Raw genomic sequence first — 461,373 nt, 5'->3', positions numbered from 1 at the left:
TAAAAAATGTCGTATTTGGAGGAGAGGGACTGTTTAATACAGTGATTACGGGACCTGGACGCGTTTGGCTTCAGACGATGCCGATCAGTAATGTGGCGGGAGCATTGAGACCATATTTTCCGACGAGCAATTAGAATATTTTGAAAAAAGAGACAAATTTTACAAAAATTTGTCTCTTTTTTAAGAAATCGTTCATGATATATTTGTTGTTTTTTTATTTACAATTTAGTATAATAAACTACAATACTTTAAAGACGGAAAGGGGAATGGCTATGGCAAATTCAATAGACGAGTTATTGTTTGACATTACACCAGAGATTTTGCAGCTTGCAAAATTGTGTGAAGAAAGCAATGCAATTGAAAAAGAGTTATATACAGAATATCAGGTAAAAAGAGGCCTGCGTGATGTCAACGGAAAGGGTGTTCTCGCCGGGCTGACTAACATTTCTGATGTCTGTGCATCTCAGATTGTAGACGGTGAGGAAGTACCGTGTGAGGGAAATTTGTATTACCGGGGTTACAATATCAAGGATCTGGTGAATGGATTTTTGGCAGAGGGACATTACGGATTTGAAGAGACGACATATCTGCTGTTGTTCGGGGAACTTCCGACAGAAGGGCAGCTGAAGAGATTTACAGAAGCATTGTCAGAGAGAAGAACACTTCCACCGAATTTTGTGCGTGATATTATTATGAAAGCACCAAGCAGAGATATGATGAATAGTTTGTCACGCTCTATACTGAATCTGTATTCTTACGATGAAAAAGCGGATGACACATCGATTCCGAATGTTCTGCGCCAGTGTCTGAATTTGATCAGCCAGTTCCCGATGTTAATGGTATATGGCTATCATGCTTACAATTATCGCAGAGGTGAAGATTTATATATCTATGCACCATTAAAAGAACTGTCTATGGCGGAAAATATTTTAATGATGCTTCGTGAAGATCGGAAATATACACCATTAGAGGCAAAGATTCTGGATATGGCATTAGTATTACATATGGATCACGGCGGTGGAAATAACTCGACCTTTACGACACACGTTGTAACTTCATCCGGAACAGATACCTATTCGACTATGGCGGCAGCGATGGCATCTTTGAAAGGGCCAAAGCATGGTGGCGCCAATATTAAGGTGACACAGATGTTTGAAGATATGAAAGAACATTTGTCAGACTGGGAAGACAGGGATGCAGTTCGTAAATATTTGGAAGATCTGCTTGATAAAAAAGCATTTGATAAAAAAGGGCTGATCTATGGAATGGGACATGCAGTATATTCTGTTTCTGACCCAAGAGCAGATATCTTTAAAAAATTTGTAAAGCAGCTTGCAACGGAGAAAGGCTGCGAAAAAGAATATGCTTTGTATGAGATGGTAGAGCATATGGCGCCAGAAGTGATTGGGGAAAAACGTAGAATTTACAAAGGTGTTAACGCAAATGTCGATTTTTACAGTGGTTTGGTATATGGAATGCTTGGGCTTCCAAAAGCGCTTTATACACCGATTTTTGCGGCAGCACGTATCGTAGGTTGGAGTGCACACCGGTTAGAAGAGCTGAAGAATGTGGATAAGATCATCCGTCCGGCTTATAAACCATTGTGTCCGCACAGAGATTATATAAGAATTCATGATAGATAGCAGATGATGTAAATGAACAAAAGAGTAGTGAAAAACGAATTTTATTATCCATCCAAAGACGGCGCCACGCAGATTCATGCAATTGAGTGGATACCGGATGGGAAAGTGGCGGCGGTATTGCAGATGTGCCATGGCATGGTGGAGCATATTGACCGCTACGATGAATTTGCACGATTTCTAGCAGAAAAAGGATATTATGTTGTGGGCCATGACCATCTAGGTCATGGCAAATCTGTCACGTCAAAAGATAAGCTTGGATTTTTTCATGAATCCAAAGGAAATACCTACGTGATAGGAGATATTCACCATTTGAGAAAGATAACGAAGAAAAAATATAAAGATGTACCATATTTTATGCTGGGACATAGTATGGGATCTTTTCTGCTTCGACAGTATCTTGGATTATATGGGGATGGCATTTCGGGAGCCATTGTGATGGGAACTGGAAGCAAGTCCAATCTGCTTCTTACAGCCGGCAAAGTGCTATGTCGTATTATTGCTTTTGGAAAAGGCTGGGAATACCGCAGTAAATTGGTGAACAATATGGCGTTTGGCGGTTTCAATAAGAAGTTCTCACAAGAGACAAATGGTTCGGACTGGCTGTCAAGGAATCCCGTTAATTCTCAAAAGTATGCAAAAGATCCGTTATGCAGCTTTGTGTTTACCGTAAACGCTTATTATCAGATGTTCTGTGGAATACTGGCAGTAAACCATCAGGAAAAAAATGGAAAGATACCAAAGACACTTCCTATATTTTTGGTTGCTGGAAAAGACGACCCTGTTGGTAACTTTGGAAAGAGTGTGGAAAACATTTATAAAAATTACAAATCATGTGGAATAGAAGATGTTTCTATGAAGTTATATGAAAATGACCGCCATGAGATTTTAAATGAAGTGGATCGTAGTCTGGTTTTTGACGATTTGCTGACTTGGATGGAAAAACGAAAAAGATAGACAAAAAAAGAAAGCTGTGACAGCTTTCTTTTTTGGTTATTTAAAGGAATGAGAGTAAAGTGTACATCTTCGAGTTACCCCGAAGATGAATTACTTTATGAGGGGGGAGATAGTTGTTCTATCAACTATCTGACTTTAGTATAAAAGAAAAATGTGTCCAAAATATGATTAGATTCTAAAAGAAAAGGAAATTTTATTAAGTTAATCTTAAGAAGATTTATGTTGTATATAAAAAGGGGATAAACAGAGGAAAAGCCGGTCTTATGACCGGCAATTATGAAAAAGAAAATGATATAAAAAGATTAATATCTTTTATGGTTATTAGTATACTGGCTTTTTGTGTAAAAAGTGTGATAGAAAAGTAAGAAAAATGTGAACAGTTTTTGAAGAATCAATGAAAACGTTCCGTTATTTCTTATTTTTTGATTGGCAAAGTAGTTTTTTGTAAGTGCCATCGATCAATATGGCACCAAGCGGGGCAGTGATTAAAATTCCTAAAACTGCAACGGAAAGGACAATCTGTCCGCAAGGGAGTCCCATAGCAAGCGGAACAGAGCCAATAGCAGCCTGAACGGTAGCCTTTGGAAGATAAGAAAGGATACAGAAGAACCGTTCTTTTTTTGTGAGCCTCGTCCGGATAAGGCATATCGCAACTCCGACAGAACGAAATAGAAGTGCAACCAGTATCATGAGAATGGCAGCACCTCCTGCGTTCAGCGTATAGCGGATATCTACAGCAGCTCCGACTAAAACAAACAGAATGACTTCTGCGGCGAGCCACAATTTCCCAAATTTATCAGAAAGTCTTTTGGAAACAAAAGTGGTGCTTTTAATTTTTAACAGGCATGCCATGCTTACAACAGCTAAAAGACCGGATATAGATACAATGTCTTTCATCCACGTTTCAATTGCCATTAACAAAAAAGAAATTCCTAATACAATAATCACTTTCATACTGTTTCGGACACAATGCTTGTGTGCATGTGCTGTCTCGAAAAATAAACTGAGCAGATACCCAGTAATGCCACCGAGTACGATGCCGAACAAGATGGAAACCGGAATGTTGACAAAATCCATCAGATGTGCATTTCCACCTTGGGTTATATTGGAAAATGTGGAAAACAGCACGATGACAAAAATATCATCGCAGGAGGCACCGGCAAGGATAAGCTGCGGAATACTTTTATCTGTACCGTAATTCTGGTCCATCAGGCGGACCATTCGTGGTACGACAATAGCAGGAGATACTGCAGCGAGAACGGCTCCCATGACAGCTGCCTCAATCGGTTTAATCCCCAAAATATGAGGGGCAAAAAGGAAAAAAGCGAGTATTTCAAAACTTGCAGGTACAAATGACATCAAAACAGCGGGACGCCCGACTTTTTTTAAGTCAGACAGATCTAATGACAATCCGGCCTTTAACAGAATGATGATCAGAGCCATTTGCCGTAACTCGGATGAAATGGACAAAATAGAAGGATCAAGCAAGTCAAGAACATATGGACCTAGAATGATTCCGGTGATGAGCATTCCAATAATACGGGGTAGCTTTAATTGCTGACAAATAGCTGCGGCAGCAAGACCTACGAGAAAAATAAATGCAAGTGATGTTAACATAAATAAGAATCCTCCTCAATTTCAACAAATGTTTTGTAAAAGTCATAGAGCTTTCCATTTTCTTTGGCACGCAATAAAAATCGGCTGATTATAAAACCGGTGCGGTATGTCTTTTGAATCTGCGACAGCAGTTGAGACAAATTATTAGGAAATCCTTCCGTGACTTCTTCTTTCATCAAACAAGCGATGTAACGGTGTCTGCTCTTCTCCCAAAGTACCTGAGTATCGGGAAACAAAGAGCGCTGTTCAGACGGAATCGTCAATCCCCGAAGCTCTGACTGAATATGTTCTGAATGCTGTACACGAGAATACAGATACGGATTCTCAATATATTGTCGGAGTTTTTCGATTTCACCTAAATCAAAAGAGACAATACAGTCGGTATCGATGTCGACTTCTGTGAATGGATGGGATTTCAGCTCATTTAAAGTATTTATAGCATTTAGATGATTGCGAAGTTTTTGCATTCGGTGCTGAAGTTCTTGCTGTTGCTGAACTAATTCATCAATTTTTTCATGTAATAAAAAGGAATGCTCTTCAGGGGTGGACTGTTCCATCGTTTGTATCTGTTTGAGCGGGAGTCCCAGACTTTTGTAAAAAATAATATCGGAGAGATTCATAAAGTCTTCTATCGTATACTCGCGGTAGTTATTTTCGTGATTCTTTTTTGGTGTCAAAATCCCTGTGCTTTCCCAGTGACGTAAGGTGGAAGCAGGCAGATTGAAAAATTCTGAAATCTCTCCAATGTGAAATTGTTTTTTCATGATGATTGCTCCTGATAATTTTTCTTTCATTATAAGATATTTTGTGTTGACCTTCAAGTTACTTTAAGGTTTAAAATAGCACTGAGGAGGGGGAACATATGGAAAAATTATTGATTTTTGATTCAGCGAAGGAAGTGCGGTTTGGAAAATTATTAAAGTTTATTATCCCAACGTATTTGACGGCATTGTTTAATACGGTATATACCATTGTGGATGGAATTTTTGTGTCGTCCTATGTGGGGACAAATGCATTAGCGGCTATCAATATTGTGTATCCGATTGTAAATATATTGACGGGAATTGCACTGGCGTTTGCAACAGGTGGGAGTGCACTTGCAGCGCTTCATATCGGTGGGGAAAGAAAAGAAGAAGCAAACAGAACATTTTCTGTCAGCATGCTGCTGTCACTGTTGGTTGGATGCGGTGTATCTGCCTTAATCTGGATAAAACTTCCTGCGCTATTGGAATTACTGGGCGCGACACAATTAACGATGAGTGATTGCAAAACATATGCTTTTTGGTGGCTTGTCGGTACTCCTGTTGTCATTGGAAAAGAGCTGCTTACTTATTTTATTCGCGTGGACGGCTCACCCACTTACAGCTTTTTGACGGCGCTTGCAGGAGGTCTACTAAATATTGTATTGGACTATGTTTTTGTGGGATGTATGGACATGGGGATTTTGGGAGCTGCACTTGCTACGATTTTAGGACTGCTACTTTCTTTTTCTATGGGACTTTACTATTTTGTGAAGAAGAAACATACCTTGGAATTTACATTTCGAGGACTGTCTTTCAAGATAGGATTTAACTGTATGATAAACGGAACGTCCGAGTTTGTGAATCAATTGGCAATCGCGATCACAACAATTGTTTTTAATAGAACGGCGATGGCGTTTGCCGGAGAAGATGGGATAGCTGCTGTCTCCATTATTATGTATCTGCAATTTTTGTTTATTGGGATTTATTCCGGTTTTTCTATGGGGATGGCACCTCCGCTTGGATATGCATATGGAGATAAAAAACTTGATGTATGCCGTGCTCTTGAGAGGTATGCATATCGTTTTTTCAGTATTGCCCCGATTGTAATTTATGCATTGACTTTTTTTCTGGCACCAATGTGTGTATCTTTTTTTGCCGATAAACATAGCAGTGTATATACACTGGCGGTTTCCGGAATGCGGATATATGGTTTGGGATTTTTGTTTTCCGGAATTAACATTTTCTCAGCAGTACGTATGATGGCTTATGGGAAAGGATATTTTGCAGGAGGAATTACATTCCTTCGCTCGTTCGCGTTGTTGTTGCTGTTTTTGATAGTGCTGCCACAATTTTGGGGAATGAATGGAATCTGGCTTGCAGTTCCAGGAGCGGAAATTTTAACGATGTTTGTTGCAGTTCTGGCGTTAGTTTTTATCCCGCGAGGGAGAAAAAGTATGTTATGCTGAAAACATAGTTTGAGGTGATAAATCCAAATTCTGGGGAAGCCCGTGGGAAGCCCGTAAACAGCGAAACCCCGTTAACCGAAAGGTTAACGGGGTTCGTTGTTTTATAGTTATCTAAAGGAATGAGAGTAAAGTGTACATCTTCAAATCTGAAGATGATTACTTTATGAGGGGGGAGATAGTTGTTCTATCAACTATCTGACTCTAAGTATAAAAGAAAAATGTGTCCAAAATATGATTAGATTCTAAAAGAAAAAATAATTTTATTAAAGAGATATAAAAATAGAAACAGATTAATGGAAATGACGATGATTATGCAGATAACATCATGAAAGATGTGTTTAATTTCTACCTGAGTATAAAGATTTGATTGTGCGTGTTGCGGGATATAGTGATCATTTCCGTAACCTGAGCAAAGCGCTTCAAGATGAGATTATTGAGAGAACAGAGCAGTCATTTAATTAAAAAGCAAGGAGAATAAGATTATGAAATTAGGATTTATAGGCGCCAGAAATATGGCGAAAGCAATGATTGGCGGTATTTTAAAAAATAATATTTTTAAGCCGGAGGAAGTGATTGCATCTGACTTGTATGAGCCGGGGCTCAGACAGGCAAAAGAAAGTCTTGGAATTCATGTTACTACAGACAATAAAGAGGTTGCAAGAACAGCAGAAGTGCTCGTTCTGTCTGTGAAACCACAGTTTTATGATGCAGTAATTAAAGAAATCAAAGAGCTGATTACAGAAACTCAGATTATTGTTACTATTGCACCGGGTAAGACATTGGAATATCTGGCGGGTGCATTTGCAAAACCGGTAAAACTTGTACGTACGATGCCAAATACCACTGCTCTGGTAGGAGAAGGAATCACAGGTGTTTGCCACAATGATTTAGTTACAAAAGAAGAGCTTGATTATATATGTAATATTTTGAGTGGATTTGGAATGGCTCAGGTATTAAGTGAAAACTTAATGGATGTGGTTGTATCTGTCAGTGGAAGTTCGCCGGCATATGTGTTTATGCTGATTGAGGCAATGGCAGATGGAGCAGTTGCGGATGGAATGCCGGGGCAGCAGGCTTATCAGTTTGCGGCACAGGCAGTGTAATAGAAGCAATGAAAGCTTGTGTAAAAAAGGCAAAAGGGCTATAAGATATAGGATCCGCACATCGGAATGATGTGCGGGTTTTTAAATTAAACGAATATTAAGAAATTTCCTATCTGCCTCTTAAAAATTGTTTGATAATCTTGTATACTACAAGGGAGGTGATGATTATGTTTAAAATATTAGTATGTGATGATGACAAAGAAATTGTGGAGGCAATTGAAATATATTTGACACAGGAAGGTTATGAGGTATTAAAAGCCTATGATGGAGAGGAAGCGATTCAGACATTGAAAAAAGAGCACGTCGATCTCCTGATTATGGATGTGATGATGCCAAGGCTGGACGGAATCAGAGCAACCCTTAAGATTCGTGAAGAGAACAGTCTGCCAATTATTATTTTATCTGCAAAATCAGAGGATGCAGATAAGATTTTGGGACTGAATATCGGAGCGGATGATTATGTTACAAAACCATTTAATCCGTTAGAGCTTGTTGCGAGAGCAAAATCGCAGCTTAGAAGATACACACAGCTTGGAAGCACAGTGCAGGATGAGAAGAAAGAAGTGTACGAAGTCGGCGGACTTTCGATTAACGATGAACTTAAAGAAGTGACGGTAGATGGTGAATCGGTAAGACTGACACCGATTGAGTACAATATTTTGTTGCTATTAGTAAAAAATCAAGGGAAAGTCTTTTCTATCGACCAGATTTACGAAAATATCTGGAATGAAGAGGCGATAGGAGCGGACAACACAGTTGCAGTTCATATTCGCCATATTCGTGAGAAAATTGAAATTAACCCGAAAGAACCAAGATATCTGAAAGTTGTGTGGGGGGTAGGATATAAGATAGAAAAGCTTTAGAAGGGAGTATTTATGAAACATTGGTACAAATCAGCACCGATGAAAGGAATTCTTCTGATTCTGGAGCATATTTTTGCAGTACTGGCAGTGCTTTGTGTTGTATTTATTTTGATTTATCCGGGACAGGAGTATGGGAAGAATCTCAATGATCTTTCAAAGGGTGAGTATAAGGAAACAAGAGGGTTTGAAGAGAATCTGCAGTCGGCATCGCACACTATTTTGAATCAGATTGATCTTCAGAAGAATTTTGAGACAGACGGAAAATATGATGCGAATAAGCTTGTGGATATTATGGCATACATGGATTCCCAAAAGATTACAGGGGAAGATGAATCCGGAATCGCATATCGCTTAGGAGATTTGTCGGACTGGATTGACAATTGGGGAACGGAGGAAAGCTCAGGAGACAGTATTATCGTATGCAAAAAAGCGGATGGTACATACGCATACTATACGGAAGAAGAGTTTGCGCAGCTGTTCAAAGAAGGGCTGAAGTTCTCAGACGATACTTCTGATGTTGATCAGATGGAAGAGTTGGAAGATGGATATGTAGAAGAGAATTATTATGATGAAGATGTGATGCAGGTATTGGATGCGGATGGAAAGGTAGTCTATACGGATTGCTGGAATATGACTGCTATTCCGGAGCGCTATATGACGGCAGATGGAAAGTCATTGCTGCAGATTGTAAATGAGAATCCAAAGTGGAATGGAAAGCTCAGTGAGATTTATCGAGCATTGAGTAACACGCTTTCTAATCTGGAAAGTGAACTGAGCGCATATGAGCAGTTCCAGGAATATTGGACAGAAGGAAACACAAACCTTACCTATATATTTGCAGATTTTAACAGTGGAAAATTATACACGAACCGACAGGTATATACGGACATTAATAACATGCAGGAATATGTAAAAAATCTCACCGAGAGTGGAAAGTATGTAGTTGTGACACCAAAACTTGCGGATTTCAAGACAAATCTGGATACGGAAGCAGACAATTGGTCTTCGAGAACAATGGCCGGTACAGACAACTATATGTATGTGGTTTCGGTTGATACGAAATATCCGATTCAGGACAGCTTTTATTTGCAAAATAAGCTGTTTGATAAATATGCGCCAATGATTAACACAATGCTTGCTGTCGCACTTGTTTCGATTGCGGGGTTCTTTATTGGATTTGTATGGCTCACCATCATTGCAGGGCGCACTCGAAAAGATGAAGGTGTGCACCTTATGTGGTTTGACCGGGTTAAGACGGAGCTTGCGCTTGCGTTGATTGCTGGTGTGTGGGTGTTGGCACTCTCTTTTGTCTATGCGCTTATTGACACGTGGGGTGTGAAATACTGGAGCAATGGATATCGAACCTATGCGGCGACGATTTTGGAACGAGGATTTTTAGATGATGATTGGATCTTGCTAGGTTTTGCGATGCTTTTATGCTGTGCGGCATTTTTTATCGGCTATCTGAGTATTGTTCGAAGAATTAAGGCGAAAATGCTGTGGAAGAACAGTGTTCTGCGCTGGCTGATTCGTGGTCTGAAGAAGTTTTTTGCATATAGAAGCTGCACATTTAAAGTGACAGTAGGTGCACTGGCATTTATTGTGGTACACTGGATTGCGATCGGTACAATGGGAACCGGCGGCTGGATGTTTGTCATGTTCCTCGTTGAGGGAGTGACGCTGTATTATCTGATCCGAAAAGCGATTGCAAGACAGAGACTCAAAGATGGAATTCGTCACATTGCAGATGGAAATGTAGAGTATCAGATTCCGACGAAGGGCTTGAAAGATGATGAACTTGATATGGCATTGCACATCAACCATATCGGGGAAGGCTTGAGCAAAGCGGTAGAGAAAAGTATGAAAGATGAGCGTTTGAAGACGGATCTGATCACAAACGTATCTCATGACATTAAGACACCGCTTACATCAATCATTAATTATGTTGATTTGTTGAAACGTGAAAATATTCAAGATCCGAAGATTCAAGGATATTTGGATATTCTGGAGGCGAAGGCCCAGAGGCTGAAACATCTGACGGAGGATGTGGTAGAAGCGTCGAAGATTAGCAGTGGAAATATTACGATGGAATATATGAATATCAATTTTGTGGAAATGATTAATCAGACAACCGGTGAGTTTGCGGAGAAATTTGAAAAGCGAAATCTTCAGATTGTGCTGAATGTTCCGGAGAAGCCGGTTATGGTCCGCACCGATGGAAGACGGATGTGGCGTGTAATTGAGAATATTTATAACAATGCGGCAAAATACGCGCTGGAAGGTACGAGAGTTTATGCGGATTTGATTGAAAAAGAGCATACAGTGGAGTTTTCGTTGAAGAATATCTCTGAGCAGCCATTAAATATCTCGGCAGATGAGCTGACCGAGCGGTTTATCCGGGGAGATGTATCAAGAAGTACGGAAGGCAGTGGTCTTGGTCTTTCGATTGCAAAGAATCTGACAGAATTACAGGGCGGAAAATTTGAACTGTATCTGGATGGAGATTTATTCAAGGTTACGATCGTATTTCCGAAGGCGGTTGTCGGACAAAGTGTGACAAAATCTTAAAAGAGGTTACGGTTTAGTAACAAAATGAAAGGCAGGGGATGAAAAAATTCCTTGTCTTTCTTGCGTTTCGGGTGCAGAACTTGTAGAATAATGGGTGATAGTTGAAAAAAGTAAAAGAGGTCAGTTTTATGGAAAAAATAAAAGAACTGTTACAACAGAGTTTGAATATAGATTTTATTGCAGCAACGCTTAGCAATCCGCGAGAGAAAGACGGGCTAAAAAAAGTGAAGGTAAGACCGATTTTGAAAAAGGGAGTGTTGCTGTTTCAGTGTGAGGAACACCAAAACAATCAGGTGTTTCATGAAAATTGTGATGCAGCTCAGGCGGTGTCTGTACTGTGCGGATATATGGAAAAGTTTCGCCAGATGCAGATGGAGACAAAAACAGTAAAATACACAGTGCTTGTGAGTAAAAAAGGGAAGGTGACGATTCAGAAAAAGCAGCAGACTGGCTGTGTAAAAGAAGTGGATCTTTCTCATAATAGAAGTAAGCGGTATATTTTAGAGGAAGGAACAACAGTTCCGTTTCTGCAGGATTTGGGAGTCATGACGGCAGAAGGAAAGATTGTCAGGACAAAATTCGACAAGTTTCGTCAGATTAACCGGTTTCTGGAATTTATAGAAGATATCCTGCCACAGCTTGACAGGGACAAGGAAGTGACAATTCTTGATTTCGGATGTGGAAAATCTTATCTGACATTTGCAATGTATTATTATCTGCATGAATTAAAACAGATAGATGTTCGTATTATAGGATTAGACCTGAAAAAAGAGGTGATACGTCATTGTAATGAACTGAGTGAAAAATATGGATATAAAAAGCTGAAGTTTTTGGAGGGAAATATTGCGGACTATACGGGCGTGAATGAAGTGGACATGGTCGTGACGCTGCATGCCTGTGACACTGCAACAGATTTTGCGCTTGCAAAAGCGGTCGGATGGAATGCAAAGGTAATCTTATCCGTTCCGTGTTGTCAGCATGAATTGAACAGGCAGATCAAAAATGAGACTCTTGCACCGATCCTGAAATATGGTCTGATCAAGGAGCGATTGGCAGCACTTGTGACCGATGCGATGCGGGCGGAATATTTGGAAGGACAAGGCTATGATGCACAGATTTTAGAGTTTATCGATATGGAGCATACGCCAAAAAATATCCTGATTCGTGCGGTGAAGAGTGGGAATCAAAAAAAGAATGGGGAGAAATTGGAGGCCTGCGAGCAGTTTTTGAATATCGCGCCTACATTGAAAAAGCTATTAGAAGAAAAAGAGGTATAGTAAATGAAAGACAGAGTCATTAAAATAGGGGTTTTGACGGCTGTTTTTATCGTTGCTGTGATCGTGTTCAGTTTTATCACGAATCAGGGCAATTCTGACATGACAGTCGAGATGAATGCGGCGACATTCCCGACGATTTCCTTTGTGACGGACGGAGATGAAATCAATCATCTTGTGGGATATAAGGATGAGATGAATATTCCGGCAATGCGCGATACGATCACACCAGTGAATGCAGATAACACAGTAGAGATTCGTATGAATTTGTATGAGATGGATCCGGAGTCGCTTACGTATGAGGTATATACATTAAACGGAGAGGACCGGCTTTTACAAAAGACGGAGAAGACACTTAAAGAAACAATGACCTTGGGTGTCGGAAATGTTCTGACCGAGGGGACAGAAGGTGTTTTGAAGATTACATTGAACATAGATAAAGACAATAAAATTCGCTATTATACAAGAATTGTGAAGTCAGATGAATACTATGTGAAGGAATGTATTGATTTTGCGAACACACTTCACACGAATATGTTGAATAAGTCAGACACAGACAGTATTACAGCTGTGATTGAACCAAATGAAGAGGGAGATAATACCACACTTCAACATGTGACGATCCATTCAGATCTGGATCATGTCACATGGGGAAAACTTTCACCTGAGATTTCCTGCGATATCCAGTGGGATATTAAAGAAACAAATTCTACTTACACGGCGATTCAGTTGAAATATCAAGTTAAGTGTAAAGGAGACGACAATGATCAGGAGACATATAATGTAAGAGAATTCTTCCGTGTGCGCTATCTGAAAGGAAAGCTTTATCTTTTGGATTATGACAGGACGATGAATCAGATATTGGAGTCTTCTAACCAGATTTTATCGGGAAAAGGAATCAACCTTGGAATTGTTCCGAAAAATGTTCAATATGAGACAAATGAGGACGGAAGTATTGTGTCATTTATTCAGGAGAGAGAACTGTGGTGCTTTGATAAGAATGAAGATTCGTTGGCGCTTGTATTTAGTTTTGCAGATACGGAGAAAGAAGATGTGCGGAATCTGTATGACCAGCATGCGATCAAAATTATTTCCATGGATAAGGATGGAAATACGACATTTGCAGTCTATGGCTATATGAACCGTGGGGAACATGAAGGAGAAGTAGGTGCGGCGATTTACTACTTTAATCTGTCTCAAAATGTTGTGGAAGAGAAAGCGTTTATTCCAAGTAATAAATCTTTTGCAATTGCAGAAGAGGAGCTTGGGAAACTGGTATATTACAACAATGAACAGAACATGTTGTATGTGTTAGTGGACGGAACTATTTATAAAGTAAATTTGAAGACCGGTGAAAAAGAAGCGGTTGTAGAATCGTTAGCAGAAGGTCAGTACGTTGCGGGAGACGACGGACATCTGATTGCTTACCAGGATAATGGAGGACTCAATGATTCTACGGAAGTGACTATTTTGAATTTCATGACCGGAGAGACACAGAAGGTGACAGCGGCAGAAGGTGAAAATATACGACCTCTTGGATTTATCTCAGAAGACTTTGTGTATGGAACCTTAAGAGCGTCAGATGCAGGGAAAACAGTGTCCGGTTCTGAGATACTTCCAATGTACAAGCTGGAAATCAAGGACTCTGATGACAAGATTGTAAAGACATATGAATTTGAAAATGTTTATATTTCAGATGTATTTGTGGAAAACAATATGATCACATTGAACCGTGTGACAAAAAGCGGAGATACTTATACTTCAATAGACAGAGATTATATTACAAATAATGAGGAGAAGGCAGAGAGCAATATTTCTTTACAGGAATACTCGACCAGTTTGAAAGAGCTGCAATACCGACTTGTATATGCAGATGGTATTGATGATAAGAAACCAAAGATTTTAAAACCGAAGCAGGTATTGTATGAGAATCCTACAACGGTTGCATTTGACAGTGAGAGTGAAAAAGGAAAATTCTATGTATACGGTCTTGGACAGATGCTTGGCTTATATGACAAAGCCGGGTATGCAGTTCAAAAGGCCGATGAGGTATCAGGCGTAGTGGTATCTTCAGATCAGGCGTACGTCTGGGAGAGAGGAAACCGCGATCTTCGGTATGAGGTGGAGATGGAAGGATTTACGGTTCAGGAAGGTGAGTCGACCTTTGCGGCATGTATTCGCCAAATTTTGGCGCTGGAGGGCAAGAACGTCAATGTGGCAGAGGAGATGAACGCGGGTAAATCGGCAATTGATATTCTAAGTGAATATTCCGGCGGAGAGGGAATGGATCTGACTGGATGCACAACAGAGGAGATGCTTTATATTATCGGAAGAGGAACTCCGGTCATTGCAATGACAGACAGTTCCAATGCAGTACTTTTGATCGGATATGACACATCAACAGTCACTTATATTGATCCGGCAGATGGAGGAGTCCACACAAGTACAGCAGAAGAAATTGATTCTATGGTAGCTGGAAGTGGTCATACGTTTATCGGATATGTGAAATAAGAAAAAAATTGGGGTATCGCTTAGGCGACATCCCAATTTTTTTTGTACATGTATGTGTCGGATAACACATTTTTGTACCGATAAATGCTGAGTACAATTCCCAGAAGAATGTAAGTTACAACCATAGTAACGCCCCCATAGGAGAAAAATGGTAAAAAAGTGTAGGTAGGAAATACAAGTCCAAGTGTAACTAGCACATTCCAAAAAGCGGAGACAAAAAATACCATTCCACATCCGTATCCCATCATCATTCCAAGCTGATTTTTCTGTGAGGAAGAAATCTGGAATATTTTTCTGATCAATAAGAAAATAAGAAGAACGGCAACAAGAGCCGCTAATATTCCGTAATAAGCGGAAAGTGTGGATAGAATATAATCACTGTTTTGCCCTTCTTGCAGCAGTGATTTCTTATTGCTTGCGCCGATAAAAGCGCTGTTTGTTACGATACTGCGGAGTGTTTGCAGTGTATGGTTTTCCACCGTAGGATCAAACAATGCGTGAATACGTGCGGTCTGATATGGCGCAGGCTTTCCGGTCTGCATCAGAATCGCAACACTGGCAATCGGGAATGAAATAGAGATTCCCCAAAATGCCGTCAAAAATTTCTTTTTATGGAATGTAAACCATCCTTTCCATACAGCAATGGTCAATAGGCTTGCCAGCATGAAAAATAGTGAAATGGTTACCCCGAGATTCGGCAGTTCCAGCGTTAAAAAAAGCGGAAGAGCCATCCAAATGAAAATTTTTGGAACAACACGCCAGCCCTTTCCTCGATACTGATATAGGATTGCGCCGAAAAGCGGCACGTACAGAAAGAACAACGGTGACATTATAAGCACTTTGGATAAAATGCGCATATAAAGAGTTCCGTTGAGGCGCATCTCCACTATAAATATTTGGAAAGCGAAAAACAATAGGAAGATCGTGGCAATCCACTTGGAATATTTTCCGATCAGGCTGTAATCGATCCTATAGACTACAATCATCGCACTAAAACTGATTATTGCATTAAATATATGATGGCGGAAAAAATATGCGTTATTGTCTGGAATATATCTCGTGACGAGATACTGTATCAAAATGCTGAAAAGTGTCAGTATACCGATTGCCACAATTATGCGCCAAGCCATCTGCGGGCGATGGAGCTGATCCATCTCCACACCTGTCTGAACAGGATCCCCCATATCATTTAGCGCCGCTTTTAAAGCATCGTCTTTGCTCATGTCCTCTGCTATATTGTCTGCCACCTGTTCTTCGATGTGCCCCCTGATTTCATGATAAATGGAAGCATGTGCTTTTTTACAGCGGATTTGTTCTAATAAAGTTTTCAAATATTCCTCCATATAGATTACACCTCCAATAACATGACGTCGGCTACAGCACCGACATATTCGTTCCATTCTTCTTGTTTCTGAACCAATAATGCATGCCCCTCTTTGGTTATGTGATAATACTTTCGTACTTTTCCAAGTACCTCTTTCTCGTAAGAAGCCACAATATTCTTTCCTTCCAGATTGTGAAGCAAAGGATATAAGGAACCGGCTTTCAGTTCGAAAACATTCTGTGAACGCTCACGTAATGTGGAAATCATCTCGTACCCATACATATCCTTTTCCGACAAAAGCTTGAGAAGGAGCATCGTAACACTCCCTGAAACTAATGTTTTATCAATTGACATTGAAATACCTCCTTTTTATGTGTAGGATAACTATATATAGTTTAACTATATAATATATCGGTAGACTATATATGTCAAGTGAAAAACATATAAAAAAATAGGAAAGAGAATATCATCACTCTTTCCTATTTTTTACTATGAGACTTGTTTTTTAAAAAGTATATATTGATATTTGTGTAAGGCAGTATATACAATCATTCCCAGTACACCGCATGAAATAATCTCGCCGATGCCGACTGTGAGCATCATAAATGGGATTGGGAGTAGTACACCGTAAGCATAGCGAAGTACAAAAGGAACAACGACAATATTTGCCAAAATCGGAGGAAGTGGTGCAAGGAATTTTGATCTTTTACGTAACAAATAAGTAAATAACGCACCGATTAACGTTGCAAGGCTTCCGAAAATAATATCCGGAAGAAGCGCACCACCGAGGATGTTACCAATCAGACATCCGATGAATAGTCCCGGAATAGCTGCCGGAGTAAATACCGGTAAGATAGTCAATGCTTCAGCGATACGAACCTGCACCTCCCCAAAGCTGAATGGTGCAAATACGATTGTCAACACCACATAGATTGCAGCGATCATGGCTGCCTGTGCCATAAATAATACACTTTTGTTTTTCATATTCTGTTTTCTCCTTTAGTTTTGTTTTACGAGTGGAAGGTCGCGAACACTCTTTATATTTTTGGCTTAAAATCAAGGTTGCTGAGGGATTGTTAATACTTCTTGGTACTGAAACGGTACTATTTTATTATAAAGTATTCAAGAGGTCCGCAATCTCTCGTTGTTTATTTGGGTATAAATGCCCATAAGTTCCGAGCGTAATCTTTATATCATCATGCCCGAGTCTTTCAGCGATAGCGAGCGGAGAAACACCCTTTTCAATCAACAAGGCAACGTGAGAATGTCTTATGTCATGTATGCGTATTCGCGGAACTCTGGCAATCTCTGAATATTTTTTCATTGGATAATATAGCGATTGCTTGGAAATTTCAAACAACCTAGTTTCGCCGTTACAATCATATATCATTGACATGTAATTTTCAAGTTCTTTCACAAGAAAATTAGATAAGGTTATATCCCTTATTCCTTTGCGCGTTTTTGGTGGGGTTATAACGTCCTGACGCTCCATTCTCTGCAATGATTTGGTAATATGCATGATTTGTTCATCTAAGTCAATATCTCCGGCTGTGAGGGCGAATAACTCGCCTATACGAATACCGCAGTAGTAAAGCACTTGAAAAGCCATTCGTGTAGTAGGCTGCTCAATGTATGGTATGAACGCATTATACTGTTCATGCGTCCAAAAGTGCAGTGATTTGTTGCTTGCTTTTCCAATCTTCTCTATGCCGTCAAATGGATTGGAGCGTAGTCCACAGCGTTTTGCCCCATATTTATATATTGTGCGGAACATGGTATCAATTTTATTGATGTATACCTCTGAAAGTTCCGTGTTTAACAGTTCATTTTGCCACAGGATAATCATCTTCTCATTAATCTCTGAGAGCGGTATATCCTTAAATGTGGGCAAAATATGCTTAAGGGCAATATTATAGCTTCTAATCGTTGTCTTTCGTCTTCTAGGCGTATTTTCCTCTATGAAGTCATTAGAGACACTCCCGAAAGTAGTGTCTGAATCATACTGCAGGGAGCTGAGGAAACTGTATTCCCATTCCTTAGCATCTTTCTGACGTGCAAATCCTCTCTTTTTCTTCTGTTTCTTATTCCCCATGTAATCGGTATAGTAACATTTTACGAACCATGTGCCGGTCTTTTCGTCTTTGTAAGTTGGCATGTGTCTATCTCCTTTCATTTCAAGCCGGGCAGCGTGTGAAATGGTTGAAGATAATTGACATATTTTATAATTTTGACTATAATATACTTACTAAGACAGTCGAGAAGATAGCTCAAACCTATCCGCCTCGGCGAAAAATTAAAAAGTAACTATCAGAGATAGCCGCCTAATTCTTTACCAGAGAGCAGGGCGGCTATTTTCTGTCTTCGTCATTTCTGACTAATGTAATAATAGCGCATATCATAATTACAAACGTAAATAAATCCGAATATGTAACCATGTTATCATCCCCTTCCTAAGACTCGAAGCGGATGATATGGCCGCCCTCTCGGCTGCCTTAATAAGTATATTATTGTCAATGTACCGAACACAATTTTGCGTTGGGTGACTGTGTTTAGGTGTCGTGTTACGCTACACCCTTTGAAGTATCGGAAATTCAGATGACGGTTCAACCGGCGGCTCAATTTAGATCTGTCATATAAACAGTGGAGTGTCCAATTTTGGACACACCGGTTTTTACAAGCGTACTTTTAGGTACGGTGGTTATGGGTGTTAAATTATTTACTGCCGTAGATTTTCCTACACTTGCAAAGGGGGCACCAAATACTGACACCTTTTATTCTTCTGAATTATTGGTGTTTTCAATGTCTGTTGGTTCGTGTGCTGCGTACACAGTGCCATTATCTTTAGTATAATCTTTTTGGTATTTGGGACTTTCTGAAAGTAGTTTAGTGTAGTCAATAGCCTTATCTTGCCCTTCATAATTCAATTTCCGAAAATATTTTAATAGTTCAATATCTCCCATTTCTCTATTGTAACCACGTTCTGCTATATCTTTTTGGAATTTTTCAACATACATATCTATTTCATCTATAAAGGTTTTACTTTTAGTTTTCGCTGTTTCTATTAAGCTATCTGTTGATATTTCCAAGATGTCAGAAACTTTTTTTATTACGTCGGCGCTTGGCTCTCTGTTATTATTTTCATAATTTGAGTATGTAGAATATGGAATATCCAAAAGTTTAGACATTTCTTTTTGCGAAATTCCTTTAGCTTTCCTAAGTTCTTTGATAGTGCTACCAATTTGTATAAAATCATTTATTCCCATGTTGTACCTCCTACTTATTCTAAAGTATAACACATTTATATTCAAAAGTGAATATTTATTATGAAAAAGCATTAACATATTCTAAAATGAATATTATACTATGCATATATTCAAAAATGAATATAGAAAGAGGTGATAAAAAGATGAAGATTAACAGACAAAAATACGAACTTGCGAGAGCGAGAGCGTGCAAAGGACAAAAGGACCTTGAAGCTGATGGAATCCCAAAAGGCACATTGTGCCGGATTATTGGCGGCGGAGATGCAAGACCAGAAACAGTCGGCAAGATTGCTCGGTCGCTTGGCGTTGATGTAACTGAAATTATTGAAACAGAATAAAATACGCCGGGCAGCGTGTGAAGTGATTGAAAGGAGTGAAATCATGACAGTGAATCAGATCAGAGACTACACAGCCTTAGTTAGACGAAAATCGGAATTGATTCTGCAAAGTGGCAGCAGTTGGAAAGCTGAATATTCAGCTGAGATGCAGAACATTGACGAGCAGATCAGGAAGATGCGAAAGGAGTTGATTAAATGAGTAAGCAGGTATACACAGCAAAAGATATTTCAGAGATTCTCGGAGTGTCTGAGAGCAAAAGCTATCAGTATATCCGGCAAATGAACAGTGAACTTGAGGAAAAAGGATTTCTTATAGCGCGTGGCCGTGTTCCGGTGGCGTATTTTCAAGAAAGGTTTTTCGGTACAAAAACGGTAGGTGAGTAGATGGCAAGCAGAAGAGAACTACTTGACAGCATATCTTGCGATATGAGACTTGATAAGTCATTCTTTATGAAAATCTATGGCTATGAATTGACTTGGCCGGGATTTGCCGAAGATGCTCTTACACGGCTTGAATTTTTAGGCTGTAGCAGGGCTAGAGAATACTACAACCGCTTCGTTAATGAGTATGAAAAAGAGCATGATCAACAGATGAAGAATGTGGCGAAGTGGTACAAGAAACAATGTGAAAATGAAAGCAAAAGCAGAAAGGCGGCGAGTGAGTGCAGGGAGAAAGAGAAACAGCAAGAAGCGGAGAAGCAGAAGAGACGAGGGCTGCCCCGGGAATATGTAGCAAACCAGATATTGAAATGGTAGGAAGAGTATTTAGTATGCTGGATATGCAGAAGGATAAAAACATACCGATTCAATCAAGAAAGAATTGCGTTACAGTTCTTGGATGTGATCCAGTCTTGTCGGGGAAAATTAAATTCAATACATTATCAAACAGGAAGAACGTAGAAGGTGCGTTACCGTGGAATAAATCAGAGAAATTGAGGGAATGGACCAATATAGATAATGAATACTTGATTTACTATATGGAAACGTATTACCTTTTAAATTCGGACAAGAAAATACTAGCAGCGTTGGAAATGGCAGCGGATGTAAATAAATTCAATCCGTTTATAGATATGCTTAACAGCACGGTATGGGATGGAGTTCCAAGAATAGAAAATCTTTTAACAGATTATCTTGGCGTAGCTAAAAGTGAGTATTCGGCGCATTGTATGAAACTGGTTATGCTTGCAGTTATAAGCCGGGCATTTAGTCCGGGGACAAAATTTGATTATGTTCTAGTTCTTTCTGGGCGCCAAGGCATAGGAAAATCTACATTTTTCTTGAAAGTGTGTTGTAATGAAGACTGGTATTTAGAGAATTTGAAAACGATAGACAAAAATAAGGATGCAGCGGAATTGATACAGGGCAAGTTGATTGTAGAATTTAATGAACTGCTTGCAGTCAAGAGTGCGATAGAGGGCGTCAAGTCTTTCGTTACAGCTAAATCAGATGAATACCGCGGAGCGTATGCCAGAGAAAGTGAAAAGCGATACCGTACCTGTGTATTTGTTGGTACTACAAACGATGCCCAATTTTTAGTTGATAAGACAGGGAACAGAAGATTCTTACCATTGGAATGTGGAGTTGAGCCGATAGCAAAAAGTTTATTTGTTGATGATGAGCTTTTGCTATATGAGTTCAGGCAGGCATGGGCGGAAGCCTATAAAATATATCTGAGTGGAAAATTTTCATTAGTTCTTCCGAAGAAGTTACAGGAATATGTAGAAGAACTGCAGGAAGACTTTAAGGAAGATGATCCGCTAATCGGGATGATACAGAGATGGCTCGATTCAAGACAGGACGATTATACTTGCAATATGCAAATCGCATCAGATGTCTTAAATGTGGAAAATCCGGATAGGAGAACAATAAACAGGATAATGGATATTATGAACAACTCTATTTCCGGATGGGAGCGAAAAGGCACACATTGGAAGAAGTTTTATGATTATGCAAATATAGCAGTTCATGCTACTGCATTAGAAACATTTGGAAGACGTGGAGTTTATAAGGGGGATGTTGGAATTGGGCCAACAATTTTGGGGTTAGGTGAAGCGTCATCTCATGCAGCACAATAGTTAAATATAATAATGTTGACATATTTAGAATGTATAAAAGGAATGTATGCAACTATCGAAGGAATGGTGATTACTAAATGCACTGATGAGATCAAAAGAATATATAAGGAGATTGAAGAAAACCTTGATAAAAAGATTTAAATATTAAATCAGACGCTTAACAATTTTATTGATTATTTGAATTATGTGATGAATATAAGACTTCAATGTAGCAGCAGGTAAGTGAAAGCAAATTAAGAATATGCTATAATTTCGGCATGGGAAACCAGAGCCGGGCGGCTTACCCTCTTTTACGGAGGGATTCACCCTCCAGTCGAAAGAAAGGAGGGCGATGCTGATGTATGTTACATATTCTGATCTGATTCAGTTATTAATGTTCATTGTTGCCCTTGTAGGTCTTTGTTACGAGATTTTCAAGGATAAACGAAAATAGCCGCCATTACTCGCAATAATGACGGCAGTTTAAAATAACAGCTTTTATTTTACCGGGTAAGCCGCTTGCGGTTTCCCTTTTTGTATCTTCAATATAGCACATCTTAATAGATTCTGCAAGTGGCAGCAGTTAAAAAAAGAATCTACCTAAAAAGAAGCATAGTTGACAGAGAATTTATAGCCTTTATAAAGCCAATTCAAGGGATGCTTTATAAAGTGTATCCTCTTATAGCTATCAGTATAAGATAGAATGACTGTCATATACTTCCGGCCCTGTTTTATGAGGAAAATATTTAAAGAAAAGCCCGTAAAATCAATACTTTTGGGTTTGACATTATAGGAAGGGTGGGTAGAAAAAATTACACTTTTTGAAAAAATCGAGAACGATTATTGATAGTAATTTTCGATTGTTAGAAATTTAATTGACGCATAATTTAAGAGAAAGCTATAATAATCGCAAAGACAAACTTATAGAAATATGAGGATACAAAGGTAGAGGTCGAAGACCAATATGTATAGGCAGTTCGACTGTGATGAAATATAAGGTTTCGGTATGATTTTTGCACAATATCGAAGGAGTAATATGTTAGAAATTAAAGAAAAATATGTTCAATCCGAAAAATACAGAGATAGACATATATGTGGGAATTAGTCCCAATATAATGTAAATATTTCGGTATAGAGTGGTTTGCTCATGCAAACTGATTTATATATAATAAGGTGACTCTAGTTGTATGCGCAAATCAATCAGAGTCTCAAAAGCACAAGCACTTATGAAAAGTTCCTAAGGTTAAGATTATCACTTTTCAGACAAGTGCAAAGAAAAATATTTGGAAAGCAGAAAATTAGAAAATGAAAACAATTAGTAAAATTAGTTGTGCGTTGCTAGGTGCTATGCTTTTGTCTAGTATATTTAGTGGTTTGGTTGTTGGCATTACAGAAGCTGTAAAATTACCTTTAAGTACACAATCAATTCAGATGATAGGTGGATGCATGTCCAGTGTTTGGTATGTATATTTCTTTCAACTTTTTACTAAGAGTATGAAGAAAAGAAATATAAATGAAGTATCCTTGGGACGAAAAAATTCGATTTGTGATGGGGGTAGGTATTTACTAATATTATTAGGAATGACAACATTATTATCTAACGTTACAGATAAGATAGTTAATTGTCTTAAAATATATTTGATAAACGGGGAAATGAATGAAGGTGTTGTCGAATCTTATGTGGAGAATGTGCCAATAGTTTTACTTTTTGTTTGTGCGGTAATTGTTTCACCTATTTTTGAAGAACTTTTGTTTAGAAAAATATTGTTAGAAAAGCTACTACCATATGGAAAAGTTATAGCGATTGCGATTAGTAGTCTGTTTTTTGGATTATATCATGCAAATTTGGAGCAGTTGTTATACACGATGTTTTTGGGGGTATTGTGTGCAAATATCGTGATTATTACAGGAAAAATAAAGTATGCAATTTATTTGCATATGGCATTTAATTTATTTGGTGTAATAATATCAGATTTTATACCGATTGGGGCAATTACAACAGTACTACAAATCGTATTTGTAATGAGTGCTGTGTTAATATTTGTTTTTAAAGGGAAAACAATGTTTATTTTAAAGGATGAAGATTGTGTTGAGAGCTTTTGCGCAAAAAAAGAATTTCTAAGCATTGGTTTTACATTATATATAGCGTTTTTTGTTATTGGTAGCATAGGGGCAATGGGTGAATAAGTTATATTAAAATAAATTATAAAGATTGTGAAAGGATAAGTTTGAAACAAAGAGGTAGTGGTTAGAGAAAAATAAAATTGCATAGCAAACAAACCATCCTTAGGGTGGTTTCAAAAAAGTAAATATAGACACGACACTTAATTCATGGCAGGTGGTGCTAGAATATAAATAGTACAAGTCAAAATGAGAATTCCTTATAAGAAAAATCATGGTACAATGTAGGTACCGCACTGAAGGAGGATCTCATTATGGCAAAGCACTATGACAAACAATTTAAGCTGGATGCAGTCCAGTACTATCACGATCATAGAAACTTAGGACTGCAGGGTTGTGCTACAAACTTAGGAATCAGTCAGCAGACATTATCACGTTGGCAGAAAGAACTGCGTGAAACAGGTGATATTGAAAGCCGTGGTTCCGGCAACTATGCTTCTGATGAAGCCAAAGAAATCGCACGATTAAAACGAGAATTACGAGATGCACAGGATGCCCTTGAAGTATTAAAAAAAGCAATCAACATTCTGGGAAAATGACGGAAGCCATTTATCTCGAAGTTATGGAGATGGCAGAAACTGCCCATAAGGCGAAACGCCAGGTTTCTGTCTCCGGAATGTTGAAACATCTTGGCGTTTCTCGTTCTGGTTATCATGCATGGCTAAAACGTGTTCCTTCTAATACAGAAAAAAGACGTGAAGCCGTAAAAACTAAAATTCAGGATATTTACGATGAATCAAAACAGAATTATGGTGCCCCTAAAATCACCAAGGAATTATGTAAATCAGGAGAAATCATCTCCGAACGTACTGTTGGTAAATATTACAGATTGTGGTGCAGCATGCATAGCAACGATATGCAAACAAAATGGATACAAAATTAGCATTACTAGAATTCGTGAAGTAGCAGGCACAGATAAACAGGGCACAAATGTGTATGGTGTAATTAAGGCAGCAGAACATTTTGGATTTAGCGCAAAGGGGTAAAGGAGTAAAATGAGTTTTTAGATGAGGAATGTGGTACATTGATAATCGAATAGTACTAAAGTGATATAGGTGTATTATATTCTATAATCACGACATGGGAAACCAAAGTCGGGCGGCTTACCCTCTTTTACGGAGGGGCGAACCCTCCAGACGAAAGAAAGGAGGGCGATGCTGATGTATGTTACATATTCTGATCTGATTCAGTTATTAATATTCATTGTTGCCCTTGTAGGTCTTTGTTACGAGATTTTCAAGGATAAACGAAAATAGCCGCCATTACTGCAATAATGACGGCTTAGTGTAAATTAAGCATTTAATTATTGGGTAGCCGCTTGTGGTTTCCCTTTTTGTATTTTCAATATAGCACATTTCAAGAGCTTCTTCAAGTGTCACCTAGCTTTTTTCTTTTACTAATGCTATAATCGTTACTGTTCACTTCATAAAAGAAAGGACAACAGTACATGAAAGTTTTGATATTGTCTTGTAACACAGGAGAAGGGCATAATTCTGCCGGGAAAGCCATAAAGGAATATATAGAAAGTCATGGGGATCAGGCAGAGTTTATTGATCTGATGATGCTGAGTGGCAAAAAGACATCGAATGCTGTAGGAGGCTTATATGTTAATGTGGTAAAGCATTGTCCGCACCTTTTTGGGCTGGTATATCGGCTTGGGAGGCTGATTTCTTCGGCGAAGCGGAAATCACCGGTTTATTTTGCGTGTGCAAGATTGGGTAAAAAATTGAAACAATATTTGGAAAATAAAGACTTTGATATAATTGTGACACCGCATTTGTATCCGGCGGAGACATTGACGTGGATGAAGCGAAAAGGAATTTTGAGGCAGAAGACCGTTGCGATTGCGACCGATTACACAAGTATTCCATTCTGGGAGGAGACCGAGTGTGATTATTATGTGATTCCGCATGAAGACTTGATAAATGAATTTGTATCAAGGGGTATTCCGAGAGAAAAACTGCTCCCTTGGGGGATTCCGGTCAGAGAAAAGTTTGGCAGGAGATTGGGCGGGAAAAAAGCCAGAGAAATCTGTCAGCTGCCTCAAGACGGCTTGATTTATCTTGTAATGAGTGGAAGTATGGGATTTGGAAAGATCCAGATTTTTGTGCTGGAGCTTGCGAGAAGACTGAAAGAAAATGAAGAGATTGTTGTAATCTGTGGGAATAATAAGAAACTGGAAGAGACTTTAAAAAGAGAACTTAGAAGGGATAGAAGGGTACGCATCCTTGGTTTCACAGAGCAGGTGGCAGAGTACATGGAAGCGTGTGACGTCATTTTTACGAAACCGGGGGGATTAAGCAGTACGGAAGCAGCGGTGAGCAGAATTCCGATCATCCACACAAATCCAATTCCGGGATGTGAGAATCGGAATCTGGAATTCTTCGAGGAACGGCATATGTCAATTGGGCGAAAGAGTTTCTTTGGACAACTGAGGGCTGGACAGAAGATTTTGGAGAAAGAAAGATTGCGCCGTGACATGATTCGTGCTCAGGAGATTAACAGTAAGCCGATGGCGACAGAGAAGATTTATCATCATCTGAAGAAGCTATCTGGTGAGGAATAGGAAGTGAAGAAAAGATGACAACACAATATTTGTTTTATATTCTTTTTGGATATTTGTCTGGGAGTGTATTATATGGATATTTACTTCCCAAATATATAAAGAAGATCGATGTCACAAAAGAAAGTCCGGATCAGAATCCGGGGGTGGCAAATGCATTTCTCTGCGCTGGAGCACCGATAGGATTCTGTGCATTGATGCTGGAACTTCTGAAGGGATATCTGCCGGTGCATGCGGCAATGCATGTGTTAAATCCGCGACACCTTATTTTTGGTTTGGTGTTGGCTGCACCGGTTCTCGGGCATGCGTTTCCGTTTTGGAATCCGAAGATGGGAGGAAAGTCAATTGCAGTATCATTTGGAGTATTGCTCGGGTTAGTCCCTTATTGGAGACCGGTTTTGATTTTGGCGGTATGTTATTTGATGTTTTCTATTGTGATTGTCATTCGGCCTCACTTTTTCCGGTCTGTTGTCACATTCGCAATTTTCTGGGGAATGGTGATAATCAAGAGGGGACCGCTTGGAATCACAGCTGGAACAGGGATTTTGTCCTTTGTAGTGATTTGGAAGCATCTTGTAAAGTATCAAAATGAGCGTTTGGAAATTACATTTCCAGGCAGACAGGAGAAAGTATGAATATAGAGAATATAATATTTGATGTTGATGGGACGCTGTGGGACTCTACAGGTGAGGTCGCGAAGGCGTGGAATCTTGCGGTGAAAGAGCTTGGTATTGAATGTGAGGAGATTACCTCGGATACGCTTAAACGAGAGTTTGGAAAGCCGATGAATGTGATTGCCGATCATTTATTTCCGAGTGCAAGTGCAGCGGAAAAAGAACGGGCATTGGAACTGTGCTGCATGTATGAACATGAGGTGTTGGAGCGATGCGAGGAGAACTTGTTGTATCCGGGTGTGAAAGAGACGATTCAGGAGTTAGCAAAGACACATAAAGTCTGTGTGGTCAGCAATTGCCAATCAGGGTATATTGAGCTGTTTTTGAAAAAGAATCAACTGGAACAGTATGTGTTGGATACGGAGTGCTATGGTGACACAAAGAAGAGTAAGGGTGAGAATATCCGTCTCGTAATAGAAAGGAATCATCTTCAAAACTGCGTCTATGTGGGAGATACGGAGGGGGACTGTGAGGCGGCAAAAGCAGCAGGAATTCCATTTATATTTGCAGCATATGGATTTGGAAATGTAGAGACATTTGACAAAGAAATCAGAGATGTGAGAGAATTGTTAGAAATACTATAGGAAAATGGCGCAAAATAGGTTATACTATAAGGAATAGTGAAAATAAAGGAGTTTTGGTTATGGAATTAGTAACAGTCAAAGAGCTTTATAAGCATCGGGAACAATATTTAGACAAAGAAATTACAGTGGGCGGCTGGATTCGCAGTATCAGAGATTCAAAGACATTTGGATTTATTGTTGTAAATGACGGAACATTTTTTGAGACACTGCAGGTTGTTTACCATGATACAATGGAGAATTTTGCAGATATATCTAAGTTAAATGTAGGTGCGGCAATTATTGTAAAAGGAACACTTGTAGCAACACCGCAGGCAAAACAGCCGTTTGAGATTCAGGCAACAGAAGTTGTGGTAGAAGGAGCGTCAGCACCGGATTATCCGCTTCAGAAAAAGCGTCACAGCTTTGAATATTTAAGAACAATCTCACATTTGCGTCCGAGAACAAACACGTTTCAGGCAGTATTTAGAGTACGTTCTTTGATCGCATATGCAATTCATCAGTTCTTTCAGGAAAGAGGGTTTGTGTATGTACACACACCAATCATTACAGGAAGCGACTGTGAAGGTGCCGGAGAGATGTTCCGTGTGACAACATTGGATATGGAGAATATTCCGAAAAACGAAGATGGAACTGTAGATTACAGTCAGGATTTCTTTAATAAAGAGACAAGCCTTACAGTGAGCGGACAGTTGAATGGTGAGACATATGCGCAGGCATTCCGCAATATCTATACATTTGGTCCGACATTCCGTGCAGAGAATTCGAACACTACACGTCATGCGGCAGAATTTTGGATGGTAGAACCGGAGATTGCATTTGCAGATTTAGACGATAATATGATGCTTGCAGAGGCGATGTTAAAATACATCATCAACTATGTATTAGAGAACGCACCGGAAGAGATGAATTTCTTCAACTCATTTGTAGATAAGGGCCTTTTGGATCGTCTGCACAATGTGGCAAGCTCTGATTTTGCACGTGTGACCTATACAGAGGCAATTGAAATATTAGAAAAGAACAATGACAAATTTGATTATAAAGTATCGTGGGGAGCAGATTTACAGACAGAACATGAGCGTTACCTTACAGAAGAGGTTTACAAACGTCCTGTGTTTGTAACAGATTATCCGAAAGATATCAAGGCATTTTACATGAAGATGAACGATGACAATAAGACAGTGGCTGCTGTTGACTGTCTTGTTCCTGGAATCGGTGAGATCATCGGCGGAAGTCAGAGAGAAGATAACTACGAAAAACTCTTGGCGCGTATGAATGAGATGGGCTTGAAACCGGAAGAGTACCAGTTCTATCTGGATCTTAGAAAATATGGTTCTACAAGACATGCCGGATTCGGACTTGGATTTGAACGCTGTGTAATGTACTTAACAGGAATGTCGAACATCAGAGACGTTTTACCATTCCCAAGAACAGTGAATAACTGCGAATTATAAGAGGATTGAGATTGGGGACGGGGGAAAGTATTCTCCCGTCCTTTTTTATAATCAGAAAGGGAGAAAAGCATGAATATATTAGTAGTAGATGATGAAAAAGAGATTGCGGATGTCATTGCATTGTATCTGCAAAATGATGAATATCAGGTACATAAGTTCTATACAGGAGAAGAGGCATTAAACTGCATTGAGACCACGAAGATTGATTTGGCGCTGCTGGATGTGATGCTGCCGGATATTGACGGGTTTGAGATTTTAAAAAGAATACGTGAAAAATATACATTTCCGGTGATTATGCTGACTGCGAAAGTGGATTACATGGACAAGATTACCGGATTGACTCTAGGAGCGGATGATTATATTCCAAAACCATTCAACCCGCTGGAACTTGTTGCCAGAGTGAAAGCGCAGCTTCGGCGTTATACACAGTACAACGATGGAGGAAAGATAGAAGGCGATGTAATTGATTTTGCAGGAGTGCTGCTGAACAGAACATCTCACGAGTGCATTTTTAATGAGCGTTCGCTGACATTGACACCGATTGAGTTCGATATTTTATGGCTTCTCTGTGAGAATCGTGGCAAAGTGATTAGCTCAGAGGAGCTGTTTCGAAAGGTTTGGAAAGAAGAATATTATAAAAACAGCAACAATACGGTGATGGTGCACATCAGGCATTTGCGGGAAAAAATGAGTGGACCGACAGGAAAGTCGGATTTCATCAAGACCGTCTGGGGAGTGGGATATAAAGTTGAAGAATAAATATCGAAAATTAAAATTAAGTATTTTATTGCAGACCGTGTTTGTGACAGCGCTGACTATTTTAGTCGGAGGATTTATACTGGAATATTTTCTGGAAGACTCTTCGAACGATCTCGTAAAACTGCTGACATCTGTTCATGTGCAGGAGGAAAGTGCGAGACACTGGTATTGGAGGGTAATAGGAAACAATAAGGACTTCTTTCTTGTGATTGGATTTTTGTGTCTGTTTTCTTTATTTTTTTATGCGGCATTATCAAAAATGGTAAAATATCTGAATCAGGTGGAGACCGGGATCGATAACATCGTTTTGGATTCGGCAGATTCTATTCATATGATCACGGAATTGAAGCCGATTGAGACAAGGCTTAATGAGATCAAGCAGATTTTGAAAAAGCAAGAGCAGGAAGTGATTGAGGGAGAGAAAAAGAAAAATGACCTGATTGTATTTCTGGCACATGATTTAAAAACACCGCTCACTTCAATTGTAGCGTATCTGACGATGCTTGACAGTTATCAGGACATGCCGGAGGAAGAACGACAGCGGTATACACATATTGCATTGGAGAAATCCATCAGACTTGGGGAGCTGATCAGTGAGTTTTTCGAGATTACAAAATTTAATCTGCAAGATATCGTGTTAGAGCCGGTGGAGCTGAATCTTTCAATGATGCTCGAACAGCTTGCCGATGAATTATACGGAGTGCTGAGGGAGAAAAATTTGACTTGTGAGGTTGAGGCGGCTGAGGATATGGTAGTTTATGGAGATGCAGATAAGCTGGCAAGAGTATTTGACAATATCTTGCGAAATGCGGTGTCTTATTGCTATCCGAATACAAAGATTCGGATTCAGGCAGAGATGACAGAAGAAGGGAATCGTATTGTATTTTCCAATAGAGGGAAACAGATACCAAAGGAACAGTTGGGGACAATCTTTGAAAAGTTTTATCGTTTGGATGAGGCGAGACATAGTACGACCGGAGGTGCAGGACTTGGACTTGCCATTGCAAAAGAGATTGTAGAGTTACATGGAGGTACTATTTGGGCAGAAAGCGATGACAAGGAGACACGTTTTATTGTGACACTTCCGAATAAAGAAGAAGGGGAGAAAGAGGATGAAATTCATTCATATAGCGGACGTCCATCTAGGGGCAGAACCAGAAGGTTTAAAATCAGGCAGTAAAAGCAGAGGGCAGGAGATATGGGATAGTCTGGAACAGATTATTCATATATGCGAGTGGGAAGAAATCGATCTATTGCTGATTGCAGGAGATTTGTTTCATCGGCAGCCATTGAAAAAAGAGCTGAAAGAGCTGAATTATTTATTTTCAAAATTGACGAAGACGAAAGTTGTATTTATAGCAGGAAACCATGATTTTCTAAAACCGGATTCTTATTATCTCACTTTTCGGTGGGATGAGAATGTGTATCCTTTATTGAACGGGCATATGGGCAGTGTGGAGTTTAAAGATTTAAAGACAAGAGTTTACGGACTGAGTTATTATCGGAAAGAGATTACAGAGGGGCTTTATGATCGGGCAAAAGCACCCGGAAAGCAGAAATATGAGATTTTACTTGCACATGGCGGAGACGAGAAGCACATTCCGTTCAAAAAAGAAGTGTTGAGTAATCTCGGATACAGCTATATTGCTTTGGGGCATATTCATAAACCGCAGACATTGGTGGAAAATCAGATTTTGTATGCGGGGGCGCTAGAGCCAATCGACAAAAATGACACTGGAAAGCATGGATACATCCGTGGAGAGGTGACGGAAAAAGGCGTGAAAGCAGAATTTGTTCCGAGTGCAAAAAGAGAGTACATGCATCTGCCAGTTGAAGTAGGGAAAAATATGACAAATGGTTTTGCAAGAGAAAAGATTCGGGAAATGATTCAGATAAATGGGATTGAGAATATTTACAAATTTATTTTAACAGGCTTTCGAGATGCAGATATCACGTTTGAACCTGAGACTCTGAAAGGTTATGGGAATGTTATTGAGATTGTAGATGAGACAAAACCATCGTATGATTTTGACAGATTATTGGAGGAGAACAAAGGAAATCTCTTGGGAAGATATATTGAGAGTCTGAGAGAATGTGAGGATGGCAGTGTAGCACACATGGCATTGTACGAAGGAGTACAGGCGCTGCTGGATACGAAGAGGAGTTGACTATGGAGATAAGGGAACTTTATTTGAGAAATTTTGGAAAGTTCTCAGGAAAAAAGATTGTGCTGAAAGATGGAATCAATCTTTTTTATGGGGAGAATGAGTCTGGGAAGACAACGATTCACACGTTTATAAAAAGTATGCTGTTCGGGCTGGAGCGCGGAAGAGGAAGGGCATCGGTAAACGATACGTTCAGCATCTATGAACCGTGGGAGAATCCGAATTATTATTCCGGGACACTTCGTTTTGAAAGCGGAGGAAAGAATTTTTTACTGGAGCGAAATTTTGATAAATATTCCAAAAGTGCAAGGCTGATCTGCGAGGATGACGGCGAAGAATTTTCGCTGGAGCACGGGGATTTAGAGATGATATTGAATGGACTGGACGGCTCGAACTATGAAAATACAGTAGCGATTGGTCAGATGAAGGTGGAGCCGAATCAAAGCCTTGCAGTGGAAATTCAAAACTATGCGACAAATTATTATTCGACTGGGAACAGCGATATTGATCTGGATGGGGCATTGAACCGACTGAACAAAAAAAAGAAAGAAGTCGAGGGTGAGATTCGTAAGTCCTTACAGGAAAAACAGCAGAGACGATATGCGATAGAGCAGGAGACGACGTATCTTTGGCGTGATATCCACAAACTGGAACAGGAGATTGAGGAAGCGGACAGCAAAATCAGCAAAGAGGAAGCGCGTGTGAGGGAAGAGTGCAGAAAATACGAAGAGGAAGGCAGATGGAGAGTATCTCCGATCAAAGTTGCAGCGATGGCAGCGATTCTTGTGGCAGTGTTCATTATTTTTCACAGACCGTGGAATTATCTTGTGATGATTGTTCTTTTGCTCGCTGAGGGCATGTATGTGTGGAACCGAATCAAAGAAGGTAAAAAGAAGCCGAAAAGTGAGATGGAGGAAGAGCAGAAAAAGGTATTGGATAAGCTGTTGTGGCAGAAAGAACATTTGCAGGGAGAGTTAAAAGAAAAGCAGATTCAGTACGGAAATGTACAGGAGCAGCTGAGCGAACTTGACGAGGCAGGCGATGACTACAAAAAACAGGATATGAAAAAACGGGCGCTGGAGCTTGCCTCAGAGTGTCTGACGGAGTTATCAAAAGATGTACACAAGGAGCTTAGCGTGAAATTAAATGAAAAGGCATCTGCGATTCTCTCTGAGATCACAGGTGGGAAATATACGATGCTTTTAATTGATGAAAAGCTGAAAATGAGCCTTTATACCGGAGAACGGAAAATCGGAATTGAGCAGGTGAGCCGCGGAACGATCGAACAGATTTACTTTGCACTTCGCATGGCGGCAAGTGAACTATTGCACGAAGAAGAGTATCCGGTTATATTGGATGATACATTCGTGTTTTATGATGACCAAAGGCTTGAAAATACGATGAAATGGCTTGCAGAGCATAAAAAACAGGTGTTGATTTTCACCTGTCAGAAAAGAGAACAACAAATATTAGAAAAGTTAGGAATAGGAGAGAAAAATTATGTCAATGAAAATTAACCATCAATTATGCAGCCCGGAAACACTGAAAAAAGAGTACCCAATGGCGGACTCACTGAAAGCATTAAAAGAAAAAAGGGATGAGGAGATCAAAGCGATTTTTGCAGGAGAATCTGATAAATTCATCGTATTGATCGGTCCTTGTTCGGCGGACAATGAAGATGCAGTGTGTGAGTATGTAGGTCGCCTTGCGAGAGTGAATGAGCAGGTGAAAGATAAATTGATGATCATTCCGCGTGTTTACACAAATAAACCGCGTACAACAGGGGAGGGGTATAAAGGAATGCTCCATCAGCCGATCCCGGATGAAGCGCCGGATCTTTATGGAGGGATCATCGCAATCCGCAAGATGCATCTCCGTGTTATTCAGGACTATGGTTTTACATGTGCCGATGAGATGCTCTATCCGGAAAACAGAAGCTACCTGGACGATATTCTCTCTTATGAAGCAATTGGCGCCCGCTCCGTGGAAGACCAGCAGCACAGACTGACAGCGAGTGGAATGGATATTCCGGTCGGTATGAAAAACCCGACGAGCGGTGACTTTACGGTGATGCTGAACTCGATTGTGGCAGCACAGGCAGGGCACAATTTCATTTACAGAGGATATGATGTGACAACAGACGGAAATCCATATGCACATGCGATCCTGCGCGGCGGTGTGGACAAGTACGGAACATGCATTCCGAACTATCACTATGAAGACTTGATTCGACTTCTCGAGATGTATGAGAAGTGGGATTTGAAAAATCCGGCGGCCATCGTGGACGCAAATCACTCAAACTCCAACAAAAAATATAAAGAACAGCTGCGTATTGTCAGCGAAGTACTTCACAGCAGAAATTATAATACAGACATCAAGAATCTTGTCAAAGGTGTGATGGTAGAAAGTTATCTTCTGGAAGGAAATCAGAAAATTGATGAGCAGAGGATTTTTGGAAAATCTATTACGGATCCGTGTATTGGTTGGGAAGATACAGAGAGATTACTGTATAAGATTGCAGAAATGTGCTAGAATGGATTAAGGTAGCCTATAAGCAACTTCTGCTAGAGCGGATAGAATTTGTAGCAGAGCGAGCCCAGACAGCGCATCTTAATCTAAAAAATCACTGGATTAGGAAGATACCTGAACACTATTTTATTCCACTGGTGCAAGGAGACGGTGATTATTATGGTGAAATTGAAATGAGCAATGAAATAAGTGCAGTTTTGTTATCAGATAGAGTTGCTCCGTTTTGGAATCCCTGTTTTGAGGAAGTAGGAGAACACCAATTATGGGGACTTTATATTGAAAAAAGATATGCTGATATTTTAGACATATCGTCACTGGAGAATATGCGTTACCGCCCCTCGCAAATTTGTCTTTGCAGCATTGTAGATCTGGGAGCTGTTGGTCGATTTGATAGTGATTATTCTCAGAAAGCCTTACAATACATGAAAGAAATCGGCTACGAACAAAGCAGCACGATTGAAGCGTTGCTGCTTGGACGTGGAGTTGAGGGAGAGAAAGATATTCGAATGATGGAATTGCATATTCCTGTGAGAGAGAAAACATTGTAATGGTTTCAGGCTTTATTTGACATGATTTTTTTAGAAAAGTAAAAGTCGATCATTAAAATAAAAAAAATTGTAAAAACAGCCCAATTTCTGTAATGTAATCGGGTTGTTTTTTTGTTTGTTATCTGTGTTGACTTTCAAATTATTACAGGGCATATACTCAGGGAGAAGAGAATTTTGAGACTAAATGGAGAATGAAAAGAATTGGAGGTAAAGCACATGCTTAACACACTATTTTCTACTATGAAAATTGGAAACTGTACCATTCCGAACCGTTTGGTGGTGCCGGCGATGGTAACAAATTTCTGTACTGAGGATGGGATGGTGACGGACCGTTTTATCAAGTATATTGAAGAGAAGGCTAAAGGAGGTTGGGGGCTGATTATTACAGAAGATTATGCAATCAACGAACATGGCAAGGGATATCGTTTTATTCCGGGGTTATTTAATGACGCCTGATAGGATATCTTAAGGATGCTAATGTAAAAATACAGACGAAAGCAAAAGTAGAGAGTATTGACGAGGAAGGCGTAACCTATACGGATGCAAATGGAAATAAAATATCGGTTCCGGAAGTTACTGTTGTATCTGCATTTGGTTATCGGTCTTATAATCCTCTGGAAGATGCGGCAAAGAAAATTTGTGATAATGTTCAGGTTATCAGCGGAGCTGCAAAGGTTGGCAATGCACTTGTTGCTATTGCGGAAGGCTATACAGCTGCACTGAATTTGTAGAGAAAATCTTGTTGAAAAAGTCAACAGAGGATTTGAATTTTCAGGATAAATTTTATTACTGAGAGTAAGAAAACATGGTATTGCTGAGGAAGATGAAAAGTAAAATCAGTAATTTGCCCAACAAAATGCTGTATAGACTGTGCTAATAGCAACTACGATGTGGAGAGAGATGTGTGATGGAAGGGGGGGGGACTTCGTGTATGAGACAAAAGAAAAATAATATTTTGATTGTTTTGTTGTGCGGGTTCATAGTCTTGATAATTGTTTGGTGGAATAAGCAGATGAACCGCTATGAAAGACCAAAGGGTTTGACTTCATATGAAACGGTAGAACAATTTATCAAGGCAATGAATGCAGGAAATGATATAAATGGATTTTTAGAACAGGAAGTAAATGATAAGGGAAGTAGTGATGTTCAATTTGTTGACGTTACGATTGAACGTGTAAAAGAAGATGATGAAATGGCGGAATATCATGTGGTTATGACAGAAGTGCATAAAAAAACACATCAAGAAACATTAACGGATTGGAGAGTTATCTTGAAAAAAGATTTATTAAGCGGAGAGTGGATGATAACGAGTTATGGTGAAGGATAGGTGATACCGCTTCCGAGAGAATGGATGTAAAATTTAGGATTTTACTTATTGTGCTGATATTGGTGGAGCTGGGGCTTTCTATTATGAGAGTATGATTTTTGAAAAACACAAGAGGGTGTCGCGGACACCCTCTCAATATATCCTATTCTATTAGATCTTTTCGCCATTGCGGTATTTTTTCACTACATTCTGAATTCTTTCGTTCGGACTTAAGATACTGCTGATGGAACCGTCGTGGTTCAATGTATCGATAATCAGTGCGATGTATTTGCTCAAATCGCAGTTGATGTAGTAAGGTTTGCTCAATAATTCCGGTGTCTGATAAATCAAGTTTGTTGTCAGAATACCGTGGATAATACCCTGTTCATATGCTTCATCGAATTTCTTCATACCGTTTGTGAACAGACCAAATGTAGCTGCTGCAAAGATTCGGTTCGCTTTTCTTGCTTTCAACTGTTTTGCAACATCAAGAATACTATCTCCGGAAGAAATCATATCGTCGATGATGATCACATCTTTTCCTTCCACAGAAGAACCTAAAAATTCGTGAGCGACAATTGGGTTGCGTCCATCTACAATTCTTGTGTAATCGCGGCGTTTGTAGAACATACCCATATCAAGTCCAAGCACGTTGGCAAGATAGATAGCACGTCCTGTAGCACCTTCATCCGGGCTGATTGCCATCATGTGTTCGCTGTCAATTTTTAAATCAGGAACATTCTGAAGAAGCCCTTTAATAAATTGGTATGTCGGGCGAACTGTCTCGAATCCGCTGAGTGGAATCGCATTCTGCACACGTGGGTCGTGAGCATCAAAAGTGATGATGTTGTCAACGCCCATACGAACTAACTCCTGAAGTGCAAGCGCACAGTCAAGAGATTCTCTCGAGCTTCTTTTGTGCTGTCTGCTCTCGTAAAGGAAAGGCATAATTACGTTAATTCTACGAGCTTTTCCACCGATAGCAGCGATGACTCTTTTCAGATTCTGGAAATGGTCATCTGGTGACATGTGGTTTGTGTGTCCCGACAATGAGTATGTTAAACTATAGTTACATACATCTACCATCAAGTAAATATCTTTTCCTCTTACCGATTCATTGATAATACCTTTTGCTTCTCCGGAACCAAAACGAGGAACCTTAGCATCGATGATGTAAGTCTCTTTTTGGTAATCGTGGAAAACGACATCATCTTTTGTTTTGGCAACAGCCTCTTTTCTCCATTTTACAAGATAATCGTTTACTTTGCCTCCCAATTCCTGACAACCGTCAATTGGAATCATACCGAGTGATCCTACTGGTATATTTTCTAAAGTGCGTTCTGTGCGGTGTAACATTAATTTGCCTCCCTGTTCATTAGTTTCTTTTTGATGCGAATGTCATCGCCGGTTAATTTTAACATGGTGTAATTACTGGTAATTCGGGAAAATGTTCTCTCTGAATAAATCTCTACAAGTGATTCCAAGGAAAGATTCGTAGAGATGATTGTTGATTTTCTGCGCAGCAATCGCTCGTTCAGACAGAGGAACAATTGTGAAACGGTAAACGCATTGGAAAGTTCCGTTCCCAAATCGTCAATAATTAACAGATCACAGTTGAAAATATGTTCATACATGATCTCAGCTGTGTTATCTTTTTCGAATTTACTCTTGGCAATGGTGTCAAAGAGCTCAAATGCAGTAAAGTAAATTACCGAATAAGCATGATCAATTAATTCTTTTGCGATACAGTTGGATAAAAAAGTTTTTCCGACGCCGGTATCACCATAAAGAAATAAATTGCGAAAATTGTCCGCGAATGTATCTGCAAATTCGCGGCAAGTAAGATAGGCATTCTTCATATTTGTGAGAGAAGAGCGCCCGGTTTTTGGGTCAATATGATTATCTGAGTAGTAAGAAAGAGAAAATGTATCAAAATTTTCTTTTTCCAAAATATGCTGTAAATTGGATTGTGTATAAAGCAGATCGATGACTGCTTTGTGGAAACAGTGACATTTTCGATTGCCGATGTATCCGGTATCTTTGCAGTCTTCGCATTCGTAGACCGGCTCCAAATAATCTGCCGGGAAACCGGCAGATAAAAGCAGCGTTTTTTTCTGCTCAGATAACTTCCGAATCTCTTCTTTTAAAGCGGGAAGTGCACTCTCATCTCCGTCTAGAAGCTTCCGCGCGTGATTCACACTTAAAAGAGAGATAGAATCGTTGATTTCTTTTAACTCCGGTAGTCGATTATACACTGTTTTATAGCGTTTGTCTAATACATTTCGATTATGCAGCTGTTTTTGCTCATAGGCACGAATAATGGTATCGTATTGAGAATTATTTAAAGCCACGATGAATCTCCTTTAATTATGGTGTGTTTAACAGTTGCTGTTCCAACGAGCTAATGTCGTAAGAACGTCCTTCAAAATTGTTAAAACGGTTCGGGGCAGGCGCGGCAGCTCTTGTTGCAGCGGCGCGTCGTTTCATCTCTTTTTCCTGCTGATAGACAAGATCGATCTTGGTGATATCAGATAAATGATGTACCCCTTTTGCAATCCAGTTCTTTAAAATGGAGTCGGTATATTTGAAATCAGGCTGATGTGTGTTCGCAATCGTACGGTTACAAGCTTCTATAATAATATCTAAAGTGAGACCGTATTCTTCCGCCCATTTTTTTATGTAGCTTAATTCTACTGCAGCCGGACTTCTTCCTTTTATTCCGAATGCATTCAGAACGGCAAAACAATTCTTGTTGTAAGCAGCAGAACTTGCTTTTGCCTCTGTTACGCTTTTGATGTTCTCATCAGACCATGCAAGCGCGACAGACTCGATATAATGCATACTTTTGTGCCCGTTTTCCACACAATATTCAATCAGATACTCAATCAAATCTGTTGAAAAATGTAATGTATCAAAGAAATAGTTAATTTTCTGAATCTCCTTGCTGGACAATGGTTTGCCCATGTACTGCTCAGCGACAAAGTAAAGCTGTCTGAGCTGTTCCTGATTCTCATCAGCAACACTTCTGAGAGGTGGCTCTGCTTTTGGTGCGGCGACCGGCTTTGCTGTCTCCTCTTTTCTGATAGCTGGCGCAGCATCGGAAGGTCCAGAAGTCTTTCCGATAGCAAGTCCACAGATTGTTCCGGCATCATCGTAATCGATGACAAGAAGTCCCATCTTGGACCAGTAGTTAAATGCGCGGATAATGTCTTTTTCTGTGCATTCCAGACAGTCTGCAAGTTTTGAAATAGTCAGTGAGCTGTCCGGTGTATTCAGGTGGCGCAGTAAAAGCAGGTATACTTTTACATATTCGCCATTTGCCTTTGTCATATAATAATCTATAAAGTCGTTTTCCACAATTGTACTGTTACCTTGAAAACGATTTCGAAGTGTCAGTGTTCTCATTCCTCTTTCGCCGTATCCTTTCCGTTCTCTTCTCTTTCAGTAATGGCTATTATAGCACCATATAAGCATAGGAAAAAGCACTTTTCCGTGGATATCTCGGTTTTTTTGTGGATAAAAAAATTGTGGAAACTGTGGATAACTCTTATTTTAGAAGCGCTTCTCCAATGTTTACAACGTCTCCGGCACCCATAGTTATCAACAAATCACCGTGGATACATTTTTCAGAGACAAAATTTTCAATCTCTTCAAAGCTTGGAAAATAGTATGCGTCTGTGCCAAGTTCTTTGATTTTTTCAGTAAGTGCAGCGGAAGACATTCCTAAAGTGTCTGTCTCGCGGGCGGCATAGATGTCGGCTAGGACAACATGGTCGGCGAGAGAAAGTGCCTCTGCAAACTCGTCAAAAAATGCTTTTGTTCTTGTGTAAGTGTGCGGTTGGAAAATACACCAGATATCTTTATGAGGATAATTCTGCGCAGATGTTAGTGTCGCGCGGATCTCCGTTGGATGATGCGCATAATCATCGATGATCGTAACACCATCTCGCTCCCCTTTATATTGGAAACGGCGGTCCGTTCCGGTGAACGACAGAATCCCTTTTTTAATGATATCAAGTGGAATCTCAAGCTGCTCACAGACAGCAATGACGGCAAGTGCATTGGATACATTGTGGTTACCGGCAACGGCAAGTGTGATGCGATCCACATATTCACCATGTCTTAACAGATCAAAGGAAGCATTTCCAATCTCATCGAATCGAATTTCAGAAGCAGAATAGTCTGCCGGCTGTCTTTCAGAATATGTGATGATCTTGCAGTCTAGTCCGTCAGTGATTGAATTGATTCCCTCAATATTTTGGTTGATGACCAAAGCGCCATCTGCAGGGAGCAGCGCGGCAAATTGATGGAAGGAGTTGCGGATATCATCAATATCTTTGAAGAAATCCATATGGTCTTCTTCTACGTTCAGGATAATTCCAATCTTTGGAAAGAAATGCAAAAAGCTATTAGTGTATTCGCAGGCTTCTGTGACAAATACATCAGAGCTTCCCACACGGATATTGCCGCCGATTGCCTTTAAAATACCGCCGACAGAGATTGTCGGGTCTTTTTCACCTGCCAGCAATACGTGAGAGAGCATAGAGGTTGTCGTTGTCTTTCCGTGAGTACCGGAAACAGCAATCGGAGTCTTGTAATTGGTCATCAGCTGACCAAGCAACTCAGCACGTGATAACATTGGAAGATTTTGTCTTTTTGCCTCTGCAAATTCTTCATTATCCTCGTGAATTGCCGCTGTATAGACAACAACATCGATTCCATCTATGATGTTAGATGCTTTTTGCGGATAAAAAACAGAAGCACCCATAGAGGCTAAATGTTCTGTGAGCGCAGAAGCTTTCGAGTCAGAACCTGAAATTGTAAAATTTTCTTTTAGAAGAATCTCAGCAAGCCCGCTCATACTGATGCCTCCAATCCCGATAAAATGAACGTGAAGAGGCTTGTTAAAATTTATTTTATACATATATTACCATCCCATTCTTATGTTTTTGTCATATAATAAGTCTATCCTCTATATTATATACATATATGCCAAAAAAGCCAAGGTCTTTATTTTGTTGGTTTTAGATAAAAACATGTAAAAAGATGTTGTTTTTTTGTAAAATATGTTCACTATGTGAAAAAATTGTGTTATAATAAACACATTAATACTGAGAAGGGGTGATGACATGAAGAAAAAAGAAATGATAGCAATGTTATTAGCAGGAGGACAAGGCAGCAGACTCGGTGTCTTAACTGCGAAAGTTGCAAAGCCGGCAGTAGCATTTGGAGGAAAATACAGAATTATTGATTTTCCGCTTAGTAACTGCATCAATTCAGGAATTGATACGGTCGGGGTGTTGACACAATATCAGCCACTGCGCCTGAATGCACATATCGGAATTGGGATTCCGTGGGATTTGGATCGCAATATCGGAGGAGTAACGGTACTTCCGCCATACGAAAAGAGCGCAAACAGTGAGTGGTATACAGGAACTGCCAATGCGATTTATCAGAATCTGGAATATATGGAAAGTTACAATCCGGACTATGTGCTGATTTTATCCGGAGACCATATTTATAAGATGGATTATGAGGTTATGCTGGATTTTCACAAAGAGAACAATGCAGATGTTACTATTGCTGCGATGCCGGTTCCGATTGAAGAAGCGAGCAGATTTGGTATCGTAATTACGGACGATAACAACCAGGTTACAGAATTTGAGGAAAAACCGGCACATCCAAGAAGCAATCTTGCGTCTATGGGGATTTATATTTTCAGCTGGCCGGTGCTAAAAGAAGCGTTGCTAAAAAAGAAGGACGAGCCTGGCTGTGACTTTGGAAAACACGTGATTCCATATTGTCATGAAAATGGACAACGACTCTTTGCATATGAATACAACGGATATTGGAAAGATGTTGGAACACTGGGGTCTTATTGGGAGGCCAATATGGAATTGATTGACATTATTCCTGATTTTAATTTGTATGAAGAATTTTGGAAGATTTACACGAATACAGGAAGTATTCCTCCGCAGTACATATCAGAGAATTCTGTGATTGACAAGAGTATTATTTGTAACGGTGCGGAGATTTATGGAGAGGTTCATAATTCTGTCATCGGCTCCAATGTGGTGATTGGACAAGGTGCGGTTGTCCGAGATTCCATTATTATGCAAGATGTAGTCATCGGAGAGAACTGCGTGATTGATAAGTCGATCATTGCAGAACACGTGAATGTTGGAGATAATGTCACTTTGGGCATCGGAAGTGATATTCCGAATAAATTAAAACCAAATATTTATTCGTTTGGTCTTGTTACAATTGGGGAAAATTCAGTGATCCCTGCAAATGTGCAGATAGGAAAGAATACTGCAATCAGCGGCGTGACAGCAAAAGAAGATTATGTCGATGGAGTACTTGAAAGTGGAGAAACGTTGATAAAGGTAGGTGAACAGGCATGAGAGCAGTGGGGATTATTTTAGCAGGCGGTAACAGCAATAAGATGCGTGAATTGACGAAAAAACGTGCGGCGGCAGCCATGCCGGTGGCGGGAAGTTACAGAGCGATTGATTTTGTACTCAGTAATATGTCGAACTCGCATATTCAGAAAGTAGCGGTGTTGACACAGTACAATGCAAGATCTTTGAATGAACACCTGAATTCTTCAAAATGGTGGGATTTCGGGAGAAAGCAGGGTGGATTGTATGTATTTCCGCCTACGATTACAGCGGATAATGGCAATTGGTACAGAGGAACCGCAGATGCAATTTATCAAAATCTTGATTTCTTGAAAAAATGCCATGAACCATATGTGATCATCACCTCCGGTGATGCGATCTATAAGATGGATTATAATAAGGTGTTAGAATATCATATTGCCAAGAAGGCGGATATTACAGTGGTTTGCAAAGATCTGAATGATGGCGAGGATGCGAGAAGGTTTGGAACTTTGAAGCTGAATGAGAATATGCGCGTGGAAGAGTTTGAAGAGAAACCGATGATGGCAAAGTCAAGAACTGTCTCAACCGGTATTTATATCATCCGGAGACGCCAGCTGATTGATCTGATCGAACAGTGTGCGGAAGACGACAGATATGATTTTGTATCGGATATTTTGATCCGTTATAAGAATTTAAAGAAAATTTATGCATATAAGATTAAAGACTATTGGAGTAATATCTCCACGGTTGATGCATATTATCAGACGAATATGGACTTTTTGAAAGCAGATGTAAGAAAACATTTCTTCAAAACATATCCGGCGATTTATTCAAAAGTTGGTGATTTGCCTCCGGCAAAATACAATCCGGGTGCAGTTGTAAAGAACAGTTTGGTTGCCAGCGGAAGTATAATCAATGGAACAGTGGAAAATTCAGTTCTGTTTAAGAAAGTATATGTGGGTAATAACTGTGTGATAAAAAATTCAATTATTTTGAATGATGTATATCTTGGAGATAATACCTACATTGAGAATTGTATTGTAGAGAGCCGTGATACAATCAGAGCCAATACGCGTCATATTGGAGAAAACGGGGTAAAAGTTGTAGTAGAAAAAAATGAGAGATATGCATTGTAGTCTGAATTCAGAAAAAGAAAGACAATGCAAGATGGGAAAGGGGCTAGACATATGCAGATTACAGATGTACGTGTGAGAAGAGTAGCAAAAGAAGGAAAATTAAAGGCAGTAGTTTCCATTACGATGGATGAAGAATTCGTAGTGCATGATATTAAGGTGATTGAAGGAGAAAAAGGGCTCTTTATCGCAATGCCGAGCAAAAAAGCTTTGGATGGAGAATATAGAGATATTGCGCATCCGATCAATTCTGATACAAGAGAGCGAATTCAAAGTACCATATTGGAAAAATATGAGGAAGCATTAAAAGAAGAACCTGTGGAAGCATTCGTGTAGATTTACGACGAAAACAGGATATTTTCTAAAATATGGAGACGAGGGTTTATACAGAACCCTCGTCTTTAGTCGTGAAAAGGAGAATGAATGAATTTAAAGATACTATTTGAAGATACACATGTGATTGTCTGCTATAAACCGGCAGGGGTGCCGACGCAGACAAGCAAAATTGGATCTCAGGATATGGTGAGTATTCTGAAAAATTATTTGTACAAAAACCAAAAAGAAAAGAAAGAACCCTATGTGGCGGTGATTCATCGGCTGGATCAACCGGTAGAGGGTATACTTGTATTTGGAAAGACACCATTTGCAGCCAAAGAACTAAGCGCGCAGATGCAGGGGGCAGGATTTGGAAAGTATTACCAAGCGGTTGTGTGTGGAAAGTTTGAAGAAAAAAGTGGGAAACTGGAACACTATATGGTGAAAGATGGACGAGTGAATCTTTCGAAAGTGTGTGATCCGTCAATAAAGGATGCAAAAAGAGCAGTGCTTTTTTATGAGGTCGAGGAAGAAGGTCTGGAAGATGGAGAAGAAAGAAGTCTTGTAAATATCAAATTGGAAACGGGGCGGCATCACCAGATACGGGTGCAGATGGCAGCAGCAGGATGCCCGATTTGGGGAGATGCAAAATATAATGAAAAGCAGTCAAATGGAAGGCGTAAGATTGCTCTTTGCGCAAGTCATTTGGAATTTTTGCATCCGAAAACGAAGGAAAAGATGATATTTGAAATCGAACCGGAAGGAGAAGGCTTTCGAAAAATATTTTTCTGAAAAATCAGTATTTTACGGGGTTGACAAACAACAAGATTTCTCATAGAATTAGTGGTAATTACTGAGAATATTGGCTGTGAAGAGGAATAGTATATACAGGACGAGCCACAGAGAGAGAATTGATTGGTGAAAGATTCTTGCAAGAAGTGTATGGAACCTACCTTGGAGCCACTGTGTGAAAATGCAGCGTGACATCAGCGTTAATGATGACTAAAGAGAATTGTAGAGGAATCTATGATTAATTAGGGTGGTACCGCCGAGTCTTTCGGTCCCTTTTGGAGGGATGAAAGGACTCGGCTCTTTTTATTTCCTCAAAAAATAAGATGGGGCAAGGGGCCCTGCGAATAAAAAGGAGAGAAAAACATGGCAAACGAAAAAAAACTTGTAAAAGCGATTACAGCGAGAGATGAAGATTTCGCACAATGGTACACAGATGTTGTACGTGAAGCAGAACTTTGTGACTATTCATCAGTAAAAGGATGTTTGAACTACTTACCAAATGGTTATGCCATCTGGGAGAACATTCAGAGAGATCTGGATGCAAGATTTAAAGAGACGGGTGTAGAGAACGTATCTTTACCAATGCTGATTCCGGAAAGTCTGCTTGAAAAAGAAGGAGATCATATCGAAGGATTTGCACCAGAAGTAGCATGGGTAACACATGGAGGAATGGAAAGACTTCAGGAAAGACTTTGCATCAGACCTACATCAGAGACATTGTTCTGTGACTTGTGGAGCAAGATGGTTCGTTCACATAGAGATTTACCAAAAGTATGGAATCAATGGAACTCAGTGCTTCGTTGGGAAAAGACAACAAGACCTTTCTTGCGTTCAAGAGAATTCTTGTGGCAGGAAGGACATACAATTCATGCGACATACGAAGAGGCTGAACAGAGAACACTTACTATGTTGAAGGTATATCAGGACTTTATCCGTGATTCGCTTGCGATTCCGTTTGTATCAGGAAGAAAAGCAGAGAATGAAAAATTTGCGGGAGCTCAGGATACTTACACAGTAGAAGCGCTTATGCATGACGGAAAAGCGTTGCAGTCAGCAACGAGCCATTTCTTTGGAAACGGTTTCCCAGATGCGTTTAACATCAAATATATAGATAAAAATAACCAGCCTCACAGTGTATATGAGACATCATGGGGACTTTCTACAAGAATTATCGGTGCAATCATTATGGTTCACGGAGATGACGACGGACTTGTATTGCCACCAAGAATTGCGCCGGTTCAGACAAGAGTAATTCCAATTGCTCAGCATAAAGAAGGCGTTCTTGAAAAAGCAGATGAATTGTTGGCAGCATTGAAAGCAGCGGGATACAGAGCGAAAATCGACGATTCAGAGAAGAGTCCAGGATGGAAATTCAGCGAGCAGGAGATTCTTGGTATTCCAACACGTATTGAGATTGGACCAAAAGATATCGAGAAGAATCAGGTTGTTGTTGTACGTCGTGATACACGTGAAAAGATTGTTGTTTCTATCGATGAGATTACAACAAAACTTGGTGAGATTTTAGAGACAATTCAGAAAGATATGTATGAGAAAGCAAAAGCATTCTTGAATTCACATATTGATACAGCAGTTACAATGGATGAGATGGTTGAAAAATTCAAAGCAAACCGTGGATTTGTAAAAGCTTGCTGGTGTGGAGATGAAGAATGTGAAGGCGAGATCAAATACGCTACAGGCGGAGCTTCCACACGTTGTCTGATCGAAGATGAAGAGATGATTTCAGACACATGTATTTTCTGTGGAAAACCTGCGAAACACATGGCATACTGGGGAAAATCATACTAAAAATAATTTGGGCAGAGATTTTATTAAAAATCTCTGCCCTTTTTGTTATCTATTTAGTTAATACTTCGATACCTGTCTCGGTGACAAGCACCATGTATTCAATCTGTGCGGACAATCCATCATCTTCGGTGTAGACCGTCCAGCTGTTGTCTTCGTCTACAAAGAAATCGGGACTTCCTTCGTTGATCATCGGTTCGATGGTGAACATCATTCCCGGAACAAGAACCATCTCGGTTCCTTTTTCAGTGACATAGCTCACAAAAGGTTCTTCGTGAAATTCAAGACCGATTCCGTGACCGCCGATGTCTTCAACCACAGAGTAACCGTTTGCCTGAGCGTGTGAGTTGATTGCATCGGCAATATCCCCGAGATGCCCCCAAGGTTTTGCTGCTGCAAGACCAAGTTCTACACATTCTTCGGTTACTTTTAGAATCTTTTTCGCCCGGTCGGACAATTCGCCGATGGCAAACATTCGGGATGCATCTGAATAATATCCATTGAGAATGGTAGAGACGTCCACGTTGATGATGTCACCTTCCTCTAAAATAATATTTTCGTCTGGAATTCCGTGGCAAACTTCGTTGTTGATGGAAGTGCATACACTTTTTGGAAAACCGTCATATCCAAGTGGCGCAGGAATACCGCCGTGTTCTGTTGTGTAGTCATAGACCAGTTTGTCTATCTCGGCGGTGCTCATCCCTGCGTGAATATGTTTTGCAACGTGATCAAGAACTGCTGTGTTGAGCGCTGCACTTTTTTTGATCTCTTCAATCTGTGCAGGTGTCTTGAGCATACTTCTGTCAGGGACAATGTGTCCTTCGGAAGCTAAAAGTAATATTTTGTCATCAATTTGCATGTGGCATTTTTTATATTTTTTCCCGCTGCCACACCAGCAGAGTTCATTTCGTTCCATAATAAAAATCTCCTTTGAATTGCATCATACTATATAGTATAACGCATTTTTCTGTTGTTAGCACCTATAAAATGGGGTATACTGTTACTGAAATAAATGACTATGTAATGTGAAAGGATGTGTATATATGTTGAGAATTGGAATACTGACAAGCGGCGGAGACTGCCAGGCGTTAAATGCAGCGATGCGCGGCGTGGTAAAAGGGATCACATCGAAGAGAAATGATGTGGAAATCTATGGATTCAAAGACGGGTATAAAGGTCTGATCTATGCCAACTTTGAGATGTTGACAGCAAAAGATTTTTCAGGGATACTCACGGTTGGAGGGACGATTCTCGGAACATCCAGACAGCCGTTCAAATTGATGCGGGTGCCGGACGCCAATGGACTTGACAAGGTGAAGGCGATGAAGCATACATATCATAAATTGAATCTGAACTGCCTTGTGGTGCTTGGTGGAAACGGGACACATAAGACAGCGAATCTGCTTCGAGAGGAAGGTTTGAATGTGATTACACTTCCAAAGACAATTGACAATGATTTATGGGGAACAGATATGACATTTGGTTTCCAAAGTGCAGTGGATATTGCGACGAATACAATCGACTGTATCCATACAACCGCGACATCTCACAGCCGTGTATTTATCGTGGAAGTGATGGGACACAAAGTTGGATGGGTGACATTGCATGCGGGAATTGCAGGAGGCGCTGATATTATCTTGCTTCCGGAGATTCCGTATGATCTGAATGTGATTTCGGAGGCGATTGAAAAACGCACAAAAGCAGGAAAACACTTTACGATTATTGCAGTTGCGGAAGGAGCGATGTCAAAAGAAGAAGCTGCGATGCCGAAGAAAGCTTATAAAGCAAAATTAAAAGAACGCAAATATCCTTCTATTGCATATGAATTGGCAGAAGAGATTCAGAAAAAGACAGATCAGGAAGTACGTATTACGGTGCCGGGGCACACACAAAGAGGAGGTTCTCCTTGCCCGTACGATAGAGTGCTTGCGACAAGGCTCGGAGCTGCTGCGGCAGAATTGATCTTGAAAGAAGAATATGGTTACATGGTCGGGATGAAAAAAGGAGAGACTGTAAAAGTGCCGCTGTCTGAAGTGGCAGGAAAGTTAAAGATGGTGGATCCGGATTCTAAGATCATCAAAGAGGCAAAGCTGACAGGAATCAGTTTTGGAGATAAATAGACGAAGAGAAAGAAAGGAAGTTGGAGATGTCGTATACTGCTTTGTATAGAAAATTTCGCCCGGGAGAATTTGAGGATGTAAAAGGGCAGGATCATATCAGCAAGACATTGCAGAATCAGATAAAAGCAGACCGAATCGGACATGCGTATCTCTTTTGTGGAACGAGGGGAACCGGTAAGACATCGGTTGCGAAGATATTTGCAAAGGCGGTAAACTGTGAACATCCGGTAAATGGAAGTCCCTGCGGTGTGTGCGACAGCTGTAAAGCAATCAGTTCGGGGACTTCTATGAATGTGATCGAGATAGATGCTGCTTCGAACAATGGTGTTGACAATATCCGTGAGATTCGGGAAGAGGTGGCGTATCGTCCTACGGAAGGAAAATATAAAGTGTATATCATCGACGAGGTGCATATGCTTTCTATTGGGGCGTTTAATGCACTTTTAAAGACGCTGGAAGAGCCGCCGGAATATGTTATTTTTATTTTGGCGACAACAGAGGCTCACAAGATACCGATTACAATTCTATCCAGATGTCAGAGATATGATTTTAAAAGAATTACAATTGATACGATTGCGGCGCGTCTGGCAGATCTTATGCAGAAGGAGAATATAGAAGTTGAGGAGAAAGCAATTCGATATGTTGCAAAGGCGGCGGATGGCTCGATGAGAGATGCGTTAAGCATTTTGGACCAGTGTATCGCGTTCTATCTTGGGCAGAAGCTGACATATGATAATGTGTTGGAGGTGCTCGGGGCGGTTGACACGGAAGTGTTCAGCAGGCTGCTTCGTGAACTTCTGGAAAGAAATGTTGCGAAAGTGATGAAAAGTCTGGATGAACTTGTTATGCAAGGGCGTGAGCTTTCGCAGCTTGCAGCTGATTTCACATGGTATTTAAGGAACTTGCTTCTTGCGAAAAGTTCTGATAATATGGAGGATGTGTTAGATGTATCGACAGAGAATCTGGCGCAGCTGAAAGAAGAAGCACAGATGATAGAAAATGATACACTGATACGCTATATCAGGATTTTTTCAGAATTGTCCAATCAATTAAAATATGCAACACAGAAGCGGGTTATGATGGAAGTGGCATTTATCAAGCTGTGCAGACCGGAGATGGAAGTGGAGCAGGATACACTGTTAGAACGTATTCGTGCTTTGGAAGAGCAGATACAGAAAGGGATTGCGGTAAGACCTCAGGCAGCTGCCTATGCGGAACAAACTGTGGAAGAGGCGCCTGGACCAAAGGTGGAACTTACAAAAGCGCTTCATGAAGATGTCAAGGCGGTTGCAAAAGATTTTCGTCCGATTGTAAATCAGCTATCGGGCATGCTACGCAATTGTCTGAAGATGGCAAGGCTGAGTGTAGGCAATCAGGATCAGCTTCTCATTGTGCTTCCGGATGAAGTGAGCGCAGGTGTAGTTGGGACGCCGGAACATAGAGAAGAGATAGAACATCTTATTGAACAAAGAATCGGCAAGACTGTCGCGATCGAAGTTCGGTGTGTGGAAGAAGGACGACGATTTGAGGACAGTTTTGTAGATATAGAAAAAGTGGTACACATGGATATCACGGTAGAAGATTAGGAGGATTATAATTATGGCAAAACGTGGAGGATTTCCAGGTGGAGGAATGCCGGGAAATATGGCAAATTTAATGAAACAGGCTCAGAAGATGCAAAGACAGATGGAAGAGCAGGCAAAAGAGCTTGAGAGTAAAGAATTTACTGCAACAGCAGGAGGCGGTGCAGTGGAAGTGACGGTATCCGGAACGAGAGAAGTGACAAAAGTGAAACTTCAGGAAGAAGTTGTGGATCCGGATGATATCGAGATGCTTGAAGACTTGATTGTGGCAGCTACCAATGAAGCGCTTCGTAAAGTTGAAGCGGAGTCAGCTTCTGCGATGTCAAAACTGACAGGCGGATTAGGCGGCGGAATTCCGGGGATGCCATTTTAAGGAGTGCAAAAGAAATGGATTATTATAGCAGCCAGATAAGTAAATTAATCGAAGAATTATCAAGACTTCCTGGTATTGGTGCAAAGTCAGCTCAGAGGCTGGCTTTTCATATTATCAACATGCCGAAAGAGCAAGTGCAAAGTCTTGCGGGCTCGATGACAGAGGCAAGGGAAAATGTACGCTATTGTAAACAATGCCACACGCTTACCGATCAGGAATTGTGCCCGATCTGCAGCAACAGTAATCGTGATGCAAAGACAATCATGGTGGTGGAGACGACGAGGGATTTGGCGGCTTACGAAAAGACAGGAAAATATCAAGGAGTCTATCATGTGCTTCACGGTGCGATCTCGCCAATGCTTGGGATTGGACCTGGAGACATCAAATTGAAAGAGCTGATGGAACGTCTTCAAGGAGATGTGGATGAGGTGATTATTGCGACAAATTCCAGCCTGGAAGGGGAGACGACGGCGATGTATATCAGCAAATTGATCAAGCCTACCGGTATCAAAGTGAGTAGAATTGCAAGTGGAGTTCCAGTTGGCGGCGATTTGGAATATATAGATGAAGTGACGCTTTTGCGAGCATTAGAGGGAAGAACAGAGATTTGATGAAAAAAAAGAAAGTGACATCGACAGATATTGCGCGGAAAGCAGGGGTATCTCAGTCGACCGTGTCTATGGTTTTAAATAAAAAATATAATGTTTCTTTTTCGAAAGAGACAATTGAGAGAGTGGAAAAAGCAGCGAAAGAGCTTGGATACGTGGCGCCGAAACGCAAGGTCAGAAAAGCGGGGAAAAAGGAAAAGCATTTGGCGGTATTTTGCCCGAACCTTACCAATCCATATTATGTGATGCTTCTGCAAGGGGTTGAGATGCGTGCGCGAGACGAGGAATATACTTTGTTTGTATGTAATACTCAGCGGGATCTTGGTATGGAAGAACGATATTTAAAGATGATGCCGAGCCTGAATCCGATGGGAATTATCTATATGTGTAATCCGAGTGAATGCTTTATGGATATGGTGGAGCGTCTTGCCGAGCGGATTCCGGTCGTGATCATCAATAATCAGAATGAGAAACTGAGTCTGGATGCGGTGGAATTGGATAATTCAAAGCTTGGACGTCTGATGGCGCGTCATCTTCTGGATTTGGGACACAAAAAAGTCGCTTATATTACCCCGCCTCTTACGACGAGACAAAAACAGCGGTCGAAGAGGACGGAAGGTTTTTTGAAAGAGTTTGAAAAGGAAGGTCTGAAATCACAAGTAATTGTGAAAGAGGCTGGTGAGCAGATGGACATCGGAGTGGCAAATGTGGATTCAGAATATCGCGTGGGATATGAGCTGACTAAGGAGCTTATGGAAGAAGAGGCGGATCTGACGGCAATTGTCGGTCTCAACGATATGATTGCGCTTGGAATACTGGATGCTTTGTATGAGCTGAAATACCGGGTGCCACATGATGTTTCGGTGATGGGATGTGACAATATTCTGTTTGGAAAGATGCACAAGGTGGCTTTGACGACAATTGAGCACTTTGTGATTTTTAAGGGAAGAGATGCCTGTGATATTATTATGAAAAAAATTAAGTTTAAACATGCAGACTTTGCTGATATGGAACCGGTAAGCACGTACCATGTAGAGTATGAACCTAAATTAATCACACGCGGAACAACCTCTTATGCCAAGATAACCGACAGGACAAAACAAAAGTGAAATTAATAGAAAAGAGAAAATTATTAATAATAAAAATATGAAAAATATTTGTAAAGAAGCCTGAAAATGGCTTCTTATTTTTATGGCAAAGGAAAATATTTCACATCATAGAAATAATAATTTTAAAATATTAATAAAAATAATTACTAATAAAAATGCGTCCGGTTGACGGGCGAATAAGGGGTGATATAATGAGCTCATAAAGAATTATTCAGGATATTTAGCAGTCGAAGGAGGAAACGAATATGAGATTTTTTATTGACACAGCAAATGTAGAGGATATTAAAAAGGCAAATGATATGGGTGTTATCTGTGGAGTTACAACCAATCCGTCACTGATTGCAAAAGAAGGACGTGTTTTTGAAGAGGTTATTGCAGAGATTGCATCAATTGTAGATGGACCAATCAGCGGAGAAGTGAAAGCTACAACTGTTGACGCAGAAGGAATGATTGCAGAAGGAAGAGCCATTGCAAAAATTCATCCGAACATGGTTGTGAAAATCCCTATGACAGTGGAGGGACTCAAAGCTTGTAAAGTATTGTCCTCAGAAGGAATTAAGACAAATGTGACTTTGATTTTCACGGCAAATCAGGCATTGCTGGCTGCGAGAGCCGGAGCAACATATGTTTCTCCGTTTTTAGGAAGATTGGATGATATCTCTGTCAGAGGTGTGGATCTGATTTCCGAGATTGCAGAGATTTTTGCAGTTGCAGGGCTGGACACAGAGATCATTGCAGCAAGCGTAAGAAACCCAATCCATGTGACTGACTGTGCTTTGGCCGGAGCAGATATTGCAACTGTTCCATATGCTGTGATTGAGCAGATGACAAAACATCCTTTAACAGATCAGGGAATTGCAAAGTTCCAGGCGGATTACAAAGCTGTTTTTGGTGAATAATGAAAATGTACTTGCATATTTGAAATGGTACAAATATAATCAAGAGTGTATTGAACGTAAAATGAAAAAGTAGGAGGCAGCTCATGAACAAATTAGAATTAATGAAAATAGCTAATGAGGTTCGAAAAGGTGCAGTGACGGCTGTTTACAATGCAAAATCCGGACATCCGGGTGGATCACTGTCAGCGGCAGATATTTACGCATATTTATTTTTTGAGGAAATGAATATCGATCCGAAAGAACCGAAAAAAGCAGATAGAGACCGTTTCGTATTATCAAAAGGGCATACAGCGCCTGGATATTATGCTGCATTGGCTCACAGAGGATTTTTCCCGGTGGAAGATCTGACTACACTTCGTAAGGTAGGATCTTATTTACAGGGTCACCCTGATATGAAACATATCCCAGGGGTAGATATGTCAAGTGGTTCCCTTGGACAGGGGATTTCAGCAGCTGTAGGTATGGCACTTTCGGCGAAACTTTCGAATGAAGATTACAGAGTTTACACACTGTTAGGTGACGGCGAGATTCAGGAAGGACAGGTATGGGAGGCAGCAATGCTTGCAAGTCACAGAAAACTGGATAATCTTGTTGTGATCGTAGACAATAACGGACTTCAGATTGATGGTGCAATTGATGAAGTATGCTCGCCATATCCAATTGACAAGAAGTTTGAAGCTTTCAATTTCCATGTGATCAATGTGGATGGACATGACTTTGATGCTTTGGATGCAGCTTTTAAAGAAGCAAGAGAGACAAAAGGTCAGCCGACAGCGATCATTGCAAAGACGATCAAAGGAAAGAACGTGTCGTTTATGGAGAATCAGGCATCATGGCATGGCTCTGCACCGAATGCAGAACAATATGCAGTTGCAATGGCAGATTTAGAGAAAGTAGGTGAAGCACTATGTCAGATGTAAAGAAAATTGCTACTCGTGACAGTTATGGAAATGCCCTTGTAGAATTAGGAAAAGAACATGAAAATCTTGTTGTTTTGGATGCTGACTTAGCAGCTGCCACAAAGACTGGCGTATTTAAGAAAGTATTTCCGGAACGTCACATTGACTGCGGAATTGCAGAATGTAATATGATGGGTGTTGCAGCAGGTCTTGCTACAACAGGAAAGGTTCCGTTTGCAAGTTCGTTTGCAATGTTTGCGGCAGGACGTGCATTTGAGCAGATTCGTAACTCTATCGGATATCCGAAGCTGAATGTAAAAATCGGTGCGACACATGCGGGAATCTCAGTAGGAGAAGACGGTGCGACACATCAGTGTAACGAGGACATTGCGCTGATGAGAACAATTCCGGGGATGGTTGTCATAAACCCATCGGATGATGTGGAAGCAAGAGCGGCAGTAAAAGCTGCTTATAAGCATGAAGGACCTGTTTATCTTCGTTTTGGAAGACTTGCAGTTCCGGTAATCAACGATCGTGAAGATTATAAATTTGAACTTGGAAAAGGTGTTGTTCTTCGTGAAGGAAAGGACATCACTTTGATCGCCACAGGTCTTCCGGTAGCTGAGACACTGGAAGCGGCGGAAAAATTAGCGGCAGATGGTATCGATGCAAAAGTAATTAACATCCATACAATCAAACCTTTGGACGAAGAATTGATTGTGGAAGCTGCAAAAGAGACTGGAAAAGTAGTTACAATTGAAGAACATTCCGTGATTGGCGGACTTGGAAGTGCGGTTTGTGATGTGTTATCGGAAAAAGCACCTACAAAAGTTCTGAAGATTGGTATCAATGATACTTATGGAGAATCAGGACCGGCAGTTGAGTTGGTTAAAAAATACGGTTTAGATGCGGAAAGCATTTATAAAAAAATAAAAGAGTTTTAATAAAAACATAAGAGGCGAGAGTGTTGACACTTTCGCCTCTTATGTTTTATGATGTTTGAGAAATCAAAATGTTATGAGGGATGCAAAATGTTTAGAAAAATTCAAGATAAACTATACAGTCTGCGGGATGAATGGAAATATGATTTTTATGATTGTATTCGAGATATTGCCGAACATCCTGTCGTGCTTCGCATGAAATTATATCCACATCATGGCACGACGAATTGCTATCAGCATTGTGTCCATGTGGCATATTACAATTATCAGTGGTGCCGTTTTTTTCATTTAGATGCAAGATCGGCGGCGAGAGGGGCGATGCTTCATGACTTGTTTTTGTACGACTGGCACACACATGCGAAAAAAACGGGAGATCATTTTCATGGACTCACACATCCGAAGACAGCGTTAAAGAATGCGAGCAAATTTTTTGAACTGAATGAGATTGAAAAAGATATTATCTATAATCATATGTGGCCGGTTACTTTTTTTAGAATACCAAAAACAAAGGAAGGGTTTATTACGACTCTTACCGACAAATATTGCGGGGCATGCGAGACAAGTAAAAGAAGATGATGACGAAAGGATAGGAGAAAAGCGTTTTCCCTATCCTTTCTTTGGAATTTATGTCGAACAGTTTCTGGAAGGGGCGACAGTATCTGATAAATTCAGCACTTTTCATATGCTATGATGAGGAAAAATATGCAGATGAGGTGAAAGAAAATGAAAAAACAACTTCCAAAAAATGTTCGACAAATAGGAAATGTAAGTGACAGTTCAAAAATCTATGTAGAAGATTATGTAGACACATTTTTTAATCAACTGTGTGATAAGACCGACCAGATGCCAATCGGAGCGTTTTTGGTCGGAGAAAAAGTACAAGAAGAGGATCAGGATTTGATTTACATATACGGTGCAATTCGGATGAGCGAAGTGACCATGAAAGGACAGGATATCCACGTTCAGGATACGGTTTGGAAAAATGCATGTGAAGTCTGTAAACAATATTTTGAAAATGCAGAGATTTTAGGGTGGTTTTTGACTGTTCCGGGACAACCGCTGGAGGCAAATCATAACATAAAGAAAATTCACGAAAAATTTTTCTCCAGAGAGAAAAGCATTTTTGTCTTAAAAAATACAGTTGACCGAGAGGAGCAGTTTTATATACATAAATATCAGGACTTGATGGAGTGCGGCGGACACTATATTTATTATGAGAAAAATTTGGAAATGCAGAATTATATGATTGCGAGTCGTAAAAATAATGGAGTAACACCCAGTGAAACTATTGAGGATCGAGTTACAAAGAATTTTCGTGATGTCATAAAAGAAAAGATGGAAAAAAACGAAGAAAGACACGGCGCGAGATTCATATATGCGGCAAGTACTTTTCTTGTTCTTGTGGTGTTTGTGATAGGGGTTACGATGATCAATAATTATGATAAAATGCAGGGAGTTCAACAATCGCTGGATACTATCTCCAAATCTGTTTCTAATAAAGAAGGGGATAAGGTGATGGAGACAGGCGGTGAGGTTATCGAAGAAGAAAAAGAACAAGAAGGAGACAAAATCTTAGAGGAACCTGAGAATCCGGAGGCACAAATTCTGGAAGATGACATTTATGTAGTTGAAAAGGGAGATACCCTTGCAACAATCAGTCGAAAAGTATATGGAGATATATCCCATGTGGAGGCGATCTGTAAGATGAATGGTTTGGAGAATGGAAATCTCATCTTTATCGGACAAAAGTTGTTGTTACCATAGTAAAATGTGCTATACTATTGATGTAGCATGAACCAAAGAAGAAATAAAGGGGAGCATATGAAGAAGAAATTTGGTTTTCATATTGTAAAAGAAAAAAAAGACCCGACGGAGGAGATTGCAGATGATATTATAGATGAACTGCAGGATAGCCAGAATCCGATGCGGGAGATGGAGTTAAAAATAAAGGCGCATAGATATCGATTTTTTCGACGGGTTGTGATCGTTGCGGTATCTGTTGTTGTGGTGACTGCGGGAGTGGGGCTGTTTTTGAAATACCAGACATATGAGAATGTCGCTGTGACCGCTACATATGAGAATGAAGAGGCGGATAACAGTAATTACAGAGAGTATGCCGGAGGGGGTTTGAAATACAGTCGAGATGGCATTGTTTATTTAGATAAAAAAGGTCAGGAAATATGGAATCAGCCGTGTCAGATGAAGAATCCGATTGTGGAAGTGTGCAAAGGAACGGCAGCTGTTGGGGATCAAAGTGGGACAAGTATTTTGGTGTTTCAAAAAGATGGACTAAAAGGAGAGATTAAAACAACGAGTCCAATCCAAAAGCTGGTTGTTTCGGAACAGGGAATCGTAGGGGTGGTGCTCAAAGGAGAATCTACACAGCAGATTATTTGTTATGATGCAAAAGGGAATATTCTTGTGGAGCAGAACACTTCACTTGCAAATACTGGATATCCGTTGGATATTGCCATTTCCAATAATGGAGAAGCACTTCTTGTTTCATACTTATCTACAAAAGGCAGCGAAGCGATGACGAAAGTAGTTTGTTATAATTTTGGTGAGGCTGGAGAAGAGAAGAAAGATCACGAAGTTTTTGAAAAAGAATATGAGAACGAAGTGGTCCCGACGGTTGCGTTTTTGGATGAGAAAACTTCTGTGCTGATAGGGAATGATATGCTGGTGTTCTATAGTGGTTTGGAAGATCTTCAGCAGGTCAAAAAGATAAAGATTAAAAAAGAGATAAAAAGTGTGTCATATGATAAGAGCGGAGTGGCGCTTGTTCTGAAAAATTCTGGAAAAAGCGGATATGAACTGCGCATTTATAATACAAAGGGGAAACAGATACTGTCAAAAGATTTTGAGGGTGAGTACGGAAATATAAAAATGACCGGTAACCAGGTGGTTTTGTATGATGGAAATAAATGCATGATATTTGATCGATCTGGAGTTTGTAAATTTGAAGGAAAGATGGAGACAAATATTATAGAGATTTTCCGAATGACAGGTCTGAATAAATACATGGTGATAAGTGCAGAAGGACTTCAGGAAGTTCATCTGGTGAAATAGGAGAGTATATGAATGGATTATTAATTTTAGTCGGTATTATACTTTTGGTATGTGTGATTGCCGGTTTGGTTCGAGGGTTTATAAAAATAGTGGCTTCATTAGCTGCAACAATCATTATTATCGTCTTGGTGGTTTTTCTTACGCCATATGTGAGTAAAGGAATTTTAAAAGTGACACCTTTAGAGAGGATGGTACAGGAAAAATGTGTGGAATTATTAACTCCGGATTTGGAAGATATGGATTTGTCGGGGATTGAAATCAATGGACAAAAGTTAGATGGAATTGATCTGGAAGCGGCTGGGATTACGGAAGAAGATATAAAAAATCTGATAGGAAAGATTGATCTGACGAGAGAACAGCAGATTTCGGCGATTGAAAATGCAAATATTCCACAATTATTTCGTGATTTACTCTTAGAAAATAATAATGCAGAGATTTATAAAAATCTGGGAGTCAGTACGTTTGGTGAGTATGTTGGGGCGTATATGGCGAAAGTGATTGCGGATTTTGTGGGATTTCTGCTGACACTTCTAATAGTTACAATAGTTGTCCGCACAATTGTCTATATGCTTGGATTGATCAGCGATCTTCCGGTTATAGGCGGACTCAACAGAATTGCGGGCGGAGTGCTTGGAATGGCAACAGGGGTGATTATTATCTGGGTGATTTTAATTGTTGTGACATTATTGTATACGACTTCAATAGGAAAGATTTGTTTTGAAAATATTGCAGATAGTCAGATACTTACATTTTTGTATGATCACAATCCGCTTTTGGAAGCTATTACTAGATTTAGGTAGGAGCGAAGTTTTAGAGAAAATTTTAGAGAAATAATGAGGAAAAAGGTACCGTAAAATAACGATGGAAAGTTATTTTGCGGTATTTTTAAAAAAATTAAAAAATGTATTGACAGTTACGTAAAGCCATGATAAAATAACGTTCGTTGTCAAGGAGAGACAAAAACAACTTAAAAAGAATTTGAAAAAAATTAAAAAAGTTGTTGACAAGCGAAAAGAGATGTGGTAATCTAATATAGCTGTCGCAAGACAACAAAGAACATTGATAATTAAACAACAGATGACAAGATAACCCTGAAAAATTCTTAAAAGAGAAAAATTCAGAACAGACATGAAAATGTCAACCTAAAACAGTAAAGGGAAAGATAGCTAGCAGTTATCTGAACCGGAACAAACACTTTTAACGAGAGTTTGATCCTGGCTCAGGATGAACGCTGGCGGCGTGCTTAACACATGCAAGTCGAACGAAGCGCTTAAACGGATTTCTTCGGATTGAAGTTTTTGCGACTGAGTGGCGGACGGGTGAGTAACGCGTGGGTAACCTGCCTCGTACAGGGGGATAACAGTTAGAAATGACTGCTAATACCGCATAAGCGCACAGTGCTGCATGGCACAGTGTGAAAAACTCCGGTGGTATGAGATGGACCCGCGTCTGATTAGCTAGTTGGTGGGGTAACGGCCTACCAAGGCGACGATCAGTAGCCGGCCTGAGAGGGTGAACGGCCACATTGGGACTGAGACACGGCCCAAACTCCTACGGGAGGCAGCAGTGGGGAATATTGCACAATGGGGGAAACCCTGATGCAGCGACGCCGCGTGAGCGAAGAAGTATTTCGGTATGTAAAGCTCTATCAGCAGGGAAGAAAATGACGGTACCTGACTAAGAAGCACCGGCTAAATACGTGCCAGCAGCCGCGGTAATACGTATGGTGCAAGCGTTATCCGGATTTACTGGGTGTAAAGGGAGCGTAGACGGTTGTGTAAGTCTGATGTGAAAGCCCGGGGCTCAACCCCGGGACTGCATTGGAAACTATGTAACTAGAGTGTCGGAGAGGTAAGCGGAATTCCTAGTGTAGCGGTGAAATGCGTAGATATTAGGAGGAACACCAGTGGCGAAGGCGGCTTACTGGACGATTACTGACGTTGAGGCTCGAAAGCGTGGGGAGCAAACAGGATTAGATACCCTGGTAGTCCACGCCGTAAACGATGACTACTAGGTGTCGGGGAGCAAAGCTCTTCGGTGCCGCAGCAAACGCAATAAGTAGTCCACCTGGGGAGTACGTTCGCAAGAATGAAACTCAAAGGAATTGACGGGGACCCGCACAAGCGGTGGAGCATGTGGTTTAATTCGAAGCAACGCGAAGAACCTTACCTGGTCTTGACATCCCGGTGACCGGCAAGTAATGTTGCCTTTCCTTCGGGGCACCGGTGACAGGTGGTGCATGGTTGTCGTCAGCTCGTGTCGTGAGATGTTGGGTTAAGTCCCGCAACGAGCGCAACCCCTATCTTCAGTAGCCAGCATTTAAGGTGGGCACTCTGGAGAGACTGCCAGGGATAACCTGGAGGAAGGTGGGGATGACGTCAAATCATCATGCCCCTTATGACCAGGGCTACACACGTGCTACAATGGCGTAAACAAAGGGAAGCGAACCTGTGAGGGGAAGCAAATCTCAAAAATAACGTCTCAGTTCGGATTGTAGTCTGCAACTCGACTACATGAAGCTGGAATCGCTAGTAATCGCGAATCAGCATGTCGCGGTGAATACGTTCCCGGGTCTTGTACACACCGCCCGTCACACCATGGGAGTCAGTAACGCCCGAAGTCAGTGACCCAACCGTAAGGAGGGAGCTGCCGAAGGTGGGACCGATAACTGGGGTGAAGTCGTAACAAGGTAGCCGTATCGGAAGGTGCGGCTGGATCACCTCCTTTCTAGGGAAGAAGTAAGGGATTGAAAGAAATCTGTTGTTTAGTTATGAGTGCTCAAAGAGTACAAAACTTTTCGGTGGCGATACGCCCAGGGGAAACACCCGTACCCATCCCGAACACGATGGTTAAGACCTGGGAGGCCGATGGTACTGCACTGGAGACGGTGTGGGAGAGTAGGTGGCTGCCGAATCTATAAGAAAATAAGCGAAAGCTTTTTTATATAGATACAGACATGAACACAAAGATAAATGAAAAATAGTAGTATTGATTAGTGGAAAATAGCGTCATGTCAACCCGACCAGCAGGGCAGTGCTGTTTAACATAACTGGATTTACCAGTGATCAGAGATGAAAAGAGATTTTGATTTCTGATGACTGATAAAACAGTCAAAAAGAATGTACCTTGAAAATCGCATACAAGAAACGAAATGATAAGAAAAATATCAAGACATCCGAGGTAATTGTTAAAACTAATAATTAACTCATTCGAACACAACGAATTAAAAAAATGACCTATTACCAACGCACATCACGCTAGGTGTGTGTAGCAGACATCCATTCCCGTGGATGGAAGCAGTTGGTTATGCTAGAAAGAGCGTATGGTGGATGCCTTGGCACTAAGAGCCGATGAAAGACGTGATAAGCTGCGAAAAGCTTCGGGGAGGAGCAAATATCCTACGATCCGGAGATATCTGAATGGGGAAACCCGGCGGAGCAACCCTCCGTCATCTTAACGCGAATCCATAACGTTAAGAAGGGAACCCGGTGAACTGAAACATCTAAGTAGCCGGAGGAAGAGAAAGAAACATCGATTCTGTGAGTAGCGGCGAGCGAAAGCGGAAGAGCCCAAACCGACCTGCGTGCAGGTCGGGGTTCGGACTGCAAAATTGACGAGCGAGTCTAATGGAAAGGTTTTGGGAAAGCCTGCCAGAGAGGGTGAAAGCCCCGTACATGAAAGACGAGTGAGCATGGCAGTATCCAGAGTACCACGAGACACGAGAAACCTTGTGGGAATGAGCGGGGACCACCCCGTAAGGCTAAATACTCCTTAGTGACCGATAGCGCATAGTACTGTGAAGGAAAGGTGAAAAGGACCCCGGGAGGGGAGTGAAAGAGAACCTGAAACCATATGTTTACAAGCTGTGGAAGAGCTTTACATGCTCAACCGCGTACTTTTTGTAGAACGGTCCGGCGAGTTGCGCTGGCTGGCGAGGTTAAGGACTGAAGGTCCGGAGCCGAAGGGAAACCAAGTCTGAATAGGGCGAATATAGTCAGTCGGAGCAGACCCGAAACCGGGTGATCTACCCATGTCCAGGTTGAAGTTGCCGTAAAAGGCAATGGAGGACCGAACGCACATCCGTTGAAAAGGGTGGCGATGAGGTGTGGGTAGGGGAGAAATTCCAATCGAACCCGGAGATAGCTGGTTCTCCTCGAAATAGCTTTAGGGCTAGCCTCATACGAGTCTTGCGGAGGTAGAGCACTGAATTTCCTAGGGGGCGTCAAAGCTTACCGAAGAATATCAAACTCCGAATGCCGCGTAGATGATGTATGGGAGTCAGACTATACGAGATAAGTTGGATAGTCGAAAGGGAAAGAGCCCAGACCACCGGCTAAGGTCCCAAAATGTGTGTTAAGTGGAAAAGGATGTGGGATTTCGAAGACAACCAGGATGTTGGCTTAGAAGCAGCCATACATTAAAAGAGTGCGTAATAGCTCACTGGTCGAGAGGTCCTGCGCCGAAAATGTCCGGGGCTGAAACACACTACCGAAGCCGTGGAATCATCGCAAGATGATTGGTAGAGGAGCATTCTTAAAGAGAAGAAGCTGTACCGGAAGGAGCAGTGGATTTTTAAGAAGAGAGAATGCCGGAATGAGTAGCGAGAGGAAGGTGAGAATCCTTCCGGCCGAATATCTAAGGTTTCCAGAGTAAAGCTGATCTGCTCTGGGTAAGTCGGGGCCTAAGGCGAGGTCGAAAGACGTAGTCGATGGATAACAGGTTGAAATTCCTGTACTATGATATGACAGAACTGTGGGGACACGTGTGGAAAGCGGAAGCCGGGAATGGAAAGACCGGTGCAAGCAAGGTAGGAGACTGGTTGGCAAATCCGCCAGTCAATCTGAAGATGTGATGCGTACTGAAATATAAGTAAGGAAGTCCGTGAGCCATGCGTCAAGAAAAGCCGCTATTGTTCATATCGTACCCGTACCGTAAACCGACACAGGTGGATGAGGAGAGAATCCTAAGGCCGACGGGAGAAGCATTGTTAAGGAACTCGGCAAAATGACTCCGTAACTTCGGGAGAAGGAGTGCCAGTGAGAGCTGGCCGCAGAGAATTGGCCCAAGCAACTGTTTAGCAAAAACACAGGTCTATGCAAAACCGAAAGGTGAAGTATATGGGCTGACGCCTGCCCGGTGCTGGAAGGTTAAGGGGAGAGGTTAGCGGTAACGCGAAGCTTTGAACTTAAGCCCCAGTAAACGGCGGCCGTAACTATAACGGTCCTAAGGTAGCGAAATTCCTTGTCGGGTAAGTTCCGACCCGCACGAAAGGCGTAATGATTTGGGCACTGTCTCGACAATGCACCCGGTGAAATTGAAATACCAGTGAAGATGCTGGTTACCTGCGCCAGGACGGAAAGACCCCATGGAGCTTTACTCCAGCTTGATACTGGGATTCGATATTGCATGTACAGGATAGGTGGGAGACTAGGAAGCGGTGACGCCAGTTGCCGCAGAGTCGCTGTTGGGATACCACCCTTGCAGTATTGGATTTCTAACCAGCAGCCGTGAACCGGCTGGGGGACAATGTCAGGTGGGGAGTTTGACTGGGGCGGTCGCCTCCGAAAGGGTATCGGAGGCGCTCAAAGGTTCCCTCAGAATGGTTGGAAACCATTCGAAGAGTGCAAAGGCAGAAGGGAGCTTGACTGCGACACCGACGGGTGGAGCAGGTACGAAAGTAGGACTTAGTGATCCGGTGGTATAAAGTGGGATTGCCATCGCTCAACGGATAAAAGCTACCCTGGGGATAACAGGCTTATCACTCCCAAGAGTTCACATCGACGGAGTGGTTTGGCACCTCGATGTCGGCTCATCGCATCCTGGGGCTGGAGTAGGTCCCAAGGGTTGGGCTGTTCGCCCATTAAAGCGGTACGCGAGCTGGGTTCAGAACGTCGTGAGACAGTTCGGTCCCTATCCGGCGTGGGCGTAGGATATTTGAGAGGAGCTGACCTTAGTACGAGAGGACCGGGTTGGACTGGCCGCTGGTGAATCTGTTGTTCTACCAAGAGCATGGCAGAGTAGCCAAGCCGGGAAGGGATAAACGCTGAAGGCATCTAAGCGTGAAGCCCCCCTCAAGATGAGATATCCCATAACGTCAAGTTAGTAAGACCCCTTGAAGACGACAAGGTAGATAGGACAGAGGTGGAAGTGCAGTAATGTATGTAGCTGACTGTTACTAATCGGTCGAGGGCATAACCAAAAGGTGATAGGAACAAGAAGGATGAAGAGAGACTTATCGAGTGGATTGTATGTGATTTTGAAGGCACATGAAAGTACCTGAAAATAATCCTCCTTAGCTCAGTCGGTAGAGCACTCGGCTGTTAACCGAGTTGTCGTTGGTTCGAGTCCAACAGGGGGAGTTTTTGGCTCCTTGGTCAAGCGGTTAAGACATCGCCCTTTCACGGCGGTAACACGGGTTCGATTCCCGTAGGAGTCACTTAAGCCACAGGATATGTTCTTGTGGTTACAATTAGATATGGCGCCATAGCCAAGTGGTAAGGCAAAGGTCTGCAACACCTCTATCACCAGTTCAAATCTGGTTGGCGCCTTTAAAATATATCGAAAGTTTAAAGCTTTCGATATTTTTTATTGTGAGAATTTTGTTCTATGTAATGAAAAATGCTTGCATAATAAAGGAGAGCCCTAGGATAATCCCGGGACTCTCTTTCTTAGATTTAATCCAAGTATACTTGCCAAGATGGCTTTTAAAATAGCAGTAGGAATAAATGGAAGCACACAAGCTGTGAGTGCAACCCAAACGGTGCTGTGCATGATGATACAGAACATAACAACACCAAAAAGATAATTAATGCATGTTCCGAGAATCAGACAAAAAGTAAAACAGCCTTTAAAACGATTTTTGTACTCAACGCCAAGTCCGATAATGAACGCCATAATTGGAAATGAGATGATAAAACCACCGGTTGGGCCAACCAAAAGTTGATATCCACCGCTAAAGTTCGCGAATACGGGAACACCAACTGCTCCAAGCAGCACATAGATGAGAGAAGCTACAGCTCCTTTTTTAGAGCCGAGTATAATTCCGGCTAGTGTGATGGCAAAGGTTTGCATGGTCATTGGAACACCAAGAGGCATTGGAATGGATATTTGCGCCATAATAACGATGACGGCAGTAACTACACCAATCATACATAGATCCAGTGTTTTAAAGTTGGTTTTTTGCATATAAGTTTCCTCCATAAGATTATTGTAAATAAATACATTTTTAATTAAGTATACGTTATACAAGGTTAATTGTCAACTATATATAAATAATGGTTAACAATTAAAAGGTTGAAGAATTGTAGAGAAAGAGGTAAGATAAGTAGGTAAAATGAAAGAAAGAGGACGAAAGATGAGACAAAAGTTGAGAATTCGCTGGAAAGCATTAAAGATGGAAATAAAAGAACATAAAAGTTCTTTTGTGGTGTATATGGTACTTCGAGCATTGGTAATCCTGGTGATGATTCTACAGATTTTAAACAGGAATTACGAAGATGTGTTTTACTGTGTATTGACTTTATTGCTGTTGATTGTTCCGAGCTTTCTCCAAGTAGAGTTAAAGATTGAACTTCCGACGACATTGGAGATTATTATTTTACTGTTTATATTTTCGGCAGAAATTTTGGGGGAGATCGGTGCATATTATACGCGCGTTCCCAATTGGGATACAATGCTTCATACTTTGAATGGATTTTTAGCAGCCGCAATTGGTTTTTCGTTAGTAGATATTCTTAATCGGGATGAGAGAGCAAAGTTCAATTTGTCACCGCTTTACATGGCAGTGGTAGCATTTTGTTTTTCAATGACAATTGGTGTGATGTGGGAATTTTTTGAGTGCGGTATGGATTTATTTTTCGGGATGGACACACAGAAGGATACGATTGTAAACAGTATCAATACAGTGATGCTTGATCCAACGGGCGGTAATCAAGTGATTCATATTGGAGATATTAACAGCGTGATAGTAAATGGAAAAGAGCTTGGACTTGGTGGTTATTTGGATATTGGGCTTTTGGATACAATGAAAGATCTATTTGTGAATTTTATTGGAGCGGTTGTATTTTCAATTATTGGATTTTTTTATGTGAAAAAGCGTGGAAAGGGAAGAATTGCAAACAAATTTATTCCGAAACCAAAGCAGGAAGAAGCAGATTTTTTGAAAATCGTAGAAGAATCAGAGGAAAGATAGTTAATATTGACTATTGTCTGTTAATTTAAAGTATGTTATACTTTATTCCAACAAAGGTGTTTAGAAGATTTCTAGACACTTTTTTTATTGTATAGATGTAACAGAAACTCCGTGCAAAGAGGCACACCTGCTTTGTCGGAGAGAATGTCTCCTTCAAAGAAGATGCCAGGAGCATGGAAAGGATTTTGAAGGAGGAGTGGTTATGAATACAGGAGACACAGCATTTGTTATGATTTCGACAGCATTGGTTTTCTTTATGACACCAGGTTTAGCATTTTTTTATGGCGGGTTAGTCAGACGTAAAAATGTAGGGAACACGATGATGGCATGTGTGGCTATTATGGGGATTTCGGTTGTCATGTGGGTTTTATTTGGGTATTCACTCGCATTTGGTGGAAATCATGCAGGTATAATCGGCGATTTTAGATGGTTTGCTTTTTCAGATATTGGTATGGAAACGGGCCCATATTCTGAAAAAATTCCGCATTTGGTGTTTGCGGCATTTCAGATGATGTTTGCGATGATTACGCCGGCATTGATTACGGGTGCACTTGTAGGGAGAATGAAATTTAAGGCGTTGTTTTTCTTTGTAATATTTTGGTCGGTTATTGTTTACTATCCGCTGGCACATATGGTGTGGGGTGAGGGCGGTTTGCTGGCTGAAATCGGTTCAGTAGATTTTGCCGGCGGAGACGTGGTCCATATAAGTTCCGGAATCAGTGCACTGGTTCTTGCTGTTTTAATTGGAAAACGAAGAGGATATGAACATACGACTTACCGGATTCACAATATTCCGTTTGTTGTCCTTGGGGCATCGATTTTATGGTTTGGATGGTTTGGATTCAATGCAGGAAGTGCACTCGGAGCAAATGGGCTGGCTGCACATGCATTTATGACATCTGCGGTATCTGCAGCGACCGCATTACTGTCCTGGATGTTGATTGATGTTCTGAAAGAAGGAAAACCAACACTGGTTGGAGCTTCTACCGGTCTTGTGGTTGGGCTTGTTGCAATTACACCGGGAGCCGGGTTTGTACCGATTTGGTCTTCATTTATTATTGGAGCACTCGTTAGTCCAATCTGTTATTTTGGAGTTGGCTTTATTAAAGAGCGGGTAAAAATAGATGATGCGCTTGATGCCTTTGGGTGTCATGGAATAGGAGGAATTTGGGGCGGACTTGCAACCGGAATTTTTGCAAAAAGTTCTATTAACAGCGTGGCCAAGTGGGATGGCTTAGTATTCGGTGATTTTCGTCTGTTCCGTGCACAGATAATAGGAATTTTGATTACAATTGTGATTGCAGTTTTGGGTACATTAATCTGTGCGGCAATTGTAAAAATTTTTACACCGCTTCGAGTAAGCGAAAAAGAGGAAAAAGTAGGATTAGATATTTCCCAGCATGGTGAAAATGCATATCCGTCTTTCAATGGATTGGATTAAGGAAGGAGAGCAGATTATGTTGATTAAAATAGAAGCAATCGTTCGGGAAGAAAAGCTTGAGGATGTAAAAGAAGCATTGAACGCTATTCAGGTAAACGGAATTACTGTGTCGCAGGTTATGGGCTGCGGTTCTCAGCGAGGATATAAAAGCGTTGTGCGTGGAATGGAGGTAGATGTTATGATGCTTCCCAAAATCAAATTTGAGATTGTAGTATCTTCTGAGGAATGGGAGAAAAAGACTATTGAGGCAATTCAGAAAGCGGCGTATACGGGAGAAGTGGGGGATGGAAAAATATTCAGCTATGAAATTCGAAGTGCGCTGAAGATCAGAACGAGAGAGACTGGATTTGACGCACTTCAGTCAGAAAATTAGTTTTGTAATTTGTTTTGCAGGTGGACAGTTTCATTGTAACAATTGACTTTAGAAGCAGAAGGTTTATTTTTGACTTTCCATAAATTCTTTTGTAAAAGCAATAAATTGTTCAGTGCGGCTGTTTAGATATTTGCCCTTTTGCCATACGAGACCGATTTCCTGTGAGATTGTAGGAGCGATTGGTATTCCCTTGACGTCGTTCATATTTTTGAAGAGCGAAGAGTAGAGAATAGCTCCTCCTAGATTCTCACGGACAAATGCCTGAATTGTATAGAGTTGGCTGGCATTTAAAATTACATGAGGCTTTACTTTGATTGTATCAAAAAGTGAAAGCAACGTATGGTTTTGAACGGAATCGGTATTGTACATGATTAGAGGCTCATCTTTTAACATTTCAATTGATATACTTTTTTCTTTCGCGAGAGGATGACTCTTGGAGATACAGAACATTAGCTTGTCAGAAAGAAGCTGACAAGAATTTAATTTATTAGTCTCATAAAAATTCAGATTGACGAGCGCCAGATCCAATACATCATCTAAAACCAGATTGGCGGCACGTACAGAGCCGTATTCAAAAAGCTCAACGGGGATATTTGGATATTTTTTATAAAAAGCAGTCAGCATATCAGGGAAAAAGACTGTACTCAAAAGAGGAGGAATGCCGATTCGGATGGGGGTAATCTGCTTTCCAAGGTCATAAAGCTCTGAGGTCGTCTCATGAATATTGTTAAGAAGTACACTTGCTTTTTGGTAAAATTCTTCCCCTTCTTTTGTCAAAACCATATGATTTTTTGTACGGCTAAACAAACTGATAGAAAATTCCTTTTCCAGTTCTCGAATTGCGTTTGAGATTGCAGGCTGTGTGACATAAAGCTTTTGTGCAGCTTGTGTAATACTGTGATAACGACAAACGGCAGAAAAGTATTCTAATTGAATGATTTTCATTGGTAGTGACCCCATTTCTTCTTAATTTTCTAAAATATTAAAAATTTTATTATAGTAATTATGTCTAAAATTCTTCTGGTTTTAATCCGTGATTATTTTGATTATATCATAATTTTTGTGAGAAATGCTCAAATATACAACATATCATAATTTTTTTAATGGAGGTATCATTTTAAGTAAATGTACAAGCATCTATACGACCTCTATAATAAAGCTATAGCAAACAGCGCTGTGATGTGAATAAAAAAAGGATTGGAGGAAAACAAAGGAGTCCGTCAACAATAACTCTTTTGTTTCTCTTGTTTGCGGTGATTATGTTTGTTATTGAAAAAATACCGCTTGGGGTAACATCAATGATCGTCTGTATCGGACTGACCATTACAGATGTACTGGATGTGCAGACCGCATTTGCAGGATTTACTGACAGTAATGTGATACTGTTCGTAGCGATGTTCATTGTAGGAGGAGCATTATTTGAAACAGGAATGGCAAATAAAATTGGGGGAATTGTAACCAGATTTGCAAAAACAGAACGTATGCTGATTGTAGCAATTATGGTAATTGTAGGTTTGATGAGTGGAGTACTTTCAAATACAGGTACTGCAGCGGTATTAATTCCGGTAGTTATAGGAATTGCAGCAAAATCAGGATACAAAAGATCAAAATTACTGATGCCGATTCTGATTGCAGGAATTTTATTTTATGCAACCATAGGATATAAATTACTTCCGGAATGTGATCCGAAAGAAGAGGAGGCGTTCGATACAAAAAGAGATTTTGATCAGGTACCTAAATGGAAGCAGTGGATGTCATTGATCATTCTGATACTGACTTTACTGGCTATGATCTTTGAAGAAAAGATAGGAATCAGTCTTTGTGTTTCAGGTGGAATCGGTGCTTTGCTTTTGATATTGACCGGTGTGATTTCAGAAAAAGATGCATTGAAATCTATTGACTTGAAAACAATTTTCTTGTTTGGAGGAACTTTATCTCTGGCAGCGGCACTTGAAAAGACCGGAGCGGGAGAGATGATCGCAGAAAAAGTAATTGGAGCACTTGGAAGCGATCCGTCTCCATATATTCTGACGCTGGTCGTATTTCTTCTGTGTTGTGTGATGACAAATTTTATGTCAAACACAGCGACGACAGCATTGATGGTTCCGATCTGTCTGTCGATTGCACAGAGAATCGAAGCAGATCCGAGAGCAGTATTGATGGCATGTGTAATCGGAGGTTCCTGTGCTTATGCAACTCCGATCGGAATGCCGGCAAATACTATGGTTGTGGGAGTCGGAGGTTACCGCTTTATGGATTTTGTAAAAGCAGGATTTCCATTGATTATCATAGCAACGGTTGTGAGTATGATTATCCTCACGATTGCATTTCCATTCTTTCCATAAAAGGATGATTATAATTGTGAAAATAAACAGCATCTGATATAGATGCAAAAAATCAGAGGAGGCAGAAACATGAGTAAGAAAGAACAAGTAGAGCAGCTTACGGATTATATGGCAAATTTTGTGTCATATATCGCAAAAGTGCTGCCGGATGATATTATTGCAAAGCTGGATGAACTGGCAGAAAAAGAGGACAGTCCGCTTTCAAAAGTCATTTACGAGACAATGAAGAAAAATCAGGTACTGGCAAAAGAATTGAACAGACCAAGCTGTCAGGATACGGGTGTATTGCAGTTTTGGGTAAAATGTGGAACAAATTTCCCGCTGATCGGGGAATTAGAGACACTTTTAAAAGAAGCTGTTATAAAATCGACAGTGGAAGCACCTCTTCGTCATAACAGCGTGGAAACATTTGACGAGTACAATACAGGCAAAAATGTTGGCAAAGGAACACCGACAGTATTCTGGGATATTATACCAAACAGTGATCGGTGCGAGATTTATACGTACATGGCAGGCGGAGGATGCACACTTCCGGGGAAAGCCATGGTGCTGATGCCGGGAGAGGGCTACGAAGGAGTTACGAAATTTGTAATGGATGTCATGACTTCTTATGGTCTGAATGCATGTCCTCCGCTTTTGGTCGGTGTCGGTGTGGCAACATCTGTTGAGACAGCAGCACTGCTTTCTAAAAAGGCATTGATGAGACCGCTGGGAAGTCATAATGAGAATGAGCGTGCGGCAGAGATGGAAAAGTTGCTTGAAGACGGAATCAATGCAATTGGACTCGGACCTCAGGGAATGGGCGGCAAGTATTCCGTAATGGGTGTACATATTGAAAACACAGCAAGACATCCATCTACAATCGGTGTCGCCGTGAATGTTGGCTGCTGGTCTCACAGACGTGGGCACATTATTTTTGACAAAGATCTCAATTACACGATCACAACACATTCGGGGGTGACTTTATAATGTTGGAAATCAAAGATGGAAAGAAAATTTTAACAACGCCGATATCTGCTGAGGATCTGGCAGATATCCATATCGGAGATATTATTTATCTGAACGGAAGTATGACAACCTGTCGTGATGTGGCACACAGACGGCTTGTTGAGGGAGGAAGAGAACTTCCTGTAAATGTAAAGGACGCTGCAATCTTTCATGCAGGACCGATTATCCGTCCTCTTGCGGATGACAAGTTCGAAATGGTGTCTGTTGGTCCGACAACCAGCATGCGTATGGAGAAATTCGAAAAAGAATTTGTGAAACAGACCAGTGTGAAAGTGATTATCGGAAAAGGAGGCATGGGTACAAACACGGAGTATGCATGTAAAAACTATAAGGCGATCCATTGTGTGTTCCCTGCCGGAAATGCAGTGGTAGCTGCTTCAGAGGTGGAAAAAATTATAGATGCACAATGGAGAGATCTGGGAATGCCGGAAACGTTATGGCACTGCCGTGTAAAAGAATTTGGTCCTCTGATTGTATCCATTGATACAGATGGACGAAATTTGTTTGAAGAAAATAAAGTTGTTTTCAATGAAAGAAAAGAGAAAGCAATTAAAGAAATTTGTAAGCATGTAAGCTTTATCAAGTAACATCAAAATAAAACCAAAATACTGCCAGAAATGACCATGTAGAGAGAAAGATTCGAATCTCTTTATATGGTCATTTTGAGGGTATTTGGTGCTGTATAGTACTAATTTTGTAATCTAATGAACAGAAATTTACTTTCTGATAAATAAAAAATATTGACTGAGAATAAATATTTTGTTATAATTTTTTTGTTATTAGAATACAATATATTAGAAAGAAAATATATGGCGCCATAGCCAAGTGGTAAGGCAAAGGTCTGCAACACCTCTATCACCAGTTCAAATCTGGTTGGCGCCTGTCAAAAAGTCTAGGAATTTCATATTTCTGAGGCTTTTTTTCTTTGGTATTAGTAATAAACTTTATCAAACAAATAGGTAAATAGAAAAAGTGCTTGACGGCAGTATTTAGAAGTGTTATTATCATCAACGGAACAAATTAAATAATGCGAACTTTCTCTTATTCAGAGTGGTGGAGGTAAAAGGATCTATGAAGCCACGGCAACCCCGGGAACGGAAGGTGCCAACCTGAGCGAGTAATCGAACAATAAGAGGATTGGTTTATGAGAATATAAAACAGTCCGATTTTGTCGGGCTGTTTTTAGTTAATTAGGGAAGAAGCAGGACAATCCTTAAAGAGAAAGAAAGAAATAAAGAAAGGAAAGAACGAATGGAAAGATTATTATTTACATCAGAATCAGTAACAGAAGGACATCCGGATAAGATTTGTGACCAGATTTCAGATGCGGTCTTAGACGCACTGTTAGAGCAGGATCCGATGAGCCGTGTAGCTTGTGAGACAGCAATTACAACAGGTCTTGTGTTGGTTATGGGAGAGATCACAACAAATGCATATGTGGATATTCAAAAATTAGTAAGAGAGACAATCGATGAGATTGGATACAACAGAGCAAAATACGGATTTGATGCGCATACATGTGGTGTGGTAACTGCAATTGACGAGCAGTCAGCTGATATTGCACTTGGTGTAGACAAGGCTTTGGAAGCAAAAGAAAATAAGATGTCAGATGAAGAAATTGAGGCAATCGGTGCCGGAGATCAAGGAATGATGTTTGGATATGCATCCAATGAGACAGAAGAATTTATGCCATATCCGATCGCATTGGCACACAAGCTTGCACTGAGACTTACAAAAGTGCGTAAAGATGGAACACTTCCTTATCTTCGCCCGGATGGAAAGACACAGGTAACAGTGGAATATGATGAAAATGGTGTTCCTGCCAGACTGGATGCAGTTGTGTTATCGACACAGCATGATCCGGAAGTGACACAGGAGCAGATTCATGCAGACGTGAAAAAATATATTTTTGACGAGATTTTACCTGCGGAAATGGTAGATGAGAATACAAAATTCTTTATCAATCCAACAGGACGTTTTGTAATCGGTGGACCAAATGGAGACAGCGGTGTCACAGGTCGTAAGATTATTGTTGACACATACGGCGGAATGGCTCGTCACGGTGGCGGAGCATTCTCTGGAAAAGACTGCACAAAAGTTGACCGTTCTGCGGCATATGCGGCACGTTATGTAGCAAAGAATATCGTTGCAGCAGGTTTGGCAGACAAGTGTGAAATTCAGCTGTCATACGCAATCGGTGTGGCTCAGCCGACATCAATTATGATTGATACATTTGGAACAGGAAAACTTTCAGAGGAAAAATTAGTAGATATCGTAAGAGAGAACTTTGATTTAAGACCGGCTGGCATTATCAAGATGTTAGACCTTCGTCGCCCGATTTACAAGCAGACAGCAGCTTACGGACATTTTGGACGTCATGATCTGGATTTACCTTGGGAAAAATTAGATAAAGTAGAAACCTTGAAAGCTTACTTGTAGAAAGATTTCAAAAAATAAGAAAAAGTCAGATGCAAATACTTAAAATGAGTGTGCATCTGATTTTTTTGTATAAATTTACAAAAAATTTATAAATATTTAGTGGTTCTTTGGTGTATTACATTTTGTCGCATGGTATAATACTACTAATTGTAGAAAAGGATGTGTGTTTATTGAAGTTAAAAACAAGATTGGTGATAGCATTTTTAATCATTATAGTATTGCCGATGGGATTGTCTCTTGCTGTCATTACTGGTTTCAGTCAGTATCAGATATCGATGATCGAGAAGAATTATAATATTACAGGAACGACATATAAGAGTTTTTCAAATCCGGTCAATATGTTAAATAAAGTCACGTCAGCGACATTTCACAAGTTAGTAAAAACGGCAAAGACAACGCCGGAGACATTGACAGATATCACATATTTGGAAAAAATCAACGAAGAACTGACGAAGAAAAACTCGTATTTGGTTGTAAGGCGAGATGACAAAGTGGTATATATAGGAGCAGAGGCAGAGACAGAGCTTTTACAAGAGCTTCCGGCGTATGGAGACTATGATTCATCTTCGGAGAGCGGCGTCTATCTTGGAGGTGACCTTCAGGTACTTGTAAAGCAGATTGATTTTGAGTATCAAGATGGGGCACAGGGAAGTGCTTTTATTGTGACGGATGTGAGTGATTCTGTGCCTGAAGTGAAACAGCTTATAACTGACATGGTGATTGCGGTTGTATTTATCTTGATGTTCACAGCATTGTTTTTGATTCTTTGGATTTATCGTGGAATTGTGATACCGCTTGGAAGAATGAAGATTGCCACGCAAAATATCAAGGATGGAAATTTAGATTTTGAGCTGGAGATTGAGGTAGATGACGAGATTGGACAACTTTGCCGTGATTTTGAAGAGATGAGAAAACGTCTGAAAGATACGGCGGAAGAAAAAGTAGAGTATGACAGGAAAAGTAAGGAACTTATCAGCAACATTTCCCATGATTTGAAGACTCCTATCACAGCGATTAAAGGTTATGTAGAAGGAATCATGGACGGTGTGGCAGATACGCCGGAGAAGATGGATCGCTATATTAAGACGATTTATAACAAGGCAAATGAGATGGATCTTTTGATCAATGAGCTGACGTTGTACTCGAAGATTGACTCTAACCGTATACCTTACAATTTCAGCACAGTTCTTGTAAATGATTATTTTGATGATTGTGCAGAAGATCTTGCCATGGAACTGGAGGCAAGGGGCATTGAGTTTGGCTATTTTAATTATGTGGAAAGTGATGTAAAGATCATTGCGGATGTGGAGCAGTTAAAGCGTGTCATTAATAATATTGTGTCCAATTCAGAAAAATATATGGATAAAGAACATGGAAAGATCAATCTTCGCGTGAAAGATGTGGGAGATTTCGTTCAGATTGAACTGGAAGATAACGGAAAAGGAATTGGGGCAAAAGAGCTGCCGCATATTTTTGACCGGTTTTATCGGACAGATGCATCTAGAAATTCCTCTAAGGGAGGAAGTGGAATCGGTCTTTCGATTGTGAAAAAAATTGTGGAAGAGCATGGCGGAAAAATCTGGGCTACGAGCAAGGAAGGCACCGGAACCGTAATGTACTTTGTTATTAGAAAATATCAGGAGGTACCAGTAAATGAGTAAAATATTGATTGTAGAAGATGAGGAGGCAATTGCTGACTTAGAAAAAGATTATTTAGAGTTGAGTGGTTTTGAAGTTGAGGTTGCAAATGATGGAGAGACAGGTTTAAAGAAAGCATTGGAAAATGATTATGATCTGTTTATTTTGGATTTGATGCTTCCGGGAGTAGATGGATTTGAGATCTGCAGACAGGTTCGAGATGAAAAAAATACGCCGATTATTATGGTTTCGGCAAAAAAGGATGACATTGACAAAATCCGAGGACTTGGTCTTGGAGCAGACGATTATATCACAAAGCCGTTTAGCCCTAGTGAGTTAGTTGCCCGTGTGAAGGCGCATATGGCACGTTATGACCGTTTGATTGGAAGCGCAGCAGAAGAAAACAAGGTGATCGAGATTCGTGGACTGAAGATTGATACGACAGCGAGACGTGTGTGGGTGAATGGTGAGGAGAAGCCTTTTACGACAAAAGAATTTGATCTGCTTACATTTTTGGCTTCACACCCAAATCATGTATATACAAAAGATGAATTATTCAGCGAGATATGGGATATGGAATCGATTGGAGACATTGCAACAGTTACAGTTCACATTAAAAAGATCCGTGAGAAGATAGAATTTGATACGTCGAAACCACAGTATATCGAGACTATATGGGGCGTTGGATACCGATTTAAAGTATAATTAAGAAGGGAACGCTATGGAATATTCATCGCTTAAAAAAATCAGGTTCAGCACGATACAGTTATTGGCAATGGGATTTATCGCGACCATTTTCCTTGGTGGGATTTTATTAACATTGCCGATTTCTAATACACAGCCGATTGGTTTTATAGATGCGCTTTTTACGGCAACAAGCGCAGTCTGTGTAACCGGACTTGTAACAGTTGTGCCGGCGGTACAGTTTACGGTATTTGGAAAAGTCATTCTTTTGATTTTGATTCAAATCGGTGGACTGGGTGTAATCGCGTGTGTGACTGGTTTTTTTATTATCTTAAAAAGAAAAATCACAGTGCGGGAGCGGGTGATTATTCAGGAGAGCTATAATCTGAATACACTGTCCGGAATTGTGGCGTTTGTACTAAAGATTATCAAAGGTACTTTTTTAGTAGAAGGAATCGGCGCGCTTCTTTTTGCAGTTGTGTTTGTACCTGAATTTGGAGCGCTGAAGGGGATTGCATATGCAATATTTCATTCTGTCTCGGCGTTTTGTAATGCAGGAATTGATATTTTAGGAGATGGAAGCTTTACGCAGTATGTTCGTAATCCGGTTATCAATCTGACGACAATGATGTTGATTATAGCCGGAGGAATCGGTTTTACAGTATGGAATGACCTGATTGGAAATTTTAAGAAAGTAAAAGCGAAAAAACTTGTGTGGAGTAAATTTTTTACCAGATTATCTCTTCATTCGAAGCTGGCGATTACGATGACGGTTTTGCTGATTATAACAGGAACCGTGTTTGTGTTTGCATTGGAATATGACAATGCAAAGACGATAGGGAATCTATCATTCGGAGAAAAGATCATGGCATCGGCATTCCATTCGGTATCCACGAGGACAGCGGGATTTGCAACGGTAAGTCAGGATGGATTGACGGCAGGAAGTAAGTTCTTGTCGTGTATTTTAATGTTCATTGGAGGATCTCCTGCAGGAACGGCCGGCGGTATCAAGACTACGACTGCGGCAATGCTCATTTTGACATGTATGACGGTTGTCTATGGGAGACGTGATACAGAGTGTTTTGGCAGAAGAATTCCGGTGGAGAATTTTAGGACGGGCTTTGCAGTGGTAATGCTTGCACTTCTGTTTCTGACGGCGGGTGTGACAATGCTTACGATATTTGAACCGGGGAAGGATTTCTTGGATCTGTTATATGAGGCAGTATCAGCAATTGGTACAGTGGGGCTTTCGGCAAATCTTACACCAAGTCTTGGATTTGGGAGTAAACTTGTGGTGATGAGTTTAATGTATGTGGGACGTATCGGTCCGATTACAATTGCATTGGTATTTGGGGGAAAGAAAAACCCGAAAGAGTTCACAAGAGAATTACCGGAAAAGAGAATCATGGTTGGATAGGAGCAGAATATGAGAAAACAATATGCAGTATTTGGTTTGGGAAATTTTGGGAAGCATCTTGCGCTCGGATTGGAAAATCTGGGATGTGAAGTGGTTGTGGTGGACAATTCCATGGAAAAAATTCAGGAAATCGCAGACAAGGTATCATATGCAATGTGCGCCAATATTGAGGATCCGGAAGTGATAAAATCACTGGGAGCAAGAAATTTGGATGGCGCAGTGATTGCAATCTCTGAAAATTTTGGAACAAGTATTATGGCTACGATCATGGCGAAGGAGATTGGAATACCATATGTACTTGCAAAAGCACAGAGCAGTCTTCATGCGACCGTATTAAAAAAAGTAGGGGCAGATGCTGTCGTCCATCCGGAAAAGGAGATGGGACGCCGTATTGCAAGAACGATGGTGTCAGGTAATTTTGCTGACTGGATAGAGCTGTCGCCGGATTACAGTCTGGTGGAAACAGAAATTCCGGATGAATGGATCGGGAAAAGGCTTGTTGATCTTCAAATTCGTGAAAAATACGGAATTAATGTAGTAGGAACTATTGAAAATGGTGTTGTAGATGTTACAATTAATCCACAGCGGCCGTTTAATAAGAATCTAATCGTGATATTGATCGGTTCGAATGAAGCATTACAAAAGTTGAAAAAGGAATAGGGAATATGATTACAAGTACAAGCAATCCGCAAGTAAAAAATTTATTGCAGTTACAAAAGAAAAGTAAGGTGAGAAATGAGGAACAGGTATTTATTGTAGAAGGACTTCGGATGTTCATGGAAGTACCGCAAGACCAAGTAAAAAAAGTATATGTTTCTGAATCGCTTTATAATAAGAAGAAAGAAGAATTACATTTGGAGAGATTCCCAGTGGAAGTGTTAGCGGACAAGGTATTTCAACATGTGTCTGACACAAAGACGCCGCAGGGGATATTATGTGTTGTAAAGCAGCGAAAATACGAGATAGAGGATCTGATTTCCAAGGAAAATCCGCACTTTATCGTGCTGGATAACCTACAGGATCCAGGGAATTTAGGGACGATTGTCAGGACAGCGGAAGGAGCCGGAGTGACGGCCGTTTTTATGAGCAGTGACTGTGTGGATATTTATAATCCGAAGACAATTCGCTCTACGATGGGATCGATTTATCGTGTGCCGTTTGTGTATGTGGATGATCTGTTGGCGCTTTTGGATAAATTTCAAAAGAAAAAGGTCACAACTTATGCGGCGCATCTTAAGGGAAAAAATACTTATGACAAGGAGAATTATCAGTCAGGGACAGCAGTTCTCATTGGAAATGAGGGAAATGGACTGAGAGATGAAGTGGCAGAAAAAGCGGATGTCTGGGTTCAGATTCCGATGCAGGGAAAAGTAGAATCGCTCAATGCGGCAATTGCCGCATCAATATTGATGTTTGAGGTTTATCGCCAAAGGCGATAAACCTTTTTTTCTTTTTAGGGGTTGACAGGTTGGCAAATAGATGTTAGGATATCACTTGTGTTTGAAAGATGTAACAAATACGTAACATTTGTAATAAAAATGAATTAAATACGTATACTATTGTAATAGTCAGTAAGGTTATTGCAACAAACCAGGAGGTAATTTATGAGACGAGAGAAAAAGAGAGTGATTATAAGCTTCGCGCTGACAGCTTGTATGGTGTTTACCACAGAGTTCGGCAGTTTGGCAGCTGATACACAATCTGATGCTCAGCCAATCGAAACAATAAATCACGAAACGACAATTTCACCATTAGCGGAGACATGGAATGAAATTCCAGAGACAGCAGCAGTTGCGGAGGCTACACAGGTGTGGCATGGAAAAGCGCTGGCAAATGTAGAGTCAGAAGCGGATGTGCTTGCGGAGGCAGTTGATGGCGGTGAAGTAGTCGGAAAGATGTATACAAATACAATCTTGACTGTGGAAGAAAGAGGAGATGTATGGTCAAAGGTTTCTTCAGGTTCGGTTGTAGGATATGTAAAAAATGAAATGCTTGCATTTGGGTCAGACGCAGTAGCAAGAGCAGCAGCGATTGATATGACAAATCCGCAGGATGCAAAGACGTTGGAAGAGATTGCTGCCGAGGAAGCAGCAAAGAAAGCGGCAGAGGAAGAAGCTGCCAGAAAGGCTGCAGAAGAAGCTGCAAGACAGTCAGGAAGCAGTGTAAGATATGATGAGGCAATGTCAGCGTCCGCAGACGACCAGACATTATTGGCAGCAATTATTTACTGTGAGGCAGGGAACCAGCCACACGATGGAAAAGTAGGGGTTGGGGCGGTTATTTTGAACCGTGTAAGAAGCGGGTCTTTCCCGAACTCAATCAGAGAGGTTATTTATCAGGCAGGACAGTTTGGTCCGGCAATCACAGGAAAGCTTGACAGAGTATTGGCAAGTGGCAATATCCCGGCAGAATGTTATCAGGCAGCAGCTGATGCACTTGCAGGATATAACCCAATTGGAGATGCATTATATTTCGGAAATGGAAATTATGGTCAGTTGATTGGAGATCACTATTTCCACTAGAGGGAGTATTTTTAAATAGAAAGACAGTGACCGAAGGGCTTTTATCACCTTTCGGTCACTGTCTTATTTATTCTAAATTGTCGAGATACCGATAGTTACTTCCTCCAGGACATCGAGCAGTACGCGCACGGTGTCAAGTGAGGTGAGCATGGTAATATTGTTTTCGGAGGCACATCGACGAATTGCAACACCATCTTCATAGTGGATACCGGAAAGGATGGCACGTGTACAGATGACGTAGCTGACATATCCGGCGCGAATAGAATCAAGTACTTCTTCGCTGCCCTCAGATGGCTTGCGCAGGATACGGGTTCGAATACCCTGCTCTTTCAAAAAGAGTGCGGTGCCAACAGTTGCTTCGATATTAAATCCCATATCGTAGAAACGCCTTACCAGTGGCAGTGCCTCCTCTTTATCTTCGTCGGCGAGTGTCACAACGACAGTACCGTAGTTTTGTACTTTGATTCCGGAAGCAATCATTGCCTTATACATTGCGCGGTGCAGTTTATTGTCGTATCCAATTGCCTCTCCGGTTGATTTCATCTCCGGTGACAGATAGGCATCCATACCGTGTAATTTTGAGAAAGAGAACGCAGGTGCTTTTACATAAAAACGTTCTTTCTCTTTTGGGTAGAGAGTATGAATACCTTGTTCCGGAAGACTTTTGCCAAGTATTGCAAGGGTCGCGATATCTGCAAGGCTGTATCCGGTTGCTTTCGATAAAAATGGTACCGTTCTGGAGGATCTTGGGTTCACTTCTATAATATAGACGTTTTCGAATTCATCGACAATAAACTGGATATTGAACAGTCCGATGATTCCGATGCCAAGTCCCAGTTTTTGTGTGTAGTCAAGAATCGTTTCTTTTACTTTCTCAGAAATACTGTGCGTTGGATAAATGCTGATAGAGTCTCCGGAATGGACTCCGGTACGTTCCACCAGCTCCATAATACCCGGTACAAACACATTTTTTCCATCGCAGACAGCATCTACTTCCACTTCTTTTCCGCGGATGTATTTATCTACAAGTACTGGTTTTTCCTCGTTGATCTCTACTGCAGTTTTTAAATAATTCCGAAGAGCCTCTTCTTTTGCGACAATCTGCATCGCTCTTCCTCCGAGTACAAAGCTTGGGCGCACAAGTACCGGATAACCAATCTCGTTTGCGGCTCTTACGCCGTCTTCGATACTTGTGACTGCCTGTCCCTTTGGCTGTGGAATATGTAAAGAGGCGAGGAGCTTTTCAAAGGAATCACGGTTTTCAGCACGCTCAATTGCATCGCAGTCAGTTCCGATAATATTTACCCCTCTTGCCCGGAGCGGCTCTGCAAGGTTGATCGCCGTCTGTCCGCCGAGGGTGGCGATCACGCCGTCTGGCTGTTCAAGCTCAATGATATTCATGACATCTTCCACGCAGAGTGGTTCAAAATAAAGCTTATCTGAGCAGGTGTAGTCAGTGGAGACGGTTTCAGGGTTATTGTTAATAATAATTGCCTCATAGCCGGCAGACTGAATCGTCTGAACAGCATGTACTGTGGAATAATCAAATTCTACACCTTGTCCGATACGAACCGGACCGGAGCCAAGTACGATGATCTTGTGCTTGTCTGATACAATGGACTCGTTTTCCTCTTCGTAGGTAGAGTAAAAATAAGGAATATAACTGTCAAATTCAGAGGCACAGCTGTCAATCATTTTATAGACAGGAAGGATGCCGTGCTGCTTTCTGATATGAAAGATATCCTTCTCGTCCATTTGCCAAAGCAGACCAATCTCTTTATCAGAAAATCCGGTTTGTTTTGCCATTTTCAAAAACTTGCTGTCGCCAGGATGTTCCTGAAGAAGCTGCTCCATCTGAACGATATGAGAAAGCTTTTGAAGAAAGAACGCATCAATGGCAGAAACAGAGTGAATGCGGTCAGTATCACAGCCAAGGCGAAGCAGTTGGGCGATGGCATAGATACGGTCATCAGTGCCAATCTGAATATAATCGAGCAATTGCGTTTCCGTCATATCATCGAATTTTGCGTCATACAGGTGAAAAAGTCCGATCTCAAGCGAACGAACAGCTTTCAGAAGGCTTTCTTCTACAGTTCTTCCGATGCTCATGACTTCGCCGGTTGCTTTCATCTGGGTAGAGAGTGAGTTGTCTGCATCGGCAAATTTGTCAAATGGAAAACGTGGCATTTTTGTCACGACATAGTCTAAAGCAGGCTCAAAAGAAGCCGGTGTGTTTGCAAGCGGTATCTCATCTAATGTCATGCCAATACCGATTTTAGCCGAAACGCGGGCAATTGGGTATCCACTCGCTTTTGAGGCAAGCGCAGAGGAACGGGATACACGTGGATTTACTTCAATCAAATAGTATTGGAAAGAATGTGGATCCAGTGCAAATTGTACGTTGCATCCGCCCTCGATGCCAAGCGCCCGAATAATTTTTAAGGCGCTGTAGCGCAGCATTTGGTATTCTTTGTTCGTAAGTGTCTGCGAAGGGCAGACTACAATAGAGTCACCGGTATGGATACCAACCGGGTCTAGATTTTCCATGTTACAGATTGTGATGGCAGTGTCATTGCTGTCGCGCATCACTTCATATTCAATCTCTTTATACCCTTTGATACTTTTTTCGATAAGAACTTGATGAACCGGCGATAGAGATAAGGCATTTTTCATCAGTGCCACGAGTTCCTCCTCGTTATCTGCAAAACCGCCGCCGGTACCGCCAAGTGTGAAGGCAGGGCGAAGAACAAGGGGGTATCCGATTTTTTCTGCTACCTTCAATCCCTCCTCGATAGAACTTGCAATGTCGGATGGAAGTACGGGCTCTCCGAGTTCTTCACAGAGCTCTTTGAAGAGCTCCCTGTCTTCGGCACGTTCGATACTGCTGATCTTTGTTCCAAGAAGTTCTGTGCGACATTCCGCCAGAATTCCCTTTTTTTCAAGCTGCATGGCAAGGTTGAGTCCGGTCTGCCCTCCAATACCAGGCAAGATGGCGTCTGGGCGTTCGTAGCGAACGATTTTTGCCACATATTCCAGTGTGAGAGGTTCCATGTAAACCTTATCGGCGATGGAAGTATCTGTCATAATTGTGGCAGGATTGGAATTGCAGAGAACAACCTCGTATCCTTCTTCTTTGAGAGCGAGGCATGCCTGTGTTCCTGCGTAGTCAAACTCCGCCGCCTGACCGATGACAATCGGACCGGAACCAATGACAAGTATTTTTTTAAGATCTGTTCTTTTCGGCATGTTGGCATCCCTCCTTGATAAGTGTGATAAATTGATCAAACAAATAGGTGCTGTCCTGTGGACCAGGAGCACTTTCCGGATGATATTGAACGCTGAATACACGATCTCTTTCGCATACTACACCTTCTACTGTCTGGTCGAGCAGATTGATGTGTGTCACAGAAAGCGGTGTCTCTAAGAGACTGTCTGCATCAACCGCATAGGAGTGATTCTGCGATGTAATCTCAATTTTATTCGTTTTTAAATTTTTTACCGGATGATTCCCGCCGCGATGTCCAAACTTTAATTTATAAGTTTTGGCACCATAGGCAAGTGAAATAATCTGATGTCCGAGGCAGATTCCGAAAATCGGATATTTACCGATTAATTTTTTTATAGCTGTAATCGTCTGTGGTACGTCGGTTGGATCCCCGGGTCCATTAGAGATAAAGATGCCGTCAGGAGAGAGCGTTTCAATCACTTCTGCAGGCGTGTTCCACGGAACGCATGTCACTTTGCAGCCACGTGCATTGAGAGAACGAATGATATTCATTTTGATACCACAGTCGATTGCAACAATATGGAACTTTTCGGTATCTGCTGGATAGACCAGCGTTTGCTGACAGCTTACGCGAGCGACTGAATCATGTGCAAGCGCTGTAGCGGCTAAGATGTTCAGCCCTTTCTCAACAGGTGTTTTTACGTCTGTCAACAGAACCTTTTGCGAGCCGTGATCGCGTATAGAGCGGGTCAGTCTGCGGGTGTCGATACCGTAAATACCGGGGATCTTATAGGTGCTCATAACTTTCCCAAGTGTTGATTCACTTCGAAAGTTAGAGGGAACGTCGTTATATTCTCTTACAATGAGAGCACCGATGGTCGGTGTGATGGTCTCATAATCATCTTCTGCCATTCCGTAATTTCCTATCAGTGGATAAGTCATTACGACAGCCTGTCCGGTGTAGGACGGATCAGACAGGATTTCCTGATAGCCGACCATTGAGGTGTTGAAGACAATTTCACACACGCTGTCGGCAGTGTCGCCAAAGGCATATCCATAATATTCCTGTCCGTCCTCTAAAATTAGTTTTCTGTTATATTTCATGATCATTTTGAGGACTCCTTTATATCTGATAAACGTTTTTCAAAACGGTCTTTTCGTGTGTCATCTGGGATGGCGGTAGGATAACAGCCGTCAAAGCAGGCGCTGCAAAAGCTGCAGTGAGACGTAAGCTCTCTAAGTTTTTCTAATGGAAAATATCCAAGAGAGTCTGCACCGATAATCTCAGCAATCTCGGAAACCGTATGTTTGCAGGCAATCAGATGATCTTCTGAATCAATATCTGTGCCATAATAACAAGGATGTAAAAACATCGGAGAAGAAATACGGATGTGTACTTCCTTTGCACCTGCATTGCGCAACAGTTGGACAACACGCCCGATTGTGTTTCCGCGGACAATGGAATCGTCAATTAGCACGACACGCTTCCCGCGGATACTTTCCTCCACGGCAGAGAGTTTGATTTTTACACTGTCAAGCCTTGCTCCCTGTCCGGGAGAGATGAAAGTTCTGCCGATGTATTTGTTTTTAATCAGACCGATACCGTATGGAATTTTAGATTCCTGACTAAATCCAAGGGCGGCATCCAGTCCGGAATCAGGCGCACCAATGACGATGTCTGCGTCGATTGGGTGTGTCTGTGCCAAAATTTTTCCGGCAAGTACACGGGAAGCATGAACGGAAATACCGTCAATGACCGAATCCGGGCGTGCAAAATAAATGTATTCAAAAATACAGAGCCGTTTTTCTTTTTGATTACAATGTTCTTTGCGGGAAACTACACCATGTTTGGAAAAGACTAAGATTTCACCCGGTTCCACATCCCGAATGACTTCTCCGCCCACTGCTTTGATCGCGCAGGATTCAGAAGCGACGATATATGTGCCGTCAGGAGTCTGCCCATAGCAGAGCGGTCGAAAACCATAAGGATCTCTTGCACAGATTAATTTTTGTGGTGACATCAGTACGAGAGAGTAGGCTCCGTCCAACGTATTCATCGCGCGGCTGAGTGCATCTTCGATGGAAGGTGCATTCAGCCGTTCGCGGGTGACGATGTAGGCGATTGTTTCCGTATCGCTCGTAGTGTGGAAAATGGCACCGGATAATTCCAGTTCATTTCTGAGTTTGGCGGCATTTGACAGATTACCGTTGTGCGCAAGCGCCATCCGTCCTTTCTGGTGGTTGACTTCAATCGGCTGACAGTTATTTCGGTTTGTTCCGCCGGTTGTGCCATAGCGGACATGACCGACCGCCATGGTGCCGGATGGGAGCGATGACAGGATATCATTTGAAAAAACATCGCCGACCAGCCCCAGGTCTTTGTGGGAGACAAATACGCCGTCATCGTTCACAACGATTCCACAGCTTTCTTGTCCCCTGTGTTGCAGGGCGTATAGCCCGTAATAAGAAATATTAGCGACGTCTACAGGTTTTGGTGAGATGACGCCGAATACCCCGCATTCTTCGTGTATACTCATAAATTACCTCCGCTTTGATGTGAGAGAGCTGCCTGAATAAATCCTTTGAAGAGAGGATGTGGTCTGTTCGGGCGGCTTTTGAATTCCGGGTGATATTGAACACCGACATGGAATGGTCGGTCAGTAATTTCAACGGTCTCAACAAGTCTTCCATCAGGCGAAGTACCGCTGACTGTCAGACCGGAAAGAGTGATCTGTTCTCGATAGTCATTGTTAAATTCATAGCGGTGTCTATGACGTTCGCTGATTGTGTCAACACCGTAGCAGCGATGCATAGTTGTTCCTGCCTGGATGTTACATGGATAAGCGCCAAGCCTTAATGTGCCGCCTTTGTCGATGTTGTCATTTTGTCCGGGCATGAAGTTGATCACTTTATGCTTACACTGCTCGTCAAATTCACCGGAATTTGCATCTTTGATTCCGACAACATTTCTTGCATATTCGATTACGGCGATCTGCATTCCGAGGCAGATTCCAAAGTATGGAATCTGGTGTTCTCTCGCGTATTTTGCAGCCAAGATCATGCCCTCAATTCCACGGTTACCAAAGCCCCCCGGAATGAGAATACCGTCCAGAGCAGAGAGAGTTTCTTCTATATTAAAATCTGCCAGATCTTCTGAGTCAATCCAGCGAATCTTTATGGCTGTATTATGAAAATATCCGGCATGTCGAAGCGCTTCTGCTACAGAAAGGTAGGCATCGTGCAGTCCCACATATTTTCCGACAAGACCGATTGTGACATTGCCGGTATGATTTTTGATATGTTCTACCATTTCTGTCCATTCGCTGAGATTAGGCTCTTGTGTCTCGATACCAAGTTCACGGCAGACAACAGATGAGAAATTTGCTTTTTCCAGCATAAGTGGAGCTTCGTAGAGATTCGGAAGTGTAATGTTTTCGATGACACAGTCCGGCTTTACGTTGCAGAATAAAGATATTTTCTGGAAAATGGATTCTTCTAAAGGTTCGTCACAGCGTAGGACGACAATGTTTGGATTGATTCCCATTCCCCGCAGTTCTTTTACGGAATGCTGAGTTGGTTTTGACTTATGTTCATCTGAGCCACGGAGGAAAGGTACGAGTGTGACATGAATGAACAAACTGTTCTTACTGCCAACTTCCAAAGAAATCTGACGTACTGCTTCCAAAAAAGGCTGGGATTCAATATCGCCAATTGTGCCGCCAATCTCAGTAATCACCACATCGGCATTGGTTTTCTTCCCAACACTGTAAACAAATTCTTTGATTTCGTTTGTAATATGAGGAATGACCTGTACTGTAGAGCCTAAGTATTCGCCACGGCGTTCTTTATTCAGCACATTCCAGTAAACCTTACCGGTAGTAAGGTTCGAATATTTATTCAGATCTTCGTCGATAAAGCGTTCATAATGTCCAAGGTCAAGATCTGTCTCGGCGCCGTCTTCTGTAACGTAGACTTCGCCGTGCTGATAAGGGCTCATTGTGCCCGGATCGACATTGATGTAGGGATCAAGTTTCTGAGCCGCAACTTTAAGTCCTCTTGCCTTCAGAAGGCGACCGAGCGATGCGGCGGTGATGCCTTTTCCGAGACCGGACACAACACCTCCTGTTACAAATATATATTTCGTCATAATATCCTCCGTCATAATATCCTCCGTTAAATAGCTTAGATATGTTCGTTTAATCGTTTCATAATTTCCTGATAAGCGTCTTCCACACCGCCAAGGTCGCGACGGAATCTGTCTTTATCAAGTTTTTCTCCTGTTTTAGAATCCCAAAGACGACATGTATCCGGACTGATTTCATCGGCAAGCACAATTGTACCGTCGGAAAGTCTTCCGAATTCCAGCTTAAAGTCGACGAGTGTGACACCACATTCTTTCCAGAAAGCTTTTAACTGTTCATTGACACCAAAAGCATATTTTTCAATTGTTTCGATTTCTTCTTTGGTTGCAAGTTTCATTGCGAGTGCGTGATATGTATTTAGCAGTGGGTCGCCGAGATCGTCATTTTTATATGAAAATTCGATGGTAGGTGATTCGAAGACAAGCCCTTCTTCTACACCATAGCGTTTAGAAAATGAGCCTGCAGCAATGTTTCTTATGATTACTTCCAGGGGAACAATAGAGACTTTTTTGACAAGAGTTTCGCGGTCGTTGATTTCTTCAATGAAATGAGTTGGGATTCCCGCTTTTTCGAGACGCTGCATGAGTAAGTTACTCATTTTGTTGTTGATAACTCCTTTGCCGACAATGGTTCCTTTTTTGAGACCGTTAAATGCAGTCGCGTCATCTTTGTAAGAGACGATCAAAACCTCTGGCTCCTCTGTTTTAAACACTTTCTTTGCTTTTCCTTCGTAAAGTTGTTCTGCTTTTTGCATGACTTATGTACCTCCATTTTCATTACTGTTTGCAATAAAAAAGGCAATGATGCCTTAATGTGTAAACATTAAAGACGCCATTGCCTTTCCAGCCGATATGATACTCTTTTTTCGGATTATTGTCAACTAGTCTTTGAAAGGTTTTATAATTATTTTGGCTTATTTTCCGCTGTCCCCGTAGTTTGCAAGAACTCTGGCAGAAGGGTCATTCACATCACAGCCTTCCCAGTCGCGGTTTGGCATCCAAAAGCCGGAGATCATTTCGCCCTGACCCGGGTAGTATTTTTCGAAAATTTCACGATAGAGAAGAGATTCTTTGGTGAAAGGGCGAGCGTGCGTATATTTTTTGCATCCGGCTTCAAATGCTTCTTCTGTATAATGCTGTTCGGCGTACTCTTTCAGATAGTCGACCATGGAATGACCTACAGCATCTGAGAATGCTGCTTTTTCACGCCACAGAATTTCTTCTGGGAGATAGTCGCCTGTTTCAAATGCCTTGCGAAGCAGGTATTTTCCTTTTCCGTAGACATTTTGTTTGATCGATGGATCCAATGCCATGACATATTTCACAAAATCAAGATCTCCGAAAGGAACTCGCGCTTCCAGTGAGTTTACGGAAATGCAGCGATCGGCGCGCAGTACGTCATACATATGAAGTTCACGGATACGTTTTTGGGATTCTGCCTGAAAAGCTTCCGCTGATGGGGCAAAGTCCGTATATTTGTATCCGAATAATTCATCTGATATTTCTCCTGTGAGCAGAACACGGATATCGGTCTGCTCGTGAATTGCCTTGCACAGGAGGTACATGCCCATGCTGGCGCGAATTGTCGTGATATCAAATGTTCCGAGTATCCGAATCACTGTCTCTAAAGAAGAAAGTACATCGTCTGGTGTCATATAAATTTCTGTGTGGTCACTGCCAATATAGTCGGCGACTTGTTTCGCATATTTTAAGTCGATGGCATCTTCGCTCATGCCGATAGCGAAGGTCTTGATTGGCGAAGCGCTTTCCCTTGCTGCGATGGCGCATACAAGTGACGAATCGAGCCCGCCGGAAAGAAGAAATCCGACCTTGGCATCTGCGACAAGCCGCTTTTTAACACCGGCAACGAGTTTGTCATGAATCTGTCCGTATACGGTTTCCAAATCATCGTGACAGATGGTATCCGATGAGGCAATGTCACAGTAGCAGATAAATTCCCCGTTCTTATAATAATGTCCGGGTGGAAACGGCATGATCGCTTCGGCGAGCCCGACAAGGTTTTTTGGTTCACTTGCGAGCAGGAGTGTCCCGGCTTCATCAAAACCATAATAAAGCGGTCTGATGCCGACAGGATCTCTTGCTGCAATATATTCGCCGGTTTCGCCGTCGTATATGATACAGGCAAATTCGGCATCTAACATTGCAAACATATCCGTTTTGTACTCGCGGTACAAGGGAAGTAATATCTCACAGTCGGACTCGCTTTGAAAAGTATATTTTTCGGAAAGCTGTTCTTTGAATTGTTCAAACCCATATATTTCTCCGTTGCATACAACAAAGCTTCCATCCAGCTCAAACGGCTGCATGCCGGAAGGGGAAAGCCCCATAATGGCAAGTCTGTGAAATCCAAGAAAACCATTTCCGGTATCTATGATACGGCTTTCGTCCGGACCTCTTGTAATCGTCCGGTCAAAACCTTTTTTAAAAATATTAAGATCGGCATTACTGCCACAATAACCCATAATAGAACACATAAAGTAACCTCCGTCTGATTTATTTTACACCGAACAGTAAATCTGCATAGGTAGGGAAAGGCCAGTAGCTTTTTGCAGTCAGTGTTTCTGCCTCATCACAGGCAGCTCTCAGTTCATTCATCAAGCCAAGTACATGGTCACGGATAAGGAAAGATTCTGCAAAAATATCTTCTGCCGTTTCAAGAGAGCGCAGTGCCTCGTTTAGTAAATTTACTTTTGCGGCAATCGTGTCAGTCAGGGTAGAAAGTGTTCTGACAAGATTGGTCTCATAACTGCAAGCAAGATTTGCATCCAATGCCTTTTTGGATATAGCCGCATCTGCAACGTGCGCGGCGTAGCTCTCCACAGCCGGAGCAATCTGCGTTTTTGCCATCGTGACCATTGTGTTGGCTTCTATAATTACAGATTTACAATAGTTATCAAGCATGATGTCACAGCGTGACTGAAGCTCTGCGATGGAGAATACACCTTGTCCGGTCAGCATTTTGACATTCTTTTCATCGAGCAGATGAGGCATACAGTCCACAGTTGTGCGGTAGTTGATAAGACCGCGCTTTTCAGTAGCCTCTTTAATCCAGTTGTCGTCATACCCGTTGCCGTTGAAAATAATGTGTTTGTGGTCTTTGATGGTCTTGCGGATCATTTCATGAAGCGCTGTCTCAAAGTCCTGTGCCTGCTCCAGTCTGTCTGCATAGATTTTCAGTGATTCTGCCACCGCACTGTTGAGCATAATATTTGCGCATGCGATACTGTTCGAAGAACCGAGCATACGAAACTCGAATTTATTGCCGGTGAAAGCAAACGGAGAAGTCCGGTTACGGTCGGTGTTGTCCCGGTTAAATTTCGGAAGCACATCGACGCCGAGTTTCATTTTTGTTTTTTTGGCGCCCTGATAAGGGGTGTCATTTTCAATTGCCTCTAATACGGCATTTAACTCATCTCCAAGAAAAATAGAAACAACAGCCGGAGGAGCTTCGTTAGCACCAAGTCTATGGTCATTGCCGGCAGTCGCAACGGAGATACGAAGCAGATCCTGATAGTCATCTACTGCTTTTATAACGGCACAAAGGAACAAAAGAAATTGAGCATTTTCATAAGGTGTCTCACCAGGAGAAAGAAGGTTTTGTCCTTTGTCTGTTGAAATCGACCAGTTGTTGTGTTTTCCGCTTCCGTTCACACCGGCAAATGGCTTTTCGTGAAGAAGACATACAAGACCATGCTTTGCAGCAATTTTTTGCATGATTTCCATTGTGAGCTGGTTATGATCGGTCGCAATATTAGTAGTTGTGTAGATTGGCGCTAGTTCATGCTGTGCAGGTGCAACTTCATTATGTTCTGTTTTTGCGAGAATCCCAAGCTTCCAAAGTTCTTCGTTGAGTTCTTCCATATATGCGGCTACACGAGGTTTGATCACGCCGAAGTAGTGATCGTCCATCTCCTGCCCTTTCGGAGGCTTCGCTCCGAATAAGGTACGACCAGTAAAACAAAGATCCGGACGTTGGTCGTACATTTCTTTGTCAATCAGGAAATATTCCTGCTCCGGACCGACGGATGAGCGGACACATTTGGCGGAATCGTTGCCGAACAGGCGAAGGATACGAATAGCCTGTCTGCTGAGTGCTTCCATGGAACGCAAAAGCGGCGTCTTCTTATCCAGAGCGTATCCGCCATAAGAACAGAATGCTGTAGGGATACAAAGGCTGTTGTCTTTGATGAACGCATAGGAAGTAGGATCCCAGGCAGTGTAACCTCTTGCCTCGAAGGTGGCGCGAAGCCCGCCGTTTGGAAAGGAAGAGGCGTCTGGTTCTCCTTTAATCAGTTCCTTGCCGGAAAATTCCATAATGACACCGCCGTCAGGTGACGGGGTGATAAAGCTGTCATGCTTTTCTGCTGTAATCCCGGTCAGTGGCTGGAACCAGTGCGTAAAATGGGTTGCTCCCTTGGAAATCGCCCAATCCTTCATAGCGGTTGCGACTGCATTGGCAACGCTGATATCCAGTTCACATCCTTCGTCTATAGTCTTTCTGAGAGAAGAATAAACTTTTGCGGAAAGGGTTGCTTTCATAACTCTGTCATCAAATACCAAATCTCCAAAATAATCTGTTACCGTTTTCATAGCATGTCCTCCATTTGTGTTACCTTAAATCATTGATGAGTTTACATTAAATAACAGGAAAGGCGTCCTCAATGTTTTTCACATTTAAGACGCCTTTGCCCTTATCAAACAAGTAGGATTTAATTAAGATTGAAAAACAAAAAAGCGTCTCTGAGTTCTTTCACTCAAAAACGCCTTTGTCTTTACGAATTGCACTATACACCTGAAAAAAGCATTTGTCAATCTTTTTTTGAAAAAAATCAGCTTGACAAGCAAGTGGAAAAAGAGTATAACACAGATAAATGAGCAAAGGCGTTCGTTCCGGAGTGATCGGAATGGACGTCTTTTCGTTTGCTTAAAATCTTATATTTACACTATTACACACAGGAAGGAGAACAATGGTATGAAATTAGAAGGTCAGGTACGTATCCCATCCGGATGTGCAATTGCAGCTGTTATTTCAAAAGAAGGGAAACGCATGTCCGGCGAGATGATCACAAATGCGATGAAGCCGATGCACGATCGTTCCAATGGACTTGGAGGAGGTTTTGCCGCTTATGGAATCTACCCGGAATACAAAGAGTTTTATGCACTGCATATGTTTTTTGACAGCCGTACAACAAGAAAAGATTGTGAAGTATTTTTGAAAGAATATTTTGAAATCGTACAATCAGAGATCATTCCGACACGCAAGATTCCGGAGATTACGGATGAGCCGATTATTTGGAGATATTTTGTCGCACCGCTCAAATCTGTGCTGTCATCTATGCAGCTTGATGAAAAAGAATTTGTGGCGCGGATAGTTATGAAGATCAACACAGAGCTCAAAGGCGCCTATGTGTTTTCAAGTGGAAAGAATATGGGGACGTTCAAGGCTGTCGGCTACCCGGAGGACGTGGGGAAATTTTACAAATTGGAAAAGTACGAAGGCTATTCATGGACCGCGCACGGCAGGTATCCAACAAATACACCGGGCTGGTGGGGCGGTGCACATCCGTTCACTTTGCTTGACTGGTCCATTGTTCATAACGGAGAGATTTCTTCCTATGATGCGAATCGTCGGTTTATAGAGATGTTTGGTTATAAATGTACGCTGCAAACAGATACAGAGGTTATCACATATATTATGGATTATCTGGTGCGTGTGCAGGGATTGACGTTTGAGGAGGCAGCGAGCGTTGTGGCAGCTCCGTTTTGGAGCACGATTGAAGGGAAGACAGATTTGGAGGACAAGGAGAAACATATTTATCTGCGCACCTTGTTTTCCAGTCTTCTGATCACAGGACCATTTTCTATTGTTCTTGGATTTGAAGGAGGTCTTATGGCATTGAATGACCGACTGAAACTCCGGTCTATGGTGGTAGGTGAAAAAGAAGACAAGGTGTTTATCGCCAGCGAGGAAGCGGCGATACGGACGATGGAGCCGCATGCGGAAAATATCTGGGCTCCTGCAGGCGGAGAACCTGTGATCATTCGAGTGAAGGACGGTGCATGTAAATGAGTTATAAATTCGTATATCCGGAATTTGAAGTAATCCGGAATGATAATCGCTGTATAAATTGTCGTCTGTGCGAAAAGCAGTGTGCAAATGAAGTGCATCATTTTGATGCGGAGCACGGAATTATGGTTGCTGATGAGACAAAATGTGTCAATTGTCAGAGATGTGTTGTGCTATGTCCGACAAGGGCGTTGAAAATTGTGAAAAGTGATGCGACATTTCGGGAAAATGCTAATTGGAAAAATGATACCATCAAGGAAATTTTCAAACAGGCTGAAAGCGGAGGAGTGCTGCTTTCTTCTATGGGGAATCCAAATCCACTGCCGGTGTATTGGGATAAGATACTGATTAATGCATCTCAGGTGACCAATCCGCCGATCGATCCACTACGCGAGCCGATGGAGACGAAAGTATTTCTGGGAAAAAAGGATCAGAAAATTGTAAGAGACGATAATGGAAAAATCCGTTGTGAGCTTCCGCCACAGTTAGAGCTTTCTATGCCGATTATGTTCTCGGCGATGAGTTATGGTTCGATTAGCTACAATGCACATGAATCACTTGCACGCGCGGCTTCTGAACTGGGGATTTTTTATAACACCGGTGAGGGTGGGCTTCACGAAGATTTTTATTGCTATGGAGAGAACACGATCGTGCAGGTAGCTTCCGGACGTTTTGGCGTACATGAGGAATATCTAAATGCCGGAGCTGCGATTGAAATTAAGATGGGACAGGGTGCAAAACCGGGAATCGGAGGGCATTTGCCTGGGACGAAGATTGTTGGAGACGTCTCTCGAACCCGTATGATTCCGGAAGGCTCTGACGCAATCTCGCCGGCTCCGCACCATGATATTTACTCTATCGAAGATCTGCGGCAGCTTGTCTTTTCTGTGAAAGAGGCGACAGAATATAAAAAACCGGTTATTGTCAAAGTGGCAGCAGTACATAATATTGCGGCGATAGCAAGCGGAATTGCACGGAGCGGGGCAGATATTATTGTGATAGATGGATTCCGTGGAGGGACAGGCGCAGCGCCGACAAGAATCCGTGACAATGTGGGAATTCCAATTGAGCTTGCACTTGCAGCTGTCGATCAGAGACTTCGAGACGAGGGTATTCGAAATAACGTATCCCTTGTAGTTGGCGGCTCAATACGAAGTGCATCGGATGTTGTCAAGGCAGTCGCCTTAGGTGCAGATGCCTGTTATGTTGCCACAGCGGCACTGCTTGCGATGGGATGTCATCTTTGCCGTACTTGCCAGACTGGAAAATGTAACTGGGGAATTGCAACACAGCGTCCAGAGCTGGTGAAGCGCCTCAATCCAAATGAAGGAAGCGCCCGTCTTGTCAACTTGATGCATGCTTGGAATCATGAGATTAAGGAGTTGATGGGAGGCATGGGCATTAATTCTATTGAAGTCCTTCGCGGCAACCGTCTGATGCTGCGTGGCATTGGTATGACAGAAAAAGAGCTTGAGATTCTCGGTATTTTTCATGCAGGAGAGTAGAAAACGGAGGTGTGATAGCAATTATGTTGATAAATGCAAAGGAAATGGACTATAAAACTTTGAATGAGAAGCTGCGTTTTGCAGACGAGGATGTGACGATAGAAAATTGCTGTGGACAGCGTTTTATCGCATCTGCAATGTCGGGACATGCCGTCACAATTGAAGGGGTTCCGGGGAATGCCTTAGGCGCGTATTTAAATGGCGGAGAGATCACTGTTTACGGAAATGCCCAGGATGCGGTCGGAGATACTATGAATGAAGGGAAAATAGTCATACATGGAAATATCGGTGACGCGGCAGGATATGCAATGCGGGGCGGTAGGATTTTTGTAAAGAACAATGCCGGATATCGTGCCGGCATTCATATGAAGGCGTACAAGGAAAAGGTTCCGGTTATGGTTATCGGAGGTACAGCGGGAAGTTTTCTCGGGGAATATCAGGCTGGCGGAGTGATCGTTGTACTTGGTCTGGAAACAGAGCAAGAGAAGATTGTCGGATTCTTCCCATGCACAGGGATGCATGGGGGAAAAATGTTTTTGCGCTCGGACTGTAAAGATGTAACGTTCCCGGAACAGGTGACGGCAAAGAGGGCAGAGGCACAAGATATGGAGGAGTTACGGGAGTATGTGTCAGAATATTGCGACTTGTTCGGATATGATATCGAAACAGTTTTGGAGGCGCCGTTTACTGTCGTAACACCGGACAGCAAAAATCCGTATCGACAGATGTATGTAGCCAATTAAGAGTGTTTTTCTGTGATTTTTGTTAATGACTCTGTAATGATATTGTAATCTTATGGACGCTGAATTTAGTTGTAATATTGGGGAAAGTATAGTAAGATAAAAAAATAGAAACACTAATGGAAATAATAAGGAAAGAGGCGATTCGTAATGCAAACAATTTTCTGGCTTATTTTGTTCGTAGTGCTTGTAGTGATTGAGATTGCTACGCTTGGACTGACCACGATATGGTTTGCCGGAGGTTCCATTGTTGCCTTTATTTTGGCGATAGTAGGATTTAGCTTACCGGTACAGATTGTGGCATTCCTCGTATCTTCTATCTTACTGCTCGTCCTGACAAGACCAATCGCAATAAAATATTTTAATCAGGAACGAAAGCTTACGAACGCAGAGAGCCTGATCGGACAGAAGGCGGTTGTCATTGAGACAGTAGATACACTTCATAATGTCGGAAGAGTGGAAGTAAACGGACAGCAGTGGTCTGCAAAGACGGATGAACCGCACGAAGTGATTGAGAAGGACGCGGTTGTATCTATCGAAGGGATACAAGGAGTGAAACTGATTGTAAGACTAAAGGAGGCGTAAAATTATGGATGCAGGGAGTGTAGGAAGTATCATTACAAGTGTTGTGTTAGTGGCTATCATAGTCATTGTAGTAGGTCTTTTGATATCGTGTGTAAAGATTGTTCCGCAGGCGCAGGCTCTTGTTGTGGAGAGACTGGGAGCATATCAGGCGACATGGGCAGTTGGCTTGCATTTTAAGATCCCGATTATCGAAAGAGTGGCAAGACGTGTGGATCTCAAAGAACAGGTTGTAGATTTTGCACCACAGCCGGTTATCACAAAAGATAACGTAACAATGCGGATTGACACGGTTGTATTTTATCAGATTACAGATCCAAAGATGTTCTGTTACGGAGTTGCCAATCCGATCATGGCAATTGAGAATCTGACAGCGACTACACTGCGTAATATTATCGGTGATTTGGAATTAGACCAGACATTGACATCCAGAGAGACAATCAACACAAAGATGAGAGCATCTCTTGATGTGGCCACAGATCCTTGGGGAATCAAGGTTAATCGTGTGGAATTGAAAAATATTATTCCGCCTGCAGCGATTCAGGATGCGATGGAGAAACAGATGAAAGCAGAACGTGAAAGACGTGAAGCGATTCTTCGTGCAGAAGGAGAAAAGAAATCTACAATTCTTGTAGCAGAAGGTAATAAAGAATCTGCAATCCTTGATGCAGAGGCAGAAAAACAGGCGGCAATTCTCCGTGCGGAAGCTGAAAAAGAAAAGATGATCAGAGAAGCTGAAGGTGAAGCTGAGGCAATCTTAAAAGTGCAGCAGGCGAATGCCGATGGTATCCGTTTCCTGAAAGAGGCTGGTGCCGATGAGGCGGTTCTTACGATGAAGAGTCTGGAAGCATTTGCAAAAGCGGCTGACGGCAAGGCGACGAAGATTATTATTCCATCTGAGATTCAGGGAGTTGCAGGACTTGTGAAATCCTTGGTAGAGGTCGGAGCGGAAAAAGACGGTTAGATGTTGAGGGGTGTGCGAGAGCATGCCCCTTTTGTGGTATCAGGAGGGAAGAAAACGTGAAAGCGAAGATAGACTTGACGAAAGAGTATGGACTGATTTTAGATGGCGGAGGTGCAAGGGGAGCTTATCAGATTGGTGCGTGGAAGGCGCTTGTGGAGGCAGGTGTGAAAGTGAATGCGGTAGCCGGAACCTCGGTTGGCGCATTAAATGGAGCATTGATCTGCATGGGAGGTGTAAAGCAAGCGGAAAAAATCTGGAGTGAGATGACATTTTCGCGTGTGATGGACGTAGATGACGTATGGATGGAACGGTTGTTCAACAAAGAAAATACGCTCGGTGAAGTGATCTCAGAGATGAAAAAGAGGCTGTCAGACGGTGGGATTGATATCACTCCGCTTAAGAATATGATCCATGAGATGGTGGATGAGAAGAAGATAAGGGGGTCTGGAATGGAATTTTGCCTGCTTACGTTTTCCATATCGGATATGAAGGAGTTGGATCTTAGTATTCATGATATTCCGGAAGGGCTTTTGGAGGATTTTTTGCTGGCAAGTGCATACCTGATTGGATTTAAGAATGAAAAACTGCACGGAAGAACGTATGTGGATGGCGGAGTCATCAACAATGTGCCGACAGGCTCACTTGTGAAAAGGGGATATAAGAACCTGATACAAATTCGTATCTATGGTCCGGGAAGAGAACCGCGGGTGAAGCTGTCAGAGGATACGACGATGTATGAGATTGCGCCGCGGGTGAAACTAGGAAGCATCATTGAATTTTACGGAAAACGCAGCAGACAGAATCTGAAAATCGGCTATTACGATGCGAAACGGATGATTTATGGACTTGCCGGAACGATTTATTATATTGAACAAACACGAAAAGAGTGGTATTATGAAAAAATATTAAGTGGTTTGAGTGAGATTGAGAAGGCAGAGATTGCGTTTGTGCTGAAATTGTCTCATGGATTCTCCGATGAAACACTCTATATGGCGATGCTTGAGGCGAGTGCAAAATTACTTCATGTGCCAAAGTATCAGATTTATACGGTACAGGCATTAGAAGAGGCAGTATATCGAAGATATGAGCGTCTCAGAGATCAGATTAATTTACCAAGATTTGTACATGTGTTCATGGAAATCAGAAAGGATAGTAAAATGAATTTAAAAGGACGTAATTTTTTGACACTGAAAGACTTTACTCCAGATGAGATTATGTATCTGGTTGATCTGGCAGCAGATCTGAAAGAAAAGAAAAAACAGGGAATTACCGGAAATTCTCTGAAAGGGAAGAACATTGCATTGATTTTTGAAAAACCGTCGACAAGAACTCGGTGTGCATTTACTGTGGGTGCGTGTGATGAGGGCGGTATTCCGACTTATTTATCAGAGCATGATATTCAGCTGGGACACAAGGAGAGCATTCAGGATACGGCTCGTGTTCTCGGGCGTATGTTTGACGGGATTGAATTCCGCGGCTTCAAACATGAGCATGTGGAAGCGCTTGCAAAATACAGCGGAGTTCCGGTGTGGAATGGCTTGACAGATGAGTATCATCCAACACAGATTCTTGCAGACCTTTTGACGATGAAAGAACATTTTGGGTATGTAAAAGGACTGAAATTCGTATATCTTGGAGATGGGAGAAACAATATGGCGAACAGTCTTATGATCGGATGTTCGAAAGTAGGTGTTGATTTTGTTATCATTGCGCCAAAAAAACTGTGGCCGGGAGAAGAACTGGTTACGTTGTGTGAAGGGTACGCAAAAGAAGCTGGTTCCTCAGTCTGTGTGACAGATTCCATCGATGCAGTTGAGGGCGCGGATGTGTTGTATACGGATGTATGGTGCTCTATGGGTGAGGAAGATAAAGCGGTTGAGCGAATTGCGCTTTTAAGTCCTTATCAGATCAATCAGGAACTGATGGACAAGACCGGAAAAGAGGGAACAATCTTCATGCACTGTCTTCCGGCGGTGAAAGGCAAAGAGGTGACGGAAGATGTATTTGAAGGAAAGGCATCAGTAGTATTTGATGAAGCGGAGAATCGTCTTCATACAATCAAGGCGGTTATGGTCGCAACACTTGGAGAATAAGCAGAGAAAGAGGACGAGTTGTGAAAGCAGAGATTTTAAAAATGCTTCGGGAAAGTAAAGAATATGTGTCGGGGCAGCAGTTGTGTGAACGGCTTCAGGTATCGAGAACAGCAGTGTGGAAAGTGATCAAGCAGTTGGAGAATGAAGGGTATCAGATTGAGGCCGTAAGAAACAGAGGATATCGAATTGTGGAATGTCCGGACGTGCTTTCGCAAGAGGAGATAGAAAGCCTGATGCAGACAGAGTGTATGGGAAGGCATGTCATTTATTATGAAGAGACAGACTCGACGAATACAAGGATCAAACATCTGGCGGAACAGGGAAAAAAGCATGGCACGTTAGCGGTCGCTGACCGTCAGAATTCCGGAAAAGGAAGGCGTGGAAGATCTTGGGAATCTCCGCTGGGCGAAAATATCTATATGTCTCTGCTTTTAAGACCGACGATGGAGCCATCCAAAGCCCCTATGCTGACATTGGTGATGGCGTATAGTGCGGCGATGGCGATCCGAGAGCAGGAAGGACTTGAAGTCGGAATTAAATGGCCGAATGATCTTGTGATTGGAACGAAGAAAATATGTGGAATTCTAACGGAGATGAGTGCCGAGATTGATTATATCAACTATGTTGTAATTGGAGTCGGAATCAATGTGAATATGCAGTCTTTTCCGGAAGAACTGTGTGAAAAGGCGACCTCATTGCGTGTGGAAAAGGAAAGCCCGATAAAACGTTCTGCATTGATTGCATGTATCATGAAAAAGTTTGAGGAAAACTATGAGCGGTTTGCAAAAGAACAGAATTTAAAATTTTTGCAGGAGGATTACAATCGTCTTCTAGTAAGCAAAGAAAAAGAAGTGAGAGTTCTGGAGCCTGGAGGCGAATATAACGCCTATGCATTGGGCATCAACGAGACAGGTGAATTGCTTGTAAGAAAAGAAGATGGCGAAGAGGAGACTGTTTTTGCGGGAGAAGTCTCTGTGCGCGGAATCTACGGGTATATTTAGGAGGAATGTATGTACGAAGAAAAAATTGTACTGTGTGGTGCGAATTCATATGATAGAAAGTTTTATCTGAATCCGGATTTTGAGGTACTTCCAGACAGCATCAAAGATGAACTGAAGATCATGTGTGTATTGTACACGGAGGACGTAGGAGGGATTCTGACATTGGTATTTGAAGAAGATGGGGAGCTTATGTTTGAGGTTACGACAGAGGACAATGATCTGCTTTTTGATGAAATCGGAAGTCATCTGAAGATTAAAGAACTTCAGAGAACCAAAAAAGAACTGCTGGAGTCTTTGCAGTTGTATTATAGAGTATTCTTTTTAGGGGAGGAAGTATGATGCTGCTGGTAATTGATGTGGGAAATACAAATATCACTCTGGGAGTATTTGAAAAAGAAAAATTAGAGGCGACATTTCGCATGACGGCGAAACAACCAAGAACTTCGGATGAATATGGAATCAAGCTCTGTACGTTATTGGAACACAGAGGATTTGATATCGAAGAGATTGATGCGGTGATCGTGTCGTCGGTTGTGCCGGACATTATGCACTCTCTTGGGAGCGCGATCATTAAGTATTTCCATATAAAGCCGCTCATCGTATCGCCAAATTTGGAGACCGGACTTCAGATAAACACAGAAAATCCGAAGGATACGGGACCTGATCGAATTGTAGATGCGGTTGCTGCTTATGAAAAATATGGCGGTCCGGTCATAGTCATTGATTTTGGAACTGCGACGACCTATGATGTGGTAAGTGAAAAGGGAGTCTTTGAAGGTGGTGTGATTTCTCCGGGAATCCGCACATCAGCGAGAGCATTGTGGGGCGGGGCATCTATGCTTCCGGAGATTGAGATAAAAAAGCCGGAGTCTATTCTTGCAAAAGAGACTGTATCCAGTATGCAGGGGGGGCTTGTGTTCGGCTATATCGGACAGACAGAATATATTGTCAACAAAATCAAAAAGGCTGGATTTGCAAATGCAAAGGTTGTAGCTACAGGCGGACTGGGGAATATTATTGTATCTGAGACAGATGTTGTGGATATCTATGACCCGGAATTGACGCTGGAAGGGTTACGCATTATTTACGAAAAAAACAAAGGGTTAAATTAGAATGAAAACGTTAAAAATTGGGACGGTAGAATTAGAAAATCCATATATTTTAGCACCGATGGCAGGGGTGACAGACCTGCCTTTTCGTCTGCTGTGCAAAGAACAGGGAGCGGGACTTTTGTGCATGGAGATGGTAAGCGCAAAAGCGATACAGTATAACAATAAGAATACAAAGGCGTTGTTGGAGATTCATCCGGAAGAATTGCCGGTATCTCTCCAGTTATTTGGATCTGATCCGGATGTGATCAGTGAGATTGCAAAACGAATAGAGGAACTTCCATTTTCCATACTGGATATCAATATGGGGTGTCCGGTTCCGAAGATTGTGAAGAATGGAGAAGGTTCCGCATTGATGAAAAATCCGAAACTGGTGTATGAGATTGTCAGAAAGACGGCAAGGGCAATTCAAAAGCCGGTCACAGTGAAAATCCGAAAGGGATTTGATGATACTTGCATCAACGCGGTAGAGATTGCGAAAATTATTGAGGATGCCGGAGGAAAAGCGGTGGCGGTTCATGGAAGAACGAGAGAACAGTATTATTCCGGAAAAGCAGACTGGGATATTATCCGTCAGGTGAAAGAGGCGGTATCCATTCCGGTTATTGGGAATGGAGATGTTGTATCGGGAGAAAGTGCAATTGCGATTCAAAAAGAGACAGGTTGTGATGGCGTGATGATTGGCAGGGGAGCACAGGGAAATCCGTGGATTTTTTCAGAACTTTTGGAGTATGAGCAAACCGGAAAGATGCCACAACGTCCGAGTGTGGAAGCGATTAGGAAGATGATGCTTCGTCATGCACAGCTTCAGATGCAATATAAGGGAGAATATCTCGGAATCCGTGAGATGCGAAAACATGTATCGTGGTATACAAGTGGACTCCCAAACTCAGCAAAACTGCGAGATGAGATTAATCGAGTGGACAACTATGAGGAATTGGAAAAATTATTGGAAGAAAGACTGAAAGAAGAGATTTGATCAGTGGAGTTGTATAAAATATCCTGTAGATGTAAAACAAAACATTTATACAGGGTATTTTTTTGATTTTTTTCTTGTGGACAGATATTTTGATAATCATTATAATAGAAAATGGGTTTTAAACAAGAATATTATTGTTGGTTTTGCATAATCTTGTTTGCTCGTGTTGTGTTTTGAGTAAAATTGGGAGGAAAGAATATGAAAAAGAGAAGAAGAGTTTTAGCTTTGTTGCTCGCTGCGACTTTGACATTCAGCAGTTTTTCGGGAACGGCCATGGCGAAATCGGAGACAAGACCTGCGAATGGAACGACAAAAGAACAACCGTTTTGGAGTGGAACAGGGGGAAGTGATAAATTCCGTATTCCTTGTTTGGTATCTTTGAATGATGGAACACTGGTAGCAGGATGTGATGCCAGATGGACAACTTACGCAGATGGAGGCGGATTGGATACAATTGTATCTTATTCCAAGGACAAAGGAGACAACTGGAATTACACATTTGCAAACTATTTAGGGGATAACGGCAATGTTTGGAACAGTGCATCAACAGCGTTTATCGATCCGGCAATGGCAACAGACGGGGAAAATGTCTACATGATTGCGGATCTTTATCCAGCTGGATATGCATTAAATGGTGCAAAAGCATCTCCGGTTCCGGGAAAGAGTCATGATGCGAAAGGAAATATTCTTTTGGCAGATGCAAAGAACTGGAGCGATGTGTGGGGAACAGAGCGTACACAAGCTTCCAATTATACATATCATTTAGAAAAGAATACAAAGAAAGATGCAGAATCTGCATATTTAATCAAAGATAAAGACGGAAATACTGTAGATGGATATACTGTAGATGCATATTTTAATGTGGAAGGGAATGGTGTAGATACCAATCTTTTTGAGGCAGAGTCACCGTTTCAGGTATGGCCGACTGATTATCTGTATCTGACATCTTCTGCAGATGGCGGAAAAACATGGTCTGAGCCTTCGATTTTGAATTTGAGAAAAGACTCTGAACAGTCACTTTTAGTGGGTCCGGGACGTGGAATGGTTACATCCACAGGAAGAATCGTATTTACTGCATATGAGTTTACAAAAGGTGACAAGAATAGTGCTGCTATTTATTCTGATGACAAAGGAAAGACATGGAAACGAGGTGCATCTGTGTCCGATTGGAGTTCAGAGGCAGTTGTGACAGAGGCTGATGATAAGTTGTACATGTTTACCCGTCATGGCGGATATTATGTATCTGACAATTTTGGAGAGACGTGGTCTCCTAAGAAAGAGATGGGTATTTCCTATAATCTGAATTGTCAGCTGACAGCGATTACCTATTCTCAGAAAATTGATGGAAAGACAGCAATCTTATTTGCAGCACCATCCAATACAGGAAGTCGTGCAGCAGGAAAGATTTTCGTAGGTCTTGTACAGGAAGACGGTTCTATCAAGTGGGAATATGACTATAGCATTAACGGATCTGCATACTACGCATATTCTTGTCTGACAGTATTGCCGGACGGAACAGTTGGACTTCTCTACGAAAATGCAGATACACAGTTGACATATAAGAATTTAGATATCAATGATATTGCGAAGGGTGCGGCAATCGGAAATATCTGGTGTACAGATGGAGGGGGAAAAACAGTGGCAGATGTCACGATGAAATCCGGCGAGAGCAAAGAATTTACAGTAAACGGTATGGAAGACGGCGCAGAGGTAACTGTATCTTCAGATGACAAGGGAGTTGTCGAAGCTTTATATGCAGACGGAAAACTTACAGTGACTTCAAAAGAAGTGGAAGGTCTGGAGAGAGCAGTTGTGACATTGAAATCCGGCAATGCATCTACAAAAATCAGAGTGACGGTGACAGATTCTGAAAACTATGAGATTGTGGATCTCAGAATTGGAGATACAAAAACTTATGTAGATAAGACTGGAAACTACGCTGACAGTAGTTTAGAAGGATTGGATAAGACAATTGCAGAAGTGGAACTGAAAGGGGAAGATCCTCAGACAGTAGAAACACAGGTAAAAGCACAGAATGCAACTGCACAGGCAAAATTTGATGGTGAGAAAAAATCGCTAGACAGCTGTCTGTTTACATTTGATAAAGTTGAGAATAAAAATGATACATATAAGATTTCTGCGCAGGCAGGAGATGCCAAAGTATATGTAAATCATAAAAAAGCACCTTCTAAATGTGTATCTACAACAACAGAAACAGAAATTTTGTTAGAACAAAAGGCAGATGGAACGGTTGCATTGAAAGATCTATCTTCCGGAGCGGCTGGCTCATATTTGTATTTTTGGAAGGCAGATAATTCTAAATTGCATTTTGACAGAAATAGCAGTGCTGATGCAAACTGTCAATTAGAACTGTGGAAAAAAGCAGGCAAAGCAAGTGAAGAATCAGAACTTCCGGGATATGAGAAAGTGACAGAGATTGCTCAGATTACAAACGGTGGACAGTATTTGATTGCAGCGAAAGCGAACGACGGAAGCTATTATGTAGTGAATCCGGCTTCTGGCTCTAATAATTTTGACCATGTAGCGAAAGTAATCAAAGAGCAGGTAGAAGTAAAACCGGAGGCAGCAGTGCAACTCGGAAACGATGCACAGTTTAACGGAGAGAAAAAGAGAATCAGCGAATGTCTGTTTACCTTTGACAAACAGGATGATGGAAAATTCATCGTTTCATCTACAACAGCAGACGGTCAAACAGTATATTTGACACCGAAGATGGCAACTTCTGCGACAACACCGCTTACAACAACTCGTGGGGCGATTGAAGTGGCAAAAGGAAGCCAAGGATTTACATTTACGCAGTCAGAAGGAGGAACAAGGGGAGGAATCCTGTTCTTCTGGAAAGACAATGAAGCAAAATTACACTTTGACAGAAATAGTACTGTAGATGCAAACGGCAGATGTGATTTTGATATTTATAAACAATCGGAGACTGCATCTGACAGTGGAATCGCAGGATATGAAAAAGTAACAGAGCTGGCAGAAATTACAGATAACGGACAGTACCTGATTGTGGCAAAGGCTAATAATGGAAGTAATTATCTGTTGAATCCGGCACAGGGAAATGACAAATACAGCTATGTTGCTAAAGTGACAGGCGAGATGTACGAGGGTGAGACAACAACTGCAAATACAGAAATTACAATTACAGGAAAAGCAGAAGGTCAGACATCTGTGACAATTGGAGATACCACATATTATATTGTCGTAAAAAATGATGTGAAAGAAGTGACATTAAAAGTAGGCGACACATATAATGTGCCTGGAAAAATTGTGAAAGAAGAAGGAGACACAAACAGCATCAAAAAAGAAGCTCGTGATGATATGCCTCCTTACAAGGCAATTACAAAAGTGGAAGAAGGAACATATCTGTTCGGAAGCAATACACACATTATGCTAAATTCGGCAAGCACAGTGGCAGGAGATCCGAAAGGTCTTGGAATGTCATCTGCAAACTTTAACACAGGTGAATATAAAGATTCTATGTGGACGCTTAAGAAATCCGGAAATGGTTACACAATGCAGGATGCGAATGGAAAATATGTAAACATTTCAGGACAGAATGTAGAGCTGACAGATACGCCGCAGGTGCTTACAATTGGAGACAGCAAACATGGTGGATTTGCAGTGTCAAATGGTTCTAACTATTTGAATAACTGGTCAGGATCAAACAATAAAGTGGCTGCATGGAGCGCAGATGACAATGCATGGTATTTCTACAAAGCATCAGAAGGAAATGTGATTACAGCAAATGCGGCTGGAGAAGTAACTTTAGTTACAGAAGGAACAACTTATAAAATTACAATTAAAGGTACACAGGAATGCGATCATTCATATACATGGGAAGAGACAACAGCACCGACGTGTACAGAAAAAGGTGTGGAGACAGGAACATGTAGTAAATGTAATGGCACAACTACAAGAGAAATTGCAGCACTTGGACATGATTTTGGCGAGTGGACAGTAGAAAAAGAGGCAACTGAGACAGAAACAGGATTGGAAGTTCGTACTTGTAAGCGAGAAGGCTGTGATGTGAAGGAGACAAGAGAAATTCCGAAACTTCCGGTTGCACCAGAACAGGTAGATAAATCAGCATTAGAGAAATATTACAATGAATGTTTGGCATATTACAAAGAGGCTGATTACACAGCTGACAGCTGGAAAGGATATCAGGCAGCAATGGCTAACGCAAAAGCTGTATTGGACGATGAAGATGCTACAGAGCAGGATGTAGAAGATGCGATTGTAGAAATCAAAGATGCGGTGGATGGTTTGAAACGAGTTCCGGATGTCACAAAACCAAACAATGACAAAAATGACAGCAACAACAATGATAACAGTAAGCCGGCAAAAACAGGTGATACAGCTTCAGCAGTTCCATTTATGTTAGGAATGGCAGGATGCCTTGGCGCAGCGGTTGAAGTTATCCGCAGAAGATTTGGAAAATAAAATATAACAGATCATATTTAAGGTGAAAGGGATGTCGAAGACGACATCCCTTTTGCTGAAGTTGAGATAAAAATTGACAAAAGATGACAGTGTGATACAATAGATTGGAAATGACAAATTTCATATAGCAATTTGCTAGGGGAGCCATGAGCTGAGAATCACACAGATGTGTGTTGACCCTCATTACTTGAACCGGTTAGTACCGGCGGAAGGAAGCAGTACCAAAGTGGTTCCTCCTGTAAAAAATTATTTTAGGAGGTTTTTTTATGTCATTTTTTGTATCAACAACAGAGGGTGGGTATCAACTCACCACAGCGGGATATGTTGCAGCTGCAGTGATTTTAATTGCATTGATTGTGCTTGCGACAGTTCTGGCAAAGAAAGAGAAAAAGGAAAAGAAGAAAATGGGGACAAAGCAGCTTGTGTTCTGTGCGATGGCAGTGGCACTTGCGATGGTGACATCTATGTTAAAGGTTTATTCTTTCCCATTTGGCGGTTCTATTACATTGTTCAGCATGTTGTTCATCTGCTTTGTAGGTTATGTGTATGGTCCGGCAACAGGAATTTTGACAGGAGCTGCATATGGTGTACTACAATTTATTATTGAGCCGTATATTTATTTTCCACTGCAGGTATTGGTTGACTATCCGCTCGCATTCGGGGCACTTGGATTGTCCGGAGTATTTGCAGAGTCCAAGCATGGACTGGTAAAAGGCTATCTGCTCGGTGTGTTTGGAAGATATGTATTTGCAGTCATTTCTGGATGGATTTTCTTTGGAGAATATGCCTGGGATGGATGGGGAGCGCTCCCATATTCCTTGGTATATAATGGATGCTACATATTTGCTGAGGCGGTGATTACAGTTATTATAATCTCTATTCCGGCAGTGTCAAAGGCATTGAAAAAAGTAAAAATATCGGCAGTAAATGTATAGCTTTTCAAGCTGTCAAATATCTGCTATAATACATTTTGCGTTTATAAAATCAGAGCAGTGATCTGCTCTGGACTGGTTCGAAAACTTCCCAGAATAAAAAACTAAGGATTGAAAAGCAAAAAGGAAAAGAGTCCGGGCAGCCGGACTTTTTAGAGTGAGCCGTATCCTTGGAGATGCGGCTCTTTTTTACGCGAAAGGAGATTGGAGAATGAATGCAAAAAGAAAAATTATCATTGATTGTGACACGGGCATTGATGATGCCTTGGCACTGATGCTGGCACTTGCATCACCGGAGTTGGAAGTTATCGGAATCACAGCAGTCTGTGGAAATGTGCCGGTGGATATCGGTGTGGAAAATATCCGAAAGGTATTAAATGTCATGAATCGACTTGACATCCCGGTATACCGAGGGGAGGAAAAACCGTTAAGGCGGGAATATATCAGCGCTCAGGATACACATGGAATGGATGGTCTTGGGGAAAGTGGATACGAGAATGTGCCGGGGAGCGCGCAAGAAAAAGATGCAGTGAGTTACATTACAGACACTTTAAGAGAGAAACAAGGTGTTTCAATTATCGCCATTGGTCCCCTGACAAATATTGCGAAAGCACTGCAGAAAGATCTGGAGGCATTTGAACAACTGGACGAATTTGTCTCGATGGGAGGCTCTTATAAAAGTCACGGAAATTGTTCGCCGGTGGCAGAGTACAATTACTGGTGTGATCCGGACGCTGCAAAATATGTGTATGAAAATCTGAGAACGAAGATTCATATGGTTGGATTAGATGTGACAAGAAAAATCGTATTGACACCGAATATTTTGGAATACATGCAAATTCTGGATACAGAGAAAGGTGAATTTGTCAAAAATATTACTCGGTTTTATTATGATTTTCACTGGGAATATGAGCGGGTGATCGGCTGTGTTATCAACGATCCGCTTGCGGTTGCATATTTTCTTAATCGGGAATTGTGCAGTGGCTTTGAAGCCTATACAACTGTGGAGACAGAGGGAATCAGTATCGGGCAATCTGTGGTGGATGCAATGAATTTCTGGAAGAAAGAGGAAAACAGCATTGTGCTCACCGAGGTGGATGAGAAGGAATTTATGGTAATGTTTTTACATAGAGTTTTTGGGAAATCAGAGCAGGAGATCAGAACAATCCTGCGACAGATTATGGCTTAGGAGGAGAAGGAAAATGAAAAAATTGACAGTGGTACAGGTTTGTTTTATTGCATTGAGTGCGGTGATTAATATTATTGGAGGAAATCTTGCGCTTGTTCTGCGGCTTCCGATTTATTTGGACAGTATCGGGACATTTCTGGCATCGGCGTTGCTTGGTCCAGTTGGAGGAGTTCTTGCCGGGGTGGTCAGCGGTGTGATTTCTGGCATCACGACAGATATTTATTCGCTCTATTTTATCCCGGTGCAGATAGTGACCGGAGTGGCAGCTGGAATTCTTTTTCGGACAACGTTGTTAAAAAAATGGAATATTTTTCTTGGGGCATTTTGTGTGTCAATTGCGGGAACAATTATCAGTGCGTGCATCACAGCGTATGTGTTTGGCGGAGTGACATCTTCCGGTTCATCGATTCTTGTGACACTTTTGCATAAACTGGGATTGAATATGGTTGCGAGTGCGTTTGTCGTACAGATTGTGACAGACTATGCAGACCGCTTGATCTCAATTGCAATTGTTGTGGCGGTTCTTGCAGTACTGTCAAATTCGATGAAACAGCAGATTCGAGAGGGAAAAACGAATGGACAGGTATAGCAAAATTACAAATAAAAATCAGAGGGAGATCGTGCTTTTAAAGGCATTTCCATGTATATGGGGGAAATGCAGATTTTGCGATTATATAGAGGATAATTCAAATCAAAAAGATGAGATGATTCGGTTAAACCACGAGATTTTGTCGCAGGTAACAGGAGAATTCGGTGTCTTGGAAGTCATCAATTCGGGGAGCTGCTTTGAACTGCCAAAAGAGACATTGGAGGAAATCCGAATCTTAATACAAACAAAAAAGATTAAGAAACTATTTTTTGAAAGCCACTGGATGTATCGTAAAAAATTGCAGGAAATGCGAGATTATATGGGGATTCCTATTGTGTTCAAAATAGGGGTGGAAACGTTTGACAATGAATTTCGCCAGCAGTATTTGAATAAAAACGCAGGATTTACAACACCGGAGGAGGTGGCGGAACTGTTCGATTCGCCGTGTCTGATGGTCGGAATCAAAGGACAAACAAAGGAAATGATCGATTATGACATTCGGATGCTGAAAGAGCATTTTAGACTGGGGACGGTCAATGTGTTTACAAACAATACGACGGATGTCGTTCGGGATGAAGAACTGGTGCGCTGGTTTTTGGAAAAATATGCGTATTTGGAAGAAGATCCGACAGTAGAAGTGCTCTATGAGAATACCGATTTTGGAGTAGGGGATTAGAAAGGTATAAGTTCAGCCATGTGGGCGGCGATAAAGAGTGAACAGTAACCATGTCGCATGTATGAAAACGAGTGGAAAACCAGCGGAATTCTTGACATTAGAGGACGTATCATGTATAATATTGAAATTGTGAAAATAAAATTATTTATCAGAATTTTTAAGGCAGAATTTTCAAAATAGATATGCTCCGAAAAGGGGCGTAAAGGGGTAAGAAAGGAAGTATAAAAATGGCAGAAAAGAAAACATTACTCACTTATGCAGGATTAAAAGCGCTGGAAGAAGAGTTGGAGAATTTAAAGGTGGTAAGACGTAAAGAAGTTGCTGTAAAGATCAAAGAAGCAAGAGAGCAGGGCGACTTATCAGAAAACGCAGAATACGATGCAGCAAAAGATGAACAGCGTGATATTGAAGCACGTATTGAAGAGATTGAGAAAATCTTGAAAAATGCAGAGGTTGTTGTAGAAGATGAAGTAGACTTTGACAAAATCAACGTAGGCTGCACTGTTTCATTATATGACGTAGAATTTGAAGAAGAAGTAGAATACAAAATCGTAGGTTCTACGGAGGCAAACAGCCTTGCAGGTAAGATTTCGAATGAGTCTCCGCTTGGAAAAGCACTGATTGGAAAAAAAGTGGGAGATAAAGTAGAGGTAGAAGCTCAGGCTGGTATCATCGAGTACGAAGTGCTGAAAATCGACAGAAGCGTATAAGAATAGGAGAGAAGAGACATGGCTGAACAAAAGAATGTACAAGAACAAGATATTAATCAATTGAGAAAAGTGCGCCGTGAGAAATTTGCAGATTTGCAGACAAATGGAAAAGATCCATTCCAGATTACAAAATATGATGCAGATGCGCACAGCCAGGAGATCAAAGATAACTTTGAGACAATGGAAGGAAAGAAAGTGTCTATCGCAGGACGTATTATGTCTAAGCGTGTGATGGGAAAAGCTTCATTCTGTAATGTGCAGGATTTACAGGGAAATATTCAGTCTTATGTTGCAAGAGACTGTGTAGGTGAGGAAGCTTATAAAGACTTTAAGAAGATGGATATCGGTGATATCGTGGGAATCAAAGGTGAGGTATTCCGCACAAAAATGGGTGAGATTTCGATCCATGCAGAGGAAGTAACATTGCTTGCAAAGAGCTTGCAGATTCTTCCGGAGAAATTCCACGGATTGACAAACACGGATTTACGTTACCGTCAGAGATATGTGGATTTGATCATGAATCCGGATGTAAAAGATACATTTGTTAAACGTTCTAAAATTTTGGCTTCTATCAGAAGATATTTAGACGGACAGGGATTTATGGAAGTTGAGACACCGATGCTGGTAGCAAATGCTGGTGGTGCAGCAGCAAGACCGTTTGAGACACATTTCAATGCTTTAAATGAAGATCTCAAACTTCGTATTTCTTTGGAATTGTATTTGAAGAGATTGATTGTCGGCGGATTGGAACGCGTTTATGAAATTGGACGAGTATTCCGTAACGAAGGTTTGGATACAAGACATAATCCGGAATTTACATTGATGGAATTATATCAGGCATATACAGATTACAACGGAATGATGGATCTGACAGAGAACTTGTACCGTTATGTGGCACAGGAAGTGCTTGGAACAACAACAATCACTTACAATGGGGTAGAGATGGATCTTGGAAAACCATTTGAGAGAATCACAATGGTAGACGCTGTAAAGAAATATGCAGGTGTTGATTTTGATGAGATTCACACACTGGAAGAAGCAAGAGCAGCTGCAAAAGAACACCACGTAGAATTTGAAGAACGTCACAAAAAAGGTGATATTCTTGCGTTATTCTTCGAAGAATTTGCAGAGGAGCACTTGATTCAGCCAACATTTGTAATGGATCATCCAATCGAGATTTCTCCACTTACAAAGAAAAAACCAGAGAATCCAGAATACACAGAACGTTTCGAGTTCTTTATGAATGGATGGGAAATGGCAAATGCGTACTCAGAGCTGAATGACCCAATCGACCAGAGAGAACGTTTCAAAGCACAGGAAGAATTGCTTGCACAAGGTGATGAAGAAGCGAACACAACAGACGAAGATTTCTTGAACGCACTTGAAATCGGTATGCCGCCAACAGGAGGTATCGGATTCGGAATCGACAGAATGTGTATGTTGTTGACAGACAGCGCAGCAATCAGAGATGTGTTACTGTTCCCGACAATGAAGTCCCTGGACGCTAAGAAGGGCGAAGGGAAGGCTGAAAAGGCAGTAGAAAATGCTGCTGTGGCAGAGGAAAAGGTTGCAGAAAAGATTGATTTCTCCAACGTAAAAATCGAACCATTGTTTGAAGAAATGATTGATTTCGATACCTTTGCAAAGGCTGATTTCCGTGCAGTAAAGATTCTGGAATGTGAAGCAGTACCGAAGTCAAAGAAGCTTTTAAAGTTCACTCTGGATGACGGAACAGACCGGAAACGCACGATTTTAAGCGGTATTCACGAGTATTACGAGCCAGAAGATCTGATTGGCAAGACAGCGATTGCAATCGTAAATTTGCCTCCGAGAAAGATGATGGGCATTGATTCCGAGGGTATGCTGATTTCAGCAGTACACGAGGAAGATGGACATGAGGGATTAAATCTTCTCATGGTGAATGACTGGATTCCGGCAGGTGCGAAGTTGTACTAAGAATCAGAAAATCCATAGACTTTTATGAGTTTATCGAGTGTTTGACATCAAATTGACATCAAATTTGTGTCATTCGGTGGACTAATATGGACTGAAAAGGGATGTTTTAGAAATCAGAACCTTTCAAAACTTAATAGTTGAATGCTATTAAAAGGACATTTTCCAATAAAACGGAGAGTGTCCTTTTTCTGTTGTTATGGTCAAAACAAAATCAAAATAACACAAGGAGGGTTCTATTATGACAAGTACAGCGTTAGGAGCAGAAACCAAAAAGGAAGAAAAGATTATTTTTATCAGCGATGCACATGAGAAATTCTACTACGAGAAGTTAAAGGAAGTCCGGTATCAGGATGTTTACCACAAGGCACTCTGCTATTGTCTTGGGATCAGCGATGATACCAGAAGAAATGTTTACAGAATTTATGATTTCAAAACAGGATGCGTAATAACAGAGTGTTTACACGAAGGCTGGCAGACCAGTGGAAGTGTGAGAGTGATCAGAATGGCATTCAATCTGTATTGCAATGGAACACCAAGTGTTTCCGATTATGAAGATGCAGAAGAACAGGTGGACGAGTGCAGGCAGTACACGGTGGAGGAAATATTCTGCTGTGCTTATGCACCATATTTCTGGCAGGCAATTCAGATTCGGTATCCGGAATATGCCACATACAACCATAAGCTGTATGCCTTATTGGGAGGAACAGACTAATGTTAAAAGTCAGATTGATGGGAACAAAGAATGATATTAAGTGGTTCGGAAAGATTTTGCAGAGGAATCCGAAAGTGGAAGTAACGGAGTTTTCCGAGATGTATCCGAATAAGGGAACGAAGAAATTTTACAGGGCGTATGTAGAAGTAAAGAAAAGAAACGTAGCAGAAAAATAGCAGAAAACAAAGGAGAATCTATCATGTGTAAAATAATCGCAATCGCAAACCAAAAAGGTGGTGTGGGCAAGACCACCACAACCAGTAATTTAGGCATAGGATTGGCAAAACAGGGCAAGAAAGTCCTGCTGATTGATGCCGATGCACAGGGCAGTCTGACAGACAGTCTTGGCTTCACAGAGCCGGACAAGCTAGAGGAAACACTTGCAACAGCACTTGGCAATATCATCAATGATGAAGATATGGAAGCGGATTATGGTATCCTGAAACACAAAGAGGGAATTGACCTGATGCCGGGAAACATTGAGCTTTCCGGTCTGGAAGTATCACTTGTAAATGTGATGAGCAGAGAGCTTGTGATGCGTTCCTACATAGAGCTGGTAAAGGATAATTATGATTATATTCTGATTGACTGTATGCCCTCTCTCGGCATGATTACTATAAACGCTTTTGCCTGTGCGGACAGTATTCTGATTCCAGTGCAGGCGGCATATCTTCCGGCAAAAGGGTTGCAGCAGCTTATTAAGACCATAGGAAAGGTCAGGAGACAGATTAACCCGAAGCTGATGATTGAGGGGATTCTGCTGACAATGGTGGATGCTCGAACCAATTATGCAAAGGACATTACTGCATTACTGGTGGAGAATTACGGTAGCAAGGTGCGGATATTTGAAAACAGTATTCCCATTTCCGTCCGTGCGGCAGAGATTTCCGCAGAGGGTGTCAGTATCTACGAACATGATCCGAAAGGCAAAGTAGCCGCTGCTTATCAGTCTTTGACGGAGGAGGTGCTTGGGAATGAGTAAAGCAGGAAGTGCCGCAAAGGTAAAATTAAGCAGTTATGATGATTTATTTGGAAATGCAGAAGAAAAGACAGGGAGCGAAGAGCAGATTATCAGAGCCAAGCTCACGGATTTGCATGAGTTTAGAAATCATCCGTTCCGTGTACTGGACGATGAAAAAATGGAAGAAACAACGGAAAGCATCAGTAAGTATGGGGTGCTCGTACCGGGAATTGCAAGACCGAGGGCAGAGGGTGGCTATGAAATCATAGCCGGACACCGCAGAAAACGAGGTTCAGAACGGGCAGGAAAAGAGGATATGCCTGTGATAGTCCGCAATTATACAGACGATGAAGCTACGATTATCATGGTGGATTCCAACATTCAGCGTGAGGACATTCTGCCAAGTGAGAAGGCGAAAGCTTATGCCATGAAATACGAGGCTATGAAGCATCAGGGCAGAAAAGGAAACGGAAATACGCTTGACGAGGTAGGAGAAGCTGCCGGAGAAAGCGGAAAGACGGTGCAACGGTATATCTGGCTTGCAAGGCTGTCCGATGAGCTGCTAGAGTTGGTTGACAGAAAGAAAATCGGTCTGGTACAGGGTGTTGACATTTCCTTTCTGTCGGAAGATGCACAACAGTGGGTGCTGGTAATCCTTGAGGAAAGCGGAGCAAATATTTCCACAGTACAGTCTGCCAAGCTGAAGGAATATGGGAAAAGCGGCGAACTGACGCTGCCGATGGTGCGTCTGATACTGACCGAGGAAAAGCCGAAAGAGAGGAAAGTTACAATCAAGTCTGAAAAAATCAGCCAGTTTTTTTCAGAGGAATACTCCAGCGAAGAGATTGAGGGGATTATCCTGCAATTATTGGAGGAATGGCAGAAGAAACAGTAAAGGGGGTGCGGTAAAATGGGTAAACAGATACAGTTTGATTATTACTATGGGATTGAAGCAGAACAGTTTTCCTTTTATCGTGTTCCTCGGTTGCTGATTAAAGACGAGCGTTTCAAGGGGCTTAGCAGCGATGCCAAGCTCCTGTACGGTCTGATGCTTGACCGTATGTCACTGTCTATGAAAAATGGCTGGTTGGATGAAGAAAACAGAGCCTATATCATTTATACTCTTGATAATGTCATGGAGGATTTGGGATGTGCAAAAGCAACCTGTGTTAAGATTATGAAAGAGTTGGACAGTGATAATGGGATAGGATTGATCGAAAAGAAACGCAGGGGACTTGGAAAACCGGATATTATTTATGTAAAGAATTTTGCCACAATAGGAGAAGCAGAAGAAGAAACGCCTGCAAATGCTGATGTTTCCACAGAAGTTCAGGATTTGAACCTCAAGAGTTCTAAAAGTTATACTTCCAGAAGTTCAGAAACTGAACTTCAAGAGGTTCAAAAAGCAGACTTCCAGAAGTCTAAAAATTTTACTTCAAGAAGTACAATATCTGAACTTGCGGAAGTTCAAAAAGCAGACCCTAATTATACTAACTATAATCATACTAACCAGAGTAATATTGATAGGAATTATATCAATCCTATCAATCAATCCGGCAGTGAGTTGGAAGGGGAGATTGATGTGATGGAAGATGTCAATGCTTACATGGAAATCATCAAAGAGAATATTGAGTACGAACATCACATGAAATATGGCAGATGGCAGGACAAAGGGCTGTATGAGGAATTGTATGAGGTAATCTGCGAGATTGTATGTGTGAAGCATAAGACTGTTAAAATCGGTGGAAATGATTATCCATATGAGCTTGTAAAATCAAAGTTCCTCAAACTGAATAGCTCCCATTTGGAATATGTGATAGGATGTATGCAGGAAACAACTACGAAAATTGCAAATATCAAGGCATATATGGTAACAGCTCTTTATAATGCACCCTCAACGATGAATCATTATTATCAGCAGGAGGTACAGCATGATATGTACGGAGGTGGCTGGAATGAAAAGAATATTGGTTAAAATTGTGCTTCCGGTATCGTTGCTGGCAGTTTGGATGATAACCTGTTATCCGATTTGCAGAAAAGCAGAAGGATTTGATTTTTTCCTGTATTGGGTACTGGTCGGCTGTCCTTATGGGATCAGAAAAATGTGTATGATTCTCATACCAAAAAATTTCGGAATTGCAGGAAGTATAGGAATACTGGCACTGAACTGTATTGTAGGTGGTCTGATTGGCGGTGTGGTTGTAATTCTGAGAATGGTTATGGTGCTGATGGAGATAATAAAGATAATCAGTGATACTTCTGGACACGATGTCCAAAGGTGCAGATGAAAAGCGAAAATGAAAAAGGCATTGTTCATCAATCAGAACAACACCTTTAATTATCATCCGGGACGTATTCCATAATCTCTTCAATCCGGCAGTTAAGTATCTGGCAAAGCCTGTTTAAAATAAGCGTTTTTACAACAAGGTTCTGCCGAAGCCGCTGAAGCTGTGCTTTATCAATGCCATAATCTTTGATAAGCTGGTACTGGCTGATTCCTTTTTCCTTTAGCGTACGCCAAAGCGGATCGTATTTAATCATACTGAAAGCTCCTTTCCACACTTGTATTCTAAGTGCATGAAACATATAATAATATGGTGCGTGTACGCACCATAAAACATACAAGGAGAGTAAAAAAGTTATGGAACATAATGAGTTTAAGGATCAGCTATACGAAGTATTAGATGAAAATGATGTGGCTTTAGGGATTGAGGATATAGATACCTCTGATGCCGCAAATATTTTTACAATAAAAACAAGGGACGGAAGTGTTTTTGAAATAGAAACACGGAAGATTGAATAAGAGGCAGCACGATGCCTCGAAACAGGAGGTTTGCAACTGTGGAGAAAAGTTACATTACAGACATAGAACGGGAACGGTGCAAAAAGGTTGCCGCAGCCTATGCAGAACTGTATGAGCTGGAAAGCATTTTGGTATTGGATGTAGGACGGTACGGTTTTGTGAAGCTGCAATATTACACACCGGAGTATGGATTTAATGATGTTATAACCTATACAGACAGTGAGAGTATGTTTGAGGACTTATGGCAGGAATGGCTTGATACCCGGCTCTATCTCTTCGCAAAGGGAACGCCGATGCTGGAAATGGGATATGAGGAAATCTTCAAATGTCTGCCGGAGGAAAAACAGAAAGAGCTTTTAGAGCAAAAAGCAGTATTTGCAAAAATGGCAGAAATAGAACTGAAATAAAACAGCGTCAGGGCAGTTATGAATTGAAAGATTTGTAGCTGCCCTTTTTTTATTGCTTTTGGACACGATGTCCAGAAGCGGAAAGGAGCAAAATGGAATCATTACGAGATGTAAAAAGAGTTATGGAACGGGAGATAGAGAAAGGGAGCTGCCCATTACAGTTTGAATATCTGGAATTTGGAGAAAAACCGTTTCAGTTCATAGAATCAGAGGAAAAGCTGAATGAGGTGCTTTCGTATTTGTTGCGGTTGGGGGAATATAGAGGATATACGGAGCATCTTGTAGGAAATAACGTGTATATGGATTTGGATATGTTGTGCCGGAAAATTCAGTTTAAGCGTACCCATTCCCCTGTGGAGCGTAGTGAAATCCAGTGGAAAATACAACGCTATAAAAATAAACTGAAACCGGACTATGCAGGTAAGGTTTGTTTAGAAATAGTGCAGTGCGTTTTCAGTCTGCCGGAAGGAGCAGCGGAGAAGTACCAGATTGTATATGATGGACAGAAAACCTATGCTTTTGCCATGTCAAATAAGTATATTCTGGGACTTTTTACTCATTGTGAAGCCGCAAGAAAATCTGCTGTGGAGGACGGTGTGGAGTTTGTACATCTGCCGGAGAATGAACAGAAAATCGTCAGTCTTGAAAATGTGAGGAATGTGTTGTTTCAGGCATTGCTGCTTGATAATGTTACGGTGGAGAATGGTCTGTTCCATGCACAGATGTGTACGGTTATGCTGTTGAAATAAATGTACCGGAAATATTTGATACAGGCATAAATTTTGTTATAATGGCTTTGAACAGAATTTGTCCGAAAGAGGGATTGTATGAAACCAAATCATCATTCACTGGCATATAAACAGCAGAAACAGCCGAATAAGACCTATAAGGATTTAAAACAGAAGCAGAAGATGAAAATAGCAGACTGGATGTTTCGGGAAACCTGCATTTTCTATAAGGAAAATGGAGAGATACCAAATGAGGAGGTAGCAAAGCAGATTATTGACCGGATTTATGAAAAACTGAAATCTCTTGCAATCTGGGTTCCGTATGAAGAGGTTTACCGAGCATATCTTTTAAAATTGCCACGATATGAGCTTCGTATTGCGGAAAATGGGATACCGGAAGAAAAGCCGCCGAAGGAGAAAAAGGAGGATGTGCCGAAAAAGAAAAAGGGAAGCAGTAATAAGCGGTGTCCGGTATGCGGCAGGAGAATGAAACAGCAGTTTATTGGTTTGCAGCATTGCAAATGTGGAATGAGCTGGAAAAAGGACATCGGCTTTTTTGAGCGAACCGGAGATATGGTGTTTGCCTTGGAGCGGAGAAAAATAGGAAATAAACAAAAACAGTGCCCTGTCATTCGATATAAGGAATAGGGCATGGAAAAACAGAAAACAGCGTCAGGGCAGTTATGAGTCGAAAGATTTGTAGCTGCCCTTTTTTATTGCTTTTGGACACGATGTCCAGAAGCCGGATGGAGGTCAGATGAAATGAAAAAGAGAGAATTTCAGAAAAAAGCAGCCGCAGCGTTATTGGGAAAACTGGCAGATGTTGTGATGGAACTGGAAGAAAATCCAAACATCACAATAACGTCGGAGTATCATAGTAGCTATTTTAAATTGAGAAAGAATTACAATCTGATTCAGATTTCGGTCAAGCAGACAGGAGAGCTGACGTATCAGTTGACGGATATGCTGGGAAACACAGGCAGAAGTCAGATTTATGTACAATATCATGCTGGAGATGATCCGGAACATTTGATAAAGAAGTTTGTTGAGGATTTTGGGCGGCTTTATAAGGATTTTCTTTTAGCGGGAACGCTGCATGATTTTGTTCGTATCCAGTTATCTGTGGATGCAGATACAGAGGAAGCATTAAGGGAGTACGAGGACTGTATCAGAGCAGGCTGCCTGTAAATCAGAATTTTTGGACACGATGTCCAGAAGCGGAAAGGAGAGAACATGAAATATTTACTACATCGGCTGCTTGTTCCGCCCTGAAGGAACAGCAGTAAAAAGGAAAGAAGGAGGTACAGATGCAGGAAGAAGTAACGCAGAAAACAATCGCCCTTGTGATTAAGGCTGCAAAGCTGGATGCCAATATCCTGAAATCTGCCATGAGAATGTATCTGAATCATTGCAGAAAACAGGCACAGAAAACGCATGGGAAAGTGTCGGTTAAGGAACTGGTGGGCGAGGGTGCAGGTGCTTCATCCATTGAAATCACAGATGGCAATATCAAATCCTTTGAGCGGGTAGCTCGTAAATACAATGTTGATTTTGCTGTGAAAAAGGATAAGACCACCGAGCCACCGAAGTATCTGGTATTTTTCAAGGGCAGGGATGCCGATGCTGTGGCACAGGCATTTAAGGAATTTGTTTATGGAAATGAGAAAAAGAACAGTAGGACTTCTGTAAGGCAGAAATTAAAGCATTTCCGGGATGTGGTATCAAAGGATCAGAACAAAGAACGGAGCCGGGAAAAGAATAAGGACAGGGGGCAGAGCCTATGACTAATATCATAGCAGGCATTACCAAAGATTTAAAAGCTGTCCCCAAAAAGCTGAAGGAAAAAGCAAAAAGTGCAGATGTTAAAAAGCTGATACTGCTGAATCTTCCCTATGTGCTTGCCGGGTACTTCTGTAATAAGGCAGCATTTTTATGGAGAGTGGCAGAGGGCAGTAATGCGTCTGACAAGATGATGGTAGTAATGAGCCAAATGGACAGGATGTTTTCCAATCCGTTCCCCAGTTTTTTTCTGAGTGATTTGCTGATTGGAATCGCCGGAGGCGTTGCCTTAAAATTCATTGTTTATTATAAGGCGAAGAATGCCAAGAAATTCCGGCAGGGTGTGGAATACGGTTCTGCACGGTGGGGGAATGCCAAAGATATAGAGCCATATATGGATTCTGTATTTGAAAATAATATTCTTCTGACCGCTACGGAGCGTCTGATGATGTCCGGCAGACCGAAAGAACCGAAGTATGCAAGAAATAAAAATATTCTTGTGATTGGCGGTTCCGGCTCCGGTAAAACAAGATTTTTCGTGAAGCCGAACCTGATGCAGATGCACTCGTCCTATTGCGTCACTGACCCGAAAGGCACAATCTTAGTGGAATGTGGGAAGATGCTGAAGCGGGGCAAGTATAAGATTAAAGTCCTCAACACCATAAACTTTGCAAAATCCATGCATTATAATCCATTTGCTTATCTGCGGAGCGAAAAGGACATTTTGAAACTCGTCAACACAATCATAGTCAACACAAAAGGAGAGGGGCAGCAATCCGGTGAGGACTTTTGGGTCAAAGCAGAAAAACTCTATTATACAGCATTGATTGCATACATCTGGTACGAAGCACCGGAGGAAGAACAGAATTTTGCCATGCTGATTGATATGATTGATGCAAGTGAAGCAAGAGAGGACGATGAAAACTTCAAAAATGCTGTTGATCTGCTCTTTGAGGAGCTGGAGGAAAAAGACCCGAACCATTTTGCTGTAAGGCAGTATAAGAAATATAAGCTTGCGGCAGGAAAAACAGCGAAGTCGATTCTGATTAGCTGCGGTGCGAGGTTAGCACCATTTGATATAAAAGAGCTGCGTGACCTGATGGAATATGATGAACTGGAGCTTGACACGCTGGGAGAGGAAAAAACAGCGTTGTTCGTTATTATTTCTGATACAGATGCTACGTTTAACTTTGTGGTGTCTATCATGTATTCCCAGCTCTTTAATTTGCTTTGCGACAAGGCAGACGATGTTTATAACGGAAGGCTCCCGGTTCATGTGCGTATGCTCCTTGATGAGTTTGCGAACATCGGGCAGATTCCACAGTTTGAGAAGCTGATTGCTACGATCCGAAGCAGGGAAATATCAGCTTCTATTATTTTGCAGTCAAAATCACAGCTCAAAGCGATTTACAGGGACAATGCCGATACCATAGAGGGCAACTGCGACACTACGCTGTTTCTCGGAGGAAAGGAAAAGACCACCCTAAAGGAATTAGCAGAGGTATTGGGGAAAGAAACCATTGACCTGTACAACACCTCGGATACGAGGGGGACGAGCCAGTCCTACGGTCTGAATTACCAAAAGACCGGAAAGGAACTGATGAGCCAAGATGAGATTGCTGTCATGGATGGCGGGAAATGTATTATGCAGCTTAGAGGTGTCAGACCATTTTTCTCGGATAAATTCGATATAACGAAGCACAAGCGGTACAAAGAGCTGTCCGATTATGACAAGAAAAATGCCTTTGATATGGAACAGTATGTGAAACATCTGCACCACTTGAAGGTCACAGAAAAGACAAAGGTAGATGAAGCCTTTGAATGCGGGGAGATTTCCCCGGATACAACTGAATAGGAACATTTGGACACGATGTCCAGAGGTACAGGAGTTTTGCGGATAGAAAGCAATGCTCCTTATTTTTTGCAAAAAATAAATTTTCGGAAAGAACGAGGTAACTGAATATGGCATTTTTTACATCAGCAGTAACAGGATTAAAGACCGTTGTAACCGCAATCGGAGCAGGCGTGGCAGTATGGGGCGTTATCAATCTTCTTGAGGGATACGGAAATGATAACCCAGGGGCAAAATCACAAGGGGTCAAGCAGCTCATGGCGGGTGGCGGTATTGTAATTGTGGCACAGACGGTAATTCCGCAGCTTACAAGCCTGTTTTCCTAAGTCATGGGAGCGATTCTCGACAAGATAACTGAATTTATAAAGGAAATACTGCAAGGGTGGGTCATGGACAACCTTACTACGATGTTTACAGATGTGAATGATAAGGTCGGAACAATCGCAGGGGAAGTCGGCAGGACACCCAGTTCATGGAACAGCGGAGTGTTTTCTATGATAGAGAACCTTTCGGAAAATGTGATGATACCCATAGCGGGCATGATCATCAGTGCGATACTCTGCTATGAGCTGATTACAATGGTCATGGATAAGAACAATATGCATGAAGTAGGAAGCGAGTTCTTTTTCCGTTACCTTATCAAAGCCTGTATCGCTGTGCTGCTTCTCAGCTACACCTTTGACATCACAATGGCGATTTTTGATGTGGGAAACCATATCGTGACCAGAGCAGGCGGTATTGTTTCGGGTTCCACTACCATTGATGTGACGGATACCCTAAAAACCATGTTTGACAGTCAGATTGATACAATGGGCATCGGCGAGCTGATCGGGCTTGGTATCGAAACTATGATTGTCAGCTTATGTATGAAAATCATCTCCCTGCTTATTACCGTCATGCTTTTCGGGAGAATGATTGAAATCTACCTTTATATTTCAGTAGCTCCGGTTCCCTTTGCCACATTCAGTAACCGGGAATGGGGCGGTATCGGCAACAATTATATCAAGGGACTGTGTTCACTGGCGTTTCAGGGATTTTTCATTATGGTATGCGTGGCAATCTATGCGGTGCTGGTATCCGGCATTGCGGTTGCGGACAATCTGCACACAGCACTGTGGTCGGTGGCAGCTTATACCGTTGTTCTGTGTTTCAGCCTGTTCAAGACAGGTTCCCTTGCGAAATCAATCTGGAATGCTCATTAGAACACATTTCAAAGAAAGGAGGGAACAGCCGGGGCTTGCAGTATCAGCTCCGGCTGTGATGTTATGGCAATATCCGTAGCAGTGCCAAAGAATTTAAGCGGCATAAAGACAAAAGTAGCGTTAAATCTGACGAAACGCCAGCTTATTTGCTTCAGCGGTGCAGGTGCGGTAGGGATTCCCTTTTACATTTTTACAAAAGGGTTTATCGGCACACAGGCATCGGCACTTTTGATGGTAGCGGTCATGCTGCCTTTTTTCTTTCTGGCAATGTATGAGAAGGACGGATTTCCGGCAGAGAAGATTCTGTATTTTATGATAAGGCAGAAATTCCTCACACCGGGGATTCGTCCCTACAAATCAGAAAATATTTACAGAAGATTAGAAGAAACAGAGCGTATAAAAGAGGAGGTGCGTAAACTTGAAGAAAAAGCAGGCGGCAGAAAAGCCGGACAGACATAAGAAAAAAGGAAAAACGAAGCCGGGGCTGACCTTTGTGGAGCGGAGAAGGCTTGCGGAGTTAAAACACATGCTTGCCGGAACGAATAAAAACGCAGAAAAGCCCACCACAGCACAGAAGACCATTACCTTTCAGAAGATGTACCGGGACGGTATCTGTCAGGTCACTTCTGGCTTTTATACGAAAATGGTGGAGTTTTACGATATAAATTATGACCTGCTGGAAATCGAGGATAAGGGGGAAATACTGGAGGAATACAGCAGGCTTATCAATTATTTTGACCCGTCTATTAAATTTGAGCTGTTCCTGTTCAACCGACAGGTTAACGAGCAGACCTTAATTGACCAGTTTGACATTCCATTGCAGGCAGATGATTTTGATGATATTCGTGAGGAATACACGCAGATGTTAAAGAAACAGGCTGCAAAGGGAAATAACGGTATTATCAAATCAAAGTATCTGATTTTTGGAATTGAGAGTAAAGGCTTTAAGGAGGCAAGGGCAAAACTTGTCAGCATTGAAGCAGATGTGATTAAAAATTTGACTAATCTGGGCACACACGCTAAGAGCCTTGACGGAAAGGAACGTCTGCGTATCCTGCATGAGTATTTTAACCAGGATACTATGGAGCCTTTCCGTTTTTCTTTTAAGGAACTGGCGGAGTCGGGAAAAAGTGTGAAAGATTACATCGCTCCGCCGGGATTTGATTTTCGCTATCCGAGTCGTTTTAAGGCGGGAAAAATGTATGGCAGTGTGCATTATCTGGATATTATTGCCCCGAAGTTTGATGATGAGTTGTTGAAAAAGCTTCTTGATCTGGATGCGAACCTGACTATTACCATGCATATGCAGACAATGGATCCGGTCAAGGCGATTAAGATGCTAAAAGGTGCTTTGACGAATATTCAGAAGATGAAGATTGAAGAGCAGAAAAAGGCGGTAAGGTCAGGTTATGACATGGACATTCTTCCAACGGACATTATCACTTATGAAAAAGATACCCTTGACCTTTTGGACGATTTAAACAGCAGCAATCAGAAAATGGTAAAGATGACATTTCTTCTGACCTGCTATGGCAGAAACAAGCGGGAACTGGAAAATATCACGCAGAGGGTATCCGGCATTATCCAACAGGCGAACTGCAACCTCAGATGTATGCAGTATTTACAGGAGCAGGGACTGATGGCATCGGCACCAATCGGGTGCAACGATACGGGAATTGAACGGGATTTGACAACAAAGAGTACCGCTATCTTAGTACCGTTCTGTACGCAGGAATTATTTATGCCAGCTCCGGCTATTTATTATGGTTTAAATGCCCTTTCCAACAACATGATTATGGCAGACCGGAAACGGCTTCGTACACCAAACGGTGTGATTCTTGGTACACCGGGAAGTGGTAAGTCTTTTAGTGCAAAGCGTGAGATTCTTTCCTGTTTCCTGATGACAAAGGACGATATTGTGGTCTGCGATCCGGAGGGCGAGTATTTTGCCCTTGTGGGAGCATTGCACGGACAGGTGGTAAGGCTGGCAACCAATTCCAAAGATTATTTAAATCCGATGGACATTCAGCTTTCCCATAAAGGGGATAAGGAAGCCTTAAAGCTGAAATCCGATTTTATCATTACTCTGTGTGACTTGATTGCCGGAGGAAAGAACGGTCTGGAAAATGATGAGAAAGGTATCATTGACGAATGTATCCGTCATATTTACGATGCTTATTTTGAAAATCCCGTACCGGAGAATATGCCTATCCTTGAGGATTTGTATAATGCCCTGTTAGAGCATAAGAACAAAAAGGCAGAACGGATTGCAAACTCCCTTGTGCTATATGTGCATGGTTCGCAGAATTATTTTAACCACAGGACGAATGTAGACAGTCAGAACCGTATCATGTGCTTTGACATCAGGGACTTGGGAAACCAGTTGAAAGAGCTTGGAATGTTAATCGTACAGGATGCGGTCTGGAACAGGGTATCGCAGAACCGGGAGCGTAAGATTGCCACCCGCTATTATTGTGATGAGTTCCACCTTTTGCTGAAGGAGAAGCAGACCGCTATCTATTCGGTGGAAATCTGGAAGCGTTTCCGTAAGTGGGGCGGTATTCCTACGGGGCTGACGCAGAACGTAGGCGATTTTTTGAAGTCGGAGGAAATCGAGGGAATCCTCGGCAATTCCGATTTTGTATATCTCCTGAATCAAAATGCAAAGGATCAGGCAATCCTTGCAGATAAGCTGGGATTGTCAGAAAAACAGCTTGCCCATGTAACCAATTCCGAGCCGGGGTGCGGACTGATTCTGTTTGACAACGTGGTTATTCCGTTCGTAGATAAATATCCGGTAGATACCAAGACCTTTGCGGTTATGAATACCAAACCAGAGGAAAGTGTAAGGCAGGAGGTAAATGAGTAGTGGCGGAGAAAAAGAAACAGAAACCGGCTGCATTTGCACAGGAGAAAAAAACCTTTACCGGAGAAATTCCAAAGAAAGCAAACGAGGGTAAAGGTAAAAAATCCGCAGCATATCAGCCGAGAGATGCAGATACCACTTCTGGACACGATGTCCAGAGGTCGAAAAATACAAAGAAGTATCAGAAAGCGGATGCTTCTGGACAGAATGTCCAAAAGTCCGAGGGAGCAGAAGCCGGAGAGAAGTCTAAAAGCGATTTTATGCAGCCGGACAGCACTTTTACGGAGGAAGCCGGAGAGGAGCAGGGTAGAAAAATTGCCAGCGATGACTACCGCCACAGGGACACCTATCATTCGTCACAGAAAAAGGGCAGGTATCAAAGGCGGGAGATAAAGAGCCGGGAGCGAGTAAAGCAATTTGATTTTGAACAGGATTTCCAGACAAAGGACACTACCTTTACCGAAGAGGCAGAACCGGAATTTCATGGAAGCAAAAAGTTAGACCGACTGCAAAAGAAAGCGGAGAAAGCCAGAAAAAAGACGGAAGCTGCAAGAAAGAAGATTCCAAAGAAAACGGAGTATTCTCTGGAGCGTGTTTTTGATGAAAAGACGGGCAGAACAAAGTATGTATTGACTTCTGTAAAAAAAGAGAAACCATTCAAACCGGACAGTCCGGTAAAAAGAGCGGCTGGCAGGGTGGGAATGGAATCTTCTAATTTTGCCCATAGTAAGGTTGCCGAAGTGGAGAAAGAAAATTCCGGTGTGGAGGCTGCCCACAAGACAGAGCAGAGCGGGGAAGATGTTTACCGCTTTTTCAAAGGGCATTACAAAGGGAAAACGGAAAGACGGAGAGCGAAAGCTGCAAAGCTGGAGAAAAAGCAGATGCAGAAAGAGGTCAATTTCCGTTATCAGAAGTTCTTGGAAGAAAATCCGGAAATGCAGGAAAAGACCATTCAGAAGCAGTTGCAGAAAAGACTGCAAAAGCAGCGTATCAAACGGGAATATGCAAAAGCAAGACGGGCGGGACAGACAGCGAAAGCCGCAAAGGAAACAGCGGCGAAGTCCGGGAATCTTTTTACAGCGGCAGCCAGAAAGATACAGGAGATTGCATCAAAAAATGTTTCGCTTCTGCTTGCCATAGGAGCCTTTTCGGTGCTTCTTGTGATGATTATGACAGCAGTATCTTCCTGTGGGGCGATGTTTGCCGGAGGAATCAGTACCACGCTGGCAGGAAGTTATATGAGCGTTCCGGCAGAAATAGATGCGGCAGATTTAGCTTTTTCTGAACTGGAAAAAGAATTGCAGGCAGAGATTGATGCCATAGAAACCACTTATCCGGATTATGATGAGTACCGTTATAATCTGGCATCTATCGGGCATGACCCATTTGCACTGATCAGCTATCTGTCGGCAGTCCATACGGAATTTACTGCAAGTGAGGTACAGGCAGAAATAGAATATCTGTTTGATGAAATGTATGAGTTGACACTAAATCCTACAGAGGAAACGAGGACAAGGACGGTAACAAAAACAGGCACTCATACGGTAACAGACCCGGTTACGGGGGAAACAACAGAAGAGGAATACGAGTATGAAGTGGAAGAGGAATATACCGTAACCATTCTGGAAGTGACCCTGACAGCAAAAGATTTAAACGTAGTAGTTGCCGGACGCATGAATGAGGAGCAGAGAGAAATCTATGCTTTTTATAACCAGACCCACGGGCTGACACAGCAGTTTTATAAGCCCCTTGATTTATATTGGTACAACTATGTGAGCAGTTATTATGGCTGGCGTATCAATCCGGTCACAGGGCAGGAACAGTTACATCGGGGCGTAGATATTGCAGTACCTACCGGAACAACCGTATATGCGGCGATGGACGGGACAGTAACTACCGCAACTTATGACAGCTATTACGGAAATTATGTAGTGATTGAAGATGAAAAAGGCTACTGCACAAAATATGCCCACATGGATACCTTAAATGTCCGGGCAGGACAGAGCGTGACGCATGGAAATGTGATCGGAACAACAGGGAATACGGGAAGCAGTACCGGAAGTCATTTACATATCGAATGTCTGTATCAGGGGGAATATTATAACCCTCTTTTTTATTTTGAAGCAGGCACGGATACGCTGTATGGCGAAACGCCGGGCAGCGGAAGCGGCGGAGGAAATGTGATACCGCCGGATTCCTATGACGATGCAACCGTGCAGGCACTTATGGAAGAAGCGGCGAGATATTTAGACTATCCCTATGTATGGGGAGGCTCCAGTCCGTCCACCAGCTTTGACTGTTCCGGTTTTGTCTGCTGGGTATTTACAAACAGCGGTGTCCATAACCTGCCACGAACCACAGCACAGGGCATTTATAACCAGTGTACGCCTGTGTCGGCGGCAGATGCAAAGGCGGGGGATATTATCTTTTTTACAGGTACATACAATTCGGGCGTACCAGTCAGCCATGTGGGGATTTACTGCGGAAACGGGGTCATGATTCATTGCGGAGATCCAATCAGTTACGCTTCAATCAATTCGTCCTATTGGCAGAGCCATTTTTATGCGTTTGGAAGATTATCAGGAAATTAAAATAACAGGAAGTGAGGAACGATGACGAAAGAGAGAATTGTAAAGGAGCTTTCCAAAGTCCGGGAACAGCTTGCGGGATTGCAGGCGAGGGAGAGGGATTTGGCGGAACAGCTTCAGATGGCAGAGGATGCGGAGAAGATGAAATTCATTGAAAAGAATAAAATCTCTCTGGATCGGCTGATTCTGTTAAACAAGGTCAGCGAAGAAGAAATTATGCGTCTGCTGAAAGAAAAAGAGCAGAAAGAAGCAGCACAATCAGAAGAAAGGGAGGCTTACAGCCATGAAGAACAGGAAGTTATCATCTAAGGCAGTTATATCACTGATATTGTCCGCTGTGCTATTTACCATGCCTGCGGTAGCGTTTTCTGTAAATGGGAACTACGCAATCAGCGCTTTTGCCGAAGAAACAAAAGAAACCGAAGAATCCAAACCGGAGGAAAGTACGGAGCAGACACCCGGCGAAAGTGAAACTGATGTCAGTACGGAGGAAAATACAGAAAACAGTACCGAGGGAAGCACGGAAGAAACTACGGAGGGCAGCACGGAGGGAAGCACCGAAGGCGGCACCGAAGAGAATACAGAAGGCAGTACCGATGAAAGCACCGGGGATGGCACTGTATCGGGAAATGATAAACCGGAGCCGGTATGTAATTGCGAAGATCAATGCGGTGCGTATGAGTATGACAAAAACTGTCCCGTCTGCGTCACAGATTATAAGCTCTGTACCTATAAAAAACCGAATGTGAGTATCAAAATCAGACAGCCGGAGGAGTGGCATAATGACATTGTTTCCGTTTCTTTCAGTGTAAAAGATACCGCAGATACGGGGAATTTTGAAATCGCAAAGATAGAGGCAAAGGTAGGGCAGAATGGAAGCTGGACAGATGTGACGGAGGAAAAGAAATTAAGGATTTCCGAGAACTGTACCGTGTATGTGCTTGTCACAGACCAGAAAGGCAATACCTATGAGAAGAACCGTGCCATAAAGTGCTTTGATACCGTAAAGCCGACCTTAAATGCGGCAGTCAGTGACGGGCTTTTAAGCATACAGGTACATGATACGGATTCCGGTGCAAAGGCGGTATATGTCAATGGATATGAGTTTACAGATCTGACGGGCGGTACGTTAAATATCCGCCTCCAGCAGTTTGACGCAGGGTATGAGTATTTTACCATTTCTGCAATGGACAATGCCGGAAATATGTCTGAGGTTTATAAAACGAAAAATCCGTACTATAAAGACCCTGCCGATACCAGTGATGGGAATCCGGCGGAGCAGCTCCCGGAGAGTGCGACCCCGACGAAACCGGGGAGTGCTACGGGAACCGTGACGGAGCATACCAAAACAGACAGTAACGGAAATACCACATCACAGACAAGTCCTGCCGAACAGAAAAAGCAGGCAATGAAAGAAGCTGCGGAGGCAGAAAGCGGGAAAACAGAAAGTACGGAAAAATCCGGTCAGGGCAAGGAGTTTTATACTATTCAGACCGCCACGGAGAAAGTTTTCTATCTGATTATTGACCGGGACGGAGAGGAAGAAATGGTATATTTTTTGACTGAGGTTACGGAAAATGACCTGTTAAATGCAACTTCCGATAACAGTGAAACCTTGCCGAAAAATTCCGCTGCGTTGGAATCTGCAATTCCGAATGGGGAGAGTGCATTGCCAAACAACAACGGAGAGCAGGCAGATACAGAGGGAAAGGAAACGGAAACAGGTACGGAAGGTGCAGAGAGTACGGGAAATACAGAGGAAACCGAACCGGAGCCGGAAGTGAAAGAAGCACCGAATCCGATGATTTCGTATGTGCTGATTGGTAGTCTTGCCTTAATCGTTATCGGAGCTGCTTATTATTTTAAGGTTGTCCGCAAGAAAAAAGAGGACTTTATCGAGGACGAAGATGAAGATGAGGAAGATAACGAGGAGTATGAAAACGAAGATGAGGAATCGGAGGAAGATACGGAAGAAGATTTCTTTGACGAACAGGAGGAATAAGGTATGCAGTTGGTGGTTACAGAGAAGCCCAGCGTAGCACAGGCAATTTCCCATGTGATCGGGGCGAAAGAGAGAAAAGACGGTTACATGGAGGGAAACGGATTTCTCGTTTCATGGTGTGTAGGACATCTGGTAGAGCTGGCACAGCCGGAGATGTATTCAGAAGCATGGAAAAAATGGAGCTATGAGAGCCTGCCCATGATACCGGAGCAGTGGCAGCATGAAGTGAAAAAGGAAACAGCAACGCAGTATAAAATCTTGAAAAATCTGATGCACGATACAAGAGTTGAAAGTGTGGTGTGTGCCACCGATGCCGGACGGGAGGGAGAACTTATCTTCCGTCTGGTATATGAACAGGCAGGCTGCCGGAAACCAATGAAACGCCTGTGGATTTCATCAATGGAGGAGAGTGCAATCCGTGACGGGTTTGAAAACTTAAAGCCGGGAAGCGATTATGACAGCCTGTACCAGTCTGCACTTTGCAGACAGCAGGCAGACTGGCTGGTGGGATTAAATGGTACGAGATTATTTACTGTACTGTATGGCGGAAAGGTATTAAAGGTGGGCAGAGTACAGACGCCCACCCTTGCCATGCTGGTAGACCGTGAAGTGAAGATTATGAATTTTGAAAAAGAGCAGTATTACATGGCTCATATTCTGATGGATGGGATAGATGCCATGACAGAACGGATTGACGATAAGGCAAGGGCAGAAAGTATTGCTGCAGCGTGTGAAAGTCAGAGTGGAGTGGTTCGTTCCGTTATAAAGGAAAATAAAAGCGTTGCACCACCAAAACTTTATGACCTTACCACGCTTCAGCGGGATGCCAACCGTATCTTTGGTTTTACTGCAAAGCAGACATTGGAGTACACCCAGAGCCTTTATGAGAAAAAGCTGGTCACTTATCCGAGAACGGACAGCCAGTATTTATCCGATGATATGGAAGAAACTGCAAAAGCGGTAATCGGGGCAGTTTATCAGGCGATTCTCTTTGAGGAACAGACCGGAGCAGAGCCGGATATAAAAAGAGTGTTGAACAGTAAAAAAGTGACCGACCACCATGCAATTATTCCCACCATAGAAATTACAAAGACAGACCTTTCCGCTGTGCCGGAGGGAGAAATGAAAATCTTATCCCTTGTCGCTAATCGTCTGTTATGTGCAACCGGGAAAAAGCAGTTGTATGAAACGGTAAAAGCAGAGTTTTCCTGCGGTGGTTACAGCTTTCATGTATCCGGAAAAACGGTTCTGCAGAACGGGTGGAAAGAATTTGAAGCAGCATTGAAACGTACCTACCGGGTAGAAAAAACAGATGAGGATAAGGAAGAGAAGAAACTGCCGGAGCTTTCTGAAGGCATGACGTTTCCAGTTATCCAGACAAAGGTAACAGAGCATTTCACGCAGCCTCCCAAACATTTTACCGAGGACAGCCTGCTTTCTGCGATGGAACGTGCCGGAGCAGAGGATATGGGCGATGAGGTGGAACGCAAAGGACTTGGCACACCTGCCACCAGAGCTGACATTATTGAAAAGCTGGTCAAAGACGGTTTTGTGAAACGGGAGAAAAAGCAGATGCTTCCCACCGAGGACGGGATGAAGCTCATTACTGTTCTGCCGGATATGGTAAAATCCCCGAAGCTTACAGCAGATTGGGAGAATACGCTGACTTTGGTTGAAAAAGGCGAATACACCATGCAGGAGTTCATGGATGGCATTGAAGATATGGTGCGGGAGCTGGTGCAAACCTACCACAGTATCAGTGACGATCAGAAGTCTTTGTTTGGAACGATGCAGGAAGTGCTTGGAAAATGCCCGAAATGCGGCAGCGATGTAGTAAAAGGAAAATTCGGTGCTTACTGCAAACAAAAATGCGGCATGAATGTGGGTAGGGCAATGGGAGCAACGTTTTCCGATACACAGATGAAAAGTCTGCTTGAAGGGAAAAAGACCCTTGTGAGAGGATTAAAAGGGAAAAAGGGAAGCTACGATGCGTACCTGATTCCGGAGGGAATTGAGGATTATTCTTATATCAAAGACGGAAAGGAAATCAAAGGTTCGCAGTACAAATTCAAGATGGAATTTCCACCGAGAAAAAGCAAGTGAAAAGGAGACAGAAAAATGAATACAGAAATGAAAAAGACCGTTGTTTACAGCACCGGAGATAAAATTTTAAACATTATGAAAGAGCAGGATATGGATATTCCAGAACTTTCTTTGCGGTGCGGTGTCAGGGAAGATGTATTGATGGATATTCTGGCAGGTATCCGGGAAGCAGATATAAGTACGCTCTGCAAAATTGCAGACGGACTGGAGATTTGTGTACGGGAGCTTTGCCCTGATGAAGAAAGCTATGTCGTTCCGGTGGAAAAAGATATCCTTGCAAAGCTCATTGTGATCAGCGAGCTGAAGGAGATGGAATTGGAGGAGCTGATTGGCACAATTCTGGAAAACGGTATCGAAGAACACGGTTTTTATGAATAAGGCGGCGGGGGTTATCCCCTCCGTCATTTTGGAGGAATGCTTATGGTAACAAAATATCAGATGATTTCCTATCTGGCGGAGGATACCGCAAAAGAGATAGCGAAAAACGGGCAGGAGTGGACAAGGTATCTGACTACCGCTGCAAGGCTTTATAAATATCCGTTCAATGAACAGATACTTATTTTTGCACAACGACCGGATGCAACAGCCTGTGCGTCCCTTGAACTATGGAATGAGAAGATGAATTGCTGGGTAAACCGTGGAGCAAAGGGAATTGCCCTGCTGGATACGGAAAATTCCTATACAAGATTGAAATATGTTTTCGATGTGTCCGACGTACATAAGGCAAGGCGGATAGGACGTGATCCGAATTTGTGGGAGTTGCGTGAGGAGCATAAAGAAACAGTCCTGGCACAGCTTGAAAAGACATACGGAGAAACGGATAAAAACAGCTCCTTTGAACAGCGGATAATGGAAATATCCAATCGGATTGCTTTGGATTATTATGAAGAACTTCTGCCGGAAATCGAATATGTGAAAGAGGGCAGCTTTTTAGAGGAACTGGACGAGTTAAATGTAGGTGTCAGGCTTCGTGATACGCTTTCTTCCAGTATTGCTTACACCATACTGTCACGATGCGGTGCAGATATGGAACTGTGGAAAGACGAGCAGGGATTTGAATATATCAGCGACTTTAATACGATGAAAACCCTGTCTGTTGTTGGTACAGCCACCACAGATATGTGCAAGCCGCTTTTAATGGAGATAGGCAGAACCATAGGAGCGTATGACCGCCAGATTGCCCGCAGGAAGGCACAGGAAAAAGCTAATGCAGGACGCACACAAACTTCTTTGGAAAATACGGAGAAAGTGCTTGCAAATGAAGCAGATACAGACTATAATGCTTTAAAGCGTGAAAGCGAAAAGGAGCTACAAAACAATCAGGAGATAGAAATACAGAGCAAAAAGGAGGATGCGGCACATGAAACTGACATACGAAAAGAACGGGGATTATCTGATTCCGAACCTGACAGCGAACGAGGAACCGGAGGGAACGCTGACGAAGTACGGTATGATGCGGAAGAACTTCTTACAGGAACACCGGAAAGGGATTTATCAGGGCATGATACTGGCGGGCGAGCTGAAAGCACACTGTCTGGAGATACAGGAGCAGGCAGAGCAGAGAATGGAAGCCCTGAGCGAACAGATGGCGAAAGCAGAGGGAGTGAACGAGGAACTGAAAGCAGCCGATCAGATGAAGTGGGTAGCGAAGATGAACAACATCAGACATTCAGCGGAGGAGATCGTGCTGACGGAACTGATTTACAGTTAGAAAATGACATACAGGAAGAAGAAATACCAGAACCGGATAGTGGAGAACATTCATTATCCGGTTCTTTTTTTCCGAAGCTGTCTGAAACAGAGCAGGGGGAGGACTTACAGCGTGGTATTTTATGCAGTGATGAGTTCCTGAAGCATAAAAGACCGGAAATAGCTGGGTATTTTCAGATAGAGCAGGATGCAAAGATTCAGGCGGATTATCTGAGAAATTCGTTCCGCATGGAAGAATACACCGAGTTCAATATCGGGGAAATGCGGGGCGGCTACCGTGCCGATGAGGACGGTATTACCTTATGGAAAGGCAATTATCTGACCCGTGAAGCGGAAAGCAGGCTGTCATGGGAGGAAGCACGTTTTCTTGTCAATTCCTATATGGAGGACGGAGTATATCTTCTTCCAGGAGAAACCGCAGAGCGGATTGAAACAGCGGGAATGTACCAGCAGCTTGACTTATTTTCCATGTTTACGGAGCAGGCTGGCAATCTTGCCATGAAACAGGCGGAAACAGTGACACCGATACGGTCAGAAACAAAGATACCGCCGGAGCAGATAGCGGATATTCTGCGGAGCGGCGGAGGCAGGGATAACAGCAGAAAGCGTATCTACACCAAATATCAGCAGGGAAAGACACCGGAGGAGATGGCTGCTTTCTTACAGAAAGAGTATGGAACAACCGGAAAGGGCTTTGAATTTGACGGAAAGCAGTTAGCGGTATGGTTCAATGAGGATGGGATGCGTGTCGGATATGGCACATCGACAGAGCGTCCGGTGCTTCAGATGAACTGGCAGGAGGTGGAAGCAAAAATCCGCTCACAGGTAGTAAACGGTACCTATATGGGAGCAAATGAAGCTTATCTGACTGACGAAGCAGAACGTGACCGGATTGCAGGGCATCTCTTTTTCTTTTTCCGGGATGGCATGGGAGAACTGCCGGAGGAGCTTGGGCTAAAAGCAGGAAATTATCCGGAGGCTCATGCAAGAATGATAGAATACCTTTCTACAAAAGAAGGAGTTGAGCTTGTGGCTTCCCACATGGATCAGGCACTTCATCAGCTTGAAACCGGAGAGAAAAAGCTACGTTTCCGTTCAGTTATGCCAAAAGAGGAGCTGCGGGAGGAACTTGACAATCTGCTGATAGAAAAACAAATCTTTCCAACCGCAGACCATGTGGAAATAAAAAGGGAGGATTTTATTACTCAGGACGAGATAGACCATAATCTTGGCAGGGGAAGTGGATATTCACATGGTTCTTTCCGCATCTATGATTATTTTCAGGAAAAGCATGACAGCAAAGAAGCAGCGGAATTTCTGAAAAAAGAATATGGCATTGGAGGCGGCTCTCATGCACTTGCCGGAGCAGACCATAGCTGGCAAGACCACAACTTTAAAGGGATTGAATTAAAAAAGGGAAATATCTGCGAACCTTATGCGAAAGTGCTGCTGTCTTGGAAAGTAGTCGAAAAGCGTATCCGAAAGTTGGTGGCGGAAGATAAGTATTTATCTCCGGCAGGGAAAGAAGCCTATGCCCGGTACAAAGAGGAAGAAGCACAGAAAGCGCTGGAAAAAGCACAGGCGGTAATAGAACGGAAAACGAAGGTTGCCTGTAAAGAAGCCATTGAACGGACGATTTCGGAAAAATTTGACGGGTATCGTCTGCCGAAAGATACACCGGATGAAGTAATCCGAAAATATGGTAGCGAGCGTGTCAGCTATGTACTTGCCAATACTGTCATGCACCTGACGCACGATGGCAGATTTTCTCCCGACAATAAGGCATGGGCAAAAGAAATAGAACCGTATGCCAAGTATGAGAACCGTGATTTGATTGTTTCTTCCCATCCGGCGGTCTTAAATGGATTTATCAATCAGACAAGACGGTATATGGAGCAGGAAAAGGAGATTGCGGCACAGCAGATTACCATTGACGGGCAGTTGTGTTTAAAGATTGATGAATGGAAGTCGGAAGAAAATAACTATGTGCTTGGAAATTCCATGCAGGACAATGCGTTCTTTTACGTACTCATAAACGAAAATGTCCATTTTGAATATGATTACAAACCGAGCAGGGAAGAAATTGAAAACGATTATTTGAATCTCATTGCAATGGAAGATATAGACCGACACGAAGCGGAGGTATTTTCACGCATTGAAGGAACGGAAGATGTAGCGGAAACAGAATCACGATTCTCAGTTGAGGAAACCAGCGATGCCTTTGAGCCGGGACAGGATTTTGCAGTATGGGATCATGGCAGGGAAGATTATTATATAAAAGAGGACGGTACAATTCCCACCTTTGAAACAAAAGAGGAAGCGGAACACTATCTGCAAAGCATGGAACCGGACACTTCTGGACACGATGTCCAAAAGTCAGTGGAAGAACCTGCCATAGAAAAGCCTGTGAAGCAGCCTGCACCAAAGATTGATAAATCCAATGCGGTCAATTTCCACATTACAGACGATGCGTTAGGAGCAGGCAGTGCGAAAGAGAAATTCCGACGAAATATAGAAGCAATCCGTACTTTGGAAAAGGTGGAGAGCGAGAACCGTATCGCCACACGGTCGGAACAGCAGATTTTATCACAGTATGTTGGCTGGGGCGGGCTTGCCGATGCCTTTGATGAAAGCAAATCTGCATGGGCGGGAGAATATCAGCAGTTAAAGGAATTGTTATCGTCGCAGGAGTACGCTTCTGCAAGGGAAAGCACCTTAAATGCCCACTATACCAGTCCTGCCATTATCCGCAGTATTTATGATACCTTAGACCGTATGGGATTTGAAAAGGGGAATGTATTAGAGCCTGCAATGGGTATCGGAAATTTCTTCGGAATGCTGCCGGAGAAGATGCAGGAAAGCCGACTTTATGGTGTGGAGCTGGATGGTATTACGGGCAGGATTGCAAGACAGCTCTATCCGAAAGCGGATATTAAAATATCCGGTTTTGAAAAAACAGACTATCCGAATGATTTTTTTGATGTAGCAGTCGGCAACGTGCCATTCGGACAGTATAAGGTAGCGGATAAACAATATGATAAAAATAATTTCCTGATTCATGATTATTTCTTTGCAAAGACATTAGATAAAGTCCGTCCCGGCGGTGTGGTTGCTTTTGTTACCAGTAAGGGAACAATGGATAAAAAAAGTCCGGAGGTCAGAAAGTATCTGGCTCAGCGAGCGGAGCTTATGGGGGCGGTCAGACTTCCGAATACAGCATTTAAGGAAAATGCAGGGACAGAAGTCACTTCGGATATTTTGTTTTTTAAGAAGCGTGACCGTGTGATGGACATAGAACCGGATTGGGTACATTTATCAGAAGATGCAAACGGTATCGCCATGAATACCTACTTTGCGGAACACCCGGAAATGATTGTTGGGAAGATGGAAATGGTCAGCGGTCCCTATGGCATGGAAAGCACCTGCCAACCGGATGCCACAAGACCGTTTGCAGAGCAGTTAATGGATGCGGTCAGCCGGATTGACGGGGAAATCGAAGCAGTGGAGACGGACGAGCTTGCGGATGAGCTGGCAGATGCCACCATTCCGGCAGACCCGGACGTAAAGAATTACAGCTACACACTGGTGGAAGATAAGGTATATTACCGTGAAAATTCCATTATGAAGCCTGTGGATATGTCAGAATCCATGCAGGAACGCATAAAAGGCATGGTAGGAATCCGAAACTGTACGCAAGAGCTTATCAATTTGCAGTTGGAAGAATATCCGGATACTGTGATTAAGGAAAAGCAGAAAGAATTGAATACCCTTTATGATACGTTCAGCAGAAAATACGGTTTAATCAATTCCCAGACCAACAAAAGAGCCTTTAATCAGGACAGCAGCTATTGTCTGTTATGTTCTCTGGAAAAGCTGGATGACGAGGGAAATTTCAAAGGCAAAGCGGATATGTTCACGAAACGTACCATTAAGAAAGCGGAAGTGGTTACAAGCGTGGATACAGCAACGGAAGCTCTGGCAGTATCTTTATCAGAAAAAGCAAAAGTGGACCTTTCTTATATGGCGGAGCTGACCGGAAAAGAGATTGATACAATCAAAGAAGAACTGACGGGCATTATCTTTCAGAATCCGGTCACAGACAGGTGGGAAGCAGCGGACGAGTATTTAAGCGGCAATGTCCGGGATAAGTTGCAAACAGCGAAGATTTACGCCGAAAACCACCCGGAATACAACATAAATGTGCAGGCACTTACACAGGTGCAGCCCACAGAACTGGATGCCAGCGAGATTGAGGTGCGTATCGGTGCCACATGGGTTGAACCGAAATATATTGAAGATTTCATGCGTGATGTTTTTGAAACACCGCAGCATCTCTTCAACCGGAATACAATGGGGATTCAGTATTCCGATGTGACAGGACAGTGGAATGTAAAAGGAAAAAGTGCGGATTACGGAAACAGTCTTGTAAATATGACTTATGGTACAAACCGGAGAAATGCTTATCAGATTTTAGAGGATTCTCTGAATTTAAAGGACAGCCGGGTGTACGATACCGTGATAGAGGACGGAAAGGAAACGAGAGTCCTGAATAAAAAGGAAACCATGATTGCCAGTCAGAAACAGGAGGCAGTCCGGGAAGCCTTTAAGAACTGGGTATTTGAAGATCAGGAACGTAGACAGGACTTGGTGGCGAAATATAACAAGCTCTTTAATTCTACCAGACCAAGAGAATATGACGGTTCCCATTTGAAATTCCCTGGCATGACACCGGACATCGACCTTAGACCGCACCAGTTAAATGCGGTGGCACACCAGCTTTACGGGGACAATACCCTGCTTGCTCATTGTGTGGGAGCAGGAAAGACTTTTGAAATGATTGCTGCAGCAATGGAAAGCAAGCGGTTAGGGTTATGCCAAAAGAGCCTGTTCGTTGTTCCCAATCATTTGACGGAACAGTGGGCGAGTGACTTTTTGCGGTTATATCCCGGAGCAAATATTTTAGCGGCAACGAAGAAAGATTTTGATCCAGCCAACCGGAAGAAATTCTGTTCCAGAATCGCCACCGGAGATTATGATGCTGTCATTATCGGGCATAGCCAGTTTGAAAAAATCCCGTTGTCGCAGGAAAGACAGATAGGCATTATCGAAAGACAGATTGATGAGATTGAGCTTGCCATAGAGCAGGCGAAAGCAGATAACGGGGAGCGTTACACCATTAAGCAGATGGAAAAGTCCAGAAAATCCCTTATGACAAGACTGGAAAAACTCAACGATACTTCCCGGAAAGATAATGTTGTAACCTTTGAGCAGTTAGGTGTGGACAGGCTGTTTGTAGATGAAAGTCACAATTATAAGAACCTTTTTCTATACACGAAAATGCGGAATGTGGCGGGCATTGCACAGACGGAAGCACAGAAGTCCTCCGATATGTTTGCTAAGTGCCAGTACCTTGATGAGCTGACTGGCGGAAAGGGCATTACGTTTGCTACGGGTACGCCGATCAGCAACAGTATGACGGAGCTTTACACCAATATGCGGTATCTTCAGTATGGTACGCTTCAGAAGATGGGATTAGGGCATTTTGACAGTTGGGCAGCTTCTTTTGGAGAAACACAGACCGCCATTGAGCTGGCACCGGAGGGAACAGGATACCGGGCAAAGACAAGATTTGCAAAATTCTTCAATCTGCCGGAGCTGATTGCACTTTTCAAGGAGAGTGCGGATATCCAGACACCGGATATGTTAAAGCTGCCTGTGCCGGAAGCAGAATATGAGAACGTGGTGCTGAAACCCAGCGAATATCAGAAAGAGATGGTAACATCGCTGGCAGATCGGGCGGAGGCAGTGCGTAACAGACTGGTAGAGCCGCATCAGGATAATATGCTCAAGATTACCAACGATGGAAGAAAACTGGCACTCGACCAGCGTCTGATCAACGATATGCTCCCCGATGAGGAACATTCCAAAGCAAAAACCTGTGTGGATAAGGCATTTGAGATTTGGGAAGATACCAAAGGGGAGAAATCAGCACAGCTTATTTTCTGTGATTTATCGACACCGAAAGGAGATGGTACATTTAATGTCTATGAGGATATAAGAAATAAACTGATGGAAAAAGGTGTTCCCGCAGAAGAAATCGCCTTTATACATCAGGCAAATACGGAGCTTAGGAAAGCGGAGCTGTTCAGTAAGGTAAGAAGCGGACAGGTTCGTTTTTTATTGGGTTCTACTGCAAAAATGGGAGCCGGGACAAACGTGCAGGACAGACTGATTGCTCTGCACCACCTCGATGTACCGTGGCGTCCGTCTGATATTGAACAGCAGGAGGGGCGTATTTTGCGGCAGGGCAACAGGAATCCAAAGGTTAAGATTTTCCGGTATGTGACAGAGGGAACATTTGACAGCTACTCATGGCAGCTTATCGAGAATAAGCAGAAATTTATCGGTCAGATTATGACAAGCAAATCTCCGGTGCGAAGTTGTGAGGATGTGGACGAAGCAGCACTTTCTTATGCAGAGGTTAAGGCTCTGGCAACGGGGAATCCCTATATAAAAGAAAAGATGGATTTGGATATTCAGGTCAGCAAGCTGAAACTGATGAAAGCCAACCACACCAGTCAGAAATACCGTCTGGAGGACAACATTGCAAAGCATTATCCACAGCAGATAACCATTCTGAAGGAGCGTATCAGTGGCTTGCAGGCAGATATTCAGACTGCAAAAACCAATCTCCCAGCAGATAAGGAGTTTTTCTCTATGAGGGTCGGGAATAAGGTCTATACGGATAAAAAAGAAGCCGGAACTGCACTTGTGGAGATGTGCAAAGAAATCAAGAGCGTTAATGCTCCGGCAGTCATTGGAGAGTATGCAGGCTTTAAAATGGCGGTGTCCTTTGATTCCTTTAACCATAAATTCGTTATGAACATCAAAGGACAGCTCAGTCATAATCTGGAGATTGGTGTTGACCCGCTGGGTAACATTTCCCGTATCAACCATGCGTTGGAAGCCATGACAAAGGAACTGGCAGAAGCATCCACAAAGCTGGAGAATGTGGAGCGTCAGCTTGAAACAGCGAAGGTAGAGGTTACAAAGCCATTTGCACAGGAAGCAGAGCTTTCAGAGAAGTTAGACCGCCTTTCTGCCTTAAATGCCCTGCTCAATATGGACGAAAAGGGAGATGACGGAATAGGTATGGAAGATGATAAATCGGAACTGGGTACTGAGCAGGTGGCAGATACCAGAAAACCGTATCCCATAGAAAATACCCGACATAATTATGCTGTGGAGAATGGAAATCCGCAGGGAATGAGGCTCACAGCAGCGATGGCGGATAAGCCGGCACAGAGGGTATCCTTGAAAGAAAAGCTTGAGACTATGAAAGTAAAGGCTGCGGGGAATAATATAGAAAATTCCGTGCAAAGAGATAAGGGGAAGGAGGAGTATTTGTAATTATTATATTTCTTTTTATGCAAATATGAAATATAATATTAGTTCAAGGGAAATATAGTGATAGAGCGATTTGGAAAAAGCTAAAGAGAAATGGAGACAACGTAATACATAAAAATGGAAATTGAATTTGTCAGACACTGTCTGACAAATTCGGAAAGGATATATTATGAATGATTTAGAGCAGACAAATATGCTTCAGCCATTGGTGGATGAGATTGAAACAGCAGTTTCAAATGCCAAAAAAGAGATAGCTGAAAAAGTAAACAGTGTAATTACAGAGACGTATTGGAAAATCGGAAAATATATTGTTGAGTTTGAGCAGGATGGAAATGTTAAAGCAGCATACGGTTCAAAATTATTAACAACACTCTCGCATCAATTAACTTTGCGATTGGGACGAGGATACAGCCGCCCAAACCTCAACAATATGCGGAAGTTTTATCTTTGTTATGAGAATTGTCAGACGGTGTCTGACAAATTGACATGGTCGCATATTTGTGAGCTGATAAAGATTGATGATGAATTAGAAAGAAGTTTTTACGAAAAAGAATGTTATAAGGAAAAGTGGGATGTAAGAACACTCAGGCGACAGATGGATTCCGCTTTGTTTCTTAGATTAGCTACAAGCAGAGATAAAGAAGGAATTCTGGCACTTGCCAGAGAGGGAATTACTTATGACAAGCCAGAGGATGTTATCAAGGATACTTACACATTAGAATTTTTGGGACTTCCGGAGAAAGAGCGTTATAGTGAGGAAGACTTGGAGCAGAAAATAATAGATAATCTCCAAAAATTCTTGTTGGAATTAGGAAAAGGATTTACCTTTGTGGGCAGGCAGTATCCCTTAACTGTAAACAATATTCATTACCATGTGGACTTGGTATTTTACCACAGAATTTTGAAATGCTTTGTGCTGATTGATTTAAAGAAAAATTCCGTCCAGCATATAGACATCGGTCAGATGAATATGTATATGGGGTATTTCGCAAAAGAAGAAAATATGGCAGATGATAACCCACCGATTGGCATTATCCTGAGTCATAACAAAGATGAACTGCTTGTAGAATATGCAACTTACGGTATGGACAGCAATTTATTTGTTTCAAAATATGAATTGTATCTGCCAAATCGCAATGAACTCCAAAAATTAGTGAACAATATTTTAGAGAAGGATACAGAAAAGAAAGAAGAGTAATAAAAAAGCAATCTAAAAAAGATGCAAATTGAATAGGCATATCGAAAAAGACAATCAGAGATGGTTGTCTTTTTTGCGTGGAAAAAAGAAAGGACAATCGAATTATGGAAGATAAAAATACCGTTTACATGAGTGAAAAGCAAAAAGTCAAAGAGATTACGGATAAGCTGGAAGCTGGTTTGAAAGAGCTTTTTGAGAGTGAAAAATATAAAAGCTATCTCAGTACCATGTCAAAATTTCATAATTACAGTTTTAATAATACGCTGCTGATTGCCATGCAGAAGCCGGAAGCTACGCTGGTGGCAGGTTATCAGGCGTGGCAGAAGAACTTTGAGCGGCACGTCAATAAAGGAGAAAAGGCAATCCGTATTCTTGCACCAGCTCCTTATAAAATCAAAGAGGAACGTGATAAGTTAGACCCTGTAACGGGAGAAATGATGTTTGATGAAAACGGTATGCCGCAGAAAGAGGAAACAGAGGTTACCATTCCTGCCTTTCGTGCGGTATCTGTTTTTGATGTATCGCAGACGGATGGCAAGCCTATTCCGGAACTGGAAGTGAATGAGCTGTTATCTACGGTGGAGGGATATGAGGATTTTGTCCAGGCGCTTATGAATATTTCTCCTGTTCCGATTGCATTTGAAGATATTCCCGGCGATTCCAAAGGGTATTTCAGTACAGCAGAAAAACGGATTGCTGTTCAGGAAAATATGAGCGAAAGCCAGACTTTGAAAACAATGGTGCATGAGGTGGCTCATTCCAGGCTGCATGATAAAGAAGTTAATCAGAGCATGGATATTCCGGTAAAGGACAGGAATACAAAGGAAGTGGAAGCGGAGAGTGTGGCTTTTACAGTGTGCCAGCATTTCGGTATAGATACATCCGATTATTCCTTTGGATATATCGCAGGCTGGAGCAGCGGCAGGAATATGAAAGAGCTGAAATCTTCCCTTGATACAATCCGAAAGACAGCTTCAGAACTGATTACAGGCATTGAGGGGGCAATGCAGGAGCTTCAGCTTAACCGGGAGATGGAGCAGGAACATGGAAAGGAAAGCATTCTGCTGGTACATAACGAGGATTTTTCAGAATACAATCTTGTCAGTGTCCGTGGAATGGACAGTGCAGAACTTATATCCGCTCTTTCTACCATGAATGAAGAGGATAAATCGAATATATCATCTTATCTTGAAAGCAAAGGAGCATGGACTACCGAACTTGCTGACGAGCAGACGGAAGAAGCGGAGGAATATCATATTGATGTCCGCTATAACATGGATACAGACGAGCTTATTGATGTAAAGGAAAGAATGGAACACCCCATTGATACCAATTTATCTGTCATGGGGCAGGCAGAACAACTTATCAATCAGTTGGAAGCAGAAAAAAATATTTTCACGTCTGAGGAGCGAAATCTGATTGTAAATTATGCCTATAAACTTGATGATATGAATAAAACAAGGGAACTTGCAGAGAAACTGGCATATAGGGAGCAGTATGCCCAACAGGATGTGGCATTGACCATAATTGATGCAAAGGCGGAGATTGATGCCCTGCCTGATCCGATGATTGGTTTGTCGGAAATGAGGGAATATGGCTATCAATGGAATGAAATGCTGCCATTAACACAAGAGAAAGCATTGGAATTATTTGAACATGATTTGCCTGTATATTTGCTTCATACTGACGGTGCGGAATCATTGGCAGAAAGCAGGGAGCGTATAGAAGAGCATGAAGGTATCTTTGGGGTTGAAAAGGAAACATGGAATAAAGCATTGAAACAGCAGACTAAGATTACACTTATCTTAATGGACGAACAGGAGCGAGAATATACATACCCGTATCCAGTTGTGGCTGTCGATATAGAAGAAATGGGTGGGGATAGAACTGCGGTATTCAAGACCTCAGAGCCTATTTCAGATACTGATGTGGCAGAAATTCATAATGCTTTTTATGGAACTGATTTGGAATTTGAAATAGAAAAAGAATTAGGTATCACATGGGTGGAATCTATTAACTATGAGGACGGATCTGTTATTACACCTGAAATGGCAAGAAAAGAGCAGCTCCTATATGCTAGTACTGATAAATATGGAATTTATCAATTAAAGCCTAATCCGGAATTAGATTCCTTACGTTTTGAGGGGACGGAATCCTTAAAGCGTATGGGCATTACAAAAGATAATTTTGATGCAATTAAACCAGAGAATTATACACTTTTATATGTGGGCGAATTATCTGAACTGCAAAAAGAGACGCAGGGGGCAACTTTAGAGGCAATCTTTGAAAAATTCAACCTTGACCACCCAGAAGATTTCAGAGGACATTCGCTATCTGTCAGCGATATAGTGGTGCTTCATCAGAACGGACAGAATACGGCTCATTTTGTGGATTCTTTTGGATATACGGAAATACCGGATTTTTTACGGGAGCAGACACCGGAAAAGGAAGAAATGCAGGACACTTCTGGACACAATGTCCAAAAGACAGAACCGGAAATAGATGGAGATGAAATCATTGATCTTGGCGATGAAACAGAACAGGTGCTTGCGGAAATGAAAAAAACTTTGGAAAGTGAACAGGAAACAGAACTGGCATTTTCTATTGCAGACCGTTTTATCAGCATTCAGGAAGTGGATGGCGGTTATGATTATTCCATTATGGGAGCTGATTATAAGGAGATTGACGGAGGAATTTATGATAATCCTGATGTGACGATAAGGGAAGCCTTGCATGATATTTTAGAGGATTTGAAGTCACAGCCGGATTACAATGGTGCAAAAGGAAATATCCAAAGAGAAGATGAACTGATACCGATGGATTATGATGGACTGATGGAAAAAGCAGAGGAAGCAAATCGTATTATTCCGGAGAGTACACCAAGCAGTGTGGTGGCAGATTTTAAGGCAAAGACCGGGGAATTATTCCACGATATTAGTGAAATGAATCCGGAAGAAATCGAGGAAACTGTGAAATGCCATGTGCAGGCGAAGATTGAAGAGTATGATATTAATGCAACAATCGTGGATGTTGCTGTAACAGGAAGCAGATGCAGGGGATTAGAGCATGAAGGTTCTGACCTTGATGTGGTGGTGGAACTTTCCACAGCGGAACGGGAGGACGATTTATTTAATGCCTTTAATGAGGATGGACTTCATATCGGAGAAGTAAAAGTTGACATCAATCCAATTACAGCCCAACGAACAGGTACGCTGGAATCCTATCTGCCACAGATGGAAGAATATTTGGAGGGCGTCAGACAGGTAAGAGAGCAGGAAAAGGAGAGCGCAGAAGTAACTTTAACTGTTTCGGAATGTGGAGAATTTCATAATCTTGGTGAGTGTTATGAGAATATTCCTACGGTGGATGAAGCTATAGCAATCTGGAAGCAGATACCTTCAGAGCGGATGAATGGTATTCCGGCAATCGGAATCAATATCCTAGGGAGAGGGGCGGAACCCTTCGAGGATTACGAGATTGATGTTTTATCTGGAAAGAGGATTGACCTTGGGGTTTTGAACTATGTTCCTGATATTAAAAACAATCCGCAGGCAATGGAAGTCATTACGGAACTGGTGGCTAAATTGCCCGATATGGAGATAGATGGCGTGATGAGTGAAGAAATGGAAGCAAGAGTGTGGGAACTGCGTATGCCGGACTTGCCACAAGAGGAACAGCTTGCAGTAGAACTTGACCGACTTTCCTACGATTATGATACTGTACTGTATCACGATAGTACAAGAAATATGACCGAGAATGTATCAGAGCTTGCAGAATCCATAAAACAGGGCGATACCGGACATTTAACAACGTGGCTTGCAGACATTATTTCGGAGGGAGCTGTACCAGAGGAAATAAAACGAGCAACGGAGCTTCTGGAAAAACTGACAGAGTATAAGCCGCTTGCCAAGATTGAGGAGGCAGAAGAACAGAATTATAATATGATTGATAATGTGCTGAATAATGGTGTTGGGGAGAAAGCCCAAAGGGAAGAAAATAAGAGAATGGAGGAGAAGCCTACGGTAAGGCTTTCCTTAAAATCCCGTCTTGCGGAGAAAAAATCACAGGTAGAAGGGCAATCGAAAGAACATGATGTTCAAGAAAATGAAAAGAAAAGTCAGAGGGAGATGTAAGTGATGAATAAGAGATTTACCGTAGAAGAGAGTAATTTAATCAGTATTTTTATGGAAGAAGGTATAGATTCAGATGTGGGAGGCAGAAAAAATGTCATAAATGGTATCAATAAGACACTGAAACATCTGGAGGATGATGAGATGGTTGAATTGTCATTATGTGTCCTTGCAAAATTAAAGGAATTGACGGATCATGAATTTATGAAGATGGAGTTTGTAGCGGCAGAGTAACATCAAACGTAAGGCAGAACATGGCTTTTGGTGGCTGTGTTCTGTCTTTTTGAATAAGAACTTGACTGATAAATATTACGGGTGTAATATTTATAACGAAAGGGAGTGAATTTTTTTGCTTCAAAATCTTACACTTGTAATATATAAGCGTAGTACATTGATACGAATAAGAAATGGAGGTAACGATGAAGGCAAAACATAGAACCAAAAGAATACAAAGATATAGAAAAATGTTGGGCATTATAGTGTTAATGTTAACAATTACTTTGATTGGAGTAGTTGTGAGTGCAACAGTATTATATAAAAGAAAAAATGCGTGTAAAACACCAGATACTATCTTAGTAGAGTATATGATGCATATTCCAAAACAAGAATACGAAGAAATGTATGCAATGATTGATTTGGAGTCATCTGGATATATCAGTAAGGAAGATTTTCTGAAGAGAAATTCCACTATTTATGAGGGAATTGAAATGCAAAACATGTCGATAAAAAATGTCGAGTATGTGGAGGAAGATAAAAAAGTAACATATTTGACTTCGTTTGATACAGTGGCAGGAACTATCAGCTTTGAGAATGAGGCATTTTTTATAAATGGAGAAGAAGGATATAAATTGGTTTGGGATGATTCCATGATTTTTCCTAATCTGACTTCTGCAGATAAAGTAAGAGTTTCTACTACACAGGCAGAGCGAGGAGAAATTCTGGATAGGAACGGACGTGTCCTTGCAGGAAAAGGTACAGCATCTTCAGTTGGAATTGTTCCGGGCAAGTTGGAAAACAGAGAGGAAGCAATCGCACAGATTGCAGGACTATTGGAAATCACAACGGAAGCGATAGAAAAGAACCTGTCTGCAAAGTGGGTAAAGGATGATTCTTTTGTACCTATTAAAACGATTCCAAGAGTGGAAGAAATTGAGTTAATGTCTATCAGTCCAGAGGAAGAAGTTTTAAAGGAGAAAGAAAGGCATGATAAGTTGCTGGAGATTCCCGGAGTGATGATATCTGATGTTGAAGTGCGTGAATACCCATTAGGGGAAGCCGCTGCGCATTTGGTCGGGTATGTTCAAAGCGTTACTGCGGAAGATTTAGAGGAACATGCAGGAGAAGGTTATACAGCCAATAGTGTAATCGGCAGAAGCGGAATGGAGGGCTTGTTCGAGAAAGAACTGAAAGGCCAGAACGGTTGCAGGATTTACATTGTAAATTCGGAAGATAAAGAGAAGGAGGAACTGGCTTGTATCCTGGTACAGCATGGGCAGGACATCCGGCTTACGATAGATACTGATTTGCAGGTTTCCTTGTACGAACAGTTTAAGGAAGATAAAAGCTGCTCGGTAGCCATAAATCATTATACCGGAGAGGTATTGGCTTTGGTCAGCACACCGGCTTATGACAATAACGATTTTATTATGGGATTATCGAGTGAGCAGTGGACTGTACTTAACGAGGACGAGAATAAGCCAATGTATAATCGGTTCCGGCAAGTGTGGTGTCCGGGATCTACCTTCAAACCAATTATAGCTGCGATTGGTTTACAATCAGGAGCAATCGATCCAATGGAAGATTACGGGAACGTAGGATTAAGTTGGCAAAAAGATGCATCGTGGGGTTCATATCATGTAACAACGCTTCATGCGTATGAACCAGTCATTTTAGAGAATGCCTTGATTTATTCTGATAATATTTATTTCGCAAAAGCAGCATTAAAGATTGGATCGGATGAGTTGGAGAATTCTTTGATACGGCTTGGTTTCAATGAGGAACTACCATTTGAAATTAAGATGGCAGAATCTCAGTATTCCAATACAGAAGGCATTGAAACTGAAATACAGTTAGCTGACAGCGGTTACGGACAAGGACAGATTTTAGTGAACCCGTTGCATATGGCATGTATTTATTCTGCTTTCTGTAATGAGGGAAATGTAATAAAGCCTTATTTGGTATATCAGAATGAAGCGGAAGTTGAGTATTGGATTCCGGGTGCCTTTTCTAACGAGACAGCAAGTCGTGTATTGGAAGGAACAAAGAAGGTTGTGAATGATTCTAATGGAACTGGATATGCAGCCCATCGAGATGACATTCTTTTAGCAGGAAAAACAGGTACGGCAGAAATAAAGGCATCGAAGGATGATACTTCGGGTACAGAATTAGGATGGTTTGCAATTTTTACAGCAGAAGATACGGAATGTCCTATATTGATTATCAGTATGGTAGAAGATGTGAAAGGAAGAGGAGGAAGCGGATATGTTGTTAAGAAAGACAGTCTGGTTCTGGAAGAGTGGTTTAGCAGTCATTAGTTTTGTACTGATGTTTAGTATTTCGGGGTGTAGCGATACACCACCGGAAGAAGATACAGTTTCGGAAACAGTAATTGATGTTCAGGACGTTTCAGAAGAAGAACAGGAGAATGAAGAAGAAATTATAAACATCTGCATAGATCTTTATGACAAGGCAGCAGAGGAAAATAAGTTAGATGATTTGGAAATAATTCGGAGTATTGTAAATCGTCTTGGAGAAAACGAGTATCCTGCTGTTGACAGCAGAAATCAAGTGAATATGACGGAAGCGGAGCAGGTACTGGAATTTTGTGAAAAGGTGGATGCACAGGAAGAAGCAGATATAACGATTCTTGAAGTCGGCTATTTGGGCGGATTTGTAAAATACGATTTGCACACAAAAGACGGAAATGTAGATGTGGTCAGAAGCTATTATGGATACGAAAATGGAGAAATACAGAAAGAAGTTACTGGGAGGTATCAAGCAGAGTATTGGAATTATACAGAAGAAGGTTACCTGATGTTTTCTGGTGTCTGGTTTTCAGAAGAATTATACGTTCTTACATTGAGTGGAGCAGAGGAGCATACCGCATTACGAGTACAGCCATTGGATGAAACATATAGGGAACTGAGTCGGAAATATCTTCTTCCAATCAGCTTTGAACAGAATAATATGTTTATTGTGGATTGGAGTGAAGAAGATTTTGGGGATTTGAATTTCTATGATATGTATGACATTCTTTATCCAAAAGTGAATGGTCAGTATGTTCCTTATGTTGCAGATGACAATTTGTCAGTCAGTGCAGTTTATCGGATTCCAAAAGAGGAATTTGAAAGCGTTATTATGAAATATTTCAATATTGATAGTGAAACGCTGCAATCCAAAACTGTCTATGATTCGGAGGATTCGACCTATGAATACAAACCGAGAGGCTTCGAAGAAGTAGAGTATCCGGAATACCCATATTCAGAAGTAATCGGGTATACGGAGAACAGTGATGGAACAATTACACTTACTGCTAATGTGGTATTTCCATATTCGGGAAATTCCAAAGTATATGCCCACGAGGTTGTGGTTCGTCCTTTGGAGGATGGCGGGGTACAATATGTATCCAATCGAATTATACCCTCCGAGGATAATTCTGAGGAAACATGGCATACGCCACGGTTGACGTTAGAAGAATGGGAAGAATTATACGGAGGCGAATAATGGAAGATGTGAAATGGCTGCTTAGAAGATGTGGTCTTCCGATTTTGCTGCTGTTGATTTTCGTAATAGCCGGAGTGGTCTGTTGGGGAGAACTGCATACAGAAAAGCAAAAGGTGGCAGAAGAAGTATGGGAGCCACCTGTAGAAATCGAAAATAGCGAAGCAGAAACAGAAGAAGCCGAGAATGCGGAAACTTCCACAGAGTCAGCATATTGGTTTATTCCGCAAGCCAGTGATGATCTCCTTACAGAAGAGGAGAAGGAGCAACTGCAGAGTACGGTTTTGCCAGCAGCAGAATCGGTCAGAGAAATCTATAAGGATATTGTAATTGCAGATGCACCAAGCTACTCTTCCGGTATTGGCGAATTTACCAAAGAGCAGAGGAAAGCTGTGGTGGAGCAATTGGGCAGAACCGGTCTGGTAAGTGTTGAAGAAGATACTGCTATGCAAAATCATGAAGCAATCGAAGCATTTTATGCAGATTACCTGGATGGACAAGACTCGATGGTTACGGTATTTGAAGTACAGAGAGATGGGCTGATTGGAGCAGTTACCTTTATCTATCGGAAAGGTGAGTTGCAGACCTATTACATAGGAATTCGGTGGAGAGAAGGTGGTATGCCAGAAATACAGGGAACTTCGGTAAGTAATGTGGCTGAGATTAAACTGACCGAAAAAGGATATTTTATCTACGCATATGAATATGTGATTGCACATGCAAGTTTGAGACAGTATTGGAGAATAGAACCGCTACCAGAAGACTGCCGGGAATTAACGCAAGAATACATATCAGGACTAAGTTATGTGAATTACAATCTGCTCGTTACCGATTGGGATAGCAGCAATGTGGAGGACATTCTGATGCCTTGTATGTATGAAGATGTTTATAGGATTTCTACGGGGGAAAATCTGAAAACTGAGGGTTGGAAGATTCCGGCAGAGGAATATGAAAGGATAATGACTACTTATTTTCCGGTATCGGTAGAACAGTTGAGAGAGCATTGTGGATATGATGAGGGCAGCAATAGCTATGAATATGAGATGATTTATGCCAGTCCATACCCACCTTTCGGAGAAGTAGTTGACTATACCCAAAATGCGGATGGAACGATTACACTTATCGTGGATGGAGTATGGCCGGATTATAATTCTGATCTCGCTTTTCGGAATACGGTTGTGGTCCAGCCATTTGAAGACGGAACTTTCAGGTATCTTTCCAATTCTATAGAACAAATAGAGTTGGAACTGCCGCCAATAGCAAAAGCACATTAAATTTGCTTTGAAAGAAAGGATGATATTATGGCATTAAAGAAAAAAAGCATTTTGCTGATTATGGCATTTCTGATTGGATGCTTCGTATGTGCCTGTGGAAAAGAAGATAGTATTGTGGATGAATCTCTTGTGGAAGATACGGAAGATGTATCTTCCACGGAGGAGATAAAAAGTGCCGAGGAAGAGGCTGCAGAACAATGGGAAAAGGGCTACGACCTTCCGTTAGATGAACAGGAAAGGGAAGAAGCTGAGACTGACTGTAAAAAGCAGATGGAACTTTATCTTGACATTTATGAAACTGCAGATAAAGGGATAGCATCTAATGTTGCTTTGGATGATCAAACAGTTTTGGAAATGCAGAGGAAGCTAAAGGATGCAGGATGTCCGGTTACAACAATGGTAACATATTCTAACATGGAGAATTATGAAAGTGTTGACAGTTTTCTGAAAGAATGTATGGAAGGGAAAAGTGGTTCTGCAGTAATTTATGAAGTCCACAACGATGGTGGATTGGGCAGAATGAAATTCATTTTTGATGGAACAGATATGTATGTTGTAAGTGCAAAAGGAATCTGGAATGCTGATAATAAGCCGGGGATTTCATACATTTCCTATACAAGACTAAAAGAGTGGAAATATACAGATAAGGGATGGTTCTGCTACGAGTTGTGTGTGCCGGAGCCACCGGAGGTCAGTGAAATTGTGGATGGAAGCAGCGTGATTAGAATAAAACCTATGACAGAGGAACAGCGAGAGATGTCTGAGCGCCTCGTCTTGGGACTTGGATATCAGGGACAGAACCTTTTGTGTTCCAACTGGAATACGGAAAATATGAGTGAATTGGATTATAACGGAATGTTTGAATATCTGTATGGAATGAAATATGGAGAAAAGTTCAATTCCGAAGATTATCCAAATGGTATTCCAAAAGAAGAATTCGAAAGTCTGATTATGGAATATCTTCCGATAACAGCGGAGCAGATACGAGAGTACGCAGTATTTGACGAGGAAAACCACACATATGATTGGGCTCGATTAGGATGTGGAAATTATGCACCTACTTTCTTTGGAACTTCTTTGCCAGAGGTCACGGATATCAAAGAAAATGATGATGAGACAGTCACGTTAACGGTGGAGGCGGTTTGTGATATGGTTATTTGCGATGATGCAGTCATAACCCATGAACTTACGGTAAGGTTTGCAGAGGATGGCAGTTTTCAGTATTTGGGGAATAAAATCCTAAATGACGGAATTATGCAGATACCCGATTATCAATACCGAATTAAAGAATGATTTGATAATAGTTGTGTTTTGTGGTAATCTTACAGATGTAAGAAAAGGAAGGAGGACACATGAAGAAATTAAAACTAGTTGGAATATTGGCAGCAGTTGTATTAATAGGCGGTGTGATTTCAATTCCGCTTATAAATAACCACACTGCTTATAAAGTGGAAAAGAAATTATGTGAAACACCACTGCCAGAGAAAACGGAATTGATAGAGTCAATATCACGGGCAGGGAAGCTGACAGGTAACGGAAATGGAATGCAGTATTTCGGAGCAATTCTAATTCGAAGTGACTTGTCTTTGGAAGAATTGGATGCTTACTATTCAAGGTACAGAAGTAATGAGTGGGAATGTTTGGTGAAAATTCAGGAAGGGCAGTCCATTGAGGGGATTGATCACGGGACACTACAATTTGCGGAAGAAATAAAGGACAGGGGTTATTACATTGTATATTCTTGGGGAAGTGAAAATTCTCTATTGGATGAATTGGATATACGTGGACACTAAAAACGAGATGGAGACAAATTATGAAGAAAATTTCTAATATATGTGGTTTTATTGGAATTGCTATATATGCGGTGCTGATGATTCGCATTTCAAATCTATGTCAATACGGTGGGACGAAAGTGGACTTGATTCCAATATTGATTTTGGGTGTTGTTCTTATAGCAACAATCATTTTTGGAATTGTTAGCAGTAGAAAAGAAGAAAAAATTGAAAAAGGTAAACTGTTCTGGGGAAAATGTATTGTAGTTGTTGCCCTGACCATTTTGTTTGGAGGCAGGATTATTTATTCGGCAATCCCTTATAATGGTGCATTGTCATGGAAGATTGACGAATGGCGTAACCAAAAGAAAATTGAACTTACTCATACCAACTTCTTTGAGACAGGTGTAGAAGGAATCTTGGAAGACATTGAGACAGAGTTGGATTTACCGGATGAACTTTATGTTCAAAATAAGTTCCAGCTTTCCTTTGACAAAGATGGTGAAATTCAGAGTATTTATACTTATATGTATGGAAGATATGAAAATGGAGACGAAAATACATTCCTTATTGACTATGATGTGGATGCAGATTCAAAAATGACTGTGTGTATTAATGGAGTTGCGAGCAAATCTTACGATGATGACATGAGATTACAGCCGATGCTTGAAATTTTGAAAAACGCTGATTACAAAACAAGAGTAAATAACTGGGCTGTGGAAGGATATGCAGACGATTATGAAATTCTCTATTATGGCAAGCGGGAATTTAACACAATGGAAGGATTTGTATATCTTCAAGGTGATGTGGATGGTGACGGAGTGGACAACACAGACAATGCCATTTATTCGGAACTGAATGGTGGAGCTGTTTATGGATATGAAGTCTCGCTTCATATTCCAAGTGAATCTGAGGTGACTCCGGTACGTTATTTTATGGAACCGGAAGTGATTCCGTTAGAAACTATCATCGACAGGGAGGAAGAGCAGACTATTGATGATGCTAAAGAAACAGAATCCTGGTATGTAGATAATTCCAACGGTTCTGTATATTACTGGTTGTCTGAGAATAAAGAAATTGGATGGAGATTAGTAGTTACTGATGCGGCAGCAGGAAGCCGTTATTATGAATTGGAAAAGTCATCAGATGGTGGTGAAACATGGAATGTGATAAATGCCAATCCGTTTAACAACAAGATTGGCGTGGCACTGGGAATAGAATTTTACGATGAAAATCTTGGTGTGATTGGTATGACAGGCGCTTCACAGGATGCCTCAACTTTATATGTGACATCAGATGGCGGAGTTACTTTTACACAGATGGAATTTCCAATGGAAGAGGTTACGGAACTGCCGGATATTGCTGATGAACTAGGATACACAATCGCAGATTATGATTACGCAGAGATGCCACAAGTATCCGATGGACAATGGACTGTAATCATCAAGGCAGAATACAGCAGTTACGGAGGCTTGAGATTTACATCTAACGACAATGGAAAGACATGGATGTATGAGGGATTAAGTACAGGCGAAGGTGATTTACAATAAGAAATAAAAGATACGAATAGTGTTAAAACACAAAAAATCGGGTAAAAGATTGTACGACTGACTATGACCTTTACCCGATTTTATTATGTTTTATTTCCAGATATTCATGTCTGACAAGATAGACATGGTTATTTCAGTTGCGTTGCCTCCGGTAGCATCGCTGTCTGCACTAATGTTGGTGGCAAAAAAGTATGTATTATCTGCAGTTTCGATATAACCGATGAACCATCCGTTTACATCCTGTCCATTAACACGGCCAGTTCCGGTTTTTCCGTAGAATGTTCCGGCATCGGAAGCTGAAAGGCAGATGGCATCTTTTACTGCATTGATATTTTCAGGGGCGAAGCCGAAACTGTTATTCTGCAGCTTGGTTAAAAGTTCGACCTGTTCTATTGGAGAGATTTCCAAGGAGGATTCCATCCAATAAGAGGAGAAATCGCCACTCATGTTTTCGTTACCATATCCGATTTCTTGAACATAGCTGTAAACGTCAGAGGTTCCAAGCTGTTCGTCTACTGCTTGAAAATACCAATTCACAGAGGAGTTCATTGCAGACTGTAAGGTCTGATCTGCGTTCCATGCTTCAAATGGATAGGTTTCTCCATTCCATGCAATGAACGAATTTTCTGGTGTAATGACGCCTTCTTCCAATCCGAACAAAGCATCGTATATCTTGTAGGTGGAGTTTGGAGCAACCCGTAAGGTGGCATGCTCCATGTCATGTATACTCCATGCATCGTTTTCCAAATCGTATAAAACAAAGCTGCCTTCGTATTCTCTGAAGTATGTGGAGAGGTCTACATAGGAAATATTCTCAGAAGAGGAATCCCATTGGTAGTGGCTTCCATCTGCTGCGTATGTAGAAATAAAAGGTGCGAATCCAAGGAGAAGGACAGCAGTCAACATGAATGCAGTCATACCTTTTACTCTTTTTATAAATGTCGGCTTCTCATAAGATGCAATGTTGATAATTCTCCGTTTCATCTGCTTCATGTTTCCACCAAGACCGGCGGCAAACGGAAATGGAGTAAGTGAAATCTTTTCCGCAAAATTGATCAGTGTATTACCATAATCTGCATAATCATCCTCCTCAAGCATCTTTAAAACAGAGGTGTCACAGGCAACCTCTCTGTCATTACGCATTTCTTTCAGAGCATACCAGACAAGAGGATTGAACCAATATATTACTCCGGCAAAGTTCATTAGATAGTTGGCAATAGCATCTTTGTGCTTATAGTGCTGTAGCTCGTGTAACAGCATGTATCGCATGTCCGATTCGTTATAATCTGAGATGAGATGAATCGGCAGATAAATACAAGGTTTCAAAAGCCCCACAATAATCGGAGATTTCAAAAATGCAGTACTGTAAACATGGATATTTCTGTTAATTCCCATTTCTTTCATACATCGATGATATAGTTTTCGGACTTCCGGGTTCTGAAGGGGAAGTGCAGATTTTTTCAAGTTCTGTAAGCGGATAGAGGACTTGATTACCAATATAATCATTGCAAGGATGCCTACAAGCCATATTCCAAATAGTATGTATCCGATGCTGGATGGAGTCTCACTATTTACCGAAAGGGCAAAGTCATTCATCCAGTCTGCATTTCCGGCTGGATTGATCCCAACAGCTTCTCCTATGGCGGTTCTGGTGCCAGAAGTAGGAGAACTTTTCAGGCTACTGAGCCACGAGAGGATTTGCGGAAACCCAATTAAACGGAACGGTATAAAAGGAACTACCAACAATCCAAGTAGCAGGAACCATAGATTATACTGCATCCGGCTGGATAGGTTGACTTTGAATATCCGCTTGGCTATCAAAAGAATTCCGATGATACCGCTGATAAATACATTGCATATTAAAAAGCGTATCATAAAATCAGCCATGTTAATTACCTCCTTTTTTTGACCTCTTGGAAAGAAGAGAGCGGAGAGTGTCTATTTCCGTTTCGGACAGTCTGTCATTTTCTATATATGCAGACAGCATGGCAGTGATGTCTCCATCGTAGTATCGTTCTAGAAAAGAGTTACTTTCCTGACCGATGTATTCACTTTCTTTCACAACTGGAGTGTAAACAAACACCCGACTTTGTTTTTCATAAGTCAGAACGCCCTTGTTCACTAGACGTTTAATTAGAGTTTGTATTGTTTTTGGACTCCAGTTCGTAGTCTGTAATAATTTATCAGTTATTTCATTGGTGCTGATCGGCGCATGTTTCCATACGATTTTCATAACTTCAAATTCAGCTTCAGAAATCTGTGGTAAATCGCTCATTTCAAATCCCTCCTTAAATCTTACGGCTGTAATAAAAATATTATAGATGTTATTTGTGTAGTTGTCAATTTAAGAGAAAATAGATTGACTTGAAATCTTACTTATGTAATAATTCAAATATTACATAAGTAAGAATTTAAAAAAGGAGTGGAATCAGGATGATTGAAATTGTAAATAAAGTGCTTTGAAAATAAGAAAACCAATAGAGTCACAAGGAGTCTATTGGCATTCTTACAGAGTTGGATGGTCTTGCTTGTGCAGCAGATCAAGCAGATAACGAACCATAGGCAATAAATCCGCAGCCTCCTGTTCCGTGCAGTCATTCAGCAGGGTCAGGAGTTTTTGGAGATTTGGCTGTTGGTTTGCGTTGGCTGGGTAGAAAATCTTATCGGCGGGTATCTTCAGATATGTAATCAAAGGATACAGCTTATCATATTTGGGGTTACCACGTCCGGCTTCAATATTTAGTATGGTGCGGGTATCCATATTAAGAGTTTCAGCCAGCTTTTCTTGTGAAAGTCCGAGTTCGGTACGGGCTTCACGCACTGCAATGGCAAGAATTTGTTTTATGTCATGCATTATAATTCACCTCGATAGTAGTTTACAATACCTATTAAAACGAGTGAATTGCAATAGAATACAGTGTAGATATGGAGTGTAATACATGGATGTAAAGTATGTGAAAATACATAGAAAAAGAATAGTGAAAAGTTTTGAGATAGCAGCATATTACACACTAAGGTGTATCGCAAAGAAGTATAAAACTTCAACGCGATACACCTTTTTTGTGGGGAAATCAGAGCGTTGTAAAGTCTTTTTCCGGTTTGCGGTTTGTGGTCTGTTCCTGTCCCGGAGTCCGGTCAAGATACTGGTTCAGATTATCCAGTTTTCGGTTGAGAGCCTGTATGTCTTTTTCAGCAGATTTATAGGTTTTCTGCAAGGCTTCTTTCTTGGCATACAGAGCATTGTAATCATTACGAAACTTATCAATATCAAAATGTTTTAAGCTGATTCCAAAGCGTTTCAGCATATTTTCTGCACCGTCATGGAGCAGGAGTTCTGTTTCATGGTGGCGGAGATAAGCGTCAGGGTCTTTCGATTTCCGGTAACGGATGTGATAGATATGATTGCTCTGATATTGTTCAGCGTATTTCAATATCTGTCCTAAATCCTTTAGCTGACGTTCTGTTTCCACAAGACTGTTCCGTGCGGTTTTTGCAAGAACAGACTTACTTTCAATCTGTTTTTCAAGCTCGATGATAGAACCTGCTTTACTGTAACTGCTGGCAGCGATTTTGAGATTTTCAATCGCTGCCCAATGCTGCAGACCGGGGCTTTGCGTGAACTTTTCTTCCGAGGTGTCAATGAGCGTTCGGGAAGAATAATCCTTGATAAGAGGTTTTTTTCGGGCAGGGAATGGGACACGTTTTTGTGTCTGTGCTAAAGCCTTTGTTTCTACCCGTTCCTTAATCCGTTCTTTGGTGTATTCTGCACCCAAAGACTTTAAGCTGCCACGGACAAAATGCTCCCGGTCAAGGGGGCGGAAGGAAATGTACTTTAAGGCGTTTTCTCCAATGGTTTCGCCTTTGATTTCATAACCTTTTGCCCGTATCAGCTCCATGCACTGTTCATATGTATCAGCGTTTTGAATTGCTTCATCAATGTCCTGCTTGAGCTTGATTTTCCACGAGGTGCCATTTCTGCCGGATGTCCATTCTTTATAACTTTTACCACGCTGGTTTGTGGGAGAAATGACGGATAACTGATGCTTGGAACACAGCTCATCATTCAGGCGGCGAATGTGGTAGTAGGTCTGTTTACAGTCATGATATTTTTCGTGATTCACATTATCTGCGGCACAGAAAATGATGTGGTTGTGAACGTGACCTTTATCAATATGAGTGGAAACGATATAAGAAAATTTCCCCTCTAACAGCTTGTCGGCAAGCTCCACACCGATCTGATGTGCTTCCTTATAAGATACCTCTCCCGGAGCGAAAGCCTGTATCAGATGAAAGGCTTTGTTGGGGTCTGCCTGATTTGTTTTTGACAGAGCAAATTTGAAGTCAAAGGCAGCGGTTTCAGGACTGCATCCGAAGGAAGAAATGAGACTACTTTCATCTGTTTTTTGGGAATTACAGATATAGTTTACTGCCTTATGGACGGTTGCCTGGATAGCATGGATTTTTGTGATTGCCATACCTGTTTCATCAGCTCCTTTACTTCGTTTACATCGGCTTTATAGACATTGCCAGTAGCATTCATCCGCTTGGCAATCTGGTTCAGATTATTGCCGATACGGGCGAGCGTGGTGTTGTATTCCCGCAGGTGTTCGTAGTTTACATCGTAGACATAGCCATACAAAATCAGATGCCGAATAAATGCGGATTTGCTCTTCATGCCGGAGGCTTTCCATTTCTGATCTAAGATGTATTGCTCGTCATCGCTGAGATAGATTTTAAGTTCATTTTGTCTTTCTCGGTTTGCCATTGCAGTATCAGTCCTTTCCTTATTTGTATAAAAGATTTTCAAATATGCCGTAGCCGGCGGTTGTTTTTTGCTTTTAGGGGGACAGGGGGATATGCCCCATGCAAGCCAATTTCTGCAAGTTTTCACTTGGTAGAAATTTGCGGAAATGGTGCCTGTGAGGGAACACAGGCAGTGCTTGCTATTCTTCTGCAAATTACCCGTAGGGAATTTGCGTGTTGCGTGAGTATAGGCGAGCGGTTTGCAACACAGTAGGGCGTTACCGCCCTTGTTATGGATAGCGTTGATAATTCGACTTTGCAGTTGGGCAGAAGCAATAAAAAAACTGCCACGGTTCATAAGGGCATTGATTGCCCGTAAAAACTCCATAGCAGTTTGTGTGACTTTTTATGATTTTTGATTCTATCCATAATGATTTTATCAATGGGAAAGGGGAAAGTCAATGGCTGGAGAGAGATAAAAGATTTACAGAGAAATTTAGGGGAATAAGCAAAGATACTGCATATTCTGCATTTAAAATTAGAATTGGAAAACCAGAAGAGAGGGGGTGAAGCATGAATACCGTACATCGTAGAACGGAAATAATCAATATTCTTATTATCAGACGACATACAACAGCGAATGAATTGGCACAGGAATTTGGCGTTTCCATTCGCACGATACAGTATGATATTCAGGCTTTAACTCCGGTTTATCCGATTTATACAAAACAGGGAGAGAACGGAGGAATTTTTATAAGAGAGGATTACAAGCCTTATGCCAATTCGCTGACACCTATGGAAGTAGCTGCCTTGCATGAATTATATGATTGGACGGAGGGCATACATAAAAAAGTTTTATTTCAAGTCCTAAGAAAATATGGACCGGATAAATTACAACTTTGATCTTGTCATTCTGATAAAGCACATAATTTTTACAGAACCGTTCATAGCAGACGGAAGTGTGCTTATGTGCTTTTTAGGCTGACAATTTCAGCTTTGATTTTATCCAAAATGCAGACGATGTCTGCGATTGTACCTTGACAATTTCATAAACCAATGCGTACAGGACGTGTGGAATATGTGGAGCCGCTTTGAGGATACGCCATAAGACACCTGCTTTTGCCTTTGGCAGAGGTGGATACGAAGGAATATTGAAAGCAGATATTGAAGTTAAGGTGTGGAGCGAGAAATATCCGGCATAAATGTGTAGCAGTTACACGGAGGCGTTGATACATATTTTTGATAATGATACTTCCGGCTTAGTCCGGTCAGATAAGATGACGGTGCGATACCGATGTGGGTAGTGTAATGAGCTGCTACCTGTACGGATTTTTTAATATCTTCCAATAAAAGCATATTTGTTTGTTAAGTATGTTTTTATTGGCAGATATGCCATAACCATAGCAAGAGAAAAAGAACACACTTTGAAAAGGTAGGTGGAAGAATGCAGGCAAAAGTGAACACAAAAAATTTTATAAGGTATGACGAGGGTGCGGAGAGGTATTCTATGAGTAAACACAGCTTTATGAAATTGGCACAGGATGCTCGTGCTGTTTATAAAATTAACCGTATCACATTGGTAAACGTGAAGATTTTTGAGGAGTATTTGGAATCTTTTCGGGCGTAGACATGATAAGAAAGAGGAAAACGAATTATTGTATATCAAAAAGTATTTGACTTTTTGATATACAAGTAGTAAAATGAAGTCAGGTTATGAAAGGCAGGTGTTGACGGATGGCAAGAATGGGTAGACCTAAGTTAGAAAATCCGAGAAGTGAAGGTGTATTCATCCGTCTTACAAAAGATGAGCATACAGATATAACAGAGTATGCCAGCTCTCATGATCTGACCATAACACAGACGCTTGTTCAAGGATTTAGAAAGCTGCAAGAGCAGGATAATACCGAGAATGAGTAATGGCATTTGTGACCTCTTTCTTATATTGAGAGGAAGGTGGTACATAATGTCAATGTCGAGAAAAGATTCAAAAGGCAGAGTATTAAGGAAAGGCGAAAGTCAGAGGAAAAACGACGGAAGGTATATCTACCAGTACACCGATTCGACAGGTAAAAGGCGGGTCGTTTATTCAAATGACCTGTTGGAGTTAAGGGAAAAGGAAAAAGAACTTGTTCGCAATCAGTTGGACGGTCTTGAAAGCTATTGCAGTGGAAAGACAACTTTGAACTATGCATTTGACAGGTATATTTCAACGAAGTATGATTTGAAAGAACACACACGGGTAAATTATAAGTATATGTATAACCGTTTTGTCAGAGATACTTTTGGAAAAAGAATCATCAATGATATAAAGTATTCTGATGTGAAATTCTTTTATTGTTCGTTGATGAACATATTGGGGTTACAGGCGAATACATTGGATAATATTCATACGATTCTGCACCCAACCTTTCAGATGGCAGTTAGGGACAATGTGATACGCAATAATCCGGCAAGCGGTGTAATGGCAGAAATCAAAAAGGCGAATGGAAAGAATAAGGGCATAAGACACGCACTTACATTGGAACAGCAGAGAGCATTTTTGAACTATGTATCGAACAGTCCTGTGTATTGCCATTGGTTGCCACTGTTTACAGCACTTTTTGGAACGGGATGTCGCATAGGAGAAATGATAGGGCTGCGTTGGGAAGATTTGGATTATGAGAATAAAACCATTAGTATAAACCATGCGGCTATCTATCGAGTAATGGAGAATGGAAAGAGTGAATTTCATATTTCTTCGCCAAAGACAGAAGCCGGGATTCGTACTATTCCGATGATGCAGGCTGTAGAACAGGCATTTAAGGATGAATACGAAGCACAGAAAGAAACCGGTTTTAATGTGCAAGTGGTTGATGGTATGAGTGGGTTTATCTTTTGCAATAAAGACGGAATTATCCATAAACCCAGCGTAATCAACAGTGCAATCAAAAGAATTTACGAAGCCTACAATGCCGAAGAAATTATTAAGGCAAAACGGGAGAGCAGACGCCCGGTATTGATTCCTCATTTTTCGTGTCATCATATCCGACACACATTTTGCACCAGATTTTGTGAAAATGAAAGAAATCTGAAAGTGATTCAAAGTATTATGGGTCATGCAAATATTGAAACAACGATGGATATTTATGCGGAAGCAACAGATGTGAAGAAAAAGGAAGCAATTAAAGCTCTGGAAAATAATAGTGATATATTTTAGGAAGAAGTCCTTGCAAGGGGACGATTTCCAAGACAAACCTGACATCAAAAAAGTCAGAATACATCAAAATGACATTAGTTTGTTGGATTTTGGTGGACAAATATGGACTGGCGATATATAATGAAAATCGTGTAAAAAAGCGTTTATCAACTTATTTGGACTGTGGTGGATTAGCTTCGGTTATATTCCCGACAATGAAGACCCTCGGTGGTGTAAAATCCGAAAATGGTGTAAAGGATAAAGAAGTTTCTACACCAAATTCAGAGCCTGAAAAGATTGATTTCTCTAAGGTAAAGATTGAGCCTTTGTTTGAAGAAGATGTTGATTTTGATACATTCTCAAAGTCTGATTTCAGAGCAGTTAAGGTTAAAGAATGCGTTGCTGTACCGAAGTCAAAGAAACTCCTTCAGTTCACTCTTGATGACGGAACAGGCACAGATAGAACCATTTTAAGCGGTATTCACGCATATTACGAGCCGGAAGAACTTGTTGGTAAGACACTTATCGCAATCACAAATCTTCCTCCAAGAGCAATGATGGGCATTGACTCTTGTGGTATGCTTCTCAGTGCAGTACACGAAGAAGAAGGCGAAGAAAAGCTTCATCTCCTTATGGTAGATGACCATATTCCGGCAGGTGCAAAGCTCTATTAAGAAGTACCGTTTTACCTTACAAAACGGGATGTACTTCATTTGCGAAAAAGCTCTGAAAATACACAAATACACCAAATTTACACCAAATGGTGCTTGAAACGGTGCAGAGCCTTAAAAATCGCATATTTTAAAGATATATGGGCAGTTCCATTGCGGAATTGCCCATTTTCAGAAAGAAAAAGATAAATTCTTTAGGTTAGAATCGATGATGGGGTAAACGAAAAAGCAGTTTTGGCATTCCAGTGAACTGCCCCTTCGTTTACACCATTTTCGATTTGACCTAATTGAACAAAGTGAGCGTCCGGGTAGCTACTACCTATGGACTTTCAATCTTTTGTTCTTACCCATGATTATACAGGAGTTCCTGTGCAGAAGCTACAGAAATCAAGTGTTTTCAGATAAATTAGGTACGACAACAAAACCTCAAGCTTTGAGGCTTTAGAAAATGTATGAAAGAATAAGATTTTAACATCTTTGTGGTATTCGAAGCTGTGGTTTTCCAAGATGCCCACCACAGGATTTACACACACAAATATTTATTTCATAAAGCTGTTTTAATATTTCCGGCATCTCCTTACCTCGAAGCTTCGAGAGATACTTTTGGCATCCAAGGAGATTCCGGCATAAAGTAAGCTTCTTGTGTTTGCTACGGGAACAAAGAAGTCCGTAATGCCGAATCCTGACAAAACGTTTTGGCGGTACATGCATCAGAAACCGTCGTATAAATTCAACACCGGAAAGGGTCAGTTCTTTCCATTGTCCTTTGTTCCGGTAATCTTTTACAGAAAAAGTAACGTTTTCATCGTCCATACAGATGATGCGGTGATTGCTGATGGCAATCCTATGGGTATACTTTCCAAGGTAGTCAATCACAGACTGTGCGCCGTTAAAAGTTTTCTTACAATAAGGAATCCATTCCGCATCATAACAGAAATCAATCAGTTCTTTGAACACATAATGGTTACTGTATTTTTCGGCAGTTCCATGAAACTTAAGTTGATTCGTATTCCAGAGATTTTTCAACTCATCCATATATTTTCCACGAAAGACTTTGGAGATAGCCCATATAGGAAGAAAAAACTCAGTACCGTTGTCTTTCCATTCGTTTTTGGATGTCAGACCACCGCCGAGCAGTATTGTATGGATATGGGGATGAAAGTTCATTTCAGATCCCCATGTATGCAGGATGCAGATATAGCCGACAGCAGCACCAAGGTGCTTTGGGTCAGCAGTCAGTTCACTGATTGTAGCAGAAGCTGCATGATACAGGGTGTCATATAACAGTTTCTGATTATTGTAAATGATTGGATTCAGAATGTCAGGAACTGTAAATACCAAGTGGAAGTAGGGTGCATCAAGCACATCCTCTTTGCGGGCATCCATCCACATTTCCTTTGGAACAGCCTGACACATGGGACAACAACGGTTGCGGCAGGAATTATAGTGAATCTGAACAGCACCACAGTCTTCACATACACTGACGTTTGCACCATAGGCTCCGGTTTTGCAGTTCAAGATGTTCCGGGCAACTTTTGCCTGTTCCGGAGAAGGAGAATACTTTTCAAGGTATGCCGAATAAAAACACCGGAAAATATCCTGAACGGTGGGCTTATTCATAATCAGCACCTTCTTTCCTGTCAAAGGGACTTTGGATTCCCATGAGGGATTTGTTGCTGACATGAAGATAAACTTCCGTGGATTTTGGGTCACGGTGTCCAAGCAGTGCCTGAATATTCTGCCGTTCTACTCCCTGCTCCATCAGATGAGTTGCAAAGCTATGACGGAGACAGTGTGGAGTTGCTTTCTTTGGAAGTTCAGCATCGGATACTGCCCGTCGCATCACTTGCTCCAGTGTACTGACTGTCAGGTAATTACCAGTAAATTTATTAGGAAACAGGATCCCACGGGGACGTCCTTTCTCAAACCAGTATTGTGTAAGGATATCCAGACACCGTTTAGAAAGAATTGTATAGCGATCCATCCTGTTCTTCGTATCCCGGACATGGATCTGCATATTTGAACGGGAAATATCATCATAATGAAGGTGGAGCACTTCAGAAACCCGCATCCCGGAAGAATACATCGTTGCAAACATGGCTCTATATTTGATATCATCAACAGCTTCTAATAGACGGTCTATTTCATCAACAGTCAGTACGGTCGGAAGCTTGTGTTCCAGAATCATACGTGGAACTGTGATATCATCCCAAAGGATATGCAGGACATTCCGATAGAAAAAACGGATAGCCGAATTATAAAGGTTCAGAGTTGTGGCTCTTAGTCCTTCCTCTTTTTTGGCAAGCAAAAAATTTCTGACATCCTGGCAGGTAAGTTCTTCAGGGGGCTTCGCTTGATATTTCAGAAAGTAAGAAACATAGTTTTTATAGCAGTTGATGGAACGCTCTTTGAGGTTACGGATTTTTCCGGCTTCCTCAAGCTGTTCTAAATATTTTTCATACATAATAAAATCCTCCATGTAAAATCAGTAGTAATCAAAACACTGCTTTACACGGAGGTGCATTTGGGTCATAAAACCGCTTGCCAACCAAGCGGAAGGGTGGTATTCTTTTCATAGGCAGTGGGAAGGTCGATCCTGTTTGATTGTTATTTTGTGGTGATTTAACAATACTACTTTTAGGACTTGCTTTCCACTGTTTTTTATTATAGAAAACAGAAAATCGCTATGCCACAGCCTTGGCAGGCCATCGCGCAGCGATTTTGTTCAATCGGAATTTATAAAGGAGAATATTGATGAAACTATTTTTATGTTCGCACTTTTCAAGTGTAGGAAGTCTGATAAAAGAAGAAATTGAAAATAAGAAAGTCGCATTTATTCCAACAGCTTCGTTGCGTGAAGGCTACACCGGTTATGTCGGCTCGGCTCGAAAATTATTCAAAAAGTTGGGAGCAATCGTAACTGAAATTGATATTTCAACGGAGGCTTATTCAACGATACAGTCTGTTTTTGAAGATGCAGATGTGATATATTTTACCGGCGGAAATTCTTTCTTTCTTATGGACCAACTTCGTAAAACAAGAACTGATGGGTTGCTGAAAAAGGAATTGGTAAATGGAAAATTGATGATCGGCGAGTCGGCAGGCGCAATTATATGCGCTCCAAGCATCCAATATATCGAGCAAATGGATGAAAAGCCGGAGGACTACTCACAAGAAGATGATGCAGGGCTTGATTTGATTGATTTCTATGTTCTTCCGCATTATCTTACAGCACCATTTAAGAAAGTTACCGAGAAAATAATGACTGAGTTTTCGGATTTGAATCTATGCCCTATTAACAACCATCAGGGAATTGTAATTGATGGTGAAGGTTCAAGGGTTATTTGCAAAGACTAATTTGAAAAATCCTTTTTTTGAAACTGGAAAATCGGAAGCTGAGGAGATAGACTATTGAGAACATATGAGAATAAAGACGAGCTTAAAAACGAGATAAATAAAAGCTTTGCAAAGTATATTTCAGAATTTAATGATATTCCGGAGCATTTAAAAGATAAGAGAATTGATGAGGTCGATCGAACTCCGGCAGAAAATCTTGCTTATCAGGTTGGCTGGACAACTCTTGTTATTAAATGGGAATCAGACGAAAGAAAGGGTATTCCTGTCAATACTCCTTCGGATAATTTTAAGTGGAATCAGCTTGGCGAATTATATCAATGGTTTACAGATACATATGCTCAGCTGTCACTGCAAGAATTGCAGTGGATATATATTTATAAAAGGAAAGAATGACCTAAAAAGTACACACCCACAGATAGCCAAAGAATGGTCAGAGAAAAACTATCCTCTGCAACCGGATGAAGTCAATGCAAAGTCGAGGAAAAATGTATGGTGGCATTGCAGGAAATGCGGTAACGAGTGGAAGTCGGTTATCAATGCTCGTGTGAAAGGAACGGTCTGCCCTGTTTGTGCAGAGCGAGAGGTACTTGCCGGATACAATGATTTGGCTACGACGGATAAGCAGCTTCTGACAGAATGGGATTATGAATTAAATAAGTTGAAGCCGACGGAAGTTTCAAGAAATTCAGCAAAGAGAGCATGGTGGCAATGCAGATACGGTCATTCTTGGAGTATGAAGATAAACGAGCGTACTGTTCTCGGAAAAGGGTGCAGAATATGTGAGCAGGAGTATCTGTCGTTGTTCCCGGCTCTTGTAATCAGTTATTATGCCAATTTGAAAGGATTGAAAGTTGAACTTGGCTCTGATAGGTTATTCGGCATTCCACTTGATGTATATATTCCACTGGAGCAGGTTGCCATTCAAGTGAATACGGACTCGGAGAAGATAGATGTTTTGAAAGACCATCTTTGTAAGCAACGGGAAATCAAACTCATTAAGCTACCGATGAAGCCAAACGAAGCGGAAACCGATTATGCACAGCGTATCAAAGCAGCATTTCAGAGCGTACATATATTTATATCTTCCGACACACAAGAAGATGTCAGGATAATAAGGAAAACATTTGAGAACTGGAGGAGTAGCCGATGATAGAAAAGAAATATCATATTTATCTAACCGATGATGAGCAAAGCAGAGTGATACAGTCGCTTATCAATCTGAAAAATAACCTCATAGTACAAGGAAGATACACCGACGCAGTAGATGAAGTTCTTCTGAAAGTGCTGTCCGCAAAGAAAAAGAAACTGAAAATCAAATAATTTCAAGCATTTATGCCGTCTGTTTTTTTAACCGAAACAGGCGGCTTTTTTTGTTGTCAAAAATTTTTTGAAATTTTTTCGGAAAAGCAGCGATTTTGGGTGTCCAAAATGAAGCCTTTTGTGCAATGAGTGAAGGGGTTAATTCCTGATGATGAAAACGGAAGCCTTTTCACTTGTTCTTTGACAACTGAATACATAGGTCGTTAAGACTTTAATTCTGATGATAGCCACTTTAGTAGGTACGCCGAAACTTCTGAAAATTTCAGAACAGCGAGAACTCCTGCTATGAGTATCGGATTGCAACCGATATGGCGATGACGGTCAGAAAGATAATGATATCCCCATCATAGTTGTCGATTCTGGATGTAGCAATGACAGGACGGCCAAGATAACGCCCGATGTATTTGATAACGTTCTTAGGGTCACAAAGATTCGGTTTTGCATAAACGTAGAATCCTTGTTTATGTTCACGGTAACATCTGGATTTCACATTTTTAAACGAAGGACCAATGATCGTCTCCATTTCATTCAGTAGAGCAGTACGGAAGGCGTTGCGAAGAAAGTTGTAGTTAAAATATTTGACATGGCGCCAGAAAGCATCATCGCTAAATCCCCCTTCTGAGATGAGACAGTGAATATGAGGGTTCCATTTGAGGTCTCTGCCGAAAGTGTGTAAAACCATGATAAAGCCGGGGGTAAAGTTTTTGGATTTATTCATTTGAAAAAACATACGAGAGATGACACTGTTCACAGCGTGAAAAAGACAGTTGAGCAGAGACCGGTCATTGAGAAAGAAGTCCCTGAGATTTTTATCAATGGTAAAAACGCAATGTCGATGATTCACATTCACGAGTTTAAAAGACATACTGGTAGTGCGTTCCATGGCATATTTATTGCCGCAGGTAGGACAAAAACGACTGTGGCAACGGAAAGGGACAAATTTCCAATTTTTACAATGTGTGCAGATATACATGGCGCCACCATAGGAAGGATCACCACAGTTAATTACTTTTTCGATGTTTTCCATTACAACAGGTCTTGGTTTTAAATCGTATTCAATTATTTCATAATAATCTCTGAGCATCTTCTGTATCACATTCATGAGATTATTATGAAACAAAGTAGGAGAGAAAGCAAGCCCTTACCCCTCAAGATTGAGGGGCGGGGGAGCTGAGATGCCGTAGGCATTTTTTTATGAAAATATTAGAAAATAATAACAAAACAAACAACCTAGAAGAAAACTTAATTGTGGTTGAAACTATTCCGATAAAAGAATATACTTATAATAGGCTTGTTGTATCGTTTAGAGGAAAATTATGGATTATATAACAACGATCGAAATGTCAAAAATATGGGGAATTTCATCTAGAAGAATTTCTCTTTTATGTAGCCAGGGAAGAGTGCCTGGAGCAGAGAAAAAGGGAAAGACTTGGCTAATACCAAAAGATGCGGTAAAGCCAACAGACCCTCGAAGGAAAAATAGATGACGTATTGGAGGTTATAATGCTTATGGGAAGGCCAGAAGATTCCAGAGTGAAGATTCCAGCGCTTGTACACTTTACAAGACTTGGATATACCTATATGTCAATTAAAGATAAGGAATGTAACGTTGACTATGATGGTGATACCAACATTTTTTATAGTCAATTTTTGTCAGCAGTTAATCGAATCAATCAGACCGAATTAACACTAGAAGACGCAAAAAAAATAATTGGTGAACTCAAGATTAAATTAGACAATGATGATTTGGGAAAATCCTTTTTTAAGATATTGCAATCCGGTATTGATGGAATTAAGTTGATTGATTTTTCTGATATAACAGGAACAAAGAATGATTATACAGTTGTAACTGAGTTACCATATGAAAATGGAGATGATAATTTTCGCCCGGATATTGTTGTATTAATTAATGGTATGCCTTTGTCATTTATAGAGGTTAAACGACAGAATAATCGAGAGGGCATATTGACAGAAAGAAGCCGGATGGAGAGAAGATTTGGCAATAAGATTTATCGTCGATTTGTAGGAATTACACAGTTTACAGTATTTTCTAATAATAATGAATATGATGACTCTGATATCGAACCGATTCAAGGAGCTTTTTATGCTTCAAGTAGTTATAAGAGAATGTTTTTTAGCAAATTCCGTGAGCAAAGAGAAGATGAATTAAAGGCAGATATGCAGTCAATTGTTACGGAAACGGAAGAGTTTGTTTTAAGCGATAATAATCTGATTGCTATAAAAGGGACACCAGAGTATGTATCTTCTTTATCGGAGAAATCGCCCACAAATCGAATAATTACATCTTTATATACGAAAGAGAGACTGCTGTTTTTACTGAAGTATGGTATCTGTTATAAAACAACAACTAACAAAGATGGAATTACGGAGATAGAGAAGCATATAATGAGATACCCGCAATTGTTTGCAACGTTGGCAATTCGGGATAAGTTGAGAGAAGGAGTCAGAAAAGGTGTAATTTGGCATACGCAGGGGAGTGGGAAAACTGCACTTGCTTATTCAAATGTACAGTTTTTAACTGATTATTTCAGCAAAGAAGAAGGGAAAATTGCAAAATTCTATTTTATTGTAGATCGTTTAGATTTAGCTGAGCAGGCAAAAAATGAATTTGAAGCCAGAGGACTTAAAGTAAAACTGATAAAAGACAAGGAAGCGTTTATTACAGATATTACGAATCCAGGAGAATCAAATACTAGTGGCAAAGTTACAATGACTGTCATCAATATTCAAAAATTTTCCAAGGAATCTGTAACAAAGCCATCAGATTACAATGTGGATGTGCAGAGAGTGTACTTTTTAGATGAGGCACATCGGAGTTATAATCCAACAGGCTCATTTTTAGCCAACCTGATGGCATCAGACCGTGATGCAGTACAGATAGCACTTACGGGAACACCGCTCATAGGAGATGGATACAATACAAAAGATGTATTTGGAAATTATATTCATAAATACTATTATAATCAGTCGATTGCAGATGGATATACATTGAAGTTGATTCGTGAAGAGATAGAAACAACTTACAAAAACCAGTTGAATGCTACGTTGGATCAAATAGTAAGACAAGGAAGTATTGCTAAGAAAAATTTATATGCACATCCTAAATTTGTAGAAAAAATGGTTGATTATATTATTCAGGATTTTGAAGAGGGAAGGACTGCTTTAGATTCTTCTATTGGGGCAATGATTGTATGTGATTCTTCAGAACAGGCTAGAGAGGTGGATAGACAGTTAAAACGCTTTTCTGCTTATACACATGCATTGGTGCTTCATGATGAAGGTACAAAACAAGATAGAAAAAATGACCAGGAGGAGTTTAAAAAAGGAAATATAGATATTCTTGTAGTTTACAATATGCTTTTAACAGGGTTTGATGCACCACGATTAAAAAAGCAGTATTTAGCGAGAATGATAAAAGCTCATAATCTACTTCAGACGTTGACAAGAGTAAATCGTCCGTATAAAGGTTATCATTACGGATATGTTGTTGATTTTGCAAATATTAAAGATGAATTTGATAAGACCAATAAGGCATACTTTGATGAATTGCAATCAGAACTTGGAGATGAAGTACAGAATTATAGCAATATATTTAAAAGTAAAGAAGATATTGAAAAAGACTTGAAAGATGTAAAGAATCAACTTTTCTTATATGATACAAGTAATGTGGTTAGTTTTATCAATCAAATTAGTGAGATTGATGATAAGAAGCAGTTATTGAATTTACGTCAGGCACTTGAAAATTATAAGGCAATGTATAATTTGATTCGACTGTATGGCTATGAGGACTTGTATACACATTTTAATGTTGAGAATGCCATTAAATGCTTAAATGAGGTTAATAACCGAATCAGCATCATAAACTTAAAAAACAGTATTGATTCATCTGAAGATATGTCGCAGATACTTAACATGGCATTGGATCAGATTGATTTTCAATTCCGAAAAATAAAGGAAGAAGAACTAATCATAGCTGATGCATTCCGTGACACTTTGGAGAAAACACGAAGAGAAATTGTAGATAGATGTCTTGATCCAAAAGATCCAGAGTATATATCACTTTTGGATGAATTAAAACGAGTATTCAAGAAGAAAAACATTGAAGAATTGACAGCGGATGAAATGAAACAGATGATGGGGAATCTGAATGCTTTAAAAAAGAAGGCAGAAAAGAGGAATCTTGCAGACAGAATGCTTGCAGCAAAGTATTCAGGTGATGTTAAGTACATGAGAACACATAAGCGAATTATGAATAGTCCACCACCTATCACAGACGCAGTAACAATACATAGGATTTTAATGACAGTTAAGTCTAAGGCAGATGACCAGATTGCTCATAATGAAAACATACTCGATAATGAGGAGTATTTTATAAAATCCTTACAACCAATTATCTTGAGAGCGTGTATGGGAGAAAAGGTAAAATTAGATAAACCGCAGCTTATGTTTATAGATAACTGTCTGTCAAAAGAATATATATTAGAAAGGGATTGGGTATCCTGATGACTACTGAAACGATAATAGCAAATACAAAACAGATGATTGATGATTTAAAGACTGTATGTGCCAATTTTGGACTGGGCAATGCAAGCAGTGAATATAAGATTATTACAGAGATTTTTCTGTATAAATTTTTAAATGACAAGTTTCTTTATGAGGTACAGCAAGCAGAAGAGTCATTAAAAGATTCCGATAACGTGGAACAGGCTTTAAACGATATGTCAGAAGATGATTATGAAATGCTTATGATGCTTTTGCCACCAGCAACAGCAAAACTTAAAAAGGAACATTTTATATCATGTCTGTTCAATCATAAAAACGATGACAAATTTAATGAACTATTTGATTCAACTTTATGGGATATTTCCAATACTAACCTGGATGTTTTTTCCGTAAGTACTGGATCAGGGGATAAGATTCGATTATTTGATGAACATTTATCACAAAATGTTACGGAATCAAATCGCAGATCGGATTTTTGTAAAGCAATGATTGATAAATTGGTGACATTTAGCTTTGCAGATGCGTTTTCGCAAAAGTATGATTTTTTTGCAACCATTTTTGAATATTTAATCAAAGATTATAATAAAGATTTTGGTAAATACGCAGAGTATTATACTCCACATTCTATCGCAAGTATTATTGCAAGAATCATGGTTCCGGAAGGAACACAGAATGTAACGGTTTATGATCCAGCTGCAGGTTCTGGAACGCTGGTTCTTGCTCTTGCACATGAAATCGGTGAGAGTAATTGTACAATTTATACACAAGATATTTCGCAGAAGTCTAATGAATTTTTGAGATTGAATCTAATTTTAAATAATCTTGTACATTCACTTGGACATGTGGTACATGGGGATACACTTCTTTCCCCGCAACATTTGAATCGTCAGAAAAATGGATTGATGAAATTTGATTATATTGTCAGCAATCCACCATTTAATGTAGATTTTTCTGATAACAGAGATACTCTTGCAGGTGATATTTATAAGGAAAGATTCTGGGCAGGAGTGCCAAATATTCCTAATAAGAAAAAAGATAGCATGGCTATTTATCAAATGTTTTTGCAGCATATTATTTTCTCAATGAAAGAGAATGGATGTAAAGCTGCAGTTGTAGTACCAACCGGTTTTTTAACAGCAGGTACTGGAATCCCTAAAAAAATAAGGGAACGTATTGTAAAGGAAAGAATGCTTCGAGGTGTTGTTTCGATGCCAAGTAATATCTTCGCAACAACTGGAACAAACGTATCAGTTGTCTTTTTGGACAATACTAAAAAGTACGAGCAGGCAATTTTGATGGATGCATCTAAGCTTGGAACAAAGGTTAAGATTGATGGAAAAAATCAGAGGACAGTGCTTTCACCTGAAGAAATCGAGGACATTATCCATACCTTTAATAACTTTGAATCAAAAGATGATTTTTCTGTAGTCGTTGATTATGAGAAGATTGAGCAGAAAAAGTGTTCATTTAGTGCTGGGCAATATTTTGAAGTAAAGATTGAGTACGTGGAACTGACTCAGGAAGAATTTAAAGCGAAAATGGATGAATATACGGAAAAACTAACAGAATTATTTGCTGAAGGAAATGTGTTGCAAGCGGAGATCATGGAACAATTGAAGAAGGTGAAATATGAGTAAGATTACTAAATATGCTTTATCTGATTTATATGATATGAGTTCGGGACTCTCATCCAAGAAAGAACAAGCTGGACATGGAGCACCTTTTGTTTCTTTTGGGACGGTTTTTAATAATTATTTTTTACCGGAAGAATTACCGGATTTGATGGATACAAATGAAAAAGAGCAGCAGACATACTCTATAAAAGCAGGAGACGTACTTATTACCAGAACAAGTGAAACGATAGATGAATTGGCTATGAGTTGTGTGGCAGTAAAAGATTATCCAAAAGCAACGTATAGTGGTTTTACAAAACGTCTTCGACCTAAAAGAGAAGGAATAGCATATCCCAAATATATGGCATTTTATTTTAGAAGTGCTTTGTTTCGAAAAGCTGTAACCTATAATGCGTTCATGACTTTAAGAGCAAGCTTTAATGAGGATATTTTTACATTTTTGGATGTATACTTACCGGATTATGACGAACAGGTAAGAATTGGAGATATGCTTTATAATATTGAATGTAAAATTCGGAAGAATAAAGAGATAAATGATTATTTAGAAGAGATGGCAAAGACCATCTATAACTATTGGTTTATACAGTTTGATTTTCCAGATGAAAATGGGAAGCCGTATAAATCCTCTGGTGGAAAAATGTCATTTTGTAATGAATTAAATCGAGAAATCCCTCAAAATTGGAACTATACTTCTATTGGAAATATTACAATCTGCCTTGATTCTGAACGAATTCCGCTTTCTAATCAACAGCGAGAAGGAATGAAAGGTTCAATTCCTTATTATGGTGCCACGGGCATAATGGATTATGTGAATCGCCCCATTTTTTCTGGAAATTTTGTTCTTCTCGCTGAAGATGGTTCGGTAATGGATGATAATGGTAATCCAATATTACAAAGAGTATCTGGCGATGTTTGGATCAATAATCATACACATGTTTTACAGCCCGTGAAAGGTTATTCTTGCCGATTGCTATATTTATTACTAAAAGATATTCCTGTTTCAATAATAAAAACCGGTTCAATTCAAATGAAGATTAATCAAGCAAACCTAAACAATTACAATATTTTGAGTATTCCAGATGCAATTCGTACACAATTTATTAATTGTGTTGAACCACTAGATACCAAAATCATGCAAATCCAGCAGGAAAACAATAATCTAATTCAGTTTCGTGATTGGCTTCTACCAATGTTAATGAATGGTCAAGCTACCATCGAAGATTGATATGATAAATAATCATTTACAACAGAAATATTACTCTTGAAAGTGGCGAGAGCAAATCATAGAACTCCACTTCATTGTGGTTCTCACATAATAAAGGAGAAACACATGAAAGAAAAAATAATAACGGAAATTATTAATGAGATGCTTCCAGCACTTAATAATGGACAATTAAAAAAATTGAAAGATGTATTAGAGGTAAATCTATATAATGTTGCCATTGTGACTAGAAAAGACGAAGAGAATGAACCGGAAACGCAAGATTATTTGGAGATATTTTTATCTGCGAAGAGAATAGAGGGATGTTCAGAGAAGACTTTAACATATTACAGAAATACCATTCATCAAATGATGGAAAGTGTCGGAAAAACGGTATGCACAATTGAAACAGAAGATCTTCGAACATATCTATCGAGATACCAGGCTGAAAAGGAATCGAGTAAGGTGACGATTGATAATATTAGAAGAATATTTTCAAGTTTCTTTGCATGGTTAGAAGATGAGGATTATATTATAAAAAGCCCTGTACGCAGAATACATAGAATTAAGTCTGCTAGCGTGATTAAGGAGACATATACAGATGAACAATTGGAGACAATGAGAGATAATTGTGATAATCTTAGAGATTTGGCTTTAATTGATATACTTGCTTCAACAGGAATGCGAGTAGGAGAGCTTGTTTTACTGAACAGAGATGACATTTCATTTGAGGAAAGAGAGTGTGTAGTGTTTGGTAAAGGCGATAAAGAACGAATGGTGTATTTTGATGCACGAACGAAGTTGCATTTACAGAATTATCTTGACTCCAGGACAGACAATGAGAATGCCTTATTCGTATCACTAAAAGCACCATATAAGCGAATGAAAATAGGTGGCATTGAGGTACGCCTTCGTGAAATGGGAAAGAGGTTGAATATAGAAAAAGTACATCCTCATAAGTTTAGAAGAACATTAGCAACTGTAGCTATAGACAAAGGAATGCCTATAGAACAATTACAGAAATTGTTAGGACATCAACGGATAGACACAACATTGCAATATGCCATGGTTAAACAGAGCAACGTGAAAATTGCTCATAGAAAATATATTGGATAGGAGAACATCAATGAGAATTGTAAAACTTAGGGATATATCCGAATTAAAAACAGGTCCCTTTGGAACACAGTTTAGAGCAAGTGAGTATGTTACAGAAGGAATACCGGTAATTAATGTCAAGAATATTGGCTACGGAAGTTTACTTGTTTCAGGGCTGGATCATGTAAGTGAAAATACATTAGAAAGACTGTCGGAACATAAATTGCAAGAGGGAGATATTGTATTTGGAAGAAAAGGTTCTGTTGACAGACATTGCTTGATCAGGAAAGGGCAAGATGGATGGATGCAGGGGTCAGATTGTATACGTGTACGATTTACAGATGCCATTGTTTATCCTGAATTTGTTTCGTATTATTTATTGACTGATGCAGTAAAAATGAAGATAAACAATTCCGCAGTAGGATCAACTATGGCATCATTGAATACAGATATTTTGGGTGATATCGATATTATTTTGCCAGATTGCGAGGAACAAAAAAGAATAGCACTAATTTTAGGCACAATCGACAAAAAAATAAGTAATAATAATCAGATAAATGATTATTTATCATATCAATCTTCGATGGTAGCTTGACCATTCATTAACATTGGTAGAAGCCAATCACGTAAATTTTGCAACTTTCGTGTTTGCTGTTCATTTTCATAAATTTGACGTTCTATGAGGCTCGATTTCTGCTCAAACATTGCTATTGATTTGCCATCCGGTATTACTACTGGCATCTCAAATAAATAATCTTTGGTTATGGAACCAAATGTTGTGCCATTATTGTTAATATTATCAAAATACCATTTATTGTTTTTTAGCAAATAACGAACAAAAATATTATTATCATACTTACCATGAATGGAAGCAAGACCGCGGCCGATACAACAATTTTCATAAGCAATATTTAAGCTGCCAACAGGTGCTCTAACGCTCAGCAAGGTATCAAAGACTGCCGCATATCGAGAGGGCTTATCTGTATACATTCGTTTTGCTGGAAAAATAGTGCCAAAATCCGTTGAACCTTGATAGAACGGATAACCATTGCCTTGGGTGTTGAAACTCTCTCCAGATGGAGACTGTCCCATTGTAATGTTTGCAATATCTGCTAAAACGCCTTGAGTCCATGACTCAGGCATGACAGATATATTAAATAAATATGAAAATAAAATTTGTAGCTGTGCACATAAATAATCATTTATAAGAATATGAAAATGAATATAGAATAGCCAAATTATTTTAGAAACATACGGAGGTACAAACACAAATGGGATACACAATAAAAGACTTTATCGACTCGAACAACTTTCCGGAAATGAAATTAATTAGTGACAATTCAGAAATCACTAGAGAAATAAAAGGGACTCAGATTATAGCAGCGCCAGATATGGAAAAATTTCTGGGGGGGGGTGAACTCCTTCTGACATCTCTGATGGTTTATGAAAAGCTGGATGAACGTATGATGCTAAGTCATTTGGAAGAATTAAATAAAAAACAGGTAAGCGGGTTTATTGTGAAAAAAATCCAGAACACAGCACATCAAAATAAGCTGTTTGAAACTTTATTGTTTTTTTGCAATGAACATAGTATTCCGGTTTTAGAGATTCCACAGGATTTTAACTATTGGTCGATTATTAAATATTTGCTGCTGCAGGTATTTAATATAGAAATTGCAAAAGCAGTCTACTCTAAAATGACACGTGATGAATTTAATCGCCTTTTTCCAGAAGGAACTAGTGAGTACAGATCATTAGAGAATCTGTTTGACAGAGCAGGGAGGATACTTGGGAATCCAATAGCTTTGTATGATGAAGATTTCCACTACATGTATTCAGGTACATCAGAAGAAAGTGATTTAATAATCGCAGATGGTTATGAAAAGTATGTTCCCAACATTATTTCGAGATATGAATATATGCGGCAAAAGAGAAAAAATGTTGAGTATATTAGAAAAATCAACATTTTAAACCAGTGCACGTTTTATTTGGTGGTTTCGGAAGTGAGTGGACCATTAAGAGAACTGGATTTTATAACATTAGATAGTTTAATGCCGCTTTTATTATATGTTCTGACTCAAATTGTAACTGATAAAAATATGGAGAAAAAATATCATAGAGATTTGGAGTACAGATTGTTAAATGGATCCTTGTCTGAAGCGGAAGAAGAAGATGTTGCAAATTTGCTTAAATTTGGTGTAACTGAAGATTATAGGGTTATCACCTGTTATTTGAAACCTGAAAATTATAAAGATAATTTTACTGCTTCTCAAAGAAAAAAGATGGAGGATATAGAAAAAGCAATTTTAGATATAGTGCCGAAAGAGTATGCTTATTGTAACATGAACCAAGTTATATGTATTCATAAAGAAAACAGGAAAGAAGGAAAACTGGATTTAAGAAAAAAACTGGAAGAGTTCCAGAGAATGATACAAGACCAATTGAAAGAAGGAAAATCGGAATACGAATTTCTGATTGGGGTAGGAAATAAAGTTAAGGGTTACCACAATCTGAAAGAATCTTTCGCAGACTCTAAAATTGCAATAGAATACATTGATGTCATTAGAAAAATAGTAGGAGATGCAAATAAATCAGTGGTGGATTGTTCAAAATTGGGGTTTTTTCATATTTTTGCAAATATTAAGGATGAAAAGCAATTAAGAACATATATACCAGATACAGTGCATGAAATTCATCAGTATGATATTCAGAAAAATGGGGAACTGATTGATACGCTGGAATGCTATCTGAATAATAAACAGAGTATTCGAAAAGCTTCTGAACTAATGGGCGTGCATGCCCGGACAGTTTCGTATCGTTTGCAAAAAATAGTAAAACTAACGGGGATGGACTTCGATAACATAGCTGAGATGCTAGTTGTCCGAAATGGAATTATTATATTAAAAATACTGGAATTGTTATAAAAGATAACGAATCACATGGTTAGTGTGGTTCGTTTTTCTTTTTTTGGAAAAATTCATATAATGGAACATTTCTTGCAAAATATATACATCATATTTGCAAATTTTGTGCATTATAAAAAATAGAAAGAACGATATACTATTATATATGAAAATAGTATTAAGGAATATTTTTTTGACATAAACTAGTATCTTTAAGGGTTGAGTTATGTAAGAGGTGGAGTTATGGAGCAGGAAAAACCAATGGTTTGCACAGATAAGGATTTTGGCAGGTTTTATGTAGCATTAAAATTAAATCTAAAAACAAATAGGTATGAATGCATTTACTCACATAATCAAGAGGTATTTGAAATAGCAAGAAAGACAGAAGATTATGATACGTTTATTCAGATATATATAGAGAGATTTATTCATGATGCTGATAAATCAAAGCTACGAGATTTCCTGTTAAGCGATAAGTTAACAGAAAATCTGGTTCATGGCTATGCAGAGCAGGATATCATATACCGCAGAATAGAGAGTGAAAAATCTTATATAAAGATGAGGGCTAAGAAATATGTGGATATAAAAGATAATATAGCAATGATTACATTACATAATGTAAAAAGAACCTACAGATCCGTAATGGAAATGAAACGAGAACTCCAGAAGAACGAGCGCGATAAGACCAAGCAATATTGGAATATGGTGTCATTATTGTCTACAGTTCTGGATCATAATAATTTATCAGAAGCGGAAAACCAGGACAATATTATTTTCTTTACAAAGCAGATGTATCTCCAGCTGCAGAAAAATTATCCGGAATATGGAATTACAGACGAAGAAGTAGAAGCTGTATCACATTTGGCGCCAATTCATGATATTGGAAAAATCAGGGTGCCTGTTGAAATCCTGAACAAAAATGGCAGGCTGACAGAAGAAGAGATGGAAACCGTGAGACAGCATCCACTGGTTGGAGCTGAAATGACAAAGAAGTTTCCAAAAGGTCTTACTATAGACAAATTAAATGCGCTTAGTTATGAAATCTGCAGACATCATCATGAACGATATGACGGAGCAGGGTATCCGGATGGTTTGCATGGAGAAGAAATTCCTCTTTGTGCACAGGTTGTGGGACTGGCTGATGCATATGATGCCTTAATCAGTCCTCGCCCTTATAAAAGTAAACTGACTCATGGAGAAGCATTGCAAATGATCCTGAACGGGGAATGTGGCTCGTTCTCCCAACCACTGCTTCATTGTTTTATGGAAGCGGCAATGCAGAAGGAATGGATAAAAAAGGCAGATAGCTAAGAAAATGAAAATATGTTTTTAGGAGGAATTTGTGTGAAGAGGAAAAAGAGATGGCTAAGATGGATAGCCTGGACACTTTTATTGGTTTTGTGCATGAATAGCGCAGGAACGACAGTTTTGGCAGTTTCAGTGGAAGAAGAGAATATTCCAAATATAAATAGTACTCAAGAGGGTGAAATGCGCACAGAAGATTTTATTCCGGAGGAAAGTACATCATTGTCGGAAGAGACGTCGAAAGAAGAAAATACTTCGCCATCAGAAGAGACTCCTGGAGAGGAAATCACCCCGCCATTAGAAGAGATTCCGGAGGAAGAAATTACTCCATCCCAGGGAGAGCTTTCAGAAGAAGAAAAAGCCTTCGAGGAGCAGATTGCACAAGAGGAATCACCGAAACTTCAGGAGATTTCCGAAGGATTTGATATTGATTTCTATGTCATTATTGATGGAAACAAGGTAAAGCTTCAGCATAATGACATTACCGGCATTGCAACATGGAAAGACGGAAGAACTACCTATCATGGTGTTTCCATTGAGGACCTGCTCCGGATATATGAAGAATTTGGATTTGTGAAAAACAGCGAGAGTCAGAATCCGGATGCGATAAAAAAGTTTGTATCTGCATACCGGGGAAAAAGCAGGATAGAATACGGAGAAGTTTATACAGACACAGAATCCGGAAAGACCTATGTTTCTTACAATTATGGCCAGAATAAACAAGGGGAAGCGGTAGATGTTTACTACCTTCCAAATGGAAAAGGCGTTGCATTAAATTTAAAAGATTCTGTAAAAAAGGACAATTCGTTTTATTCCGTAGAGGTAAAGGGCGAAGGGCAGGATCGGATTCGTTATGCATTAACAGGAACTGTAGTGGAAGAAGCTGTGGCTGACTTTAATCCCAAATTGCCAGACCAGACAGACCAGATCGAATGGACCTGTATGGGAACAGACGATAAGGTGATAGATGGTATACGGGAATCGGGGAACCAGACGAGATTCGCAATTGGAAAAATCACACAGTCTTATGTGATCCAGAGAGCGGATCAGACAGCCTTTGACATTCAGTTTTATATATATGCAGACAATGAGGTTCGAAAGCTGCCGGCTGATTCTCTGAAAAAGGTGTATAAATGGAACCGTCAGGGCAGATGCTATTTATCTGTCAGTGATCTTGCTGAGATTTATAGAGAGTTCGGCTTGAATGCAGAGGAAACACAGTCCGGAAATTATTTTCCATATACAGTCCGTGGTGAGAAGACATTAGCACAGGCGACAGTGGTAACTTATAAAGGACAGCAATATGTATCTTATAACCTGGACAAGCAGGAAGCAACTGTACCAACAGACGTTTATTATATGCCAAAAGGAGCATCTGATGGCGAAAAAATTCCGGATAATAATTCAGACCAGATTAAGCAGAATAAGAACAGTTTCTATTCGGTTACAGTGATCAATCCGGATGGAAATCGAACTGTGAGTTACTATAAGAAAGATTCTGCGGTCACAATTTCCGTTGATCCTGGAGATACGAAGGAAAGCGACTGGCTTTGTGCCAGTGAGGATGAAAATAAAACAATTTCTCCGGTGAAACAGGGCGATAAACTAACCTTTTCTATTGGAAAGATAGAGCAACCATATACGGTTGCATGCAACACTTTTGCACCAGCAACCTTGAACATTAAATTCTATACTTTTGTAAATAATGAGAGATATAATGTTCTAAACGAAGAAATTCCTGTTATAAAAGATACTACAACAAAGCCGGGAACAGTTTATTATTATATTTCTAATGATGAGTTAAAAAAGCATTTTGAAAAATTTCATTACGATGGTTCTATTCAAAATGAAGCAAAAGAGCGTTTTTATTATTCCAAGAGAGATTACGATACAATCCATAATGCAGGGAAATACACGATAGAAGGTCATGAATGTATTTATATAGGAAAGTCCGGAGAGCCGATGGATGTGTATTACCTGCCAAATGGAGAAAAAATTGATACCATGAGTGCAAAGACCTTATTCGAACACGACGATAATAGATATAACGGTTTTTACAGTGTGACAGTACAGGATGACGATGGACAGGTTTACAGCCAAACAGCTTTGCGTGATCTTCCGGCAATTGATTTTGTTGCAAGAAAGTCAACACTTACAAGAACAGTTAGTACAAAGCCGCGTGTAGAAGAACAAACGCAGGATATAAACTGGGAATGCAGAAAGGAAGATGGTACTCTTTCAGCAGTTACATGGAGTAAAAATAAATCAGAGCATACCATGAGCTTTACTATTCAGCCAGATGATGCAGTACGTCCATATGTGATTGTTCCTGATAATACAGAAAAACCGGCAGCAACAAAAGAAGCAAATATCAGTTTTTATGTATTTATCGATGGACATTATAAGCTGATAAAGAACCTCAATGCTGAGCAGCATTACATAATCAAAGCAAACAGTGGCCGAGCCAGTCGTTATTATTTGCGAGCTAAACCAGATGATACGATTTCTAAAATTTACAGTGAGTTTGGTTTCACTCCGAGCAAGCTGGAGCCCGGCGCAGATCAGAAAGAGAAGATTCTGTTTGGTTATGCGACAGACAGCCGTGTGTTTGTACAGCACCCTTATAAGGACAACGATGGTACATGGTATATTCCTGTCCTGAAAAACGGGAAAGATGTATCTGTCTATTATTTCTCACAGCCAAACCCACTGAATCCAGACAGAATCGAAAATTATTTTGATCGTTTGACAGGACTTTCTTCTCAGGTTGGGCTGGCAGGAAGACATTTCAGTGTAGAGGGAAGTTTTCATCTGATTGAAGTGTTGGATCCACTGAACCTGACCAAAAGAGAGGCGATTAAGAGACAGTATGTAGGCCATGGGGAAGCATATACTGTGGAAGTACCAAAGAGGGCAAGTTTAGAAGGTGAGTATTATGGCAAGGAGATTGTCTGGAGTTGTACATCTAATGACAGGGACGAAAATGAGGTTCTTCCGGAACCGTCCGGAGATGATAAGGTAAAATTTGAACTGCCTAATATTACCTCATCTTATGAGGTGATTGCAGACAAACCCCAGAACCCCGGAACGGTCAGAGTGATCTATAATACGACCCGTTATATGAAGAAGCTTCCAAAAGAATCTAAGTTGACCCCTCAGGTTGGAAATAAGACAAGACATACAGATGATTATGAGAATGAAATAGAAGCTGGAAAACATAACGTCAAGTCACCATATCCGCTAGTTTATGATCATGAAGATAATGACAGCAAAGAGTTGGAACAGTATGAATTCGATCATTGGGATTACAGAAACAAAGACGGAAAGTGGCAGGAATGCGGTGCAGGGGATTCTATTTCTGATCTTATAAATAATAATGCAAGACAGCCAATCACCCTCTATGCAGCGTGGCGTAAGGTGAGTAACCAAAATCGAAAACAGGTACAGTTTTATATCTGTAAGTCAGCGATGCCGGAAGATGGTTCGGTAGCATTACCAACCACGAATGTAGACGATTATACAAGTGCGGTTGCCGTGGCAAACTGTAATGTGAAGGCAAGTATATTGCATGATGTTCCAGTTCTTGGAAATAAGAATCCATCTACGTGGGAACAGTATGCGGATGGAAATAAGAGAGTGCAAGAACTTTTGCAGGGAACTAAACCAGATGAGGGATATATTGGAAATGGAGACTATATCTACAAGATAGATAGAATTCCTTCCGATGAAGAGGTATTCCAGACAATTCGTGAAAGTGGACGTATGATTCGCATCGGAGACAGGGAAATTCCGCCATCGAAATTAGATACCGAATTCTTCACCATTTATTGGTATTCTTTCAAAAGTGAAATGTCCGATGGGTGGCATATTGACGGCCGTATTGTAGCAAAAAATGGTTACCTGACAGTAAAGAAAGATTTTGTCGGAATGCCGGAAGCAATAGAGGAAGTCAAGAAAGATTATTATATCCAGGTAGATATGGATGAAAAGCTTTTAGATGGAAAACCTCAGCCACCTGCATTTCATGAGCATATGAAACTTGTGCTTCCTTCAGAAGATAGCCAGAAACCGGATGCAGAAGCTCCGCAAGCGGAGGATGCTCCAATAGAAGTTGTAGGTACATGGACAGATGAAACACATACAAGCTGTACGTGGATCGTTAAGGCGGACTCATTCTGGAAATACACATTAAAAGAGTACAACTATAAGCCAAAAGATTCGAATGTAAAATTTTCGGGTTGGTACAATGTTCGCAATTCTCATGAACAAGGAGATAATGTAAATTCATGGGAAGCATATCCAGAAAGTGGAATTCAATTCACAGGACGTGGAATTGGACGCGGTGGTGAGACTCTTACGATTGAATTGGAGAACCGTTATCAGAAAGAGGGAATACTCACACTGAACAAATTTGATGAGTCTACCGGACAGGGAATGGAGAAGATCAATTTTGCTGTCAGTAAGAACGGTGTTGAGGAGGAAACGGTAACAACTGATAAATACGGAATCGCACAACTTCATATTCCGTTACAAGATGAGAACAAACAGAATCGAACGGCAACTGAGACGTATTTGTTGCGAGAGACAAACTTACCGACGGGATATGTAGACACAGGAGATATACAGATCACAGTTGAGATTGCCAATGGAGCATTCAAAATCACTGATGCAAAATTGGTGGATAGGGAGGCTAACGAAAATCAGGAGGCTGTTACAGCACCAGTTGATGGTAAGATAAACGGAAAATCCGTTCTGCTTCAGCGAGGAGATACCAGCCTTAATATCCGAAATTTTGCTAAAACAGGCACTCTGCATATCAAAAAGACATGGGGAAATCCAAATGATGCACTGATGGAAAAACAGGTGAAAATCAGATTGTATCAGAATGGAATTTCTACAGGACAGGAATTCCTGCTGAATGAAGAGAACGGATGGGAACACACAGTCGACAATGTTCCACTATTCCAGGACAGAAATCCGGTGGAATATAAGGTGGAAGAAATTGAGATAGGAAAGACACATTATTCTTCGGAATACGGGGATGGTTTCCTATATTATGAAGTTATTTATCCAGAGATTCAGTATTTCGATTCAAATGGACAACAATTATTCCCAAAGGATGGGAATGAGTTCAAGGATGTTTCCAAGATGGAACTGGAAGTGCAGAATCTGCATTTCAATCTTGCTGAACGAAGTTTCTTAAAGACGGATGATCTTCCAAGAAACCGACTTGCTGGTGCAGGTTTTCTGTTCTACAAAGTACCGTATGATGATGTTACGAAAGAATATGCGGATGATACAGGATATACAGTAGATTATGACAATACACAGAGCAAGGACGATATCGTTCTGAAAAAGGATGGAAAAACGTGTACGACGTATCGTTCCTTAGAAACAGATGAAAATGGAATGCTTCAATTACCGGAGGACTTTGAGAACGGACGATACTGGATGGTAGAATCTGTTACTCCAAACAAAAAGGACAAAGCAGATAAAACCAAAACACAGTATCAGGATAACTTTAATTTATATATGGTCGATGTAGAATCCGATATTTTATTCCTATATGAGAAATCATCGATGACAAATACCTGGAGAGCTGTTTCGGACAGACATATCGTCAATCATCCGCAAAAAGGCGGGGTGACGGTTGAGATTACAAAGGAAGTCACTGGTCCACTTGGAAACCGCAAGAAGCCATTTGATATGGAAATTCTCTATTGGGAAGATGGTCAAAAGCTGCGTAGCAAGACAATTAGAACTTCTTTGAAACATGGAGATAAAGTTACATTAAAAAATGTAGATATATCTTCGGATATCATAGTAACAGAAACTGTTGATACATCAAAATACGCTGTTTCGATTTCTAAAAAAGAAGAGAATGATAAGTATTCAAATCCAGTGCAGGCAACATCGAATGGAAATACAGCTGTCATGAAACAGCGGATTGAGGCTGCGCGAGGAGATGTGATTGAGTTAAAAATCACAAACGAAAACACACAATTAATACCGGAAACAGGGGTTCGTCTGAGAACAAGCAGGCATGTATGGTTACTATTTGCCATAAGTATTATCATGATTCTGTTTTTCAGAAGAAGACGGAAAATAAGATAAACACTGCTATGGAACAAAACTTGCAAAAATACATCAGACATTTTACATGTTTGTTGCATTGGAATAAAAAAATAAACCACTATAATAAAGGGTACAAACTAATACCGTGGATGTCTGAGTTGACATAAAACAAATAAATCCCCTAGAAGGGTTATGGGCATCCATTTTTATGGAAGGATAGGATGAAGAACGAAACTGAACGGTCAAATGAAAACAACAATATAGTACAGGAAACATCTGTAGCACAGGATATTGTTCAGTTGTTATTGAAGATTGCATTTATTATCTTAGCAGTATTTCTTATTTTTACATTTCTCTATGGAATTGTAAGAATAAATGATGTCTCCATGAAACCGGCAATCAAAGACGGTGATCTGGTCATGTATTACCGATTGGATAAAAGGTTTATTTCCGGTGACGTTGCAGTGTTTAAAGACGACGGCAGAACCACGGTCGGACGTGTTGTGGCGGTAGCGGGAGACACCGTTGACATTACCAAAAACGGACTAAAGATAAATGGTGCAGAACAGATATCTCAGGACATTTACTTTGATACCACCCAATTCAAAGATGGAGTGGATTTCCCGGTCACAGTCGGGAGCGGCCAGGTATTTATACTTGGAGATAACAGACCTCAGGCATCGGACAGCCGAATTTATGGTTGTATTGATATAAAAGATGTCAAAGGAAAAGTCATCGCGATTATTCGGAGCAGGGGAATTTAATTACCGGATCCATTAATCAAATAAAAAACAAAAGAATTCACAAGGGAGGAACTAAAATGAGCATGAAAAAATTCACCAAGAAAATGCTCGCTATTGTCGCAGCAGGTGCTATGACAATGGGACTGGCAATGCCGGCAATGGCAGCGGATCAAACAACGACAGACACAACAAATAATGCAAAGGAAGCCTATATCAGTAAGATCTATAATACTGAGGTGGGAAAGGCAGAAAAATTCAGCTTTACTGCAACACAGATTACAGATGGAAATGATGTGATAAAGACTGCTCATACTGTTACAATTCCAACAATCAGTTTTGAATCAACTGATCTTGGAACAACCACAAAAAGAGCTAAGATTGATTGCGGAACTTTTACTGAGGCTGGTAAATATTCCTATACAGTAAAAGAGAATGCAGAGGCTGATCCAGTTGTTGCAAAAACAGAATATGAAGAGTTAATCATGTCCAAGGCAGAATACAGAATGGATGTATATGTTCAAGATACAGATAGTGGATTTGAGATTAATAAGATTATTGTAAATATATTAAAAGATGACAAGGGCGAGGAATTTGAAGAAGGAACAGGAATAATCGGTAAAGTGGATATTGGAGATTCAGACAAGAATGGCTTCAAATTTGTCAACACTTATGTTCAGGAAGCAGGTACAGGTGAAAGACCAGATCCTTCAAATCCAGATCCTGACTATACTGCAAACGGTTCCTTAAATGTATTGAAGAAGGTTGTAAAGAATGTAAACTCTGAAGATGCAACTGCACCTGATTCTAATGAAGAATTTGACTTCACAGCAGAGTTTACTTTCCCAGCAGGAACAGATCAGGCAACTCTTGGTGGCGTAAAAGCAAATGGTACTGTGATTGATCTTACAGATGGCAAGACTCATACATTTAAACTGAAAGATAACGAAAATATGAAATTCACAGAACTTCCAGTAGGAACAACAATTAAAGTTACTGAGGCTGCAAAAGCAAACTACAAGGGAAGCACTGTAGTTACACTTAATGGTGTAGAGACATCTAAAGCAGCAACAAAATACAATGAAGCAATTACAGCCAGTGGTAAACTCGGCCAGAAAAAGAACATTGTTGACGTAACCAACAAATTCAACAACGTACCAACAACTGGTATTATCATGAACACTCTTCCATACGTTCTGATGGTTGCTCTTTGTGCTGTAGCACTGTTTGGATTCGTTGCTTTCAAACGCAAAAAAGTACAGAAATAATTTTATAAAATCATAAAAGAAACAGCAAAGGGAATGCGTGCGGCGATACTCCGTCGCATTCCCTTTTGCAATAAGAAAGGAAACTTCAGGAATATTTCATATGAAAAAAGCAGCAAAGTTTTTAGTCAAAATAGTCGATCATATGGTGAATTTTATAGCGTTATTGCTGATTCTTATGGTAATGTTCCTGTCATGCTATATGTTATGGGATTCCAATCAGGTATATCAGGCGGCTGATGCGAAGAACTACGAAGCCTATATTCCAACAGAAAAACATACGAAATCTTTTGAAGAATTGCAGAAAATCAATCCGGATATTATTGGCTGGATTCGAATAAATGAAACAAACGTTAATTATCCGCTGCTTCAGGCAGAAGATGATGATACTTATATGAATACGGATGCCGAAGGCAAGTATTCTTTAAGTGGTTCCATATTTTTGCACTGTGCAAACAAACCGGATTTTTCCGATTTTAACAATATGATTTATGGACACCATATGGAAAAACACATAATGTTTGGAGATGTGGGGCTATTCACAGATAAGGAGTATTTTGACGAACATCCATACGGAAATCTTTTTTTTGATGGAAAAGATCATGGAATTGAATTTTATGCATTGATCCAGGCAGATGCTTATAATGAACGGCTGTTCAGTGTCAGTTCAGAGGAACCGGAAGCAAAACAGGCGTATCTGCAGGAAATATCAGACAATGCTTTATATAAAAGAAACTTTGAACTTACGGAAAATGACCATTTGGTTCTTCTGATAACATGTACTTCAGAGATGACAAATGGAAGAAATATATTAGTAGGAAGGCTTACGGATCAGGTCTATCCTGAGAAAGAGAAAGCCAAGAATCTGGGAACGGGAATTGATGAATTTAAAGAAATGATGATTCAGGTGCCGGCTATTTACTGGATACTTTTGCTTATTATCGTACTATTGATAGTAGATAGAAAAATGAAGAAGGGAAAGAAAAAACATGAAAATCCTTGATTTAAAAAAAGTAACTATCATATTGGTGACTATGCTCCTTTTTCTGAGCATGCAGATATCAGCTTTTGCATCTGATAATTGTACTGTAGTAAAAATTCCGGTGAGACAGATTTTTGACAGTGAAGTGGAAGGCATTGCAGATGAATTTTCTTATATTATGACAACAGATCAAAGCGACGCACCAATGCCCGCCGGAAGCTGCAATATGCAGTATTCCTGGACAATGGAAAAGAATGCAGCAACAGAGATTATACTGAATGTAAAAACAGCAGGACAGTATCATTATAACATTTATCAGACGACAGAAAAAAAGGATGATTATAAATATGATCAAAACAGGTACTATGTGACTGTCGAGGCTTACTATAATGAATCGAATCAGTTAAAAGTTGTCACAATTGTAGCAAATGAGAAGGGGGAGAAAATAGAAGCAATCTCTTTTAAGAATAGTTATATTGGAGAAGAGAAGCCAAATCCAACACAGCCCTCAAACCCGTCACAACCATCTGGTCCGTCCAATTCAGATGAATCAGGAAAGATCAATAGTGTAAAGACTGGAGATGACAGTCCTGTTATGGGATATTTCTTATTGCTGTTTGGTTCACTGATTTGTCTAAGCGTTTTAATCCATAAAAAGCAGAAAAGAAATAAGGGAGAATCACAAGATGAGGCATAATATATGGAAAAAATACTTAAAAATTTTATGTTCTTGGATTTTGATTCTTTCTATATGTTTTTTATCCTTAAATGTAGTAGTTGAAGCATCAGACACAGATAGGGAAATGAAGCCAGTAAGTGAGCAGCAGTCTGAGACAGAAGAAACGATTGATATAGGAGAACAGTCTGAAACAGAGGATTCCGCAGACCAGATAACAGATCTGAATGCACCGGAACAAATGTCTGTACAGAGTCTGGAGGAAGAATTACTGGCGGTTGCCGAGAATGGAGAAGAAGCCTCAACAAATAGAGTAGAGTATGTAGATGTCAATGGAAATCCAATTACAGGAGCACCTTCTGTCATTCAATTTGGAGCAATTGCGGATCATAAAGAGCTATCTATAGAAGGCCGACATTTCGAGTTTAAGAGTGCAAAAGTAGATGGAAAGAACTGTGTATACATCGGAAAATATAATGGCACCATTTACTATAGTACGGATGGTGTGATTGCAATTAAAATGGATGATACTCAGAAACTAACGATGATGTACCAGGAGTATCATCTGGTCAGCATAAAGGAAGTAGTTCCTGATAGTTGTACACCTGGTACAATCACCAAAAAAAAATGGCAGCCTTGATGCGCCGCTTGATATATCGAATCAGATTCGTGTAAATGCGGGAGAAAACTTTATAATTTCAGTAACTCCTGGCACAGACACAGCAAAAGCAAATAATCCCAAAGCGAAAAGATTTATAATCGAATCCGTTGTTTCTCAAGAGGGTGCGACAATTACGAAGGAAAATGGAAATGAAAACAAAGCTACCTATTCCATTAACTTTGTAAAAGACGATACGATTACAATTACCTATAAAGAACAAAGTATTTACAGAATATTCATTAATACAAAAGATATTAATGGAGAAGAATATATTAATATTGCGCATAGTGAAAAGAATGGCTGGCAGTATTTGAAAGATCAGGACAAAATCATGTGGACTTTTACACCAGATGATGTTTATGAAATGTCAGGCTACAACTTAGATATTCCTGCTTTTCATACGAAAAGAGGCTACCGTGTAATACATATGGTGGTGAATGGTACTTCCATTCAAGCCTCTTCTGAGAGCGGAGTGAGTGAGGTGCCAATAAGTAAAGGCGATAGTGTTTCATCGGCTCCAGGTAAATTAAGTTTAATTACCAAGATGACAGATAGCTACACAACTACTAGAGGTGATGAAAAAAATTGTTCTTATGAATATAAGATGGATTTGAAAGTCCGAACCGGTAAATTTGAGGATTATAATTTTACCTTAGTACCATACAAAGAAGAGCGCGGAAAGCAGGCTGTGACAGTAAGGCTATATACGAATCAAACCCGAAGCGGCGAAGGTTTGGACGTAGTTATGTGGGACTATGAGAAACAAGCACTGGTTCCTGTAAAAGATAATCAAACCATAGATATGGACCCAGTAACGTATAATGGAAGTAAAAACATAAGACAGGTACGAATTTTCTTTGCCAAGCCAAAAGCCGGGTATGAATTTACAAATGGACTTCAAAATGCTATTGGTGTTATGTATGGACAGCCTCATGGCGACAATCCTAGTGGGGATGGAAAAAAGAATGATGCTGATGCTGGTAACATAGATGCAATGACAGCTACGTCACTTATAAGAGGGAATAATTCCTTTAAAATATATGATGATCAATGGCAGGCTGCACAAAAAGCTGCGAAGGAAAAAGGTTATACCAGATATTTAGCGTGGGGAGGTGCAAAACCTTTACTAACAGATAATGACTGGCGTTTATATTCTGCCTCTTTCATGGTTGCATCCAGTAGCCTATATGTACATTATAATTCCGGTGCCGGTATGGGAGTGCTTCCTAACAATGCAGATGTGAAGAACATTCCGGATAATCCGAAGACAAGGAGTTATAACAACACTCCTATGCATTCTTATGGAAAGGATCTGGAAACTGGAAAGGGAATAAGAACTATAGGTACTACCTTTATTATGGGTGAAGGTTGGGCAGAACCCACTTGCGAAGGCTATGAATTTATAGGATGGAAGCTGAAAAACAAAGCTGGTAAGTTAAGTCAAGAGACATATAGTAACGGTGAACTCTTTACGATTTCTGATGAGAATTACGGATATGCAAATAATACGAATCTGCCTGTATTTGCATCTAAAAATTATACAGGATATCAGATTGTTGCACAGTGGAAAAAAACAGCCAAAAAAGAAATAAAGGTTGAGCATTATCTCAAGATACCGGATGGAACGGAAAAACTTGAGAAGACAACTTCAGGAACCATTTCATTTTCTGCTGACGGCGAGACCGTTAAGGCGTTTGCGAACCCTGAGCCGGATGGAACATTTCCAGGTTATGTATTTGATGAAAGTGATAAGCGAAATACATTAGAAAAGGATGTGGAGAACGGTGCTTTATCAGAGCCTGTCGTATTAAAACTGTATTATAAACCTACTGTCTTGCAAGTCAGTAAAACAGTGGCAGGATATAATCAGGAACCGAATAAAGAATTTACATTTACACTTACAGCAACTCCACCTGCAGGAGCAGATCCGGGCATATCGCAGATTAAGGACGGACAGATTTATATTACAAAAGGGTCTAAGGCGACAGCAATACCCCTTTCTTTTGCAAATAACCAAGCGACCTTTACATTAAAAAAAGATGAATCTGTAAAGATTAATTGTCTGCCGACAGGCTGGTCATATAAGGTGTCCGAAGAGGATCCGGGTAAGAATTATAAGACAACATATAAAATAAATAATGGTTCCGCCACAGATGGAAGAGATGCATCTTTCAAGATGGACAAAGAAATAAACATTGCGTTTATTAATAAATCAACAATGGAACCGCCTGTAACAGGACGAACACTTGCAAACAATGGCCTGATGGTTTTGATGTTTTTAGTTCTTGCTATCAGTATAGTTGGTATGGTATTCTTTAAAGGAATAAAAAAGAAGAACTGAAAAAGCTGATAATGAGGTAAAGAGGAAAGGTTATACAATATCCCGAATTTATTAGACTTGAGGCGATAAAAGATGAAGCGCAAGGATAATAATTCGGGATTTTTCCTGCTTTGGAGAGGAGCAATTATGCAATTAAAAATTACAACGGATTATGCGATCAGAATAGTATATTATCTGGCTTGTCGTGGTGAAGTAATCACTGCGTCTGAGTTAGCTTACGAATTAAAGATTCCAGAAAGCTATATTCCAAAGATCACAAAAAAATTAAAAGAAGCGAATATAATTACAGCTTGCGAAGGAATAAAAGGTGGGTATTCACTTGTGAAAAAAACAGAAGATATTTCTCTGTTTGACATAATATCCTCCACGGAAGTAACCATGAAATTAAATCGTTGTTTAGAAGAGGATGGGTTTTGTTCCAGAAATGCAACAGAGCATTGTAAAGTACATAAAATATTGCTGGATGTGCAGCAAACTTATGACAATCTACTAAAGGGCATAAAGGTCTCGGAGATTATAAAACCAGATGCCGATGGGTTATCAGAATAGCTAAGAAAACAAACTAGAGAATATGAAAAAAAATTATAGAAATAACTCCACCAATATATTAAAATAGATATGGCATAATAAAGCAAAAGAAAGATGAATCAATTCAATTGTAAAAGGAAGGGAATACAAATGGGGTATACAGTAAAGGACTTGCTTGAATCAAACAAATTCCCGGAAATGCAGCTGATAAGTGATCATTCCGGAATTGATCGTGAAATTAAAGGAGCCCGAATCATTGAAATGCCAGAAATGGAAAAATTCCTGGTGGGGGGGGAGCTGCTCCTAACGAGTATGAGAGCCTATGAGGATACAGAGGAAGATGTTTTTTTGTATCATTTAAAAGAATTGGATAAAAAGCAGATAAGTGGATTTATAGTAAAGTGCTATCAGAGAACTGAACACCTGAAAAGACTGTTTAATATTTTAATGGAATTTTCGCAGGAGTATCATTTGCCCGTGATAGAAATTTCTGAGGATTTGTATTTTTGGGGAATTATTAAGCATATACTACTTCAGTTGTGTGATATTGAAACTGCAAAACTGAAATATTTTAAGATGACACATGATAATTTAAGTAATATTTTACTGAACATGATAGATTCAAGGGAATCTATAGAGAGAATATTTTTCTTGATCAGTACCATGCTCGGGAATCCGGTCGGTTTATATAACGCAGATGGAACCTGTTTTTTTTCAAGTAATTCGGAAACACAGGATTTTAGAATGGAAAAAAATATTACGGAATATAAGCCTGAAATTATCACAAGATATCAATATTTGTGTCAAAAAAGGAAAAATACGAAGTATGTTGAATACATTAAGAAACTCGATATTTTTAAAAGGCAAGAAATGTATTTTGTTGTTTCAGAACAGAATGAACCGTTAGGAAAATTGGATTTTATCGCATTAGAGAATATTATCATTACATTACAGTTTAGTTTGATCAGACATGTAATAGAAGAGAATCTTGAAAAACGACATCTAAGAGATTTGGAATATCGTATGCTGGATGGTTCGCTGTCAAATGATGAAGAAAATGAAGTTGCAGGTATGCTTGGTCTTAATGATGCAGAGATATATCGGGTTGTCACTTTCCGTATGGATGCAATAAAGAATATAGAAAAATTTACCAATGCCCAGATAAAAGAAACAGAAATGGTCGAAAAGGAAATTATACGTTATTTACCGAGGGAGCATATTTTTTTGCAAACCAACCAGATTGTATATATTCACAGAGAAACGGAACGGGAAACCGGATTGGAATTTCGTAAAAAACTGGAGAAACTGCAGCAAACGATACAAGAATTTCTAGTTAATAGGGGAGTTGAAATAGATTTTCTGATTGGTATAGGTAAAACTGTCACAGGATACCATGAATTGAAGGAGTCTTTTAAATCTTCTAAAATTGCGCTTAAATATATTAAAGTTATTAGACGAATAATCGGAGACGAGGATAAGTCAGTTATAGATAGTACAAAGATAGGATTCTTTAATCATGTACTGGAAAAGATGAAAGATATAAATCAGTTGCAAGCGTTTATACCAGAGTCATTGAATAAACTTCGCCAGCACGATATTCAGAAAAATGGAGAGCTGGTTGATACATTGGAATGTTATCTGAATGTCAACCAAAGCTTAAAAAAGACTTCTGAATTAATGTTTATTCATTATCGAACTGCTTCATATCGTTTGCAGAAAATAATAGAAATAACGAATATAGATTTTAATAATCCAGCAGAAGTGCTTAGTGTTCGAATTGGATTGATAGCAATTCGAGTTCTTGAAGTAATGTAGAATTTTTAAGAATCTTTTGGAGAGGCAAAGATGAGATTCATAATATTAAAAATATTAGAATTGTTATAAAAGATAACGAATCACACAACAACATGGTTAGTGTGGTTCGTTTTTTTTGCCTGTTAATCGAAAATGGAGCACTTCGAACAAAAAAACGTTAAAAATTTTTCGTTCGTTGCACATTATATTTATAAATTTAATAGCGTATAATATAAAATTAATGAGAAAAATTATCGGTGAAAAACATTGAATATATCAATTTCTGAATATTTTTTTGATATAAACTAAGACTTTGCAGGGTTTAGATTAGATGGATAACGATGCAACTAAAAAATTCAACAGATTACGCAATTAGAATTGTATGTTACTTAGCAGCACAGGAACGGATGGTATCTACATCAGAATTATCACGGAAGCTAAATGTTTCTGCTAATTATGTTCCTAAAATAGCGAAAAAACTGAAAAATGCAAAAATAGTCACTGCCTGTGAAGGGATAAATGGTGGCTATATGCTGGCAAAACAACCGGAGAATATTTCTCTGATGGAAATTATATCGTGTGTAGAGGAAACAATGGCAATTAATCGTTGTTTGGAAGAAGATCGTTTTTGTTCCAGAAATTTGGAAGATACCTGCAAGATACATAAAATATTGTTGAGCTTGCAGAATACATACAATAATAAATTAGAGAGTGTAAAGGTTTCAGACGTTATCCGCCCTGGAGAAGATGAATATTTTGGAAGATTTTATGTTGTATTAAAACTGAGCTTAAAGGAAAAAAGCTACGAGTGTGTGTATTCACATATCCGTGAAGTATATGAGAAAGCAAGAAAAACAGAAAACTATGAAGAGTTCATAAGCCAATATGTAGAAAGATACGTGTATGCTTCTGACAAAAAAATGGTTCAGGACTTCTTATCAAGTGAAGGATTAGAAGAAAGATTAGTTGATGGATGTATGGAAAAAGATCTTCCGTACCGTAGAATTACCGGAAAAGATAAGAATGCATATGTTTGGATGGAAGCAAAAAAATATATAGATGCAAATGAGAATACTGCAATTATTACCTTACATAATGAGAAGATTGTCCAGAACACAGTTATAAAGATGGAACGAGAACTCATAAAAAAAGAACAGGATATGGCAAAGCAGTATTGGGATATGGTATCACTTTTAACTACTCTATTGAATCATAATCATTTAGTTGAAGCAGGATACCAAGACGATATCAGTTTCTATACGAAACAGGTATATCTTCAATTGCAGAATAAATATCCGGAATACGGGATTACGGATGAAGAAATAGCGTCAGTAGCTCATTTGGCACCGATTCATGATATTGGAAAGATAAAAGTACCACTTGAAATTTTAAATAAAAATGGAAAATTGACGGATGAAGAAATGAATGTAGTAAAGCAACATCCATTAGTAGGTGCAGCGATGACCCAGAGATTCCCAGAGGGGGTAACAACGGAAAAGCTGAATCAATATAGCTATGAAATATGCAGACATCACCATGAAAGATATGATGGATCAGGATATCCGGACGGTTTAAAAGGGAATGCGATTCCGATGTGTGCACAGGTCGTTGGGATTGTTGATGCTTACGATGCATTGATCAATGATCGTCCATACAAAAGGAAATATGAACCTGAAGAGGCAATCCAGATGATTTCAAATGGTGAATGCGGAGCATTTTCCAATCAGCTGATGCAATGCTTTCAGGAGGCAGCAAAGCAGCAAAAATGGCTAAAAAGGAAAAAATTAAAGTAACAAGTGAAGACAAAAGATTAGAGGTCCAGATATGAAGAAAAAAAGAAGGATAGAGAACAGAATTATCGCAGTAATACTATGTATGGCTATCTTATTTTCTCAAGTGAATATTGCGGATGCAGCAGATGTAAATCCATCGGGTACCAACACTAGTCAAGTGGCACTTTCTGATGATGCCAATAAGAGTAATGGTGAAGTATCAACCGAGTCCACAGTTTCAGATGAAATAAATGGCACCACGGAATCCGAATCTAAGATATCGGAGGAAACAAGTGAAAACTCGAAAAATGACGAATCGGAATCGTCCGGTGGAAATGTTAAAGCGGAATCAACAGATAATATAGATGCTTATTATAAGGATAGTAAAATATGCATTTATAATTATGAACAATTAAAACAGATTGGTTCAGATGCTTATATTTACACAGGTGATAAGGATGGACAGATTGGTTCTGGAGAAGTGGTAAAGAGTGAAGGCACAGAGCTGAAATACGGTGCAGATGCTCAGTACATTTTGATGAATGACATCCAGATGAACTCGGAACAGATTTGGTCAGTACCGGATTCATTTACCGGAACTATCACAGGCACGAAACTAGAAGAAAACGAAACACCAACGCTGTATGATAAGGAAACGGATACAATCTACATATACAATCCATATCAGTTGATGGTGCTTGCACAGGAAGAATCTGAAACGGAACCAGTTATGTCATTAGATTATGATGCACCACAGTTTGGTATGGGGCAGATGATCTATCCGGATGGTGAAGATCAGGCGTATCTGACTTATAGTAAGTCTCATAATTATGTGTTATCGCAGAAATTTAATTCAGATAAGCCTGAATTAGTTGCGGATCAATTGACAGAAAAAGCGGCGAATGGAGTTCAGTGGCTAGATGGTGAGCATGCAGATGGAAGAACAAAACCGGGACAGCTATATGTGGAGGTTTCCGGAAAAAAATATATTCTGATCGGAAATGAGTCACAGTTGCGGGCGATTGGGAGTAATAAACATGTAACACCGAGATTGTATGTTTACTATACACCAGGAGCGCTTACTGCTTTCAAGGGACCAGAATATATTCCATATTATCCAGGAGATGCAGATCTTGGATTAGATGCTGTAGCGAAGGAAGGCGGAACAACATATTTAAAGAAACCAGTCGAAGTTAAACAAAAAAAATATTTATATTATGACAAAAACAGTAAGTACGAATTAGCGGATGTGGATTTAAATAACAAAGGTATAATAACAGGATTACTGGATGTTGTTGGTGGTTTATTAGGAATTTTAACTGGAGGAACAAAGGAAATATGCGGAGTTGATGAAAATGGACTTCCGAATAAAGATAAGGCAAGTGAATTAAAATTAAAGAATGAATATGGCGACTTGAAATACGCATCCAACGCAAATTATATTATCTTCCGAGACATTGACCTTTCAACGGACGGAGTGAACTCCAACAAAGAAGATGACCTGTGGACACCTCTTATGGTATCGGGGGATATCAAAGGTGCTAAGTTAGCAGATGGACAAACAAAGATTACGGATGGTAACACTATTCTGGCAACTGGAAGACCTGTGATTTCTAATGTGAATGTGAACCAGACAGAAGCAATGGATGGTTCTAAGTATATAGGAATTGGATTTTTTGGAACAATTACGAATGAGGTTAATGTAAACAATATTGGTGTCAGCGCCGGAACGGTTACGGTTTCCAATCTAGAACTTCATAATGTAGACGTAAAAAATAATACAAATAAACACAAAGATACACAAACGATTATCAGTGGGTTGACAACCTTGCTTGGAGGAATACTTGGAGGAACAGTAGATACCCTTCTAGGAATTCTGACTTTTGGCAAATTAAACTTAAATTTAAAGGACACATTGGAGGCTCTTTTAAATGCCAGAGCAAAGGATCCGACAATCTATGCAACAGGAGCTTTTGCCGGAAGAATGGTAGGCGATGTTGTTGTAGAAAAGTGCGATGTGACAGGAATAGTTTCCGTTACGAATATTAATGATCGAACAGGTGGATTTGTCGGTTACACAGAAGGTGTTACGCAGTATGAGGGACTTTCCCAGGCACTTGGGGTGACAGTTAAAGCATTATCGGCTTTATTAAATGTTATACCGGGACTTGGACTTGGAGATTTGATCACAATTCTTCTGAAGAATGCATTGCCGGTTGGTAGTTTAATCCCTACTGGATACAAAAATGTAAATATCAAAAACTGTCATGTAGAGAATCTGGCAGGAACTATCGGAGCTGCGGATAAAGATTATGCAGGTGGTTTTGTAGGACAGCAGGTAGGAACAAGAATCTTTGACTGCTCCGTGAAAAACAGTAGTTATTCTGTAACGGCAAAAGAATACGGCGGAGGTTTTGCAGGAATCAGCAGAGATGCGGAAATCCGTGGATTGTTAAGTGATGTGGGTGTTGAACTTATTCGAGTAATGCAACCGCAGAGTATCTTGTTAAATTGCAATCTGACAGGATGTAATGTCACTGTATCCGGTGAAAATTATCAAGGCGGTATCGTAGGAGCACAGACCAACAGCTATGCAGTCAACTGTGGAGCGAGCGGAAGCATTGCAGTTAAAGCAAGCGGAAGTTATGCCGGTGGTGTGAGTGGTATTTCAACAGTTGGATGGATTACAAACCTTGGAAATAAAGAAGTCAAGGATGCAAGCCTTTTAACAACAGTGAAAGACTTGTTGACAGGTCTTTTGTCGAGTGATCCGGAAAAAGCAGGTATGCTCTTGTCACTTGTAGGAATTGCACCATCAGCAATCTTGGGATGTAACATGGATTGTTCATCAGTTTCAGTTGAGGCTGGTAAGAGCTATTCCGGTGGTATTCTTGGTGGCGGTGATGGCGTCTATATTGCGGAATCCAGTACAGAGTATCTAAATAAACTTCCTTATTGGAAACATGGTGGAGCAGATGCAAGTAGCGTAGCACAAAGAGATAATGTGCTTACAGGATTAAAAACAGTTACGGCAGGTGAAAATCGTGTCGGAGGTATTGCCGGAAGTGTAACAACAGCAAATGTCACAGGACTTTTAAATAATACGCTTGGAATCGGAAACTTCCTTGGATTTACTGTGCATCATGTAACAGTGACGGGAGTAAATGATGGATATACAGTTGAAGCAAAAGAAAACTATGCCGGCGGAGCACTTGGCGAGGCTGTTGGTGGAGATGTGGATACTGTAACATTGAATCAGGTAAAATCTGTTTCGGCAAAAAACAGAGTAGGTGGTTTTATCGGTTGTGCAGGTCCGGGAGATCTGGCAGGTGGAAATGGACTGACTTTGAATCTGTTAGGACTGAACAACTTGCTGAAAGTAAAAAATCTGCTTTCTGTGGCAGAAGGTGTCAGAGTTAAAATCAACGAAGCTCATGTAAATGGCATCGCAGGAGGCATGACTGTAGAAGCAACAGGTGCAAATTCAAACGGCGAAGTAGTGGATTACACAGCCGGTGGTTTCATCGGAAAGAGTAACAGCTGTGAGATCATTAAGTCCGATGTGAAAAATTTAAAAGAAGTAACAGCAAATGATAAAGACGGTATTGCCGGAGGATTTGTAGGTTCGTCACAGACTGGAGGGCTTGCAGATGTAGCTGGTGAAGCGGATGTCAAGGCTTTGTTAAATGCAAGTAAGTTGTTAGGTGCTGTCACGTACTTGCTTCCTTCTTATACAGAGTGCAAGGTTACTTATGTTGATACAGGCGGAGTTGCTGCAGATACAGCCGGCGGTTTTGCCGGAAACTTCCAGAGTGGAACGGTTAACAACCAGGGCGCAGGAGAAGGTAACTATTATTCTGTATATAATCTGGATCATGTAAACGGGCAGTCTTATGCCGGAGGCTTTGGCGGAAATGTTTACTCCGGAGCATTGGCAGATGCTGGAGGTGGAATCAGCATTCTTGGAGGAATCACAGGTCTGAATATTAATGTCGGAGATTTACTGAACCTGATTAATGCTTACATTCCATATGTACAGTATGCAGGAGTTAAATCCGATAATGGATTTACGGTTACGGCTAATAAAATCAAATCGGATGATATGAATTCTGGTAGTGCTGGTGGCTTTATTGGTTATGGCAGTGGAGTTCAAGTTAGTCATTGTGATGTAACAAATTTAAAACATACAAAGGTAACACCTCCTAAAGATTTAGAGGGTGAAGATAGTTCAAATTATTTTGGACAGGATAGTACATATGCAGTAACGGGTGCAAGATATGCCGGTGGATATATTGGTTATATGAATATTGGTTCCGCAGCTTCTGTTGGAAAAGGATTGAGCGTACTTGGTCACTCAATAGGAATCAATCATGTGCTGGATGCATTGAATGTCGTTGTTTCTACAATAGAACATTCGAATGTTACAGGAGATGTTGGAGGTTTTGCAGTAAAAGCGACCTGGAAAAATACAGCATCCGATGCCTCAGCAAATGACGTTCTTGGAGATGCAGGAGGTTTTGCCGGAAAGATATCTGGCGGACATATTCAGGACTCTAATGCAAATAACTTCTCCTATATCATTGGACAGATTACAGCCGGTGGTTACGTGGGAGATCTTGAACCCGGAAATGTGGCAAATGTACTTGGCGATACTGGTATCTTAGGTGGTCTTGTTGATGTGTCAGATACATTGGCATCATTAGCGGAGGACTTTGTACCGACGATCAGAAACAGCTCTACGACTTGTGTTCCTTGCGGTGGTGCAGTTCGTGCAGATGCGGCTTCCACAACACAGGTACAACGAGGTATGGCCGGAGGTTATGCAGGGCATAATGAAGGCGGTCATATCTGGGGAAACAATACAAAGAATTGGAAAGGTAAAGCTTATACCGGACCAACAAGTGTCTGCAAAGCAGTCCGGATCCGGTCAGTATACGGAAAAGAAATTGCTGGTGGCTTCACAGGACTTATGGAGTCAGCAGATACGGCAAGTACCGGAAACCTGTCCTTGTTGTGGGGACTGGTAAAAGTAGATAACATCCTGGGAGCTCTTAGTGTTGTCTATCCGACGGAAGAAAATACGGCAGTTTACGGACCACTTGCCTTGATGGATTATGAAACCTGGAATAAATGGGTGGAGTTTGTCGGAAAAAAGGGTGGTTACGGAAGTGATCTTGCGGAGCATGGAACAGTAAAAAATCAAGCAGAACTGGATAAAATTATTGGAAAATATGCTTACGGATACAATGTTGTAGCAGGAAGAGTCAATTATCGGGATGAGACAAAACTGGCAAATGGCGGAGCAGCTGGTGGCTATGTCGGATCAATGCAGACCGGAACGATAACAAATGGACAGGCTTATCAGGCGAAGACAATTAAAGGGCTTCGATGCGCCGGCGGTTTTGCAGGTGAAATGATAAACGGCGGAGCAGCAAAGCTTGGAGGAGTTGATATCCTCGGTCTTAATCTGCAATTAGGACAAATGTTGCAGGTACTTAATGTCTTTGTGCCAGTAATCAAGAAATCTTCGGTAGAGGGTTATCAGAGTGGACTGATTGTCCAGTCAGAAGGTGTAGATGACAAAGATACCTGTGGTTATGCCGGAGGTTATGTAGGAAAACTGATCGGTGGGCAGATCTGGGGCGAAAATGATGCACGCTGCAAGGTCACAAAGCTGAGACGAGTTGACGGAAGAAGCTATGTTGGTGGATTTATTGGAAGCTCAAGACCGGGAAGTGTAGCAACACTGAATCCAACTGCAGGAGAAGGATTGCTCAGTCAGCTTCTGAATAAACTGTTAAGTACACCGGCAGATTTGATAAAAGTATTAAATGCTACAGTCGCAACGATCAGTTACGCAGATGTGGAAGCCTGGGACGACTGGGGAATCATCGTAAATGGTGCTTATGCAAGTGGAAGTAATAACACTTCTTATGCAAAAGCGGCAGGAGGATTTGCCGGAAATCTGGAAGGAACGGTACTCGGTAAGAAGGATACGGAAGAAGCAGGAGTTTCTGTACAGAATATCCGTTCCGTAGTCGCAGGTGAATATGCCGGAGGATGCTTCGGTGTTGCTGACGTAGCCGGAGTTGCCAATATCAGTGCAGGAAATGAGACCTCGCTCCTTGATAAATTGTTAAAGCTTGGAAGAACCGATGTGCTGGATGCGTTTAGAAGTTATGTATATTACGGAACTGTAAGCGGAAGTAAGGATGCTGGATTAAGTGTCAGTGCAAACACAGCGATAAAATCCGGACAGAACAACCAGGTTACATATAGCGGAACAGCCGGAGGTTTTGGCGGCTCATTGCTAAATGGTTCTGTGAAAAACAGTAAAGTAACAGAATTAAGCAATGTAAGAGGTTTGAATAGTGTCGGAGGATTTGTCGGCTATTCTGGAAAGAGCGGAGTAGTTAAGGCAGACAAGATAGACGTTCTTGGAGACAATACAGGACAGTTACTTGGTGGAGCTCTTGGAGTTATGGACATTTTTGGTTCTCACATTGATGACTGTGCAGTTACAGGAACTGATGATGGTTACACTGTGCAGAGTACAAATGGAGATGAGCAGATTGCCGGAGGATTTATCGGATATGCAAATCTTGCAAGAATGTCGAATTGTACAGCAGGTGACAAGACAAACCAGAAAATTGGACTGAAACAGGTAGCGTCAGGTGGAACAGCCGGTGGATTTGCAGGACGAACAAGTTTCGCTTATCTTGCAGATTTGAAGTTGGATTCAGGAGCAGTGAATGTAATATTCTCAGTTGTTAATCAACTTGTAAAAGCACTATATCTGGATAAAATCCAGGATTCCGATCTTCTGAAGATTAATCTTGGAATCATCAAAGTGGATGCGCTGTATGATGGCAAACTGCTTCATGTAAATCTGCTTGGATTGGATATTTCTGTAGGACTTTCAAAAAAGTCAACGGATAACAATCAACAGACAGACCTTGCAATTATTACGATTGGAGATTCATCCATCAAACTTCCATGCGATGAAAATGGACTTTTGAATGATAATGATGCCAAATCCAATATCAGTGTGAGTCTGATCAAGGCGAATCGAACAAAAATCACAGATAGTAATGTCTACGGTGTCAGTCAAGGATATGATGTCTATGCCGGTGGAGCCGGAAATAACAATGATGGTGATGCTAAAGACGGACGAAGTGGTGGCTTTGTTGGATTCAACGATGAAGGACTTTTGAAGAACAACAACATGTATTACTGTGATGTGGTTCGGGGAACAAAAGATCTTGTTGGACCATTTAGCGGAAAGAGTAAGTTGGATTCTGTATATGAAGCTAACACACAGGAGAAGGTGGAAGGCGAGAATAATAATTACCGTATTTACAGAAAGCTGGATGTAGCGCTGGATCAAATCAAAAAGGGTTCAGACAAGCTGAATCTAAGCTATGAAAAAGATACTTCCAGTGGATGGGATATTTACACGCTGGGTCATATGAATTCGATAAAAAGCTATGAAACTTTGCAAAATGCAAAGCTGACAGATGATACTTCGTCTACGACAGCAGAGCTTAAAGCTTATGAATCACCAGCAAAAGCAGTATTGATGGCAGATACTAGAACAACATTGAACACGGGAGATAGTGATACACCGGAACCATCCGAGTCACAGGATCCATGTGATGAGAACATCAAGCTGACGATCAATAAAGTTTGGAAAGATTTAAACAATTTTGATCATTCAAGACCAAACAGTATTACGGTAACAATATCACGTACTTGGAAAGATAAGGCAGGAAATGAAATGACAGAACCAGTACCAGGTTACGAGAGTTACAAAATAGAAGGTTCTATCGATAAATCTAAATGGCAGGAGGTGATAAAGGAACTCCCGGCATACAAGACAGATGGAGATGAAATTTATTATTACACGTATTCCATCACAGAAGCAAAGGTGGATGGTTATACAACAACGATAGATAAATCGCAAGATGGATTTACCTTCACAATAACTAATAGACATTTCCCAGGTCTTCCGGATACCGGAGGATACGGAAGCTATTTGATTTACCTGATAGCTGTTCTGCTTTTCCTGGTATATTTCGTAATGAGATATAAAAAATGCAAGGAAAATAAAAAAGCAGAAAAACTATAAAAAAAATTCTCAAGAAAAGGAGATAAAGGACATGAAGAGAATGAAAAAAATCATGGCATTAATGCTGGCAGCGATTATGATGATGGCTATGTCTGTCACAGCATTTGCCGCAGAAGGAGCAACAAAAGGCACACTTACAGTAAATGTAAAAGATGGACAGACATTAGCAAATCAGACAGTTAATATCTACAAATTATTTGATATGACAGTCAGCGGTACTAATTATGGTTACAAAGTAAATAGTATGTATACGCCAATTTTGGATCAAGTTTTAGGTGTTGGTTTCACTGATAAAACAGATCAGGGATATTATGACGCAGTGCAGAAAGCTACAGATACTGCTAATGGAACGAATACGCAGAAATTTGCAAATGACTTCACAAAAGAATTATTAAAGTATAATACAGAACATCCAGACCAAATGATTGAGGCAACAAGCACTAAATCATTTGGTAAGGATGCAACAGATAAAACTTTTAATGTTACGGGGTTAGACTTTGGTTACTATCTGGTTTGCCAGACTGGTACAAAAGAAATTCAGTCTTCATTAGTTCCAGTAGTTGGAGAAACAGCAACAGTGAACTTAAAAACTCAAGCACCAGATATTACCAAAACAGCAGATAATGATGCAACTACAGTTCACGTAGGACAGACTGTAACTTATACAATTACAGGACAGGTTCCTGATATGACAGGTTATAGTAATTACGTATATAAAATCCACGATACATTAACAAATGGTTTGGATTTTGTAACAAATGAAGCAGGAAGCGTTGTTGTAACAGTTAAAATTGGAGAAACAAATTGTAATGATGTAGTAGGTGCAATTTCTAAGGATAACGCAAGAAATATGACAATTGACTTATCTGAAAAAGTGAAAACAGCTGCTACAGGAGCTAAAATCGAAGTTACTTATCAAGCAAAAGTAAACAAAAATGCAGTTGTTGAAACAAAGAATAGTGCGACATTAGAATATAGCAATAAACCAGGTACAGATGCAACAGGAACAACAAAACCGTCTGAAGTTGTAACACCTACATATCCACTGGATGTAAAGAAAACAGACACAAAAGATAATATGTTAGCAGGGGCACACTTTAAGCTGTATGCTTCAACTACAGATGGTAACATCGATAAAAATACAGTAATCAAAGTAACAAAAGATGTAGAAAATTCTGATGGTAAATACACTTATGCAGCTGATCAAAGTGCAGCAGATACAATTGACGAAATGGTAACAGTTGCAAGTGAAATTGATGGAAATTACAATTTACACATTAACGGTCTGGCAGCAGGAATCTATTATTTGGAAGAGACACAGGCACCAGATGGTTATAACAAGCTGTCAGCTCCAGTTAAGGTCACAATCAAAAAGACCAGCGACACTGAATGGACTATTACAAAAGATAACAATGAAACTCCAGAAAATGATAAAATCATCGATATTCAGAACAGCACAGGTTCCCTCCTTCCATCCACAGGTGGACGTGGAGCAATTGCATTTTCTGTAATCGCAGCTCTTCTTGTATTCGGTGTAGCAGTAAGCTTCATCCGTGACAAAAGAAAAGAAGCATAATAATTTTACCAGAGATATAAGATAATATTTAAGGAATTGGCGGTTATCTTCCACGGAAGGTAACCGCAATTCCAAGTATAACAACAGGGAGAATGAAATGAAGAGTAAGAAGAAAAAAAAGAAGGTAACAATAAAAGATATTATTCGTCTGATTGTGCTTTTGGTGGCATTCTCCGTATTGTTATATCCAACGTTTAGTAGTTATTTGAATGAAAAGAATGGTTCCAAAGTTGTATCCTATTATGATGAGGAAAGCGTAAAGTTAAGTAAGGCAGAAAAAGAGCAAATGCTGGAAGATGCGAGAGCATACAATAAGGAAATGCTGGGAAATATTGATTTGATTGATCCATTTTCGCAGGAAGATGTGGAAATAGATGCTCGCTATGAGAGCCTGTTAAACGTAGATGGTTCTGGAATGATGGGATACATTCGCATTCCTAAGATTAATGTAGAACTTCCAATCTATCATGGAACAAGTGAAGCTGTGTTACAGGCAGGTGTCGGACATTTCTGGGGTACATCTCTTCCGGTTGGTGGAGAAAGTACACATACAGTTCTGACTGGACATAGAGGTCTTCCGACAAAAACACTATTTACCAATATGGATAAACTGGAAGTAGGGGATATTTTTTACATTAAAGTCTTAGATGAAACACTGGCATATCAGATTGATCAGATATTAACGGTTTTGCCACAAGAGACAGATAGCTTGTCCATTGAACCAGGTAAGGATTATGCAACACTTGTTACTTGTACACCATTTGCAATCAACACACATAGACTTTTAGTTCGTGGAGAGAGAATACCTTATGAAGAGGCAACAAAGCAAGAACCTGATACAAATATAAAACCAGAGTTATCTTTTACTGCTAAAGTGCTGATTGTAACAATTATAGTAATTTTTATAGGGCTGATGATAGCTATAATTTATAGTATACGAGATAGAAAAAGGAGGAAAGTAAGGTGAGAAAGAAGATAAGAAGTATTCACATTATTTTATTCGTTTTGCTTTTTCTTGTCGGTAATTTTATAGATATTTCAACAATCCATGCTGAAGCAGGAAGTAGAACAGGAAGCATTCAAATTAGTTACAAGGGAAGAAATAGTTCGGATAAAGAAGTGACTCTTTCCGGAGCAAAGTTCTCGATATTTCCAATTCAATATATGAAAAATGATGAGCTGGTCTGGGAAGATGGTTTTAAAGATTCAGGTATATCATTACAAGATACCAGTGCAGAAGCAAGAGAAAAACAGGCAAAACAATTGTTTGCATTTGCGAAGGAAAATGATATTTCCAGCTTAATGCAAGAAACAGATAGTTTAGGACGCACGAGTTTTGGAGAATTGGATGAAGGAATTTATCTGATTGCACAGATTGAAAATGTGGAAAGTGGTACAGATAAATTTGAATCTGCTCCATTCCTTGTTAATATTCCATCTGAAATCAATGGGAGTGTAGAATATAATGTAACGATAGAGCCAAAAGCTGAATGGGTTTCACCAGAAACACCACCGAACAATCCAGATAAGCCAAAGGATCCGGTACCTTCAAAACCTGATAAGCCAAATACTATTCAGAAAATAATAAATACGGTAAAAACTGGAGATACAACCAATATAGTTGCATGGTTTTTAATAGCGATTGTTAGTCTTGGTTTGATTGTAGGATTTTATAAAAAGAGAAAAATGAAGTAGCCATTATTTAAAGAAAACTGATCCATTACGGTGGAATCAGTTTTCTTGTGTTATACGGTTTAAAACGTTTCAGATATTAATGTTGAAGTGGTGGTGTAAACGCACCATAGTGCGTACTATCAATTGATTAGCCACTCATCAGAGTGGCATATTTTATAAGTTACTTTCTACATTTCTCTGGCAACTTATCTGACCAAGGAAGCAGATCCTCACAGAAACTTGTATCATGATCTTCCATATGTTTTGGAATCTCTGTGAGTAAATATTCAAAATAATCGTATGGTTTCAGATTGTTTGCTTTTGCTGTTTCAGCAATACTATAGATGATTGCACTTGCTTCAGCTCCTGCAATGGTATCAATCATGACCCAGTTTTTCTTGCCAACACAGAATGGGCGGATTGCCTGTTCTGCGGCATTATTGTCTAGTGGGACATCACCATCTTCAAGAAACACACGCAAATATTTTTCCTGATTCAATGAATACGTGAATCCATTTGCTGTTTTATTCTTTGGCATCACAGACAACAAGTTTTGTTTTGCCCACGCAAAATAAGCATCTACCAGAGGCTTCACAGTCAGCTGTCGATGTTTCAAACGTTCCTCAGAACCTAACTCCTTGAGTTTATTATCCTCACGATAAATCGCTTGGATTTGTTTTAATGCAAGATATGCAAGTGACATTTTCTGACTCGCCTTCGGCAAAGCCTTTACCGCTTCATCAAAGCGACGTCTCACATGTGCCCAACGTCCGGCAATCTTCAGGTCTTCACGTTCTTCTGCAATCGTGTGGTAAACCTGGTAGCCATCCGTTATACAGACTCCACGAAATTCCTTTAGGAAGGATCTTGGATGGTTTGCATTACGAGTAGGTTGATACTCATATAGGACAATCTGCTTATCAAGATACATCATATAGTGGTTCAGTTGTCAAGACAAAAATCTAAGCTTTTTATAATGAACTGATATATGTAACTGGGTAGGGGAGAAAATCCCCCCCCTTAGGCTGCATGATCATCCAGTAACAGAATCGGATAATAGCAGGATGCCGGTGTTTGATTATTGAGTGCAGAATGACAACGTTCAAAGTTGTAAGTGTGCACATATTTACCGATTGCCTTCCGTGCTTGGCACCATTCACTGACAGTTACACCGATCGGACGATTCTGGCAATCCTGAATCATTTGAGCCCATTCCTGTAATCGGCAATTACGTGCAACTATAGCTGTTTGAGTTTTCGTAATAGACCACCTCCATGTTGTCGAAACTTTAGGCTAAATTTTTTAGACTAAACTTTTTTGACAAGTATCATTTGTTGAGTCTATTTTCTCAAATAACTAGAGGGAATTCAATATACGCACTATGGTGCGTTTACTAAATGTTTATCCAGCCAGCTGCCAATAATCCCGACCATTTTTCCAATGGTAAGTGCAGCTAAAACAGTTCCGATTCCGAGACCGTCCAAATGTCCGAGAAAAAGTTTTGTCATACATGCGGTGACTACCAGACAGAGTACATCGAAGGAAATTTTAATCCTTGGATAATGAATTCCGGAAATCTGTGATACTTCTCTAGGAAAAAGATCGGTAGGAACGATAGGCAGACCGCACCGGTTGGAAAGCGCAATTCCCACACTGAGTAACAGATAGCTGATTATAAAATAAAGAATGCGGCAAGGCAACGTTTGTGGAAGGATATGAATCCAAAGTTCATGGACATCCACCAATTGTCCGAATAAAAATCCGACTACAAAACTAAAAAGGTATTGTGGGACAAAGCGTTTTTGCAAAAACATCAAAATTAAGACGAGAAGTCCTTGAAAGAGGTATGTCCATGTCCCAAGTGACAAGTGGGGAAGCACCTCCGAAAAAGCGAATGGTACGCTGGAAATCGCGGAAATTCCGGCACCGGAATACAGCATGAGTACTACTGCGAAGCTGTTGATGATAATGTTAATTGCAAGAGCTAACTCACCGGAAAGTATGGGGCGCTCTTCTTTTGTGATTGGTCTTTTCATTTGACCTTCCTCCTTATGATACAACATTTGTCTCTTGTTTTTGACGTGAATAAAATCATTTCAAACTTCTTCTAGTGTATAAAATTATTTGTGATTAATCAAATGAATAGTTTTAATCAAACTATAGACTATGTCTATTATGCGGTGATATACTGACGGTAAGAAAGGAGGCGGTATCATTGAATCTGTCTTATATACGTTATTTCGTCACGCTGGCACATGTTCGACATTACACGAAAGCAGCAGAACAGTTATGCATTACACAGCCGAGTCTGAGCCATGCGGTGACACAGCTGGAAAAGGAATTGGGAATTCCGCTGTTTGAAAAAAATGGGAGAAATACGACATTGACACAATTTGGAGAAGAGTTTCTTGTCTGTGCAGAGCACACGTTATCTACTTTAGATGCAGGAGTTGCCTCGATTCATCGGAGTGCAAAGGGAGAAGGTGTCATTCGCCTTGGTATGCTTCGCACGTTAGGGATTGAGTATATACCGAAGCTGGCTGCGCAATTTTTGAGGGAAAATAAAGAGCGAGATATACAATTTACCTTTCATACGGGGGCAACGCAGACACTCTTAGATGGTTTAGAGAGCAGAAAATTTGATTTGGTATTTTGTTCGCAGCCATCTGAAAAGGCAAATTTAAGTGCGACCCCGGTGCAAAAGCAGAATCTGGTATTGATAACTCCCAAGAACCATCCGCTGGTAGGTCAGGATACAATTGATCTGAAGGAGACGGTCTCGTATCCACAGATTTATTTTGAGAAAAGTGCAGGTATTCGCAGTGTGATCGATCAGATGTTTTTGAATATTGGAGAGACACCGAATATTGCCTATGAGACCGAAGAAGATCAAGTGATTGCAGGTCTGGTTGCACAGGGATTTGGGATTGCGATTGTTCCGTACATGGATCTGCTGTTAAAGCTGGATGTAAAAATTCTTCCAATTGTCTCACCAAACTGTGAACAGGTGCTGTTTATGGTCCATGACGAACGTGTATTTATGCCGCCTGCAGTGCAGAACTTTCGTCGGTTTGTATTGGAGAGAAGAGTAGTTAATATTTAGTGGGATAAAACTATATTTTCGCTGGCATTGTATGAAGTACGAATTTGTTTTTATGGAATTCCAATATCCCCTCGTCGCGCATCTTTCCAAGCTCTTTCGATAGGGCGCTGCGATCCAGATTGAGATAGTCGGCAAGTCCCTGACGGTCAAACGGAATTTGGAATGTTGTACTTTTGGATTTTGCCGCTTCTGTAGAAAGATAGATAAAGAGACGACTGCGAACGGTTTTAGGAGTAGTGCAGAAAATGCGTCTGGAAAGTATTAGATTTTTTTGCACAGAGATATAGAGAATATTCTGCATGATTTTAGCACTCCAGCTCTCTTTATCTTGAATCTGTTTCAGAGGTGCGATATTTAGAAAGAGGATATCAGCAGCTTCGGCAGTGACTGCGTCAACCATCATCGGTTCTTGACAGAGCGCGTAGGATTCGGCGAATACCTGTCCTGCTGAAATATTGCTTAAAATACTTTTGTTGCCCCACAGATCAATATTTTCAATATTGACACTTCCGCTTAAAACGATACCGATTTCATGGATATGTTCTCCGGTGTGAAAGATAATAGTATTTTTTTCAAAGTGCTGTGTGCGCATACAGCCAAGATCCAGCATGTGCATCCACTCATTTTCAGTAATGCCCTGAAATAAAACTGATTCAATTTTTTTCATAAAATCCTCATTTCCGTGGTTATAACCACTGAATTATTGGATTGATTATATTATACTCAGGTTACAAATGCAAGGAGGAAAAAATATGATTAGAAGAATTATTGAGATTGATGAAGATAAATGTAATGGGTGCGGAGCTTGCGCAGCGGCTTGTCATGAAGGAGCAATCGGTATGGTAGATGGGAAAGCGAAACTTCTTCGTGATGATTATTGTGATGGACTTGGAGACTGCCTTCCGACATGTCCGACAGGGGCAATCCGTTTTGTAGAGCGAGAGGCAGCAGCGTATGATGAACAGGCCGTTTTGGAAAATCAGAAAAAAGCAGCACCGGCGGGAATCCAGCCGTCACAGCTTGCACAATGGCCATGTCAAATCAAGCTTGTGCCAGTAAATGCACCTTATTTTCAGGGGGCGAAATTGCTGATTGCAGCGGACTGCACGGCTTATGCCTACGCTAATGTGCATCAGGAATTTATGCGAGGAAAGGTGACAATTATCGGATGTCCAAAACTGGATGATGTCGATTATAGCGAGAAACTGACACAGATTTTGGAGAATAATGATATCAAAAGTGTCACAATACTTTGTATGGAAGTCCCTTGCTGCGGTGGTCTTGAGATGGCTGCGAAAAAAGCACTTAAGGAAAGTGGAAAGTTTATTCCATGGCAAGTTGTCACGATTTCGATTGATGGGAAAATATTAGATTAAGAGCAATTTGAAATGTTATTAGGAGTAGTGTTTTAAGAAAAAAGCTGATAAAATAGGTATCTCAGATGAATGAGGTATCTATTTTTTTGTAACAGTTCAGTAAACTCGAGCTGTTATGACTGAACTGTTACAGATTGGAAGGAAAGGAAGGAAAAAATGGAAATCAGGCAGGCAAAGTTGGCGGATGTGCCAACCATTATGAAGATATATGAAAAAGCAAGGGTATTTATGGAGAACAGTGGGAATCCTACACAATGGGCGGTTGGCTATCCGGGGCAGCAGCTAGTTGAAAAGGATATTATAGAAAAAAATTGTTACATCTGTGAGGAACAGGGGAAAGTTGTAGGTGTGTTTTCGTTTATAGTGGGAGAGGACCCGACATATCAGAAAATCGAGCATGGTGCATGGCACAGCGCAGAAACATATGGAACAATACACAGACTTGCATCAGATGGACAGGCAAAGGGGATTGCAAAAATTTGTTTTGATTTTTGCAAAACAAAATGCCGTTATCTTAGGATTGACACGCATCAGGATAACAAACCAATGCAGGCGGCAATCCTGAAATACGGATTTCAAAAATGCGGAATTATTCACGTTGCAAATGGCAGCGAAAGGATTGCGTTTGATATTGCGTTTGATTGAAAAAAGATTCACTGCATGATATGATATTTAGGATTAGAAATATGGGAACGGCAAAGACAGTTAGTGAGGTGAAAATAATGCCATTAACAAAGATGGAAGCGGAGAACTTTACAGTATTTGAGAAGATATCAATCCCGTTTTGTAGAGGGTTGAACGTACTAGTAGGAGAAAATGGAGTGGGGAAAACGCATGTTATGAAGATTGCGTATGCTGCGTGTCAAGCATCAAAGCATGATGTGTCATTTTCGCAGAAAAGCGTAATGTTATTTAGACCTGATCAGTCCAGTATCGGACGTCTTGTAAATAGAAGAAAAAATGGTAATAATACGGCGAAAATTTCTGTTGAGTCAGATGTAGCAAAAATCGGAATGTCATTTTCTATTAAAACAAAAAAATGGGATGCAGAGATTAAGACTGAGCCAAATTGGGAAAAACAGATGTCAGATTTGACAAGTGTATTCATTCCGGCAAAAGAAATTTTATCAAATGCATGGAACCTTGATGCAGCAGTTAAAATGGGAAATGTAGAATTTGATGATACGTATCTTGATATTATTGCAGCTGCCAAGATTGATATATCAAGAGGTGTTGATACAGGGGCAAGAAAAAAATATTTGGAGCTTTTGCAAAAAATCAGTTCAGGCAAAGTTGCTTTGCACGATGATAGATTTTATCTTAAACCAGGTACACAGGCAAGGCTGGAGTTTAATTTGGTAGCTGAAGGATTACGTAAGATTGCATTATTGTGGCAGTTAATAAAGAACGGTACATTGGAAAGAGGTTCTGTTTTATTTTGGGATGAGCCCGAGGCAAATATTAATCCTAAATATATTCCCGTTTTGGCAGAATTACTTATTATGTTGGAACGTGAAGGTGTTCAGATTTTTGTTTCCACGCATGATTATTTTTTGTCTAAATATATTGAAGTCAAAAAGAAAAAAGACAGTGAAATTCAATATATTTCGTTATACAAGGATAAAACAAGTATAATAAAGTGCGAGGTAGAAAAAGAATTTGAACTATTAGAACACAATGCTATTATGGATACTTTTCGTCAACTGTACAGAGAGGAAATCGGGGTGGTGCTTCAGTGAAAGTAATACCAGAATCAGACATGAGATTTGGTCAATTTGAGGAAATGAACTTATTTCATATAGAGAACTCGCAGTTATATGAAAAAATGGGGTCTGGGATAAAGACGGTAGAATTTATTTTGAGATACAATAAAAATAGTATCATATTTCTAGAAGCCAAAAAGAGTTGTCCAAACTCAGACAATAGATATGACTCAGAAGAAAAAGAGAAAAAGTTTGAGGAATACTATTTAGCTATTACAGATAAATTTATTGAGTCATTACAAATTTATATTGCAGCTATATTGGATAAATATGAAGATATTTCGGAGATAGGAACGAAGTTATTAGATATCAAAAGTTTTCGGGGTATTCAAATTAAGTGTGTTCTCGTCATAAAAAATGCGGATGAAAGATGGCTTCCAGGTGTAATGGCAGAACTGAAAGAGCGTTTAAAAACCTATAGAAAAATATGGGGAATTGAAGTGGCCGTTTTGAATGAGGAACTTGCGGGAAAATATAAACTGACCTGTTAAGGGGAACGGAACCATATATAGAGACAAAGGACAAATATCTATGAGTATAAAAAACAGAATTCCAAAGGAGTTTTATAAATTATTTAACAGTAAGTACGTCGAGTATTTTCAGCGGATTTTGATTGCACTTTATGAGCAGTCGGCAAGTTCGTATTCATTGCTTGGACTTACAGAAGAGGAATGTCAGGACACGATCGAGATGGAGATTTCTACATTTACGATGGATTTTAGTCAAAGTGACCTGGAGGAAGAGGGAGAACTTCTCACGCGGGCGAATATGGCGTCAGTGATGCTTCGAAAGCTGGAAGAGTGGGGATGGCTCCGAAAGGATTATGACGAATCTCTGAACTGCTATGTCGTTTCATTTCCGGATTACAGCCAGATGTTCACAGAGTTATTTGGCAGACTATATAATGAAGAAAGCAGTATGGAGCGTGAGAGTCTGTTGACGATATACAGCCATCTGTTTACATACCACTCTTCTAAGGAAAAGGACAATGAGATTTTGAAAAGTGCGCTGCAGTCTTCGAAGGCATTGCTTCAGATGCTCTCGAATATGCAAGAAGGAATTCGTGGATTTTTTGAGGAAATGACGAAGCAGAAGACATTTCTTGGAATTCAGGAAGTGCTTGTGCAGGAAATGAATAATACAGATAGCCAAAAGTATGCGATTTTGACGACAACGGATAGTTTTTACCGGTATAAAGAAGAGGTGAAAGAGCTTATTGATCAGAATCTGATGGGAAATGAGGCTAGAAAGCAGGAGTTGCTTCAGAGGAGAAAAGGGCTGGAGGCAGATTCTTTTGCGTGGAGAAGAAATGAACGTGGAGTACAGAGCTGCGATGAGGCAATGGAGATCTTGTTTCAGATCAATCGGGAGTTTGACGGGATTGAGCGCAGATACAATCGTCTCATTGATCAAAAGAGAGTATTTGCAAAACGTGCGGCGGCTCGTATCCGATATATTTTGGCGGAGGGTGATGTGGAGGAAGACCACACAAAAGCGCTGATCAGGCTATTAAATATGAGCGACCGAAAAGATGAGATATTGAAAAAACTTGGTGAACGTATGGGCATGACAGAGCGTTTTGCAGTGCTGAAAGAGAGGAGCTTTGCAAAACCGAGAGATGCGAAAAAGAAAGCGTTTGAACCACAGGAACTTGTAAAGACGGGACAAAGTGAGGAACAGTTGGATGAGTTTGTTGTAAAACCATTATATACAAAGGCACAGATTCGGGAATTTCGCAGACAAAATGAGGTGGATGGAGCATTTCAGGTGACAAAAGATACCGTTCACACAGTGGAAGATTTAGAGAAGCTTTTATTTGTATGGCAGGAAGCCACTGAGATTGCGCAAGAGACAGAAGAGATTGTGATCGGAGAGGAATTTACGACAGAGGAAGGCTTGCAGTATTCAGGATTTACAATCAGGAGGAAGTAATATGGAACAATATTTAGAAAGTTTATCTGTGACGGAAGCAGAAAAATTAAAGAAGACTATCTTGAGTCTGTTTCGCCAGACGTGTATTTTGCAGGAAAAATATGACCCGGTTACACTGGTCCCAAGTGACAACGAGCAGTTTGCAATATGCAGAACACATCGCAACTTTATTGAAAACTATCTTTCGGTTCTCGGATGTGAATTGCTGTATGATTCACAGGAGCGCATTTTCAGGCTTGTCGGAGAAGGCGTGGAGGCGGAGGTCCTGTCGAAGGAGACAACGATTATTGTTCTGCTCATAAAGATGATCTATCGGGATAAGATCATGGGAAAGGGACTTGCTGCGACGGTGACAAATTTAGAAGAAATCAGAGAGTACGGGAAGAATACGAATCTTTTGAATCAGAAACTTCCGGACGGTGAATGGAAGAGCGCTTTGGCGATTATGAAAAAACATCAGATTGTGGAGTATCCGGGGGCGCTTCGTGATCTTGAGGACGATACACCGATTTATATTTACAGCACGATTAATTTATATTGCAGTTCGGCGTTGATTAACGAGCTGATTGAGGCGTACAGAGAGGAGAATGCAGAGGATGAAGCAGGCAAAGAAGATATTTACACGAATTTTGATGAATAACTGGGGCGGAATTGACCATCAGGTACTTTGTCTGAATGAATATGTGAATCTGTTCAGCGGAAAAAGCGGTTCCGGAAAATCATCTGTGATGGATGCCATGCAGGTCGTGCTATATGGAAGTGTCGGAAATGATTTCCTCAACAGAGCGGCAGATGACAGCGCCAATAAAAGAAGTGTGTTAAGCTATTTGCGCGGAGAGCAAAAAGATGGTACGGCGAACCGTGAGAATCAGGATTTTTATGCCCATATTGTCTTGGAGATACAGGATACAGGGCGGAAAAGTTACACATGTATCGGAGCAGTTTTCGAAGTCGGAAAAAATGATATGGACCTGAAACGGTTCCGTTTTTTCAGCCATGCCGGAAAAATTCCGGAAGATGAGTATGTTACTGTGTCTGGAATTCCGTATTCAATTGCACAGATTCAGAAACTGGTCCATGAAAGAGAACAGTCAGAAGATGCGAAAAGCAGAGGAAATATCAACCGGATCTATCCGTCCAGAGAAGCGTATCTGAACATCGTAAATGATATTATTTTCGGGTACGTAGATGCAGGTCGGTTTAAAACAATGCAAAAAAGTGCGATCGCGCTTCGCATGACAAAGGGAACGAGTCAGTTTATCAAAGACTATATGTTTCCGAAGAGCAAGGAAGATACGATCACTGCGATCAGTGAACAGCTTGCGGCTTACCGGGAGATAAAAGAGCGGGTCGAAGATTTGGAAAAACAGATTACCCTTTTAGAGGAGGTGCAGGCACATGACAGAAAGCTTACGCTTGCAAAGGCAGAGCAGGTAAAGACAGAAACGCTTTTACGGATTTTGGAGATTGAAAACAGGCGGGTACAACTTTTGTCAAAGACGGAGGAGTTCTCAAATACATGTGAGAAAATCGCGCAATTCGAAGAACAGATAAAAGATCTCGAGATGACATTGAATGGAAAACGAGAAGAACTGATTGGGGTGCGCACGGAACTTCGTGCCAGTGATTTTGAGAAAAAGAAAGAAGACCTTACAAAATTGCAGGAGACAATCCGTCTGTGCGGAAATGAGGCAAGAGAGTGGGGAGAATTGCTCAAGCGACTGAATCGTTGGAATGAGACAGACGGGGTCTGCGAGTATGTCAGTAACCCGCTTTGCAATCTTCTGGAAGAAATCGAAGAGAGAAATATCACAGAAGAGAATGTGAACGGACTGAAAAAGCGACTGAAGGAAACGTATGAGAGTATCAAATCTGAGGTGGAAGAGCTGAAGGCAGAGCGACGACGTGTGGAAGCGGACTATCAGGAACAGAAGGAGATGCTTGAGGATTTACAAAATGACAAAAAGCATTATTCCAAAGAAGTGAAAGTGGTCAGGAGAAAACTGCAGGAAGAATTGTCAGCAAGATACGGCAGAACCATATCGGTTGAAGTGTTTGCAGATTTGTTCGACATTACAGACGAGGCATGGCGAAATGCAATTGAGGGAAGACTTGGAAGAATCAAATACGGTCTTATTGTGGAGCCAAGATATGCTTTAGATGCAGCGAATATTTTCCGGGGAATGAAGAAGCGAGAATACGAGACGGTGGATTTGATCAACACGGCAGCAATACAGCGGGATGAGCCGCAGGCGATGGATGAGACGCTGTATGATGCGGTAAAGACGGACATTCCATATGTAGATTTTTGCCTGAAACGTTATCTTGGACATATCAAAAAATGTGAGACCGTGGAAGAACTGCATGAGGTCAAAGACGGTGTTACTCAGGATTGCTATTCATACAGCAATTACATGTTCCGACATTTGCGGGAGAAAGATTACAGATATCAGACAATCGGCAGAAAGGTTTCCAAAAAGCAGATGCAGGAACTGGAGGAAGGCGTATACAGGCTGAATGTGGAACTGATTCGTCTTGGCGGGGAAATCTCAGAGCTTGAGCAAGCGGAGGATTTTGAGCGTCTGCAGACATATGATTACGAGACCATGCTGCAGAAATCTAATGCGGCAAGCCGGCTGAAAGAGTACTACGAAGAAGAGGCGCGTCTGTCGGAGGAAATCCGAGAACTTCAGGCAGGTACAAGAGTTGCAGAGCTTCAGAAACAGGAACAGAGTCTGAATGAGTCCATTCGAAAGCTGGAACAAGAGAAAAATGGGGTACAGAAAGAGGTGACAAATTATTCGGCGACAAAAGGAAAGCAGGAACAGGATATAAAGGAACGCACAGAATACCTGGAGAAGCTTGAGGAAGGATTTGTCCCGAATGCAGAACTGAAAGAGACCGTTCTTGCGGTCATTGACAAAGGAAATGAATACCGTTTTGAGAGAGAGCAGAAAAAGACATTCGAACAGCTGCGCTCACAGGAAGAAGAGGAATTCAAACAAAGAGGAGATGCGAGAGAGCAATTCAATAAAGCATTTCCATCGTATGATTTCAGTCCGTTCGAGAAAGATAATACCGCCTATGATGAGTTGTTGGAAAACTGTAAGCAGAATTTTGAGCCGAAGTATAAGGCGGAGTTTGACAAACAGTATCAGCTTATCTATCAGATGCTGCGGGAAAATGTGATTGCGACAATCAACAGTGAGATTAAAGAAGCGAAACGACACCGCCGAGAGATCAATGCGATGCTTTCTGAAATCCGTTTTTCCGACAGTATTTATCAGATTGACATTTTGCCGACTGACGATGAAAACCGACAGTTTTATGAGATGCTGACGGCGGAGGAACTGAACATGAAAGTGATCGACCGAGACATGGAAGGACAGTTAAGTTTTGGTGAGGATGCCTTTTATCAAAAATACGAGGCGCAGATTAAGCGCCTGACTGACAAATTCATGCCGCCGAAGGAGGACGAGCCTTCTGCGAGAGAAAGACATAAACGAGATATGGAAAAATATGCGGATTACCGCACGTATTTGAAATTCAGCATGTACGAGCAGACCGAGGATCAGGACGGAAATATAAAAAAGAATTACGTGGATGATATGGCGGGGCGTGATTCCGGAGGAGAAGGACAGAATCCGAAATATGTGGCGCTGCTGGCGGGATTTGCTATGCTCTATCATCAACAGACAAACCGTGACACCAAAATACGTCTTGTACTTTTGGATGAAGCATTTTCCAAGATGGATAAGGAGCGAAGCGAAGTATGCCTTGCATATGCGCGCAAACTGGGACTCCAGCTTGTCGTGTGTGTGCCGGATGAGAGACTGCAGTCACTTGTACAGAACGTGGACTGCGTGTACGCATTCCGAAGAGCCAACAATCGGATTTCGATGATTCATATTGACAAAGGGGCATATTTGCGGATGATAGAGGGAGAAGCAGATGAAGAAGAAAACAGTGACGCTGTCACAGTGGCTCATCGAACAGAATGATACCGAAGCATATCGTGCAGGAAAACTTGCAGGGAAGAAACATCCGAAAGTAGACCAAAAACTGATTGATGCGGTCGGTAGGATGCAAAACCTTATCCGTCAGGCAAGAGTGCTTGAACAGGATGAGGCACTTGGCAAAAGCGGGATGATTCAATTTCGGTGGTGTAATTTAGGAAGTGACATCTCACAGATTGATTATGAGGTTGCCGCAATTCCATTGCTTTGCAGAAAGCTTGGTGTGAAAGATGTTCGGGAACACCAAGCGGAGTTGATAACACGGGTACAAATGTGGAAAAATAAGGTCAGCGAGTGTGAGTGGGTGGAAAACTATTATGATACGCTTTTGAGCAGGCTTACACTTGGCAAAAAAGTCTCAGAAGCAGAAGATGAGAAATTGTTTTTGTGTCTGAACGCAGTGGCAGCACAACAGGAATTTATTTGGGAGCGTGTGTTCAGCGCCAGAGTGTTCCACAATTCGAAGACATTTCAGAATGAATATAAGAACAGCATTGTTACGATTTTGAAAAATTGTTCTCCGTACTACGAGGAGGAAATAGACGCAGAGACGCTTCTGGCAGCACATAATATCCACTCCTATGCGCAGACACTGGAGTGGAAAGGCTGTCTTGAATATAGGTTGGATAATGGTAATGTTGTGGATACAGACGAAAACACTTATGGAACAGTGATTAATTCTCAGACGATGGAACACGCCAGCGTGACAGACCTTTCCGGATGCAAACGGATTATGACAATTGAAAATAAGGCAAATTACGAGAGTATGATTTTCTCAGAAGAAACGTTGTACATTTATTGTCATGGGTATTTCACGCCAAAAGAAGTGAGATTTTTAAAGAAAATCCCGGAGCTTGCTGACGCAGACTGCGAGTTTTTACACTGGGGAGATATGGATTACGGCGGAATCAGTATTTTTCAGTTCATCAAAAAGAATGTATTCCCAGAGTTGAAGCCTTATAAAATGGATCGAACCGCTTTTGAGGGAGCTTTGAAAGACGGTGCAGGCATTGTGCTGGAACATGAGACAAGGAAGAAACTGGAAGCGAAAGATGCGGGTCTGTTGGAAGAGTTGAAACAGGTGATTTTAGAGACAGGAAAGACGATAGAGCAGGAGCTGGTGAGAGGGAAATAGGGTGGAATTTTAATTGATACGCGGATAAAAATATGATAAGATAATTTACAGAACAATCGTGAACAGGGTAGACTGACCTCTCATTTACATACGGGAGGTGATGCTAATGGACAACAAACATTTTGATTTCAAAGATTTGATGCAATTTGGTATGTTCATACTATCACTATTGACTTTTATTTACTTGATAAGTAATTAGTGCATAAAAAACCACCCTATAAAAAGTCTTGGCGGACTAGGGTGGAATTTTAATTCTCATTTAGAGGCCAACCACTTTGAACGGTTGTTCTTCTATAATCATATTATACACCTTCGGGCGTACCTGTCAAGAGTCATTGACAATCGAAATCGAGAGTGTTAAACTAAGAAAAACAAAAACATAGGGGAGCTTGTATTGGCAGGCTGAGAGGAAGTAATCAACTTCGACCCTTTAACCTGATGCGGATAATGCCGCCGTAGGAAATCATAATTGCTGATTTTTTCGGAGATATCGTATTAGGTATCTCCGTTTTTTTGTGGCAGAAAGGAAGTAGAGAAGATGAAAAGAGAACAGACGAAAAAATTATGTATGGCAGGAATTTTATGTGCCGTGGCAGTGGTCGGAAGCACACTGTCCGTTCCGGTATTTGGGAGCAAATGTGCCCCGGTACAGCATATGGTAAATGTGCTCTGTGCGGTATTGTTAGGACCTGGATACGGAGTTGGAGTTGCATTTTGCGCAAGTTTGATTCGTAACTTATTAGCGCTTGGAAGTATTTTGGCATTTCCGGGAAGCATGTTTGGGGCGCTGCTCTGTGGAGTTGTGTACTGGAAGAGCAAGAACTTATTATTGACACTGCTTGGAGAGGTATTTGGAACAGCGATCCTTGGAGGACTCTGTGCATATCCGTTGGCAGTTCTTGTCATGGGTGTGTCAGCAGGCGAAGTTGCATTTTATGCATATGTACTTCCGTTTTTTGTATCTACAGCAGGGGGAGCAATATTGGCGGGCATTCTGATCCAGATGCTGAAAAAAGCAGGAGTGCTCCGTATGGCAGCTAAAAAATAGGGAGAATGGAAACATGTTAGAATTAATGTCAGATCAGGTGAGAAAACATGCACCTTTGATACATAATATGACAAACCGGGTGTCGATCAATGACTGTGCGAACATTCTGCTCGCCTGCGGAGCCTCTCCGATTATGGCAGAAGCAATCGAGGAAGTGGAAGAGATCACGGCAATGTGTGATGGGCTTGTCTTGAATATGGGGATGCCGAACAGACAGAAGATAGAGGCAATGAAAAAAGCCGGAAAGCGGGCAAATGCACTTCATATTCCGGTTGTCTTAGATCCGGTTGGAGTCGGCGCATCGGCATTTCGAAGAGAAGCAGTATCCGAGCTGTTAAAAGAAGTCAGATTTACTGTCATTCGTGGAAATCTCTCAGAGATTCGGACGTTGATGTGTGGAGTGTGTGGCACAAGAGGGGTAGACGCAGAGCCTGCAGATCTGATGGGGGAGAAGAATCTGTATCAGAACGTAAAAATGGTAACTGCATTTGCAGAAAAAAGTGGTGCGGTTGTGGCGGCAACGGGAAAGAACGACATTGTATCGGATGGAAGAAAAGCATATTGGATTCAAAACGGACATTCAATGATGCAAACAGTCACCGGAGTAGGATGCCAGCTCTCAGCGCTGACTGCGGCGTATGTGGCTGCGAATCCGAAGCATACACTGGAGGCGGTGACAGCGGCGGTCAGTGCGATTGGAGTTTGTGGAGAGCTGGCGTATGAACGTATGAGTGATCTGGATGGAAATGCATCTTATCGTAATTACCTGACTGATGCAGTTTATCGGTTGGATGGAAAGAAGCTTGAGCGCTTGGCTCGAGTAGAAAAAGTAAATGAAGATGGAGAGAAAAGTAATGAGATGTAGACCGGAGATGATGCGATTATATGCGGTAACAGACCGTGCGTGGACAAAGAAAAAGTCCTTGATCGAGCAGGTGGAGGCGGCAATTTGCGGAGGTGCAACCTGCATACAGCTGCGGGAGAAAAACCTTGATGAGGAAGCATTTTTGCGGGAGGCGATGGAGATGCAAAAGCTGTGTGAGACCTATCAGGTTCCGCTGATTATCAATGATCATGTAGAGATTGCGAAACAATGCAAAGCAGCAGGAGTGCATTTGGGACAAAAAGATATGGAAGCGGGGAGAGCACGGGAGATACTTGGACCCAAAATGATTCTTGGAGTGTCAGCAAGGACGGTGGAACAGGCGGTGCAGGCAGAGCGCGCCGGAGCAGATTATCTCGGCGTGGGAGCCGTATTTCAAACGAGTACCAAGACCGATGCAAAAGAAATTTCCCATGCGATATTGAAGGAGATCTGTGAGAGTGTGAACATTCCGGTTGTCGCAATCGGCGGCATCGGAAAACAGAATATAGAAGCGCTTGCAGGCAGCGGCATCGCAGGAGTGGCGCTCGTGTCGGCAGTTTTTGCAGCGGAAGATATTGAGCAGGGGTGTCGGGGACTATTAAAACAAATAGAAAGAATCGTGTGAGGTGAAGAGAGAATGAAAACAGCATTGACAATTGCAGGAAGTGATTCCAGTGGAGGAGCCGGTATTCAGGCGGATTTGAAGACGATGATCATGAACGGTGTATTTGGGATGAGTGCGGTAACTGCATTGACTGCTCAGAATACAACCAAAGTGACAGGAATCATGGAAGTGCCGCCAGAGTTTTTGGAAAAGCAGATTCAGGCGGTATTTGAAGATATTCGACCGGATGCGGTGAAGATCGGCATGGTTGCAAGCAGTGAACTAATCAGTACGATTGCAGGCTGCCTGAAAAAATATGGGGCAGACAATATCGTTGTGGATCCGGTTATGGTTGCGACGAGCGGTTCTAAGTTGTTAAAAAATGATGCGGTTCATACGTTGGAGTGTGAATTGCTACCGTTAGCGACACTTGTTACACCCAATATTCCGGAGGCAGAGATTTTAGCGGATATGAAGATTACAACTCGGGAAGATATGATTGTGGCAGCTAAAAAAATCGGTGACAGATATCTCTGCTCGGTATTGCTGAAGGGCGGACATAATTTAAATGATGCAAGCGATCTTTTCTATAGGGAAGGAGCTGTTCGGTGGTTTGAGGGAAAGCGGATTGAGAATCCGAATACACACGGAACGGGCTGTACGCTATCCAGTGCGATTGCATCCAATCTTGCGAAAGGATTTTCGCTGGAGACAGCGATACAGAGGGCAAAGGAATATATTTCCGGCGCATTGGAGGCGATGCTTGATCTGGGAAAAGGAAGTGGTTCGATGAACCATGGATTTGATTTACAAGGAAAATTTGTGAAGGAGGAAAATTAAGATGTACCATACACAGATGGAAGCAGCAAGAAAAGGAATTATCACAAAAGAGATGGAAATTGTTGCGGAAAAGGAGTTTCGGACAGAGGAGGAAATACGTGATCTCGTTGCAAAAGGACAGGTGGCAATCTGTGCCAATAAACGACATACTTGTCTTGACCCAAACGGAGTAGGTTCTGCGCTTCGCACAAAGATCAATGTCAATCTTGGCGTGTCAAAAGACTGCAAGGATTATGACGTAGAGATGGAAAAAGTGATGGCGGCGGTTAATATGGGAGCTGAGGCGATCATGGATCTGTCTTCTCACGGAGACACACAGCCATTTAGAAGAAAACTTACAAGTGAATGTCCGGCGATGATTGGAACGGTTCCGGTTTATGACAGTGTCATTCACTACCAGAGAGATCTTTCAACATTGAGCGCAAAAGATTTTATTGATGTCATCCGGCTTCATGCGCAGGACGGTGTGGATTTTGTGACACTTCATTGCGGAATTACAAGAAAGACGATTGAGCAGATCAAAAAGCATAAAAGGAAAATGAATATTGTTTCGCGTGGAGGTTCTCTTGTGTTTGCATGGATGAGTATGACCGGAGAAGAAAATCCATTTTACGAATATTATGATGAAATTCTGGAGATCTGCAGGGAGTATGATGTGACAATCTCGCTTGGAGATGCTTGTCGTCCGGGATGCCTTGCAGATGCGAGTGATGTTTGCCAGATCGAGGAGCTGGTTCGTCTGGGAGAGTTGACGAAACGTGCGTGGGAAAAAGACGTTCAGGTGATGGTAGAAGGACCGGGACATATGCCGCTTGATCAGATTGAGGCGAACATGAAGCTGCAGCAGACAATCTGTATGGGGGCGCCGTTTTATGTACTGGGACCGCTTGTGACGGATATCGCGCCTGGATATGATCATATCACTTCAGCGATCGGTGGCGCGATTGCTGCATCAGCGGGGGCGGCGTTCCTTTGTTATGTCACGCCGGCTGAACATTTGGCTCTTCCTAATGTGGAAGATGTCAAACAGGGGATCATAGCCTCCAAGATCGCAGCTCATGCGGCGGACATTGCAAAGCATATCCCGCATGCAAGAGATCTGGACGATCAGATGGCAGATGCAAGAAGAACATTCGATTGGGAGAAACAGTGGGAGTGTGCCATTGATCCCGAGACGGCAAAGCGCATTCGCGATGAGAGAAAGCCGGAAATCGAGGAGAGCTGTTCGATGTGCGGGAAATTCTGTGCGGTCAGAAGTATGAACAAGGCGCTGAATGGAGAGCATATTGACATTTTGTAGTTCGGTATTGATTTGGAAAATGAACATCTTTAAACTTCATTTAAGGTTGACATATTATATTCTTGCTATCATGAAACAAAAGAGGAGGAATGAGTGATGCGTTTATTGCTTGCAGAGGATGAAAAACCATTATCAAAGGCACTTACAGCAATTTTAGAAAGAAATAATTATTCCGTAGATGCGGTCTATGACGGTGAGGAGGCTTTGGAATATCTGGATGCAGACAATTACGATGGTGTGATTTTGGATATTATGATGCCGAAAGTAGATGGCATTACGGTATTAAAGACGATTCGAAATCGTGGAAATCTGATTCCTGTCTTACTGTTGACGGCAAAGTCAGAGGTTGATGATAAGGTGGCGGGGCTGGATGCCGGAGCAAATGATTACCTGGCGAAACCTTTTCATTCAAAAGAATTGCTTGCGCGGATACGGGCGATGACAAGAACCCAGACAGCACAGGCAGATTCCAAGCTTCAGATTGGAAATGGCACGTTAGACCGAGCGACTTTTGAGCTTTCCACACCGGCGGGAAGCTTTCGGCTGGCAAATAAAGAGTTTCAAATGCTGGAATTGATGATGAGCAATCCGAGTCACTTGATTTCCGCAGAACGGTTTATGGAGAAAATCTGGGGATATGACAGTGAAGCGGAGGTGAATGTAGTATGGGTCTATATTTCTTATCTAAGAAAGAAACTGACTGCGCTGCATGCCAATATTCAGATTAAGGCAACAAGAAATGTGGGGTATTCTTTGGAGGAAGTCAAATGATAAAGAAACTGCGTATGAAATTGATCATTGCATCTATGATGTCATTGTTGGCAGTATTGCTGATTATAGAAGGAATTGCGGGAGCGTTGAACTACAATAGAATTGTTGCGGAGACAGATCAGACGTTGGAGATTTTAGAAGAAAATAACGGAAAATTTCCGGATGTTCCACCGCCTGAGAAGCCAAGTGAAAAAAAGAAAGAGGGCAGAATGTCATCTGAGCTTCCATATGAATCCAGATATTTTTCGGTACTGCTTGACAGTGAAGGGGAAGTGCTCACAACAGATACAGGAAAGATTGCCAGAATTGATACTTCTGATGCGGTAGAGTATGCGAAACAAGTCTTAAAGAGTGGAAAAGAACGAGGATTTTTGGAGGGGTATCGATATGTTGTAGTGAATTCCGATTCCGAAGTGAGAGTGATTTTTCTGGATTGCAGCAGAAATCTTTCTACGTTTCAGAATTTTATTGTCACAGCAGTCGTGGTCTCCACCGCCGGTCTTTTGGCAGTACTTATCCTGATGATATTTCTGTCGGCACGGATTGTAAAGCCGTTTTCGGAAAACTATGAAAAGCAGAAACGTTTTATCACAGATGCCGGACACGAGTTGAAGACACCGCTCACGATCATAGATGCGGATGCGGAAGTATTGGAGATGGATTTTGGAGAAAATGAGTGGTTGAGTGATATCCAAAGCCAGACAAGGCGCCTTGCAGACCTTACAAATAACCTGATTTTGTTATCTAGAATGGAAGAGGAGCGGACGAAAGAATTGATGGTGGATTTTCCGTTGTCGGATGTAGCGGAAGAGACTGTCGGGACATTTCAGGCGCTGGCAAAGACACAAAATAAGGTATTGGAGAGTAATATCACACCAATGATTGCAATGAAAGGAGATGAGAAGGCTATCCGACGCCTGATCACCATTCTTTTGGACAATGCAGTGAAATACGCAAAGGAGAATGGACGTATATGTGTGACATTGGAAAAGCAGAAAAAACGGATTCGTTTGTCTGTATTTAACACGACAGAACAGATTTCCAAAGAGCATATGGAGCATTTGTTTGATCGATTCTATCGAACAGACAGGTCAAGAAATTCCGAGACAGGAGGATATGGACTGGGACTTTCCATTGCAGCCGCTACAGTGGAAGCACATAGAGGGAAGATTACAGCGACAACGGAAGATGAAAAATCCTTGTTGATCACAGTTATATTTCCGATTTCATAAAACGAGAGTTTGTTTGCAAAAATGCAGACAGGCTCTTTTTTGTCTGTAAAAGTATTTAAAAAAAGAAGTTAAATATTTTTAAGTTTGTTTAAGGTTCGTTGCGTATAGTATGTTTAACGAAATGAGAGAGGAGTAATGATTATGGCTTATCAAGCGACTTTTAAACGTTATGAATTAAAATATCTGCTGACACGGCAGGAAAAGCAAAATGTGTTGAAAAGTATGGCAGAACATATGAAGCTGGATGATTATGGGCGAACAACTATCTGAAATATTTATTTCGATACAGACACATACCGGCTGATTCGTCATTCTTTGGAAAAACCGGTTTATAAAGAAAAATTACGTGTCCGCAGCTATCAGCCGGCAGGACCGGACGATCCGGTGTTTGTAGAATTAAAGAAGAAATATAAATCGGTTGTCTACAAACGAAGATTGGTATTGCCGGAGGCACAGGTGATGAAGTGCTTTGAACACGGAAAACCACTTCCGATTCATTCACAGATCGGGGAGGAGATTGCATATTTCTGGGATTATTATGAAACGCTTCATCCGACTGTATTTCTTACCTATGAAAGAGAAGCGTACTATGCGCTGGATGGAAGCGATTTTCGAGTGATATTTGATGAAAATATCCTTTATCGGGAGGAAGATATTTCACTTGGAAGTAAGATATATGGCACACCGATATTAGGAGAGAATCAGACACTGATGGAGATCAAGACATCGGGTGGGATACCACTTTGGATGAGCGAGACACTTACAAAAAATACATTATTTAAAACATCTTTTTCGAAATACGGAACTGCATATCAGCAGATGATGGATGAAAAAGTACAGAGAGGAGTTCAATATGCTTAATAATATGTTTCAGGGGATTTTTGATACGGATATGACAACGGTGATTGCGGTGCCGGATTTTCTGCTTTGTGTAGGATGTGCGCTGGTGATTGGATTAATTTTGGCAGGAGCCTATATGTATGTGACACGATATACAAAGAGTTTTGTTGCAACACTTGCGGTACTGCCGGCGATTGTCTGTGTTGTCATCATGATGGTAAATGGAAATGTCGGAGCCGGAGTTGCGGTGGCAGGGGCATTCAGTCTGGTTCGTTTCCGGTCGGTACCGGGATCCGCAAAAGAGATTGGAGCTATTTTCCTTGCAATGGGAACCGGTCTGGTAGCAGGAATGGGATATCTTGGATATGCATTTCTCGTTGCAGTGATTTTAGGAGGAGTGACCTTACTATATAATAAGGTGGATTTTGGAGCAGGGAAAAAAGCTGCATTATATAAGACATTACATATTACAATTCCGGAAAATTTGGACTACACAGGTGTATTTGACAAAATCTTAAAACAATATACAAAAACGTATGAGGTGGTGCAGGTAAAGACAACCAACATGGGAAGTTTGTTTAAGCTTACATATAATATTACATTAAAAAATGCGGAGGAAGAAAAGGCATTGATTGACGCACTTCGGTGCAGAAATGGAAACCTTGAGATTTCCGTATCAAAACAGGAGACAATTATTGGTGAACTATAGGAGGGATGCATATGAAAAGAAAGGTAGTATTAGCATTTTTACTGACTGGAGCACTGGTTCTTTCCGGATGCAGCAAGACAAATAACAGCAACGAAACATCATCTGGCAGTACGAGCACGGATTCATCAGCACAAGGCATCGATGTCTCAAACATGTTTTCAGACAGAGATAAAGAGATTGGATATGATGAAGAAAACAGTACAGTGATCAAACTTTCCGATGATAGTACGACATGTGATTCCGATGCGGTTCAGATATCAGGAAATACAGTGACAATCATCGACGAGGGAACTTATATTCTCTCAGGAACGCTGACCGATGGTATGGTGATCGTGGATGCGGAAGATACCGATAAAGTCCAGCTTGTGTTAGATGGAGTGGATATTACAAGTGCAGAATCTGCAGCCATTTATGTACGTGAGGCAGATAAGGTGTTTATCACGACGGCGAGTGATTCCCAAAATACACTCACGAATGGAGGTACCTACACTGCAATTGACGACAACAATATCGACGCTGCGATTTTTTCAAAATCAGATCTGACGTTAAACGGCGCCGGTTCTCTGACAATTACAGCAAAGGCGGGACACGGTGTCGTGTCAAAGGATGATCTTGTACTTACCAGCGGAACATATCAGATTGACGCGGCATCACATGGACTATCCGGAAAAGACAGTGTCCGCATCGCCAGCGGAAGTTATACAATTGTATCCGGAAAAGATGGAATTCATGCGGAAAATGCAGATGACACCAGCCTTGGATTTGTCTATCTGGCAGACGGAACGTTTGATATCACATCTGACGGGGATGGAATCAGCGCAGGAAACTGGCTTCAGGCAGATGGTGGTGTCTACACGGTCAAAGCAGGAGGCGGCAGTGAAAATGTCCAGAAAAGTGACGGAGAATGGCAGTTTGGACCTGGACAGCAGACAGAGAGTACCGATACGACAGAGGAAGACACTGTCAGCATGAAAGCGATCAAGGCGGCAGGAGAATTGATTCTGAAAGGCGGAAAGTATTCTTTGGACAGCGCGGATGACACGATTCATTCCAATGCAAATATCACAATCAGTGATGGGGAATTTACACTTGCTTCCGGTGATGACGGAATTCATGCAGATTCAGCGACAACCATTTCCGGAGGAACTATTGATATTACAGAAAGTTATGAGGGAATTGAAGGGCTCAGCATTGATATTACAGGCGGTGAAACTTATGTGTCAGGTCCGACAAATGATGGAAACAGTGCGTTGGATTACAACGGAACAGGAACAGTCACGGGAGGAATCTTTATTGCTGCCGGTTCATCCGGAATGGCGGAGAATTTCGGAGATTCTTCTACACAGGGAGTTATGATGGTCACAGTGAATTCTCAGGCTGCAGGAAGTGCGGTTTCTCTTTCTGACAGCAGCGGAAATGAACTTGTGTCATGGACTCCGGAGAAAGAATACACTTCTGTTATCATCAGCTGTCCGGAAATTACAACAGGACAGGAGTATACGTTAACAACAGGAAGCGATACGACACAGATTACGATGGACAGTATTGTCTATGGCTCAGGAAGTGGAATGGGAGGCAACCCAGGAAATGGCGGAGGTCCGGGAAACGGTGGAGATATGGGACAGAAACCAGATGACGGCAATGGAACGGGCAAAGGCTCGGGAGACGGCGGAAACATGGGAACGCCTCCGGAAAAAAGTTAATAATCATAATAAAGAAGGAAGGTGATAGAAATGCAAAACAGACGAGTTGCTTTGATACCGGCTTATCAGCCAAATTCGGATATGGCACAGCTGGTGCAGGAGATCAAAGATACGAGATTTCAAATTGTTGTGGTAGATGATGAAAGTTCACCCGAGAAGGAAGAGGTGTTTCGAATGGCTGCGAAAAATGCAGTCATTCTGAAACATAATGAGAATCGGGGAAAAGGACGGGCATTGAAGACCGGACTGGATTATATTTATTCGAAGTTTTCGGCAGACTGTGTTGTAGTTACAGTAGATGCAGATGGTCAACACAAGCCAAATGATGTGGAAAGAGTCTGCAAAGAAGCAGAAAATCATGCAGGCTGTTTGATACTTGGAAGCAGGAAAATGAAGGGCGATATTCCACTGCGGAGCAGATTCGGCAACACAGTGACTCGTCTGGTCTATCAGTTTTTTACAAAAATTCGGGTATATGACACGCAGACAGGACTTCGAGCTTTTGAAGGAGTACTGATTCCAAAGTTTTTGGGAATCGTGGGAGAACGCTATGAATATGAAATGAATGTGCTGTTAGAATGCTCAGGATGCCATATTCCAATCAAAGAGGTCGCGATTGAGACGGTGTATTTAGATAATAATTCGTCTTCCCATTTTGATACACTAAAAGATTCTTATCGCATCTACAAGGAAATTCTGAAATTCTCAGCGGCGTCGTTTGGAAGCTTTTTGATTGATTACGGAATGTACAGCCTGTTGACTGCGATAACAGCGACCGGATTTGCAAATGGTGGTGCGGTAGCCTTTTCAAACATAGGGGCAAGAATAGTAAGCGCAGTATTTAATTATATGGTCAATCGCAATATGGTGTTTCAAAGCAAAGAAAATCCGGTGAGATCGGCGCTGAAGTATTTTACACTTGCAGTTGGAATTCTGGTGGGAAACACAATTATGCTGGAGATACTGGTCAATGCAATCGGAATGAACCATTATGTCGGTAAACTGTGTACCGAATTTATATTTTTCTTTGCAAGCTGGTTTATACAAAGTCATTTTATCTTTCAAAAGAAGGAGGAATAGTATGCATCGATTCAAAAAACATTGGTGGGGAATGATTAGCAGTGTCATTTTCATTGGTGGGGAATGATTAGCAGTGTCATTTTGATTGCATTTACCGGATATATGCTCATGGATACATTTCTGCTTACAAAAGTCTATGTCGTTGCCAATGATAAAAAGGAAAACAAAAGTGATAATGATACGGAAAATGAGCAGCAGGAAGCTGTTTCGACAGGGACAACGTACAGATTACGCTGACAGAATATCGGGAAAATGACACCACCGTTTATGTGGCAGATGTTGTGCTCTCCTCACCGGAATATTTGCAGACAGCATTCGCGCAGAGCAGTTATGGGCGAAATGTGACAGAGAAAACATCTGAGATGGCACAAGATGCGGGCGCGATTTTGGCAATCAACGGAGACTATTATGGAGCACAGGAGAAGGGATATGTGATCCGTGATGGCGTATTGTATCGGGATACGGCAAAAACAGACCAGCAAGATCTGGTAATCTATGAAGATGGGACAATGAAAATTATCTCGGAAGATGAGGTGACGGCAGAAGAATTGCTGGAAGAAGGGGCGAAGGAAGTACTTTCTTTTGGTCCGGCGCTGATCACAGATGGTGAGATTGCGGTGACGGAGTCCGATGAAGTCGGAAAAGCGATGGCGAGCAATCCGAGGACTGCGATTGGAATGATTGATGATTTACATTATGTGTTTGTAGTTTCAGATGGGCGAACAGAAGAAAGTGAGGGATTGTCACTTTTAGAACTGGCGGAATTTATGGATTCCCTCGGGGTAAAAACAGCTTATAATCTGGATGGCGGCGGATCTTCCACAATGTACTTTAACGGCGAGGTCATCAATCAACCGACCACAAATGGGAAAAGTATTCAGGAGAGGAGCGTGAGTGACATTGTCTACATCGGCTATTAAAACAGGATTACAATATTTTATGGCAGCTCTGTTCTGCGCTCTGTTCGGAGCAGTCTATGAATTGTTCAGTCACAGTGTATTTTCCTATTATATGTTATACGCATTCATGATTCCTCTGGTGGGCGGAGCATTGTTATTTTTCCTGATGGGGTATTTTCAGTGGAAGATTCCCGGGAAAGTTTCTCGAAGCTTATGGCAGTTTGGGATTGCAGCATTGACTGTCGGTTGTCTGCTGCAGGGCGTTTTGGAAATCTACGGCACGACCAACCGGCTGATGATTGTTTATTGGGTGACAGGAGGAGCATTTCTTATCGGAGGAGCAGCTGCATATTTTGCAGGCGGCAGACGACGTATGGAGTAACGGATAAAAAGGAGTGGTATTTTGACCTTAGAACAATATTATGGTGAAAAATTGCAGATGTTGCGAAACGGGCAGCAATATCTATCAGATATGATCGCGGAATATCCGGTGAAAAAGACGGCGGACGGGATTCAGCCGATTCTTTATATAAATTCTCGAATCAAAGCGCCGGAAAGCCTGATGCTAAAATTGCAGAAAAAAGGACTGCAGGCGGATTGTGATACGGCGCTGAGAAAGATACACGACATCATCGGAGTCCGGGTGATCTGTTCTTTCGGGGAAGAAGTATATCGGGTTGCACAATGGATTTCCAATAGAGAACATGTGGAAGTGATAGAACGTAAAGATTATATTGCCTATCCGAAACCAAATGCTTATCGAAGCCTTCATTTGATTGTAAAGTTTACAGAAAAAGGAATGGAACAGATTACCGCCGAGATACAGCTTCGGACAATTGCCCATGATTTTTGGGCTGTGCTGGAGCACCAGATGAAGTATAAAAAAAGTGTAGAGCATGAGACTGTAATCAAAAGTGAGTTGAAACGATGCGCAGATGAAATCGCATCACTTGACGTGTCCATGCAGACCATTCGGGAGCTTTTACGGGAGTGGGAAAGTCACAAATAATTTTTTGCACTAATTATTTTTTATGCAGTTGCTATAAATGGATATACCTCTGGACTATGCAAATGTTGAAAGAAATGGTAAACTAGGGAGTGTTGATCAAGTGAGCTAATTACATAAAGACTTTATTTTAGGTGATTTTTGCGGACGCGGAAGTAATGATTATTGCTATTTTAAAGGCAATTCGCGTTCTTAAAAATATTAGCTGTGAAGCAATGACTGGACAAGTCATTGCTTCCGTTTTCAATTGAAGGTTAGAGAAGACTAAGGAATATAAGGAGGGAGCAACAAATGAAGTTAAGTGAATTATCAATAGGAAGCACTGCAACCATACTTCGTGTGGGAGGGGCAGGCGCACTGCGCCAGCATTTTTTGGACATGGGGCTGATACAGGGAACGGAGGTCACTGTCGTAAAATATGCACCGATGGGAGATCCGGTGGAATTGCGTATCCACGGTTATGAACTGACGATTCGATTAGCAGATGCAGAAAATATCGAGACCAGTGAGCCTCATAAGCCAAAAACCTCGAAAAAGAAAGTGGCAAAGCCAGAGAAACATCATCCGGGATATGGTGAGGGAGGAAAATTCCATGATAGAAATCACGAAAATCCTCTTTCGGACAGTGAGACACTCACATTTGCCCTTGTAGGAAATCAAAACTGTGGAAAGACCACATTGTTCAATCAGTTGACCGGCGCCAAACAACATGTCGGAAATTTCCCGGGTGTGACGGTGGATCGAAAAGATGGCGTAATCAAAGGACATGACAATACACTGATTACAGACTTGCCGGGAATTTACTCTATGTCTCCATATAGCAGCGAGGAGATTGTGACAAGAGAGTTTGTTATCCATGAAAAGCCAAAGGGAATCATCAATATTGTAGATGCGACGAATATCGAGCGAAATCTTTATCTGACCATGCAGCTTTTAGAACTGGGAATCCCAATGGTTGTCGCCTTGAACATGATGGATGAGCTGCGGGAAAATGATGGATCTGTACTTGTCAATGAGATGGAGGAAGAGCTGGGAGTTCCGGTTATCCCGATTTCAGCGGCAAAAGGAGAAGGAATCGAAGAACTGATTCGGCACGCAATTCATGTGGCGAAATATCAGGAACAGCCTTTGGAGACCGACTTTTGTAAGCGGGAGGAAGGTATCCACAGAGGAATCCATGCGGTCATGCATCTGATTGAAGATCATGCGGAAAAAGTGAGGATTCCGGTGCGCTTTGCGGCGAGCAAGGTGATGGAAGGTGACACGAAAATTTTGGAACAGCTGAAGCTGACAGCGAATGAGCAGCATGTTTTGGAAGAAATTGCAAAACAGACAGAGGAAGAGACCGGCATGGACCGTGCGGCCGCGGTTGCCCAGATGCGTTTTGATTATATCGAGGATATCTGCGGCGAGACTGTCATCAAACCCAAGGAAAGCAAGGAGAGGGTAAGAAGCAGAAAAGCAGATGAGTTCCTGACCGGGAAATATACAGGAATTCCGGCATTTATCGGAATCATGGGAGTTGTGTTCTGGCTCACGTTTAATGTGATCGGCGCGTTTTTACAGGGGCTTTTAGAATCTGGAATCACAGCTTTGACAGATCTGGCGGACAAGGCGATGCAGGCGGCAAATGTCAACAGTGTGGTACATTCTCTTGTGATCGACGGAATTTTTAGCGGTGTCGGTGGAGTCTTAAGCTTCCTGCCGATCATTGTGACACTCTTTTTCTTCTTATCAATTCTGGAGGATAGTGGATATATGGCACGTGTGGCATTTATCATGGATAAATTACTTCGAAAACTTGGTCTTTCCGGAAGAAGTATTGTGCCGATGCTGATTGGATTCGGGTGTACGGTCCCGGGTGTTATGGCGAGCCGTACATTGCCATCAGAGCGAGACCGTAAAATGACGATTCTGCTGACGCCGTTTATGAGCTGTACGGCAAAGCTTCCAATCTATGCATTTTTTACTGCAGCATTTTTCCCGGATCATGGAGCTTTGGTGATGATTGCACTGTACGTGTTTGGAATTGTGATGGGAATCGTTATGGCGCTGATTTTCAAAAAGACAGCGTTTAAAGGAGAGGCAGTGCCGTTCGTCATGGAACTTCCAAACTATCGTATGCCGGGAGCAAAGAATGTGGGACATTTGTTATGGGATAAGGCAAAAGACTTCTTGCAGAGAGCATTTACGGTTATATTCATTGCGACGATCGTCATATGGTTTTTGCAGAACTTTGATACAGGGCTGAACATGGTATCCGATTCACAACATAGTATTCTGGCTCTTGTCGCAGGAGCACTTGCTCCAATCTTTATTCCGGTTGGATTTGGAGACTGGAGAATTGTGACAGCGTTGATCTCAGGATTTCTCGCTAAAGAAAGCGTGGTCTCATCGCTTACAGTGTTGTTTGGAAGCACAGTGACTTTGCAGGGAAGCCTGACGACAGTCGGCGCAGCTGCACTCTTAGTATTCTGTCTGCTTTATACACCGTGCGTTGCTGCAATCGCATCTGTAAAACGTGAACTTGGCGGGAAATGGGCGGTGGCTATGGCCATCGGACAATGCGTAATCGCATGGATCATGGCGTTTGTGGTATATCACATTGGAATGCTGTTTTAGTGGTAAACGACAGGGAAGAAGTACAGTATAGAAAGAATTAACCGATAAGGACTTGTAAATCAAACAAAGCTCTTATATAATAAATCTATTCATTAAAAAGTAGGAGGATATTTTTGTGAAGAACGAAACGGTCATCGTCCTTGACTTTGGGGGACAATACAATCAATTAATTGCAAGACGTGTCAGAGAATGTAATGTATATTGCGAAATATATTCTTACAAGAAAAATCTGGAAGAAATTAAAGCGATGAATCCAAAAGGAATCATTTTGACAGGCGGACCTAACAGTGCGTATGAGGCAGATTCACCGACATACGACAAAGAATTGTTCGAGCTTGGAATACCGGTGCTTGGAATCTGTTACGGTTCCCAGCTGATGATGCACCTATTGGGTGGAACAGTAGAGAAGGCTCCGGTTCGCGAGTATGGAAAGATTGAAGTGACAGTGGATACAACATCCCAATTGTTTACAGATATTTCCGAGAAGACAATCTGTTGGATGAGCCATAACGACTATATTTCAAAAGCAGCACCGGAATTTGATATCATTGCGCACACGGCAGACTGTCCGGTGGCAGCAGTACAGAACGTAGAGAAAAAATTATATGCAACACAATTCCATCCGGAAGTACTTCACACACAGGAAGGAAAGAAGATGCTTTCTAACTTCGTATATAATGTATGTGGCTGCTCAGGTGACTGGAAGATGGATTCTTTCGTGGAAAACTCAATCAAAGCAATCCGCGAGAAAGTAGGAGACGGAAAAGTGCTCTGCGCACTGTCTGGTGGTGTGGATTCCTCTGTGGCAGCAGTTATGCTTTCAAAGGCAGTCGGCTCACAGCTTACCTGTGTGTTCGTAGATCACGGACTTCTCCGCAAAAACGAAGGAGATGAAGTAGAGGCGATTTTCGGACCGGAAGGAAACTACGAGTTGAACTTTATCCGCGTCAATGCACAGGAGCGTTTTTATGCAAAATTAAAAGGCGTGGAAGATCCGGAAGCAAAACGTAAAATCATCGGAGAAGAGTTCATTCGTGTATTTGAAGAAGAGGCGAAAAAAATCGGAGCAGTAGATTTCCTTGTACAGGGAACGATTTATCCGGATATCGTAGAGAGCGGACTTGGCGGTGAATCAGCAGTCATCAAATCTCACCACAACGTAGGTGGACTTCCTGACTACGTAGATTTCAAAGAGATCATCGAACCACTTCGCGATCTCTTCAAAGACGAAGTGCGTAAAGCCGGATTGGAACTTGGAATTCCGGAATACCTTGTATTCAGACAACCATTCCCAGGACCGGGACTCGGTGTTCGTATCATTGGAGAAGTCAATGCGGAGAAAGTGAAGATCGTACAAGATGCAGATGCAATCTACCGTGAGGAGCTGGAAAAAGCAGGCGTGGCAAAAGATATCGGACAATACTTTGCAGCGTTGACAAACATGCGCTCTGTAGGCTGCATGGGTGATGAGAGAACATACGATTACGCAGTTGCGCTTAGAGCGGTTACAACGGTGGACTTTATGACAGCGGAATCTGCAGAGATTCCTTGGGAAGTGCTTGGAAAAGTTATGAACCGAATTGTGAATGAAGTGGATCATGTGAATCGAGTACTGTATGATATTACAAGCAAACCACCAGGAACGATAGAGTTTGAATAGTTGACGCTGGGCTACAAAGCCCGTAACCACGGGGCTTTGCGGCTTTGGGTGTTTGAAATTGCATTATCATTGCATTTTTATATTTCTTTGTGATACATTGCAGTATGCTGATTACTGGTATAATTAGCAATACTTTGAGAAGCTGACTGGTAGCTGAGAACCCCGGTCAGCTTCTTTGCAATCTCAATATTGGTGTTTGGATACAGATGACCATAAGTTCCTAGTGTCGTCTGTATTTTTTCATGTCCAAGACGCTCTTTAATCAGCAGTGGATTTTCGCCCATGCTGATAAGCAGGGAAGCATGCGAATGTCTCAGGGCATGAATTTTGATTCTGTGGACACCAGCTAAATTTGCCAATTTCTCTAATGCTCTTGGAAGCGTTGTTTTGCTGGTGGGTGTACTGTTATAACTCAGTACGAATCCACAATTTGGTAAAACCTTTGCCTGGACCGCCTTCCATTCTTGTAATTCCTTGATGGTATCAGCATCAATATAAATGGTACGGTTGCTTGCCTGCGTCTTAGGTTCAACGAATTTGTAGTCATTCATTGTTTTATAGTACAGTGTTTTACTAATAATCAGCATACCTGTTTCAAAATCAATATCATCCCACTGTAAGGCGGCAGCCTCTCCAATACGCATTCCAGTCATAAATAAAAGCCAGAACGAGATGAAGAGATAGTGCTCGTAGTAGTCACCTTTGTACAGCAGGGATATTACCTTCTGAAACTCCTCCAAAGTCCAGAAGTCGATCTTTACTTTTTTAGATTTGATATTGCCGATCATGCGGGCAGGATTCTTCTTTGCAAGTCCGAGGATAATCGCCCGGTCAAAAGCTAAACATAACATTCCCTGAACAATGCGTACATAGTTTGGACTGAATTGTTTTGCCAACTTGAGCTGCCAGGTCTGTACATTTATCGCTTCTATTTCGGACACTTTCTTCTTGTAGAAATAGGCAAAGTGTTTTTGAATGGTCGAGTAACGATTCTTGTAGGTACTTTCTTTCACCTGAGTTTTGTACCACGGAAGATAGATTTCTTCAATAAACTTTTTGAAGGTAATGTCTTCCTTCTTATCAGCTAATTCTTCCGTTGATGCAAGAATCAATTTGGAATACTCGGCACGGGCTTCTTTTTTTGTTGAGAATCCGCTGCGGTATTTTTGAATCTGTTTTCCGGTTACAGGATGATATCCGAGGTTGGCTCGAAAATAATAAGTGCCGTTTTCTGCTTTTTTAATTGGATCTTTTGCCATGATTTCACTCCTTACTAAAATGCAAAAAGCACGATCATTCTTGCTTATCGGGCAAAGTAATCCCTAATAATTCTTCAACGGCTTCTTTTGGAACCCTGTCTAATTTTCTGGATTGATAATAGGTATGCCCCTTTTCTACCATAAGTTCCTTTGCTTTTTTGATAATATCAGCAGCAAAGGAAGGACCGTAGCCTAATTCAATCAAATCCCTTTTTGTTACAGTTATCATGAATCTCCTTTCCACAGACAGGGAATCAACTTGATACCTGTCTATTATTATATCAAATTTTGAGTAAAAGTTCTCTAATAAAAGCGCTATAAGCTAAAATCCCAAAAGTCTATGTTATTCTTTCAGAAGCCAGTTCCTATGCCCGTTCCGGCCACGTAAAACGGTGTTACTTTGTAACTATTAAGCTGCAGGCGTGCGAAGATGCAAACTATCTGCAGTCACCTATATCAATCTCCCGAAAGATTTCTTTTGTTTTCAAGGTACGGCGAATGGATATATTACCCATTCAATTAAGGAATAGGGGGCTTTTCTTTAAGATTGAAAAATTTTAAGAAAAAATGATAAAAATAAAAGCTGCCTTGATTTGGCAGCCACGGAAATCTATTTGCGTTTTAGAGCCAGACGATTCAGCATGGAAATGAGCGCAAGCATATCCTCGTCATCGAGTTGTTTCATCAGATCAGTTGCTTTGTCAATCAGAGGAAGATTGTGCAGCTCTGAATCGAAGAACTGTTGAGGAGTGACTTCCAGATAGTCACAGATATCCAGAAAGCTCTGCATGGTAGGCAGAGAACGTCCGGAAGTGAGGGACTGGATGTAGCTTTTATTTTTGCCAAGATCCAGACTCATCTGATATTCAGATACATTTTTCTTTAAACGCAGTTCGCTGATGCGTTCTCCAATAAAGTTTTTATCCATACATTTACACCTCTCTTCCACATTTTAAACTATTTACTTACAGCAAATTACGGAATAAAATAGAGATATATTTGAAATATAGTGATTATTCCGTAATATAACCGTAATTTACTAAAATGATACAAAAAAAGAAATTATGGATGATAGAAAATGGATTTTGGGGTATGATGATAGCAAAGGAAGTGGATGTCTGTGCGGATTATAGGAAATGAGCAGGAAATTGAATGGGCGAAGGAAGCACTGCGGAATCAATGTAACGATTGTCCCTACTTGGACTGCTGTAATGAAAAGGCGAAAGAGGAGTCAAAGCAGTGTGGAACGGTTCGGTTTGGCTGCCGGGAGTATCTGAAAGAGAAGATTGAATTCGTAGTAGAAAAATAGATGTAGTATTTTGAACAAATATAAACACCATATATAGTATAAGCCTGAATTGACATGAGGAATATCTTGTGCTAGTATACTGATATAGTTTATTTTATGCACACCCTTTTTGGGGAGTTTCGGGATTCATAAGAATCTCCAAACTTACAGGAAACAGCAGGAGCTGATTCCTGGCATAAGTAGTTTATGTTTGTAGTGAGTGTCACGGTATGCCTTTTTTGGCTGCGTGGCACTTTTGTTTTTTCAGGAAGAAACCAGACTTTTAAGAATGAACAGAGAAAAGACTCTCTTTTCATTCTTTTTTTGTGCTTACATTTAGGTTTCGGCATAGTTGCATGCCACAACCAGCTTCGGCTGTTGATGGATAAATATTATTTTAAGAAAGGTGGAATAAGAACATGAATGAAGCAAGAGTGTATGCAGATGGATTTGAGAGATCCTTTGCAGAAGTAAAAGATCTGCTGGAGTTTCTGGCAGAGAGAGGAAGAAATGCCAAATGGATCAGAAAGCCAACGAATACGTTACGGCTGGCACCACTGGAAAAGGAGGCTCAAAATCTGGATGCGGCAGATGCATCCATGGAAGAAATTTTGGAGGATACAGAGAAGAATACGCAGCTTGTACTGAAAATGAGAGGAGAATCCTATCCGGTACGTGACTGTGCCATCCGCACCATTTTAAGCCGCGCAGGTGTCAATGGAGACGGGCTTCGCAAGCTGGATAAGGCAACATATGCGAAGGTAGTCAATTACTGCCTGCGGGTTGCAAAAGGGGATGCCCTGATTAAGATTGCGGACGGAAAGGTTTCCGCAGTACATGGCGGGGATAAACATGATTATTGCATCCTTGATATGAAAGCCATGTTTGAGACAACCTGCGAATATCTGAATCTGAATTTCAAAGGCAGTGTTTACATGGAGGGCTCTGGTATCTATGACCATTCCATTGTATCTGCCATGTGGAAGCTCGGAGGAAGTCAGGAACTTCTGGATACTTACCGAAAAGCACTGGATGCACACGGAATGGATGAGAAGATCCTGTCACCGGCACTTCGTTTTACCACATCTGACGTGGCAGCGAGCGGTGCAAATCTGTATCCGATGCTTTTGACAGACGGACCAAACGGCGTTATCAGTCTGGGAAGTCCAATCAAGCTGGCTCACGATAAAGGGGCAACGATTCTGGACTTCCGGAAAAATCTGGAGCAGGTATGCGCCCGCTATGTGGATGCGATGAAGAATCTTACTCAGCTTATGGACATTGAGATCCGTAATCCGGTGAACTGCCTGAAGCTGCTGATGAAGGAACTTGGCATTAAACAGAAGATCCGGAATGAGGTGGTGGAGCTATTTGTATCCCAGAACGGGGAAGGTGCCTGTACGGCACATGATCTTTATTATGCCATGAATGAAGCCTCCTTTTTTGCAGCCTGTGAAGGAATGTCCGGACAGGGCATCCTGAAGCTGGAGGAGGATATTACGAAGGCGCTTATAAAAGACTGGAAAAAATATGACGTTTATGGAGCAGTCAAATGTTAGGAGGAATTGGAATGAATAACAAAGCAGAGTATACACCGGAAAAGGTTGTGGATATCAGTAACCTGTCAAGAGAAGACTGGTTGGAATACCGCAAAAAAGGAATCGGCGGCAGTGATGTAGCGGCAATCATGGGGATCTCTCCATTTGCCACTATCCGGGATCTGTTTTACAACAAAACAGGTGTGCAGCCGGTCATTCAGGAGGAAGAGGAAAGCAACTGGGTTGCCAAGGAAGTCGGACACCGGCTGGAAGATCTGGTGGCAGAAATCTTTTCCAAAAAGACCGGACTGGAAGTATTTCCGGTACGTGTCATGTTCCGGCATCCATTATATCCGTTCATGCTTGCAGATGTGGATTTTTTTGTTCGTATGCCGGATGGGACATTTGCGATTCTGGAATGTAAAACCTGCAATTATAATGCGAAAGATAAGTGGGCTGATGAGGGTATTCCAGCTCATTATGTGCTGCAGGTAAGGCATTATCTGTCTGTGATGAATATGCAGAAAGCCTTTATCGCATGCCTGTATGGAAATAACGAGAATGAGTTTGTGTATCGCACCATTGAGCGTGATCTGATTGAGGAAGAAGACATCATTGATCAGGAAACGTATTTCTGGCAGGAACATGTATTGAAAAATGTAGTACCGCCGCATAACGGGAATTCCGATCTGGTTCTGGCAAATATCCGTAATTATGGTGGTTTTGCAGACAAATCTATTCCGGAAATTGTGCTTTCCGGTCTGGAATCAAAAAATCTTGAGAAGTATCTTACCCTTTCGGAGGAAAAGTCACAGTTGGAAAAACGGAAAAAGGAAATCGAAGCAGAACAGCGGGCAATCAGTGTTCCTTTTGTGGAACAGCTGGGGCAGGGCTGCAAGGCAGTGCTGGAGGACGGTACGAACCGTTACCGTATTACCTATAATCCGACCAGACGTACTTCGGTTGGGAAAGACCAGATGGAGAAGCTGAAAAACCAGCATCCGGATATCTATGAGGAATATACAAAAACAACGGAGAGCCGTACTTTCCGAATTAAGAAGGAGGCGGCGTAATGAGAAAACCAAATGAACGGATGCGGATAAAAAGCTGGAGGGATATAAACAATGAGGTGCAGATTTAAACATAAGATTTTCCAGAATGAGGAGAATGGGTATACGATTGCCATATTCACCACACAGGATACGTCTGTCCCCCTGTCAGCCAGAGACAAATATCTGGCATCCCGGAATATCATCGGCTTCTCAGCGATTGGATTCGGTCTTCCGCTTACAGACGAGATTGAGCTTGAGATGGAAGGCAGATGGGAGAGCGGAGAGCATGGAACTCAGTATCAGGTGGAAAATTTCATGGAGGTTGTACCACGGACAAAGGAGGGTATCTTAGGATACCTTTCTTCCGGTGCAATCAAAGGTATCGGTCCCAAGATGGCAGATACTATTTTCCGGAAGTTTGGGCTTCAGACACTGGAAATCATGGAAAACAACCCGCAGGAACTCTTGAAGATCCGTGGAATTTCCGAGAAGAAGCTGGCTGCTATTGTGGAGTCCTATGGAAAAAACCAGGTGTTCCGGGAACTGATGACGTTTCTGGCGCCTTTTAAGGTAACACCCAAAAAAGTGAATATGATTCTGAAGAAATTCGGAAATGAATCGGTGGATATTATCCGGCACCGCCCTTACATGCTGAGTGCAGTCAAAGGCTTCGGGTTTCTGACTGTGGATGCGATCGGAAGACAGTGCTGCTGTGCACTCAATGATCCCATGCGGATATCCGGGTGCATCGGACATATCATGAATCAGGCAATGAAAGAAGGACATCTGTTTAAGCAGCGTCAGGAGGTTATCAGGGAAGCACTGGAAATGCTGAACCGGGATCTGCAGGTCATGGCAGTATCGGAGCAGGATGTCAGTCAGGTGCTTTACCGGCTGGTGCTGCAAAAAAGCATTGTTGTGGAGGAAGAACGGATCTATTCTATCCGGCAGTATGAAGAAGAAACACAGACCGCTTCCATGATAGCCAGACGGCTTTTGGAGAAGCCGGTTTTGCTGTCCATTGAACCGGAGCTGGAAAAGGCACAGAAGACACTGGGGATCACGCTGTCAGAAACACAGAAACAGGCAGTGCGGATGGTGTTTGCACATCCCATCAGTATTATTACCGGAGGTCCCGGAACCGGAAAGACAACGGTTCTCAAGGTGATTCTCTATATCCATCAGGCGTTATGCAGGTCAGAGGTACAGCTTATGGCTCCGACCGGACGTGCGGCAAGACGTATGGTGGAGAGTACCGGCTGTGAAAATGCATCCACGATGCATCTGGCCCTGGGGCTTTTGGGAGATGATACGGATTTTGAACCGGATTTTGAGTACCTGTCTGCCGGATTTCTAAATGTAGATGAGGTGTCCATGGTGGACATGCATCTTGCCTATGAATTTTTCCGGCGGGTTAGCAGACATGCCAGAGTCCTTTTAGTCGGGGATAAGAACCAGCTTCCATCCGTAGGAGCCGGGGATGTGTTCCGGCAACTGATTGCCTGCGGGCTGATTCCGGTCACGGTACTGGATCTGGTTTACCGGCAGGGCGCTTTGAGCAGCATACCTTATAATGCAAAACTGATGCAGGAGAATAAGACTAATCTGAGCTTTGGGGAGGATTTTCAGTTCATTGCCTGTAAAGGAGCAGATGAAGCGGCAGAGATTGTCCGGAGGATTTATCTGGACGAGATTGCAAAAAACGGCATGGATCAGGTACAGATCCTGACTCCGTATCGGAAACGCAGTGCTGCCGGAGTGGATGAATTGAACAAATCTCTGGAGGATTTTGTAAATCCGCCAATCGCAGGGAAGAAGGAACTGCATATCGGCAGTCAGGTGTTCCGGGTTGGCGATAAGATTTTACAGAATAAAAATACCGAGATGGCGAGTAACGGCGATCTGGGCAGGATACTGGACTGTATCACGGATGAGGATGGAAATGCCAGGGCAGTGATCGGATTCCCGGATGGGCGGCAGGTGCAATATGAAGCTGACCAGATGGAAATGATCGAACATGCTAACGCAACAACCATCCATAAGGCACAGGGTTCCGAATGTCCGGTTGTCATCATCCCTTGGGTAAAAGCCTTTTATATGATGCTGAAGCGCAATATTCTCTATACCGGAGTGACCAGAGCGAAAAGCAAGGTTTATCTGGTAGGGGAATGGGCTGCAGTCTGTCAGGCAATCCATACGGATGACAGCGGGACAAGGAACACCATTCTGAGTGAGCGGATCGTACAGTATTACGATCAGTATCAGAGTGAACAGAAACCGGAAATGGAGCAGTTAAAACTTGTTGTTTAAAAATATTTTTCAATTTTTGAAATAAGCGGACTATTACTCTTATATAGGGGAACGTCTGCTTTTCTAAATGAAAGGAGCAGAGAATGAAAGAATTATTGTATAAGAAATCAGAGGCAGTTGCCGCTTTGAACCGTGTGGATGGCTTCCATCCGATGGAACTGGCAAGAAAGATTGGAGAAGAAGGGCAGGAGGAGCAGCTTTATCTGGATGTGAAATACCGGAAGCTATGGTTTCGTCTGGTCAATCCGGCAGGAAAGATCATCAGCCGGATTATCACTTTCACAGAGAACATGGCAGTTGTGGAAGCACGTATCTATCTGGATAAATGTGATCAGGAAGACAATTATGTAGCCAATTCCTTTTCGCAGAAATTCCGGAGCGATGACCCGAAGTTTGGAGACAAATTTCTGGAAATGGCAGAAACAGCAGCCGTAGGAAGGGCATTATCGGATGCCGGATATGGTGTGCAGTTTGCGGATGTGGGAGAGGAAAATGATCCTGCACAGGTAGATGCCGGAATTCCATATCAGAATCCACAGATGCCGGATTCAGGTGCCATGGAAAATGCAGCCATGCCGGATTCGGGTGTCATGCCAAATGCCCCTATGCCAACTTATGGAGAGATGCCAGGTCAGCCGGAATATGCAGGCCAGCAGATGATGAATCAGTTCTATCAGCAGGCACAGGCGGCGGGAAGCACCATTTACCATGGCAGTGGACAAATGCCTGGCTACGGTTCCGCTCCGGCTGCCTCTACGCCGCCAAAGACCGGACAGATGCTGCAGGGAGCATTACAGAATCTGGATACGTCCCTTCCGGTAGAAGAACTGATGAAACACATGAACTATGAAATGGCAGTCGGGACTGTGATTCCGGGAAAGGGAAAATACGGCGGAAAGACCATGGGACAGGTGGCAGTTGAAAGCCCGTCAACGATCCAGTGGTTTGCCGAGCAATATTCCGGACCGAACAATCTGGTTCCGGCGGCAGCAAAGGTAATTTTACAAAAAGCAATGCCGATGGCTGGTTAAGGAAGAACCCCGCAGAGAGCTTTTTTCTGCGGGGGAAAGGAGGAAGAGACCGGGATGTATTATGATATGTCTGGGTTTGATTATGGAATACTGGATGTGGTGCAGGTGCTGCATCTCAGAAAGCGGCGGGGAAACTATTATGACTGCCCGTTTTGTGGAGAGACGCATGGAAAACTGAATATCAATGTGGAAAAGAATGTATTCCGGTGCAACCGCTGTGATGCGTCCGGGGGGATGCTGAAGCTTTATGCGGATTTGCACAATGTTACACTCTCCGAAGCAAATCAGCAGATCCGGGAAGCATTAGGAAAAGGAGAATACCGGACGGATTATATCAAAGCAACGCCGGTACAGGAAGAAAAGGCAACGGCAGAGCTTGCACCCATAGAGGAAATCCACCGGACGTATCAGAGAATGCTGTCCATGCTCACGCTTAACAGGAAGCATCAGGAGGATCTGCAAAGACGAGGATTAAAACCGGAACAGATCGAAGCACAGCGTTACCGGAGTGTCCCGCTGTTTGGAATGAAGAAGCTGGTCAAAAGGCTGGCAGAAGAAGGATATATGGTGAAAGGCGTGCCGGGATTCTACCGGGATACAGACGGAAACTGGACGATTAACTTCAAAGCAGAAAACTCAGGAATCCTGATTCCCATAGTTTCTTTGGACGGGTTCATCCAGGGTTTTCAGATCCGGGTAGATCATGTGACTGACACGAAAAAATATATCTGGCTGTCCAGTGTCAATTATGACCAGGGAGTTTCCTCCGGAAGTCCGGTACATGTGATCGGTGATCTTGCCGCAGAACGTGTCTATCTGACCGAAGGAGCCTTAAAAGGGACCATAGCCCATTATCTGTCCGGCGCTACCTTTGTGTGCGTTGCCGGAGTGAACCAGTACCGGAATCTGAAACCGGTGCTGGAGCGGATGAAAGGATATGGGATGAAACAGCTTTTGGAGGCGTATGACATGGATAAGAAGATGAAAGTAGCCTGCAATAAGCATGACAGTAAGTGTGCGGTCTGTTTTGAGCGTTCCCCTGTTATCTGCCAGCATAAGGCGGAGAAACGGAGGATTATCCAGAACGGCTGCAATAAGGTCTATGAAATCTGCCGGGAGCTTTCCCTGCCGATGAACCGGATGGTCTGGGATATGGACGAGAGCGGGGAGTGGAACGGGAAACACAAGGGGATTGATGACTATTTAGCCGCCATCAAACAGAAGGAAGGAACCGGGGCACAGACTTCGGCTCTTCCGAAAGGAGAACAATCATGAGAAAAAAAGGAAATACGGTTCTTGCAGGACTCATTATCTGCCTGTTGCTTGTTTTTCTCGCAGCGGCAGGAAAACTCTTTGGTGCTTATCTGAAGTATCAGAAAGGGGACGTAAGTTACGAGAAACTGCAGGAATATGTTCAGGAACCAGAGGAAGAAGAATCACCGGAGTCTGAGAAAGAAAAGGAGGAACCTAAGAATAGGTATCTAGAAATTGATTTTGCAGGTTTAAAAGCGGTTAATCCGGATGTCATAGCGTGGATTCAGATTCCGGCACTGGATATTAGTTATCCGGTGGTACAGGGGAAAGATAATGCATATTATCTTCATCACCTTTTTTCGGGAGAATCCAATATCAACGGGAGCATCTTTGTGGACTGCCATAATCAGCCGGACTTTACGGATCAGAATACGATCGTGTACGGGCATAATATGAAAAACGGGAGCATGTTCGGAACTCTGGATAAGTACCAAGACAAAGAGCTATTTGAACAACATCCGGAGTTTTATCTCTATTTGCCGGACAAGATCCTCAAGTATCGTATCTTTTCCTGCTATGCGGGAAGAACCGGAAGTGAGGGATATAGGTATCATTTCCCGGAAGCGGAAGATTTTCAGACGTTTCTGGATACGGTGTCTTCTTATAGGGATTATGATACCGGCACCGAGCTGTCGGCAACGGATCGGATAGTTACGCTGTCTACCTGTGTCAATTCCAGACGGAATTATCGCTATCTGGTACATGGAAAATTAAGCAGTGAGATCATCACAGAGGAATAAAAGAATCGTGCTGGTGTGAGAAGAAATTTCTTATGCCAGCTTTTATTATGGGAGGAAATGTAATGGGAACAGCATTGGTTATGGAACATGCAAACGCACTGGCACAGATGATAGTCAGTGAAAAGGACAAGTTATTTGATGAAAGAGTGGAGGCTCTTGTAAAACTTTATAGAAGGGCGGAATTTTATCTGAAGCAGGGATTTCTGGAGAGCATCGTCTGCGAGTTCCATCGGAAGAAAGTGGAAATGATTATGCAGGCGGAAACAAAAGGAGAGATTACGGAAATACTGAAGTTATCAAAACCGCATTTTGACGGGAAAAAATTTGTCTATACCTCTCCGTATGCTGTGGAAGAGGAAGAGCTTCTCCTTTGGTCTCTGACATCACTGCAAGGTCCACTCCGGGATGAAGGGTATCGAAGATATCGGGAATTATTTGAGAAGTGCCTGCCGGAGATGGCAGAAAAGATTCCGGCGTAGAACAATGGCATAACAAAGGAACGAAAAAACTATCTTTTATTTTACTGTAATTTCACTCTTTATTGAATCTGCAATACTTTACAAAGTTTTTTACGGAAAAATGCTTCGGATTAATATACTTAACACCAGTATCTATCAGCTTAAATTTTGAATAACCAAACACCAGTGTTTCATTATTCACAAAAATCGTCATCTATCCAGAAAGCAGGTAAAATATGTTCACAATAATCAGAGTATTTTCTGCATTCAATACATTCTTCATCTAAAGAATCTACGCCGACATAATGAATATGATAATCTACAGTATCGTTTACAAATCTTTCAAGGAAGATGTTCAAAACAAAGGCTACTCTATCATCACAATAAACATAACCAATTAAATTCTTATGAATGATACAGTAAACGAGATAAACACAGCGTGTATCAACGATGCAGTTGAAATTGTATCCAGATTAAAGCCTATTTATACTTTAAAGCATGCACGGAGACAGCAAGAAGACCTATTCCTGTACGGAAGAGGTCTTCCTGTCCTTATACTAAAGTTAATTGGTATGCTGAAGTCCCGCAAAAGCAACATTTAATTTACCTCCAGATTACCGCTTTTAAGAGATAGATAATCGGAACTTCCGCTAAGCAGATAGAAAAAATATTCCCCTTTTTCATCTGGTGAGAAACTATATTTTCCACTCAGTTCATCGAACACTTCTCCTTCATACATTATCCCGTCTTTTACATAACCGATAATCAAATCTTGGGATACTGTAATGTCTGATTTATATTTATCAAACGAAATGACTATATTATCTTTATCAGTTAGTTCCCATCCCTTTCCATTGTCTTGTGTAAGTACACAAAGTGAATTGTTGATTAGAATTATTTCTGGAATGATATATATTTCATCTGATTTATCAGTAGGAATCTCTACTATTGATGATGGTATGAAATTAGGCATCAGACTGCTTTTAACAATTCTGCTTTCAGGAAATTCTGATGAAGATTTGGCTAATTCCTCAATATCAACAACTTTCCCCTTTTCATTGGTATATACACCGTCTTTTAATATGATGTAGCTTCTATCATTGGTTTCTGTCCCGATTAAATGTCGATTGCTGTCATCAATTAAAGCCGATGTTAACAGATGACTGATTGCAGCATATACAGGCATACACAAAAACACTGAAACCACAGTTACAATAATTGCAGTTCTATAAGTGAACTTTAAAGGCTTATGTTTTGAAGCTGTTTTACAAAATACATTTTGACGTATCTTTTGTTTGGAATATTTTTTCAGTATTTTATTGCAATCATGAAAATACACTTCCTCAATAAAAGATTCATCAATTTCACTCATTAACTCATTCAAAGAAAATTTTACAGTCTTCATATCTAAATCCCTTCTTTTCCATTTTTAGTTTTAATTTTTTACGTCCGCGTAACAGTTTGGATTTTACTGTAGATTCTTTTAATCCGGTTTCTTCTGCTATTACAGCGATTGTCTTAGTGTAATAGTAGTACGAGATAAAACATTTTCTTTCGTCAACTGATAGTTCATATATGCTTTCTTTTAAGCATTTGATTACTTCTTCTTTTAACGGCCCGTATTCAATATGTTCGTTCGTTCCAACCTGAAACGCATCTTCGTAATTTTCAAAATGCATCTTAGAGGTTTTTCGTAATGCGTTTTTTGCCATGTTTCTTGCGATTGTTCCTAAATAGGGTTTGAATGTGCTGTAGTTATCTGTATCTAAATCTGCACTGTAATTCCATAGAGCTACAAAAACATTAGACACGACCGCCTCCTTGTCTTCATATGGCAAAGCACTTCCAATAATATTCTCGACTATGTATACAACATATCTGTAGTATTTGTTCATACATATTTTTAAAGCGCGCTCATCTTTATTTTTTAGTTCGAGCATCAGTTGTTTCTCATCTATGTTAAATAACATGCTTCTACCTCATAAATTCAGTGAATACTATAGCAGTGGTTTAATAATGGGAATGTGTATTTTCAAAAAAGGGAACCGAGAAACCAAGTTAAAAAGCTTCAATTAAAATCAGGATAAGTACTCACCAGCACTTGAAATATTTTCCACTATTAAAATGTAATAGAAAATGATTTGATTGTAAAGGCATCAGAGGACAGATTAGTTACCATGCCGTAATAGTAATCAGTTGCCTGTGTCGTAAATCCTGAACGCAAACCACTTGCTGTAATCTCACGCACAAATTCTGATGAAGGTCCAGCTACGTATGCGCGTACTCTTGAACGATGAAAAGCAGAACGGCTCAAAGTGTAATTTATAGTTATGTATCTGCCGCTATTACAATAAAGTCCCATACTGTTATTTGATGGTGTTAATATGGCGACTTCGCCATTTTTCAATGTGATTCCGCGCCAAGTATATCGGGCATATGCATTTGGAATAACACCTTCTTCAACAACTTTCTGCAGGCTTTCGTTAGCAAACACAGTGTACTTCCATTCAATCATATTAGGGTCATCTGTAAGCGGCTCTGCTGCAAAAACATTAACACTTAGCGACAGCATCATAACGAGTGTTAGGATAAAACTGATTATTTTTTTATAAGCCTTCATATATGTACACGACTCCTTTCCAAGGTTCCCTTTGTAATAAGATACACAGTAAATATTGTAACGGTTGCATTTATTTAAAAAATTAAAAAAGATAATTTTTAATTTTTGTTTTTTGAATTTTTTGATTGGTAAAATAAGAAAATGGATTATAAAGAGTTGCACTCTAGGTACCTCCTACGTACAGAATAAGTATCAAATACAAAGGAGTGAAATCATTATGATTAAAAAATTAAGAGTAGCCGTGGATCACGGGAACCGGAACATGAAAACCTGTCATTTTATCTTTACCACAGGACTGACGGAACAGGATAAAAAGCCTGCCAGGGGAGAGAAGTATCTGAAATATCAGGGAAAGTATTATACCCTTAGTGAGAAGCGGATTCCGTACCAGAGGGACAAGACGCAGGACAGCCGGAACCGATTCTGGATTCTGACTTTATTTGCCATTGCAATGGAGCTGGAGCAGAAAAGCCAGATCCAGCCGGAGGATGTCATTCAGGTGGAACTTCCGATTGGGCTTCCGCCGAAGCATTTTGCAGAGCTTTGTGAGAGATATGAACGCTATTTCAAAGGGGACGGGAAGGTGCAGGAACTGTGCTTCAACGATAAAGTCTATCACCTCTGTATACAGAATGTAATGGCGTTTCCGCAGGATTATGCAGCCATGATGACGAGGATGATGGAAATCCGTGAGATTCCGAAAGTCGTAGGGATTGATATTGGCGGATTTACTTCTGATTATCTTCTGATGAGAAGTGGCAGACCGGATATGGATTATTGTGATTCTCTGGAAAAAGGTGTGATTACCATGTATAACGATATCATTTCCAGTATTAACAGTGAATATGACATGCTTCTGGAGGAGGCAGATATCGACAGTATCATCAAGGGAAAAACGCAGTATTATGAGGAAGCTGTTGTACAGGCAGTAGAAACCATGGTTCAGAATTTTGTTACCGATCTTCTGAACAGCATCCGAGAGCGGGGCATTGATACAAAATCTACTTATACGGTGTTTATCGGCGGCGGAGCAGTGCTTCTGGAACGATTTCTGGAGCAGGCAGACCGGTTGGGAAAACATACCTTTATCCGGGATATGAAAGCAAATGCCGATGGATATGATCTTTTGTATCGCATGACACAGGCTGGAGTGTGATTTTATGGGAAAGAAAAATCCGTTTGTATTCACTATTGGTTTTGATAAGTCGGATCCAGATCACGTGTATGTGACAGAACTTCTGAATACGACAGAGAAAAAAGCAAAACTGATCGTTGCGGCAATTCTGGCATATACGGGAAGAACGGATGAGACAGGTAATGGCAGTATAAGCATGGAACCGGATATGCTCCGGCCAATGATGCAGCAAATCATCCGGGAAGAAGTAAGAAAGGTATTGGAAGGGCAGGACGTTTCTAAGATAAATAGAGAAATGCCCACAGAAGTTGATTTGATGGAAGAAGAACCGCTGCGGATGGATCAGACTATGAGACAGAATGTAGTGGATGCTATCAGTGCATTTCGCAGGGCATAAAAAAGCAGGAGAGATACACATGCTTATGGCAGTGTACTCTCCTGTTCTTTGTATCAGAATGGGAATAGACAGAAAACTCACAGACTATTCACAGATTACTCACAGATTGTCTTTGTATAATGTGTAGATGATGAAGGATACGGGAGAGCCTTAACTTAGGTTCTTGAATCCATCCAGAAGTCCACGCAGTGTAGAAAGGGCAAGCTGTTTCTGCTCCTCCGGGCAGGAATTTAGTTCTGCCATGATTTGCTGCATGGTAGAATCCGGGTTCGTTTTCTGGTTAGAAAATATAGCATCTATGGAAATATGTAAGTAAGTTGCCAAGGCATAAAGTGTTTCCAACTGTGGATTGCCAATATAGTTTTCAATATCAGAGACAGTCCGTAAAGAAATCTTTGCCTGTTCCGCAAGGCTGTTTTGCGAAAGATTGCGGCGGAGACGTTCTTCCCTGACTGCATCTCCCAATAATTTTTTCACCATCTATATCACCTCACTTAATGCATATATTTTATCGTAGATTAACACTATACGAAATGCGTTAAAGTGCGTTATGATAAGCAGGATAACACATGCACAAATAGAGAAACATGGAAGTAAGTACGACAGACATGAATGGACAGCATAAGATAAAAGCCAAAGAGGAACTGAATCTGTTAAAAAAATCTTATCCATACAATGTGTCGGAGAGAAGTTAGAATATGCAGTATATGAGATACTATCATCGCATATCCTACACAATTACATAGAAAGAGAAGTATCGGCTGGACTACGAATAGAGTGGTCCAGCCTTTCTTTTTTTCGAAAAAATGAAGGCAGTGTCACGTTTTGTTGCCGCTCACCGCCATCCTCGGAATTTTTTGGAACGTGATAAAAAATTTCGGAGGATAAAACAAATGAACAAAAAAACATATACAGGATCAAAGATACAAAATCACTTTACAGCATATCTGATACAGTTTGTCCGTGGAAAACGACATGATTATCTGGAGAAGAAAATCCAGATGGCTGATGCAGAAGAACTGTTGGAGGATATTGGACAGATGGAGGCAAGAATTGTAATCGAAGAATTGCTGGAGAACCAAACGAGGGAGCAGCTTTTATTGCAGGAGGCACAGGGGAAATATCCAGAATGGAATAAGATGTCAGATGAAAGACTGATGAAAGCGCTTCATACGCTGCGGGATGAAGAACGGAAGCTGATTTACCAGCATGTGTTTGAAGAACGTACTTTTGAGGAAATGAGCAGGCTAAACGGGTTATCAGAGGAGCGATGCAAGGGTATTTATTATTATGCAATCCGGAAGATCCGCAAGGTGATGGGAGGTGAAAACTAATGAATTTTGAACGATTACTTTTAAAGGCAAAAGAAGGAAATGCAGATGCGGTACTGAAGATTTTAGAGATATATAAGCCGCTTTTAATTAAGAATGCGATTGTGAATGGCAGATTTGATGAAGATCTGTATCAGGAACTGGTAAGTACATTGCTTCAGTGTATCCAGAGATTCCAGATAATTGAGTAAGTTATCTTAAACAAAGGCTGCAATCACTCTCAGGGGAGTAACATCCTCTGGGAGTGATTGTTTTTTGAAGGGTGATATTGCCTCAGTTCGAAGCGGCAGACGGTGTTGATCTATTATGTTGCCTGATGCTTTAATGCTCTTTTGTTGTTGCCAGTTCTTTATGAAGATGTAGAGCCATAAACACAGTAACAATAGCAGAAATTACATCGGCAATCGGTTGTGCATATAGTATTCCATTTATGCCCCAGAATGATGGGAGCAACAGAATGATCGGAACAAAGCAAATACCTTGTCGGCAAGCCCCAAGAACGAATCCGGCGGTGCCTTTTCCAAGTGCAAGAAACAGAGAAGAATACACTGTGTAAAATCCAAATACGAAGAAGGAAAATCCATTTGCCATTAGCGATTTTTGACCTACAGAAATCATCTCTGTATTGCCTTCTGTAAATTGCGAAATAATCTGTGTGGAAAATAGGGCTATTGTCAATCCCACAACTACACAAAATATTGTTGACCATAAGATAGAAGTTTTAATTGCTTCCCTGAGCCGATCAAACTTTTTGGCACCATAGCTAAAGCCGGCAATTGGTTGGAAACCTTTTAAGAAGCCGAACACAACCAGAGTTCCCATTGAAGTGATTCTTGTAACAGCGCCCATTCCGGCGATAACAGCATCTCCATAGATATTAGCTTCCCGGTTTATGAATGCGATAGAAAGGCTTGTAAGAAGCTGGAAAGTCAATGTGGGTATACCGATTTTCAGAATTTCAGTTATGATCTGCTTAGAAGGACAAAATTCCTTAATGGAAAATGTAAAAGCGCTTTTTTTCTGTAATGCATAAATTAAATATACAAGAGTAGAAGCCATTTGAGAAATTGCTGTAGCGATTGCCGCACCAGCAACCCCCATGTCGAGAGTATAGATGAAAATAGGATCTAAACCAATATTCAATACAGCTCCTAATAATAATGCACACATAGTTGTTTTTGCGGCGCCTTCACTTGCAACGATATTGTTCATCGTTACATTAAATACATTGAAAATACATGAAATAACATAGATTCTTCCATAAGAAAGGGCGTATGGCATAATCGTGTCTGTTGCACCTAACATGGTTAAAATAGGTTTCAAAAAAATTGCAGTTCCGATAATAATAACTGCGCCAATACAAACACTGCTGTATAATGCAGTACTGGCGACTTTACTTGCAGCTTCCCTATCTCCTCGCCCTAAAAGTCTTGATAAGTAGGAGGCGGCACCATTGCCAAACATCAGACCTAAACCAACAACTACTTGTCCTAAAGGAAACGCAATGGAAATTGCACCCATTTGACTCTCGCCAAGTCCTCCTATGAAATAAGCATCCACCAAATTGTAGAGAGCGTTAATAAGCATACCAATCATTATCGGTATACCAAGAGCCATTAGTGCTTGGGGAACAGGTGCATTTCCTAATAAATCCATTTTGTTGTTATTCTTGTTCATTTCAAATACTCCTTTCAATTAAGAATATAAATTATAGTAGTATAAATTATAGTATACTACGTGAGAGAATACTACTATAATTTATAGTAGTTGTCAAGCGTGTATCCTGCAATTTCCTTGACAAGAGGTATAAAATCAAATACTATAAATTACAGTATATATAACCGTAAGTATTTTATAGCTTTCGTGGATATAGAAAGTGGGTGAACTATGGCTACAATAGATTTAATTGTGTTAGGAATATTGAAAAAGGAACCGATGGGAGCCTATGATATTCAAAAATTAGTGGAATATCGTAATATATCAAAATGGGTAAAAATCAGTACACCATCCATTTACAAAAAAGCAATTCAGTTGGAGGAAAAAGGCTTCATTAAAGGAGAAATTGTGAAAGAAGGTAAGATGCCTGAAAAAGCAGTTTATTCATTAACAGATGAAGGCGAAAAAGAATTTGTAAAGCTTATGATGGAAACAGCCTCTAAACCCATTCACTTTTTTTTAGATTTTAATGCAGTAATTGTAAATTTGGATAAGTTACCGCCTGAAAGTCAACAATCATGTATTGCCAGTATTGAGGAAAATATTGAAATATTAAAAACTTATCTGGAGGAAAATCTTCGAGAGAAAGAGAATGATCCGGAAATCCCTAAGACTGGTATGGCAGTATTGCAACAGCAGATAGTTTTGGCGGATGCTATTGAAAAATGGATTATTTCTCTAAAAAAAGACTTTTGATGAAGAAGTCACTAGCTGATTTCTTATTAGGTCTGCAGGATTGGGAAGAAACAGGGATGGATGCCGACCTATGTTCCGGCTTTGTAGCCAGAACATAGAAATTTTCTTAGTGGGGAATCTCCCTCAAACCCGGTGCTCCTTATATCCTGCAGATTAAACTTCAAATTTATACCCATATCCAACTACTGTTTTTATGTAATTCTTGTCGCTGGAATACTTTTTTATCTTCTTGCGTATTTGAAAAATAGTGTTTTCCACGGCGTGGAAATAACCATTTGCTTTTTCATGCCAAACTGCTTCATAAATCTGTTGTTTAGTAAAAGCCATCCCTGGATTAGAATATAGCATATAAAGTACATCAAATTCTTTTACAGAAAAGTTAATGTCTTTTCGTACTATTAAGCCGTAGGTCGTAAAGGTCTGCGACTTTAACTTTACCCGGAAAGGAGCTGCCACATATATAGGCAGTGCTGTAATTTTAACAGTAACGGTCACCAATCTATGGGGATGGCTTGTATATCCGGCTGAAATGCTAAAAAATCAGTGGTTCTTATTTATCACTTCACTCTGCCCCGGTAATTATGTGTTTGCCGTTTCTGGCTCTTGCAGCTATTGCGATTCTACTGGTCTATTACCAGACTATTTGCAGGTAAAGCATTGCTCTGGTTTTGAATTTGAGTTTTGGCAGTCTAATAATAGCATTTTAGATTAGCTGTGATAAGGTGAAACAGATTAGGAGGAAAGTAAATTGCATTACAAAGACAAAAACCTACAGATAGATATTCGCTGTCATACTGTTTTTATGAATGATCAAAAGATTGAATTGAGTCTGAAAGAATTTACGGTACTAAAATATCTAACAGAACATCCTGGCTGGGTATTCTCTCACGAGGAGATTTATCGTAATGTCTGGAAGGAAGAACCGATTGACTGTGCTAATGCGGTTATGTGCTGCATTAGCCAGCTTCGTAAAAAGTTAAAAGTAGATTCACGGAACTGGAATTACATCCGCACCGTCCGAGGTGTGGGCTATAAGTTTCAACCACTCTCAGGGGAGTAACATCCTCTGGGAGTTTTTTGTCATATTTGTTGCACTTTTCGGCTCTGGTACGTACAGAAATAGAAAAGAAACATATCCCAAAATGTATACATTTTAGAAGTACGTTCCGGAAAGAGGGATTATATTTCAAAAAGGTTACACACACAGTTTTGAAATATACCAATAAAAGTGTGGATATTTTGGGACATGGAAAGGAGAAATGTGGATGCAGATATATGGATATCACCGTACCAGTACAAAGGAGCAGCATCTTGACCGTGGCATACAGGAAATTGAGCGGTACTGTAACGAGCATGAGATGGCACTTACGAATATTTTTACGGATCAGGAGACAGGGAAGAATTTTAATCGTCCGAGATATACCGTTTTAGTGGAGGATGTCCTGCGGCCGGGAGATATTTTGATTGTTACAGAATTGGACAGACTGGGAAGAAACAAGTATGACACCATGCAACAGATCCAGCGGATTAAGAACATGGGAGTGCGGCTTATGGTTCTGGAACTGCCGACTACGCTTATGGATTTATCTGTGATGGATAATGCGATGGCAAGGATGATGCTGGAAACAATCAATAACATGATGCTGGAGCTTTATGCTTCTATGGCGCAGGCAGAGCTGGAGAAAAAGGAGAAGCGACAGCGGGAAGGGATAGAAGCGAAGAAATTGCGGGGCGAATGGGATGATTATGGAAGACCAAGTGTGATGAAGCAGGAAACTTTTGATGAGAACTTTCAAAGCGTAGTTTCTGGAGAAACGACACCTACACAGCTTCGTAAAAATTTGGGAATGACGCACTCAACTTTTTATCGCTATCGAAAAACTTTTTATGAAAAATACCCGGAACTTTCAAATTCTGCAAATTAAAGTCCTATTACTTATATAGACCAAAGAATTTCAGGAGGAAAGAAATATGAGTGAAAAGAGAATAGGTACTTTAATTTATGATCCATCAATGGGAAGATTTGATATCCGGTTTGGGATTGAATCTTATTATGGAGGTCTTCATTGCGGAGAATGTTTTGATGTGAAGGTAAAGGATGCATGGATTCCGGTTCGGATTGAAATGGATGAAGACTGGTATCTGGTAGGGCTTCCTAAGACGAGTCTCAGTGGACTGACGGTTCGAATGTAGGAGGAGCATATGATGGAAGCTAAAAAGAAATATGAAAAGCCGGCATTCCGATTGGTGACAGATTTGGGGAGTATTTTGGAATGTCTGTATGAGGTATATGGAACGGATGGAACGATGTTGATTGCTGGGAACAAGTTATCGGATACGGTAATCTATCCGTTTATCCGCATGATTAAAAAGAAATGCAAAGCAGTGGATGCGGAAAAGCTGAATCTGATGCTCTGGAAGATTTATATGGTAAGTTCGAGAAAAGAAGAATTTGTGACGGCTGCTAAGAAAGAGCTGCAGCCTTATTTGACCAAGAAAGATGAAAAACAGATTGACACCACATATGACACCACATATACTATAGATAGGAGGCATTAAAGATGTCGAAATGGGATAAACTATTGACAAGAATTTGCTCATTATCGAAAGACCTTCGTTTTGATGAACTAAGAAAAGTATTAGAAAGTTATGGATATGAGATAAATGCTCCGAGAAGTGGGAGCAGCCATTATACATTCCGTAAAGCGGGATGCCAGCCGATAACAATACCGAAACACGAACCAATCAAGAAAATTTATGTTGAAATGGTAAAGCAGATTGTAGAAAGTGAGGCGAAAAACGATGAAGACACTGAATGATTATTTGGCAATGTCCTATCGCATGGAAATTGTGGAAGATAAGGATGAAGGTGGATTTGTGGTTTCTTATCCGGAACTGCCGGGATGCATCACCTGTGGAGAGACGATAGAAAGGGCAGTTGAAAATGCAGCGGATGCAAAAAAAGCATGGTTAGAAGCTGCACTGGAAGAAGGGATTGAGATTCACGAACCGGGAAGCCTGGAAGAGTATTCGGGACAGTTTAAAATAAGGATGCCACGCAGCTTACACCGGGATCTGGCGGAACACTCAAAAAAAGAAGGCATCAGTATGAATCAATACTGTATATATCTTCTTTCAAAGAATGATGCGCTGTTAGTAAAATAAATATACAAGAATATAGATGAAAAGAGCCGTCCGGATGGGCGGCTCGAAGTATTCTTTCTTTGATTAAAAATGATATTGTTCTAGCAGATAGATAGGAAGTGTTTGTACGTTTCCAACGGTTCCGCCTTTGGTATCACCTTTCAGATATAGTAGTTTATTGGCCTTCCCCTGTTCCAATGCCTTCAAGGCAGTAGATGCAGTTCCCTTACCGGCTTTAACTTCAATCAGATAGCGGATGTGAGTTTTCAATGTCTGAGCTACAAAATCAATTTCACCACCTTTATAAGTAGCAAAAGCCGGTGTCTCAAAGATAATTTCTTCCGGGAATTCCTGGCGTTTGGACAAGTTAATGTAAACATAGTTTTCGTTCAATGAGCCATCCATAGTTGATACAGTAGCACCAGTTCTGGAGAGATAATAATATGCAACTCCAAGATCCATGAAGAAGCAGCGGCTTCCCGGTTTGAAATTCAAGATGTCCAGTTCTGTGATTTTGCCACAGAAACCGATGATTCCAGAATGGTAAAGCCAGTTGATAGCACGATAGCAGGTTGCTTTAGAAAGATTACTGGAGTAATTCTTTGTAACGAGCTTTTGCAGTTCTTCACTTATACTGTCCTCATCTAATCCTTTCTTTTCACGAAGCAGAATACGGCAGATGCTTAAAAAGATGTTGGTAAAAACACTAATATCTGTGATGTCATCAAAGTACCGCATAGATTCGTTTAAGAAAATGCGGATGATTCTAACAAGCTCTTTTTGAGCTGCTTCCACGTCTTTTGTGTTAAGGTATGTTTCCACAACCTTTGGATAGCCGCCAATCTGTCTATAGATGTCGTAAACATTCTTTAATTCGTCATATAGTTCCGGTACGGTGTCATCTGCATGATCCAGTGGAAGTGATAGATACTTCTGAAAAAGCTGGTCATCCAATGCTTCCAAAAACTCTTTAAAGGAAAGGGTATAAATACGGATACTGGTAATATCTCCACTGGAGAATTTGAATTCTGGTTCCAGTACACGTCCCAGATAACTTCCAGTTACAATGAAATGCGCTTGAAAATAGCGGGTAAATTCTCGGATACGGTTGAATATCTCTGAGGATTCCTGAATTTCATCAATAATGATGACTGTATCGTTGGTATCTTCAAAATCCGGATCGAAGAGTTTAAAAGCATCGTGAAGCGGCTGCTCCGGTCGTTTTGTACCGGGAGTCCAGTCTGTGGCTTTTTTGTAACATTCCATAAATTGTTTGCCGGACAAATCAAACAGGTTAATGTAGATCTTGTGCCTGAAGTTCTCATCCGCAAATTTATTGATAATATATGTTTTTCCGACCTGTCTGGCACCATTCACTTCCAAGGTGCTGTGGACGGTATCGTTTTTCCAATCCAGAAGCTGATCGTAAACTTTTCTTTTCAGATACATGGGAAATGCTCCTTTCTTTCAACTGTTCCTATTATATCAAAATATGAATGGATAATATAGAGGGTAATTTCTGATAAATGATGAATTGTCTAGTCTGAGCAGTTCTTCACGGGTATTCCGGTTTCTGTCATTACTTTTTCGTACTGAAGAAGCTGTTCCCAGGTCAGCCATTCCGGTTTCTGATCTGTGGGAAAACCATTCCATAATTCTTTCATACGGGCAATATGGTTTTGAACGCTATGATTGCATAGGATAGACGGACTGCGATTTCCGTAGCCCAGATAGTATTCACAGTCAGACTGTAATTTACTTAACATCCGGTACTCGAATTCATAGGAACTTCTTTGATACGGAGCCGGATGAAATGTGTACTCCTGCTGTATGGGATGGGAAGGTTCTCCATCAATATGGTTAAAAGATAAAGAATAAAGATTCGGTTCAGGCTCTTTGCCAAGGTCAATATCCTTCCACAACTTTCCGAATTGGTCCTTATATACCGGACAGGAAAAATCATCCATGCCAGTATACTCAAGCACTAATTTTGTTTTTGCATTTTCATTCATTCTATTAGACCATCCTTTCCTTTATTGCAGACATTGAGGTATATTATTGGGCGCTGTTTCTGCATTCCACTGCAGCTTCGCACGTACATCCATCAGGATGATTCCTAACTGGTTTTCTCCGCAGTTATTGACTTTGCCCCAGAAATAGTCACCCCAGTTGTTTCCTTCAATAAGTGTGGACTCTCCGGTTGCAAGAAGTTTATCCCGGAGTTCCGGGTTCTGCATGAATTTGCACATGCAGATTTCATACATGAGCCGGACTTTCACTTTTTCCCAGTCCGGGCGTAATGTAAGATCTCTGCCGAGTTTCTTTGCATCAGAAGGATTATGCATCCGAAAAATACAGAATTTGCGTTGCTCTCTCGCAGAGAGTGTTTTCTGCGCTTGAAAAGCAGCTTCATTATTTGCATAGGTTTGTCCCATGTAAGAGACCGGTGCCGGATAGAAATTGCTTAGAAAAGCATAATCTCCCCGAAATTCATTGATCTGTGTAGGTATGCGCTTGCTTGTATTTGTTTGATTCATTATAAATTCCTCCTTTGTAAAAGAGGTGCGGCCTTTCAGCCACACCTCAAAATAATTCTCATCTATTGCAGAGATGGTTATGCAATCATCTCCAAAAATTCAGCTTCTGTAAGAATTGGAATACCAAGGCTCTGGGCTTTTGCCAGTTTGCTGCCGGCTTTTTCCCCGCAGATCAGGTAATCGGTTTTCTTTGTTACAGAGCTGCCAGGTTTGGCACCAAGCTCCAGAATCTTATCGTTGATACCGTCTCTGGTAAAATGCTCCAGTTTCCCTGTTGCTACGATGGTACATCCTGTAAATTTGTTTTCTTTTGTCATAATGGTCTCTTCCTTTCTTTGTTCAAATGTGAATTCGTTCTGTAAGTTTTTCCATAAATCAAGATTTGCTTCATCTGCAAACCAGGAATGGATGTTGTGATTTAAGATTTCGCCAAAATCCTCTAACTGAGTGAAGTCGTAATCTCCGACAGCCGCCTGTTCAAATGCAGTTAAATTTCCGGAAAATACGGTGTCCAGAATCCGGCTTTTGGTTCTGCCGATCATAGGAATATCCATGGAAACCAGATAGCGGACAAAGCTGGTCCTCCGGCTGGCGTTGATGGATTCCCACAAGCGGTCGAAAGATTTCTCACCATATCCGTCCAGTGCCACAATATCTTCCCGGTGTTCCTCCAGATGATAGATGTCCTGAAAAGAGTGCAGATAGCCCAGATTCAGGAATTTTTCTAAAGTGGCTTCTGACAGTCCTTCGATGTTCATTGCCTTCTTGCTGGCAAAATGGACAAACCTTCTTGTGATCTGGCTGTCGCACTGCGGATTATCACAATGCAGAGTTTCTACGGTGCGACCGTCGCTGGTCTTACGGCTGTAGGTTCTGGTTTTGGAACCACAGCAAGGGCAGACCGGAGGCGTGATGTCGGTATACCTTCCACGATCCAGATTATCCTCTATATGTGGGATGATCATGTTTCGTTTGGAAACAAGAATCCGGCATCCGGGTACAAGCTCCAGATTTTTGATAAAGGTCAGATTATGAAGGGAAGCTCTGGAAACATCACAGCCGTCAATCTCCACGGTATCGAAGATGCCGACCGGAGCAATCTCTCCGAATCTGGTCGGTGTCCATTCAATTTCACGCAAGAAAGTTTCGTAGGTATCATCCTCAAACTTATAGGCGAGGCCGTCCTTATAGTGGTGTCCGGTTTTTCCGCAGCTTTTGGAGTAGCTGAGACTGTCAAAAATCATGACAATGCCATCGATAGGAAGATGTAAATTTGCTGCTGTGGATACCAATTCCTGAATGAATTTCTCCGCATATTCTTTTGAAAGTCCGGTTCCTGAAATTGAGAAAAACGGGCAGTAACCAAAGCCCAGGTGTGTTAAACCTTCTAATTTGCAGGCTCTGCTGTCCGGGAAGGGAACATCCTCCATTCCTTCTAATACATTGAACGGAAGAAAGCGAACACAACGTCCGATACAGTTCTTCGGATCAAGACTTCGTACTGATCCGGAAGCAAAATTACGTCCGTTTTTATAAGGTTTTCCATTTCCATCACGCAGAGTATCTTTCAGACGTTCAAAATCATTGGTTGGTATAAAAGACTCACCGGTAATGACCAGACGTTCTTTGTGTGGAATGGTAAGCGGTACATTTAAAAATGCCGGGATATTGTGTGTAATATCTTCCCCCACTTCACCATCTCCACGGGTAGAAGCCTGAATCAGTCTGCCATCTTCGTAAATGAGTTTGGTAGTCAAACCGTCCAGTTTCAGCATAAAGAGAACTTCCTGTCCTTTCATGAAATCTAAAAGCTCTGAAATCAGTTTTGTTTTCTCAAGCGAGAGCAGTGGAATCGGATGGGTGACTTTGGCAAGTTCACTGACCGGATAATATCCAACCGTCTGTGTCGGAGAATTTGACAGGATGAAACCAGTCTGTTCCTCCAGTTCCTTCAGTTCGTCAAAGAGTCGGTCATACTCGGCATCAGATACCAGAGGGGCATCCTGATTGTAGTAGGCATGACGGTATTCATTGAGTTGTTTTACAAGATTCTTAATTCTTTTGACTGACATAGAGTCTCCTTTCTTTTGTGGCGTGCCAGTTCCGGAATCATTTGTTTCCGTAATCCTCCTTTCCCTGCGTTCAGGCATAAAAAAAGAGAATGACGCTTATGTTCATTCTCAAAATAGATGCAGTTTCCTGCAAAATAAAAAAAGCCAGAAGTCCCTGCTGCTTGTTGGGCATAGGAAAACTCCTGACTACGTTTCAAACCTAAACTGCGTGTGATAAATCCTTTCCGGATTGACACAAATAATTGATATAAGAATAGTATAACACTAGATGTAGTATATGTCAAATGAAATAGATTCCTCAATGAAGCTTTTGCCTTATGTTGATGACAAATTTGTCGGCTACAGGAATAAAAGCGTTCAGGATTTCAGATTTGCCCTAAGCGAAGGAATTCGTAGCCAGGTATTTTTTGCCACTTTCGTGGAGAAAGTCGAAAACCAGATAAAATCAATCTCTGTCATAAATGCCTCTAAACTGTTTTTACATCGTAGTGGTTATGCAAGTTCTAAATTTAAAAATAATTTTCACGAATAACTAACTTTTCTATATGCTGAATTGTCATAAAATATAGATTATTAAATTTGAAAGCAGATTGAAGGTGATAAACATGAGAAGTTATAAACGGTATACCAGGCGAAAGAGACTTTTGAAGCAAATCGCTGTGGTTGCTTTATCTCCTAATCGGGTATTCACGAAAGAACAGATCTATCAGCATATCTATGAGGAAGCGGAGTCAGAAGTGAATAACCGAATTTACGGTCTGATTAAGAACTTGAGAAAGAAAATAGAAGAAAATCCGGAAACACCGCACTACATAGAAACGATACGTGGTGTTGGTTATCGCTTTCGGGCATAAAAGGAGCCGTCCGGCAATGGGCGGCTCGAAGTGTTTCTCTTGTTGTTTATTTATTGTTTTTTTCGTTGTATACTGATAAAACGAGGTGATAAAAGTGGCATATAGAATTTTGATCGTGGATGATGACATCGAATTATTAAAGATGTTAAAGAACTATTTTGAAATCAAACGATATGATGTAATGATGGCAGAAGATGGCACAGATGCTTTGGAAAAAATCCATAAGAAACCGGATATTATCTTGCTGGACATCAATATGCCTAAAATAGACGGATTAGAAGTATGCAGACGTATCCGGGGCAAAGTAACTTGTCCCATTATCTTCCTGACGGCAAAAGTGGAGGAGCAGGACAGGGTAAACGGGCTTTTATCCGGTGGGGATGACTATATACTGAAGCCGTTTAGTCTGAAAGAACTGGATGCTCGTATTATTGCACATTTGAAGCGTGAGGAGCGTCATAAAGGGAAGTCTGAATACAGATTCCACGGAGACCTCAGTATTGATTATGGAGCAAAGAGGGTTCAGATCGGTGAAAATGATTTGGAGCTTACGAAGCTGGAATATGCAATCATTGAGTTTTTGTCCATGAATCCAGGACAGGTTTTTGACAGGGAGCGGATATACGAAAAGGTGTGTGGTTATGATGCGGAAGGTGACAGCCGTGTTGTTACGGAACTGATCCGGAGAGTGAGAAAGAAACTGGCGGAATATACGCAGACAGAATACATTGAGACAGTATGGGGGATGGGGTATCGATGGAAAAGATAAGAAATTTATCCTTGAAAAAGACAATGGTTTTATATACGATACTCAGCTTGATTGTCACTTTTTTTCTTTCTGTGTCAATTATTGAGATTGCCGGGCAGATACAGGAGGAGGTCTGGTGGAAGTACGTGGATCAGGACGAGTATTATCAGGCAATGAATGACCGCAATGAAAATTTTGAGGTAGTGGTACCGAGACCGAATCAGAGTAAAATGAGCAGAATGGACTGGCATATTTCAGAAACCTGTGATTTCCTTCGGACGTACGGAGTATTGCTTTTTTCTTTTGCCGGATGTGGAATTGCGGTCAGCCTGTTTTACAAAAATAAATTAAAGAGACCGATTCAGGAACTGAAGATGGCATCACAGATGATTGCGGAGGAAGATCTGGATTTTCATATGGCTTATGAGAACGAGGACGAGATGGGGATGCTGTGCAGGGAATTTGAAAGGATGCGTGGGCAGTTGGAAGAAAATAACCGTAGACTTTGGCAGATGATCGAAGATGAGCGGGTACTGCGTGCAGCGATTGCCCATGATATCCGCTCGCCGCTTGCAATCATGCGGGGATATCAGGAAATGCTTTTGGAATTTGTTCCGGAAGATATGCTTGATCAAGAGAAAATGATGGAGATGTTAAGGGGCGGTATGCTTCAGATTGAACGGATGAACCATTTTATTGATAGTATGAGGAAGATGACGAAATTGGAAGAACGGGAATTAAACTGTTCCGTGGTAGATATCCGGCAGTTGATAAACCAGATAGAAGCTCTGGCAGAAGTCGTGGTGGAAAAATCAGAAAAGAATTTTACAGTGACGACAGTGAGAGAATCTGAAATACTGACTGCGGATGAGGAAATCATCATGGAAGTAGCGGATAATCTGTTGGCTAACGCATTCCGCTATGCCAATCAGGAAGTTAGGCTGAAGCTGACAGTGACACCCCAATATCTGAAAATGAGTATCAGGGATGACGGAATTGGATTTCAGGAAAATATCGACAGGGTGACACAGGCGTTTTATCATGAGAATCCACAGGATGACTTAAAGCATTTTGGAATGGGTATGTATATCAGCCGTATCTACTGCGAACGGCATGGTGGGAAACTGCTGATAAAAAATGTAGCAGATGGCGGTGCGGAAGTTGAGGCAGTGTTTAAAAATTATGTATTAGAAGAACAACAGCAGAAATAAATGGCTGTTGTTTTTTTGTTGTGATTTGTAGGCTATGCTGTTTGTAGAAAAAAGAAAGGCGGGATGACTTATGAAAGCAATCATAAAAAGGAATCTGAAAAATTATCTTAAAAATCCGATATTCTGGATCGGTTTGATTGTTGTTTTAATCAGTATGTACCAGACACTTGCACCCTATCTGTCCATTCATTACGTGAAGTCGGATGAAACCTTCAGGAAGGTAAAAATGGCCTCCGATGGGGATGTTATGGAGGGATGTATTCCGGCAACACCGGATAAGGAGAGAGAACTGTGGGAGAAAGAGATTGTAAAGATACTTCAGGACACAGAGAATGGGTTTGGCATGTCGGAAGTAGAGGCGGAGGCAGTGATATCTGAGATGAAACAGATGAAGATTACGGAGGCGTGTCAGTATCTGAAAACGGAATACCACTTTAATGGTGCCAATTATGTGTATGAGGACGTTTCATGGTATCAGGGAAGCCCGGAGGAAGTCAACCGGTATATCAGAGAAAATCTTGAGAAACATCCATTCTCCTATTATTTCGGAAGAAAATTTACAGATTTTGCAAGCCTGCATATGGCATTCTTTGCAACAGTTCTGCTGGCGTTTTTATTTTTCCAGGATATGAGGAAAAATACTTATGAATTGCTGCACACCAAACCGATGACGGCTTTTCAATATATTGCCGGGAAAATAAGCAGTGGATTTCTCATTATGACGGCGGCACTGGTCATTATGAATATCGTATTTATCATTTTGTGTTACGCCACGGCAGTAAAATCAGGATTTGCTATGAACATACTGGATTTTGTTCAGAATTCGATCCTGTATGTCCTGCCGAACATCCTGATGATCTGCTGTGTGTATGCGGTTACAGCGCTGCTGTTTAAGAATCCGCTTCCAGCGGTTCCGGCGCTGGTTCTTTATATCATTTATTCTAATATGCTGACATGGGATAGCAAAGGACAGTGTCATGCAAGACCATTCTCTATTATGGTTCGATTTCCGGGGAATTTTTTTGAAACGGAATTGCCACATCAGGTATATCTCAATCAACTGCTTCTTGTGGCAGCATCCATACTGCTCATGTTTATAGCGGTGTGGATGTGGAAAAGGAGGAGAGTATATTGAAGAAAGAAGTAAAAATATGTATGCCATATTATAAAATTGCATATTCAATCGCTTTTGTTGTGATATTGAGTGCAATCCAGCCTGTTGTATATGCGAATGAAATCGGGCAGGCAGTAGAAAGAGCTGTTTCGCTTCTGGCAGTCGTTTTCTGTGCAGATACTTATCTGGTAGAAGTGCAGAGCAAACGCTCGGAAGTATTCTGCCTTTATAATCTAAAAAAGCAGGCAGGGGTAGTTTATAAAAGACTATTTGTGCAGGTAGCTTATCTGATTGGAATCAGTTTGTTGGCATATGGACTCTTTTATTGGCAGAAACCGGTGAATCTGACAGAAGAATTAGATGGCGGTGCCTTGTTTGGAATTTATTGTATTGCGATTCCCGGAACTGTTTTGTTTTGGAGTGTGCTTTCCGTAACTGTCAGCAATCTGGTTCGAAACAGATGGATTGGTATGGGTGTCGTGCTGCTTTTCTGGTTTTTCTCTATTTCCGGAAAGGCAACTCAGTTTTTGAAAAACTGGGGACCATTTTCCTACGGAACTTGTGATTTCGGTAAGCTGACAGAGTGGAGATGGCTTGGCGGGAAGGTGCTGTGCGTGGTATTTGCGGGGATGATGCTTGCATTTGTTCCTAAGATATTAAAGAAGAGAGGGTAAGATTATGAGTATAAGAATAGACGATTTAACAGTAACATTTAAAAATGGAGTGACAGCGGTAGATCATGTGGATCTGGAAATCCCACATGGGATATTTGGTCTGTTAGGTGAAAATGGTGCAGGAAAAACAACGTTGATGCGGGTGCTTACAACGGTGCTTGCACCCACAAGTGGAAAAGTTCTGTTAGATGGTACGCTATATTGCGAAGCAAATTACGAAAAGATACAGAAAAAGATTGGGTATCTGCCACAGGAAATTGATCTGTATCCGTCTTTGACTGTTCGAGAATGTCTGGAGTATATGGGAGATCTGGCTGGAATTGAGAAAAGAGAAAGCAAGAAAAGGATTGATTACTATCTGGAGAAGACCAGTCTTGCAGACCATCAGAAAAAGAAAATGCGGCAGCTTTCAGGTGGAATGAAGCGAAGAGTTGGATTAGTGCAGGCATTACTCCATGAGCCGGATTTTTTAATTGTGGATGAACCAACAACAGGGCTCGATCCGGAGGAACGCATCCGTATCCGTAATTTACTGGTAGATTTTGCAGAAGAACGCACCGTATTATTTTCAACGCATGTGGTGGAGGATCTGATGGCAACCTGTAATCAGCTTGCGGTTATGAAAAAAGGTAGATTCCTTTATACAGGAACAATGAGGGAATTATTGAATAAGGCAAGAGGGCATGTATGGGAATGCTGTACAGAGGACGAAAGCCTTGCAAGAGAATTAGAAAGAAAATATCATATTTCCAGTAAGCAGTATACGGAGGAAGGAATTAGATTAAGACTGTTAGGGGAGAATATGCCGTCAGAAAGTGGATGTATAGCTTGTGACGTAACTTTGGAAGATGCATATATCTATGTAACCAATCGATAAACATTGTTAATGAGGAGTGAAAGCTAAATGCTAAGAAAAGCAGGTGATGTTATGGGAAAGTGATGATTCTTACCATTTCTGATTCCGAAGAGGGAATCCTGAATAAAATTAAATCAGTTCTAGCCTGCGAAAGTACGTTAGAAGTTATGGAGATTACAAATTCTGAAAAGTTGACATTCCAAGGTTTGGAAATAGACCAGCTTCAGCGGAGCGTAATCAAAGATGGTAAGGTTGTGGAACTTACCAGACATGAATATGACCTGCTTTTTTATCTGGCCTTATCCCCCAATCGGGTATTTACAAAAGAACAGATTTACCAGCATATTTATGAGGATGTGGAGTCAGAAGTGGATAACCGTGTCTATGGGTTAGTCAAGAATCTGAGAAAGAAAATAGAAGAAAATCCGGAAGAACCGCACTACATAGAAACGATACGTGGTGTAGGCTACCGTTTTCGGGCATAAAAAGAGCCGTCCGATTGGGCGGCTCGAAGTATTTAAACAGCAGTTTTCTTCACTGCCTGTTTATAGTTACCGGTAGCATCGTAATCTCCAGAGAGGAGCAGATTCTGGCGAAATTGCTCCAGTTTGATCTTGAAGCGTTTCCCATCCTCAACAGTCGTAAGCATGGTAAGAGCTTCTAGCATTCCCTGAATATATCCGGTTAGCAGGTAATATCTGCAGGGTTCTTCCGATGGTGAGATATTGGACAGGGTTTCTTCCAGATGTTCCTGACGTTCCCTGAGCCATGCATCCCAGACATCCAGTTCCAAATCAGTCATGGTGTTCCTCCTTTAAATCTGATGATAATCGTCTTTGGTGTGGAGGGGAGAAGTTTCATGCACAAGCATTTTTCTGCTCCAGATCCAAATATGGATTTGTAAATTCAAAAATAATAAGTTCATCCGCATCGAACATGAGCTCCAACTCTTTTAGTGTAGCTGCTGGATATCCGCAATCTCTGAATCGTTCTAATACGTCTGTTTCCGTTTCAAATGGTTCACCGTCTTCCAGCTTTTCTCCGATTATTAAGCCACATGGAGTCAATAGGCTTTCTTCATATAAGCGGACACAATATCGGTCAGGGAAAAATAGGTGTGCTTCATCCGTGTTATAATAAATTCGTTCTCCAGGTTCTATGCTTTGCATCACAAAGGGAACATGATATGCAGCGGCTATCGCCTGATATGCTTCATAAAGTGGAGTCCATGCTGTCTCTAAAGAAAGTAGAATATACGTATCATTCCATTCCATGTAGCTGACATTTCCACGAAGAGATATTCCGGTGGAATCTATTTTCTTGTGGGAAAATAAATTGCCAATCCAGCATAAATCAGGATTCTGGTTCAGAATGATGTAGGTTTCCAGGTCCTCCCACAAGTCATATAGTCCTTCCGGATTTCCTTCTGTATAAAAGATCACATCATCACAGCAGATATTTGCCATTACACATCCACCTCCGTTCCAAAAGTTTCACCCATATTCTGGTTGGAAACCGTAAGGTTTACAGGGGATAAGGTGCCAGAGGCAAGCCATTGTTCGATTGCATCAATTACCTGCTCCAGCGTGTCGTTATAAGCCACATTGCAGTCTTCCAGTCGGAGAAACTGCAGGTATGCTTCATGAAGAAGGCTTGGATCATCACGCAGCGTTTCATATGGAAGGTTGCAGAGTCCGATTCTTTCCTCCAGACGTTCCATGGAGCGGCGGATGAAGTCGCAGGAAATAAATTGTTCCCGGTAGATGTTATAAGCAGCTTCAAGCTGGTCATAGGTCAAAATAAATGAGACTTTCTCGCAAGGATTAGATGGTTGTTCTTTCATGGTAAATTCCTCCATTCATACTATGATTGGCTGGTGGTACGGATTCTCTTTGTTCGGGAGTAAGATGTACCAGTAGTTTCCAGCGCAGGTCGATTTCTCGGTGAATCCAGGTATCATTTTCATAAACTTCATGTGTCAAAAAATTGTAAATTGTCGGTTCTTTTTCTATATCATCCAGATCTGCGACCAGACAAGTTGCCTGATTCACATAGGGCCAGAGTGCCTGTTCGACCATATGGCGTAGTTCCAGTATCAGAGGATATATCTGTCCTACATCATAGGTTTTGGACATGCAGGAGCTGATTTTCTTCAGCATCCCGGAAGTTTGTATCATCTGGTTGATGACGGTACATTGTTCCTCCACATCTGCATCCGGATTCAGGACCAGCCGGTGGAGCAGCACAGATTTTGCATAGGCAGAAGCGGTCAGGTTGATGTTTCTGACCAGTTCTTCATACGGCTGCTTATACTGTGTCTTCAGCACTTCCAGAGGCACATGTTCCCGGTTCTTCTTTAAGGTGGAGAGGAGCCCCGAAAGGCAGCTCTCCAGTTCTTCCATTCTTGTCAAGCACACATCGCCTCCAGCTCCATCGGAACACGGGTGTAGCTGAGACGGTAAATACTGTTGCAGGTCTCAAATACCACACCGTTTTCGGATACTTCCAGAATACTCTGCACCGGACTGGTAGCAAAGGTCTGGTTATAACTATAGATCCACGCCCGTTCTCCCAGATGGAGGGGCAGGGACAGGATTCCGGTGAGGACATATTCTTTCTTTTGGGTGGTGTGTAAGGTTATATTTGTATTCTTCATTGATTTCACGCTCCTTTCCTTACTTAATTTTGTTTGCAATTACGGCAGCGACCAGTTTAGCGCATCCCAATTCCATCTCGGATAAATGCTGTCCGGTTCTGGAACAGAGAAGAAGTGCCAGCGGCTCTCTGTCTTCCCTTAAAATCGGGAAAAAAGCACAAACCGGTTGACGGGTGTTGGATACCGGGTAGACAGGGCAGTTCTCAGCAGAGATCAGTTCCTGGCCGTCCGCAACCAATTCGGCGAGTTCTTCTGTAACGGGAGTGCCTTCCGGAAGATAGATGCCCGCAGATACGAGTATGTGAGCCTCACTGCAAATTGCGATACCACAGTGGATGACACTGTAGAGGACGGAAAGATAGGAAGCCATTTCCTCTTTTCCGTTTAAGTGGGTAGGGCATTTGCGTAAAAGCAGCTCCATTCCCACATTTTCCAGTTCCAGTGCATCTCCGTCTGAGAGCTTCATTTGTTTCCGGATTTCTGCAGGGATGACGATACGCCCCTGAGAGTCCATGGTCCGGATGAGTGCAATATTCATAACTAAAGTCTCCTTTCTTAAAAAGAGGAGAAGCAGTAAAGTACCGCTTCTCTTCTGAAAATTTAGGCAGCGTAAGGCGGAGCCTGTGCTGTCTGTTGCATTTGACTGTTCTGCTGGTCTGCCAGCATCCGTTTTCCGTTATTGATCAGTGATGCAGCAATCACCGTTTCCCAGTTGGAAATATAGGAATCCGTCCGCTTCAGAAGCGTGAACAGATCCATGTCGGTAAGCTGGATGGCTGTCGTCTTTTCGGACTGGAAGCTGCGTGGCTGCATGTAGGAACCACCGTTCTTATTCTGTGCTTTGATGCCTTTCCCATTTACAATCTGGATTTTCCATGGGCTTTTCATAGGCTGCCCTTTGGAATCATAGGGATGTCTGGAGATATAAAACATCTGGGCTGTGGAATAACCGTTCTGATCGGGATTGCCGTAGATCTTGCTCTGGCTCCATTCAAATTCCTGAAAACCGGAAGTGATCCGGGTTAAGAGGAACTGGATCTGTTCCGGTGCCAGGTTGAAACGGGTGATGATATTCCGGTCTCCGGTACCGTTGGAATAATCCTGAATGGTGATGCAGATTAAAGAATGTACTTTATGCCCGTTTTCCTGATATTCCCCTTTGGCATGTAGCTGTGCATAGTTGCCGAGTGGTGCGTAGCGGAGCCGGTCATAAAAGGCAATGAGTGCCCGGTCATTCTGGATCTTGCAGATCTGGTCGGTAATCCGGTTTTGATAAGTTTCATTCATGAGTATTCACCTTCCTTTATTTGAGATGCTGTTTGACAAGCTGTGCCATATTCTTTGGAAGCTCTTCCAGTTTCGTGATATCCAGGAATCCGTCCTTGTAAATCCTGCGGATATTTTCCTTATCGTCACCAATGGCAGCCGCAAACAGGATGACATCCCGTTTTTCGTATTCTTTCTTGATGCCCCGCAGATCTGCCTCTGCTTCCGTTCCGCTGTAGCCGTAATCGGCTGGCTGACCGTCAGAAATCAGGATCAGCAGCTTCTGAAGCTCCGGGCGTGTGCACAAATGCTCTGCTACGAAGCGGAGAGCTGCGCCGTCCCGGTTCCCGTTGCGGTCGCACATATCCATCAGCCGGTAACAGTCCTCATTGTCCACAGAATCAAATTCTGCATAGGAGTAAAGAGCAACGCCGCCTGCATCCGTGGAATGCCCGTAAATGGTGATAGGGATACCGAGGCTTTTACAGAAATCATAAAGGACAATGGCAGTCTTTCTTGCATGTGTCATCCGGTCACCCCAACCCATCGAACCACTCTCGTCAATCAGGAGGGCAACAGCCAGACGTTTTTCCTCTCCTGGAAGTCTGGTTCTGGTAAAGATGGTTCCGTCTGTCTTATAGAGAGCATGGGAGTCCAGACGTTTTCCAAACAGGAGATTCTTCTGCTTTCCGCCTTGCTGTTCTTCTTTCAAAAGCGGCAGGATGGTGCTTTGCAGCTTTTTGGAAGCCCGCAGGAGCGGGGGAGCAACTGTCTGGTATTCATTCTTCAGGTAATCGGAAACACTGGTCAGGCGATGGATGGTAACATGGATGCCTGCATGGGCATTGCCGTAATGAATATCATTGGCTGTTTTCTGCAGTTCCTCGGTCAGTTCCGTCTGACAGTCTTCCTGCACCTTTTCTGCAGCCACATCGTTCAAGATCCGGAACAGATCCTCTGCAGCATGCTCATAGCCGCTGCCCTGATACTGACTGACATAAGTGACGCCGGGGTTGTTTTCATCCAGAATGGTATTGGTCTTTGTAAGAGCGATGCGCCCGCCTTCTTCCGAAAGCACCTGTTTGGCTTCCTCTATAGCATCCTCTTTGGTACGTGGACCGGAAGGAGCATTGCCCTCATCATTCCCGCTTCCTTTTGGGGAAGCTGGTTTGATATTCTTTGGAATGGCACCGCTTTTTCCGGTCGGAAGAGGAGCGCCGCTGCTGACTTCATCCCCTAGAAGATCTTCCAGAGCATCGGCAGCGGAATCCTCGCCATGCATTTCCAATTCCTCCCGTGTTTTTTCGATGAGCGGCTGGATATAGTTCCAGGTCAGGGCTAAGAGCGCATTGGAAACCAGCATCCGGTCAGTGCCTTTTTCCGATTCCATTGCCGTATCCAGAAGATCGGTACAATCGGAAATGGTATCCAGATAATCCCCCTGATAGCCGGTGGGATTGTTGATGTTTCCGGTCCGGCAATAGGAAAGGATCAGGTTGGCAATGATGGAAAATGGCTGGTATTCTTTGTCAATTTGTTCCTGTATGGAAGGAATCTGTTCGGACATACGCAGGTTATTGAGTTCAATCCCCTGTCGGAAGGTGCCGTGGAATTCCTCACACATACGGTCTTCAATATGGATGTCTTCCAGAATGTTTTGAAAAGTTGCGGCGCATCGTGCCAGTGTCAGGCATCCGGCTTTGTCCTTTTCTTCTAACACTTCTTTGATCTCCTCCAGTGCTGTCTGATAAGCTGGAAGGGATAGCTCCGGCTCCTTCGGATAGAAGGAACCGTTTTCCAGACTCCTCAGATGAACAGCGTGGGCTGTGAAATCAGAATAGAGTAAGTGCCCCACTTCATGCCCGGTGAGCCCTGTCAGGCTCTGGGAACGTAAGAAACGGGTGGGGAAAGACTGGGTGATCGGGTTCGCTGCGTTGAGATGTACCTTATAATTGTCGGTATATGCAACGCCTGCCTGTTCGGAAATGTCCCAGTCCAGCAGTACCTGCAGTCCATACCGGTAACGTCCGGTAACGGCTCTGGCAAGGGAGGTCTGGTACTTCTGATAGGCAGCGGAGAGGAATAACTCCTCATCCGCAATGGAATCCTCTTTTGCCCGGATTAGTTTCTTTAAATTTCTTTGGCTGTGATTCACGTGATATTCTTCCTTTCTTTTCTTAGATTTTTTGTCAGCAGTTCCTCCATCGTGCAGCCGTAATACACAGCAAGGCGAAGGACGGCATAAGCCATCGGGGAGGAGTTTGCATTTTCATAATTCATAATGGTTTTCGGGGGAAGATTTAAGATTCTGGCAACTGCCTTTTGTGATAACTTCGGTGTTTTGGCTTGCCGGAGATAAGACAGATTATCTGCCAGATGCTTTCGGATCTGGGCTTCTGTGAGTGCTGCTTTTCTCATAGGCGTGTCCTACGCAGCAAGCACAGTATCCAGACAGCTTTCTTCCACTTCCGTACGGTTCTCAGCATCGGCAGAGGCAGAGGCAAGCACCGTGTAACGGGCCGCTTCCCGGATATCCCCGCAGACCATGTAGGACTGCACCCAGGAAATCAGCTCCCTCATGCCACAGCAGCCATCTGTAATGAGATTTTCCCGGCAGTAGACAGCCATGGATTTGACAATGCGTGTCATCAGACGTACCGTTTTTGCATCCTTGCATCCGGTAACAGCCATGGCACGTTCTACCTGTGTATCCTCATCCGGTTCATCCAGATCAATCACAAGGTTCATTCGGGAAATGACAGACTGGTTCATCTGTTTACAGCCTGCATAGTCATTGTTTGTGGTGATTACGATGGTCGTATCCGGATGACGGTGGATGGTTTCTCCGTTTGGAAGATATACGCTGTTACAGCGGTCTAAAAGGGAGTTAAGTCCAACCAGTACACCGGGATTAGCAATGACCGTAGGCTCCTGTATCTCAAGAATATACCCATAGCGGATGGCTTCGACTAGAGGCGTATCCACATACTGGAAGTTCTGTCCGGAGGTGTGTTCCTTATAATAGCTGTGCATTTCATCAAAAATCGTATCGATCAGCTTCTGGTAGGTGTCCTCGGCAGAAATTTCTTCATCATAGTTTCCGGTCAGCTTCTGATAGGCACCGGAGGGATCTAACTGGATTTCCTGAAAAGACGGGTACTGCCGCTGAAGCCGGGTGCGTTTTCCGTCCACATCCGGAAGAATCTGACCTAAAAGGTCGAATACCTCTGTATTTGCGGAACAGGTAATGCAGCGGTAAGGAAGGTGAAGTGCGGAAGCAATGGCTTTGGCTCCTTCGGTCTTTCCGGTACCTGCCGGTCCCCGTAAAAGAAAATTCCGCATCGGCTGTGTGGTATCCGTTGTCAGTTTTGCGTGTTCGCAGATCCGTTTGATTTCCGGAGGGATGATGTACCACTCTGCCAATGTCGGAACAGATACCTCCTCTTCCGGAGACAGCCTTCGGGATGCGGTCAGGATAAATTTCCCAACAAAATCATCTCTGGAAATGGCTGCCTGTGCTTTCTTAAATCCACTTCCTGGACGTAACACCTGAAAGTCTCCATGGAGCACTTCGGTTGGTGCATAGACCCCCTTCTGGATATTTAACGGTTTGATCAGCGACAATACGCCGTTTGCCGGAAGGTCAATCTTAACACCACCGGTCGGGAGACCTGATGCATAGCGGGTTCTCCGGTAAATGTTGTCGCAGAGAACGGCTGCTGTTTCCGCAGCGGCGTCCAGATCGGGATAACCGTTGTCCCGGTGCGCTTTTAATTCCTGATACTTTTCATTACACTCTTCATCTGCCAGAAAAACCGGCATCAGTGCGAACAGCAGAGCCGCACCGGACTGTTTGGAGTCTTTAAATTCGTATTTTTCCGGTGTGCTTTCCACATCCGGCGGAGGAGTATAGCAGCCTCCGTAAAACTTTCCGTTTAGCTGGTTGTAGACAACCACCTGAAGATCACCGGTTTTGCTCGGATATTCCGCCACAACAAAATTGTTGGATTGGGTACCGACCGCCCCAAGCTTTTCCGGCGGGGTACTGCCAACCGGGTTTTCCAGCTCCAGATAAGCAAGGACTGCCCGCAGGGTAGCTGCATGAAGCGTGGATTTTTTCCGTGGCTGAGTACAGTATTTGGATGCAATGTCATCAAAGATTGCATGGTCCGTATAATCCTCAAATGGTTCCGGGAGTTTGCGTTTGAACCCCCAGGTTGCTACGATGTTATTTGCCATGATTCGTTCCTCCTTCTTATGAGATCCAGGACAGTTCCAGTGCCTGCTCGGTCTCTTCTGTGGTCAATTCATCTTCAGTAAAAATCTCCGTCAATTCGCCCCAGTAATCTTTGGGCGGGAAATGTTCCAGCTTTCCCCGGACTTCCGGTTCAGTGCCGTTCAGAATATAGACATCTCCCTGCTCGTTGATAAACAGCTTTTCATAGCCCCTTGCCTGTAAGTCACCGACCAATTCCATCAGTAGCGGTTTCCCAATCAGGGAATACCATGATTTGGGATTAACGGCTGGTCTGGAATCCGGATTTCCTTCTGACGGTTCCTTTTTATGTAAGGATTCAATGGTCATCATCTGAAGCGTCAGACTGCCACGGGCGTCCATGAGAATTTCCGCAAAATTATAACTTCCGGTATTCCGTGTGCGAATCCGTAATGGTTCCCCATCCAGTATCTGGGAGAGCGGTGGTTCTTTCACAAAATCCCATGTGGCATCCGGGAAGGCTTCCTTGAGCTTTCCGGTAATCTGGAATTTGATCTGTCTCCAGAGAATGGTTTCCAGATCAGGTGTTCCTTCCAGATGACGAGTTCTTTCTGGGCGTTTTCGTAGCTTATACTCCCTGTTTTTCAGGCGTTCCGTGAAAAGCGGGAGAAGATAACTGAACAGCGTGACTCCGATACCGATCAGGGCAATGCCTGCAATCAGAAGCCGGTTGGCATCCTGTGGTACGAAAAGTGCTGCAAGAAACAGTACAAGCACGACAAACTGTAAGAATTTTTTTCGATTTGATTTTTTCATGAGCTGATTCCTTTCTGATTCATGATTCTTAGACAAGCCCGGAAGCTGGATGGGAAATCGCCGCTTCCGGACATGAAAAAGAGGAACTGCATCATCACAAAGATGATAAATGCAATTCCTCAACATAGGGTTCCTTGAGAGTTAATAGGGCAACTGGGATGCCATCTGTTCCGGCACATTTTGAAAGCCGTCAGTTGGCTGACTGCCCGGCATACCTCCGTAATTTGGCATTCCGGTATAACTGCCCTGCGGCGGGTAGCTGCTCTGTGGCTGACCGGTTCCGTTTGGCGGAGCCTGATACTGTCCGCCATTTGCAGGAGGCGTGTAGGCACCGTTAGCAGGAGCCATTCCCTGCTGTGGATAGCCGCCAGGCATTGCCTGATTCTGGTAGCTGCCATTGGGATTTCCCTGCATTGGGTAGCTGCCATTGCCGGCTGCACCGGGCGTTGCCGCACCACCATTCGGCTGGCTGTTCTGGTTTGCACCCGGATGTCCGGTATTGCTGTCAGAACGGTTGGATGGTACAAAGTGCCAGTCCTTGACATTGATCCTCGGACCGGCATTTGCCTGCCCCGCATTCTTTCCTTTCTGATAAATGAACGGATGAAGCTCCAGATCACCATAGATCATCAGCCCGGTTCCTTTCTTTACGCCTGCTTTTGCTAAGCGTTCTGCAAGGAACTTGTTAAAATAGCACTGATAGTAAATGGTTTCTTCCTTTCCATCCTGGCCTCGCTGTGAAACTGCAATGTCCAGAGAAACATATTCCGTACCGGAATTTTTTCCTTGCTGCATCTCAGGATCTCTTGTGGCCCTCCCTAAAATTGTTAAAATTGCTGACATAAAAATTCTCCTTTCTGCCTCTTTGGGCGTTAAAATAGATTAAAATAAAAAAAGTGCCATTATAGCACCGTATAAAACGGCAGTATAATGACACGATTTTCCAAACTTAAACTGCATATGCTTCTGGATGAATGGTCCAGACTCCCATGACGGGACAGCACAAAAACTTAAATACAAGATTATATTAACACAAGATATAGCATATGTCAAAAGAATTAGAACTATATATAGCATATGTAGACGAGGTGGAAGGATAATATCAAAAGAATTTTGGACATAGTTATAAAAGTGCAATATAATATTGTTTAAATCGGAAAATGGAAGGATGAGAAAAATGGAGCAGAAAAACAGAATTCTGATTGTAGAAGACGATACGGATATCAATAATCTTTTATATACGGCATTACAGAAAGCAGGGTATGAGACGGTACAGGCTTTTTCCGGGACGGAAGCGAGGATGCTGTTCCAGATGGATAAGGCGGGCTTTTCTTTGATTCTATTGGATCTGATGCTTCCGGGAATTTCAGGAGAAGAGGTGCTTGCCCAGATTCGGAAACAGGGCAATACGCCGGTTATTGTCCTGACAGCCAAAGACGGATTGGATGAAAAAATCGGGCTTCTTACCAGTGGGGCAGATGATTACATTACAAAACCGTTTGAGATACAGGAGGTGCTTGCCCGGATTCAGGTTCAGCTCCGCCATATGCAGCAGGAGCCGGAACATAAAAGCGTGTCATATAAAAACCTGGAACTGGACCGTGAGCGCTTTGAAGTCCGGATTGCCGGAGTGCTGCTTCCCAAAATTACAAAGCAGGAATTTGCAATTCTGGAGCTTTTACTGGAGCATCCGAAACAGGTCTTCAGCAAAGAAGAGATTTTTGAATATGCGTGGGATGAACACTATATGGGAGAGACAAAGACACTGGATGTACATATCAGCAATATCCGGAAAAAGATAAAAGCAGTAACGCAGGAGGAATATATTGATACCGTATGGGGAATCGGCTACCGTCTGCATTCTTAATCTTTACTCTTTTTTTACTATTTATTTGCGTTTGATTAGGATTTATCCGATATGATAACAGCAGATAAGAAAAGGAGATGAAAGCATTGAGTGAATTGTTATTAAGTACAAATGGATTGACGAAGCAGTATGGTCATCATAAGGCAGTGGATAAAGTAAACCTTCACATAAAAAAGGGTGCTATCTATGGATTTATCGGACGGAACGGTGCGGGAAAGACGACTTGCCTGAAGATGATCAGTGGACTTGCAAGACCGACAGCCGGAGAGATTGAGATGTTCGGGTGTAAAGGAAAAGAACTGGAGAGGATTCGTTCTCGTGTGGGGTGTCTGATTGAAGCACCGGGGCTGTATGGCAACATGAATGCATATACAAACCTGAAAATAAAATGTGAATTGTTTGGTATTCGGAAAAAGGGATACATCGAAGATATCTTAGAGACGGTCGGACTGGAAGGTGTCGGAAAGAAAAAAACGAAACATTTTTCCCTTGGAATGAAGCAGCGTCTCGGAATCGGGCTGGCACTGGTCGGGGAGCCGGATCTCCTGGTCCTTGATGAACCGATCAATGGGCTTGATCCCCAGGGAATTGCAGAGGTGCGTGATACCATACAGAGACTGCGAGATGAACGGAATATGACGATTTTGATATCCAGTCATATTTTAGAGGAATTATCTAAGATTGCAACGGATTATGGAATTATCCATAATGGAAGTCTTCTGCAGGAGCTGACAAGCGAAGAACTGATGAAACGCTGCAGTGAACGGATTGAAATAGAGTTAATCCATCCGGAGCAGGCAGTCCCGATTCTGGACAGAATGGGATTTACCAACTATCAGGTTACAGATAAGAGCCATATCCATATATTTGAACGATTGAATGAAAGCGCCAATGTCAATATGGAACTGGCAAAAGCAGGAATTTTGGTCAATGGAATTTCCATTACCAGTGAAGAACTGGAAACCTATTTCTTGAATCTGACAGGAGGGAATCAAAATGCTTAATATGATAAAAATGGATCTGTACCGGATGGTCCGGACAAAAAGTATGTATGTGGTATGGATTGTGATGGCGGCAGCTATATTCTTCTCCACATCCATGTCGAAACTGGATATTGATACGATGAACAAGGAAGCGGAACAACAGCAGACAGAAAACATTGCAGAAACAGTGAAACCAGAAACCATCAATATGGGAATGTCCGTATTCCTGCCGACACAGCCGGGAGAAAAAGTAACGGTCTTTGATCAGGTATATGCAAACCTGCAGGCGAAGTTTGTGGCGTTGTTTCTGGTGATTTTTACAGTGCTGTTTTCCAGTGCAGATATAGGAAGCGGTTATATTAAAAATATCGGCGGGCAGGTAAGGAGCCGGAGAAACCTGATCTTTTCCAAAGCTTCCGTGTTGTTTGTGTATACGACTGTTACCATGCTGCTTTATTTCATCATTCAGATTATTGCACAGCAGATGTACTTCGGATATCTGGAGTGGGGGAATGGAAGCGAGTTGCTGAGATACTTTGGTATTCAGATTTTGCTTCATTATGCACTGGTACTAATCAGTATGGCGATTGCGGTGGTTTTGAACAGCAACGTGTTCAGCATGACGATTGTTATCTGCCTGTGCATGAATACCATGATTGTCTTATACGGAGTGATCAATCATTTGATCCAGAAGGCAGGTGTGGAGAATTTCCAGATTTTGAAATATACAGTGACAGGAAAGATTGCACTTTTATCCATGTCACCGACCAATAAGGAATGCCTGACGGCAGTTGTGATTGCGGCGGCGTTCGGAATCGTGGTTACATTACTGACAGCATGGGTATTCAGAAAGAGAGATATCTAAATGATAAAACTAGGGTTCGTGCTATTGATAGCAGTGATACTGGTACAAGGAATGTTATTTTGGAAATACCAGCGGCAGGTGAAAGACATCTGCCGCCAGTTGTCGTTTCTGATGAAGCACGACAGCAACATGCTGATTACCAGAGAAATGGATTTTGGAGGCATTGGTGAGTTGGCAGATGTTTTAAACGAATGGCTGGAACTGAAGCGAAGGGAAAAGAAGGAATACTTGAAGAAAGAGGAGATGATTTCGGATACATATACAAATCTCTCACATGATATCCGTACTCCTTTGACATCCCTTGACGGATATTTTCAGTTAATGGAAACCTGTGAAGACCAGGAAGAGCAGAGACGGTATATGAAGATCATACAGGAGAGAATCGGCAGCCTGAAAGAAATGCTGGAAGAATTATTTACTTTTACAAAACTTAAAAACGATTCTTTTCATCTGGAAATGTCATCCTGCTGTATCAACAAGATTTTGAAAGATACCATATTTTCCTACTACGATGAATGGACGGGCAGAGGAATTGAACCGGAGATACAGATTACAGATAAACTGCTGTTTATGAACGGAAATGAACAGGGAATCCAGAGAATTTTTCAGAATATCATAAAAAACGGACTGGATCACGGGGAGAAGAAAATCAGTATTTCACTGGAAGAAGTTGAAAACAACATCCGGATACAGATAAAAAATCAAGTATGTCATGTGGAAAAAATAAATGTAGATCAGGTGTTTGAACGGTTTTATAAAGCGGATGAAGCACGCAGTAAGACTTCCAGCGGTCTCGGCTTATCAATTGCGAAAGAGCTGGTACTTCGTATGGATGGGAAAATCAGCGCCCGGATAGAAGGGAATGAGTTCTGTGTGGAGATTGTGTTTCCAAAATAAAAGGAAAAATTTATATTAAAGCAAGTGAAAATGGGGAATGACTTTATATAGGTTTCATGGTAGAATTACAGTAGAAAGAGAAGAGTCACTCAGTCATTTGTTGTATGAAAGGATGAGTATAATGTATAAAGTAGAACTTAAATTTGATACAAGCAAGCTCGCTCCGGAAACGGTAAATCAGATGTGTGAACAGGCAGATCAGATTTTTGAGCAGGAGGATTTAAGCTGTGCAGTCAAAGCCCTTGGAAGCAGGATTTATCTTGACCGGGGACGCAAGCAGGACTATGGAAGATTCTGGGCAGCAATCTTTCAGTTGAAAAACTCCGTAGGAATTGCAGAGAATTTGTTAGAGTGTTTCTGGTATAACGGAACAGAAAAGGAGAACCTGATTACAGACTTTATAAGGAACTAACAGATGGACAGCTTACAGAGGAAAGGCATCAATTTTGACCTGAATACACAAGCACTAAAGGAATATTATCCGAAAGGTGACTGGCATAATGCATATGCGGATGTAAGGGACTTTTTTGAAGCAAACGGATTTGAGCATATTCAGGGATCGGGATATCATTCGGTGGAAGCAATGTCAGAAGCAAAAGCCATGGCAGTTATTTATCAGATGACAAAAGAATTTCCATGGCTCAATTATTGTGTGAATGTGTGTACCATATCAGATGTACCGGAACTGTTTGATATCTCGCATGTATTTGCCAGAGAAGCGGAACGGTTGGAAAAGAAAAATGCATGATTTGACAAATTATTTCCAATATGTTATATTCATCTCAAGCAAAAAAGGGAGTAGCTGAACGCCTTGAAAGAGGTGGTTTTGTAACCGACAACCGGTATCGAGAGATACCCGTAGCAAATGAGATAGCAAGACTTTTATTGTGGCAGAGGTCATGATAGGAGTCTTTTTTTATTATGAAATATAGAAAATCTGCCGCAATAGTCTGCTAAAAAGAAAGAGAGGATAAACGATGAGTAACGAAATGATGAAACGGGAAATGCAGGAAGCAGTACAGGCAGGGGAGCGGGCGCTTCAGAGCCTTTACGCAGCAAGGGATAAGTTGGGAAGTGCGAGAAACTGGGGCATTTTTGATATGCTTGGAGGAGGCTTTATCAGTGACTTTGTGAAGCATTCTAAAATGAATGACGCAGCTGCGTTGATGGAACAGGCGAAAAGCGATATTCAGCGTTTTCAGAGAGAATTAAGAGATGTGCAGGTTTCCTTGGATCTGCGCATGGAAATCGGCAGCTTCCTTTCCTTTGCGGATTTCTTTCTGGACGGGCTGGTGGCAGATTATATGGTGCAGAGCAAGATTGCAGATGCAAGAGAACAGGTGGATGATGCCATCAACCGGATAGAAAAGATACTTGCTGATGTGAAAAATCGGATGAATGGGGAGGTGTAGCATATGGGATGCCTGGGAAATGTGTTGTGGTTTGTGTTTGGCGGCGCAGTCAGTGGGCTGAGCTGGTGTCTGGCAGGTTGTCTCTGGTGTATTACCGTTGTGGGGATTCCGGTGGGGATGCAGTGTTTTAAATTTGCGGCGCTTAGTTTTTTCCCCTTTGGAAAAGAGGTGCAGTATGGTGGCGGAGCTGGTTCGTTCCTTTTGAATATCATCTGGCTGATTGTATCCGGTCTGCCTCTTGCACTGGAGCATCTGGCGTTGGGTACAGCTTTATGTGTGACGATTATCGGAATCCCGTTTGGTTTACAGCAGTTTAAACTGGCGAAACTGGCATTGATGCCGTTTGGTGCGGAGGTGTATTAAGATGCGATTATTTGATAAAAGGACACCGCTTCAGAAGGAGTGGGAAAAGCTGGAAGTACAGGAGCAGAGATTCCTTCAGAAGCGTTCAGAGAAAAGGGAGAGCATTCTGAATCAGAAACTGGAGGAAAAGATACCGCCGAAACTTCAGAAAACATTGGATACCGCTTTTGCGAAGGCATTTGCTCTGATTTTCGAGAAAGGAACCGGGGTTATTGAAAAGACGTATCAGCGGACAAAACTGGAGCAGGATTATCAGGTGCGGCAGTATATGGCGGATGTAAAGCAGAATTCCAAATCCCTCCGCTCTTTTTCTAAAAAGGCAAGAGATACGGGAACAAAGAATTTACTGCTATCCGGTGTGTCTGGAATCGGGATGGGCGTATTGGGAATCGGTCTGCCGGATATTCCGGTATTTACAGGGATGATTTTAAAGAATATTTATGAGACTGCTCTGCAGTATGGATACAGCTATGAAAGCAGGGAAGAAAAATATTTTATCTTATTATTGATCCGGGGAGCAGTATCCTATGGGGATACACTTTGTGAGATTGACGGGAAAGTAAATGAATTTATCAGAAACGGAATACTGCCGGAAGAGTATCAGGATAAGGAGCAGATCGAACAAACGGCGGGAGCTTTGTCAAAAGAGCTTCTGTATATGAAGTTCTTACAGGGAATTCCGGTGGTTGGTGCTGTAGGCGGAGCTTATGATGCAGTCTACATGAAACGGATCACAGAGTATGCAGAGCTGAAATACCGGCACAGGTATCTGGCGGGGCGGAAAAAGGCAGAGAATGGACAATTATGTAAAAGGTGTAAAAGTTATAGAGATATATGATGCCGCAAATAAGGAATTGCTGGTAAAGTATGATGATAAGCATAATATAGACAAGGTTATTTCTGCTTTAAATATAAAATCATGGAAAGAGACAGAAAAAAGCATAGGTATGAACCCTAAATATACCATAAAATTTTATTGCGATACTACGAACCAAGATGAAGAAAAAGATATAAAAGAAATTACCCTTTATGAAAATGGGGAATATGCTACGATTTTTATTACTTCTCCTGGCGGAGTAAAACAAAACTATAAAACGAGCATTGATATTTCTGAATTGGTTATCTAATAATATTTGTGTAATGAGAATGAAAATCTAATTCTTTCAAGTTTAACTAAGACATTCCCGGAGCAAATGCTCATGGCATTGAAGCGGATACAAACACTATTGTTTGATAGAAATAAGAGAGGTTATTTATAATAAAATGAGCCGCCAGAACTGTAGGGGTGATGCAGTGGTATGCTCCCCGTCAAGAGGACAATAAAAAATAATAAATTTTTGTATCGTCAGCCATGCTATGGCTGGCGATATTTTATGCTGCTTTTGTATATTGCTCATGATATTTCATTGGTGTCATTACATGCAGTTTCCTTTGAAGTCGTTGGTTGTTGTAGTAATCTATGTAATTAGCTATCGCAGTAATCAAAGAGCTTCTGTCATTAAAACGCTGTTTATAATACATTTCTCGTTTTAGAATTCCCCAAAACCCTTCCATTGGTCCATTGTCAATACAGTGGGCAACTCTAGACATACTCTGCTTCATATGATGTTTTTTTAATCTAGTATAAAACTGTGCGCTTGTATATTGAAAGCCTCGATCAGAATGAACTAATGGGTGTGCATCTGGCTCCTGACGAACAGCCTCATCAAACGTGTCCATAACTAATGGATTATCATTATGATCGCTGATTTTAAAGGAAACAATCCTTCTATCATATAAATCTAAAATAGCACTCAGATAAACTTTATGAACTTCTATTCCGTTGTAGTATTTAAATTCAGAAACATCTGTAAGCCACTTTTCATTCGGTTTTTCGGCGTGAAATTCACGGTGTAAATAGTTTTTTGCTATGTGATCAGGATTTCTGTCTCCTCTGGTACAACTCTTAGGTTTCCATTTAATATTTGATTTTATATCGTATTTCCTACAAATACGAAGTACTCGTTTATCATTCACATGAATTCCTTTATGTCCATCTAATTCATCACGAATCCTTCGGTATCCCATATCTGGATGCTGGTGATGAATCCTTTGGATTTCAGTGGATAGTCTTTCGTTTCGAAGTTCATTATTACTTTTCGGATATTTTCCCCAGCGGTAATACGCAGAACGTGTAACATTAAGATATTTACAAAGTCTATCTATGGGATAATGCTTAGTAGACGATAGTTTTTGGATGGCTTCATATTCGGCTAACCGATGGATTAAAGATAGCGACCCCTCCTTTCCAGTTCTCTGACTTTTTTTAACAGATCATTCTCCATTTGTAAGTCTAGATTTCTTCTTTCCAGTTCAGCTATCTTGTCACGTAGCTCTTCTTCAGGTGTTCTGCTTGGAAGAGAAGCTATACGACGTCCACGTCTGTCTTCCAGACCCGCTTGACCCATCTTTTCGTATCGTATTACCCAATTGCGAACTTGTTGATAGGAACAATCATATTTGAGTGCCATTGCACCATAATTCTTATCATTTGCAAGACAATCTGTTACTATTTTTAATCTCTCATCAAGTGTAGTGTTCTTTGCCTTTTTCATGTAAGCACCTCCAGTGGATGTTTTTAATATTCCACCAGAATTATACACCTTAATCCAATCGGAAAGCTGTCTGTGTGAACGAATTCCGTATTTTGTGCAAATATCCTGAAGAGATCCTTCTCCGTTAAGATAATCATTTATAGCAGATATTTTTAAATCTTTTGAATAAGATTTGTTTTTCGGTTGATTGAGTAATCCAGTTGGTCCATCATACTGATAAATAGAAATCCAATTTCGAATACTATGACGGTCAACTCCCAATTCTTTTCCTGCTTGCTGTATGCCAATTTCTCCTGCAAGGTAGCGTTCGACTATTTTTACTTTTTCTACTGGTTCTATCTTACTCTTTCTGAACATGAAAATACCCCCATATAGGACTTTTATATTTCATTGTCCTATATGAGGGTAGCATACCACAGTACGGGCGGCTCATTTTCTATCTAAACGGATGTATCCGGAAGTTCCGGCAGTTGATCGGTGAGTTCTTCATATCCGAGAATATCTCCGGCACATGGCATCGATTGCCCTGTTCCCTGCTGTGGTTTCCGGAAGTACAGCCGATACCGATGTCCCTCTAGGAGTTTGATATTCTTTTCCAGTGAGAAGGCGTATTCCTTTCCGTTATCACTGGCAAACCAATATTGCTGGTTTTTCCCGAAGAGTGTCTGTTCCCGTTTCGTGCAGCTTACGTCCAGTGACAGATAAGCATGTGTATGGATCAGGTGGTAGAAACTGAGTGCACGCAAGATGCTGCAGATTCCGATGAGGAGGCTCATGAGGATAAAGAGCCGGTCATGGGTGGCGATCCCGAAGATGCACCCAAAAAGTACACAGAAAAAGCCGATTGCACTGATGGCAACCAGCTTTGTGAAAAATGGTTTTGGCATAAGGTTCCTTCCTTTAACATGTATGAAATGTGATTTGTTTATTCAGGTACAAATTAGCAATAGCCTGCAGCACTGGATACTGGGTATGGTGAATCTGGACATCATCCACAAGTGTTTGGTAAGTTGTCTCCGGTTCTGTGTATAACTCATCCATAATATCCGATTCGTTGTGGATTACTTTTTCCTGCTCCATACTTGTGACAAGCTCAGCGGTCGTGAGGGATACCTTATCAGCCAGCTTCAGAATGGTATCTTCCATCGGTGAAGAGGGTTTCTTCTTTAAATATCTGCCAAACTCTTTTGCACCAATAGTTCCTTCCAGATAAAGCTGAACGCAGCCAAAGAGCCGGATGGGAAAGGTATCCTTCAAGGGAATAATGGTCAGACTGCCGAGAAGGCGATATAAGGCATCCACCCCTGTCAGTCCAATTCCGCTTACAACCAGACCGCGTAAGGAAAGTCGGTTCAGATAGTGTTGGAAGGATAAGCCTTTCGGACCTTCTTTCTGTATCTGGCGCAGGGTATAGGCATCCTGGAGTTCATGGAGCGTCAGAATCTGGAAGGCAAGACAGCTCCAGAGCAGCAGCTCGTCATCCGATAGTCCATATTCTTGTCCATCGTTGATTACAAGAGGAATGGATTTTCCGCCTGTCGTTTTTTGAAATTTTAAGGTTCCGACAGCAGTATAAAGTGTCAGCATAAAAGTTCCCTCCTTCAAGGTTAAGTCAGAAGTGCATAGAGTGCATCATCCTGCTGTAATAGTTTCCGTGCTTTGCTCTGCCATGCCCGTACACGATTGGCTGGTACTTGGTAGTGTTTTGCCAAGTCAAAGCTGGTATATCCCTGCTGTTGCAGATAGAGGGCTACAATTCCCTTCTGAATAGTTGAGGACTGTCCGGTGCCAAGCTGGGTTAAATGCTCAAGAAGCAAGGTCTGGTTTGTGTCCTTTTCCGGGTGAGTTGTTTGTGTATCCTCGTAGGAAAACAAATCACGATAATGGAGATGTTCATCTTCAGATGATGCTTCGTCCAGAGAACAGAGCATGGAGCGGTCACGGGCAATTTTCCGCCAGTAGTCAAAGATGGCATGACGGATGATAGTTTTGGCATAAGGCTGGAATGATCTTCCTTCCTCAAATCCGACAGCCGACCGGCACAAAGCCAGATATCCAATCTGACATAATTCCTGTTGTTCTTCCTCAGTTACATAGGCAGCGGTGCGGGTCATGGAACGAATCATGATCGGAACCAGATCCATGGATTTTTCCACCAGTTGTTTTTGCTTTTTATTTAGTGGTAAGGTCATCATCAATCACCGCCTTTCAGCTGGCTGCCCGGAGGCGGAAGGGAATATGGTTGTTCTTTAAAACATCTGCGGATTCCCGAATGAGCTGGTCGCACATATAGTTGCTGAACTGTCCGATGTGAGCCTGCTTATCTGTCAGACAGAACTTATCTGCCACCCAGCGATATGCTTCCGGTTTGGAAAGGATGCCCTGTTGCCAGATCTGATCGAAAATTCGATGTGCCTGAATCCGCTTTTGACGAAGCTCCCGGTTGGCGAGCGTTCCTTTTGGTATCTTGGTTCCCGGATGTACCCCGACATAGGAATTGCAGGATGGATAGTGGGAGCAGACATAAACCTGTCCGCCATGAGAATGCGTTCCATATACAAAGGATGCATCTCTTAATATTGCTGTTCCGCCGCAGTAAGGGCAGCGGATGATTTTTGGTTTCTTCATCTGTTTTCACCTCGCTTGTACATACACGATACGTAACGTGTACGTGAATAACCAGTACGTACTGTATACTTATATTGTAAGTAAGCAGGTGATGAATTCCCATAGGACGCAAGCGGATACTGATCCCAGATTCGGACTAAATGGCACGAATCCCCATTTTTCAGATGCCGGGATAGAAAATTGCTCGGATGAGCGGGAATAAGCCGCTGTCTGTGAAACGTGGATAATTAACCGGTGTAAAGATGAACTTCTCACAGAAAATCCGTAGCAGGAATAAGCTGATCAGTACCAGACAGAGCAGGTAAGTGTTCCTGCGCCTTCTGGTCCATGGCTTTTTCGGACGGAATTTCACATACAGGACAAAAATCATGGGAATAAATATCAGGTTCGTAAAGACCTGATCGATACATTGGATGATTGAAATTACGTTTAACATAGGCAGTGCCTCCTTTCTTTACATATCCTGTACGTATAAGAGCCTGAAAGTGCAACTTTTTGTTACCAGTCATATTGCTGGTTCTCCTGAAGCCGGAGCAGTGCCGGAATGGGACATGGCTTTAAAGGCAGCTTCTGAGCGGCCAGATAGGGCAGATAAAGCTCTGTAAAAGCAGCAATGCTCATGCTTCCGGTACATTCGGTTGGCTCCGGTATCCGGGGAAACAAAAGCGCTGCATCTGAAAGAGGGAGGATGCAGGGGCTTCCCGTTTCATCCGGATGGAATAAAAAGCCAGAGTTCTCACAGCTTTCCTGTGCGTTACAAGTGCGGCACCAGACGTAGATACAGGAGTGCCAGTTCCCTTCACAGAGGTTCAGAAAATGACGGATGTGCTTGGCATCTGTCTTGCAGTGGGGGTGTTTCATATTCATCACCTACTAAAGAAGCAGGCAGTTCCATGTGGGAGCTGCCTGCAGGAGTCTTCGTTATGAGTTACTGATGTTTCTTTTTGCGTTTGAAGTAAACGATGCCCAGGACACTTGCACCTGCAAGTGCAGCTATGGCGATTCCGGCATACAGGAGAAGCGGCGTCTCATCGCCGGTCTTTACAGGCGGAGCTACCGGAGGCGTCTCCGGTTCTTTCGGAAGCTCCGTCATGTGTACGGTCTGACCTTCATCCTTCAGATCCTCATGGGAAGCAATCTCATGCTCGGTTTTTCCGTCTGTATAGTAGAGCTTTTCAAAGACAACCACATCCTGTCCGGCAAGAGCAGAAGCGTCGAAGGTAAAGGTAACTTCCACAGAGCCGCCAGCTTTTTCTGCTTTAAATTCTGCCTGAGCGGTAACTGGTTTTCCGTCTTTTAACAAAGCCTCTCCGGTTTCCTTATTCATCAGGGTTCCGATGACTTTGTACTCAGATCCAGGCATCAGACCATGATAAGTGACCGTATCTACGATAGTCGCTTCCTTGGAAGCAGAGACATCCTGATCCCCGTCACTGCCGTCTTTGGCTGTGGTTTTGATTTCCGGGAAGTAGATGGTCTGGTTGGCATCTTTGATGTCCGCATGTACCGCTACTTCGTGATCTTCAAAAGTCATTGTTTCAAATGCCACGAGCGTTTTTCCGGAAAGTGCAGAGGCATCAAAGGTAAAGGAAAGCTCTACGCTGCCGTTAGCTTCTTCCGGAGTGAAACTTGTTTCTGCAGTCACAGCTTTGCCATCCACATCGAAAGGTTTTTCGGTTTCCGCATCCATGAGTGTTCCTGTCAGCTTGTACTCTTTGCCTGGGATCAGGTTTTTGTATTCCACAAGGTCTGTAAGCGTCAGTTCTTTTTCCGGTTTTGCATAGTGTGTGCCGGAAGCAGCATCTGTTGCAGTGGTTTTGATTTCCGGGAAGTAAATAGTCTGTCCTTCATCCGCAATGTCTGTGTGTACGGCAACTTCCTTGTCTTTGTAAGCCAGGGATTCAAAGACAACTACTGTTTTCCCTTTTAAGGAGCTGGCATCAAAGGTAAAGGTAACATCTACCGTACCAGCGGATTCTTTTGGCTTGAAGGATGCTTTTGCTGTCACCGGTTTTCCGTCTGCTTCGACTGGTTTCTTTGTTTCTTTATCTATCAGAGTTCCAGTCACTTCATATTTCTGGTTAGGAACCAGCCCCTTAAAGGAAACCGTATCCACCAGCGTGATTTCTTCCTTTGCACAGGAAATATTGGAGTTCGTGTCCGCATCTTTCGCAGTAGTCTTGATTTCCGGGAAATAGATGGTCTGGTCTTCATCGTTGATGTCGGTATGGACTGCAAGCTGCATCTCATCCTGATATAATTCCTCGAAGACAACGGTTGTTTTTCCCTTTAAGGAAGTTGCATCAAAGGTAAAGGTTACTTTGACGGAGCCGGAGGATTTCTTTGCAGTAAATTCAGTTTCAGAAATCACCGGTTTTTCATCCACAAGGATTGGTTCCCCGGTTTTTTTATCCATTAAGGTTCCAGTCAGTTTGTATTTCTGGCCCTTTTTCAGTCCTTCGTATTCCACAACGTCTTCAATGGTCACTTCTTTTGCCGGCTGGCTCATGTGTGTACCGGTCTCGGCATCCAGAGCAGTCGTGCCGATCTCAATGGCATCATCGGTCAGAGTTCCAACCTGTATCAGAACAGAATCCTTATAAACCTTGACTTCAAAGGTTAAAAGATCCATGCCTTTGTTGGAATCACAACGCTGTTCCGCCAGAGTGTAAGTATCGTAAATGAGAGCGCCTTTGGAATCATCCGGTTTGGAGGTGCCGAACCAGATGCCGTCTTCCGAAGACTCACCCCGGTTGGTATTTGCGGTATGTTTGTTCCATTTGGAGGAAGTGCTGGCATAACCGTTGGCATCTGTCACAATCACATGGCTTTCGCCTGTTGTTTTGGAAGTGATCTTAAATGGCACATTTGCCAGACGGTTCTGGCTGCCGTCAGCAATCTTGACAAATTCCAGATCCCCGCGGATGACCTGATTGGAGATGGAATTGTCTTTTGCAGTCAGTTCCACGATTTTTCCCTGTTCTGTGATGTCAAATTCTACAGAGATCTTTCCGCTGTTCAGATAACCGGAAGGTGCAGTTGTTTCATCCACACGGTAATGTCCGAATGGGAGAGCATCTTTTGCAGTTGCAGCAGAACCGGATTTATCGGCAGTAAGTGTAAGGACAACCTGATCTTTCGTGTAGGATGTTCCGTCTACTAATACCGGATTTTCATTTAACGTAGTGATCGCAAAGACAGTACCTTCCAAAGTGGCAGAACCCTGCGGTTTTGCTTCTCCGGTCTCGCTGTCACGTTTCTGGATCTTCACTCCGCCACGGATGACAGATTCTTCTATGGTAGAAGACTGGTATACCGAAACCATTTCCTGCTTACCGTCACCTGTAATTTTCTGTACGAAGACAGTTGGATTGAGCTGGTATCCGGCAGGGGCTTTGCTTTCCTGTACCGTTATGGTACCGAGCGGAAGACAGACGGTCTTGCCATCACTGGTATAGTAAAAGGCATCGCCGCTTACAAAGGAATCTTTGGTAAAATGCATCTTTCCGGAAACATCTGTTTTTAATACCCAGGTACGTGCCGGTTTCTTTCCAGCTTCCGCAGGATCACTGTCAGACTGCTCGGTATAGAACTTGACTGTAAATTCTGCGTTTGCAAGGGAAGCTGCTCCCTGTGGGGAGGCTTTCTTTGTTTCGGCATCCAGCTTTTCAAGCACCAGATTCATGGGATTATTCTGCGGAATATCTGTTACGTTTGCAGCAGAAGTCTGTTCTGCTTTTACGGTGACTTTGTGAGCTTTGGTGTCTACAATGTAGCCTTTGGAAGCAGAGAGCTCTTTTATGGTATAATCGCCTTCCTCCAGTTCGCCGGATCTGGCATACCCGTTTTCATCAGTGGTCAGTTTCTGGATGAGCTTCTCACCCTGATAGATCCCATACACAGCACCCTTTAAGCTGTAATTCGGATTCCCGTCCGATACGCTTCCGTTGGCAGAAGATTTTTTCAGTTCGATCCAGCCGTTTGGAACCTGATACCAGCTTCCGGCAATGGTCTGGCTGCCCTGTCCCGGAACGATGAATGCCCGGAAGCCTTCCGGCGGGTTCGGAAGTCCCTGAATGGCACTGGCTACTTCCAGTGCTTTATCAATATAGGACTGCGGGGCGCCATGGAAAGCTCCGGTGTCAGCGGAATTACCGGCATAGATGTAAGCGACAACCAGATGTCCGATGACATAGCTGTTATCATCACTCCAGCCACTGAAATATTTATCCTTGACGACTTTATCGTAGCCGTAACCGCCGTTTAAGTAGTAGAGCGCTTTTCTGAGCGGGGAGTTCTGGCTTAAAAGGTCATAGGAATAGGAACCAGAGGAAGGTGTTTTCTTCAGTGGTTCCACGCAGTAGGCAGTATTGCTCCCGTCAAAGCTCATGCGGGAGGTAAAATAGCTGCCGTAAGGGATATTGGCACCTGCCTTATAGCTGATGGTGCCGTCGGCTGCATGAACCGGAAAACTGCCGGAAAACAATGCGCCGACTGCGACAAGGACTGCCAGCAGCATAGCCAGCGTCCGTCTGGTATAGGATTTGTATGTCTGTAACATAAGTCTCCTCCTTCTTGAAGTTCAAATGAAAAGGGCAGCGTCAGTGCTGCCAAAAGTTACACAGCCTGTTTCTTCTGTTTCGCAAGGATTTCCAGAAGCTCCTGCCGATCTGTGGTAATCAGCTCCTTTTCCAGATTGGAAGCCTTAAATTCCACAGTGATGTTATTGTTGTTGGTTGAGATCAGACCGTTGCCCCGCTGGAAATGGGTGATGTTCATTACTTCTGTTTCCGATAGATGCAGGATAGTCTTCACCCGCTGTGCCTCTTCATCCTCCATGTTCAGGATAATCTTGGTCTTGCAGTTATTGATGATACCCTTGCCGTACTTCCCGTCATCCAGAGCAAAGAAGTCGTTTAAATCCTGTGTGGCAAAGATGCCGGCTCCGGAGTAAGCACGGATGATCTTGGCAATCTCCAGTACGAATTCCGCTGCAAGCCGGTTGCTGGATGCACCGATGAGCTGCCAGACCTCATCGACAAAGATGGCTTTCTCTTCGGTACGGTTTTCCTTCGCTTTATCCCAGACATAATCCAGGGCAACGAACATGCCGACCGTTAAAAGATCGCTGGAACCGGTCAGTTCGGAGATATCCAGTACCGTATATTTATTGGTCAGGTCCACATTGGTCTGCTGGTTAAAGGAAGAAGCAGAACCGTGAACCAGGCGGTTCAGGATATGAGCCAGACGTTTGGTATCCTCGCTTTCCAGCAGGACATTGTAGACATCCTCCAGAATGGGCATCTTTTTGTACTGCTCCGGATGCTGCGGATCTGTCAGGGATTCATTTTTATGTGTAATCCCTTTTCTGGCATAGGTTTTGATTAGGGCTTCATCCAGAAGCTGCTTCTCCTCATGGGACATATCCGGGATCAGCAGACTGAAGAAGATGTGAAGCCTTTGGATCTTGCCTGCCAGTGCGGAGGCATCCAGTGTCGGTCCGTCCAGCAGTTCATTTACAGAATTGTCTACCTTCCGGATTTCCATGATGTTGATACAGTTCTTACTGGCAGGAGAGATCTGGATAAATTCTCCGCCGACATTCCTTGCAGCCCGGTAAAATTCGTGTCCCTTTAGCGGAGCGATGATGAACACCTGGATGCCTTTTCTTCGCATCCTTAGTGCCATGGTCTGCATGGTGAAGGTCTTTCCTGCTCCCGAACAGCCTAAGATACAGATGTTGCTGTTCTTGTACTGCCTGGAATCAAAGATATCCGCAATGACCAGGGAATTGTTATGCTTGTTTACCCCAAAGAGGATTCCGTTATCATCGCAGATACTGTAGCTGACGAAGGGATAGCAGCTTGCCGCCCCGGAAGTCAGTACGTTCCGCTTGGACAGCTTAAAAAGCTTCTTGTCCAGATTTGCCAGCGGCAGAGAGGATAAAAATCCCTGCTCCTGTAAAAAGTAGCAGGAGTGTAAGTTCATATCCTGCGAGATCAGGAGCTTTTTCATTTCCTGAATCCGCCACTGCAGTTCTTCCAACGTGGAAGCAGTAATGGTGATGAGAAGATTCATGTAATAGAAATCTTCGTTGTTGGCAAGTCCCTGCTTCAGAAAATATCCGGAGCGGATGGCAGAATCCAGATCGTCATAATCAGTGTTGGTATCGGACGCATCCTTTAATTTGGAACGGTTGATACGGATCTGCTGACCGAGACGCTGCTGAATCTTGTCCTTTGGCTGTTTCTGGAGAAAGAAATCAATATCAATCCCTTCCCCGGCATTGACAAGGAGTGACAGCCATCCGGGAGTTACCCGGTTTTTGTAGCCGTCAGACGGCACAAGCAGGTAGGAATGGTAAAGCCCATTGATCTGCACATAATGGGAGTGCTTGAAATCCACACTTTCCGGTGCGAGAAACTCGTTGATCCGGATGTGATCCAGTTCCTCCATGCGATTTTCCTTTGTATAGGCGGACAGTACAGTGCTGATCCGGTTCGAAAGCGGAACCTCCGTACAAAGGGTACGGTTTAAAAGGGTGTAGAGAACATCCGTAGTAAATTCATCCTCATTGTCATGGGAGACCACTTCATTCCCGCACTGGTATAGAAAGGTTTTGGCGGTCTGGGAGGCTGTCTCAAGAGCAGCAAGGATTTCCCGTTCCTCTTCCTTTCGGTTTGCGTTGAATGGTTCATATTCAAAGATCAGAAAGAACCGTCTGGATACTGCTTCTCTGGAACTTAAGTTCTGGACAAACTGGATGTAGTCACGCTGCAGTTCCTGACAGTGGGGATCGGTTTCCCGCTCCAGCTCCAGCTGGGACTGCTCCAGATGCTTATTGATGTCTGCTTTTTTGGAGATCATCTTGATCTGGAGTTTGACAGGGCTGATCTTTAAGTAACTGATAAAGCTGTAGATAATGCCCTGCTGTTCCCTGGCACTTCGAAGCAGAAAGTTGATTGGTTCAATCTCCAGGATCTTCACGTACCGTCCGTCTGTGGTATAGACGATTCCGTTTGCGATTTTTTCCACCGGAAGATAATCCTCCAAGGTCTGGTCTTTCTTTCGCTTTTTCCGGGAAACGGGTTTTGACGTGGCAGATGAGGTGTCCTCCTTGGAAACCACCTTTTTTTTCTGCTCTTTTTTTGCAGCCCGCTTTTCGGAAACTGCCCGTTTTTCTTCCTCCTTTCGTCTCCGGGCTTCCGTTTTTTTCTGTATTTTTATCTGTTTCGCCGCCTCTTTTTTCTGTCGGCTGGCTTCTTTCTGCTCCCACTTCAGATAACGGATATCTTCCTTTGCCTGTTTTTTGATGCCCCGCTTGGTGGAGGTATCAAACTGCCGGTGTTCTTTTTTTTTACTTTTTGGCGGAGCTGGTGCGTCCGGTTCAGACTGTGGGGGAGCCGATGCCATTACTTTGGAAGGCTCTGCCATTTTTTCTGCTTTCCGGTGTTCCTTTGTCTTTGGCTCTTTGAAACGTGGTTTCCTGCGTGGCTTTCCTTCCGGAAGACTGTCGGACCTCCAGATTACCCTGCGGTTCACTACAAAACGCAGGGCATTCATCAAAAAGGCAGTGATGCTCTCCCCGCCGATTCCAATCAGGGCTACCATTGCCGCTGGAAGTGCGGTCATGCAGAGAATGATGATGCGGGCAGTCAGGGACAGCGGCAGGTGGAAAACAGGGATACCGATTGCCAGGGAAAGAACAATGCTTTCTATGGCATTGCGGATGTCAAAAGTTCCGTTTAGGATCTTGCCTTTCTCAATGAAGTTGGAAGGGATAAAGGAAACCGGTGTTTCTTCTGGCTGTGTCATGGCTGCACCTCCTTTTTCGTATCTTTCGCATCTTCGGAAGGCACAGAGGCACTGCCGGATTCTGTGTCCGGAGCTTCCGGGCTGTCAGAAGTATCCGGATACCCGCCTTCCTGCAGGTGTTCAATGTCCTGCGAAGTCAGGGACGGCAGGGAATCATCGGTTTGCTTTTCGTAAACAGTCGTATCTGCAGAGACCTGTACCCCGTCTTCTCCAAATAAAAACACACCCGTCGGGGTGTGATAGGTAACCGGAAGCGTATCCTGATCGGAAAGTGAAAACATCAGGCAGACGGTTGTTTCGGTAGGGTAGCTGGTTTTTTCCGGCAGGAAGGTGATGCTTGTCTGTTCTTTTTTGACATACTCTTTTAGGTAGACAGGAAACTGCCCTTTGAGAGAAGCAATCTGGCTGTCGGAGAAAAATGCTTTTAAAGCATCAAAATCCAGATATTCCGGCATGGGGGTATCAGAATTTGTTTCTGTTGTTTCCTTTGCCGGTTCCCTGCCTTTGTTTCCGGAAGCTTCTTTTTTCTGGCTTTTCCAGAAACTGGGGAGAACCAGTCCGGCAAGCAGCAGAAACAGCATCAGAAAAATGGAAAGAATCACTTTTGTTCTGTTCATAATGGCTCCTTTATTTTTTGTCGAAGATCCAGTAGGCATTTGCCGTAGCATGGATTTCCGACATTATATCAAATTCACGGTTAATATAGTTCTTTGCGTCACTGTCATTGGGATCATTGACCAGTACCTTGCCGTTTGCCGTAACACCTCGGAGTACGATGAAGTGTCCGCCGCTGGTGAAAAGTCCTGCCCGCTGAGAGGAGATGACCGGACAGCCTTCGGAGAGTGCCTGAAGTACCGTATTGGCATTGCTGGTCTGTGTGACGCTGCCACAGCCGAAATGACTGGCTGCAGCCTGAAAGTAGCTCCAGTAGGTTCCAACTCCCGGCTTGTAATAGGAATTCCCGCACCATGCCACCGCATCCGGAGGGGTAATGGTATTCCCGGTCAGGTAGCTGGCGATCATGGCAAAGCTGGTAGGCCCGCAGCCGGAAGATGCGATGGAGCCGCCGCCATAAGGAATGTTCCCGTAATCGGTCTGGAGATAGTGCGGAATCTGCATTCCGTTTGCCGGATAGCTTCCGCCGGTATTGGTAATCTGATAATACCGGAGAACATGCTCCACATATTCCTTGTCCCCATACCGGTCATAATGCCAGTTCGGACGGGCACACATCATATCCGAATAAGCAATGGCGTTTTCTTTGGTATAACCGCCGTCACGTTCCATTGCCCAGTCGATATAGCCGGAGCCGTAATTGTAACCCTGAAGCGCCAGCTTGATGCGGTCCAGGTCGGTAGGTCCGGTACATCCTGCTTTATCCAGTGCATACTTTAATTCCTGAATCCCACATTCGATGGAATAAGCAGGATCGGTGATGCCGTTGGGGACATGGGGGTATTTCTTATTAAAGCCGCCTTCTGCCGCCTGCATGGGATCGCTTCCACGCCCGCCGCTTTCCTGCATCATGACTGCCATGAGGAGTTCCACATAAGCTTCCATGCCGTATTTCTGTGCGACCTGCTGGATGGTAGCCCGGTAAGCCAGCACCTCATCGCTGACACCTACCGCCATGGCAAGACCGGAAGCGGAGCCGCCAAAGAACATGGTCAGGTTTTCCACATAACTGTCTGCCGTTTTTTTCTGCTTATCGGTCAGATGAAAGACGTGATCTGCAAAGTAGGCATCTCCGGCATAGCTGACCGTGTAGGTATGGCGGGTAAAAGTAACCTTTCTGGGTGGTGCATTTTCCTCTTCCGCCGGAACTTCCACCGTGGCCGTTTCTGAAGTAACGTCATAAGAAAAAAGCCCGTCCTCGTTTTCCCGGATCAGGCTTTTGAGTTTGCTGATATTTATATTTTTATAGTCATCCTGGCTGGCACAAAACTGTGCGATGAGCTGGTTCGCATTTACGATGATACTGGAAGCGTAAGGATCGCTGATAGAGGCAGTATCTCCTTCCGGGAGTCTGGCAATTTCCGCATTGATCTTAGCAAGCAGTGCATCATGGCTTTCCTGAAGCACCTCCACGATTGCCTGATTGGAAGCCCGGATATTTTCACTGATTACCGTGTTGCTGGTCAGTGCTCCGGTATTTTCAGAGAGGTCTCCGAAGACGAGTCCCGGAAGCATGACAAGGAACAGAATGGGAAGCATCAGTACACCGCCGACGGCTGCTCCAGTTTTCGCAAGGGTGCGCCTGTGCCGGAATACTGTACCGATGACAGCAAGAGGACTGCCCATCAAGGCTGTTTTTGGCATGTTACATACGCTCCTTTCGCTGTGGGGCTGGCGGCAGTTTCTGGACAATGGATTCATTGTAGGCTACTTTGCCGCTGCCGGAAGTATATGGTGTTTTTTCGACCGTATCCTGTGCATACTGCTTGTACCAGGTGGAACCATCCACGGACTGTACCGTAGAGTAGGAGCCCTGAGTAGGAGCTGCATACTGGTCGGCATGGTACAGGGCAAAATCCCGGTTTCCGGAGCTTCCGGTTTCGGTACCGGTGATCCTTCCGCCACCGATTTCTACATTATCATAGGAAGAACCGCCGCCCGGATTGATGCCCATATAGGAAGTAAAGGCTTTCTGTGCGTCTGCTCCCTTGATGGAACCTACCTGACCGTAATTTCCCTGTGCAATGTTGCTGATGACCTGATTGGCAAAGTCTCCGCCTTTGTTCAGGGATGACTGGTAGAGCATGTTTCCGATACTGCTGTGTTCGGTATAACCGGTTGCGGAATTGACCGCTTCTCTTTGTACCTGTCTTCCCACTGCCCCGGCAAGCCCGCCGGATAGGAAGCTTCCTGCGACAGCCGCACTTCCGGGAGAAGAGGCTTTGTGGTAGCCGCCACCACCATGGGAACGCATGGAACCGGTCAGGCTCCGTCCTGCAATCAGAAGTTCAGCCATCATGTTTCCTCCGGTATTGCCGACATTGATGCCAAGCGATGCCAGAAAAGAATCAATTTTCTGGGATACCTTTAAAAAGGCAATGGCACACAGGAACCAGACGAAGACATTTCCGGTTACCGCTTCCTTTCCCTGACTGGCAACTGCCGCTTCCACGTCTGCTTCCGTAAGCTCCGCTGCAAAGACCGGCATGGAGCAAAACAGTACCAGACAGGCAGTTAGTACCAGGAATGGTATGAGTTTCTTTCTAAGTTTCATTTTGGTCCTCCTTTCTTATAGGGATAACGGATTGGCAAGGAAGGTGCCGACCATAGAAGTAAACAGCCGCAGGCACCACGCATTCATCAGAAGCAAAAAGAACTGGCCGCCAAGCATCCGGCACCAGCTTTTGAAGATATTTCCGGTTGACTGGCTGGCACCCATGGAAAAAGCTGCCGGGGCTGTGTAGACCAGTACCCCCAGAAGAATATAGCGTTCTGCCGCTTCAAAGAGCAGTTTGATGTAGTTCCACGCCAGAATCAGTACCAGAATCAGTGCAATGATGGCTACCGCCCCATTTGCACAGACTCCCAGGATGACTGTGACTACGGAGTTAAAATCCGCAAATTTTAAAGGCGGCAGGTCTTCCGTCAGAATCCAGTTGTACGGTGTTCCTGAAATCTTCAGGAGCAGATCCACAATATCTTTCGCATAGAAGGTGAGAAAGATAAAGAGGAAGGAACGGATGGACAGCTTAATGGGATCTTCCGCTTCGATACCGGCTCCCATAAAGTAATTTTTAAAGAGCTGCCATACCCAGTTTAAGAGGATCAGCCCGATGCCCAGTGCCAGAAAGACCTGATACATGGTCTCGGCAGCAGGAAAGTAGCGAAGAAACGTATCCATGGAACAGCCCAGAGCACCGAGGACTGAAGTGGTGATCAGATCCAGAATGTTCATGACCTGTTCGGCAATCCATTCCACGATTCCGTCAAGTATTCCCATAGTGGCATCTCCTTTCGTCTATCCGTTCCATTTTCCGCCTGCAAAGAACGGGGTGATGTAAGCCATGATAAAGCCAAGCCCGTTTAAGATCGCCCAGGTAATGACGATACGCTTGAGCCATGCACGTGATTCGTCCACGGTTTTTCCGCTTTTGGAAAAATTCATCATCAGAAGGGCAACCGATGCCGTTACGACTGCAGCAATGGTGGAAATGAGGATAATCTGGTTATAGACATCCTTCATGATCTCATTGGCTTTGGTCCAGATGGTAGCGGCAAAAACCGGCTGTGTGTATCCGCAGAGGACTGTGACAGCCAGAAATGCAGCATACAGGCATCTGCCATAATTGACATGCCGTTTTGTGTCCGGCGGAGCGTTTTTCAGTTTGTGTTTCACGTAAAAGTACCTCCTTTTTATAAGAGCGGCAGGAGAATTACCTCCCCTGCCTTTGCTTATGGTTTTCCTGCCTCAAGAAAGGACGCAGCCCGGTCAATGCAGGCTGCGTCCTAAATCAAAGTATGAAATTGTAAAGATCCTCCTATCTTACAGAAAAAACGCAGCTTATTTGCCGCAGGAGAGGCTTCCCATACGGCAGTGCTGCGTTTCGTTCTGCATATAATTTTGACAATATCAATTTTAACATGGGTAAATTACCGCTACAATCGCAGGACTGTGCCAGTTACAGACGATGGAGTGCCAAAAATGTGACCAACGCTAAAAGCGTTATAAATGCAATCCTTATGGATACTGTAAGCGTGATTTGCAACCAATTATACTGGATTTACATGACTAATGCTTTAAGCGTTAGTGAATACTGGAAGGAGGAGGTGTGCGTGTGAAAGGAATGGGAAAGGCAATCCGCAGGTACAGGGAAGAGGCAGGAATTACGCAGGAGAGACTGGCTGAACTGGTGGATATCAGTACCAACCATCTGGGTGCGATTGAGCGGGAAGTGAAAACACCTACGATGGAAACATTTGTAAAGCTGTTGAATGTATTAGGTGCGGAACCGAATGAAGTGCTGAAGGAAGTGATTCCTCTTACCAGAATGGAACATACTTCTGTAGTGGAAGGAAAGCTGGAAAGGCTCACACCGAAGAAGCAGGAAAGCGTGCTTCGGATGCTGGATGTGATAATTGAAGAGATGATGAAATAGAAGCTGTCTGCGAAATTGCCGCAGGCAGTTTTTTTGAAAGCTGTATATGCAATAAAACACATAAAAATATGCGATTTATGATGAAAGTGATTGCAAGATTTGATATAGTAATCCTAAAAGCATTATAAAACTAATTCTTAAAGGATGACTATAATATGAAAAAGGGATATGTGGGATTATTGGCATGTGCGTCAGGAATTCTGATCGGACTGGGAATCAGCCGGCTGGATCTGACAGGTTATCTTGAAAAAACACAGGAGCAGGAATATCACCCGGTAGAAAGAAAGGTGCCTGAATCAGTAGAAAGCAAGCTGAAAGATCCAAAACAGTGCTGGCTGTGTGGAAGCGATGAACGGAGTATGATGGATTATTTCCGGAAGTTTGACGATCTGGGAGTGATCTGTACCAATCACTGGTATGTGATGGATATGCATATCCGGAATCATGATGAGGACGGGAATCTTACCGGCCCGCAGGGAAACGGGCATATGGGTTATACCGGGACAGGAGAAGGCGGCTGCTTTTTCCATACGGAGCAGATGTCGGATTACGGGATTTCCGAAGTATCGGTGGATTACGGGGAAGATAGTATCTTCGATGTGAAAAAAGTACAGAACCATCTGTGTCAGGAATGCCTGGATAAGCTGGTGGAAAGCATGGAGGTATTCTGTGAGGAAACGCAAAAACCCAAGCCCCGTGATCTGGTACTGGTGGATTTTCAGACATTGGAGCTGTACGCCATTCAGGAGCATAATGCGGGATACTTTATCCGGGATTATTATGTGGAAATTGAGTCGGAGGAAGATGGGGTGGAAGTAAAGGCATTTTACTGCCCGAAGCTTAATAACGGGAAAAAGGATGGAGAATAAATTGAGGTTTGCATTGGTGAGGAGTATAATGTAAGTACGTGTTATGTATTGGAAAAACTTGAATTTAGCAGAAAGAAGGATTGTTATGAAATTTATCAATACTAGAAAATTCACATGGATAATTTGTATAATAGGATTTTTGCTTGCTCTTGTAAGTATATTTTTCTTACCGAGTATTATTCCAGTACATTTTGCAAATGGGATTGCGGATGATTATGGAAGAAAAATACAAATATTTTTATTTCCTATATTACAAGTGCTTATCACTTTTTTGACTGGACGAGAAAAAGTAAAATATTGCCTGACACATTCAAAAACTTTCTTAACGGACATTCAGTTTAATTGGATGATAGATGGTGTACTTTTATTGGTAATGTTTGCAGAAATATGGGTTATCTATGCTTCATTTGCATAGAAATACTTGCATAACAATTTACATTTGATTGAGCAGATAAAAATGATTTGAGGTGGTAGCAATGAAAAAGCGATTGGGAATCATAGCCGGAATTTTAGGAATTGTATTGGCAGTCATTGGCATTGTACTGAAGCAGAAAGAAAACACAGCCGTTTCTGTTATTGGTGGTGCGGATGGCCCGACTTCTATTTTCATAGCAGGGAAGTTAAATGGTGATAATTTTATTTTTATGATTGTAGTTGGAATTATTTTATTGATTTTGGCAGGAGTTATTTTTTACAAACGTAAGCATTAAGTTACAGTTTTTTAGACTGTGTATGGCGGAAGAACCGGGAAAGTGTAGATATATCATGGGGATTTTGGAAAAAAATAAAAAAAGTAAGGGTACAGCGTTTGTCTATGATGAGAATAATGATTACTATAAGATGGAAATAAACGGGATTGAATTTGTCTGTGACAGTATACATTCCGATTATGAGAAGCATGCAGTTGAACTGGCACAGGCGTATGAGAAAAGGCTGCCGGATATCGTGGATTATCTTATGCCGGATATAAAGGAGATGTTTGGAATTACAAATCCAGATGTAATAGCAAACTCACTAGGAAAGCCGAGTATAGATTTGGATAGAGGAACACTGACTTATCTGGAGCACACAATGGACAGCCTACATATTATTGAAATGGAATTTGACGGTATCTTCACGGCATTCTATAACTCCTGTATTGATGGATAGGACTTTAGTAACATAGAGCTGCAGTTGTCTACAGCTTTTATCCAGACTTCGGATGTTACAGAGAAGCAATCAGAAATGGATTGATCGATTTCTGAAGCAGTATCCGGTGAAATCCTTGAACATATGAAGGAAAAGTATGTATGTTAATTTTATTTTTATTGTAGACAAAAGATAGGACTGATATGATAAAAGAACAGGTTATTACAAATAGAGGTGGAGTATTTGATGCAGAAAATATTATTACTGGAGGATGACTTGAATCTAAATCGGGGAATTGCCCTGTTACTTTCACGGGAAGGGTATGAGGTTCGTCAGGTTTATACAATAAAGGAAGCAAAAGAAGCATTTCAAAAAGGAGATTATGCTCTTGTTATCAGCGATATTACATTGCCGGATGGTACAGGACTGGATTTTGGAAGGATGGTACGTGCAGGTGGAGATACATATCTTATCTATCTTACGGCTTTGGATCAGGAAATAGATATTGTAAATGGTTATGATACAGGGGCAGATGATTATATTACCAAACCATTTTCACTGATGGCTTTGGTGTCGAAGGTGAACGCATTGATGAGACGGCTTTCTAAGGTACAGGCACAGATTATGTCTTCCGGAGAGATTACGGTGCATATGAAAACGATGCAGGTGTATAAAGGGGATGAACCAGTTACTTTAAGTAAGAAAGAATTCTCTCTGTTGCTGTATCTCTGGGAGAATGCAGGACAGATTGTTTCAAAAGAAAGTATCCTGGAGCATGTATGGGATATAGACGGTCAATTTGTCGATGATAATACGGTTACTGTCAATATAAGCAGACTGAAGAATAAACTTGGAACAGAAGAGATAGCGAATGTGAGAGGACTGGGATATATATGGACCGGAAAGGTAAACAAAAATTAAAACGGTATTTTATCGTATATGTAATCTTTGCAGTATTTTTTACAGTAGGAATGTATCTGATAACAAAGTATGAGGAAAATGCGAAAGCAACGCAGATAGCACTGCTCCTTGCAGAACATCCTGAACTGGAAGGGGAAATAGTTGCAATCTGGGAAAAGTCAGGAACAGTAGATTTTATAAGAGACCGGGACGATCAGAAGATAGAAAGAGTCGTACAGATGCTGGAAGAAACTTATGGTTATCACTCAGGGAGTGGATCTTCAGATGTGGTTATAAGGATTATCTGGGGAATTGGATTACTAGTGGGAGTCATAGTATGTAGCCTGTTCTTGTACCTGGACCGAAGAAAAAACTGGAGCAGATACGGTGATGAGGAACAATTACAGCAATTATATGAATGTCTGCAGGAATTCAGAAAAGGAAAATTCCAAACATATCCTGAAGAAACATCAGAATCGGAACAATGGTTAAAGGTGTGGGAATCTGTAAAGGAGCTGGGGCAATATTTCGAAGATTTGAAGGAACGTCTGGAGCAGGAAGAAAATGGTACGAAGAGTCTGATTACAGATATTTCCCATCAGTTGAAGACTCCGCTTGCATCACTCCGGATGAGTCATGAGCTGGTGGCAGAAAATCGGGTTACAGGAGAAGAACAGAGGGAGTTTCTGGAGCAGGAATCACAGGAACTTACCAAACTGGAACAGCTCTTGAATGAACTGGTAAATCTTTCAAGGCTGGAAACACATATGATCCAGATACATTCGCTTCATGAAAGCCTGAAGAAAACGCTAACAGAGGCTGTCAGTCAGATTTATATGAAGGCAAGAGGAAAAGATATTTCCATTCAGGTGGAGATGGATGATGATATAGTTGTGAACCATGATTCAAAATGGACGGTAGAAGCATTAACGAATATCCTTGAGAATGCAGTCAAATATTCACCGGAACATACAACGATTACAGTGAGGACGCAGGAGCTAGCAAGCAATGTGCTTATTGAAGTAGAAGATGAAGGAATGGGCATTCCTGCGGAGGAACTGCATAAGATCTATCAGAGATTTTACCGGGGAAGGAAAGCAAAGGAACAGGTAAAAGACGGAGCGGGTGTCGGTCTGTATCTTGCCAGAAAGATCATAGAAGAACAGGGGGGGACAATAGCAGCCAAAAGAAAGGCTGAGAAAGGTATGATATTTAAAGTGACACTGCCGCTCATAATAGGAGAATAGTCGGAACCCTTACAAAACTGTTATGGTTGTTGTAAGGGTTTTGTAATGCAGGAATGTTATAGTAGGGGTATGAAATGGAAAGGGGACTTGAAGATATGAGTAGTATTTTAAAAGTAGAAGATCTAGTAAAGTATTATGGAGAAGGCGAGAATCAGGTGAGAGCCGTGGATCATACAAGTTTACAGATAGAGAGAGGCAAGTTTACAGCTATCGTAGGACGTTCCGGCTCCGGAAAATCTACACTTCTGCATCTGATTGGAGGGCTTGACAGACCGGATTCCGGCAAAGTATGGATTGATGGAACCGATATCTATTCTCGAAAAGATGATAAACTGGCACAGTTTCGAAGAAAGAAGATAGGATTTATCTTTCAGGATTTTAATCTGATTCCATCGCTGAATGTGTGGGAGAATATCGTTCTTCCGCTGGGACTTGATAATCGCAAGGTAAAGCCGCGGGAAGTGGAAGATATTCTCAAAAAAATCGGACTGCAGGATAAGAAAGATGCGATGCCGTCTGCTTTGTCTGGTGGACAGAAACAGAGAACTGCGATAGCCAGGGCATTGGTGACAAGACCGGCGATAATTTTGGCGGATGAGCCGACGGGAAACCTTGATTCCCAGACTGAGCTAGAGGTTATGAGCCTATTGAAAAGCTGCGTGTCGGATTTCGGGCAGACGCTTATCATGATTACCCATGATGAAACGATTGCCCAGATGGCGGATGAAATGATTATCATTGAAGATGGCAAGGCGGTGAGAAGATAATGAAGATGACGACCAGAGTTGCATATTGCAATATGCGGCATTATAAGAGCAAAAACATACTGATTGGAATTGCCATTATCCTGACAACATTACTGCTGTTCGTAATCCCATCAATCGGAAAAGATATGGTGGAAGTGAACTTTGCGGTAATCAATAAGATTTATCCAACATGGCATGCCCTTTATCGGAACGTGGACGAGAGTACAGTTATGAAACTGGCGGCACATCATGATGTGAAAACTTACGGACTCCGCAGCGATGCGGGGTACATGAATCTGGAAGATGCGACGGTTTCCATGATGTATATGGACAGAACAGGGATGGAACTTTATAAAGTGAAGCTGAAAGAGGGGCAACTTCCGCAGAAAGAAAATGATATTGTGGTTTCAAAAGGAATACTGGAAGCATTAGGACAGAATGGGAAAATCGGTGACACTATCACAGTACCTTATCAGATTCTGAAAGATGACGGACTGGATTATACGAAGGAGAAAGACTTTCGAATCTGTGGTTTTTTAGCAGATAATGAGAGCAGCAAAGAACAAAAACAATATACATCATTGGTTTCAGAGGCCTTTCTGAAAGCGGAGATACCGGTAGAACAGGTGAAATATCGGTTTTTACTTCAGGTGAATGGACAGAAAGGAAATACGACTGCAGATTATACAGAGACGATACAGAATATTGCCAGACAGTTCGGGATTTCCGAGGATGACATGAATATTAATAAAGAGTATCTTGCAGCAAATTATGTGGATCCGGCTACAATTCCGGTGATTGTAGGAATCATGCTTATTGTTGTATTGGCGGGCATTATCACAATTTATAGTGTTTATTATGTATCTATGAACCAGAGGGTTCGGGAATTTGGAAAGTTAAAGGCAATCGGGGCTACGAAACGGCAGCTTAGACAAATCGTACTAAGAGAGGGAATGGGAGTGGCGTTGTTTGCCATTCCGATAGGACTTTTGATCGGAACAGTTGCTGTGAAAGTTGTACTTCTCCAGTTTGTAGAACATGCAAAGGATTCAAACGTACTTATAACAGAGGCATACAAGGTTGTAGCTAAAGGAGAAGTCCAACTTTATTATTGGTGGATTTATCTGTTGGCAATTGCAGTGACTCTGTGTACAGTGTATCTGTCACTGATGAAGCCTATGCGTATGGCGGCGAAGGTATCAGAAATAGAAGCTATGCGTTACCAGGGAGGCAGTAAGCGACAGAAAAGCAGCAGGAAGGGATATCAATTTCTGAATATCGGACGACTGACCAAGAGAAATCTTGCAGAGAATAAAAAGAAGAGTACTATCACGATTGTATCTATGGCCGTTACCGGAATATTTGTCATGATGGTAGCAACGGTGCTGTCTTGTGTAAATCCGATGGAAAGTGCAAAGAGTTCGATTGTGGGGCAATATGAGATTTCTCCAATTGTGGAATCCGGGAATAAAGAGCATCCTGAATATGAATGGGCGGAGGTTCAAAAGAATAATCCATTAAATGAAGGACTAAAGCAGCAGATAGAGGAGCTTGACGGTGTTGAGCGGGTAGATGTGTTTACCGCGTTGAAGGTATCAGGAGGACCTTTTGAAGAAAAAATTGGAACCGAATTTATCAATGGAGTGCCGGAAGAATACGCAGAAGAGCTGAAAAAAGGAATCACTGAAGGCAATGTCACATACGAGGAATTGAAATCCGGGGATAAAGTGATTCTGGACCGCGCGCTACTTCACTGGTATCCAGATATTAAAGTGGGAGATAAGCTGAAACTCAATATTCATGATGGAGATAATACCTTTCAAAAAGAGATTGAAGTGGCAGCAATTGGTGAATATGGAACAGGTCTGACAAACTATAACTGTCTTATCATGGCAAAAGAAGGGGCAGAGAAACTTACCATAAATAATTCTTCCAGCTATTTTCAGGTGATTGCAGATAAGGATTATGATGAGGCACTGGAAGCATCTCTACAGGCTATTGTGGATGGATCAGGCAGACTGCAGATGCGTACCTGGAAGAATGAGTACGATACATGGGAAAATGCCATACAGATGACTAGAGGTGCATGTTATGCATTTATCATCATTCTGGCAGCAATCAGCATTATGAACTTGATTAACACAATGATCAATAGTGTCCATGTGCGAAAAAAGGAGCTTGGCATGATGCAGGCAATCGGAATGTCGGACCGTCAGTTGATGAAGATGCTCCAGTTGGAAGGTATATTCTATACAGTAGGCACTCTTATTATCAGTATCGGAGTGGGAAGTCTTGCAGGATATCCGTTGTTTTTATATGCAAAGCGTACAGGAATGTTTGATATCAGCACATACCATTATCCGGTAACAGCAGCTATTATTATAATTTTAACATTGTTTGTGATACAGATGTTATTGGCAATATTCATTGCAAAGTCAGTAAGGAAAGATTCATTGATAGAGAGAATTCGTTTCAGTGAGTAAGAATATAAATTTCTGATGTTTAATGCAGATACTAATCAATGTCATAATAAAAAGGGGGACTTGATTTCTCAAATCCCCCAGTGTATAATGAACTCAAGAAAGGTATTCAGATGCAAAATCTGATGCCCTCAGTTAAATTTTATATTCTATGTATAAGTCATAGCATCCAAAACTTTCCTAGGGTCGTGGATGCTATTTCTTATTATGTCGATCTATATAAGTCAAAGCCGCAAAAATTACCAATAGTAAAGTCAATACTTCCATTGTATTCATGGGCATCACCCTCCTTGGATACTAGAGGGCAAAATCGAAATGCATCCGTCTTTCCGGTTCAGTAATACCGAATCAGTATAACACGTTACCGTTTTCAGTACAATAAGGTAATGGTCTGAAAAATACTTTATTCTGTCACCTTATGTAGCTGTATCGTGAGTATTTGCTGGACTAATTGGTGCTGTATATGAAAAAAAGCTATTTAAAAATAAGGTGGAAGCCTTATATGGTCTGCTTGATGATGCGGGTGATGATGCCGAGGGCAACATTACGCTCTTCATCAATATGCGTCACCACAAAGGATACCTGATCCTTTTTCCCGACTGTCCGGCTGTCATAGCAGGAGTGGGCAATGGCATTGACACCGATGGAGAGCCGGACAAAGACGGTGCCTTTATGGATGTCTTCCACAGTTCCGGCGTATTTTCCCTGAATCTTACATTTTTTCATGTTTTCCTTGCTGGTGTTGCCTTCCACACTTTTGACATCTGCGTGGACAATGACCTGCTCCGGTGAGTCTGCCCGCACATCCAGGATGCGTACCAGGATGTGATCGCCTACCTGGAAGCGTTCTCTGGCATCACCCATCCAGTCGAAGGACAGGTCTCTGGCAAGAATGGAGGTTTCCACACCGAAAATTTCTGCCCGGACTACCTTTTCCGCAACAGCAATGACTCTTGCCTGCACGATACGGTCTTCATAAACTTTCGGCATTCCGGAAGCATCTTTATCCAGATAGAAGATCTGGCGTTTCTTCAGCATCGCTTCTTTCCGGCTGGCGACAATGCTGCGTGTCTTCGGATCTAATCCCTTAATCAGAAAATCAATCTCACATCCAAGCATATTGTTGAGGATTTTGTTCTGCCGCAGAGCAAGCTCCCCATAATCGTGTGCTTCATCCTGCATGAGATGGATCATCATCTCAGTTACTGGGATGACAGTACGGAAATCCTTGTAGTAAACCACGGCAATGAGGCTGCCGTTTTCTGTTTTCTCGATACCGCCAAGCATTCCGGTTAAGATCCGGCGGGTACGGCAGGCATTCTGGATCTCATGCCAGGTAAGGTCTGAAATGGACTGGGCTGTTTCCAGCTTCGCATCGGAATCCAGAGTTAAAATAGGTGTGTTGGTTGTTTCGTTTGGCATCATAGTGTCTCCTTTCAAATTATGACATGATAGAATCTTTATCTAAAGGAACCATGTCTGTGTGATCCGAATAGTTATCTGCTGAGAAGTCATCCGGGAAATCGTGATAGCCAGGTTCCTGATAAACGCTTTGCTGGTCAAAGTGCGGTTCAGCTTTTTTCTTTTTCTGCTTTCCATAAGAAGCGGTTTTTTTCGGGTGGGAAGCAGGAATAGTTGGAGTGTACGTATATTCTTCACTACATGCTCCTTTTCTCCATTCCGGAATATGTTCGGAAGCCTTCCGGGGAATGAGTTTTTGGGCATCCGGGTGCAGGGTGTAATCGTATTTTTCTACCTGCAGTACCTTCTGACCACGCAGGATAATCAGTGCAGTATCCAGCGGGAGCCGCAGGATCTCATCCGGAGTTAAGAGCTTTCGTTTCCCGATGGATCTGGTCTGGCGGTATTCCGGTGTATAATCGGATACCCTCCAGCTATTTAATTGTTTGGCTTCGCTGCTGACACCAACGGTCACATCACCGGAGCGGTTAGAGATAAATGTAGCAGTTACCTCATCCGTACAGCCTAAAAATAGCTGAGTGTCGCAGTTCCCGATGATTTCCTGCCATTGGTTTAAGGGATACCGGTTCTGCATCTGAGGCAGGTTTTGGAAAATGCAGGAAATACTGAGGTTTCGACTTCGGATCACGGAAATCTTTTTGTTGAGCGATAGGATTGCTCCCGTATTCGCCAGCTCATCAGCCAGGATATGTACCGGAACCGGCAGTTTTCCATCTTCCCCATAGGTGTCTGCATAACGGACCAGTTTGATAAATACGAAGGTCATAAACAGGGAAGAAAGAAAATCAAAAGTGCTGTCTTGATCCGAAGTGATGCAGAAGTATGCACATTTTTCTTTTCCCGGCAGCGTCAGGTTGATCTCATCATAGGAAGTGATCTGGCGGATCAGCTTGTTCTGGAATACCTGAAGTCTGGAACCGAGTCCGATGATGACGCCGGAACGTACCGTGTCACTTGCCTGCTTATAGATGCAGTAGGGGACTTTTGCCGGATGGGAGACCGGAAGCAGGTCAAAGAGGCTGTTCAGTTCTTTTTCCGAACTCATGGTCAGGAGTTTGTATACCTGTCCGATATTCTTTGCCTCCGGTGGGAATCCCTGATCCACATAGAGAATCAGAGCTTTTAATAAGTTCATCTCGGCATTGTCCCAGAAGTGATCGCCTTTGGCAGAACCGGTATTCTGGATGATGACATCAGCAAATACCTGTGCCATGGTTTCCTGTCCGCCAATTTCACCCAGACAATTCCAACTATCCGAGTTTTCCGGGTTTACAAGATTAAAGGATTTCACGATATATCCGGCATTCTCAAGGTAAGTGGCTGTACTTTCGTACAATTCCGATTTTGGATCGGTGATGATGAGGCTTTCCCCGCGGGCAACACACTGGAAGATCATGTTGCGTGCAAAGGCCCGGCTTTTCATGGAACCGCTGGCACCGTAAACGGCAATATTCCGGTTCATGCGGGTATCCTTCGGGAGACAAACGGCTTTTCCGTTCAGTTTTCCAAGAATGGTTCCCTTGTGTTTCTTGACATCATTCGTAAGCTCCAGTACCTGATGCATTTCCTCCAAAGTCATAAAACCGGAAGTCCCATAGGTTCCCTTTGTGGAATAATTCAGGTTCCGGCCCCGGTCTGTTATTTCCCCGTTTCGGTCAAATCCCATACGCATGAGAAGGAAGGTCAGGAGTCCAAAAGCTGCCAGACATAGAAAAATCCCATACAGATTGTACGGGAAAGCAGTCAGGGCATCCAGACAGGCGAGCGGGTGCGGGGAGGGGATCTGCGGGGCAGTTCCGTTTCCGGCAAAATTGCCGGCAGATTCCCAGGTCTGATAGTTGCGGATAAATTGAGCAACATAGCCTCCTGCATAGAGGGTGCAGAAGGTGATCGGAAGCATATAAATGAGCTTCCACCATTTACGGTTCATGTAAAAACCCCCTTTTGAATTTGCAAAGGTCAATACTGGAGAAATGGATTGTGGCAGTTAAGTATTTTTTCAGGACCGGAATCTGAAAATCGAAACAGATCAGGTTCCCGGATCTGCCGTATACATTTAAGCCGGTATTGAACCGGTTGATTCGCTGCATGTCAAAATCATAAGCAAGAAGGATGGGGTTCCCGGAAGCATCCGTGGCATCATGTTCCAGTGGAATTGAATCGCTGCGGCAGCCCAGATCGGACAGCAGGAGGTTGTCCAGCTTTTCCATGATCTCAGGGTGAACCAGCAGTTTTAAAAGCACTTCCCCTTCCGGAGTATTGGGAAGGTAATGGAAATGCTCGAAGGAGGTGTCCAGCATAAACAGGCTCTTTTTGTAGCCTCCGGTACTGGTAAACAGCCGGAAAGCCATTTCCATGTCGGTTCCGGTCATGATTGCCCGGATCTGTGGATGTCCGTTGTAAGGGTAGCCTTGCAGGTAATGCTGCAGGAAGGCGTTTAAGCGGACTTCCGTTCGATATTCCCATTTCAGGACTCCGTTTCCCGTGTTATAAAGGACATAGACACATTGCGGTGCCATCAGGATGCCCATGCTGCGGGAGTTCCTAATCTTCGTGGTCTCCGGGCCCAATTCCTTAATTTCTCTGGAAGCGTAAAAAAGAGGAAGGCTTCGCATACCGATGGAACCAGCTTCGCGGTGATTACAGAAGATGTCAGGTTTTACATCCGGATAAAAGGGAATCCCGGCATGAAGGAGTGTCAGATACGTTTCGGCTTTCTGATGTAAGCGGATACGTCGGGATACTTCACTTCGGATGAGGTTCGTCTCGGTATTGCCGGTCAGATAGCACTGGAAGCGTAGCGGCGAGACAGATAACAGCATCTCTTTCGCAGCTTTTGTAAGACGGTAGCCTCTGAGAGCATCCCGGTAGTGGGTACGGATGAGGTGTTCCGCCTTCAAATCCGTAATGAGTTTTTCCGCATAGGAGGCACTTGGGATGAGTCTGTTTAGCTGGTCTGCGGGAAATTCCCCGCACATCCCTATCATTTCCAGTAAGCGGTATTTCGTAGTGTCAGGTCTTATCAAATAAGCATCACCTCAATTCAGTTCTTACCCATGCAAGCCTATACTTGGGTAAATCTCCGGTGGTTTGGAGATAAAAAAAGCAAGAAAACAAAGTTCCCTGCGGTGGTTCTTACCGATGTCGGATTTCTGCCTGAGAAGTCAGGAGATTTTCCGACATGCTTTCGTGATGATTTTTCTGGTTCTGCAGCCATTTCGGAAAGTCAGCTTTTTCCATAACCGATACCAGTGTACAGTCCTTTAAGCCAAGCTGTGTCGTGTAGTAGGAATCACAGAAAAAGCCGCTGTCATCTGTCAGAACATAAGTACAAAGTGTATCCAGAATCTGTTTAAACTCCAGATTGTCATAATCCCGGATACGTCTTTGAGGAAGTTCCCTGTCATATATTTGACTGAAACATATCACGCAGTCACGATAGAGGGGCAGGGCATTTTGTTTTACATACTCCCGAAGCATATAATTAAGCGGTTCATGGAGAAATGCAGTGTTTGTGTGGACTCTTCGTTTCGGAAGCAGTCCGGGAAGCGTAATGGTGAGAATCCCCTGCTGTTCTGCAATCCGCATTCCCTGTGCATCTGCCGCTTTGGGAAGATAAGCTGCTTGATTTGGGGAGAGAGCCGGACAGACAAGGTTACGCATCTGGCAGGCAATCCGCTCCGCCCGAAGAGCAGCACTGACGCTCAGTTCCTCAAAATTTTTATCATAATTCTGGATATCAGTGACCTTCAGAGCGTAAACGGTATTCGTCAGTTTTTGCAGCTCCCCTTCCAGTTTTTCAAGCCGCTGGTAAATGGTTGGTGTATTTTGCGTCATAATAACCTACTTTCTCATGTAGTAACTGACAGCACCGGATTCATTTACAAGGCAGTAAGCGGCTACATCATCAATGGTGATTTTGGCAGCCTGGCTTTCGGATTCTAAGACAATCAGGCGTTTGGAACCATGTGATGGGATACTTTCCATCACATGATTGATCAGAGCCTCCTGTTCTTCACCGATATAGATGATTTCGTATTGTTCATCTTGCGAAAAGAAATTGAGCTTGATTGGAAATTCGCCACTGGTGTGGTATACAACACCTTTCTTAAAATCCAGCAGTACCCAGAAGCATGTAATTATAGCATAGTCAGGATTCTCAGCAGACTGCTGGCTGTCACAAAGAAGGTCATGCTCTTTATCGTAAATGATGCGCCCTTGTTTGATGAGGCTGGTAATCAATGACTTGATAGACTGCTCATGTCGGGAGAAAAGTTGTAAAACCTGGTCATACCTCAGAGTATGGTAAGTGGTAATGAACCGTAAGAGCTTGGCTCCCTCTCCTTGATAGATTTCGTTCCTTGTTTTCATGATTGACTCCCTTCTATATATAATAGGAAACTTTATACATATGGCTGTACGTACAGGATACGTTTGGTATTGTAAGTATAGTGTACGTACAAAGTACATAGAACCTGCTGTCAGCGATTGAATTTACAGGTACAAAAAAAGCACCATCTATGGGTGCTGGAAATAAGGAAAACTATAAGCAATACCTATTGTAGCATGGGTAATTTTACGCTTCAATCGCAGAAGCAGGTCATTTCTGTGCCATTTTCACTGGTTGGCATAAAAAAAGCAGGAAACCATTTTGATTCCCTGCATGGTGTATTGTTGTGCTTTTGTGTAGTTCTAATGATTACTTGTCTTTATAAAATGCTTCGAAAGCTTGTGCGAAGAATTCGGCTGTACCATTGCCGTATTTTTCATCTATCATAGGTTTGATTTTTTCATTACGGTAATATTGAGCCTGTGCAACCATCAGACCGTGTTCTTTCTTTATCTGTGAAAGTTGTTTCATAAGAAAACCGTATTCGGAAACAAGTTCTCTTACTTCAGAAGAATCTGGTGAACATACTTTTTTAGCTGCTAATTTGTATAAAAGATTGTCAAATTGTTGGTTGTAACTTTCTGCAGCCTCTTTGCTAATAGGATTGTTGGCAACAGACAGGAATTGCTCTTTTCCTCCATACCACTCAACAACTTTAGCATAGCCTTTCTGCATTTCTTCTGATGAAACTGTCTTAATATAATGCTTTTTCCATTCTTCAATGCTTCCAAACTCTTTTACAGCAAGTTCTTTCATATTGTCAGGCATATGTTCAAACATAGTTTGGAACATTTCTTCAACTTCCGTTTTACTAAAAATCGCAAAATCCATTTTATTCTCTCCTTTCAGGATATCATCAATGCTGGCAATCAGATGTTCCATACGTTCTTTCTTTGCTACCAACATTTTTCTCTGCATTTGCAAGATCTGGTTCCTTTCAAGAGCAGGATTCTCCAGAACAGCTTTGATTTCTTTCAAAGGAATGTCAAACTCACGGAAAAACAGAATCTGCTGTAATATTTCCAATGCCCTATCGTCATAAAGCCGGTATCCCGCATCACTTTTTTGTGTTGGTTTTAAAAGCCCGATTTCATCGTAATAGTGAAGCGTGCGAACGCTGATACCTGTAAGTTCTGATATTTCTTTGACTGTCCTCATAGTTGCTGACCTCCTGTTCCTGATAAGATAACTGTACGCTATGACGTTCCGTGAGAGTCAATATATATTTTGCATTTTTTAGTATAACATTTTTATGATATTACGAAAAGCCGAGGAGATAGGCGATATGTATTACTCTGGAAAGAACTTGTTGAGCGTATCCAATGTCTCTTTTGCAGTAAATCCCCAAAGGATGGTACTGAGTGCTTCAATCGCAGCCCTGCGTTTCCGGTAATAGGTGCGGTAGGAAATATTGGTGATGTGGTGAGCCAGCTTATCCAATATCTCATCTGTATTTTTCATTTCCTGTGGAGAGAGAAAAGCGTAGTAGAGAATCCAGTAATACTGTTCCCCATGCTTGTGATTGTTCCGGAGGAGATCGATGGATGATTCCAAAAGCTTCAGCATCTGGTTGCTTCTGGCAATACTTTTTGCCCGTTGTTCGATGTCGCTTCCGGTAAGATCAGCCCCGGCAGCATAGATGGAGTCCAGAAATTTGTCGATGTCATTGTCGTATTGGAGCTTAAACTGGTGCTCCATCTGGTGTACGACTACCTTCAGGCTGTAGGTTGCATCCCGGTATCTGCGTAAAAACTGATAGGTGTCGTGAAAACGTGGATCTTCTTCGGGTGAAGGAAATCCCTGTGTATTGCGGTTTGCCATGTCTATTCCCCCCCTTTCAGTGCAGAAGGCTCTGCCACGGCAGGCATCTTTTGGGCAGACTCATCCCCTGGACTTACGGACAACTCAAACCGATAAGCGGCATTTCCGTAGGGACAGATAATATTTAGAGTAAATGTATTAAATATATCTTTGCAGGCTGATAATGGAGATAATATATAGCGGGTTTTGGAGCAGTGGCAACATGGAATCCCTTGTGAATCCAATAGTTCTGCGACTTTTTGCACGATAAATTTCATGTGTGAATCTGGAACGCAGGAATCATTTTTTGTAACGGTGATTTGTGAGTCTGTGACAGTTTCTGAAACGCTAACAGAAGCAGAATCCTCAATAGTGATTTCTTCAGGTACATGGATTGGTAATTGCATCTTCATAGCGATCTCCTCCTTGTCAATCATAACGTCGCTGATATTAAACATCACGGACAGGTAATTGTTGAGATAAATTACGCTTCCGTGTTTTCCTGTAAATGAGATAAGTGTAATGTATTCTTTTTCCTCCAGTTTCTTCAAGAGTCGTGATACCGATGCCTTTGACAGACTCCACCTTTCACCCAGTTCATTAAAGCTGGTAAGGGGATTTCCGGTATTATCCCGGTAATAGACAATGGGACCGGAATCAGATCCCAGGACAGAGGAATCGTTGTAAACTGCATGAATCCACAGATCCAGAATAACATCCATTTCCGAGCATTTTCCAATGCCAATTAGTTCGTGAACTTTGGCAATCGGGAAAAAGAAAAACCCTGTATCTTTTTTACAGGGATAGTTGTATTCCAATACGGTATTGTCTTTGGGCCAGTCTGATATTTTGAATTTGACCAGGCGGTTTTTGCCGAGAAGAGAGTAGGTAATGTAATTCTGCTCTTCAAAAAATCGAAGGATGGACAACGCTTGATGTTGGAAACGGCAGCGAAACCATTCCTGAAGATCTGTGACTGTGCAGATCCACTCTCCTGGACCAATGGTATAGGTAATGTGTTCCATCCGGCGGTAGGATGTGCGGTAATTTGCATAGGAGCATAATACCAGATAATAAAAAAGAAAAGAGCCCCCGGTAGTTCGGATGCTCTTGGTAGTGATTAAAGTTTGTATGAAGTCACGGTAAATGCGACAGCGTGGAAATTCCACGATTTGTTTGAGTTCTAATTTGTAATTCATGGTGATCTTCCTTTCAAAGTATATTTAATTGTAATCGGACTTTTCATAGTGTTGGTATCAAGAAGAAGCCGATGGAAGTATAGCAAGTAGTCGTGTCACTCATTGCATTTTTATTGCATTTTTAAAATTTAGATTATGTGGCTATGTTGCTCTTAACTGGTTAAAAAGCCTTTAAAATCGTCTATATGCGTTAATACTCCGTACTGTCTGTCTGGAGTTTGAATAATCCACACAATTATAAGAACCCAGTATTTATGCGGGTTGCAAATAAATATGTTTAGTGATTGGCAACAAAATGGCAACATTTTGCGATTATTCAAGAGATAGAAATTTTATTTCATAACGTATATAAAGAAACCTTACTGATTTTCAGAAGTAAAAAACTGAATATCGGTAAGGTTTTTCTATTTTCTTCTTTTATTTTTCTTTTTTAGTCAATTCTTTTACGAGGTAATCACTCAGTTCCTGAGATGGTACCTTGGCACGTTTCTGGTAAGTATCCAGTTCCGGGTACTTATATCTCCATTTATCATATTCTTCCTTGCTGATTTCACCGTTTTTCAGTTTGTCAGCTTGTTCCATCCATGCACGAAGCATTTCATCGACAGATGAGCCGGGAGCAGATATGGAAGCGTCAAGACAGAGATGGGGCTGTCCATCTACATTTCTTACCTTTAGACCATATATATCTTCCAGTGCAAATAGTGTGTGCATCAGACCTATATGAGTATCAATATCGGGCACGGTTAAAGCATGAGTATTGACATCAAAGATCTGAGACATTTGTTTTACAAGATCAATCTTAGGAACTCTGGCTTCAGATTCATACTGAGCCATGCGGACATCTGATGTTTTTCCCTTGAATCCAAGTTGTTCTCCGAGTTGCTTTTGTGTCATGCCTTTGCGGTTGCGAAAAAATTTGATACGTTGTCCGATTGCCATTGTTGTTTGCCTCCTTATAATGGTCATTCGTGTTGCTGGAATTAATTGTGATAGAAAATAAAACAATTCTGTTTAGGTTCAGTATAGCATGAGCAATTTTAGATAGCAAGAAGAACTTAAACAAAAAAATTTAATATTCTTATAAAACTGCTTGACTTAAATTAAAATGTTTAGTATCATGCAAATGTAACGACTTAAACAAATTACGTTAAGATAGAGAGGAGAGATGCGATGTGACGAACAGAACTTTTATGACAGTAGAAGAAGTTGCAGCGGAACTGGGAGTTTCCAAGTCTTATGCTTATAAGATTGTCAAACAGCTAAATGAAGAATTACAGAAGCTGGGTTATCTTACGGTAGCTGGCAGAGTAAACACCAATTATTTCCGCAAAAAAGTATGTTACAGCGAAATGTAAGAGAAAGAGAGGAGAATTTGTATGAGTATTCATAAAGATAATGCCACTGGAAAGTGGCGAGTAGTCTATCGTTATACCGATTGGACAGGAGAAACGCACCAGTCATCAAAAAGAGGATTTCCTACAAAACGAGAAGCACAGATGTGGAAACGAGAGCTATTGCTGAAGAAAGAAGCCAAACTGGATATGACTTTCGAAAGCTTTTATGAGATTTATGTGGAGGATATGCAAAATCGAATTCGTGATAATACCTGGGGAACGAAAACAAATATTGCCAGAACTAAAATTCTTCCTTATTTCGGAAAGCGTAAAATAGGAGAAATTGAGCCCAGGGACATTATTGCATGGCAGAATGAACTGCTTGCGATCCGTCAGCCAAATGGAAAACCGTATTCTGCTTCTTATCTGCAGAAAATTCACAGTCAGTTAAGTGCTATTTTCAACCATGCAGTTAATTTTTACCATCTTCCATCTAATCCAGCACAGAAAGCAGGAAATATGGGAAAAGAGGAGCACCGGGAAATGTTGTTCTGGACAAAAGAAGAATATCTGAAATTTGCAGATGCCATGATGGACAAGCCTGTTTCCTATTATGCATTTGAAATACTTTACTGGTGTGGGATTCGCATGGGCGATGATGATGATAAAATAAGACTAAATCAACGGAAACCCAGTAAATACAAGGGGTTGAGTCGATTTGGTCCTGAAAAAAACTTGCAACGAATCAACAAATTTATGAAGGAAAGGCCTATCTTTTATAAAAACCTTATTCAGATGAAAGAAAATTTCCGCTTTTATCTGAGATGCTTTTACTGTATCACGAAAGTGGTGATATTACAATTTAATAGTGAAAACAGGACCGAATTAGCTCGTAATGGATGAAAATCTGTTTAGCTGATTCGGTCATTTTTATTGATTGAAAGGTGATGAAAAAATGGCTAGAATTATTTCTATTGTAAACCAAAAAGGGGGAACTGGAAAGTCCGCATGTACAGCTAATTTAGCTGTAGGATTAGCACAAAAGAATAAGAAAGTGTTAATCGTTGATGCCGATCCACAGTCTGATGTATCCGCAGGATTTGGATATCGTGATTGTGATGACAGTAATGAAACACTTACAGCTCTTATGGATGCAGTAATGAAAGATGAAGATATTCCTTCCGACTGTTATATCAGACATCAGGCAGAGGGAATAGACATTATCTGTTCTAATATTGGACTGGCAGGTACGGAAGTCCAGTTGGTAAATGCAATGAGCAGGGAATATGTATTGAAACAGATTTTATATGGTATCAAGGATCAATATGATGCAGTCATCATAGATTGTATGCCATCATTGGGAATGATTACGATCAATGCGCTGGCTGCATCGGATGAAGTCCTCATTCCGGTTGAAGCGTCCTACCTACCAATCAAAGGATTGCAACAACTGTTAAAAACAATCGGTAAGGTTCGTAAGCAGATTAATCCGAAGTTGCAAGTCGGTGGGATTCTGTTCACGATGGTCGATGCGCATACAAATGATGCCAGAAATAATATGGAACTTCTCAGAAATGTATATGGAAGTCAAATTCATATCTTTGATAATTATATTCCATTTTCTGTAAGAATGAAGGAAGCAGTCAGAGAAGGACAGAGTATTTTCTCTTATGATCCGAAAGGCAAAGCTACAGAAGCTTATCGGGGAGTGACGGAGGAGGTGCTGAAAGATGCCATCTAAAAAAAGAGAAACTCCCATTTCCTTACAGCCACTTGATGTGTTGTTTGGAACAAACGAAGAAACAAACAATGGAATTTGTGAGATAGCAATAGGAAGCCTTCATCCATTTCCAAATCACCCGTTTCAAGTAAAAGATGATAAGAAAATGGAAGAATTATCAGAAAGCATTACACAATATGGCGTGTTGGTTCCTGGTATTGTGCGGTTGAGAGGGTCCGGTGGTTATGAGCTGGTAGCTGGTCATAGGCGAAAACGAGCATGTGAACTTGCAGGATTAGAGAAAATGCCTGTTATCATCAAAGATCTTACAGATGATGAAGCGACGGTGATCATGGTAGATTCCAACATTCAACGAGAAGAGCTGCTGATCAGCGAAAAGGCATTTGCTTATAAAATGAAATATGAGGCGTTAAAGCGTCAGGGGAAACGGTCTGATTTAACTTCTTGCCAAGTTGGCAAGAAGTTGGCGGCGGAAGAAGTCAGTCAGAATACAGGAGATAGTTCCAGACAGATTCTTCGATATATTCATCTGACAGAGTTAATCACAGAGCTTTTAGAACTGGCAGACGAGAAGAAGCTTCCCTTTAATACAGCTGTTGAAGTTTCATATTTGAGAAGTGAAGAACAACAGATATTGCTTCAGTATATGAGTAATCACAATATGGTACCGTCCATGAAGCAGGCAAAGGAATTGAAGCAGATTTCAAAAGAGCGGATGTTGACGTATTCAGAGATTGACCAGATCTGTATGAATGAGAGTACTGAGAAAGTACAGGTGCAGATTCCTGCGAAAAAGCTGAAACAGTATTTTCCTGAGTCATATTCTAAAGCTCAGATGGAAGAAGTGATATTTATGCTCCTAGCATCATGGGCAGAAAAACAATAATATGATATGAAAAGTTGGACAGAAGGAATGAAAAGATGATGATAGAAGATGTAATTAAAAAATCAATATTGCCACTGGCATTTATGCTATTCTGGATCTGGATGGTATTTACCATCATGAAAGTCAGTGGACAGACAGAATTGTTCTGGTGGATATTTCTTTCCGGACTTCCATTTGGAATACATAAAATGCGGCTGATTCTAATCCCTAGAGGAATGGATACCACAGCAACACTTGGTATGGCTGCATTAAGTGTCATCATTGGAGCATTGATTGGAAGTATCATGATTCCAGTGTATGTGATTAGAGCGATATACGTGTTTATACGGTATGTCATTGGAAAATAGAATATTAGATTGATAAGAGGCAGGCTTGCGAAAACAAAAATCGTAAGTCTGCCTCTTTTTTTGTGCTTAAAACCAGGCAATTCAGGGGAAGTCCCTTTTGCAAATATATATTCTTGGAGGATTTTTAAGATGAGAGAGCGAATTGAAAGTAAGCATGTAACTAAGGAAATCAAAAGTCAGATGCCAGTGATTCCGGTGGAAATTGTTAAAGAAAGAGGCTGTACGTTCTGCCCGTATTATCTGGGCAATTATGAGAAACAGCCACGTTGTATGATGAAAACCTGTGCCTGGGATGATGAAAATGAACGTTTCCATCCAGTTCTTCGTGAACTGATCCCATTTTACAAAGAGAAGATGGAAAAAGCAGAAGAAAAGTTCCTTGCAATGAAAAAGATTTATACAACACTGTTAGGAATGTTTGCCGATGAAATGAAGCAAGAAGAGTTGGAAAAAGATGAATGTTACGGATGTGCCTATGGAAAATGTGGACCATGTATCGGCATCTGTTACAAATCAATGAAAGCATAGGAGGGTTAAGCCAATGAATACAACAGTTATTTCCGGGCGATTGGTAAGAAATCCCGGATACAACGAAGTGGAGAATGAAAAAGGACTTCATAAGATTGCCAAGTTTGTTCTGGCAGTCAGAAGAAATTATTCCGATGAAGTCAGTTTCATTCCGGTAAAGGCTTTTGCAAAGAAAGCAGAATTTGCCAGAGATTATCTGATGCAGGGCACGAAGGTCATGGTGGAAGGCGAGATTGTCACAGGTAATTATGAAGATAAGGATACCGGGAAAAAGATTTATACCACCGAAGTGTATGCAAACCGGATTGAATTCGCAGGTGCAAAAATGGTTGACAGACCACCGTTTCCAGAAGATGCGGAAGGGTTCTTAGAGATCCCAGAGGGCATGGAAGAAGAAATGCCGTTTAGATAGAGGAGGATAAAAGATGGGTTCAGTAGATCAGGCGTATATGGTAGGGCATATGAAAAATGCCGATGGAAGTATCAATAACAAAAATGTAGTGCTGTCAGCAGCAGGTGAAGCAGCGGAACTGTTCCAGTGCATGATGTCAGTAAATCAGAAACTGGAGGACTGGCAGAGATTTAACCACACCTTGGAGCAGCATCTTAGAAGTGTGGAATGTGAGAAAATCCATGATATCTGTCAGGCAGTATATGGAATGAAACATCCGTCCGATGAACTGGAAGGATTGTATCTGGCAAGAGAGGATGAACAGATATGCCTTCTGTACTATCAGGTATTTGTAGGGATGTTGGAAATCAATATTAATTCAGCCGAAGTGCTGTACAAACAGAAGGAGGAAACAATCAATGAGTAAGATGGAGTATATGCTGGTAGATTGTCTGCAGGTGCCGAAGGTGCTGTTCCAGATGGAAAAATACAAAAATCTGTCAAATACAGCAAAGATTTTATACAGCTTATTTCTGGATCGTTTGAAATTTGCGGTGCAGAATGGTTGGGTAGATGGTAAGGGGGATTTGTATGTAATTTATCCAAAAAGTGAAATGAAGAAAGACCTGAATACAACCAGATATGGGGTAGATCAGGCAGTACAGGAACTGGTGGAGGTTGGAAATCTGGTGCGTATCATTCCGAACAATGGAAAGGCAAACCACTTTTATATCAACGATATTTATGAAAATGAGATGGAGGAAGAATCAATGATGACATTAGACAGCATTATGGCAAATATGCCGATGGAAGAAAGAGAAATCATTATGGACAAAATGGTGAAAGCATCCAGAGATATTCTGGAAACAATTGCAGATATGGGATATCTGTATGAATATGAGACACCACTGACTTCAATGGAAGAAAGAAATTATCGAGATGAGCTGGGACAGCTTGCTGTTGATCAGATTTCCTGCGATGGCTATGAATTTGGCATGAATCTGGCGTTCGGAATTCTTGAAGAGAATGAGGAAAATGCTGATAGAGTACTGGATATTCAGAAATATGTGAACAGGCAGAATAAAAAGTGTTCAAAAAAGAAATTTATGAAAGTTCTGGAGACTCTGGTACACGCAATAGGAAATGATGAAGGATTTATTGCCGATATGTATGCGTGTGATAAAGAGGCTAGGGAAATCTATTTGGAAGAAGCGATGAATGCATTCAATTATGTGCTTGATGAATTATGTCATGGTACAGGAAGTGCAGCAGGGTATGACTTCAATAATATAGAAGAATAGGAAATAATTTATGGCAGATTTTGAATACTTCAGAGCAGAAGAATCTGACCAGTTTTCTTTTTTCCGGATACCGAAAGCTCTGTTTACCGAAAAAGAATTTCAGAGTCTTTCAACAGACGCAAAGCTCCTTTATGGAATTCTGCTTGATCGAATCAGCCTGTCCAAGAAAAATGGCTGGATTGACAGTGAGGGTTATGTCTATATCATTTACACGATCGCAGAATTGCAGGAGCTGTTGCGAATGTCGCATACGACAGTGACAAAGCTTCTATATGAGCTGGATAGTGTGCATGGGATTGGATTGATCGAGCGGTATCGGCAGGGGAATAATCGTCCCTCTGTCATATATGTGAAAAATTTTGTAAAACGGAGTAGAGGAAAGCCAGTAAGATACTTTGTTTCTGGAATGCCAGAAACTGGAAATCCAGACTGCAAAGAATTGGAAATCCGGATTGCAAGAAACTGGAAGTCCGGAACGCAAAAAAATAGAAGTCCGGACTGCAAGAATCTGGATGGAAGTAATACTAAGATAAATAAGACTGAAAAGAATCATACTGATAAGAGTAAGGGCAATACACCCGCTTTGGAAGAAAAATTCAGTCAATATGGTAGATTTAAAAATGTTGTTCTGTCGGAAGCTGAACTGCAGGAGTTGATGACGCTATTTCCATGGGATTACCAGAAACGGATTGATCATCTTTCTGTTTATATGAAATCCAGTGGAAAAGAGTATCAAAACCATTTTGCAACAATCTGTCTTTGGGCAGAAAGGGATGGAACCAGGATAGGAATGGATAAATATGAATTTCAGGAAGGAGAAAGCCTGTGATGGAAAACAAAGTAACAGCAGATTATCTGGACGAAGAGGGATGTCTTCATTGTGGCACCTGTGGAAAAAGAAAACAGATGAAAGTCAGTCTGATGGGTTTTGAGCATGTAGTGTCCTGTTTGTGCGAATGCGAGGTAAAAGCCAGGCAGGAACTGGATGAGAAGATGCAGCGGGAAGAAGAACAGCGGCAGCTTTATCAGAGAAAATCCGTCGGACTTCGGGAAAGAAGATTCTGGGAATGGAAATTTGAAAATGACAATGGAAGCAACCAGAAGATACTAATCGCCAGGCAGTATGTAGAAAACTGGACAGATATGAAGAGAAAAAATGTAGGATTGCTTTTGATGGGACCGGTTGGAACCGGGAAGAGCTTTTTTGCAGGCTGTATTGCAAATGCACTTTTGAAACAGGGAGAACGTGTCATGATGACAAACTTTTCCAGGATTTTAAATGAAATGACCAGCTATCAGGCAGATAAGAACCAGATTATACAAAATCTTGTGGATTATCCGCTGCTGATTATTGATGACTTGGGAATAGAACGAAATTCCGAGTTTGCTTTGGAGCAGGTCTATAATGTGATAGACAGCCGCTATTGTAAAATGCTTCCGCTGATCGTAACAACGAATCTGGGACTGAATGAAATGAAATCCACAGATTTGGATACTGCCCATCAGCGTATTTACAGTAGAATACTTGAAATGTGTGTTCCCATCTATTGTGGTGGAGAAGATAAGAGAAAAGAAGAAGGGACAGAAAAACTCGTACAGGTGCAGAACCTGATTACCGGTTAATCTGTCTTTTTTCATTAAAGGGGGTGATTGCCATGATTACAGATCTGGACAGCAGTTGAATCGCTGAAAGGAGGGAAAAGTCATGCAGGAAGAGGTAACTCAGAAAACGGTCACGTTCTGTATTCGGGCTACTAAGATTACGGCAGACCTGTTGAAAAAGGTTCTTGTTGCGTATCTGCGTCATCAGAAGCAGAAATCAGTAGAGAAGAAAGCACAGAAAAATCAGCCGAAACAGGGAAAGGTCACGGTAAAAGAGCTGGCAAAACAGAATGCCGGGATGGTCAATATCGAGATCACAAATAAGAATATCAAGTCCTTTGAACGGTATGCCAGAAAATACGGGATCAATTATGCTCTGAAAAAAGACAAGAGCAAAGAGCCTCCGGTTTATCTGGTATTCTTCAAGGGACGTGATCAGGATGCACTCAATGCTGCTTTCCGTGAGTTTTCCCAGAAACAGATTCAAAAAGCGAATAAACCTTCCATTCATAAGCGTCTTGCAGCTTACCGGGCAATGATGCCAAAGAAGACGAAGGACAAAGTAAAGAACCGGCATCAGGAGCAGAGTCGATGAAAAAGAAAAGCGGCAAAACTCTGATGCAGAAGTGGAAGAATAAAATCGGGGGTAAGCTGTCCGCCCTGGATAAAAAGAAACTGGTTCTTACAAATATCCCTTATGCTCTGGCTGCTTTCTATGCAGACCGGGCATTTTTTCTTTACCGGAACAGTCCGGGAGAAGATATGGGGAACAAACTATTATATGCGATGGAACATGCAGATCGGATCTTTACAGGGATTCTGTTGAGTTTTGACCTGAGAGATCTATTGGTTGGAGTAACTGTCGCAGTTATTTTGAAACTTTTGGTTTGGCAGAAACAGTCAGATGCAAAGAAACTTCGGAAGGGAATCGAGTATGGTTCAGCCAGATGGGGAACTGCAGAGGATATAAAGCCTTATATGTCAGAGGATCCCTGGATGAATATTCCGTTGACAGCAACAGAAGCACTGACCATGGAGAGCAGACCAAAGCAGCCGAAGTATGCGAGAAATAAAAATATCGTGGTCATCGGTGGCAGTGGTTCCGGAAAGACACGATTTTTTGTAAAGCCGTCGGTCATGCAGATGAACTGTTCCATGGTCATTACAGATCCAAAGGGCACTCTCATTGAGGAGTGCGGGAAGATGTTAGCAAAGGGACCGCCTAAGAAAGATAAGAATGGAAATATCATGAAAGATAAATCCGGAAAAGTAGTTCATGAGCCATATGTGATTAAGGTTCTGAATACCATCAATTTTTCCAAATCGCTTCATTACAATCCATTTGCTTATATACGGTCTGAAAAAGATATCCTGAAGCTGGTGACAACAATCATTGTGAATACCAAAGGCGAAGGGGAAAAAGCTTCCGAAGATTTTTGGGTGAAAGCAGAGAAATTGCTGTACACAGCACTGATTGCTTTTATCTGGTATGAAGGGGATGAAGAGGAAAAGAACCTGAATACCCTTCTGGATCTTTTGAACGAAAGCGAAACCCGTGAAGAGGATGAAACTTACCAGAATCCTGTGGATATGATGTTCCAGGAACTGGAAGAAAGAGATCCGCAGCACTTTGCGGTCAGACAGTATAAAAAATATAAAATGGCGGCTGGAAAGACAGCGAAAAGTATTTTGATATCCTGTGGAGCCAGACTTGCCCCATTTGATATCGCAGAACTTCGTGAGATCATGTCTTACGATGAAATGGAACTGGATAAGATCGGAGACAGGAAAACAGCCTTGTTCTTGATTATGTCCGACACAGATACAACCTTTAACTTTGTGATTGCCATGTTACAGTCACAGCTTTTCAATCTGCTTTGCGATAAGGCAGATGATGAATATGGTGGAAGACTTCCGGTGCATGTGCGTGTCATCGCTGATGAGTTTGCCAACATCGGACAGATTCCTCAGTTTGACAAGCTGATTGCAACCATACGAAGCAGGGAAATCTCTGCTTCTATTATTTTGCAGTCCCAGAGTCAGTTAAAGGCAATGTATAAGGATAGTGCAGATACCATTCTGGGCAACTGTGATACCACACTATTCCTTGGTGGAAAAGAGAAAACTACCTTAAAGGAAATGAGCGAGCTTCTGGGTAAGGAAACTATTGACCTGTATAACACTTCGGAGACGAGAAGTAATCAGAAGTCTTTTGGATTGAATTACCAGAAAACGGGCAAACAGCTGATGACAGAAGATGAGATTGCAGTCATGGATGGAGGAAAATGTATCCTGCAGATCCGTGGTGCCAGACCATTTTTCTCGGACAAATATGATATCACGAAACACAAAAACTACCGGCTTCTTGCAGATGAAAACGAGAAGAACCGATACAAAGTAGAAAAAGAGTTAAATCCGCAGTACACACCGAAACCCGAAGAAGAGGTGGAAGTGATTCATGTAGAACTGTCGGAGTAACCTTGGGAATGAACGAAAAATAATGAGGAAAGGAATAACTGACATTAGGTGCGCCGGCTTTTTAGTCGGTGTTTTTTCATTCCCGTAAACACCTGAAAGAAGTCAGTTTTGGTGAATGTATATGGCATTTTTTAGCAGTGCAATTACAACTTTAAAAACTCTTGTAGTCGCAATCGGCGCAGGTCTTGGCGTGTGGGGTGTCGTAAACCTTCTGGAAGGATATGGAAATGACAATCCCGGCGCTAATGCTCATGTGCCATAAAGTAACACACCGATAAATGCAGACAGCCAACCTCTATTCCGTATAAAATGGCGTATGTGGCATTTCAAATATGTGGTTTAGAAGTAGAAGAAAACTGAAAACCGTATTCCACGATTTGAAAGGATAGAGGTAAATGAGCATGGAAAAAACAGTATATATCACAGAGAAAGAACGGGAAATGTGCTACAAAGTAATTGGTGCGTTTGCGGAACTGTACGAAATGGAAGATGAAGATATTTTAGTGGTTGATGTTGGTAGGTACGGTTTTGTTAAATTGCAGTGCTATACACCGTCATATGGCTTTGAAGAACTTGACACCTATACAGACAGCCATAGTTTATTTGAAGGGCTTTGGGAGGAATGGCTTAGTCTAAATGTGTTTTTACTTGCTAGGGAAATGCAGTTAGACGATATTCTTTATGAGGATTTATTCAATAATCTGCCAAAGGAAAAACAGTCGGAACTTACCGGGAGAAAAGGCTATTTTGCAAAAAAAGCGGGTATCATTCTGTAAAATGAATTTTGCAGAAAGAAAACGCTCTATGTAGAGGGTAAAAAGATTAGAATGGCTCTGTATATGATAATATGCAGGGCTTTTCTTAATAACCAATATGCTCATTTTGATAAAGACCAAAAGACAAGCATTGTGGAAATGTGCATAACTGGCTATGGAATCATGGATAACTCTATTCACAGCACATGGAAAAGCTAAAGTGCAGCTTTCCCACGTCCTGCAAACAGAGTTACCCACAATTCCATGATACAGCCAGTTATACACATTACGCACAATGCCGACTACTACGGAATCCAACTCATTTTTTCACAGAACAAGATTTGCTTTTACAGAAAGAGATTATAGGTTGGAATGGAGATACGGGAACCTGCGTAGAGCACAGCGGAAAAGTTGAAGAAACTGATTGAGGAAGAATTTGCCGGGCTTGTGTTTCTGTCTGCTGAAGATATGGAGTAATAACAAATTGGGACATAATGGTATAACTCTTTGTCCCAATTTGTTTATTGTTTAAATTACCCGTATTAGAATTGATATGCTTGTAGAAATCAAATATCTAACATAATTCCTCCCATTGTAATAATACCATACAAATTTTATGAATACAAGACTGTTTATATAAGCTGACACATGCTAAACTAGCCTAGCAATGTTTCAGTAAAACTTTCTTTCATTTTTCAAGGAGGTCATAATCATTATGGGGAATAATCAGACAGAAAAAGCGTTTGAAGAAAAAAGATTAGCACAAACAATCTCTTTAGCCGAGGAACAATTAAAGCAGGCAAAAGAAGCGGCAGACAAAAAAAAATCAGAAATTATCGAAGCCAAAAAAGATGTGCGTGAAAATACAGAACACGGCATTACATCACTGTATACATCAGACGGTTTCGAGGCACTTGTTGAATTAAGCCAATATATCAATCCTGTTACAGACAAAATTATAGATTATGAAGAAGAAGAACATAAAATACTTCTGTTAGAAAAGATGATAAAATCGCCCTATTTTGCCCGAATTGATTTTAAATTTGATGATGAGGACGAATTTGAAAAAATATACATTGGACGTTCTTCTCTACGAAAAAACAGCTATCAAGAGATGTATGTTTATGATTGGAGATCGCCGATTGCCAGTGTTTTCTATCGTTTTATGACAGGCGAAGCGTTTTATGACGCTCCATGTGGACGAGTAGCAGGCGAACTCAATTTGAAACGCCAATATGAAATAAAAAACGGAACACTGGAATATTTTTTTGATTCAGATGTTCAGATTGTTGATGAATTTTTAAGGCAATTACTGTCACAAAACACTACTGCTAAAATGAAAGCTATTGTTGAAACAATTCAGCATGAACAGGACGTGGTTATTAGAGATATGGAAAATGACCTGCTAATGGTACAGGGTGTAGCGGGAAGTGGAAAAACCTCTATTGCGCTCCACCGGGCTGCTTATCTTATGTATCAAGGTTTACAAACAAAGCTGTCCGCAAATAACATTATGATTATTTCCCCCAATTCTATATTTGAGCAATATATTTCAAATGTATTGCCCGAATTGGGAGAAGATAATGTTATTTCTTCCGTGTTTGAAGATATACTTAGTGAGTTATTAAATGGCAGGAAAATTCAGTCAAGAAATGATTTTTTAGAAAACTTGATTGTCAATTCAAAATACAAGGAAATTTCAAGAAATAGTATAGAATTTAAAACGTCAAGTTTTTTTAGGGAAATTTTAGACCAATTTCTCATTGATATACCCCGCCAGTGGATAGAATTTGAAGATGTTTATTATGAGGGAAAATGCGTTGTAAGCAGGCAAATTCTAAAAGACAAGATATTAGGAAGACCAGAAACACCATTAGGCATAAAATTAGAACAATTAGAAGATTATATTTTTGAACAAATATTTGGAACAGGAAAAGGGCGGGGGCATAAAGAAGAAAAAAATCTAATCAAGCAGGAAATACAGAAATTTATAAAAATTGACATTGTTGAATTATATAAAATATTATTTAGCAATGAAGCCTATTTTTATAGCCTGCTGCAAAATAGCAATCCGTCACAAAACATAAAAAATATTTGGAAATATACTAAGGAAAATTTGGAAGCAGACAGCTTGTATTATGATGACGCAATAGCAATCGCTTATTTGTATTTAAAAATATACGGAACAAATAAATATAAAAATATTAAGCAGGTAGTCATTGATGAAGCACAGGACTACTACCCTCTCCAATATGAAATATTTAATTTGCTATTTTCTAATGCCAAATTTACTATTTTAGGAGATATGAAACAGACTCTTGCCAAAAAAGAAGATATTTCTTTCTACGAACAAATTCAAAAAATATTGAACAAGAAAAAATCTTCTCTTATTATGTTGGATAAAAGTTTCCGTTGTACGAATGAAATTTTAAATTTTAGTTTGAAGTTCATTGAACAAAGTTCACAGATAAAAAGTTTTAATCGGAATGGCGATAGCCCAAAAGTATATATTGCTGATAATTCCGAAATCTTCATTGATGAAATTGTTAAGGAAATAAAATTATGCCAAGAGAAAGGGTTTCAGTCGATATGCTTAATTTGTAAAACCGAAAAAAATTCAACCTATCTATTTAATAAAATTAAACACAAACTTGATATTCAATTAATTAAAAATGGGAGCGTATCAGATTTACAAGGCGTGTTTATCTTACCAGTATATATGTCAAAGGGATTAGAATTTGATACTGTTTTAATTTGTGATGCAGATAGCCAAAACTACCATGATGAAGATGATAAAAACCTCTTATATGTTGCCTGCACAAGAGCGCTTCACAAACTTAGCTTATTTTGTGAAAATGAGGTTAGCCCGCTGATATAGATAAATTTACAATATATTGAATTGCCTAAATGCCAAACGCAGCATAAGTGCATATGAACAAAATGATAATAATTAGACAGACCATCTTTCTCTTTTAATGGCATTAAATTGACATTACGCTCTCTATCATATATATTTGTTGCTTACTGTCAAAAACACGACAGAAAAATATAGTTTAAATTCAACGGATAAAAGAGGTAATGAACATGGGGAAATTACTACTGCTGACACTTAACGAACAAGAGGAAACAGCGATTGACAAAATCATATCGGCAATATCTGATTATATACAGATTGAACCCATGCAGATCACAACCGCTTCCGTGTTATCTTTTCCGGGACTGGAAATAAAGCAGAACCAACGCCGGGTATTTCAAGACGGGGAGGAAGTAAGCCTTACCCGCCTTGAATACAGTGCCCTTGTATATCTTGCTTCCAACCCCGGCATTGTCCTCACACGGACACAAATATTTGAAGCCGTTTGGAACATGGAAAGTGAAAGCTGCCAGTCAAGCGTTGCAAATGTGATTTACAACCTGCGGAAAAAAATAGAGCCGGACAGCCGCAAGCCCACCTACATCAAGACGGTTTTAGGCATGGGCTACAAGTTTGCTTCCGGGGAATGAAAAACAAATAACCGCCGCCCATTATGGCGACATACCATGACAGGAAATCAAGAAAAGGTTTCCTGTTTTTTTGCGCTAAAAAACGAGCCGATTTTTCAACTTTGTCGAAAAGTTTTATCAAAAAGTTTCCAAAAACTTTGCCATATTTGCATTTCTCTGCGTAGTAAGGAATGGAGGGGGAAATTTACGCTGTTTTCTTAGAGCAAGATTCTACCGCAGTACCAAAATTCGCTTATCGCTCATTTTGCCCCTGCGGGAATCTTGTTGGGGAGTGCCTTCCCCAAACCCTGCTTATGCGGCTTACGCCGCTGGAAAATCCCTCAAAATAATTTTTCGGATTTTTCAAAAACAGTTCCGCTTTACACCCTGTTTTTCTCCTATTAGTGAGAGGACACCACGCACAGCCGAAGGAGGTTTTACCATGCGAAAACGATATAACACGCCGCACCGCAGCCGGGTAGTCAAGACACGCATGACCGAGGAAGAATACGCCGAGTTTGCGGAAAGGCTTTCTGCTTACAACATGAGCCAAGCCGAGTTTATCCGGCAAGCCATAACCGGGGCAGCCATACGCCCCATCATAACCGTTTCCCCCGTCAATGACGAGTTGCTTGCCGCTGTCGGGAAGCTGACCGCCGAATACGGCAGGATCGGCGGCAACTTAAACCAGATAGCCCGGACGCTGAACGAGTGGCACAGCCCCTACCCGCAGCTTGCCGGGGAGGTACGGGCGGCGGTTTCCGACCTTGCTGCCCTAAAGTTTGAAGTCTTGCAGAAAGTGGGTGACGCTGTTGGCAACATTCAAACATATCAGCTCTAAAAATGCGGACTATGGCGCAGCGGAAGCCTATCTCACATTTGAGCATGACGAGTTTACCATGAAGCCCACCCTTGATGAAAACGGGCGGCTGATACCGAGGGAGGATTACCGCATTTCTTCCCTCAACTGTGGGGGCGAGGATTTCGCTGTTGCCTGTATGCGGGCTAATCTCCGCTATGAGAAAAACCAAAAACGGGAAGATGTGAAAAGCCACCACTATATCATCAGCTTTGACCCACGGGACGGGACAGACAACGGCTTGACCGTAGACCGGGCGCAGGAGCTGGGCGAGCAGTTCTGTAAAGAGCATTTCCCCGGACACCAAGCCTTAGTCTGCACCCACCCGGACGGGCATAACCACAGCGGCAATATCCATGTGCATATCGTCATCAACTCCCTGCGGATTTATGAAGTCCCGCTTCTGCCCTACATGGACAGACCAGCCGACACACGGGAGGGCTGCAAGCACCGCTGCACCAACGCCGCTATGGAATATTTCAAGAGTGAAGTCATGGAGATGTGCCACCGGGAGGGGCTTTACCAAATCGACCTCCTAAGCGGCAGCAAGGAACGGATAACCGAACGGGAATACTGGGCGGCAAAGAAAGGACAGCTTGCCCTTGATAAAGAGAACGCTGTCAGAGAAGCCGCAGGACAGCCGACCAAGCCCACCAAGTTTGAAACGGACAAGGCGAAGCTGCGCCGGACGATACGGCAGGCACTTTCCCAAGCTGGCAGCTTTGACGAATTTTCTTCCCTTTTGCTGCGGGAGGGTGTGACCGTCAAGGAGAGCCGGGGGCGGCTTTCCTACCTCACGCCGGACAGGACAAAGCCTATCACAGCCCGGAAGCTGGGGGACGATTTTGACAAGGCTGCTGTCCTTGTCCTGCTTACGCAGAACGCCCACAGAGCCGCCGAACAGAGCAAAGCCATACTCGAATACCCTGCCGCGGTTAAAAAGCTGTCACAAGGGGAAAAAACCACAAAAACCACCCCGGCAGACAACACCTTGCAGCGCATGGTTGACCGGGAAGCCAAGCGAGCCGAGGGCAAGGGCGTGGGCTATGACCGCTGGGCGGCAAAGCACAACCTAAAGCAAATGGCAGCTACCGTTACCGCCTATCAGCAGTACGGCTTTTCTTCCCCGGAGGAACTGGACGAAGCCTGTTCTGCCGCCTATACCGCCATGCGGGAAAGCCTTACAGAGCTGAAGCAGATGGAAAAGACGCTGAACGGGAAAAAGGAGCTGCAACGGCAGGTGCTTGCCTATTCCAAGACCCGCCCTGTCCGGGACGGGCTGAAACAGCAGAAAAACGCCAAAGCAAAAGCAGCCTACCGTCAGAAGTACGAAAGCGACTTTATCATAGCAGACGCAGCCGCCCGCTATTTCAGGGAAAACGGCATTTCCAAGCTGCCGAGCTATAAAGCCCTGCAAGCAGAGATTGAAACCCTTATCCAAGAGAAAAACAGCGGCTACAACGATTACCGGGCAAAACGGGAGGAATACCGCCGCTTACAGACTGTCAAGGGCAATATCGACCAGATTTTACACCGGGAGCGCAAGCCTGTGAAAAGGCAGGAACAGGAACGATAAAAACCGCCCCAAAATGTACCCGAACCTATACAGAACAAGGGGGCTGCCCCGTACCCTATCCGCAAATACCAAAGGATTTTTTAACGGGCTTATAGGGCAGAAAAAACCCGAAAATGATACCGAGATGATACAGAATTACCGCCGATACCGCCACACCAGCGGAAACGGCAGAAAGGAGCGCACCCATGCCAAGAATGAGCAAGAAACGGCGGCTGGAATGGTCTTTTTTCCTGCGGCAAGTGAAAGTCGGGAATTCCACCTGCGATCGTATCACATACAATGACCTCTGCCGGGGCTGTACCCATAGCTGCAAGCAGAGCTTCCGGGCGGTTATCATACTCTGCCCCCACTACTACTCCAAACGCCGGAAAAAGGAGGACAGGGACAATGGCAGATAACCGCAAGTATTACTACCTCAAGCTGAAAGAGAACTTTTTTGACAGCGACTCCATTGTGCTGCTGGAAGATATGAAAGACGGGATTTTATACTCCAATATCCTCTTGAAGCTGTACTTAAAATCGCTGAAAAACGGCGGGAAATTGCAGCTTGACGAGCATATCCCCTACACAGCGCAGATGATAGCGACACTGACCCGCCACCAGATAGGGACGGTTGAGAGGGCTTTAGAGATTTTCCGGCAGTTGGGGCTTGTGGAGCAGCTTGACAGCGGGGCTTTCTATATGACCGACATTGAGCTGATGATAGGACAGTCCTCTACCGAAGCCGAGCGGAAACGGGCTGCAAGACTGGAAAACAAGGCACTTTTACCGCCCCGGACAAAAGGCGGACATTTGTCCGACATTCGTCCACCAGAGATAGAGATAGAGTTAGAGAAAGAGATAGAGATAGAAAAAGAGAGAGAGGGAGAAACGGGACACCCCGCCCCCGCCGCTTATGGCAGATACAACAATGTGATACTGACCGATACAGAGCTTTCCGGGCTAAAAACAGAGTTGCCCGACAAGTGGGAGTATTATATTGACCGGCTTTCCTGCCATATCGCTTCCACCGGGAAACAGTACCACAGCCATGCAGCCACCATTTACAAGTGGGCGCAGGAGGACGCTGCCAAAGGCAAGGCTGCCCCGAAACAGGGCATACCCGATTATTCATGCAAGGAGGGCGAGAGCTTATGAAAAACGGAATTGAAGCTATGATTACGGACATTACAGCCACTACCGCCGAAGCGGAGGACTACACAGGCGAGGACGGGCTTTTATACTGCGGTAAGTGCCATACGCCCAAAGAAGCCTATTTTGCAGAGGGAAAGACTTGTTTCGGGCGTGACCGCCACCCGGCAGAGTGCGACTGCCAGCGGGCAGCCCGTGAAAAGCAGCAAGCCGCCGAAAGCCGACAGAAGCACCTTGAAAAAGTGGAGGACTTGAAACGCCGGGGCTTTACCGACCCTGCTATGCGGAACTGGACATTTGAGCATGACAACGGCAGAAACCCGCAGACCGAAACCGCCCGCTTTTATGTGGAGAGCTGGGAAACCATGCAGGCTGAAAATATCGGCTACCTGTTTTGGGGCGGCGTGGGGACGGGAAAAAGCTACCTTGCCGCCTGTATCGCCAACGCCCTTATGGAAAAAGAGGTTGCCGTCTGCATGACAAACTTTGCAACGATACTGGGTGACCTTGCCGCCAGCTTTGAGGGCAGGAACGAATATATTTCCCGCCTTTGCAGCTACCCTCTGCTGATACTTGATGATTTCGGTATGGAGCGAGGAACAGAATACGGGCTGGAACAGGTTTACAGCGTGATTGACAGCCGTTACCGAAGCGGCAAGCCGCTGATCGCCACGACCAACCTCACGCTGGAGGAATTGCAGCACCCGCAGGACACGCCCCACGCCCGTATCTATGACAGGCTGACTTCCATGTGCGCCCCCGTCCGCTTCACGGGCAGCAACTTCCGAAAGGAAACCGCACAGGAAAAGCTGGAACGCTTAAAGCAACTGATGAAGCAGCGAAAGGAGAGCCTATGACAGAAACGAAACAGACAAGCACCACCAAAACAGACCGCCGCCCGGACTGTGTGACGGAAATCCGCATGGGCAACTCCGTCCTTACCGTTTCCGGCTTCTTCAAGCAGGGCGCAACCGACACCGCAGCCGACAAGATGATGAAAGTGCTGGAAGCGGAAGCTGCTACACAAAAAACGGCGATTTGACCGACCATAAAGAAGCAGATTTGACGCTTTTGCCGCTATACAGACAGCCGCCCCATGTGGTACAATCAAGGTACGGAATAGTGGGGCTGGCTGTCGGAAACGGAGGATTTTATGTTAAGACAGACCAACCAACAACCAATTACCGCCCTTTACCCAAGACTATCCCATGAGGACGAGCTGCAAGGCGAAAGCAATTCCATTTCCAATCAGAAGCGTATCCTTGAAACCTATGCAAAGCAGAACGGCTTTTCCAATCTGCGCTGGTACACGGACGACGGTTATTCTGGTGCGAACTTTCAAAGACCCGGTTTTCAAGCCATGCTTGCGGACATTGAAGCCGGAAAAGTCGGGACAGTTATCGTAAAGGATATGTCGAGGTTAGGGCGAAACTACCTGCAAGTGGGAATGTACACGGAAATGATTTTCCCACAGAAAGGTGTCCGCTTCATCGCTATCAATGACGGAGTGGACAGCGCACAGGGCGACAATGACTTTGCCCCGCTGCGGAATATCTTTAACGAATGGCTGGTGAGAGATACGAGCAAGAAAATCAAAGCAGTAAAACGCTCAAAAGGCATGAATGGCAAGCCCATCACAAGCAAGCCTGTGTATGGCTACCTCATGGACGAGGATGAAAATTTCATTATTGACGAGGAAGCTGCACCCGTAGTCAAGCAGATATACAACCTCTGTCTTGCCGGGAATGGTCCGACCAAGATAGCCCGTATGCTCACAGAGCAGCAAATCCCCACGCCGGGAACGCTTGAATACCGCAGGACGGGCAGCACCCGCCGCTACCACCCCGGCTATGAGTGCAAGTGGGCGACCAATACCGTAGTGCATATCCTTGAAAACCGGGAATACACAGGCTGTCTGGTAAATTTCAAGACAGAAAAACTTTCTTACAAAGTCAAGCACAGTGTAGAAAATCCCCCGGAAAAGCAAGTGATTTTCGAGAACCACCACGAGCCTATCATAGACACCCAAACATGGGAACGGGTGCAGGAGCTTCGCAAACAGCGCAAACGCCCAAACCGCTATGATGAAGTGGGTTTGTTCTCCGGCATACTGTTCTGTGCGGACTGCGGCAGCGTGATGTATCAGCAGCGATACCAGACGGACAAGCGCAAGCAGGACTGTTATATCTGCGGCAACTACAAGAAACGCACCCATGACTGTACGGCGCACTTTATCCGCACCGACCTCTTGACCGCTGGTGTACTCTCCAATCTGCGGAAAGTGACCAGCTATGCGGCAAAGCATGAAGCCCGGTTTATGAAACTCTTGATTGAGCAGAACGAGGACGGGGGCAAACGCAGGAACGCCGCCAAGAAAAAGGAACTGGAAGCCTCCGAGAAACGCATAGCCGAGTTATCCGCTATCTTCAAGCGGCTGTATGAGGACAGCGTGACCGGGCGCATATCAGACGAGCGTTTCACAGAGCTGTCGGCAGACTATGAAGCAGAGCAACGGGAGCTGAAAGAAAGAGCCGCTGCTATTCAAGCGGAGCTTTCCAAAGCACAGGAAGCCACCGTGAACGCAGAAAAGTTTATGAATGTTGTCCGGCGGCATACCAGCTTTGAAGAACTTACCCCTACTCTGCTGCGGGAGTTTGTAGAGAAAATCGTTGTGCATGAGTGCAGCTATGACGAGAACAAGACCCGCAGACAGGACATTGAGATTTATTATTCTTTTGTTGGCAAGGTGGACTTGCCCGAATAACCGCCCGACCTATCCGACACAATGCGCAAGTGCCGGATAGGAACGGCAAAATTTTTTACACTTCTATTACTTCTTTATCGCACATCAGTAAAGAGCCAGGGCATCAAACAGCTGATGGCTGGTGCCGGAATCATGCTGCTGGGAACTACCCTGATTCCACAGCTGGCAACATTGTTCTCTTAAGAGGAGTGGTAGATGAACACCATCATTGAGAGAATTACGGAAGCGATAAAGGATATCCTGATTGGGCTTATCAAGTCAAGTTTGGATAACATGTTCACGTCTGTCAATGAGCAGGTGGGAACCATAGCCGGGCAGGTGGGACAGACACCGCAGGGATGGAATGCAGGGATTTTTAATCTGATTCAGAATATATCCCAAACGGTGATCGTCCCCATTGCGGGACTGATCATCACCTTTGTCCTGTGCTATGAATTGATCACGATGGTAACACAGAAAAACAATTTCCATGAATTTGAGACTTATAACATTTTCCTCTGGATCTTCAAAGCGTATGTAGCCATTTATCTGGTGACAAATACGTTTAATATCACGATGGCGGTCTTTGATGTTGGCCAGCATGTGGTCAACAATGCCGCCGGGGTGATATCAGGAAACACTGCGGTGGATGCAACAGAAGCAATTTCACGGATTGTGGATGCCCTGGAGGATATGGAGTTAGGGGATTTGTTCCTGCTATCCATGGAAACGATGTTGATCAGTGTTACCATGCACATTCTGTCAATTATCATTACGGTAATCTTGTACGGAAGAATGATAGAAATTTACCTTTATACTTCCATAGCACCAATTCCGTTTGCCACCATGACCAATAAGGAATGGGGCAATATCGGAAACAATTATTTAAAAGGCTTGTTCGCACTGGCATTTCAGGGATTCTTCATGATGGTCTGTGTGGGAATTTATGCAGTTTTAGTAAATGCAATGACCATATCCAGTGACCTTCATGCAGCAATGTTTTCAGTAGCGGCTTATACCGTGATTCTTGCTTTTTCATTATTCAAGACCGGAAGCCTTAGCAAATCGATATTTAATGCCCACTAACGGGCAGGAAAGGAGCGCATACCATGGCGTATGTACCAGTACCAAAAGACCTTACCAAGGTCAAAACAAAAGTAGCGTTAAATCTGACAAAGCGGCAGCTGATTTTCTTTTCACTTGCCGCAGTTGTGGGAATTCCGTTTTATCTGGTCATGAGAAAACCAATCGGTTCCAGTATCGCAGCCATCCTGATGGTAACGATCATGCTTCCGTTTTTCTTCATGGCAATGTATGAAAAAGACGGTCTTCCCTTTGAAAAAGTGGTGGCAAATATCATTCGACAGAAGTTTATCTGTCCGGCAGTAAGACCATATAAGACAGAAAATTTTTATCAGGAGATTTCCACCCTTGTGAAAAAGGAGGGTGTGCCGGATGGCAAAAAAGACAAAGCAGGAGGCTCAGCAGGAGCGTCTGTCCCTGGCGGAAAAAAGAAACCGTCAGGAAAGAAGAAACAAAAAAAGCAGAAAAGAAAGAGAACAGGAAAAGCGTAGAAAGAAGCAGGAACGGGATCGCAGGAAACAGAAAGGCATTCCTACAACTGCACAGCAGAGCATTCCGTATATTCGGATGCTGCAGGATGGTATCTGCCAGGTGACAAAGACCTTTTTCTCTAAGACGATTCAGTTTTATGACATCAACTATCAGCTTGCATTAAATGAGGATAAGACCACGATATTTGAAAATTACTGTGATTTCTTAAATTACTTTGATTCTTCCATCAGTGTGCAGCTGTCCTTTATCAATCAGCAGGTGGATGTGGCAGAATTTGAGAAAGGTATTGATATTCCGGATCAGAACGATGACTTCAATGCCATTCGTGAAGAGTACCGTACTATGCTGAAAAATCAGCTTTCCAAAGGAAATAATGGTCTGGTGAAGACAAAGTATATCACTTTTGGAATCGAAGCAGAAAGCCTGAAGGTGGCAAGACCGAGGCTTGAAAGAATTGAAACAGATATCTTAAATAATTTTAAGATTCTGGGTGCACAGGCACATTCCTTGAATGGTCTGGAAAGGCTGGAGATTCTGTATCATGTGTTCAACCAGGATTGGATCGAACCATTTAAGTTCCAGTATAAGATGCTTCCGGAAACCGGATTAAAGACCAAAGATTTTATTGCACCGACTTCCTTTAACTTTTCCAAGAATCAGACATTTTTGATGGGAAGAACGATGGGAAGTGTAAGTTATCTGCAGATTCTTGCACCAGAGCTGACAGATCGGATGCTTGCAGATTTTCTGGATGTAGATGACAGTATTAATGTCAACATCCATATCCAGTCTATTGACCAGAGTTCAGCGATCAAGATGATCAAGAGCAAGATTTCAGATTTGGATAAGATGAAGATCGAAGAGCAGAAACGAGCGGTACGTTCCGGTTATGATATGGACGTTCTTCCATCGGACCTTGTGACTTATGGAGAAGAAGCGAAGAATCTGCTGGAAGATCTGCAGTCCAGAAATGAGAGAATGTTCCTTGTAACGGTTCTGGTTATGAATACCGCAAAGAAGCGTCAGAAACTGGATAATAATATTTTCCAGGTGCAGGGGATTGCACAGAAATATAATTGTTCCTTAAAACAGCTGGATTATCAGCAGGAATCAGCACTTATGTCCTGTATTCCGCTTGGAGTCAATCGAATTGAAATTCAGAGAGGGCTTACCACATCATCAACCGCAATTTTTGTGCCATTTACGACACAGGAACTGTTTCAGGAAGGGGAAGCTCTTTATTATGGACTGAATGCGTTATCCAACAACATGATCATGGTTGACCGGAAACGTCTGAAGAACCCAAATGGACTGATTCTTGGTACACCAGGTTCCGGGAAGTCGTTCTCAGCAAAGAGAGAAATCACGAACTGTTTCCTGATTACAGAAGATGATATCATCGTCTGTGATCCAGAAGCCGAGTATTCGGCACTTGTGCAGGCACTGCATGGGCAGGTGGTTCGGGTTTCGCCGGTATCTGACCAGTATATCAATCCGATGGATCTGAACTTGAATTATTCCGAGGAAGACAATCCGCTGTCATTAAAAGCAGATTTTATTCTGTCTTTGTGTGAACTGATCGTTGGTGGAAAGAACGGACTGGAACCGGTAGAAAAAACGATTATTGACCGTTGTGTGCGGTTAGTATATCAGGAATACCTTGCCGATCCAATACCGGAGAAGATGCCAATCCTGGAGGACTTATACAACCTTCTGAGAAAACAGGAAGAGCCGGAAGCACAGCGGCTGGCTACTTCATTAGAGATCTATGTTACAGGCTCTTTGAATGTATTTAACCATCAGACAAACGTGGATATCAATAACCGCATTGTATGCTTTGACATCAAGGAACTTGGTAAGCAGCTGAAAAAGATTGGGATGCTTGTCATTCAGGATCAGGTTTGGAACAGGGTAACGATGAACCGTTCTGCCCATAAGTCCACCAGATACTATGTGGATGAGTTCCATCTTCTTTTGAAGGAAGAGCAGACCGCAGCTTATAGTGTGGAGATATGGAAGCGATTCCGTAAATGGGGTGGTATTCCAACTGGCATCACCCAGAATATTAAGGATTTGCTGTCTTCCAGGGAAATTGAGAACATTTTTGAAAACTCAGACTTCATTTATATGCTCAACCAGGCTTCCGGAGACAGGCAGATTCTTGCAAAACAGCTGAATATCTCACCAACCCAGCTGTCCTATGTAACCAACAGTAATGAGGGGGAAGGACTTCTGTTCTATGGAAATGTCATTATCCCGTTCGTAGACAGATTTCCGAAGAATTCTCTCTATAAAATCATGACAACCCGCTTAGAGGAGACTTCCGAAGCAGGTTAAATCAAAGGAGAAAACAATGTTACGAGCAATTTCATATGTATTAACTTTTAGTGGCGGTGCTGTATTTGGCATCGCTTTTCTCTGTTTATTACAGGCAGGGAAAGGGTATCCAAAAAAGGAGGAGTAAGCATTGGCAGAACAGAGAATGAAAGTCAGGGATAAAAAAGTCCAAAAGATGACCAAGGATGGTCTGGTGGAAGAAAACCTGACAGATAAATCTTCTGTTTGTGTCAGTAACCGTGCCAGTGATGTACAGATGGGAATAAAACAGGGGGAAAAAGAAGAAAACCTTGTGGATAAGTCTCACCGCCAGTCTGAACGGAGTGGGAAAAATATTCGTCCCTCTGTGCAAAAATCCAGAGATGCACCGGAACTGATACGGGCAGAGAAGCAAAGTGAGGATCTTGGACAGAGTAGAAAACAGCAAAATAGAAAAAGAATCCGTGCTGAAGTCGGAAAAGAATCCAGACTTGCAGAAAAATCCGAAGCCGGACAGTCAGGGAGACTGAAAGAAAAACGTGCGGATCTATCAGAAAACAGAGGAGACAGCCGGAGAAATCAGACCGGTGGTAGCAAAAAGCCAAAACAAAAACAGCGTTTGAAGTTTGCTTATGAGGAAACTGGTGCTTCTGTGAAAAATGATAAAGATATGGAGAAATTGAACCAGATGGATACGGATGGAGTCAATTTCCGACATCAGAAACAGAAGGAAAAAGCCAAAAAGTTTTCTTATGAGGAAGCAAAAAAGAAGAAGGAAGCAAAGCAGCATTCCAAGAAGGCACAGGTCTATCAGGCAAATGATGGAGAAGCTCCTGGAAAGAAGAAATCCCGCTTGAAGTTTGGCGAAGGGGAATCTGTGAAAACAGAAAAAACTTCTGTTGTCAAGAAAGCAGGAAGTGCAGCTTCCGCAGCATTGCACCGTGAGATCAGCAAAAATGAAGACGATAATGCGGCGGTAGAAGGTGCCCATAAGTTAGAAGAAAGCGGCGAAGGTGTTTACCGGCTGGAACAGAGAAGTGCCAGACGCAGGAAACAGAGGGCATTCAGAAAAAGAAGCAGACTTGAAAGACAGGAAGAGAAACAGACACAGGCGGCAGCCCGTCAGGAACAGAAGAAACTGAAAAAACAGATTCAGAAGCAACAGATCAAACGGGATTATGCCAAAGCGAAGCGAAGTGAACAGACAGTAGGAACAGCTACAAAAGGTACGATTGATTATATCAAGAAGATTGGCGGCAAAGTCACCAACTTTTTTAAAGAAAACCGGAAGGTGTATATCAGTGTAGCAGTTCTGATCGGATTGATGTTTCTGATCATAACGAATGTCACGTCATGCTCTGCAGTGTTTTTACAAAATGTGATCACTTACACCGGAACCAGTTATCTGTCATCGGATCAGGCAATCCGGGAAGCGGAACTGTATTACACACAGCTGGAAGCTAATCTGCAGGAGCGGATCAACAATATGGAATCTGAAGAACCAGGACATGAGGAATACCGATATAACATCGGACCTATTGAGCATGATCCGTTTATCCTGATTAGTTATCTGTCTGCAAAGTATGAAGAATTTACTTTTGAACAGGTCAAGCCGGAGCTGGACGCCTTGTTTGCAGAGCAATATCATTTAACTACTGAAGCAGTCAATGAGACTGTAACGGAGACAGCAACAGTAAGAGTTGGAGAATCTTTGGGACAGGTTGTGACCAGTGGATATTGTAACTGTCCAATCTGTTGTGGTATTTGGAGCGGAGGACCGACTGCCAGTGGAGCATATCCAACTGCCAATCATACCTTAGCGGTAGATGCTTCCAATCCGTTTGTTCCAATGGGAACAAAGGTAGTTATGAATGGTGTCGAATATACCGTAGAAGATACCGGAGCTTTCGCAAGATACGGTGTACAATTTGATGTCTATTATGACAGTCATGCGGCAGCATCTGCACATGGACATCAGACCTGGGAATGTTATCTTGCAGATGATAACGGAAGCAATGAAGTCGAAGTGACCAGAATCAGAGATGTGGACACGCTGAATGTAACATTGACCAGTGGAAACCTGATGTCAATCTGTCAGGACAGGTTGGGATTTTTCCAGAAAGAACTGTTCAGTGCCTACAACGATACCAAAGGCAACCTGCAGATGTTTGCAACACCGGTTGATTTTAACTGGTATTCCAGTGTGACCAGCTATTATGGATATCGGATTCATCCAATATCAGGAGCAAATCAGTTACACAATGGTATGGATATCGGAGCACCGGAAGGGACAAAAGTAATGGCAGGGCTGACCGGAACGGTTACAACTTCTGCTTATAACGACAGCTATGGCAATTATGTTGTAATCAAGGACAGTAAAGGCTATGAACTGCGGTATGCACATTTAAGCAGCCGGAGTGTATCTGCAGGTGCATCCGTCACGAAAGGTGATGAGATCGGTCTTGTAGGAAATACCGGAAATTCTACAGGAAGCCATCTTCACATTGAACTTTTGAAAAATGGAGAGCGGTTAAACCCGATCTTTTATCTGGAAACAGGAGAAGGGACAGGCTTTGGTGGTAATGAATATACCAGTGAAGCAGCGCAACGTTTACTGGAAGAGGCTGCAAAATATCTTGGAACACCGTATGTGTGGGGCGGATATTCCCCAAGTGGATTCGATTGTTCCGGATTTGTCAGCTACTGTCTGGTTCATTCCGGGGTAAGAAATACGGGAAGGCTGACTGCACAGGGACTGTACAACATTTGTACGCCAGTATCCCAGTCAGAAGCACAGCCAGGAGATCTGATCTTCTTTACCGGAACCTACGATGCAGGAGAACCAGTAACGCATATTGGAATCTATGTGGGCAATGGTCAGATGATCCATTGTGGGCATCCGGTTCAGTACACGTCCATCAACTCTCCATACTGGCAGAGCCATTTCTATGGATTCGGGCGATGGTAAGGAAAAGGGCGGTATAACAGCCGCCCGGAAAGGAGAAGAGATGAAAAGTCTTGAAAAAGCAACGGCAGATTATGAGAAAGCCAAGGAAAAAATGGAAGCATCTAAAGCCAGATATGAAGCAGATTTAAAGCGGTTCAAGGCTGCGGAGATTGCAAAAACAGAAGCAGAAAATCTGGAAATTGTAAGAATTATCCGTGCAATGGATATGAGTATTCCGGAATTGGAAGCTTTTAAAAAGAAAATGAAAAATGAGTTGCCCGGCAGGGTAGAAATACAGAAGGAGGAAATAAAAGCCGATGATGAATCTGGAAAAAATGAAACAGAAGAAGAGAACAAATACTAAAAGCAGGGTAAAAAAGAGTCTGCTTGCAGCAACGACATTTCTTTGCCTGACAACACCTTTGCTCCAGACACAGACTGCTTATGCAGCTGAGAATACCACGCCTGCAATCACGATTGAGAAACCGGATGGATGGAAACAGGGAGAAACAACCATTGCTGTTACGGTAGATGCCAGCCATATGCCGGAAGGTTTCTCAATAGCAAAGATTGAAGCAAAACCAGGAAAAGATGGAAGCTGGCAGGATGTAACTGGAAGCGGAAGTATCACGATCACAGGAAATCAGACAGTGTATGTGCGTGTGACAGATGGTGATGGAAAGGTGTATGAGCAGAATCGTTCTATTAAGTGTTATGACACGGAAAAGCCGACACTCTCTGCTTCCCTGACAGATGGTGTGCTGACGATTCAGGGGAATGATACAGTATCCGGGATTACTGCAGTAACAGTTAATGGCACCACTTATACAGATCTGAAGGATGGAATGCTGAGAGTGCAACTGACACAGAAAGATTTTACTACAAAACAGATTGAGATTACGGTAACAGACGGTGCCGGAAATACTTCTGAAAAGTATGTGTTGCAGAATCCTTATTATGAATGGGCAAAGAAGCAGGCAGAGAAACAGAAAACCTCCAGTGACAGCAATGGTGCAATGGCAACTACGACCAGTGCAGATGCAACGGGAACTGAAAAAACAACGACTTCTCCGCTTCCGCAGGATGCACAAGCTTCTGAGCCAACAGATGCAAAAGGAACTGTGGATGATCGGACAGTGACAGGTATTGAGGAACAGCTTAATAAAGAAGGCGAGACAGCAGATTCTGTTACTAAAACAGCTACGGAAGGCACAAAAGAGTTTTATACCATTTCAACTAAGAGTGGTAAGATTTTTTATCTGATCATCGACAATTCAAAATCTCAGGATAATGTGTATTTCCTTACAGAAGTCAGCGAGAAAGATCTGATGAACTTCACACTTTCTGATTCCGTGACACTTCCGGAAGTAGATACTGTTTATGCAGAACCAGAGAAACAGGCTGAAGAAGAAAAGCCGGAAACAACTGAGACAGCTGAGAAAGATAAGGTAGAGGATGAAATCCAGATGCCAGAAGATAAAAGTCCATTTGGAACGTATCTTCTGATTGCACTGGTTGCAGTAGGAGCTGCGGCAGGAGGATATTACTTCAAAGTCTATAAACCAAAGCATGAATATGATGACGAGGATGAGATGGAAGAGGATGAAGATGAATCCGAAGATTCAGAATCTGAAAAGCGGGAAGTAGACGATGCAGATGAGCAGGAAGAAAGTATAGAACCAGAAATCCTGAGAGACGAGGATTTTGATGATGCTGTGCTGGAAGATGAAGAAGAGGAGCAGGAGTAAATGAAATTAGTGATTGCAGAAAAGCCATCGGTTGCGATGGCACTGGCTTCCGTGATTGGAGCCATAACAAGAAAAGATGGCTACGTGGAAGGAAACGGTTATCTCGTTTCCTGGTGCGTAGGACATCTGGTTGGATTATGTGATGCATCAGAATACGATGAAAAATATAAAAAATGGAGATATGAAGATCTGCCGATTGTGCCGGAATGTTGGAAACACAGGGTATTGGAAGGCACGAAAAAGCAGTTTGGAATCTTGAAAAAACTGATGCGAGATTCCAAAGTAGATGAAGTAATCTGTGCTACAGATGCCGGGCGGGAAGGAGAACTAATCTTCCGTCTGGTGTATGAGCAGGCAGGATGCAAAAAGCCGATGAAGCGGCTCTGGATCTCTTCCATGGAGGAACAGGCAATTAAAGATGGATTTGCGTCATTAAAAGACGGTTCGTGTTATGACAGTCTCTATCAGTCAGCACTTTGCAGGGCAAAGGCAGACTGGCTGGTGGGAATCAATGCGAGCCGTCTTTTTTCCGTTCTGTATAACCAGAATCTGAAAGTTGGAAGAGTACAGACACCAACACTTGCCATGATCGTGGATCGAAATCAGAAGATCAAGGAATTTACCAAAGAAAAATATTATATGGCTCATATCAAGTTTGACTAGATGGATGCGGTCACAGAGCATTTTCAGAAAAAAGAAGATGCAGATAGAGTGGCTGCGGACTGTATGGAGCGTATGTGCGAAGTGGAAAAGGATGATGTGAAAGAAAAAACGGTCCGTCCTCCGAAGCTCTATGATTTGACCACTCTGCAGAGGGAAGCAAACAGAATGTTTGGTTATACCGCACAGCAGACATTGGATGCTGTGCAGGAGATGTATGAGCAGAAGCTTGTCACTTATCCGAGAACAGACAGCCAGTATCTGACAGATGAGATGGGAGAAAGTACAGAAACTCTGATTCAGATGTTATTTGGGAAAATGCCTTATGCTGAAGGTCTGGAATATCAACCGGACGTGAGTAAGGTATTAAATTCAAAGAAAGTATCCGATCACCATGCGATTATCCCAACCATGGAAGTAGCCAAAGCAGATATTGGTGAACTGAAAGAACGAAGCCGCAAGATTTTGTATTTGATCAGTGCCAGGGTTCTGACAGCAACTGCAGATCCTTATATTTATGAGAGTCATAAATGTCAGATTACCTGCAATTATCATACGTTTTATCTCAATGCAAAGAAAACAAAACAGGAAGGGTTCAAGACAATTGAGAAAAAACTGAAACAGTTCTTTGGAATCATTGCAGAAAAAGAAGAGCCGGAGTTGGATATCTGGGCAGGCAAGCATTATGGTCCCTGTGATTCTTTTGTATCGGAGCATTTTACACAGCCACCGAAACAGTACACAGAAGATACCCTGCTTTCTGCGATGGAACGTGCAGGGAATGAAGAGCTGACCGAAGATACAGAAAAGAAAGGACTTGGTACTCCTGCAACAAGGGCAGCAATCATTGAAAAACTGATTCAGTCTGGCTTTGTGAAAAGGGAAAAGAAAAATCTGGTGCCGACAGATGATGGAAATGTGCTGATTACGGTTCTACCGGATGAGATTAAATCTCCGAAGATGACCGCAGAGTGGGAAATGGCATTGAATCATATTGCCCAGAATACAGAGACAGCAGATGAATTCCTAAATGGGATTACAGAGCTGATGCAGGAACTGGTTGCCAGGTATCAGGGGATTTCAGAAGAGAAGAAAAATCAGTTTCAGGGAAAGGCAAAAGGAGAAGTCATTGGCAAATGTCCCCGCTGTGGAGCAGATGTCAGGGAAGGAAAAGTAAATTTTTACTGTTCTGACCGGAACTGTGCTTTTACCTTATGGAAAAATGATAAATTTCTTGCAAGCCAGGGGAAAAAGATGGATAAGGTGGCAGCAAAGAAGTTCCTGTCTAAAGGAAAAATCCATTATAAGGATCTGGTATCAAGAAAAACAGGGAGACAGTATGAAGCAACTGTGGAGATGGTCGATCCCGGAGAGGGAAATGTGCAGTTCAATCTGAGTTTCCCGCAACGATAAGCAGTGTATTGCAGGCAGTCTAAGGACTGTCTGTTTTAATACAAATATTATGAAAGAGAGGACCTTAGCATGAAGAAAAAAGGTAATTTTAGAAAAGTAGTATCTGGCTTGCTGGCAGGCATGACAATGCTTAGTACAGTGTTATCTCCGATGACTGCATATGCAGCGGAGATCCAGCCAGAGGAAAAACCTCCACTTTATGAGGAAGTGAAAGACCTTCTGGATGAAGATGAGGTGGTGACTGCCAAAGATTATGAAATCGAAACAGGCAGTGTATTTGATGTGAAATCAGACTACACAGGACTGGAAATCAAGGATGATAACAAGGTCAAAGTCACATTTGAGGAAGCAAAGAACGACAAGGATGAGGATTTTACGACAGATCATGCGGACACTTACAAAGCGGTCTATTATGTGGAACCGGTAAATCAGGAGCATCCGAAGTACCAGGTCAGCCGAAAACTGATTGTGCGTGAGAAAGAAACAGAAGTACAGACAAAGGTGGCAGGGAGTGAAGCAGTGACCGAATCCGAAACAGCTGGCAGTGAACAGCAGACAGAAGAAGCGGAGGATTCAGAAGCAGAATCGGAGATTACCGATATTGACGCTGATGAATTTGATGATTTGGTAGAGCAGGCACAGAACCAGGATACCTATGATGAAGAATCAGGGTTAGAGCTTCATGATGTTTTGGAACAGGCAGGAGACGAAGGTGTGGATCTTGATTCTATGGAAGAAGGAGAGATTGCAACATTTGAAGCAGTTTCGGCTTATTCAGAAAGAAGTACACAGCAGGTAACAATCGAAAAAGGACCTCTGTATAGATATGCAGATTATAATCTTGGAACCTATCTGACAGAGCCGTACTATATCAGCTACGGAAGTGTCAGAGCAACTGCGTATTGTGTACAGCCAGCAAAGCCAGGACCTGGATCCGGAAATTATACAATCACAAAGATTGGAGACAATCAGGCGTTAGCGAAAGTGTGTTATTACGGTACAGATGCCGCAGGAAGTGAAAGCTTTTTTGCGAATAAATACACGGATTTTTCAGAAGGAAAAAGATTCATCATCATTCATATGGCTGCATCATATGCCAACGGAAGTAGTGATGCATTTTACGGAACAAATGATACAGGAGAGACTTTGGCAAAAGAACTCTATAATTATTGTGTGAATAAGCCGGAAATACCAGATGTAGCGATGTCATTTTCCAAACCGAATGTAAAAGCTTATGTAGATGGTAATGTTCAGAGAACGGAGAATATCAAGTTCAACGCATCTTCCCAGCAGAAAATCACAATGGACTTACCAAAGGGAGTAAAGCTCCATAATGTATCTACTGGAAATGTAAGTGCGGCAGGTGCAAGCGTAACAATTGGAGGAGGAACCACGTTTTATCTCTCAGCTCCTCTGACACAGACAAGAGATGTAAGTGATACTTTTTCTGCAAAAATGAAGGGAAGTATTACAAAAGATTATTCCGCATATAAACTGACTACGAATGCAAGTGTTCAGGATCTGGCATTTGTATTTGGAGAAGGTGTTGCTGATGAGAAATATGTAAGCTTAAAGGTGTCCTGGATTGAACAGGCTACGATCGAAATCGTAAAGAAAGACGATACAGCGGACGTCAATCTTGCAGGTGCAGTATTCGGTGTATACAGCGATGAGGCTTGCACAAAGCTGATTACTCAGATGCCGGCAACAGATAAGAATGGAAAATCCTCTGTTACGATCATCAAGACACAGGATACCGTTTATCTGAAAGAGATCACAGCACCACAGGGATATGTAGTAAATGCAACGGCTACGAATGTAAAACTGGTAGCAAGTAAGACCTCAGCTGTAACCGTGGAAAATAAAGAACAGCTGGCAGAGCTTACCATTTACAAAGAAGGACAGGTTCTGACAGGAGCAGAGGTCAGTGAAAATGGAACAGTATTTCAGTATGAAAACCGCAGACAGAAAAATGCAGTATATAACGTGTATGCCGGGGCAGATATCGTAACAGCTTATGGCACAAAAGTGTACAGCAAAGGTGAACTTGTAAAAGAAAACCTGACAACAGGTGAGAATGGTTCTGTCACACTGAAAAACCTGCATCTTGGAAGCTATGTGGTGAAAGAAGCAAAAGCACCGGACAATTTCTATAACGGCAGCGAAGAAAAGCCAGTGACTCTGACTTATGCCGGACAGAATAAAGAAGTTGTATTTGCAGATGTGACTTTTACCAACGAAAGACAGAAAGCAGATGTTTCCGTAGTAAAACAGGATAAAGACACCAAGAAACCACTGAAAGGCGGTATTTTTGCTCTGTATGCATCCGATGATATCAGAAATGCAGACGGAAGCGTTGTTGTGAAAAAAGGAACGCTGATTGAGAAAGTAACTACTGGCGCAGACGGAACTGCAAAATTCACAGTAGACCTGCCAATCGGATATTCCTATTCTGTAAAAGAAAATCAGGCACCGGAAGGCTATGTAAGAAATACAGAAGATGTGTATACGTTCAAGTTTTCTTACACCAATGATAAAGAAGCAACCGTATCTTTTGCCCATACCTTCAGCAATGACCGTGTGACAGCAAAGATTAATCTTTATAAAGTGGATAAAGAGACAGGAAAAGCAGTACCGCAGGGAGATGCGACACTGAAAGGTGCAGTTTATGGACTGTATGCCCGTGAAGATATCGTGCACCCGGATGGAGCAACGGGAACTATTTATAAAGCAGGAGAGCAGGTAGCTTCTCTTACAATAGATGACAAAGGACAGGCTTCTGTAAATGGCTTATATCTTGGCAAATATTATGTCAAAGAGATTACTCCGCCGACCGGATACCTGGCAGATGCAGAAGAGCATGATCTTACGTGCAGTTATGAAGGAGATATGACAGCAGAAGTAAAAAGAGAGTGCACTTCCAGTGAGCAGGTCATCAAGCAGCCATTCCAGATCATCAAAGCAGCCAACAATGGGAAGACAGATGCAGATCTGTTATCCGGAGCTGGATTTACAGTTTATCTGAAATCTTCCCTTACAAAGAAAGCAGATGGAAGCTATGATTTTGATTCTGCCAAACCAGTAGTGAGTGGAGAAAATGGAGCAACGGAGATTTTCACAGATGAAAAAGGATATGCCTGCAGTATTCCATTACCATTTGGAAGCTATATCGTGCGTGAAACTACAACACCGCACAATTACAAGCCGGTCGATGATTTTGAAGTGAATATCACAGAGCATCATCCAAATGAGCCGCAGATCTGGCGAGTGCTTCTGGATGAAGAGTTTAAGGCAAAACTGAAAATCGTGAAAAAAGACGATGAAACAAAGAAATCCGTATTGATTGCCGGAACAGAATTTAAGGTATATGACCTGGACAACAAAAAGTATGTGGAACAGGTAACAACGTATCCTGTGACAACTACTCATAAGTCCTATTTTACGGACAGTCAGGGATATCTGATCATGCCGAAGAATCTAAAGATCGGACATTACCGGATTGAGGAAGTCAATGCACCGGAAGGGTACACAATCAACAAGAACTATGTAGAGATTGCAGTGGATGCAAACACAGCATACCAGATGGATTCTGAGAGCGGAGATGCCATTATTACGGTAGATTACGAGAACCATCCGGTAAAAGGAAAGTTGATGATCTATAAAAAAGGTGAGATGCTGACCGGATACAAGAAGGATTTTGTTTATGAAGAAAGATACCTGAAGGGTGCATCATTTAATGTCTATGCAGCTGAAAATATCTATACACCGGATTATCAGAAAGATGAAAACGGAAACAGACAGCTGATCTATGCAAAAGATGCACTGGTAACAACGGTAACGACTGGAGAAGACGGAAAAGCAGTTGCTGATAACCTGCCACTTGGTTCTTACTATGTAGTAGAAAAGACTGCACCGGAAGGATTTGTCCTGAACCATGACAGATCAGATGTCGCATTTGTCTATGCAGATCAGGATACACCTGTGATCGAACAGGAAGTGACTGTTGGCGATGACCGACAGAAAGTTGCAATCCAGGTAGAAAAACAGGATGCAGAGAATGGTGCAACCGTAGCAGGGGCTGTCTTTGGTATCTATAACAAAGAGGATATCAAGGCAGATGGAAAAGTGATTGTGAAAGCAGATACACTCTTACAGAAAATGACTTCTGATAATGATGGTCTTGCAGCATGTACGCTGGATCTGCCACTTGGACAGTATTATGTGAAAGAGTTAAAAGCACCGGTGGGATTTGTATCCTCTGATGAAATTCTGAATCTGGATGCTTCTTACCAGGGACAGGATGTGAAGACAGTAAAACTGAAAACAGTGAAAAAGAACCAGCCGACAACAGTAGAAATCACGAAATCTGATGTAACAACAGGTGTGGAACTGGATGGGGCAAAACTCACCGTTCTTGATAAAGAAGGAAATGTTGTGGATCAGTGGACTTCTGTAAAAGATCAGCCACATGTGATCAAACGACTGACAGTTGGTGAGGAATACACCATTCGTGAGGAAATGGCACCTTATGGTTATCTGAAAGCAACGGATGTGAAGTTCACGCTGGAAGATACCGCAGAGATTCAGAAAGTAGAGATGAAAGATGAAGTTCCGACAGGACTTCTGATCATCAACAAAAATGGAGAGTTTTTGGATAAAGTGACACTTCTGGACAATGTAAAAGGTACTGTGGAGCATCTCTTTGAATATGTAACCGGAAGTCTTACAGATGTAACTTTCGATGTATTTGCTGCGGAAGATATCAAAGCGGCAGATGGTGTCAGTGAAGATTATTTCAAAGCAGATGAAAAAGTAGGAACCATTACTACGGATTCCAATGGTATTGCACAGATGGGAGATCTACCGGCTGGCAAGTACTATGTGAAGGAAGTAAAAACAGCCCATGGTTATGTGCTGGATAAAGAGCCGAGATATGTTGACCTTTCCTACCGTGATCAGGACACACCAGTCATTACTTATGATGAGAAATGGCAGAATGCCCGTCAGAAAGTAAAGGTTACGGTTCTGAAGAAAGAAAAAGATACAGAGCGTGTCCTTGCAGGTGGCGTCTTCGGTCTTTATACCAGTGAAGATATCAAAAATGCAAAGGGCGAGGTACTTCTTGAGAAAGACAGTCTGATCGAGCAGCGAGTAACAGATGAAAAAGGACAGATCACTTTTACGGCAGATCTTCCGGTGGACGGAAAATACTATGTGAAAGAAATCTTTGCGCCGGACGGATTTGTTACAACAGAAGAAGTACAGGAATTTACCTTTGAATATGCCGGAGAAGATCAGGCAGAAGTAAGCTACGACTTTACTTTTGAAAATCAGCCAACCACAGTGGAGCTGTCCAAAACAGACCTGACAACAGGTAAAGAACTTCCAGGTGCACACCTGAAAGTAACGGATTCAGATGGCAATACAGTAGATGAATGGACTTCTACGGAAGAATCCCATGTGATCAAAGAACTGGTTGTTGGTAAGGAATACACCATGACAGAGACAAAACCGGCTGATGGATATGTCACTGCAGAAAGTATTACCTTTACAGTAGAGAATACAGCAGAAATTCAGAAAGTAGAGATGAAAGATGATGTGACAAAAGTAGAGATCAGTAAGACTGATATCACAGGAGAAACTGAGATTCCAGGTGCGAAACTGACGATTCTCGATAAGGATGATCAGGTAGTAGAGAGCTGGACTTCTACAGAGGAAGCACACTATATCGAAAAACTTCCAATCGGTAAATATACCTTACGTGAAGAGCAGGCACCGAAAGGATATCTTCTGACAGCCGATGTGACATTTGAGGTGAAAGATACCGGAGAAATCCAGAAAGTGGCTATGAAAGATGATACTGCCAAGGGAAAAGTGATTCTCAATAAGACAGATAAATCATCAGGAGAACCGCTGAAAGGGGTAGAATTTGAACTCCGTGACAGCAAAGGAAAGGTTCTGGAAACCTTAAAGACAGACGCTGCCGGTCATGCAGAAAGTAAGCTGTATGAGATTGCCACATTTAAGAACGGCAAATATGATACAGCAATCAAGTATTATCTGGTGGAAACAAAAACACTGGATGGATACACACTGGATCAGACCAAGCATGAAGTGACATTTGCTTATGCGAATGACAGTACGCCGGTCGTGGAAGTCACTTTCAATCTGACAAATGAGAAACCGGAAGTTCCAGAAACACCGAACACACCGGATACACCACAGTCCCATGAAGAGACAAAAGTATCAAATGCACCAAAAACAGGTGACAGCACGAATATTTGGCTGCCGATTCTGCTTCTGGTAATCTCCACAGGAGGTATGGCAGGACTTTATATCTGCAGAAAAAGGAAAAACAAATAAGGAAATCAACGGTTATGATTGGGAGCTTCTATGTGAGGCTCCCTTTTTCATACAAAAAAATCACAGAAAGGAACAGAAAACTATGATGAAAGCAATGGAAAAAAGACAGGAAGCACGAAAAAACCAGGAGAAAACTTTAAAGAGAATGATGGCTTATCAGAAGAAAGCCGAGCAGATGGTCAGCAGAAAAAGAATGAACCATCACATGATCAGAAAGGGGTAAAAGCGTATGATGAACAGAAAAGAATTTTATGAATATGTCAAAGACAATGTAAAGGAGTATCTGCCAGAGTCTTATAAGGACGCAGAAATTAAACTGCAGGAAGTAGAAAAAAACAACGGGTTGAAGTTGACAGGTATTACGATTCCAAACGGAGATCAGAGAATCGTACCGACAGTCTATCTGGATTCCCTCTACCAGGAATATATCCATGGAAAAGATGTAGACTCTTGTGTTGGGGATGTGGCTGATATGCGTATTGAGGCACAGGGAAAAGCGGAATTTCTTGATATGGGAGTTCCAGATATTTTGGATTATGAAAAGATGAAAAATAAGTTACAGGTAAGAATTTGTGACAAAGAATGGAATACCGATCGTCTGGCAGATAAAGTAGTCACAGAACACGGAGATTTTGCAGCTTATTATGCAGTAAATCTGGAGGAAAATGGAGAAGGGATCAGCAGTATTCCGGTAACTGTTTCTCTGATGAACGAGTGGGGAGTATCTGCCGAACAGATTCAAGCGGATGCGATGGTGGCAGACCGAAAACGTGGTGTCACACTTATGGATATGAATGAGATTATCAAATCTATGATTTTTGGTGAAGAACCAGAAAACCTGCTGAATGAAAAAATGGATATGGAAGCCATGGAAAACCCAATGTTCTGTCTGACAAACAAAGCTAAGATGAATGGAGCTTCCCTGTTACTGCAGGAAGATATTCGTAAACAGATTGGGGAATGCCTGGGAAGTGATTTCTTTGTTATTCCATCTTCCGTTCATGAAGTGATGATTCTCCCTGATAACGGAATTTTTCAGGTTCCAGAATTAAATGCGATGGTACAGGAAGTCAATGAGACAAAGGTGGAGAGACAGGAGCAGCTTTCCGATAAAGTTCAGTTTTGTGATGGGAAAACGGCAGTTATGGAAAATGCTGAGCGCAGGGAAGCTCGTTTGGAGAAAGAAAAGGCAGCCGAGAAAGCGGAAGTAAAAGGTGGAATCCATGGAAGAATGGAGAAAGCTAAGGCAGAAATCAAGGCAAAAGAGGCAGACAAAGTGCCAAAGAATAAGTCAAAAAATCTTGCCGCAGCATTATAAAGAGAAACAACGATGATTTTAAGGGGACTGTGCTAAGCAGTCCCTGATTTTATGAAAAGGAGTAGCACATGGCAAATAAATTATATGCAATGGAACAGCTGACGGAAGAGGTGGCAAAAGATGTAGCTGCCAGTCCGCAGGAATGGATGCGGTTCCTAAACACGGCATCCAGACTGTACAAATACACTTTTCCAGAACAGCTTTTAATTTATGCACAGCGACCGGAAGCAACTGCCGTAGCATCCATGGAAATCTGGAATCAGAAGATGTACCGCTGGATCAAAAAGGGATCTAAGGGGATTGCCTTGATTGACAATACTTCCGGACCGAAAACGAAACTTCGGTATGTATTTGATGTGCAGGACACTTATAAAGTGCGGAATCTTGGAAAGGATCCTCAGTTATGGAATCTTCCGGTGGAAGGAGAACAGCTGGTGGCAGATTATCTGCAGGAGCAGTTATCACTGGAAGATACAGAAGGAGGACTTGCTGAAAGTCTGTATCAGGCAGCGAAGGAGAGTATGCAAGAATGGCTTCCAGATGCATTGGAAGAACTGAGACTGGACGTAACAGGGACATTTCTGGAAGAACTGGACGAACAGAATCAGGAAGTCGAATTTCGGGAACTGATGACCAATAGTGTCTGGTATGTATTACTAAACCGGTGTGGACTGGATGCACAGGAATATCTGGATGCAGAGGATTTTCGGCATATTACGGACTTTAATCAGCTGATAGTATTAGGACATCTGGGAAGTGCAGTCAATGAGATCAGCAGACCAGTCCTGATGCAGATTGGACGATATGTGCTGAATAATCTGGAAAATGACCTGAAAACGGTTGCAAAAGAAAAAGAAGTAGTCTATAATAAATTTAACGCATTAATGCGTGAAAGTAATACAGATAACACAGAAGATAGAGAAGAAAAAAAGGAGGAAACAGACTATGAGAGAGATCAGTTACAGCCAGAACGGAGAGTATCAGATTCCAGATATCAGCCTGGAAGAGACGAGAGGAACCATCGGCAAGTACGGAATGATGCGGAAAGAGTATCTGAGAAATCACAAGGTAGCCAGGTTCAACATTCTGACACTGCAGAACCGTCTGGACAGTCATCTGATGGAGATCGACAGCCAGGCAAGACAGAGAGTAGACGACCTGATGAACGAACTTCTGGAGAAAGATCCGGCACCGGACAAAATGGCAGACGGGATGGCATGGACCAGACACATGAACCAGATCAAGGCACAGGCAGAGGAGCTGGTGATTCAGGAGATTATTTACAGTTAAGCCTGTTCCCAACAGAAGAGGAACAGTTAGGAGAAATAAGGAAAGCGGCAGCTGCATTAGAACAGCCAGCCGCTTTTCTTATTTCGGATGAAGTGGTAGACGATATTCTCAGAACAGGAAGCGGACAGAAAAATACACTGTTTCACATTACTGCAAGATTGATCGAAGGTCTGGATAATGAAGAAAAGCAAAGCTTCCTGAAAGATGAATATGGTACTGGAGGAAAAGGATTTACCATAGATGGTCAGAAAATCAGTATCTGGTACGACAACGATGGTATTCGTATCCGGAGAGGTGACTCTGCAAGAAGAAACTTTGACCGTATCGTTACGTGGGAAGAAGCTGCTGACAGGATCCAGGATATGTATGAGGAGGGAAATTACGTTGATAATCTTATCTCCAATAATGCTATCGAGCAGGAACAGAAAGAAATGACAGATCTTCTGGCACTCCATTTCCGTGATACGAGCAGAAACAGAGAAGAGCAGTTGTCTTATTCTGACTGGCGGGACGTGGTGGGGGCGGCTTGGACAGAACCGGAGGAAGCAGCTGCGACAGCCTATCGTTTTGAATGGCTTCAGGAAGATATGGAAAAGAATCCAGAAGATTATCATCGCTGGGAAATACAGCACAATCCAGTGTATTTTCAGCGCTTTCGTGACCTCCAGAGAGATTTTTCCTGGGTGGATCAGCAATTCAAGGTAGAGCGGCCGGCGCTATCCTTTATCACACAGGATGAAATAGATGCAGTGTTAAGAAGAGGCGGCATTACTGCCGGAGGACGTAACCGGATTTATGAATATTTCATGGAGCACCATGATATGAAAGATGCAGCTGAATTCCTGAAAAATGAGTATGGAACAGGTGGTTCTTCACCCGGAATACCAGGAGCAGATGCTTCCGACGCATCCCATGATGCAAAAGGATTAAAACTTGCAAAAGGGAAAATTGGCAGTCCAGAGGTAGAAGTTTTATTAAAGTGGAACAAAGTTGCAGAACGTGTTCGTCAGTTAATCCGCACAGATGATTATTTGTCACCGGAAGAAATGGAAAAGTACGAAGAGCGTCAGGAAGCACAAAGATTGGCAGATTTGGAAGCGGCACAGCAGATGTTAGGAGAACAGCTGGAGCAGGATGCTTTGACCGCTGAAGATATAATGGATTTGCAATTAGTTGATTCAGAATATATGTCCGGTACCAGAACAACAATCCATGATTTTGATTGCAAAGTTAAGGGAGAAGAGAATCGACTTCAATACACATTAGAATATCATGATGATGGAGAAGGTTTCACGATTCATACGGAAAAAGATGATATTTGGAATCGAATGTCAACACAAGAATTGGAACGTCTGGATGTAAAACTCGGACAAGAAGTACTTTATTATCATTATCACAACAAAACTGTAAATGCGGATACCTTAGATGAATTACGTGAAATCAGGGAAGAAATTATGGAGGAAGAGTCCTCGTATTTTACTGCTATTTCTCAACGTGTGTGGACAGATTATGATAAAAAAGAAAAAGAATTATCTGGAGAAGTTGAGGTATCGGAAGAAAAAGAATCTTTGGAAGAGATTAACGGAATAGCAGAACCGATTCCAGCAACGAACTTCCGTATCACAGATGATGAACTTGGACAGGGAACACCGAAGGAGAAATTCCGAGCAAATATCATGGCTATCCAGTTGTTAAAGAAATGTGAGGATGAGAACCGCAATGCAACACCGGAAGAACAGGAAATCTTATCCAGGTACGTTGGCTGGGGAGGTCTTGCAGATGCATTTGATGAGACAAAAGCTGCATGGGAGACAGAATATTTGGAATTAAAGACGGTTCTTACACCAGAGGAATATGCTGCAGCCAGAGCTTCCACCTTAAATGCTCATTATACACAGCCGATTGTGATTGAAAGTATGTATCAGGTGTTGGAGAATCTGGGATTTACAAAAGGAAATATCCTGGAGCCGTCTATGGGAGTCGGGAACTTCTTTGGAATGCTTCCAGAGAATCTAAATCAGTCCAAACTTTATGGTGTGGAACTGGACAGTATCAGCGGTAGAATTGCAAAGCTGCTCTATACAGATGCCAATATTCAGATCAAAGGTTTTGAGAAGACAGATTATCCTAATGATTTTTTTGATGTGGCGATTGGAAATGTGCCATTTGGTGCATACAAGGTCAATGACCGTCAGTATGATCGCTACAATTTCATGATCCATGATTACTTTCTCGCCAAGACTATAGATCAGTTACGTCCAGGTGGTGTGGCGGCACTGATCACAACAAAGGGAACTATGGATAAGGCGTCACCGGAAGTCCGGAAATATCTGGCAGAGCGGGCAGATCTGTTGGGAGCAATCCGACTGCCGAACACAGCTTTTAAGGCAAATGCGGGAACAGAAGTCAGTGCTGATATCTTGTTTTTCCAAAAGAGGGAAAGCCTTACGAAAGAAATGCCGGAATGGATAAATCTGGATAGTGATGTCAATGGCATTACAGTCAATCAGTATTTTGTTCAGCATCCGGAAATGATTCTGGGTGAGATGAAAGAAGTGTCCGGTCCGTATGGTATGGAAACAACCTGTGCTCCAATGGAAGGAGCTGATCTGGAATTACAGTTACAAGAAGCTGTAAAACACATCAAGGGAAGTATGGCACCGGCAGTAGATGTGGAGACAGAACTGGATGAGATGCCAGAGAGTATTCCAGCAGATCCAAATGTGCGAAATTACAGTTATACGGTGGTAGATGATCAGGTATATTACCGTGTCAACTCTTTGATGAATCAGGTGAAGATGCCTGCCGCTACTGCAGAACGTGTAAAAGGGATGGTTGCAATCCGTGATACTGTCCGAGAGCTGATCGCTATGCAGATGGAGGAAAACGTCACAGATGAAGAAATCCAGAAACAGCAGGAAAAACTGAATCAGGTATATGATACCTACACGGCAAAGTATGGAGTCATTGGAAGTAATGCCAACAAACGGGCGTTTTCTGATGACTCTTCTTATTGTCTGCTGTGTTCTCTGGAAGACTTGAATGAAGATGGAACATTGAAGCGGAAAGCGGACATGTTCACCAAACGAACCATAAAAAAGGCGGTAGCTGTGACAAGTGTGGAGACTGCCACAGAAGCACTGGCATTGTCTCTTAACGAAAGGGCGAAGGTAGACCTCCCTTATATGGTACAGCTGACCGGAAAGACCGAAGAGAAAATTACAGAAGAGCTGGTTGGAGTTATCTTCAAAAATCCACTGACAGACCAGTGGGAAAGCGGAGATGAATATCTCTCCGGAAATGTTAGGGATAAATTAAATACTGCGAGAACTTTTGCAGAGAATCATCCGGAATTCACATCGAATGTGCGTGCACTAGAGGCAGTTCAGCCGAGAGATCTGGAAGCATCGGAGATTGAAGTGCGTATTGGAGCTACCTGGATTGAACCTTCGGATTATCAGGATTTTATGCAAGAAACATTGCATACACCATGGTATTTGCTTCAGAAAGAAATACAGGTGAAATTCTCTGAGGTAAATGGTGAGTGGAGGATTACAGGAAAGAATGCCGACAGTCCCAAAAATGCGTTTGCCTATGCAACGTATGGAACTGAGAGAGCAAATGCCTATAAGATTCTGGAAGATACCCTGAACCTGAAAGATGTACGCATCTATGATAAGAGTGTCAATGAAAATGGTGATGAGATCCGTGTCCTCAATAAGAAAGAAACCATGCTGGCATCACAGAAGCAGGATGCCATGAAAGCAGCATTTAAAGACTGGATTTTTAAAGATCAGCAGAGGCGTGAACGACTGGTAAAGGTGTACAATGAACGATTTAACAGCATCCGTCCCCGTGAATACGATGGCAGTCATTTAACTTTCCCAGGAATGAACCCGGAAATTGAACTTCGCCCACATCAGAAAAACGCTGTCGCACACCAGCTTTATGGTGATAATGTGCTTCTGGCACACGTAGTAGGAGCTGGGAAGACCTACGAAATGGTAGCGGCGGCAATGGAGAGTAAACGCCTGGGATTATCTCAGAAAAACCTCTTTGTCGTTCCAAACCATTTGACAGAGCAGTGGGGAGCTGAGTTCCTGCAGTTATATCCGGGTGCCAATATCCTGGTGGCAACGAAGAAAGATTTTGAACCGGCAAATCGAAAGAAGTTCTGTGCCAGAATCGCTATGGGAAATTATGATGCTATTATCATTGGACATTCCCAGTTTGAGCGTATTCCAATCTCTGATGAACGTCAGGAAGCCATGTTGCGGAAGCAGATTGATGATCTGGAAATGGCAATTCAGAGTGCAAGGTATGAACAGGATGGCGGGCGTTATACCGTCAAACAGATTGAAAAGACCAGAAAGACACTGCAGACAAGGCTGGAAAAACTGAATCAGAAAGAGAAAAAAGATCAGGTAGTTACGTTTGAAGAACTGGGAGTGGATCACTTGTATGTAGATGAAGCACACAGCTATAAAAATGCGTTTCTTTATACAAAAATGAGAAATGTAGCCGGGATTGCACAGAACGAAGCACAGAAGTCGGCAGATATGTTCAATAAATGTCAGTATCTGGATGAGATTACCGGAGGAAAAGGCATTACCTTTGCTACGGGCACACCGATCAGCAACAGCATGACGGAATTATATGTTATGCAGCGGTATCTGCAGAACAGCAAATTACAAAATATGGGACTTGGATTGTTTGATTCGTGGGCCTCTACTTTTGGAGAAGTTGTAACGAGTATCGAGCTTGCACCCGAAGGAACAGGATATCGTGCAAAGTCCAGATTTGCACGGTTTTTTAATATTCCGGAACTGATGAATATGTTCAAGGAGATTGCAGATATCAAGACTTCCGATCAATTAAAGCTTCCAGTGCCGGAAGCGGAATATGAAACAGTGGTGCTGAAACCAACGGAACAGCAGAAAGAAATCGTAGAAAGCCTTGGAGAACGTGCAGAAGTTGTCAGAAACGGAGGGGTAGATGCCTCGGTCGATAATATGCTGAAAATTACCAATGACGGAAGGAAGTTAGCACTGGATCAGCGTTTAGTGAACGAATTGTTGCCGGATAATCCGGAAAGCAAAATAGCAGTCTGTGCAGAGAAAAGCTATAAAATCTGGAAAGATACAGCAGCACAGAAATCAGCACAGTTGATTTTCTGTGATTTGAGCACACCAAAAGGTGATGGCAGTTTCAATGTTTATGATGACTTGAAGCAAAAACTGATGGAGAAAGGTGTACCGGAAAAAGAGATTGCTTTTATTCATGATGCAAATACAGAAGCAAAAAAGACGGAGCTGTTTGGAAAAGTGAAATCCGGGCAGGTTCGTTTTTTGATTGGCTCAACAGCAAAAATGGGTGCGGGAACCAATGTGCGTGCGACTTGTTGTCGTACAAACTCTAATGTGGGATAAATCCTGTATTAGAACTAAAATCGACGGCTGAATCTATTCAGCTAACTGATATTCCGAGGAGTGGAATGATGGGGTAACGCCCTGAAACGCTCCCCTTGATACTACGACGTGCAAAGGCGGTGTAAAACGCTGTATGTGCGAAGCTCGTTGAAGTCGGCAGAGAGGCACCGAAACATTAAGTTGTCGAAAGCTGTCCAGAGGTGGATGGTGTGTCCTATATGCCGGAGGTCTATAAACTGCCTATGGTGAGGATAGCTGGTAAAACAGCAGACGAACAGCCGAGTGTACGAGTCTAAAGCGTGATATGGCAGAAATGTCATAACCGTAAATCTACGGGGTATGTGAGGTAAAGTAAAAATGGACGTTATGAAATACCTTACAGTGTTACAGGCACTGGCAAGCATACAGGCTTATAGGCTACACCTAAGGGCGGCATGAACAGATAGGAATATCGGAACAAGGGAAGGTCAGAACACGGAGTGTTTACACGCAATGAAGTGTTAGCAGGGAAAGCGATTGACATTAGTATAACCTGCTTTTATCTGACTGAAAGTGGAGCCACAGTACCAATGAAGCGGTGATAATAAGCCGTGGAGGGATAGGCTCCAGTCAATCAGTAAGAATCGAAATTTAATTCGTAATGAATCAAAGGTTCGAGTAAGACTAAGAAAGGCGGACAGCCGACTTTGGCAGTGCCGAAGAAAGTGCTGAAACGTCAGACTCTAAGAAACATTGAGTATTATGGATTGCAGGAGATATTTGACGAACTATACCAGAAAAGTTTAGAAAACAGGAAATTTAGAAACCTGATGGAATTGATTTTGATGGAAGAAAATATCAAACTCGCCTATCGAAACATGAAAAAAAATGATGGAAGTACCACGCCGGGGGTTGACGGAAAAACGATAGAGCATTTAGCAAAAATGACTGAAAAAGAGGTCATCGAACTTGTCCGTAACAAACTGGAATGGTACACGCCGAAAGCCATCAGACGAGTGGAGATTGACAAAGGTAATGGAAAGAAAAGGCCACTTGGGATTGCCTCGATTGAAGACAGGCTGATACAGCAATGTATTCTGCAAGTGTTAGAGCCGATATGTGAAGCAAAATTTCACGATAGAAGCAATGGATTCCGCCCAAATAGAGGTGTGGAAAATGCACTTGCACAGGCAGAGAAACTTATACAGAGCAACAAACTGTATATCGTGGTGGATATTGACATTAAAGGATTTTTCGATAATGTCAGCCACGGAAAACTATTAAAACAGTTGTGGACGATAGGAATACAGGATAAAAAGCTCATTAGTATTATTTCAGCCATGTTAAAAGGAGAAATTGCAGAAATCGGTTTTCCAGAGAAAGGCACAGCTCAAGGGTCGATTATCTCACCATTGTTATCGAATGTGGTGTTGAATGAACTTGACTGGTGGATTGCCAGCCAGTGGGAATTTATGCCTACAAGACACGTCTATAAAGAAGCAATAAAGGCGAATGGAACTCAATCGAAATCAAAGAAGTACAGGGCTTTGCGGAACAGCACATTAAAAGAGTGCTTCATCGTAAGGTACGCTGATGATTTTAAAATCTTTTGCAGGAAACACAAAGATGCGGTTGTAATGTTTGAAGCCACAAAACAATGGCTCAAAACAAGGCTAGGACTGGATATTAGTCCAGAAAAATCAAAAATTGTCAATCTAAAACACAGTTATTCGGAATTTTTAGGATTTAGGATAAAAGTGCATAAGAAAGGCAAGGACACAAAATGTAAACCGCCAGTCGATAAGTATGTAGTAAAATCACATATCTCAGAAAAGGCTTTGAAGAAAATAAAAACCAACGCAAAAGAGAGAATCATAGCAATACAGAAAACGAATGGAAGCAGAGCCGGTGAGTATGCAATTCGGGATTATAATAGCTTTGTCATGGGAATGCAGAATTATTACAGCATGGCAACGTGCGTAAATCCAGATATACAGACTTTAGCCTATGAAATCAAGACAAGCATAAAAATCAGATTAAATACAAGAGTGAAACGCAGAACTAACGAAGCATTAACACCATATCTTTCAGAAAGATATGGAAAAAGTAAAGAACTGCGATTTATAAACGGTGTGCCATTAGTCCCAATAGGATATGTGCAACATCGTGTTCCGCTCCACAAAAAGGCTGTAGTAAATAAATATACAGCTGAGGGAAGAAAAGAAATACACAAACAATTAGAAACTGTAGATATAGAGAGGGTGCATGAACTTATGAGAAACCCTATCAGTAATGAAACTGTAGAATTTAATGATAACTGCGTTTCGCTGTTTGTGGCACAAAGAGGAAAATGTGCAATTTGCAAGCTGCCTCTAACTTCGGAAAATATGCGGTGTGTCCGTAAAATACCAAAATCTTGTGGCGGTGATGATAAATATAATAATCTGATTATTGTGCATAAAGAGATGGAAAGGCTGATAAAAAGTCAGGACAACAAAGAAATCAAGCGTATTCTAAACAAATACAAACTGGAAAGTAATCAAAGACGGAAAGTAAATACCATAAGAAAAAATGCAGGATTAGAGGAAATAGACGTAAAAGCACTTGATAAGGAACTGTAAGTTACGATGTTAAAAAGTAGAAGTTACTGATGATGGAACGCCGGATGAGGGGAAACTCTCACGTCCGGTGTGAAGTGGGGGAAAATCTGGAGATAACATCAAAGGATTACCTATCACTATAGGACCGTCTGATTGCCCTGCATCATTTGGATATTGGCTGGAAACCGTCTGACTTGGAACAGAGGGAAGGACGTATTATCCGTCAGGGAAACCATAACAAAAAGGTTCATATCTTCCGGTATGTAACAGAATCCACTTTCGACAGTTATATGTGGCAGTTGATCGAGAACAAGCAGAAATTCATTTCCCAGATTATGACGAGCAAAGCACCGGTCAGAAGTTGTGAAGATGTGGACGAAGCGGCGCTCTCCTATGCAGAGGTCAAAGCACTTGCAACCGGAAATCCGGCAGTAAAAGAGAAGATGGCATTGGATGTGGACGTAGCAAAGTTGAAACTTTTAAAAGCCAATCACATGAATAACCAGTACCGTCTGGAAGATGATATTGCAAGAAATTTTCCGCAACAGATTGCAAAACTGACGGAGATCATTGACAGCTACAAGGCAGACATCGCTCATTTTTCTGAGCATAAAATCATAGATCCAGAGCAGTTTTCTATGGAAATCAGTGGCAAAGTATTCACAGAAAAGAAAGAAGCAGGTGCGGCACTTCTGGCGGTCTGCAAAGACATTAAGTCTGTAGATGCAGCTATGGACATTGGAAGCTATCAGGGATTCAACATGAGAATCCAATTCGACAGCTGGAGCAAAGAGTTTATCCTGTCTGTAAAGCATGAATCGGTAGCTAAAGTTCGGTTGGGGGCAGATGCCCTGGGAAATATCACTCGTATCAATAATCTTTTGGAAAGCTATCCGGAGAAACTGGCAGAAGCAGAGCAACGGCTGGAAACGGTACAGGAGCAGCTGGCAAATGCCAAAGAGGAAGTCGGGAAGCCATTTCCAAAAGAAGAGGAACTGAACCAAAAACTGGAGCGTCTGTCAGAATTAAATGCACTTCTCAATATGGATGAACGGGAAGATACAGAAACAGAGCAGTCGGAATCAAAAGAGAAAGAAGAAAGACCGGCACGAGGTTCTATCCATGAGAAGCTGCAGATTTATAAAGAAAAGAGTCAGCGGGAAAGTGAAACTGGCAAGGAGAATAGAAAACGGGACTTCGGTCTGGAATAAGAAAACAAGGAAGATGGCATAATCTGGCAGAAAGAATGTTCTGTGGGTTATGCCTTCTTTCAGAATACGGGAGGAACTTATATGGCAAGAAACAGGATAACAGGTAGAGAAACAAAGAAAATGCAGGAATATACGCAGGAACGGATCGCTCAGGCAGAGAGTAGAGGCATAGAATTTCCAACAGATGTAAAAGAACAGATTTTTGAATATGCGAATCTGATCGGTGAGGAAGAGAAAGTTAGGACTCTGGTAAGAAATCTGGCAGATGCATTGAACAAGGCAGATGAAGAAGGTGTAGAGGATTTACTGGATGATGCAAGAATGGATATTCAGGACTTACCAGATCCAACCATAGGCAAGTTGGAACTTCGAGATTATGGATATACAGCAGAGGACATGGTACCGCTTAGAAAGGAAGCAGCCTTAGATTATCACAGAATGGGTTCTAAGATTTATTGCCTGGGCAGCGATGGCGGCAAGGGAGAGTATGCAAGTAAAGAAATGATACAGGCACATGAAGGTCTGTTTGGAATGGAATCGCAGATGTGGGAACGGATAAGGAATCAGGATCTGGATTATGCCGATGAAGATTTTGGAGCATTTCAGGAGCCCATGAGTGTCATTGACCAGGAAGAAGCATTGAAATTATACGATGCCGGAGCAGATATCTATCTGATCACTAATTTTTCGTCACCGATCTATGTCACGGAACACATGGAAATCGAACGAGGACCGGAGCATTATCAGATGTCCATGGCAGAACGGGAGCGTTTTCGTAACCTGGAATGGGAAATGCAAAAATATCCACAGATTCAGTCTTTAAAAGAGGCAAACCTGCTGTTAGGAACAAGGCGAACCTTTGGTATTTATCAGATCAAGGATGATTCACCGGGCGAAAACTATGCATTTATGAATATGCGTTTTATTGAAAGTCATGGTATGCAGATAAAAAAAGAAGATTATAAGCTGGTCTATGTTGGCGAATTACTGGGAAATATGTCACTGGATGATATTTTTGAAAGGTTCAACATTGATAGACCGGAAGATTTCCGTGGGCATTCCCTGTCAGTCAGTGATATCGTAGTTCTGAATGACGGGGAAAAAGTAACCGCTCATTTTGTAGACAGTATCAGTTTTGAACAGCTGGATTCTTTCTTGAATCTGGAAGAACAGGTTCTTAGTGAACTGGCATATGAGGTAGGAGAACGGTATTTTGCTATTCAGAGGACAGAAGAAGGATACGATTATTCCTTTTACGATGAAGATTTCCGTCTGATGGATGGTGGCGTCTATGAAAATGATGAAATTTCTATTGAAGAAGCGGCAGAGGAACTTTTGGAAGACGAAGGCTGGACTGGGAAACGCATCCGTGGGGAGTATGATCAGTTGATGGAAAAGGTAGAAGAAATGGATGAGGTTGTAATGGCAGAGATTCAGAAAAGCCAGGGCGAATATAAGCCTTTGGCAAAGGTGGAGGAACTGGAAGAGGCGAATTATAACATGATTGATAACGTCCTCAACAATATGCCACCGAAGAAAGAACCTTATCTGGAATATTTTGCCACAGAATGTGATGAGTTTCATGATATGGGAGCATATGAAAAAAGTACCGATGTTAATCAGATAGCTACAGTCTATGAAAAATATAGGGAGAATCCAGAAACAGCTTATCTCGGATGCTCAATGGGAATTATCTATCGTGATCCGGAAGACAGTTACTACGATGAAGCTGAATTTGCAATCGTAAAAGGAAATACCGTATTTGGGAATCTGATGGATGATGTTCGGTTTTATGGGGAGCTTGCACTGGTACGGGAAGGAATTGAGAAAATTCATGAAGCATTGCCGGATTATAAGTATGTACCGATGCGGGATGTTCGGGAAGCAATGTATCCAGAGAAGATGACCACAGAACAGCTGGCAGAGGCACTGGATGAGATTGCAGAAGCTTTTGATCCGTATGAGTACCGAGATAACGTGGAGAGGGGAGAAAATACGGTACAGGAAGTAATGCTGGATTTACAAAGCGGCAATATTTATTACTATGTTTCTTACTTGAAGGATATTGTAGATGAAGAATGTGACCAGTCTGTGCGTGCAGGTATATTGATTGAAAGGCTGAAAGCCTATGAACCGGAGCTTCCAAAAGATATGGAACCAATGGTGTATGTGAATTATTGTGAGAAAAGTGAGCTAGGGAAGCCAAGATGCCAGAAGTTATCTGATTTGGATTCAAGAACCGTAGAACAGGACAAAACCTGGTATGCTGATCGTGATCAAAACACCAACGAACCAAAAACGACAGCACAGATGTTTTTTACAGTATATTATGCTGAGAAAGGTGACAAGATGTTGCACCATTTTCAAGGTAAGATAGATATTGGTACCGGAAACGGCGGTATCATCAGTCAGTTAAAGATGCAGAATGAAATGAAACTGACAGATGAAAGCTGGATCAGCTATCAGCAAGGAAAAGGCAATGAAGAGTACCAGAAGTATATGGAAGATCTGACGGATATGCAGAATCATGTGTTGCCGTATTTGCAGAGCTTTTGCAGCCTGGAAGAAAAAGGTGTGCAGGAGAGACGAGAACAGCAGGTAGCAGAGAAAACTGAGAGCAGAGAAGCTGCGCCAAGAGCTGGCATTGAAGCAAATACAGCAGTTAAGGACGCAGGGAAAGCTGAAAGAAAGCCAGTAGCACAAAAGAGAGCAATGACAGAAAAAGAGAAAAAACCGTCAATCCATGAACGCTTGGAAATCAATAAGAGAATCATTCAGGAAAAACAGGGAAAAGATAAGCCGGAGAGAGGGGCTGATTTGGATGTAAGGACGATGTAGTATGAGATAGAAAGGAGTCGGAGGTCACGGATAACAATGTGGCTTTCGGCTTTTTTTTGTTTTGGTAAAAATGCTGAATTATCTACCACGAAAGTATACAAAGCTTACAAAGAGGTATCTTTGTTCAAAAAGACTATATATGGGCGACCTTTTACGGGCAATTTATATAGAATAGAGAAAAGGTGGTAGAAATCATGGATATGAAAACAGCAGTTATATATCGTCTTGAAGAATTGATAAGGCAAAAGGATATTACCGTGAATGAGGCGGCGATACGTTCTGGTGTTCCGCCATCAACGCTGAAGAATATTTTGTATGGGCAGAGTAAGAATGTAGGCGTAGTTACAATCAAGAAATTGTGTGATGGATTAGAAATCACAATACCAGAATTTTTTGGAGATTCCATCTTTGCAGAGTTGGAACCGGAGTTATAGAAGTAAGAGATAATCTCATGGCAAAATTCTGCGGGATGGTTTTTTTATGAAATAAGGTTAGCTGCAACTAACAATTAGGGAGGATTATGTATAAGATAGCGATTTGTGATGATGATAAAAGATATAGAAAAACGATCAGGGAGATTATAGAGCATAAAAATAGTTTGCCTGAAAATGAAATCAGATTTTATGAATACGAATCAGGAAATGAACTTTTGAAACATACGGATATTCTCCACGAATTGGTCTTTATAGATATCCGTATGCCGGGGTTGGATGGAAACCAAACAGCATTAAAATTGAGAAATTATAACAAAGATGCAGTTTTAATCTTCTGTTCCAGTTATTTTGAGCCGACAGTGGACAGTATTAATTTTGGGCAGCCCTTTCGGTATATTATGAAGGACTTACACGATACCAGCTTACGCCGGGAAATTGCAGCTATTATGACTGAGGTAAAGAGACGCTTTCTGAATGACTATGCGGTAACGGTGACATCGGCGGGGAAGATAATACGCATATATGTGGAAAATATCTTATATGTTTCCAGAGCCAAAAGAGGATGTGAGATAACCATTGTGAAAGAGCAAGAAAAAGAGACAGTTCGGTGCAGAGAAGCGTTTGGAGAATTATATGAACAGCTAAAAGATCAGGGATTTGCACAGGCGCATTATAGTTACATTGTTAATTTGGGAAAAGTAGAAGGGTTAGAAAAAGGCGTACTACGGTTGAAATGCGGAATAGAACTGAATGTTTCAAGAGCAAAGAAAGAAGAGTTTACCGAGGCACTGTTTGAATATCTGAGGGAAAGGAATGGTTGATCTGATGAGTTTGCTAAGTGATGCTTTGATTGGCAGTTTCCAAATGCTTATGCTGAATGATTTCGGTAAGAATATGTTCCCATATAGGATTAAAACCTGTTGGAAAAGGATTCTAATATATGGCGTAACGGCATTGGTTATTCTTGGTGTGAATCATATAGAGTCTACGTTTGTCAATATTATGATGGTTCCTGTCTGCTATACTATTGCCTCTATTGTCATTTTCCAAGGAAGTGTATGGAAGAAAATTATTTTGGCCTGTTGCTATTATATGCTGGCTATAGTACCTGAGTTTTTGTTTGCTGTAATTACAGGGGCTTATGGAGTAACCGGGACAGAAAATAACTTTCATTCAGAGTTGGAAAAGTTGCTGTCACTTTTGTTGATGAGCACAATTACATTTTTATTAGTAAAATGTTTTAACCAGATCACGAGAAAGAAAAATTACCAGACGATTGAAAATAAATTGTTTACTGTGCTGTTAACTCTGCCGGCGGCGACAATTATCATTTTTATGTGTATATATTATTCGCAGATTTCTTTTACTGGCGTGAATCGTATCATGATTCCTATTGGGGCAGCATTGTTGTTAATGACGAATATCTGTATATTTGCAGTCTTTGATAAATTAATTGAGAAGTCTGAAGAAGTAAAAAAGATGGAATTGCTTTATCAGAAAAGTAAAGCTGAAAATATCAATCAGAAATATATCAATAAGGTAAACGAAGATAAAAGGGTTTTTCTGCATGATGTGAATAAATTTCTTTGTACTGCGGCGAGTTTGATAGAAAATGGGAAAAATCTTGAACTGGATAGCATGGTGAGACATTTGGGGATCCGGATGGAGGAACTGAAAAATTATAGTTACTGCGCTGATCCGGTTCTAAACAGTATTTTATGTGAAAGAAAATTTGTCGCCGAATCAAAAGGCATATTGTATAAAATCAAGCTTGGAAATAATCTTAGAACAGATTTTATAGAAGACCTGGATTTGATTTCTATTGTGGGGAATCTTTTGTACAATGCAATCGAGGCTGCTGAAAAGACAAAGAAAGACCAACATGTGATTTGTAATATGTATATGGGGAATGAGGGTCATCTTTTGGTAATGGAGTTTTATAATAGCTATATTCTTCCGCTGATAAAGGAAAGAGAACATTATATAAGCACAAAGAGAAATCCGGAAAATCATGGGATCGGATTACATACAGTAGGTAAATTGGTTGAAAAATATGGAGGAGTCATGAAGATAGAAGCTGGCGAGGAGGAGTTTTCAGTTAAGATTGTTTTTACAGTTAAATAGAAGAATGCAAAAATCGCCCAAAAAATTACCATTTTAGCCGGGATAATTGAAATAGGGGCGATTTTTTAGTAGAATCACGAAAAAAAGGAGGCAAATTGATATGGAAAAAATATTAAATGTAATGACAACTAAAATATTAGAAGGAATCAATGCTTTGGCGCTCAGGCTGACGATGCGTTCAGCGAATCTTGCTTGCAATTGGTTATATTTTCAAGAAGAAGAACCGGACGAGGTTAAAAGACTGAGGAAATTTTAATGCAGAAGAAAGTGATAGACTGGCTGTATAATTTACAAAGCCGATGGGGGATTCTTAAAGAAGAAGAACGCAGTTTGTATGAATATGCTTATCGACTGCTGTTAAGCAGAATCCTTATATATTCTATTATTATTGCATTGGGTATCATAACGGGAAACTGGTTAGAGATGTTCAGCTTTTTACTGCCATTTGTTATTTTAAGACAGTACGTTGGCGGAATTCATTTGAAAAGATCTGTAAGCTGCATTTGTGTTTCCGGTTTCCTGATTTTTATTTGTGGAAAATATTTAGCAATTAATTCGGAGCTTGGGATTACATTCTGTATAGTATGGCTCATTGCTATTGCTGTTATATTTTTATTGTCTCCAGTAGACACTGGACACAAAAGATTGGATGAAAAAGAAAGAAAGGTTTATGGGAAATCTGCAAGAAAATTGTTAATTATAGAATGTGTATTGGCTTTCTGTTTTGGTGATATCGGAATTTTGATAGTTGCTAAAGGGATTGCAGTGGCTCATATAATTTTAGCAAGTGGACTGATATTAGGCAAAAGCCAAAATTTTTTTGGAAACAAGTTAGGAATTACTAACTTATGAAAGGATGAAAGATTGATAGATAATAAAAAACTACTGGGAAACGATAATGATATATTTCAAATTAAGGAAGTTTTAGAAAAATCTTTGGATAATAAATGGACTCAGGAATTTGTCTATTTGTTAAGAAAATTTTTCTATATAGAATATTGGTCAAATGTGGAAAAGAACGAAAGATATACGATCCAGATGATTCAAGAGGTTTTAAAAAAGCATTTGGATTTTTTAGATGAAGATAGGGGAACAGAGGAAGTGATGAGAAAATTTCGAGCAATGCTGCCCTATCTGCAGCAGTTGGTAATATCAGATATGAAAGCGGCATATGAGGTGATCCGGCTGCGAAGAGTTATGAGGAAATCATAGCGGCTTATCCAGGTCCTTTGGCAATACTTATTCAAAGGACAGCTAATTGTCTGTATAAATTGAAAGTTCCTATTTTACCAAGAATTATGACAGAGTACGCACATTCAATAACAGGAATAGATATCCATCCAGGAGCAGAAATTGGAGAGAGCTTCTTCATTGATCATGGAACAGGAGTTGTAATCGGAGAAACTGCTGTTATTGGGAATCATGTAAAAATATATCAGGGTGTGACTTTGGGAGCTTTGTCAACTCGCGGAGGTCATAAACAGAAATGGTTGAAACGGCATCCTACTGTTGAAGATAATGTAACAATTTATGCGGGAGCTACAATCTTAGGAGGCAATACAGTGATTGGAAAAAATTCTATTATTGGTGGAAACGCATGGGTAACGCAATCTGTATCACCTTCAACAAAGATATTTTCAGATTTTATGGAGATGAAATTACAACCGATTTCTGGAGGAGGATTAACATGAATCAAAGGCTTTTGAAAAACGGTGAGAATATTAACTCCCAAAATATAACATTATTTTGTTTCCCTTTTGCTGGCGGCGGGGCTTCCGCATACAATTCTTGGGTTCAAAAAATGAAAGATACCATAACTGTTTGTCCGATCCAGCTACCGGGCAGGGAAGAAAGGATTATGGAAAAGCCGTATCATAATATGACGGATATGTTAGATGAATTGGAGGAAACTATATGGGAAAACATAAGAGGACCGTATGCATTCTGGGGACATAGCATGGGCGGAAAGATTGCCTATGAGTTAGAAAAAAGAATGGAAAAAAGAGGAAAGACAGCCCGATGCTTCATGGTATCAGGAAGTCGTATCCCAAGTATTCCAGAACCCAATCCAATCTATCATCTTCCAGATGACGAATTTAAAAAGGTACTCGGCAGATTTGAAGGAACGCCAAAGGAGATACTGGAAAACCAGGAACTTTTGGATTTCTTTCTGCCTATGCTGCGAGCTGATTTTACAATGGATGAAACGTATTATGATAAAGATCTTATCACTTTACGCAGTCCGATTGAGGCGTTTGGAGGACGGAATGACCGGGAAGCAGATGAAGCAGCAATGAAAGAGTGGGGGAAATATACAGAAGGGGCGTTCCACTGCCATATGTTCGAAGGCGGGCACTTTTACATTCGGGAACAGGAAGAAGCTGTTCTGTCAGAAGTACAGAAATGCCTTCTGGGTGTTCCGGATGAAAATTGAATTATACGGAAACCGGGAACTTTTGAATATGGGAAAGCTGGAACTGCATACAGTAGAGGTACACATCTGGAAACTTCGGTGGAGAGAACTGGAAACCTTTTGGAATAGGTATAAACCTATTTTAGAAAAGGAAGAATGCCAGAAGGCGAAACATTACCGTTTTCATGAAGATAAAATGCGTTATCTTGCAGGAAAGATTGCTGTGAGAATGTTTTTGAAAGAGTATTCAGGTGAGGATAAGATTGTTTTAAGACAGGGAAAATACGGGAAATTGTACTGGAAGGCACCGCCGGGACAAAGGAAGATCACATTTAACCTTTCCCATTCCGGAGAATGGGTGCTGGCAATATTTGCCAGCCGACAGGCTGTGGGAATTGATGTGCAGGAAATGGGAGAGATCTCAGAATATATGGAGATTGCCAAAAATTTCTTTACGGAAGAAGAAGCGGCAGAAATTCAGGAAACAGAAAGCCCTGAACGGTTCTATCAGTACTGGGCAGCAAGAGAGGCGCATCTCAAAGCGCTGGGTATCGGTTTGAACAAGGGAATGGACTTCTTTTCTGTCAGGGAAAACAAGATTATAGAAAAAGGAAAGATAAAATCTGGATGGAAATTATATCCGATTCTGATAAAAGATTATGCCGCATATGCAGCGGTGCAGGGGAAAGGAAGGTAATACAAAATGGCAGGCTATAAAAAGAATATGGAACAATATGAAGATCTGGAAGGCTGTGAGAAGTTAAGCCTGTGAAAGTAGCTTGATAAATGAGCAGTGCAATATGGAGACGAGATTGCAGTTACAGACAGTGAAAAGAAAATTACCTATTTGGAACTGAATCAGAAAGCAATCTGCATAGGACAGTATTTTATGGAGAAAGGTATCTGCAAAGATGATAAGGTACTTGTGCAGATGCCGAACAGAATCTCTTTTGTCGCGGTTCTCTTTGCCCTTGCGAAGATTAGGACTGTACCGATCATGATGCTGCCGGCTCACAGGGAAGCAGAATTAGAGGGGATCATAGCACTGGCCAAGCCGACAGCGTACGTTGTAGCCGAAATAGTGTAATGAAACCAGGTGGAATTTTACTTATCATAGAAACTGTAGAGGATGTTCCGGATATCCTCATAACGCAGTCTTTTATGATGACAGAACCAAAGGATCAGAGAAAAGCGACAAATACCATGTTTCTGAATAGAAAACAATGGCTGGAGATTCTTGAAGAAAATGGGTTTTGTAATAGTGAAGAGTTTCCAGGATATGGTGAATATTTGGAGGTTTTGGGACAGAAACTTTTTTATTGTACAAAGGAGTAATGCTTGTTATGCAATTGGAAATTATAAAAAAAGTAAGTCTGTTAAATAAGAATACCATTTTATTTGTGCATGGAGCATATCATGCAGCATGGTGTTGGGAAGAACATTTCATACCGTTTTTTTATGCTCATGGATATAATGTTTATGCTATGAGCTTTAGAAATCACGGTAACAGTGAAAGAATAGAAAATGTTGATCAGATAGTAGTCAAGGATATGGTAGAAGATCTAATAAAGACTATAGATATAATTGATGGAAAAATTATCTTGATAGCACATTCATTGGGATGCAGAATCGCACAGATGTGCTTGGAAGAAATATACTCTTCAATACAGTCAGTTGTTTTAATTACACCAATGCCAGTAAGAAATAATTTTTTACAATTACTACAGATGAGTAAAAAGCAGAGAAAAAATAATTTGGAGTATATTCTTTTTTCAGAAAGGTTAGATTCAGAACAAAAAGAATACTATATGTCATTATTAGATAAAGAGTCAAAAAAGGTTGAGTATGCCATGATGAAACGTCAAAAAAAATTCTCTATATATGTTAGAAAAATTCCAACCCTGGTAATTGGATCATATAATGACCAATGTGTAATTCTGCAGGCAGTTAAAGACAATGCTAAAATACACACCGCGGAGTTGAAGATTGTAGATAGTGTATGTCATGATATGATGCTTGATCCGGATTGGAGAAATATAGCAGATTTAATTTTCAAATTTATAGAAAAAACTATTGACAAAAAAAGTGGGGATAATTATAATGATAACTATGTTAGCACACAGGCGCATCAAGGAGGTGAATAAATGGCAGTTGGCACTTATGAGACTACCCATGAGAAGATTTTAGAAAGTGGAAAGCAGCTATTCCTTAAAAATGGCTATGAACGCACAAATCTTCGGGAGCTTTGCAAGGGTGCGGGGATTACGACTGGAGCATACTATCGGCACTTTGAAGATAAGGCGGCATTGTTCTCGGCATTGGTTGAGCCTGCTGTCGAGGGGATTCGTAAAAGGTATGATGCTGCAGGAGAGCGATGCTTTGATTATATATCTGTTGACAACATGACTGATTTGTGGAATGTTTCGGTTGAAACAATGGTCGAGTTTATTGAATTTATTTTCAGCCACTTTGATTCGTTCAAACTTCTTCTGCATTGTGCGGATGGAACAAAATATGTTGACTTTACTGACTGGATGGTAGAAAAAGAAGTTCAGGACACGTTGAAAATGTACGATGTTCTTGAAGAAAAGGGAATTAAATATAAACGGCTTGGACTGAAAGAGCTGCATATGCTGAATCATGCTTATTACTCCTGTATCTTTGAAACAGTCCTGCATGACTACACGAAAGAAGAAGCAATTCAGGCAACGCATACACTGGCAGAGTTTATTACAGCCGGTTGGCGGAAAGTGCATGGTCTTTGAATAAAAGGCCACACTTTTTTGCCTGATAGATAACTTAGTTTGCGATTTTTGTTAGCACACTTTGTTATCTTCTTATTGGCTACTATATTTTTTTAATATATGGTTAGCAAAAACTAACTTATCAAGGAGGAACCTATATGCAAAAACAAAATCCATTACTCCGTGTTTGGGAGCTTGGAAAATCGCAGCATTCAGGACTGATTTGTGCGGTTATCAGCGCATTTCTCGGTGTCTTAGGCGGGATGCTTCCATACTTTGCTGCGGCGCAGATGATTGTGAATCTGCTTGAAGGAAATAGGGATATGTCATTGTACTTCAAATGGCTGTGCATTGGGATGGCAGGCTATTTAGTGCGGACACTGCTTTATACCTTGGCGCTGTCCATATCACATAAGGCAACCTTTTCCGTTTTAAAAACTATCCGCCAAAAAATATTGGCAAAACTGCCGAAACTCCCTCTTGGAACAGTGACAGATATGTCCAGTGGGAAGATGAAACAGCTTATTGTGGATCAGGTGGACGGTATGGAAACAACACTGGCGCATTTGTTTCCGGAGCTGACGGCAAATATAGCAGGGCCGATACTGATTATTGTTTACCTGTTTATCCTTGACTGGCGCATGGCGCTCCTGTCGCTTGTTTCCATTCCGGCAGGCATGGTTTTCCTAATGACGGTCATGGGTTCTTACAGTAAGGACTATGAGGGAGCTGTCGGAACAACAAAGGAAATGAATGAAACGATTGTAGAATACATTAACGGCATTGAGGTAATTAAGGCATTTAACCAGGGAAAAAGTTCATATGCCAAATTTTCAGACAGAGTGAAAGCCAATGCGAAATATTACTATAACTGGATGAAAAAAAGCCAGTTTGGTATGTCGATGGCTTACTCGATTGTACCTGCCACATTGATTACGATTCTCCCCGTCGGTTTTGTTTTTTACCGTGGGGGAAGTTTGTCAGCAGAAGTATTTATTACAACCGTCATTTTGGCTTTAGGTATTACGGGGCCATTGATGGCTGCTATGAATTTTGTGGATACGCTTGCACAAGTGGGAACAACGGTGGAATCGGTGGATGAAGTTCTTCTTGCAGAGGAACAACAGCATGAAGAAAAAACCGTCACATTTGGAAAGATGGATATAGGGCTTTCCCATGTGTCTTTCGGGTATCACGGAGATAAAGAAATACTTCACGATGTGAGCCTTGCAATTCCGGCTGGAACCATGACGGCTCTGGTAGGTCCGTCCGGTTCAGGCAAGTCGACTATTGCAAAGCTGATAGCAGGTTTTTGGGATGTGCAAAGCGGAACAGTGACAATAGGCGGCGTGGATGAAAAGAAAATTCCTCTGAAGCAGTTGTATGATCAGGCGGCTTTTGTATCTCAGGATAATTTTCTGTTTGATGAAACTGTCCGTGAAAATATCCGAATGGGAAGAATGTCGGCCACGGATGCAGAGATAGAGGCTGCTTGCAGGGCGGCAGGCTGTGACGGGTTTATCCGTGAACTTGAAAAGGGTTATGACACAAAGGTAGGTAGCGGAGGGGCGCATCTTTCCGGCGGAGAACGTCAGCGGATTGCCATTGCAAGGGCGATGCTGAAAGATGCTCCGATAGTCATTCTGGATGAAGCCACGGCATATATAGACCCGGAAAATGAAGCGGTCATACAGGAAGCCATTGCAAAACTTGTAAAAGGGAAAACGGTAATTGTTATTGCACACAGGCTGTCAACCATTAAGGACGCAGATAAAATTGTGGTAGTTAAGGATGGCAGAATAATGGCGAGCGGCAGGCATGAGGAACTTAGGGAAAGCTGCCCGTTGTATGAATCCATGTGGCAGGCGCATATTGGGGCAAAGGACGGTGACGTGGCATGATTGGTACATTCAAAAAAATATGGGAGTTTTCCGGTGAGGAAAGAGGCAATATCAATAAATCCGTGGCGGTAAGTTTTCTGAACGCTGTTTTCCATATGTTTGAGATTGGTGCAATTTACTTTGTGGTAATGGCACTGACAAACGGAGATAAGGATATGAAAACTGTCTGGATTTCCCTTGCCTTTATGGTCGTCAGCATTATTGGAAATGCAGTTACCAGCCGTTTCTCAAAATTACAGCAGACACACGCCGGCTATTTCATGGCAGCTAACCGGAGGGTTTCTATTGGGAACCGCCTAAAAAGTGTGCCTATGGGATTTTTTAACGAGAACAGTTTGGGCGAGGTAACTGGAGTATGTACAACGGTACTTGGCAATATTGAAAATCTGGTTCCTATGACATTGGTAAATATTTTAGGCGGCGTTATAGGAACGGTTGTGTTTACTATAATGATTTTAATTTTTGACTGGAGGATCGGGCTGATTGCCGCAGCAGGAATCATCGTGTATCTGCTGGTTGTATCTTCTATGGAGAAAAAATCTGCTGTCATTGCGCCTAACTCGCAAAAATCTCAAACGGCTCTTGTTGAAACTGTTCTGGAATATGTGCAGGGAATGGGCGTTATCAAGTCTTTTAACCTGAGTGGGCGGGGCGATAAAAATCTTCAGGATGCGCTGGAATATAACCGGAAAAGCAATCTTGGTATGGAGCAGCTTATGACGCCTTACACGATTTTTCAGGAGCTTGTATTGCAGATTGCGGGTATCGGCATGATGCTGGCAGCGGTTGTGTTCTGGATAAATGGAACAATGACATTAGTTAATACTTTGATGGTGATTATTATGTCATTTCTGGTGTTTGGGCAGATCAAGCTGTTCGGAATGGGTATTTCCATGCTGCGTCTGGCAGACAGTAGCATCGAAAGAACATTACAGACAGAGGACATGGAGCAGATGGACGAAAGCGGCAAAGCACTTGCTGTGAAGAAACATGACATTGTATTTGATGATGTGCATTTCGCCTATGAAAGCAAAGAAATTCTTCATGGAATCAACTTGCAGATTCCAGACAAAACCACTACCGCAGTGATCGGTCCCTCTGGTTCCGGCAAAACAACGCTTTGTAACCTGATTGCCCGGTTTTGGGATGTAAATAGCGGCTCGGTTAAGATTGGCGGAAAAGATGTGAGGGATTACACGCTGGAATCCCTGATGGAGCAGATTAGCATGGTGTTCCAGAATGTCTATCTTTTTGCAGATACGATTGAAAATAACATTAAGTTTGGCAGACCGGAGGCTACCCATGCCGAAGTTGTTGCGGCAGCAAAAAGAGCCTGCTGTGATGATTTTATCGAGGCGCTTCCTGACGGTTACAATACGGTTATCGGTGAGGGAGGAGCTTCTCTTTCCGGAGGTGAAAAGCAAAGGCTCAGCATTGCAAGGGCTATGTTAAAAGATGCGCCTATCGTTATTTTAGATGAAGCAACTGCAAATGTAGACCCTGAGAACGAGGATCGCCTGCAGAAAGCCATTGAGGAACTGACAAAGGATAAAACAATCATTATGATTGCACACAGGCTGAAAACGGTGCGGAACGCAGACCAGATACTGGTGGTGGATAACGGAAAAATCGTGCAGCAGGGTAAACATGACGATTTGATTAAACAGCAGGGCATTTATGCTGATTTTGTACTTGGGCGTAAGGAGGCAATCGGCTGGAAGCTGAATGCCGGCAACTAAACAGGATTTGTACTGTTTTGCAGCAGTCAAATAGATAAATAACAAATTTTAAGGAGGGTTCTCTAAAATGGAAACAAATAAAAAGCTCAAAGCGAAAGACCTTATCAATGTCGGTATTTATACCGCTATCTACATCGTATTCTTTTTCGTTGCAGGTATGCTCAATGCAATTCCGGTGCTTTATCCGTTCTTGTATGTATTGATTCCGCTGATTTCTGGAATCCCATTTATGTTGTTTCTGACAAAGACTGAGAAATTTGGTATGGTTACAATTATGTCTGTGATTTGTGGCGTTTTTTGGTTCTTTATGGGATATACATGGACAGCAATAGTAGGTTACGTTGTATTTGGACTGATTGCTGATTTGGTATTAAAGGCGGGAAAATATAAGAACTTTAAAGTGGATGTGATTGGTTATTGGTTGTTCTCCTGCGGTATGATCGGTTGTCAGGCTCCAATGTGGGTGATGGCAGATACATATATGGCACAGGTAGAGGCATCTATGGGGGAACAGTATGCAAGCGAGTTAGCCCATTATATGCCTTCATGGATGGGAATTGCCGCAATAGCAATTATATTCATTGGCTCTCTGTTAGGAGCATTGCTTGGACGTAAGATGTTGAAAAAACATTTTGAAAGGGCAGGCATTGTCTAATGGAACGGTACGAGGCTTATCAACCACCCAAAAAGAAAGGCTTTTATCTTGATTCGCGTACAAAAGTCTTATTTATGGCGTTTGTTACAATGTTGATGTTCTTTGTATATGAGAATCTTGCGATGGATGCTGCGGTGGCGATAATCCCGTTGACCTTGCTATTGATTAATCGCCAAATGCGGACGGCTCTCATTTATGGAGGGCTGTTCGCTTTGGCAATTGTAGCAAAGCTGACGCAGGGGATGTATGTATTGCCGGCAATCCTGAACATGGTTTCTGTGCTGCTAGTTGCAATGGTGATTCGTTTATTCCCGATTTTTATGTTGGGCTATTACATTATTGAATCTACATCCACCGATGAATTTGTGGCTGCTATGGAGAAATGGCATGTTCCGGAGGCGTTCATCATTCCGATTACTGTTGTTTTTCGTTTTATTCCAACATTAGGGGAAGAATCGGCAGCTATTACGGACGCTATGCGGATGCGTGAAATTCAGTTTGGAACAAAGAAGTTCTGGCAAAATCCTACTGCACTTTTGGAATACCGGGTAATTCCGTTGATGATGTCTGTTGTCAAAATTGGGGATGAATTATCAGCGGCAGCACTCACCAGAGGGTTAGGGGGATTAAAACACAGAACGAGTATTGCACACATTGGTTTTACAGTATATGACCTCATTATTGCCGTACTTTCGGCTGGTCTGCTGGTGTGGGCTTGTTTGTAGGAGGTGGCAAATCTATGATTGAATTTCAAAATGTCACTTTTACTTATCAAAGCACAGAGCGAGAGAGCGGTGTTTATGATTTAAACTTAACAATCCCGGATGGACAGATAGTTTTGCTTTGTGGAGAATCTGGTTGCGGTAAAACAACACTTACCCGATTGATTAATGGATTGACACCAGAATACTATGAGGGAAAACTGGATGGGATTGTATTGGTAAACGGAAAGGAAACAACTAAAACACCGCTGTACGAGCTTTCAAAGGTGGTCGGTTCTGTATTTCAGAATCCACGCTCCCAGTTCTTTAATGTGGATACTACTGGGGAGATTGCTTTTGGATGTGAGAACATCGGATTACCAAAGGAAGAGATATATAGGCGGATTGGGCAGGTTACAGGAGAATTGAGAATACAAAAGTTGCTTGACCGCAGCTTGTTCGCCCTTTCTGGCGGCGAAAAACAGAAAATAGCGTGTGCATCTGTTTCTGCTATGGAGCCGGAAATTTTCGTGCTGGATGAACCGTCCTCGAATCTTGATGTGGCTACGATTGCTGATTTGAAGCACATTGTTGCAAAATGGAAATCGATGGGCAAGACGGTTATTATTGCAGAACATAGGCTTTATTATTTGATGGATATTGCAGACCGGGTGATTTACTTAAAAAATGGCCGGATTGAAAAGGATATGTCTGCCACTGCATTTGCACAATTTAGTGAAGAGCAGCTTCGGACGATGGGGCTCCGTTCCCTTCATCCAGCTCGCTTTAGCAACATACCGAATGTGGTTATAGGAGACAGTTCCATTGAAGTTAAAGATTTTTTGTTCTCATATGGAAAGATAGAAGCAATGAATATACCGAAAATGTCCGTTCCGCAAGGAGCGATTGTAGGAATTCTTGGAGATAATGGAGCAGGAAAGACCACATTTGCAAAATGTTTGTGTGGATTGGAGAAATCGGCAAAAGGTACGCTGCAAATCGGAAAAGAAATTTTGGGAGCAAAGCAGCGAATCAAAAAGTGTTATATGGTCATGCAGGATGTAAATCATCAGCTTTTTACGGAAAGCGTGTCTGATGAAATTATGCTCAGTATGCAAGGGCAGGACGAACAGACCGATAAAAACCAAACGGAGGAAATACTTAGCAGTTTGAATCTATTAGAGTATAAAGAACTGCATCCGATGTCATTATCCGGTGGTCAAAAGCAACGGGTAGCAATAGGAAGTGCAATTGCATCGGACAAAGAAATTTTGGTATTTGACGAGCCGACTAGTGGTCTGGACTATCATCATATGCTGGAAGTTGCTGACAATTTGCAAAGGCTTAGCGATATGGGGAAAACATTGTTTATTATAACTCATGATCCGGAATTGATTGCAAAATGCTGTAATTACTTTGTGTTTATTGAGCATGGCAAAACGGTATGGAGTGGCAGATGGACAGAGGATAATAAAAAACGTATTGCAGAGTTTTTTTCTTTCGCAAATTAAGTCTAAGTGTGAAATAGAATGAAAAATAATTTCTTAGAATGGCCTTAAAATGTATTCGGACACCCAATAAGGGAGGAAATACATTTTAAGGCAGAAGATTGGATATTGATACACTGCCTTTGAGAGAGAAGGCTATAGCATTAAAGTTATTAGATTTACTTCCAGATATTTCTTCAAAAATTGTACTTTTAGCGCCTGCTACTAATAGAGGTATGTTTAGAAATTATATTAGTATTTTTGGTAAACATATTTCTTCATATAATTTATCGGATATTTATTTCTCGAATCGATTAAACAAAAGTGTTATTCAGAACTACGAAGAAAAATTTGCCAAAGGCTCTTTTAAGCTATCTATCCAATTGTTAAAACCATTTATATTACCATATTTGCCGAATGATAAAAAAATAATAATTATTGGTAGTTTTGCGGATAGGGGGATTATATTAAATGACTTGGTTAAAATGGGAAATGATTTAGGGGCAACAACTGTAATTTTTCCAAATATATGTCATGCAATGATGTTAGATCCTGATTGGATTATTGTAGCAGAAACTATTCTGGGGGTTATTCAAAACAAAAAACAAGAGGTTGAAAAATATAGAATATGTAAAAGAGAAAATGATCAGAAGTCAAGTTTGGATTAAAAAAGTGGTGGAAATCGTTCACGTTGAAATGTAAGTAAATGTATAGTTGCTAATTAGTTAAAAAGTCTTCTGCGTTCCTGACGCTATTTTCTGTGAACTCAAACGAACGATGGTAGTTCGACTTGGATAAATGAACGGTGGCAATGAAGGGCTGATTGAGTTTTTTAAATACATATGATCCAGGATACATAGCTAGATTTATGCCTAATTATTATACAGCTTAAACAATGGGAGGATAAAGTCCCAACTGGTTGTTGGGTATTGAATAGTCTACACTTATATGTTTGGAGGATTTAAATGCACCTATATGAGTCGGGAGAGGATTATTTAGAGGCCGTGTTAGTACTTCAAAAGAAAATAGGAGAGGTACGTTCAGTAGATGTTGCTCGCTATGTAGGAGTATCAAAGCCTAGTGTATCTCATGCAGTTAGCGTTTTATGTGACGGCGGTTTTCTTACAAAGGGCGATAAGCACTTTATTTCTTTAACAGAGGAAGGGCGAAAAGTTGCAGAGAAAATTTATGAGCGACATAAATTCTTTAAGGAACAGCTTATATCTGCTGGAGTCAGCCCAAATATAGCGGAAACTGAAGCCTGCCGTATTGAACACTGTGTCAGTGATGAATCCTTTTTTAAACTAAAGCAGCATCATGAAAAGGATAAGGGATGACAGCGAGAACTTACATATAATAATATAGAAGGTCTTTTTATGATTTTCTACTTATTATTTTGCGTTTCACGCACAGAAAACGTATGTAATAAGTAGAAAAGAAAAAAGGAGAGATTCTATATGATAAAGCGAATCAGAATTGCAATCGACCATGGAAACAGAAATATCAAAACGGTTCATACAGTATTTACGACTGGAATCAGCGAAAGTGATATTAGCCCAGGCAGGGGAATTGATTATTTGGAGTATAACGGAAAATTTTATGTGCCGAGTAACCGGAGAATTCCATATCAGAGAGATAAGACTGCCGATCAAAGATTTTTCTTATTGACACTTTTAGGAATAGCAAAGGAACTGGAATTAAACCCGAATATCGAAAAAGGTGATTTAATCCAAGTTCAAATGCCAATAGGACTGCCGCCGAAGCATTTTGCGGAACTCTATGATAAATATGAGACGTTTTTCCGGGGAACTGGAGAAATGCTTCAATTTAATTATAAGCAAAAAGAATATCATGTAACTATCACAGATGTTATGGCATTTCCCCAGGATTATGCGGCGATTATGCTGTAGCACCGGGAGATACGTTCTTACCCTAAAGTAGTAGGTGTGGACATTGGTGGATTTACAACAGATTATCTGATGTTCCGTTCCGGAATTGAGGATATGGAGATCTGTGACTCTATGGAAACGGGAATCATTAGTCTTTACAACCGGATTACAGCTCGGATGCGTGCGGATTATGATGTGTTGCTGGAAGAAGCGGATATTGACAGTATTATACAAGGGAAAAAAGGATTCTATGAGGAGAAAGTAGTTCGCGCAGTACTGCAAGAAGCGAATCAATGTGGTTTATGATCAGGTTTACGAAAAAGAAGAAAATAATAATATCATGATCCAGATTATGAGTAATATATTGGGATCCCGTAACAGCGAGAGCAGAGAACACATCCTGCATATTAAAACAGCAACGGAGATGATGCTAGACAACTGGTAAAAGTAACAGATGCTTATCCTTTGACAGAGGCAGATATTGCTTTGATTACAACTGCTTCTTCCCTTCATGATATTGGTAAGATTCGTATTCCGGAAGAAATATTGAATAAACCAGGCAGACTTACCGATGAAGAATTTAAGATTATGAAAACCCATAGTGAGCTTGGCGCGGCTATAATTAAGGACATGGATTTTCCACAAGATCATCCACTGGTATATACCGCATGGGAAATCTGCAGGTGGAATCATGAAAGATGGGATGGAAAGGGCTATCCGGATGGATTGAAAGGTGAAAAAATACCAATCTCCGCACAGGTGGTATCGATTGTTGATGTTTATGATGCGCTTACAAGTGAAAGATGCTATAAGAAAGCTTTTGATCATGATACAGCGATTCAAATGATCCTGGACGGACAATGTGGACAATTCAAGGTCATGCAGGAAAAAATCGATTTCTTCAAATCGAACAGTGGAATGAATTCGATTGATTACAATGCGGTTTCAGGTCAGCTCACTATATTAAATGGAAAACGGCAGATATTATGTCAGAGAAATAATCCGAAAATTGATCTGTTCAAAGAATTCGGAGTAAATGAAGAAGATGTTCAATATATTCGGATTTTGTTACACCAGACATCTGTACAAAATAAAGAAATCTCTGTGCAGATAAAAGCGACAGTGGAAAATAATAGTCAGAAGTATAAAATGAAATTGCAAACGCTGTGGTCGCCAATGAAGAAAGACGTATGCATAGGAATTATCGGGTATTTTGACACTGTAAAATAAATATGAAGATTACAATCATAATATCGTTTATACTTTTTTACAGATGAGTATTGGATCAATTACCAGAAAGGCAAAGGAAGTGAAGAGTTCCAAAAGTATATGGAAGATCTGACAGACATGCAGAATCATGTGCTTCCGTATCTGCAGAGTTTTTGTAATCTGGAGGAAAAAGGTGTGAAGGAGAGACGAGAACAGCAGATAGCAGAAAGATATGAAGGAAGAGCAGATGAGAGGGTAACAAGTACCGAAGCGAATGCAGTTGTTAAGGATGTAGGAAAAACAGATAGAAAACCGGCACAGCAGAAGCAGGCGGGAGATGGAAAAGATAAGAAATTATCCATTCATGAACGACTTGAGATTAATAAGAGGATTATTCAAGAAAAGCAGGGAAAAGATAAGCCTGAGAGAGGGGCTGATCGGGGTGTAAGACAGGTGTAACATTATAATTCTAATGAAGGGTGTAGGGAGTCAATCCCTGCATCCTTTTTTATGCGTAAATATGGAGTGAATGTTATAATGAACGGCAGGCGGAAGAGGTATTGGATATCTCGATAATTGGTGAATTGGAAAATTAAATTCCAGTCTATTCAAAAACTGGCACTTAGTATTGCAAAATATATCATAGAAGTTAGTGTTGCAAACCTCTTGATATCTAGTTATAGTTGTGGCTCTGCAATAGAGTCCGGATGGCGTTATCCAAGGAGAATACCATGGCTAAGAATGTACATCTGGTTCTTGATGAAAGAGCCACAATAGAAGTTTGCTTAAGAGAACGAGCTTCATTTACTGAGATGTGCTGAAGGAAGAAGGCCGTAAGCTTACAGCAAAGAAAAAACAGTTCTATGGGGAATATCAAAAGGCACGATGGGATATGCAGGAGATCGTCACGATCAAGGCGAACATTGACACTTTGATGGGCTACACTGAACCGGGAAGAAAGCAGGAAAAGGAGCGTTGAGATTATGAAAACAAGGAGCAAAGCGACGCTGACACTTCGGACCATGTTGGCCTGAAGATACGGGTTTGGGGCGAGCCCCAACAAGCCGCCTTTGTGCCACTTGTGGCCACAGAGGCATTGCTTGCCACTTAGCGGCAGCCCCTAAAATGGCGCAAAAAAACAGAGGCTCTTATTCTGGAACCTCCGTTTCTCTGGCTTTCTTAATGCCTTCGGCTGTGGCTTCTATCACGACAAGCTCTTTTTCATTCATGGAGTTCAGAAGCACATCAATGTGCTTTCTGCAAGAGCTTGACCTTGCCCCTCCGTCCGCATGAATAAACTGGTCAACTGAAACGTCAAACATAGTAATGAGTTTAACAAAAAGGTTGAAGCTGGGATATTGACCTTTGTTCTCAATATTCATAATGGTATGGGAGTCACGGTCTACTAATTCCGCAACATAGGCTTGTGTCCAATATTCTGATTTTGCAAATTTAAAATGTGCAATCTCATTGTAGATTGCGTTTATTAAATAAATAACTTCCTAGGAGATATAAAAATATCCCTCCTAATATATCAGTTATTAGAAATTCCAGGTGATAAGGACTGTTCTTTAGAATCAATGAATTATCAAACTTTTCTTGTTTTTCTTCATGCAGCAAATAAGGCACATAATTTGCTTGTGCATATGGAGAAGAAAATAGATGTATATTGTGTATGGTTCTCTCTGCGCCCTCAGCATAAAGCGGATTATCTCGTAATTCCCCATCGATACTAAATAGAGTGGTTTGTACTGGCTGATTTAGAGTATGCACTGTTTCTTTTCCACCATATAAAAGCAGAAGGGTTAAACCGATTACAATAAATATAGAAAAAATTCTATTATTTATTAGAACGGAGAGTATTGTTGAAATTATTGCCACAGTTGAGATGATTATAAGGGCTATTATAAAATTAATAAATAAATCAATGTAAGATATATTTAACTCATAATTCTGGAATATTCCAAGTAATATTACTGATATTGTATCAGCTAAGAGCAAAAGTGTTCCTTCTATGATTCCAACGAGGAGTTCTGTTTTGTAAAATGTCGATTTATTATAACCACAAAATAATTTGTTGTTAATAGTTCTATTGTCTAACTCTTGACTAAGTTTTAGAGACACATTTATTGAAATAAATATACATATTAATGTAGTTTTATTAAAAAGGAAATATGGTATATTAACTTCAAAACCATACGTTGATCCAGATATCTCTAAAAAATTATAAACTAATAATAGTATAATTTCACCAATGTATATTATAGAAGTTAGTCTTCGTGATAATTCGACACGTAATAATTTATTCATGAACCATTCCTCCTTACTGTTCAAATTCATCGAAATAGAATTCTTCTAATGATTCTTCTGTTATTTCACTATTTTTACATTCATGAATTAAAATTCCGTCTTTCAGAAATCCTATATGAGTGACAATTTTTTGTAATTCATCAAGAATATGACTTGAAATTACTATAGTTACTCCGTGGTCTTCACTCAAGGCTTTAATTAAATTTCTAATTTGACGTATCCCGGAAGGATCTAAGCCATTTAATGGTTCATCAAGGAATAATAAATCCGGTTGATTAGCAAGAGCTAATGCAAGCCCTAAACGTTGTTTCATACCAAGGGAATACTGTATAAGTGGTTTACGTGTATCTTTTAATCCTACTATTTTAAGTAATTCAGAAACACTGTACTTTGGATTTTTTATCAAGGATAGCTGATATTTCAAGTTTCGTTTGGCAGACCAATACGGATATACTGCAGGAGTTTCTAATATAGCTCCCGTTTTTATGTTGTCAGCGATTTTTATCTGACCAGAGGTAGGGTTTTGTAATCCTAATAATAGTCTCATAAGAGTTGTTTTTCCAGCACCATTATTCCCGACTAATCCGTAAATAGAACCTCTAGGAATATGAACAGATACGTTATTCAATGCAGTTGTATCCTTGTATTGTTTTGTAATATTGGTTGTTGTTACAATGTAATTCATAAGGCTCCTCCTTTAAATATTTTGCTTTTTAAATATATTTACACTTACTAAAATGATGAACAGTGAAAGAATGACATCAGCAATCACAAAGTCTATATGATAGTCACGATTTTTAAATAAAAATGATTGTTTTGGCTTATCCTCTGGCCGTTCTGTAGTTATATATGAAGAAAAGTTACATTGAGCATATGGGGATAAGGTAATCTTCATATTTAATTGTGTCCGATAAGTAGCGTTTAGTTCTTCTGTAAAACTTTCTATTAAATCTTTTGACGCAGGATCGTTTTCCTCATTTATTTCTACAAATACACTTTCGTAGTCTGTTAATGTAGCAAGGGTTTTTCGACCACTATTTATAAGAAATATGGCAAAGAATACAAGTAAGAACTGCGTTATCAAACGTTTCTTCGCAAGTAAACTAAAACTACAAATAATAACAGAAACAGAACCAATTGTAATCATAAAAATCAGAGTATTAGTCATAATATATGAGAATGAATGAGTAAGTTCCTGTTTCCTAAGAAGGCAACCTAATAGATAAAATAAAGAATCAAGTAATACAAGGCTGCTTCCACATACGCTGCAAGCAATTACTTCCGCTATATAAATTTGGTTTTTTTTGTACCCTAAATAAAGTTTATTTTGTACTGTACCATAAGAAAACTCATTACAAATATAGACTGACATTAAAAGGGAAAGAACTATACAGATAAAATTTACATTCTCTAAAAAATCATCTCCCCAAAATAAAAATGGCACACCTCCTTTTAGGCCAAGCATGTGAATCAAAAATAGAATAAATAGTACGACCAGATAATATAAAGATCTTAGATACCGTTTGATTTCTACAATCATAAGTTTTAATATCATATAACTCCCTCCTTTGACTATATTATGATGGCGAAAAGCATAAAAAGTAAAGCAAAGAAGTATTTACATTGTAGATAATAAGAATAAAAGAGTGATTTTACATAATGTAAAGAAGGTTTTTCTTTCTCTATTTTAGTGCGGGGGTTATATTTAAATTAATAAAAATATTTTTAAGGGAGGTAATCATATGAAAGTTATAAGCACAGAGAAAGCAAGAGAACTTCGAGCAGGTAATGCTCATTTTCATTGGGTATGTTTTGACAAACTTAACTTTATCAGTAAGCCATATTACTGCAGCCTATCAGAAGTAGGTAAAGTTGCGGATAGGCATAGAGATAAATATAGGAATCATAAAAAGAAAGTATTTATCCTTACTTGTCATAGAAAATGTGGGGAATAAGCGGATGTAAAGCCTATTTGACATGGATGTAAGGGTGTATTTGCTTGAGTAATTATGGAAAATAGTTTATCTTGAAGGTGTAATAGTTGTACGTATCAAACTTCGAAGAAAGGAGACAAAGGTATGAAAGCATTAACAGTTGAGAAAGCACAGGAAATTAGAGCGGGCAAGGGACACTATCATTGGATCTGTAGAGATTGGGCTAATTTTACAAGTAAAGCATATAGTTCTTATGCAGCAGCCGGAGAAGCAGCTGATGCTCATGTAGCGAAATATCCAGCTCATGCAGATAAGGTTAGCGTGTTCTACTGTGAAAAGAGTAGTTGTCAGTAACCGCAATAAGCAAATACAGAGAGGGTTGGATATTCCAACCCTCTCTGTATTTAGAAAGAAGGAAAGTAATATGAGAGGTTGTTTACAACATGATGAAAATGATTGTGGATTAGCGTGTATATTAACTATATGCAAGTTTTTAAAAATTTGTGTCGATGAAACAGCACTCAGAAAAAATATATTTCTTGGTAATGATGGATTAAGCCTATACGGAATAACAGAAGTGTTTCGTACTATCGGAATGAAATCGTTGGCGGTTGAAGGCACTAATATAGAGTTGTATTCTTTATTATCTGAAGAGAAAAAGCCTATTATTATTATGATAAATGAAGATGATGAATATCACTATGTCGTACTGTATAAGACAAATAATAGTAAGGTTTTTTTATGGGATCCGAATAAAGGAAAACGTATTATTACAAAAGAATATTTTGATTTAATATGGTCAAGTTATGCTATAATTATTACGGAGATTTTAGAAATAGATAGAGTGGTGCTACCTAAAAAGTCAGTATGTTGGACAGCTCTATTTCAACAGAAAAAGCTCCTTGCTTTATTAGTGATATTTTCGGTTATACTTATGGCAATTAGTGTAATTACAACCTTTTTATATAAGAATATAATTGATCAAATTGAAATAGGCATTCCGACATTTACACCACAATTAAAATCTTTTTTTATAGTGATGGGGGGATGCTATTTACTTGTAAGTATCTTGTCTATAGTAAAAGGAAAACTTATTGCTTACTTAAAAATGGAGCTGGAAATTACACTTCAAAATCAATTTGTGGAATCATTATTAAATATTTCTATTCAAAAAAAGGACGATTATACAAGTGGAGGTGTTCTGGATAGATATTATAGATTATCTGTAGTTGTTGAAACCATGTCCTCCGTATTTTCTTTTGTAGTTTTGGAATGTATTTCTTTGATTGCCGGAGCAATTATTTTAATAGGTATTAGTCCTATTATGTTCTATTTGGTCTTGGTTATAGTTGCTGCTTATATAATTTCATTTGTTATTTCTAAACAAAAACTCTTTAAATTAAGTAAAACTATTATGGACAAAGAATCTTTGTTAATAACACACATAAAAGAAACAATCGAGAATTTAATGTCTTTAAAGAGTTTTGAAAACAGCAATTATATGAAGAAAATGAGAAAGGAAATCAAATTTGTAAAAAATCAAGAGTATATTTTAAGCAAATTATCCATAATTTTAGGGGAAACTTTAAGGGCAATAGAACATATGGTTATGTTGATAATCTTAGCATATGGAATTTATTCAGTTATTGCAGGTAATATGTCGTTAGGTACGCTACTTGCATTTGAAAGTTTTATAGGCTTTTTCCTATCTCCGGTTAAAAATTTACTTGGCATTCTACCATCTTTGCAAGAAACAATACTTACGTTCCGTAGAATAGAAGATATATTTGCATATAATAAATCTACAGAAATTTCAGAAAGCAATAATGAAATTAGTGGAAAAATATGTGTAGATAACTTGGATATTGCATATGGCTATGATGTTCCTATATTAAAAAATATTTCTTTTACCATAGAAGCAGGTGAAAAAGTTTTTTTGATGGGCTCTAGTGGGTGCGGAAAATCAACATTAGCAAAAACAATCGCTGGATTGGTAAAATATAATAAAGGGGAAATCGTATGGGGGAATGACAGAAATTTAAACATTTCTGATTTATCAAAACAAGTCCTATATTTATCTCAGGAATCCGAAATATTTTCAGGTTCAATTCAAGAAAATATTTTAATGTGGGAAAAGGATTGTAACCAACTATTATTCGATGAAGTTATTGAGGCAATGGGAATTAGTCAAATGATGAGTTCCAGATCTCTTAGTTTAGATAGCTATTTATCGGAGAATGGCACTAATTTGTCCGGTGGTGAAAAACAGCGGGTTGCTCTTGCTAGAGCTATGATGCGAAATGTTCCAATATATATATTTGACGAGGCAACCTGTCATTTGGATTTTGAAAGTGAGAATCTTATAATAGATTATATAAGAAAAAAACTCTTGGAACAAACATGTATAATTATTTCGCATAACACAAATCTGTTAAATGATAATGATATAGTTTTATTTATTGATAGCACTGGAAAGCTACATAAAAATAAGCATTCACATTTATTAGAAAATAATTTAGAATATAATCAGATAATAATTTCTCGGAATCCTGAGTGATTATTATCGGTAACAGCCGAAATGTGTACTTTGAAAAGTAAATATGATTCGAAACAGAAAAAAGAACATGGAAAATAGACATAACTGTCGCCATGCCTGAAAAATAGTGTATAATGATCAAAGGATTATGCCACATTTAAAATCAACTTTGCTAGGGTGGATTCAAAGGGCAAATTCCAGACATCCAAATGCTGAAGCATGAGGATGTGATACAGGCGGCAGTACCACATCTTAGTTGAGCGGTGTCTCTGCCGCTTTCTAATTGAAAGTCTATTTTCTCACGTTTATTCGAATGTTCAGCCGAAGTCCTGGCATTGTATTCCAGTTTCCATTCTTCACTGTCACGAGGCGGAAAATTGATCAGTCTTGGATTATCTTTCATTGCAAGATGAACGGTTCTCCCATATTTGGAGTCTGAGTAGGGAGTGCTACAAGAACATCCGTATTTACGGCTGGCAAGCGGACAACGGAATTTTAACCGTGTCTTTGAAGGCTCAGAACCGCCATGATTCATTTTTCGTCCTGCTTTGCAGATAGGGACACCATCTTTTCCAATGGTAAAAGCTTCCAAAAACCCATGAGAATCATGCTTTGATGCAGGATTGAATAAAGGAAATAAAGGCAGGTCGCTTTCTGAGTTCGCTGCAACCAATATATATAAGTGGTAGCCATGGTAAAAGCATTCTCTAGAAGAATCATAACCGATGTCACAGTCAGGCTGGGAAAAGTAACAGTCACAATGGCAGGAAGTAATTCCACTTTTGGAACATTTGCAAATACGGTGCTTCCGTTCGCGTGCAGATGTTGTAACAGGCATTCCATCGCCGGCAATGGAAAGATTGGAGATATCAATCAATCCTTTGGATATGGAGATCGATAAAAATTCATGATCATAAATCTTGAAAAGAGAAGCATAAGGCTGTTCATCTATGGAAAAAGAAGAATGTTCCATAGATTGGAAAAGTTGTTCAACTGTGACTTTTCCAATGGGTTCTGCCTTATCGCCTTTTTGTTTTGTTTTTTTTGACCTTCTTCTTTTTTATAGGATGGATATGAGGAGAAAGATTATCAGAATCAGAATCCTAAAGCCTGTCAAGGAAGTCATAGAAAGTGCCGACACCGGGAGTATCACCAAACTGGAATCCGCTGAGGATTGCATAGAGTGGATTTATCTTCAATTGAGCAGCCCAATCGGTAAGGAAATGGACTTTAAAATCAATGGAAAGAAGATAAGAACGTTGCATACAGGAAGGAGTCCTTGGTTTTGGACCAAAGACAGAGTATTTGCCGCGGAGCAGTTCATCGGTATAAGAAAGATCGAGATTCCAAAAACGTTCGATGATGTCCCATGTTGATTTAGCAAAAACAGTGGGATCCGGATAATATTTACGAAGGTTTTCGAGTACAAAAGTTTGATAGGCGGTATGACCGCCGGAATTAACAGGTAACATAAAAATCGCCCTCCAGTCGATGAAAATAAAATATATTCAATCGGCTTCGCTGCAAATTTTGAGCGATTTGTCAAGACTTTTTGGACAAAAAAGTAGGGGATTTTAATAAAAAAGGAATCTGCAAGCCTTGATTTTACTGAGCTAAAGATTCCGAGAGATTATGATAATTAACGGGAGGTAAAAAAACAAGTTCAATGACCATAGCAGAAATGATTAAGAAAACAAGGCAAGATAATAATATGACGCAAGAGGAGTATGCTAATAAATTTGGTGTCACAAGGCAGACTGTTTCAAGTTGGGAAAATGAAAAAAGTATGCCTGATTTACAGCTGATCATAACTATTTGTAATACATATAATTTCTCTCTGGATTCATTATTAAATGAGGATCATAAATTTGTAAGCAAAATAGATATGACACAAAAAATTTTTCGTACTTTAAAAAGAATATTACCGATTTTCTGTATTATAGGATGTGTTTATGTAGCTGTTTTGGGGATTTGGAAAATAAATGCAGTGAGAAAAGAGGAAGGCTTTGTTTCTAATGTTAAAAGTTTGGGATTTGAGTTGGAAAATGGACTCTATGTGCTGTACGATGAAGATATAATATATGAGTTGCCAAATCAAAAATTACCATTTATGAAATTCGGATTTAATCTTCAACAGATTACTTCAACATATAGAAATGAGAAGTTCTCTTGTAATATTCTTTTGAATTACGATGAGCAACAATACACTTTTAATATAGACTATGGCTTGGATCATCAAATTACAGGAACGATAGCGACTAACAAAACAATAGAATACAATGATTTATCAAAAGATGATGATACTGTATTGAATACATATAAAGATACAATAGAGACTATTTTATGCAAAATGGTTACATATTATGATGCTGCATATTTATAATATAAAAACCGAACAAATAAGGAAGCAGGCCTATGTAATTTGAGTTAAGAGGTACACTTTTGTTTAACTGTATAGTACTCTGTAGATAACATAATCGAAACTATCATAGCAGAATATTTAAAATTCTTTATGATAGTTTTGATTTTTTGATAAATTAGAAAAAGAAAGAATCAATGATTATTTTGAAATATATGAATGGAGAAAACAAGAATTTGTTAGAGTAGATAAAAAGTGAGTGAATATTCATCTGCAAATTATCGAGATTTATTCAAAAACTTATTCAGTCTATTAGGACAGGCAAGATGTAGTGAGGTGTCAAATTATAGGACACCTCAAACATTTATAAGCTGTTTTCTCGTTTGTTTTCAATAGATTCACGAAATATGGGAGCATCGAGCAGTGCGGTGAAATTCTGTCTAATGATCTCCAGTGTCTTTTGCTTTTTCTGCAATTCCTGTTTTTCCCGGATAGTAGCAGCCTGTTCAGATTCAAGATTTTCAATTTGCTTCTGGATTTTATTAGAGCTTGGGATTTTGGTAACACCGAGATCCTGAAGCTCTTTTTTTAGTGAATCGTGGAGTTGGTATTCTGCCTGATGTTTGGTCCTGTATGCTTTTGGATTTTTAGCAGATTTGCAATCTTCAATCACTTTACGACAGAGCCGGTAAGAATCACAGTGTTTCTGAATGACTTTCTGCGTGCTCAGATCATTGTTGATTTGCGTTATTCTCTGCTCAGCCGCTTTAACAGAAGCATTAACATCAGAAAGATGCTGCTGGAAATCTTCATAATTCAGCAGGTTATTTTCGGAAAGATAGTTGAAGGTGCGGGCTGCCTCTTTCAGATTATTGAGTTTTGCCCATCGTTCAAAGCCTTCTCGATTGCCGGTTGTAACATACGTGGAGATATTGATATACAGGCGAGCTTCTCTGGACAGATGCTTTGGAGCTTTCGCTTTGCTACGATTTTTAACCAGACGGATACGGACATTTTCTTCCGAATAATAGCTTCCGAGAGATTTCATATAAGTGAAGTTTTTCTGTTCCGGTGCACGGAAGGACAGATGTTTTCCCTGTCGAACTTCATATCCTGCTAACTGCATCTTTTGTAGAAATTCCTCATAGTTGATAGAAGACCAGATAGCTTTATCTACAGCAACACGCAGTTTGGCTTTCCAGCTGGTTCCACGGTGATATTCCAGGTTCTCTTTATAGCTTTTACCTTTTTCTCCGGTTGGCATACTGGTGACAAGACCATTTTCATGGCAGATACGATTACTAATCCGGCAGATTTTATGGTAGCTCCGCTTATTGGAAACATACTTGTGATGATCAACAAAACTTGCAGCGTTGAAGATGATATGGTTATGAATGTGATTTTTATCAACATGGGTGCTGATCACATATTCATATTTTCCTTTTAGTACTTCGTCTGCAAATTGCTGCCCTAAGCGATGGGCGGTTTCTGCATCAACCTCACCAGGCTTGAACGACTGGATCAGATGAAATGCCAGGTTATCACCTTTATCCATACCGTTCTTTTTTGCCATTTCTCTTGTCATAGAAAATTCAAGATCTGCAGTTTCCGGGGAACAGCCAAAACTGGAAACTAACAGTTTTTCATCTGTCTTATCTGGATTTGTAATATAGTCCAGAGCTTTCTTGTCTGTTACTTTAATGGGGAAGATCTTAAGATACGCCATAATTCTTTCACCATCTCTTTCAATTCTTGCATTTCTTCCGGATACAGATCTCCGGTGCTGTTTACTTTTTTCGCAATCTGATTGATATTTACGCCAATCTTGTGCATTTCCTCATACTGTTTCTTTAGCGGAGTAGTGTCGGTGTTGACGATGTAACCGTCGATTGCCATTTTACGAAGGTAAGCTCCCATATTTTTTGTTTTTGATTCAATCATCTTTCTGCGAATCAGCTTTTTTTCTTCCGGGGAAACACAAAACAAAATTTGTATATTTCTTTTTCTCTTTGCCATAGGCAGATTCTCCTTTCATTGGTTCTTCGAAGTAGTGACTTCTGAGTTTTTAATTTAGGGCAGGGTTCCCTAAATTGTTGGTTTTTCGGAAGTGTATATACACTTCCTGTCCTTGCTGTTTTACCCCTCTATTAGATAAAGTCAGAAGAATAAGAGAAATGCAAAAGAATTTGGCAGGTAGTATGGCATACAAAAATGTGGTATGATTATGGACAGGATATCAGAAGAATCAGGAGTTGAAAAGATTGTGAAGACGGAAGAAATCTTTGAATACGTGCAGAAACAGTACGGTACAGTTCCAGAATATTTATGGAGTAAATCGCCAGACAGTGCTGTACTTCGTCATAAAAATGGAAAATGGTATGCAGTATTCATGACAGTTGAGAAATCTAAGTTGGGATTAGAGGGAAATGATCTGGTTGCCATCATGGACGTAAAGTGCGATCCAGAAATGACCAGCATGATTATTCAGACTTATGGATTTTTACCAGGATACCATATGAATAAACAGCACTGGATCACGATTTTACTGGATGGTTCAGTCAGTGAAGCGAAGACATTGGACTTTTTGGATATGAGCTATGACCTGATTGACGGAGCAGGCAGAAAAGAAGAAAATGTAAGTGGATTACAGTGATTTTTGAGCAAAAGGAAAACCGGGGATTTTACTCCTCGGTTTTCTGGCTGTTGTGCTTCAGTCTTCAACTTGAAAAATATCTTCTACAGGCACTTTCAGGTAATGTGCCAGCCGGATTGCAATCTCAAGAGAGGGATTTCGTTCTCCACGTTCGATGCGGCCTATCGTCTGGCTGCAGGAACCTATGGCTTCAGCCAAATCTGCTTGAATGAGATTCCGTTCTTCACGAATATCTTTTAATGTATTATTGATTGCCATTCAATCACTTCCTTTGCTTATTGTTATCAGTAGGATCATGAACCTGCTGTTGAAATCTAATGAAATCCTGGAATTTCTGCACCTTTGCATTTCCCGATTACTTTTCCAAAAATCTTAAAAGAGTCAGATTCCAAAACTTGGATAGGACGATATTTTTGATTTAAAGAGATCAGATAAACACCATCTGGCTCATCGTGTAATTCCTTGATGTAAGTATTGCCGTTGAGATAGAAGATTCCAATTTCACCATTAGCAAGAGAATCTTTTTTCTGAATCCATGCAACATCGTCTGTATGATAAAGTGGCTCCATACTATCACCAGAGATCCGCACACCAAAGTCAGTCTGCTCAGGAGCAAGATGTCCTACGTCATAGGTTTCTTTTACAGAATCTTCCAGGTAATTTCCAGTACCAGCAGAAACTGGTTCCCAGGTAATTTCTACAGGATGATGGAATGGGATAATCTTTGCAGACAGTGGAGAAAACTTTTTAGAAGCTTTCAAAATATCAGCAAATTCAATCAATTTATTTCTGCCTTCTTCATTCAATCCACTCATAATGTTATATGGATTTTCTCCAAAGAAGGATTCATATATATCTTCGATATCAAGTAACTGGCAAAGTGTCAGGAAAACATGTAAAGCGGGTTCTCGTGCATTGTTCTCCCATTTGGAGAGTGCTTTTGTAGTGACCTGAATACCTTCCTGAGAAAGCAGGTTTACCAGATCTGATTGAGAGTATCCTTTCTTTTTTCTATTTTCTGCTAATATTTCCCCGAAATCACGCATTTGTTCGCCTCATTTCTATTTGAATTTTCTATATGCATTATACCGTATGTTAGAAATAAAATCAACAATAATCTCCGAAATGGAGAAAATACAACCAAGATGTTACTTGACTATCTCCGAAATGTCGATATATACTAAACATACAGAAATTGATAAGACATTATGTTGAAGGAAGCAGCTGGGAGGTGAAAAGTTTGAGTGAGCGTGTGATCCTGCATAGTGATATGAACTGTTTTTATGCCAGTGTAGAAATGCTACATCATCCGGAATTTGCTGGAATGCCTCTGGCAGTCGGTGGTGATCCGGAAGCCCGGCATGGAATTGTGCTGACAGCAAATTATATTGCCAAGAAAAAAGGAGTAAAAACCGGAATGGCATTATGGCAGGCGAAACAGGTTTACCCGGAAATTATTTTTGTACCACCACGGATGGATTTATATTTGCGATTTTCTCAAATGGCAAGGGAAATCTATTCAGAGTATACAGATAAAATTGAGCCATATGGAATTGATGAAGCCTGGCTGGATGTATCAGATAGTGGAAATCTGAAAGGAAGCGGAATGACGATTGCGAGAGAAATCAGCCATCGGATTAAATACGAACTTGGAGTAACAGTGAGTATTGGAATTTCCTGGAATAAGATTTATGCGAAACTTGGTTCAGATTACAAAAAGCCGGATGCAATCACAGAGTTTAATCGAGAAAATTATAAAGACAGGATATGGCAGCTTCCTGCGTCAGATTTGCTTTATGTCGGAAGACAGACAAATAAGAAATTGCAAAAACTTGGAATCCGGACAATCGGGCAACTTGCGGAATCAGACGAAAAGTTGTTAGAGAGCCATTTTGGAAAAATAGGAAATGTATTATGGGCTTTCGCAAATGGCTGGGATGAAGATCCGGTTTGCAAGGAAGGGTATGAAGCTCCAGTAAAGTCGATAGGTAATAGCACCACAACACCGAGAGATCTGGAAAATGATCTGGATGTTTGGATCATTCAAATAGCATTGGCAGAAAGTGTAGCTGCACGATTGCGGAAACATGGATTTAAATGCAAAACAGTAGAAATTACAGTTCGAGATAATGGATTGTATAGTTTTTCCAGACAGATACATTTACGACAGCCAACGAATATTACAAATGAGATTGTAACTGCAGCATTTCAGCTATTTAAAGATAATTACAAATGGGAACATCCCATTAGAAGCCTGGGAATCCGAGCTGCGGATCTTGTGTTAGATGATATTCCCGTGCAGTTGGATTTATTTGGAAATCAGGAGAAAAAAGAAAAGTTAGAGAAGCTGGATCGTACTGTAGATGAGATAAGACGACGGTTTGGATATTTCAGTATACAGCGAGCGGCAATGTACCAGGATAAAGTCTTATCCCACTTAGACGCTGGTACGCACACGGTCCATCCACACAGTTATTTTCATGGGTAATTGGAGGGATAGATTTGAAAAAAGCATTAACCAGAAAACAGGAAGAAAGTTATCAGTGTATTTTGAATTATACGAAGGAGCATGGATATCCGCCGACAGTTCGGGAATTTGGAGAGTTGATCGGGGTGAAATCAACATCATCTGCTTTTTCCAGAATCAAGCAGTTGGAGCAAAACGGATATATCCGAAGGATTCCGGCATCGCCAAGAGCAATCGAGATTTTATAGTGAGGTGTCGGCATGAACAAAGTATATGTAGATGTAGTGGCAGAGTTTCGGAAAGACGGACAGCTGGTTCCCATATTTTTTACATGGGAGGATGGAAGAAAGTATAGCATTGACAGAATTTTGAAAATCGAGCGATGCGCCAGCAGAAAGGCAGGCGGTGTAGGAATGATGTACACCTGTATGATACAGGGACAGGAAAGCCATTTGTTTTACGAAGTGGATAAATGGTTTATGGAGAGAAAAACAGCATAAGGAGAGATAGGTATAGACGATATTATTTGGATTATTAACCGGCAGGGATAGTCACTTTCCCTTTATATTCCTGCAGGTTTTACATAAGAAGATGGATTCCGGTCAGCAAAGGCAACTCCCACAATGCCTTTTGGATATCCGCTTCTGCAAATTGTAGTAAGTAATTGCTTCCCATCAAAATCATGGGGAAAGCGAACTGGTCTGAAAGACCGCCAGTTAGTGTGATGATGATAAGGAGATTTTGAAACTGATGACAGACAGAGATTATGCAATTAAATCAATGAAAGAGATTACCTTCCAGATGGCAAGCCATGCACAGGATTATCTGGAAGTTACAATCGAAAGACATTATACTGATATTAAAGAACTGATGACAAGTTACCAGAAGCTGATTTTGGAAAATCAGGTCGTATTGGAAGAACTGGATATGGAGTGCCAGGAGAAGATCAATGAAGATATGGCATATGCGTTAAGCTACCTGAGCATTTATAATCATCAGCTGAACGTGCCAAAGATGCACCGGGAGATGAATAATCTGATGATTATTTATGGATTGTCGGACATGATCTATCGGGGAATGACTTTGGTGAAGTTCTATGCACCGAATGGTGTGATGCTCAGTGAAATCCTTCATTCCTGTTTTTGCAGTCATTATAATAAGACAGATGTGGAAGTACAACAGGAGTTGGGAATAGGCAGGACTTCTTTTTATAAAATGAAGAAGCAGGCACTTGGGTATTTAGGATTTTATTTTTATGAGATCGTGGTACCGCAGGCAAAGGATAAAAGATTTAAACCGTCACTGGGCGTTGAGGAAGAGTAGGTGAATAATATGAGATACGAAGATTCGATGAAAGGTGTAGCTGCTCAGATAATCAAAGAACAGCAGCGAGTCAGTAAAATTAAAAACAATCCAGAAGAGTTCCATTGGCATGACGAATATGCAACGTTGAATTTCTTTCGGTTTATCTGCAAAAATATCGGTAACTTGGGAAATGGAGAAATTGAGAAAATGGTCACACGCTTGAAAAGCATAGATCAGAAAGCAGTGGAAAACCATGTGAATGGTGCTGTTTGGGCATTTGATTATGATAAGATGTTCTGTGTATTGATGGAAAATGAAATTTGCCGAAAGGTGTGTGAAAAGAATAAATATAATAGTTGGACGAAGCTGATTGGAAATTATTGTTTTCAAGTGGTGTAGGATAAAATAGTGGCTTGTGAAAAGCTGGTTTTGATGTTAAGATGAAATTGGGATAGGAGACATTTAGGAATCTGTCCTGACACAGCAAAGAATGGAGGCGAGAATGAACGTGGCGAAAGCAGAAACCGTGAAAACAGAAGAATTGGAAACACGTTACGAAAGATACAAGGGTATCTTAAAAAACCTTACCATCATGAGCGATGTGTTTATGCGGAATGTATTTAAGAAACGTGAATGTACAGAATATGTTCTGCAGGTAATTATGGATAAAAAGGATCTGAAAGTGATTGATCAGGTTCTTCAAAAGGACTATAAGAATTTACAGGGACGTTCAGCTATTCTGGACTGTGTTGCCAGAGATTCTGAAGGCAAGCAGATGGATGTAGAAATCCAACAGGACAACGAAGGGGCATCTCCCAAAAGAGCAAGGTATCATAGTGGTCTGATGGATATGAACACATTAAATCCAGGACAGGATTTTGATGACCTTCCGGAAAGCTACGTGATTTTTATCACCAGAGACGATGCACTTGGATACGGACTTCCGATTTATCATATAGACAGGAAAATCGAAGAAGTCAGTGAGAATTTTAAGGATGAAGCTCATATTATTTATGTAAATTCTAAGAAACAAGAGGATACAGAATTAGGCAGACTGATGCATGATCTTCACTGTAAGAATGCAGAAGATATGCACAGTAAGATACTTGCTGACAGAGTATACGAATTGAAGGAAACACAGAAAGGGGTGGAATTCATGTGCCGTGAGATGGAACAGATTTATAGTGAAGGTATTGAAAGTGGTGAGCTGAAAAAAGCAAAAGCCTCAGCATTATCCATGGCTGCGGATGGAATGAAAGTTGATAAAATAGCCCACTATCTTAATGTAAGTGCTCAAATGGTACAGAAATGGATTGACGAGAGCATGAGTGTTGCACATTAACAAATGATAAATTTTAATGGAGCTACCAGGGGATACTAATTCTTCTGGTGGCTTTTTTGTGTGTTGCATGTATAAAAAAGTGAAATATAGTTCTATAGAACTATAACTTGATTTGCGGATTCTGTATCTTTCAATTATCCATCAGTATACTAATTTTAGACCGAATTATCGTTCTGAAGGAGGTGCTATGATGGATTTAAAAGCGGTTGGTCAGCGAATCAAAGCAGCAAGAGAAGCAAAAAATCTTACACAGGAAGAACTGGCGGCGCTGGTAAATTTAAGTACAACACATGTCAGTGTGATAGAAAGAGGACTGAAAGTAACAAAGTTGGATACCTTTGTAGCAATTGCCAATGCACTTGATGTATCGGCTGATGCGCTACTGATAGATGTTGTGACACATTCTGTCACAGGTGTTACTAATGAATTATCTGATATGATAGGGAAATTGCCAAAGGACGAGCAGAAAAGAATTTTAAATGCTGTTAGAGCTTTGGTAGACTAATGAAATAGGCATTGAAATCGAAGGGCATTAAGCTCTTCTTTTTTTTATTCTTTTTTATGGCTTCATTTGTGAAAGTATCTTTTTTCATAGTGAGAATCATGATATAGTAGTTCTAAAGAACTATAAATAATTCTTTGAAACCGGAGGGCGGGTAAATGAGAGAAAAAACTATTTATGAGAAGATTGCAGAAAAGTACAACACAACACCAGAAGAAGTACGCAGAGAAATGCAGATAGCCATAGATGCAGGATTTGATAGTCCTGATCCGGCTGTGCAGGAAGAATGGAAGAAAATGACACTTAAAGGAGACAGACCTACACCGGAAGAAGTAATCAATTACGCAGTAAAAAAACTAAAAGGAAATTAATGAAAATATGAAGAAAAAGATAATTGCAGTGATCTCAGGAGCAGTCATCTTGATAATTGCTGCAGGAAGTATTTATGGGAAATCTGAATCTGGTCATAAGGAAAGCGAACCGGATGTAGTTGGAACATTTTCCGTAAATCGAGATGAAAATATAACCGTGGTTGCTAACCGGGGACATATCGAGGATAAAGAAGCTTTTGCAAGAGAACTTTTGCAGATGTACAAGGATGATTCTTTTCATTCGACAAAATTCTCCACAGACAGGGGATATGCGACGAGCCTTGATATGAACATCTATTTATGGAAAGAAGATATTGAAGATGGAAAATCGGTAATGACAGCCGAATATAGACCTGTAGAATACGGAAAGGACCATGATGTAGTCAATAATCCTGATAAATTTCAACTATATATAGATGGAAAAGAAGTAGAAGAATAACACGGTGAACTTTTTATACTGAAATATGTACGATTTCAATAATGACATGAACTTATGGGAACATATTGCGGATACTTTGTGAACTTTATCCTGATACAATGATTATGCTGATGAAAGAAGGCATAGATAACTGAATACAATAAAGAGACGAAAGCCTCAGTAGTTAAGAAAAAACTACTGGGGCTTTTTTTCGTGCCTGAATTTATCAGCCAATAACTGCGGGCGTATCCCGGCAGGATAAAGGCGGAGCAGGCATGATCCTAAACAGAGGTCCTCCTTCTGGATTTGAAACGAGCAACAAAATTTCAAATTCAGGAGGAATGGATATGTATATTGAACACCCATATTTTTATGAAGGAAAGTACTACGCAAATATTGATGGAGAAATGATTGAGATTACAAAAGAAGTTGCGTATGCGATGAACAATTTTTACAGAAGCAGCAAGGCAAAAAAAGTTGAGATTAAGAACGAACTGGGTGAGGTTGTGGATAAGATGCTGAGAGAAGTACCTTATAGCGGTCAGTCCATTGATGGAGAAGGCTTCATGATTGAGGATTTTCCAGATCTGAACTGTGATGTGGAGCATTGTGTACTGACAAAAATGGAACAGCAGGATATTCACAAAGTGATCAATCAGCTGAACTCAGAGGAACGCATGATTATTTATGGCATTTTCTTTGAAAACAAGACACAGACACAGATGGCAGAGATCATGGGTATTTCCAGACAGATGCTGTCATACAAGCTGAAATCCACTCTTAATAAGATGCGTGAAATGTATATGAATAAATTTTTTTAAAAAATTTTTCAAAATCTTTTGCATCTGCCAAAGTCATTTGACTTTAGTAATTAGAGGAAGTTAAAGGACTTCCTAAAATGAACCATGATAACTGAATATCCAATAATAACTGACGTGACATTTCATGCAGAGAGCACGAGGAAGATGCCGCTATAGGATTATAAGACAAAACAAAGATTTTTAGTCCCGTCCGTAATGCTGCGAAAAAGCACTGACCGAAGCCAGCTGGCAGGCTGGTGATGCGATGATACGTATGAGATGCGATACACTTGCAGATCCTGAGAAGTCTGTAACTGGTAAACCTATGAACTGCTGGAGCCTGGAAACGAGAGTTTCCGGGTTGTGGTCCGGAGTATGCATCCGGGCAGGTTATTATTCCCTTCCTGCAGATGCAGGAGTAACGATTCGGGGTATCGAGGATAAATAGAATCGAGCGAGCACTGTTTAATAATCAAATTGGCTATAGAGGTTATGCGGCAGAGCTTTCCACTTTGGAAAGGAACTCTGCCGTATTCCTGTGGAGCCAATATAGCGCTATGAATGCTTTACAAATAAAAAAGATTGGAGAGATGACAAGTGACGATTCGAAGAGGAGATATCTTATGGGCGGATCTCGGTATGTTCCCGACAACTTCGGTTCAGAGTGGAGTAAGACCGGTGATCGTAGTGAGTAATAATAAAGCCAATACATACAGTTCAGTCATAACGGTAGTTCCGCTGACATCAAGAATATATAAGAAGCGGTATTTGCCAACACATGTATTTATCAGTAAATACGATATGACAGGAATCCGAAAAGGAAGTCTGGCACTGGCTGAACAGGTTATGAGCATTTCTACAAAATGTATTATTGAGAAATGCGGAAGAGTAAATAAGTGGAGCCTGGATCGGGTACTGAAAGCAGTACGGATTCAGATGGGAATGGAGGGAGAAGGGCATGACTGCAGAAGAATATAGAAACTATCTGGAAACGGATTTTGATGATGTGGATCTGAAGGAATTGAAGGATATCCGAAAAATAAGGATTGACCGGAATCAGACGAAGGAAAAAAGAATAGCTCAATATCTCAGACAGGTGGGAAATCCCTATCTTGTCTGTATAGGAAATGTAAAAGTGAAAATAAGGTTTGCAAACAATGGAGTATCTTTTGAAGATGCATTTGAGGAACTTTTGCTTTCTGTATAAAAAGTGATGGTAAAATCTGAAGAGTTATGTTAATATGGAGACGAGGAACTCAGGACTCCTCATTCATATCAGGACAAAATCGACTCACCCTCTGGGTTTTACCAATGTTGATGGAAAGGTAAAACTAAGGAGGATGAAGATGAATCAAATTAACAATTCAAAGAAAATCTATCATGCAGCCATTTATGTTCGTTTATCGAAAGAAGATGGCGATGTTGCTACTGCTGGAAAGCGTGAAAGCAACAGTATCTCAAATCAGAAAGATCTGATAAAAAATTTCCTAAAAGATAAAAAGGATATAGTTGTTGTATCAGAACGGGTGGATGACGGTTACAGCGGTTCTAATTTTGAACGTCCTGCATTTCAGATGATGCTGGAAGATATCAAAAAAGGAATTGTGGATTGTGTCGTTGTAAAAGACCTTTCCCGTTTTGGACGTGAGTATATTGATGCCGGAAAATATATCGAAAGATTATTTCCGGCACTTGGCGTGCGGTTTATTGCGGTCAATGATCATTATGACAGCCTGGAAGGAAAAAGTCAGGCAGACGAAATCGTGATTCCCTTCAAGAATCTCATTAACGATGCATATTGCCGTGACATTTCTATCAAAATAAGAAGCCACCTGGAAGTAAAGAGAAAAAATGGGGAATATATTGGAGCGTTTACACCGTATGGCTACCAGAAAGATTCAGATAATAAAAATAAACTGGTGATAGATGTATATGCGGCAGGTATCGTCAAAGAAATTTACCGTATGAAATTATCAGGTATGAGCCAGACAGCAATTGCCAATGCATTGAACAAACAGGGTGTTCTTTCACCAATGGAATACAAGCACAGTCTTGGAATAAGGATTCAGGATAATTTTAAAACACACGAACAGGCAGAATGGAGCGCCATGTCGGTAAAAAGAATCCTTGAAAATGAAGTATACACTGGAACTCTGGTGCAGGGAAAAAGAACAACACCAAACCATAAAGTGAAAAAATTGTTGAAAAAGCCGGAGACTGATTGGGTTAGAATTGAAAAAAATCATGAGGCTATCGTATCAGAACGAGAATTTGCACTGGTGCAGAGATTATTAGGGATAGATACAAGGACTTCTCCGAACGAGGAAAAGGTATATCCATTATCTGGACTTGTGGTTTGTGGAGACTGTGGGGCAATGATGATCAAACGGGATGTTCCGGCAGGAGGAAAGGTATATGCTTACTATATCTGTTCCAGACATGCGGCCACGAAAGCGTGTGCGGCACACAGAATACCAATGGGTAAACTGGAAGAAACAGTACTGGAACTGGTAAAAATCCATATTGAAAATATCCTTGATATGAAAAAAATCATGGATTTTATCCATGAAGTACCATTTCAAGAATTAGATATCAAAGAACTGGAAATTAGAAAAGAAGCAAAAGAAAAAGAAGCCGAGCGATGCCGGGAATTAAGAGATTATCTATATGAAGATTTCCGTGAAGGAATCATTTCAAAAGAAGATTATAAAGAGCTTCATGACGGGTACACAGAAAAGCGGAAAAAAGCCGAGGAAGCAGTCCGAAGCATTGATCAACAGATCAGTGAAGTCATGGAATCAAAAAGTGATAAATATCATTGGCTGGATTATTTTGCCGAGCATCAGAATATACAAGAACTTACAAGAACTGTTGCTGTTGAACTGATTGACCAGATATTAGTATATGATAAAAAACATATTGAAGTCAGATTTAATTTTGATGACTGTTATCAATCCCTGTTACGGCAGATACAGTCGGTGGGATGTGATGTCAGCACAGGTATAGACGGAAGGATAGAAATTCAAAAGAGGGAGGTCGTATAAATGGCTCGAAAATCAAGAAAAGTAGATTATGTGAATGTTGGAAATAAAGAAAATTTGGTTACAGAAGCTGAAAACCAGTGTGAAAAAGTTTCACATGCAGCCCTTTATGCAAGGCTTTCCTATGAGAGTGAAAAGAACAGAGAAAGAAATACGATAGAAACGCAGATGGTTCTGCTTCATAATTTCGTAAAAGAACAGAAAGATATCGTGGTTGCAAAGGAATATTATGATATATCTAAAACCGGAACTAATTTTGAGAGAGATGGTTTTAATGAGATGATGCAGGACATCAAAGAGGGAAATATTGACTGTGTTATTGTTAAAGATCTTTCTAGGCTTGGAAGAAATTATGTAGAGGCGGGAAGCTATATTGAAAGAGTGTTCCCATTCTTTAATGTGCGTTTTATTTCGGTGAATGATCATTATGATTCGTTCAGAGATGACATAAGCCTGCTGATCAGCATGTCAAACGTGTATAATGAGTTTTATTCCAGAGATTTGGCAAAGAAAATAAGAAGTTCATACCGGACGAGCTGGGCAAATGGCGAATTTCCTTCCGGTCAGATGGCTTATGGTTATGAAAAAGACAAGGATAATCCTCATCAGCTGATTCCAGATCCGGTAGCGGCACCAGTGGTGAAAAAGATATTTCAGTATTTTATTGATGGAATGACTTATGCAGAGATTGCCCGGAAATTAAATGCGGATGGGTATCTCTGCCCGAAAGCCTACAAGCTGGATAAAGCAGGAAAAGCAAATGAAAAGTCAGCGACATGGACATGGAGTGGAGGAACAGTCCACAAAATCCTTGAGAATCAATATTATGCCGGTGATAGTGTGCATAATCAGTTTACCAATGATTCCTGGGCAGCACAGAGACAGAAAATGAATCAGAAAGAAGAATGGATCATTATCAAAAATACCCATGAGGCACTTGTGAGCAGAAAGGATTTTGATGAGGTACAGGAAAAGATTGGTCATATCGTAAAACGGGTTAATGAAGCTCGTAAATCAAATGGCAATAATGTAAGAGACTTCAACTTTTTCAAGCAGAAAATTGTATGTGCAGACTGTGGAAAAACCATGTATTTATATGGGAAAACAAAAGACAGTCATCGTAGGTTTTACTGTGGAAATAATAAGCTCCACGGGAAGTGTACGCCACATTCTATCACTGATTTGGAAGTGAATGATTATGTACTGCGTGTGATACGTGCACATATCAATGTATATGTTGAAAATGTAGATTTGATTCGGCGGTTGAATCAAAGACAGGAAAGCATTAAAAAATATGATGTGTTTAACAGGGAAATCAAGAAATGCCGGAAAGAACTGGAAAAAGTGGCAGTACACCGGGAAAGATTGTTTGAGGATTATGTGTGCCGTATTATTGATGCAGAGCAGTATGAAACATTTTCAAAGCAGGATGCGGAAACAGAAAAAGAGATCCAGAATAACATGGAAATTTTATTAAAGCATCAGGTTGGATATGAAAAAAATTTTCACACAGAGGAAGAATGGGAAACATTGATCAATAAATACCGCAATACGAGAACGCTGACAAAGGAAATGGTCAATGCTTTTGTAGAAAAAATCGAAATACATGAAAGCGGTTCTATTACGGTACGTTTGGTGTATGATGATATGTTGGAAGAACTAAGAAAATATGCAAAAGAACGGGAGGCTGAGTTATGCCAGTAACAGAATGTATCGCTGTTTATATCAGACTTTCGTCGGAGGATAATGATGTAGATGGCAGTATAAAAGCTGAAAGTAACAGTGTCAGTGCACAGAGAATGCTGATAAACGAATTTATCAAAAAACAGGACGAATTTACTAACTGTCCAGTAGTTGAATATGTAGACGATGGGTACAGTGGTACAAACTTTAACCGTCCTGGCTTTCAGAGGATGATGGAGGATGCAAAAGCAGGACGTATAAAAAGTATTGTTATAAAGGACTTTTCAAGATTTGGAAGAGATTATCTGGAAGTGGGGAATTATCTGGAAAAAATCCTGCCGGTTCTTGGTATTCGAATTATCTCAATTAACGATGGTTTTGACAGTATCAATTCCTCTGGTTTTACTGGAGGAATGAGTGTAGCGTTAAAAAATATGCTGAACGCAATGTACAGCAGAGATTTGTCAAGAAAAGTTCGTTCTGCTATGAAAACACATGCTAAAAACGGTGAATATATGCCGGCTTTTCCAAAATATGGATATATTAAAGATCCAGAAGATAAGCATCATCTGGTTATAGACTCAGAAGCGGCTGAAACAGTGAAACTGATATTCACAATGGCGGCAGATGGGAAAACTAAAGGACAGATAGCAAAATATCTGAACGAAACCCATGTGCTTACATGCCGGGAGTATATGTGCAGAAAAGGTATAAAAATGCACAGAGAAAACGAAAAAGAAAAGAAACTTTGGTCAGTCACAACAATCTCAGATATGCTCAAAAATGAAGTGTATCTTGGAAAAATTATTTGGAATAAAAAGAGAGTGGCAAGAACAGGAAGCAATAAATTGGTTTCCAATGATAAAGAGGAGTGGATTGTTGTAGAAAATGCACATGAACCAATTATATCCGATGAATTATTCCGGAAAGCAAATGAGAAAGCGTTTACTAACCAGAAAAGAGTTCTTACAAAAAGAGGAGTAGCCTGCCCTATTTTCTTTTGCCCGACCTGTGGAAGAAGACTTGGTTTTACCAGCAGAGAGACTGGGTATCGCTGTATGCAGGCACATATCAGCGGTCTTAGTGGGTGTGCGGAAAGTAAAATGGACAGGAAAGAAGCAGAAGAAACAGTACTGGATGCAGCCAGAAATATGGCACAACTCATTTCGGAAAATCTTGAGAAAAAGAAAAGTGAATGGCATAAAACAATTTTGAAAGAAGAAAATATCGCAACACTGGAAAGTGAAAAAAAGCGACTCTCGTCAAGAAAAATGAAACTGTATTCTGATTATCGTTCAGAAGTGTTGGACAAGGAAGGGTATATGGAAGAACTGGAAAAAACGACTTCCCGTATTTCAGAAATCACTTTGCAGATAGCAGAATTGGAGAATGAGATTGCAGTAGCGAAGAAAAAATGTGATGAAGCAACAGAAAAAGAAATGGAAGTAAATGAGATTGCAGCATTGCAGGATTTTGACAAAATACAGCTGTCAAAGATTATTGAGAAAGTCTTTATTTATGAACCAGGTCGTATGGAGATAAGCTGGAAGATGGATGACATTTTCTACAAAGAAGAAAAAGCATAAACGGAATAAGATTGTTCGCAGGAGCATCACTGGATGAAAACAGTGGTGCTTTTTGCGAATTAAAAGCAATTTTTTTTTAGACTTATATTGACAAAAGCAGAGTTATTAGCACTTACACCGGCAGATTTCAATTTTGAAACGCATACACTACGGATTAACAAGTCCTATCAGAGACTGCACCGGGAAGATGTGATTACACCACCAAAGACGTTAAAAAGTAATCGAACCATTAAGATGCCACAGTTTTTGTGTGATGAGATGCAGGATTATCTGAAAATGCTGTATGAGCCGAAAGAGGACGAACGGATTTTCACGATTTCGAAATCTTATCTGCATCATGAAATGAACAGAGGATCAAAAGTGTCTGGGGTGAAGCGAATTCGTGTGCATGATTTGAGACATTCCCATGTATCGTTATTGATCAATATGGGATTTACGGTATTAGCAATTGCAGATCGAATGGGACATGAGAGCATTGATATCACTTACCGATATGCACATCTGTTTCCAAGTGAGCAGACACAGATGGCAGAACAGTTGGATATTGAAAGGATGGAAAAATTAAATGGAGAAAAATCTGGACAGTAAAGGAAGATGGAGAAACAAAATCGTAGCATTCCGGGTATCACCGGAAGAAGCAGAGCAGATTGATGCATGTGTCCGATTGTCAGGACTTAGCAAGCAGGACTATATCACAAAACGATTAACTGATCGGCAAATTGTGGTACAGGGAAATCCAAGAGTGTATAAAGCATTGCGAAATCAGATGGCAGAGATTTATGAAGAATTGAAACATCTGGAAAAATGCAGTGAGGAAAACGAAGAGTTGCTGAGTACCCTGAGATTGGTCGCAGAGACATTGTATGGATTGAAAGGGGAAAATGAATGACAGTAAAAGAAAAAATGACTGCTCCGATTGCATCTGTTGGCGCAGATGTGGAACAGCCATCAAGTAATAAATTAACCAACCAAAGTATAGCAGATTTGCCCGGTAAGGGCAATCTGCAAGCCACAAATAATGCGGAAAATACAGCAAAATCAGCAAATAAAAAGAATCCAGATGATCTGGAAACAGTTTCCATGATGGAATTATACGACACCGCATATCCACCAAAACTGCCGATTATAGATGGACTTCTATATAACGGAACTTACCTGTTTGTTGGTTCGCCGAAAATTGGAAAATCATTCTTTATGGCACAGATCGGGTATCACATCAGTAAAGGACTTCCATTGTGGGGATTTTCAGTCAGACAGGGAACGGTTCTGTATCTGGCATTGGAAGATGATTATGCAAGGTTGCAGAAGCGGTTATCACAGATGTTTGGAATGGAAGGCAGTGAGAACTTTTATTTTGCTACAAAGTCTAAATCATTAAATGTCGGATTGGAACAGCAGCTTGTGCAGTTTGTAACAAATCATAAAGACGCAAGGCTCATTATTATTGATACGCTTCAGAAAGTCCGGAAAGTCGGTGGAGATAAATTCAGCTACGCCAGCGACTATGAGATTGTGACGAAGCTGAAAGCATTCAGTGACCATTATGGAATTTGCTTTCTGGTGGTGCATCACACAAGAAAAATGGAATCCTTAGACAGTTTTGATATGATTTCCGGCACAAACGGACTGTTGGGAGCTGCGGATGGAGCATTCGTTATGCAGAAAGAAAAAAGGACAGATAACAAGGCAGTGCTGGAGGTGGCAGGTCGTGACCAGCAGGACCAGAAACTGTGGTTGAACTTTAATCGGGAGAGATGTGTCTGGGAACTTACCAAGACAGAAACAGAACTTTGGAAAGAACCAGAAGATCCAGTGTTGGAAAAAATCAAAGAACTTGTAACAGAAACTACGCCAGAGTGGGTAGGAACAGCAACAGAGCTTGTGGAAGTATTGCAGGTGGAAATGCAGCCGAACGCATTATCACGAAAATTAAATGTCAGCTTGGAACGTCTGATTTTGGAATATGGAATCCAGTATAAAACAGAACGGGGACATGATGGAAGAAAGATCAGATTAGCCTTTGTTGGAAAACAAGCGTCACGATCGTCACGGAAAGGAGAAACATGGAAAGAAAATCACAGGTGCAGATACCAAAAGATTTATTACTGGCATTGTTCCAGTACCATCTTGCCGGGAATGAGGAATATCTGCCGGAGATAGAAAAAGCATTGATGGAAAAATTAGACAGTATGGTAAAACGTCAGTTATATACAACATTCAAAACAGCACCAACCGAGGAAGAACGGGAAAAGGCAAGACAAGAGTATTTGGATAAGTGTGGATTGCATGAGAACTTTCGTTGGTAAAGATTCTGCTTGATGACCTTATGACAGGAGCGTGCCACGCACCTGTAAATAGCAGACAAAGAGAGGGTTTGTAAGGTGTAGCCGGTAGTTGATTGGCGAAGAAAAAACTTTTCAAAAGGGGGCCCTGATTCAGGGCGTCCCTGCGGAAATGATAAATGAAGGGAGAATGACACCATGAGAGAAGGAAGATTAGGTTACAACAGTTATAACAAAAGATATGGATTATTGTCATCAGACTTATGGATTGATCCAGGATTTCACTGTGGAGAATGTCTGGAAGTTCTAGTTGATGATCAGTGGGTAAAGACACGAATGGAAATGAATTTGGCGAGAGAATGGTATTTGGTTGGAACACCGTATTGCGGAGATTTGGAGTATGTACGTGCAAGGATACCGGAATAAAGCAGACAGGAAGAAAAATAGCCGTTTGGTTGTTAGGGGTAAAAAATAAGCCCGGATACGGGCAGAAAAAAGGGGCGGATACGCCCAAAATAAAAAACTAAAGACAAGTTATGGCATAAGCAGGTAGTATCTCACAAAGCCCTCGGCGTTTGAGAGCGAAATACACCCATCGCACAAATCAAAGATTTGTACTCAGGATATTTCGCCCTGCCGGGAGCTATTGTAGCCGGAAATGGCAGTTAGTTCGTAAACGGATGCCGATGCATCCACTTACAAATGATATAGCGGAATTTATTTTTCCGAAGACAAGGAGGGAGTGCCTATCGGAAGAAATTCATTTATTCAAATGACAAAACTAAGCAATGTAAAAGGCAGGATCACTTATATATCCAGTCATGCAAAACAGGAAAACCTCTATGCAGTTTATGAAACCACAGAACGGAAATTTTGGCGGGAACTTGCAAAATATAATCAGGAAGAATTTGCAAAGAGCGGGACGGAGGGCAAATGCATTGAGGCAAGAGAATTGATCATTGCTTTGCCAGAGAGCTTTACAGAATTTCAGCCAGACAGATTGTTGCAACTTTTTACAAATCATTTTAAACAGAATTATGGAACAGATTGTATTGCTGCTTTGCATCACAATAAAAGAAAGACCAATTATCACATTCATTTGATATTTGCAGAACGGAAGCTATTGGATGAACCAATCATTAAGATTGCCAGCAGAAATATGTTTTACAATGAAAATGGAAAACATGTCCGAACCAAGAAAGAGATACTGGGAGAAAATGGTGAGATACGAGAAGGCTGCAGTATTGTGAAGAAAGGAGAAGTCTATGAGAAGAAGCTGTTTACTGCGAAAGATGAACGCTTCAAGAGTAATTCATTTCTGGATGAGGTAAAGCATTCTTATACAGATTTAATCAATATTTATGTGCAGGACGAGAAACAGAAACTACAGGTATTTGAGCGTGGCAGTGTTTATCTTGCAACAAAGAAAATCGGGAAAAATAATCCGAAGGCACAGGAAATAGAAGCAGATAACCAAAAACGCCGGGAATGGAACAGAGCTGTTGATATGGCATTGATTAGTGGAGTGCCAGAACCGAAGATAATGGAAGTGAAGCGGAAAGAAATCACGGAGCCGATTAGGAAATCAATTGCCAGGCGTGGAAACAGACCACGATTATTTTCCAGAGTTGTAACAGTGGCGGTTGAGGCATTGGAGTTTTTGATAGCAAGTGTGATGTTTAAGAAACCCAGGGAAGTGCCAAAACAGACAGAGCGAACGGAAACTGAACACCCAGAGTATGTTGCTGAAAATAGCATGGCAGCAGTCAAGACAACAAAAGAAGAAAAGGCAGAACCGGAACAACCTAAAATGACGAGGCTTGCATCAAAGTATCCGAAACTATTTAAAGTGAATAAAGAACTAGAAGAACAAAATAGTGCAATTCAGAAGAAACAAAAACAGCTTTCTGCAAAAAAGAAAGAACTGTCAGAGGTAAAGGGATGGTTTAAAGGAAGAAAGAAAAAAGAATTGCAGAATGAAATTGATGAATTGAAAAGTCAGATTAGAGATATGAAAGATTATCTTCCAAGGATTGTGCAGAAAATCGGATATAGAAGTGTACAGGAATTTTTAAAAGATTTTAAGGCTTCTCAAACTGAGTATAGCCAGTATCGAACTGCAATAGAAAAATGGAAGAAAGAAACAGGAAAAGAGCCAGTAGCGCATGGTATTAGGGCGAAGCTGGCAGAAAAGAAACAAGAAATACAGAATGAACAGAAAAATAAACAGCATACCCGTAGTCAGAACAAAGATCGGGGAGCAAGGTAGGAGGACAATCATGGAGAAATACATTATGGGAGAAAATGGAATCAGTTATACTTTAGGAGAGGACGGTCTGTATTATCCAGACCTGTATCTTCCGGAAGAGATAGAATATCCGATTGGAAAGTATGGAATGCTGAGAAAATCATACTTGAAAGAGCATCGGAAAGGATTATATCTGGAGTTGGTGCTTGCAGGAAAGTTGAATGAGCATCTGCATCAAATTGATGAGGAGTGTAATCAGATGATGGACAGACTGGTGGAGCAGATGAAAGAAAAGCAGGGAGTAACAGAAGAATTGAAGATGCAGGATCAGATAGCATGGGTTGGGAAAATGAATAATATCTGAGCTTGTGCGGAGGAGATCGTAAGAGCAGAAATCTTAAAATAATTATTATGTATTGCATCGGAAGACTGGTTTTATGAATCAGTCTTCCAGTGGTTATATTTCGATTTAAATGTAAATAATAAATATAGATGGACGAAGGAGAAAAAATATATGGGAGATATAAACATCTATGGATATATGAGAGTGTCATCAAAGGAGCAAAATGAGGACAGACAAAAGATTGCATTAACAGAGATGGGAGTACCTGAAAATCACATTTATATGGACAAACAGTCTGGAAAAGATTTTGAGAGAACACAGTATAAACGCTTGTTGCGAAAATTGAATGAAAACAGCGTATTGTATATCAAATCAATTGATCGTCTGGGAAGGAATTACGGGGAATTGAATGAACAATGGCGTATTATTACCAAAGAGAAGAAAGCAGATATTGTAGTTATTGATATGCCATTATTAGATACACGCAGAGAAAAGAATTTGCTCGGAACATTTATTAGTGATGTTGTTTTGGCTTTACTTAGTTATGTTGCTGAAAATGAACGTACTAATATCAAGCAAAGGCAAGCGGAGGGAATTGCTGCAGCAAAAGCAAGGGGTGTGAAATTTGGTAGACCGCCGTTACCAATTCCAGAAAACTTTTATCAGATGCATAAAGATTGGAGAGCAGGGAAAACCACAATAGAAGAAGCTGCAAAGGCTTGTAATATGTGCCCTAAGACGTTTTATAGCAAAGCTGTAAAATATGAAAAATCCAGTTAAATAGTTCATGCGTTCTAACTGAAATGGTATACATTTCCAGTAATCGTATACATAAAACTATTCTTATATATTGTAGCACGAAATTAGTCGAAATTCAGTAATTTCCTGTCAAAACTTCATGAAATTTCACAGTCATAAGTTCAAATTTTTCTCATGAAAAAATGTATACATTTTTTCCAAGCTGGCTATCAGGGATAGCCGGCTTTAGAAATGAGGATAAAAATGGATAAGTTAATTGATCTGAATGCTTATCCGGTCAGTAAAAACCTTAAAGCGTTGCTGAAGGATAAGACAACAAAGAAAAATATTATATTTGCAACATCGGTATATAGTTCCAAAGGCATTCCAATCAAGGAAACTGAGCAGATGACAGAAGAAATCTTAAAGGGATTTACACAGTATGAGATACAGCCGAGGGTGTTAAAGAACAGGGAACAACAGCAGGAACGCACCAGAGCGAAAGCAGAGGTGTTCACGCCATCATGGATTTGCAACAAAATGAATAACCACTGTGATGAGGAGTGGTTTGGAAGAAAAGATGTTTTTAATGTTGAACGTAATCAGGAGTGGCAGGTGAACACAGAAAAAGTAGAGTTTGATACAGAAGATGGTTGGAAAAAATATATCGATTCTAAAAGGCTTGAAATTACCTGTGGCGAAGCTCCATACATTGTGTCACGCTATGATGCAGCTACCGGGGAACTGCTTGAGATTAAGAAACGGATAGGAATTTTGGACAGAAAACTGCGTGTGATAAATGAAAACACAGTCAATGAAAAAGAATGGTTCAAGTGGGTGCTTCGAGCATATCAGAGTGTGTACGGTTATGAATTTCAGGGAGATAGCCTTCTGATTGCAAGAATCAATTTACTCATAACTTTTGTGGATTATATGCAGGACAGGTGGGGCAGAACTCCAACAGATGCAGAACTGCGAAAGATTGTAAATGTTATTGTTTGGAACTTGTGGCAGATGGACGGAATATCTGGGACAATTCCATTTGGAAAGCCTAAAGAGGAATATCATCAATTCAGTCTATTTGACTTTGTTGTAGCAGATGAGCCGCAAAAGCAGGATACAGAAGAACCGGAAGAGGTGTACTGTCGGATCTATGACTGGCGCAGTGATAAGTCGCTGACGTATACAAGCATGAAGGAAGGTAGATGAGATGAAGTTTGATTTTGTAATTGGAAATCCACCCTATCAAGAAGAAGCTGAAAGTGAGTCAACTTCAAATGGACAAAAACCAAGGAAAAATATTTTTCAGCATTTTCAGATACAAGCAGATAAAATTGCTAAAGAAAGCTCTGTTTTGATATATCCGGGTGGAAGATGGATGCATCAATCTGGAAAAGGATTGAAACAGTTTGGAAAAGACTTAATAAATGATTGTAAATTAGCATCTATTGAATTTTATCCAGATGCTAAAGAAGTATTTGGAAGTGCGGCTGACTTAGCTGATGGAGTAACAATAGTTACAAAAAAACAAGATAAGGCAACAGGCGGATTTGATTATATATATTCACAAAATGGATTAGAAAAAAAAGTACGTGCAAATAATCCGGGAAGCGATTTAATGCCGTTAAATCCAAATGATATTGAGATTAGCAGTAAAATAAGAAATTTTGTTATAAAAAATAATTACAAATTTTTGCATGATGCTATTTTGCCACGATCGTTATTTGCTATAGAAAGTGATTTCGTTGAAAAGAATCCAACAAAAGTAAGGGAATATATTGATGGAGAAGAAATAGATGTTAGAAAAGAAGTAAAGTTATTTACTAATGATAAAGCAGGAAAAGCAGGCAGAGCAAAATGGTTTGTGGCAGATAGAAGTGTAATCAAACAGAATGCTGAATATATTGATGAATTTCAGGTTGTGGTTTCTAGTGCGAATGCAGGCGGTCAAAAAAGAGACAACCAAATAGCCATAATTGATAATTATTCCGCATATGGAAGATCACGAGTGGCACTACGATCCTTTAAGACATTTGAAGAGGCTAAGAATTTCTATGAATATGCAAAAAGTTACGTGGTAAGATATGCATTTTTAATGACTGATGAAGCACTAACATCACTTGGTTTGCTCGTTCCTGATATAGAAGATTATTCTTTGAATAATGGAATTATAGATTTTAACAGAAATATAGATGAACAGCTTTATAGTAAAATACAACTGAATGATAGTGATATAGCATACATAAAAAATGTTGTGGATAATCACAGATGAGGAGGAATAGCATGAATAAACCTAATATTCAGACAACCAAACAGGTAGTTCCGATGCTTTATGGCTATTCCACTCCAGAAGTGGTTCGTCATAATGGCTGGACGAAGATAGGATACACGGAACAGGATGTAGAAACTCGTATCAATCAACAGACACACACTGCGGATATCAAGTGGCAGCTTGAATGGAAAGGGAATGCCACTTTTGATGATGGTTCAGGAGAGACATTCATAGATAAGGACTTTCATGCTTATTTGCGGAAATCCGGTATAGAGCAGGAAAAAGGCAAGAATAATGAGTGGTTTCATGTGGATGGTGCTACATCAAAGCAGATGTTTCGTGATTTCAGAGAAGATCATGGAATATTAAAAACCACAGATACAGTGATTCCGTACAAATTGCGTGAGGAGCAGCAGAGTGCGGTTACAATGACGGTTGATTATCAAGCAACTCATAAAAATGGAGAGTTCCTTTGGAATGCCAAGCCGAGATTTGGAAAGACATTATCTGTCTACGATTTTGCGCAGAAAACTGGGGCAGAAAAAGTGTTGATCGTCACAAACCGACCGGCGATTGCAAACTCATGGTTTTCAGATTATGCAAAGTTTCTGGGGAATGAATCTGGTTATCTTTTCGTGAGTGAGGTTGATACACTGAAAGGAAAACAAGGTGTGCTGACAAGAGAGGAATATACACATTTGCTCTCAGGAAAAGACAGGGACAATGTAAAGTGTATTGAATTTGTATCCTTGCAGGATATGAAAGGTTCCATTTATTTTGGCGGAGAGCATAACAAATTAGGTGAGGTTGCCAATATGGAGTGGGACATCCTTGTTATTGACGAAGCACATGAGGGCGTGGATACGTACAAAACAGATGTTGCATTTGACCGTATCAAACGTAAATTTACGTTGCACTTGTCAGGTACACCATTTAAAGCACTTGCCAATAATAAATTTGCAGATGATGCTATCTATAACTGGACCTATGCAGATGAACAAAAGAAAAAGAGAGATTGGGATGCTTCAGAGGAGGAAGAAAACCCGTATGCAACATTGCCGCAGCTTAATCTGTACACTTATCAGATGTCAGAAATTATCAAAGATGAGCTGCAACAAGGCATAGAGATTAACGGAGAAACGGAAGAGTATGCTTTCGATTTGAATGAGTTTTTTGCTGTTACCAATGGAAAATTCAATCATGAATCTTCCGTCGATAAATTTTTGGATGCCATGACCAGACAGACAAAATTCCCATTTTCTACGGAAGAATTGCGGGACGAATTAAAGCACACCTTCTGGCTGCTTGACAGGGTAGACAGTGCAAAGGCATTGGCAAAGAAATTAAAAGAGCATCCGGTATTTAAGGAGTATGAAATTGTTCTTGCTGCGGGTGATGGAAAACTGGACGACGATGATGAATCCATGAAATCTTATGATAAAGTGGTTGCCGCCATTGCCGAGCATGAAAAGACAATTACATTGTCGGTAGGACAGCTTACGACAGGAATTACAATTCCGGAATGGACAGCAGTGCTAATGCTTAGTAATATGCGTTCTCCGGCACTTTATATGCAGGCGGCATTCCGGGCACAGAATCCTTGCCTGTTTAAGGTGGGGACATCTTTTAAGAGGAAAGAAAATGCTTATGTATTTGACTTTGATCCGGCAAGAACACTTACTATCTTTGAGCAGTTTGCCAACAATCTGAATCCTAATACAGCAAAGGGCGGCGGTACTGCAGAGGAGCGGAAGGAAAATGTAAAGAAATTGCTTAATTTCTTCCCTGTAATTGGTGAAGATGAACAGGGAGAATTAGTAGAACTGGATGCGGAAAAGGTACTGACAATTCCGAGAAAAATTCGTTCTGTTGAAGTTGTAAAACGTGGATTTATGAGTAACTTTCTGTTTCAGAACATCAGCAATATCTTTGGGGCACCGAAGGAAGTCATTGATATTATCACAAAATTTGAACCGATAGAAGAACCAAAGAATAAGATAAATCTGACGGAGGAAGTGCAGAAAGATTTATCACTGGATAAAAATGGAGAAGTATCATTAAGTGATGAATTTGTGATTGGAAGAACTCAGGATGTTTTTGGAAATAAAATCTATGATGTGACTTCTCAGGTACAGGAAACAATGACGCAAATGGAACAGACTCCGGACAAAGCACAAAAAGCGATTGACAAACTGAAAGAGGCGGTAAAGCAGAGTGCAGTCAAGGCAGTTGTGGATACTGCGAAGTCAACATATGGCTCTGATATGAAAGCAGCAGATAAAAGACAGATTGAATCAAAACTGAACCATGAAGCTGACCGGATGATTGATAAATTACATATCAATTATGAGATTGAGCGAAATGTCATAGAAAATCAGCGTGTTGCAGAGCAGCAAGCAAGGTATGAAACTGGAAAAACATCAGAACAGATTGATAAAGAATTTGAGCAGAAACAGAAGAAAGCTATGGAGAAATTCAATGAAGAATTGACAAGCGCTATTTCTGATTTTGCAAAAGAATCTACAAAAGAGACAGTCAAGACAGTTGAAACAAAGAAAAAGGAACGGGAAAAAGAAACAATCGAGGATGGTGTCAGAGATCACTTGCGTGGCTTTTCGAGGACAATTCCGTCATTTTTAATGGCATATGGAGATAATACGGTAACGCTGGCAACTTTTGATACCATCATTCCGGATAAAGTATTTCTAGAAGTGACAAGTATCACACTGGATCAGTTCAAATTCCTCCGTGATGGCGGTGATTATGTGGAGGAAGAAACCGGACAGACCAAGCACTTTGATGGACAGCTATTCGATTCGGTGGTATTTGATGATTCAGTAAAAGAATTTCTTGCCTTAAAGAAAAAGCTTGCTGATTATTTTGATGAAAAGAGCGTAGAGGACATATTTGATTATATCCCACCACAGAAAACCAATCAGATATTTACGCCAAAGACAATGGTTAAGAAAATGGTGGACATGCTGGAGCAGGAGAATCCCGGATGTTTTGACATGCCGGATAAGACATTTATTGATCTGTACATGAAATCAGGTCTGTATATTACAGAGATTGTAAAAAGGCTATATCAGAGTGACGAGATGAAAAAGCAATTTCCAGACAATAAGGAGCGTCTGAAACACATCTTTGAAAAACAGGTGTACGGATTAGCTCCGACGGAAATTATATATAAGATAGCAACAAGTTACATATTGGGCTTTGACGAGGATACGAAAGACATCAAGCATAATTTCAGACAGTTAGATGCTTTGCCTTACGCAAAAGATGGAACGCTGGAAGAGGTGCTAGAAGAACTGTATCCTGAGCAGTAGTAGATGAGAGAATGCACCCGGAAACGGGTGCATTTTTGAAATTAGGCAATGGAATATTGTACAAATATTCGTTGTCTTATACTGTATTTGTCAGTATAATATAAGAAGAACAAGTTATAGAACAGATGAAAATATGGCAGAAGAATAGCTAACGGTGTTTATTGCTATGGGAGCGGCAATCCTAGTACCTGATACATTGAAATGTCTATGACAGAGGGTTATTCACTGAAGTATAAGAGGTAAAATCTTGAATTTTCAATAAAAATACTTGATTATATGAGGAGGAAAATAAATGTCAGAATCACAATTTAATTATACTGTAATAGAAAAAATGCATAAATCCCCAATATGGGATAATCACATTCTTAAAGTTAGGGTTAGAGGAAAAGATAAGATATATGTTTTGAAATTGTATGGGGGTATTAATGAGCCCTTTCAGAAATTAGTATTTAACAGAGAAATGGAAGCTCTTAAAGTATTGAATTCATGCAGTAATATCGTAAAGATAAGGGACACAACAGCATCATTAAAATATAATGGAAAATCTAATTATGGTGCAATACTAATGGATTATGTAGATGGGAAGACTTTGGATTTATATGATTGGCATTCATTCACACAATTGAAGAAGTACGAAATATGTTTAAAAATTTTGCAGGCAGTATATAATGCACATGCAAATGATGTAATACATAGAGATTTAAAGCCCCAAAATATAATTTACGATGATGTAAATGACGAGATTACAATTATAGATTTTGGTTCAAGCAAGATAAAGACAATTATTGAGAAAGAAACTACTATGCCAATGTTTTCAGAAAATTATTCAGCACCAGAAGTTGTAAAAGGAAATGATATTACTGAAAAATGCGATTACTATTCTTTGGGGGTTATTTTCTCTGAATTATTTTTGTGCAAAGAAGCAGAATCAAATGTAGAAACGATTTGTTTGATTGAAAAATCTAGTATGGATGAAGTGTTAAAAGACATGCTTTGTTCGATGCTTCAGGATAACCCATCTGATAGACCGGAATCTATAGATGAAATTACAGATGTTTTTACACAATTAATAGGTGAATTAAACACATCTGCAAATGATTATAGTGTTTTTATCGATTTTGAAAAAATGCGTTATTTGAAACGCAGTATGGTAATTGAAAATAGCATGAACATGACGCAATTTACCAATTCATTTTTAAAAAGGGAATTTTCAGAAGGATACGGATATTATGATGAACACCATGGGAAATATATTATTACAGGGAAAAATATCGTAGTGGAATGTAGTTATGATGAAAAAATAGAATCTTTTGAAGTGATGAGGATTTTTGAAGTTGCAACTGATCGTAGAAATATTAATATTCGTAGAAGTTTTAAAATTGAAGGTAAGCTCTCTTTTTATGATTCTAGATTTAGATATACATGTCATAATGGAAAAGATAATAAAAAGCTATGGATTATGTTTAAAAATAGACGTGAAGAGAACGAACGATACAGGGAACGTGAAGAAAAATTTGATAAGCTATTTGGAAGCTGGCAAGAGGGATTAGAGGAATCTATTATTAGCGAAAAGGACAAAGTTGCAAAAATAGTATATTCTGAATCGTATATTGATAATGGTCAAATTGTTTTAGAAGTAGACGAATGTCAAAATAAGTCAATAGATGAGTTGGAGCAAAATACAAAATTCATTATTGAAGGTGTTGATGATAGAGGACAACCTGTATATTTTGAATTGGGTATTCTAGATGATATTATATGTGATGATGATAGCGTTAAAATAGTTATACAAATGCCTAAAAAAGTGTTAAAAGGAAATGTAAGAACACTGCTTAAGAAGAAAAGCAATGTTATGGAAGACTTTCGCGCAAATACCAGTTCTTATAAGCGTCAGATGAATGCAATTAGATCATTAAAAAGTGAAGAGTATTCTGCACGAAATTTGAAAGATATTTTGTTAAATGTTGAAGAACCAGAGGAGATACCAACGATATTTGAACCCAAATTTATTGCACAAAAGTTAAATACATCACAACAACAAGCGGTCATAAAAGCTTTAAACTCTGAAAATATTGGATTGATACAGGGACCACCTGGAACTGGGAAAACAAAGGTAATAAAGGAAATAATAGGACAAGTTGTTACGAAATCTATAAAAACAGCAGATAGTCCTAGAATACTTATTGTTTCGCAGTCACATACAGCGGTGGATAATATTTTGGAAGGCCTAGGTAGTACTATTTCAGATGATTTAGAAATAGTCAGAATAGGAGCTGACAAAAATGTATCACCCAAAATAACTTGTAGATATACGATGCCAGCTCATAGAGACAAGCTTTTTTCTGATGTGAAGAAGAATGTTGAAGAGTATGACAAAAGTATGGAAGAAGTATACCAAGACATATCAGATCAGAGAATTCTTGACAGATGGAAGAAAATAAAAGAAATACAAAAGGATTGGATTGATAGGTCTGTAGAAAAGGACTGCCTTGATTATCAGTTAGTACGAAGTGCTACGGTTATAGCAGGAACATGTATAGGTTTTTTAGCAAATAGTTTTGTTAAAGATATGGAATTTGATTATGTTATTATTGATGAAGCGGCAAAGGCAACAACGCCGGAATTGCTAGTTTCTATAATCAAAGCAAAAAAGATAATTTTAGTAGGAGATCAAAATCAGTTACCAGCCTATGCAGACCAAAGCATATCTCCAAAGATTGCAAAACTTACAAAAAATCCAGAATATAGAATGTTTGATATATTATTCGAAACATTACCAAATTCACACAAGCAAGTTTTAAGTACCCAATATAGAATGATAAGAAATATTGGAAATTTGATTAGTACTGTTTTCTATGGAGGAACAATTGATACTGGGTGCAAGGACGAAGATAAACTTCATGGACTATCGAGATACGAAGGTAATTCTATAATTTGGTTTGATACTTCAGAAAACAGAAGAAGGAAGCAGAAGAAAACCAAAGGAAATTCATTCATGAATGAGGAAGAAAAACGTATTATTTTAGATATTCTTGAGGATTTAAAGAAATCGAATGAATTAGATAACCAAGATATAGGGATAATTACCGGATATAGTGGACAAAAAGATATTCTTCGAAATTCAGTTAAAGCAATCGGATATGATAAAATTGCACAAATTGATATTAATGTGTTAGATGCATTTCAAGGACGCGAGAATGATATTATTATGTATAGTACAGTAAGAACAGATAATTCAATTGGATTCCAGAAAGAAAAGGAGCGTGTAAATGTTGCTTTTTCTAGGGCAAAAAAATTGTTGATAATCTGTGGTGACTTAAATTTCTTTTATAATTATAATGATCCAAATAATAAATTTATTGAAATAATAGACTACATTAGAACTCACGATCATTGCAAGATTATTTCATGTAAGGGAGGAAATCTATTTTGAAAAAATTAATGGAAGATTTGTTCCAACACATTATACCTGTAAATGAAGGATATGATTATCTTTTTTCTGATTTAGTTTACGTACCAATATATGAGACATCATTGCTTGTAACCAAAAGAACCATTATGCCAATTAGTCTTGTTGAAGAAAAAGTACTTCAGCTTATTGATGTAGGTGTCTATCAAATTGATGAGATAGCTCAGATATTAGGATTGAAACGAAAGTTGTTAGATGTAACGTTAGCAGATTTGTATTCAAAAAATCTTGTAATGGTATCGACTAATTCTTGTAAGATGATGACAGCAGGTAGAGAGGCGTTAAACAATCTTAATAGAACAGAAAAAAAACAAGATATTTTGAAAAATGTATGTCTTGATGGAATTTTAGGGAATATTATTGATTCCTCAGCGTATGAATTGTTGAATAATGTACGAGATAACGATGGAAAATTGAAACCGATAATTCCTATTGGAGAAGTCAAATATTATATAGAGCAATTCAAAAGGATATCTCAGATATTTGACGAAGAAAATATTTTGTATTTTTCAGAGGGAGTTCAGCCGGTAAAAGAAGAATTATTGAAAATAGATAAGGTTGATAGTACGTTTGTTAAATATATTAAAATACCAATTCACATATATGTAAGCTCGAATGGTTTGGATATTGATATTGTACAAGTATCAAATAAGCATAAAGAGTTGTTGGAATTGTACAAAGATTATATCATTGAACAGATAAATAATAAAAAGGTATTAAAGAACCATTTTAAGTATAGAAGAATTAATCAACAGGGGTATGAAGGAGAGATTCTTGAAGAAAAGAGTGGTCTATATGATGAGTTAAAAAAGATACATTTTACAAAAAACAAAAAAGGTATTGATTATACCCTTATCACAGATGAAGTTTTTAATGATAGAAAATTAATGGATGGTGAATATAGAGATATTCTAAAATACATTGTTTCTCAATCTTCGGATGTGGATTTATATGTAGATAATCTTGACGATTGGGCATTTGATAGTCAATTTACTGCTGCGCTTACAGAGAATATGGGTAAATCAAACTTATCAATATATTATGCACAATCTAATAATATAAAAGCTGCAAAAAAACAAATTGAGTGGAATTTTAAAGGCAGGTGCAAATGTGTAGAAAAAGATAAAAAATGTTTTTTTTGCTGGAAGACAGAATCATATTTGCTTTATGGTGTGCCAAAATTAAGAAATGTGATAGATGACAATACAACGTGTCTTTGTATGTCATACTACTTGCGCATTAACGCATAATATGGAATATGTTTATTGCAGTGATGATTATGATGAGTCATTTTTATAGAGAACTATGATTATTAGGCTTTTATCTAAGAAGCACAGCTTTTTATCCATAAGATGGAACCTTAGTTTATCGGATTTTAGGGATTCACATACAGCCGGTGGATTTTGAATGGGAAAATGGTCAATAAAAATGTTTGATTAACACTCATAATAGGGTACAATACAAGTAGCAAAATAAAATATCGCACCAGTGGTGCGAGAAATAATGAAAAATGGGGTATGAAAAATGGCAAGAGACACATTGTTTTCTGGAGAATCAAAAAATATTGAATACAAAGTTACTTTACCAGATAAAAGTGAAAAGTACATGAAAACAATCGTAGCTTTTGCCAATACCCAGGGCGGAAAGCTGGTTGTAGGCGTAGATGATAAGACACACGAGATTGTGGGTGTGGAAAATGAAATATTATTTCAGTTAATGGATGGAATTGCCAATGCTGTTTCAGATTCTTGTATGCCACAAATTATTCCAGATATTGAACCGCAGACAGTAGATGAGAAAACTGTGATTATTGTATCAGTAGAAGCAGGAAAGAACCGCCCATATTATCTGAAATCAAAAGGGAAAGAGAATGGTACCTATATTCGTGTGGCAGGTACATCCAGACAGGCTTTTCCAGAGAAAATAAGAGAACTTGAAATGGAAGGAGCTAGAATTTCGTGGGATGAACTTACTTGTGTAGGATATCCTGTTTCAAAAGAAGCAACAGAAAAGCTTTGTAGTGACATTGAAAGTTTTCGTGAAAAAACTGGAATGACAGAACGTTCAGTGAAGAAAGAGCAGCTTATTAACTGGAAAATTCTGAAACAAAGTGAGGGACAGTTATTAGCAACGAATGCCTATGCATTGTTAACTTCTGATTATTTTCCGTTTTCTAAAACCCAATGTGCAGTCTTTAAAGGAACAGATCGGGCTGTATTTCTGGATAAAAGAGAATTTACAGGACCGATTTATACGCAGATTGAAGAGACTGTGGATTTTGTACTGAGAAATATAAGACTTGGAGCAACAATTGATGGTCTGGTGAGAAAGGAAAAATATGAGCTTCCACCAGAGGCAATCAGAGAAATGATTATTAATGCACATTGTCATCGAAATTTATTGGACGAATCCTGTATTCAGGTTGCAGTTTATGATGATCGACTGGAAGTGACTTCTCCAGGCGGACTATATAATGGACTGACTTACGAGGAAGTCATGAACGGTCATTCAAAAATCAGAAATAAAGCAATTGCTAATATTTTTAGTCAGATGGGGCTTGTGGAAGCCTGGGGCAGTGGTATAAAGAGAATTTTTAATGCGGCGAAGGAATATGATCTTCCAGAACCCAAATTTCAAGAATTCGATAATATGTTTCGGGTAGAATTATTTAGAAATAATTCTATGACAGAGTTGGAGAAAGAAGCCGGAGAAAGTTCGGAGAAGAGTCGGAGAAGAGTCGGAGAAGGTTCGGATATAATTAGAGGTTATGAATTGTCGGATACACAGAAGAAAATTGTGAATCTTCTTCTCTGTGATAGGCAGCTATCGGCAGCAAAAATAGCAGAACAATTAGGTATGGGAAGCCGGAGCATAGAAAAAAATATTAAGAAATTAAAAGAACTTGGTATTCTTATCCGGCATGGTTCTCCTAAAAATGGATATTGGGAAGTTATAGATTGTGGGGAAAAGAACAATGGGGATACCGAATGATTACATGGCAATGTCCTATCGCATGGAAATTGTAGAAGACAAAGATGAAGGCGGATTTGTGAATTTTTATCCAGATCTGCCAGGTTGCATTACTTGTGGCGAGACTGTGGAAAGTGCGGTAAGGAATGCATTGGATGCGAAAAAAGCGTGGTTTGAAGCATATTTTCAAAATAGCGATTGCGAAACACATATGCTATGGTTATAATGAAATGGCAACAAATTGGCAACAGAAAATCAGCAAGCCAAAATAATATATGTAACAGAGATAAAATAACGGCAGAAATGAGATGAAAACTAAATAAATATGTTTAGTAATATCTCCGAAATTGCCGAGTTTGAATAAGAGCCACAAGTCTTGGAATCCGCTAAACAAGCGGATTCCGAGACTTTTTCTTTTGCTCTGCTACTAATTTGCTACTAATAGCAACTACTCTTTTTTCTATCGTCTTCATATGGTTATTATTAACTTTAATAGCAAGAAACCCTGATGACTGCTGGATTTCTTCTATATGATCTTTCTTTGTGGCATCTGGATGATTTTCCCTGATGCGGTATTTGGTGGTACTAACGCAGGTCCAAACTGAGGTCGGATTGTTACATCTGAGCCGTTGTCCTGAGCATGAGATACTTCACAGGTGATACCTATTGCTTCAAGCAGAGGGTTATCAGATGGTGGTTCAGGTGTTGGCGAATCTGTTGCCTGCAATGATTCCAGACTATGCACAAGCTCCTGCTGTTTATGTGGAAATAGATGAGAGTATGTGTTAAGTGTTGTGGATACTTTCTCGTGTCCGAGCCTGTCTGCTAACATCAGCGCATCACAGCCCTGATTAATAAGTAAGCTGGCGTGCGAATGCCTGATATCGTGGATTCGTATCTTCTTTACATCTGTGTTTTTGCAACCTCTTATCATCTCGTGTGAGAGATATGATTTTGTTACCGGGAACAGCCTTTCATCTGCGTCAGGCATATACCTTGACTGGATATAGTCTGATAGCTCCTGGCAGAGAAAATCCGGAATCGGAATCTTTCGCTTACTTTTTCTTGTCTTAGGTGATGTAAATACATCTTTTCCTTCTATCCGCTGATATGTTCTGTTGATGGATATTGTCTTGTTATCAAGGTCAATATCAGCAGGTGATAGAGCAAGCAGTTCACCTTCTCGCATACCAGTCCAGTACAGGACTTCAAAGCATATATACGATAGCGACTTGTCTTTTACACCCTCACGGAAAGCAATATATTCATCGTAAGTCCAGTAATCCATTTCCTCAGCCTTTGCTTTTCCAATGGTGCCTGCCTTGCCGCAGGGATTGGTGTTAAGGTCATAGAAACGCTTGGCGTAATTGATGATGCTGTTAAGCTCCGTGTTAATCTTTTTCAGATAGGTCTGGGAGTAATTATTCGGCGAACTCATAAGCTTCGCCTGCCATCTTCGTACATCAGAGGCTTTGATTTCATTTATCGGCTTGCTACCGAAGAATGGAAGAATATGCGTCTGTAGTACCGCCTTTTTTGTCAGAAGAGTTGACTGCTTAAGTCTTGCAGCCGTATCCTCCATATAAATTTCATAAAGGTTTTGAAATGTCATGTCAGGATTGGCAGACTGCTTTTCCAGAAAATCCCTTTCAAATCCTAAGGCTTCCTTTTTGGTGGCAAAGCCTCTTTTCCACTTCTGTTTTTTGATTCCCTGCCAGTTCGTATAATAGAACTTGGCGAACCATTTACCAGTTTTTTCATCTTTGTAAGCTGGCATGAATATCATCTCCTTTTTGTAAAATTGTTGTGCAATCATCAAAAGGCTATGATATAATCTACTTGTTCAGGGTGATTATAAAGCCTTCGGGTCAATCACTTACATAGCTTCGGTTATTCCTTTTGCGAGAAGGAGTGGGCCGGAGCTTTTTCTTTACTAAAGGTGTAAGCCTGCAATTATTCAGTTTTTGAATCGGCTTCATTATCCAGTCTGGAATCCTTATAATATGCCAACATATCTGATTTCCATGAATCAAACTTTTCTTTTGAAATTTTTCCTGTCTGAAGCATATTCTTCTTTTCTATCCAGTTTTCCATAAAGAGACAGAAGTCTGCATCATATTTTCCATTGCCTTTGCCATTAACCTTGATCCCGGCAGTCCATTCAGGACTTTCAGGAGGTTTGGTGTTGGTCAGCTCAAATGAAAAATCAGTAAGTTCAGTTATGGCAAAGAGAGCATTGATTACATCTGACATAGTGTGGAATTCATATGCCGGATATTCAGCGGTAGTATTATCTTTTGGAGTATTAGTATCTTTTGCAAATAAAAGCTCCTGCCATGGAACATTTAATTCATTAGCAATCTGTTTTAAAACATCTATCTTTAACAGTATTTCACCAGATTCATATTTCTGGATAGTACGTTCTGATTTTCCCAGACGCTGTGCAAACTCCTTTTGCGTGATCTTTTGTGCTCTGCGCTGCTTCTGTATTGCCTTTCCGATTTCTTCTGAAGAGGACATAGTAAGTTTAATGGAATCAGAGTAAGCCATTCTGTTCACCTTCCTTTATATGAAATAGTCCGTTGTAAAGATACGTATTAGGTTGATATTAAATGAAATACGTATCAGTAAGTGACTTGTTTATGATTGTACGATTACTTTATCATAAACAAAAACGAATTGCAAGTGCGTAATTATAAAAAGTTCTATTGACAAATTTTGAAAAGGATATTAAAATAAACACGAATTAGAAATACGGATTAAATGAAGAACAGGATAGCTGTTTTGTAAAACACGTATTTAAAATAACGATTTATGAAAGGAGGAGCTGCATGAAGGGTATAAAGGAAGCATTCATAGATGCAGGTGAGATAAGCCAGATGCTTGGTATCGGGATGACGAAGGCATATGCAATTATAAAGGAATATAATGCAGAGCTTGAGGCAAAAGGTTATTTCACCATGCGGGGTAAATGTCCAAGGAAGTACTTTGAACAGAAAATCTATGGTTACGAAGATTATTACAATCTGGATTATGAGCCACAGCGTAAACGAAGCAAGGTTGCAGAAGAAATGGATTATGAAGCGGCAGTTGGGGATTCTGTGATAAGTGAACAGGATGAAGTGGATATACCGCCTGAAACAAATGAATTGTCGGAAGATGGTGCTGAGATAGCAGAAAATGTGATGTTGGATGCAGATGTAATGGTGAAAGAGACAACTGAATAGGTGAATCCAGCGAGTGGGGGCAAAAAGCGCCCCCAAAACGTGCAAATGGGGGCAGAAAGCGCCCACAAAACCACAAAGTGGGGGCAGAAAGCGCCCCCGCACAAATCAGAGCCGAAAAAGTGTGGAGGCAAAAAGTGCCGTCAAAATGCAAAAGTGGGGGCAAAAAGCGCCGTCAAAACAGCAAAGTGACGGCAAAAAGCGCCGTCAAAACAGCAAAGTGACGGCAAAAAGCGCCACCACTCAGATAAGCGAGAAAAAAGTCATGGTGGCGGAAAGTGCCATCAAAATGGAAAAGCGGTGGCGGAAAATGCCACCAAATAAGCAAAGTGATGGCAAAAAGTGCCACCACTTTTAAATCAGGTGGAACTTCAACCACCATATCAGTAATTGTGGTGGTACATTAACCACCACATATCATATACAGGGTGCAGGTGCTCCAGCCAAGACGAAAAATTATGTAAACGCTGATGCGTTTATATTTTTTCGGGAAAAGGTCCGACCTTTTCCGCATCTTGCAAAACCTATAAGCAGAACTTTTAGAAAGGATGAAAAAAGCAATGGTACAGATAAAAAGAGATTGGTTTGATACAGAATTTGGAAATTACGAAAGGGGAAAAACGTATGGCAGATGGAAAGAGAAGATACAAGTCTGACAGGAAAGATTATAAGATATCGGTGAAGCTGTCAGAGAAAGATATGGATATTCTGAAAGCGGCACTTAAGCGAACAGGAATGACAGCAAGTGCCTATATAAGAGAATTAATTCGGACAGGAGGCAACATTGATACAAGTTATCCAGAGGACAGGGCAAAAATAATTCGTGTTATTGCAGGTATTGCAAATAATATTAATCAGGTGGTTAAGCTTGGCAATTCACAGGGAAGATTGTATTACAGCGATATTGATAAATTGCAGAGCAGTATGGATGAGGTAAAGAAAACATTCGGGGAGGTGATGGAAGTATGGCGATTACAAAGATCCTAAATATCATGGAATCGGAAGGTAGAAATCCAGCATCACACCTAAAGAATGCTTTGGAATATATTCAGAATCCAGATAAGACAGAAGAATGTGTACTGGTGGGCGGTATTAACTGCCTGCCGGATACAGCATTTGAGCAGATGGAAGAGACAAAGAACATTTTTCATAAGACGGGTAAAAGGCAGGGGTATCATGTGATCATATCATTTTCACCGGAAGAAAAAGTGACGGCAGAGCAGGCAATGTATGTGCTGGAGCACTTTGCGAAGGATGTGCTTAGTGATGATTATGAGGCTGTGTATGCAGTCCACACAGACAGAGAGCATATGCATGGACATCTTATCTGGAACAGTGTCAGCATGACAACCGGCAAGAAATACAATTCACCGAAAAGCAACTGGAAGAATCATCTCCAGCCTATCACAAATAAATATTGTGATGAACTTGGACTTTCCATAATGCCGGCAGAGTACAGCAAGAATCCAAAGAATATCAGAAGGGACAAGTGGGAAAAGGAAATGTCCATGAAAGAAATAATTCTTCGTGATGCCAAGATGTGTGCATATGCAGCCGGAAATGTGGAGCATTTTAAATATCTGATGAAAAGACTTGGATATGTATTTAAGAAAGACGCATGGATGGAGGTGCAGGCACCGGGATTTCGGTATTATCATAAACTGGCAAAGCTGGACGAAATGTTTTCAGAGGAGACGTTAAGGCATCATGTGGATATGCCCTGGATGGCAAAGCCTTACTTTTATTCGTCGGATATCAGAGGATTGCACCGAGCGAAGCTGTCACCATTCCAGAAGAAGTTTTATGCAAAGCTGTACAGGTTAAGGATTGTAGAGCAGAAGCGCTTTGTAGTCGGCGGAGCAAAGTATACAGAGGATTTGAAGAGGTTTCATCGGTTGCAGGACGAATATCTGCTACTTGTAAATAATGACATCAAAAGTGTTGTGGATCTTGTGGATTTCATAGGTGAGCAGGAAGAAAAAATCCAGCAGATTGAGGACAGACAGCATGAGATATACAGAGAAAGCTCTAGTCGGAAACGCAGTATAAAGAATGAAGAGCAGTACCGGGAATATCAGATATGGCATGTGGAAGTGCAGGAAGAACTGGACGAACTGAAGCAGGAGAAAAGGGAAATTAAGAGGCAGATACAGCTTGCGGATGACATTATAAAAGAAGATTTGTATACAGTTTATTATGCGGTGTCGGGGAATGAGGAGATTGTTGCTGACAGGGATGTTGAGATACCGGGGATGGAAGAGAATACTGAGGTTGAGAAAGTGGCGGCAGCAGTTGTTAAGCCTGATGCAAGTGTTGAGGTAATGAATCTTAATAATAATCAGAATGAAATAGGCAGACAGAAAGAGCAAACAGATAGTGCGAGAAAACAACAGACTGGTTTAGAGGGTATAGGAATTTCGGAAATCCATAATCTATCGGATACGAATGTGGCAAGAGTTGGCGAAAGTATTGCTGATGTAACAGGTAAAAGTGAATTTGTGGAAACTAGAGAAACTAAATCTGTGGACAAAGCTGGCTGGATTGTCAGGAGAATATCAGAGCTTGGCGGTTATGAGAATGTCAGTGATTATGTTAAGGCAGATATATTCGAGTTTGATATTGCTGATGTAAGTGGAAGCATAAGGCTGTTCTCGGATGTGATGAAAAGACTTGGAATAGGGCTGGATGGTGACGGGCTTTATGAAGAGTTTCAGAGCATTTATGATGAAAGCGTTAGTAGAAATGTTGATAAAGAAAAGGTAGAAGATAAGCTGTGGAATAGGGGCAGAGGGAGATAATGTCTCTGCATTTTTATGAATAATATTTTTGTGGGGAAAAGTGAAATTTAAAATATGGTCAAATGTTACTTGACGATTGCCAAATGGATAAATTAATTGAGGATTGCAATTTTAAATTGACCAAACAATAAAATTGAGATATACTATTATAAGTTATACTAAGGCAAGAATTGACTTTAGAAATGGAGGGTTAATTGATGGCTATTAGCTATAGAAAACTTTGGAAACTTCTTATAGATAAAGATATGAAAAAAAAAGACCTTCGCTTATCTTCTGGGATTAGTACAAATGCATTAGCTAAATTAGGAAAAAATGAAAGAGTAACAACGGATGTAATTGATAAAGTATGTTGTGCACTTAACTGCGATGTTGGAGATATGATGGAGATTGTAGCGGATGAAGACAATACGAATGGAGGACATCATGATGAACATTGATTTTCTGAAAAAGTATGTGACGAACGGAATATGGGAGACAGAAGATCTCAGAGCATATAAGACAGATCTTTTACTTATGGCACAGCAAGGACAAAAGAAATTTAAACCTCTAAAAAAAGAAATGTATTCGGGAAACAAAATACAGATTATAGATTTTTTTAGTGGCGCAGGAGGAACTTCACTTGGATTTTCTGCGGTTAATGATATTATACCCATATTTGATTTTTTGGGTGGCTGCGACATAAATAAGTTTTCGGCAGAAAGTTATGCACATAATTTTGATACACCAGTTATAAATAGAGATATTATTGAATTGGCAGAAGATAAGGAAGAATTAATCAAAGTACTTAATACCATAGGATATGATAAAAGGAAGCCAACAATTTTAATTGGTTGTGCACCATGTCAAGGATTTACATCTCATAGAAAAAAGTATTGGAAAGAAGAAGACGATCATAGAAACAATCTTGTGAATGTGTTTGCAGATATCGTAGGATTTATTCAGCCAATAGCTTTCGTAATGGAAAATGTACCAGAGTTCTTATCGAATAGATATTGGAAATACTTTTATACTGCTAAAAATAGATATGAACAGGAAGGATACATTGTTAAAGAAAATATATACAATGCTGCATCTTTTGGGGTTCCACAAGAAAGATTCCGCTCTGTTGTAATAGGAATGAAAAAAGAATTTATATTACCAGAAGGATATTTGGAACCTAAAAATTATAAAACTGTTAGAGAGGCAATAGGAGCATTAAAACCTGTTGCTGCGGGAGTTGCAGATCCATCGGATCCTATGCATAAAAGTGTAGCACATAAAAAAAGTACCATTGCTGTTTTAAAGCAGGTACCTCATGATGGAGGAAACAGACCAGCAGGTGTTGGTCCAGCGTGCCTTGATCGCACAAAGGGATTTTCGGATACTTATGGGAGATTGTATTGGGATCGACCATCAATTACTATAACACATTATGCTCGTAATCCTGCAAGTGGAAGATATACACATCCAGAACAGGATAGAGGACTTACTGCTAGGGAAGCGGCATTGCTTCAGAGTTTTCCGATTGGATTTGAATTTTTAGGAAAATCGGATGATGTGTATCGCCAGATAGGAGAAGCAGTTCCGCCTCTTTTTTCAGCCGGGATAGCGATAGACATGTTAATAGAAATATTGTCAGTAGAGCCAACAAAGCAACAATTGAAAGAAGGTCCACAATCAATAGAGAAACCTGTCAGCAGTTCTTACTCAAGTGTTATTGCAGGAATAAAAATAAAACGAAAAGAGGAACTATATGGTTAAATATACATGTATAGATAGCTTTTGTGGAGCTGGTGGCTTAGGGCTTGGCTTACAGCAAGCGGGATTTGATATTCGTTTGAGCTTTGATATTGATAATCGGTGCATTAAAACAATAGAAGCAAATAAAAAATATTTTAGGCATCCAGCGTTTACTGCAGATATAAATGACATATTGGATGGAAGAGCTTTGAATATTTGTAAAATGCAACGAGGAGAATTATTTCTTCTTGCAGGAGGACCACCATGCCAAGGATTTTCTGTGCAGAGACGAGGTGCAGATGAGGATCCGAGAAATAAGCTTGTTTTTAAGTATGCACAATTGGTAGATGAATTATATCCTCGATATTTTGTTATGGAAAATGTTTCAGGAATTGCGGGGAAAAGAGGGAAAACAATTCTGGAGGAACTTCTTGATAAACTAAAAAATATTGGATATACAGTTCATATTAAGCTTTTGGATGCCCAGAATTATGGAGTTGCACAAAGAAGAAAAAGATATATTATTATTGGTGAACGAAGTGATATGGGAGTATATTACGAATATCCAAAAGAAATGGAAAAACATTATACTGTTAGAGATATTATTGGAAGTTTGCCAGAGCCGCCTAAAGATGGAAGTGATTATCCGGGAATTTCACTTCACAGGCGTGATAGATTATCTGAAATTAATCTTAAACGGATTAGAGCTTTAAAGCCGGGACAAGGACGAGAGTATCTCCCAAAAGAACTTTTGGCTGATTGCCATAAAATAGATAGTTCTGTGATTGGATACAGAAATGTCTATGGAAGAATGGCGTGGGATGAAGTCTCGCCAACTATTACAGCAAGATTTGATAGCTTTACAAGAGGAAAGTTTGGTCATCCAGAACAGGACAGAAGTATTTCTCTTAGGGAGGGGGCAATGCTACAAACTTTTCCAAAAGACTTTCTCTTTACTGGAAGTAAAGTGGATATAGCAAGACAAATAGGTAATGCAGTACCGCCATTGCTTGCTAAACAGATTGGAACTAGTATTATTGATTGTTATAAAAGGAGTTGTAAAAACTAATGTCATACAATGCTATTATGAAGGTGTATTTGAAAGCACTTCAGAATCAATATAAAAATGCTATGAATAGCGGCCAGTACACTGCAGAGTTATCTTATAGAATGCCACTGGATGCAATGGAAAAAGCGCTAGCTAGAGAATTCAATCCAAATGAGGAGATAGATGTTATTCTTGAACCTACAACACAGGGAAGGGTTGGTCGTCCCGATTGGCGAATCCATAATAAACAAACTATGGGAATATATGGATACATTGAGGGAAAAGGACTTTCAGAGGAAGAATTTGATACAAAACCTTATGCTGCACAAATAGAAAAATATCTTACACTTGGGCATAAGCTTATTATTACTGATGGGTTAGAATTTGTATTTTGTATGAGTAAGAACAGTGAACCAACTGTTATATCTATTATAGAAAAAGATAAAATGCATACGAAAGATTGGTCAGCTCAAACGCTTAATCCACGTTTTGAAGTTTATATGAGAGAATTCTTCAAAAATCCATCAGCACAGCAGATGAACGAAGCAAAATTGGTAGAACTAGTTGCTGTAAGAACAAGAATGTTGGCAGATGATATTTTAGAATTGGCGAATATTCCGGTTGAGGAAGCAATGAACGATAATGAAAGAGAAGTTATTATCTTGCTTCAACAAATGCGAAAATTGGTTTATAACCATAATGACTCGAAGTTGAGAACAGCGGACGTATTTGCTGATTTTACAGCACAAGTTATTATGTTCTGTCTTTTATATGCTCATAGAGTTTTGTGTTTACCAGAAGATACTCCAGCTGAAAAAGAAAGAAAAATTATAGCCTATATTAGAGAAGATTTATCAGAGGGTGAGGCATTAACACCATTTAGAAATCTTATGCTCTATTTAAGAGATCATTCAGATAAAAATTTTTTTATTAATCAACGGATAGATGAATGTATTAAGTTTTTGTCTTTTATAAAAATGACAGATCAGCAATTAGTTAATCCAGACTATCATCAATTGTTTGAGCTGTTCATGTCAAAATACGATGCAAAATCAAGATTTGATTTTGGTGCTTATTATACACCTAAAGCACTTGCAGATTTTGTGGTTAAATTGACAAATTATGTTGTATCAAAGAATTTTCCTGGAAAAAGTATTTATGATGATGGAAATAACATTATAGATCCTTGTTGTGGAACAGGATCATTTATGGAAGAAGTGATTAACCATGACCCAGGAAATGGTGCGTATACGCTTTGCGGAATAGAAATTCTTCCAGCACCATACATGTTGGCAAATTATAGAATGGCTGTTTTGAAAAAGCAAGATGGAACGAAAAGAAACAGCGTGCATATTTTACTGGCAAATACATTGAGTAATAGTGTATTTAACGGAGACGCAAATAAAGATTCTATTGAAGGTAGAGAATTAATGGAAGCAAGTCGTATCTCTAATATGCCATTGAAATTAGTTATAGGAAATCCACCATGTTCGGATACGATAAGAGATAATACAGATAAAGACTTTTCTATTATAAATCATCTTATGGAGGACTTTAGACCACCCAGAGAATTGAGAAGAGGTAGACAAAATATTCAGAAACAGATTAATAATCCATTTATGCAATTTTTAAGATGGAGTTGTAAAAAACTGTTAGATTCTCCGAATCATTCGGTACTTTCATTAGTGGTGCCATTGTCTTTTTTGGAAGCAGAATCATATAAATATGCTAGAAAATATTTGTGTGAAAAATTTTCTGAAGCATGGATTGTATCTGTAGACGCAGATGCAAGAACAGGAGCTAGAAGTGATAGTTTATTTCACACACTTCAAGGACGTGCAGTTATTGTTTTGACGAGAAAATATGGAGATGACACATCAGTAACAAAGCTTCATTATTGTGATTATTCGCATTGCATGCGAATAAATAAAGAACAATTATTAAATGAGAGTATTGAGAAAATTGTATCGAGATTTGACACATATGATATTGCTAATGATACATTCGCATTTTCTCCAACAAAGCCATTTAATACGGAAATGTATAAAAAATTTTGGCCTGTTAGTGGAGAAAAAAAACAAGCAGCAATTTTTATTAATCACTGTTCTGGAATAAAGCTTGCACCGACCGCAATGTTTACGCATGTTAAGGCTCCTATGCTAAAAAGACGGAGTCGTGATATCGCTATAAATGGAGCAACAGAGGCAAGTGCATGGTTTACAAAGCAGGATAAACCACCTAAAATTGAAAAAATAATAGCATTTGAAAATGCATTGAATGAGTGCGAGAATAGAAGTGTGATGGACCAGACCCTTGCTGATAATATAAAGCCATATTCATTTCGACCATTTTTTACATCTAATGTATTGTTATGGAAAGAATTATTGGTTAAGTATAGCCATATCGGAGGTGGAGGAACACGTCTTAGGCCGGAAATAATTAGTGCATATAGTCATAAAGATACAATTGGATTTGCTATGGCACATGCTCCGAAAGATTTGAATCCTACATTGTCACAGTTTGTTTCATTTTGTTGGTATTATCCAGATAATGATATGTGTACGCGTGGCAATTCTCATGTTTATGTGAATCAATATCCAGATAAAAAAAGTGGAAAAATGTTATCCAATATATCTGCTGATATTCTTCAGAGGGTTATGATGATGCTTGGAAAGAATGAGCATGAAAGTGGCAGAAATCTGGTGCTTTATATCTACGCAGTATTATGTTCGCAAGTTTATCTTGATGAATTTGAAGGGGCACTTTTCACTGTAAATCAGTCAGATAAGCGAGCAAGAGTACCTGTTGTAGCTGATAAGGATATTTTCCTTAAAATTGCTCGAATTGGAGAAAAAATTGCCGAACTAGAAAAAGTAAACTATGTTCCGGAGAATATTTTGAACTATGATTATGACCAAATTATGGAAGAAGTGCCGGTAGGATTTGAATTAAAGAATATTGCACATCCATTTGATGCCGAAAATGAACAATTATTGCTCACGGATGGGAAAGAAACAATAAGAATTAAATGTCCTTTATCATTGCAGAGGTTAAATATATCAGGATATGATGTTATAAAGTCAGTATGGTTAAAATTTAATTCTTATGATTTTACACATTGTGAGTTTAATCGGGATGATATGAAGAAACTTTTAAATTTTCTTAATACAATTGCAACTCATGAGAAAATGGTCAAAAAATTGGATGAGGAAATTGCTCCGGTTCTGGCTGGAGAAGTGAAGTTGATTGAATATCAAAATTGAGCTGTAATATTGGAAAGTCACAATGGAAATATGTTCTTTTGTGACCTTCCACATATTAATTACTAAGACTTCCCATACCCCAAATGGGACTTGTTCCTTGAAAATTCAATATTTCAGCTAACAAAATAGCGATTTATGCCACAGTAGCCAGTGGATGGAGTGCATTACGCAGATATTCCGGCAGTCTGGACTCAAAATCAGCAGTAAATCTAGCCAACTGTTCGTCACTAAGCTTCAGAAGTTCCTGAAGGCTTGCCATGAAAGCATCCATCAGGATGCTAAGTGAACGGTAGAAAGTGATATCTGCCATTTCATCTACCAGAAAAAAGAACAGTTCCCCTAGGGTTCGTTGATCTTCATTCTGTCTCTGCTCCATTGCAAGTAACATGTATCTGGTAAACACGATTGCTACGTGAGCAGTCAGTGCATCATAAGATAAGCTATGACATTCACCAATCAGATTCAGCATAGACTTGCAGGTCTTGAAAAAGACCTCGATTTTCCAGCGTTTGCCATAGATGCGGATGATTTCTTCTTCGGAGAGCGATGTATCTGTGCATATGAAAGCAAGCCAATCCTTACGATTGGCCTTGTTTCTTACGCAAACGATTTTTGCTGGAATGGGATTCTCTTTCCCTACCATCACATCAACAGAAAGAAGATACCTGGAACGGCCACGACGTTTCTTGTTCCTGGAATATATTTCCTTGATATTAAGCTGGTCCTCACCATAAGTGTACTTGATGCGGCTGCTTTTCTTGATCATGGCAATGACATCCATTCCTCTAGACTTAAGCGCAGTTATCTGTGCAGGATTGGAAAACCAGGAATCAAAAAGCACATATTCTGCAGAAAGCCCCGCAGATACAGCGGTATCAAGGAGTGTAAGCATTGCCTCCGGAGCTTTTGTCTGTGCAAGCTTACGACGCTTTCCGGCAAGAGTTCTCTTATCAAATGCCTTCACAGGGCCGATGATGTTCGACTCTTTGGATGAAGCCAGGAGACAGCTGTTTACAGGAATCAGCGTATTCCCATCGCTCCAGCTTACGGTCAGCATACGGAAGCCTTTCTTGTAGTTCATTCCCGTATGATCAAAGACTTTAGATCCCAGTTCTGTCTTTTTGCAGCTTGTACGATGGAACAGACTGTCGTCGATGATAAACACGTTCTTACGGGAGTCATCAGTAAGGTGCTTTAGATCATTCTTCACGATGTCAGCAGCAAGAAGTGATGTAAAACGGAGCCAGTTGGTTTTCGTAGAATTCAGAAAACGATAGAAGGTGTTCTTGGAAAACGCTTCTTTGAAGGAACCTGTTTTCTGTTGCATATACATACTTCTTCCAGTGAAAATGTTCCCCATCTTATACTTAAGCAGAGAAACAGAGGAAACGCCTTTCTCTTTGGTGCCGTTGCATTGCTTCAACAACCTGCCAACGTGATGCTTGATAAAAAACTTCTGGACACAATCAAGTAATGCTACCTCATTGCTATTGTTCTGTGATATACTGGACATGGCATAAATCCCCTTTTCTATTTTGGTTTTTCGACAATTCTATTATACCAAAGGAACGTATTTATGCCTTTTTAATTGGCTGAAATATTGAATTTTCAAGGTTAATCACACCTTATTGGTGTGGGAAGTTTGAGTTAATTAAAAATACAAGGCTGGATATTTCTGATTTAAAAAGTATTTTGAGATGAAGATAGTACACAGATTAATTCTGCGTGTATCAGTGGAAAGGATGCAAATATGTATATATCGAAAATAAAAATTAAAAACTACAGATTGCTTATAGATGCTGAATTAGAAGTTGATGCTAAGACTACGTTAATTGTTGGTCGAAATAATACAGCTAAGACATCATGTTTGGCATGTATAGAAAATGTGTTGAATGGACATCCGTTTTCCTTTGATGACTATCCATTGGTTAAAAGAAAAACATTGTATGAAATAATAGCTTCATTTATGTCAAAAGAAATTTCTTTTGAATCGTTATGTGAGCAATTAGAACCAATATCTATAGAGTTCCTTGTAGATTATTCTTTAGAAGATTTAGAGGATAATTTAGGGGCACTGTCGCCTTTTATTATAGATGTGGATGTAGATACTACCACTGCATTAATTCGTGTGGAATTTCGGTTAAAGCCAGATGAAAAAGTGTTATGGAGAACATTGGAAGAAAGCTATTACCCAAATGGTGTTTTTGTACCATCAGATGAGGCTCGGGATGTTATCAGTACTAATTTTTCAAAACTTTTTGAATTAGTAATTTATGCAGTGAATCCTAAAAATCCAAAGGAAACACAAATAAAGAAACATAAAGAATTGGAAGAACTTTTCCCATTTCATATTATTCCGGCAGAACGTCTCCTTGGAGAGGATGGAACACAGAATAGTTCTCTTTCTTCGCTTATTTCAGAATTTTTCGAAATGAATGAAGAAGAACTGGATCCAAGTGTTGCAGAAAAAGTCAAGGAGTTGCGTGCTATTGTTGAGAAAGCAAATAAAAATGTTCAGAAACAAAGTGATAGCATTTTAAGTTCACTTGTAAATGATTCGGTTGGGTTTGGGTATCCAAACGGAGAAGAACTTCAACTAGGAGTTACTACTCAATTAAGTATTGATGATCAGATAAAAAATCAAACTCAGCTTTCATACACAGCAGGTGCAAGTAATGAATGTCTTCCAGGTACATATAATGGATTGGGCTATAAAAATCTAATTAAAATGGAGTTTCTTCTTGCGGCATTTGCGAAGAAGATAGAAAAGTGCGGAAATGCTTGTATACCATTACTTTTTATTGAGGAACCAGAATCTCATATGCATCCACAGATGCAGCATGCTTTTGCGGAATATTTAGAAGCGTTTCTTGGGAAAATTACTTCTGTAGGAATTCAGACTCTTTTAACTTCACATTCTGCTCAAGTTGCTAATACTATGGCTTTCTCAAAAGTTCGATATGCACAAAAAACAAAAGAAGGAGTTATTTATAGAAATTTAAATTCATTTGCACAGGAAAATCCAGATAATAGTGATTTTATTAGAAAATATCTTACATTAACCAAATGTGATTTGTTTTTTGCGGATAAGGCAATTTTGGTTGAAGGAGCATCAGAACGGTTATTAATACCTGATATGATAGATAAGTGCGATAAGTCAGGAGATTTTAGTTCACAGAAATATAAATTACCAGCTCAATATTATACTTTAATTGAAATAGGTGGTGCGTATGCTTATAAGTTTATTCCATTTATTGAGTTTTTAGGTATTCCGTGTCTTATACTTACGGATGTAGATTCTGTATTGGGGCAAGAAGGTAAAAATGGACAAATATATTATAAATCTGTTCCGGTTTCGTGTGGCGAAACAACATCTAATGAAACTTTAAAATGGTGGGTTCGAAAGAATAAAGGGTTGTCGAACGATGATAAAACCAAAATTGATTTGGCAGATATAATATCAATGTCTTCTGACGATAAAACCAGAGGAAAATGTCATATTGAATTTCAAACAAAAGAGAATGAATTATGTGGACATTCTTTAGAAGAAGCTATTCGGAATGTCAATCGTTCACATTATGGATTAAGTGATAGCCCGACCGAAGAAGATCTGGAGTTTTCTGGAAAATGTAAAACAGATTTTGCACTTAAACTTATTTATGAGTGTACTGATTATAACATTCCGACATACATTAGATCTGGATTAATATGGCTTAATAACCAAAAGGTACTTGAATAAAAAGGATGATGGATTATGTGTGAAAATTATCATGGTGCAAATTACGAATTAGCAAAAGCTGAAGCTGATAAAGTAGATGAGAAAATTATTGAAGCATTACGGGATGGACATAGTTTTCGTGTTGAAGCAGGTGCGGGGTCAGGAAAGACTTATTCGCTTAATAGAGTCATTGAATGGATACAAGAAAATATGTGGTCTAAATATAGTCGAAAAAAGCAAAATGTAGTTTGTATTACATATACGAACGCTGCTGTAGAGGTAATCACAGAAAGATTATCAAAAGATTCATTTATTATTCCATCTACAATTCATTCGTTTGCTTGGAATGCAATCAAACAATATCAAAGCTATCTTGTGGATGTTGTAACAACAGACCCTGATTTTTTACCAGATGAAGGTGACTTTTTTAAGGTTAATGAAGTTACATATACTTTAGGACATCGATATAAGGAAAATGGAGTTCAGTACCTTTATCATGATGATGTTCTTAAGCTGTTTTGTAAACTATTGGATAATGCAAAATTTCGACGTGTATTTTCTGATAAATATCCTTTGATTCTGATTGATGAATATCAAGACTCATATAAACCGATTATCGAACGCTTTATTAAATATTTTATTGCTGAAAAGAAATCTCCACAATTTGCTTTTTTCGGAGATGCGTGGCAAACTATTTATCAATCAAATAAAGCTTGTGGGATTATAGAACATAAAAATTTAGAAGTGATAAAAAAAGGTGCAAATTTTAGATCTTCTCCAAGAATTGTTCAACTTTTGAATGATATACGACCAGATTTGCCACAAACATCTGCGATAGATAACTTTCAGGGTGAAGTAGTTGTAATTACATGTGAGGATTATGACGGAGAACGTCGTACTGATCGTAATTTTCAAGGCGAATTGCCACCAGAAGAGTTAAAAATACGTTTAAATAAAATCTTCGAAGAAATAAAACAAAATACAGCGGATTCTGATACATTAAAAATTTTAATGATTACACATAAAGTATTGGCTGCACAACAGGGATATGAACGACTTTTAAGTATCATTAACGATGGTTTACGTGACAAGGAAGATCCCTTTCTTTTGTTTTTTATGGACACCGTTGAACCAATCTACCATGCATTAGAAACATTAAATATGCAGTTGATTTTTGATACCTTAGGAATTAAGAGATATGCAATTACTAAAAAATCGGAGAAAGAGAAGTGGAAAATTTTTCAAGAGAAATTACGAGAAGCAAGAGAGAAAAGAGCAATTGATGTTATTGAGGTTATAAATGAAACAAAATTAATTCCTTTTCCACCTAAATTGGATGGATGGTATCATTTGTATCGTAATGCACCGGGAACAATATATTCATCTAATGCGTCAATTCAAGCATTTTTGGAGTTGGATTATACGCAATTCATTTCGGCAATAGAATTTTTATATCCTGAAGCGTTATTTTCCACAGAACATGGAGTCAAAGGGGAAGAATATGACAATGTTATTTTTGTCATTAGTAGGGGTTGGAATATCTACCAGTTTGAAACATATGCACCTATGATAACTGGAAAGGCTTCCATTCCGAGTGGGAAGCAGATTTCTTTTGAACGAAATCGTAATTTGTTTTATGTTTGTTGTTCAAGACCAAGAAAGCGGTTATTTTTCTTTGTGACGATTCCTATAGATCAGACTTTTAAAGAATTTTTAATGGAACTTGTTGGAAAAGAAAATTATTATACTTATAGCCAATGGATAATGAATAAGAAAATATCACAGAAATCGAATGAAAAGTAAAAGAACATTGTGTTAGAAAGTAAAGATTTGTGAATTTACAGTATTAGAATATTGAAATGAACATCCTTGTCTCAAGTTAAATTATTTATTATGATATAGAATTGAAACAGGGATGATATTTCAAGAAATTAGTTAAATTTGTTTATAACATTCATATATTCTTGGGTATTATTATGGGTGATGAAGCAAGTATAAGGAAGAGCAGATATGCAGGATAAAGAAAACAGGGACATAGTTGACAGTCAAGGAAATGTTATTAAAAGTATAAAAGATAATAAGACTAAACAATTTTTGAAAGATAATATATGGAATATTTTGAGTACAGGTTTGGCTACAAGTATAACTTTAGTAGAAATGATAAATTTGGTAATTTCAAAAAACTTTTCTGTTTCGTGTTCGAATTTTTATGGAATAGATGGAAAATACTTTGATGGAACAGAAATGTTCGAGAATAAATTGATTTTTATTTTTTGTGCATTGGCATTGTTTGTTTACCCATTTATATTTTCATACATAAATAAAAAAATGAATAGCAAATTATATGTGATATTTACATTTATTATAACGGTATATATTATGTTCTTTCAAAATCTTTCTTATACGATTAACCTAATAGAAATTATTCCTTGGGCATGGTTGAGACGATTTATAGATAATTATGCAACAATTGGCGTGTTTTTAATTGTCGACATAGTGATAGCTTATTTTATAATCATAAGGAATTTCTTCTGGAAAAATAAGAAATACAGTGTGTGCGGAAAGATAATATTAGCAATAGCGTTGATACTATATGTTTTAAATGTAGCTATAGGGATTACAATAAAAATTAACTATGAAATTGCTGATAAGAAAGAGTATGAGGTTATTGAACAGAATAGAGCTATAGTATCAAATTATGACGGTAAATTTGTGGTTATGAGTTGTGAAATACAAGACGAAACAATTATTTTAAAAAAGGGTACATATAGTTTAGAAGATATGACAGGGGTTTCAATTACATATCATAAATATGAGAAAGTAATTTGCGAGTAAAAAACAGTCCTAACAAAGTTGTGTGAAAGGACTGTTTTAGGTGTTAATTGAATTCATTCATAGCGTTCACATATTCCTGTAATCCATTAGGTTTACAAGCTAATTCAGCATATAGCAGAGGATTCTCATGTGCCAGTCGGTACAGATACACAATATCATCAGGCGTATCAAGCAAGACAGATGAATTATATTTTTTACAACTGATAGAAAGAGGTGTGCCAGTATATGTATCATTGATGGCATTAACAATAACGGAATCTGTATCAGGTTCATACCTGCCAAACAGGTAACAAGGGTTATTTTGTTTCATGATGTTCTCCTTCCCACAGATACTTAGAACCATCAAGCAGATTAATGATGGCTGTAAGCATATTGTTATAGTCGGTTTGCAGTTCCTTGATTTCATCACTTGTGGGAAGATTGTTTAAAGTTTGATGTTCACAGCATTCAGTAAATGCTTTCTGCATTTCAAGTAATTGTAGATATAGTGCATTAACAGTCTGTACAAGAGGATATATGGTTTCTTTCTTGCCGACAACGCAGATGCGGTTATAGATGCAGGAACGGACAAAGTAATCTTTCTTCATCATACCGCTGGCAAGGATACGGGCTTCGATTTGCTTGCGTTCAGCATCACTGATTCTAAAACTTATAGTTGGATGTTTGTGTTGATTGCTCATAGAAAAGCTCCTTTCATAGTGTGTGCGGCAGCAGGCACGGTTAAGAACCCGCAAGCCACATTGGATTATTCGTTTTTAGTAGTAAAAGTAGATTATATCTGCCATGGATTTTGTAGATACAATATTGAATTATTGCAACTAATTTGCTACTAAAGTTTTTGAAAACGATATGAAAAGAGTAACATTTGATGAAATAGATGCGGTGGGATGCCACATAAAATCAGCATTTTTGATTTGATGATACTTCCTTTGGGAAGAGTTCGAATAGTTGGAGCTAAGCTGTAAAGCCTTTATCTACAAGGGTTTTACAGCTTTTCCTTTATAGAATTGCATTTTGATTGCATTTTTTTATTCAACTGCTCTGTGATAGAGTGCTGTATGCTGATTGCTGGTGTAATCGGCAACACTGGTTGTTGCCGGAGTATAAGTGAGAACGCCAGTTAATTTTTTGGCAACTTCCACGTTGGTGTTGGGATATAAATGTCCGTAGGTTCCCAACGTGGTCTGTATCTTTTCATGCCCCAGACGTTCTTTAATCAATAAAGGATTTTCTCCCATACTGATGAGCAGGGAAGCATGGGAATGTCTGAGTGCATGAATCTTGATACGGTGTACTCCTGCCAATCCGGCAAGTTTTTCTAATGCCCGTGGGAGGGTGTGCTTACTGGTGGGAATCCCATTATAGCTTAGTACAAGGTCACAGTCCTTTAAAACCTTTTGCTGTACTTCTTATAGAAATATATCCAATAAGGAAGAATGATACTATTAAAAAAATAACGGAAAATACTTTTCCACGAATAAATTTTGCAAACCCTTGATACACAAATAAAACCGCCTTCTATCATCAGTGAGTATATCAACATATGATACAACTTATGATACAGAAAAACAATACTAGTAGAAAATATGTCTTAAAATATTTGAACCTTGCCTGCTTCCTCACAGTCCAGTTCTCTTTTTAGGGCAATAAAATGTTGTTTCTGCTGTTTTCTCAGATAGTTCTATTTAAATCTTTATGTTTAAGGTCAAAGGTAGTCAATCATAAAGAATGACTACCTTTGATCTTCGTATTAAATTGTTATAAGATTAATTAACATGAAAAATATTACTAATAAGAATTATTCTGCAAGTGTTTCAAAAAAAAGTTTCAGATCATCTTCTACAGTACTAATTCCTGAAATGCCAAAGTTTTCTACCAAGACCTTAGCTACATTAGGACTAAGAAATGCCGGGAGAGTAGGACCGAGATGGATGTTCTTTACACCAAGATACAAAAGCGCTAACAGAACGATAACAGCTTTCTGTTCATACCATGCGATGTTGTAAATGATAGGCAGGTCGTTGATATCGTCCAGACCAAAAACTTCTTTAAGTTTTAATGCAATGACAGCAAGAGAATACGAGTCGTTGCACTGTCCGGCATCTAGAACACGTGGAATACCATTGATGTCGCCTAAAGGCAATTTGTTATACTTATATTTCGCACATCCAGCTGTCAGGATCACGGTATCCTTCGGCAGTGCCTTGGCAAATTCAGTATAATATTCCCGGTTCTTGGCTCGACCATCACAGCCTGCCATAACTACAAACTTTTTGATCGCGCCGCTTTTTACTGCCTCAACAACCTGATCTGCAAGAGCCAAAACCTGTGCATGTGCAAATCCGCCGATGAGATCTCCCGTTTCAATTTCGGTTGGTGCAGAGCATTTTTTGGCGTGTTCAATGATAGCGGAAAAGTCCTTCTGCTCCCCGATTTCTCCCGGAATATGGGTGCATCCTGGATATCCGGCTGCGCCGGTGGTGTAGAGTCTGTCCTTGTAGCTGTCCTTGGGCGGAACAATACAGTTGGTTGTCATCAGGATAGGACCGTTGAAAGATTCAAATTCCTCCTTCTGTTTCCACCACGCATTACCATAGTTACCGATAAAGTTGGGATACTTTTTGAATGCTGGGTAATAATGAGCGGGAAGCATCTCGGAATGGGTATAAACATCCACACCAGTTCCTTGTGTCTGCTCCAGCAACATTTCCAGATCTCGCAAGTCGTGACCGGAAACCAGAATACCGGGATTTTTTCCAACGCCAATGTTTACCTTTGTGATCTCGGGATTTCCATAGGCTTCCGTGTTGGCCTTGTCCAGCAAAGCCATACCGGATACACCATGTTTTCCGGTTTCCATTGTCAGGGCGATCAAGTCCTCCATGTTGAGATTATCATCCAGTGTAGCAGCCAGTGCCTGCTGAAGGAAAGTGTCCACCTCACTGTCATCCTTCAACAGCACATTTGCGTGCTTGGAGTATGCAGACAATCCCTTCAGACCGTAGGTGATCAGTTCTCGCAGAGAACGGATATCTTCATTTTTTGTGGAAAGTACGCCGACTGTTTGGGCCTTTTCTTCCCAGTTGCCGGAGCCATTCCATTTTGCTGCTTCTGGCAGGACAGAAGGATCTGTGATTTGCGCCAACAGTACCTCTTTTTCTGTCAGTGTGGCGCGGATTCTCGCTTCAATGCTCTCTTTGTCAAAATTTGCATTGGTGATAGTAGTGAATAAGTTTAAAGTAATCAGATGATTGATTTCTGCGGACACCTGTTTGCCTTCCTGACGTAGTGCAGTTGTGACAGCCGAAATTCCTTTTGTGACATAGACCAGCAAATCCTGCATGGCTGCTACATCAGGTTTCTTTCCACACACACCAGACATGGTACAGCCTTTGCACCCAGCGGTTTCCTGACATTGATAGCAAAACATTTTTTGTTCCATAATAGACCTCCTAAAAGTTATTAACTCAAACTTCCCACACCAATAAGGTGTGATTAACCTTGAAAATTCAATATTTCAGCCAATTAAAAAGGCATAAATACGTTCCTTTGGTATAATAGAATTGTCGAAAAACCAAAATAGAAAAGGGGATTTATGCCATGTCCAGTATATCACAGAACAATAGCAATGAGGTAGCATTACTTGATTGTGTCCAGAAGTTTTTTATCAAGCATCACGTTGGCAGGTTGTTGAAGCAATGCAACGGCACCAAAGAGAAAGGCGTTTCCTCTGTTTCTCTGCTTAAGTATAAGATGGGGAACATTTTCACTGGAAGAAGTATGTATATGCAACAGAAAACAGGTTCCTTCAAAGAAGCGTTTTCCAAGAACACCTTCTATCGTTTTCTGAATTCTACGAAAACCAACTGGCTCCGTTTTACATCACTTCTTGCTGCTGACATCGTGAAGAATGATCTAAAGCACCTTACTGATGACTCCCGTAAGAACGTGTTTATCATCGACGACAGTCTGTTCCATCGTACAAGCTGCAAAAAGACAGAACTGGGATCTAAAGTCTTTGATCATACGGGAATGAACTACAAGAAAGGCTTCCGTATGCTGACCGTAAGCTGGAGCGATGGGAATACGCTGATTCCTGTAAACAGCTGTCTCCTGGCTTCATCCAAAGAGTCGAACATCATCGGCCCTGTGAAGGCATTTGATAAGAGAACTCTTGCCGGAAAGCGTCGTAAGCTTGCACAGACAAAAGCTCCGGAGGCAATGCTTACACTCCTTGATACCGCTGTATCTGCGGGGCTTTCTGCAGAATATGTGCTTTTTGATTCCTGGTTTTCCAATCCTGCACAGATAACTGCGCTTAAGTCTAGAGGAATGGATGTCATTGCCATGATCAAGAAAAGCAGCCGCATCAAGTACACTTATGGTGAGGACCAGCTTAATATCAAGGAAATATATTCCAGGAACAAGAAACGTCGTGGCCGTTCCAGGTATCTTCTTTCTGTTGATGTGATGGTAGGGAAAGAGAATCCCATTCCAGCAAAAATCGTTTGCGTAAGAAACAAGGCCAATCGTAAGGATTGGCTTGCTTTCATATGCACAGATACATCGCTCTCCGAAGAAGAAATCATCCGCATCTATGGCAAACGCTGGAAAATCGAGGTCTTTTTCAAGACCTGCAAGTCTATGCTGAATCTGATTGGTGAATGTCATAGCTTATCTTATGATGCACTGACTGCTCACGTAGCAATCGTGTTTACCAGATACATGTTACTTGCAATGGAGCAGAGACAGAATGAAGATCAACGAACCCTAGGGGAACTGTTCTTTTTTCTGGTAGATGAAATGGCAGATATCACTTTCTACCGTTCACTTAGCATCCTGATGGATGCTTTCATGGCAAGCCTTCAGGAACTTCTGAAGCTTAGTGACGAACAGTTGGCTAGATTTACTGCTGATTTTGAGTCCAGACTGCCGGAATATCTGCGTAATGCACTCCATCCACTGGCTACTGTGGCATAAATCGCTATTTTGTTAGCTGAAATATTGAATTTTCAAGGAACAAGTCCCATTTGGGGTATGGGAAGTCTTAGTTATTAAATAAAGTTATTTGATTTTCGTTTATGTGGTTGCCGTATAATCTGAAAAAGATAAATGCATTTAAATTAATCGTTCCAAACGATTGCAGACACAGGACACGAATCAATAGCCTCTTGTACGACCTCTTGATTTTCATTGGTTGACGGTTGATAAGCCTCTGCTTTTCCATGTTCATTTATGCGGAAAACTTCGTCACAGACACTACAGCAAAGTCCGCAACCAATACAGAGATTCTGTTCTACTCTTGCAGATTTCATAAAATCACCTCCTGATTATGGGAATTGAATTTCATTAAAATACAACGATTAAAAGCATTTTAAATGCTTCTTGTCCATATACCGCATGAGGGTGTCCAGCAGGCATAATGATGGATTCCCCTTCGTGTAACAGATACTCAGTACCGTCGATAGTGATTTTTCCAACACCATCCAAGCAGGTAACAAAAGCATCCCCATCTGACGCATGAGTGCTGATTTCCTCCCCTTTTGCGAATGAGAACAAGGTAATACTTACTGCTGGATTTTGTGCCAGTGTTTTACTGACAACTTGCCCATCCTGATAAGAAATCTGTTCTTTTAGTGTTAATACTTCTGCTTGTGAAATATTTTTCATTTTTATACTCATAATAATCGCCTCCTATCAAGTGTTTTTATTTTGTGTTGTTGGATGTATTTCCTGAATCTAAATGTAAGATCAATCCAGAATTTTACCATCAACAGAGATGGTGATGACCTGCCAAGGGATAAATTTTCCGCTTGCTTGCAACGCTTTTTTTGCGGCCAATTCCAGTCCGCCACAGCAGGGAACTTCCATTCGTACAATTGTCACACTTTGGATATTGTTGCTTTGAATAATCTGTGTTAACTTTTCGCTATAGTCTACATTGTCTAGCTTGGGACAGCCAATTAACGTAATTTTTCCGCACATAAAATCCTCGTGCATTCTGGCGTAGGCATATGCGCTACAATCTGCTGCAATCAGTAATTTACCTCCGTCAAAATAGGGGGCATTGACGGGAACTAACTTGATTTGGCAGGGCCACTGCCCCAGCTGTGATTCAGTCCGTATTGGAGTAGAAGGAGCAGATTGCGGTGAACGTTGGATATGTTGCATCCGGCTGCCGGGGCAGCCTTCATGAACACTAGCAGAAAAAGAATTCTGTTCATTCTTTTTTCTCATATTTTCTTGTACCGCCTTTTCATCGTAGGCAGCAGCTTCTCGTTCCACAAAGGAAATCGCTCCGGTTGGACAGGTAGGGAGGCAGTCTCCTAAACCATCGCAATAGTCGTCGCGCAGGAGTTTTGCTTTCCCGTCTACGATACCAATGGCTCCTTCGTGACAGGCATCAGCACAAGCTCCACATCCATTACATTTTTCTTCATCTATCTGGATAATTTTACGAATCATTATAAATTCATCCTTTCTCTTGTATTTTCAATGTTACTATAATATAATTTATAATGAAAGTATGTTGTTATAACAACAAAAAGGAGGAAAATGTGAATTTATCTAATACACAACTATTTCGTGGGTTAGAAACAACTGAAATTACAAGTCTTTTGAACTGCCTTAACACCACGGAACACAGCTACAAAAAAGGTGAAGTTATTCTTTCTGAAGGAAGTATTACAGAAAATATAGGAATTGTTCTCTCAGGCATGGTGATGATATCATGCAATGATATTTGGGGAAATAGCAGCGTTCTGGGAAATGTTGCCCCTGGTTCCGTATTTGGTGAAGTATATGCCTGTATTCCGGGCCAACCAATGTTGGTTACAGTGTCTGCAGTTGAAGATACTTCTGTATTATTTATGAATGTAGGGCGTGTTCTGACTACTTGCTCTAAATCATGTATCTTTCACACC

At 41.0% G+C, this 461,373-nt stretch carries 422 protein-coding genes, 4 tRNA genes, 3 rRNA genes, 12 pseudogenes, 4 riboswitches and 1 other annotated feature (2 of these 446 cut by a window edge); of the genes and pseudogenes, 336 read left to right on the top strand and 105 right to left on the bottom strand.

The genetic code is table 11. From position 1 onward, the window contains the following. The 3 genes from BQ5364_RS16920 to BQ5364_RS16910 form a co-directional block, all read left to right on the top strand. On the top strand, positions 1 to 134 hold the 3' portion of the coding sequence (locus BQ5364_RS16920) for a TIGR00266 family protein (RefSeq protein ID WP_044988012.1). It extends 547 nt beyond the left edge of the window; the window shows 134 of its 681 coding nt (coding positions 548-681); the start codon falls outside the window, past its left edge; it ends in the stop codon at positions 132 to 134. A 138-nt stretch (positions 135 to 272) separates the two neighbouring features. Next, positions 273 to 1,643 carry a citrate/2-methylcitrate synthase gene (locus tag BQ5364_RS16915; protein ID WP_044988010.1) on the top strand — a complete coding sequence of 457 codons (1,371 nt, stop codon included), beginning with the start codon at positions 273 to 275 and terminating at the stop codon, positions 1,641 to 1,643. A gap of 12 nt (positions 1,644 to 1,655) precedes the next feature. After that, positions 1,656 to 2,597, top strand: coding sequence for an alpha/beta fold hydrolase (locus tag BQ5364_RS16910; RefSeq protein ID WP_004614381.1), 942 nt, complete (start codon positions 1,656 to 1,658; stop codon positions 2,595 to 2,597). 408 nt (positions 2,598 to 3,005) lie between these two features. Here the strand turns inward: BQ5364_RS16910 and BQ5364_RS16905 are convergent, their stop codons facing one another. Together BQ5364_RS16905 and BQ5364_RS16900 are read right to left on the bottom strand one after the other, a co-directional pair. Then, a complete protein-coding gene (locus BQ5364_RS16905) occupies positions 3,006 to 4,214 on the bottom strand; it encodes a cation:proton antiporter (RefSeq protein WP_071144681.1) in 1,209 nt (402 codons plus the stop codon). Next, positions 4,208 to 4,978, bottom strand: a complete 771-nt coding sequence (locus BQ5364_RS16900; RefSeq protein WP_022250211.1) for a MerR family transcriptional regulator — start codon at positions 4,976 to 4,978, stop codon at positions 4,208 to 4,210. Before BQ5364_RS16900 ends, BQ5364_RS16905 begins: the two co-directional genes overlap by 7 nt. Positions 4,979 to 5,076: 98 nt before the next feature. Here BQ5364_RS16900 and BQ5364_RS16895 point away from each other — a divergent pair, with 98 nt between their 5' ends. The 6 genes and pseudogenes from BQ5364_RS16895 to BQ5364_RS16870 all read left to right on the top strand — a co-directional run bounded on the left by BQ5364_RS16895 (position 5,077) and on the right by BQ5364_RS16870 (position 14,742). Further along, positions 5,077 to 6,423, top strand: coding sequence for an MATE family efflux transporter (locus BQ5364_RS16895; RefSeq protein ID WP_004614378.1), 1,347 nt, complete (start codon positions 5,077 to 5,079; stop codon positions 6,421 to 6,423). 482 nt (positions 6,424 to 6,905) lie between these two features. Then, positions 6,906 to 7,523: pseudogene (locus BQ5364_RS16890) on the top strand (pyrroline-5-carboxylate reductase family protein); the annotation flags it as partial. A 170-nt stretch (positions 7,524 to 7,693) separates the two neighbouring features. Then, positions 7,694 to 8,389, top strand: coding sequence for a response regulator transcription factor (locus BQ5364_RS16885; protein ID WP_022249867.1), 696 nt, complete (start codon positions 7,694 to 7,696; stop codon positions 8,387 to 8,389). A 12-nt stretch (positions 8,390 to 8,401) separates the two neighbouring features. Further along, complete coding sequence (locus BQ5364_RS16880) at positions 8,402 to 10,957, top strand: histidine kinase dimerization/phospho-acceptor domain-containing protein (protein ID WP_071144680.1); 2,556 nt, start codon at positions 8,402 to 8,404, stop codon at positions 10,955 to 10,957. A gap of 128 nt (positions 10,958 to 11,085) precedes the next feature. Continuing rightward, positions 11,086 to 12,234, top strand: coding sequence for a class I SAM-dependent methyltransferase (locus BQ5364_RS16875; RefSeq protein WP_071144679.1), 1,149 nt, complete (start codon positions 11,086 to 11,088; stop codon positions 12,232 to 12,234). A 3-nt stretch (positions 12,235 to 12,237) separates the two neighbouring features. Then, a complete protein-coding gene (locus tag BQ5364_RS16870; RefSeq protein WP_071144678.1) occupies positions 12,238 to 14,742 on the top strand; it encodes a cysteine peptidase family C39 domain-containing protein in 2,505 nt (834 codons plus the stop codon). Between the two features lie 20 nt (positions 14,743 to 14,762). Here BQ5364_RS16870 and BQ5364_RS16865 read toward each other — a convergent pair whose 3' ends face one another. The 5 genes from BQ5364_RS16865 to BQ5364_RS16845 form a co-directional block, all read right to left on the bottom strand. Beyond that, on the bottom strand, positions 14,763 to 16,073 hold the full coding sequence (locus tag BQ5364_RS16865; RefSeq protein ID WP_159431706.1) for an FtsW/RodA/SpoVE family cell cycle protein: 1,311 nt from the start codon (positions 16,071 to 16,073) through the stop codon (positions 14,763 to 14,765). 17 nt (positions 16,074 to 16,090) lie between these two features. After that, positions 16,091 to 16,420, bottom strand: coding sequence for a PadR family transcriptional regulator (locus tag BQ5364_RS16860; RefSeq protein ID WP_004614371.1), 330 nt, complete (start codon positions 16,418 to 16,420; stop codon positions 16,091 to 16,093). A gap of 135 nt (positions 16,421 to 16,555) precedes the next feature. Then, the gene (locus BQ5364_RS16855) at positions 16,556 to 17,050 is read right to left on the bottom strand and encodes a QueT transporter family protein (RefSeq protein WP_004614370.1); all 495 of its coding nucleotides are present in this window, start codon (positions 17,048 to 17,050) and stop codon (positions 16,556 to 16,558) included. 127 nt (positions 17,051 to 17,177) lie between these two features. Continuing rightward, complete coding sequence (locus BQ5364_RS16850) at positions 17,178 to 18,221, bottom strand: site-specific integrase (protein ID WP_071144676.1); 1,044 nt, start codon at positions 18,219 to 18,221, stop codon at positions 17,178 to 17,180. 616 nt (positions 18,222 to 18,837) lie between these two features. Further along, entirely contained in the window at positions 18,838 to 19,329 is a 492-nt protein-coding gene (locus BQ5364_RS16845) for a helix-turn-helix domain-containing protein (protein WP_004614368.1), read from the bottom strand. A gap of 143 nt (positions 19,330 to 19,472) precedes the next feature. Between BQ5364_RS16845 and BQ5364_RS16840 the strand changes: the two genes are divergently transcribed. The 22 genes from BQ5364_RS16840 (at position 19,473) to BQ5364_RS16745 (ending at position 36,502) form a co-directional block, all read left to right on the top strand. Beyond that, positions 19,473 to 19,667: a hypothetical protein gene (locus BQ5364_RS16840; RefSeq protein ID WP_022249986.1), complete on the top strand. Its 195-nt coding sequence runs from the start codon at positions 19,473 to 19,475 to the stop codon at positions 19,665 to 19,667. Positions 19,668 to 19,710: 43 nt separating this feature from the next. Next, a complete protein-coding gene (locus BQ5364_RS18010) occupies positions 19,711 to 19,866 on the top strand; it encodes a hypothetical protein (protein ID WP_159431705.1) in 156 nt (51 codons plus the stop codon). Next, on the top strand, positions 19,863 to 20,051 hold the full coding sequence (locus tag BQ5364_RS16835; RefSeq protein WP_004614365.1) for a hypothetical protein: 189 nt from the start codon (positions 19,863 to 19,865) through the stop codon (positions 20,049 to 20,051). Before BQ5364_RS18010 ends, BQ5364_RS16835 begins: the two co-directional genes overlap by 4 nt. Next, positions 20,052 to 20,423, top strand: a complete 372-nt coding sequence (locus BQ5364_RS16830) for a hypothetical protein (protein ID WP_004614364.1) — start codon at positions 20,052 to 20,054, stop codon at positions 20,421 to 20,423. Beyond that, the gene (locus BQ5364_RS16825; RefSeq protein ID WP_147611766.1) at positions 20,330 to 21,742 is read left to right on the top strand and encodes a virulence-associated E family protein; all 1,413 of its coding nucleotides are present in this window, start codon (positions 20,330 to 20,332) and stop codon (positions 21,740 to 21,742) included. The genes BQ5364_RS16830 and BQ5364_RS16825 overlap by 94 nt, the downstream gene beginning before the upstream one ends. A gap of 337 nt (positions 21,743 to 22,079) precedes the next feature. Next, complete coding sequence (locus BQ5364_RS18395; protein ID WP_022250471.1) at positions 22,080 to 22,175, top strand: putative holin-like toxin; 96 nt, start codon at positions 22,080 to 22,082, stop codon at positions 22,173 to 22,175. An 851-nt stretch (positions 22,176 to 23,026) separates the two neighbouring features. Then, positions 23,027 to 23,908: a CPBP family intramembrane glutamic endopeptidase gene (locus BQ5364_RS16820; protein WP_004614361.1), complete on the top strand. Its 882-nt coding sequence runs from the start codon at positions 23,027 to 23,029 to the stop codon at positions 23,906 to 23,908. Between the two features lie 248 nt (positions 23,909 to 24,156). Continuing rightward, positions 24,157 to 24,441, top strand: coding sequence for a transposase (locus tag BQ5364_RS16815; protein ID WP_004614360.1), 285 nt, complete (start codon positions 24,157 to 24,159; stop codon positions 24,439 to 24,441). Beyond that, positions 24,438 to 24,785, top strand: a complete 348-nt coding sequence (locus BQ5364_RS16810; RefSeq protein WP_004614359.1) for an IS3 family transposase — start codon at positions 24,438 to 24,440, stop codon at positions 24,783 to 24,785. The genes BQ5364_RS16815 and BQ5364_RS16810 overlap by 4 nt, the downstream gene beginning before the upstream one ends. Continuing rightward, positions 24,715 to 24,888 (top strand): cysteine peptidase family C39 domain-containing protein, encoded by a 174-nt coding sequence (locus BQ5364_RS17585; RefSeq protein WP_330673623.1) that lies wholly within the window; start codon positions 24,715 to 24,717, stop codon positions 24,886 to 24,888. The genes BQ5364_RS16810 and BQ5364_RS17585 overlap by 71 nt, the downstream gene beginning before the upstream one ends. Before the next feature lie 461 nt (positions 24,889 to 25,349). After that, complete coding sequence (locus BQ5364_RS16805; RefSeq protein ID WP_004614358.1) at positions 25,350 to 26,468, top strand: MGDG synthase family glycosyltransferase; 1,119 nt, start codon at positions 25,350 to 25,352, stop codon at positions 26,466 to 26,468. Positions 26,469 to 26,482: 14 nt separating this feature from the next. Beyond that, complete coding sequence (locus BQ5364_RS16800; protein WP_004614357.1) at positions 26,483 to 27,100, top strand: glycerol-3-phosphate acyltransferase; 618 nt, start codon at positions 26,483 to 26,485, stop codon at positions 27,098 to 27,100. Continuing rightward, positions 27,097 to 27,723, top strand: coding sequence for an HAD family hydrolase (locus BQ5364_RS16795; RefSeq protein WP_004614356.1), 627 nt, complete (start codon positions 27,097 to 27,099; stop codon positions 27,721 to 27,723). The genes BQ5364_RS16800 and BQ5364_RS16795 overlap by 4 nt, the downstream gene beginning before the upstream one ends. A gap of 59 nt (positions 27,724 to 27,782) precedes the next feature. Further along, positions 27,783 to 29,174 (top strand): asparagine--tRNA ligase, encoded by a 1,392-nt coding sequence (gene asnS, locus BQ5364_RS16790; protein WP_004614355.1) that lies wholly within the window; start codon positions 27,783 to 27,785, stop codon positions 29,172 to 29,174. A 69-nt stretch (positions 29,175 to 29,243) separates the two neighbouring features. Continuing rightward, positions 29,244 to 29,933: a VanR-ABDEGLN family response regulator transcription factor gene (gene vanR / locus BQ5364_RS16785; RefSeq protein ID WP_004614354.1), complete on the top strand. Its 690-nt coding sequence runs from the start codon at positions 29,244 to 29,246 to the stop codon at positions 29,931 to 29,933. Further along, positions 29,923 to 31,113 carry a sensor histidine kinase gene (locus BQ5364_RS16780; protein WP_004614353.1) on the top strand — a complete coding sequence of 397 codons (1,191 nt, stop codon included), beginning with the start codon at positions 29,923 to 29,925 and terminating at the stop codon, positions 31,111 to 31,113. The genes vanR and BQ5364_RS16780 overlap by 11 nt, the downstream gene beginning before the upstream one ends. After that, positions 31,046 to 32,101, top strand: a complete 1,056-nt coding sequence (locus BQ5364_RS16775) for a metallophosphoesterase family protein (protein WP_004614352.1) — start codon at positions 31,046 to 31,048, stop codon at positions 32,099 to 32,101. The genes BQ5364_RS16780 and BQ5364_RS16775 overlap by 68 nt, the downstream gene beginning before the upstream one ends. 2 nt (positions 32,102 to 32,103) lie before the next feature. Continuing rightward, positions 32,104 to 33,615: an ATP-binding protein gene (locus BQ5364_RS16770; protein ID WP_004614351.1), complete on the top strand. Its 1,512-nt coding sequence runs from the start codon at positions 32,104 to 32,106 to the stop codon at positions 33,613 to 33,615. Then, a complete protein-coding gene (locus BQ5364_RS16765; RefSeq protein WP_022249856.1) occupies positions 33,599 to 34,630 on the top strand; it encodes a 3-deoxy-7-phosphoheptulonate synthase in 1,032 nt (343 codons plus the stop codon). Before BQ5364_RS16770 ends, BQ5364_RS16765 begins: the two co-directional genes overlap by 17 nt. Then, positions 34,624 to 35,175 carry a hypothetical protein gene (locus BQ5364_RS16760; RefSeq protein ID WP_004614349.1) on the top strand — a complete coding sequence of 184 codons (552 nt, stop codon included), beginning with the start codon at positions 34,624 to 34,626 and terminating at the stop codon, positions 35,173 to 35,175. Before BQ5364_RS16765 ends, BQ5364_RS16760 begins: the two co-directional genes overlap by 7 nt. A 216-nt stretch (positions 35,176 to 35,391) precedes the next feature. Further along, on the top strand, positions 35,392 to 35,631 hold the full coding sequence (locus BQ5364_RS16755) for an oxidoreductase (RefSeq protein WP_004614348.1): 240 nt from the start codon (positions 35,392 to 35,394) through the stop codon (positions 35,629 to 35,631). A 475-nt stretch (positions 35,632 to 36,106) separates the two neighbouring features. Beyond that, positions 36,107 to 36,502, top strand: a complete 396-nt coding sequence (locus tag BQ5364_RS16745) for a hypothetical protein (RefSeq protein WP_022249857.1) — start codon at positions 36,107 to 36,109, stop codon at positions 36,500 to 36,502. Positions 36,503 to 36,652: 150 nt separating this feature from the next. Here BQ5364_RS16745 and BQ5364_RS16740 read toward each other — a convergent pair whose 3' ends face one another. The 4 genes from BQ5364_RS16740 to murC form a co-directional block, all read right to left on the bottom strand. After that, positions 36,653 to 37,837, bottom strand: coding sequence for a ribose-phosphate pyrophosphokinase (locus BQ5364_RS16740; RefSeq protein WP_004614345.1), 1,185 nt, complete (start codon positions 37,835 to 37,837; stop codon positions 36,653 to 36,655). After that, entirely contained in the window at positions 37,837 to 38,832 is a 996-nt protein-coding gene (locus BQ5364_RS16735; protein WP_004614344.1) for an ATP-binding protein, read from the bottom strand. Before BQ5364_RS16735 ends, BQ5364_RS16740 begins: the two co-directional genes overlap by 1 nt. A 16-nt stretch (positions 38,833 to 38,848) precedes the next feature. Next, positions 38,849 to 39,886, bottom strand: coding sequence for a DnaD domain protein (locus tag BQ5364_RS16730; protein ID WP_004614343.1), 1,038 nt, complete (start codon positions 39,884 to 39,886; stop codon positions 38,849 to 38,851). A 142-nt stretch (positions 39,887 to 40,028) separates the two neighbouring features. Then, on the bottom strand, positions 40,029 to 41,405 hold the full coding sequence (gene murC, locus BQ5364_RS16725; RefSeq protein ID WP_004614342.1) for a UDP-N-acetylmuramate--L-alanine ligase: 1,377 nt from the start codon (positions 41,403 to 41,405) through the stop codon (positions 40,029 to 40,031). Positions 41,406 to 41,610: 205 nt separating this feature from the next. Here murC and BQ5364_RS16720 point away from each other — a divergent pair, with 205 nt between their 5' ends. The 5 genes from BQ5364_RS16720 (at position 41,611) to proS (ending at position 46,910) form a co-directional block, all read left to right on the top strand. Further along, positions 41,611 to 42,885, top strand: coding sequence for a glucose-1-phosphate adenylyltransferase (locus BQ5364_RS16720; protein ID WP_004614341.1), 1,275 nt, complete (start codon positions 41,611 to 41,613; stop codon positions 42,883 to 42,885). Next, entirely contained in the window at positions 42,882 to 44,000 is a 1,119-nt protein-coding gene (gene glgD, locus BQ5364_RS16715) for a glucose-1-phosphate adenylyltransferase subunit GlgD (protein ID WP_004614340.1), read from the top strand. Before BQ5364_RS16720 ends, glgD begins: the two co-directional genes overlap by 4 nt. A gap of 51 nt (positions 44,001 to 44,051) precedes the next feature. After that, entirely contained in the window at positions 44,052 to 44,333 is a 282-nt protein-coding gene (gene spoVG / locus BQ5364_RS16710) for a septation regulator SpoVG (RefSeq protein WP_022249858.1), read from the top strand. An 87-nt stretch (positions 44,334 to 44,420) separates the two neighbouring features. Further along, on the top strand, positions 44,421 to 45,104 hold the full coding sequence (locus tag BQ5364_RS16705) for an RluA family pseudouridine synthase (protein ID WP_004614338.1): 684 nt from the start codon (positions 44,421 to 44,423) through the stop codon (positions 45,102 to 45,104). Positions 45,105 to 45,171: 67 nt separating this feature from the next. After that, positions 45,172 to 45,381: a binding site (T-box leader), on the top strand. An 86-nt stretch (positions 45,382 to 45,467) separates the two neighbouring features. Further along, positions 45,468 to 46,910, top strand: coding sequence for a proline--tRNA ligase (proS, locus tag BQ5364_RS16700; RefSeq protein ID WP_004614337.1), 1,443 nt, complete (start codon positions 45,468 to 45,470; stop codon positions 46,908 to 46,910). 49 nt (positions 46,911 to 46,959) lie between these two features. On the opposite strand, the gene BQ5364_RS16695 is transcribed toward proS, so the two are convergent. Beyond that, positions 46,960 to 47,823: a methionyl aminopeptidase gene (locus tag BQ5364_RS16695; RefSeq protein ID WP_071144674.1), complete on the bottom strand. Its 864-nt coding sequence runs from the start codon at positions 47,821 to 47,823 to the stop codon at positions 46,960 to 46,962. Positions 47,824 to 47,950: 127 nt separating this feature from the next. Between BQ5364_RS16695 and BQ5364_RS16690 the strand changes: the two genes are divergently transcribed. The 18 genes from BQ5364_RS16690 to BQ5364_RS16605 all read left to right on the top strand — a co-directional run bounded on the left by BQ5364_RS16690 (position 47,951) and on the right by BQ5364_RS16605 (position 65,056). Further along, positions 47,951 to 49,027 (top strand): 6-phosphofructokinase, encoded by a 1,077-nt coding sequence (locus BQ5364_RS16690; protein ID WP_004614335.1) that lies wholly within the window; start codon positions 47,951 to 47,953, stop codon positions 49,025 to 49,027. 26 nt (positions 49,028 to 49,053) lie between these two features. After that, positions 49,054 to 50,613 carry a DNA polymerase III subunit gamma/tau gene (dnaX, locus tag BQ5364_RS16685; RefSeq protein WP_004614334.1) on the top strand — a complete coding sequence of 520 codons (1,560 nt, stop codon included), beginning with the start codon at positions 49,054 to 49,056 and terminating at the stop codon, positions 50,611 to 50,613. Between the two features lie 13 nt (positions 50,614 to 50,626). Next, entirely contained in the window at positions 50,627 to 50,983 is a 357-nt protein-coding gene (locus BQ5364_RS16680; RefSeq protein WP_004614333.1) for a YbaB/EbfC family nucleoid-associated protein, read from the top strand. A 14-nt stretch (positions 50,984 to 50,997) separates the two neighbouring features. Then, positions 50,998 to 51,594 carry a recombination mediator RecR gene (recR, locus tag BQ5364_RS16675; protein WP_004614332.1) on the top strand — a complete coding sequence of 199 codons (597 nt, stop codon included), beginning with the start codon at positions 50,998 to 51,000 and terminating at the stop codon, positions 51,592 to 51,594. Then, a complete protein-coding gene (locus BQ5364_RS16670; RefSeq protein WP_004614331.1) occupies positions 51,594 to 52,700 on the top strand; it encodes a LacI family DNA-binding transcriptional regulator in 1,107 nt (368 codons plus the stop codon). The genes recR and BQ5364_RS16670 overlap by 1 nt, the downstream gene beginning before the upstream one ends. A gap of 245 nt (positions 52,701 to 52,945) precedes the next feature. Beyond that, a complete protein-coding gene (gene fsa, locus BQ5364_RS16665; protein WP_004614330.1) occupies positions 52,946 to 53,599 on the top strand; it encodes a fructose-6-phosphate aldolase in 654 nt (217 codons plus the stop codon). An 83-nt stretch (positions 53,600 to 53,682) separates the two neighbouring features. After that, on the top strand, positions 53,683 to 54,519 hold the full coding sequence (locus tag BQ5364_RS16660; protein WP_004614329.1) for a transketolase: 837 nt from the start codon (positions 53,683 to 53,685) through the stop codon (positions 54,517 to 54,519). Next, complete coding sequence (locus BQ5364_RS16655; protein ID WP_004614328.1) at positions 54,507 to 55,442, top strand: transketolase family protein; 936 nt, start codon at positions 54,507 to 54,509, stop codon at positions 55,440 to 55,442. The genes BQ5364_RS16660 and BQ5364_RS16655 overlap by 13 nt, the downstream gene beginning before the upstream one ends. An 87-nt stretch (positions 55,443 to 55,529) precedes the next feature. Further along, complete coding sequence (locus tag BQ5364_RS16650) at positions 55,530 to 56,015, top strand: HD domain-containing protein (protein WP_117787765.1); 486 nt, start codon at positions 55,530 to 55,532, stop codon at positions 56,013 to 56,015. A gap of 147 nt (positions 56,016 to 56,162) precedes the next feature. Continuing rightward, the gene (locus BQ5364_RS16645) at positions 56,163 to 57,203 is read left to right on the top strand and encodes a LysM peptidoglycan-binding domain-containing protein (RefSeq protein WP_004614325.1); all 1,041 of its coding nucleotides are present in this window, start codon (positions 56,163 to 56,165) and stop codon (positions 57,201 to 57,203) included. A 57-nt stretch (positions 57,204 to 57,260) separates the two neighbouring features. After that, positions 57,261 to 58,508, top strand: a complete 1,248-nt coding sequence (locus tag BQ5364_RS16640) for a DUF5711 family protein (protein ID WP_022249861.1) — start codon at positions 57,261 to 57,263, stop codon at positions 58,506 to 58,508. 8 nt (positions 58,509 to 58,516) lie between these two features. Continuing rightward, entirely contained in the window at positions 58,517 to 59,308 is a 792-nt protein-coding gene (locus BQ5364_RS16635; protein ID WP_004614323.1) for a CvpA family protein, read from the top strand. 396 nt (positions 59,309 to 59,704) lie between these two features. Then, positions 59,705 to 61,235, top strand: a 16S ribosomal RNA gene (locus BQ5364_RS16630). Positions 61,236 to 61,304: 69 nt separating this feature from the next. Continuing rightward, a 5S ribosomal RNA gene (gene rrf, locus BQ5364_RS16625) occupies positions 61,305 to 61,422 on the top strand. A gap of 388 nt (positions 61,423 to 61,810) precedes the next feature. After that, positions 61,811 to 64,707 (top strand): 23S ribosomal RNA (locus tag BQ5364_RS16620). The 16S, 23S and 5S rRNA genes sit together here with 3 tRNA genes alongside, the layout of an rRNA operon. Positions 64,708 to 64,794: 87 nt before the next feature. After that, positions 64,795 to 64,867: transfer RNA gene (locus BQ5364_RS16615), tRNA-Asn, on the top strand. A gap of 5 nt (positions 64,868 to 64,872) precedes the next feature. Beyond that, positions 64,873 to 64,944 (top strand) — tRNA-Glu (locus BQ5364_RS16610). A 41-nt stretch (positions 64,945 to 64,985) separates the two neighbouring features. Then, positions 64,986 to 65,056 (top strand) — tRNA-Cys (locus BQ5364_RS16605). A 94-nt stretch (positions 65,057 to 65,150) separates the two neighbouring features. On the opposite strand, the gene BQ5364_RS16600 is transcribed toward BQ5364_RS16605, so the two are convergent. Next, complete coding sequence (locus BQ5364_RS16600) at positions 65,151 to 65,708, bottom strand: biotin transporter BioY (protein WP_004611473.1); 558 nt, start codon at positions 65,706 to 65,708, stop codon at positions 65,151 to 65,153. 154 nt (positions 65,709 to 65,862) lie between these two features. Between BQ5364_RS16600 and BQ5364_RS16595 the strand changes: the two genes are divergently transcribed. The 3 genes from BQ5364_RS16595 to BQ5364_RS16585 all read left to right on the top strand — a co-directional run bounded on the left by BQ5364_RS16595 (position 65,863) and on the right by BQ5364_RS16585 (position 68,513). After that, the gene (locus BQ5364_RS16595; RefSeq protein WP_022249827.1) at positions 65,863 to 66,699 is read left to right on the top strand and encodes a DUF2238 domain-containing protein; all 837 of its coding nucleotides are present in this window, start codon (positions 65,863 to 65,865) and stop codon (positions 66,697 to 66,699) included. 202 nt (positions 66,700 to 66,901) lie between these two features. After that, positions 66,902 to 68,140 (top strand): ammonium transporter, encoded by a 1,239-nt coding sequence (locus tag BQ5364_RS16590; protein WP_004611475.1) that lies wholly within the window; start codon positions 66,902 to 66,904, stop codon positions 68,138 to 68,140. Between the two features lie 16 nt (positions 68,141 to 68,156). After that, entirely contained in the window at positions 68,157 to 68,513 is a 357-nt protein-coding gene (locus BQ5364_RS16585; RefSeq protein ID WP_083382982.1) for a P-II family nitrogen regulator, read from the top strand. A 63-nt stretch (positions 68,514 to 68,576) separates the two neighbouring features. Here BQ5364_RS16585 and BQ5364_RS16580 read toward each other — a convergent pair whose 3' ends face one another. Next, entirely contained in the window at positions 68,577 to 69,458 is an 882-nt protein-coding gene (locus BQ5364_RS16580; protein ID WP_044986685.1) for a LysR family transcriptional regulator, read from the bottom strand. A 314-nt stretch (positions 69,459 to 69,772) separates the two neighbouring features. On the opposite strand from BQ5364_RS16580, the gene BQ5364_RS16575 reads away from it, so the two are divergent. The 11 genes from BQ5364_RS16575 to BQ5364_RS16525 all read left to right on the top strand — a co-directional run bounded on the left by BQ5364_RS16575 (position 69,773) and on the right by BQ5364_RS16525 (position 80,566). Further along, on the top strand, positions 69,773 to 70,858 hold the full coding sequence (locus tag BQ5364_RS16575) for an SLC13 family permease (RefSeq protein WP_044986859.1): 1,086 nt from the start codon (positions 69,773 to 69,775) through the stop codon (positions 70,856 to 70,858). A 69-nt stretch (positions 70,859 to 70,927) separates the two neighbouring features. Beyond that, positions 70,928 to 71,827, top strand: a complete 900-nt coding sequence (ttdA, locus tag BQ5364_RS16570; protein WP_044986688.1) for a L(+)-tartrate dehydratase subunit alpha — start codon at positions 70,928 to 70,930, stop codon at positions 71,825 to 71,827. Next, on the top strand, positions 71,827 to 72,453 hold the full coding sequence (gene ttdB / locus BQ5364_RS16565) for a L(+)-tartrate dehydratase subunit beta (protein WP_004611480.1): 627 nt from the start codon (positions 71,827 to 71,829) through the stop codon (positions 72,451 to 72,453). Before ttdA ends, ttdB begins: the two co-directional genes overlap by 1 nt. Before the next feature lie 224 nt (positions 72,454 to 72,677). Further along, positions 72,678 to 72,748, top strand: a tRNA-Cys gene (locus BQ5364_RS16560). Positions 72,749 to 72,904: 156 nt separating this feature from the next. After that, positions 72,905 to 73,001: riboswitch (SAM riboswitch) on the top strand. Positions 73,002 to 73,117: 116 nt separating this feature from the next. Next, entirely contained in the window at positions 73,118 to 74,305 is a 1,188-nt protein-coding gene (gene metK / locus BQ5364_RS16555; RefSeq protein ID WP_004611481.1) for a methionine adenosyltransferase, read from the top strand. A gap of 170 nt (positions 74,306 to 74,475) precedes the next feature. After that, on the top strand, positions 74,476 to 75,966 hold the full coding sequence (locus tag BQ5364_RS16550; protein ID WP_071144673.1) for a sensor histidine kinase: 1,491 nt from the start codon (positions 74,476 to 74,478) through the stop codon (positions 75,964 to 75,966). Then, positions 75,959 to 76,648, top strand: a complete 690-nt coding sequence (locus BQ5364_RS16545) for a response regulator transcription factor (protein WP_004611483.1) — start codon at positions 75,959 to 75,961, stop codon at positions 76,646 to 76,648. The genes BQ5364_RS16550 and BQ5364_RS16545 overlap by 8 nt, the downstream gene beginning before the upstream one ends. Positions 76,649 to 76,664: 16 nt before the next feature. After that, positions 76,665 to 78,044, top strand: coding sequence for a TrkH family potassium uptake protein (locus BQ5364_RS16540; protein WP_071144672.1), 1,380 nt, complete (start codon positions 76,665 to 76,667; stop codon positions 78,042 to 78,044). A gap of 9 nt (positions 78,045 to 78,053) precedes the next feature. Further along, positions 78,054 to 78,704, top strand: coding sequence for a potassium channel family protein (locus BQ5364_RS16535; RefSeq protein ID WP_071144671.1), 651 nt, complete (start codon positions 78,054 to 78,056; stop codon positions 78,702 to 78,704). Positions 78,705 to 78,709: 5 nt separating this feature from the next. After that, entirely contained in the window at positions 78,710 to 79,483 is a 774-nt protein-coding gene (locus BQ5364_RS16530; RefSeq protein WP_071144670.1) for a TrmH family RNA methyltransferase, read from the top strand. A gap of 165 nt (positions 79,484 to 79,648) precedes the next feature. Continuing rightward, positions 79,649 to 80,566 carry a cell wall hydrolase gene (locus BQ5364_RS16525; protein WP_004611487.1) on the top strand — a complete coding sequence of 306 codons (918 nt, stop codon included), beginning with the start codon at positions 79,649 to 79,651 and terminating at the stop codon, positions 80,564 to 80,566. Between the two features lie 72 nt (positions 80,567 to 80,638). Here BQ5364_RS16525 and carB read toward each other — a convergent pair whose 3' ends face one another. The 7 genes from carB to BQ5364_RS16490 form a co-directional block, all read right to left on the bottom strand. Next, entirely contained in the window at positions 80,639 to 83,812 is a 3,174-nt protein-coding gene (gene carB / locus BQ5364_RS16520; protein ID WP_071144669.1) for a carbamoyl-phosphate synthase large subunit, read from the bottom strand. Further along, positions 83,790 to 84,902 (bottom strand): glutamine-hydrolyzing carbamoyl-phosphate synthase small subunit, encoded by a 1,113-nt coding sequence (gene carA, locus BQ5364_RS16515; protein ID WP_071144668.1) that lies wholly within the window; start codon positions 84,900 to 84,902, stop codon positions 83,790 to 83,792. The genes carB and carA overlap by 23 nt, the downstream gene beginning before the upstream one ends. Then, entirely contained in the window at positions 84,899 to 86,329 is a 1,431-nt protein-coding gene (gene purF, locus BQ5364_RS16510; RefSeq protein WP_022250732.1) for an amidophosphoribosyltransferase, read from the bottom strand. The genes carA and purF overlap by 4 nt, the downstream gene beginning before the upstream one ends. Then, entirely contained in the window at positions 86,326 to 87,939 is a 1,614-nt protein-coding gene (locus BQ5364_RS16505) for a CTP synthase (RefSeq protein ID WP_044986861.1), read from the bottom strand. Before BQ5364_RS16505 ends, purF begins: the two co-directional genes overlap by 4 nt. Positions 87,940 to 87,974: 35 nt before the next feature. Further along, complete coding sequence (gene purC / locus BQ5364_RS16500; RefSeq protein WP_004611492.1) at positions 87,975 to 88,688, bottom strand: phosphoribosylaminoimidazolesuccinocarboxamide synthase; 714 nt, start codon at positions 88,686 to 88,688, stop codon at positions 87,975 to 87,977. A 159-nt stretch (positions 88,689 to 88,847) separates the two neighbouring features. Continuing rightward, positions 88,848 to 90,428, bottom strand: coding sequence for an asparagine synthase B (gene asnB / locus BQ5364_RS16495; RefSeq protein WP_071144667.1), 1,581 nt, complete (start codon positions 90,426 to 90,428; stop codon positions 88,848 to 88,850). A 19-nt stretch (positions 90,429 to 90,447) separates the two neighbouring features. Beyond that, on the bottom strand, positions 90,448 to 92,544 hold the full coding sequence (locus BQ5364_RS16490) for a glutamine synthetase III family protein (RefSeq protein ID WP_071144666.1): 2,097 nt from the start codon (positions 92,542 to 92,544) through the stop codon (positions 90,448 to 90,450). Positions 92,545 to 92,926: 382 nt separating this feature from the next. On the opposite strand from BQ5364_RS16490, the gene BQ5364_RS16485 reads away from it, so the two are divergent. The 23 genes from BQ5364_RS16485 (at position 92,927) to BQ5364_RS16380 (ending at position 117,474) form a co-directional block, all read left to right on the top strand. Next, positions 92,927 to 94,024, top strand: coding sequence for a class II glutamine amidotransferase (locus BQ5364_RS16485; protein ID WP_071144665.1), 1,098 nt, complete (start codon positions 92,927 to 92,929; stop codon positions 94,022 to 94,024). After that, positions 94,021 to 95,526, top strand: coding sequence for a glutamate synthase-related protein (locus tag BQ5364_RS16480; RefSeq protein ID WP_004611497.1), 1,506 nt, complete (start codon positions 94,021 to 94,023; stop codon positions 95,524 to 95,526). Before BQ5364_RS16485 ends, BQ5364_RS16480 begins: the two co-directional genes overlap by 4 nt. Positions 95,527 to 95,537: 11 nt before the next feature. After that, the gene (locus BQ5364_RS16475) at positions 95,538 to 96,269 is read left to right on the top strand and encodes a GltB/FmdC/FwdC-like GXGXG domain-containing protein (protein WP_331463048.1); all 732 of its coding nucleotides are present in this window, start codon (positions 95,538 to 95,540) and stop codon (positions 96,267 to 96,269) included. A gap of 147 nt (positions 96,270 to 96,416) precedes the next feature. After that, positions 96,417 to 96,851 (top strand): NfeD family protein, encoded by a 435-nt coding sequence (locus tag BQ5364_RS16470; RefSeq protein WP_071144664.1) that lies wholly within the window; start codon positions 96,417 to 96,419, stop codon positions 96,849 to 96,851. 4 nt (positions 96,852 to 96,855) lie between these two features. Then, positions 96,856 to 97,812 (top strand): SPFH domain-containing protein, encoded by a 957-nt coding sequence (locus BQ5364_RS16465; RefSeq protein ID WP_071144663.1) that lies wholly within the window; start codon positions 96,856 to 96,858, stop codon positions 97,810 to 97,812. Positions 97,813 to 97,868: 56 nt separating this feature from the next. Continuing rightward, positions 97,869 to 99,905 carry an ornithine carbamoyltransferase gene (gene argF, locus BQ5364_RS18880; RefSeq protein WP_083382901.1) on the top strand — a complete coding sequence of 679 codons (2,037 nt, stop codon included), beginning with the start codon at positions 97,869 to 97,871 and terminating at the stop codon, positions 99,903 to 99,905. A gap of 20 nt (positions 99,906 to 99,925) precedes the next feature. After that, positions 99,926 to 100,906 (top strand): biotin--[acetyl-CoA-carboxylase] ligase, encoded by a 981-nt coding sequence (locus BQ5364_RS16455; protein WP_071144662.1) that lies wholly within the window; start codon positions 99,926 to 99,928, stop codon positions 100,904 to 100,906. A 9-nt stretch (positions 100,907 to 100,915) separates the two neighbouring features. Beyond that, complete coding sequence (locus BQ5364_RS16450; protein ID WP_071144661.1) at positions 100,916 to 101,245, top strand: DUF6145 family protein; 330 nt, start codon at positions 100,916 to 100,918, stop codon at positions 101,243 to 101,245. Next, on the top strand, positions 101,245 to 102,018 hold the full coding sequence (locus BQ5364_RS16445) for a type III pantothenate kinase (RefSeq protein ID WP_071144660.1): 774 nt from the start codon (positions 101,245 to 101,247) through the stop codon (positions 102,016 to 102,018). The genes BQ5364_RS16450 and BQ5364_RS16445 overlap by 1 nt, the downstream gene beginning before the upstream one ends. Position 102,019: 1 nt before the next feature. Beyond that, a complete protein-coding gene (gene dusB / locus BQ5364_RS16440; protein WP_071144659.1) occupies positions 102,020 to 102,994 on the top strand; it encodes a tRNA dihydrouridine synthase DusB in 975 nt (324 codons plus the stop codon). A gap of 198 nt (positions 102,995 to 103,192) precedes the next feature. Continuing rightward, complete coding sequence (locus BQ5364_RS16435) at positions 103,193 to 107,461, top strand: exo-alpha-sialidase (protein ID WP_071144658.1); 4,269 nt, start codon at positions 103,193 to 103,195, stop codon at positions 107,459 to 107,461. A 127-nt stretch (positions 107,462 to 107,588) separates the two neighbouring features. Continuing rightward, positions 107,589 to 107,692, top strand: a riboswitch (TPP riboswitch). 35 nt (positions 107,693 to 107,727) lie between these two features. Beyond that, positions 107,728 to 108,396, top strand: coding sequence for an energy-coupled thiamine transporter ThiT (gene thiT / locus BQ5364_RS16430; protein WP_022250727.1), 669 nt, complete (start codon positions 107,728 to 107,730; stop codon positions 108,394 to 108,396). A gap of 66 nt (positions 108,397 to 108,462) precedes the next feature. Then, a riboswitch (PreQ1 riboswitch) is annotated at positions 108,463 to 108,507 on the top strand. Between the two features lie 97 nt (positions 108,508 to 108,604). Next, positions 108,605 to 109,582: a nucleoside hydrolase gene (locus tag BQ5364_RS16425; RefSeq protein ID WP_044986696.1), complete on the top strand. Its 978-nt coding sequence runs from the start codon at positions 108,605 to 108,607 to the stop codon at positions 109,580 to 109,582. Positions 109,583 to 109,595: 13 nt separating this feature from the next. Continuing rightward, entirely contained in the window at positions 109,596 to 110,171 is a 576-nt protein-coding gene (locus BQ5364_RS16420) for an ECF transporter S component (protein WP_022250725.1), read from the top strand. Further along, positions 110,158 to 110,847, top strand: coding sequence for a radical SAM domain protein (locus tag BQ5364_RS16415; protein WP_022250724.1), 690 nt, complete (start codon positions 110,158 to 110,160; stop codon positions 110,845 to 110,847). The genes BQ5364_RS16420 and BQ5364_RS16415 overlap by 14 nt, the downstream gene beginning before the upstream one ends. Positions 110,848 to 111,074: 227 nt before the next feature. Further along, complete coding sequence (gene greA / locus BQ5364_RS16410; protein WP_022250723.1) at positions 111,075 to 111,557, top strand: transcription elongation factor GreA; 483 nt, start codon at positions 111,075 to 111,077, stop codon at positions 111,555 to 111,557. Between the two features lie 18 nt (positions 111,558 to 111,575). Then, positions 111,576 to 113,513 carry a lysine--tRNA ligase gene (gene lysS / locus BQ5364_RS16405; protein WP_071144657.1) on the top strand — a complete coding sequence of 646 codons (1,938 nt, stop codon included), beginning with the start codon at positions 111,576 to 111,578 and terminating at the stop codon, positions 113,511 to 113,513. A 238-nt stretch (positions 113,514 to 113,751) separates the two neighbouring features. Next, positions 113,752 to 114,225, top strand: coding sequence for a DUF6075 family protein (locus BQ5364_RS16400; RefSeq protein ID WP_002596299.1), 474 nt, complete (start codon positions 113,752 to 113,754; stop codon positions 114,223 to 114,225). Next, a complete protein-coding gene (locus tag BQ5364_RS18125) occupies positions 114,225 to 114,401 on the top strand; it encodes a hypothetical protein (protein WP_002596300.1) in 177 nt (58 codons plus the stop codon). The genes BQ5364_RS16400 and BQ5364_RS18125 overlap by 1 nt, the downstream gene beginning before the upstream one ends. A gap of 23 nt (positions 114,402 to 114,424) precedes the next feature. Beyond that, entirely contained in the window at positions 114,425 to 115,207 is a 783-nt protein-coding gene (locus tag BQ5364_RS16395) for a ParA family protein (RefSeq protein ID WP_002596301.1), read from the top strand. Beyond that, positions 115,200 to 116,081 (top strand): ParB/RepB/Spo0J family partition protein, encoded by an 882-nt coding sequence (locus BQ5364_RS16390; protein WP_002596302.1) that lies wholly within the window; start codon positions 115,200 to 115,202, stop codon positions 116,079 to 116,081. Before BQ5364_RS16395 ends, BQ5364_RS16390 begins: the two co-directional genes overlap by 8 nt. 15 nt (positions 116,082 to 116,096) lie before the next feature. Continuing rightward, positions 116,097 to 117,161, top strand: a complete 1,065-nt coding sequence (locus BQ5364_RS16385) for a DUF6017 domain-containing protein (protein ID WP_014081158.1) — start codon at positions 116,097 to 116,099, stop codon at positions 117,159 to 117,161. Then, entirely contained in the window at positions 117,142 to 117,474 is a 333-nt protein-coding gene (locus BQ5364_RS16380; RefSeq protein WP_038259775.1) for a DUF6050 family protein, read from the top strand. The genes BQ5364_RS16385 and BQ5364_RS16380 overlap by 20 nt, the downstream gene beginning before the upstream one ends. A gap of 46 nt (positions 117,475 to 117,520) precedes the next feature. Here the strand turns inward: BQ5364_RS16380 and BQ5364_RS16375 are convergent, their stop codons facing one another. Next, positions 117,521 to 117,727 carry a helix-turn-helix domain-containing protein gene (locus tag BQ5364_RS16375; protein ID WP_002596305.1) on the bottom strand — a complete coding sequence of 69 codons (207 nt, stop codon included), beginning with the start codon at positions 117,725 to 117,727 and terminating at the stop codon, positions 117,521 to 117,523. Between the two features lie 100 nt (positions 117,728 to 117,827). On the opposite strand from BQ5364_RS16375, the gene BQ5364_RS18120 reads away from it, so the two are divergent. From BQ5364_RS18120 to BQ5364_RS16250, 26 genes and pseudogenes are all read left to right on the top strand, one after another. Further along, positions 117,828 to 117,989, top strand: coding sequence for a hypothetical protein (locus tag BQ5364_RS18120; RefSeq protein ID WP_002596306.1), 162 nt, complete (start codon positions 117,828 to 117,830; stop codon positions 117,987 to 117,989). A gap of 38 nt (positions 117,990 to 118,027) precedes the next feature. After that, entirely contained in the window at positions 118,028 to 118,396 is a 369-nt protein-coding gene (locus BQ5364_RS16370; RefSeq protein ID WP_014081156.1) for a hypothetical protein, read from the top strand. A 92-nt stretch (positions 118,397 to 118,488) separates the two neighbouring features. Beyond that, positions 118,489 to 119,145 carry a hypothetical protein gene (locus tag BQ5364_RS16365; RefSeq protein ID WP_002596308.1) on the top strand — a complete coding sequence of 219 codons (657 nt, stop codon included), beginning with the start codon at positions 118,489 to 118,491 and terminating at the stop codon, positions 119,143 to 119,145. 78 nt (positions 119,146 to 119,223) lie between these two features. Further along, entirely contained in the window at positions 119,224 to 119,772 is a 549-nt protein-coding gene (locus BQ5364_RS16360; protein WP_002596309.1) for a hypothetical protein, read from the top strand. Between the two features lie 114 nt (positions 119,773 to 119,886). After that, positions 119,887 to 120,312, top strand: a complete 426-nt coding sequence (locus tag BQ5364_RS16355; protein ID WP_002596310.1) for a hypothetical protein — start codon at positions 119,887 to 119,889, stop codon at positions 120,310 to 120,312. A gap of 119 nt (positions 120,313 to 120,431) precedes the next feature. Beyond that, complete coding sequence (locus tag BQ5364_RS16350; protein WP_002596311.1) at positions 120,432 to 120,908, top strand: PcfB family protein; 477 nt, start codon at positions 120,432 to 120,434, stop codon at positions 120,906 to 120,908. 218 nt (positions 120,909 to 121,126) lie between these two features. Further along, positions 121,127 to 122,758: pseudogene (locus BQ5364_RS16345) on the top strand (VirD4-like conjugal transfer protein, CD1115 family); the annotation flags it as partial. Between the two features lie 107 nt (positions 122,759 to 122,865). Beyond that, positions 122,866 to 123,081 carry a Maff2 family mobile element protein gene (locus BQ5364_RS16340; RefSeq protein ID WP_071144656.1) on the top strand — a complete coding sequence of 72 codons (216 nt, stop codon included), beginning with the start codon at positions 122,866 to 122,868 and terminating at the stop codon, positions 123,079 to 123,081. Between the two features lie 3 nt (positions 123,082 to 123,084). Further along, positions 123,085 to 123,957, top strand: coding sequence for a VirB6/TrbL-like conjugal transfer protein, CD1112 family (locus BQ5364_RS16335; protein ID WP_038259682.1), 873 nt, complete (start codon positions 123,085 to 123,087; stop codon positions 123,955 to 123,957). A 63-nt stretch (positions 123,958 to 124,020) separates the two neighbouring features. Next, on the top strand, positions 124,021 to 124,416 hold the full coding sequence (locus BQ5364_RS16330; RefSeq protein ID WP_002596354.1) for a PrgI family protein: 396 nt from the start codon (positions 124,021 to 124,023) through the stop codon (positions 124,414 to 124,416). Positions 124,417 to 124,483: 67 nt separating this feature from the next. Next, positions 124,484 to 126,826, top strand: a complete 2,343-nt coding sequence (locus BQ5364_RS16325) for a VirB4-like conjugal transfer ATPase, CD1110 family (protein WP_418536083.1) — start codon at positions 124,484 to 124,486, stop codon at positions 126,824 to 126,826. Next, the gene (locus BQ5364_RS16320) at positions 126,826 to 129,414 is read left to right on the top strand and encodes a CD1108 family mobile element protein (protein ID WP_002596356.1); all 2,589 of its coding nucleotides are present in this window, start codon (positions 126,826 to 126,828) and stop codon (positions 129,412 to 129,414) included. Before BQ5364_RS16325 ends, BQ5364_RS16320 begins: the two co-directional genes overlap by 1 nt. Before the next feature lie 21 nt (positions 129,415 to 129,435). After that, a complete protein-coding gene (locus BQ5364_RS16315) occupies positions 129,436 to 129,720 on the top strand; it encodes a hypothetical protein (protein WP_002596357.1) in 285 nt (94 codons plus the stop codon). Then, positions 129,695 to 131,413, top strand: coding sequence for a CD1107 family mobile element protein (locus BQ5364_RS16310; RefSeq protein WP_071144655.1), 1,719 nt, complete (start codon positions 129,695 to 129,697; stop codon positions 131,411 to 131,413). Before BQ5364_RS16315 ends, BQ5364_RS16310 begins: the two co-directional genes overlap by 26 nt. A 3-nt stretch (positions 131,414 to 131,416) precedes the next feature. Beyond that, positions 131,417 to 133,516: a type IA DNA topoisomerase gene (locus tag BQ5364_RS16305; RefSeq protein ID WP_014081130.1), complete on the top strand. Its 2,100-nt coding sequence runs from the start codon at positions 131,417 to 131,419 to the stop codon at positions 133,514 to 133,516. 15 nt (positions 133,517 to 133,531) lie between these two features. Then, positions 133,532 to 133,894, top strand: coding sequence for a helix-turn-helix domain-containing protein (locus BQ5364_RS16300; protein ID WP_002596360.1), 363 nt, complete (start codon positions 133,532 to 133,534; stop codon positions 133,892 to 133,894). Positions 133,895 to 133,936: 42 nt separating this feature from the next. Further along, complete coding sequence (locus BQ5364_RS16295; protein WP_071144654.1) at positions 133,937 to 142,636, top strand: helicase-like domain-containing protein; 8,700 nt, start codon at positions 133,937 to 133,939, stop codon at positions 142,634 to 142,636. A gap of 166 nt (positions 142,637 to 142,802) precedes the next feature. Then, positions 142,803 to 143,831 (top strand): PDDEXK nuclease domain-containing protein, encoded by a 1,029-nt coding sequence (locus BQ5364_RS16290; RefSeq protein ID WP_002596362.1) that lies wholly within the window; start codon positions 142,803 to 142,805, stop codon positions 143,829 to 143,831. A gap of 104 nt (positions 143,832 to 143,935) precedes the next feature. Continuing rightward, on the top strand, positions 143,936 to 147,964 hold the full coding sequence (locus tag BQ5364_RS16285; protein WP_071144653.1) for a YodL domain-containing protein: 4,029 nt from the start codon (positions 143,936 to 143,938) through the stop codon (positions 147,962 to 147,964). Positions 147,965 to 147,967: 3 nt separating this feature from the next. Further along, on the top strand, positions 147,968 to 148,195 hold the full coding sequence (locus BQ5364_RS16280; RefSeq protein ID WP_014081125.1) for a transposon-transfer assisting family protein: 228 nt from the start codon (positions 147,968 to 147,970) through the stop codon (positions 148,193 to 148,195). A 185-nt stretch (positions 148,196 to 148,380) separates the two neighbouring features. Then, complete coding sequence (locus tag BQ5364_RS16275; RefSeq protein WP_014081124.1) at positions 148,381 to 150,495, top strand: penicillin-binding transpeptidase domain-containing protein; 2,115 nt, start codon at positions 148,381 to 148,383, stop codon at positions 150,493 to 150,495. Then, on the top strand, positions 150,443 to 151,684 hold the full coding sequence (locus BQ5364_RS16270; protein ID WP_014081123.1) for a DUF6070 family protein: 1,242 nt from the start codon (positions 150,443 to 150,445) through the stop codon (positions 151,682 to 151,684). Before BQ5364_RS16275 ends, BQ5364_RS16270 begins: the two co-directional genes overlap by 53 nt. Further along, complete coding sequence (locus BQ5364_RS16265) at positions 151,684 to 152,955, top strand: DUF6070 family protein (RefSeq protein ID WP_071144652.1); 1,272 nt, start codon at positions 151,684 to 151,686, stop codon at positions 152,953 to 152,955. Before BQ5364_RS16270 ends, BQ5364_RS16265 begins: the two co-directional genes overlap by 1 nt. A gap of 27 nt (positions 152,956 to 152,982) precedes the next feature. Further along, positions 152,983 to 154,248 (top strand): DUF6070 family protein, encoded by a 1,266-nt coding sequence (locus BQ5364_RS16260; protein WP_014081121.1) that lies wholly within the window; start codon positions 152,983 to 152,985, stop codon positions 154,246 to 154,248. Between the two features lie 59 nt (positions 154,249 to 154,307). Continuing rightward, the gene (locus BQ5364_RS16255; RefSeq protein WP_014081120.1) at positions 154,308 to 154,748 is read left to right on the top strand and encodes a hypothetical protein; all 441 of its coding nucleotides are present in this window, start codon (positions 154,308 to 154,310) and stop codon (positions 154,746 to 154,748) included. 20 nt (positions 154,749 to 154,768) lie between these two features. After that, on the top strand, positions 154,769 to 156,277 hold the full coding sequence (locus tag BQ5364_RS16250) for a WD40/YVTN/BNR-like repeat-containing protein (protein WP_014081119.1): 1,509 nt from the start codon (positions 154,769 to 154,771) through the stop codon (positions 156,275 to 156,277). Positions 156,278 to 156,367: 90 nt separating this feature from the next. Here the strand turns inward: BQ5364_RS16250 and BQ5364_RS16245 are convergent, their stop codons facing one another. From BQ5364_RS16245 to BQ5364_RS16225, 5 genes are all read right to left on the bottom strand, one after another. Next, positions 156,368 to 158,164, bottom strand: coding sequence for a BlaR1 family beta-lactam sensor/signal transducer (locus tag BQ5364_RS16245; RefSeq protein WP_014081118.1), 1,797 nt, complete (start codon positions 158,162 to 158,164; stop codon positions 156,368 to 156,370). A gap of 1 nt (position 158,165) precedes the next feature. Next, positions 158,166 to 158,552 carry a BlaI/MecI/CopY family transcriptional regulator gene (locus BQ5364_RS16240; RefSeq protein WP_014081117.1) on the bottom strand — a complete coding sequence of 129 codons (387 nt, stop codon included), beginning with the start codon at positions 158,550 to 158,552 and terminating at the stop codon, positions 158,166 to 158,168. A gap of 231 nt (positions 158,553 to 158,783) precedes the next feature. Beyond that, on the bottom strand, positions 158,784 to 159,131 hold the full coding sequence (locus BQ5364_RS16235; protein ID WP_014081116.1) for a helix-turn-helix domain-containing protein: 348 nt from the start codon (positions 159,129 to 159,131) through the stop codon (positions 158,784 to 158,786). A 217-nt stretch (positions 159,132 to 159,348) separates the two neighbouring features. Then, the gene (locus tag BQ5364_RS16230) at positions 159,349 to 160,752 is read right to left on the bottom strand and encodes a relaxase/mobilization nuclease domain-containing protein (RefSeq protein WP_014081115.1); all 1,404 of its coding nucleotides are present in this window, start codon (positions 160,750 to 160,752) and stop codon (positions 159,349 to 159,351) included. Then, positions 160,701 to 161,042, bottom strand: a complete 342-nt coding sequence (locus BQ5364_RS16225; RefSeq protein ID WP_002596375.1) for a MobC family plasmid mobilization relaxosome protein — start codon at positions 161,040 to 161,042, stop codon at positions 160,701 to 160,703. Before BQ5364_RS16225 ends, BQ5364_RS16230 begins: the two co-directional genes overlap by 52 nt. Positions 161,043 to 161,428: 386 nt before the next feature. On the opposite strand from BQ5364_RS16225, the gene BQ5364_RS18005 reads away from it, so the two are divergent. After that, entirely contained in the window at positions 161,429 to 161,590 is a 162-nt protein-coding gene (locus tag BQ5364_RS18005; protein ID WP_014081113.1) for a hypothetical protein, read from the top strand. A gap of 3 nt (positions 161,591 to 161,593) precedes the next feature. After that, a complete protein-coding gene (locus BQ5364_RS16220; RefSeq protein WP_002596376.1) occupies positions 161,594 to 161,923 on the top strand; it encodes a helix-turn-helix transcriptional regulator in 330 nt (109 codons plus the stop codon). 267 nt (positions 161,924 to 162,190) lie between these two features. On the opposite strand, the gene BQ5364_RS17850 is transcribed toward BQ5364_RS16220, so the two are convergent. After that, on the bottom strand, positions 162,191 to 162,376 hold the full coding sequence (locus BQ5364_RS17850) for a hypothetical protein (protein WP_136017837.1): 186 nt from the start codon (positions 162,374 to 162,376) through the stop codon (positions 162,191 to 162,193). Between the two features lie 88 nt (positions 162,377 to 162,464). Here BQ5364_RS17850 and BQ5364_RS16215 point away from each other — a divergent pair, with 88 nt between their 5' ends. The 4 genes and pseudogenes from BQ5364_RS16215 to BQ5364_RS16200 all read left to right on the top strand — a co-directional run. Further along, positions 162,465 to 162,647: a DUF6462 family protein gene (locus BQ5364_RS16215; RefSeq protein WP_002596377.1), complete on the top strand. Its 183-nt coding sequence runs from the start codon at positions 162,465 to 162,467 to the stop codon at positions 162,645 to 162,647. A 107-nt stretch (positions 162,648 to 162,754) separates the two neighbouring features. Then, on the top strand, positions 162,755 to 162,937 hold the full coding sequence (locus BQ5364_RS16210; protein WP_002596378.1) for a hypothetical protein: 183 nt from the start codon (positions 162,755 to 162,757) through the stop codon (positions 162,935 to 162,937). Positions 162,938 to 162,983: 46 nt separating this feature from the next. Beyond that, the gene (locus BQ5364_RS16205; RefSeq protein ID WP_002596379.1) at positions 162,984 to 164,216 is read left to right on the top strand and encodes a site-specific integrase; all 1,233 of its coding nucleotides are present in this window, start codon (positions 162,984 to 162,986) and stop codon (positions 164,214 to 164,216) included. A gap of 179 nt (positions 164,217 to 164,395) precedes the next feature. Then, positions 164,396 to 164,869, top strand: a pseudogene (locus tag BQ5364_RS16200) (lysine--tRNA ligase); the annotation flags it as partial. Positions 164,870 to 165,334: 465 nt separating this feature from the next. Here BQ5364_RS16200 and BQ5364_RS16195 read toward each other — a convergent pair. Both BQ5364_RS16195 and BQ5364_RS16190 read right to left on the bottom strand, forming a co-directional pair. Further along, positions 165,335 to 166,486 carry an IS91 family transposase gene (locus tag BQ5364_RS16195; protein WP_071143719.1) on the bottom strand — a complete coding sequence of 384 codons (1,152 nt, stop codon included), beginning with the start codon at positions 166,484 to 166,486 and terminating at the stop codon, positions 165,335 to 165,337. Then, positions 166,479 to 167,330, bottom strand: coding sequence for a tyrosine-type recombinase/integrase (locus tag BQ5364_RS16190; protein WP_071143720.1), 852 nt, complete (start codon positions 167,328 to 167,330; stop codon positions 166,479 to 166,481). Before BQ5364_RS16190 ends, BQ5364_RS16195 begins: the two co-directional genes overlap by 8 nt. Before the next feature lie 290 nt (positions 167,331 to 167,620). On the opposite strand from BQ5364_RS16190, the gene BQ5364_RS16185 reads away from it, so the two are divergent. Genes BQ5364_RS16185 through BQ5364_RS18115 form a run of 4 tightly spaced genes read left to right on the top strand, consistent with a single transcriptional unit; the run spans position 167,621 to position 169,543 of the window. Continuing rightward, the gene (locus BQ5364_RS16185; RefSeq protein ID WP_071144650.1) at positions 167,621 to 168,223 is read left to right on the top strand and encodes a Type 1 glutamine amidotransferase-like domain-containing protein; all 603 of its coding nucleotides are present in this window, start codon (positions 167,621 to 167,623) and stop codon (positions 168,221 to 168,223) included. 54 nt (positions 168,224 to 168,277) lie between these two features. Beyond that, positions 168,278 to 168,616, top strand: a complete 339-nt coding sequence (locus BQ5364_RS16180; RefSeq protein WP_004611711.1) for a ClbS/DfsB family four-helix bundle protein — start codon at positions 168,278 to 168,280, stop codon at positions 168,614 to 168,616. After that, the gene (locus BQ5364_RS16175) at positions 168,525 to 169,373 is read left to right on the top strand and encodes a zinc-ribbon domain-containing protein (RefSeq protein ID WP_456297726.1); all 849 of its coding nucleotides are present in this window, start codon (positions 168,525 to 168,527) and stop codon (positions 169,371 to 169,373) included. Before BQ5364_RS16180 ends, BQ5364_RS16175 begins: the two co-directional genes overlap by 92 nt. After that, positions 169,370 to 169,543 (top strand): hypothetical protein, encoded by a 174-nt coding sequence (locus BQ5364_RS18115; RefSeq protein ID WP_162841126.1) that lies wholly within the window; start codon positions 169,370 to 169,372, stop codon positions 169,541 to 169,543. Before BQ5364_RS16175 ends, BQ5364_RS18115 begins: the two co-directional genes overlap by 4 nt. Positions 169,544 to 169,868: 325 nt before the next feature. On the opposite strand, the pseudogene BQ5364_RS18875 reads toward BQ5364_RS18115, so the two are convergent. Continuing rightward, a pseudogene (locus BQ5364_RS18875) lies at positions 169,869 to 170,645 on the bottom strand (IS91 family transposase); the annotation flags it as partial. Between the two features lie 214 nt (positions 170,646 to 170,859). Here BQ5364_RS18875 and BQ5364_RS16165 point away from each other — a divergent pair. The 6 genes from BQ5364_RS16165 to BQ5364_RS16140 all read left to right on the top strand — a co-directional run bounded on the left by BQ5364_RS16165 (position 170,860) and on the right by BQ5364_RS16140 (position 178,592). After that, a complete protein-coding gene (locus tag BQ5364_RS16165) occupies positions 170,860 to 171,030 on the top strand; it encodes a helix-turn-helix domain-containing protein (protein ID WP_004611718.1) in 171 nt (56 codons plus the stop codon). Positions 171,031 to 171,052: 22 nt separating this feature from the next. After that, positions 171,053 to 174,067, top strand: coding sequence for a type I restriction endonuclease subunit R (locus tag BQ5364_RS16160; protein WP_071144784.1), 3,015 nt, complete (start codon positions 171,053 to 171,055; stop codon positions 174,065 to 174,067). After that, a complete protein-coding gene (locus BQ5364_RS16155) occupies positions 174,067 to 175,704 on the top strand; it encodes an HsdM family class I SAM-dependent methyltransferase (RefSeq protein WP_004611721.1) in 1,638 nt (545 codons plus the stop codon). The genes BQ5364_RS16160 and BQ5364_RS16155 overlap by 1 nt, the downstream gene beginning before the upstream one ends. Next, positions 175,697 to 176,926: a restriction endonuclease subunit S gene (locus BQ5364_RS16150; protein ID WP_071144649.1), complete on the top strand. Its 1,230-nt coding sequence runs from the start codon at positions 175,697 to 175,699 to the stop codon at positions 176,924 to 176,926. The genes BQ5364_RS16155 and BQ5364_RS16150 overlap by 8 nt, the downstream gene beginning before the upstream one ends. Positions 176,927 to 177,031: 105 nt before the next feature. After that, on the top strand, positions 177,032 to 178,018 hold the full coding sequence (gene xerA, locus BQ5364_RS16145; RefSeq protein WP_071144648.1) for a site-specific tyrosine recombinase/integron integrase: 987 nt from the start codon (positions 177,032 to 177,034) through the stop codon (positions 178,016 to 178,018). A gap of 10 nt (positions 178,019 to 178,028) precedes the next feature. Beyond that, on the top strand, positions 178,029 to 178,592 hold the full coding sequence (locus BQ5364_RS16140; protein WP_083382897.1) for a restriction endonuclease subunit S: 564 nt from the start codon (positions 178,029 to 178,031) through the stop codon (positions 178,590 to 178,592). Here BQ5364_RS16140 and BQ5364_RS16135 read toward each other — a convergent pair. Further along, complete coding sequence (locus BQ5364_RS16135; RefSeq protein ID WP_004611723.1) at positions 178,571 to 179,140, bottom strand: restriction endonuclease subunit S; 570 nt, start codon at positions 179,138 to 179,140, stop codon at positions 178,571 to 178,573. The two genes, BQ5364_RS16140 and BQ5364_RS16135, sit on opposite strands and share 22 nt — an antisense overlap. 128 nt (positions 179,141 to 179,268) lie before the next feature. Here BQ5364_RS16135 and BQ5364_RS16130 point away from each other — a divergent pair, with 128 nt between their 5' ends. From BQ5364_RS16130 to BQ5364_RS16055, 16 genes are all read left to right on the top strand, one after another. Further along, positions 179,269 to 180,921, top strand: coding sequence for a helix-turn-helix domain-containing protein (locus BQ5364_RS16130; protein WP_071144647.1), 1,653 nt, complete (start codon positions 179,269 to 179,271; stop codon positions 180,919 to 180,921). 198 nt (positions 180,922 to 181,119) lie between these two features. Further along, on the top strand, positions 181,120 to 182,211 hold the full coding sequence (locus BQ5364_RS16125) for an HD-GYP domain-containing protein (protein WP_235837191.1): 1,092 nt from the start codon (positions 181,120 to 181,122) through the stop codon (positions 182,209 to 182,211). Positions 182,212 to 182,244: 33 nt separating this feature from the next. Continuing rightward, the gene (locus tag BQ5364_RS16120) at positions 182,245 to 188,319 is read left to right on the top strand and encodes a SpaA isopeptide-forming pilin-related protein (protein WP_235837190.1); all 6,075 of its coding nucleotides are present in this window, start codon (positions 182,245 to 182,247) and stop codon (positions 188,317 to 188,319) included. Positions 188,320 to 188,501: 182 nt separating this feature from the next. Continuing rightward, entirely contained in the window at positions 188,502 to 189,044 is a 543-nt protein-coding gene (gene lepB / locus BQ5364_RS16115) for a signal peptidase I (protein WP_071144645.1), read from the top strand. Positions 189,045 to 189,100: 56 nt separating this feature from the next. Further along, positions 189,101 to 190,288, top strand: a complete 1,188-nt coding sequence (locus BQ5364_RS16110; protein WP_071144644.1) for a DUF7601 domain-containing protein — start codon at positions 189,101 to 189,103, stop codon at positions 190,286 to 190,288. A gap of 100 nt (positions 190,289 to 190,388) precedes the next feature. Next, positions 190,389 to 191,288: a class B sortase gene (gene srtB / locus BQ5364_RS16105; RefSeq protein ID WP_071144643.1), complete on the top strand. Its 900-nt coding sequence runs from the start codon at positions 190,389 to 190,391 to the stop codon at positions 191,286 to 191,288. Next, a complete protein-coding gene (locus BQ5364_RS16100) occupies positions 191,275 to 191,964 on the top strand; it encodes a streptococcal pilin isopeptide linkage domain-containing protein (RefSeq protein WP_004611734.1) in 690 nt (229 codons plus the stop codon). The genes srtB (BQ5364_RS16105) and BQ5364_RS16100 overlap by 14 nt, the downstream gene beginning before the upstream one ends. A gap of 106 nt (positions 191,965 to 192,070) precedes the next feature. After that, positions 192,071 to 192,583 carry a hypothetical protein gene (locus BQ5364_RS16095; RefSeq protein WP_136017836.1) on the top strand — a complete coding sequence of 171 codons (513 nt, stop codon included), beginning with the start codon at positions 192,071 to 192,073 and terminating at the stop codon, positions 192,581 to 192,583. A gap of 352 nt (positions 192,584 to 192,935) precedes the next feature. Next, complete coding sequence (locus BQ5364_RS18385) at positions 192,936 to 194,945, top strand: DUF7601 domain-containing protein (RefSeq protein WP_235837189.1); 2,010 nt, start codon at positions 192,936 to 192,938, stop codon at positions 194,943 to 194,945. A 126-nt stretch (positions 194,946 to 195,071) separates the two neighbouring features. Next, positions 195,072 to 195,494 carry an RrF2 family transcriptional regulator gene (locus BQ5364_RS16085; RefSeq protein ID WP_044986902.1) on the top strand — a complete coding sequence of 141 codons (423 nt, stop codon included), beginning with the start codon at positions 195,072 to 195,074 and terminating at the stop codon, positions 195,492 to 195,494. A 129-nt stretch (positions 195,495 to 195,623) separates the two neighbouring features. Then, positions 195,624 to 197,288: a PucR family transcriptional regulator gene (locus BQ5364_RS16080; protein WP_071144641.1), complete on the top strand. Its 1,665-nt coding sequence runs from the start codon at positions 195,624 to 195,626 to the stop codon at positions 197,286 to 197,288. A 320-nt stretch (positions 197,289 to 197,608) separates the two neighbouring features. Continuing rightward, on the top strand, positions 197,609 to 199,060 hold the full coding sequence (locus tag BQ5364_RS16075; protein ID WP_071144640.1) for an Rrf2 family transcriptional regulator: 1,452 nt from the start codon (positions 197,609 to 197,611) through the stop codon (positions 199,058 to 199,060). A gap of 31 nt (positions 199,061 to 199,091) precedes the next feature. After that, positions 199,092 to 207,167: a Cna B-type domain-containing protein gene (locus tag BQ5364_RS16070; protein ID WP_071144639.1), complete on the top strand. Its 8,076-nt coding sequence runs from the start codon at positions 199,092 to 199,094 to the stop codon at positions 207,165 to 207,167. Between the two features lie 31 nt (positions 207,168 to 207,198). After that, positions 207,199 to 208,743 (top strand): SpaH/EbpB family LPXTG-anchored major pilin, encoded by a 1,545-nt coding sequence (locus BQ5364_RS16065; protein WP_071144638.1) that lies wholly within the window; start codon positions 207,199 to 207,201, stop codon positions 208,741 to 208,743. Positions 208,744 to 208,840: 97 nt separating this feature from the next. Then, positions 208,841 to 209,710 (top strand): class C sortase, encoded by an 870-nt coding sequence (locus tag BQ5364_RS16060; RefSeq protein WP_071144637.1) that lies wholly within the window; start codon positions 208,841 to 208,843, stop codon positions 209,708 to 209,710. Beyond that, positions 209,707 to 210,438, top strand: a complete 732-nt coding sequence (locus BQ5364_RS16055; protein ID WP_004611744.1) for a pilin N-terminal domain-containing protein — start codon at positions 209,707 to 209,709, stop codon at positions 210,436 to 210,438. The genes BQ5364_RS16060 and BQ5364_RS16055 overlap by 4 nt, the downstream gene beginning before the upstream one ends. Before the next feature lie 160 nt (positions 210,439 to 210,598). Here the strand turns inward: BQ5364_RS16055 and tnpC are convergent. From tnpC to BQ5364_RS16040, 3 genes and pseudogenes are all read right to left on the bottom strand, one after another. Then, a pseudogene (gene tnpC / locus BQ5364_RS16050) lies at positions 210,599 to 211,348 on the bottom strand (IS66 family transposase); the annotation flags it as partial. An 89-nt stretch (positions 211,349 to 211,437) separates the two neighbouring features. Further along, positions 211,438 to 211,620 carry an integrase core domain-containing protein gene (locus tag BQ5364_RS16045; protein ID WP_071144636.1) on the bottom strand — a complete coding sequence of 61 codons (183 nt, stop codon included), beginning with the start codon at positions 211,618 to 211,620 and terminating at the stop codon, positions 211,438 to 211,440. A 176-nt stretch (positions 211,621 to 211,796) separates the two neighbouring features. Continuing rightward, positions 211,797 to 212,453, bottom strand: a complete 657-nt coding sequence (locus tag BQ5364_RS16040) for a DUF6198 family protein (RefSeq protein WP_044986753.1) — start codon at positions 212,451 to 212,453, stop codon at positions 211,797 to 211,799. Between the two features lie 179 nt (positions 212,454 to 212,632). On the opposite strand from BQ5364_RS16040, the gene BQ5364_RS16035 reads away from it, so the two are divergent. Next, positions 212,633 to 213,520 carry a LysR family transcriptional regulator gene (locus tag BQ5364_RS16035; protein WP_071144635.1) on the top strand — a complete coding sequence of 296 codons (888 nt, stop codon included), beginning with the start codon at positions 212,633 to 212,635 and terminating at the stop codon, positions 213,518 to 213,520. Between the two features lie 10 nt (positions 213,521 to 213,530). Here the strand turns inward: BQ5364_RS16035 and BQ5364_RS16030 are convergent, their stop codons facing one another. After that, positions 213,531 to 214,187: a Crp/Fnr family transcriptional regulator gene (locus BQ5364_RS16030; RefSeq protein WP_071144634.1), complete on the bottom strand. Its 657-nt coding sequence runs from the start codon at positions 214,185 to 214,187 to the stop codon at positions 213,531 to 213,533. Between the two features lie 85 nt (positions 214,188 to 214,272). Here BQ5364_RS16030 and BQ5364_RS16025 point away from each other — a divergent pair, with 85 nt between their 5' ends. The 26 genes from BQ5364_RS16025 to guaA all read left to right on the top strand — a co-directional run bounded on the left by BQ5364_RS16025 (position 214,273) and on the right by guaA (position 240,921). Then, entirely contained in the window at positions 214,273 to 214,896 is a 624-nt protein-coding gene (locus BQ5364_RS16025; protein WP_071144633.1) for an ATP-binding protein, read from the top strand. A 156-nt stretch (positions 214,897 to 215,052) separates the two neighbouring features. Further along, on the top strand, positions 215,053 to 215,541 hold the full coding sequence (locus BQ5364_RS16020) for a GNAT family N-acetyltransferase (protein WP_071144632.1): 489 nt from the start codon (positions 215,053 to 215,055) through the stop codon (positions 215,539 to 215,541). Between the two features lie 20 nt (positions 215,542 to 215,561). After that, positions 215,562 to 216,635 carry an AAA family ATPase gene (locus BQ5364_RS16015; protein ID WP_328585596.1) on the top strand — a complete coding sequence of 358 codons (1,074 nt, stop codon included), beginning with the start codon at positions 215,562 to 215,564 and terminating at the stop codon, positions 216,633 to 216,635. Then, a complete protein-coding gene (locus BQ5364_RS16010; RefSeq protein ID WP_004611766.1) occupies positions 216,632 to 217,150 on the top strand; it encodes a hypothetical protein in 519 nt (172 codons plus the stop codon). Before BQ5364_RS16015 ends, BQ5364_RS16010 begins: the two co-directional genes overlap by 4 nt. 40 nt (positions 217,151 to 217,190) lie before the next feature. Further along, entirely contained in the window at positions 217,191 to 218,591 is a 1,401-nt protein-coding gene (locus tag BQ5364_RS16005) for a Wadjet anti-phage system protein JetA family protein (protein WP_004611767.1), read from the top strand. A 1-nt stretch (position 218,592) separates the two neighbouring features. Beyond that, complete coding sequence (locus tag BQ5364_RS16000) at positions 218,593 to 219,231, top strand: DUF4194 domain-containing protein (protein WP_004611768.1); 639 nt, start codon at positions 218,593 to 218,595, stop codon at positions 219,229 to 219,231. Next, entirely contained in the window at positions 219,188 to 222,592 is a 3,405-nt protein-coding gene (locus BQ5364_RS15995) for an SbcC/MukB-like Walker B domain-containing protein (RefSeq protein ID WP_071144631.1), read from the top strand. The genes BQ5364_RS16000 and BQ5364_RS15995 overlap by 44 nt, the downstream gene beginning before the upstream one ends. Further along, positions 222,543 to 223,742, top strand: a complete 1,200-nt coding sequence (locus BQ5364_RS15990) for a Wadjet anti-phage system protein JetD domain-containing protein (protein ID WP_071144630.1) — start codon at positions 222,543 to 222,545, stop codon at positions 223,740 to 223,742. The genes BQ5364_RS15995 and BQ5364_RS15990 overlap by 50 nt, the downstream gene beginning before the upstream one ends. A gap of 371 nt (positions 223,743 to 224,113) precedes the next feature. After that, positions 224,114 to 224,221, top strand: a riboswitch (TPP riboswitch). Positions 224,222 to 224,280: 59 nt separating this feature from the next. Next, on the top strand, positions 224,281 to 224,790 hold the full coding sequence (thiW, locus tag BQ5364_RS15985) for an energy coupling factor transporter S component ThiW (RefSeq protein ID WP_071144629.1): 510 nt from the start codon (positions 224,281 to 224,283) through the stop codon (positions 224,788 to 224,790). Between the two features lie 13 nt (positions 224,791 to 224,803). Further along, entirely contained in the window at positions 224,804 to 225,655 is an 852-nt protein-coding gene (thiM, locus tag BQ5364_RS15980) for a hydroxyethylthiazole kinase (protein WP_071144628.1), read from the top strand. Then, positions 225,624 to 226,280 (top strand): thiamine phosphate synthase, encoded by a 657-nt coding sequence (thiE, locus tag BQ5364_RS15975; RefSeq protein ID WP_235837187.1) that lies wholly within the window; start codon positions 225,624 to 225,626, stop codon positions 226,278 to 226,280. Before thiM ends, thiE begins: the two co-directional genes overlap by 32 nt. A gap of 12 nt (positions 226,281 to 226,292) precedes the next feature. Further along, positions 226,293 to 227,099 carry a bifunctional hydroxymethylpyrimidine kinase/phosphomethylpyrimidine kinase gene (thiD, locus tag BQ5364_RS15970; RefSeq protein ID WP_071144626.1) on the top strand — a complete coding sequence of 269 codons (807 nt, stop codon included), beginning with the start codon at positions 226,293 to 226,295 and terminating at the stop codon, positions 227,097 to 227,099. 1 nt (position 227,100) lies between these two features. Next, positions 227,101 to 228,399, top strand: coding sequence for a phosphomethylpyrimidine synthase ThiC (gene thiC / locus BQ5364_RS15965; protein ID WP_004611775.1), 1,299 nt, complete (start codon positions 227,101 to 227,103; stop codon positions 228,397 to 228,399). A gap of 96 nt (positions 228,400 to 228,495) precedes the next feature. After that, entirely contained in the window at positions 228,496 to 229,170 is a 675-nt protein-coding gene (locus BQ5364_RS15960; protein WP_004611776.1) for a response regulator transcription factor, read from the top strand. Then, entirely contained in the window at positions 229,167 to 230,402 is a 1,236-nt protein-coding gene (locus BQ5364_RS15955) for a sensor histidine kinase (RefSeq protein ID WP_004611777.1), read from the top strand. The genes BQ5364_RS15960 and BQ5364_RS15955 overlap by 4 nt, the downstream gene beginning before the upstream one ends. A 141-nt stretch (positions 230,403 to 230,543) precedes the next feature. Continuing rightward, positions 230,544 to 230,672, top strand: a complete 129-nt coding sequence (locus BQ5364_RS18750) for a hypothetical protein (protein WP_022250175.1) — start codon at positions 230,544 to 230,546, stop codon at positions 230,670 to 230,672. Between the two features lie 3 nt (positions 230,673 to 230,675). Then, complete coding sequence (locus tag BQ5364_RS15950) at positions 230,676 to 231,263, top strand: VTC domain-containing protein (RefSeq protein WP_330673606.1); 588 nt, start codon at positions 230,676 to 230,678, stop codon at positions 231,261 to 231,263. Continuing rightward, positions 231,256 to 231,951: a DUF4956 domain-containing protein gene (locus BQ5364_RS15945; RefSeq protein WP_022250173.1), complete on the top strand. Its 696-nt coding sequence runs from the start codon at positions 231,256 to 231,258 to the stop codon at positions 231,949 to 231,951. Before BQ5364_RS15950 ends, BQ5364_RS15945 begins: the two co-directional genes overlap by 8 nt. An 11-nt stretch (positions 231,952 to 231,962) precedes the next feature. Continuing rightward, entirely contained in the window at positions 231,963 to 233,654 is a 1,692-nt protein-coding gene (locus BQ5364_RS15940) for a carbohydrate-binding domain-containing protein (protein WP_071144625.1), read from the top strand. Positions 233,655 to 233,684: 30 nt separating this feature from the next. Next, positions 233,685 to 234,734: a bifunctional glycosyltransferase family 2/GtrA family protein gene (locus BQ5364_RS15935; RefSeq protein WP_071144624.1), complete on the top strand. Its 1,050-nt coding sequence runs from the start codon at positions 233,685 to 233,687 to the stop codon at positions 234,732 to 234,734. Positions 234,735 to 234,797: 63 nt separating this feature from the next. Beyond that, on the top strand, positions 234,798 to 234,971 hold the full coding sequence (locus BQ5364_RS18530; RefSeq protein WP_159431703.1) for a hypothetical protein: 174 nt from the start codon (positions 234,798 to 234,800) through the stop codon (positions 234,969 to 234,971). A gap of 32 nt (positions 234,972 to 235,003) precedes the next feature. Continuing rightward, positions 235,004 to 235,654, top strand: a complete 651-nt coding sequence (locus BQ5364_RS15930; protein ID WP_318253668.1) for a phosphodiester glycosidase family protein — start codon at positions 235,004 to 235,006, stop codon at positions 235,652 to 235,654. After that, complete coding sequence (locus tag BQ5364_RS15925) at positions 235,629 to 236,015, top strand: hypothetical protein (RefSeq protein ID WP_083382889.1); 387 nt, start codon at positions 235,629 to 235,631, stop codon at positions 236,013 to 236,015. Before BQ5364_RS15930 ends, BQ5364_RS15925 begins: the two co-directional genes overlap by 26 nt. A 21-nt stretch (positions 236,016 to 236,036) precedes the next feature. Further along, complete coding sequence (locus BQ5364_RS15920; protein WP_004611786.1) at positions 236,037 to 236,642, top strand: GTP pyrophosphokinase; 606 nt, start codon at positions 236,037 to 236,039, stop codon at positions 236,640 to 236,642. Positions 236,643 to 236,930: 288 nt separating this feature from the next. After that, on the top strand, positions 236,931 to 239,261 hold the full coding sequence (feoB, locus tag BQ5364_RS15915; protein WP_071144623.1) for a ferrous iron transport protein B: 2,331 nt from the start codon (positions 236,931 to 236,933) through the stop codon (positions 239,259 to 239,261). Positions 239,262 to 239,376: 115 nt separating this feature from the next. Next, a complete protein-coding gene (gene guaA, locus BQ5364_RS15910) occupies positions 239,377 to 240,921 on the top strand; it encodes a glutamine-hydrolyzing GMP synthase (RefSeq protein ID WP_004611788.1) in 1,545 nt (514 codons plus the stop codon). 77 nt (positions 240,922 to 240,998) lie between these two features. On the opposite strand, the gene BQ5364_RS15905 is transcribed toward guaA, so the two are convergent. The 3 genes from BQ5364_RS15905 to BQ5364_RS15895 all read right to left on the bottom strand — a co-directional run bounded on the left by BQ5364_RS15905 (position 240,999) and on the right by BQ5364_RS15895 (position 243,108). After that, positions 240,999 to 242,180 carry a site-specific integrase gene (locus BQ5364_RS15905; protein ID WP_005333347.1) on the bottom strand — a complete coding sequence of 394 codons (1,182 nt, stop codon included), beginning with the start codon at positions 242,178 to 242,180 and terminating at the stop codon, positions 240,999 to 241,001. Between the two features lie 34 nt (positions 242,181 to 242,214). After that, positions 242,215 to 242,409, bottom strand: a complete 195-nt coding sequence (locus tag BQ5364_RS15900) for a DUF3173 domain-containing protein (RefSeq protein WP_005333349.1) — start codon at positions 242,407 to 242,409, stop codon at positions 242,215 to 242,217. Between the two features lie 381 nt (positions 242,410 to 242,790). Further along, positions 242,791 to 243,108, bottom strand: coding sequence for a helix-turn-helix domain-containing protein (locus BQ5364_RS15895; protein ID WP_005333350.1), 318 nt, complete (start codon positions 243,106 to 243,108; stop codon positions 242,791 to 242,793). 192 nt (positions 243,109 to 243,300) lie between these two features. Between BQ5364_RS15895 and BQ5364_RS15890 the strand changes: the two genes are divergently transcribed. The 8 genes from BQ5364_RS15890 (at position 243,301) to BQ5364_RS15850 (ending at position 251,932) form a co-directional block, all read left to right on the top strand. After that, complete coding sequence (locus BQ5364_RS15890) at positions 243,301 to 243,489, top strand: 2-ketoisovalerate ferredoxin oxidoreductase (protein ID WP_425458801.1); 189 nt, start codon at positions 243,301 to 243,303, stop codon at positions 243,487 to 243,489. Positions 243,490 to 243,887: 398 nt separating this feature from the next. After that, positions 243,888 to 245,027: a hypothetical protein gene (locus tag BQ5364_RS15880; RefSeq protein ID WP_005333353.1), complete on the top strand. Its 1,140-nt coding sequence runs from the start codon at positions 243,888 to 243,890 to the stop codon at positions 245,025 to 245,027. Further along, positions 245,021 to 246,079: a YqaJ viral recombinase family nuclease gene (locus tag BQ5364_RS15875; RefSeq protein WP_005333354.1), complete on the top strand. Its 1,059-nt coding sequence runs from the start codon at positions 245,021 to 245,023 to the stop codon at positions 246,077 to 246,079. The genes BQ5364_RS15880 and BQ5364_RS15875 overlap by 7 nt, the downstream gene beginning before the upstream one ends. Positions 246,080 to 246,130: 51 nt before the next feature. Then, positions 246,131 to 248,368 carry an SF1B family DNA helicase RecD2 gene (recD2, locus tag BQ5364_RS15870; protein ID WP_005333356.1) on the top strand — a complete coding sequence of 746 codons (2,238 nt, stop codon included), beginning with the start codon at positions 246,131 to 246,133 and terminating at the stop codon, positions 248,366 to 248,368. A gap of 83 nt (positions 248,369 to 248,451) precedes the next feature. Then, a complete protein-coding gene (locus BQ5364_RS15865; protein WP_005333375.1) occupies positions 248,452 to 249,399 on the top strand; it encodes a hypothetical protein in 948 nt (315 codons plus the stop codon). Between the two features lie 54 nt (positions 249,400 to 249,453). Then, positions 249,454 to 250,674 (top strand): CHC2 zinc finger domain-containing protein, encoded by a 1,221-nt coding sequence (locus BQ5364_RS15860; RefSeq protein WP_005333381.1) that lies wholly within the window; start codon positions 249,454 to 249,456, stop codon positions 250,672 to 250,674. Beyond that, positions 250,671 to 251,453: a class B sortase gene (srtB, locus tag BQ5364_RS15855; protein WP_005333383.1), complete on the top strand. Its 783-nt coding sequence runs from the start codon at positions 250,671 to 250,673 to the stop codon at positions 251,451 to 251,453. Before BQ5364_RS15860 ends, srtB (BQ5364_RS15855) begins: the two co-directional genes overlap by 4 nt. 62 nt (positions 251,454 to 251,515) lie before the next feature. Next, entirely contained in the window at positions 251,516 to 251,932 is a 417-nt protein-coding gene (locus BQ5364_RS15850; protein WP_020436703.1) for a hypothetical protein, read from the top strand. A gap of 577 nt (positions 251,933 to 252,509) precedes the next feature. On the opposite strand, the gene BQ5364_RS15845 is transcribed toward BQ5364_RS15850, so the two are convergent. The 3 genes from BQ5364_RS15845 to BQ5364_RS15835 all read right to left on the bottom strand — a co-directional run bounded on the left by BQ5364_RS15845 (position 252,510) and on the right by BQ5364_RS15835 (position 254,486). Then, positions 252,510 to 253,316, bottom strand: coding sequence for a hypothetical protein (locus BQ5364_RS15845; RefSeq protein ID WP_021650058.1), 807 nt, complete (start codon positions 253,314 to 253,316; stop codon positions 252,510 to 252,512). Next, complete coding sequence (locus BQ5364_RS15840) at positions 253,288 to 253,881, bottom strand: RNA polymerase sigma factor (RefSeq protein ID WP_005333389.1); 594 nt, start codon at positions 253,879 to 253,881, stop codon at positions 253,288 to 253,290. Before BQ5364_RS15840 ends, BQ5364_RS15845 begins: the two co-directional genes overlap by 29 nt. Positions 253,882 to 254,030: 149 nt before the next feature. Then, complete coding sequence (locus BQ5364_RS15835; RefSeq protein WP_159431702.1) at positions 254,031 to 254,486, bottom strand: hypothetical protein; 456 nt, start codon at positions 254,484 to 254,486, stop codon at positions 254,031 to 254,033. Positions 254,487 to 254,748: 262 nt separating this feature from the next. Here BQ5364_RS15835 and BQ5364_RS15830 point away from each other — a divergent pair, with 262 nt between their 5' ends. Beyond that, on the top strand, positions 254,749 to 255,687 hold the full coding sequence (locus tag BQ5364_RS15830; protein WP_020436706.1) for a ParM/StbA family protein: 939 nt from the start codon (positions 254,749 to 254,751) through the stop codon (positions 255,685 to 255,687). A 4-nt stretch (positions 255,688 to 255,691) separates the two neighbouring features. After that, entirely contained in the window at positions 255,692 to 256,063 is a 372-nt protein-coding gene (locus BQ5364_RS15825; protein WP_005333400.1) for a hypothetical protein, read from the top strand. Positions 256,064 to 256,213: 150 nt separating this feature from the next. Here the strand turns inward: BQ5364_RS15825 and BQ5364_RS15820 are convergent, their stop codons facing one another. After that, positions 256,214 to 256,543 carry a helix-turn-helix transcriptional regulator gene (locus BQ5364_RS15820; protein ID WP_005333402.1) on the bottom strand — a complete coding sequence of 110 codons (330 nt, stop codon included), beginning with the start codon at positions 256,541 to 256,543 and terminating at the stop codon, positions 256,214 to 256,216. A gap of 413 nt (positions 256,544 to 256,956) precedes the next feature. On the opposite strand from BQ5364_RS15820, the gene BQ5364_RS15815 reads away from it, so the two are divergent. Then, complete coding sequence (locus BQ5364_RS15815) at positions 256,957 to 257,397, top strand: sigma factor-like helix-turn-helix DNA-binding protein (RefSeq protein ID WP_023921559.1); 441 nt, start codon at positions 256,957 to 256,959, stop codon at positions 257,395 to 257,397. Continuing rightward, positions 257,397 to 257,585, top strand: coding sequence for a helix-turn-helix domain-containing protein (locus BQ5364_RS15810; RefSeq protein WP_005333406.1), 189 nt, complete (start codon positions 257,397 to 257,399; stop codon positions 257,583 to 257,585). Before BQ5364_RS15815 ends, BQ5364_RS15810 begins: the two co-directional genes overlap by 1 nt. A 130-nt stretch (positions 257,586 to 257,715) precedes the next feature. On the opposite strand, the gene BQ5364_RS15805 is transcribed toward BQ5364_RS15810, so the two are convergent. Then, positions 257,716 to 259,071: an MATE family efflux transporter gene (locus tag BQ5364_RS15805; protein WP_005333407.1), complete on the bottom strand. Its 1,356-nt coding sequence runs from the start codon at positions 259,069 to 259,071 to the stop codon at positions 257,716 to 257,718. 210 nt (positions 259,072 to 259,281) lie between these two features. Here BQ5364_RS15805 and BQ5364_RS15800 point away from each other — a divergent pair, with 210 nt between their 5' ends. After that, a complete protein-coding gene (locus BQ5364_RS15800) occupies positions 259,282 to 259,806 on the top strand; it encodes a PadR family transcriptional regulator (protein ID WP_005333410.1) in 525 nt (174 codons plus the stop codon). 153 nt (positions 259,807 to 259,959) lie between these two features. On the opposite strand, the gene BQ5364_RS15795 is transcribed toward BQ5364_RS15800, so the two are convergent. Then, positions 259,960 to 260,301, bottom strand: a complete 342-nt coding sequence (locus tag BQ5364_RS15795) for a winged helix-turn-helix domain-containing protein (protein WP_005333412.1) — start codon at positions 260,299 to 260,301, stop codon at positions 259,960 to 259,962. 253 nt (positions 260,302 to 260,554) lie between these two features. On the opposite strand from BQ5364_RS15795, the gene BQ5364_RS15790 reads away from it, so the two are divergent. From BQ5364_RS15790 to BQ5364_RS15765, 6 genes are all read left to right on the top strand, one after another. Next, positions 260,555 to 260,866 (top strand): winged helix-turn-helix domain-containing protein, encoded by a 312-nt coding sequence (locus BQ5364_RS15790; protein WP_023921561.1) that lies wholly within the window; start codon positions 260,555 to 260,557, stop codon positions 260,864 to 260,866. A gap of 205 nt (positions 260,867 to 261,071) precedes the next feature. Further along, positions 261,072 to 261,731: a recombinase family protein gene (locus BQ5364_RS15785; RefSeq protein ID WP_040015506.1), complete on the top strand. Its 660-nt coding sequence runs from the start codon at positions 261,072 to 261,074 to the stop codon at positions 261,729 to 261,731. A 46-nt stretch (positions 261,732 to 261,777) separates the two neighbouring features. Next, entirely contained in the window at positions 261,778 to 261,999 is a 222-nt protein-coding gene (locus BQ5364_RS15780) for a DUF5348 domain-containing protein (protein WP_005333419.1), read from the top strand. Positions 262,000 to 262,008: 9 nt separating this feature from the next. After that, positions 262,009 to 262,365 (top strand): hypothetical protein, encoded by a 357-nt coding sequence (locus BQ5364_RS15775; protein ID WP_005333420.1) that lies wholly within the window; start codon positions 262,009 to 262,011, stop codon positions 262,363 to 262,365. A gap of 2 nt (positions 262,366 to 262,367) precedes the next feature. Then, on the top strand, positions 262,368 to 262,625 hold the full coding sequence (locus BQ5364_RS15770; protein ID WP_005333422.1) for a type II toxin-antitoxin system HicA family toxin: 258 nt from the start codon (positions 262,368 to 262,370) through the stop codon (positions 262,623 to 262,625). Beyond that, positions 262,609 to 262,971: a type II toxin-antitoxin system HicB family antitoxin gene (locus BQ5364_RS15765; RefSeq protein ID WP_005333424.1), complete on the top strand. Its 363-nt coding sequence runs from the start codon at positions 262,609 to 262,611 to the stop codon at positions 262,969 to 262,971. The genes BQ5364_RS15770 and BQ5364_RS15765 overlap by 17 nt, the downstream gene beginning before the upstream one ends. A 63-nt stretch (positions 262,972 to 263,034) precedes the next feature. Here the strand turns inward: BQ5364_RS15765 and BQ5364_RS15760 are convergent, their stop codons facing one another. The 4 genes from BQ5364_RS15760 to ligA all read right to left on the bottom strand — a co-directional run bounded on the left by BQ5364_RS15760 (position 263,035) and on the right by ligA (position 267,559). Beyond that, positions 263,035 to 264,399 carry an ATP-binding protein gene (locus BQ5364_RS15760; protein WP_005333425.1) on the bottom strand — a complete coding sequence of 455 codons (1,365 nt, stop codon included), beginning with the start codon at positions 264,397 to 264,399 and terminating at the stop codon, positions 263,035 to 263,037. An 89-nt stretch (positions 264,400 to 264,488) separates the two neighbouring features. Beyond that, positions 264,489 to 264,962, bottom strand: a complete 474-nt coding sequence (locus BQ5364_RS15755; RefSeq protein WP_005333427.1) for an LPD11 domain-containing protein — start codon at positions 264,960 to 264,962, stop codon at positions 264,489 to 264,491. A gap of 21 nt (positions 264,963 to 264,983) precedes the next feature. Next, complete coding sequence (locus tag BQ5364_RS15750) at positions 264,984 to 265,487, bottom strand: riboflavin biosynthesis intermediates N-glycosidase (RefSeq protein ID WP_023921566.1); 504 nt, start codon at positions 265,485 to 265,487, stop codon at positions 264,984 to 264,986. A gap of 77 nt (positions 265,488 to 265,564) precedes the next feature. Beyond that, positions 265,565 to 267,559, bottom strand: a complete 1,995-nt coding sequence (gene ligA / locus BQ5364_RS15745) for an NAD-dependent DNA ligase LigA (protein ID WP_040015507.1) — start codon at positions 267,557 to 267,559, stop codon at positions 265,565 to 265,567. Between the two features lie 277 nt (positions 267,560 to 267,836). On the opposite strand from ligA, the gene BQ5364_RS15735 reads away from it, so the two are divergent. From BQ5364_RS15735 to BQ5364_RS15700, 8 genes are all read left to right on the top strand, one after another. Then, positions 267,837 to 268,091 (top strand): hypothetical protein, encoded by a 255-nt coding sequence (locus tag BQ5364_RS15735; protein WP_005333435.1) that lies wholly within the window; start codon positions 267,837 to 267,839, stop codon positions 268,089 to 268,091. Positions 268,092 to 268,164: 73 nt separating this feature from the next. Then, positions 268,165 to 268,413, top strand: a complete 249-nt coding sequence (locus BQ5364_RS15730) for a winged helix-turn-helix domain-containing protein (protein WP_005333437.1) — start codon at positions 268,165 to 268,167, stop codon at positions 268,411 to 268,413. Positions 268,414 to 268,507: 94 nt separating this feature from the next. Next, the gene (locus BQ5364_RS15725) at positions 268,508 to 269,182 is read left to right on the top strand and encodes a response regulator transcription factor (protein ID WP_023921570.1); all 675 of its coding nucleotides are present in this window, start codon (positions 268,508 to 268,510) and stop codon (positions 269,180 to 269,182) included. Next, a complete protein-coding gene (locus BQ5364_RS15720; protein ID WP_005333442.1) occupies positions 269,170 to 270,372 on the top strand; it encodes a HAMP domain-containing sensor histidine kinase in 1,203 nt (400 codons plus the stop codon). Before BQ5364_RS15725 ends, BQ5364_RS15720 begins: the two co-directional genes overlap by 13 nt. 70 nt (positions 270,373 to 270,442) lie before the next feature. After that, entirely contained in the window at positions 270,443 to 271,507 is a 1,065-nt protein-coding gene (locus tag BQ5364_RS15715; protein WP_005333443.1) for an ABC transporter permease, read from the top strand. After that, positions 271,504 to 272,160, top strand: coding sequence for a hypothetical protein (locus tag BQ5364_RS15710; RefSeq protein WP_022415113.1), 657 nt, complete (start codon positions 271,504 to 271,506; stop codon positions 272,158 to 272,160). The genes BQ5364_RS15715 and BQ5364_RS15710 overlap by 4 nt, the downstream gene beginning before the upstream one ends. 4 nt (positions 272,161 to 272,164) lie before the next feature. Beyond that, positions 272,165 to 273,037, top strand: coding sequence for an ABC transporter ATP-binding protein (locus tag BQ5364_RS15705; RefSeq protein ID WP_005333452.1), 873 nt, complete (start codon positions 272,165 to 272,167; stop codon positions 273,035 to 273,037). 62 nt (positions 273,038 to 273,099) lie between these two features. Next, entirely contained in the window at positions 273,100 to 273,501 is a 402-nt protein-coding gene (locus tag BQ5364_RS15700; protein ID WP_005333454.1) for a winged helix-turn-helix domain-containing protein, read from the top strand. A 32-nt stretch (positions 273,502 to 273,533) separates the two neighbouring features. Here the strand turns inward: BQ5364_RS15700 and BQ5364_RS15695 are convergent, their stop codons facing one another. From BQ5364_RS15695 to BQ5364_RS15640, 12 genes are all read right to left on the bottom strand, one after another. Then, positions 273,534 to 273,818 carry a hypothetical protein gene (locus BQ5364_RS15695; RefSeq protein WP_005333456.1) on the bottom strand — a complete coding sequence of 95 codons (285 nt, stop codon included), beginning with the start codon at positions 273,816 to 273,818 and terminating at the stop codon, positions 273,534 to 273,536. Positions 273,819 to 273,873: 55 nt separating this feature from the next. Then, positions 273,874 to 274,482, bottom strand: a complete 609-nt coding sequence (locus tag BQ5364_RS15690) for a hypothetical protein (RefSeq protein WP_005333458.1) — start codon at positions 274,480 to 274,482, stop codon at positions 273,874 to 273,876. Further along, positions 274,482 to 274,859, bottom strand: coding sequence for a hypothetical protein (locus BQ5364_RS15685; RefSeq protein WP_005333460.1), 378 nt, complete (start codon positions 274,857 to 274,859; stop codon positions 274,482 to 274,484). The genes BQ5364_RS15690 and BQ5364_RS15685 overlap by 1 nt, the downstream gene beginning before the upstream one ends. Then, a complete protein-coding gene (locus BQ5364_RS15680) occupies positions 274,840 to 275,433 on the bottom strand; it encodes a hypothetical protein (RefSeq protein WP_235837186.1) in 594 nt (197 codons plus the stop codon). The genes BQ5364_RS15685 and BQ5364_RS15680 overlap by 20 nt, the downstream gene beginning before the upstream one ends. Beyond that, on the bottom strand, positions 275,424 to 275,672 hold the full coding sequence (locus BQ5364_RS15675; RefSeq protein ID WP_005333464.1) for a hypothetical protein: 249 nt from the start codon (positions 275,670 to 275,672) through the stop codon (positions 275,424 to 275,426). The genes BQ5364_RS15680 and BQ5364_RS15675 overlap by 10 nt, the downstream gene beginning before the upstream one ends. A gap of 19 nt (positions 275,673 to 275,691) precedes the next feature. After that, complete coding sequence (locus BQ5364_RS15670; protein WP_005333466.1) at positions 275,692 to 276,210, bottom strand: AbrB/MazE/SpoVT family DNA-binding domain-containing protein; 519 nt, start codon at positions 276,208 to 276,210, stop codon at positions 275,692 to 275,694. A 62-nt stretch (positions 276,211 to 276,272) separates the two neighbouring features. Next, positions 276,273 to 276,959 (bottom strand): hypothetical protein, encoded by a 687-nt coding sequence (locus tag BQ5364_RS15665; RefSeq protein WP_005333468.1) that lies wholly within the window; start codon positions 276,957 to 276,959, stop codon positions 276,273 to 276,275. A gap of 16 nt (positions 276,960 to 276,975) precedes the next feature. After that, positions 276,976 to 279,093, bottom strand: coding sequence for a vWA domain-containing protein (locus BQ5364_RS15660; protein ID WP_005333469.1), 2,118 nt, complete (start codon positions 279,091 to 279,093; stop codon positions 276,976 to 276,978). Continuing rightward, complete coding sequence (locus tag BQ5364_RS15655; RefSeq protein WP_005333471.1) at positions 279,090 to 279,356, bottom strand: helix-turn-helix domain-containing protein; 267 nt, start codon at positions 279,354 to 279,356, stop codon at positions 279,090 to 279,092. The genes BQ5364_RS15660 and BQ5364_RS15655 overlap by 4 nt, the downstream gene beginning before the upstream one ends. A 9-nt stretch (positions 279,357 to 279,365) precedes the next feature. Continuing rightward, positions 279,366 to 281,177: an AAA family ATPase gene (locus BQ5364_RS15650; RefSeq protein ID WP_005333473.1), complete on the bottom strand. Its 1,812-nt coding sequence runs from the start codon at positions 281,175 to 281,177 to the stop codon at positions 279,366 to 279,368. A gap of 16 nt (positions 281,178 to 281,193) precedes the next feature. Beyond that, entirely contained in the window at positions 281,194 to 281,970 is a 777-nt protein-coding gene (locus tag BQ5364_RS15645; protein WP_071144622.1) for a hypothetical protein, read from the bottom strand. A gap of 141 nt (positions 281,971 to 282,111) precedes the next feature. After that, the gene (locus BQ5364_RS15640; protein WP_005333477.1) at positions 282,112 to 282,813 is read right to left on the bottom strand and encodes a single-stranded DNA-binding protein; all 702 of its coding nucleotides are present in this window, start codon (positions 282,811 to 282,813) and stop codon (positions 282,112 to 282,114) included. Positions 282,814 to 283,138: 325 nt separating this feature from the next. Here BQ5364_RS15640 and BQ5364_RS15635 point away from each other — a divergent pair, with 325 nt between their 5' ends. The 10 genes from BQ5364_RS15635 to BQ5364_RS15590 all read left to right on the top strand — a co-directional run bounded on the left by BQ5364_RS15635 (position 283,139) and on the right by BQ5364_RS15590 (position 289,484). Then, positions 283,139 to 283,837: a response regulator transcription factor gene (locus tag BQ5364_RS15635; protein WP_005333481.1), complete on the top strand. Its 699-nt coding sequence runs from the start codon at positions 283,139 to 283,141 to the stop codon at positions 283,835 to 283,837. Between the two features lie 77 nt (positions 283,838 to 283,914). Further along, positions 283,915 to 284,841, top strand: a complete 927-nt coding sequence (locus tag BQ5364_RS15630; RefSeq protein WP_008373911.1) for an ABC transporter ATP-binding protein — start codon at positions 283,915 to 283,917, stop codon at positions 284,839 to 284,841. Further along, positions 284,834 to 285,685: a DUF2705 family protein gene (locus BQ5364_RS15625; RefSeq protein ID WP_005333484.1), complete on the top strand. Its 852-nt coding sequence runs from the start codon at positions 284,834 to 284,836 to the stop codon at positions 285,683 to 285,685. Before BQ5364_RS15630 ends, BQ5364_RS15625 begins: the two co-directional genes overlap by 8 nt. Continuing rightward, entirely contained in the window at positions 285,686 to 286,582 is an 897-nt protein-coding gene (locus BQ5364_RS15620) for a sensor histidine kinase (protein WP_005333486.1), read from the top strand. It begins immediately after the preceding gene. Positions 286,583 to 286,703: 121 nt separating this feature from the next. Beyond that, positions 286,704 to 286,994, top strand: coding sequence for a hypothetical protein (locus BQ5364_RS15615; RefSeq protein ID WP_022415108.1), 291 nt, complete (start codon positions 286,704 to 286,706; stop codon positions 286,992 to 286,994). 3 nt (positions 286,995 to 286,997) lie between these two features. After that, positions 286,998 to 287,330 carry a hypothetical protein gene (locus BQ5364_RS15610; protein WP_005333489.1) on the top strand — a complete coding sequence of 111 codons (333 nt, stop codon included), beginning with the start codon at positions 286,998 to 287,000 and terminating at the stop codon, positions 287,328 to 287,330. A gap of 229 nt (positions 287,331 to 287,559) precedes the next feature. Continuing rightward, a complete protein-coding gene (locus BQ5364_RS15605) occupies positions 287,560 to 287,994 on the top strand; it encodes a hypothetical protein (protein WP_005333491.1) in 435 nt (144 codons plus the stop codon). 3 nt (positions 287,995 to 287,997) lie between these two features. Continuing rightward, positions 287,998 to 288,357 (top strand): YccF domain-containing protein, encoded by a 360-nt coding sequence (locus tag BQ5364_RS15600; protein WP_005333494.1) that lies wholly within the window; start codon positions 287,998 to 288,000, stop codon positions 288,355 to 288,357. A gap of 1 nt (position 288,358) precedes the next feature. Beyond that, positions 288,359 to 289,195, top strand: coding sequence for an EcsC family protein (locus BQ5364_RS15595; protein ID WP_005333496.1), 837 nt, complete (start codon positions 288,359 to 288,361; stop codon positions 289,193 to 289,195). Continuing rightward, positions 289,152 to 289,484 carry a DUF5301 domain-containing protein gene (locus BQ5364_RS15590; protein ID WP_005333498.1) on the top strand — a complete coding sequence of 111 codons (333 nt, stop codon included), beginning with the start codon at positions 289,152 to 289,154 and terminating at the stop codon, positions 289,482 to 289,484. Before BQ5364_RS15595 ends, BQ5364_RS15590 begins: the two co-directional genes overlap by 44 nt. A gap of 244 nt (positions 289,485 to 289,728) precedes the next feature. On the opposite strand, the gene BQ5364_RS18195 is transcribed toward BQ5364_RS15590, so the two are convergent. From BQ5364_RS18195 to BQ5364_RS15515, 15 genes are all read right to left on the bottom strand, one after another. Then, positions 289,729 to 290,622, bottom strand: coding sequence for an IS3 family transposase (locus tag BQ5364_RS18195; protein ID WP_226851847.1), 894 nt, complete (start codon positions 290,620 to 290,622; stop codon positions 289,729 to 289,731). After that, a complete protein-coding gene (locus BQ5364_RS18190) occupies positions 290,622 to 291,308 on the bottom strand; it encodes a helix-turn-helix domain-containing protein (protein WP_021651303.1) in 687 nt (228 codons plus the stop codon). Before BQ5364_RS18190 ends, BQ5364_RS18195 begins: the two co-directional genes overlap by 1 nt. A gap of 83 nt (positions 291,309 to 291,391) precedes the next feature. Further along, a complete protein-coding gene (locus BQ5364_RS15575) occupies positions 291,392 to 291,838 on the bottom strand; it encodes a hypothetical protein (protein ID WP_005333500.1) in 447 nt (148 codons plus the stop codon). 13 nt (positions 291,839 to 291,851) lie between these two features. After that, complete coding sequence (locus BQ5364_RS15570; RefSeq protein WP_005333502.1) at positions 291,852 to 292,538, bottom strand: hypothetical protein; 687 nt, start codon at positions 292,536 to 292,538, stop codon at positions 291,852 to 291,854. 20 nt (positions 292,539 to 292,558) lie between these two features. After that, positions 292,559 to 293,146: a sigma-70 family RNA polymerase sigma factor gene (locus tag BQ5364_RS15565; protein ID WP_005333504.1), complete on the bottom strand. Its 588-nt coding sequence runs from the start codon at positions 293,144 to 293,146 to the stop codon at positions 292,559 to 292,561. A gap of 13 nt (positions 293,147 to 293,159) precedes the next feature. Further along, on the bottom strand, positions 293,160 to 293,579 hold the full coding sequence (locus tag BQ5364_RS15560) for a DUF3268 family zinc-finger domain-containing protein (RefSeq protein ID WP_005333505.1): 420 nt from the start codon (positions 293,577 to 293,579) through the stop codon (positions 293,160 to 293,162). Positions 293,580 to 293,739: 160 nt separating this feature from the next. Beyond that, positions 293,740 to 294,015 carry a hypothetical protein gene (locus BQ5364_RS15555; RefSeq protein WP_008373818.1) on the bottom strand — a complete coding sequence of 92 codons (276 nt, stop codon included), beginning with the start codon at positions 294,013 to 294,015 and terminating at the stop codon, positions 293,740 to 293,742. 62 nt (positions 294,016 to 294,077) lie between these two features. Continuing rightward, positions 294,078 to 294,446: a hypothetical protein gene (locus tag BQ5364_RS15550; protein ID WP_136017835.1), complete on the bottom strand. Its 369-nt coding sequence runs from the start codon at positions 294,444 to 294,446 to the stop codon at positions 294,078 to 294,080. Positions 294,447 to 294,507: 61 nt separating this feature from the next. Beyond that, on the bottom strand, positions 294,508 to 298,140 hold the full coding sequence (locus BQ5364_RS15545; RefSeq protein ID WP_023921579.1) for a VaFE repeat-containing surface-anchored protein: 3,633 nt from the start codon (positions 298,138 to 298,140) through the stop codon (positions 294,508 to 294,510). A 56-nt stretch (positions 298,141 to 298,196) separates the two neighbouring features. Further along, the gene (locus tag BQ5364_RS15540) at positions 298,197 to 301,394 is read right to left on the bottom strand and encodes a TraG/VirB4 family ATPase (RefSeq protein ID WP_021651850.1); all 3,198 of its coding nucleotides are present in this window, start codon (positions 301,392 to 301,394) and stop codon (positions 298,197 to 298,199) included. Then, on the bottom strand, positions 301,391 to 302,011 hold the full coding sequence (locus tag BQ5364_RS15535; RefSeq protein WP_023921583.1) for a DUF5038 domain-containing protein: 621 nt from the start codon (positions 302,009 to 302,011) through the stop codon (positions 301,391 to 301,393). Before BQ5364_RS15535 ends, BQ5364_RS15540 begins: the two co-directional genes overlap by 4 nt. A gap of 10 nt (positions 302,012 to 302,021) precedes the next feature. Beyond that, a complete protein-coding gene (locus BQ5364_RS15530; protein WP_071144621.1) occupies positions 302,022 to 303,713 on the bottom strand; it encodes a lysozyme family protein in 1,692 nt (563 codons plus the stop codon). A gap of 1 nt (position 303,714) precedes the next feature. After that, on the bottom strand, positions 303,715 to 304,623 hold the full coding sequence (locus BQ5364_RS15525; protein WP_005333520.1) for a hypothetical protein: 909 nt from the start codon (positions 304,621 to 304,623) through the stop codon (positions 303,715 to 303,717). Between the two features lie 15 nt (positions 304,624 to 304,638). Next, positions 304,639 to 305,349 (bottom strand): hypothetical protein, encoded by a 711-nt coding sequence (locus BQ5364_RS15520; RefSeq protein WP_005333522.1) that lies wholly within the window; start codon positions 305,347 to 305,349, stop codon positions 304,639 to 304,641. 18 nt (positions 305,350 to 305,367) lie between these two features. Next, complete coding sequence (locus BQ5364_RS15515) at positions 305,368 to 305,745, bottom strand: hypothetical protein (protein ID WP_005333524.1); 378 nt, start codon at positions 305,743 to 305,745, stop codon at positions 305,368 to 305,370. 448 nt (positions 305,746 to 306,193) lie between these two features. Here BQ5364_RS15515 and BQ5364_RS15510 point away from each other — a divergent pair, with 448 nt between their 5' ends. From BQ5364_RS15510 to BQ5364_RS15470, 9 genes are all read left to right on the top strand, one after another. After that, positions 306,194 to 306,505 (top strand): helix-turn-helix domain-containing protein, encoded by a 312-nt coding sequence (locus BQ5364_RS15510; RefSeq protein ID WP_179960461.1) that lies wholly within the window; start codon positions 306,194 to 306,196, stop codon positions 306,503 to 306,505. A 155-nt stretch (positions 306,506 to 306,660) separates the two neighbouring features. Continuing rightward, positions 306,661 to 307,374 carry a hypothetical protein gene (locus BQ5364_RS15505; RefSeq protein ID WP_005333529.1) on the top strand — a complete coding sequence of 238 codons (714 nt, stop codon included), beginning with the start codon at positions 306,661 to 306,663 and terminating at the stop codon, positions 307,372 to 307,374. Between the two features lie 85 nt (positions 307,375 to 307,459). Beyond that, the gene (locus tag BQ5364_RS15500) at positions 307,460 to 307,789 is read left to right on the top strand and encodes a DUF1648 domain-containing protein (RefSeq protein WP_022415592.1); all 330 of its coding nucleotides are present in this window, start codon (positions 307,460 to 307,462) and stop codon (positions 307,787 to 307,789) included. A gap of 61 nt (positions 307,790 to 307,850) precedes the next feature. Next, positions 307,851 to 308,084 (top strand): LPXTG cell wall anchor domain-containing protein, encoded by a 234-nt coding sequence (locus BQ5364_RS15495; protein ID WP_005333531.1) that lies wholly within the window; start codon positions 307,851 to 307,853, stop codon positions 308,082 to 308,084. A 64-nt stretch (positions 308,085 to 308,148) separates the two neighbouring features. Continuing rightward, positions 308,149 to 308,523 (top strand): hypothetical protein, encoded by a 375-nt coding sequence (locus BQ5364_RS15490; RefSeq protein WP_330383125.1) that lies wholly within the window; start codon positions 308,149 to 308,151, stop codon positions 308,521 to 308,523. A 225-nt stretch (positions 308,524 to 308,748) separates the two neighbouring features. Then, positions 308,749 to 309,423, top strand: a complete 675-nt coding sequence (locus tag BQ5364_RS15485) for a response regulator transcription factor (protein ID WP_005333533.1) — start codon at positions 308,749 to 308,751, stop codon at positions 309,421 to 309,423. Continuing rightward, the gene (locus tag BQ5364_RS15480) at positions 309,396 to 310,649 is read left to right on the top strand and encodes a sensor histidine kinase (RefSeq protein WP_005333534.1); all 1,254 of its coding nucleotides are present in this window, start codon (positions 309,396 to 309,398) and stop codon (positions 310,647 to 310,649) included. The genes BQ5364_RS15485 and BQ5364_RS15480 overlap by 28 nt, the downstream gene beginning before the upstream one ends. Before the next feature lie 95 nt (positions 310,650 to 310,744). Then, the gene (locus BQ5364_RS15475) at positions 310,745 to 311,416 is read left to right on the top strand and encodes an ABC transporter ATP-binding protein (protein WP_172676439.1); all 672 of its coding nucleotides are present in this window, start codon (positions 310,745 to 310,747) and stop codon (positions 311,414 to 311,416) included. A gap of 5 nt (positions 311,417 to 311,421) precedes the next feature. Continuing rightward, the gene (locus tag BQ5364_RS15470; RefSeq protein ID WP_235837185.1) at positions 311,422 to 313,878 is read left to right on the top strand and encodes an ABC transporter permease; all 2,457 of its coding nucleotides are present in this window, start codon (positions 311,422 to 311,424) and stop codon (positions 313,876 to 313,878) included. 495 nt (positions 313,879 to 314,373) lie between these two features. On the opposite strand, the gene BQ5364_RS15465 is transcribed toward BQ5364_RS15470, so the two are convergent. The 9 genes from BQ5364_RS15465 to BQ5364_RS15425 all read right to left on the bottom strand — a co-directional run bounded on the left by BQ5364_RS15465 (position 314,374) and on the right by BQ5364_RS15425 (position 323,688). Further along, positions 314,374 to 315,300, bottom strand: coding sequence for a S1 RNA-binding domain-containing protein (locus BQ5364_RS15465; protein WP_083382884.1), 927 nt, complete (start codon positions 315,298 to 315,300; stop codon positions 314,374 to 314,376). Positions 315,301 to 315,316: 16 nt separating this feature from the next. Then, positions 315,317 to 317,287, bottom strand: a complete 1,971-nt coding sequence (locus BQ5364_RS15460) for a VirD4-like conjugal transfer protein, CD1115 family (RefSeq protein WP_022415647.1) — start codon at positions 317,285 to 317,287, stop codon at positions 315,317 to 315,319. Continuing rightward, on the bottom strand, positions 317,277 to 318,383 hold the full coding sequence (locus BQ5364_RS15455) for a hypothetical protein (RefSeq protein WP_022415648.1): 1,107 nt from the start codon (positions 318,381 to 318,383) through the stop codon (positions 317,277 to 317,279). Before BQ5364_RS15455 ends, BQ5364_RS15460 begins: the two co-directional genes overlap by 11 nt. Positions 318,384 to 318,492: 109 nt before the next feature. Further along, entirely contained in the window at positions 318,493 to 319,194 is a 702-nt protein-coding gene (locus BQ5364_RS15450) for a DUF6100 family protein (protein WP_005333541.1), read from the bottom strand. A 6-nt stretch (positions 319,195 to 319,200) separates the two neighbouring features. Next, on the bottom strand, positions 319,201 to 319,728 hold the full coding sequence (locus BQ5364_RS15445) for a DUF5697 family protein (protein WP_005333543.1): 528 nt from the start codon (positions 319,726 to 319,728) through the stop codon (positions 319,201 to 319,203). Between the two features lie 328 nt (positions 319,729 to 320,056). After that, the gene (locus BQ5364_RS15440; protein ID WP_005333545.1) at positions 320,057 to 320,905 is read right to left on the bottom strand and encodes a MerR family transcriptional regulator; all 849 of its coding nucleotides are present in this window, start codon (positions 320,903 to 320,905) and stop codon (positions 320,057 to 320,059) included. A gap of 132 nt (positions 320,906 to 321,037) precedes the next feature. Next, the gene (locus BQ5364_RS17995; protein ID WP_005333547.1) at positions 321,038 to 321,568 is read right to left on the bottom strand and encodes a hypothetical protein; all 531 of its coding nucleotides are present in this window, start codon (positions 321,566 to 321,568) and stop codon (positions 321,038 to 321,040) included. A gap of 2 nt (positions 321,569 to 321,570) precedes the next feature. Next, a complete protein-coding gene (locus BQ5364_RS15430) occupies positions 321,571 to 322,746 on the bottom strand; it encodes a MarR family transcriptional regulator (RefSeq protein WP_023921589.1) in 1,176 nt (391 codons plus the stop codon). Between the two features lie 417 nt (positions 322,747 to 323,163). Then, positions 323,164 to 323,688 (bottom strand): helix-turn-helix domain-containing protein, encoded by a 525-nt coding sequence (locus BQ5364_RS15425; protein ID WP_071144618.1) that lies wholly within the window; start codon positions 323,686 to 323,688, stop codon positions 323,164 to 323,166. 233 nt (positions 323,689 to 323,921) lie between these two features. Here BQ5364_RS15425 and BQ5364_RS15420 point away from each other — a divergent pair, with 233 nt between their 5' ends. From BQ5364_RS15420 to BQ5364_RS17990, 65 genes and pseudogenes are all read left to right on the top strand, one after another. Then, on the top strand, positions 323,922 to 324,104 hold the full coding sequence (locus BQ5364_RS15420) for a helix-turn-helix domain-containing protein (RefSeq protein ID WP_022250156.1): 183 nt from the start codon (positions 323,922 to 323,924) through the stop codon (positions 324,102 to 324,104). A 21-nt stretch (positions 324,105 to 324,125) separates the two neighbouring features. After that, positions 324,126 to 324,740 (top strand): annotated as a pseudogene (locus tag BQ5364_RS15415) (tyrosine-type recombinase/integrase); the annotation flags it as partial. A 298-nt stretch (positions 324,741 to 325,038) separates the two neighbouring features. Next, entirely contained in the window at positions 325,039 to 325,824 is a 786-nt protein-coding gene (locus BQ5364_RS15410; RefSeq protein ID WP_071144617.1) for a ParA family protein, read from the top strand. Further along, positions 325,814 to 326,710, top strand: a complete 897-nt coding sequence (locus tag BQ5364_RS15405; RefSeq protein ID WP_071144616.1) for a ParB/RepB/Spo0J family partition protein — start codon at positions 325,814 to 325,816, stop codon at positions 326,708 to 326,710. Before BQ5364_RS15410 ends, BQ5364_RS15405 begins: the two co-directional genes overlap by 11 nt. A gap of 35 nt (positions 326,711 to 326,745) precedes the next feature. Beyond that, positions 326,746 to 327,057: a DUF6050 family protein gene (locus BQ5364_RS15400; RefSeq protein WP_071144615.1), complete on the top strand. Its 312-nt coding sequence runs from the start codon at positions 326,746 to 326,748 to the stop codon at positions 327,055 to 327,057. Between the two features lie 129 nt (positions 327,058 to 327,186). Further along, a complete protein-coding gene (locus BQ5364_RS15395) occupies positions 327,187 to 327,585 on the top strand; it encodes a hypothetical protein (RefSeq protein WP_044921493.1) in 399 nt (132 codons plus the stop codon). Between the two features lie 13 nt (positions 327,586 to 327,598). Next, entirely contained in the window at positions 327,599 to 327,997 is a 399-nt protein-coding gene (locus BQ5364_RS15390; protein WP_005344165.1) for a single-stranded DNA-binding protein, read from the top strand. A 13-nt stretch (positions 327,998 to 328,010) separates the two neighbouring features. Continuing rightward, positions 328,011 to 328,403: a hypothetical protein gene (locus BQ5364_RS15385; RefSeq protein ID WP_071144614.1), complete on the top strand. Its 393-nt coding sequence runs from the start codon at positions 328,011 to 328,013 to the stop codon at positions 328,401 to 328,403. Further along, positions 328,396 to 329,277 carry a replication initiator protein A gene (locus tag BQ5364_RS15380; RefSeq protein ID WP_005344169.1) on the top strand — a complete coding sequence of 294 codons (882 nt, stop codon included), beginning with the start codon at positions 328,396 to 328,398 and terminating at the stop codon, positions 329,275 to 329,277. The genes BQ5364_RS15385 and BQ5364_RS15380 overlap by 8 nt, the downstream gene beginning before the upstream one ends. A gap of 10 nt (positions 329,278 to 329,287) precedes the next feature. Further along, positions 329,288 to 330,106: a replication initiator protein A gene (locus tag BQ5364_RS15375; RefSeq protein WP_071144613.1), complete on the top strand. Its 819-nt coding sequence runs from the start codon at positions 329,288 to 329,290 to the stop codon at positions 330,104 to 330,106. Next, on the top strand, positions 330,106 to 330,900 hold the full coding sequence (locus BQ5364_RS15370; protein ID WP_071144612.1) for an ATP-binding protein: 795 nt from the start codon (positions 330,106 to 330,108) through the stop codon (positions 330,898 to 330,900). The genes BQ5364_RS15375 and BQ5364_RS15370 overlap by 1 nt, the downstream gene beginning before the upstream one ends. Positions 330,901 to 330,982: 82 nt before the next feature. Beyond that, complete coding sequence (locus BQ5364_RS15365) at positions 330,983 to 331,474, top strand: PcfB family protein (protein ID WP_055057305.1); 492 nt, start codon at positions 330,983 to 330,985, stop codon at positions 331,472 to 331,474. Positions 331,475 to 331,497: 23 nt separating this feature from the next. Next, a complete protein-coding gene (locus tag BQ5364_RS15360; protein WP_330389491.1) occupies positions 331,498 to 333,357 on the top strand; it encodes a VirD4-like conjugal transfer protein, CD1115 family in 1,860 nt (619 codons plus the stop codon). Positions 333,358 to 333,478: 121 nt separating this feature from the next. Further along, on the top strand, positions 333,479 to 333,619 hold the full coding sequence (locus tag BQ5364_RS17565) for a Maff2 family mobile element protein (RefSeq protein WP_041254350.1): 141 nt from the start codon (positions 333,479 to 333,481) through the stop codon (positions 333,617 to 333,619). Positions 333,620 to 333,758: 139 nt separating this feature from the next. Further along, a complete protein-coding gene (locus BQ5364_RS15355; protein WP_071144610.1) occupies positions 333,759 to 334,133 on the top strand; it encodes a hypothetical protein in 375 nt (124 codons plus the stop codon). A gap of 694 nt (positions 334,134 to 334,827) precedes the next feature. After that, the gene (locus tag BQ5364_RS15350) at positions 334,828 to 336,990 is read left to right on the top strand and encodes a HelD family protein (protein ID WP_071144609.1); all 2,163 of its coding nucleotides are present in this window, start codon (positions 334,828 to 334,830) and stop codon (positions 336,988 to 336,990) included. A 206-nt stretch (positions 336,991 to 337,196) separates the two neighbouring features. Next, the gene (locus BQ5364_RS15345; protein WP_181968199.1) at positions 337,197 to 337,616 is read left to right on the top strand and encodes a winged helix-turn-helix domain-containing protein; all 420 of its coding nucleotides are present in this window, start codon (positions 337,197 to 337,199) and stop codon (positions 337,614 to 337,616) included. Between the two features lie 421 nt (positions 337,617 to 338,037). After that, a complete protein-coding gene (locus tag BQ5364_RS15340; protein WP_002569238.1) occupies positions 338,038 to 338,436 on the top strand; it encodes an IME relaxosome accessory protein in 399 nt (132 codons plus the stop codon). Further along, complete coding sequence (locus tag BQ5364_RS15335; protein WP_002569237.1) at positions 338,408 to 340,030, top strand: IME_Rho_tet family element relaxase; 1,623 nt, start codon at positions 338,408 to 338,410, stop codon at positions 340,028 to 340,030. The genes BQ5364_RS15340 and BQ5364_RS15335 overlap by 29 nt, the downstream gene beginning before the upstream one ends. A gap of 185 nt (positions 340,031 to 340,215) precedes the next feature. After that, positions 340,216 to 340,428 carry a hypothetical protein gene (locus tag BQ5364_RS17555; RefSeq protein WP_002569236.1) on the top strand — a complete coding sequence of 71 codons (213 nt, stop codon included), beginning with the start codon at positions 340,216 to 340,218 and terminating at the stop codon, positions 340,426 to 340,428. Beyond that, positions 340,418 to 341,167 (top strand): putative phage replisome organizer, encoded by a 750-nt coding sequence (locus BQ5364_RS15325; RefSeq protein WP_002569235.1) that lies wholly within the window; start codon positions 340,418 to 340,420, stop codon positions 341,165 to 341,167. The genes BQ5364_RS17555 and BQ5364_RS15325 overlap by 11 nt, the downstream gene beginning before the upstream one ends. Beyond that, positions 341,164 to 342,018, top strand: coding sequence for an ATP-binding protein (locus BQ5364_RS15320; protein ID WP_002569234.1), 855 nt, complete (start codon positions 341,164 to 341,166; stop codon positions 342,016 to 342,018). Before BQ5364_RS15325 ends, BQ5364_RS15320 begins: the two co-directional genes overlap by 4 nt. Continuing rightward, a complete protein-coding gene (locus BQ5364_RS15315; RefSeq protein WP_002569233.1) occupies positions 342,015 to 342,203 on the top strand; it encodes a transposon-encoded TnpW family protein in 189 nt (62 codons plus the stop codon). Before BQ5364_RS15320 ends, BQ5364_RS15315 begins: the two co-directional genes overlap by 4 nt. 111 nt (positions 342,204 to 342,314) lie before the next feature. Then, on the top strand, positions 342,315 to 343,925 hold the full coding sequence (locus tag BQ5364_RS15310) for an IME_Rho_tet family element recombinase (protein WP_002569232.1): 1,611 nt from the start codon (positions 342,315 to 342,317) through the stop codon (positions 343,923 to 343,925). A 21-nt stretch (positions 343,926 to 343,946) separates the two neighbouring features. After that, a complete protein-coding gene (locus tag BQ5364_RS18955) occupies positions 343,947 to 344,108 on the top strand; it encodes a Maff2 family mobile element protein (protein WP_083382882.1) in 162 nt (53 codons plus the stop codon). Between the two features lie 12 nt (positions 344,109 to 344,120). After that, entirely contained in the window at positions 344,121 to 344,990 is an 870-nt protein-coding gene (locus BQ5364_RS15305) for a VirB6/TrbL-like conjugal transfer protein, CD1112 family (RefSeq protein ID WP_015524554.1), read from the top strand. Between the two features lie 23 nt (positions 344,991 to 345,013). After that, positions 345,014 to 345,478 carry a PrgI family protein gene (locus tag BQ5364_RS15300; RefSeq protein ID WP_005344185.1) on the top strand — a complete coding sequence of 155 codons (465 nt, stop codon included), beginning with the start codon at positions 345,014 to 345,016 and terminating at the stop codon, positions 345,476 to 345,478. Further along, the gene (locus BQ5364_RS15295) at positions 345,360 to 347,816 is read left to right on the top strand and encodes a VirB4-like conjugal transfer ATPase, CD1110 family (protein ID WP_207646126.1); all 2,457 of its coding nucleotides are present in this window, start codon (positions 345,360 to 345,362) and stop codon (positions 347,814 to 347,816) included. The genes BQ5364_RS15300 and BQ5364_RS15295 overlap by 119 nt, the downstream gene beginning before the upstream one ends. Before the next feature lie 16 nt (positions 347,817 to 347,832). Then, positions 347,833 to 347,943 (top strand): hypothetical protein, encoded by a 111-nt coding sequence (locus tag BQ5364_RS17835; protein ID WP_008688066.1) that lies wholly within the window; start codon positions 347,833 to 347,835, stop codon positions 347,941 to 347,943. An 18-nt stretch (positions 347,944 to 347,961) separates the two neighbouring features. Next, complete coding sequence (locus tag BQ5364_RS15290) at positions 347,962 to 350,763, top strand: CD1108 family mobile element protein (protein ID WP_054335776.1); 2,802 nt, start codon at positions 347,962 to 347,964, stop codon at positions 350,761 to 350,763. A 40-nt stretch (positions 350,764 to 350,803) separates the two neighbouring features. Further along, positions 350,804 to 351,106: a DUF4315 family protein gene (locus tag BQ5364_RS15285; protein WP_023922642.1), complete on the top strand. Its 303-nt coding sequence runs from the start codon at positions 350,804 to 350,806 to the stop codon at positions 351,104 to 351,106. Continuing rightward, on the top strand, positions 351,060 to 352,490 hold the full coding sequence (locus tag BQ5364_RS15280) for a CD1107 family mobile element protein (RefSeq protein ID WP_331463041.1): 1,431 nt from the start codon (positions 351,060 to 351,062) through the stop codon (positions 352,488 to 352,490). Before BQ5364_RS15285 ends, BQ5364_RS15280 begins: the two co-directional genes overlap by 47 nt. Beyond that, positions 352,491 to 354,563, top strand: a pseudogene (locus tag BQ5364_RS15275) (DNA topoisomerase 3). It abuts the gene before it with no gap. 69 nt (positions 354,564 to 354,632) lie between these two features. Beyond that, positions 354,633 to 360,926: a SpaA isopeptide-forming pilin-related protein gene (locus tag BQ5364_RS15270; protein ID WP_071144607.1), complete on the top strand. Its 6,294-nt coding sequence runs from the start codon at positions 354,633 to 354,635 to the stop codon at positions 360,924 to 360,926. 82 nt (positions 360,927 to 361,008) lie between these two features. Beyond that, positions 361,009 to 361,149: a hypothetical protein gene (locus tag BQ5364_RS18110; protein WP_005344203.1), complete on the top strand. Its 141-nt coding sequence runs from the start codon at positions 361,009 to 361,011 to the stop codon at positions 361,147 to 361,149. A 6-nt stretch (positions 361,150 to 361,155) separates the two neighbouring features. Then, entirely contained in the window at positions 361,156 to 362,244 is a 1,089-nt protein-coding gene (locus BQ5364_RS15265) for a DUF5688 family protein (protein WP_071144606.1), read from the top strand. 68 nt (positions 362,245 to 362,312) lie between these two features. After that, positions 362,313 to 368,963 carry a helicase-like domain-containing protein gene (locus BQ5364_RS15260; RefSeq protein WP_071144605.1) on the top strand — a complete coding sequence of 2,217 codons (6,651 nt, stop codon included), beginning with the start codon at positions 362,313 to 362,315 and terminating at the stop codon, positions 368,961 to 368,963. A gap of 686 nt (positions 368,964 to 369,649) precedes the next feature. Next, positions 369,650 to 371,563, top strand: coding sequence for a group II intron reverse transcriptase/maturase (gene ltrA / locus BQ5364_RS15255; RefSeq protein ID WP_071144604.1), 1,914 nt, complete (start codon positions 369,650 to 369,652; stop codon positions 371,561 to 371,563). A gap of 146 nt (positions 371,564 to 371,709) precedes the next feature. Beyond that, complete coding sequence (locus BQ5364_RS15250) at positions 371,710 to 372,753, top strand: hypothetical protein (protein ID WP_331463040.1); 1,044 nt, start codon at positions 371,710 to 371,712, stop codon at positions 372,751 to 372,753. Between the two features lie 81 nt (positions 372,754 to 372,834). Further along, complete coding sequence (locus tag BQ5364_RS15245) at positions 372,835 to 375,591, top strand: YodL domain-containing protein (RefSeq protein WP_071144602.1); 2,757 nt, start codon at positions 372,835 to 372,837, stop codon at positions 375,589 to 375,591. 194 nt (positions 375,592 to 375,785) lie between these two features. Then, a complete protein-coding gene (locus BQ5364_RS15240) occupies positions 375,786 to 376,025 on the top strand; it encodes a helix-turn-helix domain-containing protein (RefSeq protein ID WP_055152358.1) in 240 nt (79 codons plus the stop codon). A gap of 86 nt (positions 376,026 to 376,111) precedes the next feature. After that, positions 376,112 to 376,846, top strand: a complete 735-nt coding sequence (locus tag BQ5364_RS15235; RefSeq protein WP_071144601.1) for a LytR/AlgR family response regulator transcription factor — start codon at positions 376,112 to 376,114, stop codon at positions 376,844 to 376,846. Next, positions 376,839 to 378,149 carry a sensor histidine kinase gene (locus BQ5364_RS15230; RefSeq protein ID WP_235837184.1) on the top strand — a complete coding sequence of 437 codons (1,311 nt, stop codon included), beginning with the start codon at positions 376,839 to 376,841 and terminating at the stop codon, positions 378,147 to 378,149. The genes BQ5364_RS15235 and BQ5364_RS15230 overlap by 8 nt, the downstream gene beginning before the upstream one ends. A 100-nt stretch (positions 378,150 to 378,249) precedes the next feature. Continuing rightward, positions 378,250 to 378,405 (top strand): cyclic lactone autoinducer peptide, encoded by a 156-nt coding sequence (locus BQ5364_RS15225; protein ID WP_055152354.1) that lies wholly within the window; start codon positions 378,250 to 378,252, stop codon positions 378,403 to 378,405. Beyond that, positions 378,405 to 379,001, top strand: coding sequence for an accessory gene regulator B family protein (locus BQ5364_RS15220; protein WP_071144600.1), 597 nt, complete (start codon positions 378,405 to 378,407; stop codon positions 378,999 to 379,001). Before BQ5364_RS15225 ends, BQ5364_RS15220 begins: the two co-directional genes overlap by 1 nt. A 12-nt stretch (positions 379,002 to 379,013) precedes the next feature. Continuing rightward, complete coding sequence (locus tag BQ5364_RS18740; protein WP_071144599.1) at positions 379,014 to 379,361, top strand: hypothetical protein; 348 nt, start codon at positions 379,014 to 379,016, stop codon at positions 379,359 to 379,361. Between the two features lie 17 nt (positions 379,362 to 379,378). Beyond that, positions 379,379 to 379,840 (top strand): serine O-acetyltransferase, encoded by a 462-nt coding sequence (locus tag BQ5364_RS15210; protein ID WP_071144598.1) that lies wholly within the window; start codon positions 379,379 to 379,381, stop codon positions 379,838 to 379,840. Next, positions 379,837 to 380,583, top strand: coding sequence for a thioesterase II family protein (locus BQ5364_RS15205; RefSeq protein WP_071144597.1), 747 nt, complete (start codon positions 379,837 to 379,839; stop codon positions 380,581 to 380,583). Before BQ5364_RS15210 ends, BQ5364_RS15205 begins: the two co-directional genes overlap by 4 nt. Further along, the gene (locus tag BQ5364_RS15200; RefSeq protein WP_071144596.1) at positions 380,573 to 381,259 is read left to right on the top strand and encodes a 4'-phosphopantetheinyl transferase family protein; all 687 of its coding nucleotides are present in this window, start codon (positions 380,573 to 380,575) and stop codon (positions 381,257 to 381,259) included. Before BQ5364_RS15205 ends, BQ5364_RS15200 begins: the two co-directional genes overlap by 11 nt. A gap of 96 nt (positions 381,260 to 381,355) precedes the next feature. Next, on the top strand, positions 381,356 to 381,649 hold the full coding sequence (locus BQ5364_RS15195; RefSeq protein WP_071144595.1) for an AMP-binding protein: 294 nt from the start codon (positions 381,356 to 381,358) through the stop codon (positions 381,647 to 381,649). Further along, entirely contained in the window at positions 381,649 to 381,897 is a 249-nt protein-coding gene (locus BQ5364_RS15190; protein ID WP_071144594.1) for a hypothetical protein, read from the top strand. Before BQ5364_RS15195 ends, BQ5364_RS15190 begins: the two co-directional genes overlap by 1 nt. A gap of 8 nt (positions 381,898 to 381,905) precedes the next feature. Then, complete coding sequence (locus tag BQ5364_RS15185; RefSeq protein ID WP_159431701.1) at positions 381,906 to 382,706, top strand: alpha/beta hydrolase; 801 nt, start codon at positions 381,906 to 381,908, stop codon at positions 382,704 to 382,706. Then, positions 382,707 to 383,327: a TetR/AcrR family transcriptional regulator gene (locus BQ5364_RS15180; protein WP_071144592.1), complete on the top strand. Its 621-nt coding sequence runs from the start codon at positions 382,707 to 382,709 to the stop codon at positions 383,325 to 383,327. It abuts the gene before it with no gap. 137 nt (positions 383,328 to 383,464) lie between these two features. Continuing rightward, a complete protein-coding gene (locus BQ5364_RS15175; protein ID WP_071144591.1) occupies positions 383,465 to 385,207 on the top strand; it encodes an ABC transporter ATP-binding protein in 1,743 nt (580 codons plus the stop codon). Beyond that, on the top strand, positions 385,204 to 386,946 hold the full coding sequence (locus tag BQ5364_RS15170; protein WP_071144590.1) for an ABC transporter ATP-binding protein: 1,743 nt from the start codon (positions 385,204 to 385,206) through the stop codon (positions 386,944 to 386,946). The genes BQ5364_RS15175 and BQ5364_RS15170 overlap by 4 nt, the downstream gene beginning before the upstream one ends. Before the next feature lie 67 nt (positions 386,947 to 387,013). Next, the gene (locus BQ5364_RS15165) at positions 387,014 to 387,601 is read left to right on the top strand and encodes an MptD family putative ECF transporter S component (protein WP_071144589.1); all 588 of its coding nucleotides are present in this window, start codon (positions 387,014 to 387,016) and stop codon (positions 387,599 to 387,601) included. Continuing rightward, positions 387,601 to 388,326, top strand: coding sequence for an energy-coupling factor transporter transmembrane component T (locus BQ5364_RS15160; RefSeq protein WP_071144588.1), 726 nt, complete (start codon positions 387,601 to 387,603; stop codon positions 388,324 to 388,326). The genes BQ5364_RS15165 and BQ5364_RS15160 overlap by 1 nt, the downstream gene beginning before the upstream one ends. A gap of 14 nt (positions 388,327 to 388,340) precedes the next feature. Continuing rightward, a complete protein-coding gene (locus BQ5364_RS15155) occupies positions 388,341 to 389,813 on the top strand; it encodes an ABC transporter ATP-binding protein (protein ID WP_071144587.1) in 1,473 nt (490 codons plus the stop codon). A 98-nt stretch (positions 389,814 to 389,911) separates the two neighbouring features. Beyond that, positions 389,912 to 390,457, top strand: a complete 546-nt coding sequence (locus tag BQ5364_RS15150; protein ID WP_071144586.1) for a hypothetical protein — start codon at positions 389,912 to 389,914, stop codon at positions 390,455 to 390,457. Between the two features lie 297 nt (positions 390,458 to 390,754). Continuing rightward, positions 390,755 to 391,126, top strand: a complete 372-nt coding sequence (locus tag BQ5364_RS15145) for a metal-dependent transcriptional regulator (RefSeq protein ID WP_071144585.1) — start codon at positions 390,755 to 390,757, stop codon at positions 391,124 to 391,126. Positions 391,127 to 391,246: 120 nt separating this feature from the next. Beyond that, a complete protein-coding gene (locus BQ5364_RS15140) occupies positions 391,247 to 391,699 on the top strand; it encodes a ParM/StbA family protein (RefSeq protein WP_071144584.1) in 453 nt (150 codons plus the stop codon). Between the two features lie 36 nt (positions 391,700 to 391,735). Then, entirely contained in the window at positions 391,736 to 391,984 is a 249-nt protein-coding gene (locus tag BQ5364_RS15135; protein ID WP_071144583.1) for a hypothetical protein, read from the top strand. Next, a pseudogene (locus BQ5364_RS15130) lies at positions 391,959 to 392,908 on the top strand (HD-GYP domain-containing protein); the annotation flags it as partial. The gene BQ5364_RS15135 and the pseudogene BQ5364_RS15130, both read left to right, overlap by 26 nt. 39 nt (positions 392,909 to 392,947) lie before the next feature. Beyond that, a pseudogene (locus tag BQ5364_RS15125) lies at positions 392,948 to 393,346 on the top strand (YodL domain-containing protein); the annotation flags it as partial. Positions 393,347 to 393,701: 355 nt separating this feature from the next. Further along, positions 393,702 to 393,866, top strand: a complete 165-nt coding sequence (locus BQ5364_RS17990) for a hypothetical protein (protein ID WP_159431700.1) — start codon at positions 393,702 to 393,704, stop codon at positions 393,864 to 393,866. A 169-nt stretch (positions 393,867 to 394,035) separates the two neighbouring features. Here the strand turns inward: BQ5364_RS17990 and BQ5364_RS15120 are convergent, their stop codons facing one another. The 4 genes from BQ5364_RS15120 to BQ5364_RS15105 are packed head-to-tail and all read right to left on the bottom strand — an operon-like array spanning position 394,036 to position 396,752. After that, on the bottom strand, positions 394,036 to 394,374 hold the full coding sequence (locus BQ5364_RS15120) for a helix-turn-helix transcriptional regulator (RefSeq protein WP_235837206.1): 339 nt from the start codon (positions 394,372 to 394,374) through the stop codon (positions 394,036 to 394,038). Continuing rightward, positions 394,355 to 395,197 (bottom strand): hypothetical protein, encoded by an 843-nt coding sequence (locus BQ5364_RS15115; protein WP_071144581.1) that lies wholly within the window; start codon positions 395,195 to 395,197, stop codon positions 394,355 to 394,357. Before BQ5364_RS15115 ends, BQ5364_RS15120 begins: the two co-directional genes overlap by 20 nt. 13 nt (positions 395,198 to 395,210) lie before the next feature. Next, entirely contained in the window at positions 395,211 to 395,882 is a 672-nt protein-coding gene (locus tag BQ5364_RS15110; RefSeq protein ID WP_071144580.1) for an ABC transporter ATP-binding protein, read from the bottom strand. Positions 395,883 to 395,894: 12 nt separating this feature from the next. After that, positions 395,895 to 396,752 (bottom strand): hypothetical protein, encoded by an 858-nt coding sequence (locus BQ5364_RS15105; RefSeq protein WP_071144579.1) that lies wholly within the window; start codon positions 396,750 to 396,752, stop codon positions 395,895 to 395,897. A gap of 187 nt (positions 396,753 to 396,939) precedes the next feature. Here BQ5364_RS15105 and BQ5364_RS15100 point away from each other — a divergent pair, with 187 nt between their 5' ends. From BQ5364_RS15100 to BQ5364_RS15090, 3 genes are all read left to right on the top strand, one after another. After that, on the top strand, positions 396,940 to 397,152 hold the full coding sequence (locus BQ5364_RS15100) for a hypothetical protein (protein ID WP_071144578.1): 213 nt from the start codon (positions 396,940 to 396,942) through the stop codon (positions 397,150 to 397,152). Between the two features lie 123 nt (positions 397,153 to 397,275). Next, entirely contained in the window at positions 397,276 to 397,485 is a 210-nt protein-coding gene (locus BQ5364_RS15095) for a hypothetical protein (protein ID WP_071144577.1), read from the top strand. Then, complete coding sequence (locus tag BQ5364_RS15090) at positions 397,436 to 399,688, top strand: peptidase domain-containing ABC transporter (RefSeq protein WP_083382880.1); 2,253 nt, start codon at positions 397,436 to 397,438, stop codon at positions 399,686 to 399,688. The genes BQ5364_RS15095 and BQ5364_RS15090 overlap by 50 nt, the downstream gene beginning before the upstream one ends. A gap of 151 nt (positions 399,689 to 399,839) precedes the next feature. Here BQ5364_RS15090 and BQ5364_RS18380 read toward each other — a convergent pair whose 3' ends face one another. After that, a complete protein-coding gene (locus BQ5364_RS18380; protein WP_235837182.1) occupies positions 399,840 to 400,640 on the bottom strand; it encodes a hypothetical protein in 801 nt (266 codons plus the stop codon). A gap of 130 nt (positions 400,641 to 400,770) precedes the next feature. Then, the gene (locus BQ5364_RS18375) at positions 400,771 to 401,139 is read right to left on the bottom strand and encodes a hypothetical protein (protein ID WP_235837181.1); all 369 of its coding nucleotides are present in this window, start codon (positions 401,137 to 401,139) and stop codon (positions 400,771 to 400,773) included. 209 nt (positions 401,140 to 401,348) lie between these two features. Between BQ5364_RS18375 and BQ5364_RS15080 the strand changes: the two genes are divergently transcribed. After that, entirely contained in the window at positions 401,349 to 402,050 is a 702-nt protein-coding gene (locus tag BQ5364_RS15080; protein WP_159431699.1) for a helix-turn-helix transcriptional regulator, read from the top strand. 340 nt (positions 402,051 to 402,390) lie between these two features. On the opposite strand, the gene BQ5364_RS15075 is transcribed toward BQ5364_RS15080, so the two are convergent. After that, positions 402,391 to 403,752: a relaxase/mobilization nuclease domain-containing protein gene (locus BQ5364_RS15075; protein WP_071144574.1), complete on the bottom strand. Its 1,362-nt coding sequence runs from the start codon at positions 403,750 to 403,752 to the stop codon at positions 402,391 to 402,393. After that, on the bottom strand, positions 403,719 to 404,042 hold the full coding sequence (locus BQ5364_RS15070) for a MobC family plasmid mobilization relaxosome protein (RefSeq protein ID WP_055180592.1): 324 nt from the start codon (positions 404,040 to 404,042) through the stop codon (positions 403,719 to 403,721). Before BQ5364_RS15070 ends, BQ5364_RS15075 begins: the two co-directional genes overlap by 34 nt. 202 nt (positions 404,043 to 404,244) lie before the next feature. On the opposite strand from BQ5364_RS15070, the gene BQ5364_RS15065 reads away from it, so the two are divergent. Continuing rightward, positions 404,245 to 404,679: an MmcQ/YjbR family DNA-binding protein gene (locus BQ5364_RS15065; RefSeq protein WP_179996833.1), complete on the top strand. Its 435-nt coding sequence runs from the start codon at positions 404,245 to 404,247 to the stop codon at positions 404,677 to 404,679. A gap of 57 nt (positions 404,680 to 404,736) precedes the next feature. On the opposite strand, the gene BQ5364_RS15060 is transcribed toward BQ5364_RS15065, so the two are convergent. Then, positions 404,737 to 404,937, bottom strand: coding sequence for a helix-turn-helix transcriptional regulator (locus tag BQ5364_RS15060; protein WP_005344265.1), 201 nt, complete (start codon positions 404,935 to 404,937; stop codon positions 404,737 to 404,739). A 56-nt stretch (positions 404,938 to 404,993) separates the two neighbouring features. Continuing rightward, positions 404,994 to 405,725: a helix-turn-helix domain-containing protein gene (locus tag BQ5364_RS15055; RefSeq protein WP_012744271.1), complete on the bottom strand. Its 732-nt coding sequence runs from the start codon at positions 405,723 to 405,725 to the stop codon at positions 404,994 to 404,996. A 194-nt stretch (positions 405,726 to 405,919) separates the two neighbouring features. Between BQ5364_RS15055 and dinB the strand changes: the two genes are divergently transcribed. The 31 genes and pseudogenes from dinB to BQ5364_RS14900 all read left to right on the top strand — a co-directional run. Next, positions 405,920 to 407,167, top strand: coding sequence for a DNA polymerase IV (gene dinB / locus BQ5364_RS15050; RefSeq protein WP_071144573.1), 1,248 nt, complete (start codon positions 405,920 to 405,922; stop codon positions 407,165 to 407,167). Positions 407,168 to 407,181: 14 nt separating this feature from the next. Further along, positions 407,182 to 407,394, top strand: coding sequence for a LexA family protein (locus BQ5364_RS15045; RefSeq protein ID WP_023922630.1), 213 nt, complete (start codon positions 407,182 to 407,184; stop codon positions 407,392 to 407,394). Positions 407,395 to 407,406: 12 nt separating this feature from the next. Beyond that, the gene (locus tag BQ5364_RS15040) at positions 407,407 to 407,646 is read left to right on the top strand and encodes a hypothetical protein (RefSeq protein WP_005344271.1); all 240 of its coding nucleotides are present in this window, start codon (positions 407,407 to 407,409) and stop codon (positions 407,644 to 407,646) included. A gap of 250 nt (positions 407,647 to 407,896) precedes the next feature. Next, positions 407,897 to 408,469 carry an ArpU family phage packaging/lysis transcriptional regulator gene (locus BQ5364_RS15035; RefSeq protein WP_071144572.1) on the top strand — a complete coding sequence of 191 codons (573 nt, stop codon included), beginning with the start codon at positions 407,897 to 407,899 and terminating at the stop codon, positions 408,467 to 408,469. Positions 408,470 to 408,478: 9 nt separating this feature from the next. Beyond that, entirely contained in the window at positions 408,479 to 408,850 is a 372-nt protein-coding gene (locus BQ5364_RS15030; protein ID WP_071144777.1) for a hypothetical protein, read from the top strand. Between the two features lie 103 nt (positions 408,851 to 408,953). Continuing rightward, positions 408,954 to 409,793 carry a PD-(D/E)XK nuclease family transposase gene (locus BQ5364_RS15025; protein ID WP_071144571.1) on the top strand — a complete coding sequence of 280 codons (840 nt, stop codon included), beginning with the start codon at positions 408,954 to 408,956 and terminating at the stop codon, positions 409,791 to 409,793. A gap of 187 nt (positions 409,794 to 409,980) precedes the next feature. Next, a complete protein-coding gene (locus BQ5364_RS15020; protein WP_226862455.1) occupies positions 409,981 to 410,298 on the top strand; it encodes a type II toxin-antitoxin system RelB family anti-toxin in 318 nt (105 codons plus the stop codon). A 155-nt stretch (positions 410,299 to 410,453) separates the two neighbouring features. Continuing rightward, the gene (locus BQ5364_RS15015; protein WP_071144570.1) at positions 410,454 to 410,666 is read left to right on the top strand and encodes a sporulation initiation factor Spo0A C-terminal domain-containing protein; all 213 of its coding nucleotides are present in this window, start codon (positions 410,454 to 410,456) and stop codon (positions 410,664 to 410,666) included. A 7-nt stretch (positions 410,667 to 410,673) separates the two neighbouring features. Beyond that, a complete protein-coding gene (locus BQ5364_RS15010; protein WP_071144569.1) occupies positions 410,674 to 411,105 on the top strand; it encodes a hypothetical protein in 432 nt (143 codons plus the stop codon). 326 nt (positions 411,106 to 411,431) lie between these two features. After that, the gene (locus BQ5364_RS15005; protein WP_172677496.1) at positions 411,432 to 411,905 is read left to right on the top strand and encodes a sigma factor-like helix-turn-helix DNA-binding protein; all 474 of its coding nucleotides are present in this window, start codon (positions 411,432 to 411,434) and stop codon (positions 411,903 to 411,905) included. Between the two features lie 244 nt (positions 411,906 to 412,149). Beyond that, complete coding sequence (locus BQ5364_RS15000; RefSeq protein WP_071144567.1) at positions 412,150 to 412,332, top strand: hypothetical protein; 183 nt, start codon at positions 412,150 to 412,152, stop codon at positions 412,330 to 412,332. A gap of 149 nt (positions 412,333 to 412,481) precedes the next feature. Further along, a complete protein-coding gene (locus tag BQ5364_RS14995) occupies positions 412,482 to 412,862 on the top strand; it encodes a type II toxin-antitoxin system PemK/MazF family toxin (RefSeq protein WP_071144566.1) in 381 nt (126 codons plus the stop codon). Further along, on the top strand, positions 412,843 to 413,091 hold the full coding sequence (locus BQ5364_RS14990) for a DUF6870 family protein (RefSeq protein WP_005344286.1): 249 nt from the start codon (positions 412,843 to 412,845) through the stop codon (positions 413,089 to 413,091). The genes BQ5364_RS14995 and BQ5364_RS14990 overlap by 20 nt, the downstream gene beginning before the upstream one ends. 139 nt (positions 413,092 to 413,230) lie before the next feature. Next, positions 413,231 to 414,928 carry a recombinase family protein gene (locus BQ5364_RS14985; protein ID WP_071144565.1) on the top strand — a complete coding sequence of 566 codons (1,698 nt, stop codon included), beginning with the start codon at positions 413,231 to 413,233 and terminating at the stop codon, positions 414,926 to 414,928. After that, positions 414,929 to 416,629: a recombinase family protein gene (locus BQ5364_RS14980; protein WP_071144564.1), complete on the top strand. Its 1,701-nt coding sequence runs from the start codon at positions 414,929 to 414,931 to the stop codon at positions 416,627 to 416,629. Beyond that, on the top strand, positions 416,620 to 418,194 hold the full coding sequence (locus tag BQ5364_RS14975) for a recombinase family protein (protein WP_071144563.1): 1,575 nt from the start codon (positions 416,620 to 416,622) through the stop codon (positions 418,192 to 418,194). Before BQ5364_RS14980 ends, BQ5364_RS14975 begins: the two co-directional genes overlap by 10 nt. Before the next feature lie 87 nt (positions 418,195 to 418,281). Continuing rightward, positions 418,282 to 418,782: pseudogene (locus BQ5364_RS14970) on the top strand (site-specific integrase); the annotation flags it as partial. Then, positions 418,760 to 419,083: a plasmid mobilization protein gene (locus tag BQ5364_RS14965; RefSeq protein ID WP_055284199.1), complete on the top strand. Its 324-nt coding sequence runs from the start codon at positions 418,760 to 418,762 to the stop codon at positions 419,081 to 419,083. The pseudogene BQ5364_RS14970 and the gene BQ5364_RS14965, both read left to right, overlap by 23 nt. Next, a complete protein-coding gene (locus BQ5364_RS14960) occupies positions 419,080 to 420,354 on the top strand; it encodes an AAA family ATPase (protein ID WP_235837180.1) in 1,275 nt (424 codons plus the stop codon). The genes BQ5364_RS14965 and BQ5364_RS14960 overlap by 4 nt, the downstream gene beginning before the upstream one ends. An 11-nt stretch (positions 420,355 to 420,365) precedes the next feature. Beyond that, positions 420,366 to 420,500, top strand: coding sequence for a hypothetical protein (locus tag BQ5364_RS18735; protein ID WP_331463038.1), 135 nt, complete (start codon positions 420,366 to 420,368; stop codon positions 420,498 to 420,500). Between the two features lie 174 nt (positions 420,501 to 420,674). After that, positions 420,675 to 420,902 carry a DUF5348 domain-containing protein gene (locus BQ5364_RS14950; protein ID WP_071144561.1) on the top strand — a complete coding sequence of 76 codons (228 nt, stop codon included), beginning with the start codon at positions 420,675 to 420,677 and terminating at the stop codon, positions 420,900 to 420,902. Positions 420,903 to 421,248: 346 nt separating this feature from the next. Then, positions 421,249 to 422,745 carry a coiled-coil domain-containing protein gene (locus tag BQ5364_RS14945; protein WP_207646125.1) on the top strand — a complete coding sequence of 499 codons (1,497 nt, stop codon included), beginning with the start codon at positions 421,249 to 421,251 and terminating at the stop codon, positions 422,743 to 422,745. A 10-nt stretch (positions 422,746 to 422,755) separates the two neighbouring features. Continuing rightward, positions 422,756 to 423,088 carry a TnpV protein gene (locus tag BQ5364_RS14940; protein WP_071144560.1) on the top strand — a complete coding sequence of 111 codons (333 nt, stop codon included), beginning with the start codon at positions 422,756 to 422,758 and terminating at the stop codon, positions 423,086 to 423,088. Positions 423,089 to 423,238: 150 nt separating this feature from the next. Continuing rightward, complete coding sequence (locus BQ5364_RS14935) at positions 423,239 to 423,847, top strand: recombinase family protein (RefSeq protein WP_071144559.1); 609 nt, start codon at positions 423,239 to 423,241, stop codon at positions 423,845 to 423,847. 222 nt (positions 423,848 to 424,069) lie between these two features. Then, positions 424,070 to 425,014 carry a restriction endonuclease subunit M gene (locus tag BQ5364_RS14930; protein ID WP_071144558.1) on the top strand — a complete coding sequence of 315 codons (945 nt, stop codon included), beginning with the start codon at positions 424,070 to 424,072 and terminating at the stop codon, positions 425,012 to 425,014. 1 nt (position 425,015) lies between these two features. Continuing rightward, complete coding sequence (locus BQ5364_RS14925; protein ID WP_071144557.1) at positions 425,016 to 426,077, top strand: Eco57I restriction-modification methylase domain-containing protein; 1,062 nt, start codon at positions 425,016 to 425,018, stop codon at positions 426,075 to 426,077. An 11-nt stretch (positions 426,078 to 426,088) separates the two neighbouring features. Next, the gene (locus tag BQ5364_RS14920; protein ID WP_071144556.1) at positions 426,089 to 429,406 is read left to right on the top strand and encodes a DEAD/DEAH box helicase family protein; all 3,318 of its coding nucleotides are present in this window, start codon (positions 426,089 to 426,091) and stop codon (positions 429,404 to 429,406) included. 292 nt (positions 429,407 to 429,698) lie between these two features. After that, positions 429,699 to 432,839, top strand: a complete 3,141-nt coding sequence (locus BQ5364_RS14915) for an AAA domain-containing protein (protein WP_071144555.1) — start codon at positions 429,699 to 429,701, stop codon at positions 432,837 to 432,839. Further along, on the top strand, positions 432,836 to 434,125 hold the full coding sequence (locus BQ5364_RS14910; protein ID WP_083382878.1) for a hypothetical protein: 1,290 nt from the start codon (positions 432,836 to 432,838) through the stop codon (positions 434,123 to 434,125). The genes BQ5364_RS14915 and BQ5364_RS14910 overlap by 4 nt, the downstream gene beginning before the upstream one ends. A 274-nt stretch (positions 434,126 to 434,399) precedes the next feature. Next, positions 434,400 to 435,866, top strand: coding sequence for an ATP-binding protein (locus BQ5364_RS14905; protein ID WP_071144554.1), 1,467 nt, complete (start codon positions 434,400 to 434,402; stop codon positions 435,864 to 435,866). Continuing rightward, positions 435,850 to 436,026: pseudogene (locus tag BQ5364_RS14900) on the top strand (type II toxin-antitoxin system HicB family antitoxin); the annotation flags it as partial. The gene BQ5364_RS14905 and the pseudogene BQ5364_RS14900, both read left to right, overlap by 17 nt. 345 nt (positions 436,027 to 436,371) lie before the next feature. Here the strand turns inward: BQ5364_RS14900 and BQ5364_RS14895 are convergent. Beyond that, positions 436,372 to 437,622, bottom strand: coding sequence for a site-specific integrase (locus BQ5364_RS14895; protein ID WP_162841125.1), 1,251 nt, complete (start codon positions 437,620 to 437,622; stop codon positions 436,372 to 436,374). Positions 437,623 to 437,798: 176 nt separating this feature from the next. Then, positions 437,799 to 438,395, bottom strand: coding sequence for a helix-turn-helix domain-containing protein (locus tag BQ5364_RS14890; protein ID WP_004611820.1), 597 nt, complete (start codon positions 438,393 to 438,395; stop codon positions 437,799 to 437,801). Positions 438,396 to 438,676: 281 nt separating this feature from the next. Between BQ5364_RS14890 and BQ5364_RS14885 the strand changes: the two genes are divergently transcribed. From BQ5364_RS14885 to BQ5364_RS14850, 8 genes are all read left to right on the top strand, one after another. Then, entirely contained in the window at positions 438,677 to 439,072 is a 396-nt protein-coding gene (locus BQ5364_RS14885) for a hypothetical protein (protein WP_022250166.1), read from the top strand. A 121-nt stretch (positions 439,073 to 439,193) separates the two neighbouring features. Further along, complete coding sequence (locus BQ5364_RS17985) at positions 439,194 to 439,427, top strand: hypothetical protein (RefSeq protein ID WP_159431698.1); 234 nt, start codon at positions 439,194 to 439,196, stop codon at positions 439,425 to 439,427. 227 nt (positions 439,428 to 439,654) lie between these two features. After that, the gene (locus BQ5364_RS14875) at positions 439,655 to 440,056 is read left to right on the top strand and encodes a plasmid mobilization protein (protein WP_004611826.1); all 402 of its coding nucleotides are present in this window, start codon (positions 439,655 to 439,657) and stop codon (positions 440,054 to 440,056) included. Next, the gene (locus tag BQ5364_RS14870; protein WP_071144551.1) at positions 440,035 to 441,867 is read left to right on the top strand and encodes a relaxase/mobilization nuclease domain-containing protein; all 1,833 of its coding nucleotides are present in this window, start codon (positions 440,035 to 440,037) and stop codon (positions 441,865 to 441,867) included. The genes BQ5364_RS14875 and BQ5364_RS14870 overlap by 22 nt, the downstream gene beginning before the upstream one ends. A 197-nt stretch (positions 441,868 to 442,064) precedes the next feature. Further along, a complete protein-coding gene (locus tag BQ5364_RS14865; protein WP_071144550.1) occupies positions 442,065 to 442,304 on the top strand; it encodes a helix-turn-helix domain-containing protein in 240 nt (79 codons plus the stop codon). Continuing rightward, the gene (locus BQ5364_RS14860; RefSeq protein ID WP_159431697.1) at positions 442,291 to 443,607 is read left to right on the top strand and encodes a DNA cytosine methyltransferase; all 1,317 of its coding nucleotides are present in this window, start codon (positions 442,291 to 442,293) and stop codon (positions 443,605 to 443,607) included. The genes BQ5364_RS14865 and BQ5364_RS14860 overlap by 14 nt, the downstream gene beginning before the upstream one ends. Next, entirely contained in the window at positions 443,600 to 444,655 is a 1,056-nt protein-coding gene (locus BQ5364_RS14855; protein ID WP_071144548.1) for a DNA cytosine methyltransferase, read from the top strand. The genes BQ5364_RS14860 and BQ5364_RS14855 overlap by 8 nt, the downstream gene beginning before the upstream one ends. Positions 444,656 to 444,771: 116 nt before the next feature. Beyond that, positions 444,772 to 447,897, top strand: a complete 3,126-nt coding sequence (locus tag BQ5364_RS14850) for a type ISP restriction/modification enzyme (protein ID WP_159431696.1) — start codon at positions 444,772 to 444,774, stop codon at positions 447,895 to 447,897. Positions 447,898 to 448,030: 133 nt separating this feature from the next. On the opposite strand, the gene BQ5364_RS14845 is transcribed toward BQ5364_RS14850, so the two are convergent. Next, positions 448,031 to 449,410, bottom strand: coding sequence for an IS4 family transposase (locus BQ5364_RS14845; protein ID WP_071143765.1), 1,380 nt, complete (start codon positions 449,408 to 449,410; stop codon positions 448,031 to 448,033). A 237-nt stretch (positions 449,411 to 449,647) separates the two neighbouring features. Here BQ5364_RS14845 and BQ5364_RS14840 point away from each other — a divergent pair, with 237 nt between their 5' ends. From BQ5364_RS14840 to BQ5364_RS14830, 3 genes are all read left to right on the top strand, one after another. Beyond that, positions 449,648 to 451,636: an ATP-dependent nuclease gene (locus tag BQ5364_RS14840; protein ID WP_071144546.1), complete on the top strand. Its 1,989-nt coding sequence runs from the start codon at positions 449,648 to 449,650 to the stop codon at positions 451,634 to 451,636. Between the two features lie 15 nt (positions 451,637 to 451,651). After that, entirely contained in the window at positions 451,652 to 453,418 is a 1,767-nt protein-coding gene (locus tag BQ5364_RS14835) for a UvrD-helicase domain-containing protein (protein WP_071144545.1), read from the top strand. 207 nt (positions 453,419 to 453,625) lie between these two features. Then, complete coding sequence (locus tag BQ5364_RS14830; RefSeq protein WP_071144544.1) at positions 453,626 to 454,450, top strand: hypothetical protein; 825 nt, start codon at positions 453,626 to 453,628, stop codon at positions 454,448 to 454,450. Positions 454,451 to 454,493: 43 nt separating this feature from the next. Here the strand turns inward: BQ5364_RS14830 and BQ5364_RS14825 are convergent, their stop codons facing one another. The 4 genes and pseudogenes from BQ5364_RS14825 to hcp form a co-directional block, all read right to left on the bottom strand. Beyond that, positions 454,494 to 454,760 (bottom strand): hypothetical protein, encoded by a 267-nt coding sequence (locus BQ5364_RS14825; protein ID WP_071144543.1) that lies wholly within the window; start codon positions 454,758 to 454,760, stop codon positions 454,494 to 454,496. Continuing rightward, on the bottom strand, positions 454,747 to 455,130 hold the full coding sequence (locus tag BQ5364_RS14820) for a plasmid mobilization protein (RefSeq protein ID WP_071144542.1): 384 nt from the start codon (positions 455,128 to 455,130) through the stop codon (positions 454,747 to 454,749). Before BQ5364_RS14820 ends, BQ5364_RS14825 begins: the two co-directional genes overlap by 14 nt. Before the next feature lie 348 nt (positions 455,131 to 455,478). Then, a pseudogene (locus tag BQ5364_RS14815) lies at positions 455,479 to 455,859 on the bottom strand (tyrosine-type recombinase/integrase); the annotation flags it as partial. Positions 455,860 to 456,248: 389 nt separating this feature from the next. After that, positions 456,249 to 457,892 (bottom strand): hydroxylamine reductase, encoded by a 1,644-nt coding sequence (gene hcp / locus BQ5364_RS14810; RefSeq protein ID WP_004611847.1) that lies wholly within the window; start codon positions 457,890 to 457,892, stop codon positions 456,249 to 456,251. 158 nt (positions 457,893 to 458,050) lie between these two features. Between hcp and BQ5364_RS14805 the strand changes: the two genes are divergently transcribed. Further along, positions 458,051 to 459,430 (top strand): IS4 family transposase, encoded by a 1,380-nt coding sequence (locus tag BQ5364_RS14805; RefSeq protein ID WP_071143765.1) that lies wholly within the window; start codon positions 458,051 to 458,053, stop codon positions 459,428 to 459,430. A 143-nt stretch (positions 459,431 to 459,573) separates the two neighbouring features. Here BQ5364_RS14805 and BQ5364_RS14800 read toward each other — a convergent pair whose 3' ends face one another. The 3 genes from BQ5364_RS14800 to BQ5364_RS14790 all read right to left on the bottom strand — a co-directional run bounded on the left by BQ5364_RS14800 (position 459,574) and on the right by BQ5364_RS14790 (position 460,915). Continuing rightward, complete coding sequence (locus tag BQ5364_RS14800) at positions 459,574 to 459,765, bottom strand: ferredoxin (protein ID WP_004611848.1); 192 nt, start codon at positions 459,763 to 459,765, stop codon at positions 459,574 to 459,576. A 34-nt stretch (positions 459,766 to 459,799) separates the two neighbouring features. Next, on the bottom strand, positions 459,800 to 460,132 hold the full coding sequence (locus BQ5364_RS14795) for a cupin domain-containing protein (protein ID WP_004611849.1): 333 nt from the start codon (positions 460,130 to 460,132) through the stop codon (positions 459,800 to 459,802). Positions 460,133 to 460,201: 69 nt separating this feature from the next. After that, on the bottom strand, positions 460,202 to 460,915 hold the full coding sequence (locus BQ5364_RS14790; protein ID WP_004611850.1) for an ATP-binding protein: 714 nt from the start codon (positions 460,913 to 460,915) through the stop codon (positions 460,202 to 460,204). A 92-nt stretch (positions 460,916 to 461,007) separates the two neighbouring features. Here BQ5364_RS14790 and BQ5364_RS14785 point away from each other — a divergent pair, with 92 nt between their 5' ends. Next, positions 461,008 to 461,373: the 5' portion of a Crp/Fnr family transcriptional regulator gene (locus BQ5364_RS14785; protein WP_022238937.1), read on the top strand. The gene runs 294 nt beyond the window's last position; 366 of the gene's 660 nt are visible here — the first part of the coding sequence; the start codon lies at positions 461,008 to 461,010; its stop codon lies off the right edge, out of view.

Origin of the sequence: Coprococcus phoceensis (assembly GCF_900104635.1) — a bacterium.
GTDB lineage: Bacteria > Bacillota > Clostridia > Lachnospirales > Lachnospiraceae > Faecalimonas > Faecalimonas phoceensis.
Note: the sequence above shows the minus strand (reverse complement) of the source record. Positions and strands in the feature narration are given on the sequence as shown.

Bases quoted from the DNA above. Each gene is read 5' to 3' on its own strand.
- BQ5364_RS16915 (WP_044988010.1), top strand. From the start codon at position 273: ATGGCAAATTCAATAGACGAGTTATTGTTTGACATTACACCAGAGATT.
- BQ5364_RS16910 (WP_004614381.1), top strand. From the start codon at position 1,656: ATGAACAAAAGAGTAGTGAAAAACGAATTTTATTATCCATCCAAAGAC.
- BQ5364_RS16905 (WP_071144681.1), bottom strand. From the start codon at position 4,214: ATGTTAACATCACTTGCATTTATTTTTCTCGTAGGTCTTGCTGCCGCA.
- BQ5364_RS16900 (WP_022250211.1), bottom strand. From the start codon at position 4,978: ATGAAAAAACAATTTCACATTGGAGAGATTTCAGAATTTTTCAATCTG.
- BQ5364_RS16895 (WP_004614378.1), top strand. From the start codon at position 5,077: ATGGAAAAATTATTGATTTTTGATTCAGCGAAGGAAGTGCGGTTTGGA.
- BQ5364_RS16885 (WP_022249867.1), top strand. From the start codon at position 7,694: ATGTTTAAAATATTAGTATGTGATGATGACAAAGAAATTGTGGAGGCA.
- BQ5364_RS16880 (WP_071144680.1), top strand. From the start codon at position 8,402: ATGAAACATTGGTACAAATCAGCACCGATGAAAGGAATTCTTCTGATT.
- BQ5364_RS16875 (WP_071144679.1), top strand. From the start codon at position 11,086: ATGGAAAAAATAAAAGAACTGTTACAACAGAGTTTGAATATAGATTTT.
- BQ5364_RS16870 (WP_071144678.1), top strand. From the start codon at position 12,238: ATGAAAGACAGAGTCATTAAAATAGGGGTTTTGACGGCTGTTTTTATC.
- BQ5364_RS16860 (WP_004614371.1), bottom strand. From the start codon at position 16,420: ATGTCAATTGATAAAACATTAGTTTCAGGGAGTGTTACGATGCTCCTT.
- BQ5364_RS16855 (WP_004614370.1), bottom strand. From the start codon at position 17,050: ATGAAAAACAAAAGTGTATTATTTATGGCACAGGCAGCCATGATCGCT.
- BQ5364_RS16850 (WP_071144676.1), bottom strand. From the start codon at position 18,221: ATGCCAACTTACAAAGACGAAAAGACCGGCACATGGTTCGTAAAATGT.
- BQ5364_RS16845 (WP_004614368.1), bottom strand. From the start codon at position 19,329: ATGGGAATAAATGATTTTATACAAATTGGTAGCACTATCAAAGAACTT.
- BQ5364_RS16840 (WP_022249986.1), top strand. From the start codon at position 19,473: ATGAAGATTAACAGACAAAAATACGAACTTGCGAGAGCGAGAGCGTGC.
- BQ5364_RS18010 (WP_159431705.1), top strand. From the start codon at position 19,711: ATGACAGTGAATCAGATCAGAGACTACACAGCCTTAGTTAGACGAAAA.
- BQ5364_RS16835 (WP_004614365.1), top strand. From the start codon at position 19,863: ATGAGTAAGCAGGTATACACAGCAAAAGATATTTCAGAGATTCTCGGA.
- BQ5364_RS16830 (WP_004614364.1), top strand. From the start codon at position 20,052: ATGGCAAGCAGAAGAGAACTACTTGACAGCATATCTTGCGATATGAGA.
- BQ5364_RS18395 (WP_022250471.1), top strand. From the start codon at position 22,080: ATGTATGTTACATATTCTGATCTGATTCAGTTATTAATGTTCATTGTT.
- BQ5364_RS16820 (WP_004614361.1), top strand. From the start codon at position 23,027: ATGAAAACAATTAGTAAAATTAGTTGTGCGTTGCTAGGTGCTATGCTT.
- BQ5364_RS16815 (WP_004614360.1), top strand. From the start codon at position 24,157: ATGGCAAAGCACTATGACAAACAATTTAAGCTGGATGCAGTCCAGTAC.
- BQ5364_RS16810 (WP_004614359.1), top strand. From the start codon at position 24,438: ATGACGGAAGCCATTTATCTCGAAGTTATGGAGATGGCAGAAACTGCC.
- BQ5364_RS16805 (WP_004614358.1), top strand. From the start codon at position 25,350: ATGAAAGTTTTGATATTGTCTTGTAACACAGGAGAAGGGCATAATTCT.
- BQ5364_RS16800 (WP_004614357.1), top strand. From the start codon at position 26,483: ATGACAACACAATATTTGTTTTATATTCTTTTTGGATATTTGTCTGGG.
- BQ5364_RS16795 (WP_004614356.1), top strand. From the start codon at position 27,097: ATGAATATAGAGAATATAATATTTGATGTTGATGGGACGCTGTGGGAC.
- asnS (WP_004614355.1), top strand. From the start codon at position 27,783: ATGGAATTAGTAACAGTCAAAGAGCTTTATAAGCATCGGGAACAATAT.
- vanR (WP_004614354.1), top strand. From the start codon at position 29,244: ATGAATATATTAGTAGTAGATGATGAAAAAGAGATTGCGGATGTCATT.
- BQ5364_RS16775 (WP_004614352.1), top strand. From the start codon at position 31,046: ATGAAATTCATTCATATAGCGGACGTCCATCTAGGGGCAGAACCAGAA.
- BQ5364_RS16770 (WP_004614351.1), top strand. From the start codon at position 32,104: ATGGAGATAAGGGAACTTTATTTGAGAAATTTTGGAAAGTTCTCAGGA.
- BQ5364_RS16765 (WP_022249856.1), top strand. From the start codon at position 33,599: ATGTCAATGAAAATTAACCATCAATTATGCAGCCCGGAAACACTGAAA.
- BQ5364_RS16755 (WP_004614348.1), top strand. From the start codon at position 35,392: ATGCTTAACACACTATTTTCTACTATGAAAATTGGAAACTGTACCATT.
- BQ5364_RS16745 (WP_022249857.1), top strand. From the start codon at position 36,107: ATGAGACAAAAGAAAAATAATATTTTGATTGTTTTGTTGTGCGGGTTC.
- BQ5364_RS16740 (WP_004614345.1), bottom strand. From the start codon at position 37,837: ATGTTACACCGCACAGAACGCACTTTAGAAAATATACCAGTAGGATCA.
- BQ5364_RS16730 (WP_004614343.1), bottom strand. From the start codon at position 39,886: ATGAGAACACTGACACTTCGAAATCGTTTTCAAGGTAACAGTACAATT.
- murC (WP_004614342.1), bottom strand. From the start codon at position 41,405: ATGTATAAAATAAATTTTAACAAGCCTCTTCACGTTCATTTTATCGGG.
- BQ5364_RS16720 (WP_004614341.1), top strand. From the start codon at position 41,611: ATGAAGAAAAAAGAAATGATAGCAATGTTATTAGCAGGAGGACAAGGC.
- glgD (WP_004614340.1), top strand. From the start codon at position 42,882: ATGAGAGCAGTGGGGATTATTTTAGCAGGCGGTAACAGCAATAAGATG.
- spoVG (WP_022249858.1), top strand. From the start codon at position 44,052: ATGCAGATTACAGATGTACGTGTGAGAAGAGTAGCAAAAGAAGGAAAA.
- BQ5364_RS16705 (WP_004614338.1), top strand. From the start codon at position 44,421: ATGAATTTAAAGATACTATTTGAAGATACACATGTGATTGTCTGCTAT.
- proS (WP_004614337.1), top strand. From the start codon at position 45,468: ATGGCAAACGAAAAAAAACTTGTAAAAGCGATTACAGCGAGAGATGAA.
- BQ5364_RS16695 (WP_071144674.1), bottom strand. From the start codon at position 47,823: ATGGAACGAAATGAACTCTGCTGGTGTGGCAGCGGGAAAAAATATAAA.
- BQ5364_RS16690 (WP_004614335.1), top strand. From the start codon at position 47,951: ATGTTGAGAATTGGAATACTGACAAGCGGCGGAGACTGCCAGGCGTTA.
- dnaX (WP_004614334.1), top strand. From the start codon at position 49,054: ATGTCGTATACTGCTTTGTATAGAAAATTTCGCCCGGGAGAATTTGAG.
- BQ5364_RS16680 (WP_004614333.1), top strand. From the start codon at position 50,627: ATGGCAAAACGTGGAGGATTTCCAGGTGGAGGAATGCCGGGAAATATG.
- recR (WP_004614332.1), top strand. From the start codon at position 50,998: ATGGATTATTATAGCAGCCAGATAAGTAAATTAATCGAAGAATTATCA.
- BQ5364_RS16670 (WP_004614331.1), top strand. From the start codon at position 51,594: ATGAAAAAAAAGAAAGTGACATCGACAGATATTGCGCGGAAAGCAGGG.
- fsa (WP_004614330.1), top strand. From the start codon at position 52,946: ATGAGATTTTTTATTGACACAGCAAATGTAGAGGATATTAAAAAGGCA.
- BQ5364_RS16660 (WP_004614329.1), top strand. From the start codon at position 53,683: ATGAACAAATTAGAATTAATGAAAATAGCTAATGAGGTTCGAAAAGGT.
- BQ5364_RS16655 (WP_004614328.1), top strand. From the start codon at position 54,507: ATGTCAGATGTAAAGAAAATTGCTACTCGTGACAGTTATGGAAATGCC.
- BQ5364_RS16650 (WP_117787765.1), top strand. From the start codon at position 55,530: ATGTTTAGAAAAATTCAAGATAAACTATACAGTCTGCGGGATGAATGG.
- BQ5364_RS16645 (WP_004614325.1), top strand. From the start codon at position 56,163: ATGAAAAAACAACTTCCAAAAAATGTTCGACAAATAGGAAATGTAAGT.
- BQ5364_RS16640 (WP_022249861.1), top strand. From the start codon at position 57,261: ATGAAGAAGAAATTTGGTTTTCATATTGTAAAAGAAAAAAAAGACCCG.
- BQ5364_RS16635 (WP_004614323.1), top strand. From the start codon at position 58,517: ATGAATGGATTATTAATTTTAGTCGGTATTATACTTTTGGTATGTGTG.
- BQ5364_RS16600 (WP_004611473.1), bottom strand. From the start codon at position 65,708: ATGGAGGAAACTTATATGCAAAAAACCAACTTTAAAACACTGGATCTA.
- BQ5364_RS16595 (WP_022249827.1), top strand. From the start codon at position 65,863: ATGAGACAAAAGTTGAGAATTCGCTGGAAAGCATTAAAGATGGAAATA.
- BQ5364_RS16590 (WP_004611475.1), top strand. From the start codon at position 66,902: ATGAATACAGGAGACACAGCATTTGTTATGATTTCGACAGCATTGGTT.
- BQ5364_RS16585 (WP_083382982.1), top strand. From the start codon at position 68,157: ATGTTGATTAAAATAGAAGCAATCGTTCGGGAAGAAAAGCTTGAGGAT.
- BQ5364_RS16580 (WP_044986685.1), bottom strand. From the start codon at position 69,458: ATGAAAATCATTCAATTAGAATACTTTTCTGCCGTTTGTCGTTATCAC.
- BQ5364_RS16575 (WP_044986859.1), top strand. From the start codon at position 69,773: ATGTTTGTTATTGAAAAAATACCGCTTGGGGTAACATCAATGATCGTC.
- ttdA (WP_044986688.1), top strand. From the start codon at position 70,928: ATGAGTAAGAAAGAACAAGTAGAGCAGCTTACGGATTATATGGCAAAT.
- ttdB (WP_004611480.1), top strand. From the start codon at position 71,827: ATGTTGGAAATCAAAGATGGAAAGAAAATTTTAACAACGCCGATATCT.
- metK (WP_004611481.1), top strand. From the start codon at position 73,118: ATGGAAAGATTATTATTTACATCAGAATCAGTAACAGAAGGACATCCG.
- BQ5364_RS16545 (WP_004611483.1), top strand. From the start codon at position 75,959: ATGAGTAAAATATTGATTGTAGAAGATGAGGAGGCAATTGCTGACTTA.
- BQ5364_RS16540 (WP_071144672.1), top strand. From the start codon at position 76,665: ATGGAATATTCATCGCTTAAAAAAATCAGGTTCAGCACGATACAGTTA.
- BQ5364_RS16535 (WP_071144671.1), top strand. From the start codon at position 78,054: ATGAGAAAACAATATGCAGTATTTGGTTTGGGAAATTTTGGGAAGCAT.
- BQ5364_RS16530 (WP_071144670.1), top strand. From the start codon at position 78,710: ATGATTACAAGTACAAGCAATCCGCAAGTAAAAAATTTATTGCAGTTA.
- BQ5364_RS16525 (WP_004611487.1), top strand. From the start codon at position 79,649: ATGAGACGAGAGAAAAAGAGAGTGATTATAAGCTTCGCGCTGACAGCT.
- carB (WP_071144669.1), bottom strand. From the start codon at position 83,812: ATGCCGAAAAGAACAGATCTTAAAAAAATACTTGTCATTGGTTCCGGT.
- carA (WP_071144668.1), bottom strand. From the start codon at position 84,902: ATGATCATGAAATATAACAGAAAACTAATTTTAGAGGACGGACAGGAA.
- purF (WP_022250732.1), bottom strand. From the start codon at position 86,329: ATGAGTATACACGAAGAATGCGGGGTATTCGGCGTCATCTCACCAAAA.
- BQ5364_RS16505 (WP_044986861.1), bottom strand. From the start codon at position 87,939: ATGACGAAATATATATTTGTAACAGGAGGTGTTGTGTCCGGTCTCGGA.
- purC (WP_004611492.1), bottom strand. From the start codon at position 88,688: ATGCAAAAAGCAGAACAACTTTACGAAGGAAAAGCAAAGAAAGTGTTT.
- asnB (WP_071144667.1), bottom strand. From the start codon at position 90,428: ATGTGTTCTATTATGGGTTATTGTGGCAGTAATGCCGATCTTAATATT.
- BQ5364_RS16490 (WP_071144666.1), bottom strand. From the start codon at position 92,544: ATGAAAACGGTAACAGATTATTTTGGAGATTTGGTATTTGATGACAGA.
- BQ5364_RS16485 (WP_071144665.1), top strand. From the start codon at position 92,927: ATGAAATTAGAAGGTCAGGTACGTATCCCATCCGGATGTGCAATTGCA.
- BQ5364_RS16480 (WP_004611497.1), top strand. From the start codon at position 94,021: ATGAGTTATAAATTCGTATATCCGGAATTTGAAGTAATCCGGAATGAT.
- BQ5364_RS16470 (WP_071144664.1), top strand. From the start codon at position 96,417: ATGCAAACAATTTTCTGGCTTATTTTGTTCGTAGTGCTTGTAGTGATT.
- BQ5364_RS16465 (WP_071144663.1), top strand. From the start codon at position 96,856: ATGGATGCAGGGAGTGTAGGAAGTATCATTACAAGTGTTGTGTTAGTG.
- BQ5364_RS16450 (WP_071144661.1), top strand. From the start codon at position 100,916: ATGTACGAAGAAAAAATTGTACTGTGTGGTGCGAATTCATATGATAGA.
- BQ5364_RS16445 (WP_071144660.1), top strand. From the start codon at position 101,245: ATGCTGCTGGTAATTGATGTGGGAAATACAAATATCACTCTGGGAGTA.
- dusB (WP_071144659.1), top strand. From the start codon at position 102,020: ATGAAAACGTTAAAAATTGGGACGGTAGAATTAGAAAATCCATATATT.
- BQ5364_RS16435 (WP_071144658.1), top strand. From the start codon at position 103,193: ATGAAAAAGAGAAGAAGAGTTTTAGCTTTGTTGCTCGCTGCGACTTTG.
- thiT (WP_022250727.1), top strand. From the start codon at position 107,728: ATGTCATTTTTTGTATCAACAACAGAGGGTGGGTATCAACTCACCACA.
- BQ5364_RS16425 (WP_044986696.1), top strand. From the start codon at position 108,605: ATGAATGCAAAAAGAAAAATTATCATTGATTGTGACACGGGCATTGAT.
- BQ5364_RS16420 (WP_022250725.1), top strand. From the start codon at position 109,596: ATGAAAAAATTGACAGTGGTACAGGTTTGTTTTATTGCATTGAGTGCG.
- BQ5364_RS16415 (WP_022250724.1), top strand. From the start codon at position 110,158: ATGGACAGGTATAGCAAAATTACAAATAAAAATCAGAGGGAGATCGTG.
- greA (WP_022250723.1), top strand. From the start codon at position 111,075: ATGGCAGAAAAGAAAACATTACTCACTTATGCAGGATTAAAAGCGCTG.
- lysS (WP_071144657.1), top strand. From the start codon at position 111,576: ATGGCTGAACAAAAGAATGTACAAGAACAAGATATTAATCAATTGAGA.
- BQ5364_RS16400 (WP_002596299.1), top strand. From the start codon at position 113,752: ATGACAAGTACAGCGTTAGGAGCAGAAACCAAAAAGGAAGAAAAGATT.
- BQ5364_RS18125 (WP_002596300.1), top strand. From the start codon at position 114,225: ATGTTAAAAGTCAGATTGATGGGAACAAAGAATGATATTAAGTGGTTC.
- BQ5364_RS16395 (WP_002596301.1), top strand. From the start codon at position 114,425: ATGTGTAAAATAATCGCAATCGCAAACCAAAAAGGTGGTGTGGGCAAG.
- BQ5364_RS16390 (WP_002596302.1), top strand. From the start codon at position 115,200: ATGAGTAAAGCAGGAAGTGCCGCAAAGGTAAAATTAAGCAGTTATGAT.
- BQ5364_RS16385 (WP_014081158.1), top strand. From the start codon at position 116,097: ATGGGTAAACAGATACAGTTTGATTATTACTATGGGATTGAAGCAGAA.
- BQ5364_RS16380 (WP_038259775.1), top strand. From the start codon at position 117,142: ATGAAAAGAATATTGGTTAAAATTGTGCTTCCGGTATCGTTGCTGGCA.
- BQ5364_RS16375 (WP_002596305.1), bottom strand. From the start codon at position 117,727: ATGATTAAATACGATCCGCTTTGGCGTACGCTAAAGGAAAAAGGAATC.
- BQ5364_RS18120 (WP_002596306.1), top strand. From the start codon at position 117,828: ATGGAACATAATGAGTTTAAGGATCAGCTATACGAAGTATTAGATGAA.
- BQ5364_RS16365 (WP_002596308.1), top strand. From the start codon at position 118,489: ATGGAATCATTACGAGATGTAAAAAGAGTTATGGAACGGGAGATAGAG.
- BQ5364_RS16360 (WP_002596309.1), top strand. From the start codon at position 119,224: ATGAAACCAAATCATCATTCACTGGCATATAAACAGCAGAAACAGCCG.
- BQ5364_RS16355 (WP_002596310.1), top strand. From the start codon at position 119,887: ATGAAAAAGAGAGAATTTCAGAAAAAAGCAGCCGCAGCGTTATTGGGA.
- BQ5364_RS16350 (WP_002596311.1), top strand. From the start codon at position 120,432: ATGCAGGAAGAAGTAACGCAGAAAACAATCGCCCTTGTGATTAAGGCT.
- BQ5364_RS16340 (WP_071144656.1), top strand. From the start codon at position 122,866: ATGGCATTTTTTACATCAGCAGTAACAGGATTAAAGACCGTTGTAACC.
- BQ5364_RS16335 (WP_038259682.1), top strand. From the start codon at position 123,085: ATGGGAGCGATTCTCGACAAGATAACTGAATTTATAAAGGAAATACTG.
- BQ5364_RS16330 (WP_002596354.1), top strand. From the start codon at position 124,021: ATGGCAATATCCGTAGCAGTGCCAAAGAATTTAAGCGGCATAAAGACA.
- BQ5364_RS16325 (WP_418536083.1), top strand. From the start codon at position 124,484: ATGCTTGCCGGAACGAATAAAAACGCAGAAAAGCCCACCACAGCACAG.
- BQ5364_RS16315 (WP_002596357.1), top strand. From the start codon at position 129,436: ATGACGAAAGAGAGAATTGTAAAGGAGCTTTCCAAAGTCCGGGAACAG.
- BQ5364_RS16310 (WP_071144655.1), top strand. From the start codon at position 129,695: ATGAAGAACAGGAAGTTATCATCTAAGGCAGTTATATCACTGATATTG.
- BQ5364_RS16305 (WP_014081130.1), top strand. From the start codon at position 131,417: ATGCAGTTGGTGGTTACAGAGAAGCCCAGCGTAGCACAGGCAATTTCC.
- BQ5364_RS16300 (WP_002596360.1), top strand. From the start codon at position 133,532: ATGAATACAGAAATGAAAAAGACCGTTGTTTACAGCACCGGAGATAAA.
- BQ5364_RS16295 (WP_071144654.1), top strand. From the start codon at position 133,937: ATGGTAACAAAATATCAGATGATTTCCTATCTGGCGGAGGATACCGCA.
- BQ5364_RS16290 (WP_002596362.1), top strand. From the start codon at position 142,803: ATGAATGATTTAGAGCAGACAAATATGCTTCAGCCATTGGTGGATGAG.
- BQ5364_RS16285 (WP_071144653.1), top strand. From the start codon at position 143,936: ATGGAAGATAAAAATACCGTTTACATGAGTGAAAAGCAAAAAGTCAAA.
- BQ5364_RS16280 (WP_014081125.1), top strand. From the start codon at position 147,968: ATGAATAAGAGATTTACCGTAGAAGAGAGTAATTTAATCAGTATTTTT.
- BQ5364_RS16275 (WP_014081124.1), top strand. From the start codon at position 148,381: ATGAAGGCAAAACATAGAACCAAAAGAATACAAAGATATAGAAAAATG.
- BQ5364_RS16270 (WP_014081123.1), top strand. From the start codon at position 150,443: ATGTTGTTAAGAAAGACAGTCTGGTTCTGGAAGAGTGGTTTAGCAGTC.
- BQ5364_RS16265 (WP_071144652.1), top strand. From the start codon at position 151,684: ATGGAAGATGTGAAATGGCTGCTTAGAAGATGTGGTCTTCCGATTTTG.
- BQ5364_RS16260 (WP_014081121.1), top strand. From the start codon at position 152,983: ATGGCATTAAAGAAAAAAAGCATTTTGCTGATTATGGCATTTCTGATT.
- BQ5364_RS16255 (WP_014081120.1), top strand. From the start codon at position 154,308: ATGAAGAAATTAAAACTAGTTGGAATATTGGCAGCAGTTGTATTAATA.
- BQ5364_RS16250 (WP_014081119.1), top strand. From the start codon at position 154,769: ATGAAGAAAATTTCTAATATATGTGGTTTTATTGGAATTGCTATATAT.
- BQ5364_RS16245 (WP_014081118.1), bottom strand. From the start codon at position 158,164: ATGGCTGATTTTATGATACGCTTTTTAATATGCAATGTATTTATCAGC.
- BQ5364_RS16240 (WP_014081117.1), bottom strand. From the start codon at position 158,552: ATGAGCGATTTACCACAGATTTCTGAAGCTGAATTTGAAGTTATGAAA.
- BQ5364_RS16235 (WP_014081116.1), bottom strand. From the start codon at position 159,131: ATGCATGACATAAAACAAATTCTTGCCATTGCAGTGCGTGAAGCCCGT.
- BQ5364_RS16230 (WP_014081115.1), bottom strand. From the start codon at position 160,752: ATGGCAATCACAAAAATCCATGCTATCCAGGCAACCGTCCATAAGGCA.
- BQ5364_RS16225 (WP_002596375.1), bottom strand. From the start codon at position 161,042: ATGGCAAACCGAGAAAGACAAAATGAACTTAAAATCTATCTCAGCGAT.
- BQ5364_RS18005 (WP_014081113.1), top strand. From the start codon at position 161,429: ATGATTTTTGATTCTATCCATAATGATTTTATCAATGGGAAAGGGGAA.
- BQ5364_RS16220 (WP_002596376.1), top strand. From the start codon at position 161,594: ATGAATACCGTACATCGTAGAACGGAAATAATCAATATTCTTATTATC.
- BQ5364_RS17850 (WP_136017837.1), bottom strand. From the start codon at position 162,376: ATGCTTTTATTGGAAGATATTAAAAAATCCGTACAGGTAGCAGCTCAT.
- BQ5364_RS16215 (WP_002596377.1), top strand. From the start codon at position 162,465: ATGCAGGCAAAAGTGAACACAAAAAATTTTATAAGGTATGACGAGGGT.
- BQ5364_RS16210 (WP_002596378.1), top strand. From the start codon at position 162,755: ATGGCAAGAATGGGTAGACCTAAGTTAGAAAATCCGAGAAGTGAAGGT.
- BQ5364_RS16205 (WP_002596379.1), top strand. From the start codon at position 162,984: ATGTCAATGTCGAGAAAAGATTCAAAAGGCAGAGTATTAAGGAAAGGC.
- BQ5364_RS16195 (WP_071143719.1), bottom strand. From the start codon at position 166,486: ATGAATAAGCCCACCGTTCAGGATATTTTCCGGTGTTTTTATTCGGCA.
- BQ5364_RS16190 (WP_071143720.1), bottom strand. From the start codon at position 167,330: ATGTATGAAAAATATTTAGAACAGCTTGAGGAAGCCGGAAAAATCCGT.
- BQ5364_RS16185 (WP_071144650.1), top strand. From the start codon at position 167,621: ATGAAACTATTTTTATGTTCGCACTTTTCAAGTGTAGGAAGTCTGATA.
- BQ5364_RS18115 (WP_162841126.1), top strand. From the start codon at position 169,370: ATGATAGAAAAGAAATATCATATTTATCTAACCGATGATGAGCAAAGC.
- BQ5364_RS16165 (WP_004611718.1), top strand. From the start codon at position 170,860: ATGGATTATATAACAACGATCGAAATGTCAAAAATATGGGGAATTTCA.
- BQ5364_RS16160 (WP_071144784.1), top strand. From the start codon at position 171,053: ATGGGAAGGCCAGAAGATTCCAGAGTGAAGATTCCAGCGCTTGTACAC.
- BQ5364_RS16155 (WP_004611721.1), top strand. From the start codon at position 174,067: ATGACTACTGAAACGATAATAGCAAATACAAAACAGATGATTGATGAT.
- BQ5364_RS16150 (WP_071144649.1), top strand. From the start codon at position 175,697: ATGAGTAAGATTACTAAATATGCTTTATCTGATTTATATGATATGAGT.
- xerA (WP_071144648.1), top strand. From the start codon at position 177,032: ATGAAAGAAAAAATAATAACGGAAATTATTAATGAGATGCTTCCAGCA.
- BQ5364_RS16140 (WP_083382897.1), top strand. From the start codon at position 178,029: ATGAGAATTGTAAAACTTAGGGATATATCCGAATTAAAAACAGGTCCC.
- BQ5364_RS16135 (WP_004611723.1), bottom strand. From the start codon at position 179,140: ATGCCTGAGTCATGGACTCAAGGCGTTTTAGCAGATATTGCAAACATT.
- BQ5364_RS16130 (WP_071144647.1), top strand. From the start codon at position 179,269: ATGGGATACACAATAAAAGACTTTATCGACTCGAACAACTTTCCGGAA.
- lepB (WP_071144645.1), top strand. From the start codon at position 188,502: ATGAAGAACGAAACTGAACGGTCAAATGAAAACAACAATATAGTACAG.
- BQ5364_RS16110 (WP_071144644.1), top strand. From the start codon at position 189,101: ATGAGCATGAAAAAATTCACCAAGAAAATGCTCGCTATTGTCGCAGCA.
- srtB (WP_071144643.1), top strand. From the start codon at position 190,389: ATGAAAAAAGCAGCAAAGTTTTTAGTCAAAATAGTCGATCATATGGTG.
- BQ5364_RS16100 (WP_004611734.1), top strand. From the start codon at position 191,275: ATGAAAATCCTTGATTTAAAAAAAGTAACTATCATATTGGTGACTATG.
- BQ5364_RS16095 (WP_136017836.1), top strand. From the start codon at position 192,071: ATGAAGCCAGTAAGTGAGCAGCAGTCTGAGACAGAAGAAACGATTGAT.
- BQ5364_RS18385 (WP_235837189.1), top strand. From the start codon at position 192,936: ATGTGGACTTTTACACCAGATGATGTTTATGAAATGTCAGGCTACAAC.
- BQ5364_RS16085 (WP_044986902.1), top strand. From the start codon at position 195,072: ATGCAATTAAAAATTACAACGGATTATGCGATCAGAATAGTATATTAT.
- BQ5364_RS16080 (WP_071144641.1), top strand. From the start codon at position 195,624: ATGGGGTATACAGTAAAGGACTTGCTTGAATCAAACAAATTCCCGGAA.
- BQ5364_RS16075 (WP_071144640.1), top strand. From the start codon at position 197,609: ATGCAACTAAAAAATTCAACAGATTACGCAATTAGAATTGTATGTTAC.
- BQ5364_RS16070 (WP_071144639.1), top strand. From the start codon at position 199,092: ATGAAGAAAAAAAGAAGGATAGAGAACAGAATTATCGCAGTAATACTA.
- BQ5364_RS16065 (WP_071144638.1), top strand. From the start codon at position 207,199: ATGAAGAGAATGAAAAAAATCATGGCATTAATGCTGGCAGCGATTATG.
- BQ5364_RS16060 (WP_071144637.1), top strand. From the start codon at position 208,841: ATGAAGAGTAAGAAGAAAAAAAAGAAGGTAACAATAAAAGATATTATT.
- BQ5364_RS16045 (WP_071144636.1), bottom strand. From the start codon at position 211,620: ATGATTCAGGATTGCCAGAATCGTCCGATCGGTGTAACTGTCAGTGAA.
- BQ5364_RS16040 (WP_044986753.1), bottom strand. From the start codon at position 212,453: ATGAAAAGACCAATCACAAAAGAAGAGCGCCCCATACTTTCCGGTGAG.
- BQ5364_RS16030 (WP_071144634.1), bottom strand. From the start codon at position 214,187: ATGAAAAAAATTGAATCAGTTTTATTTCAGGGCATTACTGAAAATGAG.
- BQ5364_RS16025 (WP_071144633.1), top strand. From the start codon at position 214,273: ATGATTAGAAGAATTATTGAGATTGATGAAGATAAATGTAATGGGTGC.
- BQ5364_RS16020 (WP_071144632.1), top strand. From the start codon at position 215,053: ATGGAAATCAGGCAGGCAAAGTTGGCGGATGTGCCAACCATTATGAAG.
- BQ5364_RS16015 (WP_328585596.1), top strand. From the start codon at position 215,562: ATGATATTTAGGATTAGAAATATGGGAACGGCAAAGACAGTTAGTGAG.
- BQ5364_RS16005 (WP_004611767.1), top strand. From the start codon at position 217,191: ATGAGTATAAAAAACAGAATTCCAAAGGAGTTTTATAAATTATTTAAC.
- BQ5364_RS16000 (WP_004611768.1), top strand. From the start codon at position 218,593: ATGGAACAATATTTAGAAAGTTTATCTGTGACGGAAGCAGAAAAATTA.
- BQ5364_RS15995 (WP_071144631.1), top strand. From the start codon at position 219,188: ATGAAGCAGGCAAAGAAGATATTTACACGAATTTTGATGAATAACTGG.
- BQ5364_RS15990 (WP_071144630.1), top strand. From the start codon at position 222,543: ATGAAGAAGAAAACAGTGACGCTGTCACAGTGGCTCATCGAACAGAAT.
- thiW (WP_071144629.1), top strand. From the start codon at position 224,281: ATGAAAAGAGAACAGACGAAAAAATTATGTATGGCAGGAATTTTATGT.
- thiM (WP_071144628.1), top strand. From the start codon at position 224,804: ATGTTAGAATTAATGTCAGATCAGGTGAGAAAACATGCACCTTTGATA.
- thiE (WP_235837187.1), top strand. From the start codon at position 225,624: ATGAAGATGGAGAGAAAAGTAATGAGATGTAGACCGGAGATGATGCGA.
- thiD (WP_071144626.1), top strand. From the start codon at position 226,293: ATGAAAACAGCATTGACAATTGCAGGAAGTGATTCCAGTGGAGGAGCC.
- thiC (WP_004611775.1), top strand. From the start codon at position 227,101: ATGTACCATACACAGATGGAAGCAGCAAGAAAAGGAATTATCACAAAA.
- BQ5364_RS15960 (WP_004611776.1), top strand. From the start codon at position 228,496: ATGCGTTTATTGCTTGCAGAGGATGAAAAACCATTATCAAAGGCACTT.
- BQ5364_RS15955 (WP_004611777.1), top strand. From the start codon at position 229,167: ATGATAAAGAAACTGCGTATGAAATTGATCATTGCATCTATGATGTCA.
- BQ5364_RS18750 (WP_022250175.1), top strand. From the start codon at position 230,544: ATGGCTTATCAAGCGACTTTTAAACGTTATGAATTAAAATATCTGCTG.
- BQ5364_RS15945 (WP_022250173.1), top strand. From the start codon at position 231,256: ATGCTTAATAATATGTTTCAGGGGATTTTTGATACGGATATGACAACG.
- BQ5364_RS15940 (WP_071144625.1), top strand. From the start codon at position 231,963: ATGAAAAGAAAGGTAGTATTAGCATTTTTACTGACTGGAGCACTGGTT.
- BQ5364_RS15935 (WP_071144624.1), top strand. From the start codon at position 233,685: ATGCAAAACAGACGAGTTGCTTTGATACCGGCTTATCAGCCAAATTCG.
- BQ5364_RS18530 (WP_159431703.1), top strand. From the start codon at position 234,798: ATGATTAGCAGTGTCATTTTGATTGCATTTACCGGATATATGCTCATG.
- feoB (WP_071144623.1), top strand. From the start codon at position 236,931: ATGAAGTTAAGTGAATTATCAATAGGAAGCACTGCAACCATACTTCGT.
- BQ5364_RS15905 (WP_005333347.1), bottom strand. From the start codon at position 242,180: ATGGCAAAAGATCCAATTAAAAAAGCAGAAAACGGCACTTATTATTTT.
- BQ5364_RS15900 (WP_005333349.1), bottom strand. From the start codon at position 242,409: ATGATAACTGTAACAAAAAGGGATTTGATTGAATTAGGCTACGGTCCT.
- BQ5364_RS15895 (WP_005333350.1), bottom strand. From the start codon at position 243,108: ATGGATAAAAACTTTATTGGAGAACGCATCAGCGAACTGCGTTTAAAG.
- BQ5364_RS15880 (WP_005333353.1), top strand. From the start codon at position 243,888: ATGAATGAAGCAAGAGTGTATGCAGATGGATTTGAGAGATCCTTTGCA.
- BQ5364_RS15875 (WP_005333354.1), top strand. From the start codon at position 245,021: ATGTTAGGAGGAATTGGAATGAATAACAAAGCAGAGTATACACCGGAA.
- recD2 (WP_005333356.1), top strand. From the start codon at position 246,131: ATGAGGTGCAGATTTAAACATAAGATTTTCCAGAATGAGGAGAATGGG.
- BQ5364_RS15865 (WP_005333375.1), top strand. From the start codon at position 248,452: ATGAAAGAATTATTGTATAAGAAATCAGAGGCAGTTGCCGCTTTGAAC.
- BQ5364_RS15860 (WP_005333381.1), top strand. From the start codon at position 249,454: ATGTATTATGATATGTCTGGGTTTGATTATGGAATACTGGATGTGGTG.
- srtB (WP_005333383.1), top strand. From the start codon at position 250,671: ATGAGAAAAAAAGGAAATACGGTTCTTGCAGGACTCATTATCTGCCTG.
- BQ5364_RS15850 (WP_020436703.1), top strand. From the start codon at position 251,516: ATGGGAACAGCATTGGTTATGGAACATGCAAACGCACTGGCACAGATG.
- BQ5364_RS15845 (WP_021650058.1), bottom strand. From the start codon at position 253,316: ATGAAGACTGTAAAATTTTCTTTGAATGAGTTAATGAGTGAAATTGAT.
- BQ5364_RS15840 (WP_005333389.1), bottom strand. From the start codon at position 253,881: ATGTTATTTAACATAGATGAGAAACAACTGATGCTCGAACTAAAAAAT.
- BQ5364_RS15835 (WP_159431702.1), bottom strand. From the start codon at position 254,486: ATGATGCTGTCGCTAAGTGTTAATGTTTTTGCAGCAGAGCCGCTTACA.
- BQ5364_RS15830 (WP_020436706.1), top strand. From the start codon at position 254,749: ATGATTAAAAAATTAAGAGTAGCCGTGGATCACGGGAACCGGAACATG.
- BQ5364_RS15825 (WP_005333400.1), top strand. From the start codon at position 255,692: ATGGGAAAGAAAAATCCGTTTGTATTCACTATTGGTTTTGATAAGTCG.
- BQ5364_RS15820 (WP_005333402.1), bottom strand. From the start codon at position 256,543: ATGGTGAAAAAATTATTGGGAGATGCAGTCAGGGAAGAACGTCTCCGC.
- BQ5364_RS15815 (WP_023921559.1), top strand. From the start codon at position 256,957: ATGAACAAAAAAACATATACAGGATCAAAGATACAAAATCACTTTACA.
- BQ5364_RS15810 (WP_005333406.1), top strand. From the start codon at position 257,397: ATGAATTTTGAACGATTACTTTTAAAGGCAAAAGAAGGAAATGCAGAT.
- BQ5364_RS15805 (WP_005333407.1), bottom strand. From the start codon at position 259,071: ATGAACAAGAATAACAACAAAATGGATTTATTAGGAAATGCACCTGTT.
- BQ5364_RS15800 (WP_005333410.1), top strand. From the start codon at position 259,282: ATGGCTACAATAGATTTAATTGTGTTAGGAATATTGAAAAAGGAACCG.
- BQ5364_RS15785 (WP_040015506.1), top strand. From the start codon at position 261,072: ATGCAGATATATGGATATCACCGTACCAGTACAAAGGAGCAGCATCTT.
- BQ5364_RS15780 (WP_005333419.1), top strand. From the start codon at position 261,778: ATGAGTGAAAAGAGAATAGGTACTTTAATTTATGATCCATCAATGGGA.
- BQ5364_RS15775 (WP_005333420.1), top strand. From the start codon at position 262,009: ATGATGGAAGCTAAAAAGAAATATGAAAAGCCGGCATTCCGATTGGTG.
- BQ5364_RS15770 (WP_005333422.1), top strand. From the start codon at position 262,368: ATGTCGAAATGGGATAAACTATTGACAAGAATTTGCTCATTATCGAAA.
- BQ5364_RS15765 (WP_005333424.1), top strand. From the start codon at position 262,609: ATGAAGACACTGAATGATTATTTGGCAATGTCCTATCGCATGGAAATT.
- BQ5364_RS15760 (WP_005333425.1), bottom strand. From the start codon at position 264,399: ATGTATCTGAAAAGAAAAGTTTACGATCAGCTTCTGGATTGGAAAAAC.
- BQ5364_RS15755 (WP_005333427.1), bottom strand. From the start codon at position 264,962: ATGAATGAAAATGCAAAAACAAAATTAGTGCTTGAGTATACTGGCATG.
- BQ5364_RS15750 (WP_023921566.1), bottom strand. From the start codon at position 265,487: ATGAATCAAACAAATACAAGCAAGCGCATACCTACACAGATCAATGAA.
- ligA (WP_040015507.1), bottom strand. From the start codon at position 267,559: ATGTCAGTCAAAAGAATTAAGAATCTTGTAAAACAACTCAATGAATAC.
- BQ5364_RS15735 (WP_005333435.1), top strand. From the start codon at position 267,837: ATGTCAAATGAAATAGATTCCTCAATGAAGCTTTTGCCTTATGTTGAT.
- BQ5364_RS15730 (WP_005333437.1), top strand. From the start codon at position 268,165: ATGAGAAGTTATAAACGGTATACCAGGCGAAAGAGACTTTTGAAGCAA.
- BQ5364_RS15720 (WP_005333442.1), top strand. From the start codon at position 269,170: ATGGAAAAGATAAGAAATTTATCCTTGAAAAAGACAATGGTTTTATAT.
- BQ5364_RS15715 (WP_005333443.1), top strand. From the start codon at position 270,443: ATGAAAGCAATCATAAAAAGGAATCTGAAAAATTATCTTAAAAATCCG.
- BQ5364_RS15705 (WP_005333452.1), top strand. From the start codon at position 272,165: ATGAGTATAAGAATAGACGATTTAACAGTAACATTTAAAAATGGAGTG.
- BQ5364_RS15700 (WP_005333454.1), top strand. From the start codon at position 273,100: ATGATTCTTACCATTTCTGATTCCGAAGAGGGAATCCTGAATAAAATT.
- BQ5364_RS15695 (WP_005333456.1), bottom strand. From the start codon at position 273,818: ATGACTGATTTGGAACTGGATGTCTGGGATGCATGGCTCAGGGAACGT.
- BQ5364_RS15690 (WP_005333458.1), bottom strand. From the start codon at position 274,482: ATGGCAAATATCTGCTGTGATGATGTGATCTTTTATACAGAAGGAAAT.
- BQ5364_RS15685 (WP_005333460.1), bottom strand. From the start codon at position 274,859: ATGAAAGAACAACCATCTAATCCTTGCGAGAAAGTCTCATTTATTTTG.
- BQ5364_RS15675 (WP_005333464.1), bottom strand. From the start codon at position 275,672: ATGAAGAATACAAATATAACCTTACACACCACCCAAAAGAAAGAATAT.
- BQ5364_RS15670 (WP_005333466.1), bottom strand. From the start codon at position 276,210: ATGAATATTGCACTCATCCGGACCATGGACTCTCAGGGGCGTATCGTC.
- BQ5364_RS15665 (WP_005333468.1), bottom strand. From the start codon at position 276,959: ATGAATGAAACTTATCAAAACCGGATTACCGACCAGATCTGCAAGATC.
- BQ5364_RS15655 (WP_005333471.1), bottom strand. From the start codon at position 279,356: ATGAGAAAAGCAGCACTCACAGAAGCCCAGATCCGAAAGCATCTGGCA.
- BQ5364_RS15650 (WP_005333473.1), bottom strand. From the start codon at position 281,177: ATGGCAAATAACATCGTAGCAACCTGGGGGTTCAAACGCAAACTCCCG.
- BQ5364_RS15645 (WP_071144622.1), bottom strand. From the start codon at position 281,970: ATGAAAAAATCAAATCGAAAAAAATTCTTACAGTTTGTCGTGCTTGTA.
- BQ5364_RS15640 (WP_005333477.1), bottom strand. From the start codon at position 282,813: ATGTCAGCAATTTTAACAATTTTAGGGAGGGCCACAAGAGATCCTGAG.
- BQ5364_RS15635 (WP_005333481.1), top strand. From the start codon at position 283,139: ATGAGAAAAATGGAGCAGAAAAACAGAATTCTGATTGTAGAAGACGAT.
- BQ5364_RS15630 (WP_008373911.1), top strand. From the start codon at position 283,915: ATGAAAGCATTGAGTGAATTGTTATTAAGTACAAATGGATTGACGAAG.
- BQ5364_RS15625 (WP_005333484.1), top strand. From the start codon at position 284,834: ATGCTTAATATGATAAAAATGGATCTGTACCGGATGGTCCGGACAAAA.
- BQ5364_RS15620 (WP_005333486.1), top strand. From the start codon at position 285,686: ATGATAAAACTAGGGTTCGTGCTATTGATAGCAGTGATACTGGTACAA.
- BQ5364_RS15615 (WP_022415108.1), top strand. From the start codon at position 286,704: ATGTATAAAGTAGAACTTAAATTTGATACAAGCAAGCTCGCTCCGGAA.
- BQ5364_RS15610 (WP_005333489.1), top strand. From the start codon at position 286,998: ATGGACAGCTTACAGAGGAAAGGCATCAATTTTGACCTGAATACACAA.
- BQ5364_RS15605 (WP_005333491.1), top strand. From the start codon at position 287,560: ATGAGTAACGAAATGATGAAACGGGAAATGCAGGAAGCAGTACAGGCA.
- BQ5364_RS15600 (WP_005333494.1), top strand. From the start codon at position 287,998: ATGGGATGCCTGGGAAATGTGTTGTGGTTTGTGTTTGGCGGCGCAGTC.
- BQ5364_RS15595 (WP_005333496.1), top strand. From the start codon at position 288,359: ATGCGATTATTTGATAAAAGGACACCGCTTCAGAAGGAGTGGGAAAAG.
- BQ5364_RS15590 (WP_005333498.1), top strand. From the start codon at position 289,152: ATGGACAATTATGTAAAAGGTGTAAAAGTTATAGAGATATATGATGCC.
- BQ5364_RS18190 (WP_021651303.1), bottom strand. From the start codon at position 291,308: ATGTTCAGAAAGAGTAAGATAGAACCAGTAGAAAAAGTAAAAATAGTC.
- BQ5364_RS15575 (WP_005333500.1), bottom strand. From the start codon at position 291,838: ATGCCAAAACCATTTTTCACAAAGCTGGTTGCCATCAGTGCAATCGGC.
- BQ5364_RS15570 (WP_005333502.1), bottom strand. From the start codon at position 292,538: ATGCTGACACTTTATACTGCTGTCGGAACCTTAAAATTTCAAAAAACG.
- BQ5364_RS15565 (WP_005333504.1), bottom strand. From the start codon at position 293,146: ATGATGACCTTACCACTAAATAAAAAGCAAAAACAACTGGTGGAAAAA.
- BQ5364_RS15560 (WP_005333505.1), bottom strand. From the start codon at position 293,579: ATGAAGAAACCAAAAATCATCCGCTGCCCTTACTGCGGCGGAACAGCA.
- BQ5364_RS15555 (WP_008373818.1), bottom strand. From the start codon at position 294,015: ATGTTAAACGTAATTTCAATCATCCAATGTATCGATCAGGTCTTTACG.
- BQ5364_RS15550 (WP_136017835.1), bottom strand. From the start codon at position 294,446: ATGAATATGAAACACCCCCACTGCAAGACAGATGCCAAGCACATCCGT.
- BQ5364_RS15545 (WP_023921579.1), bottom strand. From the start codon at position 298,140: ATGTTACAGACATACAAATCCTATACCAGACGGACGCTGGCTATGCTG.
- BQ5364_RS15540 (WP_021651850.1), bottom strand. From the start codon at position 301,394: ATGACACAGCCAGAAGAAACACCGGTTTCCTTTATCCCTTCCAACTTC.
- BQ5364_RS15535 (WP_023921583.1), bottom strand. From the start codon at position 302,011: ATGAACAGAACAAAAGTGATTCTTTCCATTTTTCTGATGCTGTTTCTG.
- BQ5364_RS15530 (WP_071144621.1), bottom strand. From the start codon at position 303,713: ATGCCAAAAACAGCCTTGATGGGCAGTCCTCTTGCTGTCATCGGTACA.
- BQ5364_RS15525 (WP_005333520.1), bottom strand. From the start codon at position 304,623: ATGAAACTTAGAAAGAAACTCATACCATTCCTGGTACTAACTGCCTGT.
- BQ5364_RS15520 (WP_005333522.1), bottom strand. From the start codon at position 305,349: ATGGGAATACTTGACGGAATCGTGGAATGGATTGCCGAACAGGTCATG.
- BQ5364_RS15510 (WP_179960461.1), top strand. From the start codon at position 306,194: ATGGGAAAGGCAATCCGCAGGTACAGGGAAGAGGCAGGAATTACGCAG.
- BQ5364_RS15505 (WP_005333529.1), top strand. From the start codon at position 306,661: ATGAAAAAGGGATATGTGGGATTATTGGCATGTGCGTCAGGAATTCTG.
- BQ5364_RS15500 (WP_022415592.1), top strand. From the start codon at position 307,460: ATGAAATTTATCAATACTAGAAAATTCACATGGATAATTTGTATAATA.
- BQ5364_RS15495 (WP_005333531.1), top strand. From the start codon at position 307,851: ATGAAAAAGCGATTGGGAATCATAGCCGGAATTTTAGGAATTGTATTG.
- BQ5364_RS15485 (WP_005333533.1), top strand. From the start codon at position 308,749: ATGCAGAAAATATTATTACTGGAGGATGACTTGAATCTAAATCGGGGA.
- BQ5364_RS15480 (WP_005333534.1), top strand. From the start codon at position 309,396: ATGGACCGGAAAGGTAAACAAAAATTAAAACGGTATTTTATCGTATAT.
- BQ5364_RS15475 (WP_172676439.1), top strand. From the start codon at position 310,745: ATGAGTAGTATTTTAAAAGTAGAAGATCTAGTAAAGTATTATGGAGAA.
- BQ5364_RS15470 (WP_235837185.1), top strand. From the start codon at position 311,422: ATGACGACCAGAGTTGCATATTGCAATATGCGGCATTATAAGAGCAAA.
- BQ5364_RS15465 (WP_083382884.1), bottom strand. From the start codon at position 315,300: ATGATGCCAAACGAAACAACCAACACACCTATTTTAACTCTGGATTCC.
- BQ5364_RS15460 (WP_022415647.1), bottom strand. From the start codon at position 317,287: ATGAACCGTAAATGGTGGAAGCTCATTTATATGCTTCCGATCACCTTC.
- BQ5364_RS15450 (WP_005333541.1), bottom strand. From the start codon at position 319,194: ATGACGCAAAATACACCAACCATTTACCAGCGGCTTGAAAAACTGGAA.
- BQ5364_RS15445 (WP_005333543.1), bottom strand. From the start codon at position 319,728: ATGAAAACAAGGAACGAAATCTATCAAGGAGAGGGAGCCAAGCTCTTA.
- BQ5364_RS15440 (WP_005333545.1), bottom strand. From the start codon at position 320,905: ATGAGGACAGTCAAAGAAATATCAGAACTTACAGGTATCAGCGTTCGC.
- BQ5364_RS17995 (WP_005333547.1), bottom strand. From the start codon at position 321,568: ATGGCAAACCGCAATACACAGGGATTTCCTTCACCCGAAGAAGATCCA.
- BQ5364_RS15430 (WP_023921589.1), bottom strand. From the start codon at position 322,746: ATGAATTACAAATTAGAACTCAAACAAATCGTGGAATTTCCACGCTGT.
- BQ5364_RS15425 (WP_071144618.1), bottom strand. From the start codon at position 323,688: ATGGCAATCGGACAACGTATCAAATTTTTTCGCAACCGCAAAGGCATG.
- BQ5364_RS15410 (WP_071144617.1), top strand. From the start codon at position 325,039: ATGGCTAGAATTATTTCTATTGTAAACCAAAAAGGGGGAACTGGAAAG.
- BQ5364_RS15405 (WP_071144616.1), top strand. From the start codon at position 325,814: ATGCCATCTAAAAAAAGAGAAACTCCCATTTCCTTACAGCCACTTGAT.
- BQ5364_RS15400 (WP_071144615.1), top strand. From the start codon at position 326,746: ATGATGATAGAAGATGTAATTAAAAAATCAATATTGCCACTGGCATTT.
- BQ5364_RS15395 (WP_044921493.1), top strand. From the start codon at position 327,187: ATGAGAGAGCGAATTGAAAGTAAGCATGTAACTAAGGAAATCAAAAGT.
- BQ5364_RS15390 (WP_005344165.1), top strand. From the start codon at position 327,599: ATGAATACAACAGTTATTTCCGGGCGATTGGTAAGAAATCCCGGATAC.
- BQ5364_RS15385 (WP_071144614.1), top strand. From the start codon at position 328,011: ATGGGTTCAGTAGATCAGGCGTATATGGTAGGGCATATGAAAAATGCC.
- BQ5364_RS15380 (WP_005344169.1), top strand. From the start codon at position 328,396: ATGAGTAAGATGGAGTATATGCTGGTAGATTGTCTGCAGGTGCCGAAG.
- BQ5364_RS15375 (WP_071144613.1), top strand. From the start codon at position 329,288: ATGGCAGATTTTGAATACTTCAGAGCAGAAGAATCTGACCAGTTTTCT.
- BQ5364_RS15370 (WP_071144612.1), top strand. From the start codon at position 330,106: ATGGAAAACAAAGTAACAGCAGATTATCTGGACGAAGAGGGATGTCTT.
- BQ5364_RS15365 (WP_055057305.1), top strand. From the start codon at position 330,983: ATGCAGGAAGAGGTAACTCAGAAAACGGTCACGTTCTGTATTCGGGCT.
- BQ5364_RS15360 (WP_330389491.1), top strand. From the start codon at position 331,498: ATGCAGAAGTGGAAGAATAAAATCGGGGGTAAGCTGTCCGCCCTGGAT.
- BQ5364_RS17565 (WP_041254350.1), top strand. From the start codon at position 333,479: ATGGCATTTTTTAGCAGTGCAATTACAACTTTAAAAACTCTTGTAGTC.
- BQ5364_RS15355 (WP_071144610.1), top strand. From the start codon at position 333,759: ATGGAAAAAACAGTATATATCACAGAGAAAGAACGGGAAATGTGCTAC.
- BQ5364_RS15350 (WP_071144609.1), top strand. From the start codon at position 334,828: ATGGGGAATAATCAGACAGAAAAAGCGTTTGAAGAAAAAAGATTAGCA.
- BQ5364_RS15345 (WP_181968199.1), top strand. From the start codon at position 337,197: ATGGGGAAATTACTACTGCTGACACTTAACGAACAAGAGGAAACAGCG.
- BQ5364_RS15340 (WP_002569238.1), top strand. From the start codon at position 338,038: ATGCGAAAACGATATAACACGCCGCACCGCAGCCGGGTAGTCAAGACA.
- BQ5364_RS17555 (WP_002569236.1), top strand. From the start codon at position 340,216: ATGCCAAGAATGAGCAAGAAACGGCGGCTGGAATGGTCTTTTTTCCTG.
- BQ5364_RS15325 (WP_002569235.1), top strand. From the start codon at position 340,418: ATGGCAGATAACCGCAAGTATTACTACCTCAAGCTGAAAGAGAACTTT.
- BQ5364_RS15320 (WP_002569234.1), top strand. From the start codon at position 341,164: ATGAAAAACGGAATTGAAGCTATGATTACGGACATTACAGCCACTACC.
- BQ5364_RS15315 (WP_002569233.1), top strand. From the start codon at position 342,015: ATGACAGAAACGAAACAGACAAGCACCACCAAAACAGACCGCCGCCCG.
- BQ5364_RS15310 (WP_002569232.1), top strand. From the start codon at position 342,315: ATGTTAAGACAGACCAACCAACAACCAATTACCGCCCTTTACCCAAGA.
- BQ5364_RS18955 (WP_083382882.1), top strand. From the start codon at position 343,947: ATGCGCAAGTGCCGGATAGGAACGGCAAAATTTTTTACACTTCTATTA.
- BQ5364_RS15305 (WP_015524554.1), top strand. From the start codon at position 344,121: ATGAACACCATCATTGAGAGAATTACGGAAGCGATAAAGGATATCCTG.
- BQ5364_RS15300 (WP_005344185.1), top strand. From the start codon at position 345,014: ATGGCGTATGTACCAGTACCAAAAGACCTTACCAAGGTCAAAACAAAA.
- BQ5364_RS15295 (WP_207646126.1), top strand. From the start codon at position 345,360: ATGGCAAAAAAGACAAAGCAGGAGGCTCAGCAGGAGCGTCTGTCCCTG.
- BQ5364_RS17835 (WP_008688066.1), top strand. From the start codon at position 347,833: ATGTTACGAGCAATTTCATATGTATTAACTTTTAGTGGCGGTGCTGTA.
- BQ5364_RS15290 (WP_054335776.1), top strand. From the start codon at position 347,962: ATGAAAGTCAGGGATAAAAAAGTCCAAAAGATGACCAAGGATGGTCTG.
- BQ5364_RS15285 (WP_023922642.1), top strand. From the start codon at position 350,804: ATGAAAAGTCTTGAAAAAGCAACGGCAGATTATGAGAAAGCCAAGGAA.
- BQ5364_RS15280 (WP_331463041.1), top strand. From the start codon at position 351,060: ATGATGAATCTGGAAAAAATGAAACAGAAGAAGAGAACAAATACTAAA.
- BQ5364_RS15270 (WP_071144607.1), top strand. From the start codon at position 354,633: ATGAAGAAAAAAGGTAATTTTAGAAAAGTAGTATCTGGCTTGCTGGCA.
- BQ5364_RS18110 (WP_005344203.1), top strand. From the start codon at position 361,009: ATGATGAAAGCAATGGAAAAAAGACAGGAAGCACGAAAAAACCAGGAG.
- BQ5364_RS15265 (WP_071144606.1), top strand. From the start codon at position 361,156: ATGATGAACAGAAAAGAATTTTATGAATATGTCAAAGACAATGTAAAG.
- BQ5364_RS15260 (WP_071144605.1), top strand. From the start codon at position 362,313: ATGGCAAATAAATTATATGCAATGGAACAGCTGACGGAAGAGGTGGCA.
- BQ5364_RS15245 (WP_071144602.1), top strand. From the start codon at position 372,835: ATGGCAAGAAACAGGATAACAGGTAGAGAAACAAAGAAAATGCAGGAA.
- BQ5364_RS15240 (WP_055152358.1), top strand. From the start codon at position 375,786: ATGGATATGAAAACAGCAGTTATATATCGTCTTGAAGAATTGATAAGG.
- BQ5364_RS15235 (WP_071144601.1), top strand. From the start codon at position 376,112: ATGTATAAGATAGCGATTTGTGATGATGATAAAAGATATAGAAAAACG.
- BQ5364_RS15230 (WP_235837184.1), top strand. From the start codon at position 376,839: ATGGTTGATCTGATGAGTTTGCTAAGTGATGCTTTGATTGGCAGTTTC.
- BQ5364_RS15225 (WP_055152354.1), top strand. From the start codon at position 378,250: ATGGAAAAAATATTAAATGTAATGACAACTAAAATATTAGAAGGAATC.
- BQ5364_RS15220 (WP_071144600.1), top strand. From the start codon at position 378,405: ATGCAGAAGAAAGTGATAGACTGGCTGTATAATTTACAAAGCCGATGG.
- BQ5364_RS15205 (WP_071144597.1), top strand. From the start codon at position 379,837: ATGAATCAAAGGCTTTTGAAAAACGGTGAGAATATTAACTCCCAAAAT.
- BQ5364_RS15200 (WP_071144596.1), top strand. From the start codon at position 380,573: ATGAAAATTGAATTATACGGAAACCGGGAACTTTTGAATATGGGAAAG.
- BQ5364_RS15190 (WP_071144594.1), top strand. From the start codon at position 381,649: ATGAAACCAGGTGGAATTTTACTTATCATAGAAACTGTAGAGGATGTT.
- BQ5364_RS15185 (WP_159431701.1), top strand. From the start codon at position 381,906: ATGCAATTGGAAATTATAAAAAAAGTAAGTCTGTTAAATAAGAATACC.
- BQ5364_RS15180 (WP_071144592.1), top strand. From the start codon at position 382,707: ATGGCAGTTGGCACTTATGAGACTACCCATGAGAAGATTTTAGAAAGT.
- BQ5364_RS15175 (WP_071144591.1), top strand. From the start codon at position 383,465: ATGCAAAAACAAAATCCATTACTCCGTGTTTGGGAGCTTGGAAAATCG.
- BQ5364_RS15170 (WP_071144590.1), top strand. From the start codon at position 385,204: ATGATTGGTACATTCAAAAAAATATGGGAGTTTTCCGGTGAGGAAAGA.
- BQ5364_RS15165 (WP_071144589.1), top strand. From the start codon at position 387,014: ATGGAAACAAATAAAAAGCTCAAAGCGAAAGACCTTATCAATGTCGGT.
- BQ5364_RS15160 (WP_071144588.1), top strand. From the start codon at position 387,601: ATGGAACGGTACGAGGCTTATCAACCACCCAAAAAGAAAGGCTTTTAT.
- BQ5364_RS15155 (WP_071144587.1), top strand. From the start codon at position 388,341: ATGATTGAATTTCAAAATGTCACTTTTACTTATCAAAGCACAGAGCGA.
- BQ5364_RS15145 (WP_071144585.1), top strand. From the start codon at position 390,755: ATGCACCTATATGAGTCGGGAGAGGATTATTTAGAGGCCGTGTTAGTA.
- BQ5364_RS15140 (WP_071144584.1), top strand. From the start codon at position 391,247: ATGATAAAGCGAATCAGAATTGCAATCGACCATGGAAACAGAAATATC.
- BQ5364_RS15115 (WP_071144581.1), bottom strand. From the start codon at position 395,197: ATGAATAAATTATTACGTGTCGAATTATCACGAAGACTAACTTCTATA.
- BQ5364_RS15110 (WP_071144580.1), bottom strand. From the start codon at position 395,882: ATGAATTACATTGTAACAACAACCAATATTACAAAACAATACAAGGAT.
- BQ5364_RS15105 (WP_071144579.1), bottom strand. From the start codon at position 396,752: ATGATATTAAAACTTATGATTGTAGAAATCAAACGGTATCTAAGATCT.
- BQ5364_RS15100 (WP_071144578.1), top strand. From the start codon at position 396,940: ATGAAAGTTATAAGCACAGAGAAAGCAAGAGAACTTCGAGCAGGTAAT.
- BQ5364_RS15095 (WP_071144577.1), top strand. From the start codon at position 397,276: ATGAAAGCATTAACAGTTGAGAAAGCACAGGAAATTAGAGCGGGCAAG.
- BQ5364_RS15090 (WP_083382880.1), top strand. From the start codon at position 397,436: ATGCAGATAAGGTTAGCGTGTTCTACTGTGAAAAGAGTAGTTGTCAGT.
- BQ5364_RS18380 (WP_235837182.1), bottom strand. From the start codon at position 400,640: ATGGAACATTCTTCTTTTTCCATAGATGAACAGCCTTATGCTTCTCTT.
- BQ5364_RS18375 (WP_235837181.1), bottom strand. From the start codon at position 401,139: ATGTTACCTGTTAATTCCGGCGGTCATACCGCCTATCAAACTTTTGTA.
- BQ5364_RS15080 (WP_159431699.1), top strand. From the start codon at position 401,349: ATGATTAAGAAAACAAGGCAAGATAATAATATGACGCAAGAGGAGTAT.
- BQ5364_RS15075 (WP_071144574.1), bottom strand. From the start codon at position 403,752: ATGGCGTATCTTAAGATCTTCCCCATTAAAGTAACAGACAAGAAAGCT.
- BQ5364_RS15070 (WP_055180592.1), bottom strand. From the start codon at position 404,042: ATGGCAAAGAGAAAAAGAAATATACAAATTTTGTTTTGTGTTTCCCCG.
- BQ5364_RS15065 (WP_179996833.1), top strand. From the start codon at position 404,245: ATGATTATGGACAGGATATCAGAAGAATCAGGAGTTGAAAAGATTGTG.
- BQ5364_RS15060 (WP_005344265.1), bottom strand. From the start codon at position 404,937: ATGGCAATCAATAATACATTAAAAGATATTCGTGAAGAACGGAATCTC.
- BQ5364_RS15055 (WP_012744271.1), bottom strand. From the start codon at position 405,725: ATGCGTGATTTCGGGGAAATATTAGCAGAAAATAGAAAAAAGAAAGGA.
- BQ5364_RS15040 (WP_005344271.1), top strand. From the start codon at position 407,407: ATGAACAAAGTATATGTAGATGTAGTGGCAGAGTTTCGGAAAGACGGA.
- BQ5364_RS15035 (WP_071144572.1), top strand. From the start codon at position 407,897: ATGACAGACAGAGATTATGCAATTAAATCAATGAAAGAGATTACCTTC.
- BQ5364_RS15030 (WP_071144777.1), top strand. From the start codon at position 408,479: ATGAGATACGAAGATTCGATGAAAGGTGTAGCTGCTCAGATAATCAAA.
- BQ5364_RS15025 (WP_071144571.1), top strand. From the start codon at position 408,954: ATGAACGTGGCGAAAGCAGAAACCGTGAAAACAGAAGAATTGGAAACA.
- BQ5364_RS15020 (WP_226862455.1), top strand. From the start codon at position 409,981: ATGATGGATTTAAAAGCGGTTGGTCAGCGAATCAAAGCAGCAAGAGAA.
- BQ5364_RS15015 (WP_071144570.1), top strand. From the start codon at position 410,454: ATGAGAGAAAAAACTATTTATGAGAAGATTGCAGAAAAGTACAACACA.
- BQ5364_RS15010 (WP_071144569.1), top strand. From the start codon at position 410,674: ATGAAGAAAAAGATAATTGCAGTGATCTCAGGAGCAGTCATCTTGATA.
- BQ5364_RS15005 (WP_172677496.1), top strand. From the start codon at position 411,432: ATGTATATTGAACACCCATATTTTTATGAAGGAAAGTACTACGCAAAT.
- BQ5364_RS15000 (WP_071144567.1), top strand. From the start codon at position 412,150: ATGATACGTATGAGATGCGATACACTTGCAGATCCTGAGAAGTCTGTA.
- BQ5364_RS14990 (WP_005344286.1), top strand. From the start codon at position 412,843: ATGACTGCAGAAGAATATAGAAACTATCTGGAAACGGATTTTGATGAT.
- BQ5364_RS14985 (WP_071144565.1), top strand. From the start codon at position 413,231: ATGAATCAAATTAACAATTCAAAGAAAATCTATCATGCAGCCATTTAT.
- BQ5364_RS14980 (WP_071144564.1), top strand. From the start codon at position 414,929: ATGGCTCGAAAATCAAGAAAAGTAGATTATGTGAATGTTGGAAATAAA.
- BQ5364_RS14975 (WP_071144563.1), top strand. From the start codon at position 416,620: ATGCCAGTAACAGAATGTATCGCTGTTTATATCAGACTTTCGTCGGAG.
- BQ5364_RS14965 (WP_055284199.1), top strand. From the start codon at position 418,760: ATGGAGAAAAATCTGGACAGTAAAGGAAGATGGAGAAACAAAATCGTA.
- BQ5364_RS14960 (WP_235837180.1), top strand. From the start codon at position 419,080: ATGACAGTAAAAGAAAAAATGACTGCTCCGATTGCATCTGTTGGCGCA.
- BQ5364_RS18735 (WP_331463038.1), top strand. From the start codon at position 420,366: ATGGAAAAATTAGACAGTATGGTAAAACGTCAGTTATATACAACATTC.
- BQ5364_RS14950 (WP_071144561.1), top strand. From the start codon at position 420,675: ATGAGAGAAGGAAGATTAGGTTACAACAGTTATAACAAAAGATATGGA.
- BQ5364_RS14945 (WP_207646125.1), top strand. From the start codon at position 421,249: ATGACAAAACTAAGCAATGTAAAAGGCAGGATCACTTATATATCCAGT.
- BQ5364_RS14940 (WP_071144560.1), top strand. From the start codon at position 422,756: ATGGAGAAATACATTATGGGAGAAAATGGAATCAGTTATACTTTAGGA.
- BQ5364_RS14935 (WP_071144559.1), top strand. From the start codon at position 423,239: ATGGGAGATATAAACATCTATGGATATATGAGAGTGTCATCAAAGGAG.
- BQ5364_RS14930 (WP_071144558.1), top strand. From the start codon at position 424,070: ATGGATAAGTTAATTGATCTGAATGCTTATCCGGTCAGTAAAAACCTT.
- BQ5364_RS14925 (WP_071144557.1), top strand. From the start codon at position 425,016: ATGAAGTTTGATTTTGTAATTGGAAATCCACCCTATCAAGAAGAAGCT.
- BQ5364_RS14920 (WP_071144556.1), top strand. From the start codon at position 426,089: ATGAATAAACCTAATATTCAGACAACCAAACAGGTAGTTCCGATGCTT.
- BQ5364_RS14915 (WP_071144555.1), top strand. From the start codon at position 429,699: ATGTCAGAATCACAATTTAATTATACTGTAATAGAAAAAATGCATAAA.
- BQ5364_RS14905 (WP_071144554.1), top strand. From the start codon at position 434,400: ATGGCAAGAGACACATTGTTTTCTGGAGAATCAAAAAATATTGAATAC.
- BQ5364_RS14895 (WP_162841125.1), bottom strand. From the start codon at position 437,622: ATGCCAGCTTACAAAGATGAAAAAACTGGTAAATGGTTCGCCAAGTTC.
- BQ5364_RS14890 (WP_004611820.1), bottom strand. From the start codon at position 438,395: ATGGCTTACTCTGATTCCATTAAACTTACTATGTCCTCTTCAGAAGAA.
- BQ5364_RS14885 (WP_022250166.1), top strand. From the start codon at position 438,677: ATGAAGGGTATAAAGGAAGCATTCATAGATGCAGGTGAGATAAGCCAG.
- BQ5364_RS14870 (WP_071144551.1), top strand. From the start codon at position 440,035: ATGGCGATTACAAAGATCCTAAATATCATGGAATCGGAAGGTAGAAAT.
- BQ5364_RS14865 (WP_071144550.1), top strand. From the start codon at position 442,065: ATGGCTATTAGCTATAGAAAACTTTGGAAACTTCTTATAGATAAAGAT.
- BQ5364_RS14860 (WP_159431697.1), top strand. From the start codon at position 442,291: ATGATGAACATTGATTTTCTGAAAAAGTATGTGACGAACGGAATATGG.
- BQ5364_RS14855 (WP_071144548.1), top strand. From the start codon at position 443,600: ATGGTTAAATATACATGTATAGATAGCTTTTGTGGAGCTGGTGGCTTA.
- BQ5364_RS14850 (WP_159431696.1), top strand. From the start codon at position 444,772: ATGGAAAAAGCGCTAGCTAGAGAATTCAATCCAAATGAGGAGATAGAT.
- BQ5364_RS14845 (WP_071143765.1), bottom strand. From the start codon at position 449,410: ATGTCCAGTATATCACAGAACAATAGCAATGAGGTAGCATTACTTGAT.
- BQ5364_RS14840 (WP_071144546.1), top strand. From the start codon at position 449,648: ATGTATATATCGAAAATAAAAATTAAAAACTACAGATTGCTTATAGAT.
- BQ5364_RS14835 (WP_071144545.1), top strand. From the start codon at position 451,652: ATGTGTGAAAATTATCATGGTGCAAATTACGAATTAGCAAAAGCTGAA.
- BQ5364_RS14830 (WP_071144544.1), top strand. From the start codon at position 453,626: ATGCAGGATAAAGAAAACAGGGACATAGTTGACAGTCAAGGAAATGTT.
- BQ5364_RS14825 (WP_071144543.1), bottom strand. From the start codon at position 454,760: ATGAAACAAAATAACCCTTGTTACCTGTTTGGCAGGTATGAACCTGAT.
- BQ5364_RS14820 (WP_071144542.1), bottom strand. From the start codon at position 455,130: ATGAGCAATCAACACAAACATCCAACTATAAGTTTTAGAATCAGTGAT.
- hcp (WP_004611847.1), bottom strand. From the start codon at position 457,892: ATGGAACAAAAAATGTTTTGCTATCAATGTCAGGAAACCGCTGGGTGC.
- BQ5364_RS14805 (WP_071143765.1), top strand. From the start codon at position 458,051: ATGTCCAGTATATCACAGAACAATAGCAATGAGGTAGCATTACTTGAT.
- BQ5364_RS14800 (WP_004611848.1), bottom strand. From the start codon at position 459,765: ATGAAATCTGCAAGAGTAGAACAGAATCTCTGTATTGGTTGCGGACTT.
- BQ5364_RS14795 (WP_004611849.1), bottom strand. From the start codon at position 460,132: ATGAGTATAAAAATGAAAAATATTTCACAAGCAGAAGTATTAACACTA.
- BQ5364_RS14790 (WP_004611850.1), bottom strand. From the start codon at position 460,915: ATGATTCGTAAAATTATCCAGATAGATGAAGAAAAATGTAATGGATGT.